Source organism: Glutamicibacter arilaitensis (assembly GCF_044793945.1).
GTDB classification, from domain to species: Bacteria; Actinomycetota; Actinomycetes; order Actinomycetales; family Micrococcaceae; genus Glutamicibacter; species Glutamicibacter arilaitensis_B.
Window position 1 is genome coordinate 285,092 of record NZ_CP084994.1, and the last position, 461,373, is coordinate 746,464.

Annotated in this window: 408 protein-coding genes, 14 tRNA genes, 7 rRNA genes, 1 other RNA gene, 2 pseudogenes and 9 riboswitches (2 of these 441 only partly in view); of the genes and pseudogenes, 243 read left to right on the top strand and 189 right to left on the bottom strand. The window is 58.1% G+C overall.

The genetic code is table 11. The features are described 5' to 3' along the window. Both LG294_RS01385 and LG294_RS01390 read right to left on the bottom strand, forming a co-directional pair. On the bottom strand, positions 1 to 711 hold the 5' portion of the coding sequence (locus LG294_RS01385; RefSeq protein ID WP_404288805.1) for an aliphatic sulfonate ABC transporter substrate-binding protein. 306 nt of this gene lie to the left of the window's left edge; the window shows 711 of its 1,017 coding nt (coding positions 1-711); it begins with the start codon at positions 709 to 711; the stop codon falls past the left edge of the window. Positions 712 to 773: 62 nt separating this feature from the next. Next, the gene (locus LG294_RS01390; RefSeq protein WP_404288807.1) at positions 774 to 1,586 is read right to left on the bottom strand and encodes an ABC transporter ATP-binding protein; all 813 of its coding nucleotides are present in this window, start codon (positions 1,584 to 1,586) and stop codon (positions 774 to 776) included. 5 nt (positions 1,587 to 1,591) lie between these two features. Next, positions 1,592 to 1,699: riboswitch (SAM riboswitch) on the bottom strand. A gap of 265 nt (positions 1,700 to 1,964) precedes the next feature. Continuing rightward, positions 1,965 to 2,065: riboswitch (SAM riboswitch) on the top strand. A 16-nt stretch (positions 2,066 to 2,081) separates the two neighbouring features. Between LG294_RS01390 and LG294_RS01395 the strand changes: the two genes are divergently transcribed. Further along, positions 2,082 to 3,416: an acyl-CoA dehydrogenase gene (locus tag LG294_RS01395; protein ID WP_404288809.1), complete on the top strand. Its 1,335-nt coding sequence runs from the start codon at positions 2,082 to 2,084 to the stop codon at positions 3,414 to 3,416. A 67-nt stretch (positions 3,417 to 3,483) separates the two neighbouring features. Beyond that, positions 3,484 to 4,887, top strand: a complete 1,404-nt coding sequence (locus LG294_RS01400) for an LLM class flavin-dependent oxidoreductase (RefSeq protein WP_404288811.1) — start codon at positions 3,484 to 3,486, stop codon at positions 4,885 to 4,887. An 86-nt stretch (positions 4,888 to 4,973) separates the two neighbouring features. On the opposite strand, the gene ggt is transcribed toward LG294_RS01400, so the two are convergent. Continuing rightward, positions 4,974 to 6,797, bottom strand: a complete 1,824-nt coding sequence (ggt, locus tag LG294_RS01405; RefSeq protein WP_404288813.1) for a gamma-glutamyltransferase — start codon at positions 6,795 to 6,797, stop codon at positions 4,974 to 4,976. Positions 6,798 to 7,085: 288 nt separating this feature from the next. Between ggt and LG294_RS01410 the strand changes: the two genes are divergently transcribed. From LG294_RS01410 to LG294_RS01425, 4 genes are all read left to right on the top strand, one after another. Next, complete coding sequence (locus LG294_RS01410; protein WP_404288815.1) at positions 7,086 to 7,601, top strand: ASCH domain-containing protein; 516 nt, start codon at positions 7,086 to 7,088, stop codon at positions 7,599 to 7,601. A gap of 275 nt (positions 7,602 to 7,876) precedes the next feature. Continuing rightward, a riboswitch (SAM riboswitch) is annotated at positions 7,877 to 7,967 on the top strand. Positions 7,968 to 8,113: 146 nt separating this feature from the next. Further along, the gene (locus LG294_RS01415; protein ID WP_404288817.1) at positions 8,114 to 9,148 is read left to right on the top strand and encodes a methionine ABC transporter ATP-binding protein; all 1,035 of its coding nucleotides are present in this window, start codon (positions 8,114 to 8,116) and stop codon (positions 9,146 to 9,148) included. Then, entirely contained in the window at positions 9,145 to 9,840 is a 696-nt protein-coding gene (locus tag LG294_RS01420) for a methionine ABC transporter permease (RefSeq protein WP_404288819.1), read from the top strand. The genes LG294_RS01415 and LG294_RS01420 overlap by 4 nt, the downstream gene beginning before the upstream one ends. A 25-nt stretch (positions 9,841 to 9,865) precedes the next feature. Continuing rightward, positions 9,866 to 10,777, top strand: a complete 912-nt coding sequence (locus LG294_RS01425; protein WP_404288821.1) for a MetQ/NlpA family ABC transporter substrate-binding protein — start codon at positions 9,866 to 9,868, stop codon at positions 10,775 to 10,777. A 748-nt stretch (positions 10,778 to 11,525) separates the two neighbouring features. Here LG294_RS01425 and LG294_RS01430 read toward each other — a convergent pair. From LG294_RS01430 to LG294_RS01445, 4 genes are read right to left on the bottom strand one after another with little or no spacing between them, the layout of a single operon-like run. Continuing rightward, a complete protein-coding gene (locus tag LG294_RS01430; protein ID WP_404288823.1) occupies positions 11,526 to 12,170 on the bottom strand; it encodes a GntR family transcriptional regulator in 645 nt (214 codons plus the stop codon). A 50-nt stretch (positions 12,171 to 12,220) separates the two neighbouring features. After that, entirely contained in the window at positions 12,221 to 12,844 is a 624-nt protein-coding gene (locus LG294_RS01435) for a 4-carboxy-4-hydroxy-2-oxoadipate aldolase/oxaloacetate decarboxylase (protein ID WP_404288825.1), read from the bottom strand. 4 nt (positions 12,845 to 12,848) lie between these two features. Further along, positions 12,849 to 14,198, bottom strand: a complete 1,350-nt coding sequence (locus tag LG294_RS01440; RefSeq protein ID WP_404288827.1) for an MFS transporter — start codon at positions 14,196 to 14,198, stop codon at positions 12,849 to 12,851. Beyond that, on the bottom strand, positions 14,195 to 15,085 hold the full coding sequence (locus LG294_RS01445; RefSeq protein ID WP_404288829.1) for a DUF1932 domain-containing protein: 891 nt from the start codon (positions 15,083 to 15,085) through the stop codon (positions 14,195 to 14,197). The genes LG294_RS01440 and LG294_RS01445 overlap by 4 nt, the downstream gene beginning before the upstream one ends. Before the next feature lie 907 nt (positions 15,086 to 15,992). Further along, positions 15,993 to 16,082, top strand: a riboswitch (SAM riboswitch). 122 nt (positions 16,083 to 16,204) lie between these two features. Here LG294_RS01445 and LG294_RS01450 point away from each other — a divergent pair. The 10 genes from LG294_RS01450 (at position 16,205) to LG294_RS01495 (ending at position 26,918) form a co-directional block, all read left to right on the top strand. Further along, positions 16,205 to 17,845 (top strand): ABC transporter substrate-binding protein, encoded by a 1,641-nt coding sequence (locus LG294_RS01450; RefSeq protein WP_404288831.1) that lies wholly within the window; start codon positions 16,205 to 16,207, stop codon positions 17,843 to 17,845. A gap of 10 nt (positions 17,846 to 17,855) precedes the next feature. Next, the gene (locus LG294_RS01455) at positions 17,856 to 18,812 is read left to right on the top strand and encodes an ABC transporter permease (RefSeq protein ID WP_404288833.1); all 957 of its coding nucleotides are present in this window, start codon (positions 17,856 to 17,858) and stop codon (positions 18,810 to 18,812) included. A 16-nt stretch (positions 18,813 to 18,828) separates the two neighbouring features. Continuing rightward, positions 18,829 to 19,719, top strand: a complete 891-nt coding sequence (locus LG294_RS01460; protein ID WP_404288835.1) for an ABC transporter permease — start codon at positions 18,829 to 18,831, stop codon at positions 19,717 to 19,719. A gap of 41 nt (positions 19,720 to 19,760) precedes the next feature. Continuing rightward, positions 19,761 to 21,383, top strand: coding sequence for an ABC transporter ATP-binding protein (locus tag LG294_RS01465; RefSeq protein WP_404288837.1), 1,623 nt, complete (start codon positions 19,761 to 19,763; stop codon positions 21,381 to 21,383). A 50-nt stretch (positions 21,384 to 21,433) separates the two neighbouring features. Beyond that, positions 21,434 to 22,657 (top strand): acyl-CoA dehydrogenase family protein, encoded by a 1,224-nt coding sequence (locus LG294_RS01470; protein WP_404288839.1) that lies wholly within the window; start codon positions 21,434 to 21,436, stop codon positions 22,655 to 22,657. A gap of 1 nt (position 22,658) precedes the next feature. After that, complete coding sequence (locus LG294_RS01475; RefSeq protein WP_404288841.1) at positions 22,659 to 24,071, top strand: NtaA/DmoA family FMN-dependent monooxygenase; 1,413 nt, start codon at positions 22,659 to 22,661, stop codon at positions 24,069 to 24,071. 78 nt (positions 24,072 to 24,149) lie between these two features. Next, entirely contained in the window at positions 24,150 to 24,566 is a 417-nt protein-coding gene (locus LG294_RS01480; RefSeq protein WP_404288843.1) for a CoA-binding protein, read from the top strand. 84 nt (positions 24,567 to 24,650) lie between these two features. Beyond that, positions 24,651 to 25,067, top strand: a complete 417-nt coding sequence (locus tag LG294_RS01485; RefSeq protein ID WP_404288845.1) for an MmcQ/YjbR family DNA-binding protein — start codon at positions 24,651 to 24,653, stop codon at positions 25,065 to 25,067. A gap of 5 nt (positions 25,068 to 25,072) precedes the next feature. Beyond that, positions 25,073 to 25,396: a putative quinol monooxygenase gene (locus LG294_RS01490; RefSeq protein WP_404288847.1), complete on the top strand. Its 324-nt coding sequence runs from the start codon at positions 25,073 to 25,075 to the stop codon at positions 25,394 to 25,396. A gap of 154 nt (positions 25,397 to 25,550) precedes the next feature. Beyond that, positions 25,551 to 26,918 (top strand): FAD-dependent oxidoreductase, encoded by a 1,368-nt coding sequence (locus tag LG294_RS01495; RefSeq protein ID WP_404288849.1) that lies wholly within the window; start codon positions 25,551 to 25,553, stop codon positions 26,916 to 26,918. 72 nt (positions 26,919 to 26,990) lie between these two features. On the opposite strand, the gene LG294_RS01500 is transcribed toward LG294_RS01495, so the two are convergent. Next, on the bottom strand, positions 26,991 to 29,207 hold the full coding sequence (locus LG294_RS01500; protein WP_404288851.1) for a bifunctional metallophosphatase/5'-nucleotidase: 2,217 nt from the start codon (positions 29,205 to 29,207) through the stop codon (positions 26,991 to 26,993). A 193-nt stretch (positions 29,208 to 29,400) separates the two neighbouring features. Here LG294_RS01500 and LG294_RS01505 point away from each other — a divergent pair, with 193 nt between their 5' ends. Continuing rightward, the gene (locus LG294_RS01505; RefSeq protein ID WP_404288853.1) at positions 29,401 to 29,757 is read left to right on the top strand and encodes a zinc ribbon domain-containing protein YjdM; all 357 of its coding nucleotides are present in this window, start codon (positions 29,401 to 29,403) and stop codon (positions 29,755 to 29,757) included. A gap of 4 nt (positions 29,758 to 29,761) precedes the next feature. Here the strand turns inward: LG294_RS01505 and LG294_RS01510 are convergent, their stop codons facing one another. The 3 genes from LG294_RS01510 to LG294_RS01520 all read right to left on the bottom strand — a co-directional run bounded on the left by LG294_RS01510 (position 29,762) and on the right by LG294_RS01520 (position 30,846). Next, positions 29,762 to 29,968: a hypothetical protein gene (locus LG294_RS01510; RefSeq protein WP_404288855.1), complete on the bottom strand. Its 207-nt coding sequence runs from the start codon at positions 29,966 to 29,968 to the stop codon at positions 29,762 to 29,764. A gap of 169 nt (positions 29,969 to 30,137) precedes the next feature. Further along, positions 30,138 to 30,398 (bottom strand): HNH endonuclease family protein, encoded by a 261-nt coding sequence (locus LG294_RS01515; protein ID WP_404288857.1) that lies wholly within the window; start codon positions 30,396 to 30,398, stop codon positions 30,138 to 30,140. Then, positions 30,286 to 30,846 carry a hypothetical protein gene (locus LG294_RS01520; RefSeq protein WP_404291840.1) on the bottom strand — a complete coding sequence of 187 codons (561 nt, stop codon included), beginning with the start codon at positions 30,844 to 30,846 and terminating at the stop codon, positions 30,286 to 30,288. The genes LG294_RS01515 and LG294_RS01520 overlap by 113 nt, the downstream gene beginning before the upstream one ends. Positions 30,847 to 31,151: 305 nt before the next feature. On the opposite strand from LG294_RS01520, the gene LG294_RS01525 reads away from it, so the two are divergent. After that, positions 31,152 to 31,727: a hypothetical protein gene (locus tag LG294_RS01525; protein ID WP_404288859.1), complete on the top strand. Its 576-nt coding sequence runs from the start codon at positions 31,152 to 31,154 to the stop codon at positions 31,725 to 31,727. A 146-nt stretch (positions 31,728 to 31,873) separates the two neighbouring features. On the opposite strand, the gene LG294_RS01530 is transcribed toward LG294_RS01525, so the two are convergent. Both LG294_RS01530 and LG294_RS01535 read right to left on the bottom strand, forming a co-directional pair. After that, entirely contained in the window at positions 31,874 to 33,616 is a 1,743-nt protein-coding gene (locus LG294_RS01530) for a lipase family protein (protein ID WP_404288861.1), read from the bottom strand. A gap of 66 nt (positions 33,617 to 33,682) precedes the next feature. Beyond that, positions 33,683 to 34,726 (bottom strand): siderophore-interacting protein, encoded by a 1,044-nt coding sequence (locus tag LG294_RS01535; protein ID WP_404288863.1) that lies wholly within the window; start codon positions 34,724 to 34,726, stop codon positions 33,683 to 33,685. Positions 34,727 to 35,082: 356 nt separating this feature from the next. On the opposite strand from LG294_RS01535, the gene LG294_RS01540 reads away from it, so the two are divergent. Next, entirely contained in the window at positions 35,083 to 35,865 is a 783-nt protein-coding gene (locus LG294_RS01540) for a type 1 glutamine amidotransferase domain-containing protein (protein WP_404288865.1), read from the top strand. 91 nt (positions 35,866 to 35,956) lie between these two features. Here LG294_RS01540 and purL read toward each other — a convergent pair whose 3' ends face one another. Genes purL through purS form a run of 3 tightly spaced genes read right to left on the bottom strand, consistent with a single transcriptional unit; the run spans position 35,957 to position 39,272 of the window. Continuing rightward, on the bottom strand, positions 35,957 to 38,272 hold the full coding sequence (gene purL / locus LG294_RS01545) for a phosphoribosylformylglycinamidine synthase subunit PurL (protein ID WP_404288866.1): 2,316 nt from the start codon (positions 38,270 to 38,272) through the stop codon (positions 35,957 to 35,959). After that, entirely contained in the window at positions 38,269 to 39,021 is a 753-nt protein-coding gene (gene purQ, locus LG294_RS01550; protein WP_404288868.1) for a phosphoribosylformylglycinamidine synthase subunit PurQ, read from the bottom strand. Before purQ ends, purL begins: the two co-directional genes overlap by 4 nt. Continuing rightward, positions 39,021 to 39,272, bottom strand: coding sequence for a phosphoribosylformylglycinamidine synthase subunit PurS (gene purS, locus LG294_RS01555; RefSeq protein WP_096285640.1), 252 nt, complete (start codon positions 39,270 to 39,272; stop codon positions 39,021 to 39,023). Before purS ends, purQ begins: the two co-directional genes overlap by 1 nt. 219 nt (positions 39,273 to 39,491) lie before the next feature. On the opposite strand from purS, the gene LG294_RS01560 reads away from it, so the two are divergent. Then, the gene (locus LG294_RS01560; protein ID WP_404288871.1) at positions 39,492 to 39,902 is read left to right on the top strand and encodes a YchJ family protein; all 411 of its coding nucleotides are present in this window, start codon (positions 39,492 to 39,494) and stop codon (positions 39,900 to 39,902) included. A gap of 15 nt (positions 39,903 to 39,917) precedes the next feature. Here LG294_RS01560 and LG294_RS01565 read toward each other — a convergent pair whose 3' ends face one another. Further along, a complete protein-coding gene (locus LG294_RS01565; RefSeq protein ID WP_404288873.1) occupies positions 39,918 to 40,661 on the bottom strand; it encodes an ankyrin repeat domain-containing protein in 744 nt (247 codons plus the stop codon). On the opposite strand from LG294_RS01565, the gene LG294_RS01570 reads away from it, so the two are divergent. Continuing rightward, a complete protein-coding gene (locus tag LG294_RS01570; protein WP_404291842.1) occupies positions 40,543 to 40,857 on the top strand; it encodes a hypothetical protein in 315 nt (104 codons plus the stop codon). The two genes, LG294_RS01565 and LG294_RS01570, sit on opposite strands and share 119 nt — an antisense overlap. 200 nt (positions 40,858 to 41,057) lie before the next feature. After that, positions 41,058 to 42,188 (top strand): methyltransferase domain-containing protein, encoded by a 1,131-nt coding sequence (locus LG294_RS01575; RefSeq protein ID WP_404288875.1) that lies wholly within the window; start codon positions 41,058 to 41,060, stop codon positions 42,186 to 42,188. 61 nt (positions 42,189 to 42,249) lie between these two features. Here the strand turns inward: LG294_RS01575 and LG294_RS01580 are convergent, their stop codons facing one another. The 3 genes from LG294_RS01580 to LG294_RS01590 are packed head-to-tail and all read right to left on the bottom strand — an operon-like array spanning position 42,250 to position 45,282. Further along, entirely contained in the window at positions 42,250 to 43,833 is a 1,584-nt protein-coding gene (locus LG294_RS01580) for a cation:proton antiporter (RefSeq protein ID WP_404288877.1), read from the bottom strand. A gap of 60 nt (positions 43,834 to 43,893) precedes the next feature. Continuing rightward, positions 43,894 to 44,349, bottom strand: a complete 456-nt coding sequence (locus LG294_RS01585) for a serine protease inhibitor (RefSeq protein ID WP_404288879.1) — start codon at positions 44,347 to 44,349, stop codon at positions 43,894 to 43,896. Between the two features lie 33 nt (positions 44,350 to 44,382). Next, a complete protein-coding gene (locus LG294_RS01590) occupies positions 44,383 to 45,282 on the bottom strand; it encodes a 3-methyladenine DNA glycosylase (protein ID WP_404288881.1) in 900 nt (299 codons plus the stop codon). 77 nt (positions 45,283 to 45,359) lie between these two features. On the opposite strand from LG294_RS01590, the gene LG294_RS01595 reads away from it, so the two are divergent. Beyond that, positions 45,360 to 45,914 (top strand): DinB family protein, encoded by a 555-nt coding sequence (locus LG294_RS01595; protein WP_404288883.1) that lies wholly within the window; start codon positions 45,360 to 45,362, stop codon positions 45,912 to 45,914. 386 nt (positions 45,915 to 46,300) lie between these two features. On the opposite strand, the gene LG294_RS01600 is transcribed toward LG294_RS01595, so the two are convergent. From LG294_RS01600 to LG294_RS01625, 6 genes are read right to left on the bottom strand one after another with little or no spacing between them, the layout of a single operon-like run. Continuing rightward, on the bottom strand, positions 46,301 to 46,489 hold the full coding sequence (locus LG294_RS01600) for a CsbD family protein (RefSeq protein ID WP_404288885.1): 189 nt from the start codon (positions 46,487 to 46,489) through the stop codon (positions 46,301 to 46,303). 33 nt (positions 46,490 to 46,522) lie between these two features. Then, positions 46,523 to 47,110: a hypothetical protein gene (locus tag LG294_RS01605; RefSeq protein WP_404288887.1), complete on the bottom strand. Its 588-nt coding sequence runs from the start codon at positions 47,108 to 47,110 to the stop codon at positions 46,523 to 46,525. 2 nt (positions 47,111 to 47,112) lie between these two features. After that, on the bottom strand, positions 47,113 to 47,664 hold the full coding sequence (locus tag LG294_RS01610; RefSeq protein ID WP_404288889.1) for a DUF6286 domain-containing protein: 552 nt from the start codon (positions 47,662 to 47,664) through the stop codon (positions 47,113 to 47,115). Beyond that, complete coding sequence (locus LG294_RS01615) at positions 47,661 to 48,032, bottom strand: Asp23/Gls24 family envelope stress response protein (RefSeq protein ID WP_404288891.1); 372 nt, start codon at positions 48,030 to 48,032, stop codon at positions 47,661 to 47,663. Before LG294_RS01615 ends, LG294_RS01610 begins: the two co-directional genes overlap by 4 nt. A gap of 5 nt (positions 48,033 to 48,037) precedes the next feature. Further along, entirely contained in the window at positions 48,038 to 48,214 is a 177-nt protein-coding gene (locus LG294_RS01620) for a hypothetical protein (RefSeq protein ID WP_404288893.1), read from the bottom strand. Between the two features lie 37 nt (positions 48,215 to 48,251). After that, positions 48,252 to 48,761: an Asp23/Gls24 family envelope stress response protein gene (locus tag LG294_RS01625; protein ID WP_404288895.1), complete on the bottom strand. Its 510-nt coding sequence runs from the start codon at positions 48,759 to 48,761 to the stop codon at positions 48,252 to 48,254. A 111-nt stretch (positions 48,762 to 48,872) separates the two neighbouring features. Between LG294_RS01625 and LG294_RS01630 the strand changes: the two genes are divergently transcribed. Together LG294_RS01630 and LG294_RS01635 are read left to right on the top strand one after the other, a co-directional pair. Then, positions 48,873 to 49,415: an RNA polymerase sigma factor gene (locus tag LG294_RS01630; protein ID WP_404288897.1), complete on the top strand. Its 543-nt coding sequence runs from the start codon at positions 48,873 to 48,875 to the stop codon at positions 49,413 to 49,415. A 218-nt stretch (positions 49,416 to 49,633) separates the two neighbouring features. Continuing rightward, positions 49,634 to 49,981, top strand: coding sequence for a hypothetical protein (locus tag LG294_RS01635; RefSeq protein ID WP_404288899.1), 348 nt, complete (start codon positions 49,634 to 49,636; stop codon positions 49,979 to 49,981). 331 nt (positions 49,982 to 50,312) lie between these two features. Here LG294_RS01635 and LG294_RS01640 read toward each other — a convergent pair whose 3' ends face one another. The 3 genes from LG294_RS01640 to LG294_RS01650 all read right to left on the bottom strand — a co-directional run bounded on the left by LG294_RS01640 (position 50,313) and on the right by LG294_RS01650 (position 51,753). Continuing rightward, positions 50,313 to 50,579 carry a Txe/YoeB family addiction module toxin gene (locus LG294_RS01640; RefSeq protein WP_404288901.1) on the bottom strand — a complete coding sequence of 89 codons (267 nt, stop codon included), beginning with the start codon at positions 50,577 to 50,579 and terminating at the stop codon, positions 50,313 to 50,315. Further along, positions 50,576 to 50,824: a type II toxin-antitoxin system Phd/YefM family antitoxin gene (locus tag LG294_RS01645; protein ID WP_404288903.1), complete on the bottom strand. Its 249-nt coding sequence runs from the start codon at positions 50,822 to 50,824 to the stop codon at positions 50,576 to 50,578. The genes LG294_RS01640 and LG294_RS01645 overlap by 4 nt, the downstream gene beginning before the upstream one ends. Positions 50,825 to 51,192: 368 nt before the next feature. After that, on the bottom strand, positions 51,193 to 51,753 hold the full coding sequence (locus tag LG294_RS01650) for a hypothetical protein (protein ID WP_404288905.1): 561 nt from the start codon (positions 51,751 to 51,753) through the stop codon (positions 51,193 to 51,195). A gap of 1,244 nt (positions 51,754 to 52,997) precedes the next feature. On the opposite strand from LG294_RS01650, the gene LG294_RS01655 reads away from it, so the two are divergent. Then, a complete protein-coding gene (locus LG294_RS01655) occupies positions 52,998 to 53,159 on the top strand; it encodes a hypothetical protein (RefSeq protein ID WP_404288907.1) in 162 nt (53 codons plus the stop codon). 16 nt (positions 53,160 to 53,175) lie between these two features. Next, on the top strand, positions 53,176 to 53,757 hold the full coding sequence (locus LG294_RS01660; RefSeq protein WP_404288909.1) for a VanZ family protein: 582 nt from the start codon (positions 53,176 to 53,178) through the stop codon (positions 53,755 to 53,757). 508 nt (positions 53,758 to 54,265) lie between these two features. Here the strand turns inward: LG294_RS01660 and LG294_RS01665 are convergent. From LG294_RS01665 to LG294_RS01680, 4 genes are all read right to left on the bottom strand, one after another. Continuing rightward, positions 54,266 to 54,532 carry a Txe/YoeB family addiction module toxin gene (locus LG294_RS01665; protein ID WP_404288911.1) on the bottom strand — a complete coding sequence of 89 codons (267 nt, stop codon included), beginning with the start codon at positions 54,530 to 54,532 and terminating at the stop codon, positions 54,266 to 54,268. Continuing rightward, positions 54,529 to 54,777, bottom strand: a complete 249-nt coding sequence (locus tag LG294_RS01670) for a type II toxin-antitoxin system Phd/YefM family antitoxin (protein WP_404288913.1) — start codon at positions 54,775 to 54,777, stop codon at positions 54,529 to 54,531. The genes LG294_RS01665 and LG294_RS01670 overlap by 4 nt, the downstream gene beginning before the upstream one ends. A gap of 108 nt (positions 54,778 to 54,885) precedes the next feature. Beyond that, the gene (locus tag LG294_RS01675) at positions 54,886 to 56,373 is read right to left on the bottom strand and encodes a DHA2 family efflux MFS transporter permease subunit (RefSeq protein WP_404288915.1); all 1,488 of its coding nucleotides are present in this window, start codon (positions 56,371 to 56,373) and stop codon (positions 54,886 to 54,888) included. A 49-nt stretch (positions 56,374 to 56,422) separates the two neighbouring features. Next, positions 56,423 to 57,757 (bottom strand): NtaA/DmoA family FMN-dependent monooxygenase, encoded by a 1,335-nt coding sequence (locus tag LG294_RS01680; protein WP_404288917.1) that lies wholly within the window; start codon positions 57,755 to 57,757, stop codon positions 56,423 to 56,425. A gap of 148 nt (positions 57,758 to 57,905) precedes the next feature. On the opposite strand from LG294_RS01680, the gene LG294_RS01685 reads away from it, so the two are divergent. Next, on the top strand, positions 57,906 to 58,511 hold the full coding sequence (locus tag LG294_RS01685) for a TetR/AcrR family transcriptional regulator (RefSeq protein WP_404288919.1): 606 nt from the start codon (positions 57,906 to 57,908) through the stop codon (positions 58,509 to 58,511). Positions 58,512 to 58,821: 310 nt separating this feature from the next. On the opposite strand, the gene LG294_RS01690 is transcribed toward LG294_RS01685, so the two are convergent. Further along, the gene (locus tag LG294_RS01690; RefSeq protein WP_404288920.1) at positions 58,822 to 60,237 is read right to left on the bottom strand and encodes a CitMHS family transporter; all 1,416 of its coding nucleotides are present in this window, start codon (positions 60,235 to 60,237) and stop codon (positions 58,822 to 58,824) included. Between the two features lie 169 nt (positions 60,238 to 60,406). Between LG294_RS01690 and LG294_RS01695 the strand changes: the two genes are divergently transcribed. From LG294_RS01695 to LG294_RS01705, 3 genes are all read left to right on the top strand, one after another. Then, positions 60,407 to 62,071 (top strand): ATP-binding protein, encoded by a 1,665-nt coding sequence (locus LG294_RS01695; RefSeq protein WP_404288922.1) that lies wholly within the window; start codon positions 60,407 to 60,409, stop codon positions 62,069 to 62,071. A gap of 14 nt (positions 62,072 to 62,085) precedes the next feature. After that, the gene (locus LG294_RS01700) at positions 62,086 to 62,760 is read left to right on the top strand and encodes a response regulator (RefSeq protein WP_404288924.1); all 675 of its coding nucleotides are present in this window, start codon (positions 62,086 to 62,088) and stop codon (positions 62,758 to 62,760) included. 119 nt (positions 62,761 to 62,879) lie between these two features. Further along, positions 62,880 to 64,487 (top strand): alkaline phosphatase D family protein, encoded by a 1,608-nt coding sequence (locus LG294_RS01705; RefSeq protein ID WP_404288926.1) that lies wholly within the window; start codon positions 62,880 to 62,882, stop codon positions 64,485 to 64,487. Positions 64,488 to 64,563: 76 nt separating this feature from the next. Here the strand turns inward: LG294_RS01705 and LG294_RS01710 are convergent, their stop codons facing one another. The 9 genes from LG294_RS01710 to LG294_RS01750 all read right to left on the bottom strand — a co-directional run bounded on the left by LG294_RS01710 (position 64,564) and on the right by LG294_RS01750 (position 75,920). Continuing rightward, entirely contained in the window at positions 64,564 to 65,850 is a 1,287-nt protein-coding gene (locus LG294_RS01710) for an aspartate kinase (protein WP_404288928.1), read from the bottom strand. 172 nt (positions 65,851 to 66,022) lie between these two features. After that, positions 66,023 to 66,574: a hypothetical protein gene (locus tag LG294_RS01715; protein ID WP_404288930.1), complete on the bottom strand. Its 552-nt coding sequence runs from the start codon at positions 66,572 to 66,574 to the stop codon at positions 66,023 to 66,025. A 115-nt stretch (positions 66,575 to 66,689) separates the two neighbouring features. Further along, positions 66,690 to 67,151, bottom strand: a complete 462-nt coding sequence (locus LG294_RS01720; RefSeq protein WP_404288932.1) for a MarR family winged helix-turn-helix transcriptional regulator — start codon at positions 67,149 to 67,151, stop codon at positions 66,690 to 66,692. A gap of 14 nt (positions 67,152 to 67,165) precedes the next feature. Continuing rightward, entirely contained in the window at positions 67,166 to 68,773 is a 1,608-nt protein-coding gene (locus LG294_RS01725; RefSeq protein ID WP_404288934.1) for a DHA2 family efflux MFS transporter permease subunit, read from the bottom strand. A gap of 158 nt (positions 68,774 to 68,931) precedes the next feature. Next, complete coding sequence (gene recR, locus LG294_RS01730; RefSeq protein ID WP_404288936.1) at positions 68,932 to 69,549, bottom strand: recombination mediator RecR; 618 nt, start codon at positions 69,547 to 69,549, stop codon at positions 68,932 to 68,934. Between the two features lie 115 nt (positions 69,550 to 69,664). Then, positions 69,665 to 73,255, bottom strand: coding sequence for a DNA polymerase III subunit gamma and tau (locus LG294_RS01735; protein ID WP_404288938.1), 3,591 nt, complete (start codon positions 73,253 to 73,255; stop codon positions 69,665 to 69,667). Between the two features lie 9 nt (positions 73,256 to 73,264). Next, positions 73,265 to 74,185 carry a tRNA glutamyl-Q(34) synthetase GluQRS gene (gene gluQRS, locus LG294_RS01740; RefSeq protein WP_404288940.1) on the bottom strand — a complete coding sequence of 307 codons (921 nt, stop codon included), beginning with the start codon at positions 74,183 to 74,185 and terminating at the stop codon, positions 73,265 to 73,267. Between the two features lie 27 nt (positions 74,186 to 74,212). Next, positions 74,213 to 74,309: signal recognition particle sRNA small type (ffs, locus tag LG294_RS01745), an RNA gene on the bottom strand. 87 nt (positions 74,310 to 74,396) lie between these two features. Beyond that, positions 74,397 to 75,920, bottom strand: a complete 1,524-nt coding sequence (locus LG294_RS01750; RefSeq protein WP_404288942.1) for a DUF222 domain-containing protein — start codon at positions 75,918 to 75,920, stop codon at positions 74,397 to 74,399. A gap of 186 nt (positions 75,921 to 76,106) precedes the next feature. On the opposite strand from LG294_RS01750, the gene LG294_RS01755 reads away from it, so the two are divergent. The 3 genes from LG294_RS01755 to LG294_RS01765 all read left to right on the top strand — a co-directional run bounded on the left by LG294_RS01755 (position 76,107) and on the right by LG294_RS01765 (position 77,518). After that, positions 76,107 to 76,194, top strand: a tRNA-Ser gene (locus LG294_RS01755). Positions 76,195 to 76,317: 123 nt separating this feature from the next. Then, entirely contained in the window at positions 76,318 to 76,689 is a 372-nt protein-coding gene (locus tag LG294_RS01760; RefSeq protein WP_404288944.1) for a VOC family protein, read from the top strand. 76 nt (positions 76,690 to 76,765) lie between these two features. After that, a complete protein-coding gene (locus LG294_RS01765) occupies positions 76,766 to 77,518 on the top strand; it encodes a response regulator transcription factor (protein WP_404288946.1) in 753 nt (250 codons plus the stop codon). 262 nt (positions 77,519 to 77,780) lie between these two features. On the opposite strand, the gene LG294_RS01770 is transcribed toward LG294_RS01765, so the two are convergent. After that, the gene (locus LG294_RS01770; RefSeq protein ID WP_404288948.1) at positions 77,781 to 78,821 is read right to left on the bottom strand and encodes an isopenicillin N synthase family dioxygenase; all 1,041 of its coding nucleotides are present in this window, start codon (positions 78,819 to 78,821) and stop codon (positions 77,781 to 77,783) included. A gap of 260 nt (positions 78,822 to 79,081) precedes the next feature. Here LG294_RS01770 and LG294_RS01775 point away from each other — a divergent pair, with 260 nt between their 5' ends. Together LG294_RS01775 and LG294_RS01780 are read left to right on the top strand one after the other, a co-directional pair. Beyond that, positions 79,082 to 79,381, top strand: a complete 300-nt coding sequence (locus LG294_RS01775) for a type II toxin-antitoxin system VapB family antitoxin (RefSeq protein ID WP_404288950.1) — start codon at positions 79,082 to 79,084, stop codon at positions 79,379 to 79,381. Positions 79,382 to 79,446: 65 nt separating this feature from the next. Continuing rightward, the gene (locus LG294_RS01780; RefSeq protein WP_404288952.1) at positions 79,447 to 80,079 is read left to right on the top strand and encodes a LytR C-terminal domain-containing protein; all 633 of its coding nucleotides are present in this window, start codon (positions 79,447 to 79,449) and stop codon (positions 80,077 to 80,079) included. A 51-nt stretch (positions 80,080 to 80,130) separates the two neighbouring features. On the opposite strand, the gene LG294_RS01785 is transcribed toward LG294_RS01780, so the two are convergent. After that, entirely contained in the window at positions 80,131 to 80,787 is a 657-nt protein-coding gene (locus LG294_RS01785; protein WP_404288954.1) for a DsbA family protein, read from the bottom strand. A gap of 90 nt (positions 80,788 to 80,877) precedes the next feature. On the opposite strand from LG294_RS01785, the gene LG294_RS01790 reads away from it, so the two are divergent. Then, entirely contained in the window at positions 80,878 to 81,534 is a 657-nt protein-coding gene (locus tag LG294_RS01790; RefSeq protein WP_404288956.1) for a YoaK family protein, read from the top strand. 59 nt (positions 81,535 to 81,593) lie between these two features. Here the strand turns inward: LG294_RS01790 and LG294_RS01795 are convergent, their stop codons facing one another. Beyond that, positions 81,594 to 82,922, bottom strand: coding sequence for an amino acid permease (locus LG294_RS01795; protein WP_404291603.1), 1,329 nt, complete (start codon positions 82,920 to 82,922; stop codon positions 81,594 to 81,596). A gap of 251 nt (positions 82,923 to 83,173) precedes the next feature. Between LG294_RS01795 and LG294_RS01800 the strand changes: the two genes are divergently transcribed. Next, positions 83,174 to 83,746: a histidine phosphatase family protein gene (locus LG294_RS01800; RefSeq protein ID WP_404288958.1), complete on the top strand. Its 573-nt coding sequence runs from the start codon at positions 83,174 to 83,176 to the stop codon at positions 83,744 to 83,746. On the opposite strand, the gene LG294_RS01805 is transcribed toward LG294_RS01800, so the two are convergent. From LG294_RS01805 to LG294_RS01825, 5 genes are all read right to left on the bottom strand, one after another. Next, positions 83,747 to 84,787, bottom strand: coding sequence for an alpha/beta hydrolase (locus tag LG294_RS01805; protein WP_404288960.1), 1,041 nt, complete (start codon positions 84,785 to 84,787; stop codon positions 83,747 to 83,749). Positions 84,788 to 84,918: 131 nt separating this feature from the next. Next, entirely contained in the window at positions 84,919 to 86,556 is a 1,638-nt protein-coding gene (gene aceB, locus LG294_RS01810; protein ID WP_404288962.1) for a malate synthase A, read from the bottom strand. Positions 86,557 to 86,635: 79 nt separating this feature from the next. Then, a complete protein-coding gene (gene aceA, locus LG294_RS01815; protein ID WP_404288964.1) occupies positions 86,636 to 87,937 on the bottom strand; it encodes an isocitrate lyase in 1,302 nt (433 codons plus the stop codon). 310 nt (positions 87,938 to 88,247) lie between these two features. Next, positions 88,248 to 88,850, bottom strand: coding sequence for a HutD family protein (locus LG294_RS01820; protein WP_404288966.1), 603 nt, complete (start codon positions 88,848 to 88,850; stop codon positions 88,248 to 88,250). Between the two features lie 9 nt (positions 88,851 to 88,859). Beyond that, positions 88,860 to 89,468 carry a thymidylate kinase gene (locus LG294_RS01825; RefSeq protein ID WP_404288968.1) on the bottom strand — a complete coding sequence of 203 codons (609 nt, stop codon included), beginning with the start codon at positions 89,466 to 89,468 and terminating at the stop codon, positions 88,860 to 88,862. Between the two features lie 353 nt (positions 89,469 to 89,821). Here LG294_RS01825 and LG294_RS01830 point away from each other — a divergent pair, with 353 nt between their 5' ends. Then, positions 89,822 to 91,312 carry a helix-turn-helix domain-containing protein gene (locus LG294_RS01830; protein ID WP_404288970.1) on the top strand — a complete coding sequence of 497 codons (1,491 nt, stop codon included), beginning with the start codon at positions 89,822 to 89,824 and terminating at the stop codon, positions 91,310 to 91,312. 13 nt (positions 91,313 to 91,325) lie between these two features. Beyond that, on the top strand, positions 91,326 to 92,042 hold the full coding sequence (locus LG294_RS01835) for an ATP-binding cassette domain-containing protein (protein ID WP_404288972.1): 717 nt from the start codon (positions 91,326 to 91,328) through the stop codon (positions 92,040 to 92,042). Between the two features lie 106 nt (positions 92,043 to 92,148). Here LG294_RS01835 and LG294_RS01840 read toward each other — a convergent pair whose 3' ends face one another. From LG294_RS01840 to LG294_RS01860, 5 genes are all read right to left on the bottom strand, one after another. Continuing rightward, on the bottom strand, positions 92,149 to 92,811 hold the full coding sequence (locus tag LG294_RS01840; RefSeq protein WP_404288974.1) for an alpha/beta family hydrolase: 663 nt from the start codon (positions 92,809 to 92,811) through the stop codon (positions 92,149 to 92,151). A gap of 102 nt (positions 92,812 to 92,913) precedes the next feature. Next, positions 92,914 to 93,828 carry a hypothetical protein gene (locus tag LG294_RS01845; RefSeq protein WP_404288976.1) on the bottom strand — a complete coding sequence of 305 codons (915 nt, stop codon included), beginning with the start codon at positions 93,826 to 93,828 and terminating at the stop codon, positions 92,914 to 92,916. Between the two features lie 77 nt (positions 93,829 to 93,905). After that, positions 93,906 to 94,256: a VOC family protein gene (locus LG294_RS01850; RefSeq protein ID WP_404288977.1), complete on the bottom strand. Its 351-nt coding sequence runs from the start codon at positions 94,254 to 94,256 to the stop codon at positions 93,906 to 93,908. 99 nt (positions 94,257 to 94,355) lie between these two features. Then, positions 94,356 to 96,908: an ATP-dependent Clp protease ATP-binding subunit gene (locus tag LG294_RS01855; RefSeq protein ID WP_404288979.1), complete on the bottom strand. Its 2,553-nt coding sequence runs from the start codon at positions 96,906 to 96,908 to the stop codon at positions 94,356 to 94,358. Positions 96,909 to 97,020: 112 nt separating this feature from the next. Next, on the bottom strand, positions 97,021 to 97,695 hold the full coding sequence (locus LG294_RS01860) for a response regulator (RefSeq protein ID WP_404288981.1): 675 nt from the start codon (positions 97,693 to 97,695) through the stop codon (positions 97,021 to 97,023). A 312-nt stretch (positions 97,696 to 98,007) separates the two neighbouring features. Here LG294_RS01860 and LG294_RS01865 point away from each other — a divergent pair, with 312 nt between their 5' ends. Next, complete coding sequence (locus LG294_RS01865) at positions 98,008 to 99,192, top strand: histidine kinase (protein ID WP_404288983.1); 1,185 nt, start codon at positions 98,008 to 98,010, stop codon at positions 99,190 to 99,192. Between the two features lie 344 nt (positions 99,193 to 99,536). Next, positions 99,537 to 100,157, top strand: coding sequence for a malonic semialdehyde reductase (locus tag LG294_RS01870; protein WP_404288986.1), 621 nt, complete (start codon positions 99,537 to 99,539; stop codon positions 100,155 to 100,157). A gap of 75 nt (positions 100,158 to 100,232) precedes the next feature. Here the strand turns inward: LG294_RS01870 and LG294_RS01875 are convergent, their stop codons facing one another. Continuing rightward, positions 100,233 to 101,429, bottom strand: coding sequence for a hypothetical protein (locus tag LG294_RS01875; protein ID WP_404288988.1), 1,197 nt, complete (start codon positions 101,427 to 101,429; stop codon positions 100,233 to 100,235). A gap of 308 nt (positions 101,430 to 101,737) precedes the next feature. On the opposite strand from LG294_RS01875, the gene LG294_RS01880 reads away from it, so the two are divergent. Next, positions 101,738 to 103,015 (top strand): NAD(P)/FAD-dependent oxidoreductase, encoded by a 1,278-nt coding sequence (locus tag LG294_RS01880; protein ID WP_404288990.1) that lies wholly within the window; start codon positions 101,738 to 101,740, stop codon positions 103,013 to 103,015. A 113-nt stretch (positions 103,016 to 103,128) separates the two neighbouring features. On the opposite strand, the gene LG294_RS01885 is transcribed toward LG294_RS01880, so the two are convergent. Beyond that, positions 103,129 to 103,986, bottom strand: a complete 858-nt coding sequence (locus LG294_RS01885) for an NAD-dependent epimerase/dehydratase family protein (RefSeq protein WP_404288992.1) — start codon at positions 103,984 to 103,986, stop codon at positions 103,129 to 103,131. A gap of 298 nt (positions 103,987 to 104,284) precedes the next feature. Here LG294_RS01885 and LG294_RS01890 point away from each other — a divergent pair, with 298 nt between their 5' ends. The 4 genes from LG294_RS01890 to LG294_RS01905 all read left to right on the top strand — a co-directional run bounded on the left by LG294_RS01890 (position 104,285) and on the right by LG294_RS01905 (position 108,504). After that, positions 104,285 to 105,436, top strand: a complete 1,152-nt coding sequence (locus LG294_RS01890) for a glycosyltransferase 87 family protein (protein ID WP_404288994.1) — start codon at positions 104,285 to 104,287, stop codon at positions 105,434 to 105,436. A 78-nt stretch (positions 105,437 to 105,514) separates the two neighbouring features. After that, positions 105,515 to 105,931, top strand: coding sequence for a LexA family protein (locus LG294_RS01895; protein WP_404288996.1), 417 nt, complete (start codon positions 105,515 to 105,517; stop codon positions 105,929 to 105,931). Then, a complete protein-coding gene (locus LG294_RS01900; RefSeq protein WP_404288998.1) occupies positions 105,921 to 107,240 on the top strand; it encodes a Y-family DNA polymerase in 1,320 nt (439 codons plus the stop codon). The genes LG294_RS01895 and LG294_RS01900 overlap by 11 nt, the downstream gene beginning before the upstream one ends. 25 nt (positions 107,241 to 107,265) lie before the next feature. Next, positions 107,266 to 108,504 (top strand): glycoside hydrolase family 3 N-terminal domain-containing protein, encoded by a 1,239-nt coding sequence (locus tag LG294_RS01905; RefSeq protein WP_404288999.1) that lies wholly within the window; start codon positions 107,266 to 107,268, stop codon positions 108,502 to 108,504. A gap of 136 nt (positions 108,505 to 108,640) precedes the next feature. On the opposite strand, the gene LG294_RS01910 is transcribed toward LG294_RS01905, so the two are convergent. The 5 genes from LG294_RS01910 to LG294_RS01930 all read right to left on the bottom strand — a co-directional run bounded on the left by LG294_RS01910 (position 108,641) and on the right by LG294_RS01930 (position 115,643). After that, positions 108,641 to 111,958, bottom strand: coding sequence for a S8 family serine peptidase (locus tag LG294_RS01910; protein WP_404289001.1), 3,318 nt, complete (start codon positions 111,956 to 111,958; stop codon positions 108,641 to 108,643). Between the two features lie 453 nt (positions 111,959 to 112,411). Continuing rightward, entirely contained in the window at positions 112,412 to 112,891 is a 480-nt protein-coding gene (locus LG294_RS01915; RefSeq protein WP_404289003.1) for an FBP domain-containing protein, read from the bottom strand. Positions 112,892 to 113,237: 346 nt separating this feature from the next. Continuing rightward, positions 113,238 to 114,062 carry a bifunctional hydroxymethylpyrimidine kinase/phosphomethylpyrimidine kinase gene (gene thiD / locus LG294_RS01920; protein ID WP_404289005.1) on the bottom strand — a complete coding sequence of 275 codons (825 nt, stop codon included), beginning with the start codon at positions 114,060 to 114,062 and terminating at the stop codon, positions 113,238 to 113,240. A gap of 36 nt (positions 114,063 to 114,098) precedes the next feature. After that, the gene (locus LG294_RS01925; protein WP_404289007.1) at positions 114,099 to 114,713 is read right to left on the bottom strand and encodes a hypothetical protein; all 615 of its coding nucleotides are present in this window, start codon (positions 114,711 to 114,713) and stop codon (positions 114,099 to 114,101) included. Between the two features lie 183 nt (positions 114,714 to 114,896). Further along, a complete protein-coding gene (locus LG294_RS01930) occupies positions 114,897 to 115,643 on the bottom strand; it encodes a TetR/AcrR family transcriptional regulator (RefSeq protein ID WP_404289009.1) in 747 nt (248 codons plus the stop codon). Positions 115,644 to 115,983: 340 nt separating this feature from the next. On the opposite strand from LG294_RS01930, the gene LG294_RS01935 reads away from it, so the two are divergent. From LG294_RS01935 to LG294_RS01945, 3 genes are all read left to right on the top strand, one after another. Beyond that, positions 115,984 to 116,694 carry a queuosine precursor transporter gene (locus tag LG294_RS01935; RefSeq protein WP_404289011.1) on the top strand — a complete coding sequence of 237 codons (711 nt, stop codon included), beginning with the start codon at positions 115,984 to 115,986 and terminating at the stop codon, positions 116,692 to 116,694. A 64-nt stretch (positions 116,695 to 116,758) separates the two neighbouring features. After that, on the top strand, positions 116,759 to 117,445 hold the full coding sequence (locus LG294_RS01940) for an ATP-binding cassette domain-containing protein (RefSeq protein WP_404289013.1): 687 nt from the start codon (positions 116,759 to 116,761) through the stop codon (positions 117,443 to 117,445). Continuing rightward, positions 117,435 to 119,042 carry a DUF6297 family protein gene (locus tag LG294_RS01945; RefSeq protein WP_404289015.1) on the top strand — a complete coding sequence of 536 codons (1,608 nt, stop codon included), beginning with the start codon at positions 117,435 to 117,437 and terminating at the stop codon, positions 119,040 to 119,042. Before LG294_RS01940 ends, LG294_RS01945 begins: the two co-directional genes overlap by 11 nt. A gap of 84 nt (positions 119,043 to 119,126) precedes the next feature. On the opposite strand, the gene tgt is transcribed toward LG294_RS01945, so the two are convergent. Next, the gene (gene tgt / locus LG294_RS01950; protein ID WP_404289017.1) at positions 119,127 to 120,419 is read right to left on the bottom strand and encodes a tRNA guanosine(34) transglycosylase Tgt; all 1,293 of its coding nucleotides are present in this window, start codon (positions 120,417 to 120,419) and stop codon (positions 119,127 to 119,129) included. 134 nt (positions 120,420 to 120,553) lie between these two features. Here tgt and LG294_RS01955 point away from each other — a divergent pair, with 134 nt between their 5' ends. Next, on the top strand, positions 120,554 to 121,645 hold the full coding sequence (locus LG294_RS01955; RefSeq protein WP_404289019.1) for an FUSC family protein: 1,092 nt from the start codon (positions 120,554 to 120,556) through the stop codon (positions 121,643 to 121,645). A 5-nt stretch (positions 121,646 to 121,650) separates the two neighbouring features. Here LG294_RS01955 and LG294_RS01960 read toward each other — a convergent pair whose 3' ends face one another. Then, positions 121,651 to 122,190: an NUDIX hydrolase family protein gene (locus LG294_RS01960; RefSeq protein ID WP_404289021.1), complete on the bottom strand. Its 540-nt coding sequence runs from the start codon at positions 122,188 to 122,190 to the stop codon at positions 121,651 to 121,653. Positions 122,191 to 122,375: 185 nt separating this feature from the next. Here LG294_RS01960 and LG294_RS01965 point away from each other — a divergent pair, with 185 nt between their 5' ends. From LG294_RS01965 to LG294_RS01975, 3 genes and pseudogenes are all read left to right on the top strand, one after another. Continuing rightward, positions 122,376 to 123,824 carry an MDR family MFS transporter gene (locus LG294_RS01965; protein WP_404289023.1) on the top strand — a complete coding sequence of 483 codons (1,449 nt, stop codon included), beginning with the start codon at positions 122,376 to 122,378 and terminating at the stop codon, positions 123,822 to 123,824. Between the two features lie 243 nt (positions 123,825 to 124,067). After that, positions 124,068 to 125,248: pseudogene (locus LG294_RS01970) on the top strand (IS3 family transposase); the annotation flags it as partial. Positions 125,249 to 125,396: 148 nt separating this feature from the next. Continuing rightward, on the top strand, positions 125,397 to 126,173 hold the full coding sequence (locus LG294_RS01975) for an SDR family NAD(P)-dependent oxidoreductase (protein WP_404289025.1): 777 nt from the start codon (positions 125,397 to 125,399) through the stop codon (positions 126,171 to 126,173). Here LG294_RS01975 and LG294_RS01980 read toward each other — a convergent pair. From LG294_RS01980 to LG294_RS02000, 5 genes are all read right to left on the bottom strand, one after another. Continuing rightward, positions 126,170 to 127,069: a hypothetical protein gene (locus tag LG294_RS01980; protein WP_404289027.1), complete on the bottom strand. Its 900-nt coding sequence runs from the start codon at positions 127,067 to 127,069 to the stop codon at positions 126,170 to 126,172. The two genes, LG294_RS01975 and LG294_RS01980, sit on opposite strands and share 4 nt — an antisense overlap. A 105-nt stretch (positions 127,070 to 127,174) precedes the next feature. Next, a complete protein-coding gene (locus tag LG294_RS01985) occupies positions 127,175 to 128,182 on the bottom strand; it encodes a pseudouridine synthase (RefSeq protein ID WP_404291605.1) in 1,008 nt (335 codons plus the stop codon). A gap of 11 nt (positions 128,183 to 128,193) precedes the next feature. Beyond that, positions 128,194 to 129,009, bottom strand: coding sequence for a DNA-formamidopyrimidine glycosylase family protein (locus LG294_RS01990; RefSeq protein WP_404289029.1), 816 nt, complete (start codon positions 129,007 to 129,009; stop codon positions 128,194 to 128,196). A gap of 21 nt (positions 129,010 to 129,030) precedes the next feature. Then, positions 129,031 to 133,695: an ATP-dependent helicase gene (locus tag LG294_RS01995; protein ID WP_404289031.1), complete on the bottom strand. Its 4,665-nt coding sequence runs from the start codon at positions 133,693 to 133,695 to the stop codon at positions 129,031 to 129,033. Positions 133,696 to 134,067: 372 nt separating this feature from the next. After that, positions 134,068 to 134,526 carry a 23S rRNA (pseudouridine(1915)-N(3))-methyltransferase RlmH gene (locus tag LG294_RS02000; protein ID WP_404289033.1) on the bottom strand — a complete coding sequence of 153 codons (459 nt, stop codon included), beginning with the start codon at positions 134,524 to 134,526 and terminating at the stop codon, positions 134,068 to 134,070. A 64-nt stretch (positions 134,527 to 134,590) separates the two neighbouring features. Here LG294_RS02000 and LG294_RS02005 point away from each other — a divergent pair, with 64 nt between their 5' ends. Then, positions 134,591 to 135,307 (top strand): phosphatase PAP2 family protein, encoded by a 717-nt coding sequence (locus tag LG294_RS02005; RefSeq protein ID WP_404289035.1) that lies wholly within the window; start codon positions 134,591 to 134,593, stop codon positions 135,305 to 135,307. Here the strand turns inward: LG294_RS02005 and LG294_RS02010 are convergent. Both LG294_RS02010 and LG294_RS02015 read right to left on the bottom strand, forming a co-directional pair. Continuing rightward, complete coding sequence (locus tag LG294_RS02010; RefSeq protein ID WP_404289037.1) at positions 135,273 to 136,247, bottom strand: D-2-hydroxyacid dehydrogenase family protein; 975 nt, start codon at positions 136,245 to 136,247, stop codon at positions 135,273 to 135,275. The genes LG294_RS02005 and LG294_RS02010 overlap by 35 nt on opposite strands. Positions 136,248 to 136,391: 144 nt before the next feature. Continuing rightward, the gene (locus LG294_RS02015) at positions 136,392 to 138,239 is read right to left on the bottom strand and encodes a calcineurin-like phosphoesterase C-terminal domain-containing protein (RefSeq protein ID WP_404289039.1); all 1,848 of its coding nucleotides are present in this window, start codon (positions 138,237 to 138,239) and stop codon (positions 136,392 to 136,394) included. Between the two features lie 179 nt (positions 138,240 to 138,418). Between LG294_RS02015 and LG294_RS02020 the strand changes: the two genes are divergently transcribed. Together LG294_RS02020 and LG294_RS02025 are read left to right on the top strand one after the other, a co-directional pair. Continuing rightward, positions 138,419 to 139,543, top strand: coding sequence for a hypothetical protein (locus tag LG294_RS02020; RefSeq protein ID WP_404289040.1), 1,125 nt, complete (start codon positions 138,419 to 138,421; stop codon positions 139,541 to 139,543). Positions 139,544 to 139,602: 59 nt separating this feature from the next. Further along, positions 139,603 to 140,034, top strand: a complete 432-nt coding sequence (locus tag LG294_RS02025; RefSeq protein WP_404289042.1) for an acyl-CoA thioesterase — start codon at positions 139,603 to 139,605, stop codon at positions 140,032 to 140,034. 84 nt (positions 140,035 to 140,118) lie between these two features. Here LG294_RS02025 and pcaC read toward each other — a convergent pair whose 3' ends face one another. The 7 genes from pcaC to LG294_RS02060 all read right to left on the bottom strand — a co-directional run bounded on the left by pcaC (position 140,119) and on the right by LG294_RS02060 (position 146,143). Next, positions 140,119 to 140,526, bottom strand: a complete 408-nt coding sequence (gene pcaC, locus LG294_RS02030) for a 4-carboxymuconolactone decarboxylase (RefSeq protein ID WP_096255067.1) — start codon at positions 140,524 to 140,526, stop codon at positions 140,119 to 140,121. Positions 140,527 to 140,543: 17 nt separating this feature from the next. After that, a complete protein-coding gene (locus LG294_RS02035; RefSeq protein ID WP_404289044.1) occupies positions 140,544 to 141,341 on the bottom strand; it encodes an alpha/beta fold hydrolase in 798 nt (265 codons plus the stop codon). Continuing rightward, positions 141,323 to 142,729, bottom strand: a complete 1,407-nt coding sequence (locus tag LG294_RS02040; RefSeq protein ID WP_404289046.1) for a lyase family protein — start codon at positions 142,727 to 142,729, stop codon at positions 141,323 to 141,325. Before LG294_RS02040 ends, LG294_RS02035 begins: the two co-directional genes overlap by 19 nt. 128 nt (positions 142,730 to 142,857) lie before the next feature. Next, positions 142,858 to 143,436, bottom strand: coding sequence for a protocatechuate 3,4-dioxygenase subunit alpha (pcaG, locus tag LG294_RS02045; protein WP_404289048.1), 579 nt, complete (start codon positions 143,434 to 143,436; stop codon positions 142,858 to 142,860). Further along, a complete protein-coding gene (gene pcaH / locus LG294_RS02050) occupies positions 143,437 to 144,270 on the bottom strand; it encodes a protocatechuate 3,4-dioxygenase subunit beta (RefSeq protein ID WP_404289050.1) in 834 nt (277 codons plus the stop codon). It abuts the gene before it with no gap. A 45-nt stretch (positions 144,271 to 144,315) separates the two neighbouring features. Further along, complete coding sequence (locus LG294_RS02055; protein ID WP_404289052.1) at positions 144,316 to 145,512, bottom strand: 4-hydroxybenzoate 3-monooxygenase; 1,197 nt, start codon at positions 145,510 to 145,512, stop codon at positions 144,316 to 144,318. Between the two features lie 157 nt (positions 145,513 to 145,669). Beyond that, the gene (locus tag LG294_RS02060; protein WP_404289054.1) at positions 145,670 to 146,143 is read right to left on the bottom strand and encodes a MarR family winged helix-turn-helix transcriptional regulator; all 474 of its coding nucleotides are present in this window, start codon (positions 146,141 to 146,143) and stop codon (positions 145,670 to 145,672) included. 135 nt (positions 146,144 to 146,278) lie between these two features. On the opposite strand from LG294_RS02060, the gene LG294_RS02065 reads away from it, so the two are divergent. The 10 genes from LG294_RS02065 (at position 146,279) to LG294_RS02110 (ending at position 156,164) form a co-directional block, all read left to right on the top strand. Further along, positions 146,279 to 147,208, top strand: a complete 930-nt coding sequence (locus LG294_RS02065; RefSeq protein WP_404289056.1) for an SDR family NAD(P)-dependent oxidoreductase — start codon at positions 146,279 to 146,281, stop codon at positions 147,206 to 147,208. A gap of 18 nt (positions 147,209 to 147,226) precedes the next feature. After that, positions 147,227 to 148,117, top strand: coding sequence for an amidohydrolase family protein (locus tag LG294_RS02070; RefSeq protein WP_404289058.1), 891 nt, complete (start codon positions 147,227 to 147,229; stop codon positions 148,115 to 148,117). Continuing rightward, positions 148,117 to 149,304 carry an acyl-CoA dehydrogenase family protein gene (locus LG294_RS02075; RefSeq protein ID WP_404289060.1) on the top strand — a complete coding sequence of 396 codons (1,188 nt, stop codon included), beginning with the start codon at positions 148,117 to 148,119 and terminating at the stop codon, positions 149,302 to 149,304. The genes LG294_RS02070 and LG294_RS02075 overlap by 1 nt, the downstream gene beginning before the upstream one ends. A 55-nt stretch (positions 149,305 to 149,359) precedes the next feature. Continuing rightward, positions 149,360 to 149,815, top strand: a complete 456-nt coding sequence (locus LG294_RS02080; RefSeq protein WP_404289062.1) for a MaoC family dehydratase — start codon at positions 149,360 to 149,362, stop codon at positions 149,813 to 149,815. 62 nt (positions 149,816 to 149,877) lie between these two features. After that, positions 149,878 to 151,395 (top strand): long-chain fatty acid--CoA ligase, encoded by a 1,518-nt coding sequence (locus tag LG294_RS02085; protein ID WP_404289064.1) that lies wholly within the window; start codon positions 149,878 to 149,880, stop codon positions 151,393 to 151,395. A gap of 253 nt (positions 151,396 to 151,648) precedes the next feature. Then, positions 151,649 to 152,647: an ABC transporter substrate-binding protein gene (locus LG294_RS02090; protein WP_404289066.1), complete on the top strand. Its 999-nt coding sequence runs from the start codon at positions 151,649 to 151,651 to the stop codon at positions 152,645 to 152,647. Between the two features lie 80 nt (positions 152,648 to 152,727). Next, positions 152,728 to 153,705: an ABC transporter substrate-binding protein gene (locus LG294_RS02095; protein WP_404289068.1), complete on the top strand. Its 978-nt coding sequence runs from the start codon at positions 152,728 to 152,730 to the stop codon at positions 153,703 to 153,705. Beyond that, positions 153,702 to 154,535, top strand: coding sequence for an ABC transporter permease (locus tag LG294_RS02100; RefSeq protein WP_404289070.1), 834 nt, complete (start codon positions 153,702 to 153,704; stop codon positions 154,533 to 154,535). Before LG294_RS02095 ends, LG294_RS02100 begins: the two co-directional genes overlap by 4 nt. Then, positions 154,532 to 155,305, top strand: a complete 774-nt coding sequence (locus LG294_RS02105; protein ID WP_404289072.1) for an ABC transporter permease — start codon at positions 154,532 to 154,534, stop codon at positions 155,303 to 155,305. Before LG294_RS02100 ends, LG294_RS02105 begins: the two co-directional genes overlap by 4 nt. Next, entirely contained in the window at positions 155,295 to 156,164 is an 870-nt protein-coding gene (locus LG294_RS02110) for an ABC transporter ATP-binding protein (protein ID WP_404289074.1), read from the top strand. Before LG294_RS02105 ends, LG294_RS02110 begins: the two co-directional genes overlap by 11 nt. Positions 156,165 to 156,269: 105 nt before the next feature. Here the strand turns inward: LG294_RS02110 and LG294_RS02115 are convergent, their stop codons facing one another. Continuing rightward, positions 156,270 to 157,019, bottom strand: a complete 750-nt coding sequence (locus tag LG294_RS02115; RefSeq protein WP_404289076.1) for an IclR family transcriptional regulator — start codon at positions 157,017 to 157,019, stop codon at positions 156,270 to 156,272. A gap of 537 nt (positions 157,020 to 157,556) precedes the next feature. Here LG294_RS02115 and LG294_RS02120 point away from each other — a divergent pair. From LG294_RS02120 to LG294_RS02160, 9 genes are all read left to right on the top strand, one after another. Continuing rightward, entirely contained in the window at positions 157,557 to 158,030 is a 474-nt protein-coding gene (locus LG294_RS02120) for a DUF3237 family protein (protein WP_404289078.1), read from the top strand. 481 nt (positions 158,031 to 158,511) lie between these two features. Next, positions 158,512 to 160,797: a choline BCCT transporter BetT gene (betT, locus tag LG294_RS02125; RefSeq protein WP_404289080.1), complete on the top strand. Its 2,286-nt coding sequence runs from the start codon at positions 158,512 to 158,514 to the stop codon at positions 160,795 to 160,797. Positions 160,798 to 160,964: 167 nt separating this feature from the next. Continuing rightward, on the top strand, positions 160,965 to 162,176 hold the full coding sequence (locus LG294_RS02130; RefSeq protein ID WP_404289082.1) for a thiolase family protein: 1,212 nt from the start codon (positions 160,965 to 160,967) through the stop codon (positions 162,174 to 162,176). 41 nt (positions 162,177 to 162,217) lie between these two features. Next, positions 162,218 to 162,889 (top strand): 3-oxoacid CoA-transferase subunit A, encoded by a 672-nt coding sequence (locus LG294_RS02135; RefSeq protein ID WP_404289084.1) that lies wholly within the window; start codon positions 162,218 to 162,220, stop codon positions 162,887 to 162,889. Then, positions 162,889 to 163,545: a 3-oxoacid CoA-transferase subunit B gene (locus LG294_RS02140; RefSeq protein WP_404289086.1), complete on the top strand. Its 657-nt coding sequence runs from the start codon at positions 162,889 to 162,891 to the stop codon at positions 163,543 to 163,545. The genes LG294_RS02135 and LG294_RS02140 overlap by 1 nt, the downstream gene beginning before the upstream one ends. 97 nt (positions 163,546 to 163,642) lie before the next feature. Continuing rightward, the gene (locus LG294_RS02145; RefSeq protein ID WP_404289088.1) at positions 163,643 to 164,425 is read left to right on the top strand and encodes an IclR family transcriptional regulator C-terminal domain-containing protein; all 783 of its coding nucleotides are present in this window, start codon (positions 163,643 to 163,645) and stop codon (positions 164,423 to 164,425) included. Between the two features lie 138 nt (positions 164,426 to 164,563). Continuing rightward, complete coding sequence (locus LG294_RS02150) at positions 164,564 to 165,214, top strand: alpha/beta hydrolase (protein ID WP_404289090.1); 651 nt, start codon at positions 164,564 to 164,566, stop codon at positions 165,212 to 165,214. Positions 165,215 to 165,222: 8 nt separating this feature from the next. Further along, positions 165,223 to 166,245, top strand: a complete 1,023-nt coding sequence (locus LG294_RS02155) for an LLM class flavin-dependent oxidoreductase (RefSeq protein WP_404289092.1) — start codon at positions 165,223 to 165,225, stop codon at positions 166,243 to 166,245. Between the two features lie 28 nt (positions 166,246 to 166,273). Then, positions 166,274 to 166,567 carry a DUF6966 domain-containing protein gene (locus LG294_RS02160; protein WP_404289094.1) on the top strand — a complete coding sequence of 98 codons (294 nt, stop codon included), beginning with the start codon at positions 166,274 to 166,276 and terminating at the stop codon, positions 166,565 to 166,567. Between the two features lie 159 nt (positions 166,568 to 166,726). On the opposite strand, the gene LG294_RS02165 is transcribed toward LG294_RS02160, so the two are convergent. The 5 genes from LG294_RS02165 to LG294_RS02185 are packed head-to-tail and all read right to left on the bottom strand — an operon-like array spanning position 166,727 to position 169,479. After that, a complete protein-coding gene (locus LG294_RS02165; RefSeq protein ID WP_404289096.1) occupies positions 166,727 to 166,936 on the bottom strand; it encodes a DUF1653 domain-containing protein in 210 nt (69 codons plus the stop codon). Between the two features lie 30 nt (positions 166,937 to 166,966). Further along, positions 166,967 to 167,473 (bottom strand): molybdopterin-binding protein, encoded by a 507-nt coding sequence (locus LG294_RS02170; protein ID WP_404289098.1) that lies wholly within the window; start codon positions 167,471 to 167,473, stop codon positions 166,967 to 166,969. Next, the gene (moaC, locus tag LG294_RS02175; protein WP_404289100.1) at positions 167,457 to 167,945 is read right to left on the bottom strand and encodes a cyclic pyranopterin monophosphate synthase MoaC; all 489 of its coding nucleotides are present in this window, start codon (positions 167,943 to 167,945) and stop codon (positions 167,457 to 167,459) included. The genes LG294_RS02170 and moaC overlap by 17 nt, the downstream gene beginning before the upstream one ends. Continuing rightward, positions 167,938 to 169,200 carry a gephyrin-like molybdotransferase Glp gene (gene glp, locus LG294_RS02180; protein ID WP_404289102.1) on the bottom strand — a complete coding sequence of 421 codons (1,263 nt, stop codon included), beginning with the start codon at positions 169,198 to 169,200 and terminating at the stop codon, positions 167,938 to 167,940. Before glp (LG294_RS02180) ends, moaC begins: the two co-directional genes overlap by 8 nt. A gap of 9 nt (positions 169,201 to 169,209) precedes the next feature. Beyond that, entirely contained in the window at positions 169,210 to 169,479 is a 270-nt protein-coding gene (locus tag LG294_RS02185) for a MoaD/ThiS family protein (protein WP_404289104.1), read from the bottom strand. A 60-nt stretch (positions 169,480 to 169,539) separates the two neighbouring features. Here LG294_RS02185 and LG294_RS02190 point away from each other — a divergent pair, with 60 nt between their 5' ends. The 10 genes from LG294_RS02190 to LG294_RS02235 all read left to right on the top strand — a co-directional run bounded on the left by LG294_RS02190 (position 169,540) and on the right by LG294_RS02235 (position 177,093). After that, a complete protein-coding gene (locus LG294_RS02190; protein ID WP_404289107.1) occupies positions 169,540 to 170,754 on the top strand; it encodes a ThiF family adenylyltransferase in 1,215 nt (404 codons plus the stop codon). Further along, entirely contained in the window at positions 170,751 to 171,173 is a 423-nt protein-coding gene (locus tag LG294_RS02195) for a molybdenum cofactor biosynthesis protein MoaE (RefSeq protein ID WP_404289109.1), read from the top strand. The genes LG294_RS02190 and LG294_RS02195 overlap by 4 nt, the downstream gene beginning before the upstream one ends. Before the next feature lie 271 nt (positions 171,174 to 171,444). Continuing rightward, positions 171,445 to 172,260, top strand: a complete 816-nt coding sequence (modA, locus tag LG294_RS02200; RefSeq protein ID WP_404289111.1) for a molybdate ABC transporter substrate-binding protein — start codon at positions 171,445 to 171,447, stop codon at positions 172,258 to 172,260. Next, positions 172,257 to 173,069, top strand: coding sequence for an ABC transporter permease (locus tag LG294_RS02205; RefSeq protein WP_404289113.1), 813 nt, complete (start codon positions 172,257 to 172,259; stop codon positions 173,067 to 173,069). The genes modA and LG294_RS02205 overlap by 4 nt, the downstream gene beginning before the upstream one ends. After that, the gene (locus tag LG294_RS02210) at positions 173,066 to 173,827 is read left to right on the top strand and encodes a sulfate/molybdate ABC transporter ATP-binding protein (RefSeq protein WP_404289115.1); all 762 of its coding nucleotides are present in this window, start codon (positions 173,066 to 173,068) and stop codon (positions 173,825 to 173,827) included. Before LG294_RS02205 ends, LG294_RS02210 begins: the two co-directional genes overlap by 4 nt. Before the next feature lie 94 nt (positions 173,828 to 173,921). Beyond that, complete coding sequence (gene glp, locus LG294_RS02215; protein ID WP_404289117.1) at positions 173,922 to 175,160, top strand: gephyrin-like molybdotransferase Glp; 1,239 nt, start codon at positions 173,922 to 173,924, stop codon at positions 175,158 to 175,160. After that, positions 175,157 to 175,765: a molybdenum cofactor guanylyltransferase gene (locus LG294_RS02220; protein WP_404289119.1), complete on the top strand. Its 609-nt coding sequence runs from the start codon at positions 175,157 to 175,159 to the stop codon at positions 175,763 to 175,765. The genes glp (LG294_RS02215) and LG294_RS02220 overlap by 4 nt, the downstream gene beginning before the upstream one ends. A 20-nt stretch (positions 175,766 to 175,785) precedes the next feature. Then, on the top strand, positions 175,786 to 176,052 hold the full coding sequence (locus LG294_RS02225) for a DUF6457 domain-containing protein (RefSeq protein ID WP_404289121.1): 267 nt from the start codon (positions 175,786 to 175,788) through the stop codon (positions 176,050 to 176,052). Positions 176,053 to 176,184: 132 nt separating this feature from the next. Next, positions 176,185 to 176,523 (top strand): YciI family protein, encoded by a 339-nt coding sequence (locus LG294_RS02230; RefSeq protein WP_404289123.1) that lies wholly within the window; start codon positions 176,185 to 176,187, stop codon positions 176,521 to 176,523. Positions 176,524 to 176,550: 27 nt separating this feature from the next. Next, a complete protein-coding gene (locus LG294_RS02235) occupies positions 176,551 to 177,093 on the top strand; it encodes a YaeQ family protein (RefSeq protein ID WP_404289125.1) in 543 nt (180 codons plus the stop codon). 354 nt (positions 177,094 to 177,447) lie between these two features. Here LG294_RS02235 and LG294_RS02240 read toward each other — a convergent pair whose 3' ends face one another. Next, positions 177,448 to 178,407, bottom strand: a complete 960-nt coding sequence (locus tag LG294_RS02240; protein WP_404289127.1) for a helix-turn-helix transcriptional regulator — start codon at positions 178,405 to 178,407, stop codon at positions 177,448 to 177,450. A 104-nt stretch (positions 178,408 to 178,511) separates the two neighbouring features. Here LG294_RS02240 and LG294_RS02245 point away from each other — a divergent pair, with 104 nt between their 5' ends. Then, complete coding sequence (locus LG294_RS02245; RefSeq protein WP_404289129.1) at positions 178,512 to 179,057, top strand: DinB family protein; 546 nt, start codon at positions 178,512 to 178,514, stop codon at positions 179,055 to 179,057. A 177-nt stretch (positions 179,058 to 179,234) separates the two neighbouring features. Here LG294_RS02245 and LG294_RS02250 read toward each other — a convergent pair. Both LG294_RS02250 and tadA read right to left on the bottom strand, forming a co-directional pair. Beyond that, positions 179,235 to 179,325: transfer RNA gene (locus LG294_RS02250), tRNA-Ser, on the bottom strand. A 94-nt stretch (positions 179,326 to 179,419) separates the two neighbouring features. Continuing rightward, positions 179,420 to 179,896, bottom strand: a complete 477-nt coding sequence (gene tadA / locus LG294_RS02255) for a tRNA adenosine(34) deaminase TadA (protein ID WP_404289131.1) — start codon at positions 179,894 to 179,896, stop codon at positions 179,420 to 179,422. Positions 179,897 to 180,096: 200 nt separating this feature from the next. Between tadA and upp the strand changes: the two genes are divergently transcribed. Beyond that, positions 180,097 to 180,744, top strand: coding sequence for a uracil phosphoribosyltransferase (upp, locus tag LG294_RS02260; RefSeq protein WP_404289133.1), 648 nt, complete (start codon positions 180,097 to 180,099; stop codon positions 180,742 to 180,744). Between the two features lie 11 nt (positions 180,745 to 180,755). Here upp and LG294_RS02265 read toward each other — a convergent pair whose 3' ends face one another. Next, positions 180,756 to 182,243, bottom strand: coding sequence for a sensor histidine kinase (locus LG294_RS02265; protein WP_404289135.1), 1,488 nt, complete (start codon positions 182,241 to 182,243; stop codon positions 180,756 to 180,758). Continuing rightward, positions 182,240 to 182,980 carry a response regulator transcription factor gene (locus LG294_RS02270; RefSeq protein ID WP_404289137.1) on the bottom strand — a complete coding sequence of 247 codons (741 nt, stop codon included), beginning with the start codon at positions 182,978 to 182,980 and terminating at the stop codon, positions 182,240 to 182,242. The genes LG294_RS02265 and LG294_RS02270 overlap by 4 nt, the downstream gene beginning before the upstream one ends. 613 nt (positions 182,981 to 183,593) lie before the next feature. Between LG294_RS02270 and LG294_RS02275 the strand changes: the two genes are divergently transcribed. The 4 genes from LG294_RS02275 to LG294_RS02290 all read left to right on the top strand — a co-directional run bounded on the left by LG294_RS02275 (position 183,594) and on the right by LG294_RS02290 (position 188,032). Then, on the top strand, positions 183,594 to 184,385 hold the full coding sequence (locus tag LG294_RS02275) for a winged helix-turn-helix domain-containing protein (RefSeq protein ID WP_404289139.1): 792 nt from the start codon (positions 183,594 to 183,596) through the stop codon (positions 184,383 to 184,385). Between the two features lie 85 nt (positions 184,386 to 184,470). Further along, positions 184,471 to 184,998 (top strand): SixA phosphatase family protein, encoded by a 528-nt coding sequence (locus LG294_RS02280; protein ID WP_404289141.1) that lies wholly within the window; start codon positions 184,471 to 184,473, stop codon positions 184,996 to 184,998. 212 nt (positions 184,999 to 185,210) lie between these two features. Then, positions 185,211 to 186,365 (top strand): DUF1611 domain-containing protein, encoded by a 1,155-nt coding sequence (locus tag LG294_RS02285; protein ID WP_404289143.1) that lies wholly within the window; start codon positions 185,211 to 185,213, stop codon positions 186,363 to 186,365. Positions 186,366 to 186,373: 8 nt separating this feature from the next. Beyond that, positions 186,374 to 188,032: an ABC transporter transmembrane domain-containing protein gene (locus LG294_RS02290; RefSeq protein ID WP_404289145.1), complete on the top strand. Its 1,659-nt coding sequence runs from the start codon at positions 186,374 to 186,376 to the stop codon at positions 188,030 to 188,032. A 19-nt stretch (positions 188,033 to 188,051) separates the two neighbouring features. Here LG294_RS02290 and LG294_RS02295 read toward each other — a convergent pair whose 3' ends face one another. The 3 genes from LG294_RS02295 to LG294_RS02305 are packed head-to-tail and all read right to left on the bottom strand — an operon-like array spanning position 188,052 to position 191,899. Continuing rightward, on the bottom strand, positions 188,052 to 188,663 hold the full coding sequence (locus LG294_RS02295; protein ID WP_404289147.1) for a TetR/AcrR family transcriptional regulator: 612 nt from the start codon (positions 188,661 to 188,663) through the stop codon (positions 188,052 to 188,054). Continuing rightward, entirely contained in the window at positions 188,660 to 190,990 is a 2,331-nt protein-coding gene (locus tag LG294_RS02300; RefSeq protein WP_404289149.1) for a YhgE/Pip family protein, read from the bottom strand. The genes LG294_RS02295 and LG294_RS02300 overlap by 4 nt, the downstream gene beginning before the upstream one ends. A gap of 3 nt (positions 190,991 to 190,993) precedes the next feature. Continuing rightward, positions 190,994 to 191,899, bottom strand: a complete 906-nt coding sequence (locus tag LG294_RS02305) for an ABC transporter ATP-binding protein (RefSeq protein ID WP_404289150.1) — start codon at positions 191,897 to 191,899, stop codon at positions 190,994 to 190,996. Between the two features lie 237 nt (positions 191,900 to 192,136). Between LG294_RS02305 and LG294_RS02310 the strand changes: the two genes are divergently transcribed. The 6 genes from LG294_RS02310 (at position 192,137) to LG294_RS02335 (ending at position 200,392) form a co-directional block, all read left to right on the top strand. Continuing rightward, the gene (locus LG294_RS02310) at positions 192,137 to 194,059 is read left to right on the top strand and encodes an ExeM/NucH family extracellular endonuclease (RefSeq protein ID WP_404289152.1); all 1,923 of its coding nucleotides are present in this window, start codon (positions 192,137 to 192,139) and stop codon (positions 194,057 to 194,059) included. A 380-nt stretch (positions 194,060 to 194,439) separates the two neighbouring features. Further along, entirely contained in the window at positions 194,440 to 195,771 is a 1,332-nt protein-coding gene (locus tag LG294_RS02315) for an extracellular solute-binding protein (protein WP_404289154.1), read from the top strand. 68 nt (positions 195,772 to 195,839) lie between these two features. Further along, positions 195,840 to 196,988 carry a carbohydrate ABC transporter permease gene (locus LG294_RS02320; RefSeq protein WP_404291607.1) on the top strand — a complete coding sequence of 383 codons (1,149 nt, stop codon included), beginning with the start codon at positions 195,840 to 195,842 and terminating at the stop codon, positions 196,986 to 196,988. Continuing rightward, the gene (locus LG294_RS02325; protein WP_404289156.1) at positions 196,981 to 197,865 is read left to right on the top strand and encodes a carbohydrate ABC transporter permease; all 885 of its coding nucleotides are present in this window, start codon (positions 196,981 to 196,983) and stop codon (positions 197,863 to 197,865) included. The genes LG294_RS02320 and LG294_RS02325 overlap by 8 nt, the downstream gene beginning before the upstream one ends. Continuing rightward, a complete protein-coding gene (locus LG294_RS02330) occupies positions 197,865 to 199,283 on the top strand; it encodes a GH1 family beta-glucosidase (RefSeq protein ID WP_404289158.1) in 1,419 nt (472 codons plus the stop codon). Before LG294_RS02325 ends, LG294_RS02330 begins: the two co-directional genes overlap by 1 nt. An 89-nt stretch (positions 199,284 to 199,372) precedes the next feature. Further along, positions 199,373 to 200,392 carry a LacI family DNA-binding transcriptional regulator gene (locus LG294_RS02335; RefSeq protein WP_404289160.1) on the top strand — a complete coding sequence of 340 codons (1,020 nt, stop codon included), beginning with the start codon at positions 199,373 to 199,375 and terminating at the stop codon, positions 200,390 to 200,392. Between the two features lie 59 nt (positions 200,393 to 200,451). Here the strand turns inward: LG294_RS02335 and LG294_RS02340 are convergent. Both LG294_RS02340 and LG294_RS02345 read right to left on the bottom strand, forming a co-directional pair. Then, a tRNA-Arg gene (locus LG294_RS02340) sits at positions 200,452 to 200,525 on the bottom strand. 322 nt (positions 200,526 to 200,847) lie between these two features. Then, positions 200,848 to 200,921: transfer RNA gene (locus LG294_RS02345), tRNA-Arg, on the bottom strand. A gap of 318 nt (positions 200,922 to 201,239) precedes the next feature. On the opposite strand from LG294_RS02345, the gene LG294_RS02350 reads away from it, so the two are divergent. After that, the gene (locus tag LG294_RS02350) at positions 201,240 to 203,072 is read left to right on the top strand and encodes a phosphoenolpyruvate carboxykinase (GTP) (protein ID WP_404289162.1); all 1,833 of its coding nucleotides are present in this window, start codon (positions 201,240 to 201,242) and stop codon (positions 203,070 to 203,072) included. Between the two features lie 212 nt (positions 203,073 to 203,284). On the opposite strand, the gene LG294_RS02355 is transcribed toward LG294_RS02350, so the two are convergent. Then, positions 203,285 to 204,205, bottom strand: coding sequence for an EamA family transporter (locus tag LG294_RS02355; protein ID WP_404289164.1), 921 nt, complete (start codon positions 204,203 to 204,205; stop codon positions 203,285 to 203,287). A 157-nt stretch (positions 204,206 to 204,362) separates the two neighbouring features. Here LG294_RS02355 and LG294_RS02360 point away from each other — a divergent pair, with 157 nt between their 5' ends. Beyond that, positions 204,363 to 204,890 (top strand): PadR family transcriptional regulator, encoded by a 528-nt coding sequence (locus LG294_RS02360; protein WP_404289166.1) that lies wholly within the window; start codon positions 204,363 to 204,365, stop codon positions 204,888 to 204,890. Further along, positions 204,887 to 205,885, top strand: a complete 999-nt coding sequence (locus LG294_RS02365) for an alpha/beta fold hydrolase (protein WP_404289168.1) — start codon at positions 204,887 to 204,889, stop codon at positions 205,883 to 205,885. The genes LG294_RS02360 and LG294_RS02365 overlap by 4 nt, the downstream gene beginning before the upstream one ends. A 75-nt stretch (positions 205,886 to 205,960) precedes the next feature. Here the strand turns inward: LG294_RS02365 and LG294_RS02370 are convergent, their stop codons facing one another. The 4 genes from LG294_RS02370 to LG294_RS02385 all read right to left on the bottom strand — a co-directional run bounded on the left by LG294_RS02370 (position 205,961) and on the right by LG294_RS02385 (position 209,632). Beyond that, positions 205,961 to 207,136: a globin domain-containing protein gene (locus LG294_RS02370; RefSeq protein ID WP_404289170.1), complete on the bottom strand. Its 1,176-nt coding sequence runs from the start codon at positions 207,134 to 207,136 to the stop codon at positions 205,961 to 205,963. Positions 207,137 to 207,257: 121 nt separating this feature from the next. Continuing rightward, a complete protein-coding gene (locus tag LG294_RS02375) occupies positions 207,258 to 207,710 on the bottom strand; it encodes an RrF2 family transcriptional regulator (protein WP_404289172.1) in 453 nt (150 codons plus the stop codon). A gap of 10 nt (positions 207,711 to 207,720) precedes the next feature. Further along, positions 207,721 to 208,194, bottom strand: a complete 474-nt coding sequence (locus LG294_RS02380; protein ID WP_404289174.1) for a hypothetical protein — start codon at positions 208,192 to 208,194, stop codon at positions 207,721 to 207,723. 13 nt (positions 208,195 to 208,207) lie between these two features. Continuing rightward, the gene (locus LG294_RS02385) at positions 208,208 to 209,632 is read right to left on the bottom strand and encodes a phosphomannomutase/phosphoglucomutase (RefSeq protein WP_404289176.1); all 1,425 of its coding nucleotides are present in this window, start codon (positions 209,630 to 209,632) and stop codon (positions 208,208 to 208,210) included. Between the two features lie 144 nt (positions 209,633 to 209,776). On the opposite strand from LG294_RS02385, the gene LG294_RS02390 reads away from it, so the two are divergent. The 3 genes from LG294_RS02390 to LG294_RS02400 all read left to right on the top strand — a co-directional run bounded on the left by LG294_RS02390 (position 209,777) and on the right by LG294_RS02400 (position 213,105). Continuing rightward, entirely contained in the window at positions 209,777 to 211,897 is a 2,121-nt protein-coding gene (locus tag LG294_RS02390; protein ID WP_404289178.1) for a RecQ family ATP-dependent DNA helicase, read from the top strand. 30 nt (positions 211,898 to 211,927) lie between these two features. Then, a complete protein-coding gene (locus LG294_RS02395; protein WP_404289180.1) occupies positions 211,928 to 212,854 on the top strand; it encodes a hypothetical protein in 927 nt (308 codons plus the stop codon). A gap of 92 nt (positions 212,855 to 212,946) precedes the next feature. Further along, a complete protein-coding gene (locus LG294_RS02400; protein WP_404289182.1) occupies positions 212,947 to 213,105 on the top strand; it encodes a hypothetical protein in 159 nt (52 codons plus the stop codon). A gap of 145 nt (positions 213,106 to 213,250) precedes the next feature. Here LG294_RS02400 and LG294_RS02405 read toward each other — a convergent pair. Together LG294_RS02405 and LG294_RS02410 are read right to left on the bottom strand one after the other, a co-directional pair. After that, positions 213,251 to 213,342 (bottom strand) — tRNA-Ser (locus LG294_RS02405). Between the two features lie 63 nt (positions 213,343 to 213,405). Then, positions 213,406 to 215,496: a prolyl oligopeptidase family protein gene (locus LG294_RS02410; protein ID WP_404289184.1), complete on the bottom strand. Its 2,091-nt coding sequence runs from the start codon at positions 215,494 to 215,496 to the stop codon at positions 213,406 to 213,408. 130 nt (positions 215,497 to 215,626) lie between these two features. Between LG294_RS02410 and LG294_RS02415 the strand changes: the two genes are divergently transcribed. Continuing rightward, the gene (locus LG294_RS02415) at positions 215,627 to 217,645 is read left to right on the top strand and encodes an FAD/NAD(P)-binding protein (protein ID WP_404289186.1); all 2,019 of its coding nucleotides are present in this window, start codon (positions 215,627 to 215,629) and stop codon (positions 217,643 to 217,645) included. 49 nt (positions 217,646 to 217,694) lie between these two features. Here LG294_RS02415 and LG294_RS02420 read toward each other — a convergent pair. After that, positions 217,695 to 217,782, bottom strand: a tRNA-Ser gene (locus LG294_RS02420). A 62-nt stretch (positions 217,783 to 217,844) separates the two neighbouring features. Here LG294_RS02420 and LG294_RS02425 point away from each other — a divergent pair. The 5 genes from LG294_RS02425 (at position 217,845) to LG294_RS02445 (ending at position 222,864) form a co-directional block, all read left to right on the top strand. Next, on the top strand, positions 217,845 to 218,822 hold the full coding sequence (locus LG294_RS02425; RefSeq protein WP_404291609.1) for an NAD(P)H-quinone oxidoreductase: 978 nt from the start codon (positions 217,845 to 217,847) through the stop codon (positions 218,820 to 218,822). A 108-nt stretch (positions 218,823 to 218,930) separates the two neighbouring features. Further along, entirely contained in the window at positions 218,931 to 221,165 is a 2,235-nt protein-coding gene (locus tag LG294_RS02430; RefSeq protein ID WP_404289188.1) for a carbon starvation CstA family protein, read from the top strand. A 1-nt stretch (position 221,166) separates the two neighbouring features. Next, a complete protein-coding gene (locus LG294_RS02435) occupies positions 221,167 to 221,358 on the top strand; it encodes a YbdD/YjiX family protein (protein ID WP_404289190.1) in 192 nt (63 codons plus the stop codon). Between the two features lie 154 nt (positions 221,359 to 221,512). After that, positions 221,513 to 221,962 carry a hypothetical protein gene (locus LG294_RS02440; protein WP_404289192.1) on the top strand — a complete coding sequence of 150 codons (450 nt, stop codon included), beginning with the start codon at positions 221,513 to 221,515 and terminating at the stop codon, positions 221,960 to 221,962. A 59-nt stretch (positions 221,963 to 222,021) separates the two neighbouring features. Then, positions 222,022 to 222,864: an aldo/keto reductase gene (locus tag LG294_RS02445; protein ID WP_404289193.1), complete on the top strand. Its 843-nt coding sequence runs from the start codon at positions 222,022 to 222,024 to the stop codon at positions 222,862 to 222,864. Between the two features lie 510 nt (positions 222,865 to 223,374). Here LG294_RS02445 and LG294_RS02450 read toward each other — a convergent pair. Further along, positions 223,375 to 223,638: a hypothetical protein gene (locus LG294_RS02450; protein ID WP_404289195.1), complete on the bottom strand. Its 264-nt coding sequence runs from the start codon at positions 223,636 to 223,638 to the stop codon at positions 223,375 to 223,377. 279 nt (positions 223,639 to 223,917) lie between these two features. Between LG294_RS02450 and LG294_RS02455 the strand changes: the two genes are divergently transcribed. Then, complete coding sequence (locus tag LG294_RS02455; RefSeq protein WP_404289197.1) at positions 223,918 to 224,172, top strand: hypothetical protein; 255 nt, start codon at positions 223,918 to 223,920, stop codon at positions 224,170 to 224,172. Between the two features lie 352 nt (positions 224,173 to 224,524). Next, positions 224,525 to 224,725 carry a hypothetical protein gene (locus tag LG294_RS02460; RefSeq protein WP_404291844.1) on the top strand — a complete coding sequence of 67 codons (201 nt, stop codon included), beginning with the start codon at positions 224,525 to 224,527 and terminating at the stop codon, positions 224,723 to 224,725. On the opposite strand, the pseudogene LG294_RS02465 reads toward LG294_RS02460, so the two are convergent. The 3 genes and pseudogenes from LG294_RS02465 to LG294_RS02475 form a co-directional block, all read right to left on the bottom strand. Beyond that, positions 224,647 to 225,222, bottom strand: a pseudogene (locus tag LG294_RS02465) (DNA methyltransferase); the annotation flags it as partial. The gene LG294_RS02460 and the pseudogene LG294_RS02465 overlap by 79 nt on opposite strands. 101 nt (positions 225,223 to 225,323) lie before the next feature. Next, positions 225,324 to 226,607, bottom strand: coding sequence for a type II toxin-antitoxin system HipA family toxin (locus LG294_RS02470; protein ID WP_404289199.1), 1,284 nt, complete (start codon positions 226,605 to 226,607; stop codon positions 225,324 to 225,326). Continuing rightward, positions 226,608 to 226,913 carry a helix-turn-helix transcriptional regulator gene (locus LG294_RS02475; protein WP_404289201.1) on the bottom strand — a complete coding sequence of 102 codons (306 nt, stop codon included), beginning with the start codon at positions 226,911 to 226,913 and terminating at the stop codon, positions 226,608 to 226,610. Positions 226,914 to 227,382: 469 nt separating this feature from the next. On the opposite strand from LG294_RS02475, the gene LG294_RS02480 reads away from it, so the two are divergent. Together LG294_RS02480 and LG294_RS02485 are read left to right on the top strand one after the other, a co-directional pair. Further along, positions 227,383 to 227,733 carry a hypothetical protein gene (locus LG294_RS02480; protein WP_404289202.1) on the top strand — a complete coding sequence of 117 codons (351 nt, stop codon included), beginning with the start codon at positions 227,383 to 227,385 and terminating at the stop codon, positions 227,731 to 227,733. A gap of 115 nt (positions 227,734 to 227,848) precedes the next feature. Next, positions 227,849 to 228,394: a hypothetical protein gene (locus LG294_RS02485; RefSeq protein ID WP_404289204.1), complete on the top strand. Its 546-nt coding sequence runs from the start codon at positions 227,849 to 227,851 to the stop codon at positions 228,392 to 228,394. A 255-nt stretch (positions 228,395 to 228,649) separates the two neighbouring features. Here LG294_RS02485 and LG294_RS02490 read toward each other — a convergent pair whose 3' ends face one another. Further along, complete coding sequence (locus LG294_RS02490; protein ID WP_404289206.1) at positions 228,650 to 229,000, bottom strand: hypothetical protein; 351 nt, start codon at positions 228,998 to 229,000, stop codon at positions 228,650 to 228,652. A gap of 274 nt (positions 229,001 to 229,274) precedes the next feature. Beyond that, the gene (locus LG294_RS02495) at positions 229,275 to 229,868 is read right to left on the bottom strand and encodes a hypothetical protein (protein WP_404289209.1); all 594 of its coding nucleotides are present in this window, start codon (positions 229,866 to 229,868) and stop codon (positions 229,275 to 229,277) included. Positions 229,869 to 230,444: 576 nt separating this feature from the next. Here LG294_RS02495 and LG294_RS02500 point away from each other — a divergent pair. The 7 genes from LG294_RS02500 to LG294_RS02530 all read left to right on the top strand — a co-directional run bounded on the left by LG294_RS02500 (position 230,445) and on the right by LG294_RS02530 (position 236,664). Beyond that, positions 230,445 to 230,681, top strand: coding sequence for a hypothetical protein (locus LG294_RS02500; RefSeq protein ID WP_404289212.1), 237 nt, complete (start codon positions 230,445 to 230,447; stop codon positions 230,679 to 230,681). 377 nt (positions 230,682 to 231,058) lie between these two features. Further along, positions 231,059 to 231,277 carry a hypothetical protein gene (locus LG294_RS02505; protein ID WP_404289214.1) on the top strand — a complete coding sequence of 73 codons (219 nt, stop codon included), beginning with the start codon at positions 231,059 to 231,061 and terminating at the stop codon, positions 231,275 to 231,277. Between the two features lie 616 nt (positions 231,278 to 231,893). After that, complete coding sequence (locus LG294_RS02510; protein WP_404289217.1) at positions 231,894 to 233,039, top strand: hypothetical protein; 1,146 nt, start codon at positions 231,894 to 231,896, stop codon at positions 233,037 to 233,039. A 28-nt stretch (positions 233,040 to 233,067) separates the two neighbouring features. Continuing rightward, positions 233,068 to 233,304 (top strand): hypothetical protein, encoded by a 237-nt coding sequence (locus tag LG294_RS02515; protein ID WP_404289219.1) that lies wholly within the window; start codon positions 233,068 to 233,070, stop codon positions 233,302 to 233,304. Positions 233,305 to 233,552: 248 nt separating this feature from the next. Further along, complete coding sequence (locus LG294_RS02520) at positions 233,553 to 234,125, top strand: helicase associated domain-containing protein (RefSeq protein WP_404289221.1); 573 nt, start codon at positions 233,553 to 233,555, stop codon at positions 234,123 to 234,125. Between the two features lie 546 nt (positions 234,126 to 234,671). Then, complete coding sequence (locus LG294_RS02525) at positions 234,672 to 235,424, top strand: hypothetical protein (protein ID WP_404289223.1); 753 nt, start codon at positions 234,672 to 234,674, stop codon at positions 235,422 to 235,424. A gap of 70 nt (positions 235,425 to 235,494) precedes the next feature. Next, on the top strand, positions 235,495 to 236,664 hold the full coding sequence (locus tag LG294_RS02530; protein ID WP_404289225.1) for a hypothetical protein: 1,170 nt from the start codon (positions 235,495 to 235,497) through the stop codon (positions 236,662 to 236,664). A 389-nt stretch (positions 236,665 to 237,053) separates the two neighbouring features. Here the strand turns inward: LG294_RS02530 and LG294_RS02535 are convergent, their stop codons facing one another. The 6 genes from LG294_RS02535 to tmk all read right to left on the bottom strand — a co-directional run bounded on the left by LG294_RS02535 (position 237,054) and on the right by tmk (position 241,988). Continuing rightward, entirely contained in the window at positions 237,054 to 237,398 is a 345-nt protein-coding gene (locus tag LG294_RS02535) for a DNA/RNA non-specific endonuclease (protein WP_404289227.1), read from the bottom strand. Continuing rightward, on the bottom strand, positions 237,395 to 237,928 hold the full coding sequence (locus tag LG294_RS02540; RefSeq protein ID WP_404289229.1) for a DNA/RNA non-specific endonuclease: 534 nt from the start codon (positions 237,926 to 237,928) through the stop codon (positions 237,395 to 237,397). The genes LG294_RS02535 and LG294_RS02540 overlap by 4 nt, the downstream gene beginning before the upstream one ends. 514 nt (positions 237,929 to 238,442) lie before the next feature. Further along, positions 238,443 to 238,514: transfer RNA gene (locus LG294_RS02545), tRNA-Thr, on the bottom strand. An 83-nt stretch (positions 238,515 to 238,597) separates the two neighbouring features. Further along, positions 238,598 to 240,136: an alpha/beta hydrolase gene (locus tag LG294_RS02550; RefSeq protein WP_404289231.1), complete on the bottom strand. Its 1,539-nt coding sequence runs from the start codon at positions 240,134 to 240,136 to the stop codon at positions 238,598 to 238,600. A 47-nt stretch (positions 240,137 to 240,183) separates the two neighbouring features. Next, complete coding sequence (locus LG294_RS02555) at positions 240,184 to 241,338, bottom strand: DNA polymerase III subunit delta' (RefSeq protein ID WP_404289233.1); 1,155 nt, start codon at positions 241,336 to 241,338, stop codon at positions 240,184 to 240,186. Then, the gene (gene tmk / locus LG294_RS02560; protein WP_404289235.1) at positions 241,335 to 241,988 is read right to left on the bottom strand and encodes a dTMP kinase; all 654 of its coding nucleotides are present in this window, start codon (positions 241,986 to 241,988) and stop codon (positions 241,335 to 241,337) included. The genes LG294_RS02555 and tmk overlap by 4 nt, the downstream gene beginning before the upstream one ends. A 145-nt stretch (positions 241,989 to 242,133) precedes the next feature. Between tmk and LG294_RS02565 the strand changes: the two genes are divergently transcribed. The 4 genes from LG294_RS02565 to LG294_RS02580 all read left to right on the top strand — a co-directional run bounded on the left by LG294_RS02565 (position 242,134) and on the right by LG294_RS02580 (position 245,027). Then, entirely contained in the window at positions 242,134 to 243,291 is a 1,158-nt protein-coding gene (locus LG294_RS02565; protein ID WP_404289237.1) for a trans-sulfuration enzyme family protein, read from the top strand. 55 nt (positions 243,292 to 243,346) lie between these two features. Continuing rightward, positions 243,347 to 243,658: a DUF2516 family protein gene (locus LG294_RS02570; protein ID WP_404289239.1), complete on the top strand. Its 312-nt coding sequence runs from the start codon at positions 243,347 to 243,349 to the stop codon at positions 243,656 to 243,658. Positions 243,659 to 243,775: 117 nt separating this feature from the next. Continuing rightward, entirely contained in the window at positions 243,776 to 244,522 is a 747-nt protein-coding gene (locus LG294_RS02575) for a phosphoglyceromutase (protein WP_404289241.1), read from the top strand. 202 nt (positions 244,523 to 244,724) lie between these two features. Further along, positions 244,725 to 245,027, top strand: a complete 303-nt coding sequence (locus LG294_RS02580; RefSeq protein WP_131090395.1) for a DUF4193 domain-containing protein — start codon at positions 244,725 to 244,727, stop codon at positions 245,025 to 245,027. A gap of 108 nt (positions 245,028 to 245,135) precedes the next feature. Here the strand turns inward: LG294_RS02580 and LG294_RS02585 are convergent, their stop codons facing one another. Both LG294_RS02585 and phoU read right to left on the bottom strand, forming a co-directional pair. Then, a complete protein-coding gene (locus tag LG294_RS02585; RefSeq protein ID WP_404289243.1) occupies positions 245,136 to 247,604 on the bottom strand; it encodes a hypothetical protein in 2,469 nt (822 codons plus the stop codon). 314 nt (positions 247,605 to 247,918) lie between these two features. Then, a complete protein-coding gene (phoU, locus tag LG294_RS02590; RefSeq protein WP_404289245.1) occupies positions 247,919 to 248,572 on the bottom strand; it encodes a phosphate signaling complex protein PhoU in 654 nt (217 codons plus the stop codon). A 200-nt stretch (positions 248,573 to 248,772) separates the two neighbouring features. On the opposite strand from phoU, the gene LG294_RS02595 reads away from it, so the two are divergent. Beyond that, positions 248,773 to 249,978 (top strand): sensor histidine kinase, encoded by a 1,206-nt coding sequence (locus LG294_RS02595; RefSeq protein WP_404291611.1) that lies wholly within the window; start codon positions 248,773 to 248,775, stop codon positions 249,976 to 249,978. Further along, a complete protein-coding gene (locus LG294_RS02600; protein ID WP_096283068.1) occupies positions 249,975 to 250,655 on the top strand; it encodes a response regulator transcription factor in 681 nt (226 codons plus the stop codon). Before LG294_RS02595 ends, LG294_RS02600 begins: the two co-directional genes overlap by 4 nt. A 104-nt stretch (positions 250,656 to 250,759) precedes the next feature. Here the strand turns inward: LG294_RS02600 and LG294_RS02605 are convergent, their stop codons facing one another. Continuing rightward, complete coding sequence (locus LG294_RS02605) at positions 250,760 to 251,299, bottom strand: hypothetical protein (protein ID WP_404289248.1); 540 nt, start codon at positions 251,297 to 251,299, stop codon at positions 250,760 to 250,762. A 349-nt stretch (positions 251,300 to 251,648) separates the two neighbouring features. Between LG294_RS02605 and LG294_RS02610 the strand changes: the two genes are divergently transcribed. From LG294_RS02610 to rrf (LG294_RS02640), 7 genes are all read left to right on the top strand, one after another. Continuing rightward, positions 251,649 to 252,134, top strand: coding sequence for a CarD family transcriptional regulator (locus LG294_RS02610; protein ID WP_096288501.1), 486 nt, complete (start codon positions 251,649 to 251,651; stop codon positions 252,132 to 252,134). A 115-nt stretch (positions 252,135 to 252,249) separates the two neighbouring features. After that, positions 252,250 to 253,491, top strand: a complete 1,242-nt coding sequence (ispD, locus tag LG294_RS02615; RefSeq protein ID WP_404289250.1) for a 2-C-methyl-D-erythritol 4-phosphate cytidylyltransferase — start codon at positions 252,250 to 252,252, stop codon at positions 253,489 to 253,491. A gap of 69 nt (positions 253,492 to 253,560) precedes the next feature. After that, positions 253,561 to 255,012, top strand: coding sequence for a cysteine--tRNA ligase (gene cysS, locus LG294_RS02620; protein ID WP_404289252.1), 1,452 nt, complete (start codon positions 253,561 to 253,563; stop codon positions 255,010 to 255,012). A gap of 46 nt (positions 255,013 to 255,058) precedes the next feature. Beyond that, positions 255,059 to 256,042 carry a 23S rRNA (guanosine(2251)-2'-O)-methyltransferase RlmB gene (gene rlmB / locus LG294_RS02625; RefSeq protein WP_404289254.1) on the top strand — a complete coding sequence of 328 codons (984 nt, stop codon included), beginning with the start codon at positions 255,059 to 255,061 and terminating at the stop codon, positions 256,040 to 256,042. Between the two features lie 560 nt (positions 256,043 to 256,602). Continuing rightward, positions 256,603 to 258,128: ribosomal RNA gene (locus LG294_RS02630) — 16S ribosomal RNA — on the top strand. 504 nt (positions 258,129 to 258,632) lie between these two features. Next, positions 258,633 to 261,764 (top strand): 23S ribosomal RNA (locus tag LG294_RS02635). 207 nt (positions 261,765 to 261,971) lie between these two features. Next, positions 261,972 to 262,088 (top strand): 5S ribosomal RNA (rrf, locus tag LG294_RS02640). The 16S, 23S and 5S rRNA genes sit together here, the layout of an rRNA operon. Before the next feature lie 592 nt (positions 262,089 to 262,680). On the opposite strand, the gene LG294_RS02645 is transcribed toward rrf (LG294_RS02640), so the two are convergent. Further along, positions 262,681 to 263,835 carry an IS1249 family transposase gene (locus LG294_RS02645; protein WP_404285512.1) on the bottom strand — a complete coding sequence of 385 codons (1,155 nt, stop codon included), beginning with the start codon at positions 263,833 to 263,835 and terminating at the stop codon, positions 262,681 to 262,683. A gap of 234 nt (positions 263,836 to 264,069) precedes the next feature. On the opposite strand from LG294_RS02645, the gene LG294_RS02650 reads away from it, so the two are divergent. From LG294_RS02650 to rrf (LG294_RS02685), 8 genes are all read left to right on the top strand, one after another. Continuing rightward, entirely contained in the window at positions 264,070 to 265,446 is a 1,377-nt protein-coding gene (locus LG294_RS02650; RefSeq protein WP_404289256.1) for an FAD-binding oxidoreductase, read from the top strand. A gap of 95 nt (positions 265,447 to 265,541) precedes the next feature. Beyond that, positions 265,542 to 265,615: transfer RNA gene (locus LG294_RS02655), tRNA-Pro, on the top strand. A 296-nt stretch (positions 265,616 to 265,911) separates the two neighbouring features. Further along, positions 265,912 to 265,983, top strand: a tRNA-Gln gene (locus tag LG294_RS02660). A 48-nt stretch (positions 265,984 to 266,031) separates the two neighbouring features. After that, positions 266,032 to 266,104: transfer RNA gene (locus tag LG294_RS02665), tRNA-Glu, on the top strand. 1,153 nt (positions 266,105 to 267,257) lie between these two features. Further along, positions 267,258 to 268,783 (top strand): 16S ribosomal RNA (locus tag LG294_RS02670). Between the two features lie 504 nt (positions 268,784 to 269,287). Continuing rightward, positions 269,288 to 272,419 (top strand): 23S ribosomal RNA (locus tag LG294_RS02675). Between the two features lie 207 nt (positions 272,420 to 272,626). Then, positions 272,627 to 272,743 (top strand): 5S ribosomal RNA (gene rrf / locus LG294_RS02680). Positions 272,744 to 273,173: 430 nt separating this feature from the next. After that, a 5S ribosomal RNA gene (rrf, locus tag LG294_RS02685) occupies positions 273,174 to 273,290 on the top strand. Positions 273,291 to 273,431: 141 nt separating this feature from the next. Here the strand turns inward: rrf (LG294_RS02685) and LG294_RS02690 are convergent. The 3 genes from LG294_RS02690 to LG294_RS02700 all read right to left on the bottom strand — a co-directional run bounded on the left by LG294_RS02690 (position 273,432) and on the right by LG294_RS02700 (position 276,843). Further along, positions 273,432 to 274,496: an ABC transporter ATP-binding protein gene (locus LG294_RS02690; RefSeq protein WP_404289258.1), complete on the bottom strand. Its 1,065-nt coding sequence runs from the start codon at positions 274,494 to 274,496 to the stop codon at positions 273,432 to 273,434. A gap of 65 nt (positions 274,497 to 274,561) precedes the next feature. Then, a complete protein-coding gene (gene otsB / locus LG294_RS02695) occupies positions 274,562 to 275,344 on the bottom strand; it encodes a trehalose-phosphatase (protein WP_404289260.1) in 783 nt (260 codons plus the stop codon). Between the two features lie 29 nt (positions 275,345 to 275,373). Continuing rightward, positions 275,374 to 276,843: a trehalose-6-phosphate synthase gene (locus tag LG294_RS02700; RefSeq protein WP_404289262.1), complete on the bottom strand. Its 1,470-nt coding sequence runs from the start codon at positions 276,841 to 276,843 to the stop codon at positions 275,374 to 275,376. 399 nt (positions 276,844 to 277,242) lie between these two features. Between LG294_RS02700 and LG294_RS02705 the strand changes: the two genes are divergently transcribed. The 5 genes from LG294_RS02705 to LG294_RS02725 all read left to right on the top strand — a co-directional run bounded on the left by LG294_RS02705 (position 277,243) and on the right by LG294_RS02725 (position 282,238). After that, positions 277,243 to 278,109: a thioredoxin domain-containing protein gene (locus LG294_RS02705; RefSeq protein WP_404289264.1), complete on the top strand. Its 867-nt coding sequence runs from the start codon at positions 277,243 to 277,245 to the stop codon at positions 278,107 to 278,109. Positions 278,110 to 278,269: 160 nt separating this feature from the next. Continuing rightward, positions 278,270 to 278,343: transfer RNA gene (locus LG294_RS02710), tRNA-Thr, on the top strand. Positions 278,344 to 278,570: 227 nt separating this feature from the next. Further along, complete coding sequence (locus tag LG294_RS02715) at positions 278,571 to 279,503, top strand: DUF808 domain-containing protein (RefSeq protein ID WP_404289266.1); 933 nt, start codon at positions 278,571 to 278,573, stop codon at positions 279,501 to 279,503. A gap of 153 nt (positions 279,504 to 279,656) precedes the next feature. Then, a complete protein-coding gene (locus LG294_RS02720; protein ID WP_404289268.1) occupies positions 279,657 to 281,309 on the top strand; it encodes a class I SAM-dependent DNA methyltransferase in 1,653 nt (550 codons plus the stop codon). 2 nt (positions 281,310 to 281,311) lie between these two features. Beyond that, positions 281,312 to 282,238: a hypothetical protein gene (locus LG294_RS02725; protein WP_404289270.1), complete on the top strand. Its 927-nt coding sequence runs from the start codon at positions 281,312 to 281,314 to the stop codon at positions 282,236 to 282,238. Between the two features lies 1 nt (position 282,239). On the opposite strand, the gene LG294_RS02730 is transcribed toward LG294_RS02725, so the two are convergent. Then, on the bottom strand, positions 282,240 to 282,806 hold the full coding sequence (locus LG294_RS02730; RefSeq protein ID WP_404289272.1) for a GNAT family N-acetyltransferase: 567 nt from the start codon (positions 282,804 to 282,806) through the stop codon (positions 282,240 to 282,242). A gap of 408 nt (positions 282,807 to 283,214) precedes the next feature. On the opposite strand from LG294_RS02730, the gene LG294_RS02735 reads away from it, so the two are divergent. After that, positions 283,215 to 283,291: transfer RNA gene (locus LG294_RS02735), tRNA-Val, on the top strand. 73 nt (positions 283,292 to 283,364) lie between these two features. Here the strand turns inward: LG294_RS02735 and LG294_RS02740 are convergent. Then, positions 283,365 to 284,447, bottom strand: coding sequence for an LLM class flavin-dependent oxidoreductase (locus tag LG294_RS02740; RefSeq protein ID WP_404289274.1), 1,083 nt, complete (start codon positions 284,445 to 284,447; stop codon positions 283,365 to 283,367). Positions 284,448 to 284,617: 170 nt separating this feature from the next. Here LG294_RS02740 and LG294_RS02745 point away from each other — a divergent pair, with 170 nt between their 5' ends. Continuing rightward, positions 284,618 to 286,288, top strand: coding sequence for a threonine/serine exporter ThrE family protein (locus LG294_RS02745; protein WP_404289276.1), 1,671 nt, complete (start codon positions 284,618 to 284,620; stop codon positions 286,286 to 286,288). Here the strand turns inward: LG294_RS02745 and LG294_RS02750 are convergent. Further along, positions 286,285 to 287,058, bottom strand: coding sequence for a uracil-DNA glycosylase (locus tag LG294_RS02750; RefSeq protein ID WP_404289278.1), 774 nt, complete (start codon positions 287,056 to 287,058; stop codon positions 286,285 to 286,287). The two genes, LG294_RS02745 and LG294_RS02750, sit on opposite strands and share 4 nt — an antisense overlap. A gap of 155 nt (positions 287,059 to 287,213) precedes the next feature. Here LG294_RS02750 and LG294_RS02755 point away from each other — a divergent pair, with 155 nt between their 5' ends. The 3 genes from LG294_RS02755 to groL all read left to right on the top strand — a co-directional run bounded on the left by LG294_RS02755 (position 287,214) and on the right by groL (position 290,079). Further along, positions 287,214 to 287,504: a DUF3263 domain-containing protein gene (locus LG294_RS02755; RefSeq protein WP_404289280.1), complete on the top strand. Its 291-nt coding sequence runs from the start codon at positions 287,214 to 287,216 to the stop codon at positions 287,502 to 287,504. A 45-nt stretch (positions 287,505 to 287,549) separates the two neighbouring features. Next, positions 287,550 to 288,152 carry a LytR C-terminal domain-containing protein gene (locus LG294_RS02760; RefSeq protein ID WP_404289282.1) on the top strand — a complete coding sequence of 201 codons (603 nt, stop codon included), beginning with the start codon at positions 287,550 to 287,552 and terminating at the stop codon, positions 288,150 to 288,152. Between the two features lie 289 nt (positions 288,153 to 288,441). Next, a complete protein-coding gene (gene groL, locus LG294_RS02765; protein ID WP_404289284.1) occupies positions 288,442 to 290,079 on the top strand; it encodes a chaperonin GroEL in 1,638 nt (545 codons plus the stop codon). A 115-nt stretch (positions 290,080 to 290,194) separates the two neighbouring features. Here groL and LG294_RS02770 read toward each other — a convergent pair whose 3' ends face one another. From LG294_RS02770 to LG294_RS02790, 5 genes are all read right to left on the bottom strand, one after another. Beyond that, the gene (locus tag LG294_RS02770; protein WP_404289285.1) at positions 290,195 to 291,085 is read right to left on the bottom strand and encodes a DUF4031 domain-containing protein; all 891 of its coding nucleotides are present in this window, start codon (positions 291,083 to 291,085) and stop codon (positions 290,195 to 290,197) included. 33 nt (positions 291,086 to 291,118) lie between these two features. Continuing rightward, positions 291,119 to 291,409, bottom strand: coding sequence for a WXG100 family type VII secretion target (locus tag LG294_RS02775; protein WP_096256074.1), 291 nt, complete (start codon positions 291,407 to 291,409; stop codon positions 291,119 to 291,121). 107 nt (positions 291,410 to 291,516) lie between these two features. After that, entirely contained in the window at positions 291,517 to 293,049 is a 1,533-nt protein-coding gene (locus LG294_RS02780) for a sensor histidine kinase (protein WP_404289288.1), read from the bottom strand. A 43-nt stretch (positions 293,050 to 293,092) separates the two neighbouring features. Then, positions 293,093 to 293,800, bottom strand: coding sequence for a response regulator transcription factor (locus tag LG294_RS02785; protein ID WP_096289209.1), 708 nt, complete (start codon positions 293,798 to 293,800; stop codon positions 293,093 to 293,095). 57 nt (positions 293,801 to 293,857) lie between these two features. Further along, complete coding sequence (locus LG294_RS02790; RefSeq protein ID WP_404289290.1) at positions 293,858 to 294,076, bottom strand: hypothetical protein; 219 nt, start codon at positions 294,074 to 294,076, stop codon at positions 293,858 to 293,860. 242 nt (positions 294,077 to 294,318) lie between these two features. Here LG294_RS02790 and LG294_RS02795 point away from each other — a divergent pair, with 242 nt between their 5' ends. Together LG294_RS02795 and LG294_RS02800 are read left to right on the top strand one after the other, a co-directional pair. Beyond that, complete coding sequence (locus tag LG294_RS02795) at positions 294,319 to 294,702, top strand: cold-shock protein (RefSeq protein WP_404289292.1); 384 nt, start codon at positions 294,319 to 294,321, stop codon at positions 294,700 to 294,702. Between the two features lie 3 nt (positions 294,703 to 294,705). Beyond that, a complete protein-coding gene (locus tag LG294_RS02800; protein WP_404289294.1) occupies positions 294,706 to 295,326 on the top strand; it encodes a DUF3027 domain-containing protein in 621 nt (206 codons plus the stop codon). Positions 295,327 to 295,412: 86 nt separating this feature from the next. Here the strand turns inward: LG294_RS02800 and serC are convergent, their stop codons facing one another. Continuing rightward, positions 295,413 to 296,534: a phosphoserine transaminase gene (gene serC, locus LG294_RS02805; RefSeq protein ID WP_404289296.1), complete on the bottom strand. Its 1,122-nt coding sequence runs from the start codon at positions 296,532 to 296,534 to the stop codon at positions 295,413 to 295,415. A 261-nt stretch (positions 296,535 to 296,795) separates the two neighbouring features. Between serC and LG294_RS02810 the strand changes: the two genes are divergently transcribed. The 5 genes from LG294_RS02810 to LG294_RS02830 all read left to right on the top strand — a co-directional run bounded on the left by LG294_RS02810 (position 296,796) and on the right by LG294_RS02830 (position 302,602). Continuing rightward, on the top strand, positions 296,796 to 297,488 hold the full coding sequence (locus tag LG294_RS02810; RefSeq protein WP_404289298.1) for a metal-dependent transcriptional regulator: 693 nt from the start codon (positions 296,796 to 296,798) through the stop codon (positions 297,486 to 297,488). 78 nt (positions 297,489 to 297,566) lie between these two features. Continuing rightward, positions 297,567 to 297,753: riboswitch (cyclic di-AMP (ydaO/yuaA leader) on the top strand. Between the two features lie 2 nt (positions 297,754 to 297,755). Then, on the top strand, positions 297,756 to 298,787 hold the full coding sequence (locus LG294_RS02815; protein WP_404289300.1) for a M23 family metallopeptidase: 1,032 nt from the start codon (positions 297,756 to 297,758) through the stop codon (positions 298,785 to 298,787). A 124-nt stretch (positions 298,788 to 298,911) separates the two neighbouring features. Beyond that, positions 298,912 to 299,081, top strand: a riboswitch (cyclic di-AMP (ydaO/yuaA leader). A gap of 3 nt (positions 299,082 to 299,084) precedes the next feature. Next, the gene (locus tag LG294_RS02820; protein WP_404289302.1) at positions 299,085 to 299,936 is read left to right on the top strand and encodes a C40 family peptidase; all 852 of its coding nucleotides are present in this window, start codon (positions 299,085 to 299,087) and stop codon (positions 299,934 to 299,936) included. Positions 299,937 to 300,162: 226 nt separating this feature from the next. Next, entirely contained in the window at positions 300,163 to 300,657 is a 495-nt protein-coding gene (locus LG294_RS02825) for an HNH endonuclease (RefSeq protein ID WP_404291613.1), read from the top strand. 67 nt (positions 300,658 to 300,724) lie between these two features. Beyond that, positions 300,725 to 302,602, top strand: a complete 1,878-nt coding sequence (locus LG294_RS02830) for an ABC transporter ATP-binding protein (protein ID WP_404289304.1) — start codon at positions 300,725 to 300,727, stop codon at positions 302,600 to 302,602. A gap of 83 nt (positions 302,603 to 302,685) precedes the next feature. On the opposite strand, the gene LG294_RS02835 is transcribed toward LG294_RS02830, so the two are convergent. After that, positions 302,686 to 303,099 (bottom strand): NUDIX domain-containing protein, encoded by a 414-nt coding sequence (locus tag LG294_RS02835; protein ID WP_404289306.1) that lies wholly within the window; start codon positions 303,097 to 303,099, stop codon positions 302,686 to 302,688. Positions 303,100 to 303,287: 188 nt separating this feature from the next. Between LG294_RS02835 and LG294_RS02840 the strand changes: the two genes are divergently transcribed. Then, entirely contained in the window at positions 303,288 to 304,517 is a 1,230-nt protein-coding gene (locus LG294_RS02840; RefSeq protein ID WP_404289308.1) for an ROK family protein, read from the top strand. A gap of 72 nt (positions 304,518 to 304,589) precedes the next feature. Here LG294_RS02840 and LG294_RS02845 read toward each other — a convergent pair. Together LG294_RS02845 and LG294_RS02850 are read right to left on the bottom strand one after the other, a co-directional pair. Continuing rightward, positions 304,590 to 304,663, bottom strand: a tRNA-Arg gene (locus LG294_RS02845). Between the two features lie 56 nt (positions 304,664 to 304,719). Continuing rightward, positions 304,720 to 305,373: a hypothetical protein gene (locus LG294_RS02850; protein ID WP_404289310.1), complete on the bottom strand. Its 654-nt coding sequence runs from the start codon at positions 305,371 to 305,373 to the stop codon at positions 304,720 to 304,722. Between the two features lie 63 nt (positions 305,374 to 305,436). Here LG294_RS02850 and pcrA point away from each other — a divergent pair, with 63 nt between their 5' ends. The 3 genes from pcrA (at position 305,437) to sucD (ending at position 310,144) form a co-directional block, all read left to right on the top strand. Then, complete coding sequence (gene pcrA / locus LG294_RS02855; protein WP_404289312.1) at positions 305,437 to 307,812, top strand: DNA helicase PcrA; 2,376 nt, start codon at positions 305,437 to 305,439, stop codon at positions 307,810 to 307,812. 240 nt (positions 307,813 to 308,052) lie between these two features. Beyond that, entirely contained in the window at positions 308,053 to 309,225 is a 1,173-nt protein-coding gene (sucC, locus tag LG294_RS02860; RefSeq protein WP_105554207.1) for an ADP-forming succinate--CoA ligase subunit beta, read from the top strand. Between the two features lie 16 nt (positions 309,226 to 309,241). Next, positions 309,242 to 310,144, top strand: a complete 903-nt coding sequence (gene sucD / locus LG294_RS02865; RefSeq protein ID WP_404289314.1) for a succinate--CoA ligase subunit alpha — start codon at positions 309,242 to 309,244, stop codon at positions 310,142 to 310,144. Positions 310,145 to 310,531: 387 nt separating this feature from the next. Here the strand turns inward: sucD and LG294_RS02870 are convergent, their stop codons facing one another. The 3 genes from LG294_RS02870 to LG294_RS02880 form a co-directional block, all read right to left on the bottom strand. After that, positions 310,532 to 312,019 (bottom strand): MFS transporter, encoded by a 1,488-nt coding sequence (locus tag LG294_RS02870; RefSeq protein ID WP_404289316.1) that lies wholly within the window; start codon positions 312,017 to 312,019, stop codon positions 310,532 to 310,534. 787 nt (positions 312,020 to 312,806) lie between these two features. After that, entirely contained in the window at positions 312,807 to 313,091 is a 285-nt protein-coding gene (locus LG294_RS02875) for a hypothetical protein (RefSeq protein ID WP_404289318.1), read from the bottom strand. Between the two features lie 162 nt (positions 313,092 to 313,253). Next, positions 313,254 to 316,604 (bottom strand): DEAD/DEAH box helicase, encoded by a 3,351-nt coding sequence (locus LG294_RS02880; RefSeq protein ID WP_404289320.1) that lies wholly within the window; start codon positions 316,602 to 316,604, stop codon positions 313,254 to 313,256. 336 nt (positions 316,605 to 316,940) lie between these two features. Between LG294_RS02880 and LG294_RS02885 the strand changes: the two genes are divergently transcribed. Continuing rightward, positions 316,941 to 317,870 (top strand): LOG family protein, encoded by a 930-nt coding sequence (locus LG294_RS02885; protein ID WP_404289322.1) that lies wholly within the window; start codon positions 316,941 to 316,943, stop codon positions 317,868 to 317,870. A gap of 58 nt (positions 317,871 to 317,928) precedes the next feature. On the opposite strand, the gene LG294_RS02890 is transcribed toward LG294_RS02885, so the two are convergent. The 3 genes from LG294_RS02890 to LG294_RS02900 form a co-directional block, all read right to left on the bottom strand. Next, the gene (locus LG294_RS02890) at positions 317,929 to 319,032 is read right to left on the bottom strand and encodes a VIT1/CCC1 family protein (protein WP_404291615.1); all 1,104 of its coding nucleotides are present in this window, start codon (positions 319,030 to 319,032) and stop codon (positions 317,929 to 317,931) included. Positions 319,033 to 319,095: 63 nt separating this feature from the next. Continuing rightward, positions 319,096 to 319,362 carry a hypothetical protein gene (locus LG294_RS02895; RefSeq protein WP_404289324.1) on the bottom strand — a complete coding sequence of 89 codons (267 nt, stop codon included), beginning with the start codon at positions 319,360 to 319,362 and terminating at the stop codon, positions 319,096 to 319,098. Between the two features lie 17 nt (positions 319,363 to 319,379). Further along, positions 319,380 to 319,492: riboswitch (SAM riboswitch) on the bottom strand. 236 nt (positions 319,493 to 319,728) lie between these two features. Continuing rightward, positions 319,729 to 320,325 carry a DinB family protein gene (locus LG294_RS02900; RefSeq protein ID WP_404289326.1) on the bottom strand — a complete coding sequence of 199 codons (597 nt, stop codon included), beginning with the start codon at positions 320,323 to 320,325 and terminating at the stop codon, positions 319,729 to 319,731. 215 nt (positions 320,326 to 320,540) lie between these two features. Here LG294_RS02900 and LG294_RS02905 point away from each other — a divergent pair, with 215 nt between their 5' ends. The 5 genes from LG294_RS02905 to LG294_RS02925 all read left to right on the top strand — a co-directional run bounded on the left by LG294_RS02905 (position 320,541) and on the right by LG294_RS02925 (position 325,535). Then, a complete protein-coding gene (locus LG294_RS02905) occupies positions 320,541 to 321,104 on the top strand; it encodes a cupin domain-containing protein (protein ID WP_404289328.1) in 564 nt (187 codons plus the stop codon). Between the two features lie 138 nt (positions 321,105 to 321,242). Beyond that, a complete protein-coding gene (locus tag LG294_RS02910) occupies positions 321,243 to 321,656 on the top strand; it encodes a hypothetical protein (protein WP_404289330.1) in 414 nt (137 codons plus the stop codon). Positions 321,657 to 321,690: 34 nt separating this feature from the next. After that, positions 321,691 to 322,647 (top strand): ROK family protein, encoded by a 957-nt coding sequence (locus LG294_RS02915; protein WP_404289332.1) that lies wholly within the window; start codon positions 321,691 to 321,693, stop codon positions 322,645 to 322,647. A 228-nt stretch (positions 322,648 to 322,875) separates the two neighbouring features. After that, positions 322,876 to 323,862, top strand: a complete 987-nt coding sequence (gene speB / locus LG294_RS02920; RefSeq protein ID WP_404289334.1) for an agmatinase — start codon at positions 322,876 to 322,878, stop codon at positions 323,860 to 323,862. Next, positions 323,862 to 325,535 (top strand): thiamine pyrophosphate-binding protein, encoded by a 1,674-nt coding sequence (locus LG294_RS02925; protein WP_404289336.1) that lies wholly within the window; start codon positions 323,862 to 323,864, stop codon positions 325,533 to 325,535. The genes speB and LG294_RS02925 overlap by 1 nt, the downstream gene beginning before the upstream one ends. A 46-nt stretch (positions 325,536 to 325,581) precedes the next feature. Here LG294_RS02925 and LG294_RS02930 read toward each other — a convergent pair whose 3' ends face one another. Both LG294_RS02930 and LG294_RS02935 read right to left on the bottom strand, forming a co-directional pair. Continuing rightward, positions 325,582 to 325,794 (bottom strand): hypothetical protein, encoded by a 213-nt coding sequence (locus LG294_RS02930; protein WP_404289338.1) that lies wholly within the window; start codon positions 325,792 to 325,794, stop codon positions 325,582 to 325,584. A gap of 69 nt (positions 325,795 to 325,863) precedes the next feature. Next, complete coding sequence (locus LG294_RS02935) at positions 325,864 to 326,712, bottom strand: inositol monophosphatase family protein (RefSeq protein ID WP_404289340.1); 849 nt, start codon at positions 326,710 to 326,712, stop codon at positions 325,864 to 325,866. Between the two features lie 282 nt (positions 326,713 to 326,994). On the opposite strand from LG294_RS02935, the gene LG294_RS02940 reads away from it, so the two are divergent. From LG294_RS02940 to LG294_RS02960, 5 genes are all read left to right on the top strand, one after another. Then, positions 326,995 to 327,714, top strand: a complete 720-nt coding sequence (locus tag LG294_RS02940) for a GntR family transcriptional regulator (RefSeq protein ID WP_404289342.1) — start codon at positions 326,995 to 326,997, stop codon at positions 327,712 to 327,714. A gap of 105 nt (positions 327,715 to 327,819) precedes the next feature. Further along, on the top strand, positions 327,820 to 328,986 hold the full coding sequence (locus LG294_RS02945) for a CaiB/BaiF CoA transferase family protein (protein WP_404289344.1): 1,167 nt from the start codon (positions 327,820 to 327,822) through the stop codon (positions 328,984 to 328,986). Then, complete coding sequence (locus LG294_RS02950; RefSeq protein WP_404289346.1) at positions 328,979 to 330,163, top strand: acyl-CoA dehydrogenase family protein; 1,185 nt, start codon at positions 328,979 to 328,981, stop codon at positions 330,161 to 330,163. Before LG294_RS02945 ends, LG294_RS02950 begins: the two co-directional genes overlap by 8 nt. Positions 330,164 to 330,191: 28 nt before the next feature. Then, positions 330,192 to 331,649, top strand: a complete 1,458-nt coding sequence (locus tag LG294_RS02955; RefSeq protein WP_404289348.1) for an aldehyde dehydrogenase family protein — start codon at positions 330,192 to 330,194, stop codon at positions 331,647 to 331,649. A gap of 12 nt (positions 331,650 to 331,661) precedes the next feature. Continuing rightward, positions 331,662 to 332,522 (top strand): 3-hydroxyacyl-CoA dehydrogenase family protein, encoded by an 861-nt coding sequence (locus tag LG294_RS02960; RefSeq protein ID WP_404289350.1) that lies wholly within the window; start codon positions 331,662 to 331,664, stop codon positions 332,520 to 332,522. 87 nt (positions 332,523 to 332,609) lie between these two features. Here LG294_RS02960 and LG294_RS02965 read toward each other — a convergent pair whose 3' ends face one another. After that, positions 332,610 to 333,041 (bottom strand): pyridoxamine 5'-phosphate oxidase family protein, encoded by a 432-nt coding sequence (locus LG294_RS02965; RefSeq protein ID WP_404289352.1) that lies wholly within the window; start codon positions 333,039 to 333,041, stop codon positions 332,610 to 332,612. A gap of 96 nt (positions 333,042 to 333,137) precedes the next feature. On the opposite strand from LG294_RS02965, the gene LG294_RS02970 reads away from it, so the two are divergent. The 3 genes from LG294_RS02970 to LG294_RS02980 all read left to right on the top strand — a co-directional run bounded on the left by LG294_RS02970 (position 333,138) and on the right by LG294_RS02980 (position 335,587). Continuing rightward, entirely contained in the window at positions 333,138 to 334,220 is a 1,083-nt protein-coding gene (locus LG294_RS02970; RefSeq protein ID WP_404289354.1) for an App1 family protein, read from the top strand. Further along, positions 334,220 to 334,687 (top strand): acyl-CoA thioesterase, encoded by a 468-nt coding sequence (locus LG294_RS02975; protein WP_404289356.1) that lies wholly within the window; start codon positions 334,220 to 334,222, stop codon positions 334,685 to 334,687. Before LG294_RS02970 ends, LG294_RS02975 begins: the two co-directional genes overlap by 1 nt. A 63-nt stretch (positions 334,688 to 334,750) precedes the next feature. Then, the gene (locus tag LG294_RS02980) at positions 334,751 to 335,587 is read left to right on the top strand and encodes a siderophore-interacting protein (RefSeq protein ID WP_404289358.1); all 837 of its coding nucleotides are present in this window, start codon (positions 334,751 to 334,753) and stop codon (positions 335,585 to 335,587) included. A 349-nt stretch (positions 335,588 to 335,936) separates the two neighbouring features. On the opposite strand, the gene LG294_RS02985 is transcribed toward LG294_RS02980, so the two are convergent. Further along, entirely contained in the window at positions 335,937 to 336,782 is an 846-nt protein-coding gene (locus tag LG294_RS02985) for a DNA-3-methyladenine glycosylase family protein (RefSeq protein WP_404289360.1), read from the bottom strand. Then, the gene (locus tag LG294_RS02990) at positions 336,783 to 337,379 is read right to left on the bottom strand and encodes a DNA-3-methyladenine glycosylase I (RefSeq protein WP_404289362.1); all 597 of its coding nucleotides are present in this window, start codon (positions 337,377 to 337,379) and stop codon (positions 336,783 to 336,785) included. It abuts the gene before it with no gap. A gap of 79 nt (positions 337,380 to 337,458) precedes the next feature. On the opposite strand from LG294_RS02990, the gene LG294_RS02995 reads away from it, so the two are divergent. The 4 genes from LG294_RS02995 (at position 337,459) to LG294_RS03010 (ending at position 342,134) form a co-directional block, all read left to right on the top strand. Continuing rightward, positions 337,459 to 337,830 carry an ArsR/SmtB family transcription factor gene (locus tag LG294_RS02995; RefSeq protein ID WP_404289364.1) on the top strand — a complete coding sequence of 124 codons (372 nt, stop codon included), beginning with the start codon at positions 337,459 to 337,461 and terminating at the stop codon, positions 337,828 to 337,830. Positions 337,831 to 337,833: 3 nt separating this feature from the next. Then, positions 337,834 to 338,766 (top strand): cation diffusion facilitator family transporter, encoded by a 933-nt coding sequence (locus tag LG294_RS03000; protein WP_404289366.1) that lies wholly within the window; start codon positions 337,834 to 337,836, stop codon positions 338,764 to 338,766. A 127-nt stretch (positions 338,767 to 338,893) separates the two neighbouring features. Beyond that, on the top strand, positions 338,894 to 339,643 hold the full coding sequence (locus LG294_RS03005) for an ABC transporter ATP-binding protein (protein ID WP_404289368.1): 750 nt from the start codon (positions 338,894 to 338,896) through the stop codon (positions 339,641 to 339,643). Between the two features lie 4 nt (positions 339,644 to 339,647). Continuing rightward, positions 339,648 to 342,134 (top strand): ABC transporter permease, encoded by a 2,487-nt coding sequence (locus tag LG294_RS03010; protein ID WP_404289370.1) that lies wholly within the window; start codon positions 339,648 to 339,650, stop codon positions 342,132 to 342,134. 95 nt (positions 342,135 to 342,229) lie between these two features. Here LG294_RS03010 and LG294_RS03015 read toward each other — a convergent pair whose 3' ends face one another. From LG294_RS03015 to LG294_RS03025, 3 genes are read right to left on the bottom strand one after another with little or no spacing between them, the layout of a single operon-like run. After that, on the bottom strand, positions 342,230 to 345,562 hold the full coding sequence (locus LG294_RS03015) for an ATP-binding protein (protein ID WP_404289372.1): 3,333 nt from the start codon (positions 345,560 to 345,562) through the stop codon (positions 342,230 to 342,232). Between the two features lie 3 nt (positions 345,563 to 345,565). Then, the gene (locus LG294_RS03020) at positions 345,566 to 346,252 is read right to left on the bottom strand and encodes a DUF4194 domain-containing protein (protein WP_404289374.1); all 687 of its coding nucleotides are present in this window, start codon (positions 346,250 to 346,252) and stop codon (positions 345,566 to 345,568) included. Then, entirely contained in the window at positions 346,249 to 347,709 is a 1,461-nt protein-coding gene (locus LG294_RS03025; protein WP_404289376.1) for a DUF3375 domain-containing protein, read from the bottom strand. The genes LG294_RS03020 and LG294_RS03025 overlap by 4 nt, the downstream gene beginning before the upstream one ends. Before the next feature lie 264 nt (positions 347,710 to 347,973). Here LG294_RS03025 and LG294_RS03030 point away from each other — a divergent pair, with 264 nt between their 5' ends. Continuing rightward, complete coding sequence (locus LG294_RS03030; RefSeq protein WP_404289378.1) at positions 347,974 to 349,200, top strand: polysaccharide deacetylase; 1,227 nt, start codon at positions 347,974 to 347,976, stop codon at positions 349,198 to 349,200. Between the two features lie 32 nt (positions 349,201 to 349,232). Here the strand turns inward: LG294_RS03030 and LG294_RS03035 are convergent, their stop codons facing one another. Both LG294_RS03035 and LG294_RS03040 read right to left on the bottom strand, forming a co-directional pair. Continuing rightward, positions 349,233 to 352,556 carry a TM0106 family RecB-like putative nuclease gene (locus LG294_RS03035; protein WP_404289380.1) on the bottom strand — a complete coding sequence of 1,108 codons (3,324 nt, stop codon included), beginning with the start codon at positions 352,554 to 352,556 and terminating at the stop codon, positions 349,233 to 349,235. Positions 352,557 to 352,767: 211 nt separating this feature from the next. Next, positions 352,768 to 353,082, bottom strand: a complete 315-nt coding sequence (locus LG294_RS03040; protein ID WP_404289381.1) for a hypothetical protein — start codon at positions 353,080 to 353,082, stop codon at positions 352,768 to 352,770. 166 nt (positions 353,083 to 353,248) lie between these two features. Between LG294_RS03040 and LG294_RS03045 the strand changes: the two genes are divergently transcribed. Next, positions 353,249 to 353,968 (top strand): M50 family metallopeptidase, encoded by a 720-nt coding sequence (locus tag LG294_RS03045; RefSeq protein WP_404289383.1) that lies wholly within the window; start codon positions 353,249 to 353,251, stop codon positions 353,966 to 353,968. Here LG294_RS03045 and LG294_RS03050 read toward each other — a convergent pair. Next, positions 353,936 to 355,114, bottom strand: coding sequence for a YihY/virulence factor BrkB family protein (locus tag LG294_RS03050; RefSeq protein ID WP_404289385.1), 1,179 nt, complete (start codon positions 355,112 to 355,114; stop codon positions 353,936 to 353,938). The genes LG294_RS03045 and LG294_RS03050 overlap by 33 nt on opposite strands. 565 nt (positions 355,115 to 355,679) lie before the next feature. Here LG294_RS03050 and LG294_RS03055 point away from each other — a divergent pair. Beyond that, a complete protein-coding gene (locus tag LG294_RS03055) occupies positions 355,680 to 356,429 on the top strand; it encodes a transglycosylase family protein (protein WP_404289387.1) in 750 nt (249 codons plus the stop codon). 142 nt (positions 356,430 to 356,571) lie between these two features. Beyond that, positions 356,572 to 357,960, top strand: coding sequence for a CoA transferase (locus LG294_RS03060; protein WP_404289389.1), 1,389 nt, complete (start codon positions 356,572 to 356,574; stop codon positions 357,958 to 357,960). A 10-nt stretch (positions 357,961 to 357,970) separates the two neighbouring features. On the opposite strand, the gene LG294_RS03065 is transcribed toward LG294_RS03060, so the two are convergent. Further along, positions 357,971 to 358,747, bottom strand: a complete 777-nt coding sequence (locus LG294_RS03065) for a PaaX family transcriptional regulator C-terminal domain-containing protein (protein WP_404289391.1) — start codon at positions 358,745 to 358,747, stop codon at positions 357,971 to 357,973. A 58-nt stretch (positions 358,748 to 358,805) separates the two neighbouring features. After that, positions 358,806 to 359,675: a tryptophan 2,3-dioxygenase gene (kynA, locus tag LG294_RS03070; protein WP_404289393.1), complete on the bottom strand. Its 870-nt coding sequence runs from the start codon at positions 359,673 to 359,675 to the stop codon at positions 358,806 to 358,808. 150 nt (positions 359,676 to 359,825) lie between these two features. On the opposite strand from kynA, the gene LG294_RS03075 reads away from it, so the two are divergent. From LG294_RS03075 to LG294_RS03090, 4 genes are all read left to right on the top strand, one after another. Further along, a complete protein-coding gene (locus tag LG294_RS03075) occupies positions 359,826 to 360,512 on the top strand; it encodes a CE1759 family FMN reductase (protein WP_404289395.1) in 687 nt (228 codons plus the stop codon). Between the two features lie 154 nt (positions 360,513 to 360,666). Next, entirely contained in the window at positions 360,667 to 361,452 is a 786-nt protein-coding gene (gene hpaH / locus LG294_RS03080) for a 2-oxo-hept-4-ene-1,7-dioate hydratase (RefSeq protein WP_404289397.1), read from the top strand. Next, positions 361,437 to 362,246, top strand: coding sequence for an aldolase/citrate lyase family protein (locus LG294_RS03085; protein WP_404289399.1), 810 nt, complete (start codon positions 361,437 to 361,439; stop codon positions 362,244 to 362,246). Before hpaH ends, LG294_RS03085 begins: the two co-directional genes overlap by 16 nt. Positions 362,247 to 362,305: 59 nt before the next feature. Beyond that, positions 362,306 to 363,637, top strand: coding sequence for a DUF6350 family protein (locus LG294_RS03090; protein WP_404289401.1), 1,332 nt, complete (start codon positions 362,306 to 362,308; stop codon positions 363,635 to 363,637). Between the two features lie 310 nt (positions 363,638 to 363,947). On the opposite strand, the gene LG294_RS03095 is transcribed toward LG294_RS03090, so the two are convergent. Beyond that, complete coding sequence (locus LG294_RS03095; protein WP_404289403.1) at positions 363,948 to 364,583, bottom strand: hypothetical protein; 636 nt, start codon at positions 364,581 to 364,583, stop codon at positions 363,948 to 363,950. A 65-nt stretch (positions 364,584 to 364,648) separates the two neighbouring features. Next, complete coding sequence (locus LG294_RS03100) at positions 364,649 to 365,170, bottom strand: DinB family protein (protein ID WP_404289405.1); 522 nt, start codon at positions 365,168 to 365,170, stop codon at positions 364,649 to 364,651. A 128-nt stretch (positions 365,171 to 365,298) separates the two neighbouring features. Between LG294_RS03100 and purN the strand changes: the two genes are divergently transcribed. Next, the gene (gene purN / locus LG294_RS03105; RefSeq protein ID WP_404289407.1) at positions 365,299 to 365,868 is read left to right on the top strand and encodes a phosphoribosylglycinamide formyltransferase; all 570 of its coding nucleotides are present in this window, start codon (positions 365,299 to 365,301) and stop codon (positions 365,866 to 365,868) included. Between the two features lie 33 nt (positions 365,869 to 365,901). Further along, the gene (locus LG294_RS03110) at positions 365,902 to 367,416 is read left to right on the top strand and encodes an SDR family NAD(P)-dependent oxidoreductase (RefSeq protein ID WP_404289409.1); all 1,515 of its coding nucleotides are present in this window, start codon (positions 365,902 to 365,904) and stop codon (positions 367,414 to 367,416) included. Positions 367,417 to 367,671: 255 nt separating this feature from the next. Here the strand turns inward: LG294_RS03110 and LG294_RS03115 are convergent, their stop codons facing one another. Together LG294_RS03115 and LG294_RS03120 are read right to left on the bottom strand one after the other, a co-directional pair. Then, positions 367,672 to 368,340, bottom strand: coding sequence for a zf-HC2 domain-containing protein (locus LG294_RS03115; RefSeq protein WP_404289410.1), 669 nt, complete (start codon positions 368,338 to 368,340; stop codon positions 367,672 to 367,674). Then, entirely contained in the window at positions 368,337 to 368,840 is a 504-nt protein-coding gene (locus LG294_RS03120) for a sigma-70 family RNA polymerase sigma factor (protein ID WP_404289412.1), read from the bottom strand. The genes LG294_RS03115 and LG294_RS03120 overlap by 4 nt, the downstream gene beginning before the upstream one ends. 242 nt (positions 368,841 to 369,082) lie before the next feature. Here LG294_RS03120 and LG294_RS03125 point away from each other — a divergent pair, with 242 nt between their 5' ends. Then, a complete protein-coding gene (locus LG294_RS03125) occupies positions 369,083 to 369,589 on the top strand; it encodes a hypothetical protein (protein ID WP_404289414.1) in 507 nt (168 codons plus the stop codon). Between the two features lie 95 nt (positions 369,590 to 369,684). Here LG294_RS03125 and LG294_RS03130 read toward each other — a convergent pair whose 3' ends face one another. Further along, positions 369,685 to 372,705, bottom strand: a complete 3,021-nt coding sequence (locus LG294_RS03130; protein WP_404289416.1) for an alpha-mannosidase — start codon at positions 372,703 to 372,705, stop codon at positions 369,685 to 369,687. A 219-nt stretch (positions 372,706 to 372,924) separates the two neighbouring features. Between LG294_RS03130 and LG294_RS03135 the strand changes: the two genes are divergently transcribed. Then, positions 372,925 to 373,839: an N-acetylglucosamine kinase gene (locus LG294_RS03135; protein WP_404289418.1), complete on the top strand. Its 915-nt coding sequence runs from the start codon at positions 372,925 to 372,927 to the stop codon at positions 373,837 to 373,839. Here the strand turns inward: LG294_RS03135 and LG294_RS03140 are convergent. Then, on the bottom strand, positions 373,822 to 374,295 hold the full coding sequence (locus tag LG294_RS03140) for a hypothetical protein (RefSeq protein WP_404289420.1): 474 nt from the start codon (positions 374,293 to 374,295) through the stop codon (positions 373,822 to 373,824). The two genes, LG294_RS03135 and LG294_RS03140, sit on opposite strands and share 18 nt — an antisense overlap. A gap of 101 nt (positions 374,296 to 374,396) precedes the next feature. Continuing rightward, entirely contained in the window at positions 374,397 to 375,734 is a 1,338-nt protein-coding gene (locus LG294_RS03145) for an MFS transporter (RefSeq protein ID WP_404289422.1), read from the bottom strand. A 159-nt stretch (positions 375,735 to 375,893) separates the two neighbouring features. Here LG294_RS03145 and LG294_RS03150 point away from each other — a divergent pair, with 159 nt between their 5' ends. The 6 genes from LG294_RS03150 (at position 375,894) to LG294_RS03175 (ending at position 382,061) form a co-directional block, all read left to right on the top strand. After that, positions 375,894 to 376,643 carry a DUF4303 domain-containing protein gene (locus LG294_RS03150; RefSeq protein WP_404289424.1) on the top strand — a complete coding sequence of 250 codons (750 nt, stop codon included), beginning with the start codon at positions 375,894 to 375,896 and terminating at the stop codon, positions 376,641 to 376,643. A gap of 102 nt (positions 376,644 to 376,745) precedes the next feature. Continuing rightward, a complete protein-coding gene (gene purH / locus LG294_RS03155) occupies positions 376,746 to 378,416 on the top strand; it encodes a bifunctional phosphoribosylaminoimidazolecarboxamide formyltransferase/IMP cyclohydrolase (RefSeq protein WP_404289426.1) in 1,671 nt (556 codons plus the stop codon). A 121-nt stretch (positions 378,417 to 378,537) separates the two neighbouring features. Then, the gene (locus LG294_RS03160) at positions 378,538 to 379,599 is read left to right on the top strand and encodes a GTP-binding protein (RefSeq protein WP_404289428.1); all 1,062 of its coding nucleotides are present in this window, start codon (positions 378,538 to 378,540) and stop codon (positions 379,597 to 379,599) included. Between the two features lie 38 nt (positions 379,600 to 379,637). Then, on the top strand, positions 379,638 to 379,760 hold the full coding sequence (gene ykgO / locus LG294_RS03165; RefSeq protein ID WP_096289084.1) for a type B 50S ribosomal protein L36: 123 nt from the start codon (positions 379,638 to 379,640) through the stop codon (positions 379,758 to 379,760). 248 nt (positions 379,761 to 380,008) lie between these two features. Next, positions 380,009 to 381,226, top strand: a complete 1,218-nt coding sequence (locus tag LG294_RS03170) for an NRAMP family divalent metal transporter (protein ID WP_404289430.1) — start codon at positions 380,009 to 380,011, stop codon at positions 381,224 to 381,226. A 28-nt stretch (positions 381,227 to 381,254) separates the two neighbouring features. After that, the gene (locus tag LG294_RS03175) at positions 381,255 to 382,061 is read left to right on the top strand and encodes a putative hydro-lyase (RefSeq protein WP_404289432.1); all 807 of its coding nucleotides are present in this window, start codon (positions 381,255 to 381,257) and stop codon (positions 382,059 to 382,061) included. Positions 382,062 to 382,129: 68 nt separating this feature from the next. Here the strand turns inward: LG294_RS03175 and LG294_RS03180 are convergent, their stop codons facing one another. The 8 genes from LG294_RS03180 to LG294_RS03215 all read right to left on the bottom strand — a co-directional run bounded on the left by LG294_RS03180 (position 382,130) and on the right by LG294_RS03215 (position 391,019). Beyond that, positions 382,130 to 383,137, bottom strand: a complete 1,008-nt coding sequence (locus tag LG294_RS03180; RefSeq protein ID WP_404289434.1) for an adenosine deaminase — start codon at positions 383,135 to 383,137, stop codon at positions 382,130 to 382,132. Between the two features lie 221 nt (positions 383,138 to 383,358). Continuing rightward, entirely contained in the window at positions 383,359 to 383,820 is a 462-nt protein-coding gene (locus LG294_RS03185) for a Clp protease N-terminal domain-containing protein (protein ID WP_404289436.1), read from the bottom strand. A gap of 262 nt (positions 383,821 to 384,082) precedes the next feature. Then, positions 384,083 to 384,526 carry an HD domain-containing protein gene (locus LG294_RS03190; protein WP_404289438.1) on the bottom strand — a complete coding sequence of 148 codons (444 nt, stop codon included), beginning with the start codon at positions 384,524 to 384,526 and terminating at the stop codon, positions 384,083 to 384,085. Positions 384,527 to 384,533: 7 nt separating this feature from the next. Next, the gene (locus tag LG294_RS03195) at positions 384,534 to 385,220 is read right to left on the bottom strand and encodes a GntR family transcriptional regulator (protein WP_404289440.1); all 687 of its coding nucleotides are present in this window, start codon (positions 385,218 to 385,220) and stop codon (positions 384,534 to 384,536) included. A 40-nt stretch (positions 385,221 to 385,260) separates the two neighbouring features. After that, on the bottom strand, positions 385,261 to 386,997 hold the full coding sequence (locus LG294_RS03200) for an acetyl/propionyl/methylcrotonyl-CoA carboxylase subunit alpha (RefSeq protein WP_404289442.1): 1,737 nt from the start codon (positions 386,995 to 386,997) through the stop codon (positions 385,261 to 385,263). After that, positions 386,994 to 388,604 carry a carboxyltransferase domain-containing protein gene (locus LG294_RS03205; protein WP_404289444.1) on the bottom strand — a complete coding sequence of 537 codons (1,611 nt, stop codon included), beginning with the start codon at positions 388,602 to 388,604 and terminating at the stop codon, positions 386,994 to 386,996. The genes LG294_RS03200 and LG294_RS03205 overlap by 4 nt, the downstream gene beginning before the upstream one ends. Then, a complete protein-coding gene (locus LG294_RS03210; protein ID WP_404289446.1) occupies positions 388,601 to 389,359 on the bottom strand; it encodes a LamB/YcsF family protein in 759 nt (252 codons plus the stop codon). Before LG294_RS03210 ends, LG294_RS03205 begins: the two co-directional genes overlap by 4 nt. Positions 389,360 to 389,561: 202 nt before the next feature. Further along, a complete protein-coding gene (locus LG294_RS03215) occupies positions 389,562 to 391,019 on the bottom strand; it encodes an MDR family MFS transporter (RefSeq protein ID WP_404289448.1) in 1,458 nt (485 codons plus the stop codon). A gap of 151 nt (positions 391,020 to 391,170) precedes the next feature. Here LG294_RS03215 and LG294_RS03220 point away from each other — a divergent pair, with 151 nt between their 5' ends. Next, on the top strand, positions 391,171 to 391,782 hold the full coding sequence (locus LG294_RS03220; protein ID WP_404289450.1) for a TetR/AcrR family transcriptional regulator: 612 nt from the start codon (positions 391,171 to 391,173) through the stop codon (positions 391,780 to 391,782). Between the two features lie 206 nt (positions 391,783 to 391,988). Next, positions 391,989 to 394,211 carry an NADP-dependent isocitrate dehydrogenase gene (locus LG294_RS03225; RefSeq protein ID WP_404289452.1) on the top strand — a complete coding sequence of 741 codons (2,223 nt, stop codon included), beginning with the start codon at positions 391,989 to 391,991 and terminating at the stop codon, positions 394,209 to 394,211. Positions 394,212 to 394,308: 97 nt separating this feature from the next. Here the strand turns inward: LG294_RS03225 and LG294_RS03230 are convergent, their stop codons facing one another. Next, entirely contained in the window at positions 394,309 to 394,743 is a 435-nt protein-coding gene (locus LG294_RS03230; RefSeq protein WP_404289454.1) for a hypothetical protein, read from the bottom strand. A 277-nt stretch (positions 394,744 to 395,020) separates the two neighbouring features. Here LG294_RS03230 and LG294_RS03235 point away from each other — a divergent pair, with 277 nt between their 5' ends. Next, a complete protein-coding gene (locus LG294_RS03235; RefSeq protein WP_404289456.1) occupies positions 395,021 to 395,632 on the top strand; it encodes a maleylpyruvate isomerase family mycothiol-dependent enzyme in 612 nt (203 codons plus the stop codon). A 35-nt stretch (positions 395,633 to 395,667) separates the two neighbouring features. Here LG294_RS03235 and LG294_RS03240 read toward each other — a convergent pair whose 3' ends face one another. Both LG294_RS03240 and LG294_RS03245 read right to left on the bottom strand, forming a co-directional pair. Continuing rightward, complete coding sequence (locus LG294_RS03240; RefSeq protein WP_404289458.1) at positions 395,668 to 397,200, bottom strand: deoxyguanosinetriphosphate triphosphohydrolase family protein; 1,533 nt, start codon at positions 397,198 to 397,200, stop codon at positions 395,668 to 395,670. Between the two features lie 63 nt (positions 397,201 to 397,263). After that, positions 397,264 to 398,160: an NAD(P)-dependent oxidoreductase gene (locus LG294_RS03245; protein ID WP_404291617.1), complete on the bottom strand. Its 897-nt coding sequence runs from the start codon at positions 398,158 to 398,160 to the stop codon at positions 397,264 to 397,266. 221 nt (positions 398,161 to 398,381) lie between these two features. Between LG294_RS03245 and LG294_RS03250 the strand changes: the two genes are divergently transcribed. Next, positions 398,382 to 398,591, top strand: a complete 210-nt coding sequence (locus tag LG294_RS03250) for a hypothetical protein (RefSeq protein ID WP_404289460.1) — start codon at positions 398,382 to 398,384, stop codon at positions 398,589 to 398,591. A gap of 105 nt (positions 398,592 to 398,696) precedes the next feature. Here LG294_RS03250 and LG294_RS03255 read toward each other — a convergent pair whose 3' ends face one another. The 4 genes from LG294_RS03255 to LG294_RS03270 all read right to left on the bottom strand — a co-directional run bounded on the left by LG294_RS03255 (position 398,697) and on the right by LG294_RS03270 (position 402,934). Beyond that, a complete protein-coding gene (locus LG294_RS03255) occupies positions 398,697 to 399,641 on the bottom strand; it encodes a hypothetical protein (protein ID WP_404289462.1) in 945 nt (314 codons plus the stop codon). A gap of 309 nt (positions 399,642 to 399,950) precedes the next feature. Then, entirely contained in the window at positions 399,951 to 400,523 is a 573-nt protein-coding gene (locus LG294_RS03260; protein WP_404289464.1) for a YdeI family protein, read from the bottom strand. A gap of 360 nt (positions 400,524 to 400,883) precedes the next feature. Continuing rightward, positions 400,884 to 401,924, bottom strand: coding sequence for a methionine synthase (locus tag LG294_RS03265; protein WP_404289466.1), 1,041 nt, complete (start codon positions 401,922 to 401,924; stop codon positions 400,884 to 400,886). Positions 401,925 to 401,941: 17 nt separating this feature from the next. Continuing rightward, entirely contained in the window at positions 401,942 to 402,934 is a 993-nt protein-coding gene (locus LG294_RS03270) for a DUF1852 domain-containing protein (RefSeq protein ID WP_404289468.1), read from the bottom strand. Positions 402,935 to 403,056: 122 nt separating this feature from the next. Here LG294_RS03270 and LG294_RS03275 point away from each other — a divergent pair, with 122 nt between their 5' ends. From LG294_RS03275 to LG294_RS03295, 5 genes are all read left to right on the top strand, one after another. Beyond that, the gene (locus LG294_RS03275) at positions 403,057 to 403,998 is read left to right on the top strand and encodes a LysR family transcriptional regulator (protein ID WP_404289470.1); all 942 of its coding nucleotides are present in this window, start codon (positions 403,057 to 403,059) and stop codon (positions 403,996 to 403,998) included. Positions 403,999 to 404,236: 238 nt separating this feature from the next. Beyond that, positions 404,237 to 404,327, top strand: a riboswitch (SAM riboswitch). 88 nt (positions 404,328 to 404,415) lie between these two features. Further along, the gene (locus tag LG294_RS03280; protein ID WP_404289472.1) at positions 404,416 to 405,726 is read left to right on the top strand and encodes an O-acetylhomoserine aminocarboxypropyltransferase/cysteine synthase family protein; all 1,311 of its coding nucleotides are present in this window, start codon (positions 404,416 to 404,418) and stop codon (positions 405,724 to 405,726) included. Further along, a complete protein-coding gene (locus tag LG294_RS03285) occupies positions 405,723 to 406,949 on the top strand; it encodes a cystathionine gamma-synthase (protein WP_404289474.1) in 1,227 nt (408 codons plus the stop codon). The genes LG294_RS03280 and LG294_RS03285 overlap by 4 nt, the downstream gene beginning before the upstream one ends. A 20-nt stretch (positions 406,950 to 406,969) precedes the next feature. Continuing rightward, positions 406,970 to 408,898, top strand: a complete 1,929-nt coding sequence (locus LG294_RS03290; protein WP_404289476.1) for an HNH endonuclease — start codon at positions 406,970 to 406,972, stop codon at positions 408,896 to 408,898. Between the two features lie 146 nt (positions 408,899 to 409,044). Next, positions 409,045 to 410,046: a bile acid:sodium symporter family protein gene (locus tag LG294_RS03295; RefSeq protein ID WP_404289478.1), complete on the top strand. Its 1,002-nt coding sequence runs from the start codon at positions 409,045 to 409,047 to the stop codon at positions 410,044 to 410,046. A 93-nt stretch (positions 410,047 to 410,139) separates the two neighbouring features. On the opposite strand, the gene LG294_RS03300 is transcribed toward LG294_RS03295, so the two are convergent. The 4 genes from LG294_RS03300 to LG294_RS03315 form a co-directional block, all read right to left on the bottom strand. Beyond that, complete coding sequence (locus tag LG294_RS03300; protein ID WP_404289480.1) at positions 410,140 to 411,198, bottom strand: Gfo/Idh/MocA family protein; 1,059 nt, start codon at positions 411,196 to 411,198, stop codon at positions 410,140 to 410,142. A 42-nt stretch (positions 411,199 to 411,240) separates the two neighbouring features. Then, on the bottom strand, positions 411,241 to 411,762 hold the full coding sequence (locus tag LG294_RS03305) for a gamma carbonic anhydrase family protein (protein WP_404289482.1): 522 nt from the start codon (positions 411,760 to 411,762) through the stop codon (positions 411,241 to 411,243). An 81-nt stretch (positions 411,763 to 411,843) separates the two neighbouring features. Further along, positions 411,844 to 412,689, bottom strand: coding sequence for a formyltetrahydrofolate deformylase (gene purU / locus LG294_RS03310; protein WP_404289484.1), 846 nt, complete (start codon positions 412,687 to 412,689; stop codon positions 411,844 to 411,846). A gap of 61 nt (positions 412,690 to 412,750) precedes the next feature. Further along, positions 412,751 to 414,010 carry a flavin-containing monooxygenase gene (locus LG294_RS03315; RefSeq protein ID WP_404289486.1) on the bottom strand — a complete coding sequence of 420 codons (1,260 nt, stop codon included), beginning with the start codon at positions 414,008 to 414,010 and terminating at the stop codon, positions 412,751 to 412,753. A 40-nt stretch (positions 414,011 to 414,050) separates the two neighbouring features. Next, a riboswitch (ZMP/ZTP riboswitch) is annotated at positions 414,051 to 414,138 on the top strand. Between the two features lie 54 nt (positions 414,139 to 414,192). On the opposite strand from LG294_RS03315, the gene LG294_RS03320 reads away from it, so the two are divergent. Then, on the top strand, positions 414,193 to 415,068 hold the full coding sequence (locus LG294_RS03320; RefSeq protein ID WP_404289488.1) for a bifunctional methylenetetrahydrofolate dehydrogenase/methenyltetrahydrofolate cyclohydrolase: 876 nt from the start codon (positions 414,193 to 414,195) through the stop codon (positions 415,066 to 415,068). A gap of 141 nt (positions 415,069 to 415,209) precedes the next feature. On the opposite strand, the gene LG294_RS03325 is transcribed toward LG294_RS03320, so the two are convergent. After that, a complete protein-coding gene (locus LG294_RS03325) occupies positions 415,210 to 416,610 on the bottom strand; it encodes an MFS transporter (protein ID WP_404289490.1) in 1,401 nt (466 codons plus the stop codon). A 135-nt stretch (positions 416,611 to 416,745) separates the two neighbouring features. Between LG294_RS03325 and LG294_RS03330 the strand changes: the two genes are divergently transcribed. Both LG294_RS03330 and LG294_RS03335 read left to right on the top strand, forming a co-directional pair. Continuing rightward, positions 416,746 to 417,678 carry a LysR substrate-binding domain-containing protein gene (locus LG294_RS03330; RefSeq protein ID WP_404289492.1) on the top strand — a complete coding sequence of 311 codons (933 nt, stop codon included), beginning with the start codon at positions 416,746 to 416,748 and terminating at the stop codon, positions 417,676 to 417,678. Positions 417,679 to 417,852: 174 nt separating this feature from the next. Continuing rightward, the gene (locus LG294_RS03335; RefSeq protein WP_404289494.1) at positions 417,853 to 418,209 is read left to right on the top strand and encodes a VOC family protein; all 357 of its coding nucleotides are present in this window, start codon (positions 417,853 to 417,855) and stop codon (positions 418,207 to 418,209) included. A gap of 16 nt (positions 418,210 to 418,225) precedes the next feature. On the opposite strand, the gene LG294_RS03340 is transcribed toward LG294_RS03335, so the two are convergent. Together LG294_RS03340 and LG294_RS03345 are read right to left on the bottom strand one after the other, a co-directional pair. After that, positions 418,226 to 418,867 (bottom strand): response regulator, encoded by a 642-nt coding sequence (locus LG294_RS03340; RefSeq protein WP_404289496.1) that lies wholly within the window; start codon positions 418,865 to 418,867, stop codon positions 418,226 to 418,228. Continuing rightward, entirely contained in the window at positions 418,864 to 420,084 is a 1,221-nt protein-coding gene (locus LG294_RS03345) for a sensor histidine kinase (protein ID WP_404289498.1), read from the bottom strand. The genes LG294_RS03340 and LG294_RS03345 overlap by 4 nt, the downstream gene beginning before the upstream one ends. Positions 420,085 to 420,202: 118 nt before the next feature. On the opposite strand from LG294_RS03345, the gene LG294_RS03350 reads away from it, so the two are divergent. From LG294_RS03350 to LG294_RS03370, 5 genes are all read left to right on the top strand, one after another. Then, complete coding sequence (locus tag LG294_RS03350; RefSeq protein ID WP_404289500.1) at positions 420,203 to 421,000, top strand: GAP family protein; 798 nt, start codon at positions 420,203 to 420,205, stop codon at positions 420,998 to 421,000. Positions 421,001 to 421,077: 77 nt separating this feature from the next. Further along, positions 421,078 to 421,581 carry a hypothetical protein gene (locus LG294_RS03355; RefSeq protein ID WP_404289502.1) on the top strand — a complete coding sequence of 168 codons (504 nt, stop codon included), beginning with the start codon at positions 421,078 to 421,080 and terminating at the stop codon, positions 421,579 to 421,581. Positions 421,582 to 421,749: 168 nt separating this feature from the next. Next, on the top strand, positions 421,750 to 422,496 hold the full coding sequence (locus tag LG294_RS03360) for an exodeoxyribonuclease III (RefSeq protein WP_404291619.1): 747 nt from the start codon (positions 421,750 to 421,752) through the stop codon (positions 422,494 to 422,496). 48 nt (positions 422,497 to 422,544) lie between these two features. Continuing rightward, positions 422,545 to 423,534 (top strand): tryptophan--tRNA ligase, encoded by a 990-nt coding sequence (gene trpS, locus LG294_RS03365; protein ID WP_404291621.1) that lies wholly within the window; start codon positions 422,545 to 422,547, stop codon positions 423,532 to 423,534. A 2-nt stretch (positions 423,535 to 423,536) separates the two neighbouring features. Continuing rightward, positions 423,537 to 424,073 carry a 2'-5' RNA ligase family protein gene (locus tag LG294_RS03370; protein WP_404289503.1) on the top strand — a complete coding sequence of 179 codons (537 nt, stop codon included), beginning with the start codon at positions 423,537 to 423,539 and terminating at the stop codon, positions 424,071 to 424,073. A gap of 93 nt (positions 424,074 to 424,166) precedes the next feature. Here LG294_RS03370 and LG294_RS03375 read toward each other — a convergent pair whose 3' ends face one another. The 5 genes from LG294_RS03375 to sdhC form a co-directional block, all read right to left on the bottom strand. Then, positions 424,167 to 425,639 (bottom strand): catalase, encoded by a 1,473-nt coding sequence (locus LG294_RS03375; RefSeq protein WP_404289505.1) that lies wholly within the window; start codon positions 425,637 to 425,639, stop codon positions 424,167 to 424,169. A 337-nt stretch (positions 425,640 to 425,976) separates the two neighbouring features. After that, complete coding sequence (locus LG294_RS03380; protein ID WP_404289507.1) at positions 425,977 to 426,759, bottom strand: succinate dehydrogenase iron-sulfur subunit; 783 nt, start codon at positions 426,757 to 426,759, stop codon at positions 425,977 to 425,979. Further along, entirely contained in the window at positions 426,759 to 428,546 is a 1,788-nt protein-coding gene (gene sdhA, locus LG294_RS03385; protein ID WP_404289509.1) for a succinate dehydrogenase flavoprotein subunit, read from the bottom strand. The genes LG294_RS03380 and sdhA overlap by 1 nt, the downstream gene beginning before the upstream one ends. 48 nt (positions 428,547 to 428,594) lie before the next feature. Continuing rightward, positions 428,595 to 429,038: a succinate dehydrogenase hydrophobic membrane anchor subunit gene (locus LG294_RS03390; protein WP_404289511.1), complete on the bottom strand. Its 444-nt coding sequence runs from the start codon at positions 429,036 to 429,038 to the stop codon at positions 428,595 to 428,597. A gap of 3 nt (positions 429,039 to 429,041) precedes the next feature. After that, on the bottom strand, positions 429,042 to 429,455 hold the full coding sequence (gene sdhC / locus LG294_RS03395; RefSeq protein ID WP_170947871.1) for a succinate dehydrogenase, cytochrome b556 subunit: 414 nt from the start codon (positions 429,453 to 429,455) through the stop codon (positions 429,042 to 429,044). A 247-nt stretch (positions 429,456 to 429,702) separates the two neighbouring features. Here sdhC and LG294_RS03400 point away from each other — a divergent pair, with 247 nt between their 5' ends. From LG294_RS03400 to ilvA, 23 genes are all read left to right on the top strand, one after another. After that, a complete protein-coding gene (locus LG294_RS03400) occupies positions 429,703 to 430,815 on the top strand; it encodes a mannose-1-phosphate guanylyltransferase (RefSeq protein ID WP_404289513.1) in 1,113 nt (370 codons plus the stop codon). Positions 430,816 to 431,202: 387 nt separating this feature from the next. Next, on the top strand, positions 431,203 to 432,399 hold the full coding sequence (locus tag LG294_RS03405) for an amidohydrolase (protein WP_404291623.1): 1,197 nt from the start codon (positions 431,203 to 431,205) through the stop codon (positions 432,397 to 432,399). 263 nt (positions 432,400 to 432,662) lie between these two features. Then, complete coding sequence (locus LG294_RS03410; protein ID WP_404289515.1) at positions 432,663 to 433,751, top strand: BMP family protein; 1,089 nt, start codon at positions 432,663 to 432,665, stop codon at positions 433,749 to 433,751. 123 nt (positions 433,752 to 433,874) lie between these two features. Next, the gene (locus LG294_RS03415; protein WP_404289517.1) at positions 433,875 to 435,506 is read left to right on the top strand and encodes an ABC transporter ATP-binding protein; all 1,632 of its coding nucleotides are present in this window, start codon (positions 433,875 to 433,877) and stop codon (positions 435,504 to 435,506) included. A 20-nt stretch (positions 435,507 to 435,526) separates the two neighbouring features. Next, positions 435,527 to 436,735 carry an ABC transporter permease gene (locus LG294_RS03420; RefSeq protein ID WP_404291625.1) on the top strand — a complete coding sequence of 403 codons (1,209 nt, stop codon included), beginning with the start codon at positions 435,527 to 435,529 and terminating at the stop codon, positions 436,733 to 436,735. A gap of 8 nt (positions 436,736 to 436,743) precedes the next feature. Continuing rightward, positions 436,744 to 438,012: an ABC transporter permease gene (locus tag LG294_RS03425; RefSeq protein WP_404291627.1), complete on the top strand. Its 1,269-nt coding sequence runs from the start codon at positions 436,744 to 436,746 to the stop codon at positions 438,010 to 438,012. 8 nt (positions 438,013 to 438,020) lie between these two features. Further along, the gene (locus tag LG294_RS03430) at positions 438,021 to 438,431 is read left to right on the top strand and encodes a cytidine deaminase (protein ID WP_404289519.1); all 411 of its coding nucleotides are present in this window, start codon (positions 438,021 to 438,023) and stop codon (positions 438,429 to 438,431) included. Between the two features lie 59 nt (positions 438,432 to 438,490). Continuing rightward, positions 438,491 to 439,804 carry a thymidine phosphorylase gene (locus LG294_RS03435; protein WP_404289520.1) on the top strand — a complete coding sequence of 438 codons (1,314 nt, stop codon included), beginning with the start codon at positions 438,491 to 438,493 and terminating at the stop codon, positions 439,802 to 439,804. A gap of 425 nt (positions 439,805 to 440,229) precedes the next feature. Beyond that, entirely contained in the window at positions 440,230 to 440,904 is a 675-nt protein-coding gene (locus tag LG294_RS03440; RefSeq protein WP_404289522.1) for a DedA family protein, read from the top strand. Between the two features lie 102 nt (positions 440,905 to 441,006). Continuing rightward, on the top strand, positions 441,007 to 442,191 hold the full coding sequence (locus LG294_RS03445) for an adenosine deaminase (protein WP_404291629.1): 1,185 nt from the start codon (positions 441,007 to 441,009) through the stop codon (positions 442,189 to 442,191). Positions 442,192 to 442,342: 151 nt separating this feature from the next. Then, entirely contained in the window at positions 442,343 to 442,885 is a 543-nt protein-coding gene (locus LG294_RS03450) for a GNAT family N-acetyltransferase (protein ID WP_404289524.1), read from the top strand. A 79-nt stretch (positions 442,886 to 442,964) separates the two neighbouring features. Further along, positions 442,965 to 443,516 (top strand): pyridoxamine 5'-phosphate oxidase family protein, encoded by a 552-nt coding sequence (locus LG294_RS03455; RefSeq protein WP_404289526.1) that lies wholly within the window; start codon positions 442,965 to 442,967, stop codon positions 443,514 to 443,516. Positions 443,517 to 443,529: 13 nt separating this feature from the next. Continuing rightward, entirely contained in the window at positions 443,530 to 444,198 is a 669-nt protein-coding gene (locus LG294_RS03460; protein ID WP_404289528.1) for a MazG nucleotide pyrophosphohydrolase domain-containing protein, read from the top strand. 108 nt (positions 444,199 to 444,306) lie between these two features. Then, positions 444,307 to 445,587, top strand: a complete 1,281-nt coding sequence (gene eno, locus LG294_RS03465) for a phosphopyruvate hydratase (RefSeq protein WP_404289530.1) — start codon at positions 444,307 to 444,309, stop codon at positions 445,585 to 445,587. A gap of 101 nt (positions 445,588 to 445,688) precedes the next feature. After that, the gene (locus LG294_RS03470) at positions 445,689 to 446,546 is read left to right on the top strand and encodes a septum formation initiator family protein (RefSeq protein WP_404289532.1); all 858 of its coding nucleotides are present in this window, start codon (positions 445,689 to 445,691) and stop codon (positions 446,544 to 446,546) included. A 56-nt stretch (positions 446,547 to 446,602) separates the two neighbouring features. Then, on the top strand, positions 446,603 to 447,295 hold the full coding sequence (locus LG294_RS03475) for a DUF501 domain-containing protein (protein ID WP_404289534.1): 693 nt from the start codon (positions 446,603 to 446,605) through the stop codon (positions 447,293 to 447,295). Further along, on the top strand, positions 447,295 to 448,218 hold the full coding sequence (locus LG294_RS03480; RefSeq protein ID WP_404289536.1) for an exopolyphosphatase: 924 nt from the start codon (positions 447,295 to 447,297) through the stop codon (positions 448,216 to 448,218). The genes LG294_RS03475 and LG294_RS03480 overlap by 1 nt, the downstream gene beginning before the upstream one ends. A gap of 123 nt (positions 448,219 to 448,341) precedes the next feature. Beyond that, entirely contained in the window at positions 448,342 to 449,808 is a 1,467-nt protein-coding gene (locus LG294_RS03485; RefSeq protein WP_404291631.1) for a S8 family serine peptidase, read from the top strand. 252 nt (positions 449,809 to 450,060) lie between these two features. Beyond that, positions 450,061 to 451,443, top strand: coding sequence for an NAD(P)/FAD-dependent oxidoreductase (locus tag LG294_RS03490; RefSeq protein ID WP_404289538.1), 1,383 nt, complete (start codon positions 450,061 to 450,063; stop codon positions 451,441 to 451,443). 119 nt (positions 451,444 to 451,562) lie between these two features. Then, positions 451,563 to 451,644 (top strand) — tRNA-Leu (locus LG294_RS03495). 547 nt (positions 451,645 to 452,191) lie between these two features. Continuing rightward, the gene (locus tag LG294_RS03500; RefSeq protein WP_404289540.1) at positions 452,192 to 453,016 is read left to right on the top strand and encodes a Bax inhibitor-1/YccA family protein; all 825 of its coding nucleotides are present in this window, start codon (positions 452,192 to 452,194) and stop codon (positions 453,014 to 453,016) included. A 206-nt stretch (positions 453,017 to 453,222) separates the two neighbouring features. Beyond that, positions 453,223 to 454,413: an AI-2E family transporter gene (locus tag LG294_RS03505; RefSeq protein WP_404289542.1), complete on the top strand. Its 1,191-nt coding sequence runs from the start codon at positions 453,223 to 453,225 to the stop codon at positions 454,411 to 454,413. After that, positions 454,414 to 455,685: a threonine ammonia-lyase gene (ilvA, locus tag LG294_RS03510; protein WP_404289544.1), complete on the top strand. Its 1,272-nt coding sequence runs from the start codon at positions 454,414 to 454,416 to the stop codon at positions 455,683 to 455,685. A 74-nt stretch (positions 455,686 to 455,759) separates the two neighbouring features. On the opposite strand, the gene greA is transcribed toward ilvA, so the two are convergent. Then, positions 455,760 to 456,254, bottom strand: coding sequence for a transcription elongation factor GreA (gene greA, locus LG294_RS03515; protein WP_404289546.1), 495 nt, complete (start codon positions 456,252 to 456,254; stop codon positions 455,760 to 455,762). A 292-nt stretch (positions 456,255 to 456,546) separates the two neighbouring features. Further along, positions 456,547 to 456,966, bottom strand: coding sequence for a DUF4307 domain-containing protein (locus LG294_RS03520; protein ID WP_404289548.1), 420 nt, complete (start codon positions 456,964 to 456,966; stop codon positions 456,547 to 456,549). A gap of 208 nt (positions 456,967 to 457,174) precedes the next feature. On the opposite strand from LG294_RS03520, the gene mca reads away from it, so the two are divergent. The 4 genes from mca to LG294_RS03540 form a co-directional block, all read left to right on the top strand. Continuing rightward, complete coding sequence (mca, locus tag LG294_RS03525) at positions 457,175 to 458,041, top strand: mycothiol conjugate amidase Mca (protein ID WP_404291633.1); 867 nt, start codon at positions 457,175 to 457,177, stop codon at positions 458,039 to 458,041. 43 nt (positions 458,042 to 458,084) lie between these two features. Beyond that, complete coding sequence (locus LG294_RS03530; protein WP_404289550.1) at positions 458,085 to 458,366, top strand: hypothetical protein; 282 nt, start codon at positions 458,085 to 458,087, stop codon at positions 458,364 to 458,366. 180 nt (positions 458,367 to 458,546) lie between these two features. Further along, positions 458,547 to 460,655, top strand: coding sequence for a thioredoxin domain-containing protein (locus LG294_RS03535; RefSeq protein ID WP_404289552.1), 2,109 nt, complete (start codon positions 458,547 to 458,549; stop codon positions 460,653 to 460,655). A 99-nt stretch (positions 460,656 to 460,754) separates the two neighbouring features. Next, positions 460,755 to 461,373 carry the 5' portion of an isoprenyl transferase gene (locus LG294_RS03540; RefSeq protein ID WP_404289554.1) on the top strand. The gene runs 143 nt beyond the window's last position, so 619 of the gene's 762 nt are visible here — the first part of the coding sequence; it begins with the start codon at positions 460,755 to 460,757; the stop codon falls past the right edge of the window.

Consider the following 461,373-nt stretch of genomic DNA (forward strand, 5'->3'; position numbering starts at 1 on the left):
CAGCTGGGCGAGTTCGGGGCTTTCCTCGATGAAATCTTCGCGGGCATTCAGAGCGCCGTAGGTGTTGAAGTCCAGGTTGCGGTAGAGCAGCTTCGCGCCGTCTTGTTCGGCGTCAGCCATGATCGGATCCAGGCCGCTCCAGGCATCGACTGAACCGTTGACCAGCGCGGTGCGCCCATCGGCGTGCTGCACGTTCTGCAAGGTGATGTCCGAATCGCTCAGACCGGCTTCGGCTAAGGACTGCAGCAGGAAGAAGTAGGGGTCGGTGCCCTTGGTGGCCGCGACCTGTTTGCCCTTCAGGTCCTTGACTGATTTGATGTCCGAATCTTCGTTCACCACGAGGGCGGACCATTCGGGCTGCGAATACAGCGAGATGGTCTTGATGGGTGAACCGTTGGAGCGGGCCAATAGCGCTGCCGAACCCGCGGTGGATCCCACATCCACGGCGTCTGCGCGCAGCGCCTCGTTGGCCTTGTTCGAACCCGCCGACTGAATCCACTCGATGGTGACCCCCTGTTCCTGGGCGGCAGCGTCCAGCCAACCCTTTTCTTTCAGAACCAGGCTCAGCGGATTGTAGGTGGCGAAGTCGATCGACAGCGTCTGGCCATCGGCTGCGGCGTTCTCGCCCGCGCATCCGGTCAGAGCTAGGGCCGAAATGCTGAACGTTGCTACGGAGAGTGCGGCGCGACGGGAAAAGCGATTCGAGAGCATGGGAAATCCTTGATTTGTGCGAATGGAAGGCCTGCGAGGCCGAATGAGTGCGGTAGGAAGTACTAGTGGTTCGCCGGATCAACGCCGAGCAGGCTGAGCAGCGCTGTGCGGTGTGCGACGAATTCGTTGCTCGTATGGCTGCGCGGATGCTCCGCGGACAGGACTCGATCTTCGATCACGGTCGCCGAGGCCTGGCCCTCGGGGCGGCCCAGCACGACGACGCGGTCGGCGAGAGTCAGCGCCTCATCGACGTCGTGGGTCACCAGCAGCACGGTTGTCGGGAAAGACTTGTGGATGGCCAGCAGCAGGTCCTGCATCTTCATTCGGGTCAGCGCGTCGAGAGCCCCAAAGGGTTCGTCGAGTAGCAGGACGCCCGGGCGCCGGGCCAACGCGCGAGCAAGCGAAACCCGCTGAGCCATGCCACCGGAAATTTCACGTGGGCGCAGATCCGCTGCGTGGCTCAAGCCGGTCAGCTCCAGCAGCTCGGCGATCAGCTGACGCCCGGATTGCTTGTCGGTTCCCGGTGCAAGGCCGATGGACACGTTGTCGCGGACGGAGCGCCAAGGTAATAGCCGTGGTTCCTGGAATGCAACGGCGCACCGCTCATCGATCCCTGTCACAGCGCGGCTTCCGATGACCACAGACCCGGTGGAGGGGCGGTCCAGGCCGGACGCCGCCCGCAAGAGGGTCGATTTGCCGCAACCGCTTGCGCCGAGAATTGCAACAATCTGTCCCGCTTCGAGGTGTAGATTCACATCGCGAAGCACCGTGTTGCTTTCCTTCTTAGTGGTGAAAGTACGCGATAGGTCCAGGAACTCCACTTCGAGTGCCGTCGCGTTTTGGACGGTCTCAGGCAAGGCAAAAGCTGTAGTCATATTCATCTCCATCGTTCCTGGCGGTAGCACCGGCCGCCGTTAGGTTTATGAACCGTGGGTGGTGGTTGCTGCGGCGTCACAGAGCCAGATCTCTCGGCCGCTCGGGATGGTTACATGACTATTACAGGCATTCGAACGATTTCAATGCAAATCTTTCGTAACATGCAAAATATTCGATAGATGCGTCACATCATCGTGATGTTTCGATTTATATTTCATCAATCGCGTATTTGGCTGAAAAATCAGTAAACGCTAGCTGTGGTGTTCGGCCGCGCCGGGTAAGTGCTGTCCTTGATGCATTTCAATGACGATCCGTGCACGAAGAAATGTGACTAACCGGGTTGATGCCGACGTAAAACTCAGGCTACAAATGATTACGAACCATCCAGAGCGACCGAGAGATCTGGCTCGAAGACGTCGCAGCAACCACCCACCAATTTATTGGCGCGGGACGGTGCTACAGCCAGGACCGATGGAAAGAATTGAGGACTTTCAATGTCATTTGGCGATCCCGCTGGCGACTTTAATGCGCTTAGCGACCCGTCTTTTGCGGGTAGCGCGGTGGAGCTTGACGACCTTCCCCAAGAGCTTCCGACCCGGCAGCTGTTAAAAATTACCCCAGGACCCGGTGCGGACGAACAGTACGAGCGGCTTGCCGATATTTTCCGTCCGGTGTTCGCGCAGATCGCCCTGGGCGCAAAAGAACGCGACCGGCAGCGAATCCTGCCATTTGAACAAGTGGGTTTGCTGAACCGTGAACGCTTCGGTGCGCTGCGTCTACCGGTTGCCGACGGAGGGCACGGGGCGCGTTTGAGCGATTGCTTCCGATTGCTCATCGAATTAGCCGAGGCAGACTCGCACGTAGCTCAGCTTTGGCGTGCACACATTGCCTTCGTGGAAAACGTGGTGCGCCTTGAGGACCCGCTGCTCCGAAGCAAATGGGTCGCCCGGATCAGCTCCGGGCAGATCGTGGGCAACGCCTACACCGAGGAAGGCGGCAATGCCCTGGGGGTGCTCAATACCAAGGTCACCGAGGAGGGCTCGCGCTGGCTGGTGAACGGACGAAAGTTCTATTGCACCGGCACCATCTTCGCCGATTGGACCACCGTAGCGGTGGCTCACCCACAACTTCCTGGACGCCAGATCGCAGTGGTTTCCACGCAGCACAGTGGCGTGAAAATCCTTGATGACTGGGACGGGTTTGGCCAACAGCTCACCGGCACCGGCACCACCGAGTTCCACGAAGTTCCGGTGGACACCTTCATGCCGGAGGACCCCACGGATCCAGAGGCCTCAATCTTCCAACTGGTGCTCATGGCAGTCCAAGCAGGCATCGGACGGGCGGCATTAAACGACCTGCGCTCATCGGTGCAGGCGCGTACCCGCAGTTTCAGCACCGGCACCGGAGTCCCGGTGCACCGTGAACCGCAGGTACTGCAGCTTGTCGGCGAGGTCTCCGCCGAAATCTTTGCCGCGGATTCCGTGGTCATGGGCGCCGTGCTGGAGGTCGAATCGGCAATGACCGATCAGAACCTGAACGCCGAGGAACGCTTTGCCGTCTGCGAACTAGCGGCAAACCGCGCACAGACGATCGTGCAGCCACTGGTCATCGGTGCAACGAGCAAACTCTTCGACGCGCTTGGTGCATCTTCCACCCGCAATAGCTGCAATATGGACCGCCACTGGCGCAACGCACGCACCATTGCGACGCACAATCCGGCGATCTATAAAGCGCGCATCGTAGGGGACTACGAGATCAACGGCGTGCAGCCCCAGCGGCTGTCCGTCACCGGCACGGTAGCCGGAGCCAACCGGTACTCCGGCACATAAATGAAACTTCTCGAACGCAAATCTTCAGAATTACCAGATTTCAACTTCCATGGATAGGGGCACACCAATGAGCGAGAACAAGCGCGAAATCCTTTTTAACGCCTTTGATATGAACTGCGTTGTACACCAGTCGCCAGGCCTCTGGCGCCACCCGGATGACAAGGCTTCGACCTACAACACCCTGGGCTACTGGACGCACCTGGCCAAGGTGCTGGAAAAGGGAAAATTCGACGGCCTGTTCCTCGCAGACGTGCTGGGCACCTACGACGTGTACAAGGGCACCAACGTTACCCCGCTGGGCTCCGGCGCCCAGGCCCCGGTCAACGACCCGATGATGCTGGTTTCCGCCATGGCCGCCGTGACCGAGAACCTCGGCTTCGGCGTCACCGCGGGTACTGCCTACGAGCACCCTTACGCCTTTGCCCGCCGTCTGGCCACCCTGGATCATCTGACCAACGGCCGCGTGGGCTGGAACGTCGTCACCGGGTACCTTCCCTCGGCCGCCCGCAATATGGGCCAGGAAGACCAGATGGAGCACGACGAGCGCTACAACCACGCCGATGAGTACCTCGAGGTGGTCTACAAGCTGCTCGAGGGCTCGTGGGAAGAGGACGCGGTGCAGAACAACAAGGAAACCGGCGTCTACACCGACCCAGCCAAGGTCCACCCGATCAACCACGAAGGCAAGTACTTCAAGGTTCCGGGCATCGCCATCACCGAGCCGTCCACCCAGCGCACCCCGGTGATCTACCAGGCCGGCGCGTCCAAGCGCGGCACCGAATTCGCCGCGTCGAATGCAGAAGCGATCTTCGTGAACTGCCCAACTCGAGATTTGCTCAAGGAAGCGGTCGCCAAAATTCGCGACGCTGCCGAAGCCGCAGGCCGTGGCCGCTACGACATCAAGGTCTTCGCCATGCAGACCATCATCACCGCCGAAACCACCGAACTTGCCCAGGCAAAGTTCGAGGACTACAGCTCCTACGTGGATATCGAGGGGTCGCTCGCACTGCTTTCGGGTTGGACCGGCATCGACATGTCCGTCTACGGACCGGATGACGTGATTGGCGACGACGTGAAGTCCAACGCCATCCAGTCCTCGGTAGAAACCTTCAAGAAGGCCAGCGGTGATACCGGAAAGCCATGGACCATCCGCCAGTTGGCCGAATGGATCGGCGTTGGCGGATTCGGCCCGGTCTCCGTCGGTTCGGGTGCTGAGGTAGCCGAGAAGCTCATCGACTGGGTGGACTACACCGACGTGGACGGCTTCAACCTCGCCTATGCTGTCACTCCAGGCACCTTCGAGGACGTCGTCGAGTACGTGGTCCCCGAGCTGCAGGCACGCGGGGTCTACAAGACCGAATACACCGAGGGCTCGCTGCGCCACAAGCTCTTCGGCGAGGGTGACCGGGTGAAGGACACCCACCGTGCAGCCCAGTATAAGATTGCGAACCGTCTGGCTCCGCAGGCCTAGGGTCTTGAAAATCAAATAGTGACGCAAAAAAACCAGCAAGTCCCCGCGAAACACTGAAATTCCCGGGGACTTGCTGGTTTTAGTGGCTATTTAGCGGGCGTGACCACCATGGCCGAACCGCCGCCACGGCGGGTTGGTTCAGCCGCCGCGGTCAGAGACCCATCAGCGGCGATTTCCACCGCCTCAACCGCACCGATTTCGGCCTGCGGAGTGAAGGAATCACCAGCGGGGGTGAGCTTGTGGCCGAAAGCCTCAAGCGCTGAGCCGTAGGCCTCGATGAATTCGGGCTCTGCCGTCACTGCCGCGGTATTGCGCTGCGAGGCGCGAGGTGCCGCGATTGCCTGGCTGATGTCCATGCCCAAATCAATGCGGTTCACCAAGGTCTGCAGCACCGTCGTGATGATGGTGGAGCCACCGGGGGAGCCGATGGCGAGCATCGGTTCGCCATCGCGCAGCACAATCGTTGGTGCCATCGACGAGCGCGGACGCTTGCCCGGTTCGATGCGGTTTGGATCCTGCGGATCGTACACCGTGGAGAAGTCGGTCAGCTCGTTATTCAGCAGGAATCCGCGCTCCGGCACCACCATTCCCGAACCGCCGGTCTGCTCGATGGTCAGCGTGTAGGAAACCACATTGCCCCAGCGGTCAACCACCGAAAGGTGGGTGGTGGAGATATTCTCGGTATCCTGCTCAATCACCGGTTCGCTGGTTGCCGCGGGGCACAATCCGTCATAGCCATCAATGTCGCCCGGCGCTACCGGTTTCACCGCGGCCTGGTCGGGATCAATCGCGCACGCCCGGTCGATGCCGAACAACTTGTCGGTCAGGGTTGCGGTGGGAACATCCACAAATGCCGGGTCGCCAACAAACTTGCCGCGATCGGCGTAGGCCAAGGCCGTCGCTTCAAAGTAGTGGTGAAGCGCCGAGGGCTGCTCCATGCCCGAGAGGACGAATTCGCCAAGAATATTCAGCGATTCTCCGATGGAGGTTCCTCCGCTGGACGATGGCGCCATGCCAAAGACATCCAAGCCACGGTAGGTCACCTTGGTTGGCTGCTGCTCCACCACCTCGTAGTCCGCCAGATCGGCGGTGCTCACATAACCGGCCGGAACCGGGAGCTCGGTGCCTTCAACCTTGGGTGGAGCTTGCACCGTCTGGGATATTTCCTCGGCCATCTCGCCCTGGTAGAACGCCGAGGGGCCCTGCTTGGCAAGTAACCGGTAGGTCTGAGCAAGATCCGGGTTCTTGAAGATGCTGCCAACCTGGGGTGCATCGCCATCGGGCAAGAACAGCTCGCTCGTCGAGCTGAAAGCTGCGAAGCGTTCCTTGTTATCAAGGGTCTGTTCGCGGAAGGTTTCATCGACCACAAAACCTCGTGAGGCCACTTGGGTGGCCGGGCGCAAAACTTTCTTCAAGCTTTGGGAACCCCAATTATCCAATGCACGCTGCCAAGTGGCCAGAGTTCCGGGCACACCTACGGCCACGCCGCTGGTCACCAGTTCGGGCGTGAAGTTATACGGATCGCCAGTCTCCGGGTCGACAAAGGCATCTTGGGGCATTGCTGCCGGTGCTGTCTCGCGGCCGTCAATTGTGCTGATTTTTCCGGTTTTCGAGTCGTAGTACATGAAGTAGCCGCCGCCACCGATACCCGCGCTATAAGGTTCGGTCACGCCCAGCGCTGCCGCGGTTGCGACAGCCGCATCCACTGCGTTGCCGCCTTTGCGTAGGATGTCAATGCCGGCGGCGGTCGCTTCCGGGTCCACGGATGAGACAGCGCCGCCGCTGCCTTTGGCCGTTGGCATTTTGTCGGTCGCCCTGGGATCGGCGCTGGCCGGCAGTGCGGTGAAAGTGCCCAGTCCCAGCGCGAGTGCCGCAGCGCTGGCGATAGCTCTCGTACATGCTCGTGACATACTTTGATCTCCTGAAAAGGTGGGGATGAAGTAAGCGCCAATTTACGGGAGAACCACCGCAGATAAGGGCTGTGACACGCATCACTGTAAGGGCTTATCCGCAATTTAGCGCAGGTCGGAACATATTTAACTTTGGTTTCACCATCACGGCCGCGCTCTCGGCGCGAATGCGTAGGTATGAAGTTAATCCGGTTCGACGGTTACTGCCGCCCAGGCGGAGGGCTGCTTCGGAGACCTTTGGAGCCGGTGAGGAATTCGCGCTTTCTGAACTGCGCTTAGGCTAAGAGCATGAGCAACGAACACGCCACCGAGATGCCGCCGCTAGATCTTGCCTCAGCCGCACAAATGTGGGATGAATACCGCAAAAGCTGTGCCAGCGATCCGGGCGAATACGTGGTGGAATACTTCGGAGACAGCCCTGCGCTGGCCGACTCGTTATTGCGAGAAGTCACCCACGGACAGAAACGCGCTACCTCAAGCCTCGAAAACGAGTACCTTGCCGAGAACGAAACTCTCCCACAGGTCGGTTCGCATTGGATCGCCTGCGACGGCATCGGGATACCGCAGATTATCCTGCGTACCAGCGAGGTAACGTTGAGATCATTCGACCAGGTGGACGCCGACTTTGCCTACGCCGAGGGCGAGGACGACCGTAGCTTGGCAAGCTGGCGCCGGGAACACGAGAAGTTCTGGAAGCGGACGCAGCAAGCAGATTTTGGCAAGCGGTGGGAACCGGCAATCACCAGCATCCCCGGTGAACGAATCGTATGCGAACGCTTCGAAGTGGTCTGGCCCCGCCACTAGATTTCAGACGCAAGATTTGCTCCACCTTGCTGTTCAGGATTCCTGCTTTGCTTCCTTGAAAGGGACAATCAAGGTATTCGAATTACGTTCCGAAGTCAAGATGTACGCTCTGCGCCGTCACTCAGCGACATGTGACGATTGAGCACCGCATTTATGGCCCATTTTCCTGCCATTTGAGCCCCGATGGTGACTTCATGACGCATATATAACGTCATGGTTGTTCACGAAGCGGCCATGGGCACAGACTGAAACTGTTCGATTCACATGTCGAATGGTAACCATCCAGAGCGACCGAGAGACCTGGCTTAATGACGTCGCAGCAACCACCCCTCACGGGGCCGGTGCTACTGCCAGGACCGATGGAGCAGTCTGACACACCGACACTGTTCCCGAGATCCAGAGACGTGCGAAAGCCGGTAACTTCCTGAATCGACGGATCACGGCTGTTTGAGACTCTGCGCGGTGCCAGCACCAAGGAGAACAAATGCGAACGATTTTATCTGGGCGATCAAATGATTGAAATCCGCCAGTTGCATAAGCATTACGACACGGCCCAGGGCCGAATCGAAGTCCTCAAGGGGATCGATCTGGACGTCCAATCAGGGTCAATCACCGCAGTGGTTGGGCCTTCGGGAGCCGGCAAATCCACCTTGTCCCATTGCATCTCACTGCTGGAAAAGCCCAGCAGCGGCCAGATCTTGGTTGAGGGAAAAGATTTGTCCGTGCTCTCCGGCAAGGAACTCCGTGCGGAGCGTCGTGCCATCGGGACGATCTTCCAGAACTCAGCCCTTTTGCGCCGCATGACGGTAGCCGAAAATGTCGCGTTGCCGCTGCGCAACCTAGGCGTAATCCACCATGAGATGGAAAACCGGGTAGCCGAGCTCTTGGACCGCGTTGGCCTCGCAGATCGCGCCAATTCTTACCCCGGAGAACTATCCGGTGGCCAACGCCAGCGCGTGGGCATCGCCCGGGCGCTCGCACTACGTCCGCGATTGCTGCTCTCGGATGAAGCAACTTCGGGACTGGACCCCGAATCCACCGCGCAGGTTCTAGGACTGCTCGACTCTTTGCGCACTGATTTGGGTTTGGCTATCATCCTGATAACCCACGAGATGGATGTGGTGCGCCATATAGCCGACCAAGTCGCCCAGCTAGACGGCGGTCGGATCGCCGAATACGGTGACCTTCGAGGCCTGGTGTCTGATCCGGATTCGGTGACCGGTTCAAAGCTTCTGCCCTTGCGCCCAGATCTGGTACCCGCAGGATTCGAATTCACCCTGACCGTGGCATATCAAGCGGCGCACGTGGACCCTTCATGGATATCCCGGCTCGGAATTGAGCACGGTGCACGGGTCGCGCTGCTCGGTGGCTCCGTGGAAGCGCATCACGAAGGAACACTGGGTCGCGTTGAAATCGGGTTGACCGGCATCACTGAAGAACGAGCCATCGCTGTACTAGGCGGATGGGGACTGCGAGCCACGCCACGAGCCCAACAGCTCCTTGCCAGCACGGCCAACCACGAGGAACGCACTGAGGTGACGGTATGAGAATCCCAACCGAAAGCGCTGCCGTTGGCACCGACACTCCATGGAGCGAACTGCCCGCCCTCATGCTTCCGGCCTATGGACAGACATGGGCAATGGTCGGCATCGTGATGGTTTTAGTGATCTTCTTTGGCGGAATTATGGGTTTGGCGCTGTTCAACACGGACCGGCAGGGCCTCTTTCCCCACGATAAGAGCCACGGGGCGCTGAGCTGGATCGTCAACATGGGACGCTCGCTACCGTTCCTAGTCTTAATGGCGGCGATTATCCCGTTCACCAAATGGGTGACCGGAACAACCATCGGCATTTGGGCAGCTGTCGTGCCGATGACCATTGCGGGCATTCCATTCTTCGCTCGACTCGTGCAAAACGCGCTCAACGATCTGCCCAAGGAGAATCTGGCCGTTGGCCTGGTAACCGGTGGAACGCCGCTGCAAATCATTGGTGCCACGCAGATCCGCGAGGCGCTACCTGCCTTAGCCTCCGCCATCACGCTCAACACCATCTCGATGGTCGAGTATTCGGCCATCGCCGGAACCATTGGGGCAGGCGGTATCGGCTACTTGGCAGTCACCTACGGCTATCAGCGCTTCGACATGAACGTCATGCTCGCCACGATCCTCGCACTCATTCTGACCGTGCAAATAGTCCAATTCCTCGGCGACCGTATCGCCCGCGCACTGGCCCGTCCCTAAGCGCCCTAAAGCAAACGAAAAGAAAATGACAAACTCACCTAACGGTCATGATCATGGCTTTACCCTGCGTAAAAACACCACGAAACTTCCCTGGACCATTGCAGTAGTAGCAGCTATTTTTGCCCTCGTATTAGGCGCTTTACTGGTGCAGCAAAAGTCTGCCCCAGCGCTCGCCCTCAATGAAACCAGCAAAACGAGCTTCAAAGTTCACTTTGAACCAGCAATGGCCGGAGAAGAGAAGATCCTTAAATTCGTAGCCGAGAGCATCGCGCCGGACTATGGAGTCGAGATCGAACCAATTGGACTGCAGGATCCAATCCAGGCAAACCGAGCAGTGGCAGAAGGGCAATTCGACGCAACCATCTTTGAACATGAGTGGTACATGCAGCAATCTGCAGAAGCCGCCGGCGTGGAACTGACGCCGACTGTTGAGCTGTATCAGTGGGGCTTCGGGTTGTATTCCACCCGCTACGGTTCGGTCGAGGATCTGCCCACGGGATCGACTCTGCTCTTGCCTAACGACGTTGCTAACCAGGGACAAGCGCTTTGGCTTCTGGAGCGTGAAGGCCTGCTCGGGCTGGACCCCGACATCGAACCACGCACCGCAAAAATGGCAGACGTGGTGGATAATCCCCGCGGTTTTGAACTGAAGGAAGCAGATCTTCTGGCCATGCCGCGCATGCTCGACGATGTGGATGCCGCCATCGGATACGTGTCTCAGTTCGATGCCGGAAAGATCGATCGCGATAAGGGAATCTTGTTCCCGGAGCCCCCGAGGACTTTCGCGTCCAAGCTCATCTTCGGCACCGAGTTCTCGAAAACTCCCGATGCCGCCAAGCTGATCGAGGTGTTTTCGGATCCACGGCTGCAGGAATACCTGAAGAACACCGATGATCCGTTGGTCAAGGGAGTGCTGACTCCGGTATCAGCCGAATAGACCGAGCCGTGACTGTTAACATTATTTGGCGGCTAAATGGCAGCTCTAAAAGGAAGTTCCTGCAGTCCCAGTAGAGGAACAGCGAATTCAGACGGTAGGCGTTCGGGACGGACATTCTGATGAATTCTGACTTTTCGAAACTACGAGTACTCAATGTTTTGCATTCCCGTATGCCTGTCCGGAAAAGTGCCCGGTGTTATTCCGAACTCGGAATAACACCGGGCACCACACCGTACGGGGCTAACGGAACAGTCGGCTCTTCTGTGAATCCATTAAACTTCTACCATCCAGGTCAAAACACGGTGTGTTCCGGTAGCCGACTCGCTATCGAGACGGTCTTGAATGTTTAATCAGACACACCACTTATGGGGTGAAGGGGTTGTTTCGGAGGTCAAAAGTGCACGTACTGGTTCAACTATCGCCCGTGCGATTGCAGTGCGCGCGACTTCGAAAAACGACAAGTCTGGCGAAATGCCAATGGGGCCTGAAAACCGGTGGACATGCTTTGTTTCTCATTCTTGGGACACACTCATCGTGAGTGTCGAAGAATTTCCCGCAGCAGATATTGGCATACTCGACGATCCCTGACATGAGCCCTAGCCGACCGCCGCGCAGTAACGCCCGCACGACAAGCGCGGACTCCGGTGCGTTGGCCTGCGACTCTGGTGGCGAGATGCCCACCCTGGCGGCTTCGCAAGCGGCGTCCTGCAGTTTTCCCTGCCGTCCCGTTTGGCTGGGGGTGGGAAGCTCAGCCCGCTTTTTCTTGTCTGCCACTAAGCGCTGTGTATGCCACGCGGAGGTGGGATTCCATGAGGGACTTGGCGGCGGGACTGTCCTGGCGTTCGATAGCGTCTAGAAGTAGCTGGTGGTCTTGGAGGCTGCGGGCAAGCTCTTCAGGGCTGTAGTACTGGAAGGAACCAGACATCAGTGGAGCCAGAGCCAGGTCCTTGGCGATGTTGTAGAGCCGCGGGGATGCGGCTGCGGCCAAGATGGCCAGGTGAAATTCGTGGTTCAGCTGGGCGATTTTTCCTCGGTAGCCCTTCGGCTGGTGGGCGTTGAGCTCGTCCATTTCGCTGCATAGCGCGGTCATGGCTGCGAGCTGCGCTTGGGTGCGGTGTTGGGCGGCGAGCTCCGCTCCGAGGGCTTCGAGCAGTGCCCGGATCGTCATGACCTCAGCCGCATAGGCACTGGTCCACTCGGCCACGAAGGCCCCGCGGTTTGGTTCGAGTACCACGAGACCTTCGTCTGCCAGTGTTCTGAGGGCAGATCGGATGGGAGTTCTGCTTACACCAAATTCGGTCGTGAGCTCACTCTCGACGAGATGTCCGCCGGGTGGGATATGCCCCGAGGTGATCCGGGAACGCAGTTCCTCGAGGAGTTCCAGACGGTGCATATGCTTTCCTCATCCTTTCGCCCAATGGCCTTAATGGCCATACTACCGTTTCACGGTCGGGGCAGGCCGAGCAGATCCAAAGTCGAGGCGCCGGCGAGGATTTCCTCACGCATGCGGTTCTCCTTCTGCGCGCGCTGGGAGGACGAAGAGACTGCATTGGCTGCGTCCTGTTCCTCCACGCGTACGAGCCCGTCGGCGTCGCCGACAAGAATATCGCCTGGCCGGATCAAGACGCCGCCGACAGTTACGGGCACATTCACCCGTCCGCGTTGTACCTTGGTGGTCTTACGGATGCAGACGCCACGGGTGAAGACAGGGAAACCGGATTCGATGATTTCCTGGCTGTCCCGCACGGCTCCGTCAATGACCAAGCCCGCAAGTCCTCGCTGCTGGGCTGCGAGCGTCAGCACGTCTCCCCAGGGGCCGGCTTGGGTGTAGCCCTTGGCGTCGACGACGAGGATGTCACCGGGCCGGGTCTCGAGCATCGCCACGTGGATGAACCAGTTGTCTCCGGGTTCTAGGTCGACGGTGACGGCACGGCCCGCGATGCGGGACGTGGGATCCAAGGGTTTGATTGCCGGATCCAGCGCGTCGCGTTGTCCGTTGGCTTCATATACAGTGGCCGCGCCTAGGGCGGCGAGTTCGGTGAGCAGGGTGTCTGTGGAGGTTGTCATTTTCTTAGCTTTCTTTGGTAGCGATGGCGGCAGATTTGGCCAGGGACTCGGCGTCGCGGACGAATCGTGCCCCGACGACAAGACCGGCGGCGATCAGAAGGACGAGGCTTACGATGACCAAGCCCCAGTTGGTGGTGCCGGTGGCGTCCTTGAGGAGGCCGAATCCGAAGGGGCCGACGAATCCCCCGAGGTTAGCCAGGGAGTTGATTGATGCCAGTCCCACGGCCGCGGACCGGCCGGTGAGGAAGAGCGAGGGAAGCGACCAAAAGGGACCGTAAGTGGCGTAGACCGCTACCGTGATGATCGTCAGCAGGACCATGGAGGGGATCAACTGGCCGGCGAACAACGGCATCAGCAGCAGGCCGCCGGCTGCGGCCAACAGTGGGATGGCCACGTGCCAACGTCGTTCGCCGGTCTTGTCGGAGTGGCGGGCCCAGTAGACCATAAAGACGGCTGCGACACCGTAAGGGATCGCGTTGATCCAACCGACCTCGGTGGTGGTGAGTCGCTCGGAGAGGCCGGCGATGATCTGCGGTGTGAAGAACGCCAGGATGTAGATCGCGACGGACTTGCTGTAGTAGATCAGAGCCAGAGCAAGGACCTTGACGCCCATCAGGCTCTTCCAGAAGGAGGTGTGGCCGTGGCGTTCGACCTTGGCCTGCCGCTCGGCCTCGAGGGTGTCATCTAGCCAGGCCTTCTCGCGGTCGGTAAGCCACTTGGCATCGCCGGGCTTGTCCACGAGCACTAACAGGGTTACGGCGGCGAGAATGATGGCGGGGAAGCCTTCGATGATGAAGACCCAGCGCCAACCGTCCATGCCGTACCAAGCGATATTGTCCATGATCCAGCCGGAGAGGGGGGAGGCGATCAGGGTCGCGATAGGCAGAGCCACCATGAACATGGCCACCACGCGGGCCCGTTCACGCTCTGGGAACCAGAAGGTCAGGTAAAGGATCACGCAGGGGAAGAAGCCTGCCTCGGCGACGCCCAGCAGGGTCCGAGCTATTGCCAGTTGGGTGAAGTCCTGCACAAACCCCGTGCCCACGGCCACGATGCCCCAGGTGACCAGGATTCGGGCGATCCATTGGCGCGCGCCAACCCTGCGCATGAGCATATTGCTGGGGACCTCGAAGAGGAAGTACCCGATGGAGAACAGGCCGGCGACGAGGCCGAACTGAGCCGCAGAGATGTTCAGTGCAGCGTTCATTTCCAGGGCGGCGAAGCCTACGTTGGCCCGATCAATGAAGGCGATGATGTAGAGGATGATGAGGAGAGGAAGGATTCGCCACTTGATCTTACGCAGCGTGCTCTCGGATTCAGCCGCGGTCAGCGGCATAGTTTTCACGGTGCTCATGACTTGACCAATCCGTTCAGTGCTCCGTCATTGGAGGCAATGCCGAACCAGTCTAGGGCGGCATCAAGGGTGGATTCCTTGGGGGCGCCGAGGGTTTCGGCCTTGAGCTTAGTGGCTGCGTAGCGGTGGGCAACCTCGTCGGTGATCTCGTGTGGTCCACCTGCGCGTTCCAGCTGTTCTCGGGCCTCGAGGACTTCGGAGTGCCGACGGTAGGCTTGGACCGGGTGGCTGGTCACCATGCTCTTGATCAGGTCGCTGAAAGGGGAACGGTCGACATCTCCTAGGCTTTGGAGCAGGGGTTCGAGGACGCCATATGCTCGGGCGGCAGGGAGAGCCTCGACGGCCAGGGCTTCGAGCCCCTTCATGATGACTGAGCGCAGAAGCTTGACCGCCACCGCATCGCCCGGCGTGCTTTCGGGCAGTATCGTCAATGGTGCCCCGACGCGTGTGAGCAGCTGCTCCACCTGAGGGGAAGCTGCACCTGCGTAGAGCAGGGGGGTGCGTACGCCGTGGATGCCCACGGCCCCGGTGATTGCGATGTCAATGTAGGTTGCGTGTGCAGCTTCTGCCAGCACGGCGGCTTGCTGTTTGGTGTCAGCTCCAGCCGTGGAAAGGTCCACGACCACGGCACCGGACACGACATGGTCCAAAACCGAGGGTACGAGGCCACCGATTACAGTGCCGGGCACGCACAACAGGACGATTTCCTGACCGGAGATCCAGTCGGAGACCTCCCGGTGAAGCAGCAGTCCACTGGATTCAATCCATTCCAGGGCCCGGGGTGATGGGTGCGAGTCGCACAGCGAAAGTTGCACGTCGGGCAATTTGGCCAGGGCCGCGGCCCATTCCAAGCCCACCTGCCCCGTGCCAACTAGGGTGATTTTCATTTTTGCTCCTCTTTGAACACGTCGATACACTAACAATACAATGTGAGTACGATCATGCAAGAGTTTCACAAAATAACTTTGAAAAAAGACGAAATTCATCTCGATCGTACTTATATTGTACTAGATGTGAATCGGGCCACTTGGTGCGGGACCTTCTTCCTTTTGACGGCTCAGCCGGCTCCCTCAACAGGCTTCCCGCAGGACCTTCTCACGCAACCGGCGTATCTGCAATCATGGAAAGTTCGTCCGTCGAACTGTTCTATACCCGACTAAGCGATCGCACCGCCGCGTCCCGCAGTGCGTATCGTCGCACGTGATTGTCACTGCGTAGGCAGCACTCGGCCACAACGCGTCGACCCTGGTCAGGGGTGACACTGACTCACTGGAACCGGAATCCGCAGGATTGACCAAGATTCACGACAAGATCTTCATCGCAGCACTTGGCAAGATCCTTGGACTTCTGGGCCAACATGCTGCTGTGGACGCTAGGCGAAGATCTTGACCCGTTCAGGCGAAGGCAAGACAGTTGTTGATATCAATTGTTGTCGGTGAAGGTTCCTCTACTGGAACTGCACGAACTGCCACCTAAAGCGGCAACTTAACAGTTATAGACCGAGCACTGGTGCAGATGTAAAAAGACCAGCTTGAACCGTTTTGGTTCCGGCTGGTCTTTTGCGGTTATTCAGAAAATTTCGTCCAGGACAACTCGGACAGACGATGCTGCTGTCAAGGAAATATTTTGAGTCGCGTCACGAAGTGCCTTGTGACGATTCGTGACTAGCTTTGTGGCCTGTTTTCGGCCCGAAGTGTGTACGGAAATGACTTCATGACGCGCGTGTAACGTCATGGTTGGTCACACCGCACCTGCGGACGCAGACTTAAATTGTTCGGCAAAGACACCGAATGATAACCATCCAGAGCGACTGAGAGACCTGGCTCGTTGACGTTGCAGCAACCATCCCTGAGGGAGCGGTGCTAAGGCCAGGACCGATGGAGATTGCTAGATTTCGCAACGGTCCGCACAGGGGAGAAGTCTGTCTTCTTCCCGCCCCGCAGTACTGCGGAAGGATCGGGATTTCGGCGTAATCCTCGGGAACTTACCGAGAGGAACACCAGAAAATGCGCAACGCACCACTGAGCCTGAAGGCCGCAGCACTACTCACAGCACTTGGTCTCGCGCTGACCGCCTGCGGCGGCAACAGCGCGTCCACTGCGAACAGCTCCGACCCGGCAACCGCCGCGGATGCAGGAACGCCCGTAGAAGGTGGAACGTTCACCTTCGCCGAAGTTGCCCCGATCAATAACTGGCAAACCCAAGCCGCCCGCTTCTATGAGAAGGCGAATGTGCTGAACTCGGTGCTGGACCGGTTGACCTATTTCGACCTTGAATCCGGCAAGCTCGTGGGCTGGATTGCCTCCGATTTCGCCGCCAATAAGGCACAGACCGAATTCACCTTCACCATTCGTGATGGAGTCACGTTCTCGGACGGTACGCCATTGGACGCCAAAGCAGTGAAGGAAAACTTGGACGCGTTGGGCCTAGGGGTTGAATCCGCGCAAATTCAGCCGAACGTCGACTTTTCCGCCTACAAAAGTTCCGAGGTCCTCGGCAAAAATAAGGTCAAGGTGACGCTCAAACGACCGGATGCAAACTTCCTGCGCTCCACCTCGTCGGTGACCGCCGGGCTGGTATCCCCGGGCACCCTGAAACTGGATAATGCAGGGCAAACCGCAATATCGCAGATCGTCGGTTCTGGTCCGTTCGTCTTCGAATCCGAAAAGCCAGATGAGGAAGTAGTCTTCACCAGCCGCGATGACTACGCCTGGGCACCGACAACAGCAGAGAATCAAGGCGATGCCTACCTTGAAAAACTAGTCATCAAATACTTGCCAGAGGTGGCACACCGTGCCGGAGCGGCGCAGTCCGGTCAGGTGGATTTGGTTCGCGGCCTGCAACCGGTTGACGAAGAAGTGCTCAGCGCTGGCGGCGGACAGATCTTCGCCGCCCCTGGTGTTGACCTGACGGCTAATCACGCCGCGATTCGCATCGGTTCGGGCAAGCTGGCCGAGACGAAGGTGCGCAAGGCGCTGCAGGTTGGCATCGACCGCCAGGCGCTGAAAGACACGGTCCTTTCGGACAGCTATGTGCTTGCAGGCTCGATCCTCAACCACCAGGCACCGGGCTTCGTGGATCTGTCTGCCGAACTCGGCTATGACCCAGAGAAGTCCAAGTCATTGCTTGAAGAAGCGGGCTGGACCGTCGGGGCGGACGGAATCCGCGAGAAGGACGGCGAGAAGCTGGAAATAACGGTGGCCAGTTCCAATAACTCCGTTGTCATCAAACCAGCCTTTGAACTTATCGAACAGCAATGGCGTGAGATCGGTGTGCAGCTGGTGAACCGTGCAGCGGACAACTCATTCTTGACCAACGCGATGGTCGATGACCAGATCGAATTCTTCGGAACGCGCCAGTTCGCCTACGGCGGTCTGGGGCCGGTGTACGCACCAGCGACTAATAACCAGACGCTGAATGCCGATAAGGAACTGAACGCGTTGTTCACCCGCGAGCAGGCGGCGACCACCGAGGAAGAGCATCTGAAACTCGTTGGTGAAGAGCAGCGTGCGTTGGTACTTGACAAGGCATTGACCCTCGTGCTGTGGGACGAAGTCCAAGTGTACGGAGCCAACAAGGACGCGCACATCGACTTCACCTCCGGCACCGCACCAATCTTCCAGGGCGCCTGGAAGAGCAACGGCTAAAGGACTCATCATGGGTGCATACATAGTTCAACGCATCGGACAGGCACTGCTGGTGATCCTGCTGGCCTATACCGCGGTCTTCCTCGCGGTGCAGGCACTGCCGAACGACCCGGTCACGATCTTCCTCTCCGCTGATGCGTCCGCCGACCCGGCAACCATCGCACAGATGAAGGCCTACTACGGCTATGACCAGTCATTGATCGTGCAGTACTTCACCCAGCTCGGTGCATTGCTTACCGGAGACCTAGGCTATTCCTTGTCTTCAGGCTCGGCGGTGACCACCCGTATAGGTGAAGTCATCGGCTCCACCCTGGTGCTCGCCGGAAGCGCCTTCGCTTTGGCCCTGGTGCTGGCGGTCGCGTTGACCGCCGCAGCCAGCCTGTCGCGCCGCGCCCGGGTACGCAACGCCTTGCTGAATCTGCCACCGCTGATGATTTCCATCCCGGTGTTCTGGCTCGGTCTGGTGCTGCTCCAGGTGTTCGCGGTTCAGCTCGGAGTGATGTCTTTGTTTCCGGACGGTTCGTTCCTCGCACTGGCGGTGCCGATTCTCGTCTTGGCCATCCACCTCAGCGCACCCATGGCGCAGGTGCTGATCAAGAGCGTGCACGAAGTGAACACTCAGCCCTTCGTCGACGTATTGCGGGCCAAGGGAGCCAGCGAGGCGTGGATCTTCTACCGCCACACCCTGAAAAACGCCGCCCCGGCGGCGCTATCCATCGCAGGTATCACCATTGGCACGCTGCTCGCCGGAACCGTTATTACCGAGACGGTATTTGCCCGCGCCGGCCTGGGCCAATTGGTGCTGCAAGCGGTCACGGTGCAGGACATCCCGCTGGTGCAGGGGCTGGTGCTGCTCACCGCCGCCGCCTTCACCGCGGTGAATCTGCTCGTCGACTTGATTCACCCGAAGCTTGATCCGCGCATCATTACCGCCCACGCCGGTTCGCCTCGCGCACTGGCAGCATAGGGAAAAGGAAACGATCATGAGTCTTTTGACCGAACGAGGCAACACCGCCGTGGATCTAGCCCCGGGCGCCGGATTGCTCCCGGCGCGTACCGCTACGCGTGGCGGCAAGCTGTTTGGCTGGTTGGGGAACTGGTGGGTACTCATCCCCTTGGCGATATTGCTCGCTTGGGCAGTAGCGCCGGGGTTGTTCACCGGGCAGGATCCGCTCACCGGGGTACCGCAGCAGAAGCTCGCGGAACCATCGCTGGCTCATCCCTTCGGAACCGATCATCTGGGCCGTGACGTTTATGCCCGGGTGATCCACGGAACCAGCCAGACGCTCATGACGGCCGGGCTTGCCTGCCTGATCGGCAGCGTGGTGGGAAGCCTGCTGGGACTGCTCGCCGCAACCGCCGGGCGATTCGCGGACTCCGTCGCGATGCGCTTCGTTGACGTGGTGCTGGCGGTGCCTGCCTTCTTGATCGCGCTGATCCTTGTCACCGCGACCGAGCCCGGCCCATTCTCGCTGGGACTCGGAGTGGGCATCGCCTCGATCGCAGCCTTTGCAAGGCTTGTCCGCACCGAGGTGCTCCGCGTACGCTCGCGTGACTTCGTGCAGGCGGCGCTGATGAGCGGCGGCGGTTACCTCACCGTGCTGCGCCGCCACATCATCCCGCATGTGATTGGCCCGGTGCTCGCCCTCTTAGCTGTCGACCTGGGAGCTGCGATCCTGGCGATCTCCGGGCTTGGCTTCCTGGGTTTCGGTTCACCACCGCCAACTCCCGAATGGGGATTGCTGATATCCGAAGGCCGCCAATACCTCACCGTCGCTTGGTGGCTGACCACCCTTCCGGGGCTGGTGATCGTCGCGGCAGTCATGCTCACCGCAGTGCTTGGCCGGGCAATTAATAAGGCATTCCGCTTCTAATCCGCAACGCGTACCCAAAAACTTGTGAAGGGAATCAGGTAATGACAACCACGAACACCAAGCGCAACCCGGTAGTACGCATCGAAGATCTTTCGGTGCGCTACGCCCAAGGTGCCCTCGCCGCGCAGGGGATCAACCTCGAAATCCCGGCCGGACAAATCGTGGCTATCGTCGGCGAATCGGGTTCAGGGAAATCGACGCTGACCAAGGCACTGATCGGGCTGCTTCCCCAGGACGCCAGCACCACTGGCAGCATCCGTTTTGGAGGCACCGAAGTCACCGCGCTGAGCTTGCGCCAATGGCGCGACATCCGCGGTGCCGGTATCGGGCTGGTCCCACAGGATCCAGGCGCCTCCCTTGACCCGGTGAAGACCATCGGCTCTCAGCTCATCGAGGTTTTTCGCCTGCACCCAAACCGTTCGGTGCCCAAGAACCAGTGGCGCGAAAAGGCTGTGGAACTACTGGCCAGTGTTGGGATCGACCGGGCGGAAGAACGTCTGAGCCAGTACCCGCACGAACTCTCCGGCGGGCTGAAGCAACGGGTGCTGATCGCCATCGCCTTCGCGCTGAATCCGCAGCTGCTGATCGCGGATGAGCCAACCAGCGCACTGGATGTCACCGTGCAGCGCACGGTGCTTGAAGTCTTCGTATCCCTCGCCCGGCAGAAGGGGACCACGGTCCTCTTCGTCACCCACGACCTCGCGGTAGCTACCGATATTGCCGACCGGGTGCTGGTGATGAACGGTGGAAAGGTGCTCGAAGACCGTTCGGTCCGCGAACTGATTGCCAACAGCACCAACGACTACACCAAGGCCCTGCTCGACCAGGCTTATGCCACCAACTCGCGCCGCGAGGCGGCCGGAAGCGGTGACGTGGCGATCCGCGTTACGGACCTTGGCAAGGAGTTCGGCCAGGGTTCCAAGGCGCATCAGGCGGTCCAGCAGGTCAGCTTTGAGGTGGCGCGCGGCACGACCTTCTCGCTTGTCGGAGAATCGGGCTCGGGTAAGTCGACGACGGCGAAAATCATCATGGGACTTCTTGGCGCGAGCCAAGGCAGCGTCGAAGTCAACGGCCAGGACATCACCTCAATCGGCGGCAAGCAGCGCTACGCGCTGTGGCGCGAGGCGCAACTGGTTTACCAGAATCCCGACTCGGCTCTGGACCCCCGTCAAACCGTCCGTTCGATCATCCAAGAGCCGATGCGCAACTACAAGCTGGGCGATTCGGCATGGCGTGAAGCACGCACGAACGAGCTGATGGCGCAGGTGAATCTCGCCCCGGAGCTTGCGGCCAAGCGCTCGCCGGAACTCTCCGGTGGCCAGCGCCAACGAGTGGCCATCGCCCGCGCCCTGGCATGCGGCGCGAAGATCCTGGTCCTCGACGAGGCGTTGAGCGCGCTCGATGTGCTCACCCAGGAACAAATCCTCAACTTGCTCGATCGGCTCCAGCTAGAACAGCAATTGACCTACTTATTCATTTCCCATGACCTGCATGTGGTCGAGCGGATCAGCCACCGGGTGGGAGTTATGCGCCGCGGCGAACTCGTTGAAACCGGAACCGTTGAGCAGGTGTTCTCCAACCCGACCCACGAATACACGCGCACACTGCTTGCGGCGAACCCCGGAGCGGTGCTGCGCGAATTCGAGCACCTGCGCAGCGCCTAAGCGGCAAATTCATCCCCAATAGATTTCCAGTGAAAAGGAATGAGAAGCACATGAGCATTGACCTCAGCCAATCCCTGAGCTCCGAAGCCACCTATCAGCGTCTGGCTGAGCGTTTCGCTCCGGTGTTCGCCCGCGTGGGTGTGGACGCTACACGGCGTGAGCAACAGCGAATCCTCCCATTCGAGCAGGTTCAGTGGCTCAAGGATGCCGGCTTCACCACGCTGCGCGTGCCGCGCAGCCACGGTGGAGATCCGGTCAGCCATGAGCATCTTTTCCGCTTGTTGATCGATTTGGCAGCCGCCGATTCAAACGTCGCCCACCTGCTGCGCAGCCACTTCTCATTCGTCGAAACCATCGCGCTGCAACCCCCAGAGTTCCAAGACCGCTGGTTCCCCCGCGTGCTTGCAGGTCAGATTTTCGGCAACGCAGCCACCGAACGTGGCGGCAACGCACTGGGGGAGACCAATACAAAACTGAGCAAGAATGCCCAAGGGTGGGTCCTGGACGGTGAAAAGTACTACACCACCGGCTCGATCTTCGCCGATTGGGTGGTCGTGATGGCCTCCACGGATGGCGTCGAGGGCCGCCAGTACGCAATCGTTGAGCGCCATGCCGAAGGTGTGGAAATCCTTGATGACTGGGACGGCTTCGGCCAGCCACTGACAGGTACCGGAACCGGTATTTTCACCGGTGTTCACGTTGAAGAGTCAAATATCCTTCAGCGCAAAGTCGCCTCCACGCTGGAGCCCGCCTTCTTCCAACTCTGCCTGCTCGCGGTGCTTGCCGGCATCGGCAAGGCCGCACGCGACGAGGCCGCGCGCATCGTTGCAACTCGTACTCGCACCTTTAATACAGGATCCGGCGAATTGTTCCGCAACGATCCACAGATTCAGGAATTGGTGGGCCGGCTTGCGGCGAATGTGAACGCGGCGGAAGCCATTGTCGTCAGCGCGGCTCGCGAACTGGATGCTGCACATGACCCGGCGCTGAACCTGGATAGCGAAGCCGCCTTCCTGCGCGCGGAGATCGCGGTGCAGCAGGCACATGTGCTCACGCCAAAGCTGGTGCTCGATGCGACGAGCGAACTATTCGACGTCACCGGCGCCTCGGCGGTGTCCACCAGCAAGTCGCTAGACCGCTACTGGCGCAACGCACGCACCGTTGCCACGCATAACCCGGTCGCCTTCAAAGCTCGTGCAGTAGGGGACTACTTCATCAACGGGACCATCCCGACCGGGCTCAACTCAATCGGCGAAGCCAAGGGAGCAAAATAAATTGGGTACTTTCGAAACGCGACCACGTTTCATCCTTTCGGCTTTTCTGATGAACACCTCCAGCCATATCCTTGGCGGAATGTGGCGTCATCCAGAAGCCCAGCAAGACCGATTCCATGAGCTGGGCCTCTGGGTTGATCTGGCCAAGAAGCTGGAGGATGCGAAGTTCGACAACCTGTTCTTCGCCGACGTGGCAGGCTTGTATGGCGACCACGAAGGAGGTTGGGCTTCCCTGGCACGCAAGGGAATGCAGATCCCGAGCCATGACCCGATGGTGCTGCTTTCGGCGTTGGCTGCCAGCACCAAGGAGATCGGACTGGCGATGACCAGTTCGGTCGTTCAGTCTCACCCCTTCCAATTCGCGCGGCAGATTTCCACGCTGGACCATCTCTCCCAGGGACGAGTGGGATGGAATATCGTGACCAGCGTGTTGGAAAATACGCATCGCAACTTTGGTGCGAAGAACCTCATGGCTCACGATGACCGCTATGGATGGGCCGAGGAATACGTTGACGCCGCGTACAAGCTCTGGGAGGGGTCCTGGGAAGATGACGCGCTGAAGGCCGATAAGGACACTGGGATATATGCGGACCCGGCACGCATCAATAAGATCAATCACCGTGGCGAGATCTATTCGATCGACGGTCCGCACCAGGCGATACCTAGCCTCCAGCGCACACCCTTCCTCTTCCAGGCGGGCTCCTCGCCTCGCGGAAGCCAATTCGCGGCCACTCATGCCGAGGCAACCTTCCTCTTCGCACCGCATCCGGCGTATGTGGCCAAAAAAGTCGCTTCGTTGACGCAGAACCTGAATGCCGCGGGCCGAAGCCGCGAGGATCTGAAGGTTTTCGCGGGGCTGTCCTTCGTGGTCGGTTCCACCGAGGCGGAAGCCAAGGCGCTGGAAGCCGAATACGACCAGTACCTTGATCCGCATGCGATCATCGCCCACATTGGTGGCGGCATCGGCGTGGATCTGGGCGGTTTGGACCTGGACACTCCGCTGGGCGAAGTGAAAACCGAGGGTGCTCAAGGCGTTTTGGAAGCAGCGCTGGCTTCCACGCCGGGCCGTAACCCTACGCTGCGCGACCTCGCGCATTACCGGGCCAAGGCCCAGCAAATTGTGGGAACCCCGGAACAGATCACCGACAAGCTGCTCGAATGGCAGGATGCGGGGATCGACGGGCTGAACGTCATCAACCACATCCTGCCGGGTTCCTATGACAACTTCATCGAGGGGCTCCTGCCCGAACTGCAACGCCGCGGACTGGCGCAGACCGAGTACGCTCCGGGCAGCCTGCGTGAGAAGGTCTTTGGGCGCGGGGATAAGCTTCCGGAGAACCACCCGGCCGCGCAGTACCGTGGTGCCTTTGGTGAATTGTCGGCAACGAATGCCGAAGCGGCGCTTCAGCATTAGAAAACAGGGCGTTTAGGCCGTCGGTGCTCGTTGTGCAGCGGCGGCCTTTTGGCATCCAAACCCTGTATGGTGACGAACATGAACGAAAACCAGGTCAATGATCCCGAGCTGATCCGGCGGTTATTAACAACGCCGGCACGGTGGGCTGTGGTGGGATTGAGCGCCAACCCGCACCGCGTGGCGCCATCGATTGCCAGGTTCCTGCGCGACGAGTTGGGTATGGGCATCGTTCCGGTGTCCCTACGCGCGGAAAGTGCCCTCGGAGAACGCGGCTATGCGAAGCTCGCGGACATCCCTGGAAAGATCGACGTGGTGAATTGTTTCGTGAATTCAAGCAAGGTTGGAGACATCGTCGACCAAGCGATCAGCGTCGGTGCATCAGCCATCTGGATGCAATTGGGCGTCAGAGACGACGCTGCCGCTCAGCGGGCGAAAGATGCTGGCCTTGAAGTTGTCATGGATACCTGCCCAAAAATAGAATACCCGTTTCTCTGAAAATTAAATCTCGTCAGAGCCCGCTGGCAGAGTTTGGTACCTTGGCAGGGAACAACCCAGTGACATAAACGAAGGGGCAGATCGATGGCCGAAACTTCGATTGAAGAACTCCACGAACGGTGGCGTACCCTCTGCCTAGAGCTGCCCGGGGCTTTCGAGGATCATCCCTTCGGTGAAGACAGCACCGTATTCAAAGTCGCCGGCCGCGACCGAGCGAAAGCCAAGATATTCGGGTTGCTCATGGTGCACAAGGGTGAACTGCTGCTGAATCTCAAATGCGAACCCGCGATTGCAGACCAGCTGCGCAGCGAATACGACCAGATCATCCCCGGATATCATATGAGCAAAAAACATTGGAACTCGGTGCGTCCGGGGCTGGAATTTCAGCACCTTCGGGAACTCGTTGAGGACTCCTATGACTTGGTGGTGGAGGGCATGCCGAAGCGTGACCGAGAGTTCATCCGAATGCAAACAAAAATTGCGAACGATTCACTAGACTGAATTACATGTACTTCATCGTCGTTAAATATCAAGTAAAGCCGGAATTCTCCGAGAGCTTCATGACCCACGTTGCGCAGTTTACTCAGGCTACCCGCGCTGAGGAAGGCAACCTGTGGTTCGACTGGTCGCGAAGTGTTGAAGACGCGAACGAATACGTTCTCGTCGAAGCCTTCCGCGATGACGAAGCCGCGTCGGCCCACGTTAACTCGGAGCACTTCGCAGCCGGGCTTGAGTCCATGCGTCCCCTGCTTGTGGAGACCCCAAAGATCATCTCGCGCAAGATCGAGGGCGAAAACTGGGACGAAATGGGCGAGCTTCAGATCGGCTAATCTGACAGACAAAGAATCGGCGCGGTCCGCAGTTGGAATAAGTTCCAGCTACGGGCCGCGCCTTTCTTATTTTCCCAAGTCCAAAGGTTGCTTTGGAACTACTCACGGAGAAGACTCGGGATGGAAGCAGGAAACCAAACGGGAGGACACAGCTGTGGCTAAAGAATTTGATGTCATCGTGATTGGCTGGGGCAAGGGCGGCAAAACACTGGCAGGAACTCTAGCTCGCGCGGGACAACGGGTGGCTGTTGTTGAACAGTCGGCAACGATGTACGGCGGCACCTGTATCAACATTGGATGTGTCCCAACGAAGACCTTGATCCATGACGCGGAACAGCACCGGGGCAACGGTGCAGACGTCCAGTATTTCGACAGAGCAGTCAAACGCCGCGATGAACTGACCGCGAAGATGCGTCAAAAGAACTTCTCGATGCTCAACGATTTGGACTCCGTCATGGTGTTCACGGGTAGTGCCAGCTTCACCGGGCCGCATAGCATCAAGGTAGTGGGCGACGAGGAAGTTTTGGAGCTCAGTGCCCCTAAGATCATCATCAACACCGGAGCGCTACCTTCCGTTCCGCCAATTAACGGCGCAGAAGTCGGCGGGCGAATCCACGACTCAACAACTCTGCAACATGCTGCGCTTCCCGCAAAGCTTCTTGTGGTCGGTGGCGGTTATGTGGGGCTGGAGTTCGCTTCCATGTTCGCGCAATTCGGTTCCGAGGTGACCGTGCTGGATCGCGGAACGCGACCTTTGAAGCGCGAAGACGAAGACGTTGCCGCCGAGGTGCTTGCGGCTCTATCTGATGCCGGAGTGGACATTTTCAGTTCCGCTAGCGTCACCTCGCTGCGCCAGAACGCCGAAAAGGTAACGGTGACCTATGAACAAGACGGAATGGAGCGCAGCGTCGAAGCAGACGCGGTGCTCCTCGCACTTGGGCGAACCCCTGCCACCGAGTCGCTGAACTTAGCAACGACCGACGTTCGTTTGGGCGATAGGGGCGAGATCAAGGTTGACAAGCATTTGGCAACCAGCGCGGAGGGGATCTACGCATTGGGCGACGTAATCGGTGGGCCGCAGTTCACTTACACTTCTTTAGATGACAACCGGATCCTCAAAGACCAGCTCTTGGGGGAAGGCGAGCGGAGCCTCGAAGACCGGGCCGCGGTGCCAACCACCATGTTCACCACCCCGCCCCTGGCTCGGGTGGGTCTAAGCGAAGGCCAGGGGCGAGCCCAGGGGCTGGATATTAAAGTGGCCGTGAAAAAAGTCGCAGACATCGCGGCCATGCCACGGCCGAAAATTGTGGGGGATCCGCGAGGCATCATCAAATTTGTGGTGGATCGAAACAATGACCAGATACTAGGTGCGGCGCTGATGCACGTAGATGCCCAAGAGGTCATCAACTTGGTGGCGCTAGCCATGCGTTCTGGGATCACAGCCAGCACGCTGCGCGATTCGATCTTTACCCATCCATCTTCCACCGAGGCCTTGAACGAGGTTCTAGCGAACTTCGACTAGGTCATAGTTCCTGGCATAGACCAACGGCACCCCGGATGGATTCCGAGGTGCCGTTGGTCCGTGCGTTCTTGCTTAGTGGGTGTTCTTCTTGCGGCTGCGAATCACCAGCAAGATGATGCCGGCGACCAGCACCACTCCTGCGGCGATGCCGATCCAGCTAGCGGCGAATCCGGTGTCCGCTAAGGAATCTTTGTCGCGAGGCTTTTCGCTAGGTGATTTCTCGGTGTCTTCGGAAGGCGTTGCGCTTGGCGACTGCGAAGGGCTCTGTGAAGGTTCCTCACTAGGATCTTCGGATGGTTCAGCACTCGGAGTCGGTTTCACAGCCGCTTCGATCACGCTGAAGTCCACCGAAATGTCTTCATGCTGTATCTGAGAGACAACCAGCGAGTTCGCCCCAACCTTTGCATCGGCAGGAATTGCAAGCTCGAAGGAGGTCTTGCCTTCTGCATCCGCGGCAGGGATTTCATCAACTACCAATTCGCCGTCGAAAGCGGAAGCAGTTAGTTCAGCACCTTCTTCGAGACCTGCGACGGAGACCTGAGCGCTGTCACCGGCGACGACCTCGGATGGCGTGAGTTCAATGGTGGCCCAGTCGGTACCCGACAGGGTGGCCCGGCCCAATGGTGCAGGGGAAACTACGTCGTGGGACTCGAAGTAGTTCACGGTGGCGTCCAGATCGATCTGACCGCTGTCCGCATGGCCGGTGCCTTCGGCGAAAGCGGCGAAATTATCTCCACCGGTTGCGAGGAATGCGTTGGCTGCGACCTTGAACGTCGCGCTCTCATCGAGTGGTTCGCCGTTGAAGGTGATGTCCTTGATATGCTCGCCGGCAGCTGCGTCTTCTACATAGGTGTACTCCAGTCCTTCGGAGATGCCCAGGTGCAGTTTGGAACGCTCCGAGCCATCCGGCTGCCACTGCTGTTCCAAGGCCTCACGGATCTGTTCGCCGGTCATATCCAAGGTGATCAGCGTGTTGGCAAAGGGCTGGACATCTGCGGCGGCCTTGTAGGTCACCGTGCCGTCTTCGCCGTAGAGCAGATCGGCGCGCAGGCCGCCTGGGTTCATGAATGCGATTTCTGCTGGTTCTCCAGCGAAGTTCTCGTTTGAGGTGGCCCATAGGTGAATGTCTGCCACGGAATTTCCAAGTGTCGACTCGACACCGCGGTCGGATCCTGGCTCTTCGCCGCCGCGCAGGATATCTGCGGAAATCTGGCCAACCTGAACGCTGCCGACTTCTTCAGACTTTTCTACGGCCTCATCGACAATCGCCTGAACCTCGGCATTTGCCTCGAAGTTCGGTGTCCAATCGCCGTTGGCGTCTTCGGTTGCCAGCGGGAGGAGTTCGGCTGCGCTGTTTACGACCTCACCGGTGGTGGCGTCGAGCTTGAGGGAGACCTTGCCCAGCGTAGTGCCGTACTGGTGCGCCTGGATGACCGATCGGCCAGCGATGTCGCAGTTGTACGCCTGATGCGTGTGGCCGGAGAAGATTGCGTCGATCTCGGGGCTAGCATCTCGGAGCAGTGTGCCGTAGTCGCTGTCCTCCGCGGCGATGACGTCGCAGCTGTCGCTGTCGGACCCGTTGTGAGTCAGCAGGACCAGTACGTCGGCTTCGCCGTTTGACTCGTCACCATCCGAAAGCTGAGCCGAGACGCGATTGGCGGCTTCCAACTCGCTGCCGAAGTCAAGGGAAGCGATGCCGTTCGGGCTGACCAGCGAAGGGACATCGGCGGTTACAGTGCCGATGATTCCGACGCTCAGTCCAGCGACCTCGCGGATTGCATATTCACGCAGGGCAGGATCCTTGGTTCCCTTGTCATAAACGTTGGCGCCCAGCGCGAAGTCGGCGCCATCCACACCGGATTTCTGTCCGAAGCGCTCGATGACTCGCCCGCTGAGGTCCGCAAATCCGCCGTCGAATTCGTGGTTGCCCACAGCTGCCGCGTCCAAGCCGCCGGTGACAAGCGAATCGATGGTCGGTACGTCGTCTTGAGAAGCGGAGGCAAAGGTTGAAGCCCCGATGTTATCGCCGGCCGAGACGAACAAGGTGTTCGGGTTCTCTGCTCGCTGGGCATCGACTGCACCAGCGAGTACCGCGGCGCCTACCGAGTCTCGGTCGGCTGCGATGCGACCGTGGAAATCGTTGATCCCGACGAGGTCGAGAGTGACGATTTCACCAGCAGCAGTCTCATCTGTGGTGGTCGCCTGTGCGGCAATTGCGCCCGAAGTGAGCAGGGACAATGCGGCTAGCGAAGCTAGTCCAGTGTTCCTTATCTGCCTGAATGCAGACATAGATCCTCCTAGTAGTGTGCGAGTGACATGCATCATGTCTATCGCATGCAGGTGAACCTGTCGATGACTTCTCGTGAAATTTGTCCATCAACTCGGAGATTAGGCGGCCGGCCATGTGCTCGATACGTCCCGGCTCGCCGCGCGGTAGCCCCGGGCTCCGCCAACGATGACGAGCGTTGATAAGATTCTGGTTATGAGTGAAACTTTGCCGCCGTGCCCCGAGTGCTCTAGCGAATACACGTATTCCATGGACTCGCTACTTGTCTGCCCCGAATGTGCGCATGAATGGAACGCACAGGCTTCTGGGGAAGAAGATGGTAATGCCGGGGGCGCAGAAATCAAGGACTCAGTTGGCAATGTCTTGCAGGATGGTGACTCGGTGACCATTGTGAAGACCATGAAGGTCAAGGGCGCGCAAGGTGCGCTTAAATCCGGCACCAAGGTGCGCAATATTCGACTGACCCCAGGCAGCGGTGACCATGATATCTTCGCCAAGGTTGATGGCTTTGGCCCGATGGAACTGAAATCTTCCATCGTCAAGAAGGTTTAGTTCGCTACAGCTTTCGGCGGTGCGGATCGCCAGCGGTTACTTCGGATCTCTCCAGCGTGCTTGTCACCAGAATCATTGCCGAAACGATGAACATCAGCGATGAGGTCACCCAGCAGGCGGTCGCGATTTCACGTTGCGGAACCTCTAGAGCGAGCATGAAGACGCAGACGCTGACGGCTAGGAGTATCGAGCCGAGCAGTCGTGCCTTCATGGCGCACCAGTTTCTGTAGATTCATGATCGTCGCGCCGGGATCTATTCCCAAAACGCTGGACTAATACAATTCTGCCACAGGCCTCCCTCTTTGAATATAAAACTTTTGGTGCAATTATGGCCTATTGCCCTCATCCTTTCGTATGAGGGTTACATGATTGCCGGAGTTTTACAGGCATGACCTGAGTGTTTTGGCGATTGCTGCGTGTTCTGCCGGGGTCATCCATGCGCCATATTTTGCTTTTACCTGAGTCTGGCGTGAAACGTAGGCGCAACGGAAACCCTTGTTCGGCGGAAGCCAAGTGGCTGCATCTTTGTCACCCTTCGAGGCATTTGCCGATCCGTCCGAGGCGAGAAGGTTCAACGGATCGTTGGCGAATTCGAGCCGAGTCTGGGCGTCCCACTTCTGCGCACCCTTTTTGCCAGGCATCGGACAATGCAACTACGTGGTCGATCTGGACTTCCGAGCTGGTTCCTTGTCCGCGCTCAAAGTTGATGGTTTCTCCTGTGTAGGGGTCATGGAAAATGCCACTTAGCACCACGCAGTCAACCCGCGCCTGCTTGAAGATGACATCCTCTAAATCGCGCGCCAATATGTCGTTGCGCGCATCGCAGCCGTTTCGGTCCGGGTCTTTCCAGCCCTTACCGAATTGATCCCGCGTATAACCTGTTTTCGGGGCTCGTCCCTTGCTGTCGATTTGCTCGAGCAGCGTGAGCGACTTCGCGAACTGTTCTTTGTCGCCCAGCGTCGTTGCAGCCTGGGTAGTTGGCTCGGGCTGGAGCTCTGAAAGATCAAACGATCCAAGTGAAGTGCACGCGCTCAGAGCAAGAGTGGCGGCAATTAATGTGATGGAAGTAGTGCGACGCAATAAGCGCATGCCCGGGGAATTCTCCTGCTTCGATTATGCTTAGGTGGATTTGTCATCCACTCGTAGAACTCTATTCGCAGGTACCGACAAGCCCGGGTGTTCAGCTGTGTGTTCAAATGTGAGATGATTCCGGCGGAATCTGAGAGGTTGGCATCAATTCATTACTCGCAGCGGCCAACAGATATTTTTATGACTGATCTGAAGAAACGTTAGTAGTTCACTTTTTGCTCTGACAAGTATTGTTTAGGATCATCCAATGAAATAATCTTTGGGAAGACGCATTGAGTTGGGCGTCGACGAAAGGAGCGCTCAAGATGAAAAAGACCTTGCCAGCACTGGCCATTTTGGCGATGTCTTTGAGCGCCTGCAACAGCACGCCAGCCTCAGTGTTGGAAAAACAAGCCATCGTCGACGACGCGATAGCAAAACACGAACAACAGCTCTCTGCCTGGGAAGAAGAACAAGCAGTCGTCGAGGACGACCTTTACAGCGCTCCAGAACCGATTCTGAGTGCGGTGATAGACGCAACCAATCGCAGCCTCATCGATCAAGATCGTTTCGACTTGGAAAATGTCCAGACTCTGTTTGGGCTCGGTGACTACCTCGACGCCGCGACCGAGTCCGGGATTATGGGAAATAGCTTGGAGGACTGGTCCGATCATGCAGCGGGAACCTATTCTGTGGTCTTCGCTTGCTTGGGTACTGGCAGCATCAAGCTGAATACATTTGCAAACGAGCAGCAAGTATCGCAATCCACTGTCGAATGTGGGATACCGTTGGCGACGTTTGAAACCAGCTTCGCGCTGAAGCAATCGGCCGAATCGATCCGTATAAACATTGAACCGGGGCAAACTGTCCGCGGCCGGTACGAGTTCTACGTGTACCGATAGCCGGCGCCCGCAAGACTTTTCGGTGGCGGATCGCCTGAGAAAATTCTCTGGAATCCAACCACGAAAACAATTGAGCACAAAAGCAGCTCGTGTAGGTGACTGGCGCTAGGCTGCCGATCAGTTCCGAACACTCCGTCAACTGACAGTTAGCGAGCGCAATTTCCAGGTTCTTGTTGCCCTGTCAGCAACGCCTTGGTCCATTGCACGAGGTCGTGATTCAACGGCGAATCCACTTCGACAAGTCCAACATGCTCTAGTCCATCATATTCGCGGTAGAGCAAGTCGCTTCCGGCCTCGCACACGCCGTCGCGCCAACCGCGCTGCATGGAAGGGAGCACTAACGAATCAGCAGTTCCCTGTGAAACAAAGACTGGTACAGAAATTGAGTGGGGCACCGAGTTCTCACGCAGAAGATCTCCGATGGGTCCGTCCAAGGCCTCCTCGCCGATGACCGCGTCGAACAGTTGAGAGCTCGTCGCTAGGGCGCTGAGTGCGTCTTTGCCGGAGAAGCACAACTGCGAGATGCGATCGACAGCGGATCGGACCGAGGAATTTTGTTGTGCGGCGATATCCAGATCGGGGTAGACCTCGTCCCAAGCAGAGACAATATAGCTGGTGACGATCTTTCCTGAAGCCTCATTCTTGATTCCTGTCGCAAGACGAGTCAGATCGGTTGCCGGGGCCATCCCTGCAGCACCGAGTACCTCCAGTTCAGGAGCGTAGCTCACGGCGTTCTCCGCACCGAAGAGAGCGGCATGACCACCTTGTGAATGCCCCCAGAGCACCGTCTGCTTACTTAGATTCACATCTGGAAGCTCACTCGCCGCACGAGTGGCATCCAGGACCGCGTAGGCCTCGGATTCACCCACCAGATAAGGATGCGGGCCCTTGGTTCCCAGTCCGACATAATCGGTTGCAACTACAGCCCAACCAGACTTCAAAATTGCATCGCGTGCGCCGCTGGGTCCGTCTTCGTAGGGAGCTGCTGACTGTGACAGCCCGCAGCGCGGAATGATTCCCTTGGTGCCGTTGGCCCAAGAAATTACTGGATGCTCCGCATCGGAATTTTGGAGCGGAACGGTGACGACCGCCGAGGATACTGCGGGGGTGTCATCTGCCAGAGTGGTTGTGTAGAGGATGCGCCAGGCTTGGGTTCCGGACAGTTTCTCTCCTTCGAGCACTTCGGAACGGATCAGCCGGCCGGGTTCATCTGGAACCGCGCTCGGTGGCAGGTAGAACTCGTCGGGAACCGCTCGTTCATTGTTGGAATGGAGCCAAGCGGTGGCAGCACCGGTGGCAAGCAGGAGCACTAGGCAACCGGCAATGGCCAGGGTGAGGCCGGTCTGTCCCATCCGGGATACCCAGCGAGGAGCCTTGGGAAGTCGATGAGCAAAAGTCTCGAATAAGCTGTGCAGTCCCAAGAGGACAAGCCACCCGCCAAAGGTGACACCGAGTACCCACAGCGACAGCCGAGGCCAGAAGATCACGAGAACCGAAGCAAATAGCCCAACCAGCACGGTCAATACGCCACGAACCGAGGGTTTTCGCTCACCTTGAACTACCGGTAGCGCTCTGAGCAGCCCACCGGTCAGAAGAGCTAGCGAGACGAGCAAAGCAAGCATCGGCAGGGTGGCGGAGCGCCAGATGAGCAGCGTGATTCCAGCGAGGACCAGTAGAACGGCCCCCGTGAGATGTGCGGCGCGCCAACTGCTAGCTTGCCAAGCGTCCGGTAATCGCAATAGGCCAGTGAGAACCAACCCTGAGCACAGCAACAAAATGATGAGAGAAACGGAAGTTGCCGAATTGGCAATCAGCGCTAATCCGATCATGATCAATAACAACCCACCGGCGGTGCTGAGCAGTCGCCGGGCGCGGGGGAGCAGCCTCATTATTTGATCCTCGGTTCGCTACAAAAAGATACTGCTCCCTACGGTATCGCGCGTTGACCTCCAGGGTTAGCGCTGGCGCCGCAGCGTCCAGTAGGAAGAAACGTGGACGTATTTCTTATTCAGACCCCACTGGGCGGTGATATTCGAGATGGCTTTCGCGGTGGATCGTTCCGCGTGCGCCATTACGCTAGTGCCGGAACTGGGCTGGCCCAGCGCATGAAGCGCCGGCGGAAGGAGATCGCTGGTCCCCGGGCGAAGACCATTGCGGTGCAACCATCTCAGTTCGATCCCGACGGGATGATCGATTTCAAACTCGCTCGCGGCATCGGCGACTTCCAGCAATGCAATTCCTTGCGCATCCGCTCGCAACATACTCAGCGCCACGGAAACCGCTGGAATTCCAGCCTCATCGGCAGCGAACAGGTAGTACTCGGCTTTCGTGCTTGGAGTGAATTTGCCACGAGGACCCGAGATTACCAGGGAGTCGCCCGGCGACACCTTTGCGGCCCAAGACCCACCGGATCCACGGTCACCATGCACCACGAAGTCAATGGCCAGCTCTTCTGCAGGCCGATCGACCCAGCGGATGGTGTAGGAGCGCGTACGTGGAACCTGATCGCGTGGAAGCTGATGACGTAATGCCTTCAAGTCGTAGGGAGCAGTGAGCCCGAGCTCGCGATCGGCGAAGTACACCTTGACGTACTGATCTGCCTTCCCGTTCGGACGGAATCCGGCGAGTTGATCCGCACCGGCGATCACCCGGATCATTTCCGAACTCAAATGTTCCACGCGTTTGACCGTCAACACATGTTGGCCCGTACCCTGGTTCCGTGCGGCAACCTCGGCGCGATCGGGGCGGATCTTCTGGTTGTGCCCGGTGTTCTCACCGGGCAACTTGCCCTGTTTCTTATGCAGGCTCTTACCCAGCATGCGTCGTGCAGCAGCCACTGCTGCCGCGGCGCCGGCGCGTTCTGCAGCTACGAGCAGTTCCTCCGATTGCTGCTCGGATAGCTCGAATCCTTCATATCGCGCGTTTTTCAGTTCCTTCTTGGCAATTTTGTAGCCAAGTTTGCCACCAGCTCTTTCGGCACGATTAATCGTCTGCAACATGAAGTGCTCCGGTGCGGAGACTACTAATTGTGGAGCGTGCTTACTGTATCTATGATGCTTCGACACGACCTGTGCTCCCGGCTCTCTCGTCCACTGGAAATGTTCTTGATCTGAGTGTGCGCTGTCTAAGTGGCTCAAACAAGTCCTTCTGGGAAGGAGGTGCAAGGTGCCGCACCCACTTTCAGTGGTCCTATCGTTCGACTAGGCGGACATCGCACCGGGAAGGAGGCTTTCAAGAGCAAGAAATCTTAACTCTCCCAGGGCATGCCCTGAGATTTAGCCGAGAGCTATCTGGAATAGGGTAGCCAGATGAATGGCACCTGCATAGGCTGGGAATCGGGTGAAAGGAGCACATCATGAAGAAAATCCTCATGGTACTAACCAGCGTTTCCGAGATTGGCGACACGGGAGAAAAAACCGGATACAACGTAGCTGAGGCCGCGCATCCATGGAAAGTGTTTAGAGACTCCGGGCATTTCGTAGACTTTGCCTCGATCAAGGGTGGACAGCCTCCCCAGGATACGGTGGACACCGAGGACCCAATTCAAGTGGCATTCACGCAGAATGAGGCTACGCGGGCGGGCCTTTACAACACGGCTCGGGTTGAAGTGGTGGATCCCGAGCAGTATGACGGCGTTTACCTGGTCGGTGGCCATGGCACCATGTGGGACTTCCCCGAGAATGAAGGGCTGCAAAAGCTTGTAGCCAGCGTCTACGACGCCGGGGGACTGGTGGGCGCCGTTTGCCACGGTTCTGCAGGATTGCTCGACGTCGAATTGAAAAATGGCTTCCGCCTGGTCGAGGGAAGAACCGTCGCGGCATTCACCAACGAAGAAGAGATCGCAGTCGGCAAGGACAAGATCGTTCCGTTCCTCCTAGTCGACAAGCTGGTCGAGCAAGGGGCAACCCATGAAGCGGCCGAGAACTTCGAAGAAAAAGTTGTCGTCGATGAACGTCTTGTCACCGGCCAGAATCCGGCCTCTGCCGCTGGTGTCGCCAAGGAGATGGAGAAGCTCTTTGCGCAAGTGATTCAGCAGGAGAAGGCCGCCGAGGAACATGATGCCCAAGACGTCCGGGCCGATCATGATGCCAAAAAGTCGGCGTCACGCAAGGATCATGGCGAACAAAAGCATCACTAAACCAGATAAGAATCAGCACGAAAACAGTGGCGGCCCGTTTCCTCGGTAAAGGAAACGGGCCGCCACTGTTTTCAGATATTAGCGCGGAGGCTTAACCGAAGTACTTCTCCATGGTGCCTTCGTGCGCGGTACGCAGGTCTTCGACGGACACGGTGAATTCACCCTGTACCTCCAAGGCCTTCGATTCCGCATCTACGATGCCCAGGCGGGCCACGGTCACACCGCGGGCGCTGGTCATGTCGTTGAAGCGAACCTCTTCGCTACGCGGAACCGCAACCAATGCGCGGGACTGCGACTCGGAGAACAGTGCGGTGAACGAATCCAGACCGTCACGCTTCTTGATGTCGTCCAGAGCCACACGGGCACCAACGCCGTAGCGCAGAACCATTTCGGACAGCGCGGCCGCAAGGCCGCCCTCGGAAAGGTCATGTGCCGCGTCGACCATGCCGTCGCGGCTGGCATTGATCAGGATCGAGCCGAGTTCCTTCTCAACCTCCAGATCAACCTTCGGAGGCAAACCGCCGAGGTGTCCGCGCAGGTTGGCGAATTCGGAACCGTCCAGCTCGTCAAAGGTCTCGCCGATCAGGTAGATCGCCTGGCCGTCGGCCTCTTCGCGCCAGCCCGATGGGGTGCGGCGTGCCACGTCGTCCAGCTTGCCCAGAGTCGCAACCACCGGGGTTGGGTGGATCGCGGTGGTACCGGTCTGGTTGTACAGCGATACGTTGCCGCCGGTCACCGGAACTCCGAGCACCTTGCAGGCGTCGGACAGCCCGCGGATACCTTCGGCCAGCTGCCACATGACATCCGGATCCTCGGGGGAGCCGTAGTTCAGGCAGTCCGAGACCGCCGCAGGGATCGCACCGGAGGTGGCGACGTTGCGGTAGGACTCGGCCAGCGCGAGCTGGGCACCCAGGTAAGGGTCCAGGTAGGTGTAGCGGCCGTTGGCATCGGTAGCGATGGCAACGCCAAGCCCGGTTTTCTCGTCGATGCGGACCACGCCTGCATCATCCGGGGAAGCCAGCGCGGTGTTGCCACCGACGTAGCGGTCGTACTGGCGGGTGATCCAGGACTTGTCGCACATATTCGGGCTGGCGATCAGCTCGAGCAGGGCAGCCTTCAGTTCCTCACCGGTGGCTGGCAGGTTCGCCCCGGCCTCCGAAGCCTTGAAGGTATCTGCCTGCAGGGCGTCCTGCCAGGTGGGGCGGGCATACGGACGGTCGTAGACCGGGCCGTCGTGGGCGACGGTCTTCGGATCCACGTCCACGATGACTTCGCCATCCCAGGTGATGATCAAGCGGTTGGTGTCGGTGACCTCGCCGAGCCAGGAGTACTCCACGGAGTACTTGGCCATGACGGCTTCGAAAGCCGCGACGTTCTCGGGGGTGACCACTGCCATCATGCGTTCCTGGGACTCCGACATCAGGATTTCGCCTGGGGTCAGGGTCGGGTCGCGCAGCAGCACATCGGTGAGCTCGACACGCATGCCGCCCTCGCCGTTGGAAGCGAGCTCGCTGGTAGCACAGGAGATGCCTGCCGCACCCAGGTCCTGGATGCCCTCGACCAGCGAGGCCTTGAACAGTTCCAGGCAGCACTCGATGAGCACCTTCTCAGCGAACGGGTCGCCGACCTGCACCGCTGGGCGCTTGGATGGCTTGGTGTCGTCGAATGACTCCGAGGCCAGCACCGAAGCGCCGCCGATGCCGTCGCCGCCGGTGCGCGCGCCGAAGAGCACGACCTTGTTGCCCACGCCCGAGGCGTTGGCCAGGCGCAGATCCTCGTGGCGCAATGCGCCCACTGCCAAGGCGTTGACCAGCGGGTTGCCCTGGTAGATCGGGTCGAATACGGTTTCGCCGCCGATATTCGGCAGACCCAGCGAGTTGCCGTAGCTGCCGATGCCGGATACCACGCCGTGCACCACGCGCTGGCTATCGGGGTGGTCGATCGCGCCGAAACGCAATGGATCCATCACGGCGATCGGGCGGGCGCCCATGGAGATGATGTCGCGCACGATGCCGCCGATGCCGGTGGCCGCACCCTGGTGCGGTTCGACGAAGGAAGGCGAGTTGTGCGATTCGATCTTGAAGGTCACGGCCCAGCCGTCGCCCAGGTCGGTGACGCCGGCGTTTTCGCCGATGCCGACCATCAGGTCCTTCTTCATCTCTTCGGTGACTTTTTCACCGAACTGGCGCAGGTGGTTCTTGGTGGACTTGTACGAGCAGTGCTCGGACCACATCACCGAGTACATGGCCAGTTCGGCCGCGGTTGGGCGGCGGCCCAGAATCTTGACGATTTCCGCGAACTCGTTGTCCTTCAGACCCAGTTCGGCCCACGGCAGTTCCACATTCGGGGTACCTGCCGCGTTATCGACGGTGTCGATATTGAATTCCTTGGTGACTTCTTGGCTCACTTCTTGCCTCCAACGAGGTGGGTCAAAACACTGGTGAAGAACGTCAAACCGTCGGTGCCGCGGTGATCAGGACCGAAACCGGCTTCGATGGCGTGCTCCGGGTGAGGCATGAGGCCCACCACGTTGCCCGCAGCGTTGGAGATGCCGGCAATTGAGCGGCGCGAGCCGTTCGGGTTCCAGCCCACGTAGCTGAACGCCACGCGGTTCTCCGCCTCAAGCATGTCCAGGGTCTTTTCGTCGGCCACATACTGGCCGTCCTGGTTCTTCAGCACAATGGTGATTTCCTGGCCCAGCTCGTAACCATTGGTCCACGCGGTCTGGTTGTTCTCCACGCGCAGCAGCTGATCGCGGCAGAGGAACTTCAGGTGGTCGTTCTTGATCATCGAACCGGGCAGCAGGTGCGACTCGGTGAGGATCTGGAAACCGTTGCAGATGCCCAGCACGGGCAGCTTCGCAGCGGAGTTCGCGGCGTCGACGATCTTGGTCATCATCGGCGCGAAACGGGAGATCGCGCCGGCGCGCAGGTAGTCGCCGTAGGAGAAGCCGCCGGGGATCACCACGGCGTCGACATCCTGCAGTTCGGTGTCGGCGTGCCACAGGGACACCGCTTCGGCACCGGCTGCGCGCACCGCACGAGCGGCGTCGCGGTCATCGAGGGTGCCCGGGAAGGTCACCACGCCGATGCGCGCTCCGGAAAGTTCGGAAGTTGGCGTTGAATAATCGCCAATCAAAGGAAGTTCGGTGCTCATTAGTCTTCTACTACCTCGACGTTGACAACGTCTTCGATGACCGGGTTCGACAGCAGGGTCTCCGCCGCTTCTCGCGCCTGGGCGAGGATTTCTTCGGTCACCTCGCCGTTGACGGTGAGTTCAAAGCGCTTGCCCTGGCGGACAGCTTCGAAGGAGGTGAAGCCTAGGCGGGGAAGTGCTCCCGCAATGGCCTTGCCCTGAGGGTCAAGGATTTCTGGCTTGAGCATGACATCTACAACGATGCGGGGCATCCGGCATATCTCCTGTTGGCGAGGTTAAGTTAAATGCCACACGGAGTTGCCGTCTCACACCAAGGGGATATGGCGCTCCGCGAGCTTGCTTAACAAGTCTACCGGGTATGTGACGCGCAAAACGCAGGGGTGTGTGCAACTAACTGTTTAGCGGCGAATAAGTCCTGTGATATTCGGCTCGTGGGCTGGGTCACCGGAGCATGCAAGTAAGCTGGATATGTGCAAAACTCCAAGGAAACCAGCTGTCCCTGCCGTGAACTAGACGCAACGCAGCGCAGTTATGCGCAATGCTGCCAGGCCTTTCATGACGGACGCGGCAACCTGATGACGCTCCCTGACACGGCCGAAGAGCTGATGCGCTCGCGCTATAGCGCCTTTGTCTTGGGTTTGCGCCGGTACCTTCTTGATACCTGGCATGAGACCTCCAGGCCCAATGATCTTGAGCTGGACTCCCAAATGCGCTGGTTGGGTCTGGAAATACATGCAACCCGCGCAGGCGGTGCCACCGCGACACGTGGTGTTGTGGAATTCGAGGCGCACTACAGCATCGGCCAAAACCGGGGCAGCCAGCGAGAAGTCAGTTCATTCGTGCGAGAAAACGGCGCCTGGTTCTACGTCGACGCCCTGTAACGGAGACCGCCGCGCTTATTTGCTTGAGCTGCGCAGCGCCGCAAGCATCTGCGGCAGGTTGCGCTTCTCGGCAAGTTCGAAGGCATTGGACCCGGACGGATCGGTCAGGTGAGGATTCGCTCCGGCGGCCAACAGCAGGCGAGCGATGGATAGTGAACTATTCGATCCCTGCCCTAAAGAGATGGTTACATGCAGGGCGCTCCAGCCAAGGTCATTGACCTTGTCCAAAGGGATATCGTGCTGCAGCAGAACACGCACCGATTCGACCTGTCCGGCTTCGCTGGCTACAAATAATGCGCTGCTACCCAGCCGGTCGACGCTGTTGACGTCGGCGCCGCGGGCAAGAGCAGAACGCAGCACTTCCTCGAGTCCAAGGGAGCTGGCTCGCAGGAACGGTGATTCCTGAGACTTGTTTTTTGAGTTCGGATTAGCGCCAGCCGTCAGCAGCATCTTGGCAACCTGTTGATCGCGATTGAGTACCGCACGCATCAGCGGGGTGTTTCCCCGAGCGTCTTTGGCTTCCAGCTCGGCGCCATCCTTCAAGGATTTACGCACCGACTTGATATTGCTTTCCGCAACGGCGGCAAATAGGGCAGCTGTGGAGGTCGAGTGTATCGGGCCGCTTTGTGTCAACGGTTTGATGCTTGCAGATCCGGAGGTGGCTGCACTGGACAACGGAGCGACGCTTTTTTGGGAAGCAGTGGGGCTCGTCTTCGGTTTGGCGCTTGCGCTTGCACTTGCGGCGGGATTGGTCGCCATTTTGGTGCTGGAACTAGCGGCAGCAGAAGGCGTGCTCGGCGCGTTGGAGGGTGCAGCTGCCGGGCTTTGCACGGGCAGATTCGCCGAGCTGCTGGAAGAGATGGCCGACGGGACCGGGTCCGCTTGGGGGGCTGAGGAAGCGCAACTGCTGCAGGCTCCAATTACGGCTGCCAAGGGGAGAGCTAGCATTGCGTAGCCACGTAGTTGCGTGGAATGCGCGTGTCGAAGTGCCATCTTTCCTTTCAAGGATCCGAAGTTTTCCGGTACCGGTGAAGTTCTTGCCGAATGTCGATCTGCTAGTGAGCATATCGGGGAAAGCTGAAAATTTGCGGTCAATAACCGCCGAAATCGCTTTGCGCCCCACGCTCAGGCTTCTTCGCTAAAATTGGAGTCACCATGGAATGCCTTTACTTCTCTGCCGGACGTTGCCGTTCATGCACCCAAATGCCGGTGCCATACGTTGACCAGCTCCAGGCCAAAGCCGACCACTGCGCCACCGCGCTCGCGCAGTTCCCAGAACTGCAATTTTTGCCGCCGCAGGCCAGCTCTGAATCGGGCTTCCGCAACAAGGCGAAAATGGTGATCTCCGGAACCACCGAGAATCCCACCATCGGAATCCTTGACGCCGACGGCCACGGTGTAGACCTGCGCAACTGCGGGGTATGCGCTCCGGAGTTGCGCGCGCTGTTCCCGGTGATCGAGCGTTTCATCAAGGAATTGAAGCTCATCCCTTATGACGTGCCTAAGGGCAAAGGACAGCTGAAGCATGTCATCCTCACTCTTTCGGACACCGGAGCGGTGATGGTGCGTTGGGTGCTGCGCACCAAGAAGCACTTCGTGGCCCTGCGTGATTCGCTGCCTCAATTCCTCGAGCTGCTGCCGCGCTATAGCGTGGTTTCGGTGAATTTCCTGCCCGAGCACAAGGCGGTTTTGGAGGGTGAAGAAGAAATCATCCTCACCCGCCGCACCACCTTGGAATTCGGCCTGAATGGGGTGCCGATGCACCTGCGCCCGCAGGGTTTCTTCCAGACGAACACCGAGATCGCCGCCGCGCTGTACCGCCAGGCACGCCAGTGGATCACCGATGCTAATCCTGCCAGCCTCTGGGATCTCTACAGCGGGGTAGGCGGCTTCGCACTGCACTGCGCCGAAGGCGGGCGTCGGGTGCAGGGTATCGAAACCAGCACGGAGGCGGTGGCCGCGGCGCAGGTCACGGTGGAGGAGATGGGCCTGGAGAACACAACGTTCACCGCCATGGATGCCACCGAATTTGCGCTCGCTGCCGAGCAAGCGCCGGAGGCTGTCATCGTCAATCCGCCGCGTCGGGGAATCACAGCAGACCTGGCACAGTGGCTCAACGATTCGACCGTGCAGCATGTGGTGTATTCCAGCTGCAACTCGGTTTCCTTGGCTCGGGATCTTGCATGGCTAGACAAGTTCACCGCGAAGCAGGCTCGTGTCATGGACATGTTCCCGCAGACTAATCACTACGAGGTGATTGTGCGTCTGGAACGCACCGCAGCCTAAACGCGCATAAAACTCAAAAGGTGGCCGGAACCATTAACAAGTTCCGGCCACCTTTTGCGTGCTAGCGGTCCAGGGTCGCGGTTCGCATATCCAGGCGCTGCATAATTTCATCAACCATATGCGGGTCAACCCCGGGCTCGCGTCTGGCTCGCAGCAACTCGTCGCGGGCCGCCGCCAGCGCCGTGGACTGAATCGCATCTGCCTTGGTGATCACCGCACGCAGCTGGGTGTACTTCTCATCGGTGATCGCGTCATGCGTATCCGGATCGGTCAACAAGATGTTGTGCAGGTCGTGCATGCGGCGGGTGACCACATGACGATAGTTCTCCGGCAGCTGCTGCAGCTCGAGATTTTTCTTCAGAGTCTGCACCGCCACTTCTTCGGCTCGGCGAGCGAGCGCGCGACGGGCTTTTTTGGTGGCCTGGTCGTTGCCGCGCAGCTTGAGCGCTCGCATCAGCATTGGCAGGGTCAGCCCCGGGACCACCAAGGTGGCGAGCAGGACGGAGCACGCGGCGACCACCACGAAGTTTCTTCCCTCGATGGGATCGCCTTCGGCCGTGAACTTCGGCAGGGCCAAGGCGAGCGCAAGGGTGGCAAGACCGCGCATGCCGCACCAGGTGAGCACCAGCGAATCCTTGGCTGCAGATACCTTTTCCATCCCGCGCCGGGCGCTTGGAAGATAGTAGGTGCCGAACATCCAGAACGTTCGAACCAGGATCACTACGGCACAGATTGCAAGGATGCCGGGAATGAAACCGAGCAGGTTGCTGCCCTCTTCCTGGATGACCGAGTTCATCTCCAGACCCATGAGGCCAAAGGCCAGGCCGGTGGCCAGCATTTCGAGCACTTCCCAGAAGGCGTGCCGGGTCAAGCGTTCTTGCGAGTCCTGCGGACGGTCGCGACGTCCCAGCTCCAAGGCCAGCACCACTACCGCGACCACGCCAGAGGCATGGACTTCCTCGGCCAGCATGTAGACGGCATAGGGTGCCACCAAGGTTGCCGCGCAACGCGCGGCCAAATTAGGCACGAAACGGTTCAGCCAACCAACAATCCACGCCATGGCGATGCCCACGACGATGGCCACGCCCGCACCGATCAAGAATTTCGGAATGAGGTCCAAGCCGACCTCGGTGCCGTTCAACGTGGCGGTGACCGCAAGCTGGAAGAGAACGATGGCCATCGCGTCATTAAACAGCCCCTCGGTCTCCAGTAGGGAGGTGAGCCGGCGCGGCATCTTCACCTTCGTCGCAATCGCATCGACCGCTACCGGGTCCGGCGGAGCGACGATGGCGCCGAGGGCAATCGCCAGAGGAACCGATAACAACGGTGCGAAGGCCAGCGAGGTCGCCGCCACTGCGCCGGCGGTCACTACGATCAGTATCACCGCAAGGCGGATCAGTGCTTTCCAGCGCAGCCGGAACACCGACCAGGAGCTGCGTTGAGCGGTCGCAAAGAGCAACGGCGGCAGGAAGATAGGGAGGATCAGCGCTGGATCGATATGCAGTTCAGGCATGAACGGCAGGAAGCCGGCCAGTGTGGCAAGGATCAGCATCAAGATTGGATAGGGGAGCTTGATTCGCTCACCCAGCCCGACAATCAAGATAGTGGCGAATAACAGCGCGATGATCAGCAGGAAGAACTCCATAGTCTTCCTATTCTAGTCGCTGGAGCTATCCGCACTGGCATCTAGAGGGGATCTAACGAGTTATTTCATGCCCTCGCCCAGTAGTGGTGCCAACGCATCCCATTCGCTAATTGCACAACCATTATGACGGTCAAAGGTCGTATCGACCTGTTGCCCACGAAATTTTCCGCTGACCGTTGCAGTTGCCGGACCACCATAAATTTCGGTGCAAACTTGTTGTGGTGAGCGCTGCGGAGTGAGCGTTTCGGGGTTTTCGGCCAATAACGCACAAGCGGCGTTCGACTCGGGTAGCGTACTTGAACCCGTCGCTTGGCTTCCGCTGCAAGAAAGATGATATTCGCTATCGACGGACTTCCCTTCGAAGCTGATGCTGATTTTGAGATCAGCGCCAGCGCCAACCGGGGAGGTGCCCGCGGTGGGAGCCGAACTGGCGCAACCAGCAAGCAGGAGTCCGGCCAGTAGCGGAGCTACGAAAGCCAGTCCCGTGTGCACCTTCTGATGCTTCAGTCGTCCCATGAATCAATTGTGCTTCTCTTCTAGCCCAACATGCTAGCGTTCCGAGGCAATTGGCAGGCTGAGTACCACCTGCAATAGTTTCAACCGCAGCGTCTCCGCACGCTGAGCGAACTCCTTTTGCAGTCGCACATATTGCGCCTTGCCTTCGGGAGTCTCGATTCGGATCGGCTCCTGGCCCCAATCCCCAAGGTCGTAGGGGGAAGCTTGCATGTCCATGGTGCGGATATCCCAGGCCAGTTCGAAGCAGTCCATGACCAGATCGCTGGGAATCGCCGGGCTCAACTTATACGCCCATTTATACAGGTCCATATTTCCATGCAGGCAGCCGGGCTGTTCAAGGTCGCGCTGTGATTCACGGGTTGGCTGCAACTCGTTGAGCGGCACCGCCTCCGGAGTGTAAAAACGAAAGGCATCAAAATGCGTGCAACGGATCTTGTGGTTTTCTACGACCTCGTCCGTGCCCGTGGCGCCGAGACGAAGCGGCAAATATTCGTGGCGTATCCCGTTGTCCTCGGACTTGTAGACCATCGCCCATTCGTGCAAGCCGAAGCAGGAGAAGTTGGCCGGCTGCTGTGCCGTATTACGCAGCAAGATGCGGGCGAATTCGATGACCCGGGCCCGTGACTCAGAAAACTTTTCAATATCGAGTTCTACGCCCGGCCCTGCCGGGGTTTCCACGCTGCGGTAGAACTTCCAATCTGCACGTTCTTGGGCCTGCTCGCCGAGCAGCACCACGCCAACACCCGGGTGCCAGCGGTAGAGCTGTCCAGGTTTCTGCGTGTAGTAGGTGAAAAGGAAATCCTCGATGGGATGTTTGGCCCCGGTCATCCTGCGCTGCACAAATGGTTCGCCAAAAGCCCGGGCGCGAACCTCATGCGCGGCGGCACGTTGCGTCCAGTGAGGGGCTTCCAAAGCTGTGGCGGTTAGGGGCATACTTCTAATTATTCAATTCATGGGCCGGTGAAACCAGTTTGGTACGCCAACTCACACATCCTGCACAGGAGTACACCATGGAAAACTTCCCTCCCTGGGAACCGCCAATGGACGGCACCGAGGAAGCGCACCTGCTCGGCATGCTCGACCGGTTGCGCACCACCTTCAGATACAAGGCTGACGGCCTGGACATCGAGCAGCTGGCGGCGAAGCTGCCCAGCAGCGAGCTAAGCATCGGTGGACTGCTGCAGCATCTGGCGGCGGTCGAAGATGAAAAATTTACCTACCTGATCGCCCGCGGACGCCCGGAGATCTTGCTCGAGCTCACCGCCGAGGGGCGCGACCAGTTCGCGGTGAATCCCGAAGAGAACCCGGAAGCGCTTTATGCGCGCTACGACAAGGCAGTGTTAAAGAGCAGGGAGGTTCAGGCTCAGGTAGTTGCCGCGGGTGGACTCGATGCGCCCTCAGCCTTGGAATACGAGGGAAAGCACGCGAGCGTACGAAGGCTAATCTGCGATGTGATCGAGGAATACGGTCGGCATGCCGGGCATGCCGACCTGCTGCGCGAGGCGATCGACGGCCGAGTGGGCGAGGACCCACCCTTTGAATACCGTCCACCTTGGTACGCGTGATTTTAGGTTTCGGCTAAGCAAGCTTGAATGGCGAGATAGTTTGAAGGAAAAGGGGACAGCGCCGAATCGGCGTTGCTCATTGGTGTGACGGTTGGGCAGTGTCATTGGCGATAATTCATCACTGCTTTACTTTCCAGTCAGCCGGATTTGTTGCTAATGCAAGGGTGAACCGAAACGGTATTTGGTTTCATTACCCAAGGCAAAACTAAAAGAGCGACCTGCCTAGGCGGGTTCTCACCCCCAAGTGGACACGAAGTGCCCGTGATACACAGAAAAGCCTTTGCAGCCCCCACTGGAGCTGCAAAGGCTTTTCATCTCTCCAAGCAATGAAAAACGAAGCGTTATCCGCTTAGGAGAGCTAGATCTGCGGGAACAGTGCAAGAGGGTTATAGCTGCTTTTTGACGTCCTTGGCGGCGTCTTTTACATGCTCCGTGAACTGCTTGGCCTTGGATGCTGCCTGATCTTTGAGCCCTTCGGCCTGTAGGTCTTTATTATTCGTGGCTTCGCCAATGTTCTCTTTGGCCTTGCCTGATACTTCCTGAGCTTTGTTCTTGATCTTGTCTCCGAGAGCCATGATGGTTCCTTTCGATTGGGCGATTGTGAGAAATTATGCGGTCAGGGTCGTCTTGTTGGTAGGCCCTGATTTCTTTGGCCGAAAATCAATGCTGACGTGCTTTTGCGCGAACTGAGTCCCGAGTGCTTGTTCCATCTGCGGGATCAGGATCTCTCGAATCAGGTTCATTCCATCCAACGGCAGGGCTTCGACGCGCAAGGTGTATCGGGCATAGAGCACCGGGTTTTGAGCGCTTCCGCTGATGCGGATCTCTGCGCTGCTAATCTCCGGGGACTTTTCGGCCGCATCTTGGGCTGCGTGGGATATGGTTCCTGAATCAATGCGACTCACACCGTTGCCAGTGTCGGACCGGTAGATGAAAGTACGCTTGCCCGGCTTTTGCGGAAGAGTCGACAAAATGACCAACACGGCCAGAACTGAGATCAGCGCAAATATCGCGGCCGCATACATGGCCAGCTCTGGCATTTGAACAGGAAGGGAATCACGCAACCGGGGCTGAAGCAGTCCGTTTGAGGTGTTTGCAGCCCAGCTCGTCCAGGCAACCGCGCCGCCGCCGGCAAGCAGCAGAAGGCCGAGTAGTGCAAGGACGGTTCGTTGCCGGAGACCATTTGGTTTCCACAAATCTACTGCCCTCCTCGAGTGTTGGTTTTGGTGCTGACGCTGATGCCCTGCACTAGCGGGATAGAGACCAAAGCATCCTGGACGTTCTTCTGTACTGACTTTGAAATAACACTTGCTTCATGCACCGGTGTGGAGACGCTGATTTGCATCTTTTTGCCACGGAGCACTGGCGAGGCACTATCCACTCCATCAGTGCGTTGCGCTTCATGCCGTGCGAGATGGGCAAGTCCGCGGTTCTCGATCACCCATTCTTCGAGCGTGTCTGTCGAATCCCAGTTCAGCAACGCTGTCCTGCGCTTACCCGGGATCAATGCGGCAATCAAGAGGAAGAGACCTAGGATTGCCACGCCAATCGCGCCACCCAGCACTGCGGTGTCAGCCCAGGCGGCGTCTTTAACTGAATTCAGAAGGCCTGCGGCCCAGCTAGGCCACGTGCCACTGGCCAATCGGATCAGGGACACCACCAGAAAAGTCGCCGAGATGCCAAGCACCACGAGAGCAGCGATCAACAAGGCTGCAGTTCGGGCACTGCGGACATGCCAAAACCTTCTCATTGTAAGAACCTCTCCTTGGACGTGAGCGATTGTGCTTGCAGCCATGCAATATCGATATCAACTTGGACTGAAGAGACCCCCAGATACTCTATGAGCTCATCAATCACTTGTTGGCGTATCGCATCACAGGTTTGCCGCAGATTCAGTGGATAGCGGATCCCTACCTTTAGATCCACTGCTACGGTGTTCCCCAGCACTTCAGTCGTAGCGTGGGGCATTCCCTCGATTCGTCGGGGCTTACCAAGGTGCAGTAGCCCTCCAGAGCTTGACCCGACCCCCGGGATCTTGGAGGCGGCTTTAGCGGCAATCTTCGCGTAGACCTGGGCGTCCACGGTTGTTGTCCCGTGAGACATTTTTTCAGCGGTCATCAGGTTCACCTCCGACGGCTAATGAACACACGCTCCCAGTCGACGCGGGTCTGCAGGAACCAGCCGACCGCACCGCCGATGATCACGAAGAATGCTACGACTATGAATTGGGTGAATGAGCCGAATGCGATGAGCAGTCCGGCCACTAGCCCTATGGCCAGTCCCCACCTGAGCTGATTCATGGGTGTTCCTTTCGTTGGTCACCGACTGTGGTTTGGACTACTTTAAGTCTTCGCGGGGTTCGACGTCGTCGTCATCGTCCTCTGGCAGGTGAACGTCGGTGACATCGATGTTCACCTCAATGACCTGCAACCCGGTAGCGCGCTCCACCTGGGAGACGATGTTCGAGCGAATATCGCTAGACACCTCGACAATGGAGTAGCCGTAGGAGACGACGATGGAAACGTCGATCGCAGTCTGCTGTTCGCCCTTTTCCACGCTCACTCCGCCGGAGGTGTTTGCCGAGGCTCCCGGGATGCGTTCTGCCAGCGAGTTGAAAGTGCGCCGGGCTGCATTGCCCATCGCGTAAACACCTGGCACTTCGCGAGCTGCGATGCTGGCAATTTTCTGAACTACGCGGTCTTCGATGGTTGTTTTGCCCAGCTCGGTGTGAAGCGGACCAGTGAGCTGATCTTCGTGGGCATTTTGGTTTTCTTGACGCTTGGCCTTGTGTGCCAGTTCCTCGCCGGTTGGCTTGATGATCTGGTCGTTCGACTGTGGCTGTGCCATGTTCTTCGCTCCTATATCGAGGAAAATTTTCGCTTACACTCATACAGACGAGGTCCGTACTTATATCCTCACACATAATTTAAGTGATCTAAGTCACACTAGGGGGGTTGTGTGGACGCATTAGAGCTATTGGTCATCGTCGGCCAATCCCGAGAAGGTGACCAGCAGGCCTTCGGCGTGCTGGTTGCCGAGCTGACTCCGGGACTCAGAAGGTACTGCCGCTCCTTTTTCGAGAATTGGCAGGACACGGACGACGCGGTTCAGGAGGTATGGATCAAAGCTTGGAAGAGCATGCACGCGCTCAAGCAAAACGGTGCATTCAAAACCTGGCTGTATAGGATGGCGAGGCATGCTTGCTTGGACATGGTCCGTTCCCCCCAAAGCCGAATCCAGGCTTTCGATACCGAGGAATTCGCCGAGAATCCAACTCCTGAGCACCTTGCGCCGGAGTATCTGGCTGTACAGCGAAGCGAGGTTGAAAGGGCCTGGGAAATTGTGTCCAAGCTCCCCTCGACCTTGAGGCAGGCCTTTGTCCTGGTTAGCCTCGAGGAGCTGACATATGAGCAGGCAGCCAATATCGCCAACACGTCAGAATCCACTATTCGCGGCCGGGTCGCCCGGGCCCGCAAAGCAATCATTGAGGCGGTGTCATGAAAATTCTCCCCTGCGGACGTACCACTGACCACTTACTCCACAAGCTCGATGATGCACCAGACCTGCATGAGATTGAATGCAGATGGTGTCATCAAGAACGCCGCCGACTCAAAGACCAGACGAGCAGTATCTTGGAGCAGATCAGGGGTGAGAATCCTCCAGCTGAGACCTCTGAAGTGGCGCGCAATGTCCTCAGCAGGATTTCCAAGCTGCGGCCTATGCAGCGAATGTGGGATGCTGCCTCGAGAGAAACGGGAGCGGTCACGCGCATCTCCACGAGTGAACTCATCGGCCGGATCAGAAAGCAATTCGCCCGTTCCCTAAATGCGCAATTGAACTACACTGAGGTCAAAACCACGGATGCGAAAATACCCCACGTTGACTGGCTGGTTCGGTGCACCGTTAGCATGCTCACCGAAGCTACCGTCCAGCAGATCGAACAGGAAATTCTGGAATATGTGCAGACCGGACTAGGGACCGAGCTGCTCGTCGAACACTTAACGGTGGAGATCACGGTTGAGGACATCCACGGACAAGTCCTCGGCTACTCCCAAATCGGCGATTAGAGCCAAGCGCCAAGCGAGTTAGTACGAGCAGGGGGACTGCGAGGGCCAGCAACCAAGTGGACGGTTACCAGAATTTATCTACACTGACGCCGAAGATCGCGGAGCTAAACCAACCGTCCAACACAGCTGCAGCGACTCCCAGCACAAGTGCCGCCAGCTATTCACCATACTATTTCCCGGGCAAGAGGGCACAAGCCTTTGCCCAAACCTCACAATGTGCGGAGAGAACGCATAAAGTCTTTTTACGGCTGGATATAATCTATGTTATTGGCCTAAAGCCAGCCAGAGTAAAAGTGGTTGCGAAAACTCCTTTCAACCGCTGATCTGAAGGTCAGTAATGGTAGCTAGCTTGCAGAATTGTCACGGTGCGGTCATCGGCGATATAGACCAGCCGATTTGCTTCGTCGATGCGGCGCGACCAGACGCCCGCTAGGGCATGCTTCAGCGGTTCGGGTTTGCCGGTGCATTCAAACGGATCATCGAGCAGCACATATTCGATGAGCGTACTGATGCGCTTAGGGGTCTCGCAGTCTTGAGTTTGCCAATAGTGGTAATCTTCCCAGCCCGCGGCAGGCCAGATAAGTAATCTGTCGCTCACAGATCAACAAGTCCGCGCTCCACTGCCTGGCCATCACGTACCGCTTCGAGAGCAGAGAGCAGGCGCGTCGCATTCCTAGGTGAGCGCAGAAGGTAGCTCGTTTCAACGAGTGAATCGTACTTATCTTTCGACATGAGCACCGCAGATCCACACTTGGACATGATCTCCACTTCGGTGTGATCAAGATTCACTCGCTCAATGAGGCCAAACAGGTCACGACGCGCTTTGCTGGTTGCGATTGCCATACCGCCTCCTAGCGGTACTAGACGTGGTACCACTGAATGGATGGTTCCGCTCGGTTGCCGATTGCCAGACGCGTTCAAACCTTCTAGTTTTTGTCCAACGTGCTTAGCGTGCCTGGGTATCCATAGCAGGAGGACTTTTCGGACCTACTATAATCTTGAATTCAAAAGCTTGGCCGCAGTTCCCTGTACTTGGTAGTTCCCACAATCCCCGTTCTTTGGTTGTTGGCACCAGGCTTGCATCCGATCTTGACCAATTGGTGGCCAGGCTCCTACTGGGAAAGCCTGGCGCACGAGTCGAAGCGTGCGCGTTAGGTGAAAATATCAGTCAATGCATGCCTACGCTTCAGCTTCGTGTGAATTTATTGATACTATTCCGTATTTTCCTTACGTTCTTTCTTTGCGTAGTATTTCTTTTTTGTGCTCTCCCTAGCCTGATTTTTAATTCGTTCTACATCCTCAGCGAAGTGCTCTTTTGACATAGTTTTAAACTCATTGAACATCTCCTGATCTTTCTCAGGAGTCGGGCCGGGAACCCAGCTCTTTGTGAGGATTATTTTTACCGCATTAAGCACTGCGACAATGGCGGTGATTAATTTTGCAGGAACCATGTCTTTGGTGATTCCGAAGGTCGCAACAAAGGTAATTAGCAAGGAAGCTGAGAATGGCAGGAGGACATATGCAAGTCCTCCTGGCTGAGTTCGGTTGCGCTGAATGACGATCGGGCGCTCAATGACAGCGCTCACGATTTCTGCGATGAGGTAGGAAAAGACGAGGGTAGCCGCCAAATGCCCAAGGCTGGCATCCGGTTTGGAGACCAAGGTGAGTAGCCAAGCGAATACGAAGGCTAGTGCGCCTTTTGCTGCCCCTGTTGTCAGGTGGCCACCAATTGACTGGCCGAGCGATGGGAACCTAATGTCTTCTGCTACCATACTTCACCCTACCTTTGCGCACCTACCTCGAACCAAGCCGCGACAACCACGTTGAGTCCAAGAGCTGCCTTCATCGGTTCAGCAGCTTCTGGCCCCACCTGTGCCAGGAACTGGCCGCTTCGAATTGCGCTCCAAATGCCGGAAACGCTCTTGGAAATGGCCTTGGCTTCGTTGAACCGCCCGATGATCTATCCAACGGGAATTCCCAGACAGATCCCAAAACAGCGAATTCTGTCATTTTCCTCGTCCAACCGGCAATGGTTTGCCAGTTGGTCTTCGTGGCCTGAGTGGCGTGCGACAACAGCTGGCCTCGCCGTTGTGCACGGCGAGGCCAGTTGGTGCTACCGCTAGGACGAGGGAGTGATCAGATGATCTCGGCGATAGTTGACGTTACGGTTATTTATCGGATGTGGAGCTGTTCAATGGGGCGGGTCGGTGGCGCTTTCCGAGAAATAAGGTGCCGAGTTGCAAGAATTTAAAGTACTGAATATTCGCGGTTTATCTAACGGGAGCGCCTGCCCCGACGAGACGTCTTTGAGCACCAAAGATCCCACCAAGCGCGTGACTAATCGTCATTAATCGGACATCAGTATTAGCAATGGGTCTAAGCGCAATGAGTGAACTCGTGCAACGCCTCTGCTCATGAATTAGAACCGTGCTTCTGGGGAAATCCACTAGGTCCAGCGCTCAGGTTTACGCTTTTTCGCCGATCCAAACCACTCTTCAGTCGATGGATACCGGATTATCTTGATCGAAACAGGACTGGTTCGATTTGTCGATTAGCAATCCTTTGGCGTTGACTCACATATCAGTCGCGACTGATTTAATTATAAATTTGAGTAATTTCTCGTCCATCCACTCTTAAGTAAGTCCTAGTAGCGCAGCTGTTTTCAATTTATTAATTCCAACTACTGATAGTGTTAACCCGTTTATCATGATCACTCGCATTCGAGAAGGGTAAGTAGCTTGGGAAATACCGCTCAAGGCCACGAAAAAATTAAACATAGCGGGCGAACCACTATCGCCACTGTTTTAGTAATATTTTTTGCTTTGCTCATACCGGTCGCTCCGGCGCAAGCTGCGACATCAAGTATGAATTATGAAGCGCGAATGAAGTATGGAATTAACTCGCGTGAAGTGCATTCCAGCACCAAGGAAACCATAAAGTTTCGGCATCGGTCTATAGCTGCGACAAACGTGTTGGCTCGAAGGCAAGCATGAAGGCTACCGTTAGGCTTGAGCGCATGAGCCTTGTTTGGCGCAACAAGGGTGAATTCACGGTGAATTGCGGGTCCTCGGGTTCAAAGAGCTTTACCGACATGGCTAAGGGGTCGTACCGCTTGCGCATTCAGAAGGTTGATGACGGCGGATATGTTACTGTCAGCGGAAAAATTGTTTACCCATAGATAAGGCAAGCAGCACGTGACAAACGCAATTCGGGCTTTTGGCTGGCTCGTTCCCTGGTTTTTCCTCTTCAGTATCATCGTATTGATTGCGATGCTCCTTGTTAACCGTTTTTCAAAGCGGCCAAACAAGCGAGATATTAGAGGAACCCTTGGTTTATGGGTCTCAGTCTGCTGGTACATCGGCGTCGTCATGATTACCATCATTCCTGACGGCGGAAGTGTCCCTATTCAAATTGAGGGGGAGGATAGAGTGAGATTCTCACTAGTTCCTCTTGATGGATGGTTTGACCAGTATGGTCTGAATCTAGTTGCTGTACGAGAGTCTGCACTCAATGCTCTTCTCTTCGTTCCAGGAATGATTCTTACCTTGTGGTTCACAGCAATGAGAACTAAAGTCGCCTTCGGCGTGCTCATCGGATTCGGTGCGCTCATTGAGATTACTCAGCTACTCACTAACTGGGGACGCGCACTGACCGCAACTGACGTGATCATGTACGCCCTGGGAACCATATTTGGCTGGGGAATCTACGCTTTGTTGCGTCGCGCCGGAGCGAAGAAAGCTGGCGTACCGACTCTAATCGACTCGGCCAATAACTAACTAAATACGCAAAAGATCCTCTGCCGTTTTGAACTGGCAGGGGATCTTTTGCAAACATGCCTTCGGGGCCTTGCATCCACTGTGTATCTGAGATTCGAGTACATTTTGGCGGACGAACTTGTTTGATACTAAGCCGGTGCAGATTCTGCTAAAACACGGATGTTTTTCAATGCATTCCGGGAATCAACGAACTTGGGGAAGCGCGGAAGGGTAGTGCTTTTCCTGGACATCTTTCGTGTATCTGCGAAGCCCGCCCCTGATCGTAGCGTCGCAGACCTGTTAGGCGGGGCGAAGTAGCATCACAGATTTATCGCGTAGCTACCGTGGCGCTGTATCGGGATGTTGGAGGCACTTCTTCCTGCATGATTTCAAAAAATTCTTACCGGGTCACCAGTTTGTTTACCTAGAAAAACTCGCAATATTTTGCGCCGATAATACTGATTATCGGCCTAAATCCAGCCAGAGTAAAAGTGGTTGCGAAAACTCCCGTCAACCGCTGATCTGAAGGTCAGTAATGGTAGCTAGCTTGCAGAATTGTCACGGTGCGGTCATCGGCGATATAGACCAGCCGATTTGCTTCGTCGATGCGGCGCGACCAGACGCCCGCTAGGGCATGCTTCAGCGGTTCGGGTTTGCCGATGCCTTCAAACGGATCGTCGCGCATCACATCTTCGATGAGCGTATTTATGCGCTTAAGAGTCTTGCGGTCTTGAGTTTGCCAATAGAGGTAATCTTCCCAGCCCTCGACAGTCCAGGTAAGTAGTCTGTCGCTCACGGATCAACAAGTCCGCGTTCTACCGCTTGGCCATCACGTGCCGCTTCAAGAGCGGAGAGCAGGCGCACCGCGTTCTTAGGTGAGCGCAGAAGGTAGCTCGTTTCAACGAGAGAATCGTACTCATCTTTTGACATGAGCACCGCAGATCCTCGCTTGGACATGATCTCCACTTCGGTGTGATCAAGATTCACTCGTTCAATGAGACCAAACAGGTCGCGACGCGCTTCGCTAGTAGTGATTGCCATACCGCCTCCTAGTGGTACTAGATATGGTACCACTGAATGGATGGTCTCACTCGGTACTGCTAGGGCGAGGGAGTGATCCGATGATCTCGGCGATAGTTGACGTTACGGTTATTTATCGGATGTGGAGCCGGTTAGTGGGGCGGGTTGGCGGCGCTTTCCGAGGAACAAGGTGCCGATCACAGCCAAGATCGCAATGACACCGGCCGTGGTGAACGCCGTTTGTCCTGCGGCGACGGTTTGCGACACGGTCAGGGCTCCGGCCTGTGCCGCGTTTGCTCCGATCGTGTACATGGCCACGAGGACCGCGCCGCCAGCGGCGCCGGCAAGTTGCTGCGCGGTGGTGAATGCAGCGCTCCCGTACGGGTAGAGCTCGGGGCGCAGGGACGATAGGGCCAAGGTGGTTATCGGGGCCCACATCATCGCCTGGGATGCAGAGAGTACAAGATAGGCGGCGAGGTACAACCAGACACTGTTGCTCTCATCGAGTGTGCTGAGGAACCAGATGCTCGCGGCCCAGATAATTCCGCCGGGGATGACCAGTGGCCTTGGGCCGAAACGGTCGTAGATCCGACCACCCGCTGCGGAGACGATCGCGATCACGGCGCCTCCCGGAACGAGGAAGAGCCCGATGGCCAATGTGCCCATTCCCAACGCCCCGGTAAGAATGAGCGGAAGGACCAAGCCGATGCCGAAGGCGTTCAGGGCGATGAACACCATGACCAGCAGTGGCACGACGAACGACTTCGACTGGAAAACGCGCATGTCCAGGAACGGGTCGCGGTTTCGCCGGCGGAGGACGGCCTGACGAAAGACGAATGCGGCGACGCCGAGGACGCCGACCGCGATGGGGATGGCGGGTGAGATGGGTGCGTGGCCGGAGGCGGACTCTCCGATTGCGGACAGGCCGAAGATCAAGGCGCCGAAGCCGAGAGCGGATAGGACGATCGAGAGAACGTCAAGAGTCGCGTGTTCCGGTGTCGTGATGTTCTTGAGTTTGACGGCTCCCAGAATGAGCGCGATCACGGCGATGGGCAGGACGAGAATGAACAGCCACCGCCACGGGAGGAACGAAAGTACGAGTCCGGAGATTCCTGGGCCGAGGGCAGGAGCAATCGCGGGCACCGCGGTGACCAGTGCCATGACGCTGCCACGGCGTGCTTCAGGAACCAGCCGCATTGCGGTGGTCATGAGCAGCGGTACGAAGACGGCGGTTCCCACCGCTTGGATGATGCGACCGGTGAACAGGATGCCGAAGCCAGGAGCAGCGGCCGCGACGGCGGTTCCGATGATGAACAGTGCCATAGCGGTGAGGAAGATCGTGCGCATGTGGAAGCGGCGCATGACGAACCCGGTCGCGGGGATCAGCACTGCCAGCGTCAGCAGGTAGCCCGTCGTTAGCCACTGCCCTGTCGAGGGGGTGATTTCCAGGTCCGCGATCAGGGTGGGCAGCGCGACGCCCAGCAGCATTTCGTTGAGGAGTACGAGGAAGGTCGACCCCATCAGCAGGCCGATCACCAAGGCGCTTCCCGGTGCGAGCCGATCTCCTTGGCGGTTGTTGGGCGGATGGGCCGTCGTGGACTGGTTCAAAGTGGACATATTTGTGCTTTCTTTAATGGTGGGTGCGTGAAGGTGCTGGAGGGGTGGATCAGGACAGGCGCGGATCCTGGCCGTACTGCTCCGGGGCACCGAGGTGATCGCGCAGGGTGGTGCCTTCGTAGTCGTCGTGGAACAGGCCTCGTTCTTGCAGCAGCGGGATGACTTCGTCGACGAACGCATCGATCCCGTCCGCGTACACATCGATGGCAAGGGAGAACCCGTCGCATGCACCGGCTTCGAACCATTCCTGCATATGATCGGCAACCTCGGCGGCCGTGCCGGGAACCACAGGGTGGTAGTCGATGACGCCGTGCGCCAGCACGTCACGCAGGGTCCATCCCTCCCGCGCCAGTTCGAGTGCATGCGGGGCCCGCGGGTCGCCCGGATTGGCGCGGGCTGAAGATTTTTGTTGTGCGGTCAGCGGCTCATCGAGCTGAGCGGGGGCAAGCGACAGACCGAGCATGGAGCCTAGATACCGGACTCGCTGATTGAGGTCGACCGATTCGTCCAGGCTTTGCCGGCGGTCAAGGGCTGCTCGTCTGGATGCTGCGATGCTGGGCATGAATCCGGCGAAAAGTTTCACCTCGTCAGGGTTCCTGCCTGCCCGTTCAGCTGCGGAACGCAGGGCGTTGCGGTGTGCGCGGCCTTCCTCGATGGTGAATGGATTCGCATACACGCCGTTTGCGTAGCGGCCGGCTATCTCCAGTCCGTTTCCGCCGCCGCCGGCTTGAAAGACCACCGGCTGCCCCTGTTCAGAGGGCGGAATCGCCAGGGGACCTGCGGAAGCGACGTGGCGGCCTTGGAGATTCACTGGCTGGATCTGGGACATGTCGGCGAACCGTTTCTGCTCTACATCCCGCAGCCAGGCGTCGCGTCCCCAGCTTCCCCAGAGCGCCTGGACGATCTGGATGACCTCGTGGGCGCGCTCGTATTTCTGCTCGCGTGAGGGCAACGTGATGCCGTAGTTGGCGGCGGCGTCCGGGTGCGAGGTAGGCACCGCGTTCCAGCCGGCCCGGCCGTGGCTGGCAACATCGAGGGCTTTGAATTGGCGGGCGATGGTAAACGGTTCGTTGAGCGTGGTCGAACTCGTCGCGACAAGTCCGATGCGTTTGGTCGCCCGCGACATTGAAGTCAAGACCACGAGCGGATCGATGGCGTGGTGGGGAGCCTCTCGCTCGAGGTCCACATCGAGAGCGGGGGTGTCGGCCAGGAAGATCAACTGGATCTTCCCGCGTTCGGCCGCCTGAGCATAACGGTCGAAGACGTCCATATCGGTATAAGCCGAGGGGTCCGTGCCGGGCTGGCGCCAGGCGCCGGGTTGCGCCCCATAGCCATTGGCTACCTGTAGTGCCAGGACCATTTGATGATTGGAAGAAGCGGGCATGAAGGAATCCTTTAACAGCATTCGAGGGTGATGGGGGTGCCGAACCAGAGCAACGTGCACATGACAAGAGAGGCAAAAGGAGATAGTCTCCTCTTAGGAAATAACTATATGGAGACAGTCTCCGTTTTGTCAATGTAAGGGTAAATTCATGTCCACATCGGCTGCAGGGAAAGGCCGGAGCCCGCGGGCTGACGCCCAGCGAAACAGGGATCACATCCTCGATACCGCGGCGCAATTTTTTTCCGAGCATGGGGTTTCAGGGTCGCTCGATGCGATTGCCAAAAAGGCTGGAGTGGGCGCGGGCACCCTGTACCGCCATTTCCCCAATCGGGAGACGCTGCTCGCAGCCCTGCTAACTGCGCGCGACGAAGAGCTCGAGGTGCGGCGCGATGCCATCCGCTCGGAAACGAGAGACGCTGGTGATCGTCTTGAGCAATGGCTTATCGCCTTGATCGACTGGGCGGGCGCCTTCGATGGGTTGCCTGAACCGCTCCGCGCTGCGACCAGCACAGAGTTTTCCCCGTTGGGCATCACCTGCCAGGGGTACATCACCACGACTGACGAGTTCCTGATTGCGGCCCAAAAAGACGGAGCTGCGCGTTCTGAAGTGCGCGGACGGGATCTCTTCCTCGCCGCGTTGGCAATCAGCTGGGTGCGTGACGCGGCCATGGCAGACGAAACCTCAGCCCAAACGCTGACTAACCTCACAAAGGCGGGATGGGCTACCTCCAGCGGCGCCGATTCCGGGCATTGAGAAGCCAAGTGGCAAGCTCTGACGAGGGACATGAGCAGCGCGCGACGGTGCTGATGTCCTCCTGAGCGAATCCGGAAAGGCTGCTGTTCTTTGGCGTCAGGCGCGAGGATTAGTGCCGTGAATATTTCGCCAATCAACTACTGGGAATGGCGGCATGCCGCCGTGTTTTACCGCACATAGCTTGCCTTGAGTCTGTGAACGCGAAGTTCGGATTCTCTTCTGCTCCTTAAACACCAAGCTCCGTGTTCCTCGGTGAAAATACCGAGGAACACGGAGCTTAGCTGACGACGGACCAATAGGTCCTTGGGGTTTAGCCCATGTGGATTGCGCCGAAGAGCACGCCCGAAGCGAGCATGACCAGGCTGACCACGGCCGCACGCCACAGCACCTTCTTGTGGTGATCGCCCAAATCCACACGAGAGAGCGAGACCAGCAAGAGAATTGCCGGGACGAGCGGAGATTGCATGTGCACTGGCTGTCCGGTGATGGAGGCGCGAGCCATATCCACCGCTGGGACACCGAAGTGCGCGCCGGCCTCGGTGAGGACCGGAAGAATGCCGAAGTAGAAGGCGTCGTTGCTCATCAAGAACGTTGCAGGGATCGAAATCAAGCCGGTGATCACCGCCATGTACTGGCCCAGGGAGTCCGGGATGATGTTGACCAGCCAGAGGCTCATCGCATCGACCATGCCGGTTCCGGAGAGCACGCCGGTGAGTACCGCGGCGCCGAGCACCATGGAGACCACTGCGATAATTTCGCTGGAGTGCGCGGCGATCATTTTCACCTGGTCGTTGACCTTCGGGAAGTTGGCCACCAGCGCGATGGCGGTGCCGACCATGAACAGGTAGGACAGCGGCAGCACGTCGACGATGAGCAGCACCATGATGGCCACGGTGAGCGCGAGGTTGAAGTAGAACATCTTCGGACGCAAGGTCTCGCGGTCCGGATCGAGTACGGTGCCATCCATGGTCGCGGCCTCCGAACCGTCACCCTTGCGGGCTACGGATTCAAGGACTGCCACGGAGGAGCCCGAAGGCGAGGTGCCGTCCTTGGACTTGCCGCCACCCAGGTTGCCGCCGCCGAAGCCGGTGCCCCACAGCTCGGGGCGATCCTTCTGCAGCCGGCGGCGCTCGGAGAGCCCAAGCTGCCAAGCGAAGATGGCGATCACGATCAGCGCGACACCCAAGGATGGGAGCATCGGAACGAAGATGTCTGCCGCGTCAACGCCCAAGGCGGCAGCGGCGCGAGCGGTCGGTCCGCCCCAAGGCACGATGTTCAGCGTGCCATTGGTCAGGCCGGCCACACAGGTCAAGACGACCGGGCTCATGCCCAGGCGCTGGTAGATCGGCAGCAGGGCGGCGGTGACCACGATGAAGGTGGTGGAGCCGTCGCCATCCAGCGAGATGATGGCGGTCAACAGGGCGGTGCCGATGACGACCTTCGCTGGGTCGTTGCCCACGAGCTTCTGGATTCCCGAAACCAGACGGTCGAACAGGCCCACGTCGATCATGATGCCGAAGTACATGATGGCGAACATGAGCAGGGCGGCGGTGCCCGACATCGATTTGATCGCGTCCATGATCATGTCGCCGAGGCCAAAGCCGGCGCCGGTGAACAGGCCGAAGATGGTGGGAACGAGGATGAGCGCCAACAGCGGCGTCATTTTTTTGGTCATGATCAGCACCATGAAGGTGAGGATCATGAGGAATCCGAGAGCAACTAGCATTGCGCGGACCTCCTGAAGTGTGTGGCAAGTGATGATGCCAGCAGGGGTGCGGGCACTCATCTAAGCTACGTGGCGGCGCTCACGTAGGCGGGGTTGTTCATTTTCTGATCCCTTTAGGTTTTTGCAATCTTTTTGCTCATTAAAATCACAGACGGTTTATGCTGGACAAATGCCGTATTCCACAGCCACCTTGCACTTTGCCTCACGGATCATGCGTCCGCAGTTCGTGGTGCTCGGTGTGCTTTTCGCGCTGGTGACTACAGCGACCCTGCTGGTGAGCTACAACAGGGTCTTCGATCAGGGCGAAGACACCTCCCTTGGGATCGCGCGTTCGGTTGCCGCCTTGCCGGAAGTGGTGCGCGAGGCATCGGTCTACGCGGAGCAGGATGAGCTGGATCTCGAAGAGCTGCGCAGCGGACGGCTGCAGGAGCTGGCTGAGGCCGTGCGCGAGGGAAGCCGGGCGACCTTTGTGGTGATCACCGAAGACCGCGGCCTGCGGCTGAGCCACCCGAACCCCGACGAGCTGGGAAAGCTGGTCTCCACCGACCCAGTGGCATTAAGTGGAGTGGAAAACGTCGCCCGCGAGCATGGAACCCTCGGTGAATCGGTGCGCGCCAAGGTCCCGATCCGGGCCGACGGCGGGCAGGTTATCGGCGAGGTGTCTGTAGGCGTGGCCACCGAGTCGCTGACCGGTGCGCTGATTGCCTCCTTCGGCTGGATCGTGCTGTTCGCGGTCCTTGCCGCGCTGCTGGCAACCTTTGCCGGACGCTTCACCGTACGCACGCTCAAACGCCAGACCCTGGGACTGGAACCGGCGGAAATAGCTCAACTGGTGCGTGATCAGCAAGCGGTGCTGTATGGCGTGAGCGAAGGGGTGATCGGGCTGGGCCCGGACGGTACGGTGACCGTGCGCAATAAGGCAGCGCGCCAATTGCTCGGGCTGCCGCACCGCACCGAACTGGCGGACATCATCGGCCGCCATTACGAGTCGGCCGATCTCGACCCGCGTTTGGTGAAGGCGATTAAAGAACACGAGCCGGCTCCTATCAGGCTGGAAGCCAACTCAAATGCGATCGTTGCCCGCGTCTCGGATGTGGTGCGTGACGGTGTGGATCTGGGGCAGGTCATCTTGCTCCGCGATGTCAGTACCGTCGAAGCGCTCGGCACCAAACTGGATGCCGTGCAGGATATGGCCGACGCGCTGCGTGCCCAGCGCCATGAGTTCGCCAATCGCATGCATGCGGTCCTCGGGTTGATTACCTTGGGCAAAACCGATCAGGCCGAAGAGTATCTGCGCGAAGTGATGGACGCCGGCCCGGTGATTGCACCTGTCGGTGGCCTGGAACTGGTCAAAGACGCCTACCTTTCAGCATTCCTTTCGGCCAAGGGAGTGCGCGCCCATGAGCTGGGCATCGAGCTGCGTGTCTCGCCGCAATCCATGCTTTACGAGCAGATCGCCTCGGCCAGCGATGCCCAGGACGTCACCGCGGTGCTGGGCAACCTGTTGGACAACGCCTTCACCGCGAGCCTGTGCGGAAGCACGGACCCGTGGGTTGAGGTGGATCTTCTCTCCGAGGGCAGCACCTTGCATCTTGCGGTTGCCGATTCGGGCTCAGGGATCAGCACCGAAGAGGATATTTTCTCCCCGGGGGTGAGCACCGGATCCTCGCTCGGCGAGGGGCACGGCTCCGGGGTGGGGTTGCCGCTGATTCGCCGGTTGGCCCGTTCGCGCAGCGGTGACGTGTGGATTGCCGATGCCGGCGGTGAGCACGGCGGGGCGGTGATCGCCGCCCGGTTGCCAGCGGTACTGAGCGAACCGAGGAACTACTCATGAACAAGGGAGCAAAAATGACACAGAGTGCCGCAGTGGGGGACTATCGGGTGCTGATCGTTGACGATGACTTTCGAGTCGGGCAGCTGCATGCCGACATGGTCAATGAGATACCTGGATTCCAAGCTCTTGAGCCGGTGCAAGATCCACGGACCGTACCCAAACTTGTCACATCGCTGCAACCGGATCTTGTGCTGTTGGATCTCTATCTGCCGCATGTAAGCGGCATAGAATTGCTGCGTGAAATCGAAGTCGACTCGATCATGATTTCGGCGGCCACCGAACCAGCCAATGTTGCCGCGGCTCTTCAGGCAGGCGCCCTGGCTTTCATCATTAAGCCCTTCGGAGCCAAGACGCTCGCGGCAAAGCTCAAGGGGTGGGCTCGGTACCGCCGGCAGCTGGCGGCCGCAACCGACCTTGACCAGCAAAGCGTGGATCGGCTGTACCGGACCTTGCAAGGGATCGATGATGCGCCAGCTGCCGCTAACGCGGCACCTACCGAGCAAGCGGTCATGGCCTGCGTCAAGGCATCCAGCGAACCGCTGAGCGTGGCCGAGGTCGCCGAAGCCGTGGGCGTCGCGCGGGCAACTGCCCAACGCTACCTCGCGTCGCTGGTCGCCAGTGAGATGCTCGACCTGAAGTTGGGCTATGGGACCAGAGGACGCCCGGAGCACCGCTACCTGGCGAGGTAATCGCAGGAAGGGGCTGCAACGGGCACTGCGTCGATACAGGCGGACCGCAGCGCCGCGTTTCGCGAGCTGTTCACGCAGCTGACATCATCCGGCTAACTCGCCGCGAAACACTGGTGATCATGACACAAATTTCACGGCGCAACCTGCTCACTGGCGCCTTGGGCGTCGGTGCTCTGAGGCTCATTTCACCGGCCGGCCCAGTACTGGCCGCGAATAGTCCTCGATTAGTCCGTTCGCGGCTTGGTCTCACCAATGGTTTCTCGATGGGAGATGTCTCCACCAACAATGCGGTGCTTTGGGCTCGCGCAACCGGCGAAGGCCGGCTGCGGGCTCAGCTTCGTGCCATCGACGAAGCCGGAGAGATTATTCGCGGACGCGGATCATTCGAACGGACCCTGCGCGGTGCTCAAGCGAACTCCAACACCGACTTCACGGCCAAAATTTCTGCATCCAACCTGCCAGCGGGCACCCGCTTCGCGGTGACAATCGGTTTTGAAGATGAGAATGGAAACCTGGGGGAAACCAGCAACGGTTCTTTCCTCACCGCCCCCTCGCTCACTGGCCGCCGGAACCACAACGCATCGATGGCGCAGAGTTTTGTCTGGTCTGGAGATACGGCCGGCCAGGGCTGGGGAATCAACGAAGAGATCGGCGGCATGCGTGCTTATGCAGCCATGCACGCTACGAAGCCTGACTTTTTCGTGCACAGCGGCGACACCATCTATGCTGACGGCCCGATCGAGGCCGAAATCGTGGAGCCGGACGGCCAAATCTGGCGCAACCTGGTCACCGAGGAAGTCTCCAAGGTCGCCGAAACTCTGGCGGAATTCCGTGGCCGGCACCGCTATAACCACATGGACGCAAATGTGCGCGCCATGTACAGCGAGGTACCGGTTATCGCCCAATGGGATGACCACGAGACCCATAACAACTGGTGGGCCGGCGAGAGGATCGAAGACGAGCGCTACACCGTGCGGGATGTCAATACCCTTGCCGCCCGCGGCCGCCGTGCCTGGCAGGAGTACCAGCCCATCGCCGACCCGCGTGCGATGAGCGGCGGCACCGGATTCGAACCTGCTCGCATTTACCGCAAGATCTCCCGCGGGCCGGCCTTGGACCTCTTCGCCCTGGACATGCGCAGCCACAAGTCGGAGAATACCGCCGGGCTGGAAGCAGAAGAGACAACGACACTCGGCGAGGAGCAGCTGAACTGGCTCGTTGAAGGGCTGCAGAAGTCGAAGGCCACCTGGAAAGTAATACTCAACGACCTGCCGTTGGGCATCATTGTTCCGGATGGCAAGGCCCAGGAATCGATTGCAAACGCCGATCACGGTGCACCGCTGGGACGTGAACTGGAGCTCGCTAGGCTGCTCAAAGCAATCAAGGACCGCGGCGTGAAAAACGTGGTCTTCTTGACCGCGGACGTGCACTACTGCGCGGCTCACCACTATTCCCCGGAACGCGCAGCCTTCGGTGACTTCAATGAATTCTGGGAATTCGTGGCTGGTCCGGTCAATGCAGGATCATTCGGTCCGAACAAGATGGACGGAACTTTCGGTCCCAAGGTGGAATTCGCGCTCGCCGGCACCACGAACCAGTCGCCACGCGACGGCAAGGGACAGTTCTTCGGCCATGTCGACCTCGACGAGTCCCAGCGATTCACCGTATCTCTGCGCAATGGCCTGGGCGAGACCGTTTACAGCAAAACCTTGGAACCGGTGCGCTAATCCGCCACCGCGAATGATCCATTAAAAGAGGGGCGGCGCAGATCACCAAGATCTGCGCCGCCCCTTCGCTGAGTTTCTAGCGTCCGGTGCCGCCGTAAACGGTGGCTTCGACATCGGTGTCCAGATTGAAGGCCGTATGGACGGCGCGGACCGCCTCATTGAGCTTATGCGCGTCAGTAACAACCGAGATGCGGATCTCCGAGGTGGAGATCATATCTACGTTGACGCCGGCCTGGTGCAATGCCTCGAAGAAGGTGAAGGAGACCCCTGGGTTCGAGCGCATGCCAGCACCGATGAGCGACAGCTTGCCGACCTCGTCGTTGTGCTCAATATCTTCAAACCCGATTTCGCCACGGGAAGTTTCCAGCGCCGCGAGAACTCGCTTGGTCTCGGTCATAGGCAGCGTGAAGGAGATGTCGGTGGCGCCGGAACCGCGGGTCGAGATGTTCTGTACGATCATGTCGATATTTGCCTGTGCGGCTGCGATAACCCCGAAAATCTGAGCTGCCTTGCCCGGAATATCGGGCACACCAATGATGGTGACCTTTGCTTCGGAGTGGTCGTGGGCAACACCGGAGATGATTGGCTGTTCCAAGGGTTCTCCCTCTTGAATCTTGATCTTGTCGTTGGGGTTCGGGAGCACCCAGGTGCCCTCGTTGGTGCTGAATGAGGAACGCACGTGCAATGGCACGCCAAAACGGCGGGCGTACTCCACGCAGCGCAGGTGCAGGATTTTGGAGCCACTGGCCGCCATCTCCAGCATTTCCTCACTGGATATCTCATCGATCTTCTTCGCGGCACCGACCACGCGTGGATCGGCGGTGTAGATGCCGTCAACGTCGGTGTAGATCTCGCAGACATCGGCGCCGAGCGCCGCCGCGAGGGCCACCGCAGTGGTGTCCGAGCCGCCGCGGCCCATAGTCGTGATGTTCTTCGATTCCTTGCTCATGCCCTGGAATCCGGCGACGATCGCAATGAAACCGCGGTCGATGGCGCGGCGGATACGCTGTGGAGAAACCTCCATGATGCGTGCCATGCCGTGGGTTGAATCGGTGATCATCCCGGCCTGCGAACCGGTGAAGGACACCGCGCTCGCACCGAGCTGGTCGATAGCCATGGCCAGCAGCGACATGGAGATGCGTTCGCCTGCCGAGAGGAGCATGTCCATTTCGCGAGCGGGTGCATCCTCGGTGAGCTGGGCCGCGAGGTCGAGCAGTTCGTCGGTGGAGTCGCCCATTGCGGAAACGACCACGACGACTTCATGACCCTGCGCCTTGGTATCAATAATTCGGCGCGCGACGCGTTTGATGCCTTCGGCATCGGATACGGACGAACCGCCAAATTTTTGAACTATTAGGCCCATGGGCGCACACTCCAACTGATGAAAGTTGTTGATGCGCATCGTGCTGCCAGCACAGATGCGACATATCTACCGTAGATAATTGTGTCAGTACCGTGGGTGCATCACCTAGTTATGACGGTAACCATTGGTCATATTGCCTAGCGTTTGATGTTTGGATGCCTGGAAATGAGGGTCAATCGCGAGCTGTGGCTAAGATTTGTCGCCAAAATGACTTCCAGCCATCCAATACCTGAGGGTTGACGAGCCGTGAATGCTCAGCGCTTACGCTTGCCTTGTCGCCCTTGGGCGAGATGTTGACGCTCACCCGACTTCCGTCGCTAAATTCGGCCTTCCAGTACCGCCACCGTTCCGAGCCGCTGACAGCCGCTTCCCCCACCAGTTGTGTGCCGTTGAAGTCGGTTTGCGCACCGATGGCATCCATCCAGCGGGCCAAGGCGCCATCCAAATCGGCGGCTATGGTTGCAGAAACGGAGCCCTTGAAGGTGCCGTCACTGGACTGGCCTGGGACCCGCCGACCGATGTGCTGTTCGTAGGCGATGGCTACTGACTGGGCCCACCAGCCGGGATTGGAAAGTTCGGCTGGCATCATCTCGTAGGCCAATGAGGCGAGCGGCTTATGTGCCAGCTCGCGGGCTCCGCCCGCGTCGAGCTGGCCGACCCATTGCTCCCACCCCGTGCCGGTGGCCTTGGTGATTGCATCGATATTGCTGCCCTTGATTGCCATAAAACGAGTGTAGCCACAGCCACCAGTGGCTAACCAGCCCAGTAAGCGACTGGCATGGGTGCGCACATGACTGTTGCCACGACCTTCGTTGAAGGTCGTGGCAACAGTCAATGATTTACAGTTCCCGTAAATCCGTGTTGAGCCGGCCGAGCAGGCCAACCAAATGATCCAAATCGTCGTCGGACCATAAGGTAATTCGTTCGCGCAGGCTGTCACGCCAGGATTGCAGCCAACCATGCCAGCGTTGTTTGGCCAGCTCGGTTGGCAGCAGGTTGAATACCCGGCGATCAGCTTCATCAACCTGCCTGCTGACCAGACCGAGCTCTTCGAGCCGGGTGACCAGACGAGAGAGGGTGGCCTTGTCCGTCATGAGATGCTCGCAAATTTCGGACTGCGTGATGCTTTGGCATTTGAGGATCATTCCCAGCACCGGCACCGCCGCGGGCGGCAGCCGTTCGTCGAGCCGAGCGGCCAGCGTGCGACGCGACTTGGCTGTCACTGAGATTAGCGTGAACAGCTCTTGTTCAGCGGTGTCGAATAATACTCCGCGCCGAGTCTCCGGCAGCGCTTCATCCACGATATCCACGATGGCTAGACGGTTGTTTCCGCGACTGAAGGGGCTTCGGATTCCTCGGCCAACCGCTCGGTGTTTGTCTTGGTGTTCAAATGCTGGTTAGGCAGCAGGATCACGGCGACGACTGTGATCAGCGCGAGCGGTGCAGCCAAGGCGAACAAGCCTGCCACACCATCGCCATAGATCGATTCGAGAATTACCCGAACTGGTTCAGGTAGCGTGGAGATCGTGGGCAGAGAACCCGAGCTTAGGGCCGCGCCGACCTCGGAGGCCTTATCGCCTAGCGAAGCGATGGCGCCGGTCAGCTCTCCCTGACGATCGGCAATCATATTCGGAATGGTGACGGCGAGCATTGCCCCAAGCCCGGCGGTGCCAGCGGTACCGCCCAAGGTGCGGAAGAATGTCACCGCGGAGGAAGCGACGCCAAGGATCTTCGGATCTACCGAGTTCTGCACGACCAAAACCATATTCTGCATGACCAAGCCGACGCCCGCGCCGAGGATGAACATGTACAGTCCCACCAGCCAGAAGGCGGTGTCGTAGTGGATGGTGCCCAGCAGGTACAGGCCGATCACTTGCAGCACGGCACCGGTGACCACGAAGGCCTTCCATTTACCGTAACGCGAGATCAGCGCGCCAGCGATGGTGGAGACGACCAGCAGGCCGGCCATCATCGGGAAGGTCATCAGACCGGCCTGAGTGGCGGTGGCGCCGCGGGCCATGATCATGTACTGGCTGAGGAATACCGAGGTGCCGAACATCGAGATGCCCACCACGAGCGAGGCGATCACGGCGAAGGTGAAGGTGCGGTTCTTGAATAGCTGCAGGGAGATCAGCGGGTCTGCAACCTTGAACTCGACGAGCACGAACACTGCCAGCAAGATGACCGAGCCGATCACCATGAGGTAGCTGGTGGCCGAGTTCCATTCGAACTGGCTGCCGCCCATGGAAAGCCAGATCAGCAGCATGGCCACGCCAGAGGCGAGCAGCATGATGCCTAGGTAGTCGATCTGCACCTTGCGCTTGGCGATGGCCGGAAGGTTCAGCGTGCGCTGGATCAGGATGATCGCCACGACGGCGAAAGGCAGCGCAACGAAGAAGTTCCAGCGCCAGTTGATGGTGTCGGTGACGAAGCCGCCGATCAGCGGTCCGCCGACGGTGCCCAGTGCCATGACGGCCCCGAACAGGCCCATGTACTTGCCGCGCTCGCGCGGCGAGAGGATATCTGCCATCACGATCTGGCTCAGTGCGCCCATGCCACCGCCGGCAAGGCCCTGGATCACGCGCATGGAGATCAGGAATTCGGTGTTCTGCGCGAATCCGGCGGCCGCGGAGGCCAGCACGAACATGGCCAGAGCGATCTGCAATAGCAGCTTGCGGTTGCCTAGGTCTGCGAGCTTTCCCCAGATCGGGGTCGAAATTGTGGTGGCCAGCAAGGTGGCGGTGACTACCCAGGTGAAAGCCGTCTGGCTGCCATTCAGGTCAGAGACGATCACCGGAAGGGAACTGGACACTACCGTGCCGGCAAGGATTGAAACGAACATGCCCATGAGCAAACCGGTCAGAGACTGCATGATCTGCCGGTGGCTCATCTTGGGATTTTCGACCGGTGCTACTGCGGTCATGGGGACTCCAAAAGACTCAAAGATAAAGTTGACTAACGTCAACTATATGCCGATAGTTGACCACTATCAACCAATGTGGTCGAGTCCACACGCAAAGCTGCCCGGCCCATCTGGTGGTGGACCGGGCAGCTTGAAGAATTTTTATGGAGCCGGCGAACTCAAGCTCGTGAACTGGTGGGCGCGATGGTGTTGCGTCTTCCTTCGAAGGCGCGAGCCAACGTGACCTCGTCGGCGTACTCCAAATCACCGCCAACTGGCAGTCCTGAAGCCAAGCGGGTGATCTTGATGCCCAGCGGGCTGAGCTGACGCACCAGATAGATTGCGGTCGCCTCGCCCTCCAAATTCGGGTCGGTGGCGAGGATCAGCTCGGTGATCGAGCTATCTCCCAGGCGGGAGACCAGCTCGCGAATATGCAACTGCTCCGGACCGATCCCGGCGATCGGATTAATCGAGCCACCGAGCACATGGTATTTGCCGTTGAAGGCGCGGGTGCGCTCAATGGCGAGCACATCCTTGGATTCCTCAACGATGCAGATCTGGCTGGCGTCGCGGCGTTCGTCGCGGCAGATCGCACAGGTATCCTGCTCTGAAATGTTGAAGCAGATCTCACAGAAGCGGACCTTCTCCTTGGCCTGCTGGATGGAGGCGGCAAGGCGCGTCATATCCTCGGCGTCGGCATCGAGTATGTGAAAAGCGATGCGCTGCGCCGACTTAGGACCGATGCCAGGCAGCCGACCGAGCTCGTCGATCAGTTCCTGAACAGCACCTTCGTACACCTAATGCCCACTTTCCTGACAACTCAAACGTTCTTTGATTTTGCGGTTCCATAACTGGCCGCCGGTGGTATCCCACCGACCTACACCCTAGTGTCTCACTTAGACAGTTTGCCGGTTAGAGCCCGCGCTTAATTTCCACGACATTTCCGTTAACGTCACGCTGCTCGATGACCAGGCCGCCGAGCAATCGCTCCACCGCGGGGACGCCGATGAGCGCCGAATCCTCGACCTCGATGTCATCCTCGCTGGGCGTGAACTCCTCCGGCTCGGGCGGTTGGGCCTGAGGTTGTACACGATCCGGTGTGCCCCAGTTGCTTGCTGAGCTTGCCACAGGAGCCACCGGAGCGCTGTCCTTGGACTGGCTCATCAGCTGCTGGTAGCGGCTGAGCCGCTGCCCTGCGACTGGCGCCGAGTTCTCGGCAACAGGTTGCTCGGCCGGTTCGCTGGGTGCGCCCCATGCGGGAGCGGACTCGGTGGCCGGCTGTACCGAAGGCTTTGGCGGAGCCACCGGAACCGGCTCGGGGACAACCGGCGCCGGGGTGGGGGCCTGCGGCTCCGGTTCGCGGATTGCCTTGGATTCAAAGGTGTCGGTGGTGCTGCCCGGATGCAACGGGGTGGAAGAAACAGGGCGAGAGATCACCGGAGTGCCCACCTCGGCCTGGCGTGCGCTCAGCCCGGCGGTCAACCGGGGACGCGGAGCCACCGGGGGGCCATCAAATGAGCGCGGCGAGGTGCTCCGCGGCGACGGAGCTACGGGTTCCACCACGGCCGCCGCGAGCGAGGTCGCCGCAGGCGCATCCTGCGGCTCTGACAGTTGCGGGCGCGCCAGTGAATTCGGTGCCTGAACAGCCGGAGCCTGAGGGGCTGGGCTGCCCGGTGCGCTGTATCCGTCAGCCGGATATGGGGGTTCGTCCATATACGGCTCGTCCAGCGGAGGCGGCACATCGTCATAGCTGCTGACATATCCCGAATCACGGGCTGGCGAGGGTTTGCTGGCTGGAGCCGGAGCCGGAGCCGGTGCCGGAGCCGGAGCCGGAGCCGGAGCGCTGGCTGGTTGCGGGCGCGACGGAGCGTTGGGCGCTACCCCAGCGTTCGGAGCCTGTGCGGTAGTGGCTACTGCTGGGGAGGACGCCGGTGTTGGCCGGCGTTCACCTTTTGGGGAACCACCACCGGCGGGTGCCGATCCGCCCTCGGTAAGTACGACTTCGATCTGTTGCCCTGCCACTTGGCATAGGATTCCCACCAGAATCTGCATCATGTCCGGGCGATTTCGCAGATTCACAATCGGTCCCGTATTGCTGAACGCGATCGTCAGCGTGCGACCGTCGAAACCGGCTATCGAACCATAGTTGGCAACCATGGAGTGGAGCACTCGGGAGCTTGACTGCAGTTGCTGCAAGATCGCCGGCCAGGCCTGCTGGAACTGCTGAACCGGTGTCCCGGAGGTATTCGGCTGCTGCGGCGGTGTGGACTGCTGGACTGGTTGCCGTGGAGCCTGCTGCTGAGCAGGTTGAGCAGACTGCGCGCGTTGCTGTGCTTCGGCTTGCTCCCGTGCCGCCTTCTCCTGGGCAGCCCTCTGTTCTGCGGCTTCACGTTCGGCTACTGCGCGTTGCTCAGCTTGCTCACGAGCCGTTTTTTCCTGCTCAGCCCGTTCGGCTGCTGCACGTTGTTCGGCTTGCTCACGAGCGGCCTGTTCCTCGGCACGACGACGTGCCTCTTGGGCAGCTTGCTCCTGCTCCTGGTTCTGCGTCTGCTGCTGAGGCTGAGCTTGTTGGGTTGGCTCAGGCTGTGCCGGCTGCGTCTGTCGAGTGTTGGCCTGCTGCTGGGCCTGCGGAGGGCGGCTTTCGGCTGCACGACGAGTGAACTCGGCCATGGCTGCATTCTGTTTTACGTCGTCGATGGACACACCAGTTCCGAAGGATAGATCTTCCCCCGCGGCCGGATCTGGGACCAGGCTAAACGGTGCGACACCTTCCGGACGTGCTTCGGGAACGCTTGGGCCCGGCTGAACCGGGGTGGTGACCGGGTTCAAGTCTTCCTTCGGGCCCCATGTGGCTCCCCAATCGGCGGCTTCGCCGGTGTTGAGTGAACGGGCTGCGTCAGGATCAAGCGGAGCGTTGAGGTCTGGCTCGTCTTGTGCCACCGGAGGCTGCTGCTCGCGAGGCTGTACAGGTTGTTGTTGAACCTGCGGCTGCGAGGGCTGTTGGGCTTGAGCCTCCGCGTGCTGCTGTTCGCGTGGCGCGTGTGCCTGCTGCGGCTGGGCACTCTGTCGCTCGTTCGACACAGCGTCCTGTTCCTCCTGCTGCGCTGGCTGGATTGGCTGTGCGCTCGGCTGATCGGAGCTGGACTGCTGAACTGGCGTCGAGTGGTTCTCGGCAGTGGGCTGTTCCGGGGATGCCGGCTCGACTCCGCCATTGCGCGCCTTCGCGGCGGCAAGGGCTTCACGTACAGCGGCCGCACCTTGGCGGGCTGCCGCAGGCGAAGGGGTGACGCCGGAGGACAGCGCAGGCATCTCGCCCTCGGGGAGTTCCGGAAGCGCACCGCCGGTCATTGCATGACGTTCCAGGCGATCGAGGCGTGCAGCAAATGAGCTCGCTGAGTTTTCCGCGCCTGGCAGCATCAAACGCGCTGCCAGCAGTTCCAGATGCAAACGAGGTGAAGTCGCGCCGGTCATCTCGGTCAGCGCTTGGTTGGTCACATCAGCCCAACGGCTCAGCTCACCGGCGCCGACTAGCGAGGCCTGCATATGCAACGATTCCAACTGATCCACTGGGGTACCGCGCAGGATCTTCTCGAGTCCTTCGGGCATCGCTTTGGCGATGATCAGATCGCGCATGCGTTCCAAGAGATCTTCAACGAAACGACGCGGATCCAAGCCTGTCTGGATGATGCGGTCGATGGCGCCGAAGAGGGAGGCGCCGTTGGCTTCATGCAGTGAAAGGATGATCTCATCGAGCAGCGTGGAGTGGGTATAGCCGAGCAAGGCAATCGCGGTCTCATAGTCCACACCGCCTTCACGGGCGCCAGCCATCAGCTGGTCGAGCACCGAGAGGGTGTCGCGCACCGAACCGCCGCCGGCGCGAATCACCAGCGGAAGCACACTGTCGGCAACCACTACGTTTTCGCGTTCGCATAGCGTCTTCAGGTAAGCCAAGAGCGCCTCGGGCGGCACCAAGCGGAACGGATAGTGATGGGTGCGCGAACGGATAGTGCCGATGACCTTGTCCGGCTCGGTCGTCGCGAAAATGAACTTGATATGTGCCGGTGGTTCTTCGACGATTTTCAGCAGGGCGTTGAAGCCCGCCGAGGTGACCATGTGGGCCTCGTCGATGATGAAAATCTTGTAGCGGTCGCGGGTTGGCGCGTAGGTTGCACGCTCACGCAGATCGCGGGCATCTTCGACACCGCCGTGGCTGGCAGCGTCGATTTCGATGACGTCCAAGGAGCCCGGGCCCCCGTTGGCCAGTTCGACACAACTAGGGCAGGTGCCGCAGGGGGTCGGAGTCGGTCCCTGCGCGCAGTTCAAACAACGAGCCAAAATACGCGCGCTGGTTGTTTTGCCGCAACCTCGCGGACCGGAGAACAGGTACGCGTGGTTGACCCGGTTCTTTTCCAATGCAGTCATCAACGGGGTGGTGACGTGTTCCTGCCCGATGACCTCGGCGAAAGTGTCTGGACGGTATCTGCGATAAAGCGCTGTACTCACACCGGTACCCTATCGGTTGTGCGATGCCGGAGGCATCAACTGGTCAACAATAAATTCTGGTTCTACAACCCAAGGCTCGCGGGGCAAGTCTGAAGGTTTAAAAGCGTCCAAGGCGGCCTGCAAAGATGTGCCGGGCAAGCCCAATGACTCTAACAAGTAGGCGCGGATCTGTGCACCATTTAGTCCTTTTTCGGAAAGGTCTTCGAGCGTAACCGCACCATCGCGTTTAGCGAGACGCTGACCTTGAACATTCAACGCCAAGGGAACGTGGGCGTAAGTAGGAATGGGCAACCCGAGCAATTGCGCTAAGTACGCCTGGCGCGGGGCGGAAGATAATAGATCGTCACCGCGAACCACTTGGTCAATGCCGTAGGCGCCATCATCGACGACCACCGCAAGGTTATAAGCAGGGGAACCGTCATTACGCAGCAACACAAAATCATCGACCACACCGGTGTACGAGCCAAAAAGCTCATCCTGAATGGTGAACTGGTCAACTGCGGAGCGAAGGCGTAAAGCCGCGGGCCGTTGTTGGGCCCTCGCCGCGCGTTCTTCGGCAGTGAGATTTCGGCATGTGCCGGGGTAGGCGCCGGGAGCCGCGTGCGGCGCACTGGCTGCCCCGGAGATGTCTTTGCGCGTGCAAAAGCATTCGAAGACCAGCCCTTTTTCGCGAAGAGATTCAATAGCTTCGAGATAACTGGAGAGGCGGTCGCTTTGGCGGACCACGGGAGCATCGAACTCTAAGCCGATGGAGGCCAACTCCGAGAGCTGTTCCTCCTCGGCACCGGAACGCACCCGGTCAAGGTCTTCGATGCGCAGCAGGCATTGGCGACCGGTGGACCGGGCAAAGAGCCAAGCGAGAATCGCCGTGCGCAGATTTCCCAAGTGGAGCTGCCCGGTCGGGCTTGGGGCGAAACGACCAACGCCCACGCGAACTCCATTCGGCTTGCTAGAAAAATAAAAGACCCCTCATGCACCTGCCAGAGCCCATCTACCCTTGCTACCTTCCGGTCCTGGGGGAGTTCAACAGGATGACACCACACGAGGGGTCACAGAAGATACTACCCGAGAGTCGTGGGTGGATGAAAATCGGCAGGCGTGCGCTTGATCTCAGATCATCCACGCGCGGAAGGCAGCTAATTCAACCAGCTTTCGAGTCTGGAGGGTCGAACCAACCGAGAACCCTGCGAACGCGGGCGGGCAATTCCGAAGCAGGGAGCATCGGCGTTTGGCTCCGTTCAAAGTCGAAGTTCTGCACGTTGGTGACGCTACCTGGAAGCTCAACCTGCAGGATTCCGTTTGGCGAACGCCAATTGACCGACCCGTCCGCCATGTATGTGGCCTGCCAGCCTAAGGCGTGCTTGTACATTTGATGCCGTTTGCACAGTAGCTGCGAGTTGTCTCGGTTCGTATGTCCGCCCTTGGCCCAGTCATCGACATGGTCGACCTCACTGGATTCCGGGAGTCTGTTGCAACCGGGGAACCTGCAGTGGTTGTCCCGTAATCGCAACAGATCCTTGAGAGCCTTGGTAGGGCGGTATTTCTTTCGGCCCACGTCGATGACGGCACCGGACCAAGGATCGGTGAGCACCGTCATCAGTGAGGGAGCATCTTTCGCCAGCCTTAAGGCTGCACCGAGAGCGATTGGCCCGTACCCTTCTAGGTCTGCCAGCGTCCGAGTCGGATCTGTGAGCATCTGTAGGACGGGGATGGTCAAGGCCACCCGTGCTTTGAGCGGGGTGCCATTTCCTGCCGGCCAGCCGTCCAGCAAAGCGTCGCGGAAAATATCGGCGCGACGTTGTTGTTCATTACGTAGATCGTCTGGGTCATCATGTTTCGTGGCGTGCCAATTGATTGTGTTGATGATTGCCAGGGCGTCTTCGGCTGGAATCCGTATCTGAAGCACGGCCATACCGTCAGCTTCCGGCCACCAGGTCACCGAACGGGTTTCACGCCCTTTTTCATGACGTGTCTCTGCTGGTTCTGGCAAGAAACGCTCACGCATCTTGCGCGCACGATCTTTCACCGAGCGGTCGGAGCCGGTGCGAGCGATTGGCAAAAGTACTTCTTGCATCTGTTTTACGTGCTCAGCCTCAAGGTCTTGGGCCTGATGAACGATCTCCGTGGCGCTCTTGATAGTGATGGTGCCCTTGCCAAGCTCGTTCAATGTCTCTGGGCAGAGATGGCGCAACCCCTCTGCGTTGAATAATTTGCCTTGGACTATGCGTTCGCCTTGTCGCAGTGCACCAGATGCCTCGGAAATAAACGACGCGCGAATCAACGGTTCAGCTGCGGGATCAACTCCGAAGTGCTCTGCAGATTGCGCTTGCGCAGGGTCTTCGACTAGGAGCTCCTGCGTGCCGGACAATGCTGCTTGCTGGCTGGTTAGCTCATAGGTATCGGCCAGCAAAGCTGCTTCTGCGGCATCAAGCATGCTGCGTATCCGACCAAGGATTTCCAGTTGTTTGAGTCCAGTGGCGGGTTCGATTGCCCTGCCCTGCTCGTGAAGGCTCTTGGTGGTGGCGGCTAGCTGTGCGAAGAACGTATCTTGCTCAACGTGGGCAGCCCACACGCCGTCGGTACCTGGAATATTTCTGGTGCCCGGCGGACTGATATGCAGTCGATGCGGATCATCGCCGCTATGAAATACCTCTCGTTTGTTCATGTTTTGAGTATGCAGTGCAGACGAAAGGCACTTGGGCGGCCGGATGCCAGATGTGGAAAACTAGATAATCCCCGAGAATTCGCCAATTTTTTGCTGACGATACGCATAGTTGGAACGATAATGCTCTCGATTCGTGATTGTGGAGATATTTAGATATGCTGGTACCTGCTCCACGGAGCAAAATGAGGAGGATTCGCCTAGCGGCCTATGGCGCACGCCTGGAACGCGTGTTGGGTTAACGCCCTCAGGGGTTCAAATCCCCTATCCTCCGCCAAAGAAAACCCCCGAGAAATCGGGGGTTTTCGCATTTAACTCGCAATACGAGAGTAGTATCCCGATGCACAAGAACATCAAGGGATAGCGAGTCGCTTTTCCTTCGTCATGCGGGAGAGTACAAATGGGTTGCAGCTTCGCGGAACTGGCTGTTGATTGCAAAAATCCGGTGTTGATTGCTCGTTTTTGGGCCGAAGTCTTCGATTATTCGGTGCTCAGTGAAGAGGCCGGCTTGGTGACAATTGGGCCGGTCGAAACTACTGACGACTACCAGGGGCCGGTCTTGACCTTTGCCCAAGTCCCGGAAGAGAAAACCATCAAGAACCGCATACATATTGACGTGCGCCCGGTCGACTGTACGCAAGACGAAGAGGTTGCGCGGATATTGGGGCTTGGTGCGAAATATGCGGAAGTTGATTCTAGCGAGTTCACATGGATCGTCTTACTCGATCCGGAAGGCAATGAATTCTGCGTATTGTCGGCGCAGGAGACTTAGTCGGGCGCGAATCGCACCGCCATCCGGTAGCATGGATTTTCACGTATTGCGTGATTTTTGTCACTAGGTGGGGGTCGTGGCTAGCTTGGCAGGGGAAGTCCGTAAAGCAGTAGTGATTGAGCACGAGTTTGAGGTTCGCGCTGTGTCATCGCGTCTGCTGAGACTGGTTGGATTCGTCGTGCAGGAAACGTCTTCCGGAGAGGTCGGAGTTGAGCTAGCCGAGCGGCTGAATCCTCAGGTGATCGTGGTGGGCTCTGGGCTTCGAGATATCGATGGACATGAGACTCTGCGCAGACTGTCTGCTCGAGTTAATGCTCATTTGCTCGCGGTGATTGATTCCAATGATGAATTCGACATGGTGCAGGCCTATGACGCAGGCGCTGATGGAGTAGTGACCAGGCCCCTGCGGGAGCGGGAATTTCGGGCACGCATTGATTCCTTCGTACGACGCCAGGACAGCACTGGTAAGTTGCTGGCCATAGGGAAGAGCCAAGCGGGTCGAATCCTCCGTCATCGAAATCTAACGCTGAACGTCGTGACGTGGCAGGTAATGATCGACGACCACGTGGTGGAGCTAACTGCAACAGAGTTTTCCTTGCTGCGCGCGTTGCTGCAGCACCCGGGACACGTGCGCAGCAAAAAGGAATTAGCGCGAATACTGGATGACGAGGACGGGGCGGGCGCAATGGTTTTGTATGTGTCACCTGCCGCGGTTCGAAGCATCGAAGTGCACGTTGCAAATCTGCGACGTAAATTGGGCGACTCGGCACGGAAGGAACTGTGGATCGAGACCGTGCGTGGGGTCGGTTACCGGATGATCAGCGAATGAACTTCGCATTTCTAGCCACAGCAAAATTCTTGAGGAAATCTTGAGCTTTTGATAATCAGCCCTTGAGGATTATCGAGCAGAATGATCACCATGGCCGCGAGTCATATGGGGTGCCCTGCTGAATGAGGTTAGATCTTGGGGGATTAACTGGCTGTTGTGAAAAACAGCCTTCTTTGCTGGTACCCAATTAAGTGCGTGAAGGCTTCGAAATGGTAGCGCAATACCAAGTCGAAGCCTTCACACATCCAGGAATGACCTGCAGCTATGCGCTGCTCTTCTTGGTGCTCAGTTCCGGGTAATGAATTGCAGCAGTTTGCGGATGAGCGCGCAGCCACCCCTTGAGCACATTCGCACCGTATGCGGCGAGCATTGGATTATGTGGATCATCCGATACGCCGCGGGCATCGGCTGCGAGTTCCGCCGGAAGCTGTACCTTATCGATCACCGCGTCCAGGCGTGGGGAGTAGAAGAACGGTACCGAGTAGCGGTCGACACCGGCTGGCGGAGCGATCACGCGGTGGATGGTGGCCATCAGGTAGCCGTCGGTGGCCACTTCGAGCATCTCGCCGAGGTTTACGACCAGCGCGCCCGGGGTAGGCGGCACCGCGATCCATTCTTCCTGGCCGTAAGGCTGGACCTGCAGTCCGCCAACCTGATCCTGCAACAGCAACGTCACGAAGCCGTAGTCCGCATGCAGCCCCACGCCCTGGTTGCCGGCGTCGGGTACGACTTCACCGGAAACATAGTGCACCAGCTTGCCCATCCATGAAGGAGTGTCGGCGAATGGCTCGTCGAAGTGATCTTCAGGCAAGCCCAGGCCCACGGCGATAGCCGAAAGCAACTCGTGGCCGGTCTGGTTCATCAGCTCGGCCCAAGCCATGGCGCGTTCCTCGAGCTGGGGGAAGTCCGCCGGGAACTGGTTGGGGCCCTGCAGGTTCAGATAAGGCTTGTCGGCGGGCACGACGCTCAGGGTCTCACGCTGCGGGCCATAGTCGATCTGCTCGCGGGCATCTGCCTTGCCGCGGGTGATTTCGGTGCCCATGCGTGTGTAGCCGCGGAACTGGGCGCTGTTGCGATTATCAAGCTTGATCTTTTCGGCGACGGGCTTTTTGAAGAACTCGGCAATCGTATCTAGCAGTTCCTGATCTTGGTTCGCATAGGATGCGTAGCCAACGATTTGGAAGAACCCTACGCGGTGCGCGGCATCGCGTAGCGCTGCGACGAAGGCTTCGTTGAAGCTTCCGTCGGCGTTGCGTGAGGTAGAGATGTCGAGGACTGGGATCTCGGTGACTACGTTGTTCATACACCTAGACTGCACCCAAAAACTCGATTGTTACTAGCGTCCGTTACGCCGAGTTCCTCCAAGTTTCACCCATCGTAACAATCCTTGCTTTTTGCTTCACAGAGGCGCAAGCTACGCGATTGCGAATTTTTCGAGGCGTTTCCGGTGAGCGCTCCAATCACTGCACGTCACTTGTGCGCGCACCGGGTGTCTGTGATGAATAATGAGCGCCAACGCCCGGCAGATGTGTTTTTGCCGGTGGGTTTCCATATGCTTGGAAGGTGATCTTCCGAGCCGTGGGCGCTTCGCGTCCTTACCCAGAGCATCAGCTAACCACCTCTCGACAGTGGAGTGAAATCCCACCGCAGCAGGTGAAGCTCGACCAGCTGGTGACCACTAAAACGGTGCTCGATTTGGAAGCGCTGCTCTCCGAAGATTCGACCTTCTACGGAGATCTTTTTCCCCATGTGGTGCGCTGGCAGGGAGTGCTGTACCTGGAGGACGGGCTGCATCGGGCACTGCGCTCTGCTTTGCACCACCGAGCGGTACTTCATGCAAGGGTGTTGGATTTAGACGCCTAACGGGTAGGCTCGGATCAAAATAGCCTCTCGGCGCAGGCCGAACGGTGCGCAGGGAAGGTGGGCCAATGACCGAGCCGAAGGATCGTCGAGATCCAAGCAGTTGGCATGGGCAGCACATCGTCAGCGAATCCGAGCTGACCTTCCAATCGGATCTGCGAGCCAAGAAGCGTCGACGCACCCGGCAGAACGTGGTGTTCTCCGTGATGGCATCGCTAGTTGTGCTCGGCTTTGTGGCCGCATTGCTGATTTTTAGCGGCAATTGGCCGTTGGCCAAGGGACCGGTAGCAGACACGGTGGACGAGGTGCCGGTGAAGATCGAAAATCCGGTGTGCCCGGACGTTGAATTTAAGGTGCAGGACCCGGCATCAGTTATGGTCCGGGTGCTGAATACGACCGGAAAATCGGGGCTGGCGGGGGATACCGCGGAGAAGCTCAAGGAACGCGGCTTCACCATCACCTCGATCAGTGAATCCGCGAGTGATTACGCCGACGAGGTTGGCGCTGTAGTCGCCGGTCCTGAAGGCTATGCCCAGGCCTTGAGCATTCAGCGCCAGCTGCCCGGCGCGGTGTTCGTCTTCGATAAGGACCGCCGCGACGCGCGAATAGATCTAGAAGTCGGTGCGAAGTTTGAGGGGCTCGAGAAGGAACGCAAACTAAATGACGCCCCCGGAAAGCTTCGCTGCGCCAATTCGAAATAGCGGCTGCGAAAATCTCCAGGGGCGGTAGTTGCGCATTGTGGGTGCGCGAAGTTAGCCGACTGCTCCTGCATGGGCCTGGGCCAGTGCATTGGCGAACGCCTCCGCAGGTTGCGCACCGGAGATCCCGTATTTTCCGTCGATGACGAAAAACGGCACACCGCTGATGCCCAGCTGGCGGGCCTGCTCGATATCCGCGTTCACTTCTTCGGTATAGGTCTGCGAGTCCAGGGTTCCTTGAACTGCCGCCTCGTCCAGTCCCACCTCGGCTGCGAGCTGGGCCAGAACCTGGCGTTCGCCGGTGTCCAAGCCACGTTCGAAGTGCGCCGAAAGCAGCGTCTCCTTCATCTCATTGGCCTTGCCCTCGGTCTTTGCGTGTTCCAGCAGACGCAGCGCGGTGAAAGAGTTCGCCGGACGCAGTGCATCGAAGTCGTAGTTCAAACCTTCGCCGGCGGCCTGTTCGGTGACATGTGCCAGCATCCCCTTGACCTGCTGTGGATCCATTCCCTTGACCTGAGAGAGGTACTGCACCTCGTCGCCGTCGTAGTGCTCTGGAAGGGTTGGATCCAGCTGATAGGCGTGCCAGAAAACGTCGACGTTTTCGGAGAATTCGAACTGCTCCACACCTTTTTCGAAGCGGCGCTTTCCAATGAAGCACCAGGGGCAGGCAATATCGGACCAAATGTCCACACGGACTCGTTTTTCACTCATGCAAGCTTCAACAAATAGCTGCTCCGCAACATTCCCACCGACGCAATGGCAAGATGAAAGCAATGGAAGCTTTGCACCGTAAGGAGGACGATGGCCAAGTCATTGAGTTATAAGGGCATTATTTTCGCCGGCGGGATCACCATGATGGCCGGCTTTGTCGACGGGGTGGGTTTTTTGCACTTCTCCGGATATTTCCTGTCCTTCATGTCCGGTAATTCCACCCGATCCTCCGCGGCCCTCGTCACCGGAGATACCAGCGGATGGTTGCTGGCCATGGGATTTGTGGCAAGTTTTGTCGTCGGGGTGGTGCTGGCAACTCTGATCTCCGCCCGGGCCACACGCTACCGGCGGCCACGGGTCATGTATTTATCGGCCACGCTGCTGCTGTGCGCCGCCGTGCTGGGAGCCGCCGGAAATGTGCTGACCGCCTGCCTGCTGGCGGCCGCCATGGGCGCGGTAAACGTCAGCTACACGCGCTCGGGAGAGGTTTCTTTGGGCCTGACCTATATGACCGGCACGCTGGTGAAACTCGGTCAGCATCTGGCGGGGGCATTGTCCGGGGCGAACCGTACGCTGTGGGTGCCGTACGCGATCCTTTGGGCAATGATCACCCTCGGCTCGGTCTGCGGGGCCTTCGCCTATCTGCACCTGGGGTTGGGCTCGCTGTGGTTGGTGGCCGGGGGAATGCTTGCTTGGGCGAGCCTCGGGCTGTGGCGCGAACGACGGCCCGATAAAGCCGCCCTTTAACTGCATGAACCCGCCGACCACAAAGGTCGGCGGGTTCATAGCAAGACGGTCCGTTTAGCCTATTTGCTTGAAACCAGCTCGGACTGCGGGCTCCGGACCAAGAACTTGTAGGCCACCGCGAGGAGCACCAGCCAGCCGGCGCCCGCGTAGAGCGCAATGCGCGTCTCGGCGCTCAAGGCTAGCAGCACGACCACGAATGCCATGAATACCAGCGCGATCCAGGCGCTGGCGGTGCCTCCCGGAACCGCGAATTCGCGGTCCACCACGACGCCGGACTTCTCCTGGCGGCGCATCGCCAGATAGGAAGTGAGGATCATGATCCACACCCAGACGGTGGCGAAGGTGGCGATGGAGGCGATGATCATGAAGAGCGATTCGGGCAGCAGGGCGTTGAGCAGCACGCCGACCAGCAGCACGATCGACATGATCAGAACCGTCATCCACGGCACCCCGTGGCGTGAGATCTTCGCGAAGGAAGCCGGAGCGTGGCCCTCGCGGGACATCGCGAACATCATCCGCCCGGCGCCGAAGGTGTCCGCGTTGATGGCCGATACCGCAGCGGTGATGACCACCGCGTTCAGCACGTGAGCGGCCGCCGGGATGCCCAGCGCGTCGAAGATCTGCACAAACGGCGAGGCCGATCCGTCGATCTGGCGCCAGTCGAAGAGCATCATCACGATCGCCAGCGAGGCCACATAGAACAGCAGGATGCGCCATGGCACGGTGTTGATCGCCGCGGGCACCGACTTGCCGGGATCCTCTGCTTCGCCAGCGGTGATGCCGATGGTTTCGATGCCGCCGAAGGCGAACATCACCACCGCGAAGGAAAGCAGCACACCCATGAAGCCGTTGGGGAACAAAGTGCCGGCGGCGAAGAGCGTGTCCAAGCCGGTGGCGGTCTGCGAACCTGGGGCATTGAAGCCAAAGAGAATCAGCGCCGCGCCGCCGATGATCATCGCGATGATCGCGGTGACCTTGATGATCGCCAACCAGAATTCGGTTTCACCGAAGACCTTGACCTTCATCAGGTTGATCGCTGCAATCAGCAGCACCACCGCCAGCACCCAGATCCAGCGCGGTACGTCCGGGAACCAGAAGCCCAGATAGATGCCGAAGGCGGTGACGTCGGCGATGGCCACGATCGCCATCTCGAAGGTGAACGTCCACCCGGTGACAAACCCGGCGAAGCGGCCCAGATAGCGCGAGGCGTAGTGGGCGAAGGAACCGGAGACCGGATGCTTGACGGCCATCTCGCCCATGGCGCGCATGACGATGAAAACCGCCGCGCCGCCAATCATGTAGGCGAAGAGCACTGCGGGGCCCGCTGCCTGAATGGCGGCGGAGGAGCCGTAGAACAATCCGGTGCCGATGGCCGAGCCGAGGGCCATGAAGCGGATGTGGCGGGCCGTGAGCCCGCGGGCGAGGGACGCCTTGATATCGGTCACGATGAAATACTCGGATCTACTTTGAGGTGCATGTGATCTGTGGAGGCACGCTGGTTTCAAGGAATGTAAGCCAGCTGGTGCCTCAAGAATTTTACGTGGTGCATGATGCTGGACGGGGTTGTTTGTGGCCAAGCTCTATCGTGAGATAGCTCATCTGCGAACAATGCAACGGCCCGCGGTGGGAGAATTGCACTATGGAACTCGGATTCATCAGACATGGTCAAACTCGCTGGAACCTCGAAGGGCGGTTGCAAGGAAGCAGCAACATCGAGCTGAACGACACCGGGCGGGCGCAGGCGCGCGATGCAGTTGAGGTCCTTGGCGCCGCACGCTGGGACGTCATTGTTTCCTCCCCACTGAGCCGGGCCCGGGAAACCGCGCAGATTATTGCCGACGGGCTCGGACTGGAGCTTGGCCCGACCTATGACCTGCTCATCGAGCGCGAATACGGTGAAGGCGAAGGGGTGCTGGAAACCGAGGCGGCCACGCGCTGGCCGGGCAAAATTGGCGGCGGCATCGAACCTTTGGAGTCGGTGGTTGACCGCGGGCGCCGGGCCATCGAGCAGATCGCAGCCGACTACCCGGGCAAAAATGTTGCGGTGGTATGCCATGGAACGATCATCCGCTACACGCTTTCGCATTTTGCCGGCTACCAGCTGGACACCATCCGCAACGGGTCGGTGGCGATCTTGGCACGCGAATCCGATGGCTGGGAATTGAAACTGGTCAACGACCAGGTGCCGCAGCCGCTGGTTAAAACTCGGTAGCTAGTCCAGTTGCAGGGTGCGCCGCACAGCCCGGGCTATGCCGGAGTCGGCTTGCTGGCTTTTGATGGTCGACAGCCAGGAACCGAGGCGCAGGTAGGCGTCGGACCGGACCGGAACCGCTGAGAGGAACACGTCATGCAGCGCATTGGGCAACCGAACCAAATGCAATTCACGACCCAGATTAATGCTGCGTTGCGCCACCACCTGCACGTTCAGTGCCACGTCGGAGCGGGTAGCAGCATCATTCCAGCGCGGTAGCAGGTAGTCTTTGGCGCTGAGCATCACCAGCACCGGTTGCTCTAAATCCAGCCCCTTCTTGACCTTGGCTTGGGCTGTGAACACCGCAGAGATGAAGCCGGCGTGCAACGGAAAACCGTTGGCCGGCCGCCAATCTAAGTTGTAATCCCATTCGCCCTCAAACCGGTTGGACACCGTGCGGGTGTAAAACCCCGGATCGATGCCCGGCAGGTTCCGGTAGGGGTTGCGATGGCTGGCCGCCTGAAGAAATCTTGCCAACGCGGTGCGCCCTAACTCCGAGGCCTGGAATTCCAGCCACGGACTGTTGAGCGCCAACGCGTCCACCTTGGCGGGGTTCGCCGCCGCATACAGCGCCGCACTGAGCCCACCGGTGGAATGGCCGAGCATCACAAATCGCGTGCCCGGGTGGGCGCTGGAAATAATCCGGTGCGCCGCGTCAAACTCCTCGAAGTAATCCTCCAGATTGGTGATGAATCCAGGGGTGCTGGTCTTGGTGAGGTTGCGTCCGTAACGGCGCAGGTCCAGAGCGTAGAAGTCGGCTCCAGCCTCGGTGAGGAATTGGGCCAATTCGGTCTGGAAAAAATAGTCGGACCAGCCATGCACATGCAAGATCGCCAATCCGCGTAGGGCAGGAGCAAGGCGTAGTCTTCGTACCGCTGGGCGGTGGTGGATCAACGTCGCGGTTGAGCCGTCCGCCAGTGGCAGCTTGCGGCTGGCATAGTCTGCCCCCAGCACATCCTTGTCCCAAAGATCCGCGCCGGGGGAACGAAATTGGAAGGCCATAAAGGTATCCTAACTGGGCACGAAAAACGGCATCCCCCGGATGGGCTGGCTACCATCCGATGAATGCCGCAATTCGTGGCCGTACAGCTTCAGTTGTTGAGTTTAGCCGCGTACCGCCGGGTTCGAGTGCCCTAGCCCGCCATCTCGTAGGCCGGAGCCGGAGTGTCCAAGTAGCGCAGGTAGGTAGCAGAGGTCAGGAACGTCGGGAAGTCATCGCGCAGGGCGCAGGCCTCGAAGATTTCCACCGCCTGCTCGAAGCGGTCCCCCTCGAAGCGCTCGATCCGCTCGATGGTCTCATCGGTCAGCTCGTGCATCCACGCCCGGGTGATGACCTCGCCGGTGTCTGTGATTGCTGACTGGTGGATCCACTGCCACAGCTGGGAGCGGGAGATCTCCGCGGTGGCCGCATCCTCCATCAGGTTGCGCAGCGCCACCGCACCGTTGCCGCGCAGCCAGGACTCGATGTAGCGGATGCCGATCTCGATGTTCTCGCGGATTCCGCGCTCGGTGATCCTTCCCTCCAGCCCCGCCACGTTCAGCAGCTCGCTCGCCGAAACTTCCACGTCCTCGCGGGTCCGGGAGATCTGGTGTGGGTTAGCGCCCAACACCTGGTCATACACCTCGCGGGCCACTGGCACCAGGTCCGGGTGGGCCACCCAGGAACCGTCAAAGCCGTCCTTTGCCTCGCGGGTCTTGTCCTCGCTGACCTTCGCGAAGGCGATCTGGTTGATCGAAGCGTCCTTGCGGCTTGGCACGAAGGCGCTCATCCCGCCGATGGCGCTGGCGCCGCGGCGGTGGCAGGCACGCACCAGCTGCTCGGTGTAGGCCCGCATGAACGGGCTGGTCATGGTCACCAGGTCCCGGTCCGGGAAGACGAAGCGCGGGCCGCGGGAACGGAAATTCTTGATGATCGAGAAGATGTAGTCCCAGCGTCCGGCGTTCAGCCCGGCAGAGTGCTCGCGCAGCTCATAGAGGATCTCTTCCATCTCGAAGGCCGCGGTGATGGTCTCGATGAGCACCGTGGCGCGGATGGTGCCGCGGTCGATGCCCAGCAGCTCCTGGGCCAGCAGGAACACGTCGTTCCACAGCCGCGCCTCCAGATGGTTCTCCAGCTTCGGCAGGTAGTAGTAGGCGCCGCGGCCGGACTCGATCAGCCGCTTGGCGTTGTGGAAGAAGTGCAGGCCGAAGTCGACAAAGGCGCCGGCGATCGGGGTTCCGTTGATCAGCAGGTGCTTCTCCGGCAGGTGCAGCCCACGGGGGCGGACCACGATGGTCGGCAGCTGCGACAACTCGTAGCTGTTCAGCTTGTAGTCCCGGCCGTCCGGTGCGGTGAAGTCGAGTTCGCCGTCCAGCACGCGCAGCAGGTTCACCTGGTTCTTGATGACGTTCTGCCAGGTCGGGGAGCAGGCGTCCTCCATGTCGGCCAGCCACACGTTCGCGCCCGAGTTCAGCGCGTTGATCGCCATCTTGCGTTCGATCGGCCCGGTGATCTCCACCCGGCGGTCCTCCAGGCCCGGGGCGATCGGGGCAACCTGCCAGGTGGCGTCCTCGCGGATATGGCGGGTTTCCTCCAAGAACTTCGGGTCCTTGCCATTGGCGATGCGCGCCCTATTCAGCTGGCGGCGCTGCATCAGCTCGGCGCGGCGGCCCTCGAACGCCTGGTGCAAGGTGGCGATGAATTCAAGTGCCTGATCGGTGAGGATCTGCTCTTGGTAGCGCACTGGGGTAGCGGTGATCTGGATCGGGTTCAAAGAGGTGGGGGTAGACATGATCTTTTCCTTAAAAGTTTGGGATCGGTGGGGCCGGCGTCATTGCCGGCCCCACCGTCCGGACCGCTCGCGGTCCGAGTTAGTGGAACTGGCCTTCTTCGGTGGAACCGACCAAGGCGAGGGTGGAAGCATTGGGGTTCAATGCCGTGGCGATCGCGTCGAAGTAGCCGGTGCCCACCTCGCGCTGGTGCTTGGTTGCGGTGTAGCCGCGGGACTCGGAAGCGAATTCGCGTTCCTGTAGTTCGACGTAGGCGCTCATGCCTTCGCGGGCGTAGCCTTCGGCCAGGTCGAACATCGAATGGTTCAGCGCGTGGAAGCCGGCCAGGGTGATGAACTGGAAGCTGAAGCCCATGGCACCGAGTTCACGCTGGAACTTGGCGATCGTCGCATCGTCCAGGTGCTTCTTCCAGTTGAAGGATGGTGAGCAGTTGTAGGAGAGCATCTGATCAGGGAAATCGGCCTTGACCGACTCGGCGAACTTGCGAGCCAACTCCAGGTCCGGGGTTCCGGTCTCCATCCAGATGAGGTCGGAGTACGGAGCGTAGGCCTTGGCGCGGGCAATGCATGGTTCGATGCCGTTGCGGACTTTGTAGAAACCTTCCGCGGTGCGCTCGCCGGTGATGAACTGCTGATCGCGTTCGTCGACATCCGAGGTGATCAGGGTTGCCGCCTCGGCGTCGGTGCGGGCGATGACTACCGATGGGGTACCTGCCACGTCGGCTGCCAGGCGGGCCGCGTTCAGCGTGCGCACGTGCTGCTGGGTAGGAATCAAGACCTTGCCACCGAGGTGGCCGCACTTCTTCTCCGAAGCCAGCTGGTCTTCCCAGTGGACACCGGAAGCGCCGGCGGTGATCATCGACTTCATCAGCTCGTATGCGTTCAGCGGGCCGCCAAAACCGGCTTCTGCGTCAGCAACGATTGGGACCATCCAGTCCTCGACGCTTTGGATGCCCTCGGAGAATTCGATCTCATCTGCACGAAGCAGCGCGTTGTTGATGCGGCGCACGACCTGCGGAACCGAGTTGGCCGGGTAGAGCGACTGGTCCGGGTAGGTCTGACCCGAAATATTTGCATCCGCGGCCACCTGCCAGCCTGAAAGGTAGATGGCCCGAAGTCCGGCCTTGACCTGCTGGACCGCCTGGTTGCCGGTCAATGCACCCAGCGCGTTGGTGTAGCCACCGGTCGGAGCTTCTTCGGTCAGCTGCTTCCACAGCTTCTCGGAGCCGCGCTTTGCGAGGGTGTGCTCTTCCTGAACCCGGCCCTGCAGCTTCACGACGTCGGCTGCGCTGTAGTCACGAGTGGTCCCGTTCCAGCGTGGGTTGTTCTCCCAGTCGTTTTCGATAGTTGCGATGCGGTTGTCGATCGAATTCTGCTCGGTCATTGTTCTGGCCCCTTCGCCCACGTGTTGGTGTTCGTCCGTATCTAAGAGATGCGGTGAACTTCTTCGTGACATTTACTTTTCCGTAGATGCAAGGGGTCGAACAGGGGTATTCGAAGGAAAGATTCTCGATATTTCGATAAAACTGAAAAAAGTCTATTTCTTCACTTGAATTCCAGAAAAATGACGGACGTGAATGATTTGAGGGCAGAAAAATTCGAAGAAGTGCTCTTTTTGAGAAAGGAGGGTGTGTTGATGCATGGTTTTTGGGCGCTCCAAAGCGAGAGCTGACGCGCGCATGCGAGTGTTGTGGCTAAGGCAGGTCTAGTGACACGACGGCCATGAATCCGCGCCCGGAGATGGTCGGTTCGGCAGTATCGCCGCCGATGACTGTATCGCGCAGGTTGAGTTTCTGCTCTTCGCCCTGAAGCTTCAGCACGCCATTGCCCTGCAGCATAACGCCGAGTTGGCCATCGAAGAGGTGCTGCTCGCGCTTCTTGGAAAGTTCAATGATCCGCACGGTGCCGCGTACTCGGTCCGGCTGGGTGATCAGATGCAGAACCAGCAGCTCCTGCGCGGGCTGGCTGGTGGAGACCGGATTGGTTGCCTCGATTTTCAGCGGGCGGAGCGGTTCCAGGCCTTGGGCCTGTCCGTCGATGTCTAGCTGGAGGAAGTCTCCTGATACGAGGGTGAGCACTTGCGAGATTCCGGCACTGGGGAAGGAGCCGGCCATTTCAATCGAGCGAAGCGATAATTGCCAACTGCTTGAATCTTTGGATGCCACGGTGAGCTGCCCGCCGTCCGTCAATTCACCGGCGCAGATCTGACGGACCTGGCCTAACTCCCACCGCTTCTTGCTGCTTTGGGCAAGTGGGGCGATGGAACCTGGCACGAATTGCTGGGGAGCTTCACTCATGATTCGAGTCTACTTCTCCACTAGAGCCAATAGCTCATTGACCACCCGAGTGGTGCTCTGTGTGGCATCAACGACGGGCCATCCGTTGGCTGCTGCTAGCCGCAGATATTCTGCTCGGCTTGCATGCAGGTAGGCGTACGTTTCTGAATCCTCGCCACGCGCGACGATACGAGAATGTGCGGTGCGCACGTCGACGTCGAGGACTACAACCTGCGCCTGCTGCACGCTTTTCCGGGCCATCCAGGGCAATATGCGACCGTGCGGCAATTGGCGGATGCCACGCAACGCGAGCTGGCAAAAGAGGTGGCGGTCCATCACAGTCACACCGGAGAACTGCGCGATTCGCGCAGTGTTCAATGCGATGTTGCCGATGCGGATCATGGTCTCAATTTTGTCTTGGATCATCAGTGGCACAGTGATTCCAAGGCCTAGCGCAGCGCGCGAGAGCCAGCGGCGCCCGGCAGGGTTCGCCAGGCCTTGGGCGGTTTGGCCGCGCAGTTCCAGGGTGCGCACCAGCTCGCGGATCGTGGTGGTTTTCCCCGCACCATCCATGCCCAGAATAATCAGTGTTTGGCTGGAAGTTTCGGCGGGCGCATCGACGGCAGGCGCGATGGGCATAGGAATCGTGGAGGCGATCTTGCGGCTCCTTACAAATATTGGCGGAAAGTTGTTGTGCTTGACAGGTATAACGAGTGGCACTGCCCTGGCGATACCAATATCTGGCTGAAAATTAGATGTGAATCTCGTGAGCCACTTGGCGAGAGCGCTTGCGCACGGGGCAGTCAAGGCCGGAAGAGCAAGCGCCGGATTCTTCGAGGATGGACGGCTTGCCCATTTGCGGGAAAAGATCCCTTGAAGACGAACGAGAAGAAGCGGAAATCTTTGGGATACAGCTGGTCTCCGAGGCGTAAATCTTGCAAATTTTAGTGAAATTCTAGAAAAATCACATGTTCTTCGCTTAGGCTGTGAGTGTGACTGCACCCACATGGAACCGAAATTCATCGCAAGAACCCGAATCCGATCAGGGCATCGACGCCGAACTGGATACACTCGCGCTCGGCCGACGGATCCGCCACCTGCGCAAAACCAAGGGCCTGACCTTGGATGATGTTTCGACCTTGGTGGATACAGCGCCAAGTCAGTTGTCGCTGATCGAGAACGGCAAACGCGAACCGAAGCTTTCATTGCTGAAGTCACTAGCCCGGGCACTGCAGGTAGGCGTTGATGACCTCTTAGGTGCAGAACCTCCCACTCGGCGTGCGGCGCTGGAAATCAATCTGGAACGAGCCCAACGCGGCCCGCTCTACGAAGCATTGGGTCTGCCCAAGGTGAGGGTCGGCACGCGACTGCCGATGGACGTACTGGAATCCTTAGTTGGTCTGCAGCATGAATTGGAACGCCGGCTCAACGAACAGGCGGCAACTCCTGAGGAGGCCCGCCGGGCCAATACCGCGTTGCGCCAAGAGATGCGCCAACGCAACAACTACTACAAGGAAATCGAGCAGGAAGCGGCCAAAGTGCTCGCGGCGGTGGGCCACGATGAAGGTCCGCTCTCGCACCATCGCGCGGCTGATATCGCCGAACATCTCGGCTTCAGCCTCCGCTTCGTGGGAAATCTCCCGCACTCGACCCGTTCGGTCACAGATCTGAAGAACAAACGGATCTACTTGACCCAGACAAGCCGTTCCGAACATGATCCGCGCTCGGTGCTATTGCAGGCATTAGGCCACTACATGCTCGGGCATCAGGCTCCTACAAGTTATGCGGACTTCCTGGATCAACGTGTGGCCACGAACTACTTCGCAGCGGCGCTGATGATGCCGGAGAAATCCACCACGGCATTCTTGCGCCGGGCCAAGGCCAGCCGGGAACTGGCCATTGAGGATCTGCGTGATGCATTTGCGGTTTCCTACGAAACTGCTGCACACCGGTTCACGAATCTTGCTACCGAACATCTGGGCATGACCTGCCACTTCCAGAAGGTTCACGAGTCGGGAATCCTGCACAAAGCCTACGAGAACGACCGGGTGAACTTCCCGGCCGACCACACCGGTGCCATCGAGGGGCAGAGCATCTGCCGCTACTGGACCAGCCGAGTCGTCTTTGACCAAATGGATAAGTTCCGCTCCTTCGAGCAATACACGGACACGGTCAACGGGACCTATTGGTGCACCGCGCGAACCGAACGGCACTCCTCGGGATTGTATTCACTATCAATCGGGGTTCCTTTTGAGCATGTGAAATGGTTCCGTGGCCGCGACACCAAAGAACGTTGCCAGTCGACCTGCCCAGATGAAAATTGCTGCAGGCGTCCACCGGCAGAACTGTCCAGCGAATGGTTCGGCAACGCGTGGCCTTCGACTCGTGCAAACACCCACTTATTGGCTGCCATGCCAACAGGTGCCTTCCCCGGGGTGGACGAGACAGAGGTCTATCGCTTTTTGCAACAGCAGCAGAGGTAGCCAATATATGGCAATGAATCGAAGCGATTTATTCTTGCCCGTGCGCCGGATTGAGGCACATGAACCGAATGCCGAATTGCGCGCACAATGGCCAATGGTGATGCCGCCGGTCCGCCAGCTTTTGCTCGAAGGGCTGGATCTGGGACAGATTACCGTGATGGTGGGGGAGAACGGGGTAGGCAAGTCAACGCTGCTCGAAGCATTAGCTATCTCCTTTGGGCTCAACGCAGAGGGTGGTTCCACCGGCGCCATGCATGCCACCCGGGCCTCGGAGTCTTCGCTGTCACAGTTGCTAAAACTTCACCGTGGCGCGGCTGCCTCACGTAAAGGATTCTTTCTGCGTGCCGAAACCATGCATTCCTTCTACACGTATTTGGAAGAATCGAGAGTGGGATCGGCGTTGCATGAGCGCAGCCATGGCGAATCCTTTTTAGATCTGGTGGGCGAGCGTGCAAACCTGAAGGGACTATGGCTTCTGGACGAACCAGAATCTGCGCTATCCCTAGCTGGCTGCGTGCAACTGGTCGAGATCCTGCGTGGGATCGTGCAGCGCGGCTCGCAGGTAGTAATCTCTACTCATTCGCCGGTGCTGGCGGCATTTCCTGGCGCGAAGATTTTGGAGGTTGGCGCTTGGGGTTTCCGCGAGAGCGAATATGATCAGCTAGAGCTAGTCAGAAATTGGCGGGAATTCTTCACCGATCCGCAAAGTTTCCTCGACACGTCAGGGTAGGGAATAGCCAAACAGAAGTGGCCACGATCAAGGTAACTGGAAGTGCACGAAGAGTATAAGCGCCCATTCGGAGTAGCTTTGCTTTTGTGTTGCTAAGTGCGGATCTCTAGCTCAGCTGTTTATTGATGAAAGTGGCGGTGGATTCGCTCAGTCGCGCACCGTCGTCGGCGACGCTGCGACCCGAACGGGCAACCTTGAATGAATGATCGCCACCCTCGAACCAGATGAGTTCGCTGTCGGCATTCAAATCCGCGACGACGCGAGAGATGATTACCGGGTTCGCGAAGGGATCACGGGTTCCTTCGAGGAAAAGCATCGGTGTGCTCAGCGGGTAGAGGTGCTCGTCGCGGAGCTTTTCTTCCTTCTTGGGTGCATGCAATGGATAACCCAGGAAAATGAGCGCCTCTGTGGGCATGCCCTCGGCAACTGCCAGAGACGCCATGCGACCACCGAAGGATTTCCCGGCGGTAAAAACCGGTAGGTCGCCTGTCAAATGGGTGCCGGCCCACTCTCGGACATGTTTCCACACCGCTAGGGCAACGGGAGCCTTATCAGGGAATTTCTTCCCGGCGTCCATATAGGGGAAGTTAAAGCGCAACACCGATACTCCACGCTTAGCCATTGCATGGGAAAACCCCGACATGAAGTCGTGGTCTTTGCCCGCTCCAGATCCATGAGCCAAAATCAGAAAAGCGCTGGGATGCTCCGCCTGATCAACTATGGCGGTGAGGGTTCCGCTTTCCCATGGGATGGTCAATTCCTGGTTCATGCCTATAAGGCTAAGTCTTGTTGTTCGGTTCCACGAACCAGATGTTCAAGTCCTCGCCACGTATCGGTCTGTGTCATTCAGCACCAGTCGCAATCCAAACACCTACTGGGACCAATCCGACTTGTGCGCGGTGCTGGTTTCCTTTGTCCCCTGCACATTTACGGTGAGAGTTTCTACCTGCTCCGGCCCATGGGCTTTTCTGTTGATTTTGAGCATCATGTTTCCCGAAACGAAGTCGACGCCGGGTATCGAATCGGTATCGTAGGTGTTCCCCTGCCAGATCCCCGGGGCGAGAGTTACGACTAGCTCGCCAACTGCCGGGGAAGAGACCGAATCGATGTAGGCGTGGGGATCGGTGGGAATGCAGTCCCGATAGGTTTCGATCTTCTTGATGCTCGCAGAGCAGAATGACTCGTAGGTATCGTTCATCCCGTCGAGCCACTGCACGTACTTTTCCTCTGCCCAGGCTTCCCGGTCCGCTGGGTCCGCTCCGGTGCGCGCACGCGAGTAGGTGCCCGAATGCTGCTTGTTCTCCGTGGCAAAGGTGACTGATTCGAGCTCTGGGGATTTTTTGCCGATGCTTTCGAACATTACCCGTCCCATGATCCGAAGTTCGTCCGTGGGGCCTCCAAGGTGATCGGAAGATCCGTCCTGATTGAAACGGTATGAGTCGTCCAGATGAATGGACAGATGCCCGGGTTTGGGTGAATCCCACGAATTTATGAGTTTGTAGGCACCGAGGAAACCCTTGACCGACTTGATTCCGGAGTTATCCAACCAGGCCTGGATCTTTTCATCAGCCCAGGCTTGCCCGCTGGAGTCGATCCCGCGAGCCGGATCATAGCTCTGCACCGTTGGTACTTCAGCCGCCGCGGGGCTCGGGCTTAGCGATGGTGCGGGATCGGCGGTTGCCGGAGGGACGCTCGGAGATTCGCTGGGTATCGTTGCTGTTTGAACCGAGCAACCGGTCAGTGCCAAGGCGGCTAGCGCCGCGGTGAAAACTAGGCGCAAGCGCATGAGAACCTCCGGAGACTCGAGTAAATATCAGTCTATCGAAGCAAAGCCGCCCAGCAAGTTGGTGCGATGCGCGTGACTTAGTGTGGGTCGGAAAGGCAGAAGATGATGCCAAAGGGATCGCGCAATACGCTCCACCCAAAGCTTGGATCTTCGGTATGCTCCTCAAGCAAAACCGCGCCGGCGGCCACAAAGCCCGCGACGGCCTGTTCGCGGTCGCCGTCGGCTTCTAGATCCAGGTGCACCCGATTCTTATCCAAGGACACCGACTCAACCTTTTGGAATCCGAGTCTGGCGCTGAAACCCGGGACGTTGAGCATGGTGAATCCCGGGTACTGTCCGGCGTATTCGGCTCCAAGACGTTCACGCCACCACCCGGCGGTAGCAGCTTCGTCTAGAGCATCGAGGGTGATCATTCCGATGTTTGGCATGGACTCAACTTACCGTTAGCCTGCAATGGTTTCTAGGCCATAACGAAAGCCAGGCCCAGCAGATCACGATGATCTGCTGGGCCTGGCTTTTCAGGGATTTTAGCTACCGAAGTAGTCCATAACCGGTGCGGCCGGTTCTGCGGCTGCGGCCGGAACCTGCTTGGCGACCGAGAGCTTGCCTCCGGCGAAGCCCACCTCGATGGTGTCTCCGGCGGCGACTTCATCGCCGATCAGTAGATCCGCTATGGCGTCTTGCACCTTGCGCTGCACCAGGCGGCGTAGCGGGCGGGCGCCGAACTCCGGATCATAGCCCTCGGCTGCCAACCATGAAATCGCGGCGTCGGTGACGTGCAGTTTAAGTTCCTGCCCCGCCAAATGCTTGCGGGTCTCGTCGAGTACCAGCTTGACGATCTGGGCGATCTCGGATTCGCTGAGCTTGCCGAAGAGCAGGACCTCGTCGAGCCGGTTCAGGAACTCGGGGCGCATGAATTCGCGCACCTTGCCCATCACCTTTGCGCGAACTTCAGCCTTCTCGCTGCTGGCGTTGACCGAGGTGAAGCCGAAGTTTCCTGCCTTGCTGGCAAGGTATTCGCCACCGAGGTTACTGGTCATCAAGATCAGCGTGTTGGAGAAGTCCACGGTGCGTCCGGCGGTATCCGTTAAACGGCCGTCATCCAACACCTGCAATAGCACGTTGAACACGTCCGGGTGGGCCTTCTCGATCTCGTCGAGCAGGATCACCGAGTAAGGGTTGCGGCGGACCTTTTCGGTGAGCTGCCCGGGTTCGTCGTGTCCGACGTAGCCCGGAGGGGCGCCGATGAGGCGCGAGACCGTATGCTTCTCGCCATACTCGCTCATGTCGATGCGCACCAGCGCGTCGGAGGAACCAAAGAGGTTGTTGGCCAGCGCCTTGGCCAGCTCGGTCTTGCCCACCCCGGTGGGGCCGAGGAACAGGAAGGAACCGATCGGACGCTGTGCCGGGGCCAACCCGGTGCGGCTACGACGTACCGCGCGGGATACCGCGGCTACGGCATCATGCTGGCCGATAACCGAAGCGTGCAGCTGCTCCTCCAGGGAAGCCAAGCGGGTCTTGTCGTCGCCGTTGATCCGTGAGGTCGGGATTCCGGTAGACCGGGCGATGACCTCGGAGATCTGGGCTTCATCGACAATGCGGGTAATTCCCGAATCCCCTGCCTGCTCCGCGGCGGCGATGCGCTCGGTGAGTGCCGCGATGTGATCGCGCCACGCGCCGGCATCTTCGAATCGCTCTTCGCCGACGGCGCGGGCCTTATCGCGATCTGCTTCCACCAGTTCGTTGCGCAGCGCTTGCACGTCTTCGGTGCCGCCTGCGGCGATTGACCTGCGGGCACCTGCAATATCGATCAGGTCGATTGCCTTGTCCGGTAGCCGGCGGTCGGTCAAATAGCGTGCGGATAGCGTGACCGCGGCCTTCAAAGCCTCCGGGGTGTACTGCACCTGGTGGTGGTCTTCGTAGGATTCGCGCAACCCGTCAAGGATTGCCAGCGCGACTTCTTGGGAAGGTTCTCCCACGGTGACCTTGCCGAAGCGGCGGGCCAAAGCGGAGTCCTTCTCAACCTTGCGGAATTCATCCAGCGTGGTGGCGCCGATGAGGTGGAGCTCTCCGCGGGCCAGGCGAGGCTTGAGGATATTTGCCGCGTCCATATTTCCGGACTCGCCGGAACCAGCGCCCACCAAGAGGTGCATTTCATCGATGAATATGATGGCTTGCCCCTCGGCATCGGCCACCTCTTCGAGCAGGCCGGTCAGGCGCTGTTCGAAGTCACCGCGATACCGGGTGCCGGCAAGCATGCCGGGCAGGTCGATGGAGATCAATCGAACTCCGCGGATCTGTTCCGGGACTTCGTCCGCGACGATGGCACGGGCGAGCCCCTCGGCGATGGCAGTCTTACCGACGCCTGCTTCACCGATGAGCACCGGATTATTCTTGGTTCGGCGGGCCAGGATCTCAATGGTCTGGGCCAATTCGTCCTCGCGGCCGATCACCGGGTCGATCTGGCCGTCGGAGGCTAGTGCCGTCAGATCGGTGCCGTAGCGTTCCAGCATAGACACGTCTTGCTCGTCGCCGGGCTCGACCTCGCCCGACTGTGCGCGCTGGGCCTGCTCCATGGCGGCCTGCTGCAAGGACTGGCCAGTGATGCCATGCTGCGCGAGCAGCACGCCCACTGGAGATTCAGGGGAGAAGACGAAGGCCAGGAAAAGATGTTCCGGGTCGATGTAAGTCGAACCGTAGTTGCGAGCGACCTGGTAGGCATCGAATAGGCTGCGCTGTGCGGCGGCCGAGAGGCGTGATGGCTTCTCTGTGGCTTCTTCCCGACGTGGCAGGCGTTCGATGGCGTCTTTGGCCAAAGCTTCCAGATCTACGCCCATGGCGCTCAAGTGCTGGCCAGCAGGTTCGGTGCGAAGCAGCGCGACCAATAGGTGCAGTGCATCGATTTCTGAATGACCGTTTTCATGTGCGAAGGAGGCCGCGATGGACACTGCTTCGTGGGTGCGCTGCGAGAGCAGGCGCGTAATGTCGATGGGTCGTGCAGCCTGGGTGCGCGAAGAGAGGAACCGTGAGAGGAATTCCTCGAACGAGCCATCTGATGAGGAGCCGAAAAATGCTGGCAAGTGAGCCTCCTAATAGAAACTTGAGTGGTCTATGCTCATGTTCAACGTAATACGAGCGAATCTATTCCCGCACAGTCGGTCAAAGCAATAATTAGAGGCCGAGTTCACAGCTTTATGCTTCGCGGGCGATCTCGACGAGGCCCAGCCGAGCTGCGGCAACGAGAGCCTGCACTCGATCGCGTACGTCGAGTTTCATGAAGATTTTCGCCATGTGGGTTTTTACCGTCGCTTCGGAGATCGCGAGCTGGCGGCTAATTTCTGTATTGTTGAATCCTTTTGCCAAAAGATCCAATATTTGCATTTCGCGATTAGTTAGTCCGAGATCTTCGATAAGTCCTGCAATGTCGCGCGATTTACTATAGGCGTTTTTTACTGCGGAGATTAGATCAGATGAAACCGACGGGGAGATGGCCGCCGAGCCTTGGTGAACGGCATGAACTGCCGCAATGATTTCGGCTGGTTCCGTGTCCTTGACGAGGTAGCCGCTGGCGCCAGCCATGAGGACCGGAACCAGGTAGTCATCGGATGAAAAGGCCGTAATCGCAAGGACTGCGGGGCTTTTTTCTGCGGACTTGATGATTTTGGTTGCTTCAATCCCGTCCATAATTGGCATTTGCAAATCCATAAGAACAACGTCTACATCATTTGTTTCACAATATTTAACCGCTTCTTGGCCATTTTGTTTAGTATTAACGGTCACAATTCGTGGATCAGTTGCTAAGATCGTGCTAAGCGCATGCCGAATTAGAGGCTCGTCATCTACGATGAGCACTTTAATCTGTTCCATTAGAGTCCTTTGAACGGTAAGTAGCGCAAGAATCAACCTGTCATGGATCGAAGTATATAAGTTCAAGAGTTTGGGGTTTGAAATGAAGGCTTTAAAGATCTTGGCGGTGGCTGCCTTAGTCGCAACTCCGTTGGCGTTTGCCGCTCCGGCTACAGCGGCACCAGTGGCAGCACCTACCTATTCTTCACCGGACGTCGCGAGTCCAGCCGGTTGGGGTACCGACTTCTCCAAGTGGGTATGCGAGCGTTATGGATACGCTTGCGGATAGAAGCATATTTGACTTTACCCTTAACCCGGTAAAGTATTCCGCATATGAGACAACGAATAAAAACCGCCCTGACTAAGCTTTTTGCTGGTCGGGGTGTTGTCGTCTTGACGGGTATTCTCGCCTTTGTCGCCATTACGGCAACAGAGGGATATACGTTGCTTCAGGACGGGATCGACAATTCCTCCTCGAGCGTTATTCGCGGCGTGGCTGTTGGGTTGTTGCTGTCTGCTGCTTTGGCGATCGGCATGCGATGGGTTGCCACTTCGCTGGGGATGTATCTCGCCACGCTCTTTTTCTTCTTCTGGGACGGTGGCCTTTTGCTATGGCTGGTGTTCTCCCTCGTTATTTTCAGTGTTCTCGCCGCGACGGTCAGGTCGTCACTGGTGCGCAATTGGTACCTGGTTATCTTGCTCGTATGGATGGGCCAATACGGGGTCAGGGCAGGTAAAGATGCGATCCTGCTGGTGATTTTTGTTCCGCTTGCCCTGCTGGCGTTTGTCCTGGCCCGCAGCATCTTCAACTTGCGCGAACGAAATCTGAGCGCAATCCGACAGATGCATGAGAATAGCGAACAGAGCAGGATTGCCGTTGAGCGTGAACGGAAGAATATTGCACGCGATTTGCACGACATCGTCGCGCATGACATCACTGTTGTGGCCATGCAGTCCAAAGCTGCAAAGTTTGCCAATAATGGGGACGCGGCGATTGAAGCTATCGATATTATTGCGAAGCTCAGTACCGAAACATTGCATGATCTGCGTTTGATGCTCAACGTCTTGCGGACTGACGGGACGATGAGCGGTTCGTCTGGTTCAGGTGTCGATAAACCGGCGGCGACAACTGTATATGCTGCCCACGGCGTTGAGATCTTCTCTCAGCGATTATCTGAGTCTGGATTTAAAGTGACATCTCACACGGGCGAAAATATTTCGGAGCTCCCGAGGTCTGCGCAGACTGCGCTGTATCGAGTCATGCAGGAAGCGACGACTAATATCATCAAGCACGGTCGTCGGGGAGGATACTGCAATATGAGCCTGGAAATCCTAGGATCGAACGCAGTCCTCGAAATGACTAATCAGATGCCGAATTCCCGTTCTAAAAAAGATGAAATTTCCGTCGGTGGAATCGGGCTGATCGGCATGGAGGATCGCATGAATGCTTTTGGCGGACGATTCAGCACTAGTGTTGTGAATGATCAGTGGATACTAAGTGCAAGCATCCCCTTCTAAGGCCTACCCTCCTACTTAAGTATGATTTCGGTTTTCTTGTAATCGCGATAAGTTAGATATGTATCGGTGAAGACCGATCACCGCAGGGAAATTGGTGATGTTTTGCGAGTGGCATCATCAAGAGTTCCGCAGTGATTAAAAGGTACGTTGCGTCATGGGCGAACTGATCTTTCTTCGGCGTTGTGCCCCCATCGCACGCCTGAGTTCGTTAGTGACGCGACGTACCTTTTATAATCACCTTCAGTATTAGAGTGTTGCAAGTCACTCTCCATTTTTGGAATGACTCCCTCTATTTTTCTTGTTGTACCTCTCGAAACCCATTGTCTTTCGAGAGCGAGCAACAAATGTCTGTTCAGACCGAAAATCAGCCTTACGAGATGCTAAGCATTGGCTCGGAAGCGGCAGATCAGCTGTTTTTCGAAGCCCGTAGCGCTAACTCCTTCAGCGATGAGCCGGTCTCGGAAGAAGTACTTGAAGCCATCTACGAGACCATGAAAATGGGACCCACGCTCATGAACAACCAGCCGATGCGTATCACCTGGGTGAAAACCACGGACGCTCGCCAGAAGATCTCCGAAACCATGGCGGGAACCAACGCACAGAAGGCACTGAGCGCACCGGCTTTAGCAATCCTGTCTTTCGACACCGAATGGCATGAAGAGTTTGAGGCTTTCTTCCCTCATGCTCCAGAACGCAAAGCGATGTTTGATGATCAGGGTGTGCGTGCCGCTGTTGGCAACAACAACGCATGGTTGCAGGCCGGGTATTTCATCATGGCAGTTCGTGCCGTTGGCTTGGCGGCCGGTCCAATGGGTGGATTCGACAGCAGCGCGGTTGACGCAATCGTGAACACCGATGGCCGCAACAAGTCTTTCCTGATTGTGAACGTTGGAAAGCCTGGCGACGATGCATGGTTCGATCGCCTTCCACGTCACACAGCTGAATTCGCTACACGCACCATCTAGGGTTCGCACAACAAAAACGCCGGAGGGGTGAGAAACGCAATGCGTTTCTCACCCCTCCGGCGTTTTTGGGCTATCTTACTCAGCCATGCCGGCGGGTTCGTTTTCAAGCACATGATCCGAAACCTTGGACAACGCACGTTCCAATGCCGCACGCAGGATCACCGGAACGGTGATTTCTTCTTCCAGTTTCAGCATGCCTTCGCGCTCAAAGGTCCGCAAGATCGCCTCAACTCGTGGCACGGATTCTTCGAGGCTAGTGATGAGGTGATGCTGTTCAATTGGCAGATCGTCCTCGGAAGGAACCTGTAAGGCGAATTCCGCGCGTGGTGGCTTCGACGACGCCGCGTGAGTTAATAATCCGGCGACCATCTCGGCAACTTGTGCTTGTCCGGGAACCTGCAAGGTGTTGATCAGTACATGCGAATAGATGATCTCTGCGATGAGTTCCTTGACCAGGCGAGCGCCAGGTCCGGTGGATGCTAGCAGGGCCTCGCGCAGTGACTCGGTTGGTACCGCATTCGGTGCGCTGTAGCGAAGCATGGCGGTGCCAATTAAAGCATCCCAGTAGGCTGCCAGCCGGGGGATTGAGGCAAGATCGGAGACGACCGTGCCATCCGCCGGTTCCCATGCGTTGGCGCTTTGAGTGGTGTTTTCATCTACGGTGACCATCAGCCCCAACGCGCTAGCGGCGTCTTGCAAGATCTGTCCGCTGATCATTCCGGTTGGATCGCTGGGTTTGCCGTCGCCAACCCACTCGATCAGCTCACGTGCCGCAAACACGAATGGCATCGCTTCCAGAACTGCGTTAGCTTCCTCGTCATCCATGAAGGGAACTACGATGGGCGAATCGCCTGCCATGCGGGAGAGGAATTCAAAGGTTTCTTTGAATTCCTCTACGCTGCCGCCGAAGTTCGCGGTGGTGCCCAAGAAGGTCAGGTAGTGCTTGAGGATTGCTGCGCTGGCTTCGGAGACCTCTTTGCCCAGTGAAGAGAGGTGGCCGAGCTGCTCGCCGAGCGTGGTGGGATCCAGCGTGTTCACGTCAACGGTATTTCGCAACTGAGCGTGAGCGATCAGCAGAGTAGTCAAACCTTCTAGGCCGGCACGGGTTTCGCTGGCAGGCTGGTCCTCTTCTTGGAAGTGGCGGAAAAGTTGCGATTTGAAGGGCTGCAGGGCCTGACGAACCTCGGATTCAAATGGAGCGCTGCTCGCTCCGGGCTGTCGAGCTGGGTGACCTGAGGAGGCCTTCTTCTTGGCGGGCTTGCGTGATGCCATGATCTACTGCTGTTCCTTCGCTTTGCGGGAAAGGTCGTTACTTCCAGTCTACTCAGGGTGTTCAGGCCGGCGAGATATCGCGGTTCAGGCAGTAACGCCCTTTGGGTGATACCGCAGCGATAGCCTAAAAGATGCGAATTTTATACGGCTATACCAATAAAATACCGCAGTAAATACGGGTCATCTGCGTGTGTGGTTGCGGTCACCGTCGAATCCTCAGTGCCCGTTGATTTTCCTTTCCGTTCGCGCGAGAGTGAGAGTGAGGGGCTCGGCGTGTGGGCCTCAAAAGTCGTTTAGGAGAGTAGACCATGGCGGTAACACCAGCACCGGATCATGTTGTTATTGTTGGCGCCGGATTCGTGGGGCTTTCGACGGCTTGGTATCTGCAGGAAGCCGGCGTCAAAGTGACCGTGGTTGATCGTGGAGGGGTAGCCTCCGGATCGTCGTGGGGTAACGCTGGCTGGCTGACCCCGGCTCTGACCTTGCCAATCGCGGAACCTTCGATCTTCTCCAGCGGCTTGAAGATGATGTTCGACCCCGCCTCTCCGCTGTACATCCCGCTGCGGGCCGACGCAAAGCTTTTGCGCTTCTTGCTCGGCTTCACCTGGCATTCGACACCCAAGAAGTGGGAGCAAGCCATGCGCGTTTTCTCCGAGATCGGCAACCATGGTCTAGATGCCTTCGATGAGATCGCCGAGGCAACTTCGGCCGGATCGGGCGTAGCCGAAAAGACCAAGCGGGCAGATCCGTTCCTCGCCGGCTTCACGTCAAATAAAGACCGAGAAGCGCTGCTGCATGAATTTGAGATGATCCAAAAAACCGGCGGCAAGGTCGAATTTGACCTGTTGAGCGGTGATGAAATGCGCGCCATCGAGCCGACGCTGTCCAACAGTGTGGCAGCTGGCGTTGCCATCAAAAACCAGCGCTATATCAATCCACCTAAGTTCATGGATTCGCTGGCCGAATCCGTGATCGCCCGTGGCGGCGACATCATTGGTTCGTTCAATGTCACCGACGTGCGCGATACAGGTGCATCGGTCACTGTCATCGGTTCGGAGGGCCGGGCGATCACCGCGGATCACGTAGTGATGGCTACCGGCGCCTGGATGACAGACCTTGCCAAGAAATTCGGCGTCAATGTAGTGGTTCAAGCGGGACGTGGATATTCGTTCACCGTAGAGCCTGAGAATATGCCAACTCACCCAATCTACTTCCCGACTCAGCGTGTGGCCTGCACCCCGTTGGGAGATCGTTTCCGCATTGCCGGAACCATGGAATTCCGGGACGTAAACCACAAATTGGAACCGAAGCGCATCGAGGCCATCGTGGCCGCCGCGGCGCCGGTGTATCAGGGAATCAACTGGGAGAATCGCAAGGAAGAGTGGGTGGGCGGACGCCCCTGCACCGCGGACGGGCTGCCTTTGGTCGGCCAGACCGCTTCTTCGCGCATCTCGGTCGGAGGCGGTCACGGCATGTGGGGCGTCGCCCTTGGCCCATTGACCGGCAAAATTCTTGCCGCGCAGATTACCGGTGAGACGGTGCCTAGCTTGGCACGTCACTTCGACCCACTGCGCAAGGGCTTCTAAACCAACGCAGTTCGGTGCAAGAAGCGACAAGGCTCGGCAAGTCAGAAAACTGACTTGCCGAGCCTTGTGCTTTGTTAGCTCGTATCCAGCGATGCTAGCCGGCGGGAGAGTGATTACTCGTGGCGTGTGGACTCGCCAGCGAGAATTGAACGGTAGCCTTCGCGGTAGCTAGGGAAGCGTGGAATGAATCCAGAGGCGAGCAGCCGGGCGTTATTCAGCCTGCGGTCCGCAGTGCGACGGGGCTCCTCGGCATCTGCTTCGCTCTCCGGAGATTCTATTGCGAGCGCTTCGCTCAAGAACCGGTAAACATCGGCGAGCTGAGCAGGTTCGCTGTCGGTGGCTAGATACAGGTCTTCTGCTTCATCTCCGAGTGTGGCAACGTGGACGATAGCCGAAGCGAGATCGTCGCGGTGGATCCTGTTGGTCCAATGAGAGGTTCGCGGAAGTCGCGCGGACCCGTTGCGCACCAGATCGATCAATCGGGTTCGGCCAGGGCCGTAAATTCCTGAAGCTCGGAGAATCGTTAGCGGCAGGCCACTTCCGGCCAGCAAGAGCTCGGTATCAGCTAAGACCTGCGAGGTGGGCCTGGCCGGAGCAAGCGGTGAGGATTCGTTGGCCCATTGACCCTCAGTGCCACCGGTAACCGCGGAGGAAGAGACATAGATGAGTCGTTGAAGACTCGGGCAAGATGCGGCCAGTGACTCTGCGAGTCGATTCGCCACCTGCAAGTAGCCCCGGTTGTAGCCGTCGACATCACGGGTCGCGGGAACCGGAGTAAAAAGTACGATGTCGGTTTCCGGATCTATCGCCGGCCAGGAGCCAGATTCCAGCAGGTCTACACTGTGTCCGGTGAAGGAGGACGGAAGCTTGCTGCTTTTTCGGCGCCATGCGGTGACCTGATGACCCGCGGCTTCAAAGCGTAATCCTGCTTCGGTGGCGACATCTCCGCAGCTGATCAACAGTATCTTCATCGGGTACCTCAGTCTGTTGGCAATGGGCGCCTAGGTATAGAGCCCTGTCACTAACCCTAAAGCGTGCAAAGGTGAGTTAGAAGCTTGATGAAGATGCGCGTGGTCCACTGTTGCCGATAAATCGATAAAATAGACTTGTTGTGTGCCTTTTGGTCGCGGTCTAGTCGGCTGCGGAGTGCGGGTCGCAGGGCCAACCCCATTGGATTGGCCCACATTGATCACCATAGAAGGGTGCAAGGAGATTCGGTCTTCAATTTTTCGTAAGGTACATCCAGGCACTGCAATCCTAGAGATTCTGATGGTCGCGGCATTGATCAGCGTTCTCGTCGCTATTGAACCTACCGGGTGGGATCTGTCCGTGTACCGCGAAGGTGCTCTGACGCTGTTGCGAGAGCCCGAAGCTCTCTACGGTCCTTTTGTCGGCCCGCCGAATGCGCCGGGTCTACCATTTACCTACCCAACGTTTGCAGCGATTTTATTCCTGCCTATGGCGTTTTTCCCATACTGGGTCTCGGTAGCGCTCACCATGGCCGCCTCCATTATCCTTACCTACTTTGTCGCGAAAGACCTCTCTGCGCGAGTAACGCAGAAATGGCCGAAATTGTCGCCTTTCATCACGCCGCTAACCTTGACGAGCCTGATGCTGATGGCTGCTCCCTTCCGTGACACCGTATGGTTCGGGCAGATAAACATCTTGATACTGGGTGCCTGCTATCTGACATTCGTGCGTTACAAGTCTTTGATGCCGTTCGTGATTGCGGTGGGGATTTGCGCCGGTATAAAACTCACCCCAATTGCGCTGTTGATTCTTCCTTTCGCCATGCGCAAATGGCGTGCGGTGCTTGTTGGAGTTGCGACAGTTATTGGTACCCAGCTTGTTGGGCTGCTTTTCCAAACTCAGAACACCTTGGACTATTGGCTCGATGTGGTGCAAGATCCATCGCGTGTGGGCAATGTGGGCTACATCGATAATGTGTCCTTGCAAGGTGTGCTTGAGCGGCTGAACGCGCCCTCTTTGGTGTGGCTCGTGCTGGCTTTGGGCGTTGGTCTTTCCTTCGTCGCCTTGCTCTGGAAGCTGCACGAGAAGGTGGACCGAGTGGTCCTACTGGGTGTAGCTTCGGCCTGTCCGTTGCTGGTCTCTCCGGTGAGCTGGTCCCATCACTGGGTCTGGTTGCCGGTGATGACGTTCGCCTGGGCGGTCTTGGCCCTGCGTTTAACTCCGGTGCTGCGTCGCACAATGCTGGTCTCCCTGGCGCTCTGCTACCTGGTGCTCTCGATTGGAGTCAAGAAGATCGTGGCGTTCTCCGGATATTTCCCAGATGGGGAACTGCCGGTTTGGTGTTACGTTCTTCCCGCCATACCCGTGCTGGTACAACTCCTGTGTCTTGCTATTTCCTTGGCAAGCGCTCGACAAGCCAGCCATGCGGAGCCCGCTAGCCAGCTTTCCTGAGTTCGATAAACCTTGATCGGCAAGCGCTGTACAATTCTTAGTATTCGAAAGTTTGTTCTAGCTAAGGGTGGTGCCTAGATGAGCGATGCTGACTCGGTGATGCCTCCGGGGGCAACCCAGGGCCCGGTGCAGGCGGTCTCGGCCATGGGGTTCCCTTCGCCTGCACGAGATTATTTCGACGGAGGGCTCGACCTGAACAGGATGCTCGTCCATGACCGGGTTGCCACCTTCATCATGCGGGTAACTGGCCACTCGATGCATTCGGCCGGAATCTATGACGGGGACGAAATTATCGTGGATCGGTCGCTGACTGTGAAGCACAGTTCGGTGATTGTGGTGAGCCTGAATGGGCAGATGCTGGTACGGCGCTGGCAGACTGATGGAACGCATTTTGGTTTGCTCAGTGACGAATCGCCGCTGCCGGTCATTCTCACCGAGGGCGATGAAGTCGAAGTCTTTGGCGTGATCACTAGGTGCCTGCATTATGTCCGCTGAGCCAGGAGCTTCCGAACAGAGTGATCACGTGGCGTTGGTGGACGTGAACAACTTCTACGTCTCCTGCGAGCGCGCCTTCGACCACTCGTTGCGAAACCGGCCGGTAGTCGTGCTATCAAATAATGACGGGTGTGTGGTTGCCCGCTCGCAAGAGGCCAAAGATCTGGGTATAGCCACCGGTGAGCCGTTCTTTAAAGTGCGCCGCTACATGCAGAGCCACAACCTTGCCGTCCGGTCGAGCAACTATGAACTTTACGGCGATATGTCTGCTCGCGTCATGGAACTGCTCGGTCGCTTCGGCACCTGGCATGAGGTGTATTCCATCGATGAGTCATTTGTCGGGTTGAACGGAACTCTCGAACAGGTCAGAGGCACCGCCGCGCAGATCCGGGCGGCGATCGACAAGTCGATCGGCGTACCGGTGTGCGTTGGCGTCTCGGCAACGAAGACGCTCGCAAAATTCGCCAACCATATTGCAAAGCACAATCCACATATGCAGGGGTTGTGCATCGAAGGGCTGATGGAACCGGAGCTGGTCGGCAAGATCATGTCGCAGGTGCCCGCTACCGATGTTTGGGGTGTGGGGAAGAAGTCCGGCGAGAAGCTGAACGGAATGGGGATCCAAAGTATTGCTCAGCTGCGCTCCGCTGATCCGCAAGTGATTCGCAAGAAGTTCTCTGTCGTGCTCCAACGCACAGTGCTGGAACTGAATGGCCAGCGCTGTATTGGGCCGATCGAGGAACGTTCGGATAAGGGGCAGGTGATGTTCACGCGTTCCTTCTCCACTCCGGTCCGCACCCGGGAGGCGATGGCGGATGTCATGTCGATCTACGCACAGAAAGCGGCCAGCCGCTTGGCACGCGAAGGGCGCTATGCCAGCTTGCTGACCGTAACCGCCGGAACCAGCAGATTTGCGAATTCGGCGGCCTCGTTTCCCACCGCTCAGGTGCGCCTGGCGCGGCCTACCCGAGACCCGATAACGCTGACGCGAATTGCGGTCGGTGCCATGAGTGAGCTGATGGCACCCGGGATTGATTATGTGCGTGGGGGAGTGATTCTTTCGGGGCTCAGCGATCACCCCGGGGCGGAAGAACTCGATTTAGGGCTACTCGGCTCGCAAGAGGAGAAAGAGGCTGAGAAGGTCAACGTGAGCGATGTGGTGCTACAGGTATCCCAACGTTTCGGGGCGAAATCCATTGGTTTGGGGCGGGCCGGCATTGCCAAAGACCCGGACTGGTCGATGAAGCGTGAACATATGTCACAGCGATACACCACCGATTGGGATGAGCTGCTAATCGTGCAAGCGTGAAGGTTTCGGTGGCAGAATGACTGTCATGAATACTGCGCTTCGTCGAACTTTGGGGCTGGGACTACTGGGCACGTTGCTGCTCAGTGGGTGCACGGCACCCACCGGCAATTCCGACCGGCCAGCGCCGGGCAACTCGGGATCCCCTAACACGCAAGAACCCGGTTCCGCTGCGCCCACAACACCTGCACCGAGTCCGACAACGCCAGATCCGCAGGAAGAACTGCGCAAAGAGGCCGAAGCGCTCGCCGATTCAATGAACCTAGTCGAGCAAGCCGGGAGCCTGGTAATGGCGGGCGTATCGGCAGATGGCGCCAGCGCGGCGCAGGTCGAGGCGCTAAAGAAGCAAGGCATTTCCAATGTTTTCCTGCGTGGCCGTTCGCAGCTCTCGCATTCGCAGATTTCCAGCCACGTCAAGGAACTGCATGACTCATTAGCCGCAAACGTTCCAGAAGACCTGCCCGTCTGGGTAGCCACGGACCAAGAAGGCGGTTTCGTCCGTGTTCTTCAGGGGCAGGGGTTCTCCGAATTGCCCACTGCAATGAAACAGGGAGCTTGGGACAAGGAAACTCTTCAAGCGGAAATTTCCGAACTGGGCGAAGAGCTGGCCGACGCCGGAATCAACGTCAACCTCGCGCCGGTTGCAGATGTGGTGCCGGCAAGTCTAGGAACAGGGAACGCGCCCATTGGAAAGTTCGGGCGGCAATATGCCAACAACGCTAAGGATGTCGCCGCTTCCATTCTGGTTGCTAATGAGGAGCTAGCCGATGCCGGCGTGCAACCGGTGGTCAAACACTTCCCGGGGCTGGGCAGGGTTTCTTTGAATACGGATACCCATGCGCAGGTGACCGACACAAAGATCGATGCTGGCAGCGCCGATCTTGAACCCTTTGCGGCGGCGATAGACCAGGACCTGGCTTGGGTGATGATTTCGAACGCCAGATACACCCAACTCGATAAGGAAAATGACGCACCGTTCTCGAAGAAGATCGTCACTGGTCTGCTGCGGGAAGACTTGGGCTACAAGCGGCTCATTATTTCCGATGACCTCTGCGACGCCAAACAGGTTTCCGCGGTACCGGTCGGGCAGCGTGCCGTGGAGTTTGTTCAGGCTGGTGGCACCATGCCACTGTGCGTGGATGAAAGCAAGGCACTCACAATGGCCAAAACGCTGGCCAAACAGGCCGGAGAAGACGAAAAGCTGGCGGAACAGGTACGTGAGGCAGCAATCTTGATTCTTTCCGAAAAACTTCGGATGCAGCAGTAGGACTCGGCTCGCGTTCTGGGCGGTAATGCCTTTTGAGATAAGGAAAGACCCGGGCGAAACCCTACTCGCTAGGGAACGCCCGGGTCTAGATTGAAGGTCTGTGCGATCAAGCCCAGACACTTAGCTCAGGTGAGGTTTAGCCCTTACCATTGCTTTTCTTGTCACCCTTGGTGATATCCAAGACCTGTGCACGGTCTCCGGTCTGGTTCTTCTTCTCGCCCAGCGTGCCGGTGCTGTTGTGCAGGTGCAGCAGCAACGCCTTGGAAGCGAGGGAAGGCTCTGCCACGGTCACCGGGATATTTGTGCCCTTCAGATCGGTGAATACCGAACCCTGTGCCCCGAAAGCAACCTGAGGTTCGGCAATGTTGAACGCGACCCAATCGGTCTGATCCACGGGGATCATCGCGCCCTGATCGTTGGTGTGGTACCAGGAGAAACTGGAAACGCTGTATGAGATTTCGGTGGAACTCTCATCCAGGCCGAGCGCCGCAAGCGATACCGGCAAGATTGCCACGTTGGTGTCGAAGCTGTTGGTATCAACATCTCCGAGCACCCCGTTGACCGGCTGCAAATCAACCTGTTCGCCGGTCTTCAAATCGAAGGTGGCAGCGAGGTCGAGATCGATTCCGTCGAGCGCGGTAGTGAAGGTCACGAAGTCGGCCTCGCCGTCACCATTAGTGTCGATGTTGACATCCAATTCGGTGCCGCCGGCCAGGTGCGCCCAATTCTCCCAGGTCGAGATGCCCACGTTGAGCAAGCCATCGGCCACACCGGTTCCCGGTGCGGTGCTCGAAGCGCCAACGTGCTGCAGATCCATCGAGCGGGCTCCTGGAACACTGTCCATGGTCTTTGGCCCACGTTCGCTGGAAGCGCCCAGTTCGAATGCACCGAGGAGCGAGACTACCTCGGTGGCGCCTTCGCCTGCGCGGACATCCTTGCCCTTGAGCTTCAGCTCGGTGGTGTTCTCACCCTTCTTCATCTTTTTGACCGAAGCCGACATGTCGGCCGACAGCTTTGGAGCTGCCTGAACCGGAACGCGCAGGGTTGGAGCCTCCGCGCTGGTGAGCTCGACGCGACCGCTCGCATCGGAAACCCACGCACGAGCCAGACCCGACTGGGCACTGTCCATGGTTGGATCCAGAGTCTTGGCCCACGACTGTGGATCCACACTCAGGGTGACTTTGATGTTCTGCGAGGTGCCCGGAGCCAGAGTTACGCTCTGGCGATCCAGCGTGAAGCTGGTGCCGGGGATCTCTGTAGCTGGCACATAGTTGACCTCGTAGGTCGCGGTTGTGTCGCTGGTGTTCTCCACGGTGATTGAACGTGAATCGGTGAACGTCTTCTTACCGTCAATTTCAAGCACGCCGAAGACGACGCTTGTCAGATCGGCCGCCGCGGAGTCGTATGCAATGGCAGGAGTGGACAAAGCTGCTTCAGCCATGACGCGTCCCGAACCTACGCGGTTTGGACCGTAGGCCTTGCCGTTGGCTGCGAGGACATCGGCTGCCGCAGTGTTCATGATGATGCTCTTGGCCTGCGCTGCGGTGAGCTCCTTATCCTGCATCACCAAGGCCGCAACACCGGCGACCATTGGGGTTGCCATGGAGGTGCCGGACATGACTGCCGGCCCGTTGCCGGTCCCTACTCCGACGGAACCGATCTGCGTGCCTGGAGCAGCGACATCGGGCTTCACCACGCCGTTCGAACCGTGCACGCCACGCGACGAGGAGGAGTTCAAGGTGTCCTTGACTCCGGACTCACCGGAAGCGGCACCAACAAATGAGGCGTCCAAGGTGACCTTCAGCTCGCCAGCTTCTGCCGCTGGTCGCAGCTTATTGGAGTAATCAAGAGTGAACTGGGCGCCGGGGATGGTGGCGTTGCCGGCGATTCCGGCATCGAAGAGATTGGTTTCAGCATCCAACAGGACGCCGGTGGCACCGGCGGCTTCGGCATTGTTGAAGCGTGCGCCGGAACCACAAGGGAACGCGCCGTTCTCGCTCCACTGCAGCCAAACCCACTTGCCTTCCAGCGAACCTGGTTCAAAAGCTGAGCAGCCGAAAGCGTTATCGGCCGGAGCCATGGCGACTTCGCCGCTCAGGTCGGCCGGATCGGCCGCCGTATAATTGAAGTTTGCCGAGTACTGGCCGGCTGCGGTTCCGGCAACGTCCTCCGGCGCATCGATCTGGATCTTATCCAGGGTGACCTGCGAGCCAACGGAGTTCGCGACGGTCAGCGAGGACCGCGAGTTGCCCGGCGAGCCGCCTACGTCCGTTACGTCTCCGGCGTTGCCCGAGGCAATGACGGAGAGGATTCCGGCTTCGGAGAGCGCATCGACGATGTCATTTTCTGGATCCTGGACGGGGGAATGATCCGACCCGAGTGACATGTTGACTACATCGGCGCGGTCTGCGAAGTCGCCGTCACCGTTGGGATCAAGCACGTAGTCAAGCGCCTGCCCGACGACGGAGGAGGACCCGCCGCAACCGAAGACGCGAATGCCGATCAGTTGTGCTTCCGGGGCGGTACCCGGGCCGACCTTCATTGTGGCCACTTCATCGGCGGTCAGCGAAGCGTAATCGCCGGTGAAGGTGGAACCTTCGGCATTGACACCATAGCCGGCCGCTGAGCCCGCTACGTGGGAACCGTGTCCTGCGGCTTCGCAGTCCAGCGGGTTAGGGTCGGGGTTTGGAATTGGCTGGTAGTCCGGGGCATCTGGATCGGCGTTGTAATCGTCTCCGACCAGATCCCAACCGCCAATGAACTTCTTCGAATCGATGAGGCCAGAATCCGCCGACGGAAGTTCCTCTGAAGCCTGTGCCTGCTTATAAGCCTCGACGGTGCCAGGGCCGCCAAAGCCGGCGTGCGTGTAATCGACGCCGGTATCCAGCACGGCGATTTTCACGCCTTCGCCGGTGGTGTCCGACGCGGTCCATGCATCGATTGCTTCGGTATCGATGACCGCACCGCGGTTGGTCGGAGATTTTGGAACGATGGCGCTAATTTTAGCGACATCGCCACGTTCAGCTAGCGCGCGGAGCTCTTTGGCGTCACCCGTCAGTGCGACACCTCGCAACGCGTTGGACGTTGTGTAGATGACTTCGGACTTGGCTTCCTTGGCTAGTTCCTTGCCCTTGGCTTTAACCTCGGACCGGACGGATTTAACCTTTGCCTTGTCGTTTTTCTTTCCCGACTTTTTGACCTCCTGATATGCGCCATCTCCTTCGAGCTGGACAAATACCGAGACCTCGCCGGAGGCCTTGGCCAGCTGGCCATTGACCTTTAGGTCGGAAAGCGTTTGGCTCTTAACGATTGGCAGCGAAGCTGCGTTCTCGCCGTCAGATGGTTGCGGGATGTTGGCAGCTGTTGCCGGACCTGTCATCGTGACAGCCAACGCTAAAGCGGTGGCTGATCCCAGGATGAGGCGCGGCAATCGTGGATTGCGCCGAGTGACCATGATTCTCCTAGCTGAACAGGAAGCGGGATGCTTCCGTATGAAGATGCGACGGTTTCACTCGCGGCAGGTCGCTGGGCGTTGAGTGATGACCGGGGCCGACGTCCGCTGAAACGTCGAGTCTCCTACTCAGGAATCCTAAGTGACCCGCGTCATATATCAAGGGGTTATTGAATAGTGATATTTGTGAACCGAAAATATTTCGCACATGCTTCATATCCAAAACCGCGTATCACTAACTAAAACTAGGTTTGCTAAGCACCTAGTGGCTCTGGATTTTTTAGAAATTTTAACCGAGTGTTACTGACGGGTACTAGTTTCATTGCGCGGTTGAGACTCGTAGTCGCCGGAGGTTCGTTTCGGGGCGACAGCCCAAAATGAGCGGATGCATCGTGCTCTCATGAGGCCCGATGCATCCGCCCTGGAAGCTGCGAAAGCGGTTAGAAGCGGTAGTCCTTAAACGCGGCTAATAAAGCTGTTGACTCGTTCTTCGAGTAACTTGATCCGTTCGGCCACAACCACCATCGGGTCCGGATAAATCGGGTTCTTTGGAGGGGGAATGCGCACGTTAGTCGAACACTCGAAGTTTGCGCAGATCATTGTGCCCAAGGTATCGCCGTCTCGGCCGGCCTGCCCTGCGCGGCGGGTACTGAACATGCTCACGTAGCAAGGGATGTTTACGTCTCGGCAAATGTCGCACATGGCGACGCTGCTGCGTTTGCGGAGTCCATCGGCTGATCGAAGCAGCAGTGCGCGAATCTGGCCGGTTGAATTGCTGTGTATGAGATAACCGCGTTGTGGCATCTTGGGGTCGCGCCATCCAAGGTACTCGAGATTTTCCCAGTCCAGTGTGGAAAAGTTCTCTGGCAATGTCAGCTTCTTCGTTTCGCTGCGACTGGCGTTGAGGAAGGAGGAGCGAATGGTTTTTTCTGTCAATGGCTGCAATGCAGGTCCTTAAAGAGATCTGCGGGCACACGGCGCGCAGAGAGTTGCGGGGAAAGGGCATGTCCCATCAGCAACGGTATTCAGGCAGGGCAACACAAATAATCACCTGCAACGCCTACTGCGTTGAGGTGGTGTTTGGAAGCTACCCGTCCGTCGAGGGGACGAACGGGGAGGGCGTCAAAGAGGCTTGCATAGCCGACCTCCCTACCGCGTGCCCTGAGCACGCAACGAATTGACAGTTGGTCTCCAGGATCAAGCTGGAGCCGTGATTTATCAATCATAACAAAGGCCACACCCGCCGGGTGTGGCCTTTGTCGCCTGCGACGCAAGATTTTTGTTAGCGTCGGCCGCCCTGCCAGAGCGCGTCAAAGGGGGTGTTTCCTGCGACACGGTTGCGGATGCCTTCAGTAACAAAGGCCTTGGCAGTACGTGCCGCTTCCAGCGGCGTTGCGCCCTTAGCCAGCTCGGCGGTCACCGCTGCCGCAAGTGAGCAACCTGCGCCGGAGACGGCAACTTCACCGATTTTTTTCTCGCGCAGTACCTCGAGGGTAGTTCCGTCGTAGAAGACATCGATTGCGTCTTCGCCGGCAATGCGCACGCCGCCCTTGGCCAGGACTGCTGCGCCGGAGACCTCGTGAATTTTCTTGGCAGCCGCAACGAGATCTTCCTCGTTGTTGATGGTGAGCCCGGAGAGCTGTTCGGCTTCGAAGTGATTTGGGGTGACGAAGCTTGCCAGTGGTAGCAGATTCGACTTCAGCGCTTCGTCGGTGTCCAGCGCGTGTCCTGGTTCCTGCCCTTTGCAGATCAGTACCGGGTCCAAGACCACGTTGTCCCATTCTTGGGACTTCAGCGCGGTGGCGACGGTATTGATCGTGGCTGGTGAGCCCATCATGCCGAGTTTGACGGTGCTCAGCTGGCCGTCGTAGCAGGTCTGGATGGCTTCGAGCTGATCGGCGATGACCTGCTGCTCGACCGGCACGAAACGGTGATTCCAGGATGCTTTTGGATCAAAAGACACAATGCAGGTCAGAGCGATAATTCCGTAGGTGCCTAGCTCTTGGAAGGTCTTCAAATCTGCCTGCGCTCCGGCGCCGCCGGTGGCTTCCGAACCGGCAATGGTCAAGGTCAGGGCTGGGCCGGAGGTGTTGATTGTAGTAGTCATAGTCCCAATTGAAGTTAGTGCGGATTGAAAAGGTGTTCAGCTTTGCTGCCAAATGCTGATTTTAGTGGCTTTGGACCAGCCTTCTATCATCGCTTCGGAATTTTCCTCGGCGGCGATGAGGAGGATCCATGGCAGCGCATGGCTGAAGGCCGCTCCGGCAAAGTTTGCCAGAACGGCGCGCCGCGCCAAATCAGGGTTAGTTGGCGCGTACAGATCCGGGTCGGACAACAGCCCGTACGTTGAGCCATAATGCATTCGTCCACGGGCTACTGGGCGATCGAATTCAGCCACCTCAACTACGTCGTAGTTGTCCATGGGTGCTTCGAAGGCGGTGGACGTCTCTGCTAGCTTAACGACTTGCTCGACGTCCTCGGGCTTAGCTGCCAAGAGGTTCATGGTGGCGGATTCATGCCAACCGGCCGAATCCAGCGCGGCGGCGACTACAGGATTTGGCGCCCCGAGCAGGATGACACGACGATAGTCGCTGGCTGGGACCCAAACGCCGTTGGGCCAATAACGCAAAAGCTCAGGATCCTCACCGTTCAGATCGACGGAGCGCAATTGATCTGGGCCGGGGTATGAAGCGATGCGGTCGCGTAGGAGTGCATAGCCTTCAGTCCACTCCGGCAGGGGAGTCACAGTTCCGCTCATCGTGAGAATAGCTCCTAAGCGCCTCGAAAGTAATAGGTCGTAAATTCGACTTTACGCCTTAACGACGGTGAATACGGAACCATGAACTAGAACTGGCGTCCGGCGATGTCATGGAACCGGTAAGTCCAATACTTCCGCACAGGAAGGGCTGCTAATGCTGCCAGATTGCACCCAGAGCAGCTGCTACGAGGCCTTGGCCTTGGCGAGGTTCGTCTGGCGGCTTGTCCCAGTGGAGGCATTGTCGCCTTCTGCGTCCTGGCCTCCGCCGGAATCCATTAGGGCGAGCACATCCTCGAAGAGTGAACGCACAACCGGCAACCGGCAGAGGATCGCAAATTTGCCGATGACGGGCGCGATGCTGCGCATCAGCGCTCGCGAACGTCGCTGATTGGGGGAACTGTCGTAGGCCCAAGCTGAGAAGACCTGCCGGGATAACAGCCAGAGGAACCTTGGCAGATCTCGGCGGATACCTAATGGGGGAAGCGGACGCGCGCCAGCAACCGCGCGTTCCCAAAGGGACATCTCAATTTGGGTCAGTTCGCTGTTTTCTAGATCGCGTGAAAGCAAGACCTTCAAGAATGCCGGTCCGAAATCGTGGTACTTCTCCATGACCTGCAGATTTGCGTTGAAGACCGTATGGATATTCGCTTCCAAAGTGTTGCCGTCGTCGAGCTGGCCATTGCACAGCGCGAATTGTTCGGCCCGCAAGGACAGGAGCAATTCGAGGACGATGTCTTCTTTGGAGTCGAAGTAATAGTAGGCGTGCGAAAGGGAAACTCCGGCCCGAGCGGCAATGGCGCGCATGCTCGCGGCCTGGTAGCCATCTTCGGCGAAAGCCGCCAAAGCTGTGCGAAGCAATTTGGCCTTGGTCTGCTGGCCCTTGCCGGTACGCGGTTCTTTGAGCTGCGTCGGCTCGCGAATTATTTCCATACGAGTCGAGTATATCCAAGTATTGAACGCGTTCAAAAATGTACCTAGATCATGCTGAAGCATGCGGACCGAGTCACTACCGTTATTCATTCCTCAAATCCATTTTTTGAAGAACGCAAGGTGAGATGGCTGATTGATTATTTTGGAGATTCTAAACCACGGTTACCGTGAAGTAGGTCACGATGAGTTTGCAATCACTCCGTGGGATACTGACAAGGCAAGTGCTAATACAGCGGGACAGCGCTCCGGCACATAACCACAGATCAGTGACAAGTTGCTGGTACTTGGGTGTCGGTCCACGTGGAGTCTTGGCGAACCACTTTTAACGAGGATCATTTTCATGGGCGAAACGAACGCCAAATCAGTAGCAGTGCGGCCTTCAAAAGCAATATTTGCCGCCGCTGGCTCACCATACTTCTCAGCAGTGCTCGCGCTGATGGGTGCAGTAGTCATTCTCTCCAATATCGGAGCATCCAAGGGCGTTAGCATCGGCCCATTTATCACCGACGGCGGATTCTTCCTGTTCCCGTTGGCCTATATCCTGGGCGATGTAATTTCAGAGGTCTATGGCCTCAAGGCTGCCCGCCGTTCGATTTACATCACCTTTGCCCTTGCGTTCTTCGCGGTGTTCGCCTTCTGGATCATGATCCAGCTTCCAGCGGCAGAATTCTACGACGGTCAAGAAGCCCTCGAACGCACCTTGGGGCCCATTTGGCAGATTGTGGTTGCCTCGGGCTTAGGCTTCCTGGTGGGACAAATGGCCAACTCGTGGGTGCTGGTCCGGATGAAGCAACGATTCGGCGAACGCGGGCTCATAGGGCGATTGATCAGTTCCAGCGGCGTCGGTGAATTCCTCGACACATTGATCTTCTGCGCCATCGCGGCTCCGGTCATCGGAATTACCGATATGCCGAACTTCATCAACTACGTGGTGGTCGGGTTCGTTTATAAGACGGCGGTGGAGATCATCTTCGTGCCGATCACCTCACTGGTAATCCGCTGGTTCAAGAAACGCGAACCTAGCTATGTAGCGCTACTCACTGCACAGTAGGAAGCAAACCCCGTCAGCAGTTCGGACGATGTCCCGGTGGCGGGCTACTGGATACTCTTGAGAGATGAGCATAGGGAACGTACTGCTGGCAGTCGATCATTTGGAAATCGGCTACGCTGGCCAAGCCCTTTGCGAACCGATCAGCCTGTCTTTGTCGCCCGGCACAGGCCTAGGGATCATCGGAGCCAACGGCAGCGGGAAATCCAGTCTGATCCGCACGGTTCTGGGACTGCAGCCTGCAATCTCCGGAACGGTCAGCTTTCGCGGGGCAGCCCTCGACGAAGGCTCGGCAGGCTTTCGCAGAGACGTCGCGGTCCAAGTCACTGATGGCGTATTTTTTGAAGAACTCACCGTGGCAGAACACCTTGAAATGGTGGCACGGGGCCACGGGCTTCAAGACTGGCACGGCGCGGTATCTCGCGAGCTTGAATTCTTTGAGCTGCAAGCGGTCGCGGAGCAGCAACCTCGAGAGCTGTCTTCCGGGCAACGGCGCAAATTGCTCCTGGCCGCGGCGCTCGTTCGCCCGGCAAAGCTGTTGATCCTCGACGAACCCGAACAGCGGCTCGACCAACGGATCAGGGTCCGGCTGTACCGCAGGCTTGCCCAACTACGCCAGGAATCCGTGAGCATACTTGCCGTCACCCACGATTCGCTGATGATCCGCGACTGCCTTGAAAGTGTTCTGATGCTGCACAGCGGCGAGGTGCGCGCGGTAGACGCGCAGTCTGGGGCGCTGTGGCTTGAACGGTAACCCACAAGCCGGCGAACTGGGCAGCTTCGACCCGAGGGAACTGCTTACTCGAATCCGCAAGCGGCGGGATCGTTCCGCGCGATTCGATGCATTCTCAGATGGCTATATTTGGGTGCTGTTGGCGGCGATTGCCCTTGCGTACCTCTTCAGCGTGCTCTCCGGAGTGATCTTTGCTCTGCAAGGCGAAGGGATGGCAGCGCTGAATCTGCCAAGTGCGGTCTGGAATTTACAGGACTTGGCGATCGTATTGATTCCGGCATTATTGCTCTGCGTGTTTCGTGGGCTGCTCTACCTCGGCCCATGCGGGCTCTCCCCGGACAAGGCCAGTTGGTGGCTGCCGCTGCCCATCAAGCTCACCTCCATCCGGCGCCGTGCGCTCGGTGGTGCTATCGTGCTTGGCGCACTGGCGAATGCCTTTATCGGTACCTTGTGGTTTTTATGCCTCTTCGCGCTGTCTGGTCGATTCACGGCAGAAGTATTGCTGCTGGGCATAGTTGCGGCCGCAGCATCGGGCGCGCTGTTGAGCGCCCTGGCCGCGCTCGCGCAAATCGATCACCGGCAGCGGGCAGCACGCCGGGTGTACCGGGGGCTCTGGTCGCTGCTATTGCTTGGCATGGGAATTTCCTGGAGCCTGCTATTGTTCGGGAACCAATGGCTTCAGGGAGTCTACGGGCGGCTCGGAGAACTAGTCTTTGAACCCACTCTCTGGGTCGTTGCCTGCACATCATTGATAGTGCTCGCAACTGGCGCAACATGGTTCGCGTTCCGCCGAGTTGAGCGCTTGGACGCGAATGCCATGCGACGTGCCGGACAGATACACAGCCAGCTGGTCGGATCGATGGTTCAGATGGATTTAAGCGGGGTTCTGCCGGTGCCGAATGCGGCGCGCAACGCACGGACTTGGTTGGCTCGCGGTTCGCTGCGCAGGCTGCCGGTGGTTCTCCGGATCTTGGTGCTGCGGTATGTGCGGGGTAGATATTGGAACGGACCGCTAAGCTTGGTCCTCGCTGTTCTGGCCTTGATGCTGGGTGTCCGCGGTATCGCGAACCCGCTTGCGCTGACCGGATTCATAGCGCTCGCGCTGTGCCTGTTGGTGGAGAACCTCTCCCAGATAAACCGGCCGCTTGCCAGCCAGCCGGGGCTTGCACAACTGCTGGGGTTGCCGAGAAGCCAATTGGTCCGCCCTGCGCTGGGATTCTCTTTGGCAATGGCGCTTGTCGTCTTGCTTATCTGTTCTTCGCTGCCGGCCGCTCTGGGGATGATCCCGAGCGCGAATCTTTGGCCTTGGTGCGCCGGAATAGTGGTGGCTTCCTGCGGCGCCACCGCAGCGATGTGGGGCCGGGCGACGCGAGGCGAACGCGACTGGGAATCGTTGATCCTCGGATCACTGAATGAACTCAATACCGGTGCGTTGGCGTTCAAAGAATTTGGGCATTTCCTGCAGGCACTGGCCTCGGGGCTGCCAATATTCTTTTTACTCCTGGTGCCGGGGTCACCAGTACCGTGGGGAGTGTGGGCGCTGAGCGCGCTATGTGCATACCCGGGCTATGCGGCCCTGCGTGGAGCCAGCGAGCCGCCATCGGAGACCCGCAGGTAAAGCACAGGGGCAGAGCAACGGCGGGCTACCAGTGCTCGGCCTGAACCGTAGGTAACCCGCCGCCGTTTCCAATGATCCGCGCTGCTAGACTGGCAGGCCCTGCGGGTCTGGCTCGCCGGCGTAGTACTCGCGCATGACCTTTTCCTTCAGCTCGAAGAAGCTGCCGTCTTCGATGGCCTCACGGGCCGAATCCACCAGGGAAACGGTGAAGTGCTCGTTGTGGATCGAAATGAGCGTGTGGCTGAGCAGTTCTTTCGCCTTGTGCAGGTGGTGAATGTAGGCGCGAGTGAAGTTCTGGCAGGTGTAGCAAGAGCAGCCGTCAACCAGCGCGGTGAAGTCGCGCTTGTAGCGGGCGCCCGATAGGTTGAAGCGTCCGTGTGGGGTGTAGAACGCGGAATTTCGAGCTACTCGGGTGGGGGAGACGCAGTCGAAGGTATCGGCGCCGTTCTCGATGGAAGTGAAGATATCGTCTGGCTCGGAGATTCCCAGCAAGTGCCGCGGCTTATTTTCGGGCAGCTCCTCGGAGCACCAGCCGACGATGGTGCCAAGGTTTTCCTTTTCCAAGGCGCCGCCAATACCGAAACCATCAAAGGCCATCGCGCCAAGATCCTGGCAGGCCTTGCGGCGTAGGTCTTCGTACTGAGCGCCCTGGATGACGCCGAACAGCGCCTGGTAATCCTTACCCGCACGTGAATCGGTTAGTGCGAAGTGCTCGGCGATGCAGCGCTGAGCCCACAAGCGGGTGCGTTCCAAGGACTCAACTTGGTAGCCGCGAGAGTTCTGCAGCGTGGTCAGCTCGTCGAAGGCGAACATGATGTCGGCGCCGATCTGGTGCTGCACATTCATCGAAATTTCCGGAGAGAAGCGGTGCTTGGTGCCGTCGAGATGGGATTTGAACCAGACCCCATCGTCGTCGACGTTCGCCAGACGTTCCTTGCCCGGGGCTACCGCGTCATCGGGACCTGACTGGTCCACCGACTTCATGTCGATGACCTTCTTGAAGCCCGAGCCGAGGCTCATGACCTGAAAGCCACCAGAGTCGGTGAAGGTAGGTCCCTCCCAGCTCATGAACTTTCCCAGACCGCCAGCCTCATCGAGGATATCGGCACCAGGCTGCAGGTAAAGGTGGTAGGCGTTGGCCAGCACCGCTTGGGCGCCAAGTTCCTCCACCTGAACCGGGGTGAGCGCCTTGACGGTGGCTTTAGTGCCCACCGCAATAAAGGCAGGAGTTTTGATTTGCCCGTGCGGGGTAGTGATGACGCCGGTGCGGCCCAACATCGGCGAGCCTTCGGGCGAGGTGAGGCGCGTGCCTACCTCAAAACCGAAATCGGCTTGGCGGGAATGCGGGTTGCTGGGGTTAAAGTTCTTCTCGGACACGTACCAAGTGTGCCGTATGTGGAGCCGGGTGAGGAAAACGACAACCCAAAAGTGAGCCAAAACCTAGCGGTCGACTTGGTTAAAGGCGAATAATGCAAGTAACTGCACTGTGGCGAATGCGACGAAAGGATCCAGTGAACCTCCAAAATCTCAAGGAATCCGCGCGTTCCTTAGTTACCCTGGGACCGGCTCGGAAAGACCACTGGATCGGACTACGCACGGCTGTGGGCGTCTTCGCGCCGCTCATCTTCTTGCTGCTGGTCGACCGGTTGGACCTGATGGTGTTCGTAGTCTTCGGCGCCTTTACCGGCGTCTACGGGCGCGTGGATGGCTACTGGAATCGGTTGCGCATGCAGACGCGCTCCGGGTTGTTGTTCTTCATAGTGATCGGTTTGGCCCTATTGGCCTCGACCTACTGGATTGACCATGATAATCCGGAGCTCAAAGCCTGGCAGATAGTTGGCGCGACGACCCTCGTCGCCGGCATTTGCTCGGTTGTAACCGGCTTTCTTCGCTTGCGGCCCGGCGGTTCGCTGTTCCATATCTTCGCCTTCGCGGCGATTGCCTCGATCGCGAAGCCAGCGCCCTTTGGCGAAGCCATGTTCGCCGCCGCTGCGACGATCCTGTTGGCGCTGTTCATCGGGGCCAGCGGCGCGCTCGGACAATGGTCAAGTTTGTGGAAACGCACCCCGGTACCGCCGCTGTCCGATAACGTACGCAAGGCCATCTGGTGGGAGGGGCTGTTCTATGTGCTGACCGCTGGCGTGGCCGGTGCACTGGCGAATATTGTCGGTAGCCAGGTCGAAGCGGGACATAACTACTGGGCCATGGTGGCTGCCGTGGTCCCGCTCGCCGGACACACCACCGCGTTACGCGTGCGCCGCGGGGTGCATCGAGTACTCGGCACCCTGGTGGGCATGCTGCTCATTGCTGTGCTGATTTTGATCAACCCAGCAATGTGGATACTTGTTGCCTTTATCGGCCTGTTCCAGTTCTTGGCCGAGATGCTGGTGATGCGCAACTATTTCCTCGCGCAGGTCTTCATCACCCCGTTGGCACTGGTGGGCACCACCTTGATCACCGGGCTGTCCACCGCGGTGATGTACGATCGCGTGGTCGAAACGATCATCGGTTCCGCGGTGGGCATCCTCGGCGTGCTGTTCGGCAGCTGGTTTGGCAACCAAATGCGGCGTCGACTAGGAATCACTGAGAAAGACGGAAAATAACTTAGTTAAATATTGATTCCGACATGTGCTAATGCCTGACGGAGAATATTTTCACGGCCACCAGCGAACTCACCCTGAATACCTTCGCTCAGCGCTTCTGCTGGGGAAAGCCAAGTCAGTTCGAGTGCGTCTTGACGAGGAGTCGATTCACCGCGAACCGGAACGATATAGCACATCGCCACGGCATGCTGGCGATCATCGGTCAGCCCGGTCTCGCTGGGAGAGGGGAAATATTCGGCCACGGTGAAGGGGACAGGAGAGGCCGGGAGCTGGGGGAGCACCATGGTGCCTAGATCCTTTTCAATGTGACGGATCAGGGCGGCACGTATCGTCTCGCGGTACATGACTCGGCCGGAGACAAAGGTGCGCAGCATGCGTCCGGTTTCGTCGCCGGTGAGCAGCAAGCCCACCTCGTTGACGTAGCCCAGCGGATCGAGGCGCACCGGAATGGCCTCGACGTAGAGCATCGGAAGGCGTTGGCGGGCTTCGTAGAGGTCCTCTTCGTTGAGCCAGCCTGGATAAGGGTCGGGCGTACGCACGTTCATAGAACCATCTTCATACATATTTGCTCGACCGTGGTGAACTTCCCGCTGTGTTGCGTAATTCACTGCCGATCCGAACTTTGCCCTATGGTGCATCAAAAAGTCGAACTGTAGGATTAGTTGAACCGTTTCACCTTATTTTGGCGGTATTTTTCTCCCCGAACTTCTCTCGGAAGCAGTGTCCAGCCTTGACGAACGCCCCAGAGCGCTTGAGCAAAAAGAACTTCACCACGATTGCGGTGCTGATCGTATCCAGCTTCGTGGTAATCCTCAATGAGACCATCATGAACGTGGCTTTGCCCGTACTCATGATCGAATTCAATGTCACCGCTGATGCAATTCAATGGCTGGCTACTATCTTTATGCTCACCATGGCCGTCGTCATTCCAATGACCGGGTTCCTCTTGCAGAAGCTGAGCACCCGCAAGGTCTTTCTGCTGGCCATGGGCATGTTTGCCCTAGGCACCACGCTGGCGGCGGTGGCACCCGGCTTTGGAGTGCTGCTGGTGGCCCGCGTCATTCAGGCTTGCGGCACCGCGGTGATGATGCCATTGCTGATGACCACGATTCTCGATCTGGTCCCACCATCGCGTCGCGGCGTGCTCATGGGCAACGTATCGATCGTGATCTCGGTGGCTCCGGCCATCGGCCCGACGCTCTCGGGATTGATTCTGCAGTACCTCTCCTGGCGCTTTATGTTCATCGTGATCATTCCGATTGCGATCCTGGCCTTAGTCATCGGCACTCCACGCCTAGGCAACGAGTCAGGCCAGGCGAAAACCCCGCTGTCCTTCGTTTCGATACTGCTGGCGGTCCCCGGCTTCGGTGGTTTGGTCTACGGACTCAGCCGTCTGTCGGCAGCCGGTGCGTCACCGCTGAATCTTGGGATTCTCTTCGTCGCGTTGCTCTGCTTGGTGGCGTTCACCGTCTTGCAAAGCCGTCTGCAACGTGAAGACAAGGCACTGCTGGACCTGCGACCTCTGACCTACCGCGATTTCACCCTTTCGCTGGTACTGATGATGTTCGCGATGGTGGCGCTGTTCGGCGTGATCATCTTGCTGCCGATGTTCTTCACCAATGTGCTCGGTATGGAGACACTGACTACCGGCCTGGTTATGCTGCCCGGCGGCCTGCTCATGGGTATCTTGGCCCCATTCGTTGGGCGGCTGTATGACAAGGTCGGCCCTCGACCATTGGTTGTTCCCGGTGCCTTGGTGCTCACTGCCGTGATGCTCTCCTACGCCATGATTCTGGATGCAACGACCCCGATCTGGCTTTTGGTCCTGTTGCACCTAGCGATGAGCCTGGGCATGGCATTGATCTTCACCCCTGCGTTCACCACCGCGTTGAACCCGTTGCCGCATCATTTGCACTCCCACGGTTCTGCCCTGCTATCCACCTTGCAGCAGCTCGGCGGCGCCCTGGGCACCGCATTGGTGGTTGGCGTAGTTGCCGCGACGACCGCCTCGAAACTTGCCGAGGGAACCGACGAACTAGTCGCAGCCGTCGAGGGCTTCGCCCCAGGCTTCCTGGTTGGCGCCGCCTGCTCCGTAGGCATCCTCATCATCGGTTTCCTGATGGGCGGCAAAAAAGAACTTGCGACAGCAGAGGCCGAGAGTACTTCCGCTATGCACTAATGCAGCACCGTGCAAAACCCTCGCAGAAAATGAACTGCTCCCCAGAAGTTGGACTGAGAAATCAGTAACCAACACCTGGGGAGCTTTTCAATGCACGCAAGAAGCACATTAACCGAGCAACAACGAGAACAACTAGTCGACCTCTTCGAGCAAGGGGCAGGCGATATGGCAGCCTCATCCGAACTAGGGGTGAAGCGAGAACCTGTTCGCACTCTTCATCGAAGCTGGCAGCTTCATGGCAGGCTATGTCTTATGGAAAAACGCACGAATGCCGTCTATTCATTTGAGATCAAGAAGGAAATCGTTGACCGACATGCGACCGGAGAAACGATGATGGATCTTGCTAAAGAGTTTAATCTCAGCTCACGCAACTTGGTTGGGAAATGGGCTAAGCAACATCGTGAGGGCGGCGATGAAGCGCTGATGCTCAAACCTAAGGGCAGACCCAAAGGCTCCGAAAAACCAGTGGCCTTGAGTGAAGAAGACAAGCTACGTCGCGAACTCAAGCGTGTTCAAGCGGAAAACGCATACCTAAAAAAATTGCGGGACTTGAGGAACCAGGGGCACGCCTGAAAACGCTGGCGATCGCAACCATCAAGTCCGACCACGATCTAGCTGACCTGCTCAAAGCAGCAGGGCTGGCCAGATCAACGTATTTCTACCATGCGCAACGACTCACCGAACCTGACAAGCACCAGAATCTCAAAGAAGACATCCAAACAATCTTCACCGAAAGCAAACATCGGTTTGGGTACCGCCGCGTGCGAGTCGAGCTGGTGAAGATGGGTTGGAAGGTGTCTAAGAAGCTGGTCTGGAAGCTGATGGATCAGATGAACCTAAAATCCAAGGTCCGGATACGACGCAAGTACTCCTCCTACAAAGGGAAACCCAGTCATATCGCGGAGAACCTACTCAAACGCCAGTTCCAAACCAATACGGCGAACACCAAGTGGGTCAGCGACGTGACCGAGTTCCGGGTGGCTGGCAGAAAACTGTATCTGTCACCGATCATGGATTTGTTTGATCACTGCATCATCAGCCATACGATCTCGACTTCGCCGACAACGGCGTTTACCAGTGCAAGCCTGGCCGAGGCCTTCGAATCGCAGAAGCCGGCATCTGGATTGCTGGTGCACACGGACCAAGGAATCCATTATCAGCATTCGTCGTGGCGCAACCTGCTCACGAAGCACGGTGCGGTTCAATCCATGTCTCGCAAGGGCAATTGCTTCGATAATTCGGTGATGGAAAATTTCTTCGGCCACCTGAAATCGGAGATGTATCACGGTGAATACTTCTCCACCGTTGCCGATCTGACCAGGGAAATCAATGAGTATATTGACTGGTATAACAACGTTCGGTGCCAAGAACGACTGCAGGGTATGGCACCGATTGAATATCGGTGCCATACCCTGGCAGCTTGACCCGTCTAGACTTTAATTACCTAGTCCAACTTTCGGGACCAGTTCAAAAATCTGTGAGGGTTTTGTCGTTTCCAAATTCGAATGCTACTAAAAACCCGCTATGGCCGCTAGGCTAAATCCCAAGTCAACAACGCACAAAGGGGATTCGATGGAATTGCAGGATACTGTCGCACTAGTCACCGGAGGATTATCCGGTTTGGGTCGAGCAACGGCACAAAAACTGGCCCAGAGCGCCACTCACGTAGTGGTGCTCGACCTTGCCCGTGAAGACGGGGACGAAATCGCTGCCCAGATTTCTGCAAATGTCCGGTACGTCCCCGGGGATGTCACCCAGACCGAAGACGTGGCGAGTGCGGTGCAACGCGCCACCGAGCTGGGACATTTACGTATCGTGGTGAATTGTGCTGGCGTGGCAACACCGGGCAAAGTGCTTGGCCGCGACGGAGTGCTCCCGCTGGAAAAGTTCGCCAAGGTTCTAGAAATTAATGTCACCGGCACCTTCAACGTGGTACGTCTCGCCGCCGAAGCGATGGCGCACAGCGAAGCCGTATTCGACGCGCAGGGTACTAGCGAACGTGGAGTGATCATCAATACCGCGTCGGTGGCCGCCTTTGACGGGCAGATAGGTCAGCCAGCATACGCGGCATCCAAGGGAGCGGTGGCCGCCATGACCTTGCCATTGGCCCGTGAGCTTGCGGCGCACCAGATTCGCGTAATGACCATTGCTCCGGGAATCTTCCACACGCCCATGATGGACGGGCTGCCGCAAGCGGCCCAGGATTCGTTGGGCGCGCAGGTACCTCACCCTTCACGGCTTGGCCGCCCGGAGGAATATGCGGATCTCGTGGCGCATATTGTTTCAAACCCAATGCTCAACGGAGAAACAATCCGACTCGACGGCGCCATCCGCATGGCTCCACGCTAATCGTCGGCGCGTAGCCCCCGCTGGACACGATGTTCGGCATGGCTGATCTGGAATCGACGACTCTCGGCACAGATGAACACGATTATTGCCATGAAAACCAATAAAGCCGCAAACCATAGTGGTGCACTTTCTTGACGCCAGGATTGGAAGGCGGCGGCGAACATGCCGAAGCCAAAACCGGTGGCCAGGGCATGGCGGCCGCGCTCGGTCTGCGCAAAACCGGCAGCCAGGAGAGTCACCAGCACGCTAGTGATACTGATAGCTAGAAGGTGCTCCGGTCCGTTCCACCCAGCTGCGGTAAACCACAACTGAAGAGTAAAGACCAGCGAAAAGCCGGTGAAAAAACTGACCGGTAAATCGGTCGCGATACGTTCGAGGTGATTGCGTGCGGTGTTTCGGTTCATTTGAAACATGCCGTACAGCCCGAATCCGGTGGCCAGGGTGGCCAGCAGGGCGCCTGGCCACAGTAGGAACCCGGCAGTGAAGGTCAGCGCGCAGGCCATGAGGGCCACGGCAGATAGCCCGTAGACGGTGATGGCTCGCTGCCTGCGTGACGATAACTGATGTGGCAGTACCGAGTAGCCTGCACTGGCAATCATGACGATCGCTATAGCTGGCCAGATGAAGGCGAGTACCGGCGAGGTATCGAGCAAGCTGCCCACGGCACTGGAACTGGTATCCAACGCGGAATTCAGCGAAGTGACCAGCAGCAGCACTCCGGCCAAGGCAAAGAGTCCGGCGCGGACCTTATCGAAGGTTTCCACCGCTGGGTTCGGACGCCGATCCGGAGCGGCGTAGGGCAACTGCAGGCTCTGCTTTTGCGATGCTGCGGCGATGGCTTCCTGGGCCGAGTCCACTAGCGAACGAAGATTCTCGGTGGGCTGCGGCTCTGCCATCTGGGTACCGTCCTTGCGTTTGCACTTCTCGGACGACGGTATTAGTAACCGTCAGGTGTGTGCAACAGCCTAGGATAATCCAACGTGTTTTAGAAGAGCCGCAGGTTAAGGCGCTTCGACTAAGCTTTGTCGCGAGCTGAAACTACGCGGTTCCCCGGTCAACGGATCGACAAACGAAATCGTGTGCGCCAGCAGCTGCAAGGGGCGAGAATAGTCGTCCGGAGCCAAATCCCACAACCGCGGGTAGAAGGCGTCGTTGATGATCCCCAACCCCAGCGAGGCAAGATGAACACGAAGCTGGTGGGTCTTACCTGAAAGCGGATCTAGTTCCATCAGCGCGACCTGCAGGCCAGCATGGTGCCCCTTGCTGGTGCCGATGGCACCGAGCGAGATCCGCGTTTGAGCATTAGGGGTCCCGTCTTCCACAGACGAACGTAATTGCCCTTTGACCTTGGCCATCCGGTTTTCAAAGACCAATGGCATGCTCTGGAGCAATCCATGTAATTCCTCGATAGTCCGTACGTTCGGGTGTTCCCCATTTGCTTCGAGTACTCGCCCGGTTTCTAATCCATCGCCCGGTTGCAGGGCGACGACAGCCTGATATTTCTTGGAGATCTTCCGATTCTCGAAAAGCATCTGATAAGCGCCACGTGTTTGGGGATTCGCCGCGAAAAGGATGACACCAGCGGTGGCGCGGTCCAAGCGGTGCATGGGAACCAGATCAGGGTTTCCGGTCTGGTTGCGAAGGCGCACCAGCGCGGATTCTTGAATGAAACGGCCACCCGGTGTGGAGGGCAAGAAGTGCGGTTTGTCCACTGCAATCAGGTGTTCGTCCTGATGCAGGATCTTTGCTTCGAAGGGAATTGGGGTCTCAACCGGCAAGGAGCGGTAGTACCAAATGAATTCGTGTTCGCCGAGGGTAGTGTTGGCGCTTAGCGGCACCCCGCCCAGGCCCACGATTTCCTGCTCTTCGAAGCGGCGCATGAGCCCTTCTGGATCCACATGCCCGAAGCGTTCGAGCAAGTAGTCGGCCACGGTTTCCCACGGTCCGTTCTTCGGCACACGCAAACGTGTTGCGTTGACGCCATTACGAACCGGGAGAGGGGAGAGCATTGCCATGAGAGCTATTCTTTCATTGCCTGGCAACTTGGGCAGTAATAGCAGTCTCGTTCCATACCGGTTTTCTGCGCCGCAAGTTTGAATACCGTGATGCTTGACCCGCAGCGAAGACAAGGCTTAGCGGCGCGGCCGTAGACCCATAACGGTTCTCTGGTGTGCGGATCCCCGGTGGTGACACGACGGCCACGGTCCTTATTGATCTGCAGGAGACGGTAGGACATCGAGATGACAGCGGATAGGTTTTTGACCTTGCCTACAGGGGTCAGTGGATGAACCCTGGTGAGGAAGAGCACCTCGCAACGGTAGATGTTGCCGATTCCGGCCAGCAGGCGTTGATCCAGCAGTACCTCTCCGATCACCCGCTCGGGTTCGGCCAGCATGTTCCGGGCAGCAAGCTCGGGATCCCAGTTATCCCCGAGCAGGTCCGGTCCGAGGTGTCCGACCAGCCCGTGCTCTTCGGCGGTGGGCACCAGCTGGATCTGGGCGATATCAAATCCGACGGCGGTCCAAGGCTCGGTGAAAAGGGCGACTCGGGCGGTATGCGCCGGGCGCTTCCAGCGATCGGCCGGCTTGTAGAGGTCCCACCGGCCATCCATCAGCAAATGGGAATGCAAGGTCGACGGCCCATGCTCGCTGCCTTCGGGCGGGGTGAAGCGCATTAACAGGTGCTTGCCGCGCGGTCGAACTTCGCGAACGGTGTAGCCGGCTAGGTCGGTGGTGGCCAGCTGCGGCACCCGAAAGTCACTGCCGGTCAGTCTCTGGCCGGCCAATGCCTGGTGCAATCGTGCGGTAGCACGATATACCGAATCGCCTTCGGGCATGGGGCTCCTTCGTTTCGTTGGCTACCGGCGGAACCGGATGCCCTGCGGAGTTGAATAGAATCCGGCCGCGAGCAGCGGTGCCGCCAGTGGGTGGGAGCTGACGGCCTGGCCATTGACCGTTGCGATGGCGATCTTATCGATCTTTGCTGCACGCAATACCGCCACCAACTCGCTGGCAAGGATCTGCCAGGCGTCGTCCGCGTGTTCCCCGAAGGTCAGCACAGTGCGCCCGCCGCGTTCGAGGTAGAGGCTCAGCGACCCGTCGAGCATTCCTACGACGGCGCCTGCCTTGCGTCCGGGGCGGTGCCCGGTGTCTCCGACCGGCCAGGGCAGCGCCCCGCCGTAGGGATTGGCTGGATCGGTCGAGGCCAGCACGGTAGCGGCGGGTTTGCGGCGAGGATCTTCGGGCAAGGTGAAGCCGCGCAGCCGGTCGATGGTGTTGGAGGTGGAGAATTGGGCGGCACCGAGTTTTTCAACGAAATATCCGCGGCGGGCGTGGCCTGCTTCCTCGAGCTTGGTCAGTACCCGGTAGAGCTGGCCGAAACCTCCGGGGACGGCTTCGGCGGCGACCGAGCCACGAGTGAGTACGCCGTAGCGTTCGAGCAATACCTCGGCAGTAGCATGTGCTGCGATGGTCGGGTCGGTGACCGGAACAGGAAGCAGCGCCCATCTGGCACCGCCGCGGATGGAACGGGCCGACTGACCGGCTTGTTCGCGGGCTAAGCGGTTCAAGCCGGATAGCCTGTTCAACCGCGCGGCGCGAGCTCGCGGGGCCGGCTTGGCGATTTTGTGCGCGGTGCTGCCACCAGCAAGATAGCCGCGCACCGGGGCAAGGGTATCAGGAGAAATGAACCCCGCCCAGAACAAATTCCAGCAGGACTCGGTGACTTCCCGGGTAGTCGGCGGAGCCTCATCCGCGCAATGGATGCGGGCGGCGAGTTCCTCGGTGAAGTATGCGCCGGTGGTCTGAAAAGAATTGAGTACCTTGAGGTCCAGTGCAGTTAAGTCACTGGCATCCCCTCCGGACAGGGTCAGCGCAGCATGTTCGGTGGTGTGCAAGGAAATCCAACCATCCTTGCCGCCAGCTGCACCTGCACCACAAATCAGCACGTCACCGGAGCTGGTCAATTCGTCGAGCCAGGCGCTTTGGTAATCGCGCAGCCGGGCAGGGAGAACGAAAGATTCAAGCGCGGAGGCGGGCAGCTCGGATCCTGCCAGTTGGCCGACCACCTCGTAGAGACCGTCGCTGCCCGAGAGCTGGGATCCGACCTGTTGCCAAGCTGGCAGGAACCGCGCATAGGTGGACTGGTCCACGGGTTCCACTTCGGCGCGCAACGCCGCCAGAGAGCGGGTGCGGATGGTGCGCAGGACCGCTACGTCGCTGTATTCGTCCCCGGAAATTCCTTCCGGAACCAGTTCCAGCGGGCGGAAAGCGCCGAGCGACAGTCGTCCGGAGGCAACCAGCTTGTCCAGCACTGGGCGCAGCAGGGCAACTCCCAGCCCCAACGAAGCCGCCAATTCGGTGGCGGTGAATGGTGCGTGCGTGCGTGCGTAGCGCGAGACAAGGTCTTCGACCGGTTGCGTTGCAGGTTCCAGGAACACTGCCGGGATTCCAGTGGGCAACGGCGTGCCTAGGGCGTCGCGAAGCTTTGACGCGTCTTCAATGGCCGCATAGCTCAGTTCCCCAGCCAACCGCAGCGTGAAGGCACGGCGGGTCGCGACTAGCGCTTCGGCGTGCGCTCGCGCGGCCGCCTCTTCGAGCTGTTCATCTTCGAGCTCCGGGTGGCGCAAGCGCCGGGCAAGTTCTGGCGCGGTGAGCGGACCGAGCAAGCGCAGCAGATCAGCGGCGCCCTCCAAGCCGGCGAACCTGCGGTTCGCTGCCAGATGCTGCAGTTGCTCACCGAGCTGCGCGATCACTTGGGAGTCGAGGACCTCGCGCACGTCGTTGCGGCCGAGCAATTCGCCGAGCAGCACCGGATCAAGGCTCAGCGCCGCAGCCCGGCGTTCGGCTAATGGAGCATCTGATTCATAGAGGAATTGCGCTACATAGCCAAAGAGCAAGGATTGCGCGAACGGGGAAGGAAGCTCTGTTTGCACCTCGACCAGGCGGATGGCCCGCGAGGAGACTTGGGAGAGGATTTCGCTCAGCGCCGGCAGGTCATAAACATCATTCAGGCACTCGCGCACGGTTTCCAAGATAATCGGGAAGTCCGGGTAATTGCGTGCGACATCCAGCAATTGGCTCGCCCGCTGCCGTTGCTGCCACAGTGGGGTGCGTTTGGTCGGGTTGATCCGCGGCAGCAACAGCGCACGGGCCGCGCACTCGCGGAAGCGGGCGGCGAAGAGCGCCGAGTTGGCTACCTGGGAGGTGACCACGTCGACGATTTCATCTGCTTCGAAGGCGAAGAGCTCGGCTCCCGGCGGTTCGTCGTCCATCGCGGGGATCCGCAACACGATCCCGTCGTCCGCGGCCATAGCGGAGGCGTCCAAACCCCAGCGTTCGCGCACACGGGCGCCGATGGCCAAAGCCCACGGAGCATGCACCGAAAGTCCGAAAGGAGAATGCAGAATAACCCGCCAGTCACCTAGTTCGTCGTGGAATCTTTCGACCACGAAGTTCTGATGGTTGGGGACCTGTCCGGTGGCACGGCGCTGTTCGCCCAGATAGTTCAGCAGGTTCTGCGCGGCATAGGAATCCAGGCCGCCATGCTCCAACCGTGCCGCGGCGCTGTTGTGGTCCTCGGCGAGCAGCCCGGTAGTGAATTTTCCCAACTCGGCACCCAACTCCACGGGGCGTCCCAGTCCGTCTCCATGCCAGAAAGGCAATTTTCCCGGCTGCCCGAAGGCGGGAGTGACCAGCACCCGGTCGTGGGTGATGTTCTCGATACGCCAGCTGGTGGCACCGAGCGCGAAGACATCCCCGACCCGGGATTCGTAGACCATTTCCTCGTCGAGCTCACCCACCCGCTTGGGCGCCTTGTCATCCTCGGAACCTGCAAGAAATACGCCAAAGAGACCGCGGTCCGGGATAGTTCCACCGGAAATCACCGCCAAGCGTTGCGCACCGGGGCGAGCGGTGAGGGTGCCGGCGTCACGGTCCCAGACGAGTCTGGGTTTCAGGGTGGCGAACTCATCGGAGGGGTACTTTCCCGAGAGCATATCCAGGGTGGCCAGGAAAACGCTGCGCGGAAGCTGCTGGTAGGGAGCCGCCCGGCGGACGGTATCGAACCAGGCCTCAACGCTCAGTTCATCCATCGCCACAGCTGCCAGAGTTTGCTGGGCGAGCACATCTAGCGGGTTGGCGGGGATGGTCATCTTCTCGATAGCTCCCTCGCGCATCCGCGTGACCACTAAGGCGGTGGAGAGCAGATCCGCGCGGTGCTTCGGGAAGAAAATGCCCTTGGAAACCGAACCGACCTGGTGTCCGGCGCGGCCTACTCGTTGCAGCCCGGAAGACACCGAATTGGGGGACTCCACCTGGATGACGAGGTCAACCAGTCCCATATCGATACCAAGCTCCAAGGAGCTGGTGGCGACTACCGCACGCAGCTTGCCGAGCTTCAAATCCTCTTCGATTTGGGCGCGGGAATCCTTGGAGACCGAACCGTGGTGCGCCCGGGCCAAAAGCGGAGCCTGCGGGTCGCTGGGTGCGCTTGATCCGGCTTGGGCCATCATCGCCGCTGGGCTGGAAGTTGCGGAATTCTCGGCAGCGAAGCCTTCGCGTTCGGCGTAGATTTCGTTCAGGCGCCCGGTGAGCCGTTCAGCCAGCCGGCGGGAATTGGCGAAGACGATCGTCGAATGGTTTGCCAGGACCAGGTCCACCAACTGGTTTTCCACATGCGGCCAGATGCTCGCACCGGCCGTCGGCGAGGAGCCGGGACCCAGATCGTGGGCGCCCGCAGCCGAGGGCAGATCGGTCATGTCCTCCACCGGGACGCGAACGGTCAATTCCCATTTCTTAGTGGAAATGGGCCGCACAATATTTGCCGGGGCCGAACCAGCTAGGAAGCGGGCAACCTCTTCGGCAGGTTCCACGGTTGCCGACAACCCAATGCGCTGGGCCGGAGTGGGCAGCAGTGCATCGAGGCGTTCAAGGGACAACGCCAGATGGGTGCCGCGTTTGGAACTGGCGATGGCGTGGACCTCATCGATGATGATGGTGTGCACAGTGGCCAGGGTTTGCCGAGCTTGGCTGGTCAACATCAGGTATAAGGATTCAGGCGTGGTGATGAGGATATCCGGTGGGTTCTTCAGCAGCTGACGTCGCACATTCTGGGGAGTGTCTCCCGAGCGCACGCCCACCGAAACCGAGGGCTGGGAGATGCCCAATTGATGGGCGGTGGCGCGGATTCCGGCAAGCGGGGAGCGCAGGTTGCGTTCGACGTCCACACCCAGCGCCTTCAGCGGGGAAATGTAGAGCACCTTGGTGCCACTGCCCAGACTTTGGGTCTTCTCCGGCTCGAGACCCGGAAGAGCCGGTTTGGGAATCTCAGCCTGATGGAGCCGGTCCAGCGCCCAGAGGAAGGCAGCGAGGGTTTTGCCCGAACCGGTGGGGGCGATCACCAACGTATGGTGTCCGCTGGAGATTGATTCCCAGGCGCCTTTCTGTGCCGCGGTTGGTTCGGTGAACACGTCAGTGAACCACTGACGGGTCGCGGCACCAAACCGGGAAAGAATCTCACTCATATCTTCGATCTTAGGGGTGTGAACCGACTAAATGTGACCTTCCGGTATCAATATGGGGAAGTCAATTTCGGAGGCGGCAGCCAACAGGTCAAAAAACGGATAACAGCTTTTGGCGCAAAGGAAAGGTAATCGGTCTGCGCTGGCACCTTGGCAATGTTCAGCCCGGGTGTGATCCATAGCGGGGCTGTGCTCGGCATGATCAGTCCGGTGCGTTCAACCTCATGACCGACCGCGACATGCGGGAGCTTACACCCGGAAAATATCAGGACAAGCGATGCCGCAGGGGTCAAGTTCGGGTCCAAAATGGCGGTGCTCATTGCGGGTAGGTCCAATTAGCGTGGCCGGGAAATTTGCCCCGTGCAACCCAGCCGTTTACACGTGGTGGTATTTGCCTCCGGCGAGGATGTCTTGGGCACGGTAGAGCTGTTCGGTGAGGATCAGCCGCACCAGCTGGTGCGGGAAGACCAGTTTGGACAGCGACCACGCGAAGTTCGCGCGCTGGTGGATCGAGGCATCGACTCCGTATGCACCGCCGATGATGATGACGACGTTGCGCGAGGAGTCAATTGGAGCGCGAAGCGTGTTCGCCAGCGTAGGAGAGTCCACGTTCTTGCCGCGTTCGTCCAGTAGCACCACAAAGTCATCCGCGGAGATCTTCGCCAGGATTCGTGCCGACTCCTCGGCGCGTGCCGCATCGTTCTCGCGCGATGAATGGTTGAGCAGCTGCCAAGATAAATCGAAGGGTTTCTTCAGACGTTTTTCGTAGCGGGAGATTCCCTCGTCCACCCAGGATTCGTGCTTCTTGCCAATGGCTAAAACCTTGATCGTCATGTGACTATTCTTCCGCATGAGTCGGCATCGCCGGTGCGCTTGGCTGACCACTACGATGGAAGTCATGAGATCTTCCTGGTACTTCCGTCAAGGTCAACGGCCCCGTGGCACGCAGATCCTTTGGATCATCTTTGGTCTTGTGGTTGCCATGTTCTATTTCACTCGCCGAGTTCTGGTCTCGTTGCATGTGGGCGGCTGGGCCAAAGACCTGGATGAGCCGACGCACCGCTGGGTGTTGGAGCATCAAGTCCCCGCGTTGCAGAATCTTGCCGACCTGCTGTACTTCTGGGGTTCCACCCCAGGGATGACGATTATCATGCTGGTGCTGACCGGGTTGCTGTGCTGGCTCACGCGCAGCGTTTGGCCGTTGGTGACGGTTGCGTTCACGGCGCTGGTGTCGGTGCTGCTGACAGTGCTGCTCAAAGCCAATCTTCAGGTGCCGCGCCCGCAAGAGATGCCCGGTGCGCCCGCGTCACCCGAATCTTTCTCGTTTCCCAGCGGGCATACGCTCAACGCGATGGCGCTGATCGGGATCGTCAGTTATCTGGCCATCGTGTACGGTCTGCGCCGCTACGCCTACCTGATCGGTACCCTGGCGGGCCTGTTTATCCTCGCCATGGGTGCCTCACGCATCTATCTCGGGCATCACTGGGTCTCGGACGTGGCGGTGGGTCTGCTCATCGGTGCCGCCTGGGCCGCGGTGGTAGCGATCCTGCATTTCTACTTCGTGCCGCGCCGGCAGGTGGCTACTCGCCCATCACACGGATCGGTGAACCCTTAGCCCAAGCACGAATGTTCTCCACGGAGTCCCGGTAGAACATTTCGAACTGTTCGGCAGTTACGTAGCCGATGTGCGGGGTGGCTATCAACCCGCGAGTGCGGGTGAGCTGATCAAGCACCGGCAACGGTTCCACGTCGAATACGTCTACGGCCGCTAGCCGCAGCAGCTGGTTTTCCAAGGCGGAAATCAGTGCCGGGGTCTGGACAATGCGGCTGCGCGAGGTGTTCACCAAGATCGCTTCGGGCTTCATCCAGGACAGCTGCTTGGCGGAGACGACCCCGGTGCTGCGTTCGGAGAGCTTCAAATGGATGGTGAGCACGTCGCTGGTGGCGAAGAGCTCAGCCTCGGAGACCAGCTCGACGCCCACCTCGGTAGCCCGTGCCTTGGTCAGATTCTGGCTGTAAGCGATCACCCGCATGCCAAAGGCCAATCCGACCTTGGCCACCCGAGATCCGAGGTTCCCCAGGCCGTACACGCCGAGGGTTTTGCCGGCTAGCCCGATGCCGAAGGATGACTGCCAAGGTTCGGATTCGGTGCGCGGCGAATCGGTGGAGAATAGTTCCAGGTCGAGCCGGCGGGCGGCGGCGAGAATGAGCGCCCAGGTGTGTTCCACGGCGTCCGTCGGAACGTATCCGGTATGGGAAACGATAACATCGTGCACCGCGGCCGCATCCAGATCGATCGAACCGTTGCGCCGACCTGTGGAGACCAAAAGTTTCAGGTTGGGCAGCCGCTCGAAGCGGGCGCGCGTGAAGGGTGTGCGCTCGCGCATTGCCACGATGGCATCAAAAGGTTCCAGCGCCGCGCAGACGGCGCTGTCCTCGTGGCCCAAGTGCTCGTTGAATACGGTCAATTCGGCATTCAGCTCGGCCGCAAGCTCGTCGAAATCCGCGAAGTCACGAGCGGCGTTCTGATAGTCATCCAAGATAGCAATACGCATGCCTTCATCATATGCGCGGGCAAGCTCTGACGCCGCAGTCCTTCGGCGAATGAGTCGACGGCGCAACACCGGCGGGGCAGGTGAGGGCAAAAAGAAGGTGGTGCCCGCATTGGCTTACGCGGACACCACCAGCAGTGCTGTGGATTACTCGGTGACCTCGAAGGTGACCTCTTCGGTGAAGGCACGACCGTGAACATCGGTAGCGGTGACCGTGGCAGTGTGTGTTCCCACCGTCATATCCGAGGGCAATTCCAGACGCCATAGGTGGTTGGTTTTCTCGGCTAGTCCGCCACCGTGGACGAACTGCTCGGCAATGGCCACCGGGTCGGAGTATTCAGCGCCCACGCGCGGACGTTCGCCAGTCATCTGCTGGGTGCGCGTGGCTAGAGTCGCCTCTGCACCGTCAAGAGCGACTTCCACGCTCGAACCGGTGCTGCCCATCCAGAAGTTCGTGGTCAGCCAGGTCTCTTCGGAGAGCTCGGCTTGGCTTACAGACAGAGGATTTTCAAGTGGAGCCACCGTGCCACGTGGCTGCTCAATGTTTTGTGCGTACCATTCGCGGTAGGCCGGGGTGTTCAGACCCAGTGCCATCTGCTTCGTCTCGTCACCTCCGGTGACGGTGAAGCGTTCGGTGGTGGCATCATTCTTGATATCGAGAGTCAGCACGCCAGGCGGGGTGCCGTCACGCTGGATGGAAGTGGGGTAGCCGTTGTCGGTGACTCGGCCCGCGTACCACTGGCCGGAGACGGCTGGAACCGTCAAGTGAGTGAAGGGCAGTCCGTCCGCGCCAACCTCGTCACGCCACCCGTCCAGCAGATCGCCGGCACGCAGGTTTTCCGACATGTGCGTGTGCCCGCCCAGGGAGACGACCTCGCGGCCTTCAAGGATCTCGTAGATTTCCTTGACCTGCTTGGTGGTGTGCGAATCGCTGTAGAAGAATTCCAGCAGCGGGCTGTGCCCGGCCAAGACGATGGCCTCATTCTTAGGAACCTTGGCGATATCCGCGCGCAACCATTCAAGCTGTCGTTCGCCTAGGTCGTAGGTGTAGTCGCTCTTCTTTGCGGGAACTTTTGTCGGGTAAGAGATGGTGCTCAACGCGACCACGTGTGTCTTGCCTGCATCATAGGAGTAGTACTCCGGCCCGAACTGGGCACGGAAGCTGTCGAATTCGTGCTCCCCGTCCAGCGAATCAAAATCCATGTCGTGGTTTCCCGGAAGGAAGCGTGCAGGCCCGTTGAGCATGGAGGTCAGCTCGCGAGTCTGCGCGAACAAGGACAGATCATCTCCAACCAAGTCGCCAATGAACAGTGCGCCGCATCCGGTGTAGTCGGTGCGCTCGGCCAGATCGCTGAACACACCGCTACGGGCGAATTCGACTTCCTTCTGGTTGTAGGTCTGCACGTCCGCGCCGATCACGCAGCTCTGTTCCGGGGACTGGGTGGCGGAGCTCTGGGTCAGCGGGAAGTTGACGGCTTCGGGGAGCGGGCCGGTGGGCTCGATCCCGCCGTACTTCAGCTCTGGGGAACCTGCCGGAAGGTGGGTGTAGTGGAACTGGGCGACATTGTTTTCATCCACTGGCACCTGGTAGCCGCGCGGTTGGGTGACGAACATTGTCATATTCTCAAAGGACGGCAGATCATAGCGTCCCTGGCCATCAGTGGTGGTCACCTCGCGCCCGTTGGAAACGGTGACTCCCGGCCTGCCAGGTTCATTGGAATCATGCTTGGAATTCTTATTGAGATCTTCGAACACCACACCATCGATGGTTTTCGGGGTTCCATCCTGGTTTTCGTCGGAAGCCGGAATTGCTTCGACAGAGCCTCGGTAGGCACTGGATTCCCAGTTGGCGCTGGAAACATTGGTTGCTTCCGGGATTGGGGACGAATTCGCCGCGGTAATGGCAACAGAGGTTGCAACGACGACGAGAGCGCCTGCGGTGAGTCGTGCTGGGGTGAAGTGATTGGTTTTACCGGGTCGAGCGAATGATTTCACGGACGTTCCTCCGGGGTGGTGACAATCTGCCGGCCCATTGACCGGCCAGAGTCAACGTTGTCAGCCGGAGGTAAATAGCAGTGAGCTCTGGGGTAATGTCTAATAATCGATCTCGTAAAAACTAACCCGGTGTCTTGGGAAGATTTATCGTTTTGATTCGCCGATTGCAGGAGCAAGCCATGGATATCGTTCAGCTGTTGCTTAGTGGCCGGCGGGGGCGGCGTGTTCTTTGGGAATTTGCCTTGGACAGCGAAGCCCGGGCGCTGTCTGAAGTCGACGATCACCCGCTGCGTTCGGCAATGTATTACGCATCGTACCAAGTAGAGGTAGTTCGTGGTGATTCGGTCATCATGTTTGGTCCGGGCGCGGACGAAGGGCGCACCATCACCGTGAGCGTAGAGGAACTTGCCAAGCTGATAAGCGCCACCAAGCTGTTATCGGTCACCGAGCAGCTCTTGCAGAAGGCGCTGGAGAGTTCCGTTGGCCATGCCAGATACTGGCAGGAACCGGACGGGGAAGACACGCTGCTGGCTTCGCCTGTTCTGACCGACGCGTTGCGTCGGGTCGCCGAACACATTGCGACCTCGGTACTAGCGCAGTGGTGGTTTGCCCCGGTAGATCTGCGCACGCAGATTCACGTGGAATTTGATCAGTCTGATCCCGCCGGCTCGATGACGAGCACCGGGCCAAGCGTCTTTGACAAGCTCCTGCGATGGAAAGAGAACCTGATCCTCACCGAAGCACGTGCGCGCGCGGAAAAGCCAACGCCGGTGACGGCCATGATAGGTGGTGAGTGGTGGTCAATGCCCAGCAGTCAACTCGTGAGCAGTACCGGGGTGTTTGCGAACCAGCAACCAATTGGTCTGAGCTGCGTTGAAGATGCTTTTAACTGGGAGCAAGCGGTCACACGGAGAGCTAGCGTTCCTCCTTCTGTCAAAATTCTAGAAATCTCAACGGCCGACGACTGGGTGCAACTATGCCGGGACTACGGCATCGAGGTCACCGCCCATAAACGCCACGAATGGTATCGGAGCACTGGACGTGATGGAGCGTGGGTGATGCCCGATTGGTTGGCGGTATCCAAGGACTATGACGGTGTGCATCTGAGCATTGCCGGTTACTTGGCGCTCGCCGGAGAATACTTGGGCGTAGAGAAAGACTTTGCCACCGTGATCGCCGGATGGGACCCGGGGAAGACCTACTGGTTCACCGATGATCTGAGGTTTTACGAGGACCCGGTCAGTTGGCGCTGTCTTGATGCTAACAACGAGGACCGCCGTTGGGTGCGCAGCACGGAAAAGTGACGCTGTCCGACTCGTCACCCAAGTAGGTCTGATGGCCAAATTTTGATGAAATGGATGTCATGAGTGAAGCAAGCCAGCAGGATTTAGCCGCAGCTACCGAAGTACTATTGCAACTTCGCTGGTCTGATCAGGATGCCCTCGGGCATGTTAATAATGCCCGCATCGTCACGCTGATGGAAGAAGCGCGAATTAGGTGGACGCGCGAAGACGGCAACACCGGACGTTTTGAATATGGGACGGTGGTCGCCTCGATTAATATCGATTACCTGCGCCCGCTCTATTACCAGCCAGAAATGCTGATCCGCATGGGAATTAGCCGCGTGGGAAACAAGTCCTTTACTGTTCGCGGGATCGGTTATCAGGATGGCCAACAGGTCTTCGATTCAACCACTGTCATGGTCCCGTTAGCTCAAGATGGCAAATCCTCACGCGCGCTCAACGACATTGAACGCGGCTGGCTGGGGAAGTCGCTGATTCCAGCACGCAGATAAGCCTTGCCCACTGAAAACCAGTAACTCCGAAAGAATCAGCTGATTCTTTCGGAGTTACTGGTTTGTGGCCGTTGGGAAACATTGTTACTTGGTTTCTTCCGCGGCGTACTCGTCCAAGACTTTTTTGCCGATCTTGAAGGCAACGTTTGCTGCAGGAACCGAACAGTAGATGGCACACTGCAAGAAGACTTCCTTGATCTCCTCTGCGGTCATGCCGTTGCGCAGTGCGGCGTGCACGTGCATTTCCAGCTCTTCCCAGTAACCGCCGGCGATCATTGCGGTCAGCGTGATGGCGCTGCGTGTGGTGCGCGGCAAGCCGTCACGGGTCCAGATGGTGCCCCATGCGTAACGGGTAATCATTTCCTGGAATTCGTCGGTGAACTCGTTCGAATTGTTGGTGGAGCGATCTACGTGTTCACTACCGAGCACCTCGCGGCGGACGACCATGCCTGCATCATAGGTGTCGCCGGGCTGACGCTGAGAATCTGACATAAGTTTTTGACCTTTCCCTAGTTACTGGTGAAGAAATCGACCAGAATGGCGGCGGTTTCCTCGGGTGCTTCGGCCGGTGCTAGGTGCGCGGCGGAGTCAATGACGGCCGCGGTTCCCTTTGGTGCATTGTCGGCAATGAATTCGGCATCTGCCGGAGGGCACACCTGATCCTGGGCACCGTTGATGGCGATAATTGGGTCGGTCGTCGTTGCCAGCTGCTCGCGTACATCAAATCCTGCCAGCGCACCGCATACATGGGCGTAGGCAAAACGATCCGCGTCCTGCAGATTGTGCAGCAGGTCGGTGGAGATGACCGGCTCCTTCTCGATGAAGCCAGGGGCAAACCAACGCTGCGCGGAACCCGTCACCATGGTGGGGGTACCGGCCTTCGCTACGAATTCTGCTCGCTCCGTCCAACCTTCGGGGGTGCCAATCTTTGCCGCGGCGCAGATGCTCGACAGACCGTTAAAAGTACCTGGGTGGTCGACCGCCAGCTGCAACGCGATCGCGCCTCCAACGGAAACTCCGGCGTAGAACAGCTTGCTGCCATCGGTGATGACCCCGTCGGTGCGCAGCGCATCGATCATGGTGATGACTCCGGTGGCCAGCTGGCTCATGGAGAACTCTTCGGTGGAGGGCTTGCTTGCACCATGTCCGGGAAGATCCCACGCAATAAGCTGGAAGTGATCCTTCAGATATGGCACTGCCGGTCCCCATAGTTGCAGGGAAGCGGTACCTAGCGAAGGGCCAACGATAAGGGTTGGGAGTTCTTTGTTGGTGTGAAGCACCGATGGGGTTAGTTGTGGGACTGCCATGATTCCTTTCGTGCCGAGTATTCGGCGAGAACGGTTGTAGTGAAACGATCCGCAGCTCCGAGGTAGCCTGCAGGATCCAGTAATTCGGAAAGTTCTGCGTCAGTTAGATCATGTGAGGAGATCTCTAATCTCAACAGCTCCCGCAGACTGACCTGATCGGTCAGCGAACGTAAGACCAGGGATTGAATAGCTGGTTTGCCGCCGGTGACTAGCGGGGCCAGGACCGTGGCAAAGCGTTCGGAAACGATCGCATCACCACCGAGCTTCAAGTTCTCTTCCATGGCCGGTGCGTGGACAGTCAGGCCGGTGGCCAGCGTGGCAGCGTGGTGAGCCGCGCCGGAAGCCAAACGCAACAGCTCACGCAACGCGCTCCATTCGGAGTGCCAGCCGCCATCGGGTCGTTCATCCACGGCGGTGCCGGCGGCGGTGAAGAGCGTGGTGATGAGCCCGGGGGCGCTGAGCGCGGCATTGCGCAACAAGACCGAGTGCACCGGATTCTGCTTTTGCGGCATGGCCGAGGAGCCTCCCTTGCCTGCTTCGCGAGGCTCGGACAGTTCACCGACTTCCGGACGTGAAGCGGTGAGCACATCCGCGCCAAAACTACCCAGGGCCGCGACGCAGGCGGCTAAAGCCGAGCCGACCTGAACGATGGGCACGCGATTGGTATGCCATGGCGCTCCCGGATCAACAAGTCCCAGGGATGAGGCCAGCTTGGTGCTCAGCGCCCCGGAGCTGGTGCTCAACTCCGGGCGGTCACTGAGGAACTGCTCCAGCGAGGCGAGGGTGCCAACGGCGCCTCCCCACTGGAGGGATAGCTGACTTTCAGCGTGGGCGAGCTGCTTCTCCGCGCTCAGCACTGCTGACAACCAGCTGGCTGCCTTCCAACCGAAAGTGGTCGGGAGCGCATGCTGCGTCAGCGAGCGCGCGATGCATAGGGTGCCGCGGTGCCCCTCGGCCAGTTCGGCCAGTCCACGAACGGTTCTGCGCAGGTCGGCGAGGGTGGAATGCAAAGTACGCGAGAGCACCAGCATCAACGCGGAATCGATGATGTCTTGGCTGGTGGCTCCCCGGTGCAGCGCGGTTCCGGCAGTCCCCGGGGCGCCGTCTTCGGCGAGCCGTGCGCGCATCATGCCGAGCAACGGGATCAGCGCATTGGCGCCGTCCGGAGTTTTGGCGGCAAGCTGCTTCAAGTCATAACGCGAAACCTGGGCGACATTGCCGATTGCATGCGCGTCGTCCGTGGTGCACAGACCTGCGTCTGCTTGCACCCTGACCCAGGCGGCTTCCACGTCAAGCATTGCCTGGACAAAAGCCATGTCGCTGGCGGTAGCCGCCGCGGGAGTTCCGGCCCAAGCGGGGGAGAGCAAGCCGTAATCCATGGTGTCCATACGGTCCCTCAATTCTTTATGCATGTGGTTCAAATGTTAGTGCCCGACAACGGGCAAAACCCCGTCGGCGCACCTGCACCGATTTCCTTCGGTCGCAGGTGCGCTCCAACGGGGTCGCGCGGCGGGGGTTAACCCTCGCGTGGGTAGGAGAGGAACACGGTTTCCCGGTCTCCCTGCAGGCGAATATCAAAACGTAACGAACCATCTTCTTCGCGGGTTGCGATCAGCGTCTGACGCTGTTCGCCAGTCAGCGAGGAGAGCAGCGGATCGTTGTCCAGCGCCGCGGTGTCCTCGGGCAGATAGATGCGGGTGAACAGGCGGTTGAGCAGGCCACGGGCGAAAACCGTGAGCATGATGAACGGTGCTTTGCCCTCTTCGGTGGCGCCCGGGTTCAGCGTAGTGAAGGTGTAGTGGCCAACATTGTCTACCGCAGTGCGTCCCCAGCCGGTGAAGGTGTAGCCGTCGCGAACCAAGGAACCGTCACGCGAGACGACGTTGCCGTGCTCGTCGGCTTGCCAGATTTCCAATAGCGCATCCGGGATCACCTCGCCCTTGCCGTCGGTGATCACCCCGTGCAGGCGCACCGAATTCGGGTTGGCCTGGTTGACCAGTTCATTGTCTTTCTCGAAGGGTAATGCGTAGCCGTAGAACGGACCAATGGTCTGTCCCGGGGTGGGGGCTAGCTTGAGTTCTGGTGCCTGAGACATTTAGTGATCTCCCTCTTCGTCTTCCATCCAGGTCCGGTTTGATCCGGTGAGCACGATGTCCCAGTTGTAGCCGGTGGCCCATTCGTGGGAAGTGATCGAGTGGTCGTAGGTGGCGACCAAGCGGTCGCGGGCGTCGGCGTCGGTGATCGCCTGGTAGATGGGATCCAGGGAGAACAGCGGGTCCCCTGGGAAGTACATCTGGGTGATCATGCGCTGGGTGAAGTCGGTGCCGAAGAGCGAGAAGTGGATATGCGCTGGGCGCCAGGCGTTGTGGTGGTTCTTCCACGGGTACGGGGCCGGCTTGATGGTGGTGAAGGAGTACTCGCCGTTCGGTCCGGTGATGGCGCGTCCCACACCGGTGAAGTTCGGGTCGATCGGGGCCGGGTGCTGGTCGCGCTTGTGGATGTAGCGTCCGGCGGCGTTGGCCTGCCAGATTTCCACCAGCTGCCCGGCCACCGGGCGGCCGTCGCCGTCGAGCACGCGGCCAGCGACGACGATGCGCTCGCCGATTGGTTCGCCGTTGTGCTGGATGGTCAGATCTGATTCCAGGGCGTGCACATCTCGCTGGCCGAAGGCCGGGGAGTAAAGCTCGATGGTCTCCGGGTCCACGTGGTGCAGATTCTTGGTGGGGTGGCGCAGCAGCGAGGATCGGTAAGGCGCGAAGTCGATGCGCGGCTGGGTCTCGGCTTTCTTCCCTTCAACCACCGACTGGCGGTATGCCGCGTGGATGTCGGTGATTTCCTGGCTGATGGATTCCTGCGAGATGGTGGTGGCGGCGGGATCCAGAACGTGCGAATTATCGAACGATTCGTCTTTGGTGGTTTCGTTGCTCACTACGTGCTCCTTTCGGTACGAATTGGTGTAGGTCAGTTGATTGCTTTAGGAGTGTGGCCAGCCGGTGTAGGACTCGGCCAGATACTGCATGCCGTATCGCGAGGAGGTCACGGTATCCAACTCGCCTAGCGCACGCCGAGCCATAAATGGATCGGCGTTGACTGGGGTGTGCAGCATCGAGGTCATCCAGTAGGAGAAGTTCTGCGCCTTCCAGACCCGCTTGAGGGCTAGCTCCGAATAGCCGTCCAGCAACTTCTCGCTTCCGGTGGAGAAATAGGAATCCAGCGCTTCGAAAAGCACCTTCACATCTGCGAAGGCGAGATTCAGGCCTTTGGCTCCGGTGGGCGGAACGGTGTGCCCGGCATCGCCGATCAAGAACATGCGCCCGTGGGAGAGCGGTTCGCGCACGAATGAGCGGAAACCTAAAACGGTCTTATCGAAGATCTCTCCGGTCTGCAGTTGGAAGTTATCCGGACCATCCACACGGCGCTGCAGTTCGGACCAGATGCGGTCATCGCTCCACGCGTTGACGTCTTCGTTCGGATCGCACTGAAAGTACATGCGCTGCACCGTTTCGCTGCGCTGGGAGATCAGCGCGAAACCGTGAGGAGAGTTCGCGTAGATCAATTCCGGTGAGGATTTTGGTGCCTTTGTCAGGATGCCGAACCATGCAAAGGGGTAGGCGACCTTGAAATCTTTGCGGATGGGTTCTGGCATTTGGCGTCGCGCGAAGGAACGTGATCCGTCGGCGCCAACGATGATGTCTGCATGGACTTCGAAGTGGGTTCCCTCAACGTCGGTGAAGCGGAACTTCGGGGTGGACGTGTCCATGTCCATGATCTCGGTGACTTCGCAGCTGTAGCGCACATCGCCGGCATCGCGCTGGCGGGCGGCGGCAAGGTCAACAAAAACCTCGTTCTGCGCGTACAAGGTGACCGTGGCATCAACGAGATCGCGGAAATCCAAGGGGTGCGATTCACCATTGAATCGCAGATCGATGCCTGCATGCTCATCGCCAACGCTGAGCACGCGTCCGTCAACGCCGGACTCGGTGAGCATCTTGACTGCCTGGGCTTCCAGGATCCCGGCGCGATGTGTGTTGCGGATCGTCTCGTGATCGCGCATTTCGACTACCAAGTTGTCGATTCCGGACTTGGACAGCAGGTGCGAGAGCATCAGGCCGGCAGGACCTCCACCGATGATGCCGACCTTGGTTTTGATGATGCGCGGTGTCTGAACCATGGAATCCTGCCTAACTATGAGGGACCAGCCGCACAGGAATTAGGCAGTATTGCCGGATTCTTGTTCCTGGTCGAAGAGGTGGAACTTCCTCAAGAATGCTGTGCTATCCGGCAAACAAGGCAGGGATTCTCATTGAATGAGAATATTTCTCCGTGGGTTACGCGTTATCGCCCAGGGCTACGCGCGCAAGCAGCTCACGTAGCTGTTGGCGTTCGGCCGGAGTGAGTGCACTAAGCGTTTCGTTTTCGCTTTGTTGCGTTGCCTTGCGAGCCTTTGCATACAGTTTTCTGCCTGCATCGCTGGCCACGATGACCTTGGAGCGGCGGTCGCTGGGATCGGCAATCCGAGCGACGAGTCCCTCGGATTCCAATCCGTCTACCAAGGGGACGATCTGGCTTGGGTCAAGGGCCAGGAATTCCGCTAGATCACGCTGGGTTGGCGTGGCATCGCCACATGCCAGTGAGAGGACTGAATAGGAGCGAACCTTGAGATTAAAGGGCTTGAGCGCTTGGTTCGCCCGACCGGAACCCAGTGAGCGCATGCGAGCTACGAGGAAGTCCAGCTCCTGAACAAGATCGCTTTCCATGAACTGTTCCGCCTTAGTCGTGTTGATCGCGTGTTTCGCGTTCATCCCATTCTCCTCGCTTTTCTTGAAAAAATAAACCATTGACTTTTTCAAGGATTAAAGATCTTATGTATATAGCTAAGGTTCCCATCAATCGCCACGGCGGAGCAATCGGAACATCGCACTAAAAAGGGAAAACTCATGTCGTTAGCAGGAAAAGTTGCAATCGTCACCGGTAGCGGACGCGGTCTCGGACTGAGCTACGCGCAGGAGCTAGCACGCCACGGTGCCTCGGTCATTATCAATGATGTCGATTCCAATGCCGTCGACGCGGCAGTCGCCGCTATTACCGATGCAGGTGGCAAAGCTGCCGGAGTAGTCGCCGCCGTCGGCTCCAGCGAAACAGCCACAGCGCTAATTGCGGGCGCTATTGAGAATTTCGGCCGCCTAGATATTTTGGTGACCAACGCTGGAGTACTGCGAGATAAGTCCTTGCTGAAGATGACCGACGAAGATTTCGACCTGGTAATCAACGTGCATCTGCGCGGCACCTTTACTTGCGTCCGCGAAGCTTACGGTTACTTCAAGGAAAACAATGTCGCCGGTCGCATTATCGCCATTGGTTCGCCCACCGGGCAACGCGGAAACTTCGGCCAAACCAACTACGCCGCCGCGAAGGCAGGAATTGTGGGCATGGTGCGCACCTGGGCCCTTGAAATGAAACGAGCCGGGGTGACCGCCAACGTGGTGATCCCGGTAGCCGCAACCGAAATGACAAAAACTGTGCCATTCTTCGCGGCCGCCGTTGATGCCGACGAACGCGGCGAAGCCATGCCTGACTTCTTCCGCAAGGAACTAGGATTCGGCACTGCCGATGACGTCGCAGGTCTGATCGCCTTCTTGGCTTCAGATGCAGCTGCCGATGTTAATGGCCAGGCAATCGGCGTTGGTGGAGACCGGATTCAGATCTGGAGCCACCCTGAAGCGGCGATTACAGAATTCCACGATGGTGGTTGGGATTATGAAACCCTGACCCAAGAATTTTCTGCACGCTTCGCTGCACACCAGCAGTCCGTCGGTGAAAAGTTCCCTGAACTGCCCGAAGAACTTCGTCCGGAACCAGCAAAGTAAGCTCCGAGGATTAGTGAAATGACAGCTCGCTACGAACTTGGCATCGATTTCGGGTCGATTGATGCCATCGATATGCACGTGCACCTTGAGGTGGATGAATGCGGTCACAAGGCGATGCCCGAGGACCTTTTCGAAGCTTCCGCCGCCTATTTCAAGTCGGCAGTACGTACTCCGTCCATAGATCGAATCGCACAGCTCTACCGCGATTTGAAGATGGCTGCAGTGGTCTTCACCGTTGATGCGCGAACCGCTTTAGGGCATGAACCGAATTCAATTGAAGACTTGGTGGCTGGCTGTAGCCGCAATAACGACGTGCTGATTCCCTTCGGTTCGGTAGATCCGCGTCGCGGTCAGGAAGCGTTGGAAGACGCTCGGTATCAAGCGGGACAGCTAGGGGTGCGTGGCTTTAAATTCCATCCATCCTTGCAGGGCTTTGACCCCAGCGATACTAGCTACTATCCGCTGTGGGAAACACTCGAAGACTTAGGATTGCCCTGTATTTTCCACACCGGGCAAAACGGTATGGGCGCAGGCCTGCCCGGAGGCCGTGGAATCAAACTGCGCTATTCCAACCCGCTACTGCTCGATGACATTGCGGCAGACTTTCCGCAATTGACCATCATCATGGCCCACCCCTCGGTGCCGTGGCAGGATGAGGCAAACTCCATTGCCACGCATAAGGCAAACGTGTACATCGACCTTTCGGGCTGGAGCCCAAAATACTTCCCAGCCTCCTTGGTGAAGATGGGAAATAACGTGCTTTCCAGCAAACTGCTATTCGGCACCGACTATCCGCTGATCACTCCAGAAAAATGGCTGACTGCTTTTGCAGCGCTGGAACTTAAAGAATCGGTGCGTCCGGGGATTCTGAAGGGCAATGCGATGCGAATCTTGGGTGTGGAGAGTTGATGGAACCCATTACCGGTAGTGATCTCTATGGTTTCAAAGATCTGCTTAGCGATTCGGAACGTGCCGCATTGGCCCGGCTGGGTGCATTGCTCGACGAGCACGTGCGTCCGGTAGTCAGCGACTATTGGGAGCGCGGTGAATTTCCGGACCAAATCATTGAACCGCTGATTAACGCTAATTTAATGGACCCGCCCGAACTGCGTGAGGCGGGACAAGAACCGTCGGGACTTTACAACGGATTCCGAAACTTCGAGTTCGGACGCGTAGATGCTTCGGTGGCGACCTACTACAACGCGCAATCGGGGTTGTTCCGTACCACGGTGAATCTTGGAGGCAGCGCGGAACAAGTTGCGCAGCTGGATCCGCTGATTACCTCCTTCCAGTACAAAGGTGTATTCGCCTTGACCGAGCCGGAGCATGGCTCCGATATCGCCGGAGGCTTGTCCACCGCAGCGATTGCCGAGCAACGCGATGGTGTGGACGGCTGGTTGATCAACGGTGCTAAACGTTGGATTGGGGGAGCAGCGCAGGCCGACGCGCTGGCGATCTTTGCTCGCGACACAGCTGACGCCCAAGTCAAATGCTTCTTGGTGCCGACCGACGCGCCTGGGGTGAGGCTGCACAAGATTTTAGGTAAGACGAGCCTGCGCATCATGCAAAATGCTGACATCGAACTGGAAAATGTTTGGGTTCCTGCCTCGGCCCGGTTGATGAAGATCAATTCCTTTGCCGATGTCGCCGCCTGCCTGCGAAATATGCGCTCGGACGTCGCGTGGATCGCCACAGGGGTCGCCGCCGGAGCTTACGAAGCAGCTCGAAGCTACGTCGCCGAACGCAATCAGTTCGGCAAACCGTTGGCTTCCTTCCAACTCATCCAAGAAAAGCTGGCGCATATGCTTTCGAATGTCACCGCCAGCCTAGCCATGGTGGTGCGACTGACCCAGCAGCAGGACGCCGGAACGTACAAGGACGAGAACTCGGCCATGGCCAAGATGTTTACCGCCCGAATGCTGCGCGAAACCGTGGCGCTGGCCAGAGAAATCTGTGGGGGCAACGGCATCCTGCTGGAGAACAATGTGGCCCGTCATCATGCCGATGCGGAATCCATTTATTCCTACGAGGGCACCCATGAGATCAACTCGCTGATTATCGGTCGTGCAATTACCGGTATCGGCGCTTTTCGCTAGATAACAAGTTTTAGAACCACCTGATGCACCACAACGTATTAAAAGGAGAAAAAACATGGGACAGACTATCTTGAGCTATGAAGAACTTGCTAGCGCCGCTGGTAAGGAATTGGGTTACAGCGAGTACCGCGTTGTCACTCAAGAGCAGGTCAACACCTTCGCCGACGCGACAGATGACCACCAGTGGATCCACACCGACCCGGAAAAGGCGAAGGAGGGGCCGTTCGGTGGCCCGATCGCCCATGGCTACCTGACGCTGAGCTTGCAGATTGCTTTCTGGTCAGAACTCTTCGACGTCACCGGAGTCAAAACCCGCGTCAACTATGGACTAGAAAAGGTGCGTTTCCCCTCTCCAGTTCCGGTGGGATCGAACATTCGAATGAAGGCCACGATTGCCGAGGTCGAAGAGGTCAAGGGCGGTTACCAGATCGCCGTAGACCAGGTGATCGAGGTTGAGGGCGCGAGCAAGCCAGCAGTGGTTTCGCGTGGCCTGTACCGCTTCTACGCCTAAATGGCCATCGAACTGTAGCGGCTGCAGCGCCACACCATAAGAATCTTGGAGATGAGTGACAGATGTTAAATAAGGGTTTTGGCAACTGGATTCACCGGCGCCGGGTGAAATCCGCACAGCATCCTGCACTGATTCATGCTGGGGTGACCCTGAGCTACGCCGAGCTGGCCGAGCGGATCGATAAGCTCAGCGATGCGCTGCGCGAACGCGGAATTTCCCGCGGCAGCCGCGTGGCATTTCTTGGTACGAATCATGCGGCATTTTTGGAAACCATGTTCGCCGTCACGCAGCTTGGCGCGCTGTTCGTTCCGCTGAACGTACGGTTGGCCCCGCGAGAGTTGAACTTCGCATTGCGTGATTCGGGGAGCGAGCTTCTGATCTATCTGACGAGTTTTGCCTCCGAGGCGCAGCTGGCCGTGCCCGATAGTCCAGTCACTGAAACCTTGGAAGTTGCCGCGGTGCCAGGCGCCGACTCCAGCTACGAGAGGGCGCTTCTAGGTGGTGGCGGTCAGCACGAAGACGTGCCGGTGGCACTGGAAGACCCAGCGATAATTCTCTACACCTCGGGCACCACGGGAACACCTAAAGGTGCGGTGCTGACTCACGAGAATATGACGTGGAATTCATATAACGTCATTGTGGACTATGACGTGACCAGCAAATCCGTAGCGTTATTGATTGCACCGCTATTCCATGTCGCGGCCATGGGGATGGGCGCGCTTCCGATACTGCTCAAAGGTGGCACTCTAGTTCTTCAGGAGCGGTTCGAGCCGGCCGCGGTGCTTGAAGCCGTTGAACGGTATCAGATCACTCAGCTTTCGGGAGTTCCTACGACGTTCCAGTTATTGGCCGAACATGAAAACTGGAATGGCACGGATTTGTCTTCACTGCAGATGCTGACCTGCGGAGGTTCTGCCGTACCTTTGCGGGTGCTTGAGGCATATGAATCTCGCGGCCTGGGGTTCAGTGGTGGTTATGGACTGACGGAAACAGCTCCGGGCACTACCTTGTTGCAGGCAAGCCATTCGCGAACCAAGATGGGCTCCGCCGGGCTCCCCCATTTCTTCACCGATGTTCGCATTGCTGATGCACAAGGCCAGCAACTGCCACCGGGCGAGGTGGGAGAAATCCTGATCAGCGGCCCCAATGTGATCCATGAGTATTGGCAACGCCCCGAAGCCACTCAGGGTGCGTTTCATGAGGGAACATGGTTCCGGTCCGGAGATATCGGTTATGTGGATGACGAAGGATTCCTCTACATCTCGGACCGGCTCAAGGACATGATTATTTCCGGAGGAGAGAATATTTATCCCGCGGAAGTCGAACAGGCAATTATGGGTTTGGCTGAAATTGAGTCCGTTGCAGTGATTGGCGTTCCTGATGACAAATGGGGTGAAGTGCCGCGAGCCGTTGTGGTGCTGAAGTCCGGCAGGGAGCTGGGAGAACATGACATTGTGGAGCATCTGAACGGGCGTTTGGCGCGTTACAAGATACCTCGAACTACGGTATTTCTGGCCGAGCTGCCAAGGACGGCAAGCGGCAAAATCCGCAAGGCAGAATTGCGAAAAAAATATAGCTGAGCCTGGTCCTTAGCTCAGAGTTCTATCAAACGCAGGGCTCGAATTACCCGTGGATGGCTGGGGGAATTCGGGTTCTGCGTTTCTGATTGAGGCGAATCTACCGGGGCGACAAGATGCGAAAACCATCAAAACAAATAGTTACAATCTCAACCATTGACTTTTTCAATAGTTGGCATAGTCTTGTAATGTGGTTCGCATCACATCCAGTTTGGCTCACCACTCGGAGCCGAAGCAATGGTTTCAAGGGGGAAACATGAATAAGCGTTGGTCCACACTGCTCGCAGGAGCTTCAGTCCTATCACTCGCACTGGTCGGCTGCGGTGCAGGCTCACCATCCGGGTCGGAATCGGCCCCAAAAGACAATGCAAATGGTTCTGCAGATAGCTCGCTGACGAAGGTCGTCGTAGGAATCTTGCCCATTGCACCATCAGTAGCGGTGCAGCAAGGAATCGATTCTGGCGTCTTCGAAAAGCACGGGCTTGAAATCGAACTGAATACATCCAATGCCGGCGCTGCCATGCTGCCGGCAGTTTCCACCGGAGAACTGGCCATTGCGGTAGGCAACCCCCTTTCGGTGATGACCGCGGTAGACAAGGGCCTGGACATGAAGATTGTCTCCGGCTACTCGGAATCGGTTTCCGAGGGAGAAGACGCCAACGGCGTGATCGTCCGCAAGGATTCAGGAATCGACAGCTGGGATGACCTGGCCGGTAAGACCACCTCGGTTAACGCGCTGCGCACCCAGGGAGATCTGACGATCATGGAATCTGCCCAGAAAGCTGGCGCCGAACCCAAAGACCTGAAATTCAGCGAAATGCCATTTCCTGATATGGAAGCACAACTCGATCGCGGCAACGTAGATGCCATGTGGACCCCTGAACCATTCTTGTCCCGTGCCCTGGCCAATGAAGACAATGTCTTGCTCGGTTACCCCAACCAAGAAGCAATCGTCGGCATGCCAACGATGGTGAGCTTCACCAGTGGAAAGTTCGCTGAGGAAAATCCCGAAGTCATCTCTAGCTGGAAGGCAGCAATGGGAGAAATTCTTCCGGCCTCACAAAGCGATCCGGACTCCGCACGCGCAATGCTTCCCGAATTCATCAATATGGATGCCGAAGTAGCCAAGGGACTGGCCATGGAAACGTGGGAAGCCGAAACGCCTGTCAAGGAGCTGACTGAGCTGGGCGACCTCGCCGCGAAGTTCGGTTTCCTGGAAAAAGCTCCGGACATCAATTCACTGATCATCAAATAATTCATCGCACCGACGCTGGACTATTGCAGGTCTTGCCCAAAGACCTGCAATAGTCTTTGCACCAAATGGGAGAAGTAGTTATGAAAACCTCGTTTAAACTCGCCGTCGCTTCCTTGGCGGTTATGACCCTTGCAGCCTGCAGCTCGGGCTCGCCCAGCGGTGGCGGAGCAGCCACTGAAGCAGATGCCGATGGATCACTTGAAAAAATTACTGTTGGTGTGATCCCCATTGTTGATACCTCGCCAATCTGGCTGGGCGACGAAAAAGGTTTCTTCGCCGATGAAGGACTCGACCTGGAAATTGAAACCGCCACCGGAGGATCTGCCATCGTGCCTGGCATCCAATCTGGAAGCTACGACTTTGCGTTTTCCAACCTGATCTCCGTCATGGTCGCCAATGACAAGGGCCTCGACATGAAATTCGTCGCTAACGGCATTTCCACCACCGGAGACTCAAAGTCTGACGTGGGCTCAGTAATGGTCAAGAGCGATTCAAAGATTTCCTCACCGAAGGACCTCGCAGGTAAAAAGGTCTCGGTTAACAACTTGTCGAATATCGGTGACACCACCATCAAATCTATCGTCGAAGAGGATGGGGGAGACCCAGCAAGCGTCGAGTTCGTTGAGGTTCCTTTCCCAGATGCACCAGCGGCTCTAGAAAATGGCATTGTTGATGCTGCGTGGATCTTAGAACCATTCCAAACCACTGCACTGGATGCTGGGGCAAAAATGATTTCTGCGAACTTCGCAGAGTTCGACCCGGAACTGGACGTGGCAGGTTACTTCACCTCCAGCGAATACGCTGAAAAGAATCCTGAAGTCACCGAGAAATTCACCCGCGCAATGAACAAGTCTCTGGAATACGCGCAGGAGAATCCTGACGAGGTCCGCGAGATCGTCGGAACCTACACGAAGATCAGTGATGAGGTTCGTGCCGAGATGGTGCTGCCTCGTTTCCGTCCTGAATTCAACCGTGAAGCAGTTCAGAAGCTTGGCGACGCGGCACAGAGCTTTGGCACCTTGTCCAAACCAGTTGACCTAGACAAGCTGCTTCCATGAGTGAGATGACCACCACCCGCGCCAACGCGAAAAAGTCTCGGGGTAAACCCGCGAGAACAAAGTTGCCCAATGGCGTTCTGGGGCTAATCGGCATCGTGGTGTTCTTAGGGATCTGGGAGTTGCTTCCAACCCTAGGCATCGTGCAGGCGGCCTACCTGCCACCGGCCTCGGAAGTGCTGCTGACCTTGGTGCAAGACTTCTTGCTCACCGCGTTTTGGGTAGCCGTGGGAGAAACCATGCTTGCCTGGTTCATTGGCTTGCTAGCCGCGGTGGTTCTTGCTCTGGTGCTAGGTCTAGTGATCGGCATGTCCAGTTTCTTGCGAAAGGCAACTAACTCCACCGTTGAGTTTCTGCGCCCCATTCCTTCGGTGGCTTTGATTCCGTTGGCGGTGCTGCTCTTCGGTACGAAGATCGAGTCTTCGCTGATGCTGATTATTTATGCTTGTTTCTGGCAGGTTTTCATTCAGGTGCTTTACGGGGTAGCGGATGTGGATAACGTGGCGATGCAAACCGCTCGCTCCTATGGCTTCTCGCGGTTCCAGCGGATCCGCGACGTCATTTTCCCTACGATGCTTCCGTACCTGATGACCGGAGTTCGGCTCGGCGCTGCGGTCGCGCTGATCTTGGCGATTACCGCTGAGCTGATCATTGGTTCCCCGGGGTTGGGCAAGGAAATTCAGCTTGCTCAGTCTGGCGGAGCGATTGCTGGGATGTATGCATTGATTGTGGCCACAGGCTTGTTGGGAGTGGTCATTAACTTGGCTATGCGTGTTGTGGAAAAGCGTGTGCTGTCTTGGCATGCCTCGGTTCGTGGGGAGATCATCGCATGAAAACCCTGAAGTCTGTTGCTTATATTTTGGTGTTGCCGCTCCTGTTGATTCTCTGGTGGGTGATGGCTACCGCCGGCGGTGCGAGCTTCTTCGTGCCTACTCCAGCCGATCTGGTGAAGACCTTCGTTGAGACCTGGATCAGTGAGCGCATGTTCACCGATGTGCTGCCGAGTATCCGGCGCTTGCTCATCGGTGTGGCCGGGGCAATCATTCTCGGAGTGCTCTTGGGCCTGTTGGTTGGGCTGAACCGCACGGCTCGCGCGGTGACCGAACCGGTCTTTGAATTCTTCCGTGCGTTGCCACCTCCGGTATTGATTCCGGTGTTGATGCTGTTGGTCGGCATTAACGATGGGATGAAAGTTGCGGTTATCATCTCCGGCGCGATCTGGCCGGTGCTGCTGAACACCATTGAAGGTGTGCGCGCCATCGACCCAGTGCAGAACGAAACCAGTCGTTCCTATGGGATTAGCGGGTTCTCCCGGATTCGCTATCAGGTGCTGCCTAGCGCCACCCCGACCATCATGGCCGGCATTCGCCAGTGCTTATCCATCGGTCTGATCCTGATGGTGATTTCTGAAATGTTTGCATCTTCTTCCGGGTTGGGTTTCGCCATCGTGCAATTCCAGCGGTCCTTCGCGGTTCCGGAAATGTGGTCTGGCATCGTTGTGCTCGGTCTGATTGGTGTCATCATGTCGTTTATTTTTCAGTGGATCGAACGCCGCGTCTTGCGCTGGTACAACGGTCTGAAAGAGGTTGAAAATGCTGTCTAATTCCAATGGCACTACCGGGGGCCGTACGTTGCCCGATGGTGAAGCGCTGCTTTCGGTGCGCGGGCTGAAGAAGGTTTATCACACCGACGGTGGAGATATCGAAGCGGTCCGCGATCTCACTTTTGATTTGGGTCGAGGCGAGCTGGTCTGTCTGGTGGGGCCTTCTGGTTCGGGTAAAACCACCTTGCTCAAGTGCATTGCTGGTTTGCTTGGCGCTACCAGCGGTGAAGTTTTGCTTGACGGGCAGAAGGTGACCGGTCCGCCGAAGAAAATGGCTGTGGTTTTCCAGGAGTATGGCCGTTCGTTGTTCCCATGGTTGCGTGTGGCCGACAATGTTGAGCTTCCGTTGAAGAACGCCGGAGTACCGAAGGCAGAGCGCAAGAAGCTAGTTGAGGATGCGCTGGAGGCGGTGGGGCTGAGCCATGTGCCGAGGTCCTATCCGTGGCAGCTCTCCGGCGGCATGCAACAGCGCGTGGCGATCGCTCGTGCGGTGGCCTACCAGCCTGAAGTCCTGCTGATGGATGAGCCATTCGCGGCGGTGGATGCGCAGACCCGCGCGGATCTTGAGGATCTGATCCGCAGCGTGTGGAAGAAGCTTGGGGTGACGGTGTTGTTCGTGACTCACGATATTGATGAGTCCATTTATTTGGGCGAGCGCGTCATCATTCTTTCCTCGTCCCCGACAGTGGTGCAAGAAGATATTTCTATAGACCTGCCGGCGGAGCGCGACCAGTTGGAAACTCGTTCGTTGCCACGCTTCACCGAGTTGCGCCACCACGTGTACGCGGAAATTCAGAAGGCCAAGCAGGGGCACCGTCCTGAGGAAGCGAAGACCACGTTCCTCACCAACCCGAAATAGCTCTCGGGCTTACGGCTTCTAGAGGCGGCCTCGTCGATTCCCGGAAAGGTAAACGGCGAGGCCGCCGTCGTTTAAACAGAAATTCAAAGTCGAAGAAATTTCGGCTTAGGAGGCACGTGTCAGATTTAGCGTGCGCGAAATTCCTCGCGCTGCCGTGCGCAGCGCCATGGCAGCGGGCTGCAAAGAAGACGAATGCCGCGGGACGACCACGGAAAGCACCGCTACCTGGTAGCCGGAACTGTCTAGAATCGGAGCCGCCGCGCCGGTAGTTTCCGGGTCGATGAATCCGTCAAAGGAGGCGTAGCCATTGCGCCGGATTTCTGCCATTTCGGCGCGAAAATTTGGGTGGGTAGAGTTCATGATCTCACCGTGGCGATCGAGAAAACCGCGGATTACTTCGGGTCGCGAAAAGGCGAGCAGAGCCATGCCCATCGAGGTGCTGTGCACAGGCATGCGTCCGGCCACATTTGCTTGGTTGACTACTGAACCGGGACGCGATAGCCGCTCGATAATGAGCACTTCGTCTTGGTGCAACATCGATAATTGAGTATTCTGCCCGATCAGCTGATTGATGTCCTCCATAAAGGGCAAGGCCGCTTTGCGTAGATCCTGGGTGGTGGCGCTGCGGTTGGTTAATTCCCAGAGACGCAGTCCGAGTCGCACCTGCCCATCTTTGTCGCGGGCCAACAATCCATGACCCACCAACTCGTCAAGCAAGCGGTACATGGTGGCTTTGGGGATATCGGCCCGGCGGGACAACGCAATGGCACTCAGTGACTGGTTATTTGAGTCAAAGGAATCGAGGATCCGCACGAGGCGGTCCAACATTGAGTCCCCGCTGGGCGAATTGGCCATGGCTCTACTGTAAACCAGCCCATTGGAGGAGTTGATCAGGCGGAAATCAAACCTGGTCCTATGCCGGGCTTGCGGTAAATGCTAGCCGTTGAGCCTTTCAATAAGTTTTAGACCACGTCGCGCCCAAGCGATTTCCGCTTCGTCATGAGACATCAGGCCTTCATATGTGAAGTGCTTGTAGGTAGGCATGGAGGTTAGCATCTAAACGGCCAGCTGCGGGTGGCGCTCGGCCTTCGTGGTTGGTGGGCTTTTGCTGGCCTTAGGCGGTAGCTTCGGATCTCTGAGCCTTGGGGCAATTCTCGCTCCGTTAGCTGCAAGTACTTTGCTCAATGCATCTTGGAGTGCCGGACAATTCTGTCTCGGAGTGGGTACTGTGGTGCTTGTCGCCGCCATCGGCATTGGTTTCATGCGGTCGCCAAAGGCAGAAAACACGGGAGAAGCCCATCAGAACGACGAGCTCCGGGTGCGGTGACCGCTGGGGTTTGAGATTTTGCCTTCGAACAATGGGCGAATGCTTGCTAATGAAAGGACACACCCATGGAATGCACACCTACTCCGCCCGCCTTTGAATTCGTGGCAACCGTCGACGTCGACGTCGACGAAACAATCAATGTTGGTGCTACGGCTCAAGGGATCCGGAAGGTAGCGCCGATCCGAGGTGGCAAAGTGCGCGGGCCGGCTCTGAATGGACGAGTGCTCAATGCCGGGGCGGACTTTCAACGCTACCCGAGTGCAGATCTTGCTTTTCTCGAAGCGAATTATGTGCTTGAACTCGATGATGGGCATCGAATTTTGGTGGAGAACCGTGCAATACGCACCGCAGAGCCAAAAGATCTGGAATTGATGATGGCAGGGGAAACCGTGGATCCCGCCCGCGTTTATTTCCGTTGTGTGCCGGCCTTATCGGCAGAAGAGCCAGGGCCCTATGCGTGGGTGAACCGCACGTCGTTTCTTGGCAGTGGACAGCGTCTAGCTCACGGGGTGCGGATCGATGTGTTTCGGGTTCGCTGATCGCCACATTGGCTACCGCCAGTACGGCGAAGAGTCGCTCGACAAGATTCACCCATCGGGACTGTCCAAAATTTTACGGTCTGCGAATCATGTAATTTTACTGGCGCCACAGTGTTCCTAAGCACGTTGCGTGCCCTTCAATAGCGGAGGAAGGCTGCGGAAATCGACTTCGCCACTCAATCTCAAAAAGCCGTATCCGGTTGGAACTTGAGCGTTCAAGTTCACCTTGCCAGCAGTATTCGTGCGCCGCACATAGGTGCTTTGCTACCGGTGCGAGGATCCTTCAAAAGTAGTCAGCACGCTTTTTGAAGTGAGCAATATTCTTATTCAAGTTGCTGGCTCCGGACCGGGGGACGGCATACGATGAAAAACGAGATACCAAGCTGTACCGTGCCAAAGAAGGAATGCCTTCCGAGGTTTGATGGCTACCTCATAAGTTGAAAACTTGGTGCATGGCGCACACCGACTAGAGGAGGACGATATGGCGGATTCGCCAGAGGCTTCGAAGCCCGGCAAGGATGGCCTCCAGCCGGCGGTGGAGCGTAGCCAGTTCGGTGTCAGCAAAAAACCGAAAAATCCTACAGCTGAAGAATTCCGCGCCCCGATAACCAGCTCAGAGCTGAGCAAAGGACCGCAAGAACTCACCGAGCAACGCGGCACCAAGGTCAACTGGCGGGTTTTCATCATCTCAGCGGTAGCCATTTTGGCATTCTCCATATGGGCAATGCTTATGCCGGAAAATGCTGCATCCACCATGAGTGCAACCGTCGCCTGGATCTCGACTAACCTTGGATGGTTTTATGTCTTGACGGTCACCCTAGTTGTGCTATTTGTGCTGTGGGTGGCGTTCTCGAAAGAGGGAAGTGTACGGCTCGGACCGGACCATTCTCGTCCGCAATACAACCTAGTCACCTGGGTGGCGATGCTTTTCGCTGCCGGGGTTGGCATCGATATGCTTTTCTATTCGGTGACCGGACCGATCACTCAATTCATTGCGCCGCCCTCGGTGGATCCTGAATCCGCAGCGGCTGCCCAAGACGCCGTGGTCTGGACAATGTTCCACTACGGCATCGCCGGTTGGTCCATGTATGCCTTGCTGGGCATGGCCATGGGCTACTTCGCGTACCGCTGGGGCATGCCGCTGTCCATCCGTGCGGCACTCTATCCTTTGCTAGGTAAACGAGTCCGCGGTGCCACCGGCGACGTGATCGACATTTTTGCGTTGGTTGGCACCGTCTTTGGGGTTGCAACCTCCATGGGTATCGGCGTCGTGCTGCTTAACGTGGGGTTTGCGTCAATCTTCGGATTATCCGAGGGTCTGGCCCTGCAAATCGCCTTGGTGGCGGTGGCCGTGGTGATGACCATCGCGGCCTGCACCTCCGGGGTGGATAAGGGGATACGCATTATCTCCGAGTTGAACCTGTGGTCTGCCGCGGCCATGATGCTCTACATTCTGGTGACTGGCAAAACCTCCTTCTTGCTCACCGCACTGGTGGAGAACATTGGCCGGTTCATCTTCACGCTTCCCGAACGCACACTTCAGACCTTTGCCTATGAATCTGACGGGTCTGAATGGATGGCAAGCTGGACCTTGTTCTTCTGGGCGTTTTGGCTGGCTTGGGGACCATTCGTAGGGATGTTCCTTGCGCGTATCTCACGAGGGCGTACCTTGCGAGAATTCGTGATTGCGGCGATTACCGCCCCGGTACTGTGCGACTTTTTCATTGTTTCAATCTTCGGCAACAGTGCATTGAAGGTAGTGATGGATGGGGATGCGGAATTCGCCGAGCAAGCCATCGATTCGCCAGAGCACGGTTGGTACACGCTCCTGGAAATGTTCCCTGGTGCCCCATTCCTCATTGGATTGGCTACGCTCTCTGGGTTGCTTTTCTACTTGACCAGCGCAAACTCTGGCGCCATGGTGATGTCCAACTTCTCAGCAACGATTCCGGATCCCTCCCAAGACGGCCCTAAATGGTTGCGAATTTTTTGGGCTCTGGTTACCGCGCTACTGACCGTAGCCATGCTGATTGCTGGCGGTGTGACGACCATGGAGCATGCAACACTCATCTTCGCGTTACCGGTGACGATCATTGCTTACCTCGTGATGGCTTCCTTTTCCAAAGTCTTGCGCATGGAGCGCGCCGAACGCGAAGGGCGCACGAATCGAAGAAAGTCCACCGCGGCACATGGTGGTGCGGCGCCGGACAAGACCTGGCGCCAGCGTCTTGCGCAACTGCGCTCCTACCCGTCCAATAAGCAGGTGTCGCGGTACGTTGACAAGGTCATCCATCCGGCACTGGGAGAGGTGACGAAGGAGTTCATGAAGTTGGGTTATCACGCAGAGCTGACCACTACTCCCAACGAGCAGACTCAGATTGATGAGCATGCACTGGTCGTTTACATCCCGGATCACCGCAATTTCCATTACCAGGTGGCGGCCGTTGAAGCTCCGGTGCCAACGTTTGGTGGTCGTACGATGTCTCGAGAAATCGATGTGTACTTCAGGCTGGAAGTGTTCACCCAGACTGGTACCGAGGGCTACGACGTGATGGGGCTGGAACGAGAGCAAGTCATAAACGACGTACTTGATCGTTATGAGGCGCACCTGTCGTTCTTGAAGTATTCAACCGAACATGACTATGCCTCGGTGCTTACTCCGCCGCGACCGGTGACCGGCATGGTGCCACGCGTTAATACGGAGGCACCCGCTGACCCTGTCGAAAATGGCGAACCCGAGGGCGACGGTAACCCGAAGGCGGAATAGGCCTTGTCGTACCCGGAAATCCGAGGAGATACCTTGCCTAGGCAGGAGTGCTCCGCGGATTTCTTAATCAAGAAAGCCTTGAAGTCGACGTCACTGAACTGCTAAAGTTCATATTACGAACAGAAGTTCACCATGTGAACAAAACGCAGCGATGGAGCAGTGGTTACATGCAGCAGGCATACCTATACGACGCAATACGTACCCCGTTCGGCAAGATCGGCGGAGCCCTTTCCTCCCACCGTCCAGACGACCTCGCGGCGCACGTAGTGCGCGAATTGGTGGCCCGTGCACCAAAGCTCGATGCCAACTCCATCGACGAGACGATCTTCGGCAACGCCAACGGCGCCGGCGAGGAGAACCGCAACGTGGCGCGCATGGCCACCCTGCTTGCAGGACTGCCAACCTCCCTGCCAGGCACCACCATGAACCGCCTGTGCGGTTCCTCCCTGGATGCCTCGATCGCCGCTTCCCGGCAGATCGCCACCGGCGATGCTGACCTCGTGCTGCTTGGCGGTGTCGAATCCATGAGCCGTGCGCCTTGGGTACTTCCCAAGACCGAACGGCCATTCCCGATGTCGAATCTCGAACTGGCGAACACCACCCTGGGCTGGCGCCTGGTCAATCCGGCCATGCCGGGCGAATGGACCGTCTCGCTGGGTGAAGCCACCGAGCAGCTGCGCGAAAAGCACAGCATCACCCGCGAAGATCAGGATGAATTCTCCGCCCTCTCGCACCAGCAAGCGGCAGCGGCTTGGGACGCGGGCAAGTACGACAATCTGGTCGTTTCGGTGCCGCCGGCGAACAAGCGCGGGACCGAGTTCACCCGTGATGAGACCATTCGCGCGGATTCCACCGCCGAAACGCTGGCCAAGCTGCGCACCGTCTTCCGCACCGGAGAAAACGCCACCGTCACCGCGGGCAATGCCTCGCCGATGAGCGATGGCGCCTCGGCTGCCTTCATCGGCTCGGAGCGCGGCGGTGAGCTGCTCGGCGCGGCGCCGCTGGCCCGCATCGTCTCCAATGGCGCGTCCGCGCTGGATCCGCAGTTCTTCGGCTTCGCTCCGGTGGAGGCCGCGAACAAGGCTTTGGCCAAGGCCGGTCTGAAGTGGTCGGATATCGCCGCAGTGGAGCTGAATGAAGCGTTCGCGGCACAGTCGCTTGCCTGCATCCGCGCCTGGGATATCGACCCGACCATCGTCAACGCCTGGGGCGGCGCCATCTCCATTGGCCACCCATTGGGCGCCTCGGGTCTGCGCATTCTGGGCACCGTTGCACGCCGCCTGCAGGAAACTGGTGAACGCTACGGCGTGGCAGCGATCTGCATCGGTGTCGGCCAGGGCCTGGCAGTAGTCATCGAGAACGAAAACGCTACCAAGTAGTCCAACTGCTTCGGTCCACGAATCTCTAGAAAGGCAGAATTATGGCACCACGTATAGCCAGCTCGGCGGCGGACGCCGTCGCCGAAATCAAGGACGGCTCCACTGTCCTGATCGGCGGCTTCGGCAACGCCGGCCAGCCGATGGAACTGATCGATGCACTCATGGAGTGCGGCGCCAAGGACCTGACCGTCGTGAACAACAACGCCGGGCAGGCTGACGCAGGTCTCGCGTTGTTGATCAAGGAACGCCGGGTGAAGAAGATTATCTGCTCCTTCCCGCGCCAGTCGGACTCATGGCACTTTGATGAGGCTTACCGCGCCGGTGAAATCGAGCTGGAACTGGTTCCGCAGGGCAACCTGGCCGAGCGTATCCGCGCCGCAGGTGCTGGCATCGGTGGTTTCTTCACTCCGACCGGTTACGGCACGCTGCTGGCCGAAGGCAAGGAAACCCGCGTCATCGACGGCAAGGGCTATGTGCTCGAAACCCCGATCAATGCGGACTTCGCACTGATCAAGGCGCTGAAGGCAGACACCATGGGCAACCTGGTGTACCGCAAGACCGCGCGTAACTTCGGTCCGATCATGGCCACCGCCGCCAGGCAGGCCATTGTGCAGGTGGACGAGGTTGTCCAAGCTGGCGACTTGGATCCGGAAAACGTCATCACCCCGGGCATCTATGTAGATACCGTTGTGGCACTTGGAGGGAACAAATAATGAGCAACTACTCCAGCACGCAAGAAAAACTCAGCCGCGACGAAATGGCTCAGAAGGTTGCCGCGGATATTCCGTCCGGCGCCTTTGTGAACCTCGGCATCGGCCAGCCGACCAACGTGTCCAACTTCCTGACCAGTGAGCAGGGCGTGACCCTGCACACCGAAAACGGGATGCTGGGTATGGGCCCGGTAGCTACCGGGGATGATATCGATGAAGATCTGATCAATGCGGGCAAGATCCCGGTGACCGAACTTCCTGGAGCTTCTTTCTTCCATCACGCAGATTCCTTCTCCATGATGCGCGGCGGACACCTGGATGTCTGCGTACTTGGAGCCTTCCAAGTTTCCGAATCCGGCGATCTGGCCAACTGGCACACCGGTGCCGAGGGCGCGATCCCTGCCGTCGGTGGCGCGATGGATCTAGCCATCGGTGCGAAGCAGACCTGGGTGATGATGAGCCTGTTCACCAAGACCGGTGAATCAAAGCTTGTCGAAGCACTGAGCTACCCGGTGACCGGTCTAGGATGCGTCTCGCGGATCTACACCGAAGTGGCAATTTTTGAATTGCGCGACGGGAAGGTCTTCGTACGTTCCTCGCACGGAATCAGCTTCGATGATCTGCAGTCCAAGGTGCCAGTAGAACTAACCAAGGCCTAGAACACAGTAGATTAGTGGGGGTGCTTCCGAGTTTCTCGGGGCACCCCCAATTTTCATAACCTGCGCGCCGCACGGTGGGGCGCGCGCAAGGAGCACGGTGAGCGAGCAGGCAGCAAGTAGTACGTCGGTCCAGTCCTTGGCGCGGGGCCTTCAGGTGATCAGCAGCTTCGACGCTGAGCATCCGTCGATGACCCTCTCCGAGGTTGCGGTGCGCACTTCGCTTTCGCGCGCCACCGCGCGTCGTTTTTTGCTGACCTTGCAAGATCTGGGCTATGTCCGTTCTGATGGCAAGTATTTCGAGCTGACCTCCAAGGTCTTGCAGCTGGGATACGCCTACCTTTCCAGTGCCACGTTGCCGCAGCTGATCGAGCCGGTACTCGAAGAGCTCTCCGCGACGGTCCATGAGTCGGCTTCGGCGTCGGTGCTGGACGGAACCGAAATTGTCTATATCGCCCGTGTGCATACCCGCTCCATCATGCGGGTCGGAATTTCGGTAGGCACCCGTTTCCCCGCAGTGAACACTTCGATGGGCCGAGTGCTCTTGGCCTACCAGCCCGAAGTGGTAGGGGAGTCTGTGCTGCACGCCGGGGCCGAGCTGTTGACCCCGAAGACTCTCACCGATCCCGGGTTGCTGCGAGCAGAATTAGCACGAGTCCGGGAACAGGGGTTCGCGGTGGTTGACCAGGAGCTTTCCATCGGACTGCGCTCGGTGGCGGTTCCGGTATTCGGTGCAAATGGTGTAGTCGTAGCGGCCATGAATGTCTCGATGAGCGTGGGACCAAATAGCCCGGCCGATGCCTTCGAAGCGGCGCAACCGATTCTTCCGCAGCTATTCCGTGCGGCGGAGCGCGTCGGACAGGCGGTTGTTGCGAGTAAATAGCGGGCAGCGCAGATTGCTGTGCAGATAGTAGTTTAACTTAAATTTACTTGTAGCTTCAATCAATTGCCGTATAGTGGATGATGAAGAAGAAACCTGCCGGGAGCAACCCCGGTATTGCCTACAAGGAGTTGATCCGCCATGAGCCACCTTTTGAGCGATGTCCGTTCACCCGAATGGAACCGCACCCCAGAAACCGGCGCGGTGCTCCTGTTCCTGCACGGTTACGGTTCCCATGAAAATGATCTGAGCTCGCTCGCCGAACCGCTGGGTCTCAATCTGCCATGGGCTTCGCTGCGCGCTCCCTTAGAGCTGGGCCAAGGCGCCGCCGCCTGGTTCCAGATCACCACTCCAGGAGTTCCCGACGCGGCACCCGTTGAAGCCGCGACGGAGGCCATTTGGCACTGGATCGACGAAAACATCGATAGCGACACGAAAATCATCCCGATCGGTTTCTCCCAGGGCGGCCTGATGGCCAGCCAGCTGCTGCGCACCCGTCCAGAGCGCGTGCTTGCCACCACCATCCTCGGCGGATTTGTGCTCGGCGGCGGGCAACCGGCGGATGCCAAGCTCGCCGAGCAACGCCCGGCAGTGTTCTGGGGCCGGGGCACCGAAGACCGGGTGATCGCCCCGGTGGCGATCGCGCGCACCAGCGAATTCCTGCCCAAGCACTCATCCCTCACCGAACGCACCTACCCGGGCCTGGCTCACGGCATCAATCTAGAGGAATTGAATGATGTGCGTGGCCACGTCACCGCGCAACTGGCAACCTTGCCTGTCGGCAACGAATGAGCCAGCCGTTGCCGTTTGAGATTGGGATCTTCACCTTCGGCGAACTTACCAAGGACGCTCAGGGGCGGCCACTGGACGCCGGAACCCGTTTATGTGACATATTGGAATGGGCATTGACTGCCGACCAGGCCGGACTGGACGTCTTCGGCGTGGGAGAGCACCACCGTGAAGACTTCGCGGTTTCCGCACCTCCCGTCGTTTTGGCGGCCGCCGCGGCACAAACCAAGAACATCCGGCTGACCAGCACCGTAACGGTGCTTTCCAGCGCCGATCCGGTACGGGTATTCGAGGAATTTTCCACGCTGGATCTGATCAGCGGGGGACGAGCCGAGATCACCGCCGGGCGCGGGGCCTATATCGAGTCCTTCCCGCTGTTCGGCCAGTCGCTTGAGCGCTATGACGAATACTTTGAAGAAAAGCTGGAGCTGCTGCTGCGGATCCGCGAGGAGAATCCGGTTACTTGGAACGGCAATACCCGTGCATCGCTGCACGAAGCGGGAGTTTGGCCCCGGCCAATCCAGAATTCGCTGCCGATTTGGGCGGCAGTAGGCGGCACCCCTGCCTCCGCTGTGCGCGCTGGATCTTTGGGTCTGCCGTTGTACCTGGCCATACTCGGAGCTCCTGGACGCTTCGCCCCGCTGGCCGAACAGTACCGGCGTTCCGCTCAAGACGCCGGATTAGAGCCTGGCCGTATTGGAGTGACCTCGCACTTCTACGTCGAGGAAACCTCCCAAGGGGCCAGGGAAACCTTCTACCCTCACTACAGTTCCTACATTGGGCAGAACATGCCCCGTGCCGGGCATCTGGATCGTGATTCCTTTGAAGCCTGGGCCGCACCGAGAGGTGCGCTCTTTGCCGGTAGCCCCGCCGAAATCGTAGAGAAAATCCTTTGGGAACACGAGATTTTGGGGCACACCCGTTTTCTGGCCCAAGTAGGGCTTGGCGGCCTGTCCCAAGGGCAAACCCTGCGCTCAATCGAACTATTGGCCACTGAAGTTCTGCCAGCGGTACGTGCAGCGCTGAAGGCGTAACCCCGGTGGGCAAAGGTAATCTTGGTTCATGGCCACGTTAGAGCGAACATTGATCGAAATCCGCAAGTCAATCGCGAAACTGCATCGCGCAGCGGCTCACGATCAAGATCCGCAGCGCGCCCACACGGCACGCTGGCTTGATGGACTCTTCGAAAATGTTGAATCCCGTGCGCAACTGCGCGAGGCGGCCAGGCAAGCTTTGGAACTCTATCGCGGAGGAATGGGCTCATTCCAAGACGTGGGTACCGCGGTCATGGCCGAGGCAGTGGACGGACTGCACCGTACGCTAAGCGCAGCCCGCTCGTGGTTGCTACGGGACTAATCGCGGCTCGTTGAGCCCGCCGGAAGAACCCAGTAAATCGACCGGCTGGCCCGCAGAATTTTTATTCGACGGTTGACCCCGGCGTAGCCATCTCCCGGAAGGAAATCAGCGTTTCACCATGCGTCGGGTGAACGGTAATCAAGCACGATGCTGCAGCAGCTAGGCGATCCGGGTGAAGCGCGGCCCACGATAGCCCTCACGCTCCACCACTTCGTCAAACATTGACAACGGACGAGCCCAATAGCTGTAGTCATCGTAGAGCTTGCGATAGAAAACCAGCGGCTCCTCGGTTTCACTGTGCCTGCCCACGGCCAGCACCTCATAGCGCTGTCCCTTGAAATGTTCGTAAATGCCAGCTTCAACGCTCAACGTATGGCCTTTCCTGCCAGAGGGTGCAAATTAGCGCGGCCCATGATCGCGAGCACCGCTGCGCTGTTCCAAAAGATGATCCAAAATCGGGTCCAGCACGGCCAACCCATCGGCCACACCGCCGGTGGAACCGGGGAGGGTCAGCACAAAACTGTTCCCGGCGAACCCAGCGACGCCGCGGGTCATGACAGCCATCGGGGTTTTCGCTTCACCGCGCCGACGGATAGCCTCAATGATCCCGGGCAACTGCACATCCAGCAGCGGGGCCACCATCTCCGGTGACTGATCATCCGGGGAAACCCCAGTTCCCCCGGTGACAACCACCACCCGGGCACCGGCAGAGAGCTGCTCATCCACGGCAAGGCGCACCGGCAGCCCATCGGAGACCACCATCGGATTGGTTGCCGCAAAGCCACGCTCGCCTAGCCACTGGGCAATGACCGGACCGGTCTTATCCGTTGCGGTTCCGGCCGCGCAACTGGTGGAGGCGACAATGACCGCAGCTCGTTCGCCGATGTCCTTACCGCTTGTCGCCACGAGTCCAGTCCCCGCTCTTTCCGCCAGATTTAGCCAAGACCTTGATGCCGGTGACCTCGGCATGTTTGTCTACCGCCTTGGTCATGTCGTACAGGGTCAAAGCCGCGACGCTGGCAGCGGTTAATGCTTCCATTTCCACCCCGGTGACCCCCTTGGTGGTAACCTGCGCGGTGATGCGCACCGTGTCGCCTTCGGCCACAAAATCCACCGAGACCTTGGAAATCGGCAATGGGTGGCATAGCGGCACCAGTTCCCATGTGCGCTTTGCTGCCATAATTCCTGCCACGCGGGCGGTGCCCAGCGCCTCGCCCTTGGGCAGATTTCCGCTCATCAGCTGCTCGATGACATCCGGGCGGGTGACGAACAGCGCCTCGGCCGTGGCCACGCGTTTAGTGATGGTTTTGTCGCTGACATCCACCATGTGCGTCGTGCCGTCGGCGCGCAGGTGGGTGAGCCGTTGGTTCTCAGACATTAAAGCTCCAGGTTTCAATTTCGGCGCCGGCGGGCAAATGGGAAAGCCCCACCGGAAGATGGACGAGCGCATCGGCGCGGGCAAGATCGTGAATCAGGTGCGATCCCGGAGCGAGCACGGTGACCAGCCCATCTGCCAGTACAGCGCGACGCACCTGATGCTTAGTTTCGGGGGAGCTCACCTCATGTGCAAGTATCCCGCGCGTTGCCTGCGGCTCTGGCAGTGCCGCGAAGCCGCGCAGGAGCGGGGCGAGGAACAATTCGGCGGAGAGCAATGCGCTGACTGGGTTGCCTGGGAAGCAGAGGACCGGGGTACGCGAACCATCAGGGTTTTCTATGCTTGCATGTCCCTGAGGCCCGCCGGGCTGCATCGCCACATGATGGAAGTCCCCGCCCAAGGGTTCAAGCACCTGGCGAACCACCTCGAAGGCCCCGGCGCTGATTCCGCCAACGGTCAGCAGTAAGTCAGCCTGCGCTGCATGCTCCAGGAGATGTTCGGAGAAAGTTTGCGGATCATCGGGCAGGCGTGCCACCGAGACCACGGCACCGTAGCCCCGCAGGAGAGCGGCGAGCATCGGGCTGTTGGCGTCCGGGATGCGAGCGGCCGTTACCTCGGATCCGGGGGCGGCCAGTTCGTCGCCGGTGGTGCACAACAGCACTTGGGGTCGAGCTTGCACCGGAACCTGATGCACGCCGCTGGCAGCCAGCGCGCCAATCAACGTTGGGGTCAGGAGCTCACCGGCTTCGGCTACGATCGCGCCGCTGGATAGCTGTTCGCCGGCTTCGCGGATGAAACGCCCCGCTGCGCTTGGTCCGGTAAAAGTGGCAGTGCCGCTAGGTATGCCCGCGCCTGCGCGAACCAGCGCAGGGAAAGCGGCAGAAACCGTCTCCTCGATGGGAACCACGGTATCCGCCCCGTAGGGGATGGGCGCACCGGTCATCACCGGGATGACGGTGCCGGGTTGAAGATCCAGACGCGGGTCTCCGGCTGCAGCGGTGAAACCGAGAGGGAAAGTCAGCGGAGACTGCGAACTGGCCTCAAGGAGCTGCTGCGAGTTGAGGGCGTAGCCGTCCATCTGCGAATTGGTAAAGGAAGGGATCGGCAGCGGGGCAGTGATTCGCACGGCAGTGACCCGACCGGCGAGCGCAAAGTGGCCAATGCTCATTAGTTCCGGTGCTTTGCCGCGAAGACGCTGCAGCATCGGAACAAGCAGATCGCGTACGTCGGTGCGGTGGGATTCGAGAGTGCAACTCATGAAGCGCGGTTACCCGCCCGCGAAGGGTGGAAGAACGTCAACGGTCAACGGCTTGGTGCCGGTGGCATCCTCGGCAGCGCGTAACGCCCCGGTATCGCGACGGACGGTGCCATTGACTAGGAAGCTTCCCGCGCTGAGCACTTTTGCCATCTCTTGGCCGTACTTTTCCTGGAGTCCGGCGCGTAATTCCGCGAGCGTCGCGACGGTGGGCCACTGCTCCTCTTCGGTGCCGGCGGCTTGGGCGGCAGCGGCGAAGTAACGGATCAAGATCGAGGTCATATGCCCATGCTATCTTGTGCACAGCGGGCAGGTAAGTCGATAAACGCGTAGGATCCCAGTATGAATCAAAGCGTATCTTCGGTTGGTGCCATGCCTCCTGCCGCGGTGCAGGTGGGCGCGGAGCTCAACGATGAACAGCGCGCTCGTGCCCAGCGGCAGCTCTCATTGCCGGGCTTCGGCATTGAATCCCAGCGCAGGCTCGCTCACGCGCGGGTATTGGTCATCGGCGCCGGTGGACTCGGGTGTGCGAGCGTCCCATATCTGGTCGGATCCGGGGTGGGGACCATCGGGCTGGTGGATGATGATGTGGTTGAACTTTCGAATCTGCATCGGCAGGTTGCGCACAGCACGGCGAACCTAGGCGTCGCTAAGACTTCCTCTTTGGCACAAGCTGCCAAGGCACTTGACCCTACGGTCACGATCATTGAACACAACCTGCGGTTGACCGCTGAGAATGCCTTGGAAATCTTTGCCGATTATGACCTGGTAGTTGATGGGAGCGATAATTTCCCCACCCGTTATCTGGTTAATGATGCGGCCCAGCTGAGCGGGATTCCGTTGATCTGGGGATCCATTCTTGCCCATCATGGGCAGGTCAGTGTGGCTTGGCATGAGTACGGACCGGGCTACCGAGATCTGTTCCCGACCCCGCCGGAACCGGGCACCGTGGTGAATTGCGCCGTCGGCGGTGTGCTGCCAGGACTCTGCGGAACGATTGGTACCTTGTTGGCCACCGAAACGTTGAAGGTCATCACCGGACTGGGTGACCTGCTCGTTGGACGGGTGCTGATTTATGACGCGCTCGCCGGTCGCACCAGGGAAATCTCTTACGGTCGTGACCCGCAAGGAAGTCCGGTGAGCGAATTGATCGATTACGAACTATTCTGCGCCGGTGCGGAGCCGCAGCCCGAGGCGATCTCGTCTCAAGAACTTGCCGGATTGCTGCGTTCCAGTGCTGTCCCGCGGTTACTCGATGTGCGGACCCTGGAAGAGCGCGAACAACTGCACATCACCGGTTCGCAGTTCTTGCCGCTGGATGAGCTTGAGTCGGCATCCCAGGCGGAGCGATCATTTGGGCTGCTCGGCAGCGGGGAGCTGATTGTCTATTGCGCCCGCGATCCCCGATCCATCCGTGCCGCACAACTGCTAGCCAAGCGCGGGGTGCCGGTGCGCTACCTTTCAGGTGGTATTCACGAGTTTGCTCCATTTGCTCCGGAATTCACCGCTACGGATGCCGTGAAAGCATCGACCAGTAACTCGAAGGAGAACTCATGACCGAGCTGAACAATTCACTTGCCCGCATCAGCGCTGAAGCCATCGATGAGTCCGCGGTACGAGCTGCCGTGGATGGCCCGGATGCCGGAGCGGTGGTGATGTTCCATGGCATCGTTCGCAACCACGACGGCGGCGAAAAGGTTATGGGACTGGACTATTCAAGCCACCCGCAGGCCGAAGAATTCCTTGCCAAGATCCTGGCCGAAGAGCAGGACCGCTCCGGGGTGCGCATGGCGGCGGTGCATCGCGTTGGAGAATTGAAAATTGGCGACGCGGCCTTGGTCGCGGCGTCTGCCGCCGCGCACCGTGGCGAGGCCTTCGCCGCCATCGAGGCATTGGTTGAACGGATCAAGCACGAGGTGCCGATCTGGAAGCGTCAACATTTCGAAGCGGGAACCAGCGAATGGGTCGGGCTCTAGAATCGGTGGAATTTACACCGTTTGAATACCTCGATGGCAAAACGTAGGTCAGGCGTGTGCAACGAACGTTGTTCCGGATTGAACCGGTCCAACCCCATCGCACCGCTAGCAGGACTCCTTCCTTTGATCTAGGAGCGATGAGGCAGCAGGCTGCGCCAACATCTTTGGGCGTACGGTTCTGGTTGGTCGGTGAAGCCAGCGCGGAAATAACTCGTGACGCGCGAGACATCGGCGGTAGCATGACAAAGTACCGTTTTTGAAGGAGCCGAGCATGCAACTACGCCCAACGCTGGCGTTAGCTGGACTTCTCATTCTGGCGCTAAGCTCTTGCGCGGCAAATGGTGGGATGGAAAACTCCGAGGAGCAGCGCACCCAAATAAACATTTCGGCCGCATCCTCATTGCACGAGCCCTTCGAACGGTTAGCCCAGGAATTCCGGGAACAATACCCGGAAATTCTGCTCTCCGACATTAGCTATGACGGCTCCTCAACGCTCGCTACCCAGATTGTCGCAGGGGCGCCCACTGATGTGTTTGCCTCGGCAGATGAACGCAACATGCAAGCGGTACAAGAAGCCGGTTTGGAAACGGCCCCGAGCATCTTCGCTACCAACACCCTGGTGATTGCCGTTCCCCAAGGGAATCCGGGCAACATCAAGGAGCTGGCGGACCTTGCAAACGCCACCACAGTGCTCTGCGCACCCGAAGTGCCCTGCGGCTCCGCGGCCAAGCAATTACTGGATCTTGCCGGAGTGCAGGTTGAAGCTGCAAGCCTAGAGCAGAACGTAGGTACCGTGCTGGTCAAAGTGGCCACAGGGGAAGCGGATGCTGGGTTGGTATACCGCACAGAGGTTGCCAATGAACCGACCGTTGAAAGCATCATCCCTTCCGATGCTCAGAAGGTGGTTAATTCATACCCCATTTCAGTTCTGGACAATGCAAACGGAGAAGAGCCAGGAGTGGCCAAACGCAAGGCAGCCGAAGCATTCGTTGACTATGTCCTGAGCGAGCATGGACAGCAGGTCATGAATGAATATGGTTTTGGAAGCCCGACGGACTCCGCTCAGATAAAGACCGAGCAGAAATGACCGCCCAGGTGGATGTCGGTACCCGGGCACCGAGCCTGGTATTGCTGCCGGCCGTATTGGCTGTGGCGCTGCTCGTGCTTCCCCTGATTGCGTTGTTGACACAGGCATCCTGGGGCACGTTGTGGGCGGATGTGACCAGCCCACAGGCCTTGCAGGCACTCGGCCTTTCGCTGCGCACCGGGTTGCTGGCTACCGTGCTGTGCACGCTGCTCGGAGTGCCGCTGGCACTTCTCATTGCTCGTAGCTCCCCGCACGTTGCGCAGGTTCTCCGTGCATTGGTGGCGGTGCCCCTAGTACTGCCACCTATGGTCGGCGGTGTCGCGCTGCTATTGCTCTTCGGCCGGACCAGCGGCATTGGACAGCTGCTGGAACAGTTCTGGGGGTTCACCCTTCCGTTTTCCACCGCAGCGGTGGTGATGGCGCAAATGTTTGTCGCGCTGCCTTTTCTGGTGCTCACCGTCGAAGGGACCCTGCGTACCAGCGGGGCGGCCTATGAGCAGACCGCGGCAACGCTTGGCGCCGGACGTTGGATGGTGCTGACCCGAATCAGCCTGCCTTTGGCCGCACCGGGGTTGCTTGCCGGGATGATCCTCTGCTTCGCCAGGGCACTGGGCGAGTTTGGCGCTACTGCGCTTTTCGCAGGCAATGCGCCTGGACGCACCCAAACCATGCCACTGGCTATCTATACGGCTTTTAATGGGGCAGGTGCCGGACGAGAATCAGCCGTTGCACTGTCATTGTTATTGCTCGCGGCCGCCGTACTGGTACTGGTTTGCCTGCGTGCTTGGCGTCCGGGGGCACTGAAATGACCACCGGACTTCGGGCAGAAATCCGTGTGGTGCGTCCAAGCTTCGAAATCGACGTGCAGTTGGAACTCGAACCTCGGAAGACCCTCGCGCTGATGGGCCCCAACGGAGCTGGCAAGTCCACGATTGTGCATGCAATCGCTGGAATTCAGCACCTGACTTCCGGGCAGATTTCCCTGAACGGTACGGTCCTCTCCGGTCCCGGAGTGCACCTTCCACCACACCGCCGGGCGATCGGCCTGCTCGGGCAGCAGCCTAGGCTCTTCCCGCATTTGGATGCTGCCGGGAATATTGCTTTCGCGGCCCGCGCAGCTGGATTGAGCAAACGCGGCGCCCAACAGGTAGCCTGCGACTGGCTTGAACGCTTAGGCCTCTCGTCATTCGCGATACAGCGCCCTGCCGCGTTGTCCGGTGGGCAGCAGCAGCGTATTGCGCTCGCTCGTGCCTTGGCTGCGGGGCCGAAATTGCTTCTAGTTGATGAGCCGTTCTCCGCACTTGATGTCCAAGCGGCGGTGGAGATGCGCGAGCTGGTCCGTGAAGAATTATCCCGCACCGGAACCACTGCGGTTGTCGTCTCGCATTCGGGGGCGGACGCGCTGGCATTGGCGGAGCGATTACTGGTGATTGAACGAGGCGTTGTAATTCAACAGGGGTACACACGCCAAGTGCTTGCGGAGCCGGCTACGGAGTTTGTGCGGGCCGTGGCCAATAGCGTCCCGGCGGGCCTCGGGAGCGAACCGGAGAAGAAATGCTCCTCCTAGAATGATGTCATCGGCTCTATGGGCAGGTACCTTTCACTTAATTCCTTGTTTCCGTGCATGAACAATTTATGAAGACAATGGAGGATGAGGACAGATGGCGATAAGCCCTGCAGAACATCTGGCGTGGATTCTTGACCGAGTCACCTCGGTGACCACCTGCACGGTGGACCTAACCGAAGCGCGCGGAACGGTGCTTGCAGAGGACGTGTTTTCTGCTCATCCGCTCCCGTTGTGGGAGAACTCGGCCATGGACGGGTACGCAGTACGCAGCTCCGATACGCTGAACGCTAACGAGCAGCAACCGATCGCGTTGAGCGTGGTGGGCGAAGTAGCCGCAGGAAGTTCGTGGGATGCGCCGTTGGAGCCCGGACAAGCGGTACGCATCATGACAGGTGCACCCATCCCCACGAGTTCCGACGCTGTGGTGCGCGTCGAATGGACCATTGGCGATCAAGGCGAGAACACCTGGGCCGACGAACTCGTCCGAGTGTTCAAACCAGTTCAGCCCGGCCAGGAAGTCCGCGTCCGGGGAGAAGACCTGACCCAAGGCGCACTGGTCGCCCGCACCGGGGACCAGCTGACCGCGGTGCGCCTGTCGGCACTGGCCGCGGCGGGAGTGGCGCAGGTGTTGGTTCGGCGAGCGCCGCGTGTGGCGGTGCTGGTCACCGGAGCCGAATTGCAACCCCTCGGTGCGGCACTGACGCGCGGGCAGATCCCGGAATCAAATTCCTTGCTTATCGGCGGATTGTTGGCCGAGGCGGGCATCGTCGAGGTCAATGTGCAGCATTGCCCCGACGAGGTAACTGAGGTAACCCAAAAACTTGCCGAATTGGGCGCGAGCTATGACGTCATCGTGAGTACCGGTGGCGTGGGCCCGGGGACACGTGACGTGATGCGGTTGGCGTTGGAGGAAGAAGCAGAAGTTCGTGCCGTGAGGCTGGATGCCCGCCCTGGCCAGCCGCAATGCACCGGACGTTTGGCCGCCGGCGCATTTGTCTTCGCGCTGCCTGGCAATCCGGTCAGCGCCGCGGTCGGCTTTGAACTCTTCGTACGCCCGGCGCTGCGTGCAATGCAGGGGCATGCGGTGTTCGAACGTCCGCGATTGACCGCTACCGCTGGGACCGGATGGCGTGGAATCACCGGGAAGCTGCAAGTGCTCCCCGTTGAATTTGAATATGGGCAGTCGTTGCGCTGCTATCCGGTGGTGCATTCCAAGCGGGTGTCGCATTCCGTCGGTGGTTTCGGTGCTGCCGAAGGATACGCCTTGGTGGAATCCGAGCGCGGGGACATCGCCGAAGGCGATACTGTGCAAGTGATTAGGACGCTTCCATGATGGCCGCCGACGCGCTGATACTTGCAGGTGGCCGGGGGTCACGGCTTGGGGGAATGGATAAGGCCGAGCTGCTCCTCGGCGGGCAGAGGCTGGTGGATCGTGTGGTGCAGGCGTGCAGGGAAGGTGTCACCGGCCAGGTGATCGTTGTCGGCCCCGAAAGCGCTGGAACCCAAGCGGACGCGGTGCTGCGCGAAGAACCTGAATTCGCCGGACCGTTAGCCGCACTTGCGGTGGGACTGCAGACCGTGACGGCTAGCTGGGTAGTGGTGCTGTCTTGCGACCTGGAATACCCGGCCGCGGTCTGCCAGGCTCTTTCCGTGGCAATGAAAACCCCGGGGGCAGATGGCGTGGTGCTGGTAGACGACAACGAGCGGACCCAATGGCTCGCGGGTTGCTACCGCACCGAACCGCTCCGGGAAACCTGCGAGGCGCTGGGCGCCGGCGTCGTCAACGCACCGGTCAGGAGGGCCTTTATGAGCCTTGAGCTGAATCGGGCCAATATTTCGGGGGATAAATCGGCGGATATTGATACCCCCGAAGCTTTGGAAGAAGCCCGTCTGCGGCAAAAATATTCAGCTCAGTCGGCGAAACCAACTAAGTCATAGCGAGAAAAGGAAGAATAATCATGGCACAGCATCTCCCACCCGAGGCACTTATTCCGTGGCTTGAGGCGGCGGCCGAAGAACTTGGCTTGGACGTCAACGAGGTATCGATCAAAACGCTACTCGACGTTGCCAAGCACGTTGCGCACGATGTCGCGCGACCGGCTGCCCCATTGAGCACCTTCCTCCTTGGCTTGGCTCTTGGCCGCGCAGAACCGGGAACCGAGTTGTCAGCGCTCGCCGATAAGCTCAATGCACGGGCCGCGCGCTGGGCGGCCGAGCAGGAGTAAGCCCGAGTTGGTGAAGAGTTCCACAATGAGCCTCAAGCCAAACTGTTGTAGCCGCTCCGTCGCAAAGCAATCACCACCAGCTTCATCGGATTAAGCATTGAAGTGAACCGCGTGCGGGCGCACAATCGGGAGATGACTAAATATCTGATCTCGTTCCCGAGCCGAGCGATGGTAGTTTCAGCCGAGGAATTGCCGCGTGTCGCCGCCGATGCCCGTGCGGTCATTTTCGAAGCCAAAGAGGCAGGTATCTACGTCTTCGGCGGCGGAATCGATGAAGGCATCGATCCGGTGCTCGTATCCGCAGATGGGTCGGTGTACGACGAAATTTATTCGGGTTCGGAGCTCAACGGCGGATATACCGTGCTGGAGGTGCCAACCCGTAGAGAAGCGCTGGCCTGGGCTCGAAGGATCGCGGTGGCCTGTCGTTGTGCGCAAGAGCTGCGCGAGTTCAGCTATGACCCGGCGAGCTAGCCCCGCATCACTGTAGACTCGTGTCTTATGGCAATCGGCGCGACAATACATACTTTCGAAGTCCAACTGGCTGATGTGGATCGCGGTGTTTACGAAGATCTCTCATTGCGTGTGGCGCAGCAAGCCTCGGAGACCGACGCCTATCTGGTGACTCGCGTTCTCGCTTACTGCCTAGAAGCAGAAGAAGGCATTGCGTTTTCTGCCGGCGGAGTATCCACGGGGGAGGAACCAGCGGTGCTGGTCAAAGATCTCACCGGAAGCATCCTGGCGTGGATTGAGGTTGGCGCCCCGGATGCCCAGCGTCTTCACCAAGGCAGCAAACGCGCAGAGCGTGCCGCCGTCTACACCCACCGTGAGCCTGCGAAGTTATTGGCCTCGTGGAAGGGCAAGACCATCTACCAAGCCGATGAGATTGTTGTCCGTTCCTTCGACCCCGGCTTCATCGATTTGGCAGCCAAGGCCCTCACCAGACGCAATACCATGTCGGTCTCGGTGACCGAGGGGCAGATCTACCTCGAACTAAACGGCAGCAATTTTGAGACGCAAATCCACCAGCATCACATCGAGTAAGGACCGCATGGGGTAAAGCGCGCTTCCAAATGCTCCACAGGGCGCGGCCTTAGCTGATTGGAAGACTCTTTACGAGTTTCTTCCCAGGTGCGGATCGATGAAGTGCAATGGCTGGTCTGTATCGTCGATGGCCGCGCTATCACGATTCTCCAGCCTAAATGTCTATATTGACCTGATGATTTAGACTGCAGAGGCACCCGGAGTTGCTATTAATCGCCGGGCCGATCCAAAGGCCGATTGCCTCCGTTTCATAAGGTATTTGTCCACGTCTTCAAGGGGAAGCGGCAATTGCCGTGCAACCTCGATCGCCCTTGCGCGAACCGCCTCATATCCCATATCTTGAGCCTGGTTTTCCTACTTACGCACGGGCCTCGGGGCGAGGTTTATCGACCATGAGTCAAGCAGCGAGCGCAGTTCCTCCGGTTGCACACCGCTGACCTTCGCCTCGCTCAACGCAAGCCCGAAGGCAGCCCAAGGCAGGTTGGCGTTCTCGGTGCGCACCATGCTGTTGTGCTCATCGAGGGGCTGTATCTCGAACCACCGGCCGATGCGCGGTGCCAGCTCCTCGGCGCTGGCATGCACCCGCGCGCTGATCTGTAGCTGTCCTGCTCCGCGCAGCCCTTCGTGGACAAACTGGGCAGCATCGCCTCCGGGAATCTCCCGCGGGACAAAACGCAGTGCCCGCGCTGCGGCATTTTCGGCTCGATCCACCCGAAAGCTGCGCCAATCCGCGCGATCCAGGTCATAGGCCACCAAATAGTAGCGGTTGCCCACATTGACCAGTTTGGCCGGTTCCACCCGCCTTGAACTGGCGGTTCCCTTAGCGTCGCGGTAGTCGAAAGCCACTCGTTCGCGGTCGCGGCATCCCTGGGCGAACACCACCAGCACTTGGGGGTCTACCGGTTCTGGAACAGAGCCCTGCGAGTCCAGCGGGACGGTGCTGGCAGTCAATGCCTGCGCCCGCTGCCGCAACCTGGCCGGCAGTACCGGAACGACCTTTGACAACGCGCGCAATGCGGCTTCGGCTAACGCGGAAGAACCGCCATGCACCGTAGATTGCAGGCCAATGACTAGCGCCACGGCTTCCTCATCGTCGAGCACCAGCGGGGGCAGGGCAGCGCCGGAAGCCAGTTGGTAGCCGCCACCCACCCCGCGGTCAGCCTGCACCGGGTAGCCGAGGTCGCGCAGCCGGTCGATATCCCGGCGAACGGTGCGCAAACTGACTTCCAGTCGCTCGGCCAGCTCGTCGCCGGACCAGTAGCGGTGGGTCTGCAGCAAGGAGATTAAACGCAAGAATCTAGTGCTGGTACTCATGTAACCAGTCTGCCTTGATTTAGGACAAAATCTGACACTTATTGCTTTTACGCTGGTAACTATCAGCTGGAAATACCGGCTGAAGCTGATGCCAGGAGGCAACAATGAGCACCATGGCCACCACCGAAACCACCCTGACAGGGGAACGCTCCGACCTGTTCCAGGCGTTAGCCAACGCTCGGCACTTCCTGCGCTTCACCGTCCGCGGACTGAGCGATTCGCAGGCAGCACAGCGCACAACGGACAGCGAACTGACCCCGGGCGGACTAATCAAACATGTGACCGCAGTGGAAAAGCAATGGCAGGAATTCATCGTCAAGGGCCGGGCCGCCATGGCCTGGGATGGGGCAGACTTCAGCAAGATGCCACCCGAAGCAGTGGAAGCTTTCCAGAATGAATTCCGCATGTTGCGCGAAGAGTGCTTGGATGAGCTGCTGGAAAACTACGCGCAGGTTGCGGCCCGCACCGATGCCTTGCTGGCCGAGGTAGACATGGACACCGTCCACGAATTGCCCAAGGCGCCATGGTTTGTCGATACCCATTGGACGGTGCGCCGCACGTTGCTGCACATCATCGCCGAAACCACCCAGCATGCCGGGCATGCCGACATCATCCGCGAATCCTTGGATGGACAAAAAACCATGGGCTAACCGTCGAAGCCGGGCATCGCGAAATTGGTGGCCAAGAAGGAAGAAGAACTCATGGGGTTGATCTGTGAACTCGAATGCTTGCCATTATTAGGCCAACAAATTAAGCTGTCTCAGACAACCCGGACGTTTTGTGGCAAAGAAAAACCCCGAGAATTCAATGATTCTCGGGGTTTTCACTGGCGGTGACGGTGGGATTTGAACCCACGGTACGGGGTTACCGTACACAACATTTCGAGTGTTGCACCTTCGGCCGCTCGGACACGTCACCAGACCTGATAACTCTATAACGAACCTTTCGAGAACACCAAAACGAACGGGGTGAAAACCCTGGTTAGTGGTTCGAAACACACGTGGACGTTCTGTCAGTTGCGTCTGGAGCGGAAGAAATCGCGCAGCAGGTCCGCGCATTCACTTTCCTTAACCCGTGGGTATACCTCGACCCAGTGGTTCAAACGGGGTTCGCGGACGATATCAAAGACCGAGCCGCAGGCTCCGGCTTTCTCATCCCATGCACCGAAGACCAGCCGAGGGATGCGTGAAAGCACGATGGCCCCGGCGCACATGGCGCAGGGCTCCAGGGTGACGACCAAGGTGCAGTCTTCTAATCGCCACCCGTCCGCGTTGCCTTGTGCCTGTAGCGCTTTGACTGCATTGCGGATGGCCACGACTTCGGCATGAGCCGTCGGGTCATAGTGCGCTTCACGCTCATTGCGACCGGTAGCCAGGAGCTTGCCTTCGGGGGAGATGATGACCGCACCGATCGGGACATCATCGGTGTCCAATGCGGCTCGGGCCTCCGCGAGGGCCAGGTCCATCCAAGTCTCGTGTTCGTGCGCCATAGTGCCTTTACCTTACGTGTTTTAGCCCCGGGGACGCACGCGCTCGGCGGCTATCGCTTCGGAACGAACCGATATGCCCTTGCTGCATGGAGCGCAATCCCGCTGATTCCTGTTTAGTTGGGCACATCAAGGAGTTTTCCCGCCGGGATTTCGCGCTTTTATCTCGTTTGCTTCCATGGCGGGCTGATAGATTTCTACTTATGCGCGTACAGGTAGTCGACCACCCATTGGTGGCACATAAAGTTTCAGTTCTCCGAGACAAAGATACTCCGTCCCCGATTTTCCGTCAGCTGACCGACGAACTGGTCACCCTGCTGGCCTACGAGGCAACCCGCGAGGTGCGGACCGAAGAGGTCGAGGTAGTCACCCCGGTAGCCACCACCATCGGTATCACCTTCGCCAAGCCAACCCCGTTAGTGGTTCCGATCTTGCGTGCGGGCCTAGGCATGCTTGAAGGCATGACCCGCCTGGTCCCCACGGCCGAGGTCGGCTTCCTGGGCATGGCACGCAACGAAGAAACCCTGGACATCATCACCTACGCCGATCGCGTGCCAAACGACCTGACTGGTCGCCAGGTCTTCGTGCTGGATCCAATGCTGGCCACCGGCGGCACCTTGGCCGAAGCGATCAAATTCATCTTCGAACGCGGCGCCGAATCGGTCACTTGCATCTGCCTGATCGCAGCCCCAGAGGGCGTGGAACGCCTGAAGGAAATTCACGGTGCCGACGAGCGCGTTCACATTGTGCTTGCCGCGATGGATGAACGACTGGACGAGAAGTCCTACATCATCCCTGGTCTGGGAGATGCCGGTGACCGCCTGTACGGCGTCACCCCACCGATCGCCTAAGCAATTCTCGCTTAGCGGACAGCTTCGGTTTCGTCGCTGGCTGGCATTTCGCCAGCCAGCGGCAACCGCACCTCAAAGAGCGTATGACCGGGCTCTGAAGTCACCGAAATGGTGCCCCGGTGTGCCTCGACAATACTCTTCGCAATTGGCAGTCCGAGGCCGGTGGTGCCATCCGTCCCCGAGCGGGCCTTGTCGGCCCGAGTGAATCTTTCGAAGACTTTGGGCAAGAATTCTTCAGAGATCCCCTCGCCGGTGTCTTGCACCTGCAGCACTGCCTCATTGCTTTCGAGATCTTGCCCCACGCTGACGGTCACTGAGTTGCCAGCCGAAGTGTGCTTGCGCGCATTGGCCAGTAAGTTGGTAATCACTCGGCGCAGGGAAGACGAATCGGCGTTGACGACGGTCCCCGGTGCTTGGCAATCAAATTTCCAGATATGGTCGTCCGCGGTGGCCTTGAAGTCTTCGGTGATATCGGAAGTTAGTACACACAAGTCCAGATGCTTCATGGTGAATGAGTTCTCCTCGTCCAGTCGGGCCAGGAGCAACAGATTTTCCACCAGCGAACCCATGCGGTTGCTCTGCTGCAGTACCCGGTCCACAGAGCGTCGTCCATCGGGAGAGAAATGCTCGGTTGCCGACAGCAATTCGGTGTAGCCGCGTATCGCCGATAATGGCGTGCGCAGCTCATGCGAAGCGTCCGCCACGAATTGACGCATCTGGTCCTGAGATTTTTCACGTGCAGTTAATGCCGTGGATACGTTATCGAGCATGGCATTCAGAGCGCGTCCGACATTGCCAACTTCTGTGCCTGGAACGGCGTCTTGGGAAGCGACTCTTTGGGTCAGCTCAACCTTGCCCGATTCAAGTTCCTCGGCAGCTACCGAGGAAGCCACCGCCGCGACTCGTTTGAGCGGAGCGAAGGAACGGCTAATAAGCCAGGTTCCCACCAAACCGGTGCCGAGGACTAAGCAGATCGCAATGAATAGCGTCAGCCAGGCCATTTCGAGCAGCGTTTGGTCCGTGGAATCCAAGGGTAGTCCAACAATCAGTACGCCTCCGGACCCAGGATCTGGAACCGCCGAGAGCAAGTAGTCGCCAACGGACAACGTGCGGCGTACGGGTTCCGCATTGATGTCGATGGTCACCAGATGGATGGCATCGTCTTGGGTGAGCATAACCCGCTCGCCATGCTGGTCGAGCACATCTCCGGAGAATACGTAGCGATCCACGAAGCGCGCGGTGAGCGTACCGGCGGCCTGCCCCGGCGCATAGAGGCGCTGGTCCGGGCGGGCTAAACCTACCGAGTAGGTACTGGCGCGCTCCACCGAGGCCTTAAGCTGTTCGTCCAGCTGGTCCATGAGCGTTTGGCGCATGCCGGCGTTGTAGAGCAACCCGAGCAGCACGCATACGGCGGTCAAAGAGCCAAGCAGGATCACTAGCAGTTTGCGCTGCAGAGCGTGCGGTGAGGTTGGTCTGATGCTGGTTGGAAATGAACTCATGCAGCGGGCTTGAGTACGTAGCCCACACCACGGACCGTGTGGATCATTGATTCGGCATCGACATCGATCTTTTTGCGCAGGTAAGAGATGTAGAGTTCCACAATGTTTGCCTGACCGTCGAAGTCGTAATGCCAGACGTTGTCGAGGATTTGCGACTTGGAGACCACTCGGCGGGCGTTATTCATCAAGTAGCTGAGCAGATCAAACTCTGTTGCGGTCAGCGAGATCGAGCGGCCTGCGCGTGAAACATCGTGTGAGTCTAGGTTCAACACCAGATCGCCAACTACGAGTTCTGCGGAATCCGCGGTGGATGCACCGGAGCGTTCAACCAGCCGGTGCAGGCGAATCAGCACCTCTTCGAGGCTGAAAGGTTTAGCAACGTAGTCATCGGCGCCGGCGCCTAGACCTTCGATCCGGTCCTCGACCGCGTCCTTCGCGGTGAGAAATAGTACTGGTACTTCAGGCAGGTAGCTGCGTACCTTGCGCAGTACCTCCGGGCCGTCGAACCCCGGGAGCATCCAGTCCAGAACCAGAACATCCGGTGAGAGTGAGCGCGCTATGGCCACTGCTTCCGGTCCGTCGTGAGCCATCGTTGCCTCCCAGCCGAGCATGCGGGTGCCCATGGACACCAGCTCCGCCAATGAAGGTTCATCGTCTACGACTAGAACCTTGATGGGCGTGCCATCAGGATGGGTTAGCCGAGGTAATTGTGCGGGAGAAAATCGTGAATCGCTCATGTTAACCAGCTTCTCCTATTGCCATGGGGCTACTTTATGTTTTAGCTGTGCAAAAGCTATGACTGTATGTCGAGTTTATGCGGGAATATTCCATTCAGGTAGCGCTTAATTTGGTCAAGTGCTGCATAGTGCGAATGTTTGAACTATGGACCTGCATAGGTGGTGAATGAATATTCATGGCTCTGAATGGCATGGTCATTCTGTACATCTTGAACGTATGTCTTGGTCAATTCGCTTAGTTAAGCGCTTAGATATCCAATAATTGACTAAAGTGTGCTCCGTCACTTTTGGACGCATTTGTCTCACATGCTGAACAGGGGTGACCTTTGTTACTTGCAAGTTTCGAATGTTACGGGGAATACTTGAGGTGTGAGTACGGCGCAGATCAACAACAGCAGTCGGGGCAGCGACCCTGAGGGTACGCTTGCGTGCTGTTGTCGAATGCTCGGCGTCGGTGAAATTGGATCGATCAGCTTGAAGAATTAAGCAATCAATCCAGGGTCGCCGGCGGGAACCCAACTGCTGTTCGTGAACGAAGGTCACGGGCGGCGCAAGCAAAACCCGAAGCATTAACGCCAAATCACTTGGCCTTCGCACGAAAAAGGAAGTCATCATGTCGGCTGGATCCGGATACGTACACGTTTCAATTCGCAACGCTCAGAACCGAGCTGCGGCGGCACAGCGCGCCGCTGCTGGTAGCGGAAGCTATGCTCCAGCCGGCTATCGCCCGCTGCGTGCGGTCAACAACGTTCATGAAACTCGTGAACCGCTGACTCAGGCACCAATCGCACCGGTGCAGTCCTCAGGTGCCCCTAGCGCGGACACCAGTGCTCGTGGTTTTGTGCTGTATGTCGGACTGGATGAAGCTGCCGCCCAAGCGCAGGGAACCTCGCTGGGGAAGCTGGCAACCCAGGTTCGAGCATTCTTGGCAACTTTGTCCCCGCAGGCGCAGACCCATGCGGCGGTAGCGCTGGCGCCAACTAGCGCACAAGGCGAACCAATTGATGTGGTTCGCCAGGCGTTGGGAGATCCAACCCTGTCGCGTCGACCGCGTGCCGAAGCTCGCCCAAGCGCACCGCGCCCATCCGGCGTGCTGATCGACTTGTCCCGCCGCGAGGTTTACCTCGATGGCGAAACCCTGAACTTGACCTTCAAGGAATTCGAACTGTTGAACTTCTTGGTAGAGAACGGCACTCGCACCGTGGGCCGTGAAGAATTGCTGGAAAACCTGTGGCGCAATGCCGAGGAGATTCCGAATGAGCGCACCATCGACGTGCATATCCGTCGCTTGCGCTCGAAGCTGGGACGTCTAGCTAACACCGTGCGTACCGTGCGCGGGCAGGGCTACCGCTTCTACGAGCACCCAGAAGTCGTCGTCTGGGCGGCACCTGAATACTCCATCTAATTAGATCGTTCTTTTGCCGAGGCGAACAAACCACCGAGGTTTGTTCGCCTCGGTCATTTAAGTCAGGCGCGTCTAAGCTTGGGCTATGAATACTATGCAGCGTCGTCGGCTGATTCTCATGCGTCATGGAAAGTCTGACTACCCGTTGGGCGTAAGCGATCATGACCGCCCTTTGGCCGCCCGCGGAAACCGTGAAGCGCCGGCCGCCGGTGCCTGGCTGGTAGAAAATGATCTGATACCGGACTACATCATCTGCTCCGATGCGCTGCGTGCCAGAGCTACCTGCGCCTGGGTGCTCTCGGAGCTCGGTGAAAAGGGCCCGACCCCGTATGTGGACTCGCGCGTCTATGGTGCAGGGGCCTCCGCTTTGTGCTCAATTATCAACGAGGTGCCTGATACCGTCTCCACCTTGCTGGTTATCGGGCATCAGCCAACGCTCCAGGATTTAGCCCTGCGTCTGGCCTCCGCGCAATCGGATGAGGAAGCAGTTTACGAACTGGCCATGAACTATCCGACATTGGGTACGACGGTGCTGGAAACTGAGCATTCGTACTCGCATTTGGACGCACGTGATGCGCGCGTCACACATTTCATTGCTCCACGTCCAGAATGAGAATATTCTCATGAGAAATTTTAAAGCCCCTTGTCAGTCTGGATAATGCGGTCTGTGTTGGCTTTATGAGGCACTCATGAGAACGCCCTCATCAAATTCTTCCCAAGGCCTCAGGATTGATTCATCTTGGGTTCATGTTCACTCGCTTGACTGATAATTGTCGAGCCAAACGGCCGATTGAAAATGACGGTTTCCACTTCTCGGGAACCGAAGTGAGAAAGGCCGAAGCCATGGGCGTCATTGCAGAGATCATCCCGAACGAGAACGTCGAAACCTACACCATCAAGGAAGCTCGGATTGCGATCGATGCGCTCCGTGCCAGCACCATCAAGGCTGCCTACACCACCCGTTTTGTCGCAGCCGAACTCTCCCGCAACCCGCAGGACTTCGAAATCGTCTCCAGTGCTGGCATGGCGCCGCGTTCCGGGGATGTGGTGATCGCCAAGATCACTGAGCTGGGCAAGCACAAGGCGCTGCAGTCGCCACATTCGCGCCGCCAGAAGCTCTTCGTTGGCCAGGAAATCATGGTGGCATACGGCCACCGCTATGCACCGGATCAGTTCCTCGCCCACGTGCCAGCCGACCTTGGACCATGTGAGCTGGTCGCCGGTGGCGGACTAGCCTCCCGTGTGGAACAACAGCACTCCTCGATCGACAAGGCCACCGAGATCGAACCAATCGGCCTGCTGGTGCGCAGCGGCAAGGTAGTTACGCTTAGCGATTTTGCACCGCTGAGCGTCCAGAACCCTTCGGTAAACGTCACTTCCCGGGTCGAGGCCAATCGCCCGCCGGTGATCGCGGTGCTCGGAACGTCGATGAACTCCGGAAAATCCACCACCCTCGGTTGCTTGGTCAATGGGTTGAGCAACGCAGGATTGCGAGTCGCTGCCGGAAAGGCAACCGGAACCGGCGCCGGCAACGACCCGAACCTCTTCACCGACGCAGGTGCGTTCAGCGTCTGCGACTTCACCGACTTCGGCTACCCCACCACCTACCGTCTGGATTATGAGACCGTCCGCGAACTGCTGATCTCGATGATCAATGAGCAGAGCGCCACCGGCGCCGATGCGGTCATTATCGAGATCGCCGACGGATTGTTCCAGGGCGAGACCTCACGCCTGCTCGGCGACCCGGTATTCAAGGAACATGTTGACCGCGTGCTGTTCAGCGCCCAAGATGCGCTCGGCGCGAAGGCGGGGGAGAAAATCCTTCTGGACGCAGGACTCGACCTCGCTGCGGTTTCCGGGGTGCTCACTGCATCCCCGCTGGCAGCCTCGGAGGCGCGAGCCCATATGGACACCAAGATCATCGACACCTTTGACCTGTGCGACCCACAGGTTGCCAGCGCACTTCTGCCGACTGCCTAGGAGGTTCAATGACCGGCTCGCAGCCTATAGACGCACCCGCCAAGGAACTTTCTCTTCCGGCGTTGATGGCGCCAGGGCGACGTGTACTGCTGGCTGCCCTGCTGATACTGGCGCTGGGCGTCGGGGCTCTGTCCATCGCCATCGCCTGGCAGGTAGGCCAGATGGCCACGGCCTTCAGCCTCGGGGCGTTGGCTTGGGTCATTGCACTTTCGCTTGCGTTTTTCGGTGGGAAGTATATCGAAAGGGTGCTGGCCGAAAAGCTTGGCCAGCACTATGTGGCTCAACTGCGCGGATCATTGATATCGCATGCACTCAAGGCCCGTCGGGGCCCCTCGGTGGGGATCACCGTGGCGCGATCAAGCAATGATCTATCCTCGATCCGCAATTGGGTGACCCAAGGAATCGTGCCGTTGATCGCGGGAATTCCGCTGATCATTTTCGCCGCGCTCGGGTTGGGAATTTTGCACCCGGCACTGGCCGTCGCGCTAATAATTCCAGTCATGCTGGAAGTGTGCTTGCTCGCGTTCTTGGCCCGAGGCGCCTTGCGCACGGCTCGCGTGCTGCGCAGGCATCGGGGCAACCTTGCGGCGCGGATCGCAGACACGGTCACCGCGGCCACAACTATTGCCGCGGCCGGAGGCGTACGCCGCGAGGTCGAAAGGGTCGATCGAAGCTCGCAAAAAGTTGTTCAGGCCGCCGTGGAACGCGCCAAATATGCCGGCGCTTTAAGAGCCGGATCGCTGACTGTGCCGTTGTTGGGCACCGCGCTGGTGGTAGCTGCCGGATCCTGGACCGGCCTCGGTGCAGGGGTCTTGGCCAGCGCTTTGACATTGATGGGGATCTGCGCCGGAACCATGGGCGAATGGGGGCGGATTGTCGAGTACCGGCAGAATTACCGGGCTGGCCGACGGATCATCGCGCCGCTGTTGGATGATGAGAAATCGTGGAGTGCCGCAGAGCAGGAAATGATTTCCACCCGTGAGGCCAGGGACCTGAACCCCAAGGAAATCACCGTGCGGATCCGTGCCACGGAACAAAGCCTTGAACACTGGCCAGTGCTTAGGGCACACGCAGGTCAGCGGATCCAGGTCCTAGGGTCCGGAGCAGAAGCCGGAGAGCTTCTCGAATCCTTGGCCACCGGCAGGATCGCAGCCCACGGAGATTCCAAAGGTGGGTTGTGGATCGCCGAGGGGCGCAGCGAAGACCTTCCGGACGCCGAACGGCGAAAGCTGATTGGCGCAGCGTTGAGCTCGATGGTTCCCGAACGAGGCACCATCATCCGTTCGCTGACCTACCGTCATCCGGGTTCTTCGGTTAAACGCGCGCTACGGGTGGCGGCAGACTGCGGACTAGATCTCGCCACGCTCCCCTCCGGGGAGCGCACCATGCTGCGTCGTGGCGGAGAACCCTTGGACACTACGCAACGCGCCTCATTGATCGTGGCACGCGCCTTATTGCGGCAACCGCCAGTTTTAATTCTCGATTCCGTGCTCAACCGCCTGCCGAGCCTCGCCCGAGAAGCGGTGATTCGCAAACTCAATGCCTATCCGGGAGTAGTGATTTTCCAGGGAGAGATTTCGGGGCTCGAAGCCACCGGAACATGGCAGGCGCCACTTTCGGTAGCAGCCACTGCCGCTCACCCTACAGAGCAGGCAGACGGGGAGTAGCTAAGCTGCTGAATCCCGTCTAGGACTGAACATGCTGGTGAGTGGCGAGCAAACCATCAACGCTGTTCAGCACCGCGTTGAGAGTGACTTCGCGATCGGCTACCGTGTCCGAAACGGTGCGCATTCGCGCGGAGAACATGGCGGCGCCGAAGATTGCTGTCGCCGCTGGTTGCTTTTCTTCGGGTGCCAGAATTACCAGGCGCTCCAAGACTTCAACGAGGGTCGAGATGACCCGTGAATACACCGGGGTAATCTGGTCACCCCAGTCGCTTTCGGGACGAAGCTGCTCGCTGATCCAGATTTGCGCGAATGAGGGGTATTTTTCGACGAAGTCAATGGCGATGGTGGCCATTTCACGTAAAGCTGTGCGAGGAGCGGGGTGCTCCGCCGCCCGTTTCAACTCGGTGACCAGCATGTCGGCGCCGAATTCCAGGACCTGCCCGATCATCTCGTCCTTGGAACCGAAATTGTAGTACACGGTCCCTTTGGAGACCCCTGCCATTTGCGCAATTTCATCGACTGAGGTGGCGTTGGGCCCGCGGGTGCCGAGCAACCGCATGGAAGCTTCGAACAAGCGCTTCTTGGAGGCAGTTGCCCGCACACGAGGTCGCGCGTTTGGTGGTGTGGTCATACCGTCAGCTCCGGCTGTAGCGTTTTCAACGTCCAGGTCTTGTGCTTATGCACCGCTAGGAAGCTCAGCAGCAGACCCAGCAACGTGTAACCGATGACCGGGAGGATGGCGGCGGAGAGCATTCCCAAGTCTGCACCATACATCAGATGTCGCAAGGCCACCACGACATTACTCATTGGCAAGATCTGGTGCAGTATCTGCAATGGCGCAGGAAGCGTTTCCCAAGGGAACGTGCCACCGGCGGTTACTAACTGCAGGACCATCAGCAATAGCACCACAAACTTGCCCGCAGCGCCCAGCAGAGCACAGATTCCCTGGATCAAAGCGCTGAAGCAGAGCGCAGCGAGAAGGAACAAGCCCCAAGTCAACCATGGGTGCGCGGGCTCCAACCCGACGGCGAACACAACCACCGCGTACAGCGCGGTGCACTGGATAAGCGAAATGAAGGCGAAGGGTAGCCATGCGCCCAACGCGATCTTCCAGCTGCTTCCGTTGGAAGCCAACGCACGGTTATTGACCGGGCGCATCACCTGGGTGAGGATGAACGTGCCAATCCAGGTAGCGAGGGTCATGAAGAATGGGGCAAGTCCCGCACCATAGGCGCTGGCCTCGGCTTGCGCGTGGGAGTTCACCCGCAGCGGGTCGCCGATTACGTTGGCGAGTTTCACGGCGGTGGGCGAATCGGGGTTTGGAACCTGATCCACACCGCTATCCAGGCCTTCGGACAGATCACCCGAGCCGTCTTTCAACTCGCCCGCGCCATCGCCCAGCTCTCCGACTCCTTGGTCCAGCGTGACCAGAGAATCGTGCAAGGTGCTGGTTCCGGCGGCCAGCTCCTCGGCCCCGGAATCGAGTTTCTTGCTGCCTTGGGATGCCTCTTTGGTGCCTGTTAGTGCAGATTTCTGGCCCTCCGAAAGGGTGGAGCTTCCTGAAGCGAGCTTGTCGGCTCCGTTCGCGAGTTCGCTGCCGCCGGCAGCGGCGGATGAGATTCCATCGGCAAGAGCAGGAACGGCATCGTTGAGTTTGTCAGTACCTTGGGCCAGGGTTTGCAGTCCAGTGGCTAGCTGCTTATTGCCATCGGCTACCTGTTCGGAGCCTTCGGCGAGTTTGTTCAGGTCGCCTTGCGCCGAGTTGAGCTTCGCGTTGACATCTTTGACCTTCGAGTTCAATTGCTGGGTGACACCGGAATTTTTCACGGTGGATTGCAGCTGAGCGCTGATTTGGTCTGCTTGCTCCTGGGTGAGAACCCCGGATTCGACTTGGCTCTGAAGGGATGAGTTGGTGTTTTGCTTCACTTGGTCGAGCCGAGATTCGGCATCAGTTTGCAGATCCTGGATAACCGTCATTGCCTCGTCTGCCGTGGCGCTGAGTTCGGCGTTTCCATTCGCTACTTGACGCGATCCGGCTGCCAGCTGATCTGCGGAGATGGCAGCCTTCTGAGCGCCGTCGTTAAGCTTGGAAACCGAACTGGGCAGGGGCGCTGTCTTCGACTCCAAGGTGTTTAGCCCGCCGCTGAGGGATTCCGCCCCGGAGTTGAGCTCGGCGCTGCCACTGGCCAACTTTTCTGTGCCGGCTACGAGCTTGCCTTGCCCATCCACGAGTTTCTTGAGGCCGTTGGATAGCTGGCCGGTACCGGCATGTAGGGTTTGCGCGCCATCTTCGAGCTTGGAGCTTCCGGTAACCAGCTGCGTGGTGCCATCTTGGAGAGTGAGGACCCCATCCGAAAGGGAAATGGTGCCGTCGTAGAGTTTCTTCGCGCCTACAGCAGCCTCATCCATCGAATCGTGGATGTCGACAAAACCCGCAATCATGCCCTCTGCGGTTTCCGTGCCGACTTCTTTAGAGACCGAATCGCGAACTTCCTTGGCCAGGGTTTCAGCGAAATTTCCAGCCATGAAATTGTTCGCGTCATTGGTCGTTAGCTCAAGAATTGCCGCATTCGCGTTTTTCAGCTCCGCTGGGGAAGTCAACGACGCGGAAAAATCCTTGGGAATGGTCATTGCGAACGCGTAGTCACCGTGCGCAACTCCGTCCAAAGCGGCTTCGTTCGAATCGACTATCTCCCAGCCGAAGGTTGAGTCTTCGAGTAGCGAATCCACAACTTCGTCGCCGACATTTGTTGTTTCGCCGTCGCGCTCGGCGCCTTCATCGAGGTTCACCAGAGCTGTTTTGACGCCATCCAAATTCGATTGCGGATCCCAATTGCCATAAAGGTAGAGGGCACCGTAGAGCAGCGGTACACAGGTGACAGCGATCAGTGCCAGCTTTGGCAAGGTTCCACGGGTCATGCGCTTGAGCTCGGAGAGAGCTAGGCCCAGAGTCGTCATGAATTAATCCTTAGTGGTGGGTGGTTCAAGTGGAATCTCAGCTTCAGGGGAAGGAGGATCCGTTTGCGCTTCTTCGGCCACAGATTCCTGGTCCTGGGCTTCGCTGGGCGGTGACTCGTTCAAAGCCTCCTGCTGCGGGGCCGCTGCCGGGGGAATCTTGTCCTCGGTACATGCTTCAGGGCGGTGCTCGCTCTGCGCGTGGCTAGGTTCGGCTACTTCAGCTTCGGCCTCCGCCGCGGTAGCCTGCTCCTCCAGGACAGGTTCCAGCTGTGGAACTTCGCCGGTAGATGGAACGGCTTCCGCAATGGTTTGGGTTTGCCCGATGAAGGCTACCGGCCCCTTCCAGCAGTCTGGAACGCGCGAAACCACTGCAATGACCGCAAGGTTTCGCCGAGTTTGAGTTAATCCTTCGAGGGCTTCTAGCCAACTGGCTTCTTCGATGCCATGGCGGTCGGGGGAGTCGAAGACCAGAGCGTCGATTCCATGGTTTTCCAATGCAAGGCGGGTGAGCAAGTTGATGCGGGTCAGTGCATCGACCGCGTCGATCCAGCTGCTGGCGATGTCTTCGAAACCGTGTTGTGCCAACCATTTCTTACTCCGGGCGCGGCGCCAAAAAGGTGCCGGGATCAATGAAAGATCTTCGCTGACAACATCGCGCACCTTCAGATGGGCCTCTGGTTCATTGATCTGTGGTGCGTCGAGTAGCGCGCTGTGTGCGCGTATTTCTTTGAGTCTCGATGAGCCCTCCCAAGTCAATGTTCCTGCGTTCGGGCTCATGCGCCCGGAAAGCATCAACGCGGTGGCGGTGCGCGCGCTCTGTGAGTCGGCGACGACGAGCAGCAGCGTTCCGCGGTCTACTGCCAGCGAGGTGGCGTCGACTAGTCGGTGATGGCGTCCCTGGAAGCTCATTGAATTAGCAATTAACACACCTCCACACTAATTGAACTGACCGGTCAGTTCAATTAGTGTTCTAGTTTATTTGCTCACCTCTGGACGTGACGTGCCTCATGGACTTGGATAGTTCATGGACCAACAACCGGTCGCTATTTATTGATTCACCGCGAGTTCATAACTAGCTGATTGAATCGTTTGCGGGTCGACCGCGCGCTACCGCGCTGCGGTACTTACAACGAACTAGGACAATCCATGAAGAAGCGCGCTACAACAGCGTTCGCGGCTACCTGTCTGGGTGCCGTACTGGTGACCGGAATGATGGCTCCAGCCTCCGCGGTCGAAGTCGAACTGACTTCCATTGAAGATATCCAAGGCACCGAAGACGCCACCGGCATGGCTGGACAGCAAGTCAATATTCGAGGCGTAGTTACCGGTGCATACTCCGAAGGCGGCATCCGCGGTTTCTACGTGCAAACCGCAGGCTCGGGAAGTGAAATTTCCTCGGCTGGAAGCTCGGCGATCTTCGTATACTCACCCGACGGCGTCGGCAAGGTTGCCGTGGGCGATCACGTTCAGGTCTCCGGCAAGGTCAGTGAATACTACGGCATGACCCAAATCAGTGCCTCGGATCAGTCCATCGAAGTGTTGGTCGAGCCAGCCGAAGCCGTCAAGCCTCTGGCCATCGACATCCCGGCAACCGATGCCGAGCGCGAGCGTTTCGAGGCGATGCTGATCGACCCGCAGGGTCAATGGACCGTAGCCGACAATTATCGGCTGAATCAATACGGTGAAATAACCCTTGCCGAGGGAACCAGCTCAATTATCGACGGTGAGCGCACCTTGCGTCAGGCCACCGACGTGTTCGCTCCCGGAAGTGACGAAGCTAAAGCGCTAGAGGCCGAGAACCAGGCCCGTGAGCTGGTTTTGGATGACGGAGCCACGCTGAATTTCCTCGGAGCTAAGGCGAACAAGCTCGTCGAGCTGCCATATATCTCGGCGGATCAGCATGTCGCCGTAGGCAAGCAAGCCAGCTTCACCGCCCCGGTCATCATGGACTACCGCTACGACTTGTGGCGCTTGCAGCCTCAGGGGCAAGTTGTCGGAGCCCAAGACCTGGACATCCCGGTGAGCTTTGAACAAGTCACGGAGGATGCCCCGGAAGCCGTTGGTGGCAATGTGAGCGTGGGAAGTTTCAATGTGCTGAACTTCTTTACTACCACTGGCGACCAACTTGATGGGTGCAGCTACTACACCGATCGTGAAGGCAACCCAATCTCGGTACGAAGCGGCTGCGATGCCCGCGGTGCAGCCAACGCCGAAAGCCTTGAGCGCCAGCAGTCAAAGATTGTCACCGCACTGAATAAATTTGATGCCGACGTCGTGGTGCTGGAAGAAATTGAAAACTCTGCACGCTTCGATCAGGATCGCGATGCTGCGCTGAAGATCCTGGTTGATGCCTTGAACGAGGCGGCGGGGCAGAAACGTTGGAGCTTCGCTCCAAGTCCTGAAGAGCTTCCGGCGGATGAAGATGTCATCCGAACTGCAATGATCTATCAACGCGACGCAGTCAAGCTGATCGACGAGTCCGTGGTCTTGGACGATGCGGCCTTTGATAACGCCCGTGATCCACTGGCCCAGGCTTTTCAGCGTGTGGGCGGCAATTCGAAGACTCGCTTCCTCGTGGTTGCCAACCACTTCAAGTCCAAGGGGTCCGATCCAAAAGACGGTTCGGCCAACGCCGACCAAGGTGACGGCGCAGGAGCTTGGAACGCTGCACGTGTGGAGCAGGCCCACGCGGTAGTGCGTTTCGCCGAAGAGTTGAAGGAGTCGCGCAACACCGACAAGGTGTTGCTGGCAGGGGACTTCAACTCCTACTCCGCCGAGGATCCCATCAAGGTGATGACTGAGGCTGGCTACGTTGATCTTGGTGCCGAAGCCAGCACTCAAAGCTACCTCTTCGGTGGTCGCACCGGTTCGCTTGACCATGTTCTGGGTTCGGCCGAAATTGCCCAGAAGGTCACCGGCGAAACGATTTGGAACATTAATGCCACCGAATCGGTCGCCTATGAGTACAGCCGCTACAACAACAATGTTGCCCAGTTGTTCTCACCCGACCAGTTCCGCTCTTCGGATCATGATCCGGTGCTCGTCGGGCTGCAGCTGAACAAGAACTAGTCCTCGATTATCCGGTGGATCCATTTGGATCCACCGGATTTTCTATGCACGGATTTATTCTTCGTTCCATCGTGCCGATTTGTTCTTCAAATCAGTTTTTGACCTGTGGGCTTTGGGCTGCCTTGCCAGTCCCGCGGAACTGCCATGGCGGAGAGTTCCCGCAGTGCAATCAATTTTTGTCCTTGACATCGGCTTGCGATCGGGCAGAATAATGGGAAGATGATTTGTGAGAGCGCTCACACGAGTTCGCTTCAGGCGCTTTTATACTTCTCGGCTGGATGAAAACTCGCAAGAGTTGGACACTTGTTTTATTTTGAGAGCGCTCTCATTTTTAAATGTGCATGAGTCTCTCGAAACCCGCACTCACACCTGGAGACACCATGAAAACCTTGCGCAACTCGAAGCTCGCGCAGTCGGCAGCCCTGTTCGGCACCATTGCACTACTGGCCACCGGATGCGGTGGCGCAGATCAAGCGGCCGATGCCGAGCCTGCATCAGCGGAGAATCCGGTCACCCTGACGGTGACCACCTTCGGCACCATGGGCTTAGAAGCCTTGTACGAGAAATACGAAAAGGAAAATCCTGGCGTCACCATCGAGGCGACGAATATCGATACCGGCGGAAATGCGCTGGTCGACTGGAAGACTAAACAAGCTTCGGGTGCAGGCCTGCCGGACATTCAGGCGGTTGAAGAAGGCTGGCTCGGTCAGGTAATGGCCGTCTCCGATTCCTTCACCGACCTGCGCGACTACGGCATAGAAGATCTCAAATCACAGTGGGTCGATTGGAAGGTCGAACAGGCCACCGACGCCGAAGGGAGGATCATCGGCTACGGTACCGACATCGGTCCGGAAGGCTTCTGCTACAACACCAAGCTGTTAGAACAGGCAGATATGCCAGCCGAACGCACCGAATTCGCTGAACTCATCGGTGGCGAGGACGCCAAGTGGGAAGACTACTTCGCGGCAGGCAAAAAATACGAGGAAAAAACCGGAAAGGCCTGGTTTGATCAGTCCGGATTCGTCTGGAACGCCATGGTCAACCAACTCGATGAGGGCTATTACAAGTCAGACGGCTCGCTGAATATCGAGGGCAACACCGAATTGAGTGAACGCTGGAAGCAGCTGGCAGGGGCCACCGAATCCGGACAGTCTTCGGGGCAGACCCAGTGGGACTGGGGAAAAGGTCAGGCATTCCTGGATGGCTCTTTTGCCACTATGCCGTGCCCAGGCTGGATGCTGGGAGTAGTCAAGGGGCAGATTGAAGGTGCCGGTGGAGATGCATCTTCTGGTTGGGACTTTGCAGATGTCTTCCCTGGCGGTCCGGCAAACTGGGGCGGAACCTTCCTGACCATTCCCGCCACCTCGAAGAATCCAGCCGAAGCGGCCAAACTCGCTACCTGGCTAACCGATGCGCAGTCGCAGGCTACCGCCTTTGAAACCGCCGGGACGTTCCCCAGCAACCTTGAAGCTCAGGGCGCCGAACAGGTCACCGGGAGCAACGAGCTGACGAAGTTCTTCAACGATGCTCCTATCGGTCAGCTTCTGGCAAACCGTGCCGAAGGTGTGAAGGCCCAGTTCAAGGGGGCTGATGATTCGGTCATCCAGGAGCAGGTCTTTGGACCGGCAACCATCGCATTGGATGGCGGCAAGGACGGCCAAGCCGCGTGGGATGAAGCCATGTCCACGCTGAAAAATTTGGACATCAAGTAATCGCCACCTGTAGGTCGGCCGGCAATGCGGCCGGCCTACGCGGAAAGAGAACCCGATAAATGAGCATCATGACCAAAAACGCTTCAGGCGCCCCTGGTGCCGCGGCGCCGGGGGAGCAACACCCAGGCGAAAGGCGCCTCAAGGCTGATCCGGCAGCCGGGAAGAAAACATGCCGGCGTCAACGCTGGGGACGGCTGGACTTCAAATATTCTCCATACCTATACGTTTCACCTTTTTTCATTCTCTTCGCCCTTGTGGGGCTCTTTCCGCTGATCTACACCTTCGTGGTGTCAATCAATGACTGGGACCTGCTCGGGGGAGCCGGTGAATGGGTTGGGCTGGAGAACTACGCAGCGGAACTTAGCGCACCCCTGTTCTGGAATTCGTTGTTCAATACGTTCAGCATCTTCCTGCTCTCGGCGATTCCCCAACTGCTTGTGGCCACCTTCATCGCAGCCATTCTGGACCAGAATATTCGCGCCAAGACGTTCTGGCGAATGAGTGTGCTGATTCCCTATGTGGTGACCCCGGTGGCCGTAACGTTGATCTTCTCCTCGGCCTTCGACGAGAAATACGGACTCATCAACAACCTGCTCCAAGTGATCAACATCGATCCGGTGGCGTGGAAGAGCGAGGTGCTTCCTTCGCACTTAGCCATCGCCACCATGGTGAACTGGCGCTGGACTGGTTACAACGCGCTGATCCTGCTGGCAGCCATGCAAGCGGTGCCGCGCGAACTGCACGAGTCCGCCGCTCTGGACGGAGCTGGCTCGATGCGTCGGTTCTTCTCGATCACCCTGCCGAGCATTCGCCCCACGATGATCTTCGTGATCATCACCGCGACCATCGGTGGCCTGCAGATCTTCACCGAACCGAAACTATTCAACGCGAGCAGCTCGGTGCCAGGCGGTCCCGAACGCGAATACCAAACCACGGTGCTCTATCTCTGGGATCTGGCATTCAACCGCGGCGACTTTGGTCGTGCATCTGCGGTCGCCTGGATGCTGTTCTTAATCATTATCGTGATCGGTCTGATCAACTTCATACTTTCGGGTTCCATTGCCTCTTCTAGCGAAGGGGGAAGCCGCAAACGACGCCGAGCGCAACGGCAGGGGCACCGAAACGCCGTCCAGCAAGCAAAGGCCAAGGCCGCCTCGAACGGCGAAAGATTGACGGACGCAGCAACGAGTACGAAGGACGGGGATTCCCATGACTAGCACCGCCTTGGACAAAGCTGTGGAACCCAGGAAACCTGCAGCCAAACGCAAAAACTTCTCCATGGATCGCCGCCCCGGATTTCTCACTTACGGGTTGCTGATCGCGTTCTTCCTCGGGAGCACCTACCCGCTGTGGTATTCGATGGTGATTGGTTCGAATACCGGGGCGGTATTCGCCTCGACGTACCCACCGTTGCTTCCTGGAGGCTCGTTCTGGAGAAATGTCGCCGAAGTTTTCAACACCATCGATTTCTGGGGCGCACTGGGAAACAGCATCCTTGTCTCCTCGATCATTACGATTTCGGTGGTGACGTTCTCGACGCTGGCCGGATACGCGTTCGCAAAGTTGCGCTTCCGCGGACGCCAGGGGCTGCTGGTCTTCGTGATTGCTACTCTGGCGGTTCCGACCCAGCTGGGGATCATCCCGTTGTTCATGGTGATGAAGGAATTTGGCTGGACCGGATCGCTCGGCGCAATCATGGTGCCCACGCTGGTCACCGCGTTCGGCGTGTTCTTCATGCGCCAGTATTTGGTGGATGTCGTGCCAGATGAATTGATCGAGGCCGCCCGAATCGACGGTGCCAGCATGATCGGTACCTTCTGGCATGTGGGAGTCCCCGCAGCCCGCCCGGCGATGGCCATCTTGGCACTCTTTACTTTTATGACCGCATGGACTGACTATCTCTGGCCAATGCTTGTCGCACCTCAAAACCCCACCTTGCAGGTGGCGCTGAGCCAACTGCAATCCGCACGCTATGTGGACTACACGATCGTGATGTCCGGTGCGCTGATGGCAACCATCCCGCTGCTGCTGCTTTTCATAGTGGCGGGTAAACAACTTGTTTCCGGAATTATGGCAGGAGCTGTAAAGGGCTAATGACAACCCACTTTTCAGAGAATTTCGCTTGGCCCAGAGAATTCCTCTGGGGGTCGGCCACCGCGGCGGCGCAAATCGAAGGCGCCAGCCACTCCTACGGTAAAGAAGACTCCGTCTGGGATGCGTTCGCTCGCAAGCAGGGAGTTATTGCCGGAGGCGACAACCTAGAAGTTGCGGTAGACCACTACCACCGGTACCGAGAGGATGTCGGTTTAATGCGTGAGATTGGCCTGGATTCTTACCGTTTCTCAACCAGCTGGGCTCGGGTGGTTCCCGGCGGGCGCAGCGCCAACCCCGAGGGCCTAGATTTTTATTCGAGGCTTGTCGACGAACTGTTAGAGCATGGGATTTTGCCCTGGCTGACCCTATACCACTGGGATTTGCCGCAGGCCCTCGAAGAGCAGGGCGGCTGGGCTAACCGAGACACAGCCTATAAATTCGCAGAGTATGCCGAGCTGGTTTACGCAAAACTTGGTGACCGAGTCGAGCATTGGACGACCTTTAACGAACCGCTGTGTTCCTCGCTCATTGGTTACGCAGCCGGGGAACATGCACCGGGACGCCAAGATCCGGCGGCGGCTTTGGCGGCCGTGCACCACCAGCACCTCGGACATGGCCTAGCCACAAAACGTTTGCGTGAACTCGGCGCTCGAGAGCTTGGTATCACGCTGAATTTGACCAACGCGGTGCCAAACGATCCAACCGACCCGGTGGATCTGGAAGCCGCCCGTCGTATCGATGCGCTGTGGAACCGGATGTTCTTAGATCCCATACTGCGCGGCTCCTATCCCAAGGATCTGCTAGCGGACGTGGACGGTTTAGGGCTGGCCGAGGTCATTGAGCCCGGGGATCTCGAAATCATTCACCAGCCCATCGATTTTTTGGGGGTGAACCACTATCACGATGACAATGTGTCGGGGCATCCGCTCGGCGAAGGCGAACCGGAGTCTGTCGTACCCACCGAGGCTCCGAAGTCCTCGCCTTTTGTGGGCAGCGAATATGTCACGTTCCCGAGCCGAGCGCTGCCGCGAACCGCGATGGGCTGGGAAGTTAACCCGCAAGGCCTGCGAGTTCTGCTGAACCGACTGCAGGACCAGTACAAGGACCTTCCAGCTTTGTACATCACAGAAAACGGAGCTTCGTATACCGACGAACTGGCAGCGGACGGAACCGTGGCCGATGTTGAACGTCGTGAATACGTTTTTAACCACTTAGATGCTGTTGCCGGTGCCATCCAAGACGGTGTGGACGTGCGTGGCTACTTCCTCTGGTCCTTGCTCGATAATTTCGAATGGGCTTGGGGTTACCAGAAGCGGTTCGGCATTATTTACGTCGACTATGAAACACAGGAACGCATTATTAAGGACAGTGGCAGGGCCTACGCTGGACTTATTGCCGCCAACCGTACAATGGCATAGCACTGGTGCGTGGTGCTAAACCGGGCACCACGCACCACGCACCACGCACTAGTCATAAGGACCCGCCCAGCTACTGCAAAGAAGTAACGATGCCCGAACCACGCAAACAACAGCCGACGCTGGAACTTGTTGCCGAACGCGCAGGAGTCTCCAGAGCCACAGTGTCGCGCGTGGTCAACGGCTCGGATAAGGTCAAAGCGGACGTGGTGCGGGCAGTCGAGAAGGCCATTGCGGAACTGAACTACGTCCCCAACAGGGCGGCCCGTTCCCTCGCGCAGGGCCGTACTAATTCCATCGCACTAGTCATCCCCGAAAGCACCGCGAAGTTCTTCGCAGACCCATATTTCGCTGCGGTGATTCAGGGGGCAGCGATGTACCTGAGCACCACCGAATTTACGTTGTCCCTGTTGATTGCCACCGAATCTGACCCGGCAAAAACGAGCCGTTACCTACGTGGCGGAAACGTTGATGGGGCGCTGATCCTTTCGCACCACGCGGAAGACAGGTCATACAGCGAACTGGCCGGATCATTACCGTTGGTCTTCGGCGGCCGCCCCATGAGTAATGAAGACGGCGACGTCTTCGTGGTGGACGTAGATAACGCGGCAGCGGCGCGGAAGGCAACCGAAGCGATGCTCACCGCGGGTCGCAAACACCCGGCGGCGATCGCAGGTCCTCAAAACATGGGTGCTGCCCTAGACCGCCAGCTGGGTTTCGAACAGGCGGTGAGTGCCGCCGGGCTCGACGTAGCTGCAATTGCGGTAGGCGACTTCACCCCGGACAGCGGCGAGAGCGCCATGCGTGAACTGCTGGCCGGCGGCATAAAAATCGACTCATTATTTGCCGCCAGCGCGCAAATGGCATTTGGCGCGATGAAGGTGATCGCGGAGGCAGGACTTTCCGTGCCTGGGGACATCGCTATCACAACCATCGATGATGATTCATTTGCTCGCAATGCCTCGCCTGCTTTAACTACCGTGGCACAGAATGCGGAAGAACAAGGAGCGAAAATGGCGGAGGTTGTGGTGCAGCGCATTAACGGTGAAGCAGTGCCCGAACGAATCATCATGCCAACGAAGCTGATTTTGCGTGGATCTCACGGGGGCTAGATCAGTACTTGTAGATAAACAAAAAAATTCCCACTCCGTAGAGTGGGAATTTCAATTTGTGCGCCCAGAGGGATTCGAACCCCCGGCCTCCTGTTCCGTAGACAGGCGCTCTATCCAGCTGAGCTATGGGCGCATATTTAGTTGTTTGTCGCCTTGACGACTCCAACGACTTTACACGAGAATCTGTGCTGATAAAACTCAAGAGCCGCTAAAGTGTGGTGTTTCACAACCAGTCATATTGGACTGAGGGTTAAGTGGAGCGCCTTGGGCGCGCGGTATCTGAGGAGATATGCCCATTGGCATTCACAGCTGCAGGCGAGAGTGAGCCGGCCTGGGTGTCCTGCCACGGACGACGTGACATACCTGTGCCGGGTTCCGGCTCCGACCGCAGCTCCACTCGGGTGGTGCGATTTAACGAACAAAGGTCCCGCCGAAGCGGAACCTTTGATCTTTTGTGCGCCCAGAGGGATTCGAACCCCCGGCCTCCTGTTCCGTAGACAGGCGCTCTATCCAGCTGAGCTATGGGCGCATATTTAGTTGTTTGATTCACTCTCGCGAACCTCGAACAACTATACAGATGAAATTCGATCGGTACAAATCGCAGGTGGACGGTATCTATCGAAAGTGAACAGAAGGTTATGTGAAGAATTCAAAAGGGTACCGGTCTACGTGACCTTGGTCACATAAATGGGTTGATGTTCATTGATAAACCCCCGAAATTTCGGGAAATTTATCTTCCAAAGTCTAACATCAACCCATTGCTGAGGATTGGGTCACACAAAGCGCCAGCTGGAGTACCCCTAGCCTTGATTTATTGACAAATTCAGCCCAATGGAGGGAATGGATAATGAGCACGAGCTCCGATCAGAACGTAATCGACGCAGCGCCAACCACGCACGCAAAGTTGGCAGCTTGGGTTGAGGAAGTTGCCGCGCTGACGAAGCCCGAACGTGTTTATTGGGTCGACGGCTCCGCTGAGGAGAATGACCGCCTGACCGCTGAACTGGTTGAGGCAGGCACCTTGGTCAAGCTGACCGACCCGAGCTTCCCGAATTCGTACGCCGGATTCTCGGATCCGAAGGACGTTGCCCGTGTTGAAGAGCGCACCTTCATCTGCTCGCAGAAGGAAGAGGACGCCGGCTTCACCAATAACTGGGAAGACCCAGCGAAGATGAAGTCGATGCTCAACGGGCTGTTCGACGGATCGATGCGCGGACGCACCATGTACGTCATTCCTTTCGTGATGGGCCCGCTGAACGCCGACGAGCCTGCTTACGGTGTGGAGCTAACCGACTCAGCCTACGTAGTCGCCTCGATGCGAGTTATGGCCAAGATCGGTAACGAAGTACTGCGCAAGATGGAAGCCGAAGAAGCCTTCTTTGTTCCTGCGTTGCACTCGGTCGGTGCGCCACTTAAGCCAGGGCAGGAAGATGTCGTCTGGCCATGTAACGAAGATAAGTGGATCGTGCACTTCCCCGAAGAGCGATCCATCATGTCCTACGGTTCGGGCTACGGCGGAAACGCCCTGCTGGGCAAAAAGTGCTACTCGCTGCGCATTGCCTCGGCAATGGCTCGCGATGAGGGCTGGCTCGCAGAGCACATGCTGATCCTGAAGCTGACCAGCCCACAGGGCAAGGCATACAATATTGCAGCTGCCTTCCCATCGGCTTGCGGCAAGACGAACCTCGCGCTGTTGGAACCGACCATTGAAGGTTGGAAAGCTGAGACCCTGGGCGATGACATCAACTGGATGCGCATCGGCAAGGACGGCGAACTGCGCGGCGTGAACCCTGAATACGGTTTGTTCGGTGTGGCTCCTGGCACTGGGTGGTCCACCAACCCGAACGCCATGCGTGCCATCACCAAGGGCAATTCCATCTTCACCAACGTAGCGTTGACCGACGAAGGCGGTGTGTGGTGGGAAGGCATGACCGACGAGGCTCCGGCGCATCTGACCGACTGGTTGGGTAACGACTGGACACCAGAGTCGGGCACCAACGCTGCACACCCGAACTCCCGTTTCTGCACGCCAATCGACCAGGTTGACATGCTCTCCGAGGATTACTACTCGCCAAACGGCGTGAAGATCGACGCGATTCTCTTTGGCGGGCGTCGCAAGACGACCATCCCACTGGTGACCGAGGCTCGTAGCTGGACCAACGGCATCTTCATGGGCTCGACCCTGTCCTCGGAGACCACCGCAGCCGCCTCCGGTGCAACCGGTGTGATCCGTCGCGATCCGATGGCCATGCTGCCATTCATTGGCTACAACGCGGGTGACTACCTGAACCACTGGGACAAGATCTCCGAGAAGCTCAACCCAGAGCAGATGCCGAAGATCTTCTTGGTCAACTGGTTCCGTCGCACCGCAGATGGCGGCTTCGCATGGCCTGGTTTCGGCGATAACTCGCGTGTGCTCAAGTGGGCCATCGAGCGTATCGAAGGCACCGCGGATGCCAAGGAAACCATCATCGGTAATGTGCCAACCGGCGAGTCCCTGGATCTGACGGGTCTGAAGAATTTCACCCCAGCCGACGTGGAGGCCGCTGTGGCGGTCAACAAGGACGAGTGGGCTACCGAGGTCGAGGGCATCGAGGAGTGGTACGCCAACTTCGGTGACGCTCTGCCAGCTTCGTTGCGTGCCGAGCTCGACGGTCTGAAGGCTCGCCTCAACGCCTAGGCTTGAGTGGCAGGAGATCCCGTGGAATCCGCAGAAATGCGGATTCCACGGGATCTTCTTCGTTTAACCACGTTTAGATCTTTGCCGCAGGCAAAGCAACGGGCGCTTCATGGCTCCGTGCTGAAGCAGGCACGTGGCGTAAAGAAATCTGTCGTGGAATGCAGTGCCCAGGCCATCGAACCGCTCGACTTCAGGTGGCGTAGGTTGCCGTGTTAATCTGGGTACCGCGTCGGCTCCGTCGTGGGTACTCGCTCCAGCGGGCCGGGCGGTTTCGCTGCAAACCAGGTCACCCCGGCACCTGCCAGCGCCACGCAAGCAATGCCGAGCAACGGCAACCAGCCAAGCTGCTCCCCGAGTGCCAGCCAGCCGATCAGCGTACCCATGGCTGGATCGATGGCGAAGAGCGTACCGACCACACGGGCCGAAGAGATGCGGGCCGCCAGAGTGTCCACAAAGTAGGGGATGGCCACCCCGATCACGCCGCTCAGCGCCAATAACCCCCATTGCGGTCCGGACACCTCGGTTACTTTCGGGAGGCCGAAGGGCAAAGAGGCCAACGCGGCGATCGCTACGGATAGCGCCAACGAGCTGACGGAGGAGTCATCAGCCTTGCCTACCTTCTCGGCCAACAGGGTATAAAAGGCAAAGCAGAGCCCGGCGCCGATGCCGAAGGCGAAGCCGAGCATATTGAAATGGCCTCCGGGTCCGGCAATGAGAATCACCCCGCCCAGCGCGAGCAGGGCCCAGGCAGCCTCGCGGATGCGGCGAGAGAAGACCAGCGCCACCACTGCCGGGCCCAGGAAATCAAGGGTGACCGCCACGCCTAGTGGCAAGTACTCGATTGCTTTATAAAGCAAGAGGTTCATCGCCGCCATGACGATTCCGTAAAAAGCAATCGCCGACCACGCGCTGCGGCTGTGCCCGCGTACGGTTGGACGCAAGAAGGCCAACAGCACGACTGCTGCAAATACCAGCCGCAATGAGCTGACGGCGGGGGAGCCGAGGGCATCGAACATGCTTGCCGAGATCGCGGAAGAGCTTTGGACTCCGATTGAACCCAGCAACACGAAAAAGGCAGCACGACCGCCCGATTGTGGAGGGGAAGCCGGTTTGCTTTGTGGCAGCGAAATCATAGCGGGACAACCTTTGCGAGTCGGGGCCTCTCCGATTGAAGTGTATGCAGGTCAGTTCGACAAGAATACGGCGTTGAATTGTCACAATCCGGGTTCAGTTTTCAGCTACTGCCGGGTAAGTGGGTGCAAAATCAACTAAATATGAAAAGATGAATCCATGGTTTTGGCACGATTGATTCTAGGGTTGCTTTGTTTGGCGCCGATGACTGGTTACGAGCTCAAAAAGCACTTTGACTCCTCTATTAACCACTTCTGGAATGCCGACAAAGCGCAGATCTACCGTACGTTGGCACAGCTGGTGGATAAAGGCTATGCCACGGTGACCACCGTGGCTCAGTCGAATTACCCCGACCGTCAAGAGCACCACATCACCGATGCGGGGCGCGAGGCTCTGGTCGGTTGGCTTTCCAGCGGTGCGGCACACGGCGCCGAACGCGACCCGTTCATGGGGCAGGTGTTTTTCGCTGCAGAGCTGCCACGAGAGGATATCGACCAGTTGCTGGTCGAGCGCCGGGTCAAGACGCAGGCAATCTTGGATGACTACCTCTCTCAGCGTGAAGGCATCGATATGCGGGCAGCGGCGGACCGTCGGAGCTTCCTCATGGCCGCCACTTTGGACCACGCAATTCGACAGCAGGCCGCCGAGCTGGAATGGCTCGACGCAGTATTGGAGCATCTGCCATGACGCTAGGCAAAGATCCGGGTTCCACGGCGAAGAACTTTACCCGCGAGGCGACAGATTACCCTGAGGTGCATCCGGCTCGCCGGCACGCGGGGCAACATAAACACGAGCAAACGCTGGTGTTCCTGCATGGTGGAAACGTAGGGAACTGGAGTTGGGATCCGCAGGTATTGGCCTTTGGTGACTTTAACGTCTTGACCCTGCACCTGCCGGCCTTCGGTGCGCGCAGCGAAGAAACCTGGCAGGGACTGGATTCCGCTGCAGATGACGTAGCGGCGCTAATCGCTGACGAGGTGTCCGAGGGCGGGGTGCATCTAGTTGGCATGTCGCTTGGCGGGGTCATTGCCTTGCACGTCGCGGCCCGGCATCCGGAACTGATTGATTCCCTGTTGCTGACCGGAACTCCGGTCGATGGAGTTCCGGCCGCAGCACGCGCGGTGAACCGGATGCAGCTCAAACTCATCGGCAGCGAATGGTACTGGCGGTTCCAAGCGGGAGCCTACGGCATGGTGGATGATGAGCGGGAGTTGTTCACCGAACACGGTGTGATGCTGAAGCCAGAGAATCTGCGCGCCATCATGGACGATTTGGATCCCGGCGGCTTGCCGGAAAAACTCTCCACGTACAACGGTCCGGTGCTCGCGCTGGCTGGAGGCAAAGAACCTAAGCTCGTGCAGAAGTCATTCGCGGCGCTACGCGAGGGGCTTCCGCAGGCGGTGACACGGGTGGTTCCGGGCATGCATCACCAATGGAATATTGAGAATCCCCTGCTGTTTAACTCCGTGGTGCGTCGTTGGATTACCGACTCGACGATCCACCAGATCCTCGTGGATCCACAAACCGTCAAGCCATCGAAGCAGACTAAGGCTTCCAAGCAGGCCAAGTCCGAGCCCGTGGCTGCAATCGAAGATCAGCCAAAGACACCCGAGCGGGTCTCAGATCCTAAACCCGCGGCCCCGGGTGAAAAACCGGATCCTAAAAAGCCAGGGAAAAAGTAAATAGCCCCGGCGTACAACTAAGCGCGGTGCAGTTACCTCATCATTGAATCTGCATCGCGCTCAGCCGGTCTATATTTAGGCAGCTAGCCAAACATCCGGTCCGAAAACTTCGTAGTGGATATGTTGGGCTGGGATGCCAGCGGCCAGTGCCTGGCCGCGTACTGCGTGCATGAACGGCAACGGCCCGCACAGGTACAAGTGGCTGTCGGCGGTAACTTGATCGCTCAAATCCATGAAGCCTGCGGTGGCCTCGATGTGCTCAGGGAGTTCGCCGCGTTCGAACCAGGTGCTCAGCTTCGCCTGCGGAAGCTTGCCCAGCGAATCGAGCATCTGCTCGCGCAGTGGCCAGGCAGTGTATTCCTGATCGGCGTGCAGCACGGTAATTTCACGGGTCGAGCCGTGCGCCGCCAGCGTGCTCAGGGCTGCGGCGCTCGGAGTGCAGCCGATGCCAGCGGTGGCGATGACCAGCGGCGCGCCAGCGTCGTCAATTGTCAGATCGCCATAGGGATTTGAAAGTTCAACCTTGTCCCCGACCAGTAGCGCGCTATGCATGACCGCACTAAATTCGCCATCCACATCAAGTTTCACGGTAAAAGTGCGTCGTGCGGTGTTCTCGATATCAGCGCTGAGCGTGTACTGGCGAACCTGGCGCAGGCCATCGGCCATTGGCATGCGTACCGAAACGAATTGTCCCGGCTTGGCTACGGTGGCCATGATGTCATCCGCCGGCTCGAAGCCGAAAGTTAGCGAGCCGTTGGCTGCTTCGGTGCGTTCGACGAGCTTCCATTGGCTGTAGACGACGTCGTTTGCCTGCGCCGAGTACAGGCCTTTTTCGATCTTGATCAGCGCATGGGCCATCAGCCAGTACACTTCGCTCCAAGCGTCCGCGATTTCCTGGGTCAGCGCGTCGCCCAGATCCTCAGCGATAGCGGCGAACAGGTGCTCGTACACGATGGGGTATTGCTCCTCGATGACGCCGAGCGAACTGTGCTTGTGGGCGATCCGGGCCAGCATGGTTTCGGGCAGGGTCTCTGGCGAATTCATCAGGTGGGTGGCGAAGACCGCAATGGATCCGGCGAGAGCCTGCTGCTGCGTTCCGTTCTTCTGATTCGACCGGGAGAAGGTTCCGTCGAGCAGCTGCGGGTGAGCGGCGAAAAGCCGCTCATAAAACTTTGGGGTGATGCTGGAGATGCGCTCGCCAATGATCGGCAGAGTGGCTTCGATGATTGGGCGGGACTGGGGTGAAAGCATCTGGTCTCCTTTGAAGGCGAAATTATCTTGCATTTGAAATGCAAGATTACACTTCTAGTTCTACGCCTCGTAGAAGTAGATTGCAAATCGACGGGGACTTCTTGGAAATGCCAGGGATTGACTAGACGTTGTGCCGAACGGTGGGGAAGGGCAGGAGATTGATTGCGGGCGAAGTTTCGCAGATCTCTTTGACCGTCAATGAGTCTAGTGAAGCGTAAAAGGCTTCTCTGGCCGCCTGCAATGCGAGGCGTAGCCGGCAACCGCCAGCCAAGGGGCAATTGCCCTTCGAGTCATGAGATGTACAGTCCACCACATCTTCACGCCAATCCAAGCGGCGCAAGAGCGCGCCCACGGAGAATGCCAAGCCTTGCTCGGTCATCTGCGCCCCACCGTGGCGCCCACGGGTGACCTCGATTAGGCCCAGGGTGCGCAACTCAAGTACGGCCTTGGCCACGTGGTTATAGGGAACCCCGACCAGCTCGGAAACCTCACGGCTGGTCAGCTGGCCGACGCCGGGTGCGCCCAGAACCATCACGGTTCGTAGGCACACGTCGGCGAAGGCACTGAGTTTCATGAACTCAAGTCTACTGCTGGGTGTTGGCCCACACCGATTCGGCAGATTCCGCGGCAGGATCCTCGAAGGTCCATTCGCCGCCGGGCTCGGATGGCATGGAATAAGGCTGGACAATCGCGAGCGCCGCGCCAACCTTGTGCTCGGCCACCACATGGATGGCGTCGCGTTCATCTGCTTCGAGCAACACATCCGAGGCGATCGCAATCGCTTCGAAGTGGGTTCCCTGTTGATTGAGCACCTCTACGAGATCGGCTGCCATCGCCTCGGTGTCGATGTCCGCATCCGGGTCCTCGGGATTATCCGTTGGCGGAACCGCGATCAGGCGAAGCTCTGGGTCGCCGCCTTCTTCCTTGGGTTCCAGCGCGATAGCGAAAGGCAGGAATACTCCCTGCTCCTCAAGCTGCTCGCGGGCAACACCCAGTGCGGTGCCCAAGACCTTGTTCAGTGCGTCCTTGACGGACTCGTCTAGTTCTTCGAGATTCATGGCTTTGACCCCTTTACTTGGTGGTGTTTACTTCGCGCACGATTGCTAGAACCGTATCGCGAATTGGCTCGATAAGCTGTGCCGTGGTGCCCTCGCCGTTGAAACGCAGGAACGGTTCGGTATTCGAAGGGCGCAGGTTGATCCACCAGCCGCCATCCTGCGCGGTGAAGGTCGTGCCATCAAGGGTGGTGATGTCCACAGGCTGTCCCGCAAAATGCTCCACCACCCGCGCAATGGCGCCGGACTTGTCCTCGACCTCGGAATTGATTTCCCCGGTGGCGACATAAGGCTCGTATTCCTGGCCCAACTCAGAGAGCGGCTGCGGCTGCTCTCCCAAGGCCGCCAACACGTGCATGGCAGCGAGCATGCCGGTATCGGCATTGTAGAAATCACGGAAGTAGTAGTGAGCGGAGTGCTCACCACCGAACACCGCCCCCTGAACGGCCATCTCGGCCTTGATGAACGAGTGGCCAACGCGGGTCATTACCGGAACGCCGCCGGCTTTCTGCACGAACTCGGGCACCGCCTTGGACGTAATCAGATTGTGAATGATTACCGGCTGCTCTTCGCCTTCGGCCTGCACTCGGGCGATCTCCCGAACGGCTACCAAGGCGGTAATCGCCGAAGGTGACAACGGCAAACCGCGCTCGTCAATCACGAAGCAGCGATCCGCGTCCCCGTCAAAAGCCAGGCCGAGGTCCGCGCCGTGCTCCAGCACTGCCGCCTGCAGGTCCTTGAGATTTTCAGGTTCCAGCGGATTCGCCGGGTGATTGGGGAAGGTTCCATCGAGCTCGAAATACAGTGGCACGATCTCCAACGGAAGGCCGGGAAGGACCTTGTCTCCGAGGACTGCGGGGGTAGTCAAGCCGCCCATGCCATTCCCGGCATCAACTACCAGCTTCAGCGGGCGGATCGCGGAAAGGTCCACTAGCTCGCGCAGGTAGCCTGCGTAGTCGGACAGCACATCGCGTTCGCTGACGGTACCCTGGGCGCCGTCGCCGGAAATTGGCAGACCTTCATCCAGGTACTGCTGAGCTAAGTCACGAATGTCGAAAAGCCCGGTGTCCGAAGAGATCGGCCGTGCCCCGGCCTTGGACATCTTGATGCCGTTGTACTGGGCCGGGTTATGGCTTGCGGTGAACACCACACCGGCGGCCTTGTGCTTGCCGGAGGCAAAATAAAGTTCATCGGTGGAGATCAGGCCGAGCATCACCACGTTGGCGCCGCGGTAGGTGGCGCCCCGGGCGAAGGCCTGGGCAAAAGTCGTGCTCGACGGACGCATGTCGCCGCCTACGAGGACGTCTTTCCCGGCCAGGGACAACACATCGACAAAAGCAGCGCCGATAGCCTCGACGGCTTCGGCATTGAGGCTTTCTCCGACTACGCCTCGAACGTCATAGGCTTTGAAACTCTGGTTCAGGTCAATTTCTTCACTCACAGCATTCAGACTACCGGTTTGGCGGTGACAGGCGGTGGCGAATGGCCAGTTAGTACATGGGAAATGGCTTACACTTCTACGCACTTGTGCCCAACGCGCGCCCTGGAGAACAAAAACGTAGGCCGATACTGAAATACTGTGGATATGGAAGCCACACAGCACAACGATCTGAAGAATCTCGCGCTGCAGAAACTGCGTGCCCTCGTGCAGCACCCCGAAGCGCAGTTCCACGACGGCCAGTTCGAAGCTATCAGCGCGCTGGTAGAAGAACGCCGCAGGGCGCTGGTGGTGCAGCGCACCGGCTGGGGTAAATCTGCGGTGTACTTCGTTTCTTCACTGTTGCTCCGTGAACAGGGTTACGGCCCCACACTGATCGTCTCTCCGCTGCTCGCCCTGATGCGAGACCAGGTGTCCGCGGCCGAACGTGCAGGCGTGCGAGCGGCCGCAATTAACTCTGCCAATGTACTGGAATGGCGTGAGATTCTTTCCAAACTGGAACGCGACGAAATCGATGTGCTGCTGGTTTCGCCCGAGCGCCTGAACAATCCGTCTTTCCGGGAACACCAGTTGCCCATGTTGATGAGCCGCCTGGGACTACTGGTAATTGACGAGGCCCACTGTATATCCGACTGGGGACACGATTTCCGTCCCGATTACCGGCGCATTCGTGACCTGATCAACCGCCTCCCGCAGGGATTGCCAGTGCTTGCCACCACCGCAACTGCGAACTCCCGCGTGGTGCAGGATGTGGCCGAACAGCTATCCGGCGGAACCCAAGAAGTGTTCACCTTGCGTGGCACGCTCGCCCGCGACTCGCTACGTTTAGGAGTGCTTCGCCTTCCTTCTCCTCGGATGCAATTAGCTTGGTTGCTGAGCCATATCAACGACTTCCACGGCTCGGGAATTATCTACACCTTGACCGTCTCTGCCGCCGAAGACATTGCCCGCCTGCTGCGCGATGCCGGGCATCCGGTTGCCGCCTATACCGGACGTACCGACTTGGAAGAACGCGAAAGGCTCGAACGCGCGTTGAAAGCCAATGAGGTCAAGGCGCTCATCGCGACCAGCGCTTTGGGCATGGGCTTCGACAAGCCAGACTTGGGATTTGTCCTCCATGTAGGGGCGCCAAGTTCGCCGGTTGCCTATTACCAGCAAGTCGGTCGTGCGGGGCGTGGCAGCATCGATGCCGATGTCTTGCTGCTTCCGGGCCCGGACGACTCAGAAATCTGGGACTACTTCGCTACCAGCTCCATGCCGGACCAGAATCGGGCGAATCAGGTCTTGGAGGCTTTGGCGCAATCCGATGGAGCGATGAGCGTGCCAGCATTGGAAAGTGCGGTGAACCTGCGCCGTTCCCCTCTGGAGCTGCTGCTCAAGGTTCTCGCCGTAGACGGAGCCGTCGAGCGAGTGGCAGGCGGATGGATGCGCACCGACATGCCCTGGGTTTACGATGCAGAGCGCTACAAGCGAGTGGCGCAAAGCCGGGTGCATGAACAGACCTTGATGATTGATTATGAAAACACTCGCGGTTGTCGCATGGAGTTTCTCACCAAGGCGCTTGACGACCCGAAATCTGCCCCTTGCGGACGGTGTGATAACTGCGCTGGCACCTGGTTCGATGACCACATCCCGGATGAGTCAAAAGACAATGCCCAAGCCGCGCTGGTGCGTGCCGGTGTCCAGATAGAACCACGCAAGCTCTATCCGTCGGGACTGCAGCGATTGGGACATTCGCTGAAGGGGAAAATCCCGGTGGATGAGCAATTGGCTACCGGTCGCTCGCTGGCGCGCCTGACCGACCTGGGCTGGGGAAACCGGTTGCGTCAGCTCTTCGCTGACCCGGTGGACAAGCCAATTGACCCAGCCATGCTCGAAGCTTGCACTAAGGTGTTGGCTGAGTGGAACTGGGAGCAGCGTCCGGTCGCGGTGCTGGCGATGCCTTCAACCAAGCGTCCGCAGCTGATCAGCTCATTGGCTCAAGGGCTGGCGCAGATCGGCCGGCTACGGTATTTGGGGCAGTTGGAGTACCGTGGGACGCCGCCACAGGGCGGGCCAGGTGGCAACTCGGCTTTCCGGCTGGCAGCCGTGGCCGACGCCTTCGAAATACCTGCGGAGATCGATCAATTGCTGGCCACCGCACCAGGACCGGTGATGCTGGTCGATGATCTCGCCGACTCCCGCTGGTCCCTGGCGATGGCTGGCCGTGCGCTGCGGATCGCCGGAGCACCGGGTGTTTTGCCTTTCACTCTGGGCATAGCAGGGTAATTGCACAGATAAACGAAGTAGTCTGGATGTATGGAGATCGTCATCTGGCTCGTTGTTGCTATTGCTGTTATCACCCTCGGTTACGTGTGGCTTCAGTCTGCCCGGAAGAAAAATACGGCACAGATTTCGCAAGCTATCAGTCGGGAAGCAGCGAAGGAAGCCAACGCGAAGCTGGATGACAGCTCACGCAATGCAATCTACCGGAACCTCGCCAAGGGCGACGTCATGGGAGCCGTGCAGAATTATCGTGCGGTCACCGGCGACACGGTAAAAAACTGCGTTATCGCAGTGCGTAGCCTCGATACCTATCCGCAGACCGCGCCGGTCAAGGAACTCCCGGTAGATGAGGCCGAGATTCAAGCTCTCCGGGACAAGCTGGAGGCTCAGATCGCCGACTCCGAGGAAGACTCAGGCGTCGCGACTTCTCCTGCAGTCGCACCGGAGGATAATGACGAGAAATCTGATGACCTGTGGGTAGTTCCCGAGGAGTGGAGCAATCAATTCGGTTCGGAGCAAGAACATAGCGCCACGCATTTTAAGATGGCCTTTGAAGTCGAGGGTGAAGCGCACGAGTTCTCCAGCGAATCTCTGCCACCCAACGAGTACGATCAGCTATTCTCGATGCTGCGAGATGAGAATTTTTCAGGTGCCGCCGCAATTCTGCACGGACACACCGGGCTGCCTGTTGACGACCTTGAGCGGATGATCTCGACTTCGCCGATGGCAGGGCAAAGCTCGCACGGGAACGTGGCAGATTTCCGTTTCGAAGGTCAAGGCCCGGATGGGCCGGTGCACTTCGATGCGGCAGACCTGCCCGAAGTGGAACGTGAGGCGTTGTTTGACGCCATCGCGCACACCGATCTTGAACGAATGTCCGAGATTATCGTGCGCCACACGAAATTGCCTGACGACATCGTGCAAAACATGCTTCGCACATTCGTGAAGCGTAAAGACTAGTTCCGCCGCTAAATTCGTTGCTTCGCGCTCAGCGGGTGGCTATCGTGGGAGGATATCAGCTTTATCCAGTTGCTCACGGAAGGAACCTGACCGTGGATCCAAAAAACCCGGATGCGGACAAGACCATACCTCCGATCGGCGATGACAAACAGCAGAACGAGCAGCTGAATAAGGAAGCTGCGGAGAAGCTGCGCGAGGCGGAAGAACGGATCAAGGAAGCCGCTCACGATGTAGAGCGCGATTTGAAGTGATCAGCGAGAGCCCCTGAACTTTCGGCCTAAACGCCGAGTTCGGGGGTATTTGCGTTAATGTTCTTAAACCCGGTGAAGATCCAGACAACGTAGTCCTGAAGATGACCTAGGAGAAAAGTAAACCCCCTAGTCACCTAGGGGGTTTTGGCGGACACGGGGAGATTCGAACTCCCGGTCGAGTTTAACCCCGACACTTCATTAGCAGTGAAGCCCATTCGGCCGCTCTGGCACGTATCCATCCGCTGTTTCCAGCAGAATCTAGCCTACCTGAACATGGTCGAGTGTTCCAAAACGAGAGTGTTAACGTACCTGTCGCCACAGGAATTCGTAGCTGGTAGCCAACATTCTGGCGGTCGATTCGTTATCAGTCGAACCGGCATGGCCGCCGTCTTCAGGTTCGTGATATCGAACGTTGGCGATGCCTTTGTCGATCATTCTCGCCGCCATCTTGCGGGCCTGGGCGGGGCCAACACGATCATCGGTGGTGGTCGTCCAAATCAGCGACGCAGGATAATCGTCATTTGGGTGCAGCTGATCATCCAAGCGATGCAAGGGGGAGAACGTGCGCAGAAACACCCAGTCCTGTGGAACGTCCGGGTCCCCGTATTCGGCGATCCACGAGTGGCCAGCAGCCAGCTGGGTATAGCGCTGCATATCCAGCAACGGCACACCGCAAGAGATCGCGCCGAACAGCTGCGGGTAGCCGGCAATCATGTTGCCCATCAAGAGTCCACCGTTGGAGCGTCCAGTCGCCGCTAGACGTGCCCTACGCGTCACCCCGCGGGCGACCAGGTCTTCGGCTATGGCCGCAAAGTCCTCGTAAGCACGGTGGCGGTTCTCGCGTAGCGCAGCACGATGCCACCGGGGGCCGTATTCGCCGCCGCCGCGAATGTTGGTCATGACGTACACGGGCATGCGTCTATTGAGGGAGCGTTTACTCAACCATCCGGCTCCCAGCGCCGGGGCATAACCAGGGGTCATACTGTGCTGGAAGCCGCCGTAACCGTCCATCAGCACAGAGTTCTCTCCGTCGAGTTTTAGCAGCGCGTCGGCAACTTGGAAATAGGGCACACGAGTCCCATCCTTGGAAAGCGCAAAATGTTGCGTCACCGTAAAACCGGCCGCGTCAAAACGCTCGGGGGATCGCTTCACAACGTTGGTTTCTTCTCCGACAGAACCACGGAACAAGGTTGTGGGCGTGGTGAAGCCAGTGACTGTCATCCAAAAATCGTCGGCGGTCGAGGCATCCTCGTCATCCACCGCACCGATCGAAACGCTGAGCATCGGGTCGGCTAGCGGCAGGGAAGTTTCGGCAAAATCCTGACGCAGATCAAACACCCGAATCTGTGCGGCCACGTCGTGCAGCACCGAGACAAGCAAGTAATTGGCGGTGAAGTCCATGCCTTGCAAAGAGGTCTTTTCATCCGGATGGAAGATGACCTTCTGGATGCGTCCGTCGTTCAGGAAATCGGTTAGTTTGCTGATTGCCAAGGAACCTGCAGGAATGAGCCCTGCGGGGTGTTCCCAGTCGGTTTGCGGGGCGAACAGCACCCACTGGCGGTGCAAGCTGACCTGCACATCGGTCGGGACCTCAATATTGTGGTGGGTCCCGTCGAGGATGACGCCGGTGCGTGAGTTGTAGAAGTCGATGGCGTCGGTCGTCACAATGCGCTCAAAGCCAGGAGTCGAATCGAAATAGCAGAAGGCAGCCACATGTTCTTGGGCAACTTCAAAAACGACTTCGGCATCTTGAAGAGCTGCGCCGCGGGTGAGCTTTCGTGCGGTGCGTGCATAAGTTGAACGAGTCGTATCGGACTCATTCGTTGCCGAAGCGACCAGCAACGTATTTTCATCGATCCAGCTTGCCGAGGTCTTTGCTACCGCTAAGTCGAAACCGTCATCGATGAAACCCAAGGTTTCCAGGTCGAATTCGCGAACTCGTACCTGGTCTCCACCGTCGGGGCTGAGCCGGATGATTGCTTTCCGGTGCGGCTCTCCTTCTGCCGGGCGCAAAAACGCGGACCCAGCGAAGTGCCATTGTTCGCCTTGCTGCCGCGCATAGTCATCCATGTCCAGGAGTATTTCCCAGCGAGGTTTCTCGCTGCGATATGAGTCCCAGGTGGTGCGCCGCCAGAGGCCCAGGCGGTGCTCGGCATCCCGCCAGAAGTTGTAGTAGTAGTCACCGCGTTTGGTGACCATGGGGATTCGATCCTGTGAATCCAATACCGTGCGAATAGCATCGACGCTTTGTGAAAAGTCGGCATCGTGAAGTTCGGCTTCGGTTCGCTGCGTTTGGGCACGAACCCAATCCAGCGCAACCTCATCGTGGGTGCCCTCAAGCCAGGCATAAGGATCGGTCGTTTCCAGGGAATCAGACGGGGTTGAATGCATAGCCACAGTCTATGCATTCAAGGAAAATGATGCGCCTGCATCGCCATTTTGAAACTGGGCAGCAGCATTTGCCGGGAGGATGGGGTACCTGATGGCACGCCAAGTTGCCGCTAGGTAATAATCTTGGAAGGTGAGCAACTTCTGGGAAGAACCCCAACCACAGTACAACGTCGCTATTATTGGCGCCGGCCCGCGCGGTACCAGTGTCATCGAACGCCTGGCTAAGCTGGCCGTAAAGGTGCCCAAACTGGCTACCTTGGTACGCGTAACGGTATTCGACCCATACCGTCCAGGGTCGGGACATGTTTGGAATCCGAAACAGTCGCCACACTTCTTAATGAACACTCCTGCCTCATTTCCCACGGTTGCCCCTGAAAGAGTCGCAGACGAGCCAGGGCTTAGCTTTCAACAGTTTGTTGAGGCCCAGGGGGATGGACGCTGGCTCGACGAGCGCCAAGCCGCCACGCTGCGCGCCACAGGCCGCGGCACCTATCCGCCACGAGCAATTTACGGTTGCTACCTGGAGCACGTTTATGACTCATGTGCTCGCGTGCTAGATGAGCACCCAAATATTGTTTTGAACTATATCCGCGCTGAGGTATTGGCAGTTCGTCCGCAGGAGGCCGGATACCAACTGGACTATCGGTTCCATGCCCAAGGGGAACTTGGCACCGAGCAATTAGAGTTCGACAGCGTGATTTTGGCGCTGGGGCACCAGAATTCTGAACTAAACCCGTGGCAAAAACAACTTCAACGTGCGGCCGAACAGGGCGGTGCTAAGTATTTGCCGCCTAATGTTCCAGCGGATGTTGACTACTCGAACTTCAAAGCAGGCGAGTCAGCTTTGCTTCGCGGAATGGGGCTAAATTTCTTTGACGGCATGGCCGAATTGACCAGCGGTCGAGGAGGAATTTTCAAGGAAGTCAGCGAAGATCCAGGACACCGATTTGAATACGTTGCCTCGGGGAAGGAACCCAAGCTGATCGCCGCTTCGCGCAGGGGTACCCCGTATTGGGGAAAACCAGTAGTGGACGAATTCATTCCGGAAGAAATCACCCTGCGTTTCTTCCACTCCGATGAGCTGATCGGTAAGGTCGCCGAAGCTCGGCATTCAAATCCGGATGCAGCCTTGAGCTTTTCCCGACATCTCTGGCCCCAGCTACACCGAGACATTCTGTGGACCTACTATTCAAAGTGTGTCACCTCCGAGGGGAGAGAACCCAGCATTGATGCCCGACAGTTCCTCACTGGATTGGATCAGATTCTCGAAGCTGAACATCATGAAGGTAACCAAGTGTGGCTCAGCGAACTCCGCGAGTACATTGATCAATTCCCGCACTTGAAATGGTTGGATATTCCGGCATTGGCGCGACCCTTTGACCAGATTGGTTTTGGCTCCCATGAGCAGTATCAACAGGCGGTGCGCGACTATCTCGTTGGCAACGCACGGCACAGTTCCGCTGGGCTGAGCGACCCACTATCCTGCGCCATTATGACCATGAATGCCGGGCGCATGGTCATAAAGGATTTGGTAACTAAGGGGATCTTGGACGAACAATCTCGAATCGAAGAAGTGCAGGCTCACTTTGAACCTCTAGTCGAAGGCCTTTCCTCGGGGCCGCCCTTGGAACGGATCGAGCAACTCCTGGCACTGTCCCGCGCGGGACTTGTGAGCTTTATCGGGCCAGAACCCGAGTTTGGTTTCGACGACGTGAGCGGGAAATTTACGGTTTCCTCACCCTGGGTAGACACCGAGATCTATGGCGCGAAAGTCTTGTGCGAAGCTATGATGCCAACCAATAGGGTATTGCAGAACAACACACCACTAATGACCCAACTGTTTGCCGACAAGGTGGCCCGAGTGCATACCTGGCGCAATGCCGAAGGCGAACAGATGGCCGGTTCCGGATTCGACGTGGTGGGCGAGCCTTACCGCCTGATCAACGCCGAAGGGCTAGCACATCGTGGAATATTCGTGCTCGGGTTGCAGCTTTCCTCGGCACAGTGGGGGACAGCAATTGCAGCCCAAGCAGGCGATCCGACGCACCCTGCCGCACAAACCTTGCATGACGCGGAGCAGGTGGTTATTGAGATTGCGCGCATGGCGGGAGTCAATCTAGAGGAACTATTGGCAGGAAGCGCAAAATAAAAAAGTCTGGGGTAGCAGATCTATTGACCTGCTACCCCAGACTGTAACGCGGATGGTAAGAGATTTGAACTCTTGGTACGGGGTTACCGCACACTGGTTTTCAAGACCAGCTCCTTAGGCCGCTCGGACAACCATCCAACCCGAAAAACTATACGCTATTAGCAAGCTAAGAAGGGAATCGACATACATGAGTGACACGATGAAGGCCTATACCTATGCCGGCGCAGGGGGACCAGAAGTACTTGAATCACAGGCACGCCAGATCCCAGAAACCGAAGATCATGAAGTACTTATCGAGGTTGCCGCCTTCGGTTTGAACCGGGCAGATGTCCAACAGCGTAAGGGCGTATACCCACCACCGCCCGGTGCCAGCGATATTCCAGGGCTGGAAGTTTCGGGCACCGTCGCGAAGGTCGGCAAGAAGGTCACCGCATGGAACGTTGGTGACCGAGTGGCAGCTTTGCTTGCAGGAGGAGGCTACGCCCAGTACGTCAACGTTGACTCCTCTCATGTGCTGGCAGTCCCTGCCCAGATGGATCTAGTTGAAGCCGCAGGGCTCCCGGAAGTGGCAGCTACCGTCGTCTCAAATATTTTCCTTGAGGGTGAGCTCAAGGAAGGAGAAACGATTCTGATCCATGGCGGATCGGGTGGAATTGGTTCTATGGCAATTCAGCTGGCGAAGGCCGCGGGCGCGACAGTGGTTGTCACGGCTTCGTCCGAAGACAAAATTGCTTACTGCAAGTCCTTAGGAGCAGACGAGGGGATCAACTATCGCGAAGAAGATGTACTGGAACGCGTTCGAGAGTTGACCGGAGCCAAGGGCGTTGACCTGATCCTTGACGTGGTAGGAGCGAAGTACCTGGCCATGAACTTGAAAGCGCTCGCCGTTGGTGGCCGCATGGTCGTAATTGGTTTACAAGGCGGCGCTAAGGCTGAACTGGATTTGCGCATTCTGATGTCCAAGCGTGCGAGGGTTATCGGCACCACCTTGCGAGCGCGTCCGGCAAACGAGAAGACCGAGATCGTCAAAGAGACCGAAAAACGTATTGCACCGTTGTTGGCCGAAGGGAAACTTGGCCTGAATGTCACTAAAATTTATGACTTTGACTCCCTGGTAGCGGCGCATGAACACTTCGATTCCGGTACGCATCTGGGAAAAATTGTAGTCAGGGCTTGATTTATCTACACCTCCTTCGCGTAAAGTGTCCCGTGGTATTACCACGTGACTAGCTCCACAGGGACTAGTCATCCACATCACTTGAAGATTCCGAGGAGGCTACTCCCAGTGAGTACCCAAGAAGCTCTGCCGCCGGCGGGCGTGGACCCAGAGATAGCCGAACGCGAAGATAAGCGGTGGACTCCGTTGCGCATCGCAGTCTGGGTTGTCATCGCATTGATCGGCGGCGTGGCCTGGTCCATGCTCGCCTTCTCCCGCGGTGAAACCATCAATGCGATCTGGTTCGTTTTCGCCGCGGTGGCGACGTACCTGATCGCTTATCGTTTCTACGCGAAGTTCATTGAGCGCAAGATCGCTAAGCCAGATGATTTCAGGGCCACCCCTGGCGAGTACATGAATAATGGCCGTGACTTTGTGCCAACCGACCGACGGGTGCTTTTTGGGCACCACTTCGCTGCGATTGCTGGAGCCGGTCCGCTCGTTGGGCCGATCCTCGCAGCGCAGATGGGCTACCTTCCGGGAACTATCTGGATCATTCTCGGCGTAGTCATGGCCGGTGCGGTGCAGGACTATCTGGTCTTGTTCTTCTCGATGCGCCGCGGAGGGCGCTCGCTGGGCCAGATGGCTCGTGAAGAGCTGGGTCTCATTGGCGGCACCGCAGCGTTGATTGCGACTCTTGCCATCATGATCATCATCGTCGCCATTTTGGCGCTGGTGGTTGTCAACGCGCTGGGCGAATCGGCTTGGGGCATCTATTCGGTGGGGCTGACAATCCCGATCGCTTTGTTTATGGGGATCTATCTGCGCTTTATCCGCCCAGGCAAGGTACTAGAAATTTCGGTTATCGGCTTCGCGCTGCTGATGTTTGCTATCGTCTCCGGCCGTTGGATCGCCGAGTCGGCGTGGGGCGCGGAATTCTTCCACATGGAACGCACCACCATTGCATGGGCGATCATCATTTACGGTGTCATCGCTGCGGTACTTCCGGTCTGGCTGTTGCTTGCTCCACGCGACTACCTTTCGACCTTCATGAAGATTGGTGTGATCGGCCTGCTTGCAGTGGCCATCATCGTAGTCCGTCCAGAGATCAGCACTCCTGCCTTCTCTGAATACGCCTCACGTTCAGACGGACCGGTAGTCTCCGGTTCGCTGTTCCCGTTCCTGTTCGTCACCATCGCTTGTGGCGCCCTCTCCGGCTTCCATGCACTGATCGCCTCGGGAACCACCCCGAAGCTCGTCGAGAAGGAGCGCCAGACCCGCTTCCTGGGCTACGGCGGCATGCTCATGGAATCCATGGTCGCCATTATGGCGTTGGTTGCGGCGATTTCCATTGATCGCGGCATCTACTTCGCGATGAACTCCTCTGCCGCCGCAACCGGCGGCACCGTGGAGACCGCGGTGGCGTTCGTAAACTCCCTGGGACTGGCCGGGGTGGACCTTGTCCCGAGCCAGCTAACGGAGCTGGCGGCCAACGTGGGCGAACCATCAGTGGTTTCGAGAACCGGTGGCGCTCCGACCCTCGCGGTCGGCATTGCAGTGATCATGAACCAGTGGTTCGGTGGCGTCGCCATGATGGGCTTCTGGTACCACTTCGCGATCATGTTCGAAGCGCTGTTCATCCTGACCGCGGTAGATGCAGGAACTCGCGTAGCTCGCTTCATGCTGCAGGACGCTATTGGCAACTTCATTCCAAAGTTCAAGGACACTTCGTGGCGACCTGGAGCCTGGATATGTACGTTACTCATGGTGGCCGGATGGGGATACATTCTCATTCTCGGGGTCACCGACCCGCTAGGCGGCATTAACACATTCTTCCCGCTGTTCGGTATCTCTAACCAGTTGCTCGCTGCTATTGCGCTGGCTGTGGTCATGACAATCGTGGCCAAGCGCGGTAACTTCAAGCACCTATGGGTTATTGTGCTTCCGCTGGCATTCGCCGTCGTGGTCACCTTCGTCGCCTCGTGGGAGAAGATTTTCTCCACGAATACCAAGGTTGGCTACTTCGCAAACCACAACGCGTTTAAGGAAGCCTTGGCAAATGGCGAGACCTCCTTCGGCTCTGCAAACGGCGTTGAAGCTATGGAAGCTGTCGTACGCAACACCGGTGTCCAGGGCTGGCTATCGGTGATCTTCCTGGTGCTATCGGTCATCGTGATCGCCTCTGCGGTAGTCGAAACCATTAAGGCAAAATCCAACGGTGGCGGTAAAGACACCGAGGACCCATACACGGAATCGCGGATCTTCGCTGCTCAAGGCTTGATCTCGTCGCCCGCAGAAAAAGCCCTCGAAGCTCAGTGGAAGAACGTTCCGGACAGTCAAAGCGTGCGCCGTGGCGGACACTAAAATGGAAAAGCTTCGCGAAAAGCTCGGCCAAGCTAGGCGCTTTATGGAAGGCGTGCTTGGTGCAGATAAGTACCGGCAATACCTGGCGCACTTAGCTAAGACCCATCCCGATGCTGAACCGATGACGGAGCGCGTGTTTTGGCGCGAATACTCCAACTGGCAAGAGCACAACCCACAAGGTCGCTGTTGTTAATCGGTAGGTAGCTTGCGCGAGGAGTCTTGGAACTCGAATTTGAGTTTCAAGGCTCCTTTTCACGTTAAGCGAAGCCACGAAGCAAGGGCGTATTGAGCGGTGCCCGGTAGTCTGGTATTAGTCATTTCCTAGCGACCTAATAAAAAAGAGTGTGATGGGGTTTTTCTCTCGTCTGCGCGAACAACGCGCAACAAACCGTGACCTTGGCCAAGGCGTATGGCGACGTGCCCACGATAGGTTCGTGCGTTCTTTGGACCGAGTTTTTCAGGTCGTAGAAGGAATCGACGACAACGACCTGTATAACGAGGTAGTTACGCGAGCAAATGAGCTGGCAGATCTACTCCCGCAGGTGCGTCAGCTGTGCATCGATGCCCAGCGGGTGACTCCAAGCGATGACGAGCATATTCCGCAGTCCACCTCCAAAGTGCACCGCGCGCTGACAAAGTCAGCCAACGACTTAGCCGCTACGGCTCAGGCAATCGCGATGATGCGTATGCAGGCTACTGAAGGAGCGGAAAACAATATTCAGCCGGTCGAACACCGAGCGCAGATTGTCAAAGACGATATTTCGCAAGCAGTCAAAATGCTGGCTGACGTGAGCTGAAACGTTGAATCGTGGTGCCGGTCACCCGGGAATGCGTTTCAATGCACTAAATTAGTTGCATGATCCAAACTATTCCACAAACTAATTTCCACGACGGCAACTGCATCGACCAGATCGGTTACGGCGTTTGGAAGGTATCAGATACCGACGCTGAAATCGCAGTTGGCAAGGCGCTGAAAGCCGGATACCGCCACATTGATACGGCCCGTATCTACGGCAACGAAGATGGCGTGGGGCGAGCAATCGCAAACAGCGGCATTCCGCGTGGCGAAATCTTTGTGACCACCAAAGTCTGGAATTCCGATCAGGGCTATGACAAGACTTTGGCGGCGGCCGAGGCATCCCTCGAACGTTTGGGGATGGGGCATGTCGATCTTTACCTGATTCACTGGTTGCAGCCTCAGCGCGGAACCTATGTGGACACGTGGAAGGCCCTGATCCAGTTGCAGAAAGAGGAAAAAGCGACCTCTATCGGTGTCTGCAACTTCACCATTGAGGCCATGGAAGAGCTCTATGAGCACACCGGTGTGCGTCCAGTGATCAATCAAGTCGAAACTCACCCGTACTTCCCACAGGCCGAGTTGCGCGCTTACGAAGCAAAGCATGGCATCGCCCACGAATCATGGTCTCCTCTTGGTCACGGCGGAAAGCTATTGACCGACCCAGTCATCCTTGCGGTCGCCCAAAAACATGAGGCCAGTGCGGCTCAAGTAGTCATCGCTTGGCATCTGGCGTTGGGGAGCGTGGTGATTCCGAAGTCTGTCACCGATTCGCGAATCATCGAGAACCTCGAGGCAATCGAGCTGAAGCTTGATGACGAAGACCTTGCAGCAATCAACGGGTTGGATCGTGGTCCCGAAGGGCGTATCTCGGCAGATCCGGCCACCTCAGACTTCGAATAATTCCGCTTCTGCGGAGCATTGTATTTTGGACCCTGGTTTCGCTAGGAACCAGGGTCCTTGCTTGATTGAATCCAAGAACGGTTGTAGAAGTCCTCACTAGGCTGAGATCGGTGCCGAATGGCCCCGCTGAGACGAAACGCCGTCATGCTTTCGACGCGAGGCAGATTTTCACTTCAACGCGTGCCGAAGCTTCAACTTCCAGAGGTGCGTTTCCCGGGTACGCATGATCGGCTCCCGATGACCTCCGTCGCCCACGGCTGAAATCGAAATCGTGTTAGTTCGCTCGGCGCTATTTTTTGAGGCATCTGACGAACGACGGCATCAGAACTCCTCGTAGCCGGCATTTGAAGCAATGCGCATCGAATCGTGCGCAGGCTTATCTCGTATTTGGTTGACCAGACACACGTGTTCACGTCGGATGTCCGCGTCGAGCGCTTTCCTGCAAGATGGCGGAGCCGTGAATTAATCACCCATGAGTGTACCCGTATCGCGGAGCCTAATGACCTCTGCCTAGCTTAGATTCAAACTATCAGCAATCAGGCTTACCGCAACTCCGTTGCCTAGTGCTTCGAGGATCGAATTTTCGAACTTTGCGATGCTCCGCTGAGCTTCTGCCGATTCGGGTTTGTCTAGTTCGGCGTTTCTTTGGGACTCACGCTGCAAGCGTGCCTGCACCGCCAGCATTGACCGTGTAGCGGATTGAATCCGCGTCCAGTCATATCCCGCTGCCGGGCGCGGCGCATCGTTGCCGAAAACGAACATCCAGTCGTTCATCGAATATTCCTAAACGGGGAAAACCTGAGTGCCCCGCATTTTGAAATGGATCCTACCTTCGTGAATAGCACGGTGTCGATGTGTGACCGTTCAGTCGAGATGAGATGAGATGAGATGAGGCGAGGTTGAATCTAGAGAGGCCAGCCTTGGCGCTTTGCTGAACCTTTACTTGTGGAGGCAGATTCATCGCCAACGATTCTTCGAACTATTTTGGGGTAAGAGATGCATGATTGATTATCATTGTAGTAATCAGAAGCGACAAAATTTAAGGATGGCTTCTTGTCTACGAAAAAACCGGGATACTACACCCTGATCTATTTTTGGTTGAGCATCGCGCTGAGTTTCTTAGGATTCTTCGTGCAATTATTCGGGGCTCAGCTGACATTTCGAGACGGGGATCCTAATCCCTTGGCGCTTTCACCATTCGAGATCGCCTCGATTGGCTGCTTCACATTGGCTTTCATATTTGGGCTTGTCGTCATTCATAAAATCATCGCCATGTTGATGTTTTTGGTGCAGAAGAAGCAGTGGTGAGCCAGGTTCGGTGTCCCGAGTCAGCAAAAATCCCGGAAGCACACGGTGATACCGGTGTCCGGGGTTCTCTTCACACGAGCCCCCTGGCGGATTTGAACCGCCGACCTGCTCTTTGTGAGTAGAGAAAGATTGTGCCAGGTCTGAAGGCCGCATTTTCACAGAGTTGGTGGCGGCGTGACGTGGTGATTCGCCCAATCCTTTTGCTTCGACTGAAGCTGGATGAATCGCGATTCGGGCGGATGCGTGGCCTAAGATGCGAATTAGATGCAAGTTAAAATCGGTTAGAAGTCTGAGTGAATCCGGTTGAAAGTACGTCCGTGAACTGGAGCGACTCTTGACCACACATATGGATATGACAGAAAAACAGAGCATTCTTCCATTTCTCGCTGAAGACGGTCGAGATTACCGTCTGGTTCCGATCCGTGAAGCCGCCGTGTTGCTCACCATGACGGTTCAAAGGCTTGGCGAGTGGCGCCACCAAGGGTATGGTCCTCCAGGTATTTTGATTGGACGAAAGCGATTCTCCGCAGTGACCAAGCCCGGTGCCATGTAGGGCTCTCGGTCGACTTCAGTGGAATCGAAATGGTGTTTCTCCGGGTTTTTCACGTACACCAGAATGGTGTCGTGTTTGGCTGGCTATCGCCGCTTGGATTTTGCCCCATAGTCGTAAGCCCACACGAGCTCGTTCAGGAAGCAATCACGCCCGAAGATCTGGTCCAGCAAGACCTTCACATAGTGCACTTCACGGTAATCCAGGTGGACGTAGAGCTTGCCATCTTCGGTTAGCAGCCGGTGTGCTTCGCGAAGCCGCGGCTCAATGAATCCCATGTAGTCGTCGAACGCGTCCTGGTAGGAGCGTTGCTCGCCATGTGCTGCGGGTAGGTCTCCGTTTGCCGGCGTGTGTTCGGAGCGTGCCTGAACCTTGCCTGTATTGAACGGTGGATCCACGTAGATCAGTGTGAATTTTTCGTCCGGCAGCGCATCCATCACCTCCAGATTGTTCCCATGAACGACGTGTCCGTTGGGCTGGGCGGGGGTGGTCTGCGGCATTTAGGCTCCTTGTGTCGCCTGGGTGGCTTGTATCGCGAGCCATGCGCTTGGCACTCGGAGAGGGGTGTTTACGCTTGGCTCGCGATACAGGCTTGGGCGCTTTACCTCACTGGTGCGATGTGCTTTTCGATCAGCTTGCGGTCGGAGTGTACGACCTCGGCCAGGTCGGCGTATTCGGTCCAGTTGTCGATTGCGTCGTTGACATCTTTGAGGATGCTCCTGTACCCGGTGATCCCGTGTTGCTCCCCGAATTGGTACATTTCGTCGGCGCTCACATGGAGGAATTTTCCGTTGATACCCATGAGGTGCTGGTCGACCCATGGGCTGTCTTCTCGGTAGCTGAAAGTCACGTCGTAGGCCGGTGCCAGTGACCAGTTGCCTTTGGCGTCCATGAGGAAAGAGTGGTTTTTGGTGTGGTCATCGCAGTTCCAGGCGGCGTAGTTGAAAGCCATGCGGCGGAAAGCTTCGGCTTTTGTTTGCTGGTCGAGGCCGAGCTCGTCGATGGTGTGTTGGAACTGCGAGTAGTCGTGGGTTCTAACCATGTTGAAGTCCATGTGCTTCATGGCGCAAAGGCTTTGCATGTGGAGCTTTTCGAGTCCGCCCGGTCGGTCGAATCGGCGGATCATGAAGTGGGCGCGGCCGTTTTCCCGGTGCAGCCTTGTCTCAGGCATGTCGATGCCAGCTGCTTCAGCCATGAGGGAATAGGCGTATTCGATGCGTCCGAAGCCCATGCCGTCGCCGAGTTTTTCGTCTTGTACGCCATCGAATTTCAGCAGCCAGCTTTTAGCGCCGAGGGCTGGCTCCTGGCCGGGGGTGAGTTCTTCGGTGAAGGGGTTCAGATTGACGACAGCTTTGGCGCGCGCTCCACCGGCGCTTGTTCCGACGGCGAGGATTTGGGCTAGGGCTGCTTCAGATTCCACGTCATTGGCCAGCGTGCCAGCCAATGCTTTTCGTGCTTTGGACACGAGGTCGCTAAGGTCCAGGGCTGTTGGCTGGGAGGCTTTGGGGCTGGTGGTCGGTTCGAATTCCAGTGCGCCCATTGCGCGTCGGCCGGTGTAAGCCAGTCGGTCCAGTACTGAGACTTGGGACGGGTCGGCGCCGCGGCGTGACATTTCGGCATCGATGATTGCGTTGCCGAACCGGTCTGGGAGGGAGTCTGCGATTCCTGGTGGTAGCTCGCTCCATGTCTCCGTGCTTAGTCCGGGAAAGGCGTAGATGTTTTTGCGCCCAGAAGGCTTCATGCTCAGTGGAAAGAAGTCCCTTCTCTTGGTGCGTCCCGGTGCGAATTCGAAGGTGTAGGCGTTACGTGTGCTGCCACGGTTGAGTGCGCCTATGGTTTCGCCCCATGCTTTAACTTCTACCACTGTGACGTGCTCGAAGGTCATCTAGTTGCTCCTCTTTGAGGCTCGCTGTGGGCGGGCGGGTCTGTTTTGGGACAATCTGAGCGCTTCCATCGGGCTGACGTCGCTGTAGCCTTCGTTGAGTGATTCGATGACGTCCAGGCGGTCGAGCGCGCGGAGGACTCGGAGGAAGGTTTCGAGTTTAACGCCGCGTCCGGCCTCCAAGTTCTGAACGGCGCTCAGTGAAAGGTCGCTATTTCGCGCAAGTTCGGCCTGCGTGATGTCGCGCCCTAGTCGCGCCTCGCGGACGAGTTCGCCAGTTCTTCGCTCTAAGCTGTCAATGGACTTCATAACACTTACCTTAGCACATATTATGCACTATTTTCATGATAATACATGCGAACGCACCTGTTATTGAGACCCTTGCTGGCGCTGATTATTGCTGGCGCATCTTGGGTTTACCCTGATCCTTTCACTGAGCGGTCAGGAAGCATGGTGGTGCTGGTGACGGTCGTGCTGGTCATGGTCCTCGTGATCATGCTCCTCGCAACTGGGAACCACTCGCTCCAGAAAATTATTGGCCACATATCTGCAGGCAAGACACCTGTCTATCAGTGGGTGCGTAACACGTGCGTTAGAACGCATTGCAACGCTTTTACCGCTTAAAACATACGAAGGCAATTGTTATCAGCACATGCAATGGCGACCCCGGCTCCTGCAACAACTGAACGCGCCCACTCGAATCCCTCAGGGCGGCCGGTGCACCAACCTGCTTTTCGCCCACACATAGGTGTGAAACGAAACCCTGGAGGAGACCATCTTGAAACTAACTGCCGACGAACTGCTTGCTTATGCCACAGAATTCAATTTCCATCCGCAAGGCGCATCAGCGGGCGACATAGATGTGGATTACTTCGCTATCACGGTGGCGCGCAGGTCACCAGGTCGCTTCGCGGTGCTCCATATGAGCCAGTGCTGGGATGGCACCGAATGGGTTCACGAGTCCCTCCCAAGTAATCGAACCGACGAGTTCAAGGAGAAGGCACGATTCCCCCTGGAAGAAGCCGTCACTCTGGCAAGCGCGCTCAGCAACTCCGTGAAACTCAATGGAAAGACCTTGGAGGAATGGAGCAGTTTCCGCGCCGAACGTGAGGCCAAAACATCAAGCTAACCGCTGCCCTCTTGAGTTTGGCCACCGGCCCCGGCCACCGCGGTCACCTTGTTAGCAGTGGCCACACCGGCCACTGCTAACACCATCTGTCTGCTGGCTAGGATATATTTTGATCATGTCAGAAGATCCAGTTGGACAACCGGGTCAAGCACCTGAGTCAACCGAAGAGCCAAAATGGCGGCATTCGAATCTGTCCCGAAACGCCCTTGTAGTGCTCGTTATCCCCATTACGACATTCGTAGTTGGGTTTGTTATCGCCCGAGTGCTTCCGCCATTCGTCCTTGATGATCTGTTCTGGCGTGACTTCCTCTCGGGCCCTCCGGTTACAGGTATTTTTGCCTTGATTGCGGCGGTGGTAGCTTTCGCAGCAGCTAAGCACAGCGCCAAGGTAGCGCGCAGGAACGCTGAAGAACAGGAATGGTGGAATAGGGCCGAGTGGGCATTGAAGATGGCCGCATCCGACAATGGTCTACAGCGGGTTGCCGGCCTGACAGCCATCTCCGTCATGATCAGCGGGCCGAAGCAGCGGGAAGACGCATTGTTATTAGAAGTGGCGGTAGCCATCGAGAAATACAGCCCTGAAAATGACGTAGACGCGACAGGAAATTCCGTAGACAATGGAAAGGAAGGCGGTGAAAGCCATGGAGTCCAGAAAACGTAGCGACTTGTACGAATTCTACGAACGCGTAGACCAAGGTAGAGCTGATCCGATCTCTAGTACAGAGCGTAAGTTGGCAGCCGAGATCAGAGAAAAGTACGAGAAGAAGTACGGGATCTCTAATAGGGCGGCTACAACCGGCAGATTCGTTGCGAAACAACCAAAGAAACGCAGCCGATCCGGTAGAACTGTGTGAACGAACCGGCAAGCCATACGTGAGCTTGCCGGTTCTTCTGCGTCCGGGTTGAGCCAGAGCACTCAGGATTCACAAGGGGTTGCAGCTTGGCTTCCTTCCAGCTCCTCAAATTGCACGTTGGAGGGTAAGCCTTCCGAGTAGATCGTGCCGTTGCTCCTGACTCCAGTGGTTACAGTGGTGAGCCGAGGCATGGTCACATGATGGAATACTCCGCGTGCTTCGTACTCGAAGTCTCGCAGGACGAACCCTTGGGCGCGCAGCTGGATGTCGTCAGCTTTGGACACCTCATTGTTGGTGATCAGCAAGCATTCACGGGTACCTCCATCTTCGGCATTCAGCCGCATGACCGCCTCGGCGGTACTGCCTGAGCCTCCGAAGAAGTCCAAGATAACCGCGTCAGTTGGTACGACCATACGAATCCACCTCATAGGACTTCGTGATCCTTCGGGTACTGGAAACGTGAATCGCCCAGGACACTGGCCAAAGGCTGGGTGCCAGCACGGACCTACTTAATACGCAGACGGGCTGGTGAAAGTTCTAGTATCGAGTGACGCTGAGGCGTTCGCGAGTTGGACGAAGAAATCCATCGCTGAGGCGGTGAAAGGCTAGAGGCAGTGCGCATTACGCGTCACCCAGAGCACGCAGAAACTGCTCGCAGACAGCGACTGGAAGCTCGCCGCAGTCCGGCTAGAAACTTCGTCGGTGAAGCTTGGGGACACTGAGATATGTGCGAACCGCTGCGATGAAATCTTCGGTGGCCTCCGCATAGATCGACTGAATTTCTCGGGCGTTTTCTGTCCCTGCAGCGGCTTCCGGGTGCGCCGCGGAGGTGATGACATTCTTTGCAAACTCCTCCAGATGAGGTGCCAAGATGCTGATCCGGAGTACATACGGTTTGGTGAGGTCTTCAGCCTCGGTAAAAGCTCTAAAGGCTCTTAAGAAATCTCTGGTCGTATTCTCTCGCTTGTCCAGCAAATCCAACGACCCATCTGGGAATTCTTCGGATGCTTTGTCTGCTGCATTGCCTTTGAATAACACGCTGCCTGCGGCATATTGCAGCTTAGTGGCAGCTCCAAGTAGCTCTGTTGCCGCCTCCAGTACCTGATCTTGATGCCGAGCCATTCGCTCTGCTTTGGTCCTGTTAGCGTCACGCAGGAGGCCGAAAAAATAGCCAATTACCGCACCTGCAAAGACGGGAAGAACGTTCAGAAGTGGCTCCCATAGGTTGGCAAGTCCGGTGTTGGAGGCTGCCGCTGCCGAAGCGATCAAAATGTAATTCACGGGGTCAGTCTATAGCTGTACCTAGTCAGAAAGAGGGGGTATGCTTCCGCTGATGTCGGAAGCATACCCCTCCATCGAGCACAGCGCGTTATATACGCATGAGGCGAAGTCTGGGTAAACGACTTTTACGCCAGTCGTGGCATTTGGCTCCCCGTTAGCACCTGCTCGCCACTTATATCTGACTAAAACCGTGTCTCTGGCAGTCAGGATTTCCCATTTTCGACCCCATGACGCACTTCCAATCGATCCTCGAAGGGAATCACCCGCCACTTCGCTGGGGTCTCCGAATTCTTAACTAGACTTCAAGCCGGCAAGAGGTCTGCTGCGTAGACCTCCTCAGCGCGAGGTCCTGTTTGCCATGAACTCGGTGGCCGTTCTGACTTATCGAAATCAGAGGACGATCTTCCCATGTCAAGGACACCCTCTCGGATATGGCACTCTTTCACACTTATTTGCTCAATAAGCAATTAATAAATGAATTGAAATCTTTTCTCTCAATAAGCTAATAAGAGAAAATTTATGGCGTTTTAATTTGGTATTGTTTTATTGATCACTCAGAAAAAAGGAGACCCAGCAATGATTGAAAATGCGTCCACCAAGGGGAAGCTGAAGAAACAAAAGATCACCGTGGAGCTTGACCGTACCGTTACCATGCACCTCGAATCGGTTGCCATGGCCGTCGATATCAGCGTCGATGAGATCCTCACCGAGCTGATCATCATTGGCCACGACAGCCACCGATACCGCACCTTTCTCAAGGATAGGCAAGCGCGAATGCTGCTGGCCAAGGCAGCCGAAAGTACTGAGTCATAGTGAACCGATGGACGTTGCTGGCCCGGAACGTTCGTTGCGAAACTATTAAGCGACTTTTAGCTCATCGAGAGACCACGCGAGGTCAGTGCCAGCGGCTACTGCACCTCTTTTTGTCCAGTCGACCCCACGGTACTTATTGACGCTCCCATGCGCTCGGCTGTCGCAGCATGGGTCTATGGTGGTGTATGTTTTTCCTGGACAACTGAAGAGCTGCCTCAATGGGAGTGCCTCACTAACTTAAAGTTTAGCCAAAAATCCTTTTGGATAAAGGCGTGGGGTCCTACGCCTCCCCCATCTCTTCTCTCCATCGTTGCTAGTAATTGTTCGGAGCACCGACAAGCTGGGAAAATTTTTGGTCAAAACTGTGGAATGCCTTCATGCAGAGTGCGGCGATTTCTCAGCAGACCTTCAACAGGGTGCTGCGCGGCTGCCGCGGAACGGCACGGAGTACCGCGCATATCAACGGTCTATACCAGGAGCTGCGCAAGCAAGGTCCACCTCAGATCACCGAGCGCGACCAGCGGCGTTTTCAGTCCGCACTGAGCATGGCCAAATTGCATAAGTGGGACGGCATGATGACGGAGGCCTGGCTCTAAGGTCAGTAGTTTTCAAAACGTACGCATAGGCGCGATCGAACAGCTCGCCCTGTACGGGGAGCTGATAGTGCTTGAGAACCTTGCGGATCGCGGCCCGTACCTGACGGTCACCGTTCCTTGTGCGAGCTGATATTGCTCCATGATCCCAAATTGCCGAGGAAAGCCCGGGAGATGACTCGATGAGATCTTAGCTGAGTCTTCCGACAGTGGTACGGAGCGGGGCGAGCCCGGAAATAGCCCTAGCGATTTATGGCACAGCATGGTAAAGGAGTTTTCGCCTTTCATCTCATTCTCGCGGATGAAACAGTGCACGTGGGTGTGGCGTGAGGTAAATAGATACGTTATTTGGATTTATCCGTTGCCTACCACGCGCCCAAGTGATATAAATTGCTTAGGCCCACGTCGGGCCGCTATGTCTAACGAGACCAGAGCCGCATTCGCTGTATGAGATGAGCTTTAGAATCGTTCCTTCCTGAAAGTGAACATGGTGAAATTGAACAGGCGGCGTCGCAACTCATTTCTTGGGTTTGCAGTAGCCATACCCGTTGTCATATCTTCAATTGGTCTCAGCGCGCCAGCCGTAGCTGAAACCACCGACGCAGCCACTGAAGCTTCAGTGAGCATTGCGGCAGAAATTGATCCTCTGAATCACGAAAAAGCAGTTTCCAACTATGAATCTGGAGACGCGGCATCCATCGCGGCTCTTATCGACGCTGTCGCACCGCAAGATGCAGCCGTTCCAAGCGCTGAAGTCGCGGAGAACCCTTGGGCAGCATTCGACCAGCACGAAGGAACTAGCAGTCTGCCCACTGGTGATGTCGGCATTGCATTCGACCAGGAAGCCGAGCCGGTAGAGGTGGTGGATGACCTTGCGATCAGCACGGACGAATCCAGAGACCTTGACTTGGTGCACCGGCCAACGGAGCAGGGCGAGCAGTTCCTTACCGTTCTGGGATCTGAAGAGGCCCCAACAGAGTTGAGCTACGAACTGGACCTTCCCAAAGGTGCAGAGCTCAAGCAACTCGACGATGGTTCCATCAAGATCAGCGCCCCAGCTGAATCGGAAATCGCACTTCCAGGCGAGGATGCGCGGATTGAATCTGCCGCGGCCGACGTTGTAGGTGCAGAAATCACCTCCTTCGATGCCATCGATAACCTCACTGATGAACAGGTTGAGCAGCTGGCCGCAATCCCAGATGTTGAAACTGAAACTGTCGTTGAGATGCAGCCACTGGCAACCATCGAAGCACCATGGGCTGTCGACGGCGCCGGCAAATCCGTTGATACGCACTACACGCTGGAAGGCAACACTCTTACGCAGACCGTTGAAATTACAGCGGACACAACCTTCCCCGTGGTGGCTGACCCCAGCTGGAAATGGTGGCTGGAGAAAGGCGCGAAGTGCCTGGGCGGTGTCGTTTCGATTGGCGCGTTCGGATACGCAAAGATATCTCTCGGCATAGCCAAACTGGTCATCAAAATGTCGAAAGCGTCTAAAACATCCAAATTAGGCAAGGCGTACTCAGCTTGGAAAAAGCTAGGCACATCTAACTCCTCCAGATTCAACCAGATGGTCACGCAGATGAAGAGTTTTGCGCAACTGGTAGTCAGGAAGGGTGCACCCTCTGCGTTCGCAACGCATAGGAAGAAGAGCACAAAGGCGGCTGCCGCCCTGACCCTTATCAAGGAAGGCACCACAGTGGTCGCGGGAGTCTTCGGACTAGGCTCCTGCTATGACATCTTGAGGGAAGTGTGGAGATAATGGGTTACCACTACGAGGGGAAGAAATCATGAATCTTCTAATTACATGGGCACTTTCCCTGATTGCATTCGTGATCGTTTTCTATTCAGCGGCGAAAGCTCGGACGGTTCCCGCTTCGGAGCAGCCAGCTGCTGAGAAGGCTCCGTTTGGAAAGCGGGTCAAGTCGCTATTTGCCGCGTTCGATGTGATCAGTTGGGGTCTGTTCATAGCTGCGATCTGCTTCCTCGTCGCTGCCGTGGCGCAAACCATCAGCGAGTTCGGCTAACCATGCTTTGACCTCGGTTTTCAATCTAAGGTTTGGCAGCTGACCGATTTATAAACGGCTGCGTCACGCATCCGACAAGCAAGCAACAACGGAGCGCCTGGTACACAACTGGGCGCTCCATTGCTTTTCCCGTGAGTAAGAAGTTTTTCTTGCATACGGCCGGTCAAGCCGTACGACCCGTTTTTACATGGGGGAGTAGCATTGCCGGCATGGCTGGGTGGGAGGTTTCGAGACATCCTGAATGGGACATGATGTACTCCGCGGGGCTCACTGTGCGGGAAATAATAGACCGCTGCCATGAAAACGTCGCCACCATCCACGCGCATCTACGCGTCCGGGAGAAGTACTCACCAGGACTGCGTGCTAAGCACGAGGCCGCGCTAGAAGCCAGAGACCCCAACCGGCCGACGATCAAGTGGCGCAAACGCCTAAAAGAAGCCTTAGCCTTCCAGGCTGCTCAGGATCGAGCTCCGCGCAGCGACGGAGACGCGACGGAGCAGTCCCTTCATCAGTGGATTGCCGACCAACGACGCGCCTATATGAAGGGGCAGCTGTCTGTCGCGAAGATCATTCTCCTGGAGGACTTGACCAGCTGGCACGTAGATACTCATCAACGAAGCCTGGACGATAAATGGCGCAGCACGTTATCTGCGCTGTCTGATTTCGTTGCGAACACCGGCGAGCTTCCTCGGTATAAAAATCATTTCGCTGAGCCCGAGCCTGTCCTCGGCGCGTGGCTACATGGCCAGCATCAAAAGAGGGCAGAGGGTACGATTCTGCCGTGGAGGCTTGAAGCACTCGATGCTGCACTGCCAGGATGACGTAGTCGCATGTAGCTTCTGATGGGCTGTTCTGCGAGTATCAGGAATTCTGCCGTAGGTAGTCATGCGAGGACTTTGGTGAGCATCCTAAAACGGTCGGCCCCTCAGGCTCTCCGAGCGGCCCTTGAACTCATCCGCCAGTAGCCCAGCAGCTTCGGCGATTTCCCGGTCGGAAAAGTCTTTGTATCCTTTGCAGCAATATCGGGATTTCATGAGTGGCTGCGGAAGCCAGCGATAGGCGGCGACCTAGACATGAGAACGAATTTATTCAATACCATGCATCGACTCATCTGTCCTCCGCAAGGCAATTGTTACTATCGGTGTATATATTATTACGCGATTTAAAAGAATTTTCTTGCGGTCACCGCCGTATAAATCTATTGTCATGATTATTCGCCGGTTTATCCAAGTGAAGCAACACTTATTTCACAATCTTGTCTGCTATTTGCATGCTCTTTCTGCTGCTCAAGATGGATTATTTGCGAGTACTTCCACCTAGTTTCCATTCACCGCGACACACCCATCTTGCACTGGAGGTGCACAAAAATGAAGAAACACTATCCACTCGTTGGCCTAGCACTATCGAGCCTTCTTCTCGTTGGCTCTGCGATACCAGCTTCCGCCGGAACGACCAGCGGCTCATTGAATGAACTCAAAGATCTCAACCCCGGCATAACCGTCACCGAGCTGAAGTCGTCACTCGATGATTATGCCCAGGTAGAGGGGATCAGCCTCGATCAAGCTGTGAAACGGGCGCTGTCCGAGAGCAAATCATCCACGGTCAAGGCGGCTGGAAACTCTCCAACACGCTCCCTGAATGTTGGAACCGCCGCTAGCAGTGGAGGCGCAGTAACCGGTGTCAAGCTGGGTTCAGCAGCACGAAAGGGTGACATCTTTGTCTCGCCTGCAGCAACCGGATTCGTCCAACACGGCCATACGGGTATCTACTACAGCACCGCCACACTTGTGGAAGCTCCTGGCGGCAGCAAAACGAGCCGATCCATTGCTGCTCGCGATTACAAGGTTGGCAAAGGCGCCGTCAAGCAGTACATCAGCACTACATCCACCAAGCGAAGTGTTGCCGCGAACCATGCATTCAACAAGCTTCGCGGAAAGGCCTACAACAACAACTTCGCCTTCAACAAGTCCACGACTGGTACGAAGATGAACTGTTCACAGCTCGTGTGGGCCGCGTACAAGGCAGCGGCAGGAATCGACCTCGATGGAAACGGTGGCCCCGGCGTTTACCCTTATAACATCAAGGATTCTTCAAAGACGATAACCTACAAAACTCTGTAGGTAATACCTCCATAGGTTTGGGCCGGTTCCTTCTCGGAGCCGGCCCAAATTGAAGCAGATCGGATAGTTCGTGAATACGACGAAGCGTTTTCTTCTCCCAGCGGTCTTACTTTCTTCATTGGCGTTATCTGCCTGCACGGGTAGCACGACAGCAGTTGCTCCTGCGCCTTCGGCACTGGGGGAGGCAACCTATGCGTTCTATCTGAGCGCCCCAAGTACAGAAATTGACCGAGAAAACCGCTTGGGCAGTGTGGTCCTGGTCGGCCCGGACGGTCAAAGCTCGTCGGTTTCCACTTGGGGTATGGACTATGGCTCTTTGGCCTGGACTGACAAGGGGCTGCACTTCAGCGATATGAAGAACGATTATCGGCTCGACGAGACCGGCCTGGCAAGTATTGAAAGCGAAAAGACCGATAGCCAGTACACCATGCTTGCCACTGACGCAGATACTGTCGTTGGGCTCTACAACCTCGGATTCACCGAGCAGGGATACGCCAGTCAGCTTGTCACCACCACCGCTGACAGGAGCACTCTGACCGAGATTGAGGGCGGTTATTACGTCACTGCGAACTGCGATGGCACCATCTACGGGGCGGGGATTGCGACTGGCGAGTACTCGCGAACAAATGATCCAGACACTGAACCGATGATGCTGAACCAGCTGACGAACACCAAGGACGGCAAAGAGAAGCACCTAGGACTCAGCGCAGATGCCAGAGACAGCGCAACTGCAGGCAATGCCCCCTGCATTGACGGGAAAATCTACTATATTTCAGATGCCCGGAAGGGAGGCCTGGAGGACGCCGTGAAACCTGTCTTGTCATCATGGGACGTGACGACCGGCGAATATAGTCAGGTGCCGATTCGTGCGGAATCAAACGACGAACCATTGTTGCGTCCAGACGGCACGGGCTACCCGCAGGTGACCCCGGGTTCGGTGAAAGATGGAAAAATCGAGTGGTTCGGCGCCGGCAACAGTGTGATGTCAACGGATATCAAGACCGGACAAACCACACGGAAGTTCATGGTGGAAGGACGCACCGATGATGCAGCTTCCTCTCAGGCTGTTTTCACCGCCGAAGAAGTTGTTGTGCTTGTTGACAACGGCGATGGCACTGATTTTCGTTTTGTTCACTATGACCGATCTACCGGTGAAGAACTAATGCGCAGGACCCTGGAGGAAGCCCCCGACGGACTAAACAACGGGATGATTCTCCGAGGCATGGCAATAAAGCCCTGACGGTTAGTCTCCAACCATTCGCCCTATGCCTATATACAAGTTTTCCTAATTTACTTCGTCAAAACGGTGTCTTGGTTGTAGTGGGGACGGAGTGAGCGCTAAGGTCTGCGAGGGCGCAAGACGCTGGCCGAAGTTCTCGATTTTCAAGCGACACACAGCCGACTTCCACACCATGACGGAGTTGAAGCAGAGCGGCTGTTACACCGGTGGGTGCTCGAACAGCGACGGGCCTACCGCAACAAGTCGCTGTCTGCCTCGAAGATCGCCTTATTAGGGGGCCTCATCGCATGGAACATCGATGCGCACCAGCATGATCTGGATGAGGTCTGGCGGGCACGTCTGACCTCGCTAATCAAATTCGCGGCTACTTATCATCGGACCCCGCGGTATCAGAACCATTCCTCCGAAGCCGAGCGAGTCCTTGGCGACTGGCTGCATGTGCAGCACCAAAAACGGGGCGGAAGGCAGCTTGAATCATCAGCAGTTTGTATAGACTCATCGAAATCCAACTGCGTCCGCTGCTCCAGCTCCCCCACCGAGACCTGATACACCCTAAATTCATCCAACGCCAGCGCTACTCGCAGTTGATCGAGATCTTGGGTCAAGAGGAAAGCACGGGCCTTCAACACGCCGTCTTCTTTGAAGACGATGAGCTTCCAATACTCCGAAGGCAACCCAACACCTCGATACACCTGATCGTCTGGCTGAAAGACCGGCCCGCCAAAGACACTCACCTTGAGATCTTCAACATCGACTTGCTCATACAGCGCATTCTCCAGCTGCCCCAGATACCTTCTTGGCTGCTTTGATTGAAGTCATCCATTTGCGGGGCAATGTTCGTGTAGAAAAAGGAATCCTCATTGGCTTGCTGCGCTTCCGCGACTTCGCCCCACACCAGATCCGTACGGCGAGCAATATGCCCACGATCCAACCGATTACCCTGATACAGCTCATTGCCCGATTGAAACTCTTCAGGCAATCTCGAATCCTTGTCGAAATCGATGCCCGAACGGCTCAAACGCTTAGTTGTAGCGCCATCGATGTTCCAGGCAACCCAACGCGCCAACCGGCGGGACTTACTCAGCGACAGGGAAAAGTGGGTATAAGGAATGTTATTCGACCCTTCCCAAAGCACAACGTCTTGTAAGGCATCGGCATTCAACAGCGGCAGTGCTACGCTTGTTCCTAGGAATTCGGGGTCGTACCCGATGCGGTCAATCGAATCGTTAGCTTGGTTTGTACCAGTCGACGAACTTAACACCACTTGCATCGGTAATCATACGATTTCGTTCAATGCGCTTGCCCATCCAGCCTAAGGCGTACTCGGAGAACACACCTAAAAGAGTCAGCAAACGTAATGATCATTCGCGGTGTCTTAAGAAGAGACACGAAGTCCTACGCTTTCGCGAGGATCATGGCGCTGACGCTAATGAGTTCCGGCATCAGACTCGGATTTATAAGAATATGTTTACTTGGCAGTTTCGATCATCCCCACCAGTGACAGTCGATGACGAGAAGATATGCTGCAAAGTTGTCTGGCTAACTATGACGAACGATACTGAATGGTAAAGTAGCTGTTCCGAATTTAGTGCACGTACTAAAGCCCAGTAGTGTCTGGGCAAAAAACTGAGAAGTTCATCTAACCTGCAAATATACTGCAAGCGGGAGCTTTGGCACTTCATATTAGGCTATTGACCTGTAGTCATGAAAAGCATATTGAGCAGCGAAAAACCCCGGAAGCACACGGTAATACCGGTGTCCGGGGTTTTCTTCACACGAGCCCCCTGGCGGATTTGAACCGCCGACCTGCTCTTTACGAGGGAGCTGCTCTACCCCTGAGCTAAGGAGGCCGATACCTGAAAACAGGCACCTCGTTACTTTATCTGAGTACTCGAGAGATCGTCAAAACGAGTTGTACTTGTGAAGCCTTAGATCAGCACACAGTGCCATCTTCGGGCGCCTTGCCGTCGATCAAGTAGGTATCAATTGCCTCGGTAATGCAGTCATTTGAACGACCATAGGCAGTGTGGCCATGTCCTTCAAAAGTCAGCAACGATGCGTTGGACAATTGTGAAGCCAAAGACCGCGACCATTCGTACGGAGTCGCAGGATCTCCGGTTGTCCCTACCACCAAGATTTCCTCCGAGCCCTCAGCCTTTAGCTCGGCAGGTGCCCCGGTGGCCTCATGCGCCCACTCGTTGCAGGTGATTGCACCGTAGGAAAGATACTTTCCCAGTGTGGGCGCGACACGCATTAATTCTTCAGCTTCGGCTTGCATCGTCGCTGGATCCGCATCCATTGGCCGGTCCAGGCAATTGATTGCCACGAATGCGTCGGATGAATTCGATGTGTAAGTACCATCGTGGCTTCGGTCGCTGGAGAGATCTGCAAAGAGCAATACCTGATCAACGTTACCCTCCATAGCTTCACGCATGGCAGTGGTCAGCATCGGCCAACTCGAATTGTCATAGAGCGGCACAATGAAGCCGTTGATGAAATCGATAATCGGTACGGTTCGTCCGTCGCTGGACACCAGCGGTTTATTTTCAATTTGGGCGAAGAACAGCTGTAGCTGCACCTTGGCTTCTTCATGAGTTCCATCAAATGGGCACTCTTCACTTTCCAAACAACTTTGGAGCCAGGCATCGATTTCTCGCTCGAATCCCACGGCCTGCGCCTGGTTTACCTCAGCTGATGAGACTGCAGGATCCATAGCACCGTCCAACACGAAGTGGCCAACCCGTTGCGGAAAGAGCTCTGCGTAGGTGGCACCGAGGAACGTGCCGTAAGAGAAGCCGAGATAGTCGAGTTTCTCGACTCCAAGAACTGCCCGGATGATGTCGAGGTCTTTTGCCGTCGAAACGGTATCGACGTGGCCTAGTAAATCGCCGGTGTTCTGGGCGCACTCCTTGGCGTATTCCTTAGATTGCTTGATGATTTCTTCTTGGTCATCCGGAACCCAAGCTCTTAAATTTTGTTGCCGGCTCTGATCAATTTGTTCATCTGTCTGGCACTCCACCGGTGAACTTTCACCTACGCCACGTGGGTCGAAACCAACCGCATTAAACTCGCGCTGCAAGTCCTCGCTGAAAATAGCGGGAACAGTATCGGTGACCATGCCAAGGCCCGAACCTCCGGGTCCGCCGGGATTCACCAAAAGGTTTCGTTTCGCGCCTTCGGAGACACGTCGATTCAGCGCAAGATCAATGCTCTCTTCTCCGGGCTCAGCGTAGTCCAACGGCACTTGGATTGTGGCGCACTCTACCGTGGTGCCACATGGTTCCCACATCACGTCCTGGTCATAGTATGCGGCGAGTTCGCCGAGGTTCTCAGGGGCCGCATCGGGCTGGGACTTGGAGGTCGAAGGTGCAGGGTTGGTATCGCTCGAATCGGAACCAGCGCAGGAAACCAAAGCGAGGGACACTGCCGCGCCAAAGGACGCGAACCGGAGCAGAGAATTACGTGCAGTCACTATGCGTCTCCTGTTGAAATTGGGGTATCGGGCGTGTCAACCGCTGGCTAGCGACGGCCAGGCTTAGGAAGTAGCCGGGTCATCAATGCCTCAAGGGCGATCAACTGGTTTACGTTGGCAGCCAAGCGTTGGCGCGTTTCATTGATCGCATCCAGCTGGGCGAGTGTCTTCTCGTTGGGTTGGGCCACGGCATAGGCTTCCAACTTCGGGCGGAGATGTTCGTTAATGAGCTCAATCCCCGCTTGCAGCTGCAAGCTAAGCACATCTCGGAAAAAGGTTGTCAGATCGATCAGCGTGCGGTCCAGCGAGTCAAAAGTGGCGCGTCTGGCGAAGCGCTTGGCGTTTTCCTCTAGGGCTTTGAACTGCCCGCGCAGTCCCGGAGGGATGTTTTCCTCTTCGCCCAGGCCATTTGCGTGGCGAAGCTCGGCAATCTGAGCGTTGAGCTGTGAACCTGTCATGGCTTCGGCATGCTCGCTAGCCAGTGCAGAGATGTCGGCGGCGGCAGACATCGCCTGAGGGAGGGTAGACAGTCTTAGCGGCAGCGTGACTACCTTTTCACGACGTTCGCGGGCCTTTTCGTCACGTGCCAGCATGCGGGCAACGCCAATATGGGACTGTGATACTCGAGCGGCAAACTCTGCCATCTCTGGGTCTAAACCATCTCGGCGCACCAAAAGTTCGGCCACGTCCGCAGCTGCAGGAACTGACAGGTTGACCGCGCGGCAGCGCGAACGGATAGTGACCAAGACATCAGCAGGTGAAGGTGCGCAGAGGATCCAGATCATCTGTGCAGGTGGTTCCTCGATGGCCTTCAACAGCACATTGGTGGTGCGCTCAGTCATACGGTCAGCGTCTTCGATAATGATGATGCGCCATTTGCCGTTACCGGCACGTTCTTGGGCCCGAGTAATCAGATGCCGGACATCTTCAATCTGATAGGCGACCTTGCTAGTCGAGATGAAAGAAACATCCGGGTGGTCGCCCGCCATCACTTTCTTGCATGCATCGCACTGTCCGCAGCCCGCTGGAGTCTGCGTACACTGCAGGGCCGCAGCAAAGGCACGGGCCGCAGTGGTTCTGCCGGAACCTGGAGGGCCCGTCACCAACCAAGCATGCGTGGGGTTTCCTTGATCAACCTCGGAAATCAGCGAGTCAACCACACGCTGCTGACCGGCGAGCTCGGCAAATACCTGCCGGCTCACAACAGACCTGCAAGGTGTGTGGTGATCTTTTGTTGGAGCTGCTCTACGCTGCCTGTCGCATCGACAACCAGATAGCGCTGTGGATCCTTGGCCGCAAGTTCGAGGAAAGCTCCACGGATGCGTTCGTGAAAGTCATCTGGTTCGGCTTCCAACCGATCTGATTCCTCCACGCCGCCGCTGGCAGCTATTCGCCGGGAGCGGCCATCAGCAGCTGAGATATCCAGAATGATCGTGGCATCTGGCTTCAAACCGGTCGTCGCAAAGTCATTGATGGCCGAGACCGCGTCAAAACCAAGAGCGCGGCCCATGCCCTGGTAAGCCAGCGACGAATCGACAAAGCGATCGCAAATTACGTGGGTGCCCTCTTCAAGATTTGGAGTGATGAACTGTTGCACGTGGGCTGCGCGAGCCGCAGCATAGATGAGGGCCTCGGTGCGTGGATCAATATCGCCGTGACCGTGTTCGAGCACCAATGAGCGTAATTTCTCGCCGATTTGGGTGCCACCGGGTTCCCGTGTGGTGATCACGTGGGCACCACGATTTTCCAACCACTGACGGGTCATGGCCACCTGTGTGGACTTGCCGGCGCCGTCGCCGCCTTCAAAGACGATAAACAGGCCGCGCTGGGATGCAGACGAATCGATACTCACACCTCTACCCTAACTAACCGGGGTCAGGAAAAAGGACAGAATCCCGGGCTTCTGCACAAGAGTGACGAACTAGCCGGGTAACAAGGGCGGACATGTATGTAAACGCTTGTGCATTACGCTGCTAGGCGGGCGTAATCTGGTGCTCATGAGCCAACTTCCAGAATCTGCCACCGCAGCGCAAACTTGGGACCCAAAGACACTTATCGTGGCCGGGGGACGCCCCGAGCACACCAACGACGGTCCGGTGAATCATCCGATCACCTTCACCTCGACCTACCACTCGCATGGGTTGGCTGGTGCCGAGGACCGTGTATACGCCCGATTCTCCAACCCCAGCTGGGACCCTTTCGAAGAAGTCTTGGGCCAGTTGGAGCGGGCGCAATATCCCGCCCTCGTGTTCTCTTCTGGGATGGCAGCGATTTCTGCGGCGCTGACCCTGGTGCCCGAGGGCGGCGTGCTGGTCTTGCCGCAGCACTCCTATAACGGTTCGCTGGGATTGAGCGCCGAACTGCAGGCGGCAGGCCGCTTCAGCGTGCGTGCGGTGGACGTGGCGAATACCGATGAGGTGCTGCGCGCAATGGACGGCGCCGACGTGCTGTGGCTGGAATCTCCGACAAACCCGATGCTTGAGGTTGCGGATCTGCCTGTGCTGTTGGCGGCAGCCAAGACCTCGGGTGTGCTCAGCATCGTTGACAACACCTTTGCCACTCCGCTATTGCAACAGCCATTGACCTTGGGCGCGGACCTGGTGGTCCACTCGGTGACAAAATATCTCTCGGGGCATTCGGATCTAATTCTCGGCGCGGTGGTCACCAGCGACAAGCAATTGCATTCCAGACTCCACGGGCATCGCACCTTGCATGGAGCCATCGCCTCGCCGATGGACGTGTTCCTAGCCCTGCGCGGGGTGCGTACCTTGTCCGTCAGGCTCGAGCGTTCTCAGGAAAACAGCCAAATCCTGGCCGAGCGGCTGGCCGCGCATGCGAAGGTAAGCACCGTTCGTTATCCGGGCCTGCCAACGGACGTCGGGCATCGACGGGCCACTGAGCAGATGAGCGGCTACGGTTCGGTCATTTCATTCACCGTAGGCTCTAGCGCAACGGACGCGGACAGGATGATCGAGGAACTGCGCCTGATCACCGGGGCTACCTCGCTGGGCGGAGTCGAGACCTTAGCCGAACGCCGGGCACGCCACGCGAATGAACCCACCACAGTGCCGGAGAATTTGATCCGGTTATCGGTAGGCATCGAAGCCGTGGAAGATTTGTGGCTGGATCTCTCCAGGGCCTTGGAACGAATCTGAAGACTCACGATCCGCAGGTCGATGGACGCTACAGGGAAAAAGGTAGAGTGTAGTTATGGACTTGGCACGAATAATCGAGATGTACCTGATGTTTGCGCTCAGCATTGTTGTCGGCGTTGTCGCCGTCTGGGCATTGATCGATTGCCTGCGCCATCAGGCGCCGCGATTTACCCAAGAAGGGAAACGCACCAAGGGCTGGTGGCTGGCATTGACCGGTGGCGCCACCATCATTTCGGTTTTGACGGTGCTCTCTGGCCCTGCCAGCAGCGGTGGCTTCCTGCAACTGATTTCGGCCTGCGTCGCCTGCGTTTACTTGGCGGATGTCAAGCCCGCAGTCAGTGGCCAGGGCGGGACCTGGTACAACTAAGGACAACAAGCTTTTCAACGCCTCGGACTTCGTCAACTGGAGACCGGGGCGTTGTTTTTCGCTGACATGTCTTAACTTTCGGCCAAGCGGTGCATCGCATTGGATAGGATGGAATTTATGACCCACACTTTGATCTTGCTTCGCCATGGGCAGAGCGAATGGAACGAAAAGAACCTGTTCACAGGTTGGTACGACGTGAACTTGACCGAAAAGGGACGGGCCGAAGCCGCTCGTGGCGGCGAACTGCTGACCGAAGCCGGCTACAAACCTGAGGTGCTGCACACTTCGTTGTTGACCCGCGCGATCACTACCGCCAACCTAGCGCTGGAAACAGCAGGCCGTTCGTGGATCCCGGTAAACCGCAGCTGGCGCCTGAATGAGCGTCACTATGGTGCGCTACAGGGCAAGGACAAGGCCCAGACTCTGGCCGAGTTCGGCGAAGAGCAGTTCATGCTGTGGCGCCGCAGCTACGATACCCCGCCACCGGTGCTGGACGATGCTTCAGAATTTAGCCAGGCAAATGACGAGCGTTACGCAGACCTTGGTGATCAGGCTCCACGTACCGAGTGCCTCAAGGATGTGCTCGAGCGCATGCTTCCGTACTGGGAGAACGAGATCAAGACGGATCTGTCTGCAGGAAAGACCGTTATGGTCACCGCTCACGGCAACTCGCTGCGTGCGCTGGTCAAGCACCTGGACGGCATCAGCGACGAGGACATCGCTTCGCTGAACATCCCGACCGGGATTCCGCTGGTGTACGAACTTGACGAGAACTTCCAGCCAATCACCGCCGGTGGAACCTATTTGGATCTGGAAGCTGCCGCAGACGCGATCCAGGCAGTAGCGAATCAGGGCCGTAAGTAGTACTTTCTGAGTTTTTCACGTGGCGCACCAGCGCGGCACCTTGGGTGTCAGCAACGGTGCGCCACGTTGTTTCTTAAGCGTAAAGTTCAAATGAATGTCAGGCTGTGAGCGAAACAACGACACAGGATTGTGTTTCTGGCATTAGTATGCTGTAATCTCCTATTTCGAATAGGCTCAATGGCTCACGTTAGGAATGCAATTCGTGGCAACTGATTACGATGAAGTCCGCCCGGACGTTGCCGAGGCGCGTAAGGCTTCTCTGGACGCGGTTAAATCCGCAAACGCACCAGACGCGAAGAGCGTCGTGCGCGAGCTCGACGAGGCCGATCACACCGACGGCATGGACCTTCCAGGCGCAGACCTGTCCAATGAGGAACTGACCGTCACGGTCATCCCACAGAAGGAAGACGAGTTCATCTGTGGCTCGTGCTTCTTGATCCGCCACCGTTCACAGCTAGTCCGTGAAGAGGGCAATGTAGGTTTCTGCGTGGAGTGCGAAGGCTAAAACCGGAGGCACTTCTGCTCCCGGTACTTTCGGGGACGCACGACTAAGGGGTGGAACACCATAATGGTGTTCCACCCCTTAGTCGTTAGTCACTTGCGGTCGTGCAGCTTAGAACCAGCCACTAGATACTTTCGTGATCTTTGGCGTTCCGTTGTCCCACTCGATGGTGCCGTGGAAAGTAGTCTCCAGGTCTTCCGGCTCGTAGTCCGAATATTCGGTGTTGTTCTTCTTGTATTTGAACTTGGTGCTCAGCGCGGTGAAACTTGTCTGGTTAATTTCTTCAATACCGCTTGCCTGCTCCATGACCTTCATCGAGGCGAGGTCGGTCTGGCCTAGCTCGTAGGGGCAACCATCCGCCATATTCGTCGGCGGAGTGACGCAGGCCGTAGCGAAGTCTTGCACGGCCTTCAACGCCAGGTCGCTAGTTGCCGAAGAAAGCTCCTGAGTAACCTCGACGTGGGTGTTGCCTTCGGCATTCGACATGATGCGAAGCGGCTCGGTCGACGCGGTGATGAAATCGGTAGATTTTCCCTTGACCTCATAAATTCCGGGGAAAGCGAAGAACTCGCCCTTGAAATTTTCCTGTTCCGCGAAGTAGTTCTCGGAGTTTGGCTGTAGCGGTGCCTGCACTCCGGAGATTTCCACACTCTCTGAAGGTGCTTGAATCGAAACCGGCACGAGCAGCGGCGTGCTCAGTTTCCAACGATCCAACAGTCCGAATTCCTTCTCGGCCCGTTCAACGCTCATCTCTGCCGTGATAATTTCACCATTGACCGAGTAGCTGGCCAAGACGCTTGCCGCATAGTCATCTACGTGCAACGTCCGCGCCGACTCGAACTTGAGACGTTGCTGGGCTCCGGCGAGGGCCTCATCGGAGAGCAAAACGCGCTGTGCGTTGTCCACGCCGGGGTTGACCATCTCGTTGGCCTGGGCGGCCTTACCCTCTTGCAATAAATGCAGGTACGCTTCGACCTGAGCTTCGGGCTTGCGCTGGGCATTGAGGTAGGAGACAACTCCGGCGCCCACGCCTATGAGTACCGCGACGGCTAGGGCAGCAATTCCGGCTCCCTTCAGGCGGCGCTTGGTTGCTGGGGCCATAGGCGTCGGATTGTCCAGGGCAGCAGGGGCTTGGGAAGGCGCTTGCGGGGCGACAGCTGCCGCCGGCGCTTCAGATCGTGCTGTAGCTGCCTGCTGCGGTGCACGATGCGACGGATCGATCCATTGTGCGGTCGCCGTAGCACCAGCACACAGGACCAGCAGGCGAGGGGCGAGCTGATAGCACCATAGGGGCAGCACTTCGGCGAGCACCGAAACTACCAAGGAACCCAGTGCGACCATGATGGAGGAGTACCAGAGCAGTCCGCCGTGGAAGGATAGTTTGCCAAGCATCGCCTCGGCCGAACCGGAGAAATCGCTCGACAGCCGGATCGAGGCCAGCGAGGCGAGAACAATCCAGATCACGAGAGTCGCTAGTGGCAACTGCCAGATCCGGCTGCTGTTGATCCGCTTAGTTGTACGCGCGCGACGTATGCCGATGCGCAACGCGGAGAAAATTACCAGGAGCACGGTGGCAAGGACAAGCCACCAGCCCTTTCCATCAAATAGTTCCCAGAGACGCATCGACGGTGGCATGTAGTCACTCGGATCGATCGGCAAGAATCCGCTGAGATCGTTGCCGGACATGCCAAGCGCACCAAAGAAGCTCAGGCCCATCAGCATCACGCTCAGATTGCCCAGCACGGGTGGGATCAAGGCTAGAGTGCCGGAGACTCCGGCATCCGAAGCGCGGAATGCTAGCACCACCAAGGACACGAAGGCGATCAGCCCGAAGAGCGCAAGGCCCGTACCGTTGAAGATGGCCGCCTCGGAGAGGACCTTACGCGCTGAAAGAGGGATGGCACGGTTTCCACGAGTTGCTGCCAGCGCGGAAGAAAGGAAAATTACCAAGAATACGCTGAGCAGGATAGCCCAGAAGCTGGCCGCGAGATGTACCTGGTACTCGCCCGGAGATCCGAAATTCAACCGTCCAGGTAGCATCAGCAACGCTGTCACTAGGCCCAATAGCAGAGCGTGGCCGGCCATTGGGGCAAAGCGTTGTCCGAGCGTCTTGGCCGCTACATGCTGAATTCCAAGCTTGCGCAATAGCAAGTAGTTCGCCAGAGCGATCAGCGCGATGGTCGAGATCGACACCACTGTCAGGGAAAGACCCACGGACATGGCTCCGGAACCAAAGAATCCGGACATTTCGGCTTTCATCCCAATACGCCCACCGAGCGAGAGGCCCATGATGCCTACGAAGCCACCGAAGCTTTGGGTAGTCAGCGAGGCCTGATCTGCCTCGCTTGAGGAGAACTCTGATTCCATCAGCGCGGCGAGGAAGCCCAACAGGCACAAGGTGATGACAAACGGGACGGCCAGGACGATGCCCAGCTGAGCGCCAATGCGTTTGAGGGCCGCTGGGGTTTTCAGTTCGGCATACCAGCCAGAGAATGCCCTGAGTGCAGCTGAGGACTCCGGCGGGGCTAAAGCGGGTGGTGGTGGGACCGAGCCGGTGGCCGGCTGGTGGGGATGGGGCATGGTGCTCCTCGAAAGCGCAGAAGGGATGATATCCGCATTGCACACAGAAACTTACTGTTCAAGGCAGCGGATACTGTCAGCTTATTCCAAGGTAGCGACAGATTAGAAAATCCATGTGCTTAATGCGTTCTAATCGGTCATGTTGCTCGTAGCGATTGTATATTTCTGAGGACCATTGAGTAGCGCTGCTGCCCATGGTCGCGGATAGCCGGTCGGCAAAGGATGCAGCAACGCAAAAATGGCCTTGGGCCGGTGAATAAATCACCGGCCCAAGGCCATCAAAGTACGTCAGCGTTGACGTTAACTTGCGGAGCTTAGAACTCCGCTGGATCCCATTCGCCGGTCACCAGGTAGGTCACCTTGCGGGCAACGGAGACACCATGGTCGCCGAAGCGTTCGAGATAGCGACTCGTGAGCGAAACATCTACAGTGGTCGGCGCCGTCGCGTCCCACGCGTCATCGGCTATCACGGTGAACACGCTGGCATGTAGAGCATCCAGCTTGTGGTTCAATTCGATAATGGCCCGGGCGATGGCCAAATCACGAGTTTCGAGCAGTTGGCCAACCTCCTTGGCGATCTGGATATCGATCTTCGCCATCTCGGCGAACGTGTCGGCTATCCGCGCGGGGATTGCCTGATTCGGGAAGCGCAGACGAGTTAGCTGGGCTAGATGGCGCGCTAGGTCGCCCATGCGCTCTAGCGAAGCACTCATGCGCAGCGAGCCAACGATCATGCGCAGGTCCGAAGCCACCGGTCCCTGGAGTGCCAAGGTGTCGATGGCGCGCTCGTCGAGCTGGTTCTGCAAGAAGTCGATCTTCGCATCGGCTGCGATAACTTCCTGAGCCATGTCAACATCGGCGTTTGCCAGCGATTCCCATGCTCGGTCCATCGCGATGGCAACCAGCTTGGACATGTCGATAAGCTCTTCGCCGATTTGCTGCAGATCTGCCTGAAATACCTTACGCATTGAAGGTCCTTTCGAGTTACGGATTCCCACACCCTAATTTTAGGCATGGCGGAGGGTCTGACTCCACCATGTCAGCGGGTTATTAACGAATATCCCACGGAAAGTGAACGTTTGGTGAATAGGATTGCGAAAAGTGCGATTTCCCGTCATTTGAGGACAGCACCCTGCGCGTTGGAAGCTAGTCTGATTATGTGAACGAAGTGATTTCGACCCTGCTCGCCGGCCTGCTCGGTTTAACCTTGGGACTTGTCGGGCTTGCCGCCTACCGTTTTTCGCAGCGGCGCGCCTCCGGCCTTCCCGATGTTGACGAACCGGTTCTGCCCGAAGGTGCCGCCTCGGTGCTTTCGGTTATTGGCCGCGCGTTCGTGATTCTGGATGATGTGGACGGGGTGGTTCGCGCCAACCCCGCCTCCTATGCCTACGGGCTGGTAAGAGGGCACACGCTGGTCCACGAGGAGCTGCAGACGCTGGTGCGCCAGGTGCGCGCCGACGGCGTAATCGCCGAGAGCCAATACGAGCTGCAGCGCGCAACCCTGGGCGCCGGACAGCTGATCGTGCACGTACGCGTCGCCCCGTTGGGCGATGAATACATCCTGCTGCTCGCTGATGACCGCACCGAGATCACCCGAACCGAGGCAATGCGCAATGACTTCGTGGCCAACGTGTCGCACGAGTTGAAAACCCCGGTGGGCGCGATGTCTTTGCTGGCCGAGGCGATCAGCGACGGCGCCGATGACCCGGTAGCGGTACGCCGCTTCTCCACTCGGATGCAGAAGGAATCTCGGCGCTTGGCCGCGCTAGTCCAAGACATCATCGAACTCTCCCGGCTGCAGTCCAGCGATTCCATCCTGTACGGGGCCGATGTGGCCATCGAATCGGTGATCAGCGAGGCGGTTGACCGCAACAAGCTGCTTGCCGATGAAAAGGGAATCAGCATCACCGTGGGCGGTCAGCTTGATGCCGCGATCTACGGCGATGCGGACTTGCTGATGACGGCCCTGCGTAACCTGATCGACAATGCGATCCGCTACTCCCCGCCGAACACTACAGTTGGAGTTGGCTTGCGCCAGCGTGACGGGTACGCGCAGATCTCGGTCACGGATCAAGGCCCGGGGATTTCCGCCGAAGAGCAGGAGCGCGTCTTCGAACGCTTCTACCGGGTGGATGGAGCACGCTCGCGGCAGACCGGTGGAACCGGTCTGGGGCTGAGCATTGTCAAGCATGTTCTGGCCAACCACGGCGGCGAAGTATCGCTTTGGTCGCAGCCAGGGCAAGGATCCACGTTCACACTCAGACTTCCCATAGTGGATGAAGAAGGGGCCGAGCCATCGGAATTGGCCACCGATACGACGAAGGATAAAGCGAACGCCACGCGTGTGGCGGATCGTGAAGGAGGACGCCGATGACCCGCATATTGATCGTTGAGGACGAAGAGTCGCTCTCGGACCCGCTTTCTTACCTTTTGGAACGTGAAGGTTTTGAGGTGCGCATCGCCGACGACGGTATTGTGGCTGTCACCGAATTCGAGCGCCACGGCGCCGATCTGGTGCTGCTAGATTTGATGCTTCCTGGGCAACCGGGTACCGAGGTGATCCGTCAGATCCGCGCCACCAGCCAGGTCCCTGTCATCATGCTCACCGCCAAGGACTCCGAGATCGATAAGGTGGTGGGCCTCGAGCTCGGTGCGGATGACTACGTCACCAAGCCGTACTCCTCCCGTGAACTGCTGGCCCGCATTCGTGCGGTGCTGCGCCGGCAGGGCGAAGTCGAGGAGCTGATCACCAATGTGGTCACCGCCGGTCCTGTGCGCATGGATGTCGAACGCCATGTGGTTTCGGTCAGCAACACCGAGGTCGCAATGCCGTTGAAGGAATTCGAGCTGCTCGAAATGCTGCTGCGCAACGCAGGTCGCGTGCTGACTCGTGGACAGCTGATCGACCGGGTCTGGGGCAGCGATTATGTCGGGGACACCAAAACCCTCGACGTGCATGTCAAGCGCCTGCGTTCGAAGATCGAGGAAGATCCTGCAGTCCCAGAGCATCTGGTGACGGTACGCGGGCTCGGATACAAATTCGTCGCCTAGGTAGTAACTAAACCAGAGCGGTAACACAAAAGGCTTCGGCCTTCGAGAATCTCCCGATGAGGAGGAATTCTCGAAGACCGAAGCCTTTGTTGTTTGGAAACCGCTTAGTGGCCCGAAGTGGATTCGTGCTCCACTGGCTTCAGGTGTTCGGTGGTGGCCTGGTCATATCCGCCTGGAACGAAGTCGCGGTATTCGGCGAGGGTGCCATCGACTACTGGAACGCTGAACTCGACGGTTTCGCCGGCTGAGGTGAAGGTGGTCTGGGCGTGTTCGCCCGCGTTGACACCCAATGAGGAGATGACGGTGTTGTTCTTCTCGTCTTCCAGCTTGACGACTTCGTTAGCTGGAACCTCGACGCTGACTGCAGTGGCCGAGCCGGCCTTGATGCTCACGCTTACTGCGCTGTCTCCGTCGTTGACCACTGAACCAATCAGTCGGGCCTGGGAAGCATCGGCGTTTGCCACGAACATCAGGTTGCGAACCTCGGCGTCGGCAACATCAACGTGAATGCCATCGGATGCGTTGTAATGGTCGGTAGTCGCCTGCTGGTTGATGGCGCCACAGCTGGTGACACCGAATGCCAGGGTGGCCACGGCTAGGGACGCAGCAATGCGACGTCCGGCGGTCATGCGTGCGGTGATCACGACACTAACTCCTCGGTGAGAATAATGAGTTGCGGGTTTCGCGGTCATTTTCGGTATTCCGCGCCCAAGGCGCGGGGCAACACGAAGACCACGACTAGCTCTAAGCCTAACCGTAATTCGCGTCAGAACGTGATTTAGCGACGTGCAACACATCGATTTCGACAAGTTGTAGATAAGTTATGCCAGCTAGTGGGGGAGGGGTGAGCTGGCAACCTACTATCTTCATACCACGTTTCTCCCGCAAGTGGAAGAGGGAATTCCGCGTCTTTTCGGGGTTATATGGGGCATAGCGAAGATTTCCCATAGCTCGTCCGTGGTAGACTGGGAGGTGGGAAAGGGGTTTATTCACATGGTTTTTGAGGTTGGCGAGACTGTTGTCTACCCGCACCACGGCGCGGCAATGATCGAAGAGATCAAAATGCGCAAGATCAAGGGCGAAGAGAAAATGTATCTCAAGCTCAAGGTGGCTCAGGGTGACCTGACCATCGAGGTTCCAGCTGAGAACGTTGATCTCGTTGGCGTGCGTGACGTGGTAGGTCAGGAAGGCTTGGACCATGTGTTCGATGTCCTTCGTGCTGAATTTACTGAAGAGCCGACCAACTGGTCGCGTCGTTACAAGGCAAACCTAGAAAAGCTTGCCTCCGGTGATGTCATCAAGGTGGCAGAGGTCGTTCGCGACCTTTGGCGTCGTGAGAATGACCGTGGCCTGTCCGCAGGCGAAAAGCGAATGCTCTCCAAAGCCCGTCAGGTATTGATCAGCGAATTGGCTTTGGCCAAGGATCTGGACGAGACCAAGGCAGAAGGTCTTCTGGACGAAGTTTTGGCCTCAGCCTAAATTTCGTTAAGTCAGCGAAGCCTGCTGCCGAACGACAAGTAACCGTGGGACGCTGGAAAGCGACCCACGGTTTAGTCATTTAACCCCACTTCTAATGCGGGATAAGCTGGGATTCGTGAGTGAGCAACTAGAAGAATCGGTAGCGGTCATCCTTGTAGCAGCCGGCTTAGGGACACGCCTGGGTGCGGGTCTGCCCAAGGCGTTGGTCGAGGTCCACGGTAGATCACTAGCCGAGCATGCCCTGGATCGCATACTCGACGTCGATGCAGTCAAAGAAGTAATCGTGGTGGTTCCGCCGGAAGATTCCCGGCTTCCCGAACGTCTTGCCTACTACCCGACGCAGGTACGCACAGTCCCCGGAGGGAACAGCCGCGCGGCCTCCGTACGCAACGGTCTAGCCGCAGTCTCCTCCCAGATCACGCAGATCCTCGTCCATGACGCGGCGCGAGCCTTCGCTCCGGTAGCCCAATACGAGTTGATCCTCTCCGAACTGCGCAAACCCGAGGTTCATGCAGCTATTCCGGCACTGGCGGTGACCGATACGATCAGCGTGGTCGGCGCAACAGCGAGCACCGGTTCGCCAATTATCATTGAAACTCCGGACCGCAGCACCCTGCGAGCGGTGCAGACCCCGCAGGGTTTCGCAGCGCAGACGCTCATTGATGCTCATGCGCAACTCGATCACTACAGCCCCGAAGACTTAGAGCGAGTCACCGATGACGCGTCGATCGTTCGCGCCCACGGGGTTGAAGTGCACGTCGTGGCCGGTGATGCCCGCTCGTTGAAAGTTACCCACCCAGAAGATTTGCACACCGTGGGGCGCCTGTTCACCACCGCCGCAACAAAGAACTCGGAGCACAACTTGGTTATCCCACGTGTAGGCAATGGCATCGATGTGCACGCGGTCAGCGCCGACTCTTCGCGACAAATGTGGCTGGCCGGCCTGTTCTTCCCCGAAGATATCGGTCTGTCGGGGCACTCGGACGGAGACGCGGTAGCCCACGCTGCCTGTGACGCATTGTTCTCCGCCAGCGGGATTGGCGATTTGGGAACACACTTCGGGGTGGACCGACCCGAATTTGCCGGAGCCAGCGGTGTGAGCCTGCTTGCAGAAGCTGCGCGCTTGGTACGGGGCGCCGGGTTCGAGATCGGCAACGTGGCGGTGCAATTCGTCGCTCGCCGTCCCCGCTTCGCTGCACGCCGCGAAGAAGCCAATCAATTGCTCTCCGAAGTCCTTGGCGCCCCAGTCAGCGTCACGGCCACCACGAGCGACGGATTGGGGTACGAAGGGGAGGGCGCCGGGGTCACTGCATACGCCACCGCACTGGTCTATCGGGCCGCCAAAGAAGGGCAGTAAGCAACTCTTCAGTGCGTTACTCGTCGCATCCCCGCACAACCATCGGTTTCTTCGGATAACCTTAAAGATGTGAGCCTGCGATTTTATGACACCAAGACTGCGTCCGTACGAGACTTCAAGCCGTTAACCGACGGTGAAGTCAAGCTGTACTACTGTGGCGCAACCGTGCAGGGCATGCCGCACGTGGGTCACGTGCGCAGCGCGATTGCCTATGACATCTTGGTGCGCTGGCTGGAATATCGGGACTTCACCGTCACCACCGTGCGCAATGTGACTGATATCGACGACAAGATCTTGGAGAAGTCGTCGAACTCTTTCGCCGAAGATTTTGCCGCGGACCAGCACTACCAGCCACGTGAGTCTTGGTATGCGTTGGCTTATCGCTTCGAACAGGAATTCGCCAACGCCTACACAGCGCTCGGGGTACGCCGACCGACTTATGAGCCACGCGCTACCGGCCACATCACCGAAATGCATGAGCTGATCGAAACATTAATCTCTCGCGGTCACGCTTACCCGGCCACCGACAACTCTGGAGACGTGTACTTCGACGTGCGCTCCTTCGAAGCCTACGGTTCGCTGACCCGACAGAAAATTGACGATATGCAGGCTGCCGCCGATGCCGATCCGCGTGGCAAAAGAGATCCGCGCGACTTCGCCCTGTGGAAGGGGCACAAGGAAAGCGATCCGCACACAGCTTCGTGGACGAGCCCCTGGGGCCGCGGACGACCGGGCTGGCATTTGGAATGCTCGGCGATGGCAGCGAAGTACCTCGGCACCCACTTCGATATTCACGGTGGTGGACTGGACTTGCGCTTCCCTCACCACGAGAACGAATTGGCGCAGTCAACCGCCGCGGGTCAAGGCTTCGCCAATTACTGGATGCACAACGGCATGGTCACCTATGCCGGAGAAAAAATGAGCAAGTCTATTGGCAACACCATTTCTCCGGAAGAAATGCTGCAGCTGGCCGATGCTCGCGTCGTACGCTATTTCCTCGGACAAGCACAGTACCGCTCGCAGTTGGATTACCGTCCCGATTCGCTCACCGAAGCTGCCGCTGCCGTAGAACGCATCGACACTTTCATTTCCAATGCCCAGTACCGGGCCGCGAACAGCGGGCTCACAGTGGAAGCCACCTCGGTGCCCGAAGCTTTCGGTGCCGCCATGGATGATGACCTGAACGTGCCGATGGCCTTGGCTGCGCTGCATGAGGCAGTCCGCCGCGGCAACGCCGCACTGGATGCGAATGAAGAGCAGAGGGCAGTAGAGTCGCTCGGCCAGGTGCTTGCCATGACACAGGTTCTTGGACTGGACGATGCACGCAGCACCGAATCCGGGCAGGGACGTGCCGAAACCGAAGCGCTAGACACACTGATCCAGGCGCAATTGGCCGAACGCACCCAGGCGCGTGCCGCCAAGGATTGGGCCCGCTCGGACGCCATCCGCGACGCGTTAGCCTCCGCGGGCATCACAGTGGTTGACTCCGCCGACGGCGCACGCTGGACCCTGACTAAATAACCGCACCCGCGGCCATACAAAGAATTCAAAACAAAGGACATATCAAATGAGTAATCCTCAAGAACGCGCGGGAGCGGTTCGCAAGGGCAAGAAGGGCCCGACCAAGGGAAGTGGCGGCAAGGGCCGTCGTTCCTTGGAGGGCAAAGGCCCGACCCCGAAAGCCGAGGATCGTCCTTACCACAAGGCCTACCGCACCAAGGAGCTGGCCGAACGTGCAGCTACCAAGCGCAGCGCAGCTAAGCGCAACGACCGGATCAAGGTCAATGCCGAGATGGTGACCGGGCGTAACTCGGTTGTTGAAGCTTTGCGCGCTGGAATTCCAGCCAAGGCGTTGCACGTTGCTATTCGTATCGAGGTCGATGACCGAGTACGTGAGTCGTTGAAGCTTGCTAACGAGCTTGGCATCCCACTGATGGAAGCCAACAAGGTAGAACTTGAGCGGATGACCGACGGCGCAATCCACCAGGGCCTCGCCCTGCAGATCCCACCGTATGAGTACAAGGACGCCGTACAGCTGGCACAGAAATCCGTCAAGGATTATGCCCGCGGCTACAAGCGCACTCAGCCACTGTTCATTGCTTTGGACGGAATCACCGATCCACGTAACCTTGGCGCCATCATTCGTTCCGCCTCGGCCTTCGGCGCTGACGGTGTGATTATCCCAGAACGTCGCAGTGTAGGGATGACCGCTTCGGCGTGGAAGACCAGTGCCGGTGCAGCGGTACGAGTACCAGTTGCTAAGTGCAGCAACCTGACCAATGCACTGAAGGAAATTAAGGCCGCAGGCATCTTCGTGATCGGGTTGGACGCCGGCGGCAATATGGATCTGCCCAATCTCGAGCTAGCCACCGGGCCGCTGTGCATCGTTGTCGGTTCGGAAGGTAAGGGCCTGTCCCGTCTGGTTCGCGAAAACTGCGACGCGATCGTCTCGATCCCGATTGATTCGGCTATGGAGTCGTTGAACGCATCGATGGCGGTCGGCATCTCGCTCTATGAGGTTTCGCGTCTGCGTAACGCCGAAAGCAAGTAGAAGTTTTCTTTCCAGTTGGGCCTGTTTCCTGTGATTCCGCGGGAAACAGGCCCAACAGCTTTAAGCGTGAGCTGCTTCATAAGAATGTTTTTGGCAGTTTTTCTCTGGAATCGGAGCTAAAAGCGCAGCTATTTCCCGGAATGGCAAGGAAGTTTGGGTGAATAACGGGCAATCTGGCCGATTTTGCGTTCACCCCAGAGACGTGTAGAGTTTCTTCTCGCGCCGCTTGAACGGAAACCCCGAGAGGGAATGAAATTCAAGTGACGTGAACAAGTGGAAAACATGGAGTTGACAATAGTCAACAAGATGGTAACCTTGTAAAGTTGCTCCGGAGCGAAGCAGCTGCCGATTGTGGTGGTTGTGGTGTCGAGAGTGTTTGTTGTTTGAGAACTCAATAGTGTGCCAAGTTTATTGATACCGAATTATTTTTAATTTGGTGGATATATAACATTTGCTTGGAATGATACACCCCCGTGTGTTGTTCCGAGTGTTTTTATTCGCCAGGATTTTATCACTGATTCTTCCCTTATTTTCCGAGGGGTTTCGGTGGCTTTTTGTTTTTTATGGAGAGTTTGATCCTGGCTCAGGATGAACGCTGGCGGCGTGCTTAACACATGCAAGTCGAACGATGACCCCCAGCTTGCTGGGGTGATTAGTGGCGAACGGGTGAGTAACACGTGAGTAACCTGCCCCCGACTCTGGGATAAGCCCGGGAAACTGGGTCTAATACCGGATATGACCTTTGACCGCATGGTTTTTGGTGGAAAGATTTATCGGTTGGGGATGGACTCGCGGCCTATCAGCTTGTTGGTGAGGTAATGGCTCACCAAGGCGACGACGGGTAGCCGGCCTGAGAGGGTGACCGGCCACACTGGGACTGAGACACGGCCCAGACTCCTACGGGAGGCAGCAGTGGGGAATATTGCACAATGGGCGAAAGCCTGATGCAGCGACGCCGCGTGAGGGATGACGGCCTTCGGGTTGTAAACCTCTTTCAGTAGGGAAGAAGCGAAAGTGACGGTACCTGCAGAAGAAGCGCCGGCTAACTACGTGCCAGCAGCCGCGGTAATACGTAGGGCGCAAGCGTTATCCGGATTTATTGGGCGTAAAGAGCTCGTAGGCGGTTTGTCGCGTCTGCCGTGAAAGTCCGAGGCTCAACCTCGGATCTGCGGTGGGTACGGGCAGACTAGAGTGATGTAGGGGAGACTGGAATTCCTGGTGTAGCGGTGAAATGCGCAGATATCAGGAGGAACACCGATGGCGAAGGCAGGTCTCTGGGCATCTACTGACGCTGAGGAGCGAAAGCATGGGGAGCGAACAGGATTAGATACCCTGGTAGTCCATGCCGTAAACGTTGGGCACTAGGTGTGGGGGACATTCCACGTTTTCCGCGCCGTAGCTAACGCATTAAGTGCCCCGCCTGGGGAGTACGGCCGCAAGGCTAAAACTCAAAGGAATTGACGGGGGCCCGCACAAGCGGCGGAGCATGCGGATTAATTCGATGCAACGCGAAGAACCTTACCAAGGCTTGACATGTTCCAGACCGCCTCAGAGATGGGGTTTCCCTTCGGGGCTGGTTCACAGGTGGTGCATGGTTGTCGTCAGCTCGTGTCGTGAGATGTTGGGTTAAGTCCCGCAACGAGCGCAACCCTCGTTCCATGTTGCCAGCACGTAAAGGTGGGGACTCATGGGAGACTGCCGGGGTCAACTCGGAGGAAGGTGGGGATGACGTCAAATCATCATGCCCCTTATGTCTTGGGCTTCACGCATGCTACAATGGCCGGTACAATGGGTTGCGATACTGTGAGGTGGAGCTAATCCCTAAAAGCCGGTCTCAGTTCGGATTGGGGTCTGCAACTCGACCCCATGAAGTCGGAGTCGCTAGTAATCGCAGATCAGCAACGCTGCGGTGAATACGTTCCCGGGCCTTGTACACACCGCCCGTCAAGTCACGAAAGTTGGTAACACCCGAAGCCGATGGCCTAACCACCTTGTGTGGGGGGAGTCGTCGAAGGTGGGACTGGCGATTGGGACTAAGTCGTAACAAGGTAGCCGTACCGGAAGGTGCGGCTGGATCACCTCCTTTCTAAGGAGCTAACCAATTATTGGTTGCCCGTTTCTGCCACGAGTGTTGGCAGGCGGGTTGCTCATGGGTGGAATATCAATGAACTCAGTACCGGAAAACGCGTTGACCTGATGGTTGGGGCGGGGTATTGGCTATGGCTGCATGGTGTTCATGCTCTTTTAGTACGCGTCCCTTTGGGGGTGTTGGAATGAGGGTGTGGGGGTTGTGCGGTTTGTATGGTTTGGCATGCTGTTGGGTTTTGAGGCAACAAGCGTCCTGTCCCTTTGGGGGTGGGTGTTTGGTGTTTCAGTGTTTGTCCTGTGTCTTTGCGCGCTGGCTTAATGGGTTCCTTTTTGGGGGTCTTTGGTCGGTGGTGCGGGGGTGTGGGGTTGTTGTTTGGGAACTGTATAGTGAACGCGAGCATCTTATAAGATGACCATGTCGGATGCCTTTCGGGGTGTTCTTGCGTGGTTGTTTTGTGATTTTGTTGATTGTTTTATTGCTCAATCTGAGACTTTGATTTGTGTTGAAGTTTTTAAGGGCGCACGGTGGATGCCTTGGCATCAGGAGCCGATGAAGGACGTGGGAATCTGCGATAAGCCTGGTGGAGTCGATAACCGGACGTTGAGACCAGGATTTCCGAATGGGGAAACCCCGTACGGTGTCATGCCGTATGACCTGCAGCTGAATGTATAGGCTGTGTGGAGGGAACGCGGGGAAGTGAAACATCTCAGTACCCGCAGGAAGAGAAAACAATAGTGATTCCGTTAGTAGTGGCGAGCGAACGCGGATGGGGCTAAACCGGTTGGTGTGTGATAGCGGATAGGCGTTGCATCACCGGGGTTGTGGGGCCTACATGTGCTAACCCTATCTGGTTAGCGGGATGAGGTGCAGGCGTATAGGTGAATCGGTTGGAATGCCGGACCAGAGAGGGTGATAGTCCCGTAGGTGTAATGCGTGTCTGCCGTTCTAGTGTGGGTACCCGAGTAGCACGGGGCTCGAGAAATCTTGTGTGAATCTGCCAGGACCACCTGGTAAGCCTGAATACTACCTGATGACCGATAGTGAATCAGTACCGTGAGGGAATGGTGAAAAGTACCCCGGGAGGGGAGTGAAATAGTACCTGAAACCGTGCGCTTACAATCCGTTAAAGCATCCCACTTGTGGGGTGTGATGGCGTGCCTTTTGAAGAATGAGCCTGCGAGTTAGTGCTGTGTCGCGAGGTTAACCCGTGTGGGGAAGCCGTAGCGAAAGCGAGTCTGAATAGGGCGTTTGAGTGGCACGGTCTAGACCCGAAGCGAAGTGATCTACCCATGGCCAGGTTGAAGCGCGTGTAAGAGCGCGTGGAGGACCGAACCCACTTCAGTTGAAAATGGAGGGGATGAGCTGTGGGTAGGGGTGAAAGGCCAATCAAACTTCGTGATAGCTGGTTCTCCCCGAAATGCATTTAGGTGCAGCGTTACGTGTTTCTTACCGGAGGTAGAGCTACTGGATAGCTAATGGGCCCTACAAGGTTACTGACGTTAGCCAAACTCCGAATGCCGGTAAGTGAGAGCGTAGCAGTGAGACTGTGGGGGATAAGCTTCATAGTCGAGAGGGAAACAGCCCAGAACGCCAACTAAGGCCCCTAAGCGTGTGCTAAGTGGAAAAGGATGTGGAGTTGCTGTGACAACCAGGAGGTTGGCTTAGAAGCAGCCACCCTTGAAAGAGTGCGTAATAGCTCACTGGTCAAGTGATTCCGCGCCGATAATGTAGCGGGGCTCAAGCACACCGCCGAAGTTGCGTCATTCAAATATTTGCCTGGTTTCGATTGGGCGTTTGGATGGGTAGGGGAGCGTCGTGTGGACGGTGAAGTCGCGGTGTAAACCAGCGGTGGAGACCACACGAGTGAGAATGCAGGCATGAGTAGCGAATGACGGGTGAGAAACCCGTCCGCCGAATGATCAAGGGTTCCAGGGTCAAGCTAATCTGCCCTGGGTGAGTCGGGACCTAAGGCGAGGCCGACAGGCGTAGTCGATGGACAACGGGTTGATATTCCCGTACCGGCGAAGAACCGCCCATACTGAGCTTTTGATGCTAACCACCACTGAGCATGATGTTGCGGCCTTCGGGCTGCTTTTGTGTGAGGTGCTGGGAACCAATTTTGTGAGGTAAGCGTATTAACAGGTGTGACGCAGGAAGGTAGCCGAGCCAGGCAATGGAATTGACCTGGTCCAAGGGTGTAGGCCGAGAGATAGGCAAATCCGTCTCTCATTTATGGTTGAGACCTGATAGGCACCCACTTCGGTGGGTGATTTGGTGATCCTATGCTGCCTAGAAAAGCATCGGCGCGAGGTTCTAGTCGCCCGTACCCCAAACCGACACAGGTGATCAGGTAGAGAATACTAAGGCGATCGAGAGAATCATGGTTAAGGAACTCGGCAAAATGCCCCCGTAACTTCGGAAGAAGGGGGGCCTGCCCCGTGAGGAAGACTTGCTCTTCTTTTGCGGGTGTGGGCCGCAGAGACCAGGGGGAAGCGACTGTTTACTAAAAACACAGGTCCGTGCGAAGTCGCAAGACGATGTATACGGACTGACTCCTGCCCGGTGCTGGAAGGTTAAGAGGACCGGTTAGCAACTTGTTGCGAAGCTGAGAATTTAAGCCCCAGTAAACGGCGGTGGTAACTATAACCATCCTAAGGTAGCGAAATTCCTTGTCGGGTAAGTTCCGACCTGCACGAATGGAGTAACGACTTCCCCGCTGTCTCAACCATGAACTCGGCGAAATTGCAGTACGAGTAAAGATGCTCGTTACGCGCAGCAGGACGGAAAGACCCCGAGACCTTTACTATAGTTTGGTATTGGTGTTCGGTGCAGCTTGTGTAGGATAGGTGGGAGACTGTGAAGCTCGGACGCTAGTTCGGGTGGAGTCATCGTTGAAATACCACTCTGGCTGTACCGGTCACCTAACTTCGGACCATGATCTGGTTCAGGGACAGTGCCTGATGGGTAGTTTAACTGGGGCGGTTGCCTCCTAAAATGTAACGGAGGCGCCCAAAGGTTCCCTCAGCCTGGTTGGCAATCAGGTGTCGAGTGTAAGTGCACAAGGGAGCTTGACTGTGAGAGTGACAGCTCGAGCAGGGACGAAAGTCGGGACTAGTGATCCGGCGGCACCTCGTGGAAGGGCCGTCGCTCAACGGATAAAAGGTACCTCGGGGATAACAGGCTGATCTTGCCCAAGAGTCCATATCGACGGCATGGTTTGGCACCTCGATGTCGGCTCGTCGCATCCTGGGGCTGGAGTAGGTCCCAAGGGTTGGGCTGTTCGCCCATTAAAGCGGTACGCGAGCTGGGTTTAGAACGTCGTGAGACAGTTCGGTCCCTATCCGCTGCGCGCGTTGGAAATTTGAGAAGGGCTGTCCTTAGTACGAGAGGACCGGGACGGACAAACCTCTGGTGTGTCAGTTGTACTGCCAAGTGCACCGCTGATTAGCTACGTTTGGAAGGGATAACCGCTGAAAGCATCTAAGCGGGAAGCCTGCTTCGAGATGAGATTTCCATGCACCTTGAGTGTGAGAGGCCCCCAGCTAGACCACTGGGTTGATAGGCAGGATGTGGAAGCAAGGACTAAAGACTTGTGTAGCTGACCTGTACTAATAGGCCGATGACTTACAACACACACTAAAGCAATCGTTGAAGACAATTATTGCTCGCGTTCACTATACGGTTACGAGACAACAACTCTTGTAGCACACTGGATCATTGGCTTGATCGTCAGTATTTCCGGCTCACCTTGGGTGGGTTGGGGGTGGTGATGGGTCGGGGTGGTGGTGTGGTTCATAAGACTTAATGGCACTGGATCATCAGGTGTTGTTTCGAGACTGTTACGGCGGTCATAGCGTGGGGGAAACGCCCGGTCCCATACCGAACCCGGAAGCTAAGGCCCACTGCGCCGATGGTACTGCACTCGTGAGGGTGTGGGAGAGTAGGTCACCGCCGGACTTAACTTGAAGTACAGAATGGTTAGTCTGTTTTGATGATGGTTTGAGGCCCTTGCACCTGGTGGTGCGGGGGCCTCACCTGTTTAACCCGCCGTACCGGCGGGGTTGGTGTGGGGTTCTGCCAGGTATGTGGTGGGACCCTTTTCTTGTTTACCCCGTTCCTTTATTAGTAGGAGTGCTGCGACCTTTCTACAGCCAAACACTTATGCGAGCTCCTGGAGGCCAGCCCCACACCAGACTCGCTGCCGATAATTTTCGTTCCGGAAAAATCCACTGGGCATCCGTCGTCAGACCTGTCATCATCGTTAGACTGACGATAACTTGGCTCCACAAAAGTAGCGCCTCGAAGACTGGCTGGCAATGATCCGCTGTCAAATTCGAAGCCGTGCGACGCCGCTGTCATAGGAGAGCGCGTAGCTCCGATAACTAATGGTTATATCCGCCGACATATCCTCGTGGCTGCCCTCCAAAGCAGAGTGCGACGTGCACGGAACATGCTCTCATCAAACACCGAGCTATGAGCATTGGCAGGATATGCTCGACTTCCGGGTTATGTGCCAAAAAGTGTGTACAGATGACGCGCTGAAGTGGATTCAGCGACGCCCTCCCCACCCTTTTTGCACTCCATTACCGTCATCCCAACTGAAATGCTTGTCGTAAAGCACCGGCCCAATAGGCTCATCCTTGATGATCTTCGGCGAGGGTTTCTCGGCCCAATGCCGCTGCTGCACGAACGACCACGGATCCTTCGGGTTTTCGACGTGTCGATACAAATACCAGCGCACGAGCGCTATCGAATGCTCCGGCGTCAAGCCTCGGTGCAGTCGTAGCTGGTCCTTGATACCCGCGTTGATACCGCCTTCGAGCGGGCTTGTGGTCCGAGGCAACACCTCGCCCTCCAATGCCAGGTCCAACCACTGAAAAAGTTGATCCTTCTTCAAAAGGTTGTGGAAGAGCTTCTCGCCTCGGCGCAGGTTGATATGGGTGTACCACCACGTTTGATTAGGGCTGACGTACGAAGGCCGAGACTCAGACTTCCCTTTGGCATAGGTTCGTTCTTTGAGCGTGACTGTGTGCATGGACTGCCACTGATAGAACTGCTCGGTCCACTGATTCGCTTGTTCCTTCGTCTCAACTTTCATCAATGCCCGGGTCAAGGTAAGTAGCTGCTGACCTGGGACTGTGCGCGGGTTCAAAGTGAGGTGCTTAACCATGGTTTGGCGGATATGGAAGAAGCAACGCTGGATCTTCGCTTCCGGCCAGAGTCCGGTGATCACAGACTCCAGCGCCCCATTCCCGTCAATGACGGCGATCTGTGGTGGTGCCATGCGTTGGAGCATGCGGGTCCACGAGGCGGTCTTTTCACGGTCGCAGAACTGCCAGTCGATGATATGAGTACCGTTGAAAGCGGTCAGGGCGCAGTAGCCGTTGAAGTAGGTGCCATCGAGCATGAGGTATCGATGTTGTTCGCCGGTTTGCTCAAGGTGTGGCTGGACTTGCCAGCACCAGGCGGTGGTGCGGTGGAAAGTCCGCCGAGGGGTTTGTAGCTCGGAAATACTGTGTTTCCCGGTGGCCCAACGGTAGAAGCCGGTGAACTGTCCTTTCGCGATGATATCGGGGCGGGAAACAGTGCTGGACGCGCCGCAGTTCTTGCACCGCCAGCGGGTGCGTCCAGCGCCTGTTTTCCCGTTCTTGACCAGCTTATTTCCGCATACATCACAACGGGGTTGGTTTGCAATTGTTGCCACGGTACATGCTTTCAAAGCATGTGTTCGTGGTGTTATTCCTAGTGATTACATGTTTTCGGGGAGTTCTGTACACACTTTTTGGCACTTAACCCCGACTTCCTAAAATATCAGCAAACGCGGAAGCCAAGCCTTCTGGATGGGCCAAAGATTCGTATCCTTGCCGACAGGGAGCAATCGAGTAGGCTTTGCAAAAGTTCCATTCACATTTTCCTGATCGTACGAAAAGGGCGCCTAATGATCAAGACACCGCGTGAATTTCTTAACCAACTGGCCACTGTACTTTCCGCAGAACAACTAGAATTGCGTGTGGAAGTACTACTGGAGAATTCGCGGGACTTCGGTCAGCTCGTTGGCGAGCCCATCATGCCGCTGGCGGTGGTCTACCCCGGGACAGTTGACGACGTTCAAAATATTATGAGACTGGCTTATGAGCATCACATGCCAGTTATTTCGCGTGGTGCCGGAACCGGCGTATCTGGCGGTGTACACGTGACCGGTGAGTGCATTGTCCTGAACCTCATGCGGATGAACCGTATCTTGGAAGTTCGTCCCGACGATGAAGTCGCGGTAGTTGAACCTGGAGTGATCAACTATGACTTGAATTTAGCTGTCGCCGACCATGGGCTCATGTACGCGCCGGATCCAGCCAGCTACAAGATGTCTACCATTGGTGGCAATATCGCCACCAACGCTGGCGGGCTACGTTGTGCCAAATATGGAGTGACACGTGAGTCCGTATTAGCAGTAGACGTTGTCTTATCAGATGGTCGTTTAATCCATGTTGGCCGAAATACCTTCAAGGGAGTAGCCGGCTACGATCTCACTGCCATGTTCACAGGCTCGGAGGGAACGTTAGGCGTCATAGTTCGCGCCGTGGTGCGCTTACGATATTTGCCGGTGGACGAGCGAGATATTTCGATGCTGTTTCCTAGTTTGGAAGCAGCGGTTCTCGGTGTGCAAAGGATAGCTCGCGTTCGTGTGCAACCGGCCATACTGGAGCTGCTTGATTCGCCGACAATTCGGATACTAGATGAGCAATACGCGACGAATTATGCGGTGCATGGTGGTGCCATGCTTTTAGTCAGACTTGATGGATATGGATCGGAAAAGGAAGAAAGCGTCCTGCGGGAGACTTTCGCTAACCAAGAAGTCATTCTCAGTGCCTCTGGAGCGGGTGACGCTACTGCACTGATCGAAATGCGACGTACGAGCCGCGGTGATACTAAAGATGACGCGTATCGAATGGGTGAGGACGTTGCAGTGCCAAAGAGCAAGATGACTGGCTACGTGCGTGAATTGCGAGAGATCGCTTACCAGCACAACGTAGATGTCAGGGTCATTGCTCACGCGGGGGATGGCAACCTGCATCCGACGTTCTCTGTTGAACCTGGTTCTGGGATCGATCCGTTGGCCCGACTTTCGAAGGCGTTGGAAGGATCAATCCGTTTAGCTATAGAGATGGGTGGAACTATCACCGGCGAGCATGGCGTCGGTCTTATCAAGCGTGAATGGTTGGGATGGGAACAGGCTCCTGATGTTTTGTCACTCCAGCGAGAAATCAAGGCACTGTTTGACCCGAAGAATATTCTCAATCCTGGGAAAGCATTCTAAGACTTTTGAATGGCGTCCCGCTTCAGGGTCAATCGTTCACAGATAAATTCAATGCTGTCCTTTTCTCGGGTGGAGTGTCTAATCGTTGTCGGGTACGGGATATGGAGCAGTTTGGCAGCGCGCGTCGTTCGGGACGACGCGGTCGGATGTTCAAATCCTTTTATCCCGACAACCATGTATAAAAGAAGATCCGGTGGGTTCTCTTTTGCTTGGAGGCACCTTCTTGCCACGGCTCCTTCTAAAGAGCTGCGGTATCCGTGACCACCGCTGCGGGTTCCTCGCATCCGAAGAAAGCGTTCATTCTCCCGTAAACCTGCACCTCAACTCAATAGAGCTGTAGATCACTCGAGGATAAGGGGCCAAAAGATGCCTAAATCCGTTTTCTTATGTATAGTTATATCTCGTGCTAAGGCATTTCAAAGAGAATGATCTTGTAGATCTTCACTGAGAGAAGCCACGTCACATTGGGATATGGTGTAATTGGCAACACAACGGTTTCTGGTTCCGTCATTCTAGGTTCGAGTCCTGGTATCCCAGCGCTTCACCAGAGCAATCTGGTGAGTTGAAGAGAAATCTTCAGCGTACGGCCCCATCGTATAGCGGCCTAGTACTCCGCCCTCTCACGGCGGCAACACGGGTTCGAATCCCGTTGGGGTCACATATAGAAACGCGGAACTTCGGTTCCGCGTTTTTGCGTTAAGCTCCCGCTCATCGAGGCTCATGTACGTTTGGCGAAGATGGGGTTCGAAGACATCTTTCGCCGCAGCCCGATGAGCGGCAGCATCAAAGCCGGAACGTATGTTGACTTAGTTGGCAGTCCAGTAGCCGGTGCAACTATAACTCTTGTGACCGCGTGGGTCGTAAGTAGATCAGGAAAACCTCTACAGCCCTGGAACAGTTTTAGCCGAAGCTGTACTTCGCACGCGGTTGGCCCATCGGGAGCTAACGGAACTTCCTATTATTCCGCCTAGGCGATTCTTGTAACTCACTAGCATGCCTCAGTTTCTCTGGGCACTAGGATGAGGAGCCAGCTAAAGGCCGGGATTGGCTAATACCTATTTGAGGTTGTTCCATGCCGTCAACCTGGTGGATCTGCGATTCTCATTTTCCGGCTGCCTTGCCCGGCTGCCTTAACTGTTGGGGCGTTCGCGTTCCGAAGTCGAACTTAGTTGAAACCAGCCGTTCGGATCGTCTAGAAGTCAGCAACGACGATTACGCGTGGGAGCGCATAACTTAGGTGGCGTCGCATATGGGCCGCAAACATGGTCTTCTCTTTGAATATCAATCGCGGTAAGACGGCGTTGTTGCGGGTGCAATAGTCCTGTGTGCACGGTCACCCCGGAAAAGGGCCTCCCGATTTGAAACATCCCGGAAATCTGTGTATAGTTTTTATCTGTCGCCGAAACAAGGCCGGAACAAAAATCGGTACAAAATTCGGTGATAATCCCCAGAAAATCAAGAGTTTTACACAGGTCACTGTGGATAAATCAAAATTAATGGGAACCAAGAATACCGATTCAAATCACAAACAATTGATTTGACTTTCAGGAATTCAACGGTATAGAATATAAATATAACGCTGGACGAAATTGCCGCTTGAAAGAGTGGGCAGAGAACCGGTAAGTGTTTGTTGTTTGAGAACTCAATAGTGTGCCAAGTTTATTGATACCGAATTATTTTTAATTTGGTGGATATATAACATTTGCTTGGAATGATGCACCCCCGTGTGTTGTTCCGAGTGTTTTTATTCGCCAGGATTTTATCACTGATTCTTCCCTTATTTTCCGAGGGGTTTCGGTGGCTTTTTGTTTTTTATGGAGAGTTTGATCCTGGCTCAGGATGAACGCTGGCGGCGTGCTTAACACATGCAAGTCGAACGATGACCCCCAGCTTGCTGGGGTGATTAGTGGCGAACGGGTGAGTAACACGTGAGTAACCTGCCCCCGACTCTGGGATAAGCCCGGGAAACTGGGTCTAATACCGGATATGACCTTTGACCGCATGGTTTTTGGTGGAAAGATTTATCGGTTGGGGATGGACTCGCGGCCTATCAGCTTGTTGGTGAGGTAATGGCTCACCAAGGCGACGACGGGTAGCCGGCCTGAGAGGGTGACCGGCCACACTGGGACTGAGACACGGCCCAGACTCCTACGGGAGGCAGCAGTGGGGAATATTGCACAATGGGCGAAAGCCTGATGCAGCGACGCCGCGTGAGGGATGACGGCCTTCGGGTTGTAAACCTCTTTCAGTAGGGAAGAAGCGAAAGTGACGGTACCTGCAGAAGAAGCGCCGGCTAACTACGTGCCAGCAGCCGCGGTAATACGTAGGGCGCAAGCGTTATCCGGATTTATTGGGCGTAAAGAGCTCGTAGGCGGTTTGTCGCGTCTGCCGTGAAAGTCCGAGGCTCAACCTCGGATCTGCGGTGGGTACGGGCAGACTAGAGTGATGTAGGGGAGACTGGAATTCCTGGTGTAGCGGTGAAATGCGCAGATATCAGGAGGAACACCGATGGCGAAGGCAGGTCTCTGGGCATCTACTGACGCTGAGGAGCGAAAGCATGGGGAGCGAACAGGATTAGATACCCTGGTAGTCCATGCCGTAAACGTTGGGCACTAGGTGTGGGGGACATTCCACGTTTTCCGCGCCGTAGCTAACGCATTAAGTGCCCCGCCTGGGGAGTACGGCCGCAAGGCTAAAACTCAAAGGAATTGACGGGGGCCCGCACAAGCGGCGGAGCATGCGGATTAATTCGATGCAACGCGAAGAACCTTACCAAGGCTTGACATGTTCCAGACCGCCTCAGAGATGGGGTTTCCCTTCGGGGCTGGTTCACAGGTGGTGCATGGTTGTCGTCAGCTCGTGTCGTGAGATGTTGGGTTAAGTCCCGCAACGAGCGCAACCCTCGTTCCATGTTGCCAGCACGTAAAGGTGGGGACTCATGGGAGACTGCCGGGGTCAACTCGGAGGAAGGTGGGGATGACGTCAAATCATCATGCCCCTTATGTCTTGGGCTTCACGCATGCTACAATGGCCGGTACAATGGGTTGCGATACTGTGAGGTGGAGCTAATCCCTAAAAGCCGGTCTCAGTTCGGATTGGGGTCTGCAACTCGACCCCATGAAGTCGGAGTCGCTAGTAATCGCAGATCAGCAACGCTGCGGTGAATACGTTCCCGGGCCTTGTACACACCGCCCGTCAAGTCACGAAAGTTGGTAACACCCGAAGCCGATGGCCTAACCACCTTGTGTGGGGGGAGTCGTCGAAGGTGGGACTGGCGATTGGGACTAAGTCGTAACAAGGTAGCCGTACCGGAAGGTGCGGCTGGATCACCTCCTTTCTAAGGAGCTAACCAATTATTGGTTGCCCGTTTCTGCCACGAGTGTTGGCAGGCGGGTTGCTCATGGGTGGAATATCAATGAACTCAGTACCGGAAAACGCGTTGACCTGATGGTTGGGGCGGGGTATTGGCTATGGCTGCATGGTGTTCATGCTCTTTTAGTACGCGTCCCTTTGGGGGTGTTGGAATGAGGGTGTGGGGGTTGTGCGGTTTGTATGGTTTGGCATGCTGTTGGGTTTTGAGGCAACAAGCGTCCTGTCCCTTTGGGGGTGGGTGTTTGGTGTTTCAGTGTTTGTCCTGTGTCTTTGCGCGCTGGCTTAATGGGTTCCTTTTTGGGGGTCTTTGGTCGGTGGTGCGGGGGTGTGGGGTTGTTGTTTGGGAACTGTATAGTGAACGCGAGCATCTTATAAGATGACCATGTCGGATGCCTTTCGGGGTGTTCTTGCGTGGTTGTTTTGTGATTTTGTTGATTGTTTTATTGCTCAATCTGAGACTTTGATTTGTGTTGAAGTTTTTAAGGGCGCACGGTGGATGCCTTGGCATCAGGAGCCGATGAAGGACGTGGGAATCTGCGATAAGCCTGGTGGAGTCGATAACCGGACGTTGAGACCAGGATTTCCGAATGGGGAAACCCCGTACGGTGTCATGCCGTATGACCTGCAGCTGAATGTATAGGCTGTGTGGAGGGAACGCGGGGAAGTGAAACATCTCAGTACCCGCAGGAAGAGAAAACAATAGTGATTCCGTTAGTAGTGGCGAGCGAACGCGGATGGGGCTAAACCGGTTGGTGTGTGATAGCGGATAGGCGTTGCATCACCGGGGTTGTGGGGCCTACATGTGCTAACCCTATCTGGTTAGCGGGATGAGGTGCAGGCGTATAGGTGAATCGGTTGGAATGCCGGACCAGAGAGGGTGATAGTCCCGTAGGTGTAATGCGTGTCTGCCGTTCTAGTGTGGGTACCCGAGTAGCACGGGGCTCGAGAAATCTTGTGTGAATCTGCCAGGACCACCTGGTAAGCCTGAATACTACCTGATGACCGATAGTGAATCAGTACCGTGAGGGAATGGTGAAAAGTACCCCGGGAGGGGAGTGAAATAGTACCTGAAACCGTGCGCTTACAATCCGTTAAAGCATCCCACTTGTGGGGTGTGATGGCGTGCCTTTTGAAGAATGAGCCTGCGAGTTAGTGCTGTGTCGCGAGGTTAACCCGTGTGGGGAAGCCGTAGCGAAAGCGAGTCTGAATAGGGCGTTTGAGTGGCACGGTCTAGACCCGAAGCGAAGTGATCTACCCATGGCCAGGTTGAAGCGCGTGTAAGAGCGCGTGGAGGACCGAACCCACTTCAGTTGAAAATGGAGGGGATGAGCTGTGGGTAGGGGTGAAAGGCCAATCAAACTTCGTGATAGCTGGTTCTCCCCGAAATGCATTTAGGTGCAGCGTTACGTGTTTCTTACCGGAGGTAGAGCTACTGGATAGCTAATGGGCCCTACAAGGTTACTGACGTTAGCCAAACTCCGAATGCCGGTAAGTGAGAGCGTAGCAGTGAGACTGTGGGGGATAAGCTTCATAGTCGAGAGGGAAACAGCCCAGAACGCCAACTAAGGCCCCTAAGCGTGTGCTAAGTGGAAAAGGATGTGGAGTTGCTGTGACAACCAGGAGGTTGGCTTAGAAGCAGCCACCCTTGAAAGAGTGCGTAATAGCTCACTGGTCAAGTGATTCCGCGCCGATAATGTAGCGGGGCTCAAGCACACCGCCGAAGTTGCGTCATTCAAATATTTGCCTGGTTTCGATTGGGCGTTTGGATGGGTAGGGGAGCGTCGTGTGGACGGTGAAGTCGCGGTGTAAACCAGCGGTGGAGACCACACGAGTGAGAATGCAGGCATGAGTAGCGAATGACGGGTGAGAAACCCGTCCGCCGAATGATCAAGGGTTCCAGGGTCAAGCTAATCTGCCCTGGGTGAGTCGGGACCTAAGGCGAGGCCGACAGGCGTAGTCGATGGACAACGGGTTGATATTCCCGTACCGGCGAAGAACCGCCCATACTGAGCTTTTGATGCTAACCACCACTGAGCATGATGTTGCGGCCTTCGGGCTGCTTTTGTGTGAGGTGCTGGGAACCAATTTTGTGAGGTAAGCGTATTAACAGGTGTGACGCAGGAAGGTAGCCGAGCCAGGCAATGGAATTGACCTGGTCCAAGGGTGTAGGCCGAGAGATAGGCAAATCCGTCTCTCATTTATGGTTGAGACCTGATAGGCACCCACTTCGGTGGGTGATTTGGTGATCCTATGCTGCCTAGAAAAGCATCGGCGCGAGGTTCTAGTCGCCCGTACCCCAAACCGACACAGGTGATCAGGTAGAGAATACTAAGGCGATCGAGAGAATCATGGTTAAGGAACTCGGCAAAATGCCCCCGTAACTTCGGAAGAAGGGGGGCCTGCCCCGTGAGGAAGACTTGCTCTTCTTTTGCGGGTGTGGGCCGCAGAGACCAGGGGGAAGCGACTGTTTACTAAAAACACAGGTCCGTGCGAAGTCGCAAGACGATGTATACGGACTGACTCCTGCCCGGTGCTGGAAGGTTAAGAGGACCGGTTAGCAACTTGTTGCGAAGCTGAGAATTTAAGCCCCAGTAAACGGCGGTGGTAACTATAACCATCCTAAGGTAGCGAAATTCCTTGTCGGGTAAGTTCCGACCTGCACGAATGGAGTAACGACTTCCCCGCTGTCTCAACCATGAACTCGGCGAAATTGCAGTACGAGTAAAGATGCTCGTTACGCGCAGCAGGACGGAAAGACCCCGAGACCTTTACTATAGTTTGGTATTGGTGTTCGGTGCAGCTTGTGTAGGATAGGTGGGAGACTGTGAAGCTCGGACGCTAGTTCGGGTGGAGTCATCGTTGAAATACCACTCTGGCTGTACCGGTCACCTAACTTCGGACCATGATCTGGTTCAGGGACAGTGCCTGATGGGTAGTTTAACTGGGGCGGTTGCCTCCTAAAATGTAACGGAGGCGCCCAAAGGTTCCCTCAGCCTGGTTGGCAATCAGGTGTCGAGTGTAAGTGCACAAGGGAGCTTGACTGTGAGAGTGACAGCTCGAGCAGGGACGAAAGTCGGGACTAGTGATCCGGCGGCACCTCGTGGAAGGGCCGTCGCTCAACGGATAAAAGGTACCTCGGGGATAACAGGCTGATCTTGCCCAAGAGTCCATATCGACGGCATGGTTTGGCACCTCGATGTCGGCTCGTCGCATCCTGGGGCTGGAGTAGGTCCCAAGGGTTGGGCTGTTCGCCCATTAAAGCGGTACGCGAGCTGGGTTTAGAACGTCGTGAGACAGTTCGGTCCCTATCCGCTGCGCGCGTTGGAAATTTGAGAAGGGCTGTCCTTAGTACGAGAGGACCGGGACGGACAAACCTCTGGTGTGTCAGTTGTACTGCCAAGTGCACCGCTGATTAGCTACGTTTGGAAGGGATAACCGCTGAAAGCATCTAAGCGGGAAGCCTGCTTCGAGATGAGATTTCCATGCACCTTGAGTGTGAGAGGCCCCCAGCTAGACCACTGGGTTGATAGGCAGGATGTGGAAGCAAGGACTAAAGACTTGTGTAGCTGACCTGTACTAATAGGCCGATGACTTACAACACACACTAAAGCAATCGTTGAAGACAATTATTGCTCGCGTTCACTATACGGTTACGAGACAACAACTCTTGTAGCACACTGGATCATTGGCTTGATCGTCAGTATTTCCGGCTCACCTTGGGTGGGTTGGGGGTGGTGATGGGTCGGGGTGGTGGTGTGGTTCATAAGACTTAATGGCACTGGATCATCAGGTGTTGTTTCGAGACTGTTACGGCGGTCATAGCGTGGGGGAAACGCCCGGTCCCATACCGAACCCGGAAGCTAAGGCCCACTGCGCCGATGGTACTGCACTCGTGAGGGTGTGGGAGAGTAGGTCACCGCCGGACTTAACTTGAAGTACAGAATGGTTAGTCTGTTTTGATGATGGTTTGAGGCCCTTGCACCTGGTGGTGCGGGGGCCTCACCTGTTTAACCCGCCGTACCGGCGGGGTTTGTGTCTGCAGCCTATAGGTTCCCATTGGTGTTGTGCGTCGTGTTGAATGCCGGCCAGCCCACAACATGCCATGCCGAAGGGCCCCGAACCACGGAAAATACTCTCGGCTATCCAATTACTTGCTTCATCGTCAGCGCCAGGCTGACCTTAACTGAATTCCTGTGCGAGCCCAAGCCAAGCCGTCTTTTAATATGGCGAAGGACACCTTCGGCAAAGGGGTTATCGATTGGCTCAAGGGAGCCTTATCCTGTTATAGTTATTGAGTTATCGCAACTGCGAATGACACTGTAATTTTCCCACGGTACAACCGTGAGGGTTAGAGTTACGGCGATCATAGCGTGGGGGAAACGCCCGGTCCCATACCGAACCCGGAAGCTAAGACCCACTGCGCCGATGGTACTGCACTCGGGAGGGTGTGGGAGAGTAGGTCATCGCCGGGCATAATTTGCCGAAGGTCCCGAGAGATATCTCGGGACCTTCGATGTTTAACTGTCTTACCAGCAGCTGTACGACATGGAAAGCAAAAGACCGGTTGCGGCGCTCTATTGAGTCCTGCAACCGGTCTTTAGCAATATCGGAGACTAATCAGCCAAGCGCAACCCGGAGGTAGTGTCGAAGAGGTGCACATGCTGTCCAATAGGCAGGATGTGCAGCTTCTGGCCACGGGCAGGCGGCGTGCGGCCGTTGACGCGAACCACGATGGTCTGGCTCTTACCGCCTAGCTGGGCCGTGCCATAGACATATGCATCTGCGCCCAACTCCTCGACCACATCAACCATCAGTTCTGCGCCCTCGCCAGGAGCGGCGAGGGTCAAGTCTTCCGGTCGAATGCCCATAGTGGTTGCACCTTGCGCGCCAGGGGCCGGTATGGAGCTGCTGCCGAAGGCAACCTGACCGTTTGACGCTTCCAGCTCAACGAGGTTCATTGCCGGTGACCCGATGAATCCAGCCACGAAGACATTGCGTGGGCGGTCATAGAGATCGCGGGGCGTGCCGACCTGTTGGATTTCGCCGTCTTTGAGTACGGCTACACGGTCGCCCATGGTCAACGCTTCCACCTGGTCGTGGGTTACGTACACGGTAGTGACACCTAGTCGACGGGTCAGCGACGCAATCTGGGTGCGGGTCTGTACGCGGAGCTTGGCGTCCAAGTTAGACAGCGGTTCATCCATCAGGAAGACCTGAGGCGAGCGGACTATTGCTCGCCCCATGGCGACGCGCTGACGCTGACCGCCGGATAGAGCCTTCGGCTTACGGCTTAGATATTTCTCCAGATCCAGTAGCTTTGCGGCTTCGAGGACCCGCTTATTGCGTTCTTCCTTATCCACGCCGGCGATCTTCAGGGCGAAGCCCATGTTTTCGGCGACCGTCATATGTGGGTAAAGCGCATAGTTTTGGAAGACCATTGCAATGTCACGGTCCTTTGGCGGAACGTTCGTTACGTCCTTATCGCCGATGAGAATTCGACCGGAGTCGACTTCCTCAAGGCCCGCAAGCATGCGCAGGGTAGTCGATTTTCCGCAGCCCGAAGGGCCGACTAAAACAAGGAATTCCCCGTCCTCAATCTGCAAATCAATTGCGTCGACTGAAGGCACAAGTGCGCCCGGGTAAATTCGGGTGGCCTTTTCAAAGGTCACAGTTGCCATGATGACAATCCTTTCACGGGCAGGTACGTGCCCGACGATCCGTTGTGAAAGTGATATGGGACACCTTAGTCTCGCATGGAAAGTAGAAATTCCAAAAGTTCTGGTAGTGCTTCCGGTGCAGAAATGCGATGAGCGGCCAGTGTAGGGCCTGGCCCTACCTTGATTCCGAGATCTTCACGGGTGAGGATCCGGAAGCCATCCTCGTCGGTGACATCATCTCCAATGAAAAGCATTGCATCAACATCGAGAACCTTGCGAAGCCATTGCAATGCTTGGCCCTTGTTGCCCGAGTGGACAGAGGCCTCGAGCACGGCCTTTCCTGCCATGAGGCGTACTTCTGGTAGGTGTGCGAGAGCGTAGTTCCCCTCGGCTAAGGCGGTCTCGGCGATGTGCGGGCTTTGGGCTTGCCGGACATGCAGGACGGTGGCCGTGGGCTTGTACTCCAGATTGACCCCCTCATGGCGCTGCGCAACTTCGCTAAGCCGTTCCGTAATTTCCTTGAGGTTGTCCTTTTGGGTTTCGGTGAGCTGGAGTTTTTCCGGCGCATCCTGTGCAACGGACGGAACGCGCCGTTCGGCTCCGTGCGAACCGATCAGGTTGTCCGGTCTGGGCTCCGGGAATACCTCGGTCAGCGATTCAAGGTTCCGGCCGGAGACCACCGCTGTATGCACGCCCGAACGTTGCGCAAGTTCCTCAAAGACCTGTGCGGCTTGTGCAGAAGGCCGGGCGTCTTGGGGGCGGTCCACGAGCGGCGAAAGTGTGCCGTCGAAGTCCAAGGCAACCAATATTCGCCGGTGCCCGGCGAAGGTGGAAAGATCGGCGCGTAATGCGGGCGCGAGATTCGGCACTGTCGTTCCGTTCAGACTAGGCGATGTAATTAATGGCTCGATACGGTGCTGATTTGATTCGCCCGCGAATTAATTTCGGAGAGTTCCTCCAAAAAGCGGGCCGACCAACGGGTCACATCATTTTCGAGCAGGTGGCGGTTCATGCGGCGCATGCGGCGGGCCTGCTCTGGTTGTTCCATATTGACTGCCTCGACGATTCTTGCCTTCATGCCGTCAATGTCATGCGGATTGACTAGTACCGCCTGGGTAAGCTGATCGGCCGCACCAGTATATTCGGAAAGCACTAAGACCCCGCGACCGTCTTGATGCGATGCCACGAACTCCTTGGCAACCAGGTTCATCCCGTCGCGCAGGGCCGTCACCAGCAACACGTCAGCGGCTAGATATAGGGCGATCATCTCGCGCAACGGGTAGGAATGGTGCAAGTAGCGAAGCGTAGTGTGGCTCAGAGTGTCGTGCTGGCCGGTGATTTGGCCAACCATCAGCTCCACTTGATCGCGTAGCTCCATGTAGGAATCCACGTTTTCACGGCTGGGGCTGGCTACCTGGATCAGGCAGACGTCGCCCGCGCGAAGAGCTTTATCGTCGAGTAGCTCAGCATAAGCTTTTAGCCGGTGCCTGATGCCCTTGGTGTAGTCCAATCGGTCTACTCCGAGCATGATCGTTTTCGGATTGCCCAATTCCAAACGAATTTGCGCCGCGCGGGCAATAATCTGCGGATCGCGCGACAGCTTGGCGATTTCTGCGGTGTCGATAGAAATCGGATGGGCCACAGCTCGGCACAGATTCTGAATCTCATGCGTCGTCGACGGGGTGGCCTCGTGTCCCTTGGTCGAATAGTCAGTGAAACGTCGCAGGCAGCGTAGAAAGTTGGAGGCATCCGTCTCACGCTGGAAACCGACCAAATCGGCTCCGGCCAGACCTTCGAGAATTTGGGTGCGCCAAGGCAACTGAGAGAAAAGACTGGCGGCGGGAAATGGGATATGCAGGAAGAAGCCGATCTTCAAATCGGGACGTGCCATGCGCAACATCTGCGGAACTAGCTGCAGCTGGTAGTCGTGAACCCACACGGTGGCATTCTGCGCGGCGGTACGTGCCACCGCATCAGCGAAACGTTGATTGACCTTCTTGTATCGGTCCCACCATGTGCGGTGGTACTCCGGTGGAATGATCACGTCGTGGTAGAGCGGCCAAAGTGTGGAATTCGAAAACCCACCATAGTAGAGGTTTAGATCTTGTTCACTGAGCGGGACCGGAACGAGGTGGATGCTGTCCTTGTCGAACTCTTCGAGCTCTTCATCGATTCCGCCGTGCCAGCCGACCCATGCGCCATCGGAGGCAGCCATGATCGGTTCGAGCGCGGTGACTAAACCGCCAGGGGAACGCTGGAATCCTTGGGTGCCATCCGGAAGCGTAATTCGATCCACCGGTAGTCGATTTGCCACCACAACAAAATCATGGGAATTGCCTTCTGATACGCCTGATAGTTCATTACCCACCGTAAACCTCCTGGCCACGTAATTACTGCGACAATGAAACTTCGCAGCTTTGTCGGTTGTAAGTGAATGACTTCTTCGTCAACTCAATTTCACTGTTATCCCGGAGTTCAGGCGCTAGCCGAAAGCGGGAAGAAACTGTGTTCTACCACTCAATGTACGTGAGAAGGGGAACATATGGGCTTTTGACGCAAAACGAAGCCCAAAGATGAACTTATCCGACGTGACTTGGTTGAAGTCTCAAATAATCCCAAAATAGGGCTTTGTGTCATGTTGGCGAATGTTATGCGCAACCTGTGAAGGTTGAGGATTCTGGCAATTACGGGGCAGTACGGCCAATCCATTGGCTAAGCTTGGATGCAGATTCCAGTATTTCCGTTGAGCCAAGGAACATTCGAACTTATGTCTACAAACAACTCGCGTCCGTCCAAAGCAGAGCGCAACGCTAGCGCTCGTGAAAAGGCCGCGCAGATGCAGGCCCTTCAGGCCAAAGCTCAGAAGCGCAAGTCGCTCTTCGTGAAGCTTGGCGTACTGGCGGCCGTCGTTTTGGTCGTGGTCCTGGTGGTCGTGCTCATTGTGCAGAACAACAACGCCAAGGTTCCGGATGCCGGAACCGCGCCTAATGGCGGCAACGCTGCTGGCGGTATTCTGCTGACGTCGCCGACCACCGTCGCAGATACCTCAGGCGTGAAAATCAACAACGCCGAGCTGAAGGCTCCCGAAGCGGCGCCAGCGACTCCGGAACCACGCGACCTAGTCGTGGGCGCCAAGGGCGAGCCGATCAACGTGACCTTGTTCGTTGATGCTAACTGCGTGCACTGTGCAGAATTTGAAAGCACTTACGGCGCACAGATGAAGCAGTGGCTGGCCGATGGCGAGATCACCTTGGAATACCGCAACGTCGGCTTCCTTGATGGAAACTCGCCAACAAACTTCTCCTCGCGTGGAGCCAGCGCTCTAGCCTGCGTCGCTGACCAGAGCCCAGCAGCCTACCTGGACTTTGCCAGTGCTCTGTGGGGACACTACGATCAGGGCGAGATGAAGAACGCCGAATTGACCGAAATGGCAATTGCCAGCGGCGCCTCCGACTCGGTCGAGAGCTGCATTGAAAAGGGAACCTACCGTCCGTTTGTGGAAACCGCAACCACGCTTGCCGGCTTTGACGGCGTGAAGGGTACCCCGAGCATCTTCATTCAGGGCAAGGGCATGGACCTTGCCAATCAGGACTTTGTCGAAGCAGTTGAGGCGGCAATCGAGGCCAATGCCTAAGCTGTCGAAAGCGGCTTAAGTACGAGCGGTACTTTACAGCCGAAGTGACACACATCCAGTGGGGAGCGCATCTTTAGCGATGCACTCCCCACTGCTGGTTAACGACTTCCAACGCTCGATTCGCAGTCGGGCGTAGTCTTCGGATATTCTTATGCAGTACGCCTCCTTAGCTCAGCTGGCCAGAGCAACGCTCTTGTAAAGCGTAGGTCATCGGTTCGAATCCGATAGGGGGCTCGGATGACCCTCGTCGACGTTCAAATTTGAACATTGGCGAGGGTCTTTTGTTTCCCAACCGCGCCTAGTAATCAACTTGGACTTGCCTCGGAAAATCTGCGTTGTTCTGGTGTCCCACAGACGCTTAGCCAGCCAGCGCGCTAAACTTCAGGTGTATTTCCTTGTCGTTTTCAGCGCCCGAACAGCCGCGCAGGGAATGACCGAACAATATTTCAAGGAGTTTTGGCATGGCCGGTGGACTCGTAGCTCTTCTGGATGACGTCGCAGCCCTCGTAAAGGTCACGGCGGCATCGCTGGACGACATAGCGTTGGGAGCTGCGAAGGCGAGCACCAAGTCGCTTGGCGTTGTCATCGACGATGCGGCAGTCACCCCGCAATATGTGGCTGGGCTATCGCCCAAGCGGGAACTTCCGATCATTTGGAAGATCGCAGTAGGGTCCATCCGGAACAAGATGTTATTCATCCTTCCCTTGGCCCTGCTCCTTTCCCAGTTCGCTCCGTGGGCGCTTACCCCGATCCTGATGCTCGGTGGTGCCTATCTCGTTTTCGAGGGAGCTGAAAAGCTGCTCGAAGCAATGGGAGTGATCAAGCACCACACCCCGGGCGGCAAGGAAGGAGTGCGCGATGAAAAGGCGATCATCGGTTCGGCGGTGCGTACTGACCTTGTGCTGTCCGCCGAGATCATGGTCATCTCGCTCAATGAAGTCTCCCACGAACCATTTTTGAACCGCGCGCTGATCCTGATTGTGATCGCAATCCTCATGACCGTGGCGGTTTATGGCGCAGTTGGACTGATCGTGAAGATGGATGACATTGGGCTGCATATGGCGCAGAGGGCATCAAAGCTGTCACAGAAGGTTGGCCGTGGTCTAGTCAAGGCCATGCCGATCGTTATGTCGATCCTCGGCAAGGTCGGCGTGGTGGCGATGCTCTGGGTCGGCGGCCACCTAATTCTCGTCGGGATGGACGAGCTGGGCTGGCACGCCCCGTACGGTTTCGTGCATCACATTGAACTGCTGGTCCATGACGCGACCGGTTCGGCCGGCGCGGTGCTGGGTTGGCTGACAAATACCGCCTTCTCCTGCGTCGCAGGATTCCTGATTGGTTGCGTGATCGCCGCGGCGGTCCTGGGCATCAACAAGCTGCGCGGCAAGCACTAACCAGCTTTTCGGCACCGCCACGTAGAATAAGCAGGTGAGAAACTTGCCCCGCCGTGAAAACCGCCCAGAGCGAAGTCTGCTGGCGATTCACCCGGCGTGTGGCGATCGTCTTGGCCCCGCCAAAACGTCTGGTGGCCATGGAAAGATCGATGTGTGTTGAAGAGCAAGAAAAATACTGTACGGAACGCCGCTCGGCATGAGCGTGGTGCCTACTTCACCCCCGAGCCGGTAGCTCGGTTCATGACCGAGTGGGCGCTGGGCGAGCAAGGTCAGCGTGTGCTTGAGCCCTCGTGTGGAGAAGCGCAATTCTTGTTGACCGCTCACCAAGTCACCAGCGCTGGGCGGGGTGCCAGCGAATTATTCGGAGTGGAGCTGCACGAGCCCTCGGTGCTGGCGGCGCGCGCAATCCTCGCGGATCAAGGTGCGCGGGCTACGATTGAGCACGCGAATTTCTTTGACATCCCAGGCACCGCGGACATGGATGCAGTCATTGGCAACCCACCCTACGTGCGATATCAACTGCACCGTGGAATCCAACGCCAGATTTCGCGCGAAGCAGCAAGGCGCTCCGGGGTCGAGCTGAACGAGCTTGCCTCCGTATGGGCAGCCTTCGTAGTGCACGCGACCAGTTTCCTGAACGTCGGCGGACGCATGGCTCTTGTGCTCCCGGCAGAGATAATGTTCGTGAACTATGCGGGACCGGTGCGTGCAATGCTGCTCGAACGGTTCGCCAAGGTGCATCTGGCGGTCTTCGAACAGCGGCTATTCGTCGACGCGCAGGAAGAAGTGGTGCTGTTGCTCGCGGAAGGGTACCGGACCGGTTCCAGCGAGTCCTTCAGCCTCCACCAATTTCGCAATGCCAAGGATCTGATAGCGCTCGGCGAGGGAACAACCCACACGCCGAAGCGTTCAAGCGACCGCTGGACCGGGTCGTTGGTGACCTTCGAAGCTCAGGGGATACTCAACCAGGCGCACGCTACCGGTGGATTTATTGATCTGCAGGGCTGGGGCGAAACCTCGCTGGGCGCGGTAACCGGGAATAATAAGTGGTTTACGCTCAGCCCGGAGAGGGCTGAGGAATTAGGTTTGAGCGAGAACGACCTCGTGCAGATCTCGCCCCCTGGCTCCAGGCATTTGCGCGGCTTGGAATTGGACACCCAGCAGTGGCAGCGGCTGGGGGAACATGGCATGGCTACGCTGATGCTCCGACCACAGGGCCAAGCCTCCGCTGCGGGGGAGCGATTGATCGCCAGCGGCGAATTGGAGTCGGTGGATCAGGCTTATAAGTGCCGGATGCGTACCCCCTGGTGGCGGGTTCCGTTGTTGTCGGTGCCAGATCTATTCATGACCTACATGAATGCCGATACTCCTCGGTTGACGACTAATCATGCCGGGGTGCACCACATCAATTCAATCCATGGCGTATACCTCGGCGCCGATGTGCGTGAGCTGGGACGTGAACTGTTGCCACTGGCATCGCTTAATACCTTGACCATGCTTGGAGCCGAAATGGTGGGACGTTCCTATGGGGGCGGCATCTTGAAACTGGAACCAAGTGAGGCGGATAAGCTTCCGGTACCTTCGGCCCATCTGGTCTCCGAACAGGCCTCAGGGCTGCGGGCTATTAAGGACGAAGTCCGCGAACATCTGTTGCACGGACGCAAGCAAGAAGCGACCGAGCTGGTTGACGAGATAGTGCTGGATAAGATGCTGGGGCTAGACGAGGTGGCAATCAGCGCGCTCCGCGGAGCGCGCCAGGACATGCTGGAACGCCGCAAGTCGCGAGCTAAGGCAGTGGAGAACTAAGCGTGGGAACTGGCCCAGTCGAGAAAACCCTAGCCTTCGCCGAATTTGATGCGACGCTGATGTCTGCAGTCAAAGAATCGCCGTGGATCTGTCAAGGTGCCGTCACCGAGGAGTTCAACCCTTCTTTCGACGTACTTGAACGGCTGTTAAGCATTCCTGTGCGTTCCAAGGCAGCGACCCGTTCCGGCCGTTTTGCTCAAGGTGTCGATGCGTGGCTAGCTCATGAACTCCGTCGGGCAGGATTCGACGCAGACCTCGTCTGGCCGCGTGCGGAAGCGCCACGAGTGCTGTCTTCGGACATCCTCGAATTGTTACGTAAGTTGCCCGAACGGCTCTCCGACGAACTGCATGATGCAATCTTGGCTGGAAAAGCCGGAAGCACCGATGCCAGGATTCTGGGCCGCGCCTACATGAAGCAGACCGATGTGGTGATGTCGCACTGGTCCACTGGACCGGAACTGCTCTTGAGCACCAAGGCGATGACCTCCTCCTTCGGGAAGAACCTGTCCAATCGGTACGAAGAAGCGTATGGGGACGCGGCCAACCTGCGTGCCCGCTACCCGCTGGCAGCTGTCGGGTTCTATTTCGTGCAGCGAGCCACCATTCTAGAAACTGAACCGGCAGCTTTCCGGCGCACCGTGGACATGATCCGCAAGCTACGCGACTTCGGAGATGGCTTCGGCTATACCGCCACCGGGCTATTACTTGTCGACTGGGATGATAGCGCTGAGCAACCAGAGGTCAAGGCGGTGCACAACCCGGTGCCCGAAGACATTGGCACTGCTCAGTTTTTGAATGCCATGGTCGACTCGGTACTGAAAGTTACCCCGATCGACTTGCATGAATCGGCGCGCGCTCGCCGAGCCGGTGAGGTCGTGCCACTGCCGGGGCACGATCTCGTTGATGAGCTACAAGAGGCGCTCTTTTAGCTCAGCCTGCTAAGTGCACATGTTGTGAATGCCTAGGGCTCTGCAATGGCAGAGCTAGATGGCTCGTCTGAGTGTTGGACGCGAAGTCACACTGGGGTAGGTGAGGTAGCCAATCCGAGGCGAGAGCGGTGGCGCGATAAATGTACTTAGTCCGCCCGTCGAGCTCGAAAGCTCGTTCGCGCTCCCATAGTTCAGAACGTTCGTAGGCCGCCCAAGAGCTGGGATTCGCAGAATCAATAACGGTAATGGGTATGCAACCTGCCCGCACCACAAATTCAAGGCGCAGATCCGTCACTTGCTGGCGTATGCCTTGGCGGCGATATTCGGGGCGGACAGCCATACAGCCTAATTCAAGCGCGCCCATGGAGCTAGTTGGGGCGAGTACCGAGTCATGTACGAGTCCGGCTGCGACCAGAACACCTGAGGCGCGGACGGTGACCACACAACGGGCGCGTTCGATCTTCTGATTCCATCGATCATCAATTTCTGGGTACAAGGTTGCCAATTCGGTGCGTGCGGCACCCGAAGGTGCTGTTGAAGACAGGGCATAGCGCAAGGTGGGGTGCACTGGGAACCGTCCTAAATGCTAAGACGAACGAAAAATCTGGCTTTTGCTTATCGATGGGATGCAGAGCAGCGGGTTTCGTCGGACTTCAAGGGACCGCTGCCGGTGGCTTCCGTCAACTTCCTTCTATTGCCCAGTTTGAGATCGAGGACCTAAAAAAATTATGCATTCAATCTCTGCGCGCTCGCAAGAGAAAATCGGGGCTATAAAGTGAAATCTAGATAAACGAAAAGTCAGTATTATTCGGGGCCTGTAGAGGGTGGTTTTCTCCTTGGTGTCCTAACCCGAGCAGGTGATTTGCGCAGTTCGCGCCGTCGCCGCTGACCGTGCACCAGTTGGGACCGATTTTGTTGCCGGGGCAAACACCGCTAAGATCGTTTAGGTGCTCGACCGGGAGGTCAGCGCAGAGATGGATCTTTAGCTCAGTTGGTTAGAGCGTTCGCCTCACACGCGAAAGGTCGCTGGTTCGAGTCCAGTAAGATCCACCAAATACAGAAAAACCACCGCAAGCGGTGGTTTTTCTGTATTAAACGTCATTGAAGGATCGAGCGTATCCAGTGGTTATTTGGCGAGTAGCTCGTGGACCAGTGGCTTGACTTCATTGCCAAGCAGCTCGATGCTGTTGAGCATGGTCTCGTGTGGCAAGGAGCCTGCCGAGTATTTGATGTCTACTCGACTTAGCCCGAGGCTTTTGACGACCTTAGCCATTTTTGTAGCTACGCTCTGTGGGCTACCGGCCATCATGGACCCTTCGGGACCCATAGCGGCTTGTAACCGCATCTTGCTGGCCGCAGGCCACCCACGTTCGGTGCCCAAGCGATTCATGGTGCGCTGATAGTGCGGCCATAACAATTCGAGCGCTTCCGCATCGGTCGGTGCGACCAGTCCATGGAAGTGAGCGCCGACTTTTTGCGGTTGCTTGCCGAACTCTTTTAGCGCGCGGTGGTAGAGCTGAACGAGCTGTTCGAAAGCTGACGGCTGGCCGCCAATGATGGCGAGGAAAAGCGGAAGCCCGTGGCGAGCGGCGCGAATTACCGACTGTGGACTACCTCCGACTCCCACCCAGGTGGTGAGCGGATCTTTTTCCAATAATGGATAGAGCTGTTGGCTGTTCAAAGCCCCGCGGTGTTCTCCGGACCAAGTCACGGGCTTTCCGGTGCGGACCTGAGACAGAAGGTCGAGTTTTTCTTCGAAGAGCGACTCGTAGTCCTCGAGGCTGAGTCCAAACAGCGGGAAGGATTCGATAAAGGATCCTCGCCCTGCGATAATTTCTGCGCGTCCCTGAGAGATGGCGTCGAGGGTAGCGAAGCGTTCGTACAGTCGAACCGGATCATCGCTGGAGAGTACTGTTACGGCGGTGCCTAGGCGGATCTTTTCGGTGACTTGTGCCAGTGCGGCGAGAATTATTTCCGGCGAGGATATTGCATAGTCGTCTCGGTGGTGCTCGCCGACTCCGAAGAAATCAAGGCCGACTTCTTCTGCCTTCTGCCCTTCGGTGATGACGTTGCGAATAACCTGAGCATGAGATAGCTGGTTGCCTTGTAGGTCTTCGGAGAGATCCCCGAAAGTTTCGACACCAATTTCGGGTCGGAGGCTGGTCTTGCCGGTGGAATTCACGGTGATCCCCTTCTCTAAGATTTTCATGCAATTGCATCTAAATGGGTAACCACCCACATGGCAAATTTATTTCCGACGGAAAAATGCCAGATGTGTTCAGGGATACTCGGCCTATTTTGATTCCATTCTCCCTCTTTGATTGCCTTGGTTGTATCGTGAGGATGACGGATAGAACAAGAGGCTAGGGGGAGTGGTTCGTGGCGCAGAACGACCATGGTGAGAAGCACATGGATTCGAAAAATGTAGGAGAAGATCCTTCGCCATTAGCCGGGTCGCTGCCTCGTATTTCGACGAGTGAAATCAACATGGGGCACTTGCCAGAAACCGCGTCGGTTGAGACGACAATGGCCTCTGAGCTTCCGTTGAATACCGCGGTAAGTGCGAGCGTTGCGGCAGCGGACGTCGCGGATATCGAGTCACGTACCGGACAGGTCTACACCTCCGACGACGGCATTACATTAATGCCTACTCGCGCCAACCCGGTGGCTCGCCGTTTGCTGGCAAAAATGTGGATCTCGGATGCACCACCGACTGAGGCGCTGAAGGTCGTTGACCGATTGCGTGGCACCCCCTACGCGAACCCTAGGGTCAACGTTGATCAAGACGCCTCGGCGCGGCGAACTATGGAGTTTGCGCTGGACCTTGGTGAAACGCTGATTCGCTATGGGGCCGGCGCTTTGGAGGTGGAAACCAGCATCATCGCGGTGACCGCAGCCCTAGGGCTAAGTCATCTAGATGTGGATATCACCAATCAGTCACTGCATTTGAACTACAGTCCGCCAGATGCTGAGAGTTACTCCATTCTGCGCGTGGTGCGTTCATACACCACGAATTACGCCGGCTTGGTCATGGTGCACGAGTTGGTTTCGGACATCATCGCAGGCGGTGTATCGCGTACTGCGTCTGCCAAGCGGCTCAAAGAGATCACGCGGAAGCCGAAACCTTTCCCTCGCTGGTTCGTGGCGGTAGGTCAATCGGTTTTCGCCGCTGCCTTCGTATTGTTCATCGGCGGCTCATGGCTCGGTGCCCTCGTCGCGATGGCTTCCTCTTGGCTGATCTCGCAGATAGGCCGATACGGATCCCGCTGGCGTGTTCCTGAGTTCTTCACCGTTGCAACCTCGACGTTTACCGTCACCGGAATCGCCTTGCTCGGCCATCAAGTCCATGCACCATTGGACCCGGCGTTGGTAGTTTCTGGTGGCATCTTGCTTTTGTTGCCTTCGGGCAGATTTGTTTCGGCGCTTCAAGACGCAATCAATGGGTTTCCCGTTACTGCGGTTGGACGACTGTTTTCCGCCGGACTGACCTACACGGCAATCCTTTCTGGGATCTCCGCTGCCTTGGTGGTTGCCTCAGTATTAGGCGGCGACGAAGTTGACGTCCATGAGATCGTCGCCGCAGATTACCCTGTGTGGATGCTAATCGCTCTAGTAGCAGTCGCCATTCTTGCCGGCTCGGTGACCGAGCAGACTGCACAGCGCTTGTTGCTTCCTACGACGTTGATCGCAGTCGGCGGCTACTTGGTCTTGCTCTTGGCGGAGCACGTCGGGATTGGGTCTCGGGCAACGCCGGCGGTGGTCGCCACGGTCATTGGTTTCGCTGCACGTTTCCTCGCTGACAAGCTACGTTCACCGCAGCTTGTGATTGCCGCTCCCGCGGTCATGTTCATGCTTCCTGGCCTGATGATCTTCAAGGCCATGTACGGCATTGTTTTTGACGTGGATGACATGTTTGCCGGTCTGGTGGAAATGTTCAACGCTTTCGCAATCATGCTGTCCATTGCCGGTGGAGTGGTATTCGGCGACACGCTATGCCGTCCGCTGACCTCAAACGAACGGCGCGAACGCCGGCGAATCCGCCGCCGTTAGCCGTTAGGCAACTTCCATTCAATAGGCACCTGACCAGTTTCGGTCAGGTGCCTATTGATTTGCGAAAAATGCTTTGATCCAAAGAAGCCACGTGAAGCGGAAAGCGGGGAGGGGTGTGCGCTTCGAAGCTGGGGCATATTGTTCATCAGATTACCCAGCTTCTGGGCGTGGGCGCCCCATAGAACCGCTATCACTGGCACCTCGCGGGCATTGAGCGTAGCGATGATTGCCTCAACTACCGGAGCCCAGCCAAGCTTCTGGTGACTGCCGGCATCTGACGCAGTTACAGAGAGAACCTGATTAAGTAGCATGACCCCCTGTTCATGCCAGGCCCTGAGGTCAGGATGTCCAGCCTCTGGCAATCCAAGATCCGTGAAGAGTTCCTTGTAAATATTGCGTAAGCTGCGCGGTAAAGGGCGAACGTTTTTTGCCGCAGCGAAGGCCAATCCATTCGCGTGCCCGGGCGTCGGATAGGGGTCTTGGCCAATGATCAGGACCTTGATCTCGGCTGCGGGTTGCGATAGTGCGCGCAACATCACCTCTGGGGCCGGGAGTATCTGCTCGCCAGCCTGTGAACGAGCCGCTAATTTATGCGCAATCTCCTGCAACACGCCATCGAGCGGTGCCAAAGTTGAAACCCAATCCTCGGCGATAAATCCGCGACTTGCCAGCGATTTTGCACCAAAGTAGAAGGGGAAGTCTTCGGCGGAATAGGATGGTGGCGCGGTAGGCTCAGGAGCGTCGAATAGGGCGGGCTGCTCGTTGTTCATAGCGACCATTCTCCCGGTTTTAAGGCGTGGTTGTGCCGCGTCACACGGCACGGCGTTCTTTGATTGGTTAGAATATCGGTGGTGTGTCCACCAAGTGTGGATAAATTTGCAAGAAGAAACCCGACTTTTCTAAGTTCAAGGATGAGGTGAAACGTATGGCTGGCAATGAGGTTTTAGTGGATTTTGTGATGAACCCCGACTCGGAACTGGACGAACGTTCGCAGCAGATCTTGAACATGGAACAGCTGTGGTGGAAGTATGCCGGAGCCAAAGAACAAGCTATAACCAAGCAGTTCTCAATCTCGCCGACAAACTACTATCAGCTACTCAATCAGCTGATCGACACGGATGCGGCGATGGCCTATGACCCAATGCTGGTAAAGCGGTTGCGTAGACTTCGATCTACTAAGCGTCGTGTGAGCGGTACCGTCGGCGGGGAACGCTAAGTTCATAGCCGGCCTCGGCCAGCCAGACCTCGAGCAAGGACAAGAATGACCAACTACCCACGTGACGAATTCGATCGCGTTCCGGAGTTTAGTACCCGCGTTGGGTCGCATCATGCCCACGGGTGGGCGCAGTCTGCCGCCGCCAAAGGCAAGGACAGCAAGCTTCGTTGGGTAGTTCTGTCTGCGATTGCGGTGTTGTTGATTGGTGGTGCCGGATTCTTCTTTGGTCCGGGCATTGCCGATCGACTAGCAGGTTCCGAACCGACACAAACTTCGACACCGGCCGAGAACGAATCGTCTCCTGAGCAAAGCGAAGAACCGTCCGAGAGCGCAACTCCGTCGAGCACCATCGATGACGCCGACGTGTTGTACGGACAGCTCATCGGCGTATACAACGGCGCAAGTATTGCAGGAGCTGCCGGGGCCGGCGAAGAATTACTTGGCGATGCCGATTTCACGAATATCGTGACGGATAATTGGACCCGAGATGCAGAGACTTCGACGGTATATTACATGTCCGAGGCCTACCGGACCACCGCAGAAAAAGCCGCCGAGGTATTGAACATTGACGAGGTCCTGCAGACGCAGAACATTCCGAACCGAGTATCGGTCGTGCTTGGCGCTGACGATACGCTGAACTTGAAGTAATAATTAGCTTCGCTCACAGCCGATCAGCTTGCACTCGCCATGCGAGAGTGCCAATATTTGTATTAGCACTCATGCGTTACGACTGCTAATGCCGATCGGTTGTTCGTTTTAAAAACGATTCCTTTCGTCGTGGCGGTTGTTCAACGCACGGAGCGTGAAGAATACCTCAGATAGCGAGAGCTAATCCGGGATGTCGGCCCGATGCCGACACCGGTGTGCTCGTCCGTCGCGGGCGCTGTCTGTCGGTTGCATTTTCGCAAAATCGTCCCCGAAAGGACCGAAAGCCACTATGGCCAAGATGATTGCATTTGACGAGGAAGCACGCCGCGGACTTGAGCGCGGCCTGAACATTCTGGCGGACGCCGTTAAGGTGACCTTGGGCCCACGCGGTCGCAACGTTGTTTTGGAGAAGAAGTGGGGCGCACCTACTATCACCAACGACGGTGTGTCCATCGCCAAGGAAATCGAGCTCGAGGATCCATACGAGAAGATCGGCGCCGAGCTCGTCAAGGAAGTTGCCAAGAAGACTGACGATGTCGCCGGTGACGGTACCACCACCGCAACCGTGCTCGCTCAGGCTCTGGTTAAGGAAGGCCTGCGCAACGTTGCTGCCGGCGCCGACCCAATCGCTCTGCGCCGCGGCATTGATAAGGCTGTAGAGGCCGTCACTGCCGAACTGTTCGCTGCTGCAAAGAAGATTGAATCCAAGGAGCAGATCGCTGCTACCGCTTCGATCTCCGCTGGCGATCCAGAAATCGGCGCACTAATCGCCGAAGCACTGGACAAGGTCGGCGAGCAGGGCGTTATCACCGTTGAAGAGTCCAACACCTTCGGCCTTGAGCTGGAGCTGGCAGAGGGCATGCGCTTCGACAAGGGCTACATCTCCGCATACTTCGTCACCGACGCTGAGCGTCAGGAGACCGTGCTGGAAGACCCTTACATCCTGATCGTCAACTCGAAGATCTCCTCGGTCAAGGACATGGTTTCCTTGCTGGAGAAGGTCATGCAGTCGAACAAGTCGCTGCTGATCATCGCCGAAGACGTTGAGGGCGAAGCACTTGCTACCCTGATCCTGAACAAGATCCGTGGTTTGTTCAAGTCTGTGGCCGTCAAGGCTCCAGGCTTCGGTGACCGTCGCAAGGCTATGCTGACCGACATCGCACTCTTGACCGGTGGCCAGGTTGTTTCCGAGGAAATCGGCCTGTCGCTGGATACTGTTGGCCTCGAAGTTCTGGGTACCGCCCGCAAGGTCGTTATCACCAAGGACGAGACCACCATCGTTGAAGGCGGCGGCGACGCCGACGCCATCGAGGGTCGCAAGGCGCAGATCGCAGCCGAGATCAAGAACACCGATTCGGACTACGACCGCGAGAAGCTGCAGGAGCGCCACGCAAAGCTTTCCGGTGGTGTCGCTGTGCTGAAGGCCGGCGCCGCAACCGAGGTGGAGCTCAAGGAGCGCAAGCACCGCATCGAAGATGCAGTGCGTAACGCTAAGGCAGCCGTTGAAGAGGGTATCGTCGCCGGTGGCGGCGTGGCTCTGATTCAGGCTGGCGCCGCAGCATTCGCCAAGCTTGAGCTGGAAGGCGACGAAGCAACCGGTGCGAACATCGTTCGTGTTGGTATCGAAGCTCCGCTGCGGCAGATTGCACTGAACGCGGGCATGGAGCCAGGCGTTGTCGCCGACAAGGTCAAGGGCCTGCCAGCTGGCCACGGCTTGAACGCTGCCACCGGTCAGTACGTTGACCTGTTGGAGGCCGGCGTCAATGACCCAGTGAAGGTGACTCGTTCAGCTCTGCAGAACGCTGCATCGATTGCCGGTCTGTTCCTCACCACCGAGGCAGTCGTTGCAGACAAGCCAGCTCCTGCTGGCGCTGCCATGCCAGGTGGCGACGACATGGGTGGCATGGGCGGAATGGGCGGCTTCTAAGCTTCCGTACTTCCCAGGCACCTGTCTCACAGGACAACCTGAACCCGAGGGCCTGCTTCGTTTTGAAGCAGGCCCTCGGGCCATTAACTGTTAGGCTTCCAGAACTGAAGAGCTCTTAAACCTGTAGAAGTAGCTGGTGAAGCTCCGCTTCGAGGTTCGCCCGTGCTTGGCTCTCCCAGCGTTCCTGGGCTGGCACGGTGCAATACAGTCGGTCCTTTAGCAGGAGCTCTTGAAGAATGCCTGCTCGGCCCCGTGCAAAGTCTGCGGCCGGTACGTGGTCGTATTCGTCCCGGACGGCCTTAGCATAGCGCTGATAGGCCTTGGCCGGGCGCGCCAAGACCTCTAGGTCTGCGTCGCTGAGCAGTTCTCCGAGCAGATCGCCTTCGGCCGGTCGATGCTCAATAGTCAGCAGAATCAATTGTTGAACCTTGGTTAGAGCTTTGTCGGAAATCAGTCCCTGCAGGCTAATCGCCGCTAAGTCCGCAGATTTTCTTTCGTCCTCGGTGGTGCCTTCATAGACCGCATCATGAAACCATGCAGCTAGTTCTAGTATTTGCCGCTCCTGCGCCTCAATCTGTGTCCCGCAGAGCCAATCCAAGGATTCAAGGACCGAGAGCAGATGAACGCGATCATGATAGTGGCGGTGCTCCTGGCTCCAGCGGAGCAGTAAATCTTCGGCCAAGGCTCGTTGCCCGGGCAAGGTCCGCTCCCACCGTTTAAGCAATGCCGGATTCAGCCGTTCGGGGCGGAAGCGGGCAGGGATCCGAAGACCAGAACGGACTAAGACACGGACGAGATCGCTTCCGGAGACTTCACGGGCTCCGGCCGCAACAAACTCGTTGTAGCGTTCCTGAGGCACATCGTAATGGTCTCTGTCGAAGGCTCTTTGCCGGATACCCAGACGGCTGGCGAACTGGTGTAGTTCCAGCACAGAGGTGTCGGAGATTAAATGGGAAAAGAGTGTCCCGTGAGCGGGCCAGCGCGGCGGGTCGATCAGTATGCTCATAATCTAAGCGTACCGAGCGCCCGCCCTAACTGGTCAGTAGCGGAACAATGAGGTGTTGACCTGTTCGACTTCTTCGTACTGCATAGACGCGTGGTTTAGCGCGGTGGCGATGCTGCTTAAAGCCTCTTCGATGCGCACATGGGTGCTTCGCCATTCGGCCACAATAGACTGGAAGGATGTGGCGGCCGAACCCTGCCAGGTGCTTTGGAGCTGATCCAGGTTCATCTGCATCGTGGAAACTTCGGAGCGTAGCCTGTCGATGGTGTTCATGACCGCCTGCGACTTGACCTGCATTTCGCCGGTGTTGGTTGAAAAGGTACTCATGGGTTGGTCCTGCCTTACGGGGAGATCCGATAGATGAGATCACCATAGGTCAGACAGAACCAGTGCAGCGGGACATTCTCACCTGCTGTGGACAACCTGAACGAGGTTTAGTCCTCTTCAAACCGGTCGAGGTCGCGAGGCTCCTGCAACGGCACATAAGGGAGGCAGATGGCCATGGTTGCACCTCCGCCAGGGGTTTCGCTCAGCGCAACCGAACCGCCGTGCTGCTGGACGATTGCGGCGACGATCGCAAGTCCTAGACCCGAGCCACCGGTTTCACGTTGACGCGAGCTGTCGCTGCGGTAGAAGCGTTCGAAGATACGATTTGCGTCATCCTCCGGAATTCCCGGGCCATGATCTCGAATCTCTAGCACCGCATCCATAGCACCTGCCACGAGGGACCGAACTCCCACGGCGATCTCGATCGCGGAGTCTTCCGGGGTGTAACGCAGTGCGTTGGTAATCAAATTGGCTATGACCTGGCGGATGCGAGCATCGTCGCCGACCGTGCTGGCTGGAGATGGGTAGTTGGAGTCCAAGCCGACCAAAGTGACCTTGCGCAGTGGCGCTCGAACTTTGGTGTCTTCGGCAGCGTCCTGCCCGAGCACCAGCAGGTCAACCGATTGCTTTTCGAGGGGGCGCTGCTCATCGAGCCGAGCCAGCATGAGCAGGTCCTCAACTAAGTGAGCCATGCGCTTGGATTCGGCTTCGATACGTCCCATAGCCGAGTCTAGGGCTTCAGGGTCGGCAAGTCCGCCGTGGCGATAGAACTCCGAATAGCCTTGGATGGTTACCAGCGGGGTGCGCAGCTCATGGGATGCATCTTGGATAAATCTGCGCATCTTGTTTTCTGAGGCCTCGCGGTCGCGGAAGGCCCGCTCGATCTGCGCGAGCATTGCGTTCAAGGAGCGGGACAGACGGCCGACTTCGGTTTCCGGCGGGTAATTGCGTACACGCTGAGACAGGTCTCCCTCGGCAATCATGGCTGCGGTGCGTTCTACTCGAATCAGCGGAAGCAATGACCTAGAGGTGAGGCCGTAGGCGATCATTGACATGAGCAATGTCGCCAACAGGCCGGTAGATAAGACTAAGATAGCGGTCTTTTGAACCGTGTCATTTACGTTTTCCAACGGAAGCGCAATGAATACATTCATCTCGCTTGTAGGTAGCGGAACGATCATGGCTCGCCAGCCGGCCGAGCCAGAGTGGATGCCCGGAATGGTCACCGGAGCCCAAGGGGTCTTAGCCAGTTCTTCCATTTGCTCTGGTGCGAGCAGGGGAGTGTCGCTTGTGTTGCCAGGGGTCACCCGGCTTCGAGGCATGATGTAGACGATCTTGCCGTTTTTATCACGGATATCCGCATACGAGCGGTTCAGCCCCAGCAACGTCGAATCGATGCCACTGTTCCTGCCAGATTGATCGTTGTCCAAGGAATACTGGTAGGCCTTATTCAGGCCGAAGCCCATGGTGGGGCCAGCAACGTTTAGCTGATCATCAATCTGGTTGGTCATCGAGATGCGAAGTGTGTGGGCGGAGCCGAACGCTGTGGCGCCGACGCCGCAGATCATCAGTGCACACATCAACGTCACCATTTTGGTGCGCAGTGAAGTGCGACGCCACAGCGTTCTAAATGCCTGCATGTTATGACTTTACAATCCCTTGGCCTGCTAAGCGGTATCGACCCTAGCGGCGATCCGGGGTGCGCATCAAATAACCGACGCCGCGCTTGGTCTGAATTAGCGCAGGCCACTCTGGGCGGTCAACCTTGCGACGCAGGTAGGAAATGTAGGATTCGACGATCGAAGCATCGCCGTTGAAATCGTACTCCCAGACATGGTCAAGGATTTGCGACTTGGAAAGTACACGGTTCGGGTTCATCATCAGGTAGCGCAGCAACTTGAACTCGGTTGGCGAAAGATCAATGACCTCGCCTGCCCGTCGCACCTCGTGGGCGTCGTCATCGAGTTCAAGGTCCGCGACCACGATAGTGGCGTTCTCTTCTTCTCCCGTGGCCGTACGGCGAAGCACGGCGCGAATGCGGGCGACAACCTCATCGAGGCTAAATGGCTTGGTGACGTAATCATCGCCGCCCACGGTCAAACCGGTGACCTTGTCGCTGGTGTCATCGCGAGCGGTCAAGAACAGTACGGGGAAATGCCTTCCGGCGGCACGTAGCTTGCGGGTGATGGTGAACCCGTCCATGTCTGGAAGCATGACGTCCAAAACCGCGAGATCTGGTTCTTCTGCTTCGACAGCGGCGAGGGCCTCGCGGCCGTTGGCTGCGGCGACCACTTGGAAGCCGGCGAATCGCAGGGAAGTTGATAGGAGTTCGCGGATATTTGGTTCGTCATCCACGACAAGCAGTTTGGCCTCTGGGGTTTTTGCACTCATAAACCCAGTGTGCACGCGATAACTGGGAGTGTGCTGAGAGGTATCTGGATGACGTGGTTAGCTATTGCGGCGTTTGCTGATATTTCCGATGACGACCACGCCGGCCAGGATGAAGGCAAGAGGCAGTCCGAAAACGCCGAAGGCCATGATGATCGGCGGGATAGAAATTTCCTGGAAATACAACACGAGGACCGTTGCCAAGGACAAAGCCGAGAGGACCGCGAGTGTGACTGCGGTGCGGGAAATGACGGTCAGGGTAATCGATGAAGCGCTCACGGCTATTAACGATACAGCGCTTCTAAAGCGGTCGCCGTGACTCAAGGTGTAGTTGCGGGCCTCAAGATGTCATAATCTAAGGTATTCGACTTAATTCGAATCCGTACGTTGAGCACCCGGTAGAAGTAAATGGACGACCCGGATGAATGCTCCATGGATCCGGAGATATGAAAAGGCGTAGCGTGAAGTAATTAGTTGCACTGAAAGCGCTACAGCACGAGAAACGAACGAGGTAAGGGATCATGCCTAGCGGCAAGGTTAAGTGGTACGAAAAGGCCAAAGGCTTCGGCTTCATTACCACCGAAGACGGTAAAGAAATATACGTGAACGCCGCGGCGCTGCCGGAAGGTGTTCATGACCTACGCCCCGGCACCCGTCTTGAGTTTGGCGTGGCCGAAGGGCGCCGCGGCCCTCAGGCGCTGAGCCTGCGTATCTTAGAGGAAGCCCCATCGGTGGCTCGCGCTAAGCGCAAGAGCCCCGAACAGCAAGCTGCAATGATTGAGGATCTGATCAAGGTTCTTGATCAGGTATCCAATACCTTGCGCAAGGGGCGATATCCTGAACAAGCCCACGGCAAAAAGGTTGCTACCGTGCTTCGCGCGGTAGCCGATGATCTGGACGTTTAAATAATGGCCCGTAAACCCAAGTTAGACACCACCCTCGCAGAAGCGGTTGATGTTGCGCGCAACGCAATCATCGAGATCGCAGCGGAAACGGAGATTGGTGAGTATCTCGGAGCTACGCCCGAAGGTGAAAGATTAGTCACCCATCGATTTGTCTCCCAGAAAAGTGGTTACTGGGGCTGGACTTGGTTCGCGACACTTGCGCGGGTGCCACGAGCAAAAGCGAAAGATCTAACTGTTTGCGAAGCCGGCATTGTTGCAGGCGACGACGCACTTCTTGCACCGGCGTGGGTCCCTTGGGCCGAGCGCCTGGTAAAAGAAGAAATTGAGGCGGCGGAAGCCGAAGCCAATGAGTCTAAGGACGAACCCGCTACTGGCGGAAGCGCAACCGAGAACTCCGACGCAGGTTCCAATGCCGCCGATACCGCTGGGTACGAATCTCAGGAGAACTCGACGGAGCCATCCGATGCTCCGGAGGAACACGAAGCAAGTGATGAAACCGATTCGACGTCCGAGCAGGGCATCAAAACCCCTGCACGTCGTCAGGTGCGTCGCCGACGCACGGCGCAACGCACCGCGGCTCGACGCCGGGCAGCCCAGCGCAACCGGCCACGCAAGGACAGCTAGCGGCGAAGAGCTCTAGAAAATGCAAAGCGATCCGCGGTTTCACTCAATGAGGTGAAACTGCGGATCGCTTTTTGTTCGCTCAGAGGCTAGAGCTGTTCGATGACGTAATCGATGCTCGTCAGCAGTGCTGCAACATCCTTTGGATCGATAGCCACGAAGGTAGCGATACGCAGCTGGTTCCGTCCGAGCTTGCGGTATGGTTCTACATCCACTACTCCGTTGGCGCGCAGGGCCTTGGAGATCGCCGCCGCGTCCACCGAATCGTCGAAGTCGATCGTGGCGATGACATTCGAGCGGTGATCCGGGTTGGCTACATATGCCGTGGCAACCTTCGAAGCCTCGGCCCAAGCGTAGATCTGGCCAGCTGACTCGGCGGTGCGCGCTGCTGCCCACTTCAAGCCGCCATTGGAGTTGATCCACCTGATCTGCTCATTGAGGCTCACCAAGGTGGTTAGCGACGGTGTGTTGTAGGTCTGGTTCTTCAGCGAGTTATCCAGCGCAGTCTTCAAATTCAAGAAGTCTGGAATCCAACGGTCGGTAGCTGCAATTTCCTCGATGCGTGCAATTGCTGCGGGGGAGGCAAATGCGACCCAGAGGCCACCGTCGGATGCGAAGTTCTTTTGTGGTGCGAAATAATACACATCAGTCTGCGACAGATCCACATCCAGGCCGCCAGCGGCACTCGTAGCATCAATGACCATCAGGGAATCTTCGTTGGCACCGGACACGCGCTTGACCGGGGCGGCCGAGCCCGTGGAGGTTTCGTTATGCGGCCAGGCGTAGAGGTCTACGTCGGCCTCGGCAACCGGGCTCGGAACTGAACCAGGCTCGGAAGTGATAATCGACGAGGCTGCAAGGAATGGGGCCTTGTCGGTAGCCTTGGCGAACTTCGAGCCGAATTCGCCGAAGGACAGGTGTTGCGCCTTGTTGCGTACCAGGGAGAAAGCCGCGGCGTCCCAAAAAGCGGTGGCGCCGCCAACGCCCAGAAGTACTTCGTAGCCCTCGGGTGCGCTGAACATCTTCTTCAAGCCATCCTGCACGGAGGCCACCAGGTTCTTGACCGGCGCCTGACGGTGGGAGGTGCCCAGTAGATCGGTTCCTGCGTCGACGATTGCCTGAATTTGCTCGGGGCGAATTTTGGAAGGTCCTGCGCCGAATCTTCCATCGGCTGGCAGAAGGTTCTTTGGAATGTTGATGCCGGTGCTCATCTCGCTCCTCTAATAGCGTTTGATTGAAAGTGCTGACATCCCGACTGATCGCGAGCGCGATGGAATAGTTCAGGATAGTTACGACGTTTCAATTAACATCTTCGCAAACTGCGGGGGGATGAGAGAAAAACGGGACAGTCGGTTACGACATGCAAACCACGAGGCCGTCGCTGGGATTGCGTCTGTACCAAGTAGAGTTGCTTACTGACGTTCCGTTTTCTTATGCGAACCTAACTGTTGTGACTTCCAGGAGTGGCTAACGTGTCTGACCTTATTGATACAACCGAGATGTACCTGCGTACCATTCTTGAGCTTCAAGAAGAGGAAATCGTGGCTCTGCGCGCGCGAATCGCAGAACGTCTAGGGCATTCTGGTCCTACCGTGTCGCAGACAGTCGCCCGAATGGAACGCGATGGGCTCGTCGTGGTTTCAACTGACCGTCATCTCGCTTTGACCGAAAAGGGTCACGAACTGGCTACGGGCGTGATGCGTAAGCACCGACTGGCCGAACGTCTGCTCTCGGACATAATTGGCCTTGAATGGGAATACGTGCACGATGAGGCGTGCCGCTGGGAGCACGTAATGAGTGAGCGTGTCGAGCGCCGCCTGTACGACCTGCTGGGCAAGCCCACGGTCTCACCGTATGGCAACCCAATTCCCGGACTTGAAGTCCTTGGCGGGCCAAAAGTAATCGAAATCTCACATGAGGTTGAGAATCTTGATAACGCTTTGCTCTCCGGGAACATCGGGCCAGTGGCAATCGAACAACTTGCAGAACCGATCCAGACCGACCCAATCCTGCTCGGACAACTGAATGAAGGCGGAATCCGCCCCGGTGCGATCGTCAATTTAGAACGCGCGGATGAATACGTTGTAGTCCGGGTGCAAGGTGTTGAAGGCGCACTGGAATTGCCAGTGGAAGTGAGTGCGCACGTCTTTGTGCGTACAAAATAAGATAACGAAATTGTAACTTTTCCGATCGAACGGTAGGGTTATCGAAGGGCGTCAGTGGTCTAACTGATGCCGATTCCGAGAGCGCAAACGCCGAGTATTGTCCTGCGTCTTGGATGTGAAAAGAGTTTTAAGGGCAATAGCGGGGAACCCACTCATTTGACGAGTATTTCGTCTTGGGGTGAAGTCATGCCATCAGGCAGGACCGGACCAATCTCAGGGCCGAACCCGACAGCTAACTTCGCAGGTGTAGAAATTGAGAGGAATGTTTTGGCAGAAACCAGGACTACGGGTCGACGCCGTGCCGCAGACGTCGAGATCGATGCGATCACTGAGATCACAGCGGCCGCCACTGAACGATCCGCTGGTCGCCGCGCAACTCGCGCAGCCGCTGTCGAAGCAGTAGCAGTTCCAGAACCACTTTGCGCCGACTATGTCGGACGCCGTTTTGAATCTGGTCAGCGTTACGGCATTGCGCCAACGCAGAAAACACTTGCTACCCAGGATGTTGACGGAAACGTCATTACCCTACCTACGGCAAAGCCAACCAGTGCACCTGAAGGCGTAGTAGCAAGTAACGAAGCGCTCGTTCAGAGCCTTCACGCTTCACCAAAAAAGACTTCCCGACTTGGGTTCACCCACAAGATCGCGGCCGTTGCCGCGGTGTCGGGCTTGGCGCTAGCAGCGGTTTCTCCGCAGCTGAGTAGCGACGTATCCGAAGAAGGACCGGTAGTAGCGAGCGCGCAGCGCACAGCAACTTCCGCAGTAGTTGATGTAAAAGCTCCAAGTGATGCTGGACTAGATGTGCAGCGCGCGGCTTTGAAGTCTGACATCAACCCAAAGGTGGCCGACGAAGAGAAGCTCTCTGAAATCCTCACCGCTTCCGGCGGCAACATTCAGAAGCTCGGCTCGACCGGTGGATTGCTTGAGCGTCCAGTGGATAGCAACCGCATCACCTCATCCTTCGGGCACCGTAAGAATCCAACAGGTGCCGGCTACATGATCCACAGTGGCACAGATTACGGCGTGCCAAGCGGCACGAAGGTCTATGCTGCAGCGTCGGGCAAGGTTACCGTCTCCGGATGGGCCGGTCACTCCGGACAGCGAGTCACGTTGAGCCATGGAAATGGCCTGGAGACCGGTTACAGCCACAACTCGCAACTACTGGTCAACGTGGGAGACACCGTCAAGCGCGGCGATGTCATCGCTTTGGCTGGTAGCACTGGTAACTCCACGGGGCCGCATGTGCACTTTGAAGTGATCGTTGACGGTCAATTCAAAGACCCTGCTGGATGGTTATAACGACGTTCGTCACCTTACCGTGATCAAAACGTGACATTTGGAAGATAGTCCTATAAGATTAACAACGTGCCAAGGGGAATCCCTGAGCAACATTGCGTGAGAACCGAGCACTGCCAACGCGCAATGAGCAGTTATACACAACTCGTACGGCAGTGGCGGGGGAACCAACATCGGGTAGTTAGTTTTGGCTAACAACCCTAGGGGTTAAGTGGACAAGAGGGAAACTTCAAATCCACCGAGGTAACTCCACTTCGAACCCGACAGCTTACCTCGTAGGTATCAAGGAGAGGCTTTATTGTGACCAAGCGTCAAGCGCCGGGACGCCACCGCGCCCCAGCAGCACGTACCAACCCACTTGCTAGCATTTCGCAGGCAGTGTCCTCGAATGCAGGCTCGGTCGGACGTCAGGCAGCCGTTGTTGCTGCTGCGTCCGGTCTGATCGTCACCCTGGGTGTACCAGGTCAGGCAACAGCCCCACGTGACGTATCAGCTTCCCCGGTTGACACGATCAACCCGGAACGCGTTGCTGTCAAGGCAGTCAAGGTATCCACCAAGAAGGCGGATAACGTCGATATCGAGCGCGCCAGCTTCACCGCTGAGCCAAAGCCCGAGCCGGTCGTTATCGCTGTCGCTGATGACATCGAGCCAACCACTCGCGAAAACTCGGGCAACTCCGATTCTTCGGGTAGCTCGGACTCCATGGCACCAATGACCCGTCAGAACCGTGGCGGCAATAGCCAGCAGAGTGCTCCAACTGAGACCAAGCAGGAATCCTCCAAGCAGGAATCCTCGGCCCCGAGCAAGAACCTCACCGGTATCGCAGCCACGGCTTCGAAGTACTCGGGTGTTCCATACGTCTGGGGCGGCAACACCCCAAGTGGCTGGGATTGCTCCGGCTTCGTGAAGTACGTTTATGCCCAGCACGGCATCAACATCGCTCGTGGCACCTCCGCGATCCTTGGATCCGGCCAGTTCAAGCGCACCAGCAACCCGAAGCCGGGCGACCTGGTATTCCAGAACGGTGGCGGCCACGTAGGTATTTACTTGGGTGGAGGCCAGATGATTGGCGCGCAAAACCCAACTGTGGACACCATGATTCACTCAGTGACTCGCAACCCACTGTATGGTTACTACACTCTAGCCGGCTAAATCAGTCTGCTCCCATTGGCCACCGAACATAATGTTCGGTGGCCAATGGTCGTTTAACAGGGTGAACTTCGGGCTACTTCTCGATGAAAATTAACGAATATCTTCCTATTCTTCAAGTCAAATCGGCAATATATCGCATAGGCTAACGACAAGAAGACTAACTGCGAGGAGCTCGTTGTCATCAACTTCTAGTGATGCACACGAGATCATTGAAGGACATATACGGATGCGAACGTTGGTTTTGAATGCAGGCTATGAGCCATTAGCGGTGGTGACCTTCCGACGCGCCTTGATCCTTGTGCTTACCGAAAAAGCAACAATCATTTTGCAGGATGATGAGTCGCCCGTGCGCGGCACTCACGGAGATTTACCACGCCCCACTGTGATCGTCTTAAAACGATATGTGCGACGCCCCTACAGGAACATGAATCATGTGACCCGTAGGGGCGTTCTTCGTAGAGACCACTTCCGCTGCGCCTACTGCGGTAAAACAGCCAACACTATCGACCACGTAATCCCGCGCAGCAGAGGTGGGCAGAACACCTGGGAGAACCTCGTGGCCGCCTGCTTATCTTGCAACAGCCGCAAAGCCGACAAAATGCTCTCGCAATTGGGATGGCAACTGTTGCTCACTCCGCATCAGCCCCGAGTGGGTGGGCATCTGGTTTCCGGACTTGACCACATTGATTCTTCATGGACTCAATATCTTCAAGCCAGCTAGGAAATATTCGGACTCCGTGAGATGTTGAGACGTTAGTACTAATCTGAACAAATCACGGAGGTAACTCGTGAGTATGGAAGGCGCGGCGTGGAGTACGCTGTGGCAGCTCTCAAAGAGCGAACAGCGACGTGCATATCGTCCCGAGACACCACGGCGCGTATTTGACTTCGCAATCAGCTACAAAGCACGTCTGATAATCTTCGTGATCTTCTCGGTACTGTCAGCGGCAATCGCTGTCATCACCCCGGTGCTTGCAGGTAGAGTGGTCGACGCAATCGTCGCGCAGGGCAGTTGGGAGACCGTGCGCAACCTAGCGATCGCCATGGTGATAGTTGCCGTTTTTGATTCAATATTCGCGATGCTCGTCCGCTGGCAATCATCTAACCTTGGTGAGCAAATCATTTTTGACCTTCGAACGAAGGTCTTTGACCATGTGCAGAAGATGCCCATCGCATTTTTCGCTCGAACTCGCACCGGAGCACTGACCTCGCGGCTCAATTCGGATGTGATCGGAGCGCAAGCTGCCTTTGCCGGAACTTTGTCCGGCATAGTTTCAAATGCAGTCGCATTGATCCTGACCGCTATTGTCATGCTCACTACCTCTTGGCAGGTCACGCTCCTAGCCCTGGTCCTCTTCCCGCTGTTCCTGCTGCCGGCGAGACGGTTCGGAAAGTCGCTAGCTGGGCTGCGCAAGGAGTCGGCGGACCTGAACGCTTCAATGAGTAGCCAGATGACCGAACGTTTCTCGGCACCCGGAGCGACACTCATCAAGCTCTATGGGCGCCCAAACGAAGAATCTGAACAGTTTGGTTTACGGGCCGCGAGAGTTCGTGACATTGGCATCAAGATGACCATGCGGCAATTCGCGTTTGTGACTGTACTAGGATTGGTCGCGGCGCTGTCGCTGGCTCTGGTTTACGGACTGGGTGGATTCTACGCTCTGCGTGGCGAGATGGCAGCTGGTGACGTGGTGGTGCTCGGAATGCTCATCATCCGCCTATATGCGCCGCTAACGGGCCTTGCTAACGCCCGCGTAGAGATCACCAGCGCACTGGTCAGCTTCGATAGAGTGTTCGAGGTGCTAGACCTTGAACCGCTGATCAAAAACGCACCGAACGCGATTGCACTTCCCGCAGAACCTGTGGCAGTGAAATTTGATAAGGTGAGCTTCGCGTACCCCAGCGCCGAGGAAGTTTCACTAGCCTCGCTGGAAGATACTGCCGTGCTTGATAAACGTGGTGGTGAAGTAATCCTGAATGATATTTCCTTCGAAATTCAGCCTGGTCAAACCGTCGCATTGGTAGGTTCTTCCGGTGCTGGTAAATCGACTATCGCGCAGCTGCTCGCGCGTCTCTACGACGTGCGTGGCGGAGCCATTACTCTTAACGGGCATGACCTGCGCGATATCACCCTCAAATCCCTGTACAAGGAATTAGGAATGGTGACCCAAGACGGGCACCTGTTACATGAGACCGTGCGCTCTAACTTGTTACTGGCAAACCCGGAGGCCAGCGAAGAGCAACTATGGTCGGCCTTGGAAGATGCTCAATTGCGGTCCCAAATCGCAGCCCTCCCTGACGGACTGGCCACAGTGGTCGGCGAACGCGGATACCGGCTATCTGGCGGCGAACGCCAACGAATGACCATCGCCCGGATGATTTTGGCAAATCCAGGTCTAGTAATTCTCGACGAAGCCACTGCAGCTTTGGATTCACGCAGCGAGCTTGCCGTGCAGTTGGCATTGTCCCAGGCACTGGAAAACCGCACCGCTTTAGTCATTGCCCATCGGCTTTCAACGATTCGGCAAGCAGACCAAATATTGGTGATCGACGGTGGACGAATTGTGGAACGTGGAACCCACCTGAGCTTGTTAGGCGCACAAGGGGCCTACGCCAAGTTCTACGAAACTCAGTTCAATTCTGCCCAAGACCCGGATCACAACTAAAGCAGCTCATCTGCCATATCCCTGCGTGAAGCGAAATATTCCCTGAAAGCGCTTGAGGAGCCACATGTGCATAAGCGCCTCAGCTAGTTGGCCCCGTTTGTCCGCGCAAGCAGGATAGGCAATACGTGCTGGCGTAATAGCGGGGCGATGTCATCACGCTGCAGGGCTTCGTGAGGATGTATCCACATGAGCTCCTCGAGTTCGGCTAATGGATTGGGTGAACCGTTAAATCTTGCTGCGAACAAATAAGCCTGTATCGAGGTGTCTGCTTCGTTGGCGGCAGGCCCAAGCCATTGGCCGTACTCTTCAAAGTCCTTTTCTTCGAACTTCACCCCTAATTCCTCATGTACCTCGCGCATCACGGTTTCCAAGGGCGTCTCACCTGCTTCTGGTTTTCCGCCAGGTTGCATGAATTTAGAGGTTCCGCGCTTCCGAACTAAAAGAATTTGTCCCTGATCGTTGATTAAACATGCCGCTGAGATAGTTAAATTTTTCATCACCAAATCACAATATCGCGTGTGAAAACTCGTGACGAATGGTAACGTGCATTATTGGATCTCCAACGTTTTTAGTTGAGTAATGTCGTGATTAGAGAACTCGCAGTTTCAGATCATACGACGACGTCTTAGCTGAATGTTGGAATAGAGAGATCGATCCATCAAATTTATAGATCTATGGAGCTTTAATGCGACGGGGAACAAACTTAGGCCGCCTTGGCGATTTCAACCAGGCGGTTATCCTTGAGTCCATCCGACGAGCCCCGGACGGCATCAGCCGTGTGGAGCTTGCGGGTTCGACTGGACTTTCACCACAGACCATTTCAAACGTCGTTCGTCGTTTGCTTGACGATGGCATCGTTCGCGAAGACCGTACCATTGTGTCCGGCCCGGGTAAGCCAAGAACCGTACTGGAGCTAGAGGGAAACCGCCTAGTATCCATCGGTATCCATCTTGACCCAAGCGTGTTGACCTTTGTCGCGATGAACCTTCGCGGCGATGTATTGCGTGAGCGCAGTATCGATGTCCCGAACCTTGAGGTAGCCACGGAAACCATCCAACTGATGGCAGACACGGTTAAGGAACTGATTGCCGAGATTCGTGTGCCGAAAAAGCACATCGTCGGTGTCGGTATTGCCGTACCAGGGCCGGTAAACGTCGAAGACGGTGTGGTGCTCAACCCGCCGCTGCTCGATGGCTGGGCAGATGTCGAGCTGGTTAATCCACTACGTAAGCTGCTCCGCCTGCAAGTAATCATTGAAAAGGACACCATCGCGTCTGCAGTTGGCGAGCTTTGGCAGTCCAAGGAAGAGAAATCAGATGATTTTGTCTTCGTTTACTGCGGACACGGGTTCGGTGCGGGCATCGTCATCGATGGCGAAGTTCACCACGGATCGAGCAATAACGCCGGCGAAATCGGGCACTACTCCACCGGACGCAAATCCGTCGTATGTGAAGAGTGCGGTGCAGACGATTGCTTGGCTGCAGGCACTTCCTACGAGTTTATGGCTGCCCAGGCTAAGGAACGCGGTTTGGAACTGCCGTCCTATGAAATCATGGGCCCAGAGCAGCGTTCCGAGGGTCTCAACCGTCTGACCGAACTCGCATTGGAAGGCAACGCCGTTGCCAAGGAATTGATCGTTGAATCGATGATTCGAGTAGGCGAAGTCGCCGGACAGCTGGCCAACGCGCTGGATGTCCAGGAGATCGTCTTCGGCGGTCCACAGTGGGATAAGGTTCGTGAACTCGTCGCCGATGAAGTCGACAACGCAGTTCAGCGTCGCTTCGGCCTACGTACAGTCCACGAAGTCGTAACCCGTACCTCTAGCCTTGGGTCGCAGGTTGGCGCCATCGGTGGCGCGTGTGTCGTCATGGATGCTTCACTCTCTCCGAAGGCTACCGCGCTGCTACTGCGCTAAGTCGTTCGAAAAGACAGTAAAAGTCTGAGGTCCCGTTCCATCTAGGAACGGGACCTCAGACTTTTTGATTTGTGCCCCTGGCCGGAATCGAACCGACGGCCTACCCTTTAGGAGAGGGTCGCTCTATCCTACTGAGCTACAGGGGCGCAGGCGCTAAGCGCGCCATCAACACTATCCTACTAGGAAGTTGACGATGAATTTGTCAGGATGATTGCTGCCGAATGTCAGCCATTTTCTTCATCATTGCCTTATTTGCCCGACGTGTCGCCAAGCCGAGGACCAGGGCAGCGGTGATGATAAGCGTGACCCAGCGAATCGTGGTCAGAATCGAAGCGAGCGCGACGGTACTTTCGTTGAGTTCCGCACCGAAGAGGGAATCAATGGCGAAGTTCTCCCACAGGTCGGTCACGGCAAACAGCAAAGGCGCTAACCAAGCCAACCAGCGCATCTGGCGATTTGGAATCCAGCGAATGAAGATCAGCATGGAAAACAGTCCGGTCAGCAAAGGGAAGAGCAGTCCAGCGGTCTTGTGCAGATAATTTAGCTGCCCGGTGGCATCCGAATCCATGGCTGCACGTAGCGCCTCAATATCCGAAACCGTGTAACCGAAGACACGCTGGTCCGGCATGGCCAACCCGTCGCTGAGGTCAGTCATCTGGTGCATCGTGAGCACGTGGTAGTAGACAAAGAGGAATACACAAGTGATCAAACCCGCTGAGATCAGTAGCATCGGATTAGATGTAGATTCACGTTGCTGCGCAGAATCTCGCAGTCCTTGACCGAGCTGCTTAGTCGGCTCACCTTGGAAGTGTGCCGGCTTACGATACTCTTTGCTTTTCTTAACGTTCTTTGCCATACCTTCCATTATGCCGGGTAGCTCAGTGAAACCGTCGCAGAGCCCACGTAGACTGGCTACACCATGGATTTCCTTAACGATGACTTCGCCGCGGAGCCGGCACAGCGCACTTTACCGACGCCTGAAGAACTGTTAGTGGGGATGAACGAACAGCAAGACAAGGCAGTTCGTTATCACGGCGGCCCGCTTTTGATCATTGCTGGTGCGGGTTCTGGTAAGACCCGCGTGCTGACTCATCGCATTGCGTATTTGCTAGCAACCGGACGCGCCCGCCCGCACGAAATTCTCGCCATCACCTTCACCAACAAAGCCGCTGCGGAAATGCGTGAACGCGCGTCCGAGCTGATCGGTGAAGAACAGGCAAAGAAGATGTGGATCTCTACTTTCCACTCCTCGTGCGTGCGAATTCTGCGCCGAGAGGCGTCAACTATCGGTTTGAAGTCGAACTTCTCCATCTACGACTCGGCCGACTCCTTGCGCTTGATCACGCTGATCGCCAAGGGGCTGGACATTGATCCGAAGCGATTCACCCCCAAGGCCATCGCCCACAAAATATCGTCGTTGAAGAACGAACTTATCGACGAAGAAGATTTCGCCTCCACCATGAACACCAATGATCCGTTTGCACGGGCCGTGGCAGAGGTGTACCGAGGCTATACCCGTCGGTTGCGCGCGGCGAACGCAATGGACTTTGATGACCTGATTGGACAGGTCGTGTACATGTTCCGGGCCTTCCCTGCGGTGGCGGACAACTACCGTCGTCGCTTCCGCCATGTACTAATCGACGAGTATCAGGATACGAACCACGCGCAGTACTCCCTGGTTCGAGAATTAACCGGCCCCGATGGGCAGACGACACCGGGAGAACTGACGGTGGTCGGCGACTCAGATCAGTCGATTTATGCGTTCCGTGGGGCCGATATACGCAACATCGTGGAATTCGAGAAGGATTACGCAGACGCTGCGACGATCAAGCTTGAACAGAACTACCGGTCCACCCAGAACATCCTCTCAGCGGCGAACGAAGTAATTAAGCGCAACCCGGAACGCAACGATAAACGCCTGTGGACGGCTAGCGGCGACGGCGAGCAGATCATCGGCTATGTGGGCGAGTCCGAAGGGGATGAGGCGCGCTGGATCGCCGAGGAGATCCTTCGACTCAATGACGAGGAAGACGTGCGACCGGGGGACGTCGCAATTTTCTACCGCACCAACGCGCAATCCCGTGCCCTCGAAGAGCAACTTATGCGTGTAGATCTGAAGTATCGGGTGGTCGGCGGTACGCGTTTCTACGATCGCAAGGAAATTAAGGACGCCTTGTCCTATTTGCGGGCCTTGGTGAATCCAGAAGATGACATTAATGTCCGACGTATCCTTAATGAACCCAAGCGAGGTATCGGCGACCGTGCAGAGGGAGCGGTTGCCGCGCTCGCCGAACGCGATCGGATCTCTTTTATGGAGGCGTTGCGCCGTTCTGACGAAGCTCCGGGGCTAGGCACCCGTGGAATCAAGATGACGGCGGCGTTCGTGTCATTGATGGACGATTTGAAAACCGTTGCAGAAGGCTCGGGCCCTGCTGAAGCGCTGGAAGCGGTGTTGGAGCAGACTGGATACCTCGAAGTGCTTCGCGCGTCGAGTGATCCGCAGGATGAATCCCGTGTAGAGAACCTTGCCGAGCTCGTCGCTGTGGTCCGAGACTATGTGATCGATGCGCCGGAGGGCGGACTTGAAGGGTTCTTGGAACGCGTGGCGTTAGTGGCCGACGCGGATCAGATCCCCGAGGCGCCTACCGACAGCGAAGGCGCAGAAATGGCGGCTCGTGAAGGAGTCGTCACATTGATGACGCTACACACTGCGAAGGGCCTGGAATTCCCGGTAGTGTTCCTGACCGGCATGGAACACGGAGTCTTTCCGCACCAGCGTTCCTTGACCGACGAAAAGGAATTGGCCGAGGAACGGCGTTTAGCATATGTGGGTCTGACGCGAGCTAGGGAACGTTTGTATCTGACCCGAGCCGAGCAGCGTAGCTTGTGGGGGCAGTCGCAATATAACCCTGCCAGTCAGTTCCTGGATGAAATTCCTTCCCACTTGTTGGACTGGAAGCGTGAAGGTTCTCAGTCTTCGGGGTGGGGTGGGAGTAACGGAACGGTGAATTTCGCCACGAGTCGTTATGACAGTGGATCGCATTGGGGTGCAGGTACTGCGTCGAATTTTGCCTCTCGTGGGCACAATGCCGCTCCGGTGGCTAAACAGCGCGTGCAGCAGAACAAAGAAATTGTCATTCCAAAGGTTGGGCAAAACGTAAAGCATTCAGGCTTTGGCTTGGGCGTTGTTATCGCAATTGAAGGTGCCGGGGATAAAACGGTTGCAAAAGTGCAATTTGCCGACTCGGAAAAACGACTCCTTTTGCGTTACGCACCCTTAGAAATGATTGATTAGCCGCAGATTCTTTTGGCGCGTTCTTCGAGGTTTCTGAGACCTTCAAGCGCCCGCTGGTCAGTTCTCTACAGCCTGTAAAAGTGGGAAGTTTGTAAAAGTCGGGATAGTCTGAGAGGTGCGCACGGCTACGGCGCCGTATGACTGCCGATAGTTACGTTGCGCTCTCTAGGGCGTGGCATGGATTTCGATTTATGGCCATGTCGCGAGTCAGCATGAACTTCGAACGAAGGACACAAACCCGTGGACCTGTATGAGTACCAGGCGCGCGATCTATTCGAGGCACACGGGGTTCCCGTGCTTGCCGGTATCGTCGCTTACACCCCGGAAGAAGCTAAAGCCGCAGCTGAGAAGATCGGCGGCGTTGTTGTAGTTAAGGCACAGGTCAAGGTCGGTGGCCGCGGTAAGGCTGGCGGCGTTAAGGTTGCCAAGACCGCAGACGAGGCTTTCGAGCACGCTTCCAACATTCTCGGTATGGACATCAAGGGCCACACCGTCAACAAGGTCATGATCGCCCAGGGCGCCGACATTGCTGAGGAATTCTACTTCTCGGTACTGTTGGACCGTGCAAACCGTAACTACCTGGCTATGTGCTCGGTAGAAGGTGGCATGGAGATCGAGGTGCTCGCAGTTGAGCGTCCGGACGCACTGGCAAAGGTCGCCGTCGATCCACTGGTTGGCATCGATGCTGCCAAGGCCGACGAAATCGTTGCCGCAGCAGGTTTCCCTGAGGAACTGCGCGCAAAGGTTGCCGACACCCTGCAGAAGCTGTGGGTTGTTTTCAAGGAAGAGGACGCCACCCTCGTTGAGGTGAACCCACTGGTGAAGACCGGTGCCGGTGACATCGTTGCATTGGATGGCAAGGTTTCCCTGGATGAGAACGCATCCGAGGTTCGTCACCCAGCTCACGAAGAGCTTGAGGACAAGGGCGCAGCCGACCCACTGGAAGCCAAGGCAAAGGCCGCTGGCCTGAACTACGTCAAGCTGGACGGCGAAGTAGGCATCATCGGTAACGGTGCTGGCCTAGTTATGTCCACCTTGGACGTTGTAGCCTACGCTGGCGAGAACCACGGCAACGTGAAGCCAGCTAACTTCTTGGATATCGGCGGCGGAGCCTCGGCTGAGGTTATGGCTGCAGGCCTGGACGTCATCCTGAATGACCCACAGGTCAATTCGGTCTTCGTGAACGTCTTCGGTGGCATCACCGCATGTGACGCCGTAGCAAACGGCATCGTTGGCGCACTGAACACCTTGGGCGATTCCGCTAACAAGCCGCTGGTTGTCCGCCTTGACGGCAACAACGTTGAAGAAGGCCGCGCCATCCTGGCCGAAGCCAACCACCCACTGGTGACTCTGGCAGCAACCATGGACGAGGGCGCCGACAAGGCCGCCGAGCTCGCCAACGCAGCGAAGTAAGAGGGATAAGCGAACAATGAGCATTTACCTGAACAAGGACTCCAAGGTCATAGTCCAGGGCATCACCGGCGGCGAAGGCACCAAGCACACCGCCCTGATGCTTAAGGCTGGCACCAACATTGTCGGTGGCGTGAACGCCCGCAAGGCCGGAACCACCGTGACCCACGGTGACCAGGACATCAAGGTGTACGGCACCGTGGCCGAGGCCAAGGCCGAGACCGGCGCAGACGTATCGATCGTCTTCGTTCCACCTAAGTTCACCAAGGACGCAGTCGTTGAAGCTATCGAGGCCGAGGTCGGCCTTGTTGTAGTAATCACCGAAGGTGTTCCAGTGCAGGACTCGGCTGAGTTCTGGGCGCTGGCACAGTCGAAGGTTGACGCCGACGGCAACCAGATCACCCGCATCATCGGCCCTAACTGCCCGGGCATCATCACCCCAGGTGAAGCACTGGTCGGCATCACCCCGAACAACATCACCAAGAAGGGCCCAATCGGCTTGGTTTCCAAGTCAGGTACCCTGACCTACCAGATGATGTTCGAACTGCGCGATCTGGGCTTCTCCACCGCAATCGGCATCGGTGGTGACCCAGTTATCGGCACCACCCACATCGACGCGCTGGCCGCCTTCGAAGCTGATCCAGAGACCAAGGCCATCGTCATGATCGGTGAGATCGGTGGCGACGCTGAAGAGCGCGCAGCCGATTTCATCAAGGCCAACGTTACCAAGCCAGTTGTTGGCTACGTGGCTGGCTTTACCGCTCCTGAGGGCAAGACCATGGGCCACGCTGGCGCCATCGTCTCCGGCTCGGCCGGTACCGCACAGGCCAAGAAGGAAGCTCTTGAAGCTGCCGGCGTGAAGGTAGGCAAGACTCCTTCGGAGACCGCCCTCCTGTTGCGCGAAGTTTTCTCGGCTCTCTAAGCCAAAACTGAGTCAGGGGCTTTGCCTCGGATCTTTTACTGATCCGTTGCAAGGCCCCTTTCTTGTTGCCTAAAAAACGTGGCTGGCGAACGACGCTGAACTCTGAAGTAGGCGGCTACATCAACCAACTTTGAAGAACCAGTAATATCCAGTGGATGGCCCCGTAGGTAGGACCCGGAGCTGCATAGCGTCGCTGGCAGCACCTTGTGGGTGCCGTGGGGCAAAAGAATTGCCACCGAACCCAGAGAAATCTGGGTCGGTGGCTACGAGGATAGCGAGAGTCGGTTGGCTCGTGCTCCTGCCGAATCAGCGGTGACACGCACGAAAGACGCGTGCGGCTAGTTCTTTATGTTTCTACCCTCGACTAGGGAATTCCCTCAAAGGTCCTTAATGAGAAGTTGGGACCTGGTCGAAAAGCTCATCAACGTCAAGATCTGGATTAGCGTCTTGCGTTTTCACTAGCTCGGCTGCTTCCTTGTCTGTTGCAACCGAAGGCATCGATCCTGGCAGCGGCTTGCGAGCAGATTCTTTCAGGAAGCAGACGGCGACGAAGCCAGCCACCGAGGTTCCCATCACCCAGAAGGCCGGAGCCAGCGATGAACCAGTGAAGGTGACCAGAGCTTGCATGATGAAGGGGGCAAAGCCACCAAAGATGGCGACCGCGAAGTTATAGGAGATTCCCATTCCGCCGTATCGCGACGAGGTGGGGAATAATGCGGGAAGCGACGAGGCGAGGTTCGAAACATAGAATGTCACCGGAAAAGCTAGAAGAGCCAATCCGACCAAGGTGGACCAGATAGCACCATTCATCATGAACATGAATGCCGGAGCCGCCAAAATGATGGCGGAGATGGAACCGATGAAAAGCACTCGACGTCGTCCGACCTGGTCCGAGAGTCGTCCAGCCAGCGGAATGCACAATGACATGCCCACAAGGATTGGCAGCGTTAGCAGGTTGCCGTGCACCGGGTCGTACTTCAATGTTTCAGTCAAATAAGTTGGCATGTAGCTGGTGAGAGCGTATCCGGCGGTGTTTGCTGCCGAGACCAGGACGAAGCCGGTGAGCAGTTCGCGCCAGTAGGCCTTGACCAGCGCGATTACGCCCTTCGGTGCGTCTGCTGAGGATCTCGCGTCTTCACCGGCACGATTCGCGGCTTCCTGGGCTTCCTTGAACGCCGGGGTGTCTTCGATCTTCGATCGGAACCACAGGGCGATGACGCCTAGTGGCAAGGCAACCAAGAAGGGAATGCGCCAAGCGAACCCTTCCATAGCGTCTTCGGTGAGGGTGAGCTGAAGGATGGACACGAAGGCAGCGCCAATGGCGAACCCCATATAGGAACCCAGATCCAGAAGAGACGCGTAGAAACCGCGCCGTTTATCCGGAGCGTACTCGGTGATGAAGGTTGTGGCACCTGCATACTCACCGCCGGTGGAGAAGCCTTGGACTAGCTTCAAAACGACCAGAAGAATTGGAGCTGCTACGCCCCATACTGAATAGTCCGGCAAAATGCCGATACCAAACGTTGCCAAAGCCATCATCAGAAGGGTGAACACGAGGATTTTCTGGCGACCCATTCGGTCGCCGAGCTGCCCCAGGATGACGCCACCGAGGGGACGCGCCACGAAGGTTACGGCAAACACTCCAAGACTAAATAAAGTTCGGATGGCGGGGTCGACGGTATCTGGCATGAACAGCTTGCCGATAATTACCGCAAGGTATCCGTAAACTCCGACGTCGTACCATTCCATGAGGTTACCAACGACAGTTCCGCCGATAGCCTTCTTGAGCATCGAATCGTCAACAACGTTGACGTCCTCCACTTTGAGTCGACGTTTCCGGAAGAATCTAGTCCCTTGAGTATTCGCTGCTTCCATAGCTTCACTCCTCATATCTCTATTGATCTTGTCGTGCGGCCGGTGTCGCTCCGTATTTCTTTGCTGTGAGGGTGCCTGCAATCGTGCCAGACCTTGGCTTTGCGATCCCGACTTGCTCCACGGGATCGATCGATTTCACCCCAGATAACCGGCGGCGCTTGGTTAACGAACGATGAAGTGCATAATCGGACAATCAACAAGACTACCAAAACGACGATTCCTGTATTGGAGGCTTATGCGCCATTACAGGGCATCCGCAACTCGACGAATCTAAGCCCGCGCCGGCACCTCTCAGGAGCTGTGTTGCATATGCGAAGAACTTTCGATCAGGATATTCACCTAATGGCGCCTGACATGGTGCTAAGAGGATTTTTGCTGGCATTCGACGGAGAGGTTCCAACCCCTTGGACTGTGAAGGGATCGATTGATTTGCAACCACAGCGAATCAACGAATCTCGACCCGCAAGTGCGAGCTCTGGCCCTCTGCAAGCGATGGATTTTTGTGAGATATCACGCTGCCGCAAAGTCGAGATTCAGCCTATACGTACAGGAAGGCGCTAGGGTTTACTCCCGTGGGGAGTGGAAACTTGATCTCTTGTGTGGAGAATCTGAATGAATTTCGGAAGAGAAGTGTTCGATAGGTGCTTGGAGCCTGACACTTATCTGCGTGGCTACTGGCAGTAAAGTCTCCGGGACCTATGAATGATTCTTTATCGAGGCAACTTTTGGGCATAAGAATGCCCCAAGGCCACCGATAGGTATCTTGGGGCATGCAACGGGAAGAGGGCTAGCCGCGTAGGCCGGCCGCTGCGTCCGTGTCGACCCTCAAGAACGAGGAGCCGATGACCGCGAAAGCACCAGGAATCAAAAGCATCCGGTGTTTAGGGTTATAGAAAATTTCCTCAAGCGGCGAAGCTATGACTCGCCGGATCTTTTCCAAGAGCCGTTCATTGTCCAGAGACAAACGTTCATGCTCGGTTTCAATCACCACACGATCTTGATCAGTGCTCACCGAAGCGCTCATCCAGTCATCGCTCGGTGTACTCAGAGTCTCCGATTTAATCAGGGACACGGTTATAACCGCCTTCATCTTGCGTTGTGCCAGCGGAGAAGACCTCCGGGGCTTGCCTCTTTGCCTGCGCTCAGTGTGGCGGAGGACACGCAACTAGACATACTGAATATAGCGCGATTGGCTGGTAAAAGCCCGTCAATCAACGCAGATGTAATAAAGCTGTTACTCAAGCAGTCCGCGAATATCCTGAGCCGTCAAAGCCTTGGAGAAGCCATCGGCTTCGTCCATAACCGTGGAAATCAACTTGCGCTTGGACTCTTGGAGAGCAACGACCTTTTCTTCGATGGTGCCCTGGGCAATCATCCGGTACACCATCACCTGACGGGTCTGCCCGATACGGTGGGTACGGTCGATCGCCTGCGCTTCTACCGCGGGATTCCACCAAGGATCAAGCAGGAAGCAGTAGTCAGCCTCGGTCAGGTTCAAACCGAAACCGCCAGCCTTCAACGAGATCAGGAACAACGGTGCTTCGCCGTCCTTGAACTGGTCAATGACCTTCGCGCGGTTACGCGTATTGCCGTCCAAATACACGTAGGGGATCCCGCGTGCTTCCAACTTCGCGGCGAGAACCTTCAAGTAGGAAGTGAATTGTGAGAACACCAAGGCGCGGTGCTGCTCGCTGAGCACATCCTCGAGCTGTTCAAATAGCGCTTCCAACTTGGAGCCGGGGATCTCTGCAAGTTCCGGGTCAACGAGCGAAGGTTCCAAAGCTAGCATCCGCAGATGCGTCAGTGACTGGAAAATCGTAAAGCGGTTGCGGTCCAGATCTTCAACCAGGTGCAAGATTTTCTGGCGCTCACGGTTCAGATGCGTGTCGTACACATGCTGGTGCTCTTCGCTTAGGCGCACCAAGACCTGCTGCTCTTGCTTGGCTGGAAGATCCAAGACGACAGATTCCTTGGTACGGCGCAGCATAAAAGGTTTCACACGGCGTTGCAGCAACTGCAATGTTTCCTTATCGCCCAGCACCTCAATGGGGCGGGCGAACTGGCGGTTGAACCGGCTCGTATTCATGAACAGCGACGGCGAGGTCAACGAAAGCAGAGCGCCGAGCTCGGCGAGGTTGTTCTCCATCGGGGTGCCGGTGACTGCCAGTTTGAAGTTCGTCTGGATATTGACGGCACTGCGGTGAGCCTTGGTCGATCGATTCTTCACGAACTGAGCCTCATCCAAGATCAAGCCCGCGAACCGTTGGGATTCATAAACTTCATCGTTGAGCCGAAGCAACGTGTAGGTAGTCAGGATGACGTCGTAGTTAGCCACCAGGTCGTTCAGCTCGCGTTCGGAACCGAGAGTACCTTCTACGGTAATCACGCTCAGGCTCGGAGCGAAACGTTTGATCTCCATCTCCCAGTTAGAAACCACGGAACTTGGGGCTACGACGAGGAATGGGGCACTGTTCCGCTGTGACGCCGGTAGCTGCGCCACGTGCTGCGGATCATTCCAGAGTTTGCGTGCATGAAGCATCAACGCGATGGTTTGCAGGGTTTTACCCAGACCCATGTCGTCGGCGAGAATGCCACCAAAACCACCACGGTACAGACGCGCGAGCCACTGATAGCCCTCGACCTGATAAGGGCGCAAAGTTGCATTGAGCGTATCGGGCACCTCGGCCTCTTCGCCTTCAGCAACACGCAGGAGCGAACGCATACGCCCAATGAATAGGTCGGCACCTTCAATGCCTTCGGCGAGCTCATCAAATTCATCGAAGAGCGAGACCTGGAAGACCGAGAGCTTCAGGTCGGCATCCTTGGGTTTGTCGTTCAATGCCTGAGCTTCATCGACAAGTGACTTCAGCTTGGCAAATAACGGGTGGTCAAGAGAGAACCAGCTGTTATCCGGAAGTTTGACCTTCATAGCCCCACTGGTTAGCGCTTCGAGAATGGTGGAGAAAGGAACCTCATGGTCGCCAACTGCGATCAGCAAGCCCAAATCGAGCCAGTCATTGCGTTCGTGGCTCACCGCATTGATCTTCAGCTGTGGAAGTTCGCGCAACTGCCGGTAAACCGGACGAACGCCTTCCTCAGTGACCTTCATTATGGATAGCCCATGCAGGGCAGGAAGCAACTCCGAAACGAATGCGATCATATGTTCCCCGGCGAAGAACTTCGAAGCCAGATCATGGTTGCTCGCGCCTGTGTGATGCTCGAAAACGTCATTGACCGTGCTTCGCAAGGAGGCCTCGGCTTGAGCATCATAGACCTCGCGGTCGTTGGGCACTCCCGGGTAGCTAATCTGGAAATCGATGGTGGCAGACTCCTTGATGCTGCCGTCTTCTTTTTCCTCGCGCATGAATTTCACGTTCGCGTGGACCATCGGCGGGGCTAAGGCGGGAAGCACTAGCTCCTCGCTTATGCTGCGCAATTTGAAGCGGCGCGCGAGGCGCGCGTACGAGCCTGCGAAGAAGTCCTGCATTTGCTCTTCGGGAACCTGCAAGGGTTCGCGATTCTGGAACCAGCGGCGATGCTGAGCTGGAACTTTTTCGTCGCTGGGTGCCAACCAGATTTGTTCGGGTGCTTCCAACTCGACGTAGAAACCATGGTCGGCGATGGTGCCGCTGGGGGTCTCCGCATTGAGCATCAAGCCCTGACCTGCAATGTTCAGGTTTCCAGCAACGGTGAGTGATTTGTCTTGCTTTAGGCCGGCGAGCAACTCAAACCGGGACTGGCGATCAATATTCACGCTGGTCTCGCTGCGGGTGCTGATCAGCTCGATGCCTAGGTCTTGAGCTTCGTCAAGCATTGGCCACAGCAGTTCCGAGGCGTACTCGTCAAGGAATAACCAGTCTTCGTCGACTTTAAACTGCAGCTGAGTGTTGCTTCGCGCCAGGGCTGCAAAACGGGTGAACCAATGGTGCTGTCCACGCAGCATATTCCACCCGTAGGTTTTAAAAGCAATGGTAGTCCAGCGTAACTGGCCACGAACCCATCGCCCTTCGGAATTGCGTACCATGGGGCGAACGCCTAAACGGAAGCGTTTGTTACGGGTCGGGTGCGGTACAGCCCCCGAAGGCATCCATTGTTGTTGCTGGGAAGTATTTTTCGAATCAAAGACCATGAACTGAAGGGCCATGGCCACGATCGGGTCATTGGGGGACCCAAGCAGTCCGTCTGCGGGGCCCGGCTCGGGTTCTTCAAACCAGGTGTCCACCTGCTGGGACCAAGCGGTCACAGTCTTCTGCTCTTGGACAACCGCTGGGCGGGGCAGCTTTGCAATCTTGTTGGCAGTGAGCGCTAGCGCAGCAATATGCGGGCAGACCGATCCTTTGTCGCAGCTGCAGGCCGAGAAGTCGATGGACCAGCCCGAAGCGCTGCGAATTACCGTGAGTGTGGGGGAGAACTCTTGGCCATCTTCGAGGACGGTACCCGAAATGACACTCGTAGATTCATCAAAAGCGACGTCAACCACTGATTCCTCGTTCTTGGCAAGTTGTTGCCCGAAGAAGAATGGAACGTCACCCAGGTACGCCAGTAGGTGCCTTGCGTCAATGAGTGGTGGCACAGAATCAGTCATCCTCTCATCGTTTCACGTTCGGGGCGTAGGCGAAAGTTGAGGACGCTAACTGTGAATAATCACTTGTGTTCAAGGTAGCGTAGATGCATGTCTCATGTGTGGCCTTATCTCCCCGCCAGAGCGGTCAATATCACCACAGTGGTTGAGTTCGACAGGCTCGCAGCCGAAGCCATCGAAACTCAAGCATCGCTTGCCCGAAACTGGCGCGTTCACCGGGTTGATCTTCGAACCAGAGACTCGGTTTTAAGCGCTCTGGACCTTGCCAACTGTCTTTTTATTGATTGCGGCTATTCCGATGCCGGGCGTTCGCTCGTGGAAGCAACCGGCGGGCTATGTATGAGTACTGGAACGCAACTGCCGTTTAATATTTCTGAACGTGAACTCTATTCACCGCTCGAGCTCTATGCCGGGATCAAAGAAGCCCCCTACTCGCAGATGCTCGATGCGCAGATCTTTACTTATTCGCAGGCGAACCCTCCGACTAAATTTTCTACAGACGACAGCACGATGGCAACGACCTTGCACGATCACCATATTGGTCAGGCCATGTTGAGCGCCGTTTACGATGGGGTATTTGCCCAGACGCCCATGATCGGGATCATGGGTGGGCACGCGGTAGCGCGCGGCACGAGAGGATTCGCCGATGCGGTTCGCCTCGGTGCTACGCTGACCGGCCGGGGATACTCGGTTGTTACCGGAGGGGGACCGGGAGCCATGGAAGCAGCTAACGCCGGCGCGTGGCTTGCCGACTATGACGAAACGGCTATTGGCAACGCCATGGACATCCTCGCGCAAGCTCCAGATGCAATCCGCCACCGGACCTCTTGGGCGCGCGCAGCTTTGCGAGTGCGTGAAGAATACCCCAGCACGAAAAATTCGTTGGGCGTGCCCACCTGGTTTTATGGCCACGAACCACCAAACCTGTTCGCCACGCATATAGCAAAATTTTTCACGAACTCGATTCGCGAGGCCATCCTGCTCGAACAGGCCAACGGCGGAATCATCGTGCTTCCTGGCGCAGCCGGGACAGTTCAGGAAATATTCCAAGATGCCTGCGAAAATTACTACGCGACCGGCGCCCGCGTAACTCCCATCGTGTTGGTGGGCCACGAGCATTGGACCCGGACGCTTCCGGTCTGGCCCTTGCTGCAGGCCCTTGCCGCCGGCAGGGCGATGGAAGACAGAATAGCTTTGGTGGACACGGTGCAAGAAGCCGTCGAATTCATCGAAACGATGACTCCATTGCGGCGACGCACCAGGTTTTAGAAATAGTGCTGGCCGCTGCCCCCTTTATGGGAGCAACGGCCAAATCCGTGCTTTGGAGCTAAACCACGGTGGTGCCAAAGAGTAGGCCTAGGCAGTAGGTCACTGCGGCGGCACCCAAACCAATGGCCAACTGACGCACACCACGTTTGAGCGGGGACGCGCCTGATAGCAGGCCGACCACGCCGCCGGTAAGCAGCAAGGCCATGCTGACCAAGGCGACCGCCACGATCACTGCAGCTAGGCCGGAGAGCCCAAAGATGTAGGGAAGGATGGGGATAACTGCTCCGGAAGCGAAGAACATGAATGAAGAAATGGCGGCTCCCGGTGCCGAGCCAAGCTCCTCATGTTCGCGTTCCAGCTCAGCGCCTCGAACTTCTGGATGGAGCGAGAAGGAGGGGTTGCAATCGCAGGTAAACAGCCCCATGCGTTCTGCCGCGCGGTGTTCGGCGTCCTCGTTGTTCATGCCGCGTGCCTTGTAGATCAAGACCAATTCGTTGGAGTCAAGATCGAGGTCGAGGGCGGCAGAAAGCGTGACCTGGGTAGGGCGTGACGCGGTGAGTAATTCGCGTTGGGAACGGACTGACACGAATTCGCCGGCAGCCATGGACAGTGCGCCAGCCAGCAGACCCGCGATACCGGCGAAAAGCACAAGAGAGGAGGCTACGCCGGTGGCCCCGATACCCATGACCAAGGCCAGATTTGAGACAAGCCCGTCATTTGCTCCGAACACTGCGGCTCGAAAGTTCCCAGATAACCGAGTTCTGCCGGCCGTAGCCAAAGCACGAATGACTTCCTCATGTACCTGCTCGTCCGCCGCCATTTGCGGGGCGGCGTCCTTATCGGTGGCGTAAGGTGAGTTGCCTTCGGCGCGTTGGGCCAGTGCCAAGACAAACACCGAACCGAAATGCCGGGCCATGAAACGCAACATCGTGCGCCGCATGGACGGACGAACCGGGCGCACATGTTCGCCGAGCTTGGCACGCCAGTAATTCTCGTGACGTTCTTCCGCTTCGGCTAGCCCACGGAGAATCTGGCGCTCTTGTCCTGCGCGCTTTTCTGCCAATTCACGGTAGATCGCGCCTTCGGCGACCTCATCGGCCATGTACTGACGCCAGCGGCGGATCTGCGCCTTGGTAGGTTCGGGAGTTGAGGTTTGGGCCATCACGGGGATGCGTCTCCTGAGGCTGATTGGATCATGTTCACGGGCATATGATCCGGATTGGGTTCAACCTCCTAGTTTAGTGAGTGATTCAAGCACTGGGAATTTGGCAAGACTAAATACGTGGGCGGTGCCAGCGCTTTGCCCCCGAGTAGCCACGAATACCGATAGCTCGTTGCGTTGACTATCGAAGCTCGGTGGGCCCACGGAGCTGGCCAAGAGTCGAGCGAGGAAGCGTGGGTTGATGACGTAGTAGCTGACCCAGATACCGTGAAACGGAAACTGTACGTGGCCGGTTTGCAGATCGATAATGGGAAGGACGTTTAATGCCATAACTATGTGGACCCTTTTAAGAGCTCTTGCCCGTAGCCGTTTGGCGTACAGACCGCTTCTTCATCCGAACCACCCATGAACCTGGGGTTGGTGTGCGGCCAGTCGGAGCTTGGCGCCGCATCTCGTGAAGCAACACCACGATGCTACACCCGTGCGATGACCGGCTGTAGCAATATGACATCCTCGGTCTCCGGCGGCTTCACAGTACCGGTTCACAGTACTGGGCAACTCCGAAGATGGAGCAGCCGTGCCGGATATGGATGAGCGCTCGCCGAAGGCCGGGTTGGTCCATCCGAGCCAATGCGAACCTATTTGACTGCCTTGCGGTGGGGCGCAGTTAGGGCTCTGCGCGCGCTTTGGCCGCGATTACTGGTTGGTGGACTGCTCTGCGATTCGCTGCAGAGCGGAGCGCTGTTCCTTCCATTGCTCGGCGCTGAAGCTAGGAATGTTTGTTGCCTGTGCACGTAGCCCTATTTGACCATCGAGTAGCTCGCGCACGATATCAAGCTGCCCTGCATGCCGGGAGGTCTCCGCGATCATATGGACGATGAGATGCTCCACGGTGGTATGCCGATGCAAAGACCACCAGGGGACCTCTGCCGGGGACTCTAAGTCCAATTCGTCGAGCGCCTGTTCGGCGAATGCGACAGATTTTCGGTAAAGGGCGAGAACATCTTGTGCCGAGAAAATAGCGGGAGGCAGAAAATCGATTTGCGGATCATCGCTTTGCAGTAGTTCGAGTACATGCTGATCGTTGGGTACACGACCTAGGCACTCGCCGAAATAGCCATACTCGGTGACAGCTAGGTGGTGGACGATACCTAGTATGTGAGTACCGGTATCCGTCATCGGGCGGCGCGCCAACTCGTCGGAGAGTCCCTGACATTTCCAGAGCACAATGTCCCGGGCCTCGTTCAAATAATTCCGAAGTCTCTGGGCAGAGGGATTGCTTTCGGTATCCATGTGGCGAGTCTAGGTTCATGACGGTTGAATAGACAGAGGCAGAACACTGAGAAGTTGCCTGCTGAGTTGGGTCTTGAAAAGGTAATCCCGCACGATGCTCGTTGCCTATTGGTAAACTGACGCAGTGTAAGAGTCTGAACCAGACTGGTTCAGCGGAATTGTAGACCGCATCGCACCAAGCTAAGGCTGCGCTGGTCCCAAAATGGTGGGAGAGCATGAAAACACTGCCCGTAGAGCCCACCGGCTCCTCGATCAATATCGGTGCCCGATTGCGCGGGGTACGCCAAACACGCCGGATGACCATCGATCAGGTGGCCGAAATGTCCGGGCTGACTAAAGGGTTCTTATCTCGTGTTGAACGCGATCTGACTAGCCCCTCGGTGGCAACATTGCTCAAGCTCTGTGAAGTGTTGGGCTTAGAAGTCGGGCAGCTCTTCTCGGTACCTGAAACGAAATTGGTCAGGTTGGCTCAGGCGCCGCGCATCGCCTTGGGCGGAGAAGGAATCACCGAACAACTGGTCACCCCACGCACCGAGACCAGGGTGCAGATGATCAGAGCTGAAGTCGCACCGCAGGGCTCCGGGGAAGCTGAGCTGTATTCGGTGGATTGCAAGGTGGAAGTCCTGCATGTGATTTCCGGAGAATTTACCCTGGTGTTGCCCGAGGACCGTATTGAACTGCAAGCAGGCGATACAGTTACTTTCCCTGGCCGTGAGCCGCATAGTTGGGAAAATACTACCGACCGGACCGCAGTAGTGACCTGGACGCTGTTGCTCTGAGAAAAACCACTATGTGGTTGCGCCGTGATGTTCCCTCATTTACCGGTGCCGTGTTTCGGCTGGACCAGAGCCAAAGCGTATCCTTGACATAGCGTCAACAACTTTCCTCGACGCCGATAAATAACCGAAGGGAGCTCCGTGACGGAAAGCGAACCACGGGCTGAACAGGTCGAACTGCGCTCCGCGAGTTGGTGGATGTCTGCAATTCTCGGTGTCTTAATAGGTGTGACCATGACTTTGATCCGCACCCAACGATATTTCTTCATTGCCGGTGCAGCGATTCTTGCGGGCGTCATCCTGGTTCTCGGGTTGCGCACCATTTACCGACGTTCTCGGTACCCACAGATGGCTCAAGCAAAAACCTCGTGGGTCTACGCGGTATGGACCTTGGTGCTTCTAGTTCTTGCAGGGCCGGTGCAGCTGGTTTATTTGGCGGACGAATTCGACGAGATTGCGATCAAGTCATTCGTGCTTTCGGTAGGTTTCTGCTTTGGGTTCCACGAGGTGGACCGGGCAATGGTGGAGAGCAGCAAGAAGTCCTTCGCGGGCTAACTGCTGAACTACGCACAGGCTTTGGGAGGGTGAGTTGTCTACCGAAAACTTGGCGGTCGGCATTGATATCGGTGGTACAAAGATTGCCGGCGGAGTGGTAGATGGCTACGGCCGAATTCTTCGCCGTAGCTTCCGTCCGAGTCCTGGGCGGAATTCGGAATTGACCGAAAACGCAATTGCCGAGGTGGTCAGCGAGCTTAGCAACGGGGATATTCAAATGCCCGTGGGTGTTGGGGCTGCCGGTTGGATTAACCGAAAAGGTTCACATGTCCTTTTTTCTCCGCATCTTGCGTGGCGCAACGAACCGGTGCTCGAACGTCTCGAAGAGAAGATGAACCGCAAGGTCGTCTTGAATAATGATGCCGATGCGGCCGGGTGGGCAGAGCATCGCTTTGGGGCGGCGCGAGGCGAGGAGCTGAGCGTCTGCCTGACGCTTGGCACAGGAATCGGTGGCGCCATCATGTTCGGCAACAGTATTCTGCGCGGAAGTTTTGGTGTTGCCGGGGAATTCGGGCACCAGACTTTGGTGGTGGATGGCCACCGTTGCCCCTGCGGTAATCGAGGGTGCTGGGAACAATACGCTTCGGGTGACGCGCTGGGACGTGAAGGTGCAGAGCTTGTTCGGCTGGATTCTCCGCGCGCACATAGCTTGCGTGAATCCTGCGAATCGGATCCCGGCAAGGTGACCGGAGCGATGGTGACGGCATTGGCAGTCAACGGAGATCCTGCCTGTTTGGAGCTCATTGCAGAGATGGGGCGCTGGCTGGGAATGGGAATCTCAAATCTGGCAGCCGTGCTGGATCCTGGTGTAGTGGTCATAGGCGGGGGATTAGGGTCTGCTTCTACCGCTTTAATCGAACATGCGGAATCCTCCTACCGCCAGCTGCTGCCGGGACGTGGCTATCGGCCATTTGCCCGCATCGTGCGCGCCGAACTTGGCTCAGATGCAGGATTGATCGGTGCCGCCGACTTGGCTCGGTTGCAAAGGTAGCCTGAGGCGGGCGACTGCGCGGCCTTCTCGTCCTCGCATTTTCCATTGCACAGTTAGAATTACGATCCCCGCAACTCAATTAGTGTTGCGGGATTACTGTTTTAACACGCTTTTCGCTACTTCCCTGCCGATTGCACCTTGACGGTCAGCGCGTCAATAAATAGCATGGGAGGAAACTCATGTTTCATATTAGGCAACTCCTGTCGAGTCTGCCGGGAGGAAGCACTCATGAAAGAAGTCCGGATCGAAGAAAATGGGAACATTGGACCCATCAACGCCGCGGTAATTCCACGCTATGCCGGAGGTGGAACGTATGCACGGCTTCCGCGTCTTGATCAAGTCCAGAAATCCGATATTAAAATCGTCGGTGTTCCCTTTGACTCCGGTGTTTCTTACCGTCCAGGAGCACGCTTTGGCGCGAACCACGTTCGTGAGTCCTCGCGTTTGATTCGCCCATATAACCCGGCCACCGAAGTTTCCCCTTTCGCCTTGAGCCAGGTTGCCGACGCCGGTGATATGGCGGTCAACCCGTTCAACATCAATGAAGCGATCGAAACCATCGAGCACAATGCGTTGGAGCTGACCGAGGACGGCTCGACGCTTGTGACCATCGGTGGGGACCACACCATCGCATTGCCACTATTGCGTGCGGCCTCGAAGCGTGCAGGCTCACCGGTGGCGATGCTGCACTTCGACGCCCACCTGGATACTTGGGACACCTACTTCGGAGCCGAATACACCCATGGAACCCCTTTTCGCCGAGCGGTCGAGGAAGGAATTCTTGATACCGAGGCGATCTGCCATGTAGGAACCCGCGGCCCGCTCTACGGCAAGAAGGACCTCGAAGACGACAAGCGCTTCGGCTTCGGCATCGTCACCAGCTCGGATGTCTACTATCAGGGCGTTACAGAAATTGTTGCGAAGCTTAGAGACCGCATCGGCAACCGTCCGTTGTATATTTCTGTCGATATAGACGTACTGGATCCCGCACATGCACCGGGCACCGGCACTCCGGAAGCCGGCGGCATCACCAGCCGCGAACTGCTAGAAATCTTGCGCGGATTGCGTGGCCTGAAAATCGTGGGAGCCGATATCGTAGAGGTGGCGCCTGCTTATGACCATGCGGAGCTAACCGGCGTCGCCGCCTCACATGTCACCTATGACCTGATCAGCCTGATCAGCGAATACCGCCAGCTGAACGGACAGAACAACTAATGGGCAACGAAGTAAAGCGTAACGGTGGAGACCTCGTCGTCGAGACGCTGACTGCGCTCGGCGCCAAGACGGTCTTCGGCATTCCCGGACAGCACGCGCTGGGGTTATTCGACGCACTTTCACGCTCAAATCTGCAATTCATTTCTTCCCGGGTTGAAAACAACTCGGCCTTCGCAGCCGACGGCTACAGCCGAGCAACCGGCGAGGTCGGCGTGCTTTTCCTTTCAACAGGCCCCGGAGCACTGACCTCCCTTGCCGGTTTGCAGGAAGCCTATGCCACCAGTGTGCCTATGGTGGTGATCGCCAGCCAGATTCCCTTGGATGGACTTGGCGCTCGCCGAAAGGGCATGCTCCACCAACTTGATGACCAGAAGGCCTCGGCTGCAAATGTCACTAAGTTCCAGCAGACGGTGCACCACGCCTCAGGTATCCCCTCGGCCATCCAAGATGCATGGGCGCAGGCAATCACTGTGCCGATGGGCCCGGTCTGGATCGAGGTTCCGCAGGATGTCCTGCTGGCTCCGGTGCTTGTTCCTCCTGTGCATGATGCCCTCGCAGAAGCCTATGATCATCCACCGCGTGTAGAGCTGATCGATGAAGCGGTACGTTGGCTTTCTGAGGCTCAACGACCGGTGGTCGTCGCCGGCGGAGGAGTACGTCGAGCCAAGGCCGAAAGCGAACTGCTGGAGGTTGCCGAAAAGCTTAATACCCCGGTGCTCTGTACCCCGGGCGGCAATGGTGCATTCCCATGGGATCACGAATTGTCTTTGCAATCCTGGGTGGAGGATCGGTATGTCACCGAAATTCTCGAAGATGCCGACGTATTGGTGGTCGTAGGCTCATCGCTGGGCGAAGTCTCCAGCAATTATTTTTCTCTCGCACCTCGCGGGCGCATAATCCAGATTGATGCCGAGCCGCGCGTCCTTGAATCAAATACTCCCGCCTTGGGCATCCGCGCGGATGCTAAGGCCGCGTTACAGTTCCTGGTTTCCAAACTTACGGAAGCCAGCATACCTAACACGCCAGATTGGCACGGGCAGAGTCCGACCGAAGTCGTATCTCAGACTCTGATTAAGGTACAGGCACGGCTGGAGTCGCAGGGTTTGGACCATGAGCGAAAGTTCATGGCTGATATCCGCGAGGCGGTGCCCGCGAACATGCAGACCTTCTGGGATATGACCATTGCGGCTTATTGGGGGTGGAGTTGCTGGGACTCGCGTCAGGGAGAGTTTCATTCGGCGCAGGGTGCCGGCGGCCTAGGCTTCGGTTTCCCCTCGGCCATTGGCGGTTCCATCGGGTTGCAGGTCGATGGAGCTTCACCCGAGCAAGCACGAGTGCTTGCGGTCTCGGGCGATGGCTCATCGATGTATTCCATAGCAGAATTAGCCACGGCGAAACAGCACAATGTGCCGGTCACCTGGCTGATCGTTGACGACGGTGGTTACGGAATTCTGCGTGAATATATGGAAGGAGCTTTTGGCAAGGCAACGGCCACCGAGCTGGAACGCCCGGATTTCGTTGCCTTGGCTCAGGCTTTTGGAATTCCTGCGCGACTTGTCGAAGCGGACCAGATCGGTGACGCGCTTCGCGAGTCATTTGCTGGGGAAGGGCCAAATGTCATCGTGGTGCAGACGCTTTTGCGCATGTTCGCCCCGACGCATTTAGGTGAGTAAGGCATAGTTTCGGCGCCCTCTAAAGGGGGCGCCGAAATGGATATTGCTAGTGCGTAAAGTGGTAAACCACGCCAAACATTAATGTGGAGAAGCCCAGACTTACGCCTATGAGCAGTGGCACCCAGTCCAAAGACTGGCTTGCCAACATCACTGCGAAGATACCGAAGAGCAACATGGCTCCGATTCCTCCGATGATCAACCCTCCGCCACCATGATGCTGCACGGCGGAATGTGCAGTCCTTTGCATACGTGGTGTCATGCACTCATGGTACGACCGGGGGCAAGCAATCTGCGCAGTACCGGCTAAGTATCTTGATGTTGTCAGACTTTAGCCGTGGCTTCTTAACTCTTGAACTAGGGAGGCTGCGCGAGCCAGTGAGTCATAGTCGGCGCCTGGGCCTTGGGCAATGAAACCTTCGCAGAGGTGATCAGCTGCCACTGGCTTGCCGAAATCCAAGCCTCGGTAGCTGCCACCGGACATTCGAATCAGGTGCGCTCCCGCGGCGACATCCCAAGGCTTCGTATCGAAACCCACGCTTGCGTCACACCAGCCAGCAGCCACATGGGCGAGCCCGAGAGCAGCAGAAACTTTGCGCCGAACGGTGGCGAAATCCTGAATCCACTGCCCGAAGAGTTCAAGCGCCAAAGGGCCATCCTTAAGCATGGACTCGGCACCCGGGTAATCGGTCATTAAGTTTGCGCGTGCCTGCTCTGGTCGAATGCGTGGACTTAGCAGTTCCCCGTTGCGATAGGCAGCCTGACTATTGGCGCTGAACTGATCGCCGGAGATCGGGTCGACTATTACGGCGGCGACCAACTCGTTGTCAATGGCCGCGGCAATAGAGATGCAGAAGAACGCGATGCCGTGAACGAAATTACTGGTTCCGTCGATAGGGTCAACAATCCACTGCACTTCGGCCGGCGAAGCTGTGCCTGAATCGGTAGCGATGTTCTCCTCACCCAGTACCCAAGATCTCGGAAAGGCCTCGCGTAGCGACTGCGTTATGATGTCTTGGCTTTGCCGATCGACATCAGTGACGAGATCATGGGCATTCGTTTTTTCTTCGGCTCCGACATCTCCGCGGAATGCCAGACGAATCACTGGTGCGGCCTTGAGCGCAGCAGCCAGGGCCGCCTGACGCAGTGATTCGGCCAGTGCAGATCGGGAGGGTGTCATCTGAGCATTCACAGTTCAACCCTACTTGGTGTCCTGAGCGCACCTGAATTTTATTGACTGCGGTCGCCGAGAGAAGATCGGAATCTCTGGAGCAGTATTCACGAACCAATAATGCGATGCCCAATTGCGTTCAAAACCGCGGGAACTAAAGCGTATACGGATCTGCATGACCGCGGTACTGACCAACGCCGGCATCTGAATCCACTGGTGCGAAACCCCGCAATGCGAGAGTGTTGAGCGTCGTTCAGCGCTCAAATTGACAGGGACAGATAGACTTCAAATATGAGTAGCATGCAACCGATTTCGCCCAAAGAATCGTTGACTGAGCAAGTCACTACGAAGATCCGCGCTGCTATCGTGTCCGGTGAAATGACTCCGGACAATCATTACTCTGCTATTGCAATCTCTGAAAAGCTGGGAGTTTCGCGCACCCCGGTACGCGAGGCGCTACAGCTCCTCGAAAAAGAAGGCATCGTGACCGTCGCGAAAAATCGTGGCGTTCGCGTGAACCAGATTTCCCTGGACGATATCGTTGAGGTTTTCCAGGTCCGGCTGATCCTCGAGCCACCTGCAGCCGCACGCGCGGTACTCAACGCTAGTGCGAAGGACCTTGAAAACCTTCGTGCGCTGCATAGCGAAATGCTTGAAGTGGGACAGACCGGGGATGGCCGGGCCACCTTAGAGGCAGACAAGAAGTTCCATCTTTATCTGCTTGGCCTGGCAGACAACGCCAAACTCAACGGCATTGTGGGGGAGCTGCGCAACCTGGTGCTCGCACACGGCCAAGTGACGATTCCCCAGGCGAGAACTAGTCAGGATCTGGCTAACGATCGGGATGAACTGATGAAGGCCATATTGGACCGCGACCCATCTGGCGCGGCTACCGCGATGCGCAATCACGTGCTTCGTACCGCGCAGATGCTGGTGGTGGCAGTCTGTGCGCGGACCCCGGGCCTGGAAGCCGAACGCTATCTGATGCGCTTGGATGAACTGATCTTTTAGACACCCGAATGCCGAGATGTGGTCTTGAACACTGCGACTAATTGCCATACAGTTGCATGCAACATGTAACAACGTTTATTCGAAGACGAAAACGTAGGTAATCCGATGGCTCAACCAATGCAAGGAATCAAGGTCGTTGACCTCTCCCGAATTCTCGCCGGTCCACTGTGCACCATGACACTGGCCGATTTTGGGGCCGAGGTGCTCAAGGTTGAAAGCCGAGCTGGAGATGAAACCAGAGCTTGGCTACCACCGGTCACGGAAGACGGGGTGAGTACCTACTATTCGGCCGTGAACCGCAACAAGCATGCAATAGTTGTAGATTTCACGAATTCTGAAGAGCTAGCCGATCTACGCGAAATCATCCGAAATGCCGACGTTGTCGTGGAAAATTTTCGTCCTGGGGTGCTCGCCAAGTTCGGACTAGACTACGAAACTTTGCGAATGTCGAATCCTGCGCTGGTTTACTGCTCAATTTCGGGATTTGGGGATGGCGGCGGCGCCTCGCTGCCCGGCTTCGACCTACTGGTTCAAGCGGTCGGTGGTCTGATGAGCATCACCGGTGAGCCGAACGGAACCCCAAGCAAGGTGGGAGTGGCACTGGTAGATGTCCTTGCGGCACAGAATGCCACCACAGGAATACTCTTAGCGCTACGCGAAAGAGAAAGCAGCGGCCAAGGGCAAAAAGTTGGTATTTCTTTGATGACCTCCCTGCTGGCGGGATTGACTAATCAGGCAAGCAGTACCGCGGTTACCGGAAACTCGCCACCGCGCTTGGGCAATGCGCATCCAAGCATTGCGCCCTACGAAACTTTCGCAACTACTGCAGGAGTCGTGGTTATCGCTGTGGGCAATAACCGCCAGTTCGCCTCCCTCGTGACAGAGCTGGGACTATCCGACCTGCTGCAGGATCCGCGTTTCGCGGACAATACTTCGCGCGTACGGCACAGGAAAGAACTTAAAGAGCTGATTGAAGAAGTTACTAGGCAGAGAACGGCAGTCCAGTGGACAAGTCGACTTATGGGTGTAGGAGTTCCTGCCGGAAAAGTTAATTCAATTCTTGAAGCCCTAGAGTTCGCCGACGAGCTGGGCCTGGAACCAGTTGTCACGATCAAAGACCCAAAAACCGGCCGAACCTCGAAGCAAATCACTAACCCTATCGGCCTATCCCGAAGTAAACCCGAATACCGGCTAGTGCCACCGGCCTTGGGCGAACACCAGCACGTCTACCGCAGCACCCCCGCTATCAAAGGAGCCAATCCAAATGACTAACCCTTCCCCAGCCGCCACAATAGATCCGGCAGACCTGATTAATTTCGATGCACTGCTCAGCAGTGAAGAAATTGCCCTAAGAATCCAGGTCCGGTCGTTTGTCAACGAGAGTATCAAGCCAAATATCGCCGGCTGGTACGAAGCCGCGCGTTTTCCCCTAGAGATCGTTCCAGAAATGGCCAAGCTCGGCCTGCTTGGTATGCATCTCAAAGGCTACGGCTGCGCAGGACGTTCCGCTGTTGATTATGGGCTGGCCGGAGCCGAATTGGAAGCCGGCGACTCCGGACTGCGCACCTTCGTCTCGGTTCAAGGTTCGCTAGCCATGAGCGCCATCTACAAGCATGGATCTGAGGAGCAAAAACAGCACTGGTTGCCGCAGCTGGCAGCGGGTGAAGCAATCGGCTGCTTTGGACTGACGGAGCCAACCGCCGGATCAGACCCTTCGAGCATGACAACCTTCGCACGCCGCGACGGGAGTGACTGGGTTATTAACGGTACGAAGCGCTGGATCGGATTGGCCAATGTGGCCAAGGTTGCCGTCATCTGGGCGCAGACCGACGAGGGCATCCGGGGGTTCGTAGTCCCGACCGAATCCGCCGGATTCAAGGCTACGCCAATCGAGCCGAAGCTATCGATGCGCGCCTCGATCCAATGCGAGATCGAAATGACCGATGTGCGGTTGCCAGCTGACGCAGTGCTGCCGAACGTGGTCGGCCTCAAGGGTCCATTCTCCTGCTTGAACGAAGCCCGCTACGGCATTATTTGGGGTGCCATGGGTGCCGCGCGCGATTCTTTCGAAGTCGCGCTGAAATACTCCCAAGAGCGGATGCAATTCGACAAACCACTGGCCGGCTACCAAATGACTCAGCAGAAGCTGGTGGATATGGCTTTGGAAATCAACAAGGGATTCCTTCTTGCCCTGCATATAGGGCGTCAGAAAGATGCCGGAAACCTAGATCTGCACCAGATATCCGTAGGCAAGCTGAACAACTGCCGCGAAGCAATCGAGATCTGCCGCGAAGCGCGTACTATCCTCGGCGGCAACGGCATCACTCTGGACTACTCGCCGCTGCGTCATGCGAACAACCTCGAATCCGTGCGTACCTACGAAGGAACCGATGAGGTGCACACCTTGATTTTGGGTAGCAAGCTCACCGGTATCCCGGCCTTCCGTTAAAAGTCAGCAGCAAGGGAAAACACAGAATATGACACAGCAGATGAGCGTGCAAAATCTTCGCCAATACCTGAACGGTGTTTGGGTTCCGGGCCACGCCAGCGAGATCACTTCCACAAGTGCGGCCGACCCTTCGCTGGTCGTTGCCTCGGGCCCGGGCGCAGATTCCGGGCAAGTAGATCAGGCATTCGAAGCCGCGAACGCTGCGAAGGCGGGGTGGGCGGCCACTCCGATGGCCGAGCGCGCCAGTTACCTTTTGAGAGCTTCGGCTTACCTCACGGAGCATGCGGAAAATATCGGTACAGACTTATCGCGTGAGGAAGGAAAGACGCTCGCCGAAGGGATCGGCGAGGTGCGCCGTGCAGCACAGATCCTCTGCTATTACGCAGGCGAAGCCGAGCGCAGCGCAGGAACCATCTTCCAATCTCCCCGTGCCGGAGAACAAATCCTGGTCTCGCATAAGCCCTTGGGAGTACTGGGCATCGTGACCCCTTTCAACTTCCCGATTGCGATTCCCGCGTGGAAGATTGCCCCGGCGTTGATTTTCGGAAATACCGTGGTTTTCAAGCCGGCTAGTCTCGTCCCGCTGTTGGCAGTGCGATTGGTCCAAGCCTTCGAATTTGCTGGGCTTCCTGCCGGGGTGCTCAATCTTGTCCTTGGTCCAGGTTCGTTGGGGGACTCGATCATGAGCCAGCCCCATCTCAATGGTCTATCCTTCACCGGATCCACCGCCGTAGGAAGAAAGCTCTGCGCAACGGGTGCCGCGCGCGGCATCCCAGTACAGGCGGAAATGGGTGGGAAAAACGCCTCGGTTGTGCTTGCCGACGCGGACCTGGAGCTAGCCAGTGAGCAGGTGCTCTTCGGAGCGTTCCGCTCCAGCGGGCAAAAATGCACCGCCACCAGCCGTCTGATTTTAGATGATTCGATTGCCGATGAATTCTTGGAAAAACTCACCTCGCGACTGGCAATCTGGGTAACCGGGGATCCGCTGGATCCAGCGGTTCACATGGGACCGGTCATCGATTCCAAGTCGGCGATTTCGGTCAAGGCAGGCGTCGAAAAAGCCAAGTCGGAAGGCGCCACAGTTATCTTCGAGGGTCAAGTGCCGGCCAACGGAAACTACGTTGCACCGACTGTGCTTGGCATTCCCAACGATGCCCAGGGTCTGAAAAATACTGCATGGCGCGAAGAATTCTTCGCACCGGTACTCAGCGTATTGCGTGTATTCGGAACCGATGCAGCCTTCGAAGCCGCCGAGGACTCTGAATTCGGTTTGAGTCTTGCGCTGTTCACTCGCGATCTGGCCACTGTCATCAGCGCGCAAGAACGACTGGATGTCGGGATTCTGCATGTGAACTCCGAATCTGCGGGAGCAGATCCGCATGTACCGTTCGGCGGGGCGAAAGCTTCCGGATACGGACCGAAGGAACAAGGTGCCGCAGCCCGCGACTTTTATACCCATACGACTACCGTGTACCTACGCGGATAGGAAGAGGAACGAATGGATATTAAGACTATTCTGGTCATCGGTGCCGGAACTATGGGCCGGCAGATCGCGACGAGCTGCGCACTGGGCGGTTTCACCACCATCTTGCAGGACATTTCGGGCTCCGCATTGGATGAGGCCCGCGCTGATCTTGAAGGCTGGACCGCCAGACGTGTTGCTAAGGGGAAATTGCAGGCAGAGATCGCGGACGCCGCCTTGGCGAGGTTGAGCCAATCTACCGAGCTGGGCGCTTGCGCTGCGCAAGCGGACCTGGTGATCGAAGCGGCAGTCGAACGGTTGGACATTAAGCGCTCAATCTTCGCCGAACTGGGCAAAAACGCTCCGGCTCATGCCATCTTGGTAACCAATTCCTCGACCTTGGCTTCGTCCCACGTGGCTGAGGCTAGCGGGCGTGCGAGTCAGGTCTGCAACATGCACTTTTTCAACCCTGCCTTGGTCATGAAGTGCGTAGAAATTGTGCGCAATGAGCAAACCAGTGATGAGACCATCCAGTCAGTGATGGCGGTCGCCCGCGCGCTGGGGAAAGAGCCGGTGCTGGTCAATAAAGAAATCCCGGGTTTCATTGCTAACCGCATGATGGGGGCGATACAACGCGAAGCACTCAATTTGGCTTCCTTGGGAGTTGCAAGCATCAAAGATATAGACACAACTGCGCGTACCGCACTGGGCCACCCGATGGGACCTTTCGAACTGATGGATCTTGTGGGCCTCGACGTTACCGATTTCATTGCCCAAGCGACCTACTCAGAAACCGGAGAGGACGTGGACCAACCGCACCCTATGGTCACGCAAAAAGTGGCCGAGGGAAAGCTAGGCCGTAAAAGCGGCGAAGGGTTCTACGAATACCGAGGGTAAAAAGGGCCTACAGAATCAGGACCCGTGGCCGATAAAGAAACTCTACTGGCCACGAGCCTAATGTGGTTCGATTGCTCTTGCTGCGGACTAGATGATTTCCTGTTGCTCACCCAGGATGAAATGGCGACCGGAAATCTTATCTACGGTAATTCTGATCCAGAAATCTTTAATGCTCTGCGCCCAAGGAGTGACCCCGCTTTCGCGAGCCTCATTGATATCCGCTTCGTGCTCCAAAATTTCTGCGGTTCCGTGCACTACTACGGACCACGCTTCGTCGGACAGGATTCCGTCGGCTTCTAAGGCAATTGAGGAGTTCACGACCATCGAGGCGAGTTTGTTTCCAGGCGCGGTGCGCAAGTAGATATTTCCTTTATGGACCGCGTAATTTACCGGAACAATGTCTACGGTTCCGGCCACCGCAGTGGCTACTCGGCCATGCGAAGTATGAGTGAGTAGTTCCCAAGACTCTTCTTCGGTGAGCACCAAGACTGGAGCGTCGTTATCGTGCTGATATCTCATACTTACAGCTTTCTACTTTATGTAGAAAAACGCAAGAGTAAATGACGCATTTGTTTTCAGACGCCTTCAAGTCCCCGGACATGAAAGACTACTATCATGAGCCATGCAGCAAATAACAGGGTCGCGCGCCACATCGCCTCGCGGCTTGAGGATCAAGTTCTGCAATGGCGAGCACGCCGTGCAATCGACAAAGGGCTGGACCCGGTTATCCTTCCTTATAACGGGTACGGATATGCTGCCAAAAGTGGCGGATGGGTGAGGGTGCTTGCTCGCGTAGTGATGGCAAACCCTGGCGCGTTCGACGGTGGCAAGCACCATGCCAAGGTCGTCCAAGACGGGATCCGCGGATTCCGCAACTTCACCTCGGCGGTACTTCCTTTTGGGAAGGTCACGGTGCTTGCTGACGGAAATCGGTTTGAAGTCCACGCGGATCGTGGCGGAGTCCTCGACGTCAAGCTTTCGGTGGATCTGCCGGTTGGCTGGAACGACATTGAGATCATCGCACACAATGGGCAATCCGCCACCGCCCAGGTGCTTGTCATCGACGAAAACCAACGTTTTGGCATCATCAGCGACGTCGATGACACGGTCGTGGTAACTGCTCTGCCTAGGCCACTGCTCGCCGCTTGGAATTCATTCGTGCTATCAGAGCATGCCCGCGTCGCGACGCCGGGCATGGCGGTGATGATGCAACGCGTATTGGCAGAGCATCCGACGAGCCCTACCATTTATCTTTCCACCGGAGCGTGGAATGTCGCGCAAACTCTAGAACGATTCATCTCACGGAATCTGTATCCACGTGGTCCACTGCTTTTGACCGATTGGGGACCTACGGATCGTGCCTGGTTCCGTAGCGGTATGCAACATAAAGTTGACCAATTGCGCAGGCTCGCTGAGGAATTTCCGAACATCGAGTGGATGCTTATTGGTGATGATGGGCAACATGACCCTACGATCTATGCGGAGTTTGCGCGGCGTTACCCAGAGCATGTGCGCACGATAGTCATTCGGCAGTTGACGCCTTCCGAAGCAGTGCTCGCCGGCGGGCGCTCGACGGATTTGCGCCGGACTACACCGGGAATCCGATGGAGCTACGAACCCGATGGATCCCAAATCCTCGAGCAATTAACTGCGTATGACTTGATCCGTCCCGATGACCGTTTGGGGGAGGGGCGATAATGCCTAATTCTGTACTGTGTGTAGAAGTGCCCATGCGCTGGGGGGATATGGATGTGTATGGGCATATTAACAACGTCAATCTGATTCGGCTCATGGAGGAAGCGCGAATCGCTGGTTTTGGCGTACCTGGCGGCACGGGTGCCCCGGGGTCCGAGCCAAAGGTGGATATATTCTCTGCGGTCCCCGAGGGGGTGCAGATCCTTGTCGTCGAGCATCGCGTGCGTTACTCCAAGCCGCTGGAATATCGAAATGTCCCGGTCAAAGTTGACTTGTGGGTAGCAAATATCAAGCCTGCGAGTTTTGATATTTGCTATGAATTCCGAGATCCGGTTGAGGGCTACGTCTGTGTTAAGGCCTCGACAACGCTGGCCTACTTTGACCCAGAAACTTCACGCGTGCAACGTTTGAGCGTTGCAGAACGTGAATCATTGGCTGTAATTCAAGGGCCATCGACATTCGCGAGATAACTCTTTGACGGCAAATGAATTAGGATAGGTTTATCTCATCTTATTCAGATAGGAAGTGTTTTTGTGGCTCGTCCAGAAGGTGGGCGTCCGGTACGCCCGCAAGTCGTATTGCAGGTTGTGAAGCGGCAGCAAATTTCGGAACATCTAGTTCGCCTTACTTTTGGAGGCCCTGGATTTGAGGATTTCGTAGACAAGCCTGCTACGGACCGTTATATCAAAATACTTTTCGCCAAACCCGAGCTGGGTTTGACGCCTCCGTATGACATGGATGAATTGCGTGAACGGCTACCCGGCGAAGATTTGCCGGTACGTCGGACTTACACGGTGCGCCGCTCGGACACTGCCGAAGGCACAATAGAAGTCGACTTTGTTGTCCATGGAAGCGATGGAATTGCCGGACCATGGGCGCGGGACGCGAAGATTGGCGACTCTGTCTGCTTCTCGGGCCCCGGTGGCATGTACCTGCCAAAAGACGAATTTGATTACCATCTCCTGGTGGGAGATGAGACAGCGATTCCTGCGATTGCTGCATCACTTGAGGCTATGGGTGAAGATTTGGTGGGGCAGGCACTCATTGAGGTTGAGGGTGCCGGAGACGAAATTGAATTGCGCGCACCCAATGGCGTTGATATTCGCTGGATTCATCGTGGCTCAGCGTTTACCCCGGAATCTTCGACACTTGAAGCCGTGGTGCGCCAGCACCCTTGGCCAAGCGGACGAGTGCAAGTTTTTGCACACGGGGAGCGTGAAGTGATGAAGTCGCTGCGCTCCTACTTCTACGATGAGCGTGGCGTGGACCGTCGAGATATGTCACTGTCGGCCTATTGGGCTTTCGGCCGCGCCGAAGATGTGTTTCAAGCTGAGAAGCGAACGCCCGTGGGGCAAATTTTTGCAGAATAACTGGCAATAAGTGAGTCTGACCGGCACATTGATCCTGCGGTTCGGGCAGTCTGCAAACGGTGAATATAACCAATTAGGCAAACCTAAGCTTAATGTTGAGTAATTAGGACTGATCTACTTGACGTTATGGGCCAACTTTAGCGTAAGCTGAGGTCAGCGCCTTCCCGTGTGTGGACGGGGAAGCGAACAATTTGTTCCCGCGATTCATGCGGCGGCCTTTTCGTGGCTTACTCACCACGTGGCAGCCTCCTGTGGATCCAGCAAAATTGTAAACAGGGGTTTAGTTGACTTGCTCAATCAGCCGAACTGCAAAATTGAGACGTGCCGATTTAAGTTCTGCCGGTACGTCTCAATTTTTGTTTGCGTCCAAGGCCCATAACAAGATAGTGGCCAGGGATCCGGCACCTTCTGGAATCTGCAAGCGTTCCTCGTCTTGTCCGCACAACTGGCGCATGGCACGTTTCACTACCAAGTCTGTATCCAAAAATATTGATCTCTGACGTAGCCCGCGCAATGCAATGTAGTCCCGTGTCCAAGGGCCAACGCCTTTCAGCGCGAGGAGGCTTTTGAGGAACTCCTCTTGGTTTTCCGCCAGCTGATGGCCGGTGTGGGTAAACCATGACGCGACCCTTCGAAGGGTCTCTGCGCGGGACCGCGGGCAACGAATCACCTGCTGGAGTTCTTCTGCAGATAGTTGCGACGTGGTGTCTGCGTCGGGGAATGCCCGAAGTCCGCTGGCGTGAAATTCTCCAAGTGCTTCGACAAAGCGGGTGGCTAGCGTGCGTGCCGCGCTGGTTGAGATCTGCTGGCCAAGAATTGTCGTGGCGAGCGCCTCAAAGAGATCTGGGTAGCTGATGAGCCGCAGGTGCGGGAATTTGTCCAGTGCCGGACGTAGTGCCTTGACGGTGGCTAATTGTTGGTAACTAGGCTCGTTCGAATCGGCCAAACCTAACCAGGTACTAATGATCTCGGTGAGCCTGGGATGTAATGCCTTTGGGGCTTGGGTATGCACCTCGACTTCGTGTGTTCTGAGTAGCAGCTTGGTTTCATAGAGCTGATCATCGATGCGAAGCACGCGGATGATACTTTCCTCGTCGAGGTCCAATCGCTCCTGATTTGGCAATGAATGGATTGCTAAGACCGCGAGTGCGTGCGAGATATCCAAAACCCCGTCCACCGGAACTGTGAGCATCATCTAGGCCGGCCAAATGCCAGAGGAGCCGCGACGATGTGATCCAACTAGGTGCGTATCAACGACCCCGACAGCCTCCATTAGCGCGTACATGGTGGTTGGGCCAACGAACTTGAAACCTCGCTTCTTGAGGGTTTTGGCCAGAGCATTGGACTCAGCGCTTTGCGTGGGAATTTCAGCCAGGGTACGTGGTGCGGGGGTGCTTTCGGGTTTGAAGGACCAAATTAGCTCGGACAGGCCCCCGTCATCACGCAATGCGAGAGTCGCTTGAGCGTTGGCGATGGTGGCGCGAATCTTGAGTCTATTTCTGACGATGCCAGAATCCTCCATGAGCCGCTCATAATCATGCTCGCCATAAGCAGAGACCAGCTGCGGGTCGAATCCCATGAAAGCGGCACGGAAGTTTTCTCGCTTCGCTAGAATAGTGGCCCACGATAAGCCCGATTGGAATCCCTCCAGGCTGAGCCTTTCAAATAGTGCCTGTTCATCGGTGACTGGCATGCCCCACTCGGTGTCATAGTAGTCGCGCAGAAGGTCATTGTTCGAAGCCCATGGCGGGCGGGCTAGCCCATCTGCGCCAATAACTAAATCTTCACTCATGAAATCATCATGCCACTTGCATATGGAGGATGCGGCGCCAGAGGCGGCCATTTTCGAAAGCTCGAGCTATGATCGTCGTATGGCGATAATAGAGTCTTTTGTCGATGCAAAGCTTGGAGCAACTCAGCGCATGAAAATGGCAGCTTTGTTCCATGCGTTAGCTGACCCCACGCGTCTGCTCATCCTGGAACATCTCAAAACAGGTGAACACAAGGTCAAAGAGCTGACCGAACATCTCGGTCTAGCGCAGAGCACCGTGAGCGCTCATTTGGCCTGCCTTCGCGAAAGCGATCTCGTCTCCGTTCGCACGCAAGGGCGCGCAAGCCTCTATTCCCTATCAGAAACCACGCAGCTGACAATGATCCTCAATCAAGCGGAGACCCTGGCAGGTACCAGCGCCAGCGGACATCGTTGGCACGAAGCGCACCCGCACCAACCACAGGAGGTCTAGGACATGGGACATGGCCACGCCTCCGGACACGTGCATGAACACGACCACTCAGCGGTGAACCGCACCAGGCTAGCTTGGGCGTTCGCGATTACCGTGGGCATCTTGCTCGCTGAGATCGTCGGAGCGCTAGTTACCAACTCGTTGGCGTTACTCGTCGATGCCGCCCATATGCTCACCGACTCGGTGGGGCTCCTGCTCGCCCTGACCGCAGCCAATCTGGTGCAGCGCAAACCCACACTCAAACGCACGTGGGGTTTCCGCCGAGCCGAAGTGCTCTCCGCGACCTTGCAATCTGCGTTATTGCTCGCCGTCGGTATCTACGCAGCCATCGATGCGATTCGTCGACTTTTTGTACCGGCGGAGGTGCAATCCGAAGGACTCCTGATCTTCGGTATTGTCGGCTTGGCTGGAAACCTCGTGGCAATGTGGATCATTTCCGCGGGGCGTGACGCCAATCTGAACATGCGAGCTGCGTTCCTGGAGGTAATGAACGATGCACTCGGATCCGTCGCCGTTATTATTGCCGCGCTGGCAATCCATTTCACCGGATGGACGAACGCAGACTCGGTCGCGGCACTGTTCATCGCTGCTCTGATCGTGCCTCGCGCCGTAAAGCTTCTGGGCGAGACGACTCATATATTGCTCGAATCAACGCCACGTGGACTGGACCTCGAAGCGGTCCGCCGCCACTTGGAAGAGCAGGCGGGCGTGATTGCCGTTCACGACCTGCACGCAAGCCAAATTGCTACGAACCTTCCGGTGCTAACTGCGCACATCGTCGCCGAGGATCGCATGTTTACCGCTGGTGCAACCGGTCAATTGTTGCGTGAACTGCAGAAGTGCGTGGCGGATCATTTTGAGGTCAGTATCGAGCATTCAACCTTCCAGATTGAGCCCCGAAGCCACCGCGACTCGGACTATCACTCGCAGTGCTAAGAGTCGGTGACCGCGCACGGGATGAGAGGGCCTTCAGTCTCTCTCATCCCGTGGTATGACGCTCTGGAGGTAGATGCAGACCTTCTGGTCGATCCTCAATTGGCTAGGCGCTTTATATAATTAATGCATGACAACTGAAACACAGCAGGTAACTGACTACGCAGTACAAGCGCGAGGGTTGAGCAAGAGCTACGGTCGCGACAGCACCCGAGTCGAAGCTCTGCGCGGAGTAGATGTCGCATTTGCGCGCTCCCGTTTCACCGCAATTATGGGGCCCTCGGGTTCTGGCAAGTCAACCCTGATGCACTGTTTGGCAGGTTTGGACAACGCGGATTCTGGCGAAATCATCATCGGCGGCAAGAACCTTACCGAGCTCAACGATGACCAGCTGACCACGATGCGCCGCGAACAGATCGGCTTCGTGTTCCAGTCCTTCAACCTTGTTCCGACATTAAATGCCAAAGACAACATCCTGCTGCCGTTGTCCCTAGCCGGCAAGAAGCACGACCGCGAATGGTTCAACGTTGTCATCGACGCGCTGGGATTGCGTGACCGACTGACACATAAACCACACGAGCTTTCTGGAGGGCAGCAGCAGCGCGTAGCGGTAGCTCGAGCATTGCTCACTCGCCCAGAAGTCGTATTCGGTGATGAACCGACCGGAAACTTGGATTCTCGAACCGGAGCAGAAGTGCTCTCCTTGATGCGCACCTCTACCCGCGAAATGGGGCAGACCATCATCATGGTCACCCACGATCCGGCGGCAGCATCCTATGCGGACACCGTGTTGCTGATGAAGGACGGAAACCTCGTCGGTTCGCTCGAAGAGCCCACTGTAGCCAGCGTCACCGAGGCTCTTGCCTCTCTAGCGGAGTAGGACCATGCTTCAGGTAGCAATAGCGAACATCAAAACTTACGCACGTCGGTATATCGCCGTGCTACTGGCCGTCGCCATCGGTACGGCCTTCCTCGGCGCCACTCTCGCGGTGGATTCCTCTACGCGGGCGACGCTAAAAAATAGTTTGGGCGACTCATACAAGAACGCCGATCTGGTGGCTTCGGTTGATTGGGAACTAACTCCCAACGATCGCGACACGAGCATGCTAAGCATGGACACGGTCCGTGAAATACGTGAACTTCCCGAAACCTCAGGTGTTTACGGCGACGGCGTAATGGGCGCATCATTGCGTACCAGCGACAACGGCTACACCGCAATGCTCAAACCCATCTCCGCAGACAATAAGCTCTCGGGCATGTCGATGCTCGAAGGACGTGCGCCTTTGGGAGCGGACGAGGTCGTAATCGACCAGGAGCATGCCGAGCAGATGGGCCTTTCCGTTTCGGACACCGTGGCGATGTCCAACATGGACGATAACGCGAAGATGCGTGAACTGAAAATCGTCGGGATCGTGGAAACCACCACCGATCCGATGTCCTCCTCCTTCGCCCAACTTGCTATGCAAGAAGACGCCTGGGAACGCTTCGCAGGCGAGAGCGCTCAGCTGAACATGCTCGTGATCGATGCAAAGAATGACGTCGCTCAAACCAAAGCCGCCGTGGCCGAATACTTCCATGACAAGTCATTGGCCGATGTGGTGGTGAACACCGCCGACGAACAGGTGCTCGCTGACGTGGCAAGCCTGACCGGTGGAACCGATCAGCTGACGATCATCTTGCTGGTCTTTGCCCTGGTCGCTCTGATAGTCACCGGCCTGGTGGTGATGAACACCTTCTCGGTAGTCATCGCCCAGCGCACCCGCGAGCTGGCCCTTTTGCGCACCCTCGGCGCCAAACGCGCACAGATCCGCAGCTCGGTGCTGATCGAAGCGCTGTTGATCGGTGTCATCGCTTCGGTGGTTGGTGTAGCCCTGGCCGTGGCACTGATGGCAGGTCTGATTCAGCTGCTCCGAAATCTAGTACCTGAAATGTCCTACGCGACGTTGGCCGTGGATGCTCGGGGCATCATCATTCCCCTGGCAGTCGGCATCGTAATGACGGTGCTGGCCGCCTGGCTGCCAGCACGCCGAGCCATGAGCCTGGCCCCGCTTGCCGCCTTGCGCCCATTCGATGCGGCCAGCGTGAAGAATCGTGCAGGAATCGTACGTATCATCTTCGGCTCGCTGCTGGCGCTGGCAGGTGCCGCCTTGCTTGCCTACGGAGCGGTCAAGGGGCAACTGCTGATTGCCTTCGCCGGTGGGTTGTTATCCTTCCCTGGCATTTTGATGCTGGCCTCGCTGTTTGTTCCTGCCACGGTGTTTGGTATCGGCAAGCTGCTGGCTGGACGTTCGGTGGCTGGCAGGCTGGCCTCGCTCAACGCAGTTCGCAACCCCGGGCGTACTACCGCGACTGCCACCGCGCTGCTGATCGGCGTCACGCTAGTCTCGATGATCATGGTCGGTGGGCAGAGCGCCAAGGCCACCCTGAATGGGAGCATCAGCGGCGAATACCCGATCGACTTGACGGTGGCTCAAGAGTCTTTGACCAGCGATGCCTTGGCACCTAAACTCGCAGAGCTTGAAGGCATTGAAAGCGTTTCGGCATACACCATGCGCACCGTTGCCACCGAGTTCCCGGACGGATCTTCAAGCGAAGAGCTTGCGATGGTCGTCGACCCGGAGTCATACACAGCGGTAGTCTACGATGAACAGATCGTTCCACGAGACGGTGAACTGCTTTCGACCTGGTGGCAGATCGAAGCGGACCATGCAACGGTTAATGGTCAGCCCGTGAAGCTCAGAACCACCTCGGCCAGCTTCGTTTCGAACACATTGACCGAAAGCACTGCAGCCAAGCTGGGTATCTCCGAGAAGGAGGGGATGTCCGGGGTGGCGATCAAGGTTGATCCTTCGCTTTCCAATGGGAAAGTAACTGAGCTGGTGGAATCCATTGCAGACGTCGCGGGTGTCGAAAATTCGATGATTTCCGGCGGCGTGACAGAGAAGGCAATGTTCTCCCAGATCATCGATGTCTTGCTGATGATTGTTTCGGGTCTGCTCGCCGTAGCGGTGCTGATCGCATTGATCGGCGTGGCCAACACGTTGAGCCTGTCGGTGCTCGAACGCACGCGAGAAAACGCCCTGTTGCGTGCGCTGGGTCTGAAGAAGAAGCAGTTGCGTTCCATGCTCGCCACGGAGGCGGTGCTGATCGGTGGCGTGGCGGCCTTGCTGGGGCTCATCCTCGGTGCGGTCTACGGATTGCTCGGTGCGCACAGCGCCTTGTCCAGCATGGGAAATATGAGCTATGAGATCCCATGGCTGCAACTGGCAGCAGTTCTGCTGGTGAGCCTCCTGGCGGCATTGCTTGCCTCGATTACTCCAGGACGTCGCGCGGCGAAGCTATCTCCGGTGGAGGGACTTGCCACCGAGTAGCTGGTGACGCATTAGAGGTCGGAGTGAGTAGTTGATCATCAACTACTTACTCCGACCTCGTTGTGTTTAACCTGCCGAAACGTTCTTATGAACTGCTAGCCGCGCAACGTTATGGCGGTGGCCAGCGCGGGGGAGCGCCCAGTGGTGACAAAGCCGGAGATGTTAGATCCCGGATGCTTGATGATGTCGATAATGGAACCCAGATGGTGGCTCAAGTCGATCTTGTCTTCTGGAGCCGCAAGGACCAGATGGAAACCGAACTCCTGCAGAGCGCGTATACCAGCTGCCGCATATTCGGAGTTCGCTTGAATGAACGCCTCATCGATCATCACGGTGCCATAGGAAGTGAAGCCAGCCGAAGCAAAGCCCAATTGGTATGCCAAAGCCGCGCCCATGATAAATGAGGTGAAGCGCTGGCCCTCACCACCGGATAGCGTGCCAGGTTCCAAGCCCGTCTCTACCTCTCCGTTTGGCTTGTGTTCATTGCAGCTGATTACCACGTGCTGGCGGACATCCAGCACGGTAGAACGCCAAGCATTTAGACCTGGATCGCTCAGCGCGGAGACCAAGGATTCAAGTGCCTGGTAGGACTTCGCCAGGGTTCCTTCTTCCTTGGTGGTGTATGCGTCATTTAGCGCCGACTTCAGTTCCTTGCGGAAAGTTCCGGCCTCAACAGGAATCGAGTTTTCAACTTCCAGACGCAGCATCGACCCATGCTCGAAGGTGACATCCGAGAGAATCTGGTTCAGCGGTTTGATTCGCTCGGAAATCATCCGGCGTTCCTCATCGAGCAACTGCAAGAGGTCGCTGAAGCGTTCGTAGGAACGGTTGGCAAAATATTCGCGGAACTGTGCTTCGTGATGGGGCAGGCCGTCTGCAACGATCTGACCGTGCAGCTTGGCGTAGTGCTCGGCGGCTTCCGGTGTTGTCCCGTGAGTTTGAGCATGGGAGGTGCCGAACTCGCGGGCAAAGCGCTTGAACGTTTCGCTCAGCGCGCCGCCGACCTCATGGCGTTGCGCGGAGAAATCGTTGAGCTGACCGCCAAGCTGCACCTTGACCTCGGCGAAGGCTTCGCCGATGGAATCCGCAGGCGGGCAGACACCTGCAGCCACCTTTTCCAAAATCGGGCCAAGGATCGTGTGCTGTCGCAGATAATTCGGGACCGAAGAGACCCAGTCGCTGTTTGTATCCCCGTCTACGGTGCTTGCGAGCACCTTCTGTGCACGTTCGATCTGCAGTTCGAAGTCGCTGATACGCGAGCGCACCAACGCGAGGTCGCCAACCAACTTCTCAGAATCTGCCTTCGCGTTTTCGATCTCATGGCGAATCTTCGAAGAATCACCCGAAAGCACCAGTGCATCCCCGAGCTTCTGTTCGCTGCGACGCAGAGAATCGAGCGCAGCAGAGGCATCTAGTTGGGCAAAATTGCGTTCGTCCGCGACGATAGCTGCAAGCCGCTGAGACTTTGCGACGACCTTGTTTTTGGCGGCCGTCCGTTCATCGGCAGCGTCTTTTGCCAGCAGAATCTGCGCTTGAAGACGGTCGGCCTTGTTCTGCAATTCCGAGATCTTGGATTCATTGGTGAATCCAAGTAAATAGTCAGAGGCATGGACGCTGCGGGTGTCTCGTTCAAAGGTGCCCGCACCGGTTTTGATGGTTCCTGCGGGGGTGATGGCCTTGGGATGCACGTGCATCGCTGCATCGTTCTCCACACAAGCCAGCGGATAGTCGGCGGTGATCTTGGTGCGCAACCAATTTCCTGCTTCTCCTGAAGCAAAGTCGAGTTTACTGACCAAATCGGCTGGTCCAGGTACTGTATCGCGTGGTTTGACAGAACTATCGACCCAGCGGACTCGACCCAATCCGTCGAGTTCGTCGATTGCGTGCGTCACCTGGGTCAGGAATTCACCGGGCACCAAAATGGTGCGCGCCAGCGAGCGTAACGCCTTTTCTGCAGCCAGACGCCAGATGGCAGAGTCTGCCGCCACATCCATTAGCTCGCCGGCGAAGGGCAACTGCTCTTCGCTCAGTGAACAAGCTGATGCGATGGCTCTGCGTGCAGCCACAGAACGGTCATCGATATTCGTGCCACGACGCTGGTAGGAACGAATCTGCTCGTCCAAGGCTTCTGCGCGCTTACGCAGCGCCATCAACGAGGCCATGGCCTCGTATTCAACCGTCTGCGCGTCCTTGGTGATGGAAGCGAGCTGCTGCATAGTACGGGCGGCATTTGCTCGTAGCTCATCAAGCCCGGTGCCGCTGAACTCGAAGTTCAAGCCTGCTTCGGTTGCTTGTTCCTGCAAAGCGCGTAACGCGGATTCCTTTTCCGAAAGCGCCTTACGTGCCGCATCCGCCTCGCGCTCAAGCAGCATCAACGAGGCTGAGCCTGCGGAATCGTGGGCTGCTGCGAGCGACTGAAGACGATCTTCGGTCTGGCTCTTACGCGCCAGAATGTCAGCCTCTTGTGCCTTGAGCTCAGCTAGTTCTCGTTGATGGCGTTGCATGTCGTTGCGCAAAACATGCTCGCGGACCTTCGCATCGAGTTGCTGGAGATCGCTATTGAGCAGCTCTTCGGTCTCGCCGATGCGTTGGGCGAGTGTTCGATATACCTTGTCTTGCTCGGGAACCTGGGCCAGCACATCGCGCTGTGCGCGGGCCGTATCCAATTGACGGTAGATTCCGCGCAGGTGGGCGAAGTCCTCCACTGCTGCCGCGGCGGCTTTCAGTGTGGTGGGTTCTTCCAGCACTTCATGACGGAAGAATTGGTTGACACCCTTCGCCAGCCCTTTGCCGTTTTGCAAGGTGCGCAGCAACGCGAAAGCCTTGTCACTTTCTACCCCAAGACGGCGGCGAACACGATCGATAAATGCCTTGTGCGTATCGAATGCTTCGGCCGGTTCCAAAGACTTGGACAAGGAAGAAACGGTAAAACGCCGTGGCCCGTGATGTTCAAGCTCAGCAATATCTAGGGCGCTTTCACTGAGCAGATAGTGCTTGGAGACCTGATTTTCTAATCCGGCGTCAGGCAGGTCGAAAACCGCGCCGATGCTGACGGTGTTTCCCAACCCGTCCTCATAGCCCAGCAGAATGGCGCTCCAAGTTGCGCCGGGACGCTGGAAGACAGTGCCCGAACTGGTCTTGAACTTGCGGCCACGCATGTAAGAGAAGGTGGTGCGGCGGTCGGCGCGCGTCGCGGCATCGTTGGCGGACTCGTTGAGCTTTGGGGTCGCAAAGAAGACGTGCCCCATGGCATCAAATAAGGTCGATTTGCCCACGCCAGGGTGCCCGGTGACTAGGCTTCCGGCGCGATCAATCTCAAGATTGTGCAGACCGTGGAAAGTGCCCCAGTTAACGATCTGGAGCCGGCTAAGCCGATGCTGTCCCGGGTTCAGAGCGCCACCGAGCGGGAGGGTCATTTCTATACTCATCGGCTACTCCTGCACCAGGTCGGTCGAATCCATAGACAATTCTTCGGAAGTGTCTGCGGACAGATTCAGTGTCGATTCGTTTGCGTCGATCGCAGAGATGTATTGGGGAATATCTTCGATTCGTGAAATAGGAAGAGCCATCGCTAGGGCCGGTGAAATCCTAAATTCGTCAGCCAACTCGGTGCCGGTGAGTAACCGCAGGGAATTGAGTCGGGCTACTGCCGCATCACAGGACTCGGCAAAGCGTTTGTCGTCGCGATCGGATGGGCTGCGGTGCTCGGCCAAGATTTCATGCATGGCCCTGCGCGAAAGCACTGCGTCTGTTCCGGTGCCAGAATGCTGTTCCAGCAGCATGCGCAGGCGTAGCGCGAGCAAAGTTTCGTCGCGTTTTAGCGCGCGACGCGGTGCAATCGGCGAGGTGTGTACCTGATCGATTTGCGCGGGAGTGAGCATCGCAATTTTTCGATCGGTGTCCATGGAAATGGTCAGGAAAATTTCCGAAACATACGCGCCTACCGCTTCCTGTTGGTCTAGCAGTAACTGCCAGGACGCCGGGTCGATTGATCCATCGAGGTAGGGGCCACGCAGCAGACGTACGAGTAATTGCCGCAGCTCCAATGAGTAGCTGCCACGGTCTCCCTCAAAGAGCGGTTCGATGATGGGTGCAGCATATGAATTTGTGCTGGTCATAGCGGCTCCTTTGTGAAAGTTAGGGCGGGAAGAATAGCTGTACGTTCAGATCCGTCAATCTGCCGGAAGCTGATGGTCATCAAATCTGTTTCACTCAAAGATTCGCCGTTGGTTCGACCTATCTCGATCAAGGCACGCACGGTGTTCAGATGGCGGTGTTCTTCGGGCAGATCGTTGAAGAGCTCATCGAGCGGAAGCTGATCCTTGGAGTTCTGGCTCAGCTTGTTGGTCACCGACTCCCGAAGGTAGGCCATATTCGCTTGCGGGGTTGATGGCGTGCGCACAATATCGGAGGCGTTGAAGTCCGGCGCAGCCGCCAATGGTGGAGGGGCCACATGCTCGGACGGGTCAAAGATTCCTAGTCCAGCCAGGGTCATGAACTGCGGGGCGAACAGGTCAAGCGGAGCCAATCCACTGCGTGGCCTGAGCGTCAAGGACTTCACGATCGCCGCTTCAGCACTACGCACTGCCTGGCGCAGAAGCTGTGCTTGCTGGTAATCCTCGGACTGAACAAAGGCGTGCAGAGATTCGGAGAGCTTTCCGTACGAAGCATGTACCTCCGCCGCCTGGCGCCGGAGCTCACGAAGCAAATTGGTCAGAATCTGGCGTTCTGGAGTATTGAGATCGTCCACGAAGTTGCGTTCTAGGACTTCGGAAAGCGCCGCGCGAAAACGCTGTTGTGCATCTGGTGAGTTCAGGAACTCGGTGAAGCCCCGGAAGGTCTCGCCTTCGGCGGTTGAACGAAGTTGTCGGTCGGCTTCTAGGACCTGGCCTACCGCGACGCCCTTTGCGGTGGACGCATCGAGGATGCCTTCACGCAGGGAATACAACATTTCCTGAACACCGTCGCGCATTCGGCGGAAGTCGGCAGGAAGGCTCGAAGCCAGATCTAGCACTGAGCGTGCCGCGGACAACGCGGTGGCACGCGAAAGCACCGCAGGGTCATCACCGGTGCGCAGTTCATCGATCTGTGCGTGTCGCATGGCAATCTGTGACTCCAGAGCGCGAATACGCGCTTCCGGGTCTGGATCAGTCTCATGGGCCAAGGACTCCAGCGAGGACAGCAAGGTATTCAAGCGTGAAGAGTTCAGGTGTGAGTCGTCAGTCGAAAAATCCGAGAGGAAACGCAGAGTACGCAAGGTCTGCGCGCTCGGCTCGTAGACGAAGCGCCCGTCGATCAGGGGACGAGCCAGTATTCCTTGTTTGACCCAGGTCTCGGCGAAGTCTTGAGCGGAGTAGGTTTGGGGAATCTGTTCGTCGCTGGTGCGAGCGAGCTTCAGAAACGAATCCAATGAAGCATGGAAGAGTTCTAGGGCTACACGTGGCTTGTCCGCAGTAAATTCTGATCGGACAAAGGCAACAGCCCAAGGCTGCGCGGTAAGAAGCCGATATGCTGCCGAACTCTTGAACTGCTGGGACTGAAGCCACAAGCTGTTCGCGCGATGCGAGGGCTGCATGTACATCCTTGATCTTTCGACGCCTAACCTATCAATTCTAAGCCATCAAGCCGGAAGGTCCGTGTGAGAAATTGCGAAGGGAAAACTTTGTCCAAGATGTTGCTTCGGCGAGGGCGTCCAAGGCTGTAAACCCCAGATAAGTATGTGTAAGGTCGAAAACAAGGTGATGGCAAGGAGAAATCGTGGCGTCCATGGGGATAGCCGCTGCGAGGAGAGAGAAGCGTAATGAGGCACTTCAAGATCGCGGTAGCGGCGACAGTCGTCTTGGCTTTGGCCGGTTGTAGTGACCAAGTCGACCCCGAAATAGCAGCTAGCAGCGCCTCTCAAGCAGCCGAAGAGGCTCAAGAGGCCGTAGCAGAATCTGCACGCGAAGAAGGTGTGCTTGCGCAGATTAATCGACTAGCCGATGGTTACGACTACAACGCCGCCATCAAGCTAGCTAAGGAAGATCCCAGCGCCAAACTTAACGATTTGGTAGATGGACTCGAATCTGAAATGAAGGGCACCTCTGCGTGGGAACGCCCAGACCAAATTCCTCACTTGTTCTTTCACTCGCTTGTAGTTGATCCGAAGCGTGCCTTCGATAAAGATAATAAGGCACAGGGCTACAGGGATTACATGGTGACTCAAAAGGAATTTGAATCGATCCTCCAAGAGCTGTACAACCGAGATTTCGTGCTGGTCAACCCGGTTGACTTCGCCGGCCTCGACCAGAAGAAAAATATGAGCTACCGGAAAATTATGCTTCCGGCCGGTAAAAAACCAATCGTCTTATCCCTTGATGACCTGAGCTACTACGAATATATGGAAGGTGATGGCTTCGCCGACCGACTGGTGCTCGATAGGAAGGGCAAGATCCGAAACGAATATGTAGACGGTGATGGCAAAAAACATGTGGGCGCATACGACGTGACCACAGTGCTCGATGATTTTGTTGCCGAGCATCCAGATTTTTCTTACCGAGATGCTCGCGGGATCATTGCCATGACCGGCTACAACGGAGTGTTCGGATACCGGACTTCGCAAAGCCAATACCCGGACAATAAGAACCTTGAAAAGGATCGAGAAGCTGCGATTAAAATCGCGGAGGCGATGAAAAAGGAAGGATGGGTCTTCGCCTCTCATTCATGGGGTCATATCGCAACCGGAACCGTTAGCTTAGGCCGTTTCAAACGTGACATGAAGCTTTGGAAGGAAGAGGTCGAACCAATTCTGGGCGAGACCGACCATTTCATCTACCCCTTTGGCTCAGATATCGCTCGAACAGGGGCGTACTCTGGCGCACGATTTGAGCTGTTGAAAAAGGAAGGGTTCATGTACTTCTACGGTGTCGACGGAACCATCACCGCGTGGATGCAGCAACGCGATGATTATCAACGGCAGATGCGAATCAACATCGATGGCCTGCAATTCGAAAAAGAGAAACGCGGGGATCGGCCCGTATTGAAAACCTTCTTTGACGTAGACGAGGTTATCGATTCGGCGCGGTGATTGATGAGCCGAATCGACGATCGACGATCGGCTTAGAGCGCCATGAAAGCACCGAGTTGCGACAGTGCTGCGGGGTTCGATGGCAGGAAGTCGGTAAGTCGTTCGCTACGCACAATCACCGCTTTCCACTGGCCTCGGGAAATAGCCACGTTGATGCGATTTCGGTTCAACAAGAAATCGATACCGCGTGAAGCATCTTCGGCACTCGAACAAGCCATAGTCACCAGTACTACAGGTGCTTCTTGCCCTTGGAACTTGTCTACCGTGCCAACTTTCACCCCAGAAAGCTGCTCGTCTTCAAGGAATTCGCGCACTAGATTCACTTGAGCGTTATATGCTGCCACGACGAGTATGTCCTCTTCGGCCAGTATTCGCGGCTGCTTTCCGCTTCCGGGATTCCACAGCATCCCCAGATGCTCGCGGACTAGACCAGCGATAGCGGAGGCTTCTTCGGCACTGCTGGTCGTGTTCCCGCGGTGATGCACTATTCGGGTCTCAACACCAGGGGCAGTACCGTTCAGTTCGCGAAGCCCGGCTGCTTTCGCGGAGAACAACTTGTAGTCATAGCTTAACGCCGAGACCTTTTCGCAAAGCTGCGGATGCATGCGCCAAGACGTTGCAAGGAAGTAACCCAATTCTGCCGGTAGGACCGGGAGACCTTCGGAAAGCCAGCCCAAAGCTGACTCATCTACGGGTTGGGGGTGAGACCCCTGGGTTACCTGCGGTAGCTGCTGCGGATCTCCGAGCAACAACAGGTTACGCGCTGCCTGTGAAACAGCCAAGGTGTTGGCAAGCGAGAACTGTCCGGCTTCGTCGATAACCAATAGATCCAAACTTCCGGCAGGGATTCGTTTGCCGGTCATCGTCCATGCGGTGCCACCAACCAACGCACCTTCCGCAGAACAGATGGCATCATCAATCGCAGCGGCGCTAGTACCGGTCCACGGTACTGGGTCCTTGTGTTTGACTTCCTTTGCTACCCGATCGGGGTGTACACCGGCTTCGATGGCTTTGTGCAAAACGTTTTCAACTACCGCGTGGGATTGGGCGACGACGCCGACCTTCCAACCTTCATTAACCAATGCGTGGATCACATGCGAAGCGACAAAGGTCTTACCTGTGCCGGGGGGCCCTTGAACAGCAAGATAAGAATTATCCAAGTCCATCAGAGATTTCACTAGGGCTGGATAAACTTGGGCGTTACCGTCCAACATTTCTGGGGCGGTCGGGCTAGCCAAGGTCTTCAATCGCGGTGGAATTCGACGCAGAATATCGATGCCAGGCTGCCGCGGCAGTTCCGGAACGATGGCTCCGACCTGCTGGGCGATTTGTTTCAACGCTTCATCGATGCTTTTTGTGGCAATTGGTTGGCCTGGGGTCAACGCTACGGGGAATGCACCGTATTCGGGGACTTTGCCGCTGGTCTTCTCTGCGATGCTAAGCCAGCCTTGGCCAACCTCGACTACCGTGGCGTTGAAGGCTCCACCTCGTAGTGCCTCGTCGTCCACCTCCATGCCTTCGGGCAGGGGAGCAGCGAACATGGCAAAGACTCCGGTGCCTTGGCTTAGCAGCGACCCTTCGGCAAGGGTTCCGTAGAGTTTGGTGATTCTAGTTAACGTTCGAGCTCGTTCGGTAGCTTTGTGCCAATCTTCAAGTAGTTCTGCGGAGTCCACAGTAAAGACGCCCCGCACATCGGACCAGTCGTCCATGGGCGCGGAGAGCCTGTCGAAATGCTCCCACCAGAATTGTTTTCGTTCGCGGCGGTTGTAACCGGTGGCGGCCGCGACCATGGCTATAGCCCGGTCATTGTCACTCAGTGTCTGGTTATGCGGAAGCCCGGCTAAGTAATCTTGGAGCCTTATTTCTTCTTCTGTGGGCTCGTATTCGTCGGTGGCTTCTTCCGGGACCTCTACCTCAGGATGCATATGTGGCTGGAAGTCCACGAGCGACAAGAGCCAGTCGCGCAAGCGAAGCGTCGACAGGCAGTCGTACTCGTTGTAGTCAGCGATTGATTCGAGGATTTGCGTGGCCTGCGCATCAGCCGCGGAGTCCAGCGCGGAGACATAGTGGGCGTAGGCGACCACGGAAGCACCTGCATCGGTGACGTCACCGGAGCGCAGATGCTCTTTCATATACAGGGGTTCGAGCTTCTTGATTGAATACGAACGTGTAGATACGACCAGCGAGTTGCGTACCGTTTCATAGAGATCAATAAGTAGATTGTCGCGGAGCCACTGGTCGACTTCGTCTTCGCCTGCAATATGTACCTGTGAGAGTTTACGAAGTGCACTTTTTTCGTAGGCCGCGTAGTGGTAGATCTTCATGTTCGGGAAGCGTTGACGGCGTGCTTGAACGTACTCAATGAAGTCTAAGAAAGCTTGGCGTTCTTCGGCACGGCTGTGTGCCCAAAAGGGGCGGAATATCGGTGCGCCAGTGTCATTTTCAATGACACCGAAAAGATACTCCAGTCCCCACGAATTATCGACTGGATCTTGGTACAGCGGGTCACCTTCGAAATCGAAGAATATGTCGCCTTGATCGGGATTGGGCAGTCTCGAAATAGTTTGCGAAGATTTTACTCGGTAGGACACGCCATGCTCAGTTCCATCGACCTGTCCCAAACCTAATTGCATTCGTGCTTGATCGACTGTGCGTGCCAGCGATGTGCCTTCCTTGGGGTCCATTGCGGCAAGCTGGTCGATGGTGAAAATTCCTTGTCGGCGTAGCTTCTCGCGTTGCGCCATGGACATATTGGCCACTAGCAACACATCTCGTGTGGAGCTCACCTGCTCCGCACAGAATTCGCAACGTCCACAAATGCGTATCGCATCCGAATTCCAGAGCACAGGGCCATTTTCCTCGGAGTGCTTTCTGACCATCTTGGTAAAGCGTTCGCGCTGCGCCCGGAACACGGGGAGAATCTCATCGATTCGGTGCACTGAATGAGTGCCATCGCCAAGAACTAAAGTTGTTTGTGGGTGTACTTCGATGTTTTCGGCTTGCAGTTGGTCTGCATAGGCCGCAACTTGAAGCAATGCGGAGACCCTAGCATGCCGGGCGAGTTTAGTGTCCCAAACCGCCCAGCTGCCGTCGGGCTGACGAACCAAGAAATCGGCGAATCCGATGAAAGTGCCGTCAAAGAACGTGGCCTGGAAAATAACGTCTGCACCACCGCGTAACGTTTCGATGGTTTCACGGTGCGCTGCGTGCAAGGCCGCGGCGTTGTGCGCGGGCCTTTCAAGGAGCTGTTTGACGCCGGTGCCGGTCTGTGGGTCGTAGTCTCCGTATTTCTCAATCAGCTCGGCAAGCACTTTACGTTCGTGGACATCTCCGAGCTCCGCAGTTCTCGCAAGCATTTCGTCGGTCGCGGATTCGCTCTTTTCCCGGCGCCCGAGTTTTACGTCCAGCAGGCATAAAGATTGAAAATGACAATCGACGGCGACCGTAAGGTCACTAGCCGAAAAGACGAACTGATCACCAAAGAAGAACACGGGTCGGTGCCTCTCGCAGACTGGATGGTTACCTAGTCAACGTAGCACTCGGCACCGACCGTTTGACGTTAATTGCCTAGACTTGCGGAGGCCTCGTCGCTCCGCCGCCGACTAGCGAAAGAACGCCCACCACAGCGGTGACCGAGTTGACCGCTGGCCAGGCGCCGATTTTCTTTGACAGCGGGTGCGATGCGCCAAAGGCAGTGAGGTAGGCACCGACCAACGCGATGGCCTTGGCAGTTCCGGCATCCTTTTTCCAGATAAAGAATGCTCCAGTTCCCGCGGCGGCCAACACCACGGCCGCCAGTGGGCGCTTCTTGGTTATGCGACCAGTGGCATAACCGCCGGTTAATCCGGTGACCGCAATGGCGGTAGAAGCTAAACGTGACAAGGAAACCTCCGAATATAACGACAACAGGGATGCTGCCGTTAATCGTATTGCCGTCACCTGTGACCATCCCCAGAAGTTGGTACATGGCCGAAGTGGCAACTCGGCGATTGGGGCGTGCGTTGAAAGAATAAGAGAAATTGACGACTGAATTGCACCTGGAGTGAACATGAGCGTAGATTTCAGCGGCGCATGGGCCCGGCTATGGGCGCCGCAACCTGTTGACCTCACCGCAGGGCAATGGGTGATCCTTTTAGTTCTTGTGCTTGGGCTCGTTCTCCCGCGCCCGGTATGGCGAATTACCGGAATGTATTCCACCCTGGTCCATGAACTAGGACATGTAATCAGTGCACTTTTCACCGGACGATTCGTCACCGGGCTCCGTCTGGGATGGGACCACTCGGGCGAAGTTGTCAGCCGTGGTCGAGGAAAAACCTCGGTCATCATCTCTGGCATCTTTGGTTATCCCACGCCACTGCTAGTTTCGGCAGCACTACTCTGGGCCACTGCCTCCGGCTATGCCGGCAGAGCCTTGGGCATATACGCGTTGTTCTTCGTGCTTGTGTTAGTTTTTGTGCGTAACTGGCCGGCATTTGTCGTGTGCAGCGCGAGCGCTTTAATCGCTCTCGGTGTTGTGTTCTTTGCGCCGGTCAGCGCTTACATTTATTTAGCCTTGCTTCTTGGTGGCTTCCTGCTCTGCTCGGGAATCCGTGATTATTTCAAAGTCCTGTCGGTTCATACCTGGCGGCGCCGAGATATTGAACAGTCCGATGCATACCTGATTGCGCGCGCCACAGGGACTTTTGCCACGTTGTGGCTGCTGGTCATCATGGTGCTTGGCGGAGCCGGAATATTCTTAGGAGTCCAGAGTCTTTTGCGCCTGCTTTAGCTTTCGGGCCGCACGACTACGCGACACAAGCCACGCCGCGGCGGCGGCAACGCCGATTGGCAGCCACTTCGTCTTGCGTTTGGCACGTCCGGTCGGGTCAATTTCCATATCTTGCAATGGATCCCCGCCATGATTAATTCGGATCTCTTGAGCTCGGACTAGGTCCTTATAGACCGCTAATTGTTCGCGCTCTACCATGGTGCTGTCGCGCAATGGAAGGTGCACTTCAACCGCAGAGGCAAGGCCGGTTCGTAGTTGGCGCAAGCGCGTAAACTCGATGTCTACCAATGCTCCGATAATGAGCGCAATATTACTGATCCAGCAGGCTAGAACCAGAACAATGACACCGCCAATTGCTCCGTATGTGGCCGAGTAACTTGCAAATTTTGCGAGGTAGACAGTGAATCCCACCGCGGAAAGGCCAAGGACAACCAGAGCGGTAAATGTACCTGGGGAAAACCAATGGAACTTTGCACGTTTAACGTTCGGGGTGAAGTGGTACAGCAATGCCAGGACCAGCAAGATCATCACAAATAGTGCTGGAGGTTTGGCGATGTTCAACAGCATTACAAAGCTGTCGCCGAGTCCAAAAACATTTCCAATAGCTCGTGCGATCGAACCTGAAGTTACCAGCAACGCTAAAGAGATCACGGCTACGATCATGATCAAAACCGTGATGGCAAACATTTGCGGACGTCTTTTCCATTGCGGACGACCTTCTCGTACTCCGAAGAGCCGATTCATTTGTCGGCTAAATGCGGTGACATATCCGGAGGTACTCCACAGTGCACCGAGGGAACCAATCAAAATAGCCCAAAACGTTCCCTTGGCTGAACTTGCCAGACCGGTGAGCAGCTGCTCTGCTGTTTCGACTAGTTGTTGGGCATCGCCGGTTTGCTGTCCGCCAGCAGCGAGGCTTTGACGAATCAGATCCATGATCCATTGGGTGCTGCTTTCGCTTGCACCTACCAGTGACAGCAAGGAAATCAGTGCCAACAGCCCGGGGAACATCGCTAGAACCATGAAATAGGAGAGGGAAGCAGCACCGTCTAGTCCGTCGATCCGGAAGAATTCTCGCATCGCTCGGGGGTAGCAGCTTAAGGCTTCCCTGAAACGTTCCTTGGTCAGTCGGTCCCTAAAAGCCATTGGTTTCCCTTATCTGCCGTATTGCAGAAACACTAAGTGTTATTCCGAGTCCCACACTACCTAAATCCTGTGCGGTGAAGCGGCATTTTAAACCGGATTGTTGTTTCCCAACTGGAGGTTCAGTGGGTGGGCTGAGATGAATGCAGAGGTAAAAAGCACTTGTTGGTGCCCATCGCGCAGTGAACGTAGCCTGAGCACACAGCGAGAAATTGACGAAATCTTTATCACAAAAGCATGATCAAGTTCCACCTTGGAAGCGTAACAACTTTGCCTGCGGATTCGAGGAAATCGTCCAAAAAGCGGATCCTCGAAAAAATTTCTTTGCCCGTTTTGACCTGTATTTACGGGGTTTCTGGAAGGATCCTGAGTTGCGTTGGGTGCGGGGTCGTGCGCTATGGTCATTTATAACGTTTCGATAACACTCGCAGTGTTATGGGGAAACACGTACTGCCGGGACTTCCAAACCGCTCACCATGGCAGTACTTCAAAAAAGTCGAAATGCGACGCAGAGCGGTGCACAGGGATGGCCTAGGAAGGCCTGAGCGTGGAAGGGCACTGGAGAATCATGATCCAGCAGAAGACCAAGAACATCATTCGTCGCGGTGGAGCCACATTGGCCGCCGTAGCAGTAGCAAGCACTGCGGTAGTCGCTTCGACCGTGCCAGCTTCGGCTGCAAGCACCTGGGATAAATTGGCACAGTGCGAGTCCGGCGGAAACTGGTCCATCAATACCGGCAACGGTTACTACGGTGGCTTGCAGTTCTCCGCGCAGACTTGGAAGGCATTCGGCGGTTCGGGCATGGCGCACCAGGCCTCGAAGGCCGAGCAGATCCGCATCGCAACCAAGGTGCAAGCAGCTCAGGGTTGGGGTGCATGGCCAGCATGTACAGCAAAGCTTGGCATTAGCGGTTCCCCTTCGGGCAACTCGGCTCCGGAAGCACCAAAGAAGCAAGCACCAAAGCAGCAGGCAGCTCCTAAGCAGCAGGCGGCCCCTAAGCAGCAGGCGGCCCCTAAGCAGCAGAGCACCCAGAAGGCGGCACCTTCGCAGTCATTGGAGCGTACCGGTAGCTCTAAGAAGGTCACGCAGCCAAGCGCTGGGAAGCACGTTGAAGCGGCACCTCAGGCGCCAGTCTTCAACATCAAGGTTGACGACTCGGGCAAGGACTACACCGTAAAGTCCGGCGATACTCTTGAGAAGATTGCCGACAGCTTGGGAGTCAAGGACTGGCGTGGGCTGTTCGTGCTGAATGACGATCAGTTGAGCAACCCAGATTTGATCATGGTTGGTCAGACTCTGAACGTGCCAGCGAACTAATTTCGCTTTTTATCTTGAGCTCGTCGCACCACCTAGTTGGGTAGTGCGACGAGTTCAAGGCGTTTAACCCTGCATCAGTTGTCAGGATGCCGCGATAGCCACAGCTCTTGCCTGTGGCAGAGAGCAATGGCACGCTAGCCCCATGCCTATGAATCGGTACACGCGAGGAGAGGATGCCTCCCACCTTGGGGACGTGCCTTCGCTCGATACTGAATTTACCCAGTGTGGATTGCTTCCAACAGTACGCGCTAGAAACTGGAGTGGGCCTCGGCGCTGGTGGGGCGGTGCCCTAGATGTTGAAGGGCTGGCGATTGCCTCCACCGAATTATGCGCTGCGGCGGTTAATCAACTCACTGGCAGTCAAGATCTGTTCGCCATAGAGGCTCGCAGGGCCGCTGCGGCCTTTGCTTCCACGGAACACCTGCGCGTCGCAGGGCAACAGATGAGTCCTTTCGGTGCCTATTCTGGGTTCTTTCAGACTCGAGACGGCTGGATACGCACGCACGCGAACTATGTACACCATCGGCAGGCCCTGCTTCAAGCTTTGAGGCTTGAGCGTCCTGAACTGTTCGCTGAGTCGCTCCTGGACGTTGATGCTGGCGAGATCGCCGAGCTAATCACCGGCTTCGGAGGGATCGCCGCCAAAGTTCGAACACGCGCGCAATGGCAGGCCACAACGATGGGACAAGCTGCTGCTGCCGAGCCTTGGGTCAAATTCGTGATGAGCGATGTGTCGCGAGGCAGATTGTGGCAATATCCCCAAGATGTAATCGAGCCGCTCCGAGGATTACGCGTCGTGGACTTCACCCGGGTCATTGCCGGGCCCACTTCATCGCGGACCTTGGCTATGTTGGGTGCCGACGTCCTGCGCATCGATCCTCCGCATATGCCCGAACTGCAGGGTCAGTACATTGAAACTGGTTTCGGGAAGCGAAGCGCGGAAATGGACTTGCGCGATCAGCGGCAGCTAAACACCCTGCACGATCTATTGAGCGAAGCCGACGCAGTGCTGCTGGGGTACCGCCCCGGCGCATTGGCCGCACTAGGATTGCAAACACAGCAGCTACGCGAACGGTATCCGAACTTAATCATCGTTGAGCTACGCGCTTGGGGAGATACCGGGCCTTACGCAAACCGCCGCGGCTTCGACAGCATCGTTCAAGCTGCATGCGGCATAGCGGATGAATATCGAGATGCCAAGGGTAAACCGGGTGCATTGCCGGTGCAGGCGCTGGATCACGCTACCGGATACGCAATGGCAGCGGCCGTGATGTCCTTGGCGCATGCGCGAAGATCCCTGGGGCAGACCGGCCACGCGAAATTCTCGCTGGTTCGCACAGCTACGGCATTGCTGGATCAATCACTGCCAACTACGGATGCTGAACCGCTAGGGCGACCCGCATTGCGCAAAATCGACAGCACGTTCGGAGAACTGGTATATGCCCCGCCGCCACTCTTGCGTGGAGGTCTGGCCCTGGACTATGCGGGACCGCCGACACCGTACGGCGTGGATGAGCCAGTCTGGCGCTAGTCGCAAAATTTTAGCCTGCAGCCGGTCGCAGGAGTCGGGCAGCATGCTCTGCCGCCCGGTCTTTGAAGGATGCTGAAATTTCTAAGAATCGCTCCCGGCTTTCCTGACCGGGCCAGCTATTGGGGAGGATTTGATCGGGGAGGCCTGGGTCTAGGTATGGTATCGCTCGCCACGCATCTATGAGGACGACATAGCCGAGATAAGCAGCTTGCTCGTCGGTCGACGAAGCGTCTAGTTTCGCGGTGGTGGTAAGAAACGCGCGGTGGAGCTTGGCCAGCTTGTCCAAATCCCACCATTGCGCGGATGCTTGCCGGGCAGTGCCCGGGTAGTCAGGAGTCTGCGAAATGAAAAGTGTGGCGTAGCTCCGTGCGTCCAAAGCTCCGAGTACTTCAAGAACCTCGGATCGCAAATACTCGGGGAAGATCCACAGCCCCGCCGAAACGAGACCTCCGCCTAGCTGGATGAAATGTTTGCGCAGCTGATGTCGGGTGGCTCGCAGTGCTTCCGGCAAGGAAAAAGCAACAAGTACCCAACGATCATCGTGTTCCATTCGGCGCGGTGTGAAAATGCGCCTGTTGCCCCGGGCGAACATTGCCATAGCGGGTGAGGTCACCGAAAGAGTTGCAGGCTCCACGGGTTCCAACAGACCACGATCGATGAGGCGTGACACAGCTGTCTGCGCTGCCGGAGCAGACACTCCTGCCGCTCGAGCCAGTTCAAGGATTCGTGGACGTGGGACCGGCGTTGCCTCATGGCGCAGGTAGAGACCTGCAATGGTGCGAAGCACCGACGTAGCGCTACCGGACCGAGATTCGAAATCATCAAGGACGAAAGCGGCGAGGGGATTAGTTGGAGCCAATTTCTGTACGCACCGCAAATAGCTCGGGGAAGAACGTCAGGTCCAGCGCGCGTTTCAGGAAGCTGACGCCGGAGGAGCCGCCGGTTCCGGATTTGAAACCGATGGTTCGTTGGACCACGCGCAAGTGGCGGAAGCGCCAAGCTTGGAAGTTGTCTTCAACGTCCACCAGGTCTTCGCAGGCCTGGTAAAGGTTCCACGCGGTATCTTCTGACTCGTAGATTTCTTTGAAGATCGGCACTAAGGATGCTTGGAATTCCCAAGGCTTGGTGACATCGCGTCCGAGAATTTCGGACGGAATCTTGTAACCCTTGCGCGAGAGCGCGGCAAGGAATGCATCGTAAAGTGTTGGCTCGTGCAATAGATTCGTGAGCGTTTCGTGTGCCTTCGGGTCGGACTCGTGAACCTTAAGCATTCCCTCGTGCTTGTTGCCGAGAATGAATTCCACCGCGCGGTATTGGAAGGACTGGAAACCCGATGATGAGCCGAGGAAGCCGCGGAACTGTGCATATTCCCGTGGGGTGAGCGTCGCGAGGACAGACCACTGCTCGGTGAGGGTTTTCTGGATATGTTTTACGCGAGCGAGGCACTTCAGAGCCTTGCCGAGATCGTCAGAGTCGATCAGTCGGCGAGCTTCGAGCAATTCATGCAGCATCAGCTTCAACCAGAGCTCGCTGGTCTGGTGCTGGATGATAAACAGCATTTCGTCGTGATGCTCCGGGACGCTGACTGGGTGTTGGGCCGATAGGATTCGTTCCAAATCCAAGTAGCTTCCATATGACATGGCATTTCGAAAATCGGTGCGTACGCCGGACTCGATGTCGCGCTGATTTACAGGCTTTGCTTGCTCGTTGCTCATGAAACACATCGTATCAATTTCTTGGCGATCGTCACAAGAGTGAAAACCTGCGAATGTGAGCTCGAAAACTTTCCGATCCCGTGGAATAGAATCTGGGATACGCTCGTTATTACATGCATACGCATATAAATCGGATGTGAGGATGAGTAAATGAGCAAATCAATCGTGGTCATTTCGGGTGGTCTGGGTAACCCTTCGAGCACTTCTCTGCTGGGACGGCAGATCGGTGAAAGCATTGGCGCTGAACTAGCCGCGGCCGGCGTCCAAGCCGACGTGCTCAACGTGGAACTGAGAGAATACGCTCAGGATATTGTGAACAATATGCTCACCGGCTTCGCCCCTCCGGCGCTCCAGAAGGTCATCGATGCCGTCATTGCCTCCGATGCGCTCGTGGCCGTAACTCCGGTCTTTTCTGCCTCGATATCGGGGCTGTTCAAATCCTTTATCGATATCCTTGACCCGCGTTCCTTAGACGGAAAGCCGGTAGTACTTGCCGCGACCGCCGGATCTCAGCGCCACCAGCTTGCCGTGGATTACGCAATGCGGCCGATCTTTTCCTACTTACGCACTCAGGTGATGCCGACTACCGTATTTGCCGCCTCTGAAGACTTCGGAGGGGAAGGGCTTGCCGGAACATTGTCCGAACGAACCCGCCGCGTAGCTCGTGAAGTTGTCTCCGCTTTGGCCGCCGACAGCGGAACGCTTCAGGCGGACGGCGGTTTGGGTGATACGCGTTCGATCGCGCCTTCGGTCAGTGATACCGCTAATCCAAATGATCCCCTGACAACCCTTCCATTTGAAGCCTTGCTGGCAAGTGTGCAATCCAGCAGGAGCTAAGGGGCCGATTGGCCTCAGTTGCCCTAAATATGAGTACCCGGATGTTAGTACGATGTGCCAGAAGCCTTGAAGGTCGATAGCATTATTGCTTGTGAGCTATGTCATCCACGCTGCTCACGTAGGTGCAACTCGAAAGCGAAAGGTGTAGCCGTCGATGCTATCCGAGGAAACTATCACGGCGATTGCCGATGAACTTGTCGAGGCAGGAGCCAGCCGCACTCCGGTAGCGCGGTTGACTGCGCGCTACCCAGAGATGACGGTAGAAGATTCCTACCGCGTCCAAAACCTCTGGCGGCAGCGCTCGGAAGCCGCCGGCCGCGTGCTCGTAGGACGCAAAATCGGGCTGACCTCCCGCGCCATGCAGATGGCCACAGGCATCACCGAACCCGATTACGGGATCATCTTTAACGACATGGTCCACGACTCCGGCGCGACCTTCAAATGGTCCGACTTCACCGGTGCCCGGGTTGAGATGGAACTCGCCTTCAAGCTCAAGAAGGATATTGAAGGCCCCAACGCGAATATCTTCGACGTACTGGAAGCCACCGAATACGTGATTCCAGCCCTTGAAATCCTCGATGCCCGCGTGGAGATGGAAGGGCGCACCATCGTCGATACCATCAGTGATAACGCGGCCATGGGAGCGATGGTCATGGGCGGAAACCCGGTCAAGCCCGATGCTATTGATTTGCGTTGGGTCTCGGGCATTCTCTTCAAGAATCAGACAGTGGAAGAAACCGGAGTTGCCGCCGGTGTGCTCAACCACCCCGCCGCCGGCGTGTACTGGCTGGCCAACAAGATCGCCCCGCACGGCGACAAGCTCAAAGCCGGAGAGATTATCCTGGCCGGCTCATTCACCCGGCCTATGTGGGTCAATGAAAACGACACGGTCTTCGCCGACTATGGACCGCTGGGGACCGTGACATGTCATTTCGAGTAGAACCAGACCCATCGCTGAAGGACGCGTTGCGCGTGGCAGACCATGCGCTCACTGGCATCTGGGTCTGCTCCGCTTCGGCGCTCAACGCCGAGATCTGCGCGGGCGCAGGCTTTGATTGGCTATTTATCGATGCCGAGCATTCACCCAATGACCTGCAGAACATCCTGGCGCAACTCCAAGCGGTGCGCGGCTATCCCACAATCCCGGTCGTGCGCCCACCGGTCAATGACCCGGTCATTATCAAGCAGTTCTTGGATCTGGGCGTGCAGTCACTGATCATTCCGATGGTCAACGATGCCCAGCAAGCCGCTAACGCGGTAGCCGCCTGCAACTATCCGCCGCTTGGCGTGCGCGGTGTTGGTTCGGCACTGGCGCGCTCGGCGCGTTGGAACCGAATTCCCGACTACCTTAATCGCGCCGGTGAAACGATCACCGTGATGGTGCAGATCGAATCGGCTGAAGCGGTGGAAAATGTTGCCCAGATCGTTGGCACCGAAGGTGTCGACGGAATCTTTATCGGCCCCTCTGATCTGGCAGCATCCATGGGAGTCATCGGTCAGCAAGCTCACCCGGATGTGGTCTCCGGTGTGCTGAAGTCCATCGAGGCAGCAAAGTCCGCTGGCAAGTACGCCGGAGTCAATGCCTTCGATCAGGCAAGTGCGCGAAAGTACATCGAAGCCGGCGCCGATTATGTGGGTGTCGGTGCCGATGTTGCCTTGCTTGCTCGGGCCACCGAGGCATTGGCAGCAAGCTTCAAGAGCGATGGGCAGGCAGCCGCTCCGGCTAGTTATTAGTCCTGGTCCCATGACCTGATGGGTTGCCGTTGCGCGTCGCTTCTCAGTGGGCGACGGCAATGGTGGCACCATTGAAGATGATGAGCCGCGAAAAGAAACCCATGAAAGCCGTGATGTTGCGCTTGCGCAACGGATGGCCAATGCCCCTTGCCCTGCAGGGTGTGTTCGAAATTGTGCAATCTGTCGTGTTTTGCATGGCGCTGCTGATCGTGCCCCTGGTAGCTGTCTATTTCAGCGGCGGTTTCCTTGAAGATTCCTTTGAAACGATCCTGCAATTTGGTGGATTGTTATGGTTGCTGATTCACGGGGTGCCGCTCGAAGTTATGAACCTCGGGCCGGAGGCAGATCCTAGTTCTGTCTCGGGCTGGTTGACGTTGTTGCCCTTAGGTTTAAGTTTGCTGCCTTTTATCTTCTGCTGGCGTGCAGGACGGCGAATTGCAAGAGCCTCTTACACCGACCAACTTTGGCAAGGCCTAGCCGGAGCGTTCATTACCTATGGTGCCATTGGCACCGGCATAGCCTTCTTGGCAAGTAATTCCTACGCGCGGGCAGATGTGCTGCCCGCAACCTTCATTCCGCTGATTATCGCCTTTGTCGGACTGATCTTTGGCGCACACCGAGAAGCCGGCACTTGGGGCAGACTCATCGGTGTCGACGTCGCAGCGCACTTGTCGCGCGTCTCTCCACACCGGCGCTGGGCCGGGTCCTATGTATGGCACGTCGTTGTGGCGGGTTTTATCGGATATATGGCCGCCGTTGCCATCTCCGGCGTCCTGATGAGTTTGACCGTGGGATTGCACTGGGCTGATGTAGCGAATATTTATCAAGAGCTGCGTCCTGGCCCCATCGGTTCATTCGCGCTAACTCTGCTGCAACTGGGTATGATCCCTAACGCTGTATTTTGGGTGTTGTCCTGGATTAGCGGTGGCGGTTTTAGCATCGGTGCCGGGAGCACCCTTTCCACGCTGGAAACCACCGTGGGTCCGCTGCCATCAATGCCACTCTTCGCGGCCTTGCCCGCAGGTGAAGCTGGAAATCAGTGGCTATTTCTCTTGCTCCCAGTGGTGGCAGGAATCATTGCTGGTTGGTACTTCCTTCGCGTGGGTGAAAACCATCTGGAAGATTGGTTTGCCCGCCGCGTCCCTTTCACTATTCTCTCCCTTGGCCTGTCCACCATGTGCCTTTCAATCTTCACCGGAAGTGTTGCTGGTGTCGTGAGTTTGGCTGGTTCGTGGTTGTCTTCGGGGTCGCTGGCCATTGGGCGGCTGACCGAGATGGGTCCGCATATGTGGATCACCGCAGGCGCATTGGCCTTGCAAATTGGGTTGGGCACAGCGATCGGCTATTTGGTTGCACCCTTATTCGAAACCGACCCGGTGCTCGAAGGGTAGCAGCCGGCCACCTTCGGGTTCCCGATTAAGCCATCGAACTTCAGCCTTCGCTGAACCGGGAAGGCCACTTCCCAGTCAGTGGGAGGCGCGCTGAAAAGCATTCGGTTTTTTCTGCGCACGGCGAGTTCAGCGGGTCAGCTTTGGTGCAGGCGCTTCTGGGTAGAAGATTCCCATGCTCAACTCTCCACGGCTATTTTTACAAAGAACAGCTGGAGCAATTCATCCTCATTTGGGACGAACCGAACAACGAACATTTTGACAGTTCAGAGCCGGGCAACGCATCTGAAGCACGAGGGTGTGCGTATTTGATCTAATCCAAAGGCCGTATCGTGAGCGAGTCGCCATTCGGACGAGGAAGCTGGAAATCACCCAGCTCTTGGGAAGTTTCTGAAGTCATGACTAGCAAGAGGGTCGACTCTTCGCTGATAATTTCAACAGGTGGACGCAGATCATTGTGATTATCCGGCACCAGCTCGTTGATCTTATCGGTGACTGTTTGCTCTGAAATATCCGGTGGTAGCAGGTAAGTTACCACGTCAAAACTAGACTCGCCACCGGTTACTGCCAACAAGATACCGTTTGCGAGCACGTGTTCGAGCGGTGGGCAGGTTGATGCGGCAACTTCGGGATCCATACCTTGCTCTTTTGGAGCGGCCACGGTGATCAAGCAGAGCTCACCGTTAATACCTTCGGCCGCAAAATGCTCGCCATAACTCGATCGGGCCAGCAACCTCAGGGTATCGGCGATGTATGACTCGGTAGGCTCGAAGCCTTCAGGCAACCGGTCTTCGTCTCCGGCTTCTTCGTTCAGCACCTGCATCAGTTCAGTTGCAGCCGGAGGAGGGCCAGTTGCTTCCTCGGGTGCGGTATCGGCGCTGCAGGCCGACAGCATGAGCAGCCCGGAGACTGCAAGGGCCAAAGCCCTGCCGCTGTGTCGAATCTTCATACTCTCTCGGTCCTCGAACTGTGATGATCCGACGCATATATCAAGCGGTCTAATCAACGAGATGGCTAAGCCTTCAAATCCCAAACATGGTGCAATACATCGTGCCAAGCGTATTGGTTCAAAGTGGTCACGGTGAAGGCCGCGCCGTTGGAACGTAGACCTTTACGGCCGTAGTCGGTGCTGCTGATGCGTGCCAACCTGTTGCTGTAGAGCGAGGCTGCAGCTCGCAAACGTGCCGCTGCCTCATCGACTTCGAGCGCGTTGTAATTGGCTTTTTCGGCTGCCTGATCCTGATCCCAGTTGGGGAATGTTGGATCTTCCTTAGTGCTCATGAGCTCCAATCGGCGCGTCATGGTCACCAGCATATCGGCTACATGAACTACATATTCTTGATCGCTCCAGCGCGTTGGGCTGGTGCGCTCCCGCGCCTGCGGACGGTGCAATGCGAGCAGATAGCGGTCAACGAGCTGGGGGAGCTGCTCGATAACAGCCGCTGGAGACACTTGCCTCACGTCATGATGGCATTCGGTGCAGACGGACTCTAGGACGAAAGTCCAGTTCTTGTCATCCGGAATGATTTCGGTCATGGCATGCTCCTTTTCTGGTTGCACTTCGGCCCAGTCTATGCCGAGAAGCGCAGTTATTGTGAGCACCGTAACTTCACTTGCGGACTACGGCGAATGCCTCGCGCCAAACGAACCGTAGAATAGCCTGTATGCGCATTGTTGTACTTGTTTCCGGAACTGGTTCGAACCTACAGTCGGTCATTGACGCCGTGGCATCTGGACAGCTGCCTCACGTGGAGATTGCCGCGGTCGGCGCGGACAAGCACGGCACCTACGGCGTAGAGCGCTCGGCAGAGGCAGGAATAGAAACCTTCGTAGTCAATTTCAAGGATTACGCAGACCGCGGCGACTGGAATCATGCGCTGACCGAAAAGTGCCTGTCCTACGGCCCCGATTACGTGGTTTCCTCCGGATTCATGCGCATCGTCGGCGAGGAATTCATCAATGCTTTTGACGGTAACTACATCAACACGCATCCGGCACTGCTGCCTTCCTTCCCGGGCGCTCATGGCGTACGCGACGCCTTGGCCTACGGAGTAAAGGTCACCGGTTGCACGGTGCACATAGCCGACGCCGGGGTGGACACCGGTCCGATCCTGCGCCAAGAAGCCGTGGCTATCCTCGACGAAGACACCGAGGAAACCTTGCACGAACGTATTAAGGTAGTTGAGCGCCGCCTGCTGATCAGCACCTTGGCGGATTTAGCAACGGGCAATTAGTCGACAACGGCACAAAGTAGACTGGATGGCGACATGACAGAACATCCATATCTGGCGGATTCCACCGGCGACGACGCCCCCTTCACCCAAGCCGAACTTGCCACCGCATTGAAGGTTTTAGGTCAAGTGCACACGCTTGCCAGCGAAGACGAGCGACATATCGCCGTCCGCCGTGCCACCAGCAACATGTTCAAGGCCGCCAAACGCTACCGCAAATCCCAGAAACGCGCCGAAATCACCGCGGCGGACCGTGCGGTCATCGAACGCACAGCCACCGGCTCGCCAAACCGTCTCGATGATGAGACCCTCGGGCTCGATCTGAGTTCCTCTTCCGAGGAACACACCGCAGGTGAATACCTGCGCCCGCGCGGCTGCTACATCTGCAAGCAGCGCTACACCACCGTGGACGCCTTCCACCATTACCTGTGTCCCGCTTGCGCCGCGCAAGGCCACGAACGCCGAGACGCCCGTGCAGACCTCAGCGGAAAACGCGCACTTCTCACCGGTGGCCGGGCAAAGATCGGCATGCATATTGCACTGCGTCTGCTGCGCGACGGTGCCCACACCACCATCACCACGCGTTTCCCGAGAGACGCGGCCCGACGCTTCGCCGCGATCGAAGACTCCGCGGACTGGATGCACCGGCTTCGCATCGTCGGCATCGACCTGCGCGATCCCGCTCAGGTGATCTCCCTCGCCGACCGAATCGCCGCCGAAGGCCCACTGGATATTCTGATCAATAACGCGGCCCAGACGGTGCGACGCACCACCAATTCTTATCAGCACCTGATCGAAGCCGAGAATCAGCAATTACCGGAAGAACTAGAATTCCTGCACGGCGGACCGGAACTCTGGGGCGAGACCAACCCGCCGGCAGAACACCCCAAGGCGTTGGCAAGTGCGTTCCGGCTGGAGGATTCGGCCTTGCTGACGCCGGTGGCCCACTCGCAATTCGATGCGCAGGCGCTCGCCGATTTAGCCATGACCGCGGGTTCTGCCACCCTCGAACGGATAACGACGGGCACGGCGATCGACGCCGGAGGGCTGGTTCCCGACGTGGTCACCGAGAATTCGTGGACGCAGATCCTGGGGGACGTCGATGCGTTGGAAATGCTGGAGGTGCAGCTGTGCAATGTCACCGCTCCCTTCCTGCTGGCCTCGCGCCTGCGCCCCGCTCTGGCCGCATCCGACGCGCACCGCAAGTACATCGTGAACGTCTCGGCCATGGAGGGACAGTTCTCCCGCCGATACAAGGGCGCAGGGCACCCGCATACCAACATGGCCAAAGCCTCGCTGAATATGCTCACCCGTACCAGCGCCGCAGAAATGCTTCAAACCGACCGGATCTTGATGTCCGCGGTGGACACCGGGTGGATCACCGACGAACGCCCGCACGACTCCAAGGTCCGCAGGGTCGCCGAGGGCTGGCATGCGCCGCTTGACTTGATCGATGGGGCGGCACGGGTCTACCAGCCGATCGTTGACGGGGAACGCGGCATCGACTTGTACGGTTGCTTCCTGAAGGACTACGAACCATCTCCCTGGTAAACGGCTGTTCCACCACCGGGTCAAGGCGAAATTTACGCCAGCGCCTGCTGAACCCTTGTTGGCCACGGGAAGATGCCCGGTTCCTGCGCCAGGAGACGACGAACAGCCATGAGCAGCGCCTCCGGAGGTTTACGCCATCCCAATATGGCGGACGCGTGCAATCTGCCGTTTGACGCCTCGATGCAGCTCGTGGACCAGTGGCTACAGCCAGGTGGATGACCGTAACTTGGTACGCATGCGATTCGATACCATCCGCTAGCTTGACTGGGACGCGGCCTGAGCAGGTAATTGCACCTCAGCGAGAACCTTCGAGTCGATATCGCGTAACTGGATCGAGGAGATTTCGTCCAGCTGTACTGGTACGGCCCCGGTCATTCGTGTTTTGCCCGTTTTAGTAGCGCTCCAAGCTCCTGCTTGCTCTACGGCACCGGAGGAATTCACCACCCAGAGCGACAACGTGCCCTGAGTGGGGAGTCCGCTCCCGTCGAATTGAAGTTCGGTGCCCCAGGCTTTGGCGTTCAACCCCAGTCCGACCTGTTGCCCGGCAACGCCAACGACTTCATATCTGGCATCCGGTGCCGGTGCGGGGCGCACAACCGGGGCGAGGAAGACTCCGGCGGTCACCGAAGCCGCCACTGCGACGACGACTGCCGAGCGTTGCAGGATGCGCCTCGATCGACGCCGGGCGCGCAATGCGTCCAGCAAATCAATTTCTGGACTCACCGCTGGCTCTATGGGCCGCGACTCCAGTAACGTGCGGGCAGTCCCCGCGTCCACCGCACCGAGTCGGCCTGCCACGGGAGCGAATGCTGCCATTTCCTGCCGGCATTCCGGGCATCCGGCTAAGTGAGATTCGAAGTTAACCTGCTCATCGGGGTTCAGCCCGCCGAGGGCGTATGCTCCAAGATTAATGTGCTCGTTCATCGTCCTACCCCCATCTCCTCCAAGATCCCGCGCAGGGAACGCATTGCGTAATAGGCACGTGATTTCACAGTGCCCTCCGGTATTCCAAGGTCCTGTGCTGCCTGCGCCACTGTGGAACCCAAATAATGAAGATGCAATACAACCGTGCGGTGTTCGAAGGTTAAGCGCAATAGTGCTTCTTCCATTAGTATCCGGTCCAGCGCCTCTGATATTTCTCGTGAGGAGCTGCTAGCTTCCGGATCGGTTTCGCCCAAGGAAGAGGCCGAAATTCTGGCCGACGCCCGGCGATGCCGATCGATTATCACATTGCGCGCGGTTGCAAACAGGTAGCTACGCAGCGAACCGGTTAATACCGGCGCAGCCATCCACACCTTTAACACGGTCTCCTGCACAACATCTTCGGCCTCGTCTGGATTGTTGGCGACACGCAAAACGAAGCGCCGCAGAGCCTGGCCATGCTCGCGGTAGATGTCAGAGACCACCTGTGCATCTAGTGGCACCTTGGCTCCAGTCAGTCGTCTTGAGGGCAAAGCTTCACTCCCTAAGACGCGCCGGTACACAGAATGGTTCATTCACATTCCCAGTATGCCCAGAAAAATTTCTAAAAACATGAACCAGAACACATTTCTCTGCGTCTTAGACAACGAGAGCAATCTTCGGGCGACCCTGTTTATTGGTCTCACGTGGTTTAGGTCTTGGTAGGTGCCAGACCGCTCAGCCCGTCTGATGAAAGGAATGCATCATGAATAAGAACAACCGCAGGAAAATTTTTGCTCCGACCGCGGTGTTGTTTGGCGCGGCCTTGCTACTGGCCGGTTGCGGTGGCGGTGCGGGCACCGATGGTGGAAATGATGGTGGCGCAAGCAGTGCATCCGAAGCGCCCAAAGAAACCGCTGCAAGCGCTGATTTGGGTGTTGCATCTACCAGTCTCGGTGATGTCGTCGTGGACGCAAACGGCATGACCTTGTACTACTTCACCAAGGACACCGAAGGCGCCACGACTAGCGCCTGCACCGGTGAATGCCTGGTCAATTGGCCGATCGCCACGACCACCAGTGACAGCCCGACCTTGGAGGGAGTCACCGGCGAGGTTGGAACGATCCCCAGCCCCGAAGGTGAGATGCATCTGACGCTCAACGGAATGCCGCTTTACACCTTCATCAAAGACACCAAAGCTGGCGATGTCACCGGCCAAGGAGTTGGCGACGTCTGGTACGTAGTCGCACCCGACGGGACGATGATTCAGTAGCGGAGCAATATGTTGCGGTCGTAAGACGGAGCGACAAGGGGCACCCGGTTCACGCGAGACAACGCGTGGACGAAGTGCCCCGTGCCTGTCAGCGTCTACTTGGCCAGTCCGAAGCGAACCGTGCGTACCTCGAAGGCACCCAAGCCAAGATTCACCTCACCGTTTACTAGTTCAGCGCAATCCTCGACGAGCGCATCTTCCAGCAAGCTCACGGTGCTCGCCGTCGCGATTTCTGCGTTGATTTTCAAAGTGCCGCGCGCTCGCCGTCCCAGCGACTCATATACCCGAACCACCAGATCACCGGAGCGATCCGAGGCAAGCTTCACGCTGGAAACCACTAGGCCTTCGCCGTCGAGCGTGACCAGCGGAGCCACCGGTTGGGCACCCTGGATGATCCGCTCGGCGCTGTTCAGCAACGCACCGGCTTCGGTCGCGGAGGCGATATCCGCACCGATAACCAAACCATAGCGGTGGGTTTGCAGACCCTGGTCGGTTTCCGGGTCCGGGAACCTCGGTGCTCGCAAGAGCGATAAGCGCAAGGTGGTGGAAATACCTGCCGCGGTGGAATCTCGGGTGACATCAAAACCGTAGATGGAATCGTTGATCAGCGCCGCACCGAAGCCAGGCTCTTGCGCGAGCACGAAGCGGTGCATGGAGGTTTCAAACTTTGCGGCTTCCCAACTGGTGTTCACATGGGTGACCCGTTGGTGATAGCCGAACTGTGTCTCGGCGATCGTGTGTTCCGCACGAATATCCAAGGGGAAAGAAACCTTGAGGAACTTCTCCGCTTCGTGCCAGTCGGTGCTCTGCTTGATCTGCAGGGTCCGTGAGCCAGGAGCCAAAACGAGCTGTTGAGCGATCTTGGAATTCGAGAAACTGCGCAGAATTGTCAGCTGCGCACTTCCATCCGCTTCACGGGAGAGTTCCATCGAGTCCAACGCGCGGAGGTCGGTGACCTGGTTGCGATAATACTTGTCCACGTCCCAGGCGTCCCACATATTCGGGAAGTCCTGATGCAGCTGAAATAGGTTCGCCACTTGCCCTGGAGCGATGGCATCACGACCGGTGGCCAGATCAATCGCAGAGCTCACCAGGCCCTCTGCGGTGACGGAAATACGCACGAGAGAGTTCTCCAGCAGATATCCGCCCTCGTGCTCAGCAACCTGAACCGCGTCATCTGTGGCTGCGCCAATTTCCCCGGCGGCTCCGAACGGTATGCCCGCACGGGAGAAAGCTGCGCCGTTGAAGGTCAGCGGCTTTGTGCCGGTTCCGCCGAGAGTTTGCTGGGCTGCGGCAATGAGGGCTTCTGCGTCAGCGGTTACCTGTGCGTACCGGGCTACCACCTCCCGGTGCACCCAGGCGATCGAAGTGCCCGGAAGGATGTCGTGGAATTGATGCAGCAACACCGTCTGCCACAGCGTGTCGATCTGTTCGTAGGGATATTCGGCACCTGCATAGATAGTGGCGGTGGCGGCCCACAGTTCGGCTTCGACCAGCAGCTGCTCGGTGCGCCTGTTTCCCTGCTTCGTCTGGTGTTGGCTGGTGAGGGTGGCGCGGTGAAGCTCAAGATAGAGTTCGCCCACCCACACCGGAGGGCTCGGCAGCTCTTGCTGGGCACGGTCAAAGAAATCGTTGGGATGCTCCCACTTCACCGTGGCGCTACCTTCAAGGTTTGCCAGACGGCGCGCCTTTCCGGTCATTTCACGCGTGGTTCCGCCGCCACCGTCGCCCCAACCTACCGGCGCGATCGAATTGTTGGTCAGCCGTGCCTCGCGGAATTGGCGAGAAGCTTTGGCGACTTCCTCGCCGGAGAGCTGCGAGTTGTAGGTATCCATGGAGGGGAAGTGGCTGAATATTCGCGATCCGTCGATTCCCTCCCACATGAATGTATGGTGCGGGAACTTATTTTGCTGGTTCCAGGAGATCTTTTGGGTGAAGAACCATTCAAAACCTGCTCGGCGCATCAGCTGCGGCAGTGCGGGGGAGTAGCCAAAGGAATCCGGAAGCCACACCCCGGCCGAGGTGATCCCAAATTCGTCACGGAAGAACTTCTGCCCGTATAGGAATTGACGGACTAAAGACTCCCCTGAGGGCATGACCGTGTCCGATTCGACCCACATTCCGCCCAAGGGGAGGAAGCGGCCGTCGGACACTGCTTTTTTCACGCGGTCCCAAACTTCGGGGCGGTGCTCCTTCAGCCAGGCGTACTGTTGGGCGCTGGACATTCCGTAAAGGAATTCATCATCGTAATCCAGCAGTTCCACCATGGATGAACAGGTGCGTGATACCTTGCGGATGGTTTCGCGTAGGGGCCACAGCCAGGCAGAGTCAATATGCGAGTGGCCAATCGCCGAAATCTGATGAGCGCTGTGCTCTGCTGGGGCCGCGAGCACCTGGGCCAGCTGGTCGCGTGCGGTCTGCGCGGTTTCAACGATGCGTTGCAGGTCCAGTACGTCCATTGAGTTATCCAGCGCCTGCAGAATCTGCATGCGTCGGGGCCCTTCGGGCAGCTGGGCTTGCAGATCTAGCAGCACTTCAAGGTCGAGAACTAGGTCATGGACGACGGGTTCGAATACGGCTAAATCCATGCGGCGGGTGGCGTAGAGCTTGCGCGGGGACGAAGTGAGGATATCGCCCTGTTCGGTGGGCAAGAACGGGTGATAATCAAGGAGCACCGGATTGGAAGCTGCTTCCAAAAAGAGCTCGAGCCGCTCGCCGCCCTCGGCTGACTCGCTGACCGGGACCCATTGATTGCGTGGGTTCAGCGCCTTGATGGTGATCCCGTCGGAACGGTAAATCAGCCCTTCGCACTGAAATCCGGTCATGTTGATGTCGAAGCCTAGATCGATGACCGCTTCCACGCGGCATCCGGCCCAATTTTCTGGGATTTGCCCTCGCAACCTGAACCAGGTGGTGCCCCATGCGGCACCCCACGCGGTGCCTACCTGAGTCGGAGTGTAGTCAAGTGCGATACCTTCCACTGCGGGGATCGGTTCACCTGACAGTTCATGCCACGAGACCTCCAGCGGAACCGAATCCGAATACACTGAGGGACGGATTCGTTCATCCAGAACGCGTTTGACGCGTCCGGTGGTCAGCGAGATGTCATCATGCATGAATGCCTTTCTCGGAACAATCGTTCCTTGAGAACAATAAGCTTGCTTTTAGACTATCCAATAAGCAGAATGGTTGAGCTCTCCACCGCGCTCTCACGTGGACGGTTCTGAAACATCGCCTAGTATTCGGAAGGTTTTGATGTTTCCTTGTCCGTGGGCAAACGCGATGAAGAGATAAATCAAGGTAAGAGCCTGAAGAGAGGGCATGCAATGGTCACCATGGAATCGACGCACTCAAGCAAATCTGTACCGCTTCGACTAATCGCGCTCGATATCGGTGGAACAAAAACGCATGCGGTGCGCTATCTGGGCAACCAGATAGTTGCCGAGGTCCGCACCGGCACCGCCAACGTGCAAAACGTCAGCATTGACGAAGCGCAGCAGGCACTACGCGATGCATTCGCAGGCCTCGGCGAGCAGCCAGTTGATTTGGTGATCGCAGGTGCTGGTGGGATCGACACCGACGCCGATAATCTGGCGCTGCGCAATCTCATCGAACCTTTCGTGCCAAAGGTGGAAGTCCAAGTGGTGCACGATACCCGGCTGATTCTCGCCGCCGGGCAAACTCATGTGGGGGTCGCCGTCATTCTGGGAACAGGGTCAGCAATTTGGGGTCTGAACTCCTCCGGGAAAACCGCAAGGTACGGGGGATGGGGCTACCTGCTGGGAGACGAAGCAGCGGGCTACTGGTTTGGCCGTGAGGCGGTGCGCCACGCGCTGGACGAGTTCAACCGAGGTCGGCGCGAGTCTGCTCTGACCTCGTTGTTGCTGGAGCATACCGAGTGCGCAAATCCCGAAGAGCTCATTGCCCTCTTCCACAAGCAGAGCTCGCGCGAATACTGGGCTCGTTGCGCACCGGTAATTTTCGAAGCTATTGCGTCGGGGGATGCGGCGGCCGAAGAAATTCTTCAGCGGGCCATCAGCTTTGTGGTGTCCAAGGTGGGTGTTGTCGCCGGCCAGCTGGGAATCTCCGGCCCGGTAGTGCTCGGCGGTGGGGTGATCGAGCATCAGCATATTTATCAAGAGCGACTCCGTGCGGCACTGGCCGCCGATGGTTTCGAGGACCTTCGCTTCTTGGTCCGAAGCCCGGTGCACGGGGCGGCGTTCCTTGCCGGTCTAGCGGATGATCTCTAAGGTTTTCACGGGAATGGCGCAGGAAGCGCGGACGATAGCCAGCCCGCCGTAAATCCGATTGTTCACCCCGGTGTCATCGCACCAGTCCACTGCGTGCGGAAAGGCGCTGATAGCCGCTTTGCCAAGTTCCATGTCCTGCGGCACTTCGAAGGTGTAGCTGAACTTCCCGGCATCGCCCATGGGCTCGGTGGTGTGGATGATTTCGGCGCCTAGCGCATCGGCGATGCTGATTTCCACCTGGGCTTTTGGTCCATAACGAGGGTCGCAATCGGCGTCTGGTGCCGAAATTTCTACCGCTTCCCCGCGCTGCGCGGTCCCTTGGGACAGCGAAAATTCCGGCGGCATGCAGGCCGAATCCGGCTGGTCAGCCGCGCTGCAGGAGGCCAGCGCTCCCGCCAGGGCACCCGCGAAAATCAGCGGGAAAGCTACCCGGCGCATGACGCGGAGCGGCCGCACAGTTCCGAGCCTAAGCATGAACTCACAATACCTCGGCAAGCAAGGAAAAAGTCGCCTTATTCGCCACGAAGCATTCGCGCTCCCTGTGGCTTGCGCAGTTCCTAGTGGAGGTCGCGCCCGCGGGTTTCCGGGGCGAAGCGGGCCATGAACAACACCGCGAGGATCACCAAGACGGTAGCCCCGGCAAAGAGCCAAGGCAGTCCGACGATCGGCCAAAGCGCGGCGAAAAGCAACGGACCAAAACCCGCCGCAAAGCGGGACATGGTCGATGCCCAGCCGAAGCCACTGGCGCGCAGTTCGGTCGGGTACAGCTCGGAGACGTAGGCATACAACACCGGAATCGCCACCTGGACCACAACGCCGAACACCAGAATCCAGGCCACCGCGGTGGCCGGTGCATCGAGGCTGACCGCGACCACGATCAGCACTATCCCCGCCAATGGCGCGGAGATGCCGAGCAGCCACTTGCGACCCACCCGCTCAACGAGCAAGGCGGCGATCAGCACACCTACCAGACCCATCAAGGCCATCACCGCGGTGGCGAAGAACGAGGCTGACTGCGCCATTCCGGCCTCGGTCAGGATGGTGGGAAGCCAAGTCAAAGCGAGGTAGTAGACGAGCAAGACGGTGATGAACAACAGCCAGCTGGTTGCCGTCAGCTTGGCCGAGTAACGCCACAGCACCAGAACCTGTTCCCACCAGCGTGGAGCCTTGCCCAGCGGGGCTGCCTCGATAATGTAGTCCCGAGGTTCGGCCCCGGTGCGCTGCACCAAATCATCGATGACTAGCCGGGCTTCGGCCTCGCGCCCCTTGGCCGCGAGGAACAACGGGGACTCTGGCATCTTCAAACGCACCAAAAACACCATGAACGCCGGAAGGATCATCACTGCGAGGATCAAGCGCCAGTTCTCGGCCGTCGCCATAACCCAGCCGGAAACGAAGAAGGACAGAGCCGCGCCGATGGGCCACCAGCCATCCATTGCGGTGAGCACTCGTCCGCGCAGTTTCGCGGGGGTGAACTCGCCAACCAAGGCATAATCCACCGGAATGCAGCCTCCCAGCCCGACTCCTGCAAGGAAACGGAACGCGACAAAGAAACCAAAGTTAGGAGAGAGCGCACCGAGCACGGTGAATATGGAGAACATCAGCAAGGTCAGTGAAAAGGCGTTCTTGCGACCGTATTTGTCGGCGATCCCTCCCCAAAGGAAAGCGCCCAGCGCCATGCCCACCAGATTGGAGGTACCGAGCAACGCGGCTGTGGGCCGATCCAGACCCCACTCCGCGGCCACCAACGGGATGAGCGCACCGTTGAGCGTCACGTCCCAAGCATCAAACATGAAGCCCAGCCCACCAATGATGAAGATGGTGCCTTGCACCTTCCATTTGAAGGGCAGCTCCTGCACAATGTGTGTGCCGGAGGGGAGAGTGGCAGTTGACACTGTCGTTGGCCTTTCCTTGGGGTGGCCGGGCCGCAGAGTGCGCGGCACGTTTCGGGTCGAAGCATACCGAAATCTATAGCTACAGCGCATCTCATTACGCCTTTTGCACGGCTTCGTCAAGGCCTGTTATGCAGGGCCAGAAGGGAGTACTCTCTGGTCATGGGAGTAGATTGGACCGCTCTCGAAGAGACAATACGGGTGGCTGCTCTTCGACACGCGGCGGAAGTGATTGCCGAACACCCGGAACAGAACTTCTATGCCATTGCCCTGCACGGGGTTAGCACCTCGGAGAGCGAGAACATCGCTATGCCGCTGCTGGCATTAAATTCTGTTGAAGCGCTCGAACGCGATCGCCAAAGCGAGTCTCGCGAATTACTAGTGGAACGCGGCGAAGATCTCGATGCGGAGAATGACTACGAGGATCGTTCGGATGCTGAGGTCGAGGGGCAGCTCAGCGAAGAGCATGTCACCGATTCCGAAGACGAGTCGCGAGACTCTGAAGATGAGACCGATGCCGAGGAAGACAGCGAGGATCTCGACGAAGTCCTGAACGCCATCGAAGCCGATCTCGACGCAGACGATGACGAAAGTTTCTACTCAGATAAGTGGGAGCCGAGCGATTGGCACTGGTCAGCTATTGATCTATGTCAAGATCCAGCCGCTCAAATCTGGTCAGATGCGATGACGGACCTGGCTACCCGCGAAGGGTGGGAGAGCACGATTAAGCGTTATTATCACACCCTCGTTGCCGTAGCTCAGTCATTGCGTGAGGAGCTGAACGAACGCACGAAGGTAGACCTTGTCGCTTATGTTGCCGATGATGATCATGCAGAAAAGCTGCTGGAACTCTGCCTGACACCGCAGCAGCTCGTCGAGCATTTCCCGCAGCTGGGGCAACCAGTTCCGTAGCGCTGACATGAACTGAAGGATCGTCTGCTTACGGCGCTAGAATAGGGGAGGCGACCATTGGTTGCCCGCCCCTTTTCATCTCACCGCCGGGAGAGCATTTTCGTGAGTAAGACCGTCTTGGATCGTGTGGCCATCCGCCGCGCATTGATTTCCGTGTACGACAAGACTGGCCTGGAGGAACTGGCCGCCGGATTGCACCAAGCCGGCGTACAGTTAGTCTCCACCGGTTCCACCGCCAAGAAGATCGCGGCAGCAGGGATTCCAGTCACCGAGGTAGAGCAGGTTACCGGCTCCCCGGAAATGCTTGATGGCCGTGTGAAAACCCTGCACCCACGCATCCACGGCGGCATCCTCGCGGACCGTCGCGTTGGCGAACATATGGACACCTTGTCCGCCATGGATATCGAGCAGATCGATCTGGTCGTGGTGAACCTCTACCCATTCGTCCAAACCGTCGCCTCGGGCGCGAGCCAGGATGAGGTTGTCGAGCAGATCGACATCGGAGGACCTGCCATGGTCCGTTCGGCCGCGAAGAACCACGCAGCAGTGTCGATCGTGGTGGACCCATCGTTCTACTCCAAGGTCGTCGAAGCAGCCGCAGAGGGCGGTTTTGATTTGAAGACCCGTCAGCGTCTTGCGGCGAAGGCCTACGCCCATACCGCGGCGTATGACACTGCGGTGGCTTCCTGGACCGCCAGCCAGTTCCTCGACGAGGACGGCGACGGAGTGATCGACTGGCCTGCCTACGCGGGCGTGGCCCTGCAGCGTGCCGAGGCCCTTCGCTACGGCGAAAACCCGCACCAGCAGGCAGCACTTTACGTTGATGAGGCGGCCCCGGCCGGTATTGCCCAGGCGGATCAGCTGCACGGTAAGCCGATGAGCTACAACAATTATGTGGATGCCGATGCAGCGCTTCGTGCGGCATTCGATTTCGAGCAGCCCGCGGTGGCAGTGATCAAGCACGCGAACCCATGCGGTGTTGCCGTCGCTTCCCCTGATGCGGCCAACCCAATCGCAGACGCACATGCCAAGGCCCACGCCACGGACCCGGTATCTGCTTTCGGCGGTGTCATTGCCGCCAACCGCACGGTGACCAAAGAAATGGCCGAAACCGTCAAGGGCATCTTCACCGAGGTGGTCATCGCCCCGGACTTCGAACCAGAAGCCGTGCAGATCCTCTCGGCTAAGAAGAATATCCGCCTGCTTGCATTGCCAGAGGGCTACGCGCGCAACGCCAACGAGTTCCGACAGGTCTCCGGCGGCATGCTTGTGCAGGCCAGCGACAAGATCACCGCTGCCGGTGACGACTTCGCGAACTGGACTCTTGCCGCCGGCGCAGCCGCCGATGAGCAGACGCTGGCAGATCTTGCCTTCGCTTGGCGTGCGGTGCGGGCGGCGAAGTCGAACGCGATCCTCATCGCCAAGGACGGTGCTGCCGTCGGCATTGGCATGGGACAGGTCAACCGCGTTGACTCGTGCAAACTTGCGGTCGAGCGTGCCAATACCCTTGGTGTAAAGGTTGAATCCGGCGCAGATGCTGCCGGTGGTGCGGAAAACGTTGACGGTTCCGCTTCTGAACAGCGCTCCCAGGGTGCTGTTGCCGCCTCCGACGCATTCTTCCCCTTCGCTGATGGACTGCAGATCTTGCTTGATGCCGGGGTAAAGGCTGTTGTTCAGCCTGGTGGTTCGGTTCGTGATGAGGAAGTCATCGCTGCGGCGAACGCTGCTGGCATCACCATGTACTTCACCGGAGCGCGTCACTTCTTCCACTAGGAAAATTCCTCGGTGCGGGCCGCCAATTCATCCATCAGGGATGAATTGGCGGCCCGCTGTCGGTTAACACGAAGCATCACTTATTTATATTGAGAATCATTCTCATGTAAGCTCAAGTGCTATGAAGCTTATTTTTGTCTCATCCTTGGAAGTCCACTGCCGGGATGCCGCCGTCAGCCGACTGCTAAGCCGGTATCCCGAGGCCCTGGTCATTGGGCACGATCTGCTAGAAGGCAATCGCGTCTTGCGCCGAGTTGAAGGAAGGCGTAATGCTGCCGAGCGAGCCGAGTCCGTGCTCGAGCACGGGTGTATAGGTTGTGCCGTGCGCTTCGAAATCCTACCGACGCTATTGCGCCTGCTGCCTGGGCGCGAAGATGCTGTGGTGATCCAATCGCTTCCAGCCACTTGGCATAGTGATCAAGTCCTGGATATTGTGCGTTCCGAACTTGAGCAGCGTGGGGTCACAATCGACCATGTGGTCCTTGCATTGGATCCGGCCGCCGTGGAGGACCAATTTTGGGATCGAAGGACGCTCTGGGAGTCGGGCTTTAACGCCATGCCAAATGATGAGCGAACGGCAGGGGAATTCCTGATCCGTGAACTCGCGCTGGCAGACAGCCTGATGCTCGTTGAAGGCTTGAGTGTGGATCTGCTGGGCGAATCTGCTGAGCATCTGAAATCCTCCGGTGGGCAATTTGAACACGGGGCGCGACTTATTGCTCAATTGGCACCGCATGCGGTGCTCAATTCAGGCGGAAGTGCGGTAGCTTTGGGCGATTATGACCAGCATGAAGCCCTCCGCAGGTCACGCCCAGGGCATTTCTCGCATAGCCCAGGCGCGCCGGAGCTCGCAGATTCAAAAATTCTCATCAGGGTCGAGCGGCCACTTGATGCTGACCGTTTCCGCGAGGTGCTGCCCGAGGTGGTCGCAACCTGCATGTCCGTTCGCGGGACGCTCTGGATGGCAAACTGCCCCGGTGTACGTGTTGCGCTCACCGGGACTGGGCCACGGGTTTGGATGGAATCAACCGGCGCGTGGGATAGTGACGTCGCTTGCACTCATTTGGAATTGACCGGCTCGGAGCATTGTGAAGCCGAGGTCAAGGCGCTCTTGGAGTCCTGCGAACTAAGCGATGAACAGCTACTGGCCCTGCATGGCGCTTCAAACGCACTTGGGGCATAACAACAGGAACGCGATATGTGGGGAGGGGGTGAAAACGTATGAAGGTTAGAAATTCGATCCGAGCACTGAAGAAAGTGCCCGGTGCTCAAGTGGTCCGTCGTCGTGGCAGGGTCTTTGTAATCAACAAGAAGAATCCAAGAATGAAAGCTCGCCAAGGCTAGTTGTGCTCGATCGCCACCTCGGCCCGCGAAAACCCTGAAGTTCTATTCGTCGCGGGCTGAGGCGTCGTATTTTAAGTATTCTTGTGCCATTGTTTGGATACCAAGTTGCAGGGCAAGGGTCGGTTTTGAAAAATCCGGACAGAGGATTGTTGAACAACCTCTTGCGCCGATTGTTGAACAACCTGTATTGTTCTGTGAGTCACCAAGTTTTGTGACCGCAGTCACCGCAACCTGTAATGGATGGAACCATGGCACATTCAGAGGCTCAACCACAGCTCAGCAGTAAGGCACGGCGCACAGCCCTTATGGGTGCCATGTTTCTCATGGCAACGAGCGCCATTGGTCCCGGGTTCATTACCCAGACCTCGGAATTCACGGTCAAGCTAGGAGCATCCTTCGCCTTCGCGATCGTCGTTTCGATCTTGGTAGACATCGCAGTTCAGCTGAACGTCTGGCGAGTTATCGGAGTCTCCGGAATGCGCGCCCAAGAATTGGGGAATAAGGTGCTCCCCGGCGTGGGCTGGTTCCTTGCGGCACTGGTATTTATTGGCGGCATGGTTTTCAACATCGGTAACATCGCCGGTACTGGTCTTGGCATGAACGCGATGATCGGCATCGACCCAAAAATTGGCGGCGCAATTTCGGCAGCGATCGCCATTCTCGTCTTCCTATCCAAGAAAGCCGGAATGGCATTGGACCGGATCGTGGTGCTCCTCGGCGCGATCATGATCCTGCTGATGCTTTATGTCGCAATCATTGCAGCCCCACCCGTCGGTGAAGCGCTGAAGAATACCGTCATGCCGGAAAACGTGGATTTCTTGGTCATCACGACACTGATCGGCGGCACCGTTGGCGGCTATATTACCTATGCCGGTGCGCACCGCATGATTGACTCCGGCACTTCGGGCGTCGAACACGTCAAAGCTGTAAGCCGCATCTCGGTTCTCAGCATCATCGTTACCGGCGTCATGCGTGTTCTGTTGTTCCTCGCCATCTTCGGTGTGGTCGCCGGCGGTGTCGCTTTGACCAGCGACAACAAGGCTGCCGAGGCCTTCGGCGCAGTGGCCGGAGATATTGGGCTGCGTACCTTCGGTGTGATCCTCTGGTCTGCCGCGTTGACCTCCGTCATTGGCGCCGCCTACACCTCGGTTTCCTTCGTCACCAAATCGGCGACTAAAGAGCGCACTCGAAACCTCATCACCGTGGCATTCATCGCCGTATGCGCCGTGATCTACTTATTCTTGGGTCAGGCACCGCAGACCTTGCTGATCTTCGCCGGCGCATTCAACGGTTTGATCCTTCCAGTTGGATTTGCGGTTCTGCTCTGGGTTGCTTGGCGCCGCCGTGACCTGTTGAACGACTACAAGTACCCGGCGTGGCTACTGACTATTGGCGCGTTGACATGGGTCTTGACCATTTATCTCGGTTGGATGTCGCTCACGGGCCTGTCAAAGTTATGGGCCTGAGCTAGCGTCTGAACCCTAGGAGAAATTCATGATCCCGCTCGAACCGCATCGCAACGAACGTGCAAGCATGACCCCGTCCGTAGCGCGTAGCCTCTTTCGGCAGGGGCTGAGCGTGCCCACGGCTGGTTATGCTGCTGGATATGCCCAAGCTAATCTGATCATCGTGCAAAGGGAACTAGCATTTGACGTTCTACTTTTTGCGCAGCGCAACCCGAAATCGTGCCCGATTCTAGGAGTTCTGGAAGCCGGTCAAACGAGTAATGAGTTGCTGCCCGGTGGAGATATTCGCACGGATCTTCCGAAATACACGGTATACCAAGACGGTCAGAAAATAGCCGAGCCTACGGACCTGAGCAATTATTGGCGCGATGACCTGGTGACCTTGATCGTGGGTTGTTCATTCACCTTCGAGGCGGCCCTGATTGAAAATGGCATAGGTATTGCCCACATCGACCAAGGTGTGAATGTACCTATGTACAAAACAAGTATTCGTAGTGCCTCGGCCGGGAGTATTTCCGGACCGATGGTGGTCTCCATGCGTCCAATACCGGCTTCTCAAGTCGCGGACGCAGTGCGTATCACCTCCCGCTACCCAGCAGTACACGGAGCACCGATTCATGTGGGGAACCCCGAAGAAATAGGCATCACGGATCTGGGTAGGCCAGATTTCGGAGATGCGCTCACCATTCCGGACGGAACCATTCCAGTTTTTTGGGCATGCGGCGTGACTCCACAAGCCGCTGTCATGGAATCCCGTCCTGCGCTGGCGATCGGACATGCCCCCGGGCATATGTTAATCACCGATGCCAGGGACTCGATGTATCAGGTGCCGTAACCCCAAGTACGAATACCTGGTGAGTCCAGTGCCGCGATTCCATCCCCAAGGAATCGCGGCACTTCTAATTAACTGGGATTCAATTCCGATTGCAATTTGAGCCAAGCATCGACCTCGGCTACGAGCGCCGCCTTTTCTTCCGCATTGAGGAAGGAACCCTCGAAGGAATTTCGGGCAAGGGTTGCCAGCTGGGTTGCGGTCAAATGGAATTGTTCGGTGATTGCCGAAATGTTGGCGTCCATATAGCCGCCGAAGTAGGCGGGATCATCCGAGTGGATGGAAACCTTCAGCCCAGCTTCGAGCATCCGAGGCAGTGGATGATCTGCCAGGGTTTCCACCGCACGCAGTCGCACATTTGAAAAAGGGCATACCGTCAGAGGCATCCGTTCGTTGACCAACCGTGTCACGAGCTCAGGGTCTTCCAAGCAACGGATACCGTGATCAACGCGCTCAACTCGCAAAAGGTCCAATGCTTGACGGATGTAGTCAGCTGGTCCTTCTTCACCCGCATGAGCCACCAAATGGAGTCCGTTTTCGCGGGCGTAAGTGAAGACCTCCGTGAATAGTTCGGGAGGGAATCCTAGTTCGGAGGAATCCAAACCGATTCCATCGATCGCATGCTGTTCGGAAACAATCAATTGCAGAATTTCCATCGCAGATGCCGCCGGCGCATGCCGCCAGAAACAGGCGATGAGCTTATGGGTAATACCCCAACGCTGCCGGGCTTCATCGAGACCAGAACGAATTCCGGATATCACTTCGGAAAGTGTCAGCCCGCGTTCCAGATGTGCTTGGGGATCAAAGAATAGCTCCACGTGACGAACGCCAGAATCGTGAGCTCGTTGCAGGTAGGCTCGAGTGATTTCATGGAAATCTTCACTGGTGCGAAGTACGGCCATATTTGCGTAGAAGAGATCAAGGAACGACTGGAGATTGCTGAATTCATACTGCGCCCGTAGCTCCGCCAATGACTGGTAGGGCAGAGTGATCCCGTTCTTTGCCGCTAGCGCAAAGATCGTTTCGGGCTCTAAGGACCCTTCCAAATGGATATGTAATTCGGCTACGGGCAGTTTCAATTCTTGTCCTTTCGGAAGTTCAACCAACGTCTGGCTGCCTTGGTGAGTTGCGGCATCGGTACAAGGAAAATAAGTTATATCCGTGGTGGACAACGGCCGCTCAAATTGCTCTGACCACATACTAATAGGCCAGCCAGCCGGTTCTAACGATACTCTTCGCAGCGCACTCTGGGCTCAATGCAAGATGAGGTGGCTGTCACCGGAGGGAGGGATTGAAAGAACTAAGCGCCGTTTTGAGAGCCACCAGAGTTACCAGACCAGAGACGGATGAGTTGCTGGCGGATTCGGTTGGGAGTGGTTCCTAACCGCTCGAACGTCTTGGAAGCGATGCCGTCGCTGACACTCAGTAGCCCCAGTAATAGATGTTCGGCGTCGACGAAATCGTGGCCTAGTTCGTTGGCTTCCTGCAGTGACAGTTCCAGAAGTTTCTTTACATGCTCCGTGATAGGCAATTCGCCCGTAGTCCCGGTCTTCTCGTTGTCTGCCAACTCGTTGATCTGTTCGCGCACGTTCTCGTAGGGGATATCCAGGGCTTCAAAAGTTCTGGCAGGAATACCGTCAGGTTCTCGCACGAGAGCGAGCAGGAAATGCTCAGTGCCTAAATGGTCGTCGTTTCGAGCGGTGGCTTCTTGTTGCGCCACGACCAGGACAAGCCGTGCTCGATCGGTGAATTTCTCAAACATGACGGCACGTTCCTTCCCACCTAGTACTTCGATGCTACGCGCTTCACAGATCATGTGAAGAGCTAAGCCCGTGCAGATTCTCAAATACACAGCGCGTCGAAGAACGAGCCGAAGGGGCACTGCTAGCTTATCGGCGACGAAGTTTCGTGAGAATTACACCCACGCGGAGCCATCGGCAAAGCGCCGCTACTAATCTACGACCGGATATGCAGGTCCCTCATCTGGCCGAAGCGAACGGCCGGACGATCAGGGGCAAATGATCTTAGCTGGCCAGCAACGAGCGAACATAGGCGTATTTTTCTGCCAACCGGGTTCGTACCGTATCGTCAAGCAGCGCTGTCCGTTCGGGGGAGGTGTTATCGGCTAGATCGGCGTACTTAACCATGAGTCCGATGGGGTTTGCCCGGACACGGACACAGTAGTCTTCGATTCGCTCCCCATTGCGTTTGGTCACCGAATCGACTGCGTCGATGACGCTCTGCGGGATCCCTGCAGAGAGAAGATCCGATGGAGTGACCTCGCAATCTTCTAGGACATCGTGTAGCCAGGCTGCAGCGACGGTCTCGTCGCTTCCGCCATGTTCTCCAACGCTGGCTGCGACACGAGCCGGATGCGTAATGTAGTCCACACCTGCTTTATCAAATTGTCCTTCGTGGGCTCGACGTGCAATCGATTCGGCCAATGCGGGCAAGGAAGGCTCAGGCATAACGCTCCTATATTTTCTGGGATGACTCGTAATGTTCGAGAAGCTCGGCTTCCGCGGTATCTAGGTAGCCTAGTAGGGTTTGGGCTGCTTCGTTCCGCTGGCCGGAGGCAAGCAAATCAACGAGTGCGGCGTTTCTTTCCACATAGTGCGAATGGAAATCTGGAGCATCACTCATCGAATGGAAGACTAGACGCATTTTGGCGAGAATTCGGCCCATGAGTTCAAGCAGGTGAACGCTGCCGGTGGAACGCACGACGGCCTCATGGAAGCGTTGATTGGCATCAGCCATGCCAGGAACGTCGCGGACTTCGGCCGCCGCACGCGCCTCGAGGATCGCTTGAGCCAGCGCTGGGACATCCAAAGCGGGACCCCACGCCAGTGCCGCGGGTTCGATGGCCCGACGCACCGCGTAAATCTCTCGGATGTCTTCGGCGCTTGGTGAGGACACGAACACGCCACGGTTGGGGATTCGAGTGATGATCAGTTCGCTGTCCAAAAGCGTGAATCCCTCGCGAAGGGTATTGCGTGAGACTCCCAGCGCTTCGGACAACGCTTGCTCCGAAAGCTTGGAACCTGGCAACAGCCGACCGTTGGCAATTTCTTGGCGCAACGTCGAGGCCACCCAGGCGCTGGTATGCGCATGGGTAGATCCGCTCCCTAACGGAATTGAAGAGTAAGTCTCGTTCACGCTCATTCCTCTAATCTAGCCATTGCCTCGGACAATCCCACATTGGCTAAGCAATGCTTCCCAATGACTCACCACGATTAACTGCCTGTCCCGTGCTAAACGCCGAAGCGGTGAAGGTCCCGTCGCGATGTGCGGAGACTGGTGATTCCATTTTCATTGCTTCCAAAACTGCCACAGTCTGCCCTTTGGTCACCGGGGTTCCGTCCTCGACCGAGAACGAGACCAGGTTTCCGGACATGGGGGACAGCAGCGCGTCGGCATCGGCAATCGAAGCCTCGGTGCTACCTGCCCCGTTCGGGGTGGAACCACCGTGGCGGATGGCGTGCACCAGCGATGCCGGCAAGCCCAATGCCATCGCTTTGCCGTCCAGTTCGATGGTGAGCACTTCACGTTCGCCGCCGGCAGTGGTAGTGGCGATTTCCTCGCTATTGGCCAGTTCATCTGCGAAGTCGGATTCGATCCAGGTGGTGTAGACCTTAAAGCCTTGCTCGGCGGTGAAATCCGGGTGCTTGGCAACGGCCCGGTGAAAGGGCAAAACTGTGGGAACGCCCTCGATGGTGAACTCCGCCAGAGCCACCTGGGCGCGTCGCAGGGCCTGCTCGCGGGTCGCCCCATGGACGATCAGCTTGGCCATCAGCGAATCATATTGCCCAGGGATATTCGAGTTGCTACGGACTCCTGCATCTACCCGAATTCCGGAGCCGGTAGGTACCTCAAACCGGGTGATGGTCCCCGGGCCGGGCAGGAAACCGCGTGCCGGATCTTCGGCGTTGATGCGGAACTCGAAAGCATGGCCCACCGGTTGCGGATCCTCCTTCAAAGACAGTTCCTTGCCTTCGGCGATCCGGAACTGCTCTATCACCAGGTCCACGCCGGCAGTCTCTTCGCTGACGGGATGCTCTACCTGCAAACGGGTATTAACTTCCAAGAAGGAAATGAGTCCGTCTGGCGCTACCAGGTATTCGACAGTGCCTGCGCCCACGTAGCCTGCCTCGCGGCAGATGGCTTTGGCCGAATCGTGGATCTCGGCCCGCTGCTCGTCGGAGAGGAATGGGGCTGGCGCTTCTTCGACAAGTTTCTGGTGACGGCGCTGCAGCGAGCAATCGCGGGTACCCACCACGATGACATTGCCGTGAGTATCGGCAAGTACCTGCGCCTCGACGTGACGGGGCTTGTCTAGAAAACGCTCCACGAAGCACTCGCCGCGACCGAAGGCTACGGTAGCTTCACGGACCGCTGAATTGAAGGCGTCCTCGATTTCTTCCATGGTGCGTGCCACCTTCAAGCCGCGTCCGCCACCTCCGAACGCCGCCTTGATTGCCACCGGCACGCCATGCTTCTCGGCGAAGGCCCGAACCTCGGAAGCGTCGGCTGCTGGTGCATCGGTACCGGGCACCAACGGCGCACCAGCGCGTACCGCAATTTCGCGAGCTGTGACCTTATTACCCAATAGCTCAATAGCTTCAGGCGTAGGGCCGATCCAGATGAGCCCTTCGTTGATGACTGCCCGGGCAAAGTCTGCATTCTCAGAAAGGAATCCGTAGCCCGGGTGGACCGCATCGGAGCCGGAACGTTTGGCAACGGAAATGATCTTGGAAATATCCAAATAGGTTTCGGCGCTCGAAGACCCACCTAGCGCGTAGGCTTCATCGGCGCGGCGCACATGCAGGGCATCCGCATCGGGATCGGAGTAGACGGCAACCGATACCAAATTGGCGTCGGCTGCGGCGCGAGCAATACGGACGGCGATTTCGCCGCGGTTGGCGATCAAGACCTTTTTCATGCCTGGGATCCTTCGGTGCTTGGGGTGGTTTCGGAAAGTTCAAAACGAAGATGTGAGCCTGGCGGCAACTGCGCCGCGGCGGATAAATCTTCGGCGATGACTGTGGCGATCACCGGATAACCGCCGGTGACCGGATGATCGGCCAAGAACAGCACGGGCAATCCGGAAGGCGGTACCTGCAATGAGCCGAGCGCGACGCCTTCGCTGGAGAGCTCGCCAGCGCGTACGCGTTCAATGGCGCTGGCATCCCCTTCCACTGCCAGCCGCACACCGATTCGGTTGGACTCGCTGGTGACCAGCCAACGTTGGCCCAATAGTTTCGCGATACCGGCGGGACCGAACCAGTCATCGCGCGGGCCGGCCTGGACGCGCAGAACATAGCAGCCCTCGGCATCTGGCAGGGGCAGGGTGCTCGGTTCGCTCTGCCCCACAACTTGCAGGTTCTCCGGTAGCGATACCGGCAGGAAACTTCCATTGGCCAGTGGGGCCGGGCCCACCCCGGAGAGCGTGTCGGTGGACAGCGAACCCAGAATTCGGGGTAGCTGGATTTTTCCCCGAACCGAAAGATAGCTGCGCAATCCGTTTCCGGTAGGTTCCAGGTCCAGGCGCTCGCCGTCCAGCAAAGCGAAAGGCGCGTCCATGCTAACCTCGCGTTCGACGCGGAGGCCGTCGTGGGCCGCCGGAGTGATGAACAGCTTCGCTTCGGCTCCGCAGACCGCAAGTACCTGGTCGCTGTGAGCGAGCAGGCTCATTCGACCGGTCAGGTTTTCGATGCAGGCAGAGTCAGCCGCATTTCCGACTAGCCGATTTGCCTGATGTAACGCGGCGAAATCGGCGGCGCCGCTGGCCGGTACGCCCAGCCCGCCAAAGCCCTGCCGGCCAGTGTCCTGGAGCAGGCTCTGCAAACCGGAGTCGAGAATGGCCAGTCCGGGACCTGTGGGGGTTTCGTCTTCCGGAGCGGGCGAAGCAGTTGGCTGTAGGGTCAGAGCATGACGCGAGGCAATAAACTGCACACGATCCTGCGGGCGGATGAGCGCCGGATTTTCGCGGTTTAGATCCCACAAAGCGACGTTGGTGCGACCGATCAACTGCCATCCGCCGGGGGATTGGCGGGGATAAACGGCCGAGTACTCACCGGCGAGGGCCACTGAACCGGTGGGCACCTGGGTGCGTGGTGTCTCGCGGCGCGGAACCTGCAGATCGGTGTTTTCTCCCATAAGATAGGCGAAGCCTGGCGCGAATCCGCCGAACGCCGCACGCCACTGCTGGCCGGTGTGCGCGTTGACGACTCCTTCGGCTCCAAGCCCGGTGAGCTCTCCGACGCTTTCCAAATCCTCGCCGTCGTAATTGACCTCGATGGTGACAAGTTTTCCGGTGGTTGCTTCTGCCGTGTTCAACGTCAGCTTCGGTAGGAGCTTCTTGGCTTGTCGGGCCTGCTCGACGTTCTCGAACTTCACCATGAGCGTCGCGGCGGCAGCTAGGACATCGCGTTGTCCCGGCAGTGGTTGGGCCTGCAGCAGGGCATCTAGGGATAGGACAGATTCCAAGCCGTCCAATTCAACCAGCAGATCGTGGCTTCCAGCTGCATATACCGCGGTGATGCTCATGCGAAGCTCTTGATCTGCACGCCGGCCGATTCCAGCCCGGCGCGAACCGCGGCCGCCATCGCGACCGATCCTGCGGTATCGCCGTGGACACAGATCGACTCGGCTGGCATCTGGATTATTGAACCGTCCACTGCCTTAATGGTCCCTTCGGTGGCCAAGCGGATCATGTTCTCGGTGACCTGCACGGAATCGTGGAGCACGGCGTTCGCCTCGCGGCGCGAAACCAGGGTGCCGTCGGGGGTGTAGTTGCGGTCGGCGAAGGCTTCCGCGACCGGGCGCAGCCCGGCGGCCTCTGCCTTGGCCAGTGCCACCGAACCGGGCAAGAGCAGCACCGGGAGATCGTCGCCGAACGCCCTAATGGCGTCGATGACGGCCTGCGCATGTACTTCATGGTGCACGATGGTGTTGTAAAGCGCGCCGTGTGGCTTGACGTACGTGATGCGTGACCCCGCAGCGCGGGCCAGAGCTTGCAGGGCGCCCAGCTGATAGAGCACGTCATCGGCGAGTTCGGTAGCGGAGCAGTCGAGGAATCGACGCCCGAACCCGGCAAGATCGCGATAGCCGACATGTGCACCGATGGTGACGCCCGCGGAGACGGCATCGCGGCAGGTCTGCGCGATGCCAGTGGGGTCTCCTGCGTGGAATCCGCAGGCTACGTTGGCTGAGGAGACGGATTTGAAAATGGCCGCATCATCACCCATGACCCAATTGCCAAAGGATTCGCCCACGTCGGAATTCAGGTCGATGTACGTCATTTGTGATCCCCGTCTCGCTGTGCCATTTATCTAAGCATGCACCAAAAATGAGGATTGTTCAACAATCTTTTTGCTGGACGGTGATTTTACTGTGTGCGGCGGGGTGTGAATGGAGTGAAGTCAATCGTTAAAAGAGTGGGGGTTCCGCAGCCGCTGGCTGCGGAACCCCGCTCAATATTTCCCGCGTTGCGGGCACTCGTTGCTACGCGCGCTTTTCAACCTTCACGAAGAAGGAGAGTGCTACGCCGGCGGTGCCTAGTAGCGCGCCAACGATAAAGGCAACGTGAGCGCCGGCAAATAGTGCTTCGGCAAGCTCGGCGCCCTCTTCGAGCTTGGCGTTTGAGAGCGCCGTCAGCACGGTGATGAAGATGGTGGTGCCGATGGCACCGCCGAGCTGCTGGCCGGTATTGAAGATGGCGGAGCCGTGGCCGTAGAGACGTGGATTCACCGAGGCCATGGCCGAGGACATCAGCCCGGTCATTAGCAGGGCGAGGCCAATCGAGAAGACGATGTGGCTGAGCATGAACATCCATAGCTCGGTCTCGGTGGTGACCGAAACATACATCCACTGTCCCAGTGCGAGCATGATGGCACCGGGGATCAGCACCGGGCGTGGCCCGTGCTTGTCGTAGATGCGACCGAAGATTGGCGAAACGATGGCCTGGGCCAGGCCGCCCGGCAGCAGCATCATGCCAATAGCCAGCGAGCTGATGCCCTTTCCGGATTCGAGGATGATCGGAACCATCATGATTGAGCCGAGCAAGGTGCCGAAGGCGATCATGATCATCAGGATTGCGAAGGTGAAGGTTCGCGAGGTGAACGGGGTGAGGTTCAGCAATTCCTTGCCCTCGCGGGTCAAGCGAATCTGGCGTTTGATAAATAGTGCCAAGGAAACCAGGCCGATGGCGAAGGCTGCCACGGTTAGGAGCATGTTTTCGCTGGCCTTCTCGATCGTGGAGATTCCGTAAACCAGCAGACCGAATGCAAGTGCGGAAAGAATCACGGAGATCGCATCAACCGGAAGTTTGCGCGTGTTCGACGGAAGCTTGATGAAGATGATTCCCAAGATCAGGATGATCACCGACAGCGGGGCCATTAGAACGAAGATGTAGTGCCATCCCCAAGCGTGAACGATCGCCCCTGATACGGTTGGGCCGACTGCCGGACCTACGGAGATCACGATGGAGTTCAGGCCCATCACCGCGCCGCGCTTGTGCATTGGAATCAGGGTCAAGGTGGTGGTCATCAGCAACGGCAAAACGATCGCGGTGCCAATAGCCTGAATGACTCGCGCGGCAAGCAGGACGGCAAAGCTCGGGGCGAAGATGGCGAGCAGCGTGCCGATGAAGAAGCTGGACAGCGCGAAGATGAACAGCGAGCGGGTGCTGAAACGCTGCAGCAGGAAGCCGGTCGTGGGAATGACCGCGGACATGGTGAGCAGGAATCCGGTGGTGAGCCATTGGCCAGCCGCCGCCGAAATGTTCATGTCGGACATGATTCCCGGCAACGCCACAGTCAGTACGGTCTCGTTGAGGATCATCAAGAAGGCGGCAAGTGCCAGTGCGCCGATGATTCCAGTGAGCTGTTTCGTGTTCAGTTCGGGCTTCTCAGGCCGTGAAGGCGCGGAGTCGGCCTTGATTTCAGTGCGCGCGGAAGTCACAGATTCCTCTTTCTTGATGATGTCAACTTTCAAATACTGTCACAGAGTGACAGAATTTCGTAAGTAAAAGTGGCAGACTGTGACGGGAAATAAGTTTTCGCGGTGCCGTCATGGGACGATAAATACACGCAGAAGGACAAGGGGGACCTCAGTGGGAATTCGTGACGATCGCAAAGCCGCAACCAAGCGGGAGATTCAGGCGGCGACCTTGGATCTTGTCGAAAGCTTGGGACTGGAGGCCACTACGGTGGCGCGGATCGCCGAACGCGTTGGAATCTCTGACCGCACCTTCTTCCGCTATTTCGATTCCAAGGAATCCGCCATTGTTCCGGGCCTGCAGAAACTGATCGACGCGCTCGTTGCCGCCGAATTGGCGCCGGGGAGCTCCGCCGCGGAAATTTTTCACGCACTGCTCGAAGTGTGCCGCGGGCACTTCAATCTTGAGGTCCGGCACCATGAATTCCGGAGAATCTCAAGGCTCATGCTGCAGGATCCGAAACTACTCATGATCGCCACCCGACGCGAGCAGGAGTTGGTTGCGGCACTGAGCCAATCGTTGATTGAACGTGAGTTGCTGGATATGCTTCAGGCCCTGCTGCTTGCCGAAATGCTGGCGACTACCTGGCGCGTAGCCTGGCAATGCTTCGCTCATGAAGAGCTGGCAGGGTTGGATTCAAAGCCTGCTGAACTCTTCGAGCAGGCAGTATTGAGTCTTGCGGAAATTGCTTCAGTGTCCTTGCCGAGCGGTGAGCAGACCCCTTGAGTCACATTGAGTTATTGCCCATTAACTTAAATGTGACGAACTGCTCTACCGCAATTCATCCCGGCATTTCGGGGCTAGACGGTGCGATCCGCAACGAAATCTGGGCACCTAAAAGTGTGGTGCAGGGCAAAATCAGGTAAGTTTGGAACGTTGAGTTTAGGGCGGTTAGCCCGCTTCCGCACGACGTTCAGGGAGACGCCACACATATGGCCAAGATTATTTACACCCACACCGACGAAGCCCCGATGCTGGCAACTTACTCGTTCCTGCCAATCGTGGAGGCCTTCGCGTCGACCGCCGGTGTTGAACTAGAGACCCGCGACATTTCGCTGGCTGGACGCATCATCGCCACCTTCCCGGACTATGTCACCGAAGAGCAGCGCATCTCGGATGCCCTGGCAGAACTTGGCGATCTGGCCAAGACCCCAGAAGCAAACATCATCAAGCTGCCTAACATCTCGGCTTCGATTCCGCAGCTGAAGGTTGCCATCGCTGAGCTCCAGGCAGCCGGCTACGCATTGCCTGACTACCCGGACAACCCATCCTCGGATGAAGACACTGATGTCCGCGCACGCTACGACAAGCTCAAGGGTTCGGCAGTTAACCCTGTCCTGCGCGAAGGCAACTCGGACCGCCGTGCCCCGTTGAGCGTGAAGAACTACGCTCGCAAGTACCCGCACTCCATGGGTGCCTGGGCCTCCGACTCGAAGACCAACGTCGCCACCATGGCTGCCGACGACTTCGCCTCGAATGAAAAGTCTGTCGTCATCGACAAGGACAAGAGCATCTCCATTCGCTTCGTGGGCGAAGACGGAGAAGTAAAGGTCCTGAAGAAGCCATTCAAGGTCCTCGAAGGTGAAGTCATCGACGGCACCGTCCTGCACGTGGCGGCTCTGTCCGAGTTCCTGAAGAACGCAGTGTCCCGCGCCAAGGAAGAAGGGGTGCTCTTCTCAGCACACCTGAAGGCCACCATGATGAAGGTTTCGGACCCAATCATCTTCGGCCACGTCGTCAAGGCGTACTTCTCCGAACTGTTCGCGACCTACGGCGACGAACTGGCGGCAGCCGGCCTGAACCCGAACAACGGCCTGGCAGCTATCATCGGCGGACTGGACGAGCTCTCCGACGACGTTCGCGCGGGTGTGGAGAAGCTGATCGCCAAGGGTCTGGAAGAGGGCCCAGCCGTTGCCATGGTCGACTCCGACAAGGGCATCACCAACCTGCACGTCCCATCCGACGTGATCGTTGACGCTTCGATGCCAGCAATGATCCGCCTCGGCGGTAAGATGTGGGATGCCAAGGGCGACACCGCAGACACCCTGGCCGTTCTCCCGGATTCCTCCTACTCGGGCGTCTTCCAGACCGTGATCGAGGATTGCCGCGCAAACGGCGCCTACGACCCAACCACCATGGGCACCGTGCCGAACGTCGGCCTGATGGCTCAGAAGGCCGAGGAATACGGCTCCCACGACAAGACCTTCGAATTGGCGGCCAACGGTCACGTCCAGATCCTGGACGAGAACGACGCGGTCCTGATCGAGCACCAGGTCTTCGCCGGCGACATCTGGCGTGCATGCCAGACCAAGGACGTTGCGATTCGCGACTGGGTCAAGCTTGCAGTGAACCGTGCCCGTGCCTCGCAGACCCCGGCCGTCTTCTGGCTGGATGAAAAGCGCGCACACGACGCAGTGCTGATCGCCAAGGTCAACGAGTACCTGAAGGAACTGGATACCGCTGGCTTGACCATCGAGATCCTGGCCCCGATTGCGGCCACCAAGTACACCATCGAACGCATTCGCCGTGGCGAGGACACCATCTCGGTGACCGGTAACGTGCTTCGCGACTACCTGACCGACCTGTTCCCAATTCTGGAATTGGGCACCTCGGCCAAGATGCTCTCGATCGTTCCACTGCTTGCTGGCGGCGGACTGTTTGAGACCGGTGCTGGTGGTTCGGCTCCAAAGCACGTTCAGCAGCTGGTGAACGAAAACCACCTGCGTTGGGATTCGCTCGGCGAGTTCCTGGCCCTGGCTGCTTCCTTCGAACACCTGGCCACCACCACCGACAACGCCCGCGCTCAGGTTCTGGCTGACACCCTTGACGCCGCGACCGGCACCTTCCTGTTGGAAGACAAGTCGCCAAAGCGCAAGGTTGGCCAGCTGGACAACCGCGGCAGCCACTTCTACCTGGCTAAGTTCTGGGCAGAAGAATTGGCCAAGCAGGACAAGGACGCTCAGCTGGCTGAAGCCTTCTCCGCAGTGGCCAAGGCACTGGGCGAGAACGAGGAAGCAATTGTTTCCGAGCTCGCCGAGGTCCAGGGCAAGGCAGTGGATATCGCTGGCTACTACCGTCCGGACGAGGCCAAGACCTCAGCCGCAATGCGCCCAAGCGCAACGCTGAACAAGACGCTGGACCTGCTGACCAAGTAGTTCCTAGCTGATCAAAAACCATCGGCACCAACTCGAAAGGGTTGGTGCCGATGGTTTTAACCTGAAGTATCTGAAATCGTACGGCGTGGTTACAAGTTCAGGCTTCGACTGGGGCAATCGAGATGGTCACTTCGCTGGCGCGCAGCAGTTGAAGCTGGAATGAGACGGCCTCGGCGTAGTCCGGAAGTTCGATCTCTGCGTACGTGACCGGGCTCTTTGGCGAACAATGAATCTCCAGCTGGCCTCGATTGTTCTCGGTGCCGCCAGCCCAGGGGATGTGTGTTGCTTGGTCCTGACCGTTGCACTGGACCGCAATCGAATAGCGACCGCCGGTGATAGCGCGGCCGATGGAAACTTCTTGATTATTGTTCTGAACAACCGTAGATAATACGGCGACCTCATGGCCCTGCAAGGACGGCGGGGCATCGTCGTTCGATCCAGCTGGCCGTATGTCACCTGTGGCGTTGCAAGCAACCATTTGAGTTGCAACGACAAGTGCCGCAGCCACGACTGCGAGAGGTCTTAGCTTCAATTTCATTCCTCGCTGAGTTGGTTTCGGAGCAAGCCCACGAGGGGCCGCTTATTAGCCTAGCCACTAAAAGTAAAACTACGGTAGAGAGCTCCGGCGGTGTCCGACCGATTGAGCGGCGAACATACGTTGCCCAAGAAAGTGATGGTCTGTGCCTCCGAGCGCGCGAGATTATTGCCCGCCGGCGCGAGGCGAATGAACGCTTCGTCTATCGTGATGGCCACCGCCGAGGCACACCACGCGTGTTGTTTCACGCGGGCCCAACTGCAAGACTCTTCTTATGCAAGATCTCTGGGACCTAGTACATGCCGAACGCAAGGCACTGATCGACGACCTGTCCGAATTGGGCCCGGAGCAGTGGGAGCGTCCGTCGTTGTGCTCCGGTTGGACGATTCACGACGTCGCCGCGCATCTCGTGGACAACGCTCGCACCACGACACCGCGATTGCTGTTCGCGATGCTCCGTGCGCGCTTTGATTTCGACCGGCAAAACTCAAATGGTGTCGCCGCCGAAAAGGGCGCGACTGCACAACTGACCTTGCAGCGGCTCCAGGAAGTCGCCGCGCGCAAAAGCGGACCGCCGGCCCCGCTAGCCAGCCGGCTTGTCGAAGAAGTCGCCCATGGCGAAGATATCCGCAGGCCCTTGGGGATCACCCGCAGTTATCCGACTCAGGCTGTCACCGCAGCAATTCGCTATCAAACCCGGACGGGCCAGTCCTTCGGCGGAGCGAAGGAACTGGCCCAACGGGTCAGCCTCGTGGCTGAAGATGCGGGAGTCATCTTTGGCGCAGGCCCGGAAGTTCGTGGCCCGGCACTGGAGCTTCTGATGATCGCCACCGCTCGCGAGGCGCGAGAAGGCAGCCTCTCGGGTCCTGGTATCGAGTTGCTTTAGCCGGGCAACTGCTGCAGGCTTATGGATTCGGCGAACTACAGTCCGCGTCCGGCCTCCCAGAGGTTATCGGCCGTACCTGCCAGCAAGGCGTTCAGCGAGACAGCCTGGGCATCGGTGAACGAGGCAATGTAATCAACAATCGCTCGGGCTTGGCCTAAACGCTGCACCTCGTCCGGACCGGCCTGCAAGAAAAGCTCGGGGGAGTGCGCGCGCAACTGACGGTATTCGTCCGTGGCGGCTTCCACCGAATCTAGCAACCGGCGCGGGGCGCGCGCGGCATCTTCCGCGTCGTTGAGCCAACTATGGAAGCCCTCGGCCAAAGACCTGACGATGCGTGTCTGGCCACGCTGGTACACGGCTAAATCGGAACGATCCAGCACAAAGCGCGAGTGCACGAACTTCAGCACTCCCACATCGTGCCAGGCTTCCTTGGTGAGGCGGACGTGTCCGCTGCGAATCGTCGGGTTGCGTTCCACCGTGACGGATTCCTGCAGCCGGTCGATCCAGCGCCGGGTGAAAGCGGTGACCGCCCGATCCGCCTCCAGGCCGCCGTCATAAGGAACCGCCAGAAGCCCCTCGACCAGGTCATGGCCCACGCGTTGCACCGAGGCGCGGAAGGCCTCCGCGTCGGCGATCCACGGGTCCTTTGCAAAGGCGCGCCGCCAGGTAGATTCCAAGGCGTGGCCCGGCTTGCGCAGGTCAAGATCGGCCTGGCGCATGGCAGCTAGCTGCACTGTTTGATCCAGCCAGGCACGGAACTCGGCCGAAACGGTGGTGTACTGCAAGATCCCTGCACGGTAGAAATCGTCAAGGTCGTGGACCGCGTAGGCGATATCGTCGGCGATATCCATCACGGAGCTTTCCAGGGTCTGCTGGAATTTGCCGATGGCGGGGAACACCGAGAGCACGTCGCGCATTTCGGCGGCCTCGATGTCGTAGGCGGAATACTTCAGAGCGCCCGCCGCCGGGTCGGTCCCCACCCCGCGGGGCAGCATTTCCGGGGCGATTGGAGCCATGGTGCGCCATTCGTTGCGCGTCCACGGGTATTTCAGCACCGCCGCACGCACCGCACGGGTCAGATTCATTCCGCGTGGGGTGGCATCACAGCTATCTAGCGCGGTGAGGATGCGGAAGGTCTGCGCGTTGCCTTCGAAGCCGTCGGGCAACCCCAGAGTATTGCGGGCAACACGGTCTAATTCCTGCTCACCCAAGTGCCCGAATGGCGGGTGGCCCAAATCGTGGGCCGCGGCCGCGGCCTGCACGACCACGGGGTCGCAGCCGCCGAGCTCGGCGACGAGTTTTCGGGTTGGTTCATCGGCGGTGCGCAAGCGGATGGCGATGGTGCGGGCCACCGCAGAAACCTTCAGGGAGTGCGTCAACCGGTTGTGCACGGTGGTGCCCGAACCGGCCTGCGGGATCACCTGGGTCACCGCCGAGAGGCGCGAGAAATACGGGGAGAATCGAATGCGTTCGATATCGCTGCGGAACTCGTCCTCACCTGTACGGTTAGCCTCGTCGATCGCGCGTTCCCGGCCGCCGGTTTCATGGGTTTTCTGCCTGATATCCATCGTAGGAACTAGCCTAGGTGATCAGACCCCGAGGATCAGGCAGGCGAGGAAAATTTGGTGATGCTAATTTTGCTTCTCCGCAGGGCGGACCACATGCAGCGGCTCGACTCCCGCACTGATGCGTTGGACCTGTTCAACAGCCAGATTCATGGCCAGATCGATGAACATCCACGTGTTTCCGGCAATATGCGGGGTGATCAGGCAGTTCGGCGCCGCCCACAAGGGGTGGGTAGACGGCAATGGTTCCGGATCGGTGACATCCAATGCCGCACGCAGCCGCTCGGGCTGCAGTTCGGCAAGCAGCGCGTCGGTATCGACCACTGGACCGCGTCCCACATTTACCAGCAGGGATTGATCTGGCATATGGGCCAAGAACTCGGCATCAACGAGTCCGCGTGTCGACGGGGCGTCGGGCAGGGCAACGATCACGACCTGCGCCTGGGGCAATAGCGCTGGCAGCTCATCGATCCCGTGGACCGGTGTGCCATCGGGCAGCTGCCGAGAACGGCTGGCTACGGCGATCACTTCCTTGGGCTTGAAAGGCAGCAGGCGGTGGCGGATTTCCTGTCCGACGCCGCCGAATCCTAACAACAAGACGGTGGCTCCGTGGAGCGTACCGCCCCAGAGCGGATTCCAATCCCGCTTGAGCTGTTGAGCCCCGGACTCCGGAAGCTCGCGCAGCGAAGCCAGAACCAGAGCCAGTGTGTGTTCTGCGGTGGCATCTTCCACCGCTCCGCGGGAATTACTCAAGCTGACGTCGGAGTTCAGGTGCTCCAGGACCCATTCATAGCCAAGGGAGAGTAGATGCACGTGGCGCAGTCCTGGAATCTGCGCGACCCGTGCGCGCCGTTCGACCAGCAGCGGACGCTCGGTGATCAGCACGTCTGCTTCCGGCGCCGCCTCGTTCGAGTCGTTGAGGTGCCAGTGGATCGGAGTGATGCCAGTTAGATCCAGTTTCATTGCCAAGCGGCCATTGGGCACGAGCACACGTAAAGTCAAAGGGTTCCCTCCCGAGCTGGCCACACCGGTGACGTAAGTCTTTTGGTGCGAGCCTTGGTGCTTATTCTGCGCATCTTTGCCATCCCGTGCAAGTGCCTTGTCCTTGTGTGAAGCGTGCGCTGATTAGGTGAATCAGGGGATTCATGCTGACCTTCTGATTATCAAGATGTTAGAGTTTAGGCATGCCGCAGCCGGAAGAATACGTGAATACGTCCAACAAGTCCCAGGCGAATACCAGCTCGTCGGTCTTCATGTATTTGGGATGCACGGTGATGGTTCTTGGCCTCGCCAGCTTCATCCTAGGTGGTGGAATCAGCGGTGGATTGTTGCTGCTCTCCGGTGCCGTGCTCTACGTGGGAACCACCATCACCGAGGCAATCCGCACTAAATAGCATCGCGGACCAGGTTGCACCTCGGTGCCAAGGCGCTGCCGCAGATCCGGATGTGTCAGCCTGGCCTTGCAGTTCCAATGGGTAATGCAGGTAGTTCTGCGATCTCTATCTTGTGATATTTCCTGCGGGATCTTCCGTAACCCGTGAGAGTATCGATTCGACGATTCTCAAATCTTCAGCAGGCTTTCGAACGATCTTGCCGCGTTTGTTACTGAAGTCCTTGAAATCAATGATGACAAGCTTCAAATCGTGCTCCGGGAGGAGTTCGGCTTTGCGGGCATCGTAGATTCTGCGCTGTTCGCCACGTCGTCGTCCGCTCGCCGTGATTTTGTCGTCGAAGAACGGCACCGATTCGGTGTGCTGCCTTTCGTGATATTCCACGACTACTCCTAGTTCAGCCCAATAACCGTCCACCGGTAGCGGCTTAACTTTTCCATTCTTGGCTGACGGATCGCCGACGAGCCAGGGGAACGTTTGCTGGCCTGTCCGCTTTGCCTCCAGCACCTGATCGCAGAGCCCGAGCACGTAGTGCTCGTCGCTGTCAGCGCGTTTGCTGAGCGTGGGTGCGGGCAGATGCTTCGGCGGCGCCGGCACACGGTGCCCGCTACACCACCCCAGCTCCCAGCCGAGTGAATCGTCGAAGTAGTCGGCGTAGGCAACGGGGAGATCGGCCAGGCTATGAACTTGGGACAAAAGCATCGCGTACCAGTTGGTGTATTGCTGGTTTCCATTCTCCTTGCCGGTACTGCGCTGCATCGAGGGCATCGCCTGAAGAATCGCTTCTGCAACGCTCACATGGCTGACGTCTTCGGGAAATTGGATGTCATTGTTGAAGACGTTCTGGCCGGCGGTGGAGTAGAGGCAACGCTCTTCCGCTTCATAGGGGTCGCCGAACTCATCCTCGAAATTCCATTCCGTGACGTTGAAAATAACAATCCGCCAGGCCGTACCTGAAGCGTTCATTCCGGGCAAAGCACGCAGACCGTAATATCCCAAGCGGTGCAGCAGTCCAACGGCTTCAAGTATTCGCAGAGGAAGCTGAGAGTCCAATTGATATCCTTCGATCGCGGTTTACTAAATGCTGACATGTCCTACCGACAGTTGAGCCCAACGACCGTGCGAGGACGCATCGGCTCGACTTTTGATCCACGGGGATCAACTAACGGCAGCGATCCTTCTAGCAAAACGTTCCGCTCGATAACTTGAAATCCCGGAGAACCAGACTAAATGGCGGAATCAACGGCGGACTGATCCTTCTCTCTGGTGCAGCGTTCTGCGTGGGACCCACCATCACCGAGGCGATCCGCACCCAATAACATCGCCGACCGTGGCGCACATCGGTGACAGGTTGCAGGCGGCTCAGCCTTCCGTGTCCGTGGCTTCCAGCCCGGCCAGGAACTTGGCGAGCCGTGCGCTACGGGTCTTTTCGGTCCGGGCAATCATCAGCTGGTGCAGGATGTGATAGCGCGGCTGGGACTTCAACGCGGCGAAATTCTTGGCCGCAAGAGGAGAGCGGTCCAGCGCATTCTGGAGATCTTGCGGCACCTGGGCGGTGGCTTGGCCTTGGTACGCGCGTTCCCACCGTCCATCGTCCTTCGCCTTGTGGATCTCCGCATACCCTCGCGGGCGCATGCGGCCTTGGTCGATCAGCTCCTGGGCATATCCAGTGTTCTTCTCCGACCAGACGGAGGTCTTGCGCCGAGGGGTGTAGCGCTGGAGGAAAGTCGCTTCATCGCGACGCCGGCGCACAGCGTCAATCCATCCACTGCATAGCGCCTCGGGCAAGGCTTGGGTGACAGTAAGCGTTGTCGGAGAAGTCGTACCTTTCTTGGCAACTACCAGCCAGACCCCATCACTGGTCTCTTCGTGTTCATCGAGCCAAGCACGCCAAGCGGCAACGTCGGGAAGAATCAAAGCATCGTCAGGATCCATGCCACCTATCCTGCTCCTAGTTGCTGATTGCCGCTAGGGATGCACCCGGCGCCGGGACGATTCCTCTGGACTGCTCCCGGTCGGAGGAATCTGGGCAACGCCGGTCCAGACCTCGGCCTTTTGGCGGACCGATCCCTGCAATAGCGAGTGTTTGCCGGTCAGCGGTGGCCAGCACGCGCGTCAGGGATCTGCCATATTTCCCGGCTCTGGAACGCCGAATAACCCTTCAGTCCCCGGCTGGCGCCGGGGACTGAAGGGTTATCGGACTTCCATGCAAGAACTTCGCTAGGACCTTCCGCAGGCGGGGACTGCGACCCAGCGTGCGAGATGAAGCCGATCCGTGATTTTGCCGTCGCCAGCTCAGACGCGGGCGGCAACCAGCTCCTCGCGCAGGATGCCGGCTCCCGCGCTGAGCGCGCTCAGCTTGGCCAGCGAGACGTCGCGGGGGAACGGTGCCATGCCGCAGTTCGTGCTGGGCACCAGCTTGTCCGCGTCGACGAACTCAAGTGCATTGCGCAGCGTCTGCGCGACCTCTTCGGGGGTTTCCACCGTTTCACTGGCCACATCGATGGCGCCGAGCATGACCTTTTTGCCGCGCACCAGCTCAACGACTTCGAGCGGGACATTGGAGTGGTGGGATTCCAAGGAGATGGTATTGATGGAAGAGGCCTGCAGCAGTGGGAAGGACTTCTCGTAGTGGCGCCACTGGGCGCCGAGGGTGGCCTTCCAGTCATTGTTCGCTTTGATCCCGTAGCCGAAGCAGATGTGCACCACGGTCTCGGCTTTCAGTCCCTGGCAGGCGCGCTCCAGGGCTGCGATGCCCCAGTCCGCAACTTCGTCGAAGAAGACGTTGAACGCGGGCTCGTCGAACTGGATGATGTCCACCCCGGCAGCTTCAAGCTCGCGGGCCTCCTGGTTGAGGATGGCGGCGAACTCCCAGGCCAGTTTTTCGCGGCTTTGGTAGTGCGCGTCATATAGCGTGTCGACCATGGTCATCGGGCCGGGAAGGGTCCACTTGATCTGGCGGTCGGTGCACGAGCGCAGGAACTTCGCGTCCTCAACGAACACCGGCTTCTCACGTCGCACGGCACCAACCACGGTCGGCACGCTCGCATCGTAGCGGTTGCGGATGCGCACCGTTTCGCGCTTTTCAAAATCGACCCCGGACAGGTGCTCGATGAAGGTGGTGACGAAGTGCTGGCGGGTCTGCTCGCCGTCGCTGATGATGTCGATGCCGCGCCGGGTCTGCTCCAGCACGGCTGCGCGCATGGCGTCCTGCTTGCCTTCGCGCAGCTGCGCGCCTTCCAGCTTCCAATCAGACCAGAGGGTTTCGGGCTTCGCCAGCCAGGAAGGCTTGGGCAGGCTGCCGACAATTGAGGTGGGAAGTAGCTTGGATGTCATCGTGTGTCTTTCGGTTCTCAGGCGACGGGAGCTGGGCAGGTGGCAGCCCACTGGTCCAGCAATTCGCGGTTCGGGGTGATGAAGTGCTCCGCGGTGTATCTGCCCTGTGCTGCTCCGAGCCGAGTGCGCTCTTCGCGGTCGTAGGAGATCCTGGTCGGGGCGAAATCCTGTGCCCCCAAGCTTGGGCGATAGACGGCCGGTGCAGCGGAATTTGCGTTGTAAATCTCGGGACGATAGATCTTCTGGAAGGTCTCCATAGTGCTGATGGTGCTGATCAGCTGCAGATTGGTGTAGTCGCCCAGCAAGTCGCCACGGAAGTAGAACGCCAGGGGAGCGACGGCGCCCGGGGGCATAAAATAGCGCACGCGCAGCCCCATCTTGCCGAAGTACGCATCGGTCAGGGAATTCTCATCCTGCTGGTATTCCAAGCCGAGGACCGGATGGCTGTTGCCCGTGCGGTAGTAGGTTTTGGAAGTGGAGACGCTGATGCAGACCACGGGTAGTTGCGCGAAGCGCTGATGATAAGCCTGCGAATCCAGGAAATGCTGGAAGAGCTGGCCATGAAGGTCGCCAAAATCTTCAGGCAATTTAGGGGCTCCGGAGCCGTTGCTGGCTGCCGGAAGCACCACGCTGAAGTCGTAATCGCGCACATAGGAAGAGAAATTATTGCCCACCATACCGTGGCTGCGGGTGCTGGTGGCACGGTCCACGATAGTGGTGTCCAATACTTCAAGCAGCGGGAACTGCTCCGCTTCGTTGGCTGAGTCGAAGTGCACATTGGCGGAGATGATCTCCAGCTCGAGTTCATAGCGATCGCCCTGAGGATTGTCCCAGTGAGCCAGCGAATTAAAGCGGCGGTTGATCATCGTCAGAGCGTTGCGCAGGTTCTCCTGGCGGTTTTCCCCGCGGGCCAGATTGGCGAAGTTTGTCGTGACTCGTGAGCTCGCACAGGGAGCGTAGTCTTCGTCGAATTTGGTGGTGCTGATGCTGAAAGTGAACGCGTCTGCCATGGTGGCCTATCTGGTGCTCAGTGGCCTGGGCCGGCCGAAAGTAAGTCGATGCGTCCATCATGCAGTGAGTTCGCGGATATCAGGTAACTCGATATAACTATGGATTCATATAGACTCACGCTATGGTTCAGGGAACGAGTGGTTTGACACTGCAGCAGTTGCGCTATTTCATCGCGGTCGCCACTGAGGGGTCGATCTCCGCGGCGGCTGACCTGATCTACGTCGCGCAGCCGAGCATGTCGGCGGCGATGAAGGAGCTCGAAGCCCGAGTGGGACGCACTTTGCTGGTCCGCTCGGCCAGGGGCGTGACGCTCACGGCCGAGGGGGCAGAATTCCTCGGCTACGCCCGGCAGGTTCTGGAGCAGGTGGAGCTGCTTGAGCATCGCTATCTCGGCCGCCCCTCGGTCCGTCGCCTGCTCGGCGTGTCCACGCAGCACTATTCCTTCTCGGTGGATGCGTTTGTCAGGATGGTGCAGGCCAGCGGGGCCGAGGAATATCAATTCTCGCTGCGCGAGACCCGCACCGAACAGATCATCGAGGACGTGCGCACCCTGCGCAGCGACATCGGCATCCTGTACCGCAACGACTTCAACCGGAAGGTCATCGACAAGCTGCTGCGCGAGTCCCGGCTCGTGTTCCATCCCCTGTTCCTCGCCGATCCGCACATCTTCATTTCGCGCAGCAACCCGCTGGCCTCCCGGGCGCGGGTGGCGCTCGGGGACCTCGAAGACCTGCCGCGCTTGACCTTCGACCAGGGGGCGAACAACTCGTTCTACTTCGCCGAGGAAGTGCTCTCCACAAGCTCCAGCAAGCGCGAGATCCAGGTCTCGGACCGCGCGACCATCTTCAACCTCATGATCGGCCTGGGCGGGTACACGATCTCCACGGGCATCATCAGCGACGAGCTGGACCCGTCCATCGTCGCCATCCCGCTGGATGTCGATGAGCGCATCGAGATCGGCTGGATCGACCATGCAGCGATTCCGCTGACCGAGCAGGCACGGCGCTATCTGGACGAGGTGCGCTCGGTCGTCGCAGGCTTCGGAGTTGAGGTCCTGGGCTGAATCCCTGGCCCCCAAGGCGTAACACCGTGTCACTTGGTGGACCGCCGGCGTCACAATAGTTGCGCAAACCCCTGGTCTTTCAAGGATTTTGGCGGCTGCCGCGCGTCACAAAAGGACTGCGGACCGGGCCCTGTTACGGAACTGGCGCGAGATATGAAGCCAGGTGCCCCTGTGTGAAGCGCGGGCGCGGGCGTTGTTTGCACCGCCGGATGCCGATGTCCAACCATGGAAGAACAACAACCCATCAAGAGCGACTAAGAGATCTGGCTCGTTGACGTCGCAGCAACCATCGGGAAACCGAAAGGTGCTACTGCCAGGAACGATGGAGCAGTTCCGAACGCGCTTTTGCGTGCTGTGCTTCGTGTCGCCACACGATGCCGATCGGTGCACTCCCTCGCACAGAATCGAGGAGGAGCTATGAGCCAACGCCAAGGAACCGACGCGGTCCATGCAGGGTATCGTCCGAGCGGAGATTCCCGCCCGATGCTGCCGCCACTGCATAACTCGGCAGCGTACCAGTTCGAATCGCACGCCGAAGCGATCGAGAAGTTCGCGTTGCGCCAGCCTGGATTCACCTATTCACGCACCGGCAACCCCACCGTGGCCATCCTGGAGCAGCGGGTGGCCGCCCTGGAAGGCGGAGCGCACGCGGTGGCCACCGCCACCGGGCAGGCAGCAGTGGCCCTGTCCCTGCTGGCTCTGACCCAGGGACCCCGGCACATCGTGGCCTCCTCTTCGCTCTACGGCGGCACCGTGGATCTGTTCACCGACACCTTCGCGGACTTCGGCATCCGGGTCAGCTTTGTCGACCAGGCCGATCCGGCCGCCTGGGCTTCGGCCATCGAAGAGGACACCCGGGCGTTTTTCCTGGAATCGGTCTCCAACCCGCTGTGCACCGTGGCCGATATCCCTGCCATTGCGGTCATCGCGCACGAGCGCAACATCCCGGTGGTGGTCGATAATACGTTGGCCACCCCGCTGAACATTCGCCCGCTGGATTTTGGCGCCGACATTGTGGTGCACTCGGCCACCAAGGGACTAGCCGGACACGGCTCGGTGCTTGGCGGAGTGGTGGTGGATTCGGGGAAGTTCGATTTCTCCGATCCGCACCGCTGGCCGCAAATCGCTTCCCCGCGAGTGCGGCTGAACAATACCTCGCTGCTTGAACGCCACGGAGCGGCCGCCTACGCCATGCTGGTCCGCTCCAAATTCCTGCACGATCTGGGACCGGCTTTGGCCCCGGCCAGTGCCCAAGGCATCCTGACCGGTATCGAAACCTTGCCGGTACGTGCCGCACACGTTCAGCGCAGCGTGAGCACCCTGATCCAGGAACTTGCAGATCACCCAGGCATTGTGGCCATTCACCACCCTTCGCTGCCTACTCACCCGAGCCACGAGCTGACCAAAAAGCTCACGCCCAAGGGCACAGGTTGTGTGCTGGCCATCGAACTGGCCCACCCCTCGCTGGTGTCCCCGGTGATCGACGGGCTGAAGCTGATCAGTCTGGCCGCAAATGTGGGCGATACACGCACCATGGTCGCCCACCCGGCCACCATGACGCACTGCCGGCTCTCCGCGGAGCAGCTTCTCGCCGCGGGCCTGAACACCTCCACCCTGCGCATTTCGGTGGGGCTTGAAGACCCCGCCGATCTGCTCGCCGACCTCACCCATGCGCTGGACAGCGCATTAAACCGAACCCTGGCCCTGCATACCCAAGGAGCATCATGAGCGGCTTCAACACCCTCGCCGTACACGCCGGCCAGCATAAAGACCCGCACACCGGAGCCGTGGTCCCACCGATCTACCAGACCAGCACCTTCATCCAGGACGGAATCAACGTACTGCGTGCCGGGCACGAGTACTCCCGCGGCTCGAACCCCACCCGTGATGGCTTCCAAGCACAGCTCACCGCCTTGGAAGGCGGAGCCGCGGGGTTCGCCTTCGCCTCGGGCATCGCCGCCGAAGACGCCCTGCTGCGTGCGGTCCTTGAGCCCGGCGATCACATCATCCTTGGCGCCGACGGCTACGGCGGCACCAACCGGCTGATCTCCAAACTGCACAGCAAGTGGGGCATCACCTCTTCCGCGGTGGATATCACCAACCTGGACTCGGTGCGTACCGCGGTGCGCCCGAACACCGCGCTGCTCTGGGTGGAGACTCCCTCCAACCCGCTGCTGGGCATCGCCGATCTTGCCGGCTGGGCTGGCCTTGCACGGGAAGTCGGTGCCCTGCTGGTTGTGGACAACACCTTCGCCACCCCTTATCTACAGCGCCCGCTGGACTTCGGCGCCCACGCGGTGGTCCACTCCACCACCAAGTACATTGGCGGACACTCCGACGTCCTTGGCGGTGCGGTCATTGTGGCCGATCACCATTTCCGTGGCCAGACGCTGGCCGAAGCCGTTGGCTACCAGCAGTTCGCCGGCGGCGCGGTGGCCGGTCCGCAGGATTCCTACCTGGCCGCCCGCGGCCTGAAGACCTTGGGCCTGCGCATGGAACGCCACTGCGCTTCGGCGGATAAACTGGCTCGCTGGCTCGATCAGCAGCCCGAAGTCACCAGCGTCTACTACCCGGGTCTGGAGCACCACCCGGGACATGCGCTGGCCAAACGCCAGCAGCGTGGTTTTGGCGGCATCGTCTCGCTGCAACTCACCGATGAAGCAGCAGCCCGCGCCTTCGCCGAATCCATGGAGTACTTCCAGCTCTCGGTGTCTCTGGGCGGCGTCGAATCCCTGGTCTGCTACCCGCGCGAAATGACCCACGCCTCACTGATCGGCACCGAGCTGGAAATCCCGGCCAACCTGGTCCGCCTTTCGGTGGGCATCGAGGAACCGGAGGACCTCATCGCGGATCTTTCCCGCGGGTTGGCCGCTGCGCGTCACGCCGCAGACCCAGACCCGGCCCGCGCCATTTGTCCACAGCCGGTGGCTGAACTCGCCCTGCAGCTTTAGCTGCCACGCACACTGGTGCCATGGATACCTCCAGAAGCACCGCTGAGGCCCTGGGCCAGCTGGCTCGGGGCCTGGCGCTGATCACCGCCGCGACGCATGCGATCGCCGCCGGTGCGCCCGCCCCGGGGCACGCCGCCTACTTCGCCTGGCTCACCGAGCAGGCCTCCGCTACCGTGGCCCACGCGCAAATCCACGCGGCCGACGCGCTGCGCCGCAGCGGAGCGCACAAGCTGGACCAGCAGTCCCTCCAAGCGATCTCCGACGCCGGCGTGGATCCGGCACCCGAAGAGCTCGACGCGTTGCGCGGGCAGACCACCACCGGCCGGACGCAGTTCAAGGCGACCGCGGAGCTGCTGCACGGCTGGCTGGGCGTGCCCGCAACCACCGCGCGGGAACGCCTGGTTCACGCCGATTGCCTGATCGCCGGCGTCGACGAGGCCGGGCAGCGCATCGACCCGTGGCTGCCGCAATTGGCAGCGCAGTTCTCCGATCCCGCCGCCGATCCGCGTCTGATCGTGGGAACGGCGAAGAAGATTCACGCGGCGCGCAACGATCTGGGCCAAGGCGACGAGGCCGCGGCCGCCAAAGCACGGCTTCAGGCCGAAGCGGTGAACTTCATCAAGAACGAGCCGGCCACCGCGCGCAAGCACGTGGCGGACCTGGTCGCTCAGGTGAAGTCCGGGAAGCGGCCGATGAAAGCGCTGTTGGCGGAAATCGGGTTCTTCAAGCTAGGGGTGCGCAACGGGCTGGTCGAGTACTTGCTGCGCGTTCTGCCATCGCAGGCGGCGCAGATCGAGGCATTCCAGCAGGCGCTGAACAACCCGAAGACGATCGCCGGCAACCGGGAGGCGCTCAAGGATTTGGATGCCGAGCTGACCGGGCAGCCAGGAAGCGCATGGGACGATGCGGATTCGATGCCCGACTGGGCCAAAGGCGACGCGGATGGCGTGGAGTTTGAAAATCGCCCGTCGCAGGCCGAGCCCGGGAACGACGCTACCGGGCCCGCGGAAAATGAAGAGCCACGCAACGCCATGGAGCGCGGAAGCGCAGCCCAGAGCGATGACCCGGCAGACCCGGACCAAGATCCGGCGGGCGAGGCCGAAGGCCGCCGGGCCGATCCGGCCAGCGATTGCTCTGCAGCACCGGCGCTCCCGGGCATCGACGCTCCACGGCTCTCCGCCGAGGTCGCCCCGAGCAGCGCTACTGGGGAGCTTTCCGAATCCGCGGTTGACCCGCCAGAGCTTGCACGTGCCGGCCCTGAGGCGGAGGCCCCGTGGGAAGAGCTGCGGCCCGAACGCCGGTATCTGATCGGCTTCATGGCGCTGCTGATGACCGACCGCACCGGTTCGGATGGTTTGACGGGGAAGCGGCCGGGTCTGGTTGCCCCGCAGGTGAGCATCATCTTGGACTACGAGAAGATGCGCGAGCACGGCAAGGACTTCGCCGTAACCTCCTCGGGCATCGAGCTGACGGTAGGCGAGACGCGGGCGGCGTTATGCAACGCGGGAGTGTACCCATTGGTGCTCAATGGCAAGAGCCTGCCATTGGATTTGGGACGCACGCAGCGGTTGTTTTCCAAGGCCCAGGGCCGGGCGATACGCGCCGCCTATCGGGGGTGTGCATATCCAGGATGCAGCATGCCCGCCGAGCGGTGCGAGCTGGATCATCTGGACGCCTGGGAAAAGGGCGGCGCCACGGATGTGGATTCCTCGGAGTTGGGCTGCTCGGTGCACCATATCGAGCGGCACTGCGGGTTGTTCCACGCGGTGAAGATCAAGGGATGCCGGCCAATGGTGCTGCTCTCCAAGGAGCTGGATCCACAGCAGCGCCTGCGGATCAATACGTATTTCATGACGCCTTCCGAAGCATCGGAAGCGGAGGGATTGGCACAGCGGATGACTCGGTTGTGGCGTGCGGGGGAGCTGGACGTGGAAATCGTCGATCCCTGATCGCCCGAGCGCATCAAGCCGACGCGGCCGTCCCGCGGGGAGAGAGCCGAGTTCGTCAGCAGCTCCCCAGCGCCCTCCGAGGCCTGCGCTTGATCGGATTGTTGTCATAATTGACGTATGGATGATCGATTTGTAAAGATTATCCCATGCCTTCTGATCTTCCTGTTCACTCCGCGCCCGAAAAGTCCGGCGAGGAACGCAGCGCCAAAGTCGCCGTAACACTGTTTCCGCTGCTGGTCCTTGCCGGGGGCGCGCTCGCGCTGCTCACCCCAGAGACCTTCACCGGCTTCTCCAAGCTGATCAATCCGCTGCTGATGGTCATCATGTTCGGAATGGGGCTCACGCTCACCCTGCCCGATTTTGCCCTCGTAGTGCGCAGGCCGCTGCCGGTATTCCTGGGTGTCTTTGCCCAATTTGTCATCATGCCGCTGCTCGGCCTGGCTATCGCCTTGGCCTTGGCGTTGCCTCCAGCACTGGCCGCCGGCGTCATTCTTGTCGGTTGCACCCCGGGCGGCACCGCCTCGAACGTGGTCACCTACCTGGCCAAGGGCGACGTCGCCCTCTCGGTGACGATGACCTCGATCTCCACGCTGCTCGCCCCGATCTTCACCCCGCTGCTGACCCTCTGGCTCGCCGGCCAATACCTGCCGGTGGCCGCGGGAACCATGGCGCTGTCCATTGTGCAGATCGTGCTTATTCCCGTGGTCCTGGGTCTTGCCTTGCGCTCGATCCTGCCGCGTCTGGTCAATGCGGTGCTGCCGGCCCTTCCGTGGGTTTCGGTCATCGCGATCACCTGTGTGGTGGTCATCGTGGTCGCCGGCAGCTCGGCGGCGATTTTCAGTGCCGGCCTGCTGATCCTGCTGGCGGTGATCCTGCACAACGCCGGCGGCATCGCGCTGGGCTACGGCACCGCAAAACTCTTCAAGCAGCCGATCGCCAGCCGCCGCACGATGGCCATCGAGGTGGGGATGCAGAATTCTGGTCTGGCTTCCGGTCTGGCCAAGCAGTTCTTCACCCCCGAGGCGGCGCTTCCCGGTGCCGTGTTCTCCGTATGGCACAACCTCTCCGGCGCGCTGATCGCAGCTTATTGGCGTCGCAGCAGCGCTAAAAAAGACCAGCTGGACGCCGACGCGCAGCTCGTCAACTAGTCGCGCAGCAGCGCCACGCACAAAACGCCGGCCCAACGATGAGCACATCGTCGGGCCGGCGCTTTGCGTTTAATAGCTGACCGCCAACTGAGCCTAGCTTTTCACCAGATCGTTCGGGTAGCTGACCCCCACTTGGTGGCGGATCGCATCGAAGAGCTCCATGGTTTTCACCGAGTGCTCCCAGGGCATCGTGGGGGACTGGGTGAGGCCCTGCTGGATGCAGCGGGTGGCCTCGCGGAACTCGTACCCGTAGTTCTCGCCTACCGCCTCGAACTCTTCCACGCGTGCCGGCCCATTGGTGGGATGGATGAATAACTTGGTGGCATTATGCAGTGGCGCGTTCGTGGCCAGCCAGCCCTCGGCGCCGGTGATTCGCGCCTGCTGCGGGGCACCCCCATCGAGGGTCACCAGCAATTGGGCGTGCGCCCCATCTGCGTATGAGAGGTTCATCGCGGTCTGCGTATCCACACCATCCTGGTTGAGCTGCGCTACCGCATGCACCGAATCAGGGAAGCCGAGCGCGCCGATGGCCCACGTCAGCGGGTATACGGCGAGGTCCAACAAGGCACCGCCACCGGCATTCGGGTCGAAGAGGCGCGATGCCGGATCATAAGCGGCGCGGAACCCCAGATCCGCCTGCACCCAGCGGACCTCGCCCAGTTCCCCGGATTCGAAGATCGCCAGGGCGCGGGCGAAGGCCGGAGTGAAGCGCGCCCAGAGTGCTTCCATCAGGAACAGCGAGCGCTCGGCGGCGAATTCGACCAGCGTGCGCGCCTCGGCGGCGTTGATGGTCAACGACTTCTCGCAGACCACATGCTTGCCGGCGGCCAACGCGGCCATGGCGATCTCAAAATGCTGCCCATGCGGGGTAGCGATGTAGACGACTTCCACCTGCTCATCGGCGAAGAGCTCTTGATAGGAACCATAGGCCCGCTCGATGCCGTGCGCGTCGGCGAATTCCCGCGCCTTGGCCGTGTCCCGCGAGGAAACCGCGCACACATTCGCGTCGCTGAGCGCCTGCAGATCGCCTAGGACCTTGGAGACGATCCGCCCGGTGGACACCACTCCCCAGTTCAGCGTCCGGCCGGTAGGTTCGGCGGCCGGCGGGGCTGAAGGCTGCGCGGTAGGCGGCGTGCGGATATGGGAGGTCATCGGCGGTGTCCTTTTGCTAGGAGTCGAGAATCGGCGGGGCGGCTACGAGGCGTTGGCAGCCAGGTGCTTGGCCGCGAGCACCAGATAGTGCTCGGCGTTGACGTTCAGGCTGCGTACCTCTTCGTCGGTCAGTTCGCGGCGCACTTTCGCCGGAACCCCGGCCACCAGCGAACGCGGAGGCACCTGCGTGCCCTCAAGCACCAGCGCCCCGGCAGCCACCAGCGACCTCTCGCCGATGACCGCGCCGTTCATGATCGTCGCGCTCATGCCGATCAGGCAGCCGTCGCCCACGGTGGCGCCGTGCACTACCGCGCTGTGGCCGACGGATACCGCGTTGCCGATGGTGCAGGGGAATCCCTTATCGGCGTGCAATACGACGTTGTCCTGCAAATTTGTGCCCGAGCCGACCCGGATTGGGGCGGAATCCCCGCGCGCCGAGACGCCGTAGAATGCGCTGGCGCGATCTGCCAGTTTCACGTCGGCGCTCAGCGTCGCGGTCGGAGCAAGGAAAACATCGGCGCCCACCGTAGGGGTGGCGCCGTCAATGGTAATTATGTGAGCCATGGCACCCATCCTATCCGCAGTCGTCGGCGTGGAGGCCGAAGCGCTGCGCGGAGTGCGCCGTGCAGCGCGCTGCCGCGAACCCTAGGAGAAGACGATGGTGCGCTGCCCGTCGAGCATCACCCGGTGCTCGGCGTGCCACTGCACCGCACGGGTCAGCGTGCGGCCCTCGACGCTGCGCCCGAGCGCGACCAGCTGGGCTGGGGTGCGCGCATGAGTCACCGAGGTGACCTCCTGATCGATGATCGGGCCTTCGTCCAGATCCGCGGTCACATAGTGCGCGGTCGCGCCGATCAGCTTCACCCCGCGGGCATGGGCCTGGTGGTACGGCTTCGCCCCCTTGAAGGAGGGCAGGAAGGAATGGTGGATGTTGATGACCCGTCCGGCCATCCGCTCGCATAAGGCGTCGGAGAGGATCTGCATGTAGCGGGCGAGCACCACCAGTTCGATGTCGTACTCATCGGCCAAGGCCAGCAGCTCCGCCTCGGCTTGGAACTTATTCGCCGGGGTCACCGGCAGGTGCACGAAGTCCACCCCGTAGAACTCGGCCATCGGCTTCAAATCCAAGTGGTTGGAGACGATCACCGGCACCTCGATGGCCAGATTCCCGGCGCGCTGGGCGAAGAGCAGGTCGTTGAGCGCATGGCCCGCCTTGGAGCACATGATCATGGTGCGGGTGCGCTTGGCCGCGTCGTCCACGCGCAGCGACATCACAAAGTCCTCGCGGATCGGCGCGAGCGCCGCGCGCACCTGGGCCAGCGACTGTTCGGTGGCCACCTCGATGCGCATGAAGAAGGTGTCCGAATCCGGGGATTCGTACTGCTGGGACTCGGTGATATTGCAGCCAGCGCCCAGCAGCCCGCCGGAAATTGCATGCACGATGCCCGGTCGGTCCAGGCAGGAAAGGGTCACGATGTACTGGTTGCTCATGGATCGAGGTTAACCTCCGCAGGCCCGCTGCGCCCAATCCGGCCTCATGGCTGTGCGTTAATTACCTAGCCGTTGTCATCTGCGGCAGGCGGTTTTCGGCCGCAGCCAGGCTCGCGCCAGAGGAACCAACCGCCACCCCGAGCTCCTCCAGCCGGCGCACCGCCGCCACTGCGGCCTTCCGCCCGGCCCGGGTCGCTCCGACTGTGGAGGCCGAGGCACCGTACCCGACGAAGTACATCCCCGGCAGCGCGGCGGCGCTCACCGAATCGTTGTGCACCAGGATCCCCCCGGCGCTGGTGTGCAGCTTCAGCCCGCGCAGGTGCCGATGGGCATGGCGGAACCCGGTAGCCCACAGGATCGCGTCGATCTGTTCGCTCGTGCCGTCGGCAAAGCGCACCGATTGCGCGCCCAGGGCGGAGATGGCCCCGCGGGAGACCAGCGCCCCGGAATCGATGCCCGCCCGCATCGTCTCGGTGAGGATCAGCCCGGTGGTGCCGACCACGGATTTGGGCGGCAACCCGGCGGCGGTCCGCGCGTTGACCTCGCGCTCCACGGCCACACCCCATTCGGGATCGTGGCCCACCTCCCGCCAATCCGGGGCGCGCCGGGTGGACCAGAGGGTGTCGATCCCGGCGGCCCGAAGCTGCACGATGAACTGGGTGGCGCTCGCCCCGCCGCCGACCACCAGCACCCGCTGTCCGGAGAACTGCTCCGGGGCCACAAATCCGTTCGTGTGCACCTGCGGCCCGGCAAAATCTCGGCTTCCGGGATAGACCGGCCAGAAAGGGTTGGTCCAGGTGCCGCTGGCGTTGATCAACGTGCGCGCCGCGAGCTCCTCGCCGGTGGAGAGCCGGACGGTGAACCACGTTCCGTCGTGGCTGACCGCCACCACCTTCGCCGGCCGGCGCACCGCCAACCGATGCTGCGCTTCGAAATCCGCATAGTAGCCGGAGACCACCTCGGAGGCTGGCCGCGTGGGATCCTGATTCTCGAAGGGGAAGTCCGGCAGTGGATGGATTCGGTGCGCCTTGCCCAGGGTGAGGGTGTCCCAGCGGTGCTGCCAGGCGCCGCCGGGATGCTCGTTGGCGTCGAGCACCAGAAAATCCTCTCCGGGCACCATCCCGCGCCGGTGCAATTGATAGGCGGCCGAAAGCCCCGCCTGGCCGGCGCCGATCACAATACTTTGGTAGCTCACCCGAACCTGCTTTCTCCACGTTGCACTCACCGGGTACAACACCCCCGACACGGCGCGCATTCCCGCAGCATCCGTTGCCTGCAGCTTTTGCCGTGCACCACGGAAATCACATTTTTCCTCCGTCATCCACCGCCGTGCGCACCGCGAAGTTCGTTAGACTTGTGGGCAGAAGCATCGTGACTGGCGTGAGGTGGATAACCACCGGGGAGCGAAGAACCTGCAGTGAATACGGACCGCGCGCCTGGGTCTGGTACCGAACAGCATCGTGAGCCTCGCAGCAGCTGTGGGGCCACTACGGAAGGAACAGTGTGAGCGCACGTATTCTCGACGGCAAGGCCACCGCGGCAACCATCAAGGCGGAGTTGACCGAACGCGTCGCCAGCCTCAAGGAGCAGGGTCATACCACTGGTTTGGGCACCATTCTGGTGGGCGATGACCCGGGCTCGAAGTGGTACGTCGGCGGCAAGCACAAGGACTGCGCCGAGGTGGGCATCGAGTCGATCCGCGTGGACCTGCCCGAGGAAACCACCCAGGAGGAGCTGCTCGCCCAGGTGCGCAAGCTGAACGAGAATCCGGACTGCACCGGCTACATCGTGCAGCTGCCGCTGCCAAAGCACATCGATCAGGATGCCATCCTGGAAGCCATGGATCCGGAGAAGGACGCCGACGGGCTGCACCCGATGAACCTGGGCCGCCTGGTCGCCAACGTGAACCGCCCGATGAGCTCTCCGCTGCCGTGCACCCCACTGGGCTGCGTGGACCTGCTGGCCCGGCACGATATCGATCTGAACGGCAAGCACGTGCTGGTGGTCGGCCGCGGCGTGACCATCGGCCGCCCGGTCGGACTGCTGCTCACCCGCCGCGCGATCAACGCGACGGTCACCCTGGCGCACACCGGCACCACTAACCTGCCCGAGCTGCTCGCGCAGGCCGATGTCATCATCGCCGCCGCAGGCGTCCCGCACATCATCAAGGCCCAGGACATCAAGCCCGGCGCGATCGTGCTCGACGTGGGAGTCTCCCGCGTGGATGGCAAGGTCACCGGCGATGTCCACCCGGAGGTCGCCGAGGTCGCCTCGTGGATCTCGCCGAACCCAGGCGGGGTGGGCCCGATGACCCGCGCGATGCTGCTGAACAACGTGGTCGAGGCGGCCGAACGCAACGCCGCCAACGCCTCCAGCTAGGTTCGACTCACAGAACCACCCATCGGCCCGCGGGTCCAAGCGGCCTGCGCCGGCTCCTAACCGCGCTCCGGGCACAGCAACGCCCCGGCAGGAAACCAACTTGGTTTCCTGCCGGGGCGTTCGCTGTTTGCGAGCTGCCGTTTAGCGGTTGCTCAGCTCCTTAGCAGGTTCTGCCACGCGCTTATCGAAGATCAGCGCGCCGACTTCCTGCTCGGCCTGGTTGCGGAAGGACAAATCGATGCCCTTGCGATCGCGGATCATCGAGACTGCGATCAGCGAGATCGCCACGACGATCAGCAGGTAGGTGGCCACCGCGTTCGTCCCGCCGGTCGCCTGCACCAGCGCCTGGGCAATGGTCGGGGCGAAAGCGCCGCCGACGATCGCGCCGATCGCGTAGGATATCGACACACCGGAGAAGCGCACCGAGGCGGGGAACATTTCCAAGTAGAGCGCGGACTGGGCGCCGTAGGTCAGGCCCAAGCCGATGCCGAAGATGCCGAAGGCCAGGTACAGCAGACCCAGCGAACCGGAGTTGACCAGTGCGAAGACCGGGAAGAGCGAAATGCCCAAGATCACGAAGCCGATCTGGTAGGTGCGCACACGGCCCAGCACGTCGGCCAGCAGGCCGGCGATCATCGTGAAGATGAGCCAGATTGCAGCGCCGAAGACCACCGCGACCAGCACGTCGGTGCGTTCCAGCCCGATCGGGCCATCCGGGTCTGTGGTGTAGGCCTGGAAGAAGCCGCCGGTGGTCATGTAGCCGGCCGCATTGTTTCCAGCGAAGACCAGTGCCGCGACAATCACCAAGCGCCAGTGCTTGCGGAACAGTTCAACGATCGGGACCTTGGTCTGTGCCTTCTGCTCGGCGATCTCTTCGAAGACTGGGGACTCGTCCACCGCGCGGCGCACGAAGTAGCCAATGGCGATCAGCACGATGGACGCCAAGAATGGTATGCGCCAACCCCACTGCACGAATTCTTCACCCGGGGAGATGACGCCGGTCATCAGCGCCATGGTGCCCGAGGCGAGCAGCATGCCCAGCGGCACACCGATCTGCGGGTAGGAACCGGCGCGTCCGCGATGGGTGTCCGGTGCGTGTTCCACGGCCATCAGCACCGCGCCGCCCCATTCGCCACCTGCGGAAATGCCCTGCAAGATGCGCAGCAGCAGCAACAGGATGGGCGCCCAGATGCCGGCGGTCTCGTAGGTCGGGAGCACTCCGATGAGCATCGTTGCCGCGCCCATCAGGCTCAAGGTCAGCACGAGCATTGCGCGGCGGCCGATCTTGTCGCCGTAGTGTCCGGCGAGGAATGCGCCCAGCGGACGGAAGAGGAAGGACAGGCCTACGGAGGCGAAGGAGATCAGCAGGGCGATGTCTTTGCCGGCCGGTTCGAAGAACAGGTGGCTGAAGACCAATCCGGCGGCGGTCGCGTAGATGAAGAAGTCGTACCATTCAACGGTGGTGCCGATGATGGTGGCAAAAGCGACGCGCCGTTGATTGGACTTGGCGCTGCGTCCTGCTGTTGTTGCGGTGTTACCCATGATGCTCCTCGCTGAGCCGTAGCGGACCCCATGGCCGTTACTGCGTGAGTTGTAAGTCACTACCTAGTGTTGCACCGCACAAACCTAAGGTAAACTTCAAAGATCTGCATAACAAATGAAGGCGAGCTTAAGAGTATGGCGAAGTTCTCCCTGCGGCATCTGGAAATCATGGCCGCGCTGCCCGAACATGCAACCCTTGGCTCGGCGGCTAGTGAACTGAAAATTTCGGAATCGGCCTTGTCGCAATCCATTACCGCCATCGAAAAAATCGCCGGCGAGCCTTTGTGCCTGCGCCGCAAAGCGCATGGCGTCTCAATGACCGCCTCAGGGGAGTACTTCGCATCGATGGCGCGGAAAATCATTGCCCAGGTCGACGAGCTGCAGGCAACCTTTCCGCATCAGGAGGGAAAACTGCGCGGCCCGGTGCGCTTTGGCTGCTTCGCCTCGCTCTCACCACATGTAGTCCCGGCACTGCTTGAAGGCTTTCCCCGGGTGCACCCGGACCTGGATGTCAGCGTGCGCGTGGGCACGCATGACGAACTGATCCCGGCGTTGAACTCCGGGGACCTCGACGTCGCCTTCGTCTATGACCTGTTGCTGCCGCAAGAGATGAATAAGCAGGTCATCTACGAGACCGAGATGCAGGTAGTGCTGCACCCCGAGCATCCGCTGGCGCAGCTTGAACGACCACTGGAATTAATCGATCTCGTGACGGAACCGTTGATCATGTACGAGTCGGTGCCGAGTACCGAATACACCATGCAGCTTTTCGCGGCCCGCGGACTGGTTCCGAAGATCACTGCATCTGTGCCGCAGATGATCTTGGTCAATGCGATGGTTGGCCGCGGATTGGGCTACGGGCTGCTGATGTCGCGCCCGAATAATGCCGAGCTTTCCCTGGAAGGGCGAAAACTCGCAATTCGCCGGCTCAACCCGCCAAATTACCCCAGCGCCGTCGTGGCGATCTGGCCGCGCAAGGCGCAGCTCTCGGCGCGAGTGCTCGCCCTGATCGACTATGCCATTACCGCCATGAACGAGTCCTGGCAGCGCGCGCAACCGGAGAACTAGTTCACCGCCGGCAGCTCGCCGGAATCAGCAGCTATCCATCGCTCCAAGCCACCTGCCGAACAGCCGCGCGATGCGAACTATTGCCTGGACGGGCACTATCGCTGGGCGGTGCGGCTGGGCATAATGGGAGACATCCGAAGCACGCACGACTTTTCAAGGCGAAGGGCTAAGGAAATGATTGGCACCTGGCAGGCCATGGTCATCGACTGTGAAGATCCCAGCGCGTTGGCCACTTTCTATGAGCAGCTTTTGGGCATGATTCGGCTCGATGATGAGCCGGACTGGGTGAGCATAGGTGATGCGCCGGACCGTCCCGGACTGGCTTTCCAAGCGGTCAGCCCCTATGTGGCCCCCGAATGGCCGGGACATCTGCACCCGCAGCAGGCGCACCTCGATGTGAAGGTCAAGGATCTGGATCTCGCGGAGCAGCAGGTGCTCGCACTCGGTGCCACGCTTACCGGTGAAGGCTCAAAAACCTTCCGCGTTTACCTGGACCCGCAACAGCATCCGTTCTGCCTGGTGAGCTGGTGAGCCGCGCAGATTTTGCCTAGCCCCAGTGCGCGAAGGCGATTTTCGCCGCCTGCAATCTGGAACTGACGGACAGCTTGCCCATCACCCGGGAAACGTGGGTCTTCACCGTCGTTTCCCCGATGCCCAAGCGCGCGGCGATCTGCGGGTTGCTCAGACCCGCGCCGAGCCCGGCCAGCACCTCCAATTCCCGGTCGGTGAGGGTGTCGGGCAACGGGGGCGGCACCGGGTGCGGGGTCAGCGCCGCCATTGCCTGCGCCACGACGCGGGAGGTCACCTCGGGGTCCAGCACCGAGGAACCGCGTGCTGCGGTTTTCACCCCGTCCAGGATCTGCGTCGGCGTGGAACTTTTCAGCAGGAACCCGTGCGCCCCTGCCTGCAGCGCACCGAATAGGTAGGCGTCATCGTCGAAGGTGGTCAACACGAGCACCCGGGCCAATTGCGCGGAGGCGATTTCGGCGGTCGCGGCGACCCCGTCGAGGATCGGCATGCGTAAATCCATGAGCACCACATCGGGGCGCAGCGCCTGGGCCATGTTCACCGCTTGCCTTCCGTCGGACGCCTCACCGAGCACTTCAATGGCGGAATCGGCCTCGAGAATCAGCCGGATCCCCATGCGCACCGTTGAGTGATCGTCGACGATCAAGGTTTTTATGCTCATCGCAGGTGACCGCCCTTTTGGGGTTCCGGATCGGTGGGGAATTCGCACCGTGCCCAGAAATTGTTGTCGCTGCCAAATTCGCAGTGCCCGCCAAGGGCATGCACGCGGGCACGGATATTATTCAGTCCGCTGCCGGCCCCGTGGCCCACGGCCTGCTCGGCAGCCGAGAGCGGATTGGAGGCTTGCACCTCAAGAGCGGAAAATGCGTGGACCAATTTCAGGCTCAACGTGCTGCCCGAAGCGTGTTTTGCGTGATTGACCAGCAACTCCCGCACCGTCCGGTACACGGCAGTTTGCGTTTCCTCGGGCACCGGAACCTCACCCAAGCGCGCCGAGTACTCGATGCGTTGCCCGGCCGCCCGAAAAGATCCAACCAATTCTGGCAGCCCCGCGAGATCAGCACGCAGCGCCGAGCTGTTGCCCTCATGCAGCATGCGCACCATCGCGGTCATCTCCTGCAATCCGGCCACGGATTCGGTGCGAATGCTTTCAAGCGGTATGCGAAGGTTCGCCCGGGTTGCCACCGGCTCGCGTTCCAGCAGGGCGCCGCTGAGCAACGCGATGGAGGACAATCGGGCGGAGAGCACATCGTGCATTTCCCGGGCCAGAGCGGTACGCTCCTCGACGACTGCCGCATGGTGTTCGGCCGTCAAACGATCCTCCTTCTGTGCCGCGCCGTCGGCCAACGCCTGCGCACGGGCGGTTTCGCTGCGCGCCAGATCCTTCGCCGTGCGCACATTCTGCGCCCACAGCATGGGGGTGAACAGCACGAAACCAGCCATGAAAACCGCGAGGACCGCCTCGCTGAAGGAATCGGTGGCCGCCCAAGTGATGCCTGCGAGCACCAGCGTGACCAGAGTCAACAAGATGAACGCCCAGCGTTGTACGGTTTCCGAGGCCAGCAGATACAGCGAGAACACCGCTTCGAAAAGCAGAAAATAGCCGCCGATGCTTCCCACTCCCAGCAGCAGCACGCCGACCAACGCCATCCAGCCCGAACTGAGCACGGTGAACCTGCGGCGCAGAAAAATTGCTCCCACCCCGAGCATCAGGATCGGGAACCACCAAGCGGCCAGTGGCGCGAGCATCGGCAACGGCGGATTCACCAGCGCCGTGAGATGCAGTACGGCGGTGAGCAGCACGTAGGTGATCGCCGTTTCCGGTTCCTGCTCACCGCTGCCGACCCGGCGAACCACTTGGGAGAATTTCGTACTCACCGGTTAAGCATCTCGTGCCGGCGGCCATCGGCGCGTCCTCCTAAAGTAGGACGGCCGGTGGCCCGATGCCGGACGCGCGCTGTGCCAGCTGCCGGTCATAGTGAAAAGCATGGACCTCATGCAGCAAGCCCCTGGCTTAGCACTTTTTCTTTTAGCACTTATCGATGCGACAAGCATCGGTACCCTGATCATCCCCATCTGGTTGCTGCTGCGCCGCAACTATCGCGCGGCTATCCCCAGGGTCATCGCCTACTTGGGCCTGATCGCAGGGTTCTACTGGCTGGTCGGCTTGGCCATCCGTTCGGGCTGGAATTTGGGAGCCGGACTGCTCCCTGAAGGATTTTTCCAGCATCCCACCACACGGCTGCTGATGATGCTTCTGGGCGCGGGAATGATCATTTGGGCGCTGACCTATCAGACCGACGCGCAGAAAGCCGCGAAAGCACGCAAGGCCCATGCCGGGAACGGCCCGGAGCCCGCGGCTGGAACCGGCGAAACGGGGCCCGAACTGAGGGTCCCGGGTAATCTGCAAGGTGCGTTGGGCCGGGCCATGGACAGCAAAGCCGGGCTGGTGGCATTGGCATTGGTGGCAGGATTGCTGGAACTTCCCACGATGCTGCCCTACCTTGGGGCAATGGCACTGCTGCACAACGTCGGCTGGTCCACGCCCGCCCAGATCTTGGTGCTGGCACTGTACTGCCTGGTCATGATCCTTCCGGCGCTGCTCCTGGTGCTCGTGCGCAGCCTGGCCGGGGACCGGCTCGATGCTTGGCTGCAACGCATCGGCAGCAAACTCAGCGGCTACGCCCAAGAGACCCTGGGCTGGGTGGTGGGCATCGCCGGCTATCTGATCATCCGCGCCGCGCTCGCCGGGGGCACCTTTGGAGAGCTCTTTGACTTTGAAATCGCTTTTTAGCCGCGCCGGGCACGCTGTGGGCGAACCGGAGAGCTGATAATTGGTCAGCCCGGAGGCAAAATGAGATAATTTCACCTATGGAACCTCTAGGCAGCACCGCGAAGCAGGGCAAGAAAGTCACCCTCAACGCATCGACTCTGGCCATGGCAGTGATGGTCGTCGTCCTCCTGGTGGCGGTCGTGTTCGCCGCCAACTCGAACGAGGTCGTCGGCTGGTTCATCGTCGCGATCTCCGCCGCTTGGCTGCTGCTTGCGGTGTTCATGATGTTCGGCCTGAAGCGCGGGGCGGAGAAGATCAACACCTCGCTGCGTGAGGCCACCGCGGCGGCCACCGGCCGCGCGCAGGGTGCCTCCACCGTCGTCGTCGACGAAGGCACCAGCCAGCGCGATATGAAGCTGGACCACTCCTTCAAGATCATCCAGGTGCAGGCCCGGGTGATCGCCGAACAGCGTGCGAAGAACGACGCAGGCTCCGCCGAGATGATCGACCGCGCTCTGGAAACCATCCAAATGACCGCGACGAACGCGCGCGACATGATGAAGCCTTCCGGCGAGGCGATCGACGGCGAGATCGTCAACTAATTTATTTTTATTACCGCGCAGCGCAACGTTCACGCCGAACGTTGCGCTGTCTTTTTGTAAGGTGGAACTGTGATACCTACCAGCGTGGAAATTTTGAGCAAGCTTCAGGGCGCCGTGCGCGTCGCCTCGGTCAACGTCAACGGCATTCGCGCGGCCTACAAGCGCAATATGCCCGACTGGATCGCCGCCCGCGATGTGGACATCCTCTGCCTGCAGGAGGTGCGCGCGCCGGATGCGATCGTGCACGAGCTGATCGGCGAGGGCTGGCACATTCTGCACGCCGAAGCCAAGGACAAGGGCCGTGCCGGAGTCGCGGTGCTTTCGCGCGCCGAGCCGACCGCCGTGCGCGGGCATATCGGCGAGGAGTACTTCGCGCAATCAGGGCGCTGGGTGGAAGCGGACTTCACCATGGAAGACGGCAGCACGCTGTGCGTGGTCTCCGCCTACGTGCATTCGGGCGAGTTGAACACGCAGAAGCAGGAGGACAAGTACCGTTTCCTGCAGCGCATGAACGTGCGCCTGGTGGAGCTGAAGAACGAGAAGGACCACGTGCTGGTGGTGGGCGATTTGAACGTCGTGCACACGCAGAAGGACATCAAGAACTGGAAGCCGAACCACAATAAACGCGCCGGCGTGATGGACGAGGAGATCGCCTACTTCGACGGGTTCTTCGGCGATCAGATCGGCTACAAGGACGTGGCCCGCGAACTGGCCGGCCCCGAGGCCCAAGGTCCCTACACCTGGTGGTCTTTCCGCGGACAGGCCTTCGACAATGACGCTGGTTGGCGCATCGATTACCACATGGCCACGCCGCAGCTCGCTGCGAAGGCCATCAAAGCCCACGTAGACCGCGCCTCGGCCTACGATCTGCGCTTCTCCGACCACGCACCATTGGTTATCGACTACCAGTTCTAGAAGGAACCACCATTGCTGAATACAACACGTCCCCGTGTCCTGTCGGGCATGCAACCCTCGGCCGACTCGCTGCATCTGGGTAACTACCTCGGGGCGCTGGTCAACTGGGTGAAGTCCCAGGACGACTACGAGGCGTTCTTCTTCATCCCCGATATGCACGCGATCACCGTGCCGCAGGATCCCGCCGAGCTGCGCAAGCGCACCCGGGTGACCGCGGCCCAGTACATCGCCGGCGGCATCGACCTGGAGAAGTCAACGCTTTTCGTCCAGTCCCAGGTTCCCGAGCACGCGCAGCTGGCTTGGGTGCTGAACTGCATCACCGGTTTCGGCGAGGCCAGCCGGATGACCCAGTTCAAGGACAAGAGCTCCAAGGGCGGTTCGGACCAGTCAAGCGTCGGGCTGTTCACTTACCCCATGCTGATGGCCGCGGATATCCTGCTCTACCAGCCGCAAGGGGTGCCGGTGGGCGATGACCAGCGCCAGCACGTGGAGCTGGCCCGCGATCTGGCCAAGCGCTTCAACCACCGCTTCGGCGAGACCTTCACAGTGCCAGAGGCCTTCATCCCGAAGGAAGGGGCGCGCATCTACGATCTGGCCAACCCCACCTCCAAGATGTCAAAGTCCGCCGAATCCCCGGCGGGGCTGATCAACGTGCTCGACGAGCCGAAGCTGATCGCCAAGCGCATCAAGTCCGCGGTCACCGACGCGGGCAGCGTCGTCGCCTACGACAAGCAGGAGAAGCCCGGTGTCTCCAACTTGCTGGACATTCTGGCGGCGATGACCGACCGCACGGTTCCGGCGCTGGTCGCCGAATTCGAAGGCAAGATGTACGGGCACCTGAAGGTTGCAGTCGCCGAGGCAGTAGTGGAACGGCTCACCCCGATCCGCGAGCGCACCCTGGAACTGCTTGATGACCCGGCGGAATTGGACCGGTTGCTGCTGGCAGGGGCCGCCAAGGCGCGCACGGTGGCCTCGGCCACCGTTGCCGACGTCTACGAAAAGGTCGGCTTCCTGCCGCCGCTGGGAAGCCACAGCTAACCGTGAGCGAGTCGCAGGCCGCAATGCACGAGCCCCGCTTCACGCTGGGGGTCGTCATTCCCGTGCCCGAACCACAACGCAGCTTGCTGCGTGACTGGCGTCGGGTTTACGGGGGAGCAGCCACCGCGCCGATCGCCCCGCATATCACCTTGATTTCCGGGTCCTACCTTCAGTCCTGGGATCAGGCGGCCAACCAGGTGCGCCGGGTTGCCCAAGGCAGCGCCCGCTTTACGGTGAGGCTGGCCTCGGTGGGCTCATTCCGTCCGGCCAGCGAGGTAGTGTATCTGCCGCTGAGCGAGGGGGCCGAAGAGTGCTGGGAGCTGCATCGGGCCCTGCTGGCCGACCAGTTGCGCCACGAATCGCAGTTCGAATACCACCCGCACCTGACGATCGCGCAAAACGTGCCGAGCGCGGACCTGGATTCCGCGCAGGAGCAATTGCGCGAGGCCGACCTGAGCTTCGAGGTGCGCTCCTTGCAGTTGTTCGACACCCGCGACGGGGCGTGGAACCTCAGCGAGGAGATCGGGCTGCGAGGCTAGCGGGACCCGAACTCACCGCAAAAATCCCGTGGAACAAAAATGTTCCACGGGATTTTTCATGCCACTTCGTGCGAGCGGGAGCCGGTTGCTTGCCTATTTGGCGCGGATGTTGGCTTCGATCTTCGCTCCGACCTCCGGGTCGATGTTCTTCCAGTACTCGATGGCGTTCGACAATACCGGTTCGATCACCCCGCCCAGGGCCCCGGTGACGGTTTCCACGAGTTCGGCACGCTGGGCGTCGTCCATCACTTCGCGCACCAGGATGCCTGGCTGGACGAAGTCTCCATCGTCCTCACGCAAGGTGTACGCCGAACGCACCAGCTCGCCGTCGGATTCGAAGGAGTTATCCACCGGCCCGGTCTGGTCGCTGTAGCTGTCGCCGAAGGAGTTCGGCGCGTAGACGCTGCGGTCCCCGGTGTGCTCGAAGGTCATATTGCCCTCGAAGTTGTACGAGTTGACCGGGCACTTCGGCTTGTTGACCGGCAGCTGCTGGAAGTTGGTGCCGATACGGTAGCGCTGCGCGTCCGCGTAGGCGAAGTTGCGGCCCAGCAGCATCTTGTCCGGGCTCATGCCCATGCCGGGGACCATATTCCCCGGGGAGAATGCTGCCTGTTCGATCTGCGCGAAGAAGTTCTCCGGGTTGCGGTTCAGCGTCATCGTACCGACCTTGATGCGTGGGTAGTCCTTCTTGGACCAGACCTTGGTCAGGTCGAAGGGGTTGTACCGGTAGGTCTTCGCCTCGTCGTACGGCATGACCTGAATGTACATGTCCCACTTCGGGAAGTTGCCTGCCTTGATGTTCTCGAAGAGATCGCGGCGGTGGTAGTCAGCGTCGGAACCTGCCAAGTTCTCCGCCTCGCCGCCACTGATGGTCTTGAAGTCGCCGTCGGCGCCCTGCTGGTTCAGGAAATGGTACTTCACCCAGAACTTCTCACCGGCGGCGTTGACCCACATATAGGTGTGCGAGCCGTAGCCGTTCATCTCGCGCCAGGTCTTCGGCAGGCCGCGCTCACCCATGAGGTAGGTGACCTGGTGGGCGGATTCAGGGTTCTGCGTCCAGAAGTCCCACTGCATGGTGCCGTCGCGCAGACCCGAGTCGGGCAGGCGCTTCTGCGAGCGGATGAAGTGTGCGAACTTCATCGGGTCGCGCACGAAGAATACCGGGGTGTTGTTGCCGACCAAGTCGAAGTTGCCTTCGGTGGTGTAGAACTTCATCGAGAAGCCACGCACGTCGCGCCAGGTGTCGGGGGAGCCGAGCTCGCCGGCGACGGTGGAGAAACGCATCAGGGTTTCGGTCTTGACGCCGGGCTGGAAAAGGGCCGCTTTGGTGTACTGCGAAACGTCTTCGGTCGTCTCGAATTCGCCGAAGGCGCCGGAGCCCTTGGCATGCGGACGACGTTCTGGAACGTTCATCCGGTTGAAATGCTGCATGGTTTCGACCAGGTGATGGTCGTGCAAGACGATCGGGCCGTCGGCACCTACGGTCAGGGAGTTGCGGTCGCTGACCGCCGGGATGCCTGCCTGGGTGGTCGAACCAGAGGGATTCACGTTCTTGTTCTCAGCCATTGCTTCTCCTTTGCGTGGAAATTACATGTTTGCAAGGTACGGGTTGGCCCCGTGTGATCCGCGTGCAGCTGCTGCGCGGAATCCCTGTGCATGGGCTTCAACCACGGACGCGGGGCGTGCATGGAAGTCAGTGAAATTTTTGGGAAGCTGCCGTCGCCGCTGACGCGGAATGCTGCCTGGTCGAAGCTACCGTCAGCTCCCTTATTGCCCATCATGCCACGAATTAGAATCGATCAAAATGCGCTGTCGGGAATTCCTCGGCTGGTTGCCAGCGGTTAACGCGAAGAGGGCCCGAACCAGTTGGTTCGAGCCCTCTTCGCGGGTTAAGGCAGAATCCTTAGACGGTGCGGGACAAGATCGCCTGCTTGACCTCGGCGATAGCCTTGGTCACCTGGATGCCACGTGGGCATGCTTCGGTGCAGTTGAAGGTGGTGCGGCAGCGCCACACGCCTTCCTTGTCGTTCAGGATCTCCAGACGCATGTCGCTTGCATCATCGCGCGAGTCGAAGATGAAGCGGTGTGCGTTGACGATTGCTGCCGGGCCGAAGTACTGGCCATCGGTCCAGAAGACCGGGCAAGAAGAGGTGCACGCGGCGCAAAGAATGCACTTGGTGGTGTCCTCGAACTTGGCGTGGTCCTCTGCCGACTGGTAACGCTCGCCGGAAGGCTCATGGCCCTTGTTGATCAGGAACGGCATGACCTCGCGGTAGGACTGGAAGAACGGTTCCATGTCGACGATGAGGTCCTTTTCAAGGGGCAGGCCCTTGATGGCTTCAACGGTGATCGGCTTGGAGGTGTCCAGATCCTTGAGCAGGGACTTGCAGGCCAGACGGTTGCGGCCGTTGATGCGCATTGCATCGGAACCGCAGACGCCGTGGGCGCACGAGCGGCGGAAGGACAGCGAGCCGTCATGCTCCCACTTGATCTTGTGCAGGGCATCGAGCACGCGGTCCGTGCCGTACATGGTCAGCTTGAAGTCTTCCCAGTAAGCGTCAGCGGTGCTCTCCGGGGTGTACCGGCGAACGCGCAAGGTGATGTCGAAGGTAGGGATCTCTCCGCCGCCGCCGACACCTGGCTTCAGTTCAATCTTTGATGCTGGTTCCGGAAGTTCCGTGCTCATTAGTACTTACGCTCCATCGGCTGGTAACGGGTGAAGATTACGGGCTTGGTTTCCATGCGAATGCCGGAAATGCCCTCGGTGGTAGCCGTTGCGTCGCGGTACGACATCGAGTGCTTCATGAAGTTCTCGTCGTCGCGGTTCGGGTAATCTTCGCGGTAGTGTCCGCCGCGTGATTCCTTACGGTGCATGGCTGCAGCGGTCATGACCTCTGCCATGTCCAGCAAGAAGCCAAGCTCGATGGCCTCAAGGAGGTCAAGGTTGAAGCGCTTGCCCTTGTCCTGGACTGAAACGTTCTTGTAGCGCTCGCGCAGTTCCTCGATGACTACCAGTGCACGATCCAGCGAATCCTTGTCACGGAACACCTGGACGTTAGCGTCCATGATGTCCTGAAGTTCCTTGCGCAGTACTGCAACGCGCTCGGTACCGGTGGAGTTCAGCATGGAGTCAATCTGGGAGCTGGTGAACTTCTCTGGATCCTCTGGAAGCTCCACGAAGTCGGCGGTGGCCGCGTACTTCGCTGCCGAGATACCGGCGCGCTTACCGAACACGTTGATGTCCAGCAGCGAGTTGGTGCCCAGACGGTTTGATCCGTGCACCGAAACGCAGGCGACTTCGCCGGCTGCATACAGACCCGGGATCACGGTGTCGTTGTCCTGCAGGACCTCGGCATCGATGTTGGTCGGGATACCGCCCATGACGTAGTGCGCGGTCGGGAAGACCGGAACTGGTTCGGTGTACGGCTCGACGCCCAAGTAAGTACGGGCGAACTCGGTGATGTCCGGAAGCTTCGCATCGATATGCGCAGGCTCCAGGTGGGTCAGGTCGAGCAGCACGTAGTCCTTGTTTGGACCACAGCCGCGGCCTTCGCGCACCTCATTGGCCATCGAACGCGCGACGATGTCACGCGGTGCGAGGTCCTTGATGGTCGGAGCGTAACGCTCCATGAAGCGCTCGCCCTCGGAGTTACGCAGGATTGCGCCTTCGCCGCGGGCAGCTTCGGAGAGCAGGATGCCCAAGCCGGCCAGGCCGGTCGGGTGGAACTGCACGAATTCCATATCTTCGAGCGGGATGCCCTTACGGAAGGCGATGCCCATGCCGTCGCCGGTCAGGGTGTGTGCGTTCGAGGTGGTCTTGAAGACCTTGCCAGCGCCACCGGTTGCGAAGACAACCGACTTGGCCTGGAAGATGTGCAGCTCGCCGGTAGCCAGATCGTAGGAAACGACGCCGGCAACACGCTTCTGCTTGTAGGCGGTGCCGTCCTCGCGGTAGGCATCCTCCTCAACCATGAGCATGTCAAGTACGTAGTACTCGTTGTAGAACTCAACGTTGTGCTTGACGCAGTTTTGGTACAGGGTCTGCAAAATCATGTGACCGGTACGGTCCGCTGCGTAGCATGCGCGACGTACGGCGGCCTTGCCGTGGTCGCGAGTGTGGCCGCCGAAGCGACGCTGATCGATCTTGCCATCCGGGGTGCGGTTGAACGGCAGACCCATCTTTTCCAGATCGAGCACGGCGTCGATGGCTTCCTTCGCCATGACCTCGGCTGCGTCCTGGTCCACCAGGTAATCGCCACCCTTGACGGTGTCGAAGGTGTGCCACTCCCAGTTGTCTTCCTCGACGTTGGCAAGTGCTGCACACATGCCACCCTGGGCGGCACCGGTGTGCGAGCGGGTTGGGTAAAGCTTGGTAAGCACTGCGGTGTGCGCGCGCTGACCGGACTCGATCGCGGCACGCATACCTGCACCACCGGCACCGACGATGACTACGTCGTACTTGTGTACCTGCATTCTTGATGCTCTCTTTTCTGAAAAATCTGTGTGGCTAAAAAAGGGGTTTTAGCACTGTGGCAACGGGCTGTTCACAATGCAAGGATCGAAGGTGAAGATCACCAGGGAGCCAAGCACGATGATGAAGACTGTCGACACGTAGAGGATGCCCTTGAGCCATGCACGGGTTGCGTGCTTCTCGGCGTAGTCGTTGATGATGGTGCGAACACCGTTGGTGCCGTGCAGCATCGCCAACCAAAGCAGCGCCAAATCCCAGAACTGCCAGATTGGTGAGGCCCACTTGCCGGCAACGAAGCCGAAGGAGAGGCCGTTGACGCCCTCGCCGGTCAGCAGGTTGGCGATCAGGTGGCCGAAGATCAGAACGACTAGGGCTACGCCGGATAGGCGCATGAACAGCCATGCGAGCATCTCGAAGCTGCTGCGGGACTTTGGTCCGCGGACATACTTCGGATCTATACGCTGGCTACGGGGGGCAGCAATTTCTGCGCTCATGGTTTAGTGTCCTCCGAATGCAAGCGAGAGGTGACGGATTGCGAAGCCGGCAAATACTACGACCCAAACGCCGATGACGCCCCACAATAGCTGGCGCTGGTACTTGGTGCCCTGCTTCCAGAAATCAACCAAGATCAGACGCAGACCATTGAATGCGTGGAAGAGGATGGCGGCGACCAAAGCGGTTTCACCGAGTGCCATCAGGGGGTTTTTGTACGTGGCTATCACTGCGTCGTATGCACTGGCATCGACGCGTACAAGTGCTGTATCAAGCACGTGCACTAAAAGAAAAAGGAAAATAACGACACCGGTGACCCGGTGTCCCACCCAGGACCACATGCCTTCACGGCCGCGGTATAGGGTGCCTGACGAAGTCTTCGACACTGAACTAAACCTCCAAGGCTCGCAACGGCGCATGTGTATATTGCACACAATGAGATTTGACGCACTTGTGCGAGCGTTCCTTGTGCGAGTCTAAACCACATATGAGCCTTGGTTCTATCTTGAGTCTCGCCCTTGTGAGTATGTTCACCGAATAGTGGCAAATATGCGCCAGAAGGCCGGAAATACGCGCGTAATAACGCATAGACACGTTTCGTATTTATTGGTCGTTCAATGGCCTCAATGACCGGGTTTGCCCACCGAATGAATTAGTGTTGTGCTCGTGAATGCAGACCTTTTAGCGCGATTCCATGGCGTGATTCCGGCCGGTGGTGTCGGAACCCGACTGTGGCCCCTCTCCCGAGCCTCGGCTCCCAAATTCCTGCACGATCTCACCGGCTCGGGTTCGACCCTGATCCGTGCGACGTACGACAGATTGGTGCCATTAGCCGGTGAACGGATTATGGTCGTCACCGGCCGCGCCCACCGCGGGGCCGTCATGGACCAGCTTCCGGAGCTGTGCGATGAGAACCTGGTGCTCGAGCCGGAGCCGCGTGATTCGGCGGCCGCGATCGGACTGGCCGCTGCCATTTTGTATCGCCGTGACCCGAATATCATCATGGGCTCCTTCGCCGCCGACCAGGTCATCGGACCGGTGGAGATTTTCCAGAAGGCCTTGAACGAAGCGATCCATACCGCAGCCACGGGCAAGATCGTGACTATTGGCATCCACCCGACGCATGCGTCGACTGCCTTTGGCTACATCAAGGCCGGCGAATTGCTCGACGTTGCCAACGCGCCTACTGCCCGCGCGGTCGTGGAATTTGTTGAGAAGCCAGATGAGGATACGGCCCGCGGCTACCTGGCCGGAGGCGGATTCCTGTGGAATGCCGGAATGTTCGTTGCCCCCGTGGGGCTGATGCTCGAACATCTTCAGGCGAACGAACCAGATTTGCATGCGGGTCTGATGCGCATCGCCGAGGCGTGGGATACCGATGAGCGCGAAGCAGTTATGAACGAGGTCTGGACCGACCTGCCCAAGATCGCGATCGACTACGCGGTGGCCGAGCCCGCCGCGGCAGCCGGCGACGTCGCGGTGATTCCAGGGGTGTTCAACTGGGATGATGTCGGCGACTTTGCCGCCATCGGCCGGCTGAATAAGGCCAGCGAAGACACCGGGGTGATTTCTCTGGGAGAGAACGTCCGGGTGTACTCGGACAATGCCACCGGCGTGGTCTACGGAGATCGCCCGCGCGTGGTCGCGTTGATCGGAATCGACGATGTGATCGTTGTGGATACAGTCGACGCCTTGCTCGTCACGACCAAGGAGCACGCTCAGAAGGTCAAGCAGACGGTGGAGAAGCTCAAGGCCTCCGGAGCTACCGACGTGCTCTAGCACGCGCAGTTTTCAGACGCCCGTGATCAACCTGGAAAGGTTGGCCGCGGGCGTTTTTCTGTTTTTCTGGCTGTGAGCACAGCGGCGGAGGCCAGGCTGTTGGCAATTGGCTGAACCGTGGCATGGCACCAAATCCGGTCATCGGGTTGCGCGATCCGGCTGCCTCGGCAAAGGCCGGGTTGGTGAGCGCAGACCCGAAGATTTGATCACCGCTTGGCGAGCCAGGTGCCGATTTGATCAGCGGGGATTAATGTACGACCTTGGCATGCCCCCGGCCCGCGATGAACCAGGGTGTGGGGCGGGACTGTATTGCGTAATTCGACTCAAGGTTACGGCCCGGCTGGTCAGCCGATTCCTCGACGGCGTATTCTCACAGGGGTGACCACCGTGAATGAAAATGGCAAGCTGGCTTCCGTCCAACCGTGGACCGAGCCGCTGTTGCCCGCGCTGATCGACTTCCGTCGCGAGCTGCACCGCAACCCAGAACTGTCCTTCGCGGAGCACCAGAGCACCGCGCGAATTCTCGAGGCGTTGCGCGCCGCCGGGCTCGAGCCGGTGGCCATGGAGCATACCGGTGCGTTCGTCGACGTAGGAGCTGGGCCGATCAGGCTGGGGTTGCGCGCGGATATCGATGCGCTACCGGTGGTGGAAGAGACCGGACTGGATTTTGCCTCGATGACCGACGGGGTGGCCCACGCCTGCGGCCACGACATCCATACCACCGTGATGCTTGGCGTTGCGCTGGCCTTGCAGCGGATGGACGAAGCCGGGGCGCTGCACGGAAAAATCCGAGTGATCTTCCAGCCCGCCGAGGAAAAATTGCCCGGCGGCGCACTGGCCGTGATCGAGCAGGGAATTTTGGATGAGGTGCCCCGCGTGCTGGCCTTGCACTGCGATCCGCGGATCGACGTGGGTAAGATCGGCACCCGCATCGGGGCAATTACCTCGGCCAGCGACACCATTCGCATCGAGGTCAACGGCCGCGGCGGGCATACCTCGCGTCCGCACTTGACCGAAGATATTGTTTTCGCGATGAGCCAGATCGCCACCCAGGTCCCGGCGGTGCTCGGCCGCAAACTCGATGTGCGCTCGGCCGTGTCGGTGGTTTGGGGGCAGATTCATGCCGGAAGCGCCCCGAACGCGATTCCAGCAACCGGCTACCTGGCCGGAACCATGCGTTGCCTGGACGGCGAGGTCTGGTACGCGGCAGGTGAGCTGCTTGACGCGACGGTCCGCCAGGTGGCAGCCCCCTATGGGGTGGAGATCAAGATGCAGCATACCCGCGGGGTACCGCCGGTGATCAATGCTCCGAGCGAGACCGCGTTGATCGAAGATGCGGCCCGCCGGGAATTTGGTGCGGCCTCGATCGAGCTGACCCCGCAATCCATGGGCGGGGAGGATTTTGCCTGGATGACGCAGAAGGTACCGGGGGCAATGTTGCGCCTTGGCACTCGAACCCCGGGAGGCAAGACCTTCGACCTGCACCGCGGGGACTATAACCCAGATGAACGATGCATTGGAACGGGCGTGCGCTTAATGACCTCCGCGGCGGTGCAGGCCATCGACGAAGCACTGGCCAACTAGGGGAAACCCAAAAGTTTTTAACAGTTCTTTGAAGCTTTAACAAACCGTCATCTGACTTGGCGTTAGAGGTTAAGCGCTTGCCGTAACGTGTTCGGGAAGTTACCGGTTTGTAATCTTCCACGTCTTTACCTATGTCGTATCTCCGATAGGCTATGGAAACGATGGGAAAGCTAGTACTTTTGTGCCGCTCGCGAAGGCCATCTTCGCGAGGTTACAGGTTCCTCGCCTCCCGGTAATCTCGCACTTCACTCATGGAGGTTTAGATGCGCTTTGTATCGCGCAAGACCGGTATGGCTGCGGCCATGCTCGGCATTTCGGCTTTGGCATTGAGCGCCTGTGGCGCCGCTCCAGAAGAAACCGGCGGAGCTGCCGGCAACTCTGACTACATTGGCTGCATCGTTTCCGACTCGGGCGGATTTGACGACCAGTCCTTCAACGAATCATCGCACCGCGGCCTGACGGCCGCTGCAGATGCCATTGGTTTCACGCCACGCGAGGCAGAGTCGAAGTCGAACTCCGACTTCGCCACCAACCTCACCGGCATGATGAACGCCGGCTGCAACCTGACGGTCACCGTCGGATTCCTGCTGGGCGATGCAACCGCTGAAGCCGCTGCCGCTAACCCGGAAAAGCACTTCGCGATCGTCGACTTCCAGTACGAGAAGCAGATCGAAAACGTCAAGCCAATCATCTATGACACGGCTCAGGCAGCCTTCCTGGCCGGCTACGCAGCCGCTGCCGCCTCGGAGACCGGCACCGTTGCCACCTTCGGCGGCATCAAGATCCCAACCGTCACCATCTTCATGGACGGCTTCGCCGACGGCGTTGACAAGTTCAACGAAGATAAGGGCGAGGACGTCAAGCTGCTGGGCTGGGACAAGAAGAAGCAGGACGGCACGTTCACCGGCGACTTCGAAAAGCAGGATAAGGGCAAGCAGGTGACCAAGAACTTCATCGACAACGGTGCAGATGTGGTCATGCCTGTGGCAGGTCCGGTAGGCAAGGGAGCCGGCGCTGCGGTGCAGGACGCCAACAAGGCCGGCAAGGACGTCAAGCTGGTTTGGGTTGACTCCGACGGCTACGTGACCGCGCCTGACTACAAGGACGTCATGCTCACCTCGGTCGTCAAGACCATGGACAAGGCAGTCGAAGAGGTTATCGTTTCCGATGCCGATGGAAACTTCGATTCGACCCCATATGTCGGAACGCTGGAGAACGAGGGTGTTGCCCTGGCTCCATTCCACGACTTCGACTCAAAGGTTTCTGACGAAACCAAGGCAGAGCTGGAGGCCCTGAAGGCCTCGATCATCTCCGGTGAGCTGAAGGTTGAATCGGCAGCCAGCCCTAAGTAGGGTTTGCACCACCACAGAATAAGTCATCCGAGCGCGTCACCGCTCACCGCCTGAGCGGTGTGCAGGTGACGCGCTCTATGACTGCCCACCCGCCAGTAACCGAACAACGAAGATGGTGGAATCGTGAAACTCGAACTACGAGGAATCTCGAAAGCCTTCGGTTCTTTCTACGCCAATAAAGACATCGACCTTGTCGTCGATGATGCCCAGATCCACTGTTTGCTCGGTGAGAACGGCGCGGGAAAGTCCACGCTTATGAACGTGCTCTACGGTCTGTACCAACCGACCGAGGGGCAGATCCTGATCGATGACAAGCCGGTGGCATTCTCCGGTCCCGGCGATGCCATGGCCGCCGGCATCGGCATGGTGCACCAGCACTTCATGCTGATACCGGTCTTCAGCGTCGCGGAGAACATCGCCCTGGGCGCCGAAGCCACCAAGGCAGGCGGCGTGCTGGATCTGCAGGTCACGCGCAAGAAAGTCCGAGAAATCTCCGATCGCTACGGGTTCAACGTCGACCCGGACGCGATCGTCGAGGATTTGCCGGTCGGCGTGCAGCAGCGCGTGGAAATCATCAAGGCACTGGTCCGCGAGGCGAAGGTGCTCATCCTCGATGAGCCAACCGCGGTGCTGACCCCGCAGGAAACCGACGAGCTGCTGGACATCATGCGCCAGCTCAAAGCCAACGGCACCTCGATCGTGTTCATCTCGCATAAGCTGCGCGAGGTGCGCGCGGTGTCCGATGTGATCACCGTGGTCCGCCGCGGCCTGGTGGTCGATTCGGTCGCACCCGAAACCTCCACCACCGAGCTGGCGAACCTGATGGTCGGACGCGCCGTGCAGCTGAACCTGAACAAGGAAGCGGGCATCCCGGGGGAGGCCAGCCTCGCGGTGCGCGAGCTGAGCGTCATCAGCCCCGCCGGCACCACCACCTTGGACCGGGTCTCCTTCGACATCCACCAGGGCGAGATCCTCGCCGTGGCCGGGGTGCAGGGCAACGGGCAAACCGAACTGACCGAGGCAATTCTCGGCACCCAGCCGGTGAACGGCGGGTCGATCAAGCTCGATGGGCAGGAACTGGTCGGCAAGTCGGTCAAGGCGGTGCTGCGCTCGGGCGTCGGCTTCGTTCCCGAGGACCGCTCGGTGCACGGGCTGGTCACGCAGTTCTCCATCGAAGAGAACCTGATCTTGGACCTGTACGACCGAAAGCCCTTCGGCAAGGGCATTTCGATGAATCTGGATGCGATGAAGAAGAACGCGAGCAAGCAAATCGCCGACTTCGACGTGCGCACCGACAACCCGCTGAACCCGGCCTCCAGCCTTTCCGGCGGCAACCAGCAGAAGGTCGTGATGGCCCGCGAGTTGAGCCGCGACTTGAAGCTGTTCATCGCCTCGCAGCCCACCCGCGGCGTGGATGTGGGCTCCATCGAATTCCTGCACCGGCGCATCGTCGCCGAACGCGACAAGGGAACCCCGGTGCTGATCGTATCCACCGAGCTGGACGAGGTCATGGAACTGGCGGACCGGATCGCGGTGCTCTACAAGGGCAGGATCAACGGCATCGTGCCGGGCAACACCTCCCGCGAGGTGCTCGGCCTGATGATGGCCGGAGTCTCCCAGGAGGACGCCATCAGCCAGGCCAGCTACGTGAAGGCGGACGCCGAACCGATCGAGGCGCAGCCGGTGCCAGCCGAAAGCAACCCCGAGAACCAGGCCCAGACTCAAAACAACGCAGCGGAAGGAGAAGCGCAGTGAGTGACAAAGCAATCGGCGAAATGCCTCCCGCCGGCAAGCCGGTAGCGCCGCCCGAGGGCAAGGCACCGGATAACGAGCTGTTCCGCAAGATCACCCAGGGCCCGGGCATTGTCTCGCTGCTCGGCGTGATCGTCGCGTTGGTCATCGGCGGCCTGCTGGTAGCGGTCACCGATAAGAAAGTGATCGAGACCTCCGGCTATATCTTCGCCCGGCCGAGCGATTTCTTCACGCAGCTGTGGCGCGCGGGAACCGAAAGCTATGTGGCGCTGTTCAACGGCTCCATCTACAACTCCGCCCAGGGCTTCTCGCCGTTCTTGGAGACCTTGACGGTCTCCACCCCGCTGATCTGCGCGGGCTTGGGCGTTGCCTTGGCTTTCCGCGCGGGCATGTTCAACATCGGCGCCCAGGGGCAGATTATCATCGGAGCCACGATGGCCGGCTATGTCGGGTTCGCCTGGCACCTGCCGCTGGTGCTGCACCTGCTGCTGGTGATCCTCTTCGGGCTGCTCGGCGGCGCGCTCTGGGGCGGGCTGGTGGGCTTGCTCAAGGCCCGCACCGGCGCGCACGAGGTGATCTTGACGATCATGTTCAACTACGTGGCGCTGTACCTGCTGGACTTCTTGATGAACACCACCGCGTTCCGCCGTCCCGGCGAGACGAACCCGATCTCCCCGATCCTCGATTCCAACGCGACCTTCCCGGCGATGCCCGGGTCCCGGTTGCACCTGGGTTTCCTCATGGCGATCGGGCTGACGGTGCTGGTGGCCTGGATGCTCAAGCGCTCCACGCTCGGCTTCGAATTCCGCGCGGTGGGGCATAATCCGGAAGCAGCACGCACCGCCGGGGTGAACGTCGCACGGACTACCATCCTGGCGATGGCCTTCGCCGGTGCGCTGGCCGGTGCCGCCGGTGTCGCACAGGTGGCCGGCACCGAGAAGGTGCTCACCGCCGGTGTAGCCGGTTCGCTCGGTTTCGACGCGATCACCGTGGCGCTGCTGGGCCGCTCCACCCCGTGGGGGACTTTCTTCGCCGGGCTCTTGTTCGGTGCCTTCCGTGCCGGCGCGGTGAATATGCAGATCTCCACCGGTACCCCGATCGACATCGTGCTCGTGGTGCAGTCGCTGATCGTGCTGTTCATCGCCGCGCCGCCGCTGGTGAAATCGATCTTCGGCATGAACCCCAAGCGACGCTCGCGCGTCACCGAAACCACCAAGGCAGGTGCCAAGTGACCACCACGATGACTCCAGCGGTGCAACCGTCGATTACGCTGTTGCCGAGCAAGAAAACCCCGATCGTGCTCAGTGTCATTGCGCTGATCACGCTGATCAGTTTCGGCTTTTTGGGCAGCAACCAAGCGGCGAACTTCTCGCTGAGCACCTCCACCGACGCATTCACGATCCCTGACCTGGTCTTTCCCGGCATGGCCACGAACATCGTCTTCGGGGTGCTGCTGCTGGCACTGGCTGCCTACTCGTGGATGCTGCGCTCCAAGGGACAGGTGCTGCCCACCTGGTCGATAGTGGTAGGCGCGGTGATCTTCGTCCTCGGCTTCCTGATCTGGGTGGTTTCCGGGGCGAATATCAACAGCATTTCGCTGGCCAGCCTGCTGGCCGGCGCGGTGGTGCTCGCGGTGCCGCTGGTTTTCGGTTCGCTCTCCGGGGTGCTCTGCGAGCGTGCCGGGGTGGTCAACATCGCCATCGAGGGCCAGCTGCTCGGCGGCGCGTTCACCGCGGCGATCGTCGCCTCGGTGACCAAGAGCGCCTTCGCCGGATTGATCGCCGCAGGGATCGCCGGTGCGCTGGTTTCGCTGGTGCTCGCGCTCTTCGCGATCAAGTACCTGGTCAATCAGATCATCGTCGGCGTGGTGCTCAACGTGCTCGTCTCGGGCATCACCGGTTTCCTCTTCACCACGGTGATGCAGGAAGATCCGGAGCTGTTCAACTCGCCGGCCCACCTGCCGATCATCGCGATCCCCGGGTTGAGCGCCATTCCGGTGATCGGTCCGATCCTGTTCAAGCAGTCGCTGATCGGCTACCTGATGTACGTGGCGGTTTTCCTGGTCTGGTTCGGCCTGTTCAAAACCCGCTGGGGACTGCGCGTGCGCGCGGTAGGCGAACACCCTAAGGCAGCAGACACACTAGGCATCAAGGTCAATGCGACCCGCTTTTGGAATGTCACCCTCGGCGGCATCGTTGCCGGCATCGGCGGCTCGTTCTTCACCCTGGTCGCCATCGACTCCTTCACCAAGGAAATTTCCGGTGGCCGCGGCTTCATCGCGCTGGCCGCGGTGATCTTCGGACGCTGGAACCCGATCGGGGCCTTCGCCGCCGCGCTGCTCTTCGGCTTCGCGGATAACCTTCAGGTGATCTTGACGATTATCGGCACGCCGGTGCCAAGCCAGTTCATGGCGATGATGCCGTACCTGGTCACGATCTTCGCCGTCGCCGGTCTGGTGGGCCGCTCCCGTGGCCCGGCAGCCGTCGGCGAACCGTATGTGAAGGAATGACAAGTCCCATGGAAAACAACACCGCGCCGTGGTCGCAGCTTGAAGCTGCGGCCGCGGCGGCGCTGTCCACGGCCTATGCCCCCTACTCGAAGTTCCGGGTTGGCGCCGCGGCGCAAACCACCGATGGCCGTATCGTCTCCGGCTGCAATATCGAAAACGCCGCCTATGGGGTGACGCTGTGCGCCGAGTGCGCCATGGTGGGCGAAATGTTCGCCACCGGCGGCGGACAGCTTCAATACTTTGTCTGCTTCGGCCAGCTGGAGCAGGGCAAGGTCGAACTGATCACCCCCTGCGGACGCTGCCGCCAATTGCTCTTCGAGCACAGGGCGGCCGATATGTTGATCAAAACCGACACCGGCATCCTCACCATGGAACAGCTGCTGCCCTACGCTTTTGGCCCGAACGATATTGCCTTGTGATCCTTTCGCGTTTGCGAAGGCATGCACCTGTGACGAATTGACGAGTTAGGAACCCGATTATGGCTACCGAAAAATTTAGTGCCGTCGACATCATCCGCGCGAAACGCGATGGTGGCGAACTAAGCGACGAAATGATCGACTGGACCATCGACGCGTATACGCGCGGAGCCATCGCCGAAGAACAGATGTCTGCTCTGAACATGGCCATCTTCTTCCGCGGCATGAACCGTTCGGAAATTTCACGCTGGACCCACGCGATGATCAACTCGGGCGAACGCATGGACTTCTCCGGGCTGAAGGACGCCAACGGCAAGGCCTTGGCCACTACCGACAAGCACTCCACCGGCGGAGTGGGGGACAAGATCACGCTGCCGCTGGCACCGCTGGTCGCCAGTTTTGGGGTGTCCGTCCCGCAGCTATCCGGGCGCGGGCTGGGCCACACCGGCGGCACCTTGGATAAGCTCGAAGCCATCCCCGGATGGCGTGCGGCGCTAACCAATGAGGAAATGTTTGCCCAGCTTTCGGGCGCCGGCGCGGTGATCTGCGCCGCGGGTACCGGGCTTGCCCCGGCGGACAAGAAGCTGTACGCCCTGCGCGACGTGACCGCCACGGTGGACTCGCTGCCGCTGATTGCCTCCTCGATTATGAGCAAGAAGATCGCCGAAGGCACCGGCACGCTGATCCTGGATGTGAAGGTCGGTTCCGGTGCGTTCATGAAGGACGAGGCGATGGCCCGGGAACTGGCCGAAACCATGGTCTACCTGGGCACCGATTCCGGGGTGAACACCGTCGCGCTGCTGACGAATATGGACACCCCGCTCGGCCTGACCGCCGGCAACGCGATCGAAGTCGAGGAATCTGTGGAGGTGCTCGCCGGCGGTGGACCGGAGGATGTGGTCGAGCTGACCGTCGCCTTGGCCACCGAGATGCTGGCAGGTGCCGGCATCAAGGACGTCGACGTTCGCGCCGCGCTGAACAACGGCCAAGCGATGGACCGGTGGCGACAGATGATCATCGCCCAGGGCGGCGACCCGGATGCGAAGCTTCCGGTAGCTACCGAATCGCATACCGTCTATGCGCAGGCCGAGGGAGCACTGCTGAAGCTTGACGCCATGGATATCGGATTGGCTGCTTGGTCCTTGGGTGCGGGGCGTGCACGCAAGGAAGATACGGTGCAGGCAGGTGCCGGAGTGCGGTTGCATGTGAAGCCCGGAGCGCTGGTGCGCCGCGGGCAGCCTATCGCCACGTTGCTGACCGATACCCCGGAGAAGTTGCCACGCGCCATCGAATTGGTGGAAAAGTCGATCTTGATCGGTTCGGACACCGACCGAGCGGACACACGCCTGATCTTCGATCGGATTGCCGCGAAGTAGAAAAATTCCCGCGGGACATCAAGAGTCTCATCGGCGCAAGCCAACCTAAGAGTGGTACCTGACCCAAGCAGTTCATCAAGTGGTCGGGTGCCACTTTTGTTTTCCGGTGTTGGAGCAGACCTGTTTTCGCGGTTGCGCTCAATCGAGCTGCTGGCGCTGCCCGCCAGATCGCTAGGATCCAGGCGCAGTGCAATCCGCCCGACGAGCCTTTTCGGAATCCGGAGAAGTTGAGCGCACCGGTAGCACTCGGCAAACTCCCGGGAACCTGAAGACCGTGGTCAATCGTTGGACAGATATCTCCACCCGTGGGTGGGGGTGGTAAAAATTCAAAATGCGACGATGGTCGGATGCACCGGTGTTAGTTCTCGAGCGAGAATGTAATTACGGCGCGTCACGCGCAGGTTCGGGGAAAGTAGCAAAGATTAATGGACTTGATCAACGAAGCGATCACGCACGCAGCAAGCGCATGGTGGGTGTTGCCACTGTTGTTTTTGTTCTGCATGATCGATGCGTTTTTCCCAATCGTGCCGTCCGAGTCCTTTCTTGTCTCGCTAGCCGCTGTGGGCGTGAACACCGGTTCTCCGAATTTGCTGCTGATTGCCGTACTAGGTGTGTCCGGGGCCATCGTGGGAGACCAGATCACCTTCCTGATCGGCCGTAAGCTCGGGGCGCGCGGCTTCGCCTGGATGCGCGGAAAGAGGGCGCAACGAGTCCTGAATTTTTCCGCGCGCAAGCTCCAGACCTCGGGGGCGCTGTTGATTTTCACCGCGCGCTATATCCCCGTGGGCCGCGTCGCGGTGAATCTGACGGCAGGGGCTACGGGCTTCAGCCACCGCCGTTTCACCCTCTTTGACATCATTGGCTGCGTCACCTGGGGAGCTTATTCGGTGGGCATCGGAGCGTTGGCGGGCAATTGGCTGGCGCATAACAAACTGCTGGGAATCATCGTCTCGGTGGTGCTGGCGGTACTGCTCGGCTATCTCATCGACCTGTTGGTCAATCGGGTGCTTGCCCGGTACAAGCAGCGCACGCAGAAGGACGCTCCCGCCGAATCCACCGGCACTCTGGAGCTGGTCCGGCCCGAGCGCGAGCAGGGTTAACCTGCCGGCTTGACGATGGTCACATAGAGGCTCGCAGATCTTTACTCATTAGAACTATCTGTGCGGAGAAATTGCGACTAGGCTCGACCTGTGACTGAAGAAATGATTCATCTTGCCTATGATCCCGAGTTCGACTTCCGGGATCTGCCCAAAGTTTCGCTACACGACCACCTAGACGGTGGCTTGCGCCCGCAAACCATCATCGATTTAGCAGCGGAGATCGGCCACGAGCTGCCGACCACCGACGCCGAAGCATTGGGTGAATGGTTCCGTGAATCGGCCGACTCCGGTTCGCTGCCACGCTATCTGGAAACCTTTGACCACACCCTGGCCGTCATGCAGACCCGCGAAGCGCTGATCCGCGTGGCGCGCGAGTTCGTGGAAGACCTCGCAGCCGACGGCGTGATCTACGGCGAGGTGCGCTATGCGCCCGAGCAGCACCTGCGTGAGGGACTGAGCCTGGACGACGTTGTTGACGCCGTGCAGGAAGGCATGGAGCAGGCCGTTGAGGCGCTGAATAATGAGGGTCACCCGATTCAGGTTGGTCAGGTAATCTCGGCAATGCGCCAAGCAGACCGCGGTCTGGAGATCGCACAGCTGGCTTTGCGCCACCGCGGACGCGGCGTAGTCGGTTTCGACATCGCCGGCCCTGAGGACGGGTTCCTACCTTCGCGGATGAAGGAGGCCTTCGACCTGCTGGCCGAGAATCTCTTCCCCGCCACCGTGCACGCAGGTGAGGCAGCTGGCCTGGATTCGATTAAGGACGCAATCCTGGTCGGTCGCGCCACCCGCTTGGGTCACGGCGTACGCGTCGCGGAAGATATCGAGATCGAATTCGGCGGCGTGGACGATGACGGGGAAACCTTGGATCAGGACACCGGTCTGGTTTCCTTGGGCCCGGTAGCCAACTGGGTGCGCGAACGCGGCATTCCACTGGAAATCTGCCCGTCCTCGAACCTGCAGACCGGCGCTACCGCCGGATTCGGCGAGGGAATCGAATCCCACCCGATCGACCTGCTGGTGCAGACCGGATTCAACGTCACCATTTCCCCGGACAACCGGTTGATGAGCGGCACGACCCTGTCCGATGAATTCGAATTGCTGGTGGAAGCCTTCGATTACGATCTCGAAGACCTGCTGGATCTGACGCTGAACGCCGCCGAGGCGGCCTTCGTGCCCCTTGAAATGCGTGAACTGCTGGTCGAATACATCAACGACTACTACGCCGACCTGCTCGACGAAGACGACGATGATGAAGACGACGATGAGGATTACGAAGAGATCTAATTCTCGACGGAAGCTTTGACGCAAGGGCCACCTAAACGGTGGCCCTTGCGGTCTTTAAGCGCTCCTGCGTCCGGGCGCCGCGCTAAGCACAGCACCGATCCCGCTGAAATTCTCCGGGAGCAGATCCGGCGGGAGCAGGTAGGGTCAAGGCATGTCTATTACTTTTGCCGCTATGGATGAAAGCGATACAGAAGAAGTCATCAGTTTCTTGGTATCCAATCCATTCCCCTTTCATGTTCACCCGGCTCCTGTGGATCAAGACGTGCGAGAAAAAATTGCCAAGGGCCGCTACTGGAACGAAGATACCCAGGGTTATTGGATCAGCGAAAACGGCCGTCGAATTGGAATGGTTTCGCTTGAAGACCTGCAAGAGGACAACTCGCCGATGTTTGACTTGCGGCTCAGCGAGAATCAGCGCGGTCGCGGACGGGGCGTTAAGGTGCTTCGCGCGCTCTGCGATCTGGTTTTTGAAACCATGCCGCAGGTATTGCGTTTTGAGGGACAGACCCGCGAGGACAACATCGCCATGAGAAAGACGTTCCTGCAGGCGGGGTTCGTTAAGGAAGCGCATTATCGAATGGGGTGGCCGACCGCTGACGGGCGATACCTCGCCTCGATCGCTTACTCAATTTTGAGCCAGGACTGGAAAAACAACACCGTCACTGCTTTTGAATGGGACGATCTCCCGATGTAGTTTTCATTTCACGCCAAACAACACGTAGTTTGCGCACCCCTGACACCGACATAGCGCCTGCGCTAACTATGCTCGAAGCGTGGGAAAAATATACGAGGAAATCGACGAAAATCTCAAGGCCTGGATCCAGCAGCAACCGATGTGGTTTGTGGCGACCGCGCCGCTTTCCGCCCAAGGCCATGTGAATCTGTCCCCGCGGGGGCTGGACTCCTTTTCGATCTTGGGCCCAAACCGGGTCGCATGGGTGGATTACACCGGAAGCGGCGTGGAAACAATAGCGCATCTTCGCGAAAACGGCCGTATTTGCCTGCTGTTTAACTCCTTTGACCAACGGCCACGGATCGTTCGGCTGCATGGGCAGGGTACGGTGCATATTCCTGGGGACCGGGTCTTCGAGGAGGTCGTTGCCCTGCATCCCAAGAATCTGGGCACACGAGCGGTCATCGAAGTGGAGGTGACACGCATTAGTGATTCTTGCGGGTGGGGTGTCCCGCAGATGGAGCTCACCGGGGAACGCGAAACGATGAATCTCTGGGCGCAGAAAAAGGGCGAGGCGGGGCTGGAAGAGTATCGCGGGCAGAAGAATTCGTTGAGCATCGACGGTCTGCCCGGGATGCCCGCATCGATGTGATTAGCTTGAAGGCATGCAAAGCGAGAGCGAATTAGACCGGCTGATCTGGATCGTCGAGACCTTGCGGGAGCGGTGCGCCTGGACCGGCGCGTTGACCCACGAGTCCCTGCGTACCTACCTGATCGAAGAATCCTATGAAGTCCTCGACGCGATTGGCGCGCAGGATGCGCAACAATTGTGCGAGGAACTCGGGGACTTGCTCTTCCAAATCCTGCTGCATGCGCAGATCGCCAACGAGCGGGAACATTTCGACCTGCAAGACGTAGCCAAGGCCTTGGCCGACAAGCTGCAGCGGCGCAACCGGCATGTCTTCGATGCGCAGGGCGGCCTAGAACCGGTGATCACCACCGATGTGGATGAGATCATCCGGATTTGGGATGCGGCGAAGCAGTCCGAACGCGCCGGTGCGCCACGGCGAAAGAATGCGGGGCTCCCAGCTGGCCTTCCCTCGCTGGCGCTGTCACAAAAGCTGCTGGCGCGGAACCGGCGCGCGGGCGCCGGCAAGCTGCCTGCGCCCACCACCGGAATCCGGGCTCGAGTGCATGACGCGCAGAGCCTGAGCGCTGAATTGCTGGCCCTCTCGGCGCGAGCCGAGGAGCTGGGCTTGGATGCCGAAACGGTGCTGCGCGATGCGCTGGCGAAACATTATGCAGGAACGAAGAGTGAAACAACGTCGCCCTAACAAGGGGTGACGCGCTAGGCTAGGGAACAGGCAATGGTGCCAACGGTCGATCGGACCGCTGGATCGACCAGCCCTTAGACAACCCCTTTATACAAGGAGTCCTTACTCATGGCATTGATTGACGCCATTCACGCGCGCGAAATTCTTGATTCCCGCGGAAATCCGACCGTTGAGGTCGAGGTCCTACTTACCGATGGTGCCCACGGCCGTGCCGCGGTTCCATCCGGTGCATCCACCGGCCAGTTCGAAGCCGCGGAACGTCGCGACGGGGACAAGAAGCGTTACCTGGGCAAGGGCGTCTTGGGCGCCGTTGGTTCGGTTATCGAAGAGATCGCCGACGAGCTGGAGGGCCTAGACGCCACCGACCAGCGCTCCATCGACCAGGCAATGATCGAGTTGGACGGCACCCCAAATAAGTCGAAGCTTGGCGCCAACGCCATCTTGGGTGTTTCCCTGGCAGTGGCCAACGCCGCAGCCGCCAGCGCCAACCTGCCGCTGTTCAAGTACCTGGGCGGCCCGAATGCACACGTGCTGCCGGTGCCACTGATGAACATCCTCAACGGCGGCTCACACGCCGATTCCGATGTGGACATCCAGGAATTCATGATCGCTCCGCTGGGCGCCAAGACCTTCTCCGAGGGCTTGCGCTGGGGCGTCGAGGTCTACCACAACCTCAAGTCGGTGTTGCAGGAAAAGAAGCTTTCCACCGGTCTGGGCGATGAGGGCGGCTTCGCGCCGAACCTGCCAAGCAACCGTGCGGCCCTGGAACTGATTACCGAAGCTATCAAGCGTGCCGGCTACACCCCGGGCAAGGACATTGCTCTGGCACTGGACGTGGCCTCCTCGGAGTTCTACGAGAACGGCGCCTACCAGTTCGAAGGCGAAGCGCGCAGCGCAGAGCAGATGAGCGATTACTACGCCCAGCTGGTCGCCGACTTCCCGCTGGTATCCATCGAGGATCCGCTGGATGAGAACGACTGGGAAGGCTGGAAGACCCTGACCGATAATATCGGCGACAAGGTGCAGCTGGTGGGCGATGACCTGTTCGTCACCAACCCAGAGCGCCTGGCTCAGGGTATCAAGACCAACACGGCGAACTCGCTGCTGGTCAAGGTGAACCAGATCGGCACCCTCACCGAGACCCTCGATGCCATCTCGATGGCCCAGCGTGCCGGTTACACCACCATCACCTCGCACCGCTCGGGCGAGACCGAAGATGTCACCATTGCCGAGATCTGCGTGGCTACCAACGCCGGCCAGATCAAGACCGGTGCCCCAGCCCGAAGCGAACGCGTAGCGAAGTACAACCAGCTGCTGCGTATCGAAGAGGACCTGGGCGAAGCAGCAGTTTACGCAGGAACCAGCGCGTTCCCGCGTTTCAACAGCTAATCTTCAGATAAAACGAATAAGCTCGTCGGTAGTTGGATACCGACGGGCTTATCGTTATTTAATGGAGATACCGTTGGAAGTACGAGTTTGAATGGGGGAGTATGGCGCAGCGACCACCGCGCATGCCGCGACGAAACACCCCAGCAAGTACCGGGGAGCCGGAAGCTGGCTCCGTTGACAGTGGCGAAATAGACGAAGCACCGGAAGCCAGCACCCGGAGTGAAACCCGCGGGGCTCACCAAGCGGAGCCAGCCACCGACGCGTTGCATGTGATTCCCGCCGCGCGAAAGAATGCTTCGGCGCCGCGCAGGGCGCGGCCAGCCCCCTCTACGGAACGCAAAACAACTCGCACCGGTTCTTCTGGCGCGCCTGCGGCTCCGCGGGCTGCCAAGCCCTCCGCCAAGCCTGCAGCCAAGACACCTGCAGGGAAACCGAAGGCGCCCCTGCGTGAACGCGCCAAGGAGAAGCAGAGCGAACGCCGCCGCGATGACCGGGTGAAGTTCTCCGCCGCGGTACGCCGCAAGCCGGGGGAGAAGGCCGAAGCCCACCATGAACCGCCGGCCGGCGAACCGGTGGCAGCCCATCGCTTCTCCGGACGTGTGGCCGCACTGCTGGTGGTGCTAGCGTTCTTTGCCGTGATGCTGGTACCCACGGTGAATTTTTATCGAACCCAAATGACTGAAATCAACGAGCTGCGTGCCTCGATCAGCGAGAAAGAACTAGAGCGCGATGAGCTGAAGGCAGAGATCGCGCGCTGGGATGATCCGCTGTATATCAAGCAGCAGGCTCGTGAACGGATAAACTTGGTCATGCCAGGCGAAAAGCTGTACAAGGTGGTGGGCGAACTTCCGGATGAGGAAGAGGCCGCAACCAGCAATGGCAGTACCTATGAGGTGCGCGCCGATCTTCCATGGGTTGATGCGCTGCTCGATTCGGTGCATCGCTCGGCGACCGACTGATAACTTACCGGCACCCTGCACCAGGGCCGAACCACACGACGCGAAAAGACGAAAACTTGACTGATAAGCCAATCCGCGAAGCCCTCGACGCCGCAGGACGTGTTCCCAGCGAGCAGGACCTAGATTCGCTCAGCCGCCAGCTGAACCGTCCGGTGCGCGATGTGGTGGAGATCGGTGCACGCTGCGTGTGCGGCAACCCACTGGTGGCGACCACCGCCCCGCGGCTGTCCAGCGGCATCCCATTCCCGACCACCTACTACCTGACGCATCCGGTCATTACCGCTGCGGTGTCCCGGTTGGAAGCGGCCGGGCTGATGGGCACCATGAACGAACGCCTGGGCGAGGACTCGCAGCTGGCTGCCGATTATGTGGCGGCGCACGAATCCTACTTGGCGAACCGCGACGCGATCGGCGAGCGTTCGGGCACCGGAGCGGTCCCGGAGATCGACGGCGTCTCGGCCGGCGGCATGCCGAACCGGGTGAAGTGCCTGCACGTGCTCGTGGGGCATTCGCTGGCGGCCGGTGAGGGCGTGAACCCGCTGGGCGACGAGGCCATCGCCGGGATCGCCGAGTGGTGGACCAAGGACAAATGCTTCTGCGAAGGTGCTTGGGATACCGCCGGCGAGGCTCCCAGCCAGGATCGCTCGCGCCATGTGAAAACCCAGGAGCGGGTTGACCCGGCGGTGAAACGTGCCGAACGCGCACGGAAGCGTGCCGAGCGCGAAGCCACGCAGGCGGACCAAGCCTAATGCGCGTAGCGGGAATTGACTGCGGAACGAATTCCATCCGCCTGCTCATTGCGGATGCCATCATTGATGCCGACGGCGTTCAACTGCAGGACGTCGTGCGCACCATGCGCGTGGTGCGACTTGGCCAGGGCGTGGATGCCACCGGCGGGTTTGCCCCCGAAGCTTTGGAACGCACCTTCGCCGCGGTGCGCGAGTACAAGGCATTGTGCGAAGAGCATGGAGTCCAGCAGATCCGATTCGCGGCCACCAGCGCGGCACGTGATGCCTCGAACCGCGAAGTCTTCCTGTCCACCGTTACCGACATCTTGGGTGTGAGCCCGGAGGTGATCACCGGGGACGAAGAAGCGAGCCTTTCCTTCACCGGTGCCGCCTCGGTGCGCAGCACCAAGGACGGCAAGCTGCTGGTCATTGACCTCGGCGGCGGATCCACCGAGTTCGTCCTCGGCGATGGTTCCGGACCGCTGGCAGCTACCTCACTGGATATCGGCTGTGTTCGGGTGACCGAACGCTTTGCCGAGCGTGCGGATGCGATCGATTTCATCGACGGCACGCTGGCCAACCTCACTGGCCGAGTCGATGTGTCCCAGGTGGATACCGTAATCGTGGTGGCTGGCACTTTTACCACCCTCACCGCGCAGGCGCTGAAGTTGAGCACCTACGATTCGTCCGCCATTCACGGCGCCGAGCTTTCCTTTGCGGATATGCGCCGTGCCACCGGTGAAATGCTCTCCTATAGCCGTGAAGAGCGTGCTGCCCTGGGCTTCATGCATCCGGGGCGCGTGGATGTGATTCAGGCCGGCGCGTTGATTGTGCAACGCATTCTGGGTTACCTCGAAGAAGTCAGCCAGAACCGGCCGATGACGCTGATCGCCTCAGAGCACGATATTCTCGATGGAATTGCGGCCTCGGCCGCGCTTAATTAGTCAACTGAAGTTTTAGCCCTATTGGCCCGGAATGCCGGAGCCCCTTGCGAGGAGATGATCGTGGGTCACTTGACTACCGGTAAGCCCGTCGCGGCGCGTACCTTGTTGGCTGCCTTGCTGGCGATGCTGCTCGCAGGTGCCATGGTGCATGGCGCCGTTCCTGCCCGAGCGGACGATATTCGCAGCAGTGAATATTGGCTGGCCGCCCAGGGCATCACCGAGGCGCACAAGGTCACTAAAGGCGAGGGCGTCAAAGTCGCGATCATCGATACCGGCGTCGACACCAGCCACCCGGATCTGAAGGGTGCGATTAGCGGCGGTGCGGACATGTCTGGGTCCGGCGGACCACGGGGCGACAAGCCTATCGGCGTGATGAGCGAGCACGGCACCCTGGTGGCCACGTTGCTGGGCGGCCGCGGGAACAATAAGCAAGAAATTGAGCGGATTAAATCCGAGAACGAACGGTTGAAGACCGCTTGGGAACGCGCGAAGAAGAACGCTGAAGAAGAAAACGAAAAAAAAGAGGATGACGAAGAGAAGGTAGAGGTTCCCGAGGAACCCGAGTACGAGAAGGTTCCGTCGTTGCGAGCGGGCAATGACGGAGTGCTCGGCGTCGCGCCGGAGGCAGAGCTGCTCTCGGTTTCCCTTTGGATGGGCGGGGAGAACCCTTCGGGCATTCCCGTCGAGGAACAGATCCCCAGGGCGGTACGCTGGGCTGTTGATTCCGGTGCCAAGGTGATCAACATGTCCCTCGGTTCCACCTCACCGGCGTGGCCCGAAAGCTGGGATGACGCATTCAAGTATGCGGAGGACAAGGACGTGGTCATCGTGGCCGCCGCGGGTAACCGCTCGGGCGGCATGAGCCAGGTCGGTGCCCCTGCAACGATCCCCGGCGTGCTGACGGTAGCCGGTGTGGATGAGTCGGGCAAGGCCTCGAAGGATTCTTCCACCGAGGGTATTTCCATCGGTGTTGCCGCTCCCGCCGAACAGCTAGTCGGTGGCCTGCCAGGTGGCGGGTACGCCCGCTGGTCCGGTACCTCCGGTGCAGCCCCACTGGTGGCCGGCGTGGCCGCTCTGATTCGTTCTGAGCATCCGGAGATGAAAGCTCCGCAGGTGATCAACCGAATTCTGCAGACCGCCAAGGACACTGGTGCGGCCGGTGTGGACAATCTCTACGGTCACGGCATTATCGATGCGCACGCGGCGCTGACGGCAAATGTGCCGGTGGCCGAGACCAACCCGATGAACACCATTACCGAGTGGATTCGGATCCATCGCCGAAATTCAGATGAAACTACCGAAGCACCGGATCCCGGGGTTTCCATGGAGAAGTCGACGCTGGATCCCGTAGCGGCGCCCGAGCCGATCCTTCCCGATGATTCGGCCCCGGTTTTACAGCCGCTGATCGTGATCGGCGGTGGAGTCCTGCTGGTGCTGGTACTTATCGGTGGTGGCACGCAGGTTGCAATTCGTGCGCGGCGACAGAAGAAGATCCGCGAAGTTGAACTAGCGGCATTGAGCAAATTGCAGGTTGGCAAGTCGGGCGAGGGACGCGATCTATTCGACGAAATCCCGGAAGACGATAAGTAGCCAAAACGTGTTGCTGGCGATGAACCAAAGGACGAACAACTCCAATGGTTCATCGCCAGTTCGCGTTAAACCGTGCAGATAGGAACTTGGAGCAAAAAGACTGTTTCCAGCGTGTGAATCGGCCGAAGAAGTGCAGAAATCTCGCGGTGCAGTACATTCCGGGAGAACCCCGTACGCGCATGGAGACGAAGACAACAGACAAAGTTAGTGAATGTTTTCACTAACTCCGATATTCCGCGTAGAATCAAGAGTATGTCGATCATCGAAAGCTCCCAGAAGCGCCCGCGCATTCTTGTCGTTGGCGGTGGCTATGTTGGCCTTTACGTCGCGATGAAGTTGCAGAAGAAGGTCAAGGACCACGGTGGCATTGTCACCGTCGTAGACCCGAACCCATATATGACTTACCAGCCATTCCTGCCAGAAGTTGCAGGTGGCAATATCGAACCACGCCACGTAGTGGTCTCTCACCGTCAGCACCTGAAGCACTCCGAGCTGGTTAACGGCCGCGTGCTGAGCATTGACCATGCTAACAAGAAGGCTGTCGTTGCCCCGGTTAGCGGTGAAGAGTTCGAGCTGGAATACACCGATATCGTGATGTCCGCTGGTGCCATCACCCGTACCTTCCCGATTCCGGGCCTGGGCGATGCAGGTATCGGACTGAAGACCATCGAAGAAGCTGTAGCACTGCGCAATAAGGTTGCCGAACGCGTAGAGTCCGCAGCGAATATGACCGATCCGGTAGCACGCAAACGCGCGCTGACCTTCGTCGTGGTTGGTGGCGGCTTCGCTGGCATCGAAACCATTGCCGAACTTGAGGACATGGCTCGTCACCTGGTCAAGCTCAACGACCGGGTAAATGAGAAGGAAGTTCGCTTCGTTCTCGTTGAGGCCATGGGCCGCATCATGCCAGAAGTTACCGAAGAGCAGGCATTGTGGGTTGTTGATCACTTGCGCAGCCGCGGTATCGAGGTCCTGCTGAACACCTCGCTGGCAGATGCCACCGACGGAAACCTGCAGCTGATCAACATGGCTGACAAGTCCCCAGCTGGCGAATTCGGCTCAGACACCTTGATCTGGTGTGCCGGCGTCATGGCGAACCCAATGGTCCGCTCCACCGATTTCCCAATCGAGCAGCGTGGCCGCATCGAGACCCGCACCGACCTGCGCATCAAGGACGAGAACGGCAACCCGCTGGACGGAGCCTGGGCTGCCGGCGATATCTCGGCCGTGAAGGACGTCACCGGCGGCCTGCCAGACGGTACTTGCGTGCCTAACGCGCAGCACGCTGTGCGTCAGGCCAAACTGCTTGCAAAGAACCTGTACGCATCGCGCTATGGCGTGGGCACCATCAAGGAATACAAGCACAAGAACCTCGGCGCAGTTGCAGGCTTCGGCCAGAACAAGGGCGTTGCCAAGGTTGTCGGTCTGAAGCTTAAGGGCTGGCCAGCTTGGATGGCACACCGCGGTTACCACGGTATGGCTATGCCAACCTTCGAACGCAAGTTCCGCGTCCTTGGTGACTGGATGGTTGCTTGGTTCTTCTCGCGCGACGCGGTGCAGTTGAACAACTTGGAGACCCCGCGCGCGGTCTTCGAGGAGTCGGCTAACCCAAAGAAGGCTGCTGCAGCGAAGTAAGCTGATTTGATCGACGTTTCATCGCCACAGGGGTTGGAAGCAATTTCTGGCCCCTGTGGCACTGATTGTTGCGGGAATTTCAGATTTTATGATCTAATCGCGTAAGATTTTAGAGTCCTGCCCTCATGGTGGAATTGGCATACACGGCTGACTTAAAATCAGCTGCCGAAAGGCTTGTGGGTTCGAGTCCCACTGGGGGCACATGTGAAAGAGCCGCTACTTACCTGTAATCACGGGGGAGTAGCGGCTCTTGCTTTATTTGAAATCGAGTGCTGCCAGAAGGGCTGGCAATTCTGGCGAAGAGGGCCTAATCCGCTCTTTCGACTATCGATCGAGTGTGGACGAAGGTGAGACTTTCATCTTCCAGTGAGATTAGAGCTTGTTCTGGCTTCTTGAGCCTCCCACCCGGATTCGCGCATGGTGGCCCCGCCAACATGCTCAAAGGACTATCCGTCCTAGCCTCCACAGGATAGAACATCGCGTGTGGCAAACCACCATGGCAGCGCTTTTAGCACGGCTGCCCGTTTCGTTTGATCGCAAAAGTTCCGGCAGTCAAAGCGGGATGGAACGGATTTTTTTAGCAAGGATTCATCTTGGCTTTGAAGCGAATCGGTGGATGCACACGCTCTAGGCATAATTCACTGGAAATATATCGATATCATCCCTATGGCTGAGCCGATTCACAGCAAACCCAAATAAGATCGATTGCAGGACACAGGCGATGGGCTTGTGCTTGAACAAACGACTTATGGGGGAATTCAGGTTGAGCGGTAACCCGATCTTCGGTTCCAAGAACCAGTCTGCAAACTGGGGCACTGGCTCCAATGCAGGCAGTCCGGTCGGATTCCACGAATCCGGCAACCTCAGCGCCGATCAGTTGCAGGGCATGTACCAGCAGCCATCGGCCACTAGCCACGACACCGGTCGCATGACCATTGGCGACACCATCAACAAGACCATCCTGTGCTTGGCACTGGTTGTTGTGGGTGCCGCCGCAGGTTGGGCCGTACCAGCCCTGATGCTGCCAGGCGCACTGGTCGGTTTCGTGCTTGGTCTGGTGAACGTCTTCAAGAAGAAGCCGTCACCGGCTCTGATCCTTCTCTACGCGGCAGCCGAAGGCTTGTTCCTCGGCGGACTCTCGCAGTTCCTCGACTCTCGCTACCCAGGCGTCGCAATTCAGGCGGTCGTCGCGACCTTCTGTGTCGCTGGCGTGACCTTGGCACTGTACCGTTCGGGTAAGTACCGGATGACTCCGAAACTGAACAAGATGTTCATGATCGCGATGATCGGCATGGTCGTCTTCTCGCTGGTCAATATGGTCATGATGATGACCGGCACGGTCGACGGCATGTTTGGCATGCGCAGCGGTATCTTCGGCGTCGTTATTGGCTTGATTGCAGTGCTGCTTGCGACCTACGCGCTGGTTTCTGACTTCACCATGATCGAAGAGCTATCCCGTCAGGGTGCCCCGGCCATCATGGCTTGGCGCGGTGCTTTCGGTCTGACCATGACCTTGGTCTGGCTATATCTTGAGATTCTGCGCATTCTGGCTATTCTGCGCGGCGACGAATAAGCATATTGAAATATAATCTCAGAACCAGTGCCCAATACGGGCACTGGTTCTATTTTTTATGTCACAATACCGACATGGATCCCGGTGCGGCGCGGAACTCACGGTAACTTAGAGAAATGAAGAGTAACCGGCTGTCGCGACTGCGCCGGTTCCGAGTGGTGCTACCAACAAAAACCAGCTCGGGACCTAGCCCAAGATCAGCGAACGTGGATTTCCATGACGCCGACGACATGCCATATGCGGTGCGCCTAGCGGCCTGGTGGTCCTGGCGTTTCCTCGTCGTGGCTGCCGCCGTAGGCGTGATTGTCTGGCTTCTATCGCAGCTGTCTTTGCTGCTGATCCCGGTGCTGATCGCCGCGCTGATCAGCGGACTGCTGTCGCCAATCGTCAACGCGCTGAACACCAAGTTAGCGGTGCCGCGCGGACTGGCTGTGGGATTCACCGTGCTTGGCTTCCTCGGGCTCGTGGTGAGCGGATTGTCGATGGCCGGGCAACGCCTATCTGCCGGGTTCGCAGCACTGTGGAATCAATCAATCGCAGGTTTAGAGCAGGTCCAAGATTGGCTCTTCAACGGACCCTTGCAGCTAACCAATGATGACCTGCAAAATGTCATCGATGACGCGTTGGGCCAGCTACGCTCGAACGCCACAAATATTTTAAGCGAAGCGATCAGTTGGGGTTCTGCCCTGGGCCAGATCGTCACCGGCGCTCTGCTGGCGCTGTTCACCTTGGTCTTCTTGCTCCTCGACGGACGGAAGATCGGCCTATTCCTGATCAATCTGCTGCCCCGCCGTGCCCGCCCAGCCATGGATGGCGCGATGAGTCGTGGCTGGTTCTCCTTAGTGCGCTACGTGCGCGTGCAACTGCTGGTGGCCTTCATCGACGCCGTGGGCATTGGCTTTGGCGCGTTCTTCTTGGGCGTTCCGCTAGCAATGCCGCTGGGCGTAATCGTCTTCGTCGGTTCCTTCATCCCGATCATCGGTGCTCTTGTTACCGGTGCATTGGCAGTGCTGCTGGCCCTTGTGGCCAACGGTTGGGTCAACGCGTTGATCATGCTCGGCGTGGTGTTGCTGGTGCAGCAGGCCGAATCGAACATCCTGCAGCCGCTGGTCATGGGCAAAGCGGTTAGCCTGCACCCGCTGGCAGTGGTGCTGGCAGTCGCCGGCGGCGCCATGCTGGCAGGCATCCCAGGCGCGCTATTCGCCGTCCCAATTATGGCCGTACTGAATGCGGTGGTGAAATACCTGGCTCGACGCGGATGGGACGATGACCCGTTCGTCCGCGAACAATATGGAGTTGGCGAAGAACCTCACGCCCCTCCAGAGCTGCCCACCGAGACATCCCCCGAACAACCGCCGGTGAGCCGGCGCTCCGAGAACATTGCAAATGAGGAATAGATGAGCACCAAGCCAGAACTACCTGTCACATTGGCTGATATCGAGCACGCGGCCAAGGTGCTCGAACCGGTGATTGCGCGTACCCCGATCGAGCATTCTCGGGTGCTTTCCTTGCATGCCGGCGCTGAGGTGTTCCTGAAATGTGAGAACCTGCAACGTGCTGGTTCCTTCAAGGTGCGTGGCGCCTACGTACGCATGTCAAAGCTCAGCGCCGAAGAGAAGGCCCGAGGAGTGGTGGCCGCCTCGGCAGGCAACCATGCGCAAGGTGTCGCCCAAGCAGCGGCGCATCTGGGAATTGAAGCACGCATCTACATGCCGCGCGGAGTGGCATTGCCTAAGCTCGCGGCTACCGAAGACCACGGCGCCAAAGTGGTGCTGTTCGGGGATACCGTAGATCAGGCGCTGGCGGAGGCGCAGCGTTTTGCCGATGAAACCGGTGCGGTGTTTGTGCACCCTTTCGACCACCCCGACATCATTGCCGGCCAAGGAACTATTGGGCTTGAAATCCTGGAACAGGTTCCGCAGGTTGAAACCGTGCTGATGGGCGTGGGCGGCGGTGGCCTGCTAGCCGGTGTGGCGATCGCACTGAAGGAGAAGGCCCGCCAGCTGGGCCGCGAGATCAAGGTGGTTGGTGTGCAGGCAGAAAATGCCGCAGCGTACCCACCATCGCTGGCGGCGGATGCGCTGGTGCCCCTGGACACGGTGCACACCATTGCTGATGGCATCGCGGTGGGTAAGCCCGGCCAGCTGCCGTTTGCCATCATCAAGGAACTCGTTGATGACGTGGTGACGGTCTCCGAAGATGCACTGGCGCAGGCGCTGGTAGTTCTGCTGGAGCGCAACAAGCTGGTGGTGGAGCCGGCTGGTGCAGTGGGCGTTGCAGCGCTCTTAGAGGACCGGTTGAAAGAGCATGGGATTGACCCGGCGACTACCGTGGTGATCCTCTCGGGCGGAAATATCGATCCGCTGCTGATGCTCAAGGTGATTCAGCGTGGTTTGAATGCCGCCGGCCGATTCCTGACCGTGCGCATCATGCTTCCGGACCGTCCAGGCGCGTTAGCGACGATCTCGCGGGTCATTGCTGAATCGGATGCGAACGTGACCCGGTTGGACCACACTCGCATCGGCGGCTCGCTGTCCATGGGCGATGTGGCGATCACCATCGATTTGGAAACCAAGGGGCATAAGCACTCCGAACATGTGCTTGATAATTTGCGTGCCGAGGGCTTTGACCCGCACATCACTAACAGTGCTGGTGGCTCGGTAGCCTAGTTCTAAGAATGCAGATGTAAAAAATCTGGCCTGACACTTCGAAAAGTGTCAGGCCAGATTTTTATGCGTAGGGATTAGCCCTGGTATGGCGTGGCAGAGATGATCTCCACGGCGATATCGCGTCCGTTAGGCGCAGTGTAAGTCAGCTTGTCGCCAACCTTCTTGCCGTGTACGGCCTTGCCGATTGGAGACTGCTCCGAGTAAACCTCAAGGTCGCTGTCGCCGGCAACTTCACGGGAACCGAACAAGAAGGTGGTCTCGTCACCAGCGATGGTGGCACCCACCAGCATGCCGGGTTCGACCACTCCGTCATCTGCAGGCGCTTCGCCTACGTGCGCGCGGCGAAGGAGATCCTTTAGGTAAAGGATGCGGGCCTCGGCCTTGCCTTGCTCCTCACGGGCAGCATGGTAGCCGCCGTTCTCCTTGAGGTCACCCTCCGAACGTGCCTGCTCGATGCGGGCAACGATTTCGGTGCGGCCTGGGCCGGAGAGGAAGGTCAGTTCGTTCTGAAGGCGGTCGAAGGCCTCCTGAGTCAGCCACACGACAGGTTCGTTGCTGTTGGTGCTCACGTTGTACTTCCTTTGGTCTGTCAGGGACTTCTTCTGTTAGCCGCCCGTGGTGGGCGGTAAAGCCGAACGCCACCATGCGGTGGCGTTGAAGAAGTCAGATTCGGTACGAATTGGTGATCTGTCGAATTTCGGCGGATGCAAGCAAAGACCCCGCTAGGCTCCTGTTCCCAGTTTTTTATCAACTAGGCGCACAAACCGATGCGGGGTTAAACGTACTTTCCCACGATAATAGTCGTGTTTGGGAAATAATCCCAATAGGTTCAGCTTTGCGAGAAGAAGATCGGCCTAAATGTTACTCGGCGAAATTGTTCGGAACCTTGTAACAAGCCTCTACCCCGGCGGCGGTGGCCAGATTATCGGTATGCATCGGCACCGTGATGCGCTGGGTAGTCAGCTTGCCCGGATCAGTGGATTCAAGCACGATGCTGGTGAATCCGACGGTCGCCTTGGACTCGTTCAGTGCTCGCACATCGCACTGTACGCGGTGCTTGGAGTTGTACTCGACCTCAATCACAGCGGTTGCCTGAGCGGGGGAGGCGACCGAGAACTCGATGTCCTGAGCGGTGATTGCACTGAAATTTGTGAATCCGATATACGCCGCGCCAGCTACGCCGACGGTCAGGGCGCCAGCAATGAGCAGGTTGCGGGTTCGCTTGGCCAGAGGGCGTTTCTTGGGGTTGTTGTATCGAGCCGTTAAGCTTGGATCAGACATCGCTTACCCTGCACCACTCTCTGCCGCCAACTATGAGGTATCTCTAAGTCTACCGGCAGGGGGTACAGGGAATAACTAGGGTCTACGTGAGAGTTGTCATTGATGGTATGCCATGACGGCATACCGGCCTGTTCACAGTGCAGAAGGAAGATTTTACGTGGAGATTCACGACGTGAAGAAGTTGGCGCCGTCCCAGGGGCTGCGTCTCATGGCGATTCATGCCCACCCTGACGACGAGTCGTCAAAAGGTGCTGCCACCATGGCTGCCTATGTTGAAGCCGGCGCCGAGGTTATGGTCGTCAGCTGCACCGGCGGTGAACGCGGTGACATTCTGAATGCGGCGGTCGGGGAACTGGCGCACGCACATCGTGACCTGCCCGGCGTGCGCCGCACGGAGATGGCTGAAGCTGCCGCCGTGCTCGGTGTTAAGCACCGTTGGTTAGGATACGTCGACTCGGGACTGCCCGAAGGTGATCCGTTGCCCGAACTGCCTTTCGGTGCTTTCGCGCTGCAGCCGGTGGAAATCGCGGCAGCAGGCATCATCAAGCTGATTCGCGAATTCCGTCCGCACGTGATTACCACCTACGACGAGAATGGCGGATACCCGCACCCGGACCACATTCAAAGCCACAAGGTTTCCACCTTCGCTTTCGAACAGGCCGGAAACCCCGAGATGTACCCCGAGCTCGGTGAGCCATGGGAAGTCGACAAGCTTTACTTCGACCGCGCGTTCTCCTCGGACCGCTTCCGGACACTGCATTACGCAATGCTGGAGGCCGGCTACGAGTCGCCGTACACCGAACGAGTCGCCATGTGGGAAAACGACGAAGAGAACGAAATGTTCAAGTGGGTTTCGCCACATACCACGACCACGCAGGTGCATTGTGCAGATTACTTCACGCTGCGCGATCAGGCCTTGCTAGCGCACCGAACCCAGATTGACCCGGAAGGATTCTTCTTCGCGGTCCCCGAGCATATCTATGCCGAGTCATGGCCGTGGGAGGACTACACGCTGATCTCTTCGAAGGTTGCCACCGAGCTGCCCGAATCAGATCTGTTTGCCGGACTAAGATAGAGCTAAGTACCAACTAGTTCCAGAAAAGAGTTGTCCCCACACCGTGAATGCGATCTACGCGACCATGCTGGTTGCGAGCACCAATGTTCAGAACGAAAATTTGGACGAGAACAGCTATGGCCCGGGTTTCCTCGGATTCGTGTTCACCGCGTTTCTGGCGCTGGCAGTAATTTTCCTCATCCGAGACATGGTGCGCCGTGTACGCCGCGTGCGTTATGCCTCGGAAGCCGAAGCGAAGCAGAACGAGCTGATGCTCAAGGGCGAGAACCAGGTGCGCCAAGAATCTACCGATCCGGTAGATCCAAAAACGTCCGAAGATAGCTAAGCTTCGCAATATTAGAAGCGCAGCCTCGTGCCGAGTTCGCCAATTAGTGGTGAGCTTGCCACGAGGCTATTTCTTTCTGGCTTTGCGGGTCATGCGGGAAACTAGCTTGGCCTTGCGAGCCACATTTGCCTTGAGCCACGCTTACAGGAGAGGTAAACCCTGATGGGGCAGAATGGCGCTATGGGACAACGAATCGCCGCAAGCTCCTCGGCCTATCTCCGTCAGCACTCCCACCAGCTAGTTGACTGGTGGCCCTACGGGGATGAAGCCTTCGAACAGGCTCGACTGCGCGATGTACCGGTGATGCTCTCCATCGGTTATGCGGCCTGCCACTGGTGCCACGTGATGAGCCACGAATCCTTTGACGACCCAGCGGTTGCGGGTAAATTGAATGATCATTTTGTCGCGATCAAGGTGGACCGCGAGGAACACCCATTGGTGGATGACACCTACATGATGGCCACCCAAGCGCTGACCGGTTCTGGCGGCTGGCCCATGACGATCTTTACCCTGCCCGACGGGCGGACTTTCCACGCGGGCACCTATTACCCACGTGAACCTCGCGGAAAGATGCCTTCCTTCACACAGCTGCTGGATGCCGTGCATCAAGCCTGGGAAGAGCGCCGCGAGGGGCTGGAAGAACAAGCCGATATGCTCGCCAACCACCTGGCGGAACTTGGCACCCGGCAAGGCACACTCTTGAACCTGGCGAGCCCTACGCCGGTAGCCGAGGCGCTTGCGGCTGCGAGCGCGCATTGGATCGCCCAGACCAAACCTGAAGGTGGCTTTACCCCGGCACCCAAGTTCCCGCCGAGCTGGGCGTTGAAAACCTTATGGCGCACCGTGATGCTTGAACCCGAGCACAGCGCAGAAGCTTTCAACGCGTTGGCGACTACCGTCGAAGCGATGCTGCTCGGCGGCCTGCACGATCATCTCTCCGGCGGGTTCGCCCGCTACTGCGTGGATGAGCATTGGGCGGTCCCGCACTTTGAAAAAATGCTCTACGACAATGCGGGGCTACTCTCGCTGTGTGCACGTACCGCGGTATTTGCCGAAGAGCTGGCAGTGCAGGGCACCAACCAGTCGTTGCGTGCGGCGCAGCTTGCCCAGTTGGCCCGGCAAGCGGCCCTGGATACCGCAGATTTCTTGTATGCGGAGCTTTTGACCGGGGCGGGAGGCGAACCGAATCGCGCATTGGCAGCCTCATTGGATGCCGATTCAATGCGTGCCGGAAAAAGCGTTGAGGGAGCGGCCTACACCTTCACCCGGGAAGAATACTCTGAGGCGCTGAACCGGGCAGACGTAGAACTGCCCGCAGGCCTGGTGCGGCTCGCGGCGGTAGCCGAAGATCCCGGCTACTTCCACCTGTCATTAACCGGCGCCCCGGCAGATGACCAGCTCGAAATCTGGAATGCGTTCAAGGAGCAGCTTCGCACCCTGCGGGCCACTCGCGAACGCCCGGGGCGAGATGAGAAAATCATCGCCGGATGGAATGGCTTGGCTATCGAAGCCCTTGCCGAGGCGGGAGAACTGCTCGCGAACCCGCAGCTAGGCGAACTTGCTGAAAGAGTGGCAACCGCCATTTGGGAGGTGCACTGGGACGCGCGGACCAAAACTCTTTCCAGAGTCAGCTTCGCCGGTCAGCCAGCGGCTGGCAACGAGGGTACCTTGCAGGACTACGCAGCGCTCGCTCTTGGATTCTTAGCCCTAGATCAAAGCGCGGAACGTGCGACGTGGCAAGAGCGCGCCGTGGAGTTGCTTGACCGTGCTGAGAGCTTCCTAGACCCGGAAACCGGGATCCCCCGAGATACCGTCAGCCTAGATGCACGCCTGAGCAAGCAGCGCTCGAATATCGCACCGGTGACGGTCCTCGATGACGCCATCCCCGCCGCCGGGGCGCTCTACGCCAAGGCCTTGGCACGCCAGGCTCTGCAGAGCATGGCTGAAGGGAGTTTCGCTGCGGTCAACGCCGTCCAGTTCGAGCGGGCAGGAAAGCTCAGCGCCCACGGTTCGGCGCTCGCCGGTGAAGCGCCCACCCAGGTGGCCACCGCGCTAGAGGTGCAATCGGTGCTCGACTCGTCGGTACATTATGTGAATTTCACCGGAGGCAGCAGCGAGGAACGTCTGAGATTACGGGCTATTTGCAAGGGGCTGGGGATCGAAGCCAAGAGCACCGACAAGCCGGCGAAGGACGTGCAGAGCCTGCAAATCCAGCCTTGCCGGATGGAACTGTGCAATCTTCCGGTGGCCGGAGTGGATGCATTTTTGCAGCTGCTGCGTGGCCGCTAACCGCGCAGCCGGGCCAGATGGATGCACCGTGTACGTGGTGAAACACGATAGATTTAGTTTCAAGAATTCTTTTGATTGTGTGCGAAAGCGAGGTACCAGATGCGATTTCCTTCTCTGGTCTACCGTTTCTACGAACGGCGCCTAGCGAAGTCGTTGCCTGGTGACAAACTGCCGCACCACATTGGGGTGATGGTTGACGGCAATCGCCGTTGGGCGAAGCTTGCCGGAAGCCCTACCCTCGCAGGCCATCAGGCAGGTGCCGACAAGATCCTTGAGTTCCTTGAATGGTGTGAGGACTTGGGGATCAAAGTTGTCACCCTCTACATGCTTTCCACGGACAACCTGAACCGTGAACCCAGTGAACTGCGGGACCTGCTCAAGGTCATTGGCAACACCTTGGACCGGCTGGGGGAGACCGATCAGATCAAGGTGCAACAGGTCGGCGCGCTAGATCTTTTGCCTGAAGAACTTTCCACGAAGCTTTCGGCCCTGGAAATGAGCACCGCACACCGCACGGGAGTGCACGTAAATGTTGCTATCGGCTATGGCGGGCGGCGCGAAATTATCGACGCGATCAAGTCTTTGCTGCGCGATGCAGCGGACACGGGACGTTCGCTGGAATCGGTGAGCGAGTCGCTGTGCATCGATGAGCTCGAATCCTATTTGTACACCAAGGGGCAGCCGGATCCCGACCTGGTGATACGTACCAGCGGTGAAC

Excerpts from the sequence above, each read along its gene's own strand:
- LG294_RS01910 (WP_404289001.1), bottom strand. The coding sequence starts at position 111,958 with ATGGTCACTCGGCGCAATCCACGATTGCCGCGCCTCATCCTGGGATCA.
- LG294_RS01935 (WP_404289011.1), top strand. The coding sequence starts at position 115,984 with ATGGGCGAAACGAACGCCAAATCAGTAGCAGTGCGGCCTTCAAAAGCA.
- LG294_RS02040 (WP_404289046.1), bottom strand. The coding sequence starts at position 142,729 with ATGGACACCATGGATTACGGCTTGCTCTCCCCCGCTTGGGCCGGAACT.
- eno (WP_404289530.1), top strand. The coding sequence starts at position 444,307 with ATGGCATTGATTGACGCCATTCACGCGCGCGAAATTCTTGATTCCCGC.
- LG294_RS03485 (WP_404291631.1), top strand. The coding sequence starts at position 448,342 with ATGCTGCTCGCAGGTGCCATGGTGCATGGCGCCGTTCCTGCCCGAGCG.
- LG294_RS03135 (WP_404289418.1), top strand. The coding sequence starts at position 372,925 with ATGGAATCGACGCACTCAAGCAAATCTGTACCGCTTCGACTAATCGCG.
- LG294_RS02470 (WP_404289199.1), bottom strand. The coding sequence starts at position 226,607 with ATGACCTTCGAGCACGTCACAGTGGTAGAAGTTAAAGCATGGGGCGAA.
- LG294_RS03200 (WP_404289442.1), bottom strand. The coding sequence starts at position 386,997 with ATGAAAAAGGTCTTGATCGCCAACCGCGGCGAAATCGCCGTCCGTATT.
- purU (WP_404289484.1), bottom strand. The coding sequence starts at position 412,689 with ATGAGCAACCAGTACATCGTGACCCTTTCCTGCCTGGACCGACCGGGC.
- ggt (WP_404288813.1), bottom strand. The coding sequence starts at position 6,797 with ATGTCACGAGCATGTACGAGAGCTATCGCCAGCGCTGCGGCACTCGCG.
- LG294_RS02210 (WP_404289115.1), top strand. The coding sequence starts at position 173,066 with ATGACCACCGGACTTCGGGCAGAAATCCGTGTGGTGCGTCCAAGCTTC.
- LG294_RS01500 (WP_404288851.1), bottom strand. The coding sequence starts at position 29,207 with ATGTCTGCATTCAGGCAGATAAGGAACACTGGACTAGCTTCGCTAGCC.
- LG294_RS02600 (WP_096283068.1), top strand. The coding sequence starts at position 249,975 with ATGACCCGCATATTGATCGTTGAGGACGAAGAGTCGCTCTCGGACCCG.
- LG294_RS02750 (WP_404289278.1), bottom strand. The coding sequence starts at position 287,058 with ATGAACAACGAGCAGCCCGCCCTATTCGACGCTCCTGAGCCTACCGCG.
- LG294_RS02265 (WP_404289135.1), bottom strand. The coding sequence starts at position 182,243 with ATGAGTTCATTTCCAACCAGCATCAGACCAACCTCACCGCACGCTCTG.
- LG294_RS01530 (WP_404288861.1), bottom strand. The coding sequence starts at position 33,616 with ATGAGGCTGCTCCCCCGCGCCCGGCGACTGCTCAGCACCGCCGGTGGG.
- LG294_RS02895 (WP_404289324.1), bottom strand. The coding sequence starts at position 319,362 with ATGGCATTAAACGTCCTTCCCATTATCGATCTGCAAACCGGCCACGTA.
- upp (WP_404289133.1), top strand. The coding sequence starts at position 180,097 with ATGCGCGTACAGGTAGTCGACCACCCATTGGTGGCACATAAAGTTTCA.
- LG294_RS01625 (WP_404288895.1), bottom strand. The coding sequence starts at position 48,761 with ATGGCACAGCCACAGTCGAACGACCAGATCATCAAGCCAACCGGCGAG.
- LG294_RS03240 (WP_404289458.1), bottom strand. The coding sequence starts at position 397,200 with ATGGATATCAGGCAGAAAACCCATGAAACCGGCGGCCGGGAACGCGCG.
- LG294_RS01990 (WP_404289029.1), bottom strand. The coding sequence starts at position 129,009 with ATGCCCGAAGGCGATTCGGTATATCGTGCTACCGCACGATTGCACCAG.
- LG294_RS02130 (WP_404289082.1), top strand. The coding sequence starts at position 160,965 with ATGCAGCAGGCATACCTATACGACGCAATACGTACCCCGTTCGGCAAG.
- LG294_RS03490 (WP_404289538.1), top strand. The coding sequence starts at position 450,061 with ATGTCGATCATCGAAAGCTCCCAGAAGCGCCCGCGCATTCTTGTCGTT.
- LG294_RS01690 (WP_404288920.1), bottom strand. The coding sequence starts at position 60,237 with ATGCTAGTTGCTCTCGGATTCCTCATGATCCTCACCTTCATGGTGCTG.
- LG294_RS03245 (WP_404291617.1), bottom strand. The coding sequence starts at position 398,160 with ATGAAACTGGATCTAACTGGCATCACTCCGATCCACTGGCACCTCAAC.
- LG294_RS02140 (WP_404289086.1), top strand. The coding sequence starts at position 162,889 with ATGAGCAACTACTCCAGCACGCAAGAAAAACTCAGCCGCGACGAAATG.
- LG294_RS02885 (WP_404289322.1), top strand. The coding sequence starts at position 316,941 with ATGAGTACTGGAACGCAACTGCCGTTTAATATTTCTGAACGTGAACTC.
- LG294_RS01980 (WP_404289027.1), bottom strand. The coding sequence starts at position 127,069 with ATGGCAGAGCCGCAGCCCACCGAGAATCTTCGTTCGCTAGTGGACTCG.
- LG294_RS02290 (WP_404289145.1), top strand. The coding sequence starts at position 186,374 with ATGACCGGCTCGCAGCCTATAGACGCACCCGCCAAGGAACTTTCTCTT.
- LG294_RS03340 (WP_404289496.1), bottom strand. The coding sequence starts at position 418,867 with ATGAGCATAAAAACCTTGATCGTCGACGATCACTCAACGGTGCGCATG.
- LG294_RS02975 (WP_404289356.1), top strand. The coding sequence starts at position 334,220 with ATGCCTAATTCTGTACTGTGTGTAGAAGTGCCCATGCGCTGGGGGGAT.
- LG294_RS01465 (WP_404288837.1), top strand. The coding sequence starts at position 19,761 with ATGACAACCACGAACACCAAGCGCAACCCGGTAGTACGCATCGAAGAT.
- LG294_RS02755 (WP_404289280.1), top strand. The coding sequence starts at position 287,214 with ATGGCTGGCAATGAGGTTTTAGTGGATTTTGTGATGAACCCCGACTCG.
- betT (WP_404289080.1), top strand. The coding sequence starts at position 158,512 with ATGGCGGATTCGCCAGAGGCTTCGAAGCCCGGCAAGGATGGCCTCCAG.
- LG294_RS03410 (WP_404289515.1), top strand. The coding sequence starts at position 432,663 with ATGCGCTTTGTATCGCGCAAGACCGGTATGGCTGCGGCCATGCTCGGC.
- LG294_RS01390 (WP_404288807.1), bottom strand. The coding sequence starts at position 1,586 with ATGACTACAGCTTTTGCCTTGCCTGAGACCGTCCAAAACGCGACGGCA.
- LG294_RS02375 (WP_404289172.1), bottom strand. The coding sequence starts at position 207,710 with ATGAAACTCAGTGCCTTCGCCGACGTGTGCCTACGAACCGTGATGGTT.
- LG294_RS02780 (WP_404289288.1), bottom strand. The coding sequence starts at position 293,049 with ATGCAGGCATTTAGAACGCTGTGGCGTCGCACTTCACTGCGCACCAAA.
- LG294_RS03020 (WP_404289374.1), bottom strand. The coding sequence starts at position 346,252 with ATGACCAGCACAAATTCATATGCTGCACCCATCATCGAACCGCTCTTT.
- LG294_RS02770 (WP_404289285.1), bottom strand. The coding sequence starts at position 291,085 with ATGAGCATACTGATCGACCCGCCGCGCTGGCCCGCTCACGGGACACTC.
- LG294_RS02325 (WP_404289156.1), top strand. The coding sequence starts at position 196,981 with ATGACTAGCACCGCCTTGGACAAAGCTGTGGAACCCAGGAAACCTGCA.
- LG294_RS03335 (WP_404289494.1), top strand. The coding sequence starts at position 417,853 with ATGATTGGCACCTGGCAGGCCATGGTCATCGACTGTGAAGATCCCAGC.
- pcaC (WP_096255067.1), bottom strand. The coding sequence starts at position 140,526 with ATGTCAGATTCTCAGCGTCAGCCCGGCGACACCTATGATGCAGGCATG.
- LG294_RS02055 (WP_404289052.1), bottom strand. The coding sequence starts at position 145,512 with ATGGTTCAGACACCGCGCATCATCAAAACCAAGGTCGGCATCATCGGT.
- LG294_RS01925 (WP_404289007.1), bottom strand. The coding sequence starts at position 114,713 with ATGAGCGGAACTGTGACTCCCCTGCCGGAGTGGACTGAAGGCTATGCA.
- LG294_RS02410 (WP_404289184.1), bottom strand. The coding sequence starts at position 215,496 with ATGCATTCAACCCCGTCTGATTCCCTGGAAACGACCGATCCTTATGCC.
- LG294_RS03125 (WP_404289414.1), top strand. The coding sequence starts at position 369,083 with ATGAATAAGAACAACCGCAGGAAAATTTTTGCTCCGACCGCGGTGTTG.
- LG294_RS01870 (WP_404288986.1), top strand. The coding sequence starts at position 99,537 with ATGTCTGTTCAGACCGAAAATCAGCCTTACGAGATGCTAAGCATTGGC.
- LG294_RS02965 (WP_404289352.1), bottom strand. The coding sequence starts at position 333,041 with ATGAGATATCAGCACGATAACGACGCTCCAGTCTTGGTGCTCACCGAA.
- LG294_RS03050 (WP_404289385.1), bottom strand. The coding sequence starts at position 355,114 with ATGGCTTTTAGGGACCGACTGACCAAGGAACGTTTCAGGGAAGCCTTA.
- speB (WP_404289334.1), top strand. The coding sequence starts at position 322,876 with ATGAAAGAAGTCCGGATCGAAGAAAATGGGAACATTGGACCCATCAAC.
- LG294_RS02435 (WP_404289190.1), top strand. The coding sequence starts at position 221,167 with ATGGAAAAGCTTCGCGAAAAGCTCGGCCAAGCTAGGCGCTTTATGGAA.
- LG294_RS02585 (WP_404289243.1), bottom strand. The coding sequence starts at position 247,604 with ATGCCCCATCCCCACCAGCCGGCCACCGGCTCGGTCCCACCACCACCC.
- LG294_RS01880 (WP_404288990.1), top strand. The coding sequence starts at position 101,738 with ATGGCGGTAACACCAGCACCGGATCATGTTGTTATTGTTGGCGCCGGA.
- LG294_RS03130 (WP_404289416.1), bottom strand. The coding sequence starts at position 372,705 with ATGCATGATGACATCTCGCTGACCACCGGACGCGTCAAACGCGTTCTG.
- thiD (WP_404289005.1), bottom strand. The coding sequence starts at position 114,062 with ATGACTACTACAATCAACACCTCCGGCCCAGCCCTGACCTTGACCATT.
- LG294_RS01860 (WP_404288981.1), bottom strand. The coding sequence starts at position 97,695 with ATGGAACAGATTAAAGTGCTCATCGTAGATGACGAGCCTCTAATTCGG.
- serC (WP_404289296.1), bottom strand. The coding sequence starts at position 296,534 with ATGAGCACCGGCATCAACATTCCAAAGAACCTTCTGCCAGCCGATGGA.
- LG294_RS02005 (WP_404289035.1), top strand. The coding sequence starts at position 134,591 with ATGAGATCTTCCTGGTACTTCCGTCAAGGTCAACGGCCCCGTGGCACG.
- LG294_RS03115 (WP_404289410.1), bottom strand. The coding sequence starts at position 368,340 with ATGAACGAGCACATTAATCTTGGAGCATACGCCCTCGGCGGGCTGAAC.
- LG294_RS03285 (WP_404289474.1), top strand. The coding sequence starts at position 405,723 with ATGAGCGGCTTCAACACCCTCGCCGTACACGCCGGCCAGCATAAAGAC.
- modA (WP_404289111.1), top strand. The coding sequence starts at position 171,445 with ATGCAACTACGCCCAACGCTGGCGTTAGCTGGACTTCTCATTCTGGCG.
- LG294_RS02650 (WP_404289256.1), top strand. The coding sequence starts at position 264,070 with ATGATCAAGACACCGCGTGAATTTCTTAACCAACTGGCCACTGTACTT.
- sdhC (WP_170947871.1), bottom strand. The coding sequence starts at position 429,455 with ATGCGCCGTTGCGAGCCTTGGAGGTTTAGTTCAGTGTCGAAGACTTCG.
- LG294_RS02925 (WP_404289336.1), top strand. The coding sequence starts at position 323,862 with ATGGGCAACGAAGTAAAGCGTAACGGTGGAGACCTCGTCGTCGAGACG.
- LG294_RS01615 (WP_404288891.1), bottom strand. The coding sequence starts at position 48,032 with ATGACCGCTGAAAAAATGTCTCACGGGACAACAACCGTGGACGCCCAG.
- LG294_RS02280 (WP_404289141.1), top strand. The coding sequence starts at position 184,471 with ATGAATACTATGCAGCGTCGTCGGCTGATTCTCATGCGTCATGGAAAG.
- LG294_RS02135 (WP_404289084.1), top strand. The coding sequence starts at position 162,218 with ATGGCACCACGTATAGCCAGCTCGGCGGCGGACGCCGTCGCCGAAATC.
- LG294_RS02705 (WP_404289264.1), top strand. The coding sequence starts at position 277,243 with ATGTCTACAAACAACTCGCGTCCGTCCAAAGCAGAGCGCAACGCTAGC.
- LG294_RS01865 (WP_404288983.1), top strand. The coding sequence starts at position 98,008 with ATGAGACAACGAATAAAAACCGCCCTGACTAAGCTTTTTGCTGGTCGG.
- LG294_RS01650 (WP_404288905.1), bottom strand. The coding sequence starts at position 51,753 with ATGGTAGCAGAAGACATTAGGTTCCCATCGCTCGGCCAGTCAATTGGT.
- LG294_RS01585 (WP_404288879.1), bottom strand. The coding sequence starts at position 44,349 with ATGGGACGACTGAAGCATCAGAAGGTGCACACGGGACTGGCTTTCGTA.
- LG294_RS02320 (WP_404291607.1), top strand. The coding sequence starts at position 195,840 with ATGACCAAAAACGCTTCAGGCGCCCCTGGTGCCGCGGCGCCGGGGGAG.
- LG294_RS01835 (WP_404288972.1), top strand. The coding sequence starts at position 91,326 with ATGAATCGAAGCGATTTATTCTTGCCCGTGCGCCGGATTGAGGCACAT.
- LG294_RS03265 (WP_404289466.1), bottom strand. The coding sequence starts at position 401,924 with ATGACATCCAAGCTACTTCCCACCTCAATTGTCGGCAGCCTGCCCAAG.
- LG294_RS01415 (WP_404288817.1), top strand. The coding sequence starts at position 8,114 with ATGATTGAAATCCGCCAGTTGCATAAGCATTACGACACGGCCCAGGGC.
- LG294_RS01575 (WP_404288875.1), top strand. The coding sequence starts at position 41,058 with ATGGAATGCCTTTACTTCTCTGCCGGACGTTGCCGTTCATGCACCCAA.
- LG294_RS02310 (WP_404289152.1), top strand. The coding sequence starts at position 192,137 with ATGAAGAAGCGCGCTACAACAGCGTTCGCGGCTACCTGTCTGGGTGCC.
- LG294_RS01455 (WP_404288833.1), top strand. The coding sequence starts at position 17,856 with ATGGGTGCATACATAGTTCAACGCATCGGACAGGCACTGCTGGTGATC.
- LG294_RS02995 (WP_404289364.1), top strand. The coding sequence starts at position 337,459 with ATGGCGATAATAGAGTCTTTTGTCGATGCAAAGCTTGGAGCAACTCAG.
- purS (WP_096285640.1), bottom strand. The coding sequence starts at position 39,272 with ATGCCCCGCATCGTTGTAGATGTCATGCTCAAGCCAGAAATCCTTGAC.
- LG294_RS02835 (WP_404289306.1), bottom strand. The coding sequence starts at position 303,099 with ATGAAAAATTTAACTATCTCAGCGGCATGTTTAATCAACGATCAGGGA.
- LG294_RS02500 (WP_404289212.1), top strand. The coding sequence starts at position 230,445 with ATGATTGAAAATGCGTCCACCAAGGGGAAGCTGAAGAAACAAAAGATC.
- LG294_RS02690 (WP_404289258.1), bottom strand. The coding sequence starts at position 274,496 with ATGGCAACTGTGACCTTTGAAAAGGCCACCCGAATTTACCCGGGCGCA.
- LG294_RS01875 (WP_404288988.1), bottom strand. The coding sequence starts at position 101,429 with ATGGCATCACGCAAGCCCGCCAAGAAGAAGGCCTCCTCAGGTCACCCA.
- LG294_RS02025 (WP_404289042.1), top strand. The coding sequence starts at position 139,603 with ATGAGTGAAGCAAGCCAGCAGGATTTAGCCGCAGCTACCGAAGTACTA.
- LG294_RS03300 (WP_404289480.1), bottom strand. The coding sequence starts at position 411,198 with ATGACCTCCCATATCCGCACGCCGCCTACCGCGCAGCCTTCAGCCCCG.
- LG294_RS03500 (WP_404289540.1), top strand. The coding sequence starts at position 452,192 with ATGGGGGAATTCAGGTTGAGCGGTAACCCGATCTTCGGTTCCAAGAAC.
- LG294_RS02035 (WP_404289044.1), bottom strand. The coding sequence starts at position 141,341 with ATGGCAGTCCCACAACTAACCCCATCGGTGCTTCACACCAACAAAGAA.
- LG294_RS02950 (WP_404289346.1), top strand. The coding sequence starts at position 328,979 with ATGACTAACCCTTCCCCAGCCGCCACAATAGATCCGGCAGACCTGATT.
- LG294_RS03375 (WP_404289505.1), bottom strand. The coding sequence starts at position 425,639 with ATGGCTGAGAACAAGAACGTGAATCCCTCTGGTTCGACCACCCAGGCA.
- LG294_RS01535 (WP_404288863.1), bottom strand. The coding sequence starts at position 34,726 with ATGTTGCAGACGATTAATCGTGCCGAAAGAGCTGGTGGCAAACTTGGC.
- LG294_RS03425 (WP_404291627.1), top strand. The coding sequence starts at position 436,744 with ATGACTCCAGCGGTGCAACCGTCGATTACGCTGTTGCCGAGCAAGAAA.
- kynA (WP_404289393.1), bottom strand. The coding sequence starts at position 359,675 with ATGAGCAACGAGCAAGCAAAGCCTGTAAATCAGCGCGACATCGAGTCC.
- LG294_RS02840 (WP_404289308.1), top strand. The coding sequence starts at position 303,288 with ATGCGACGGGGAACAAACTTAGGCCGCCTTGGCGATTTCAACCAGGCG.
- LG294_RS03205 (WP_404289444.1), bottom strand. The coding sequence starts at position 388,604 with ATGAGCATCACCGCGGTATATGCAGCTGGAAGCCACGATCTGCTGGTT.
- ykgO (WP_096289084.1), top strand. The coding sequence starts at position 379,638 with ATGAAGGTTAGAAATTCGATCCGAGCACTGAAGAAAGTGCCCGGTGCT.
- LG294_RS02300 (WP_404289149.1), bottom strand. The coding sequence starts at position 190,990 with ATGACGACTCTGGGCCTAGCTCTCTCCGAGCTCAAGCGCATGACCCGT.
- LG294_RS01885 (WP_404288992.1), bottom strand. The coding sequence starts at position 103,986 with ATGAAGATACTGTTGATCAGCTGCGGAGATGTCGCCACCGAAGCAGGA.
- LG294_RS02425 (WP_404291609.1), top strand. The coding sequence starts at position 217,845 with ATGAAGGCCTATACCTATGCCGGCGCAGGGGGACCAGAAGTACTTGAA.
- LG294_RS02475 (WP_404289201.1), bottom strand. The coding sequence starts at position 226,913 with ATGAAGTCCATTGACAGCTTAGAGCGAAGAACTGGCGAACTCGTCCGC.
- LG294_RS03210 (WP_404289446.1), bottom strand. The coding sequence starts at position 389,359 with ATGACGTACATCGACCTGAATTCCGACGTGGGCGAATCCTTTGGCAAT.
- LG294_RS03170 (WP_404289430.1), top strand. The coding sequence starts at position 380,009 with ATGGCACATTCAGAGGCTCAACCACAGCTCAGCAGTAAGGCACGGCGC.
- LG294_RS02825 (WP_404291613.1), top strand. The coding sequence starts at position 300,163 with ATGCGAACGTTGGTTTTGAATGCAGGCTATGAGCCATTAGCGGTGGTG.
- LG294_RS03280 (WP_404289472.1), top strand. The coding sequence starts at position 404,416 with ATGAGCCAACGCCAAGGAACCGACGCGGTCCATGCAGGGTATCGTCCG.
- LG294_RS02195 (WP_404289109.1), top strand. The coding sequence starts at position 170,751 with ATGACCGAGCTGAACAATTCACTTGCCCGCATCAGCGCTGAAGCCATC.
- LG294_RS03010 (WP_404289370.1), top strand. The coding sequence starts at position 339,648 with ATGCTTCAGGTAGCAATAGCGAACATCAAAACTTACGCACGTCGGTAT.
- LG294_RS03435 (WP_404289520.1), top strand. The coding sequence starts at position 438,491 with ATGGCTACCGAAAAATTTAGTGCCGTCGACATCATCCGCGCGAAACGC.
- LG294_RS03480 (WP_404289536.1), top strand. The coding sequence starts at position 447,295 with ATGCGCGTAGCGGGAATTGACTGCGGAACGAATTCCATCCGCCTGCTC.
- LG294_RS03075 (WP_404289395.1), top strand. The coding sequence starts at position 359,826 with ATGAGCAAATCAATCGTGGTCATTTCGGGTGGTCTGGGTAACCCTTCG.
- LG294_RS03045 (WP_404289383.1), top strand. The coding sequence starts at position 353,249 with ATGAGCGTAGATTTCAGCGGCGCATGGGCCCGGCTATGGGCGCCGCAA.
- sucD (WP_404289314.1), top strand. The coding sequence starts at position 309,242 with ATGAGCATTTACCTGAACAAGGACTCCAAGGTCATAGTCCAGGGCATC.
- aceB (WP_404288962.1), bottom strand. The coding sequence starts at position 86,556 with ATGTCTACCCCCACCTCTTTGAACCCGATCCAGATCACCGCTACCCCA.
- LG294_RS01480 (WP_404288843.1), top strand. The coding sequence starts at position 24,150 with ATGAACGAAAACCAGGTCAATGATCCCGAGCTGATCCGGCGGTTATTA.
- LG294_RS01520 (WP_404291840.1), bottom strand. The coding sequence starts at position 30,846 with ATGCGCTTATTGCGTCGCACTACTTCCATCACATTAATTGCCGCCACT.
- LG294_RS01780 (WP_404288952.1), top strand. The coding sequence starts at position 79,447 with ATGACCGAGCCGAAGGATCGTCGAGATCCAAGCAGTTGGCATGGGCAG.
- LG294_RS01445 (WP_404288829.1), bottom strand. The coding sequence starts at position 15,085 with ATGAAAATCACCCTAGTTGGCACGGGGCAGGTGGGCTTGGAATGGGCC.
- LG294_RS01695 (WP_404288922.1), top strand. The coding sequence starts at position 60,407 with ATGCCGTATTCCACAGCCACCTTGCACTTTGCCTCACGGATCATGCGT.
- mca (WP_404291633.1), top strand. The coding sequence starts at position 457,175 with ATGGCGATTCATGCCCACCCTGACGACGAGTCGTCAAAAGGTGCTGCC.
- LG294_RS02775 (WP_096256074.1), bottom strand. The coding sequence starts at position 291,409 with ATGAGTACCTTTTCAACCAACACCGGCGAAATGCAGGTCAAGTCGCAG.
- LG294_RS02000 (WP_404289033.1), bottom strand. The coding sequence starts at position 134,526 with ATGACGATCAAGGTTTTAGCCATTGGCAAGAAGCACGAATCCTGGGTG.
- LG294_RS01670 (WP_404288913.1), bottom strand. The coding sequence starts at position 54,777 with ATGGCAATCACTACTAGCGAAGCGCGTCGCGACCTGTTTGGTCTCATT.
- LG294_RS02190 (WP_404289107.1), top strand. The coding sequence starts at position 169,540 with ATGAATCAAAGCGTATCTTCGGTTGGTGCCATGCCTCCTGCCGCGGTG.
- LG294_RS01940 (WP_404289013.1), top strand. The coding sequence starts at position 116,759 with ATGAGCATAGGGAACGTACTGCTGGCAGTCGATCATTTGGAAATCGGC.
- pcrA (WP_404289312.1), top strand. The coding sequence starts at position 305,437 with ATGGATTTCCTTAACGATGACTTCGCCGCGGAGCCGGCACAGCGCACT.
- LG294_RS03260 (WP_404289464.1), bottom strand. The coding sequence starts at position 400,523 with ATGGATCCTGACGATGCTTTGATTCTTCCCGACGTTGCCGCTTGGCGT.
- LG294_RS01905 (WP_404288999.1), top strand. The coding sequence starts at position 107,266 with ATGAATACTGCGCTTCGTCGAACTTTGGGGCTGGGACTACTGGGCACG.
- LG294_RS01995 (WP_404289031.1), bottom strand. The coding sequence starts at position 133,695 with ATGAGTGAGATTCTTTCCCGGTTTGGTGCCGCGACCCGTCAGTGGTTC.
- LG294_RS02570 (WP_404289239.1), top strand. The coding sequence starts at position 243,347 with ATGGACTTGGCACGAATAATCGAGATGTACCTGATGTTTGCGCTCAGC.
- groL (WP_404289284.1), top strand. The coding sequence starts at position 288,442 with ATGGCCAAGATGATTGCATTTGACGAGGAAGCACGCCGCGGACTTGAG.
- LG294_RS02230 (WP_404289123.1), top strand. The coding sequence starts at position 176,185 with ATGACTAAATATCTGATCTCGTTCCCGAGCCGAGCGATGGTAGTTTCA.
- LG294_RS03445 (WP_404291629.1), top strand. The coding sequence starts at position 441,007 with ATGATTCATCTTGCCTATGATCCCGAGTTCGACTTCCGGGATCTGCCC.
- LG294_RS01470 (WP_404288839.1), top strand. The coding sequence starts at position 21,434 with ATGAGCATTGACCTCAGCCAATCCCTGAGCTCCGAAGCCACCTATCAG.
- LG294_RS01895 (WP_404288996.1), top strand. The coding sequence starts at position 105,515 with ATGAGCGATGCTGACTCGGTGATGCCTCCGGGGGCAACCCAGGGCCCG.
- LG294_RS01410 (WP_404288815.1), top strand. The coding sequence starts at position 7,086 with ATGAGCAACGAACACGCCACCGAGATGCCGCCGCTAGATCTTGCCTCA.
- LG294_RS02330 (WP_404289158.1), top strand. The coding sequence starts at position 197,865 with ATGACAACCCACTTTTCAGAGAATTTCGCTTGGCCCAGAGAATTCCTC.
- LG294_RS02520 (WP_404289221.1), top strand. The coding sequence starts at position 233,553 with ATGATGTACTCCGCGGGGCTCACTGTGCGGGAAATAATAGACCGCTGC.
- trpS (WP_404291621.1), top strand. The coding sequence starts at position 422,545 with ATGCAACCCTCGGCCGACTCGCTGCATCTGGGTAACTACCTCGGGGCG.
- pcaG (WP_404289048.1), bottom strand. The coding sequence starts at position 143,436 with ATGTCTCAGGCACCAGAACTCAAGCTAGCCCCCACCCCGGGACAGACC.
- LG294_RS01840 (WP_404288974.1), bottom strand. The coding sequence starts at position 92,811 with ATGAACCAGGAATTGACCATCCCATGGGAAAGCGGAACCCTCACCGCC.
- LG294_RS01430 (WP_404288823.1), bottom strand. The coding sequence starts at position 12,170 with ATGCACCGTCTGGAACTCCTCGAGGAACTGCGTTCCCGGATCACCTCG.
- LG294_RS01960 (WP_404289021.1), bottom strand. The coding sequence starts at position 122,190 with ATGAACGTGCGTACGCCCGACCCTTATCCAGGCTGGCTCAACGAAGAG.
- LG294_RS02905 (WP_404289328.1), top strand. The coding sequence starts at position 320,541 with ATGAAAACACTGCCCGTAGAGCCCACCGGCTCCTCGATCAATATCGGT.
- LG294_RS02115 (WP_404289076.1), bottom strand. The coding sequence starts at position 157,019 with ATGGCCAATTCGCCCAGCGGGGACTCAATGTTGGACCGCCTCGTGCGG.
- LG294_RS03520 (WP_404289548.1), bottom strand. The coding sequence starts at position 456,966 with ATGTCTGATCCAAGCTTAACGGCTCGATACAACAACCCCAAGAAACGC.
- LG294_RS01790 (WP_404288956.1), top strand. The coding sequence starts at position 80,878 with ATGGCCAAGTCATTGAGTTATAAGGGCATTATTTTCGCCGGCGGGATC.
- LG294_RS01595 (WP_404288883.1), top strand. The coding sequence starts at position 45,360 with ATGGAAAACTTCCCTCCCTGGGAACCGCCAATGGACGGCACCGAGGAA.
- LG294_RS02460 (WP_404291844.1), top strand. The coding sequence starts at position 224,525 with ATGACAGAAAAACAGAGCATTCTTCCATTTCTCGCTGAAGACGGTCGA.
- tadA (WP_404289131.1), bottom strand. The coding sequence starts at position 179,896 with ATGGCGCACGAACACGAGACTTGGATGGACCTGGCCCTCGCGGAGGCC.
- LG294_RS02450 (WP_404289195.1), bottom strand. The coding sequence starts at position 223,638 with ATGAACGACTGGATGTTCGTTTTCGGCAACGATGCGCCGCGCCCGGCA.
- LG294_RS03225 (WP_404289452.1), top strand. The coding sequence starts at position 391,989 with ATGGCCAAGATTATTTACACCCACACCGACGAAGCCCCGATGCTGGCA.
- LG294_RS03185 (WP_404289436.1), bottom strand. The coding sequence starts at position 383,820 with ATGTTTGAGAAATTCACCGATCGAGCACGGCTTGTCCTGGTCGTGGCG.
- LG294_RS01700 (WP_404288924.1), top strand. The coding sequence starts at position 62,086 with ATGACACAGAGTGCCGCAGTGGGGGACTATCGGGTGCTGATCGTTGAC.
- LG294_RS01565 (WP_404288873.1), bottom strand. The coding sequence starts at position 40,661 with ATGGCGACCAATCCCGCCGCAAGTGCAAGCGCAAGCGCCAAACCGAAG.
- LG294_RS02085 (WP_404289064.1), top strand. The coding sequence starts at position 149,878 with ATGTTAAATAAGGGTTTTGGCAACTGGATTCACCGGCGCCGGGTGAAA.
- LG294_RS03055 (WP_404289387.1), top strand. The coding sequence starts at position 355,680 with ATGATCCAGCAGAAGACCAAGAACATCATTCGTCGCGGTGGAGCCACA.
- LG294_RS02505 (WP_404289214.1), top strand. The coding sequence starts at position 231,059 with ATGCAGAGTGCGGCGATTTCTCAGCAGACCTTCAACAGGGTGCTGCGC.
- LG294_RS02575 (WP_404289241.1), top strand. The coding sequence starts at position 243,776 with ATGACCCACACTTTGATCTTGCTTCGCCATGGGCAGAGCGAATGGAAC.
- glp (WP_404289117.1), top strand. The coding sequence starts at position 173,922 with ATGGCGATAAGCCCTGCAGAACATCTGGCGTGGATTCTTGACCGAGTC.
- LG294_RS02010 (WP_404289037.1), bottom strand. The coding sequence starts at position 136,247 with ATGCGTATTGCTATCTTGGATGACTATCAGAACGCCGCTCGTGACTTC.
- LG294_RS03430 (WP_404289519.1), top strand. The coding sequence starts at position 438,021 with ATGGAAAACAACACCGCGCCGTGGTCGCAGCTTGAAGCTGCGGCCGCG.
- glp (WP_404289102.1), bottom strand. The coding sequence starts at position 169,200 with ATGAGTTGCACTCTCGAATCCCACCGCACCGACGTACGCGATCTGCTT.
- LG294_RS02295 (WP_404289147.1), bottom strand. The coding sequence starts at position 188,663 with ATGACCACACCACCAAACGCGCGACCTCGTGTGCGGGCAACTGCCTCC.
- LG294_RS01400 (WP_404288811.1), top strand. The coding sequence starts at position 3,484 with ATGAGCGAGAACAAGCGCGAAATCCTTTTTAACGCCTTTGATATGAAC.
- LG294_RS03015 (WP_404289372.1), bottom strand. The coding sequence starts at position 345,562 with ATGAGTATAGAAATGACCCTCCCGCTCGGTGGCGCTCTGAACCCGGGA.
- LG294_RS03305 (WP_404289482.1), bottom strand. The coding sequence starts at position 411,762 with ATGGCTCACATAATTACCATTGACGGCGCCACCCCTACGGTGGGCGCC.
- LG294_RS01525 (WP_404288859.1), top strand. The coding sequence starts at position 31,152 with ATGAAAAAGACCTTGCCAGCACTGGCCATTTTGGCGATGTCTTTGAGC.
- LG294_RS01675 (WP_404288915.1), bottom strand. The coding sequence starts at position 56,373 with ATGTCCACTTTGAACCAGTCCACGACGGCCCATCCGCCCAACAACCGC.
- LG294_RS02235 (WP_404289125.1), top strand. The coding sequence starts at position 176,551 with ATGGCAATCGGCGCGACAATACATACTTTCGAAGTCCAACTGGCTGAT.
- LG294_RS02245 (WP_404289129.1), top strand. The coding sequence starts at position 178,512 with ATGAGCACCATGGCCACCACCGAAACCACCCTGACAGGGGAACGCTCC.
- LG294_RS02075 (WP_404289060.1), top strand. The coding sequence starts at position 148,117 with ATGGAACCCATTACCGGTAGTGATCTCTATGGTTTCAAAGATCTGCTT.
- LG294_RS01570 (WP_404291842.1), top strand. The coding sequence starts at position 40,543 with ATGCTTGCAGATCCGGAGGTGGCTGCACTGGACAACGGAGCGACGCTT.
- LG294_RS01460 (WP_404288835.1), top strand. The coding sequence starts at position 18,829 with ATGAGTCTTTTGACCGAACGAGGCAACACCGCCGTGGATCTAGCCCCG.
- hpaH (WP_404289397.1), top strand. The coding sequence starts at position 360,667 with ATGCTATCCGAGGAAACTATCACGGCGATTGCCGATGAACTTGTCGAG.
- LG294_RS02365 (WP_404289168.1), top strand. The coding sequence starts at position 204,887 with ATGACGCTAGGCAAAGATCCGGGTTCCACGGCGAAGAACTTTACCCGC.
- LG294_RS01800 (WP_404288958.1), top strand. The coding sequence starts at position 83,174 with ATGGAACTCGGATTCATCAGACATGGTCAAACTCGCTGGAACCTCGAA.
- LG294_RS02350 (WP_404289162.1), top strand. The coding sequence starts at position 201,240 with ATGAGCACGAGCTCCGATCAGAACGTAATCGACGCAGCGCCAACCACG.
- LG294_RS01645 (WP_404288903.1), bottom strand. The coding sequence starts at position 50,824 with ATGGCAATCGCAACCAGCAAAGCGCGTCGTGACCTGTTTGGCCTCATT.
- LG294_RS01705 (WP_404288926.1), top strand. The coding sequence starts at position 62,880 with ATGACACAAATTTCACGGCGCAACCTGCTCACTGGCGCCTTGGGCGTC.
- LG294_RS01795 (WP_404291603.1), bottom strand. The coding sequence starts at position 82,922 with ATGGCCCTCGGCTCGGCCATCGGCACCGGATTGTTCTACGGCTCCTCC.
- LG294_RS02275 (WP_404289139.1), top strand. The coding sequence starts at position 183,594 with ATGTCGGCTGGATCCGGATACGTACACGTTTCAATTCGCAACGCTCAG.
- LG294_RS02525 (WP_404289223.1), top strand. The coding sequence starts at position 234,672 with ATGAAGAAACACTATCCACTCGTTGGCCTAGCACTATCGAGCCTTCTT.
- LG294_RS03175 (WP_404289432.1), top strand. The coding sequence starts at position 381,255 with ATGATCCCGCTCGAACCGCATCGCAACGAACGTGCAAGCATGACCCCG.
- LG294_RS02270 (WP_404289137.1), bottom strand. The coding sequence starts at position 182,980 with ATGAGCGATTCACGATTTTCTCCCGCACAATTACCTCGGCTAACCCAT.
- LG294_RS01985 (WP_404291605.1), bottom strand. The coding sequence starts at position 128,182 with ATGCTCTCCCCTCTCCCGGTTCGTAATGGCGTCAACGCAACACGTTTG.
- LG294_RS03110 (WP_404289409.1), top strand. The coding sequence starts at position 365,902 with ATGACAGAACATCCATATCTGGCGGATTCCACCGGCGACGACGCCCCC.
- LG294_RS02565 (WP_404289237.1), top strand. The coding sequence starts at position 242,134 with ATGAGCCAACTTCCAGAATCTGCCACCGCAGCGCAAACTTGGGACCCA.
- LG294_RS03160 (WP_404289428.1), top strand. The coding sequence starts at position 378,538 with ATGAAGCTTATTTTTGTCTCATCCTTGGAAGTCCACTGCCGGGATGCC.
- LG294_RS02315 (WP_404289154.1), top strand. The coding sequence starts at position 194,440 with ATGAAAACCTTGCGCAACTCGAAGCTCGCGCAGTCGGCAGCCCTGTTC.
- LG294_RS01450 (WP_404288831.1), top strand. The coding sequence starts at position 16,205 with ATGCGCAACGCACCACTGAGCCTGAAGGCCGCAGCACTACTCACAGCA.
- LG294_RS01425 (WP_404288821.1), top strand. The coding sequence starts at position 9,866 with ATGACAAACTCACCTAACGGTCATGATCATGGCTTTACCCTGCGTAAA.
- LG294_RS01485 (WP_404288845.1), top strand. The coding sequence starts at position 24,651 with ATGGCCGAAACTTCGATTGAAGAACTCCACGAACGGTGGCGTACCCTC.
- LG294_RS02380 (WP_404289174.1), bottom strand. The coding sequence starts at position 208,194 with ATGAATCTCGAAGAACTAGACGAGTCCGTCAAGGACGCACTGAACAAG.
- LG294_RS02100 (WP_404289070.1), top strand. The coding sequence starts at position 153,702 with ATGAGTGAGATGACCACCACCCGCGCCAACGCGAAAAAGTCTCGGGGT.
- LG294_RS01515 (WP_404288857.1), bottom strand. The coding sequence starts at position 30,398 with ATGCCTGGCAAAAAGGGTGCGCAGAAGTGGGACGCCCAGACTCGGCTC.
- LG294_RS03460 (WP_404289528.1), top strand. The coding sequence starts at position 443,530 with ATGCAAAGCGAGAGCGAATTAGACCGGCTGATCTGGATCGTCGAGACC.
- LG294_RS02960 (WP_404289350.1), top strand. The coding sequence starts at position 331,662 with ATGGATATTAAGACTATTCTGGTCATCGGTGCCGGAACTATGGGCCGG.
- LG294_RS02020 (WP_404289040.1), top strand. The coding sequence starts at position 138,419 with ATGGATATCGTTCAGCTGTTGCTTAGTGGCCGGCGGGGGCGGCGTGTT.
- LG294_RS02930 (WP_404289338.1), bottom strand. The coding sequence starts at position 325,794 with ATGACACCACGTATGCAAAGGACTGCACATTCCGCCGTGCAGCATCAT.
- LG294_RS03420 (WP_404291625.1), top strand. The coding sequence starts at position 435,527 with ATGCCTCCCGCCGGCAAGCCGGTAGCGCCGCCCGAGGGCAAGGCACCG.
- LG294_RS02240 (WP_404289127.1), bottom strand. The coding sequence starts at position 178,407 with ATGAGTACCAGCACTAGATTCTTGCGTTTAATCTCCTTGCTGCAGACC.
- LG294_RS01680 (WP_404288917.1), bottom strand. The coding sequence starts at position 57,757 with ATGCCCGCTTCTTCCAATCATCAAATGGTCCTGGCACTACAGGTAGCC.
- LG294_RS03060 (WP_404289389.1), top strand. The coding sequence starts at position 356,572 with ATGCCTATGAATCGGTACACGCGAGGAGAGGATGCCTCCCACCTTGGG.
- LG294_RS03270 (WP_404289468.1), bottom strand. The coding sequence starts at position 402,934 with ATGGCAGACGCGTTCACTTTCAGCATCAGCACCACCAAATTCGACGAA.
- LG294_RS02515 (WP_404289219.1), top strand. The coding sequence starts at position 233,068 with ATGAATCTTCTAATTACATGGGCACTTTCCCTGATTGCATTCGTGATC.
- LG294_RS03235 (WP_404289456.1), top strand. The coding sequence starts at position 395,021 with ATGCAAGATCTCTGGGACCTAGTACATGCCGAACGCAAGGCACTGATC.
- LG294_RS03035 (WP_404289380.1), bottom strand. The coding sequence starts at position 352,556 with ATGCTTGCGAGAACTGCGGAGCTCGGAGATGTCCACGAACGTAAAGTG.
- LG294_RS01600 (WP_404288885.1), bottom strand. The coding sequence starts at position 46,489 with ATGGCTCTCGGAGACAAGATCAAGAACAAAGCTCAGGAAGTATCAGGC.
- LG294_RS02880 (WP_404289320.1), bottom strand. The coding sequence starts at position 316,604 with ATGACTGATTCTGTGCCACCACTCATTGACGCAAGGCACCTACTGGCG.
- LG294_RS03085 (WP_404289399.1), top strand. The coding sequence starts at position 361,437 with ATGTCATTTCGAGTAGAACCAGACCCATCGCTGAAGGACGCGTTGCGC.
- LG294_RS01850 (WP_404288977.1), bottom strand. The coding sequence starts at position 94,256 with ATGCCAAACATCGGAATGATCACCCTCGATGCTCTAGACGAAGCTGCT.
- LG294_RS02355 (WP_404289164.1), bottom strand. The coding sequence starts at position 204,205 with ATGATTTCGCTGCCACAAAGCAAACCGGCTTCCCCTCCACAATCGGGC.
- LG294_RS03250 (WP_404289460.1), top strand. The coding sequence starts at position 398,382 with ATGCCGCAGCCGGAAGAATACGTGAATACGTCCAACAAGTCCCAGGCG.
- LG294_RS02850 (WP_404289310.1), bottom strand. The coding sequence starts at position 305,373 with ATGGCAAAGAACGTTAAGAAAAGCAAAGAGTATCGTAAGCCGGCACAC.
- LG294_RS02985 (WP_404289360.1), bottom strand. The coding sequence starts at position 336,782 with ATGATGCTCACAGTTCCGGTGGACGGGGTTTTGGATATCTCGCACGCA.
- LG294_RS02740 (WP_404289274.1), bottom strand. The coding sequence starts at position 284,447 with ATGAAAATCTTAGAGAAGGGGATCACCGTGAATTCCACCGGCAAGACC.
- LG294_RS02090 (WP_404289066.1), top strand. The coding sequence starts at position 151,649 with ATGAATAAGCGTTGGTCCACACTGCTCGCAGGAGCTTCAGTCCTATCA.
- LG294_RS02065 (WP_404289056.1), top strand. The coding sequence starts at position 146,279 with ATGTCGTTAGCAGGAAAAGTTGCAATCGTCACCGGTAGCGGACGCGGT.
- LG294_RS01805 (WP_404288960.1), bottom strand. The coding sequence starts at position 84,787 with ATGGCCTTCCAATTTCGTTCCCCCGGCGCGGATCTTTGGGACAAGGAT.
- LG294_RS01820 (WP_404288966.1), bottom strand. The coding sequence starts at position 88,850 with ATGAGTGAAGCTCCCCAGCAATTCGTGCCAGGTTCCATCGCCCCACTT.
- purQ (WP_404288868.1), bottom strand. The coding sequence starts at position 39,021 with ATGAGCACCGAACTTCCTTTGATTGGCGATTATTCAACGCCAACTTCC.
- LG294_RS03315 (WP_404289486.1), bottom strand. The coding sequence starts at position 414,010 with ATGACGGAGGAAAAATGTGATTTCCGTGGTGCACGGCAAAAGCTGCAG.
- LG294_RS01785 (WP_404288954.1), bottom strand. The coding sequence starts at position 80,787 with ATGAGTGAAAAACGAGTCCGTGTGGACATTTGGTCCGATATTGCCTGC.
- LG294_RS02445 (WP_404289193.1), top strand. The coding sequence starts at position 222,022 with ATGATCCAAACTATTCCACAAACTAATTTCCACGACGGCAACTGCATC.
- LG294_RS02105 (WP_404289072.1), top strand. The coding sequence starts at position 154,532 with ATGAAAACCCTGAAGTCTGTTGCTTATATTTTGGTGTTGCCGCTCCTG.
- LG294_RS03090 (WP_404289401.1), top strand. The coding sequence starts at position 362,306 with ATGGTGGCACCATTGAAGATGATGAGCCGCGAAAAGAAACCCATGAAA.
- LG294_RS02490 (WP_404289206.1), bottom strand. The coding sequence starts at position 229,000 with ATGGTCGTACCAACTGACGCGGTTATCTTGGACTTCTTCGGAGGCTCA.
- LG294_RS02890 (WP_404291615.1), bottom strand. The coding sequence starts at position 319,032 with ATGGCCCAAACCTCAACTCCCGAACCTACCAAGGCGCAGATCCGCCGC.
- LG294_RS01610 (WP_404288889.1), bottom strand. The coding sequence starts at position 47,664 with ATGAGAAGGTTTTGGCATGTCCGCAGTGCCCGAACTGCAGCCTTGTTG.
- LG294_RS01710 (WP_404288928.1), bottom strand. The coding sequence starts at position 65,850 with ATGGGCCTAATAGTTCAAAAATTTGGCGGTTCGTCCGTATCCGATGCC.
- LG294_RS02440 (WP_404289192.1), top strand. The coding sequence starts at position 221,513 with ATGGGGTTTTTCTCTCGTCTGCGCGAACAACGCGCAACAAACCGTGAC.
- LG294_RS02935 (WP_404289340.1), bottom strand. The coding sequence starts at position 326,712 with ATGACACCCTCCCGATCTGCACTGGCCGAATCACTGCGTCAGGCGGCC.
- LG294_RS02160 (WP_404289094.1), top strand. The coding sequence starts at position 166,274 with ATGGCCACGTTAGAGCGAACATTGATCGAAATCCGCAAGTCAATCGCG.
- sdhA (WP_404289509.1), bottom strand. The coding sequence starts at position 428,546 with ATGCAGGTACACAAGTACGACGTAGTCATCGTCGGTGCCGGTGGTGCA.
- LG294_RS02955 (WP_404289348.1), top strand. The coding sequence starts at position 330,192 with ATGACACAGCAGATGAGCGTGCAAAATCTTCGCCAATACCTGAACGGT.
- LG294_RS01975 (WP_404289025.1), top strand. The coding sequence starts at position 125,397 with ATGGAATTGCAGGATACTGTCGCACTAGTCACCGGAGGATTATCCGGT.
- LG294_RS01540 (WP_404288865.1), top strand. The coding sequence starts at position 35,083 with ATGAAGAAAATCCTCATGGTACTAACCAGCGTTTCCGAGATTGGCGAC.
- LG294_RS03360 (WP_404291619.1), top strand. The coding sequence starts at position 421,750 with ATGCCCGACTGGATCGCCGCCCGCGATGTGGACATCCTCTGCCTGCAG.
- LG294_RS02335 (WP_404289160.1), top strand. The coding sequence starts at position 199,373 with ATGCCCGAACCACGCAAACAACAGCCGACGCTGGAACTTGTTGCCGAA.
- LG294_RS01725 (WP_404288934.1), bottom strand. The coding sequence starts at position 68,773 with ATGACCGCAGTAGCACCGGTCGAAAATCCCAAGATGAGCCACCGGCAG.
- LG294_RS03355 (WP_404289502.1), top strand. The coding sequence starts at position 421,078 with ATGGAACCTCTAGGCAGCACCGCGAAGCAGGGCAAGAAAGTCACCCTC.
- LG294_RS02940 (WP_404289342.1), top strand. The coding sequence starts at position 326,995 with ATGAGTAGCATGCAACCGATTTCGCCCAAAGAATCGTTGACTGAGCAA.
- LG294_RS02205 (WP_404289113.1), top strand. The coding sequence starts at position 172,257 with ATGACCGCCCAGGTGGATGTCGGTACCCGGGCACCGAGCCTGGTATTG.
- LG294_RS03275 (WP_404289470.1), top strand. The coding sequence starts at position 403,057 with ATGGTTCAGGGAACGAGTGGTTTGACACTGCAGCAGTTGCGCTATTTC.
- LG294_RS02095 (WP_404289068.1), top strand. The coding sequence starts at position 152,728 with ATGAAAACCTCGTTTAAACTCGCCGTCGCTTCCTTGGCGGTTATGACC.
- LG294_RS02080 (WP_404289062.1), top strand. The coding sequence starts at position 149,360 with ATGGGACAGACTATCTTGAGCTATGAAGAACTTGCTAGCGCCGCTGGT.
- LG294_RS03470 (WP_404289532.1), top strand. The coding sequence starts at position 445,689 with ATGGCGCAGCGACCACCGCGCATGCCGCGACGAAACACCCCAGCAAGT.
- LG294_RS01750 (WP_404288942.1), bottom strand. The coding sequence starts at position 75,920 with ATGAACAAACGAGAGGTATTTCATAGCGGCGATGATCCGCATCGACTG.
- LG294_RS02110 (WP_404289074.1), top strand. The coding sequence starts at position 155,295 with ATGCTGTCTAATTCCAATGGCACTACCGGGGGCCGTACGTTGCCCGAT.
- LG294_RS02225 (WP_404289121.1), top strand. The coding sequence starts at position 175,786 with ATGGCACAGCATCTCCCACCCGAGGCACTTATTCCGTGGCTTGAGGCG.
- LG294_RS03440 (WP_404289522.1), top strand. The coding sequence starts at position 440,230 with ATGGACTTGATCAACGAAGCGATCACGCACGCAGCAAGCGCATGGTGG.
- LG294_RS01890 (WP_404288994.1), top strand. The coding sequence starts at position 104,285 with ATGGTCGCGGCATTGATCAGCGTTCTCGTCGCTATTGAACCTACCGGG.
- LG294_RS01685 (WP_404288919.1), top strand. The coding sequence starts at position 57,906 with ATGTCCACATCGGCTGCAGGGAAAGGCCGGAGCCCGCGGGCTGACGCC.
- LG294_RS02800 (WP_404289294.1), top strand. The coding sequence starts at position 294,706 with ATGGCCCGTAAACCCAAGTTAGACACCACCCTCGCAGAAGCGGTTGAT.
- LG294_RS02485 (WP_404289204.1), top strand. The coding sequence starts at position 227,849 with ATGTCAGAAGATCCAGTTGGACAACCGGGTCAAGCACCTGAGTCAACC.
- LG294_RS02395 (WP_404289180.1), top strand. The coding sequence starts at position 211,928 with ATGGAGATCGTCATCTGGCTCGTTGTTGCTATTGCTGTTATCACCCTC.
- rlmB (WP_404289254.1), top strand. The coding sequence starts at position 255,059 with ATGAGTAATCCTCAAGAACGCGCGGGAGCGGTTCGCAAGGGCAAGAAG.
- LG294_RS03290 (WP_404289476.1), top strand. The coding sequence starts at position 406,970 with ATGGATACCTCCAGAAGCACCGCTGAGGCCCTGGGCCAGCTGGCTCGG.
- LG294_RS01420 (WP_404288819.1), top strand. The coding sequence starts at position 9,145 with ATGAGAATCCCAACCGAAAGCGCTGCCGTTGGCACCGACACTCCATGG.
- LG294_RS01440 (WP_404288827.1), bottom strand. The coding sequence starts at position 14,198 with ATGAGCACCGTGAAAACTATGCCGCTGACCGCGGCTGAATCCGAGAGC.
- LG294_RS02760 (WP_404289282.1), top strand. The coding sequence starts at position 287,550 with ATGACCAACTACCCACGTGACGAATTCGATCGCGTTCCGGAGTTTAGT.
- LG294_RS01930 (WP_404289009.1), bottom strand. The coding sequence starts at position 115,643 with ATGGAAATAATTCGCGAGCCGACGCAGCTCAAAGAACCGCGTACCGGC.
- LG294_RS01490 (WP_404288847.1), top strand. The coding sequence starts at position 25,073 with ATGTACTTCATCGTCGTTAAATATCAAGTAAAGCCGGAATTCTCCGAG.
- LG294_RS03000 (WP_404289366.1), top strand. The coding sequence starts at position 337,834 with ATGGGACATGGCCACGCCTCCGGACACGTGCATGAACACGACCACTCA.
- LG294_RS01770 (WP_404288948.1), bottom strand. The coding sequence starts at position 78,821 with ATGAACAACGTAGTCACCGAGATCCCAGTCCTCGACATCTCTACCTCA.
- LG294_RS02945 (WP_404289344.1), top strand. The coding sequence starts at position 327,820 with ATGGCTCAACCAATGCAAGGAATCAAGGTCGTTGACCTCTCCCGAATT.
- LG294_RS03295 (WP_404289478.1), top strand. The coding sequence starts at position 409,045 with ATGCCTTCTGATCTTCCTGTTCACTCCGCGCCCGAAAAGTCCGGCGAG.
- LG294_RS01825 (WP_404288968.1), bottom strand. The coding sequence starts at position 89,468 with ATGCCCATCGCGCCTGCCGTCGATGCGCCCGCCGAAACTTCCAGCCAA.
- LG294_RS02870 (WP_404289316.1), bottom strand. The coding sequence starts at position 312,019 with ATGGAAGCAGCGAATACTCAAGGGACTAGATTCTTCCGGAAACGTCGA.
- LG294_RS03005 (WP_404289368.1), top strand. The coding sequence starts at position 338,894 with ATGACAACTGAAACACAGCAGGTAACTGACTACGCAGTACAAGCGCGA.
- phoU (WP_404289245.1), bottom strand. The coding sequence starts at position 248,572 with ATGCGTAAGGTATTTCAGGCAGATCTGCAGCAAATCGGCGAAGAGCTT.
- LG294_RS02795 (WP_404289292.1), top strand. The coding sequence starts at position 294,319 with ATGCCTAGCGGCAAGGTTAAGTGGTACGAAAAGGCCAAAGGCTTCGGC.
- LG294_RS01900 (WP_404288998.1), top strand. The coding sequence starts at position 105,921 with ATGTCCGCTGAGCCAGGAGCTTCCGAACAGAGTGATCACGTGGCGTTG.
- LG294_RS02070 (WP_404289058.1), top strand. The coding sequence starts at position 147,227 with ATGACAGCTCGCTACGAACTTGGCATCGATTTCGGGTCGATTGATGCC.
- LG294_RS01590 (WP_404288881.1), bottom strand. The coding sequence starts at position 45,282 with ATGCCCCTAACCGCCACAGCTTTGGAAGCCCCTCACTGGACGCAACGT.
- LG294_RS01505 (WP_404288853.1), top strand. The coding sequence starts at position 29,401 with ATGAGTGAAACTTTGCCGCCGTGCCCCGAGTGCTCTAGCGAATACACG.
- LG294_RS02060 (WP_404289054.1), bottom strand. The coding sequence starts at position 146,143 with ATGAACGCGAAACACGCGATCAACACGACTAAGGCGGAACAGTTCATG.
- ilvA (WP_404289544.1), top strand. The coding sequence starts at position 454,414 with ATGAGCACCAAGCCAGAACTACCTGTCACATTGGCTGATATCGAGCAC.
- LG294_RS03195 (WP_404289440.1), bottom strand. The coding sequence starts at position 385,220 with ATGAGCGTGAACGAGACTTACTCTTCAATTCCGTTAGGGAGCGGATCT.
- LG294_RS03150 (WP_404289424.1), top strand. The coding sequence starts at position 375,894 with ATGGGAGTAGATTGGACCGCTCTCGAAGAGACAATACGGGTGGCTGCT.
- LG294_RS03095 (WP_404289403.1), bottom strand. The coding sequence starts at position 364,583 with ATGAAGATTCGACACAGCGGCAGGGCTTTGGCCCTTGCAGTCTCCGGG.
- LG294_RS01580 (WP_404288877.1), bottom strand. The coding sequence starts at position 43,833 with ATGGAGTTCTTCCTGCTGATCATCGCGCTGTTATTCGCCACTATCTTG.
- LG294_RS01845 (WP_404288976.1), bottom strand. The coding sequence starts at position 93,828 with ATGCGCTTGCGCCTAGTTTTCACCGCGGCGCTAGCCGCCTTGGCACTG.
- LG294_RS02610 (WP_096288501.1), top strand. The coding sequence starts at position 251,649 with ATGGTTTTTGAGGTTGGCGAGACTGTTGTCTACCCGCACCACGGCGCG.
- LG294_RS02715 (WP_404289266.1), top strand. The coding sequence starts at position 278,571 with ATGGCCGGTGGACTCGTAGCTCTTCTGGATGACGTCGCAGCCCTCGTA.
- LG294_RS03380 (WP_404289507.1), bottom strand. The coding sequence starts at position 426,759 with ATGAGCACGGAACTTCCGGAACCAGCATCAAAGATTGAACTGAAGCCA.
- LG294_RS01435 (WP_404288825.1), bottom strand. The coding sequence starts at position 12,844 with ATGACAACCTCCACAGACACCCTGCTCACCGAACTCGCCGCCCTAGGC.
- purN (WP_404289407.1), top strand. The coding sequence starts at position 365,299 with ATGCGCATTGTTGTACTTGTTTCCGGAACTGGTTCGAACCTACAGTCG.
- moaC (WP_404289100.1), bottom strand. The coding sequence starts at position 167,945 with ATGTCTGAGAACCAACGGCTCACCCACCTGCGCGCCGACGGCACGACG.
- LG294_RS03330 (WP_404289492.1), top strand. The coding sequence starts at position 416,746 with ATGGCGAAGTTCTCCCTGCGGCATCTGGAAATCATGGCCGCGCTGCCC.
- LG294_RS01635 (WP_404288899.1), top strand. The coding sequence starts at position 49,634 with ATGCAGCGAATGTGGGATGCTGCCTCGAGAGAAACGGGAGCGGTCACG.
- LG294_RS02970 (WP_404289354.1), top strand. The coding sequence starts at position 333,138 with ATGAGCCATGCAGCAAATAACAGGGTCGCGCGCCACATCGCCTCGCGG.
- LG294_RS03025 (WP_404289376.1), bottom strand. The coding sequence starts at position 347,709 with ATGCAGCCCTCGCATCGCGCGAACAGCTTGTGGCTTCAGTCCCAGCAG.
- LG294_RS01620 (WP_404288893.1), bottom strand. The coding sequence starts at position 48,214 with ATGAATCAGCTCAGGTGGGGACTGGCCATAGGGCTAGTGGCCGGACTG.
- LG294_RS02900 (WP_404289326.1), bottom strand. The coding sequence starts at position 320,325 with ATGGATACCGAAAGCAATCCCTCTGCCCAGAGACTTCGGAATTATTTG.
- LG294_RS01715 (WP_404288930.1), bottom strand. The coding sequence starts at position 66,574 with ATGGCAATCAAGGGCAGCAATATCGATGCAATCACCAAGGCCACCGGC.
- LG294_RS01510 (WP_404288855.1), bottom strand. The coding sequence starts at position 29,968 with ATGAAGGCACGACTGCTCGGCTCGATACTCCTAGCCGTCAGCGTCTGC.
- LG294_RS02305 (WP_404289150.1), bottom strand. The coding sequence starts at position 191,899 with ATGAGCTTCCAGGGACGCCATCACCGACTAGTCGACGCCACCTCGCTG.
- LG294_RS02220 (WP_404289119.1), top strand. The coding sequence starts at position 175,157 with ATGATGGCCGCCGACGCGCTGATACTTGCAGGTGGCCGGGGGTCACGG.
- LG294_RS03190 (WP_404289438.1), bottom strand. The coding sequence starts at position 384,526 with ATGCCTGAGCCTTCCTTGCCCGCATTGGCCGAATCGATTGCACGTCGA.
- LG294_RS03100 (WP_404289405.1), bottom strand. The coding sequence starts at position 365,170 with ATGACCGAAATCATTCCGGATGACAAGAACTGGACTTTCGTCCTAGAG.
- LG294_RS02370 (WP_404289170.1), bottom strand. The coding sequence starts at position 207,136 with ATGCTTTCACCCCAGTCCCGCCCAATCATCGAAGCCACTCTGCCGATC.
- LG294_RS03450 (WP_404289524.1), top strand. The coding sequence starts at position 442,343 with ATGTCTATTACTTTTGCCGCTATGGATGAAAGCGATACAGAAGAAGTC.
- LG294_RS03325 (WP_404289490.1), bottom strand. The coding sequence starts at position 416,610 with ATGGGTAACACCGCAACAACAGCAGGACGCAGCGCCAAGTCCAATCAA.
- LG294_RS02185 (WP_404289104.1), bottom strand. The coding sequence starts at position 169,479 with ATGACCTCGATCTTGATCCGTTACTTCGCCGCTGCCGCCCAAGCCGCC.
- LG294_RS03535 (WP_404289552.1), top strand. The coding sequence starts at position 458,547 with ATGGGACAACGAATCGCCGCAAGCTCCTCGGCCTATCTCCGTCAGCAC.
- LG294_RS01395 (WP_404288809.1), top strand. The coding sequence starts at position 2,082 with ATGTCATTTGGCGATCCCGCTGGCGACTTTAATGCGCTTAGCGACCCG.
- LG294_RS03390 (WP_404289511.1), bottom strand. The coding sequence starts at position 429,038 with ATGAGCGCAGAAATTGCTGCCCCCCGTAGCCAGCGTATAGATCCGAAG.
- LG294_RS02390 (WP_404289178.1), top strand. The coding sequence starts at position 209,777 with ATGGAAGCCACACAGCACAACGATCTGAAGAATCTCGCGCTGCAGAAA.
- LG294_RS01760 (WP_404288944.1), top strand. The coding sequence starts at position 76,318 with ATGGGTTGCAGCTTCGCGGAACTGGCTGTTGATTGCAAAAATCCGGTG.
- LG294_RS02360 (WP_404289166.1), top strand. The coding sequence starts at position 204,363 with ATGGTTTTGGCACGATTGATTCTAGGGTTGCTTTGTTTGGCGCCGATG.
- LG294_RS01655 (WP_404288907.1), top strand. The coding sequence starts at position 52,998 with ATGAGCCTTGTTTGGCGCAACAAGGGTGAATTCACGGTGAATTGCGGG.
- LG294_RS03350 (WP_404289500.1), top strand. The coding sequence starts at position 420,203 with ATGCAGCAAGCCCCTGGCTTAGCACTTTTTCTTTTAGCACTTATCGAT.
- LG294_RS02150 (WP_404289090.1), top strand. The coding sequence starts at position 164,564 with ATGAGCCACCTTTTGAGCGATGTCCGTTCACCCGAATGGAACCGCACC.
- aceA (WP_404288964.1), bottom strand. The coding sequence starts at position 87,937 with ATGACCGAGCAGAATTCGATCGACAACCGCATCGCAACTATCGAAAAC.
- LG294_RS02120 (WP_404289078.1), top strand. The coding sequence starts at position 157,557 with ATGGAATGCACACCTACTCCGCCCGCCTTTGAATTCGTGGCAACCGTC.
- LG294_RS02990 (WP_404289362.1), bottom strand. The coding sequence starts at position 337,379 with ATGAGTGAAGATTTAGTTATTGGCGCAGATGGGCTAGCCCGCCCGCCA.
- LG294_RS02785 (WP_096289209.1), bottom strand. The coding sequence starts at position 293,800 with ATGAGTGCAAAAACCCCAGAGGCCAAACTGCTTGTCGTGGATGACGAA.